Annotated in this window: 390 protein-coding genes and 15 pseudogenes (2 of these 405 running past the window's edge); 192 read left to right on the top strand and 213 right to left on the bottom strand. The window is 66.4% G+C overall.

From position 1 onward, the window contains the following. The 8 genes from WS51_RS28425 to WS51_RS28390 form a co-directional block, all read left to right on the top strand. Positions 1-233: the 3' portion of a tetratricopeptide repeat protein gene (locus WS51_RS28425; RefSeq protein WP_236872409.1), read on the top strand. The gene continues 1,003 nt to the left of window position 1, outside the view; the window shows 233 of its 1,236 coding nt (coding positions 1,004-1,236); the start codon falls outside the window, past its left edge; the stop codon is at positions 231-233. A 426-nt stretch (positions 234-659) separates the two neighbouring features. Beyond that, positions 660-13,148, top strand: coding sequence for an Ig-like domain-containing protein (locus tag WS51_RS28420; protein WP_155773635.1), 12,489 nt, complete (start codon positions 660-662; stop codon positions 13,146-13,148). A gap of 101 nt (positions 13,149-13,249) precedes the next feature. Then, positions 13,250-17,008 (top strand): Ig-like domain-containing protein, encoded by a 3,759-nt coding sequence (locus WS51_RS32345; RefSeq protein ID WP_155773634.1) that lies wholly within the window; start codon positions 13,250-13,252, stop codon positions 17,006-17,008. Between the two features lie 156 nt (positions 17,009-17,164). Next, a complete protein-coding gene (locus tag WS51_RS28410) occupies positions 17,165-19,195 on the top strand; it encodes an O-linked N-acetylglucosamine transferase, SPINDLY family protein (RefSeq protein WP_081333634.1) in 2,031 nt (676 codons plus the stop codon). Positions 19,196-19,533: 338 nt separating this feature from the next. Continuing rightward, positions 19,534-21,870 carry a type I secretion system permease/ATPase gene (locus tag WS51_RS28405; protein ID WP_081333633.1) on the top strand — a complete coding sequence of 779 codons (2,337 nt, stop codon included), beginning with the start codon at positions 19,534-19,536 and terminating at the stop codon, positions 21,868-21,870. Beyond that, the gene (locus tag WS51_RS28400; protein WP_059820842.1) at positions 21,867-23,111 is read left to right on the top strand and encodes an HlyD family type I secretion periplasmic adaptor subunit; all 1,245 of its coding nucleotides are present in this window, start codon (positions 21,867-21,869) and stop codon (positions 23,109-23,111) included. Before WS51_RS28405 ends, WS51_RS28400 begins: the two co-directional genes overlap by 4 nt. A gap of 3 nt (positions 23,112-23,114) precedes the next feature. Then, positions 23,115-25,328, top strand: coding sequence for a TolC family protein (locus tag WS51_RS32960; RefSeq protein WP_236872428.1), 2,214 nt, complete (start codon positions 23,115-23,117; stop codon positions 25,326-25,328). Further along, a complete protein-coding gene (locus WS51_RS28390; RefSeq protein WP_069230186.1) occupies positions 25,325-26,023 on the top strand; it encodes a response regulator transcription factor in 699 nt (232 codons plus the stop codon). Before WS51_RS32960 ends, WS51_RS28390 begins: the two co-directional genes overlap by 4 nt. 154 nt (positions 26,024-26,177) lie before the next feature. Here WS51_RS28390 and WS51_RS28385 read toward each other — a convergent pair whose 3' ends face one another. Then, positions 26,178-26,840, bottom strand: a complete 663-nt coding sequence (locus WS51_RS28385; protein ID WP_069230185.1) for a response regulator — start codon at positions 26,838-26,840, stop codon at positions 26,178-26,180. A gap of 164 nt (positions 26,841-27,004) precedes the next feature. Here WS51_RS28385 and WS51_RS32340 point away from each other — a divergent pair. Next, positions 27,005-27,151 (top strand): annotated as a pseudogene (locus WS51_RS32340) (IS3-like element IS407 family transposase); the annotation flags it as partial. 46 nt (positions 27,152-27,197) lie between these two features. On the opposite strand, the pseudogene WS51_RS28380 reads toward WS51_RS32340, so the two are convergent. Beyond that, positions 27,198-28,085 (bottom strand): annotated as a pseudogene (locus WS51_RS28380) (IS5 family transposase); the annotation flags it as partial. 390 nt (positions 28,086-28,475) lie between these two features. Between WS51_RS28380 and WS51_RS28375 the strand changes: the two are divergent. From WS51_RS28375 to WS51_RS33235, 5 genes and pseudogenes are all read left to right on the top strand, one after another. Further along, positions 28,476-28,769: a hypothetical protein gene (locus tag WS51_RS28375; RefSeq protein ID WP_155773633.1), complete on the top strand. Its 294-nt coding sequence runs from the start codon at positions 28,476-28,478 to the stop codon at positions 28,767-28,769. Between the two features lie 694 nt (positions 28,770-29,463). Continuing rightward, on the top strand, positions 29,464-30,186 hold the full coding sequence (locus WS51_RS28370) for a fimbria/pilus chaperone family protein (protein WP_069230183.1): 723 nt from the start codon (positions 29,464-29,466) through the stop codon (positions 30,184-30,186). A 64-nt stretch (positions 30,187-30,250) separates the two neighbouring features. Continuing rightward, positions 30,251-30,886: a DUF1120 domain-containing protein gene (locus WS51_RS28365; protein WP_069230182.1), complete on the top strand. Its 636-nt coding sequence runs from the start codon at positions 30,251-30,253 to the stop codon at positions 30,884-30,886. A gap of 472 nt (positions 30,887-31,358) precedes the next feature. Next, entirely contained in the window at positions 31,359-31,640 is a 282-nt protein-coding gene (locus tag WS51_RS28360; protein ID WP_167358014.1) for a transposase, read from the top strand. A 409-nt stretch (positions 31,641-32,049) separates the two neighbouring features. Further along, a pseudogene (locus tag WS51_RS33235) lies at positions 32,050-32,232 on the top strand (IS3 family transposase); the annotation flags it as partial. Here WS51_RS33235 and WS51_RS31700 read toward each other — a convergent pair. Further along, positions 32,226-32,809 (bottom strand): annotated as a pseudogene (locus tag WS51_RS31700) (IS5 family transposase); the annotation flags it as partial. The pseudogenes WS51_RS33235 and WS51_RS31700 overlap by 7 nt on opposite strands. 755 nt (positions 32,810-33,564) lie before the next feature. Here WS51_RS31700 and WS51_RS28350 point away from each other — a divergent pair. Both WS51_RS28350 and WS51_RS31695 read left to right on the top strand, forming a co-directional pair. After that, the gene (locus WS51_RS28350) at positions 33,565-35,901 is read left to right on the top strand and encodes a fimbria/pilus outer membrane usher protein (protein ID WP_069230375.1); all 2,337 of its coding nucleotides are present in this window, start codon (positions 33,565-33,567) and stop codon (positions 35,899-35,901) included. Between the two features lie 95 nt (positions 35,902-35,996). Then, positions 35,997-36,880: pseudogene (locus WS51_RS31695) on the top strand (IS3 family transposase); the annotation flags it as partial. Position 36,881: 1 nt separating this feature from the next. On the opposite strand, the gene WS51_RS31690 reads toward WS51_RS31695, so the two are convergent. Next, a complete protein-coding gene (locus tag WS51_RS31690; protein WP_167358013.1) occupies positions 36,882-38,279 on the bottom strand; it encodes an IS30 family transposase in 1,398 nt (465 codons plus the stop codon). 47 nt (positions 38,280-38,326) lie between these two features. Here WS51_RS31690 and WS51_RS28330 point away from each other — a divergent pair. Continuing rightward, positions 38,327-38,614, top strand: a pseudogene (locus tag WS51_RS28330) (integrase core domain-containing protein); the annotation flags it as partial. A 49-nt stretch (positions 38,615-38,663) separates the two neighbouring features. On the opposite strand, the gene WS51_RS28325 reads toward WS51_RS28330, so the two are convergent. After that, positions 38,664-39,326, bottom strand: a complete 663-nt coding sequence (locus tag WS51_RS28325; RefSeq protein WP_069230178.1) for a response regulator — start codon at positions 39,324-39,326, stop codon at positions 38,664-38,666. 174 nt (positions 39,327-39,500) lie between these two features. After that, the gene (locus WS51_RS28320; protein ID WP_069230177.1) at positions 39,501-40,163 is read right to left on the bottom strand and encodes a response regulator; all 663 of its coding nucleotides are present in this window, start codon (positions 40,161-40,163) and stop codon (positions 39,501-39,503) included. 148 nt (positions 40,164-40,311) lie between these two features. Between WS51_RS28320 and WS51_RS28315 the strand changes: the two genes are divergently transcribed. From WS51_RS28315 to WS51_RS28295, 5 genes are all read left to right on the top strand, one after another. Next, positions 40,312-43,680 carry a hybrid sensor histidine kinase/response regulator gene (locus WS51_RS28315; RefSeq protein ID WP_069230176.1) on the top strand — a complete coding sequence of 1,123 codons (3,369 nt, stop codon included), beginning with the start codon at positions 40,312-40,314 and terminating at the stop codon, positions 43,678-43,680. Between the two features lie 454 nt (positions 43,681-44,134). After that, positions 44,135-44,941, top strand: a complete 807-nt coding sequence (locus WS51_RS28310) for an IS5 family transposase (RefSeq protein ID WP_069230175.1) — start codon at positions 44,135-44,137, stop codon at positions 44,939-44,941. 201 nt (positions 44,942-45,142) lie between these two features. Next, entirely contained in the window at positions 45,143-45,511 is a 369-nt protein-coding gene (locus WS51_RS28305) for a BON domain-containing protein (RefSeq protein WP_069230374.1), read from the top strand. Between the two features lie 345 nt (positions 45,512-45,856). Continuing rightward, a complete protein-coding gene (locus tag WS51_RS28300) occupies positions 45,857-46,393 on the top strand; it encodes a carboxymuconolactone decarboxylase family protein (RefSeq protein WP_069230174.1) in 537 nt (178 codons plus the stop codon). 195 nt (positions 46,394-46,588) lie between these two features. After that, positions 46,589-46,876, top strand: a complete 288-nt coding sequence (locus WS51_RS28295) for a putative quinol monooxygenase (protein WP_069230173.1) — start codon at positions 46,589-46,591, stop codon at positions 46,874-46,876. A gap of 99 nt (positions 46,877-46,975) precedes the next feature. Here WS51_RS28295 and WS51_RS28290 read toward each other — a convergent pair whose 3' ends face one another. The 4 genes from WS51_RS28290 to WS51_RS28275 form a co-directional block, all read right to left on the bottom strand. Then, complete coding sequence (locus tag WS51_RS28290; protein WP_069230172.1) at positions 46,976-47,707, bottom strand: LrgB family protein; 732 nt, start codon at positions 47,705-47,707, stop codon at positions 46,976-46,978. Further along, complete coding sequence (locus WS51_RS28285; RefSeq protein ID WP_236872427.1) at positions 47,697-48,029, bottom strand: CidA/LrgA family protein; 333 nt, start codon at positions 48,027-48,029, stop codon at positions 47,697-47,699. The genes WS51_RS28290 and WS51_RS28285 overlap by 11 nt, the downstream gene beginning before the upstream one ends. 42 nt (positions 48,030-48,071) lie before the next feature. Next, entirely contained in the window at positions 48,072-49,334 is a 1,263-nt protein-coding gene (locus WS51_RS28280) for an MFS transporter (RefSeq protein ID WP_236872426.1), read from the bottom strand. Between the two features lie 116 nt (positions 49,335-49,450). Next, the gene (locus WS51_RS28275) at positions 49,451-50,098 is read right to left on the bottom strand and encodes an MBL fold metallo-hydrolase (RefSeq protein WP_335645641.1); all 648 of its coding nucleotides are present in this window, start codon (positions 50,096-50,098) and stop codon (positions 49,451-49,453) included. A gap of 616 nt (positions 50,099-50,714) precedes the next feature. Here WS51_RS28275 and WS51_RS28270 point away from each other — a divergent pair. Next, complete coding sequence (locus WS51_RS28270; protein WP_069230170.1) at positions 50,715-53,648, top strand: Tn3 family transposase; 2,934 nt, start codon at positions 50,715-50,717, stop codon at positions 53,646-53,648. Here the strand turns inward: WS51_RS28270 and WS51_RS32330 are convergent. Beyond that, entirely contained in the window at positions 53,563-54,024 is a 462-nt protein-coding gene (locus WS51_RS32330) for a hypothetical protein (RefSeq protein ID WP_155773631.1), read from the bottom strand. The two genes, WS51_RS28270 and WS51_RS32330, sit on opposite strands and share 86 nt — an antisense overlap. A 768-nt stretch (positions 54,025-54,792) precedes the next feature. Then, a complete protein-coding gene (locus tag WS51_RS31680) occupies positions 54,793-55,362 on the bottom strand; it encodes a recombinase family protein (protein ID WP_081333626.1) in 570 nt (189 codons plus the stop codon). A 917-nt stretch (positions 55,363-56,279) separates the two neighbouring features. Between WS51_RS31680 and WS51_RS28265 the strand changes: the two genes are divergently transcribed. From WS51_RS28265 to WS51_RS28240, 8 genes and pseudogenes are all read left to right on the top strand, one after another. Next, entirely contained in the window at positions 56,280-56,678 is a 399-nt protein-coding gene (locus WS51_RS28265) for a hypothetical protein (RefSeq protein WP_155773630.1), read from the top strand. 167 nt (positions 56,679-56,845) lie between these two features. Further along, positions 56,846-57,616: pseudogene (locus WS51_RS33230) on the top strand (ESPR-type extended signal peptide-containing protein); the annotation flags it as partial. A 96-nt stretch (positions 57,617-57,712) separates the two neighbouring features. Then, positions 57,713-65,233, top strand: a complete 7,521-nt coding sequence (locus tag WS51_RS32325; RefSeq protein ID WP_418219706.1) for a hemagglutinin — start codon at positions 57,713-57,715, stop codon at positions 65,231-65,233. A gap of 119 nt (positions 65,234-65,352) precedes the next feature. Then, complete coding sequence (locus tag WS51_RS28255; protein WP_335645639.1) at positions 65,353-66,009, top strand: OmpA family protein; 657 nt, start codon at positions 65,353-65,355, stop codon at positions 66,007-66,009. Positions 66,010-66,207: 198 nt separating this feature from the next. After that, a complete protein-coding gene (locus WS51_RS28250; protein WP_069230167.1) occupies positions 66,208-66,756 on the top strand; it encodes a hypothetical protein in 549 nt (182 codons plus the stop codon). 76 nt (positions 66,757-66,832) lie between these two features. Next, positions 66,833-67,150 carry an H-NS histone family protein gene (locus tag WS51_RS28245; protein ID WP_060326807.1) on the top strand — a complete coding sequence of 106 codons (318 nt, stop codon included), beginning with the start codon at positions 66,833-66,835 and terminating at the stop codon, positions 67,148-67,150. A 36-nt stretch (positions 67,151-67,186) separates the two neighbouring features. Continuing rightward, a complete protein-coding gene (locus tag WS51_RS32320; protein WP_155773629.1) occupies positions 67,187-67,555 on the top strand; it encodes a hypothetical protein in 369 nt (122 codons plus the stop codon). A 272-nt stretch (positions 67,556-67,827) separates the two neighbouring features. Further along, on the top strand, positions 67,828-68,406 hold the full coding sequence (locus WS51_RS28240) for a recombinase family protein (protein WP_069230372.1): 579 nt from the start codon (positions 67,828-67,830) through the stop codon (positions 68,404-68,406). Between the two features lie 151 nt (positions 68,407-68,557). Here the strand turns inward: WS51_RS28240 and WS51_RS32315 are convergent. Continuing rightward, a pseudogene (locus WS51_RS32315) lies at positions 68,558-68,782 on the bottom strand (ATP-binding protein); the annotation flags it as partial. 2 nt (positions 68,783-68,784) lie between these two features. Further along, positions 68,785-69,013 (bottom strand): annotated as a pseudogene (locus WS51_RS32310) (transposase); the annotation flags it as partial. Between the two features lie 63 nt (positions 69,014-69,076). Between WS51_RS32310 and WS51_RS33245 the strand changes: the two are divergent. From WS51_RS33245 to WS51_RS28130, 22 genes and pseudogenes are all read left to right on the top strand, one after another. Further along, a pseudogene (locus WS51_RS33245) lies at positions 69,077-69,310 on the top strand (hypothetical protein); the annotation flags it as partial. 690 nt (positions 69,311-70,000) lie between these two features. Next, complete coding sequence (locus WS51_RS28230; RefSeq protein WP_069230371.1) at positions 70,001-70,912, top strand: type VI secretion system protein TssA; 912 nt, start codon at positions 70,001-70,003, stop codon at positions 70,910-70,912. Positions 70,913-70,942: 30 nt separating this feature from the next. Continuing rightward, the gene (gene tssB / locus WS51_RS28225; protein ID WP_069230166.1) at positions 70,943-71,494 is read left to right on the top strand and encodes a type VI secretion system contractile sheath small subunit; all 552 of its coding nucleotides are present in this window, start codon (positions 70,943-70,945) and stop codon (positions 71,492-71,494) included. Further along, complete coding sequence (tssC, locus tag WS51_RS28220; RefSeq protein ID WP_069230165.1) at positions 71,491-72,993, top strand: type VI secretion system contractile sheath large subunit; 1,503 nt, start codon at positions 71,491-71,493, stop codon at positions 72,991-72,993. Before tssB ends, tssC begins: the two co-directional genes overlap by 4 nt. A gap of 150 nt (positions 72,994-73,143) precedes the next feature. Then, positions 73,144-73,671, top strand: coding sequence for an Hcp family type VI secretion system effector (locus WS51_RS28215; protein WP_059504775.1), 528 nt, complete (start codon positions 73,144-73,146; stop codon positions 73,669-73,671). 74 nt (positions 73,672-73,745) lie between these two features. Continuing rightward, complete coding sequence (locus WS51_RS28210; protein ID WP_069230164.1) at positions 73,746-74,174, top strand: GPW/gp25 family protein; 429 nt, start codon at positions 73,746-73,748, stop codon at positions 74,172-74,174. A gap of 16 nt (positions 74,175-74,190) precedes the next feature. Continuing rightward, on the top strand, positions 74,191-76,053 hold the full coding sequence (tssF, locus tag WS51_RS28205) for a type VI secretion system baseplate subunit TssF (RefSeq protein ID WP_069230370.1): 1,863 nt from the start codon (positions 74,191-74,193) through the stop codon (positions 76,051-76,053). Positions 76,054-76,106: 53 nt separating this feature from the next. Continuing rightward, positions 76,107-77,036: a type VI secretion system baseplate subunit TssG gene (locus tag WS51_RS28200; protein WP_069230369.1), complete on the top strand. Its 930-nt coding sequence runs from the start codon at positions 76,107-76,109 to the stop codon at positions 77,034-77,036. Further along, the gene (gene tssH, locus WS51_RS28195; protein WP_069230163.1) at positions 77,033-79,735 is read left to right on the top strand and encodes a type VI secretion system ATPase TssH; all 2,703 of its coding nucleotides are present in this window, start codon (positions 77,033-77,035) and stop codon (positions 79,733-79,735) included. The genes WS51_RS28200 and tssH overlap by 4 nt, the downstream gene beginning before the upstream one ends. Further along, on the top strand, positions 79,726-82,017 hold the full coding sequence (locus WS51_RS28190) for a type VI secretion system Vgr family protein (protein WP_069230162.1): 2,292 nt from the start codon (positions 79,726-79,728) through the stop codon (positions 82,015-82,017). The genes tssH and WS51_RS28190 overlap by 10 nt, the downstream gene beginning before the upstream one ends. Before the next feature lie 13 nt (positions 82,018-82,030). Further along, positions 82,031-84,322 (top strand): type VI secretion system Vgr family protein, encoded by a 2,292-nt coding sequence (locus tag WS51_RS28185; RefSeq protein WP_069230161.1) that lies wholly within the window; start codon positions 82,031-82,033, stop codon positions 84,320-84,322. Positions 84,323-84,327: 5 nt separating this feature from the next. Continuing rightward, a complete protein-coding gene (locus WS51_RS28180) occupies positions 84,328-86,547 on the top strand; it encodes a DUF2169 family type VI secretion system accessory protein (RefSeq protein ID WP_069230368.1) in 2,220 nt (739 codons plus the stop codon). After that, on the top strand, positions 86,544-87,614 hold the full coding sequence (locus tag WS51_RS28175) for a pentapeptide repeat-containing protein (RefSeq protein WP_069230160.1): 1,071 nt from the start codon (positions 86,544-86,546) through the stop codon (positions 87,612-87,614). Before WS51_RS28180 ends, WS51_RS28175 begins: the two co-directional genes overlap by 4 nt. A gap of 2 nt (positions 87,615-87,616) precedes the next feature. Continuing rightward, positions 87,617-88,219, top strand: coding sequence for a DUF3540 domain-containing protein (locus WS51_RS28170; RefSeq protein ID WP_081333623.1), 603 nt, complete (start codon positions 87,617-87,619; stop codon positions 88,217-88,219). Between the two features lie 29 nt (positions 88,220-88,248). Beyond that, positions 88,249-88,635, top strand: coding sequence for a DUF4150 domain-containing protein (locus tag WS51_RS28165; protein WP_069230367.1), 387 nt, complete (start codon positions 88,249-88,251; stop codon positions 88,633-88,635). Then, positions 88,635-89,192 (top strand): type VI secretion lipoprotein TssJ, encoded by a 558-nt coding sequence (locus tag WS51_RS28160; protein WP_069230158.1) that lies wholly within the window; start codon positions 88,635-88,637, stop codon positions 89,190-89,192. Before WS51_RS28165 ends, WS51_RS28160 begins: the two co-directional genes overlap by 1 nt. Next, positions 89,189-90,550, top strand: a complete 1,362-nt coding sequence (gene tssK / locus WS51_RS28155) for a type VI secretion system baseplate subunit TssK (protein WP_069230157.1) — start codon at positions 89,189-89,191, stop codon at positions 90,548-90,550. The genes WS51_RS28160 and tssK overlap by 4 nt, the downstream gene beginning before the upstream one ends. A 25-nt stretch (positions 90,551-90,575) precedes the next feature. Beyond that, positions 90,576-92,195, top strand: coding sequence for a DotU/TssL family secretion system protein (locus tag WS51_RS28150; RefSeq protein WP_418219704.1), 1,620 nt, complete (start codon positions 90,576-90,578; stop codon positions 92,193-92,195). Next, on the top strand, positions 92,192-95,677 hold the full coding sequence (gene tssM / locus WS51_RS28145) for a type VI secretion system membrane subunit TssM (protein WP_069230156.1): 3,486 nt from the start codon (positions 92,192-92,194) through the stop codon (positions 95,675-95,677). The genes WS51_RS28150 and tssM overlap by 4 nt, the downstream gene beginning before the upstream one ends. A 55-nt stretch (positions 95,678-95,732) precedes the next feature. Beyond that, positions 95,733-96,092, top strand: coding sequence for a DUF6277 family protein (locus WS51_RS28140; RefSeq protein ID WP_059504795.1), 360 nt, complete (start codon positions 95,733-95,735; stop codon positions 96,090-96,092). 131 nt (positions 96,093-96,223) lie between these two features. Continuing rightward, the gene (locus WS51_RS28135) at positions 96,224-96,475 is read left to right on the top strand and encodes a hypothetical protein (RefSeq protein WP_060326779.1); all 252 of its coding nucleotides are present in this window, start codon (positions 96,224-96,226) and stop codon (positions 96,473-96,475) included. A 76-nt stretch (positions 96,476-96,551) separates the two neighbouring features. Further along, complete coding sequence (locus WS51_RS28130; protein WP_236872423.1) at positions 96,552-96,908, top strand: hypothetical protein; 357 nt, start codon at positions 96,552-96,554, stop codon at positions 96,906-96,908. A gap of 110 nt (positions 96,909-97,018) precedes the next feature. Here the strand turns inward: WS51_RS28130 and WS51_RS31630 are convergent, their stop codons facing one another. Further along, positions 97,019-97,168, bottom strand: coding sequence for an integrase core domain-containing protein (locus WS51_RS31630; RefSeq protein WP_081333622.1), 150 nt, complete (start codon positions 97,166-97,168; stop codon positions 97,019-97,021). Positions 97,169-97,492: 324 nt separating this feature from the next. On the opposite strand from WS51_RS31630, the pseudogene WS51_RS32955 reads away from it, so the two are divergent. Together WS51_RS32955 and WS51_RS31620 are read left to right on the top strand one after the other, a co-directional pair. Next, a pseudogene (locus WS51_RS32955) lies at positions 97,493-97,624 on the top strand (type II toxin-antitoxin system VapB family antitoxin); the annotation flags it as partial. Beyond that, positions 97,621-98,004: a type II toxin-antitoxin system VapC family toxin gene (locus WS51_RS31620; protein ID WP_081333621.1), complete on the top strand. Its 384-nt coding sequence runs from the start codon at positions 97,621-97,623 to the stop codon at positions 98,002-98,004. The pseudogene WS51_RS32955 and the gene WS51_RS31620, both read left to right, overlap by 4 nt. 654 nt (positions 98,005-98,658) lie before the next feature. Here WS51_RS31620 and WS51_RS31615 read toward each other — a convergent pair. After that, positions 98,659-98,940: pseudogene (locus tag WS51_RS31615) on the bottom strand (LysR substrate-binding domain-containing protein); the annotation flags it as partial. Between the two features lie 78 nt (positions 98,941-99,018). Between WS51_RS31615 and WS51_RS28125 the strand changes: the two are divergent. Together WS51_RS28125 and WS51_RS28120 are read left to right on the top strand one after the other, a co-directional pair. Further along, positions 99,019-100,694 (top strand): annotated as a pseudogene (locus tag WS51_RS28125) (GMC family oxidoreductase). 19 nt (positions 100,695-100,713) lie between these two features. Then, complete coding sequence (locus WS51_RS28120; protein ID WP_069230155.1) at positions 100,714-102,171, top strand: aldehyde dehydrogenase family protein; 1,458 nt, start codon at positions 100,714-100,716, stop codon at positions 102,169-102,171. Between the two features lie 133 nt (positions 102,172-102,304). Here the strand turns inward: WS51_RS28120 and WS51_RS28115 are convergent, their stop codons facing one another. The 9 genes from WS51_RS28115 to argH all read right to left on the bottom strand — a co-directional run bounded on the left by WS51_RS28115 (position 102,305) and on the right by argH (position 112,442). Beyond that, on the bottom strand, positions 102,305-103,318 hold the full coding sequence (locus WS51_RS28115; protein ID WP_069230154.1) for a hypothetical protein: 1,014 nt from the start codon (positions 103,316-103,318) through the stop codon (positions 102,305-102,307). 192 nt (positions 103,319-103,510) lie between these two features. Further along, the gene (locus WS51_RS28110; protein ID WP_059504817.1) at positions 103,511-105,076 is read right to left on the bottom strand and encodes a methyl-accepting chemotaxis protein; all 1,566 of its coding nucleotides are present in this window, start codon (positions 105,074-105,076) and stop codon (positions 103,511-103,513) included. 154 nt (positions 105,077-105,230) lie between these two features. Next, positions 105,231-106,625 (bottom strand): MmgE/PrpD family protein, encoded by a 1,395-nt coding sequence (locus tag WS51_RS28105; protein WP_155773627.1) that lies wholly within the window; start codon positions 106,623-106,625, stop codon positions 105,231-105,233. An 8-nt stretch (positions 106,626-106,633) separates the two neighbouring features. Then, positions 106,634-107,542: a polysaccharide deacetylase family protein gene (locus WS51_RS28100; protein WP_069230152.1), complete on the bottom strand. Its 909-nt coding sequence runs from the start codon at positions 107,540-107,542 to the stop codon at positions 106,634-106,636. Continuing rightward, on the bottom strand, positions 107,539-108,411 hold the full coding sequence (locus WS51_RS28095; protein WP_059539219.1) for a polysaccharide deacetylase family protein: 873 nt from the start codon (positions 108,409-108,411) through the stop codon (positions 107,539-107,541). Before WS51_RS28095 ends, WS51_RS28100 begins: the two co-directional genes overlap by 4 nt. Positions 108,412-108,418: 7 nt before the next feature. After that, a complete protein-coding gene (locus WS51_RS28090; RefSeq protein WP_059504825.1) occupies positions 108,419-109,252 on the bottom strand; it encodes an ABC transporter substrate-binding protein in 834 nt (277 codons plus the stop codon). A 75-nt stretch (positions 109,253-109,327) separates the two neighbouring features. Further along, positions 109,328-110,131 (bottom strand): amino acid ABC transporter ATP-binding protein, encoded by an 804-nt coding sequence (locus WS51_RS28085; RefSeq protein ID WP_059504828.1) that lies wholly within the window; start codon positions 110,129-110,131, stop codon positions 109,328-109,330. Continuing rightward, positions 110,128-111,015 carry an amino acid ABC transporter permease gene (locus WS51_RS28080; RefSeq protein WP_059504831.1) on the bottom strand — a complete coding sequence of 296 codons (888 nt, stop codon included), beginning with the start codon at positions 111,013-111,015 and terminating at the stop codon, positions 110,128-110,130. The genes WS51_RS28085 and WS51_RS28080 overlap by 4 nt, the downstream gene beginning before the upstream one ends. Beyond that, positions 111,009-112,442: an argininosuccinate lyase gene (argH, locus tag WS51_RS28075; RefSeq protein WP_059504833.1), complete on the bottom strand. Its 1,434-nt coding sequence runs from the start codon at positions 112,440-112,442 to the stop codon at positions 111,009-111,011. Before argH ends, WS51_RS28080 begins: the two co-directional genes overlap by 7 nt. A 126-nt stretch (positions 112,443-112,568) precedes the next feature. On the opposite strand from argH, the gene gcvA reads away from it, so the two are divergent. Continuing rightward, complete coding sequence (gene gcvA / locus WS51_RS28070) at positions 112,569-113,447, top strand: transcriptional regulator GcvA (protein ID WP_059504835.1); 879 nt, start codon at positions 112,569-112,571, stop codon at positions 113,445-113,447. A 31-nt stretch (positions 113,448-113,478) separates the two neighbouring features. Here the strand turns inward: gcvA and WS51_RS28065 are convergent, their stop codons facing one another. The 8 genes from WS51_RS28065 to WS51_RS28030 all read right to left on the bottom strand — a co-directional run bounded on the left by WS51_RS28065 (position 113,479) and on the right by WS51_RS28030 (position 119,935). Continuing rightward, entirely contained in the window at positions 113,479-114,009 is a 531-nt protein-coding gene (locus tag WS51_RS28065; protein WP_059504837.1) for a GNAT family N-acetyltransferase, read from the bottom strand. 96 nt (positions 114,010-114,105) lie between these two features. Beyond that, entirely contained in the window at positions 114,106-114,855 is a 750-nt protein-coding gene (locus WS51_RS28060; protein ID WP_059542003.1) for an amino acid ABC transporter ATP-binding protein, read from the bottom strand. Next, positions 114,842-115,492, bottom strand: a complete 651-nt coding sequence (locus WS51_RS28055; RefSeq protein WP_059504842.1) for an amino acid ABC transporter permease — start codon at positions 115,490-115,492, stop codon at positions 114,842-114,844. Before WS51_RS28055 ends, WS51_RS28060 begins: the two co-directional genes overlap by 14 nt. Further along, positions 115,489-116,175, bottom strand: a complete 687-nt coding sequence (locus tag WS51_RS28050; protein WP_059542004.1) for an amino acid ABC transporter permease — start codon at positions 116,173-116,175, stop codon at positions 115,489-115,491. Before WS51_RS28050 ends, WS51_RS28055 begins: the two co-directional genes overlap by 4 nt. Positions 116,176-116,264: 89 nt before the next feature. Next, positions 116,265-117,071 carry a transporter substrate-binding domain-containing protein gene (locus WS51_RS28045; RefSeq protein WP_059511365.1) on the bottom strand — a complete coding sequence of 269 codons (807 nt, stop codon included), beginning with the start codon at positions 117,069-117,071 and terminating at the stop codon, positions 116,265-116,267. Between the two features lie 377 nt (positions 117,072-117,448). Continuing rightward, positions 117,449-117,769 carry a DUF4148 domain-containing protein gene (locus WS51_RS28040; RefSeq protein WP_059542006.1) on the bottom strand — a complete coding sequence of 107 codons (321 nt, stop codon included), beginning with the start codon at positions 117,767-117,769 and terminating at the stop codon, positions 117,449-117,451. Positions 117,770-117,923: 154 nt separating this feature from the next. Next, entirely contained in the window at positions 117,924-119,273 is a 1,350-nt protein-coding gene (locus WS51_RS28035; protein WP_059542007.1) for an ATP-binding protein, read from the bottom strand. Then, positions 119,273-119,935 (bottom strand): response regulator transcription factor, encoded by a 663-nt coding sequence (locus WS51_RS28030; protein WP_059542009.1) that lies wholly within the window; start codon positions 119,933-119,935, stop codon positions 119,273-119,275. The genes WS51_RS28035 and WS51_RS28030 overlap by 1 nt, the downstream gene beginning before the upstream one ends. A gap of 164 nt (positions 119,936-120,099) precedes the next feature. On the opposite strand from WS51_RS28030, the gene WS51_RS28025 reads away from it, so the two are divergent. The 3 genes and pseudogenes from WS51_RS28025 to WS51_RS33010 all read left to right on the top strand — a co-directional run bounded on the left by WS51_RS28025 (position 120,100) and on the right by WS51_RS33010 (position 121,085). Beyond that, positions 120,100-120,474, top strand: a complete 375-nt coding sequence (locus tag WS51_RS28025; protein ID WP_059542012.1) for a cytochrome b562 — start codon at positions 120,100-120,102, stop codon at positions 120,472-120,474. 43 nt (positions 120,475-120,517) lie between these two features. Then, positions 120,518-120,727 (top strand): annotated as a pseudogene (locus tag WS51_RS33015) (cytochrome b/b6 domain-containing protein); the annotation flags it as partial. A 67-nt stretch (positions 120,728-120,794) separates the two neighbouring features. Next, complete coding sequence (locus tag WS51_RS33010; RefSeq protein ID WP_335645642.1) at positions 120,795-121,085, top strand: cytochrome b; 291 nt, start codon at positions 120,795-120,797, stop codon at positions 121,083-121,085. A 137-nt stretch (positions 121,086-121,222) separates the two neighbouring features. On the opposite strand, the gene WS51_RS28015 is transcribed toward WS51_RS33010, so the two are convergent. Further along, complete coding sequence (locus WS51_RS28015; RefSeq protein ID WP_155623620.1) at positions 121,223-121,699, bottom strand: hypothetical protein; 477 nt, start codon at positions 121,697-121,699, stop codon at positions 121,223-121,225. Positions 121,700-121,975: 276 nt separating this feature from the next. On the opposite strand from WS51_RS28015, the gene WS51_RS28010 reads away from it, so the two are divergent. Further along, positions 121,976-122,929 carry a universal stress protein gene (locus tag WS51_RS28010; RefSeq protein WP_069230151.1) on the top strand — a complete coding sequence of 318 codons (954 nt, stop codon included), beginning with the start codon at positions 121,976-121,978 and terminating at the stop codon, positions 122,927-122,929. Positions 122,930-122,941: 12 nt separating this feature from the next. Here the strand turns inward: WS51_RS28010 and WS51_RS28005 are convergent, their stop codons facing one another. Then, on the bottom strand, positions 122,942-125,233 hold the full coding sequence (locus WS51_RS28005; protein WP_069230150.1) for a heavy metal translocating P-type ATPase: 2,292 nt from the start codon (positions 125,231-125,233) through the stop codon (positions 122,942-122,944). A 239-nt stretch (positions 125,234-125,472) separates the two neighbouring features. Between WS51_RS28005 and WS51_RS28000 the strand changes: the two genes are divergently transcribed. Next, on the top strand, positions 125,473-126,090 hold the full coding sequence (locus WS51_RS28000; protein WP_059504858.1) for an SNARE-associated domain-containing protein: 618 nt from the start codon (positions 125,473-125,475) through the stop codon (positions 126,088-126,090). Positions 126,091-126,140: 50 nt separating this feature from the next. On the opposite strand, the gene WS51_RS27995 is transcribed toward WS51_RS28000, so the two are convergent. Continuing rightward, entirely contained in the window at positions 126,141-127,094 is a 954-nt protein-coding gene (locus tag WS51_RS27995) for a cation diffusion facilitator family transporter (protein ID WP_059799257.1), read from the bottom strand. 262 nt (positions 127,095-127,356) lie between these two features. Between WS51_RS27995 and WS51_RS27990 the strand changes: the two genes are divergently transcribed. After that, positions 127,357-127,749 (top strand): hypothetical protein, encoded by a 393-nt coding sequence (locus WS51_RS27990; RefSeq protein ID WP_059799258.1) that lies wholly within the window; start codon positions 127,357-127,359, stop codon positions 127,747-127,749. A gap of 99 nt (positions 127,750-127,848) precedes the next feature. Here the strand turns inward: WS51_RS27990 and WS51_RS27985 are convergent, their stop codons facing one another. The 5 genes from WS51_RS27985 to WS51_RS27965 are packed head-to-tail and all read right to left on the bottom strand — an operon-like array spanning position 127,849 to position 131,523. Then, positions 127,849-129,237, bottom strand: coding sequence for an ATP-binding protein (locus WS51_RS27985; protein WP_069230149.1), 1,389 nt, complete (start codon positions 129,235-129,237; stop codon positions 127,849-127,851). Then, entirely contained in the window at positions 129,234-129,899 is a 666-nt protein-coding gene (locus WS51_RS27980) for a response regulator (RefSeq protein WP_059504863.1), read from the bottom strand. The genes WS51_RS27985 and WS51_RS27980 overlap by 4 nt, the downstream gene beginning before the upstream one ends. 24 nt (positions 129,900-129,923) lie before the next feature. After that, positions 129,924-130,661: a cytochrome b/b6 domain-containing protein gene (locus tag WS51_RS27975; protein ID WP_059541601.1), complete on the bottom strand. Its 738-nt coding sequence runs from the start codon at positions 130,659-130,661 to the stop codon at positions 129,924-129,926. After that, entirely contained in the window at positions 130,627-131,148 is a 522-nt protein-coding gene (locus WS51_RS27970; RefSeq protein ID WP_059504867.1) for a diheme cytochrome c, read from the bottom strand. The genes WS51_RS27975 and WS51_RS27970 overlap by 35 nt, the downstream gene beginning before the upstream one ends. Before the next feature lie 12 nt (positions 131,149-131,160). Continuing rightward, complete coding sequence (locus WS51_RS27965; RefSeq protein WP_155633816.1) at positions 131,161-131,523, bottom strand: DUF1924 domain-containing protein; 363 nt, start codon at positions 131,521-131,523, stop codon at positions 131,161-131,163. Between the two features lie 541 nt (positions 131,524-132,064). On the opposite strand from WS51_RS27965, the gene WS51_RS27960 reads away from it, so the two are divergent. Further along, positions 132,065-132,538: a CreA family protein gene (locus tag WS51_RS27960; protein ID WP_059505347.1), complete on the top strand. Its 474-nt coding sequence runs from the start codon at positions 132,065-132,067 to the stop codon at positions 132,536-132,538. Between the two features lie 607 nt (positions 132,539-133,145). Here WS51_RS27960 and WS51_RS27955 read toward each other — a convergent pair. Further along, positions 133,146-133,838 carry a CBS domain-containing protein gene (locus tag WS51_RS27955; protein ID WP_059504871.1) on the bottom strand — a complete coding sequence of 231 codons (693 nt, stop codon included), beginning with the start codon at positions 133,836-133,838 and terminating at the stop codon, positions 133,146-133,148. A gap of 350 nt (positions 133,839-134,188) precedes the next feature. Between WS51_RS27955 and acsA the strand changes: the two genes are divergently transcribed. The 5 genes from acsA to WS51_RS27930 are packed head-to-tail and all read left to right on the top strand — an operon-like array spanning position 134,189 to position 139,381. Next, positions 134,189-135,958 (top strand): acetate--CoA ligase, encoded by a 1,770-nt coding sequence (gene acsA / locus WS51_RS27950; RefSeq protein WP_069230148.1) that lies wholly within the window; start codon positions 134,189-134,191, stop codon positions 135,956-135,958. Then, positions 135,955-136,977, top strand: a complete 1,023-nt coding sequence (gene pdhA / locus WS51_RS27945) for a pyruvate dehydrogenase (acetyl-transferring) E1 component subunit alpha (protein ID WP_069230147.1) — start codon at positions 135,955-135,957, stop codon at positions 136,975-136,977. The genes acsA and pdhA overlap by 4 nt, the downstream gene beginning before the upstream one ends. Beyond that, positions 136,974-137,960, top strand: coding sequence for an alpha-ketoacid dehydrogenase subunit beta (locus tag WS51_RS27940; RefSeq protein ID WP_069230146.1), 987 nt, complete (start codon positions 136,974-136,976; stop codon positions 137,958-137,960). Before pdhA ends, WS51_RS27940 begins: the two co-directional genes overlap by 4 nt. Before the next feature lie 27 nt (positions 137,961-137,987). Further along, positions 137,988-139,124 carry a dihydrolipoamide acetyltransferase family protein gene (locus tag WS51_RS27935; RefSeq protein ID WP_059799266.1) on the top strand — a complete coding sequence of 379 codons (1,137 nt, stop codon included), beginning with the start codon at positions 137,988-137,990 and terminating at the stop codon, positions 139,122-139,124. Next, positions 139,121-139,381 (top strand): acyl carrier protein, encoded by a 261-nt coding sequence (locus WS51_RS27930; RefSeq protein WP_059504882.1) that lies wholly within the window; start codon positions 139,121-139,123, stop codon positions 139,379-139,381. Before WS51_RS27935 ends, WS51_RS27930 begins: the two co-directional genes overlap by 4 nt. A 128-nt stretch (positions 139,382-139,509) precedes the next feature. Here WS51_RS27930 and WS51_RS27925 read toward each other — a convergent pair whose 3' ends face one another. Next, on the bottom strand, positions 139,510-140,226 hold the full coding sequence (locus tag WS51_RS27925) for a flavodoxin family protein (RefSeq protein ID WP_230947335.1): 717 nt from the start codon (positions 140,224-140,226) through the stop codon (positions 139,510-139,512). Positions 140,227-140,337: 111 nt separating this feature from the next. Then, on the bottom strand, positions 140,338-140,883 hold the full coding sequence (locus tag WS51_RS27920) for an Hsp20/alpha crystallin family protein (protein ID WP_059504884.1): 546 nt from the start codon (positions 140,881-140,883) through the stop codon (positions 140,338-140,340). A 242-nt stretch (positions 140,884-141,125) separates the two neighbouring features. Here WS51_RS27920 and groL point away from each other — a divergent pair, with 242 nt between their 5' ends. From groL to WS51_RS27905, 3 genes are all read left to right on the top strand, one after another. Next, entirely contained in the window at positions 141,126-142,760 is a 1,635-nt protein-coding gene (gene groL / locus WS51_RS27915) for a chaperonin GroEL (RefSeq protein ID WP_059504886.1), read from the top strand. A gap of 338 nt (positions 142,761-143,098) precedes the next feature. After that, entirely contained in the window at positions 143,099-143,449 is a 351-nt protein-coding gene (locus WS51_RS27910) for a hypothetical protein (protein WP_059504888.1), read from the top strand. A 69-nt stretch (positions 143,450-143,518) separates the two neighbouring features. After that, positions 143,519-143,890, top strand: a complete 372-nt coding sequence (locus tag WS51_RS27905; protein ID WP_059504890.1) for an HPF/RaiA family ribosome-associated protein — start codon at positions 143,519-143,521, stop codon at positions 143,888-143,890. 179 nt (positions 143,891-144,069) lie between these two features. On the opposite strand, the gene WS51_RS27900 is transcribed toward WS51_RS27905, so the two are convergent. The 5 genes from WS51_RS27900 to WS51_RS27880 form a co-directional block, all read right to left on the bottom strand. After that, entirely contained in the window at positions 144,070-145,386 is a 1,317-nt protein-coding gene (locus WS51_RS27900; RefSeq protein ID WP_059799268.1) for an erythromycin esterase family protein, read from the bottom strand. 96 nt (positions 145,387-145,482) lie between these two features. Beyond that, positions 145,483-146,196, bottom strand: coding sequence for a phosphoribosyltransferase (locus WS51_RS27895; RefSeq protein ID WP_059504894.1), 714 nt, complete (start codon positions 146,194-146,196; stop codon positions 145,483-145,485). A gap of 98 nt (positions 146,197-146,294) precedes the next feature. Continuing rightward, on the bottom strand, positions 146,295-146,948 hold the full coding sequence (locus WS51_RS27890; protein WP_059504896.1) for a dienelactone hydrolase family protein: 654 nt from the start codon (positions 146,946-146,948) through the stop codon (positions 146,295-146,297). 626 nt (positions 146,949-147,574) lie between these two features. Continuing rightward, on the bottom strand, positions 147,575-149,008 hold the full coding sequence (locus WS51_RS27885; protein ID WP_069230145.1) for an RtcB family protein: 1,434 nt from the start codon (positions 149,006-149,008) through the stop codon (positions 147,575-147,577). Between the two features lie 13 nt (positions 149,009-149,021). Continuing rightward, positions 149,022-149,441, bottom strand: a complete 420-nt coding sequence (locus WS51_RS27880) for an archease (RefSeq protein WP_059504900.1) — start codon at positions 149,439-149,441, stop codon at positions 149,022-149,024. A gap of 185 nt (positions 149,442-149,626) precedes the next feature. Between WS51_RS27880 and WS51_RS32305 the strand changes: the two genes are divergently transcribed. After that, the gene (locus WS51_RS32305; RefSeq protein WP_155628202.1) at positions 149,627-149,899 is read left to right on the top strand and encodes a hypothetical protein; all 273 of its coding nucleotides are present in this window, start codon (positions 149,627-149,629) and stop codon (positions 149,897-149,899) included. 425 nt (positions 149,900-150,324) lie between these two features. Here the strand turns inward: WS51_RS32305 and WS51_RS27875 are convergent, their stop codons facing one another. The 3 genes from WS51_RS27875 to WS51_RS27870 are packed head-to-tail and all read right to left on the bottom strand — an operon-like array spanning position 150,325 to position 153,307. Beyond that, the gene (locus tag WS51_RS27875; RefSeq protein WP_196483612.1) at positions 150,325-152,703 is read right to left on the bottom strand and encodes an exo-beta-N-acetylmuramidase NamZ domain-containing protein; all 2,379 of its coding nucleotides are present in this window, start codon (positions 152,701-152,703) and stop codon (positions 150,325-150,327) included. Beyond that, positions 152,649-152,819: a hypothetical protein gene (locus WS51_RS32300; protein WP_155635527.1), complete on the bottom strand. Its 171-nt coding sequence runs from the start codon at positions 152,817-152,819 to the stop codon at positions 152,649-152,651. The genes WS51_RS27875 and WS51_RS32300 overlap by 55 nt, the downstream gene beginning before the upstream one ends. A 14-nt stretch (positions 152,820-152,833) precedes the next feature. Beyond that, positions 152,834-153,307: a hypothetical protein gene (locus WS51_RS27870; protein WP_059504904.1), complete on the bottom strand. Its 474-nt coding sequence runs from the start codon at positions 153,305-153,307 to the stop codon at positions 152,834-152,836. Positions 153,308-153,387: 80 nt separating this feature from the next. Between WS51_RS27870 and WS51_RS33225 the strand changes: the two genes are divergently transcribed. Further along, positions 153,388-154,191 (top strand): lecithin retinol acyltransferase family protein, encoded by an 804-nt coding sequence (locus WS51_RS33225; RefSeq protein ID WP_230944383.1) that lies wholly within the window; start codon positions 153,388-153,390, stop codon positions 154,189-154,191. A 31-nt stretch (positions 154,192-154,222) separates the two neighbouring features. On the opposite strand, the gene WS51_RS27860 is transcribed toward WS51_RS33225, so the two are convergent. From WS51_RS27860 to WS51_RS27845, 4 genes are all read right to left on the bottom strand, one after another. Beyond that, positions 154,223-154,456, bottom strand: a complete 234-nt coding sequence (locus WS51_RS27860; RefSeq protein ID WP_059504908.1) for a DUF2188 domain-containing protein — start codon at positions 154,454-154,456, stop codon at positions 154,223-154,225. A gap of 35 nt (positions 154,457-154,491) precedes the next feature. Beyond that, complete coding sequence (locus WS51_RS27855) at positions 154,492-155,748, bottom strand: putative glycoside hydrolase (RefSeq protein WP_060128760.1); 1,257 nt, start codon at positions 155,746-155,748, stop codon at positions 154,492-154,494. After that, positions 155,745-156,536, bottom strand: coding sequence for a polysaccharide deacetylase family protein (locus WS51_RS27850; protein ID WP_069230144.1), 792 nt, complete (start codon positions 156,534-156,536; stop codon positions 155,745-155,747). Before WS51_RS27850 ends, WS51_RS27855 begins: the two co-directional genes overlap by 4 nt. A gap of 118 nt (positions 156,537-156,654) precedes the next feature. Next, entirely contained in the window at positions 156,655-157,590 is a 936-nt protein-coding gene (locus tag WS51_RS27845) for a 1-phosphofructokinase family hexose kinase (protein ID WP_059504914.1), read from the bottom strand. A 201-nt stretch (positions 157,591-157,791) separates the two neighbouring features. On the opposite strand from WS51_RS27845, the gene WS51_RS27840 reads away from it, so the two are divergent. Continuing rightward, entirely contained in the window at positions 157,792-159,588 is a 1,797-nt protein-coding gene (locus tag WS51_RS27840; protein WP_059504916.1) for an adenosylcobalamin-dependent ribonucleoside-diphosphate reductase, read from the top strand. A 52-nt stretch (positions 159,589-159,640) separates the two neighbouring features. Here WS51_RS27840 and ftsH read toward each other — a convergent pair whose 3' ends face one another. Genes ftsH through WS51_RS27825 form a run of 3 tightly spaced genes read right to left on the bottom strand, consistent with a single transcriptional unit; the run spans position 159,641 to position 162,778 of the window. Further along, positions 159,641-161,548, bottom strand: a complete 1,908-nt coding sequence (gene ftsH / locus WS51_RS27835) for an ATP-dependent zinc metalloprotease FtsH (protein ID WP_059504918.1) — start codon at positions 161,546-161,548, stop codon at positions 159,641-159,643. 33 nt (positions 161,549-161,581) lie between these two features. Then, positions 161,582-162,091 (bottom strand): BCAM0308 family protein, encoded by a 510-nt coding sequence (locus tag WS51_RS27830; RefSeq protein WP_059540617.1) that lies wholly within the window; start codon positions 162,089-162,091, stop codon positions 161,582-161,584. A 39-nt stretch (positions 162,092-162,130) separates the two neighbouring features. Further along, positions 162,131-162,778 carry a BON domain-containing protein gene (locus WS51_RS27825; protein ID WP_059504923.1) on the bottom strand — a complete coding sequence of 216 codons (648 nt, stop codon included), beginning with the start codon at positions 162,776-162,778 and terminating at the stop codon, positions 162,131-162,133. A gap of 290 nt (positions 162,779-163,068) precedes the next feature. Here WS51_RS27825 and WS51_RS27820 point away from each other — a divergent pair, with 290 nt between their 5' ends. From WS51_RS27820 to WS51_RS27775, 10 genes are all read left to right on the top strand, one after another. Further along, positions 163,069-163,257 (top strand): DUF2964 family protein, encoded by a 189-nt coding sequence (locus WS51_RS27820; RefSeq protein ID WP_059505352.1) that lies wholly within the window; start codon positions 163,069-163,071, stop codon positions 163,255-163,257. A 222-nt stretch (positions 163,258-163,479) separates the two neighbouring features. After that, positions 163,480-164,982 (top strand): efflux transporter outer membrane subunit, encoded by a 1,503-nt coding sequence (locus WS51_RS27815; protein WP_059504925.1) that lies wholly within the window; start codon positions 163,480-163,482, stop codon positions 164,980-164,982. Continuing rightward, a complete protein-coding gene (locus tag WS51_RS27810; RefSeq protein ID WP_059504927.1) occupies positions 164,979-166,052 on the top strand; it encodes an HlyD family secretion protein in 1,074 nt (357 codons plus the stop codon). Before WS51_RS27815 ends, WS51_RS27810 begins: the two co-directional genes overlap by 4 nt. After that, complete coding sequence (gene rbbA / locus WS51_RS27805) at positions 166,049-168,877, top strand: ribosome-associated ATPase/putative transporter RbbA (protein WP_069230143.1); 2,829 nt, start codon at positions 166,049-166,051, stop codon at positions 168,875-168,877. Before WS51_RS27810 ends, rbbA begins: the two co-directional genes overlap by 4 nt. A gap of 2 nt (positions 168,878-168,879) precedes the next feature. After that, on the top strand, positions 168,880-170,004 hold the full coding sequence (locus tag WS51_RS27800; protein ID WP_059511389.1) for an ABC transporter permease: 1,125 nt from the start codon (positions 168,880-168,882) through the stop codon (positions 170,002-170,004). Positions 170,005-170,160: 156 nt separating this feature from the next. Continuing rightward, positions 170,161-170,346 (top strand): DUF2964 family protein, encoded by a 186-nt coding sequence (locus tag WS51_RS27795; RefSeq protein WP_034202928.1) that lies wholly within the window; start codon positions 170,161-170,163, stop codon positions 170,344-170,346. A 32-nt stretch (positions 170,347-170,378) separates the two neighbouring features. Continuing rightward, positions 170,379-171,515, top strand: a complete 1,137-nt coding sequence (locus WS51_RS27790) for an ABC transporter permease (protein ID WP_054315773.1) — start codon at positions 170,379-170,381, stop codon at positions 171,513-171,515. Then, positions 171,512-172,216, top strand: a complete 705-nt coding sequence (locus WS51_RS27785; protein ID WP_069230142.1) for an ABC transporter ATP-binding protein — start codon at positions 171,512-171,514, stop codon at positions 172,214-172,216. The genes WS51_RS27790 and WS51_RS27785 overlap by 4 nt, the downstream gene beginning before the upstream one ends. Next, positions 172,213-173,298 carry an HlyD family secretion protein gene (locus WS51_RS27780; RefSeq protein ID WP_069230141.1) on the top strand — a complete coding sequence of 362 codons (1,086 nt, stop codon included), beginning with the start codon at positions 172,213-172,215 and terminating at the stop codon, positions 173,296-173,298. The genes WS51_RS27785 and WS51_RS27780 overlap by 4 nt, the downstream gene beginning before the upstream one ends. Further along, the gene (locus tag WS51_RS27775) at positions 173,276-174,766 is read left to right on the top strand and encodes an efflux transporter outer membrane subunit (protein ID WP_069230140.1); all 1,491 of its coding nucleotides are present in this window, start codon (positions 173,276-173,278) and stop codon (positions 174,764-174,766) included. Before WS51_RS27780 ends, WS51_RS27775 begins: the two co-directional genes overlap by 23 nt. A 59-nt stretch (positions 174,767-174,825) precedes the next feature. Here WS51_RS27775 and WS51_RS27770 read toward each other — a convergent pair whose 3' ends face one another. Next, positions 174,826-175,275 (bottom strand): hypothetical protein, encoded by a 450-nt coding sequence (locus tag WS51_RS27770; RefSeq protein WP_054315777.1) that lies wholly within the window; start codon positions 175,273-175,275, stop codon positions 174,826-174,828. A gap of 230 nt (positions 175,276-175,505) precedes the next feature. Between WS51_RS27770 and WS51_RS27765 the strand changes: the two genes are divergently transcribed. Beyond that, the gene (locus tag WS51_RS27765; RefSeq protein ID WP_069230139.1) at positions 175,506-176,909 is read left to right on the top strand and encodes an MBL fold metallo-hydrolase RNA specificity domain-containing protein; all 1,404 of its coding nucleotides are present in this window, start codon (positions 175,506-175,508) and stop codon (positions 176,907-176,909) included. A 95-nt stretch (positions 176,910-177,004) separates the two neighbouring features. On the opposite strand, the gene WS51_RS27760 is transcribed toward WS51_RS27765, so the two are convergent. From WS51_RS27760 to WS51_RS27740, 5 genes are read right to left on the bottom strand one after another with little or no spacing between them, the layout of a single operon-like run. After that, positions 177,005-178,045 (bottom strand): zinc-dependent alcohol dehydrogenase family protein, encoded by a 1,041-nt coding sequence (locus WS51_RS27760; protein WP_059540633.1) that lies wholly within the window; start codon positions 178,043-178,045, stop codon positions 177,005-177,007. Next, the gene (locus tag WS51_RS27755) at positions 178,042-179,073 is read right to left on the bottom strand and encodes a bifunctional enoyl-CoA hydratase/phosphate acetyltransferase (protein ID WP_069228032.1); all 1,032 of its coding nucleotides are present in this window, start codon (positions 179,071-179,073) and stop codon (positions 178,042-178,044) included. Before WS51_RS27755 ends, WS51_RS27760 begins: the two co-directional genes overlap by 4 nt. Further along, positions 179,070-180,890: a PHA/PHB synthase family protein gene (locus WS51_RS27750; protein ID WP_069230138.1), complete on the bottom strand. Its 1,821-nt coding sequence runs from the start codon at positions 180,888-180,890 to the stop codon at positions 179,070-179,072. Before WS51_RS27750 ends, WS51_RS27755 begins: the two co-directional genes overlap by 4 nt. Next, positions 180,887-181,633: a beta-ketoacyl-ACP reductase gene (locus WS51_RS27745; protein ID WP_069230137.1), complete on the bottom strand. Its 747-nt coding sequence runs from the start codon at positions 181,631-181,633 to the stop codon at positions 180,887-180,889. Before WS51_RS27745 ends, WS51_RS27750 begins: the two co-directional genes overlap by 4 nt. Continuing rightward, a complete protein-coding gene (locus tag WS51_RS27740; RefSeq protein WP_060128782.1) occupies positions 181,623-182,153 on the bottom strand; it encodes a hypothetical protein in 531 nt (176 codons plus the stop codon). The genes WS51_RS27745 and WS51_RS27740 overlap by 11 nt, the downstream gene beginning before the upstream one ends. 190 nt (positions 182,154-182,343) lie before the next feature. Here WS51_RS27740 and WS51_RS27735 point away from each other — a divergent pair, with 190 nt between their 5' ends. The 4 genes from WS51_RS27735 to WS51_RS27720 all read left to right on the top strand — a co-directional run bounded on the left by WS51_RS27735 (position 182,344) and on the right by WS51_RS27720 (position 185,794). Continuing rightward, complete coding sequence (locus WS51_RS27735) at positions 182,344-183,183, top strand: universal stress protein (protein WP_059504952.1); 840 nt, start codon at positions 182,344-182,346, stop codon at positions 183,181-183,183. 8 nt (positions 183,184-183,191) lie between these two features. Beyond that, positions 183,192-184,391: an acetate/propionate family kinase gene (locus WS51_RS27730; protein WP_069230136.1), complete on the top strand. Its 1,200-nt coding sequence runs from the start codon at positions 183,192-183,194 to the stop codon at positions 184,389-184,391. A gap of 69 nt (positions 184,392-184,460) precedes the next feature. After that, the gene (locus WS51_RS27725; protein WP_069230135.1) at positions 184,461-184,964 is read left to right on the top strand and encodes a universal stress protein; all 504 of its coding nucleotides are present in this window, start codon (positions 184,461-184,463) and stop codon (positions 184,962-184,964) included. After that, positions 184,961-185,794: a universal stress protein gene (locus WS51_RS27720; protein WP_069230134.1), complete on the top strand. Its 834-nt coding sequence runs from the start codon at positions 184,961-184,963 to the stop codon at positions 185,792-185,794. Before WS51_RS27725 ends, WS51_RS27720 begins: the two co-directional genes overlap by 4 nt. 48 nt (positions 185,795-185,842) lie before the next feature. Here the strand turns inward: WS51_RS27720 and WS51_RS27715 are convergent, their stop codons facing one another. Further along, on the bottom strand, positions 185,843-186,313 hold the full coding sequence (locus WS51_RS27715; RefSeq protein ID WP_059504960.1) for a universal stress protein: 471 nt from the start codon (positions 186,311-186,313) through the stop codon (positions 185,843-185,845). 248 nt (positions 186,314-186,561) lie between these two features. Here WS51_RS27715 and WS51_RS27710 point away from each other — a divergent pair, with 248 nt between their 5' ends. The 3 genes from WS51_RS27710 (at position 186,562) to fnr (ending at position 190,398) form a co-directional block, all read left to right on the top strand. After that, positions 186,562-188,556 carry a PAS domain S-box protein gene (locus WS51_RS27710; protein WP_069230133.1) on the top strand — a complete coding sequence of 665 codons (1,995 nt, stop codon included), beginning with the start codon at positions 186,562-186,564 and terminating at the stop codon, positions 188,554-188,556. Beyond that, a complete protein-coding gene (locus tag WS51_RS27705; RefSeq protein ID WP_059504963.1) occupies positions 188,553-189,200 on the top strand; it encodes a response regulator in 648 nt (215 codons plus the stop codon). The genes WS51_RS27710 and WS51_RS27705 overlap by 4 nt, the downstream gene beginning before the upstream one ends. Before the next feature lie 424 nt (positions 189,201-189,624). Next, positions 189,625-190,398: a fumarate/nitrate reduction transcriptional regulator Fnr gene (gene fnr / locus WS51_RS27700; RefSeq protein WP_060128793.1), complete on the top strand. Its 774-nt coding sequence runs from the start codon at positions 189,625-189,627 to the stop codon at positions 190,396-190,398. 25 nt (positions 190,399-190,423) lie between these two features. Here the strand turns inward: fnr and WS51_RS27695 are convergent, their stop codons facing one another. Continuing rightward, positions 190,424-191,413: a zinc-dependent alcohol dehydrogenase family protein gene (locus tag WS51_RS27695; protein ID WP_069230132.1), complete on the bottom strand. Its 990-nt coding sequence runs from the start codon at positions 191,411-191,413 to the stop codon at positions 190,424-190,426. A gap of 173 nt (positions 191,414-191,586) precedes the next feature. Between WS51_RS27695 and WS51_RS27690 the strand changes: the two genes are divergently transcribed. From WS51_RS27690 to WS51_RS27670, 5 genes are all read left to right on the top strand, one after another. Beyond that, on the top strand, positions 191,587-192,594 hold the full coding sequence (locus tag WS51_RS27690; protein ID WP_069230131.1) for an Acg family FMN-binding oxidoreductase: 1,008 nt from the start codon (positions 191,587-191,589) through the stop codon (positions 192,592-192,594). A gap of 19 nt (positions 192,595-192,613) precedes the next feature. Continuing rightward, the gene (locus WS51_RS27685; protein WP_059799288.1) at positions 192,614-192,949 is read left to right on the top strand and encodes a c-type cytochrome; all 336 of its coding nucleotides are present in this window, start codon (positions 192,614-192,616) and stop codon (positions 192,947-192,949) included. A gap of 22 nt (positions 192,950-192,971) precedes the next feature. Continuing rightward, positions 192,972-194,000 (top strand): LOG family protein, encoded by a 1,029-nt coding sequence (locus WS51_RS27680; protein WP_069230130.1) that lies wholly within the window; start codon positions 192,972-192,974, stop codon positions 193,998-194,000. Between the two features lie 173 nt (positions 194,001-194,173). Further along, positions 194,174-194,383, top strand: a complete 210-nt coding sequence (locus tag WS51_RS27675; protein ID WP_230940810.1) for a hypothetical protein — start codon at positions 194,174-194,176, stop codon at positions 194,381-194,383. Positions 194,384-194,545: 162 nt separating this feature from the next. Continuing rightward, a complete protein-coding gene (locus tag WS51_RS27670; RefSeq protein WP_069230129.1) occupies positions 194,546-196,303 on the top strand; it encodes a SulP family inorganic anion transporter in 1,758 nt (585 codons plus the stop codon). 96 nt (positions 196,304-196,399) lie between these two features. Here the strand turns inward: WS51_RS27670 and WS51_RS27665 are convergent, their stop codons facing one another. Together WS51_RS27665 and WS51_RS27660 are read right to left on the bottom strand one after the other, a co-directional pair. Further along, positions 196,400-196,639 carry a hypothetical protein gene (locus WS51_RS27665; RefSeq protein WP_059504981.1) on the bottom strand — a complete coding sequence of 80 codons (240 nt, stop codon included), beginning with the start codon at positions 196,637-196,639 and terminating at the stop codon, positions 196,400-196,402. A gap of 48 nt (positions 196,640-196,687) precedes the next feature. Beyond that, positions 196,688-197,338, bottom strand: coding sequence for a BON domain-containing protein (locus WS51_RS27660; RefSeq protein WP_069230364.1), 651 nt, complete (start codon positions 197,336-197,338; stop codon positions 196,688-196,690). A 230-nt stretch (positions 197,339-197,568) separates the two neighbouring features. Here WS51_RS27660 and WS51_RS27655 point away from each other — a divergent pair, with 230 nt between their 5' ends. After that, entirely contained in the window at positions 197,569-198,234 is a 666-nt protein-coding gene (locus WS51_RS27655) for a nitroreductase family protein (RefSeq protein ID WP_069230128.1), read from the top strand. 104 nt (positions 198,235-198,338) lie between these two features. On the opposite strand, the gene WS51_RS27650 is transcribed toward WS51_RS27655, so the two are convergent. The 4 genes from WS51_RS27650 to WS51_RS27635 form a co-directional block, all read right to left on the bottom strand. Further along, complete coding sequence (locus tag WS51_RS27650; RefSeq protein WP_059504988.1) at positions 198,339-198,773, bottom strand: Hsp20/alpha crystallin family protein; 435 nt, start codon at positions 198,771-198,773, stop codon at positions 198,339-198,341. Positions 198,774-198,950: 177 nt separating this feature from the next. Continuing rightward, positions 198,951-199,226 (bottom strand): DUF1488 family protein, encoded by a 276-nt coding sequence (locus WS51_RS27645; RefSeq protein ID WP_059504990.1) that lies wholly within the window; start codon positions 199,224-199,226, stop codon positions 198,951-198,953. A gap of 41 nt (positions 199,227-199,267) precedes the next feature. Continuing rightward, complete coding sequence (locus tag WS51_RS27640) at positions 199,268-199,741, bottom strand: universal stress protein (RefSeq protein ID WP_059799291.1); 474 nt, start codon at positions 199,739-199,741, stop codon at positions 199,268-199,270. A 155-nt stretch (positions 199,742-199,896) separates the two neighbouring features. Further along, positions 199,897-200,337, bottom strand: a complete 441-nt coding sequence (locus WS51_RS27635) for a hypothetical protein (protein WP_059504994.1) — start codon at positions 200,335-200,337, stop codon at positions 199,897-199,899. Between the two features lie 315 nt (positions 200,338-200,652). On the opposite strand from WS51_RS27635, the gene WS51_RS27630 reads away from it, so the two are divergent. Beyond that, positions 200,653-202,257: a bifunctional aminoglycoside phosphotransferase/ATP-binding protein gene (locus WS51_RS27630; RefSeq protein WP_059951646.1), complete on the top strand. Its 1,605-nt coding sequence runs from the start codon at positions 200,653-200,655 to the stop codon at positions 202,255-202,257. 71 nt (positions 202,258-202,328) lie between these two features. Here WS51_RS27630 and WS51_RS27625 read toward each other — a convergent pair whose 3' ends face one another. Then, a complete protein-coding gene (locus WS51_RS27625; RefSeq protein WP_009690614.1) occupies positions 202,329-202,778 on the bottom strand; it encodes a CBS domain-containing protein in 450 nt (149 codons plus the stop codon). Between the two features lie 309 nt (positions 202,779-203,087). On the opposite strand from WS51_RS27625, the gene WS51_RS27620 reads away from it, so the two are divergent. After that, positions 203,088-203,681 carry a rhomboid family intramembrane serine protease gene (locus tag WS51_RS27620; protein ID WP_059504996.1) on the top strand — a complete coding sequence of 198 codons (594 nt, stop codon included), beginning with the start codon at positions 203,088-203,090 and terminating at the stop codon, positions 203,679-203,681. A 34-nt stretch (positions 203,682-203,715) separates the two neighbouring features. Here WS51_RS27620 and WS51_RS27615 read toward each other — a convergent pair whose 3' ends face one another. From WS51_RS27615 to WS51_RS27600, 4 genes are all read right to left on the bottom strand, one after another. Next, positions 203,716-204,180, bottom strand: a complete 465-nt coding sequence (locus tag WS51_RS27615) for a hypothetical protein (protein WP_069230127.1) — start codon at positions 204,178-204,180, stop codon at positions 203,716-203,718. A gap of 153 nt (positions 204,181-204,333) precedes the next feature. Beyond that, on the bottom strand, positions 204,334-205,593 hold the full coding sequence (locus tag WS51_RS27610; RefSeq protein ID WP_059541647.1) for an ABC transporter ATP-binding protein: 1,260 nt from the start codon (positions 205,591-205,593) through the stop codon (positions 204,334-204,336). A 119-nt stretch (positions 205,594-205,712) separates the two neighbouring features. Then, a complete protein-coding gene (locus tag WS51_RS27605; RefSeq protein WP_069230126.1) occupies positions 205,713-207,446 on the bottom strand; it encodes an ABC transporter permease in 1,734 nt (577 codons plus the stop codon). A 199-nt stretch (positions 207,447-207,645) separates the two neighbouring features. Next, a complete protein-coding gene (locus tag WS51_RS27600; RefSeq protein WP_069230125.1) occupies positions 207,646-208,605 on the bottom strand; it encodes an acetyltransferase in 960 nt (319 codons plus the stop codon). Between the two features lie 44 nt (positions 208,606-208,649). On the opposite strand from WS51_RS27600, the gene WS51_RS27595 reads away from it, so the two are divergent. Then, a complete protein-coding gene (locus WS51_RS27595) occupies positions 208,650-209,636 on the top strand; it encodes a ribose-phosphate diphosphokinase (RefSeq protein ID WP_208606693.1) in 987 nt (328 codons plus the stop codon). Here the strand turns inward: WS51_RS27595 and WS51_RS27590 are convergent. From WS51_RS27590 to WS51_RS27555, 8 genes are all read right to left on the bottom strand, one after another. Next, the gene (locus WS51_RS27590) at positions 209,614-210,690 is read right to left on the bottom strand and encodes a hypothetical protein (protein ID WP_059505005.1); all 1,077 of its coding nucleotides are present in this window, start codon (positions 210,688-210,690) and stop codon (positions 209,614-209,616) included. The two genes, WS51_RS27595 and WS51_RS27590, sit on opposite strands and share 23 nt — an antisense overlap. Next, positions 210,687-212,063 carry a nicotinate phosphoribosyltransferase gene (locus WS51_RS27585; RefSeq protein WP_059505360.1) on the bottom strand — a complete coding sequence of 459 codons (1,377 nt, stop codon included), beginning with the start codon at positions 212,061-212,063 and terminating at the stop codon, positions 210,687-210,689. The genes WS51_RS27590 and WS51_RS27585 overlap by 4 nt, the downstream gene beginning before the upstream one ends. Before the next feature lie 79 nt (positions 212,064-212,142). After that, on the bottom strand, positions 212,143-212,598 hold the full coding sequence (locus WS51_RS27580; RefSeq protein ID WP_059505362.1) for a hypothetical protein: 456 nt from the start codon (positions 212,596-212,598) through the stop codon (positions 212,143-212,145). 186 nt (positions 212,599-212,784) lie between these two features. Next, positions 212,785-213,024 (bottom strand): hypothetical protein, encoded by a 240-nt coding sequence (locus WS51_RS27575; protein ID WP_059505006.1) that lies wholly within the window; start codon positions 213,022-213,024, stop codon positions 212,785-212,787. A 43-nt stretch (positions 213,025-213,067) separates the two neighbouring features. Then, positions 213,068-213,514 (bottom strand): hypothetical protein, encoded by a 447-nt coding sequence (locus WS51_RS27570; protein ID WP_069228017.1) that lies wholly within the window; start codon positions 213,512-213,514, stop codon positions 213,068-213,070. Between the two features lie 90 nt (positions 213,515-213,604). After that, a complete protein-coding gene (locus WS51_RS27565; protein WP_059505008.1) occupies positions 213,605-214,054 on the bottom strand; it encodes a CBS domain-containing protein in 450 nt (149 codons plus the stop codon). A 61-nt stretch (positions 214,055-214,115) separates the two neighbouring features. Continuing rightward, positions 214,116-214,766 (bottom strand): BON domain-containing protein, encoded by a 651-nt coding sequence (locus WS51_RS27560; protein WP_059505364.1) that lies wholly within the window; start codon positions 214,764-214,766, stop codon positions 214,116-214,118. A gap of 72 nt (positions 214,767-214,838) precedes the next feature. Continuing rightward, a complete protein-coding gene (locus WS51_RS27555) occupies positions 214,839-215,252 on the bottom strand; it encodes a hypothetical protein (RefSeq protein ID WP_059505009.1) in 414 nt (137 codons plus the stop codon). A gap of 399 nt (positions 215,253-215,651) precedes the next feature. On the opposite strand from WS51_RS27555, the gene WS51_RS27550 reads away from it, so the two are divergent. The 4 genes and pseudogenes from WS51_RS27550 to WS51_RS32940 form a co-directional block, all read left to right on the top strand. Then, on the top strand, positions 215,652-215,867 hold the full coding sequence (locus tag WS51_RS27550; protein WP_059505010.1) for a hypothetical protein: 216 nt from the start codon (positions 215,652-215,654) through the stop codon (positions 215,865-215,867). Between the two features lie 117 nt (positions 215,868-215,984). Next, the gene (locus WS51_RS27545) at positions 215,985-216,182 is read left to right on the top strand and encodes a hypothetical protein (protein ID WP_059505012.1); all 198 of its coding nucleotides are present in this window, start codon (positions 215,985-215,987) and stop codon (positions 216,180-216,182) included. Between the two features lie 162 nt (positions 216,183-216,344). Further along, complete coding sequence (locus WS51_RS27540) at positions 216,345-216,764, top strand: hypothetical protein (RefSeq protein WP_059799296.1); 420 nt, start codon at positions 216,345-216,347, stop codon at positions 216,762-216,764. A 191-nt stretch (positions 216,765-216,955) separates the two neighbouring features. Then, positions 216,956-217,036 (top strand): annotated as a pseudogene (locus tag WS51_RS32940) (GYD domain-containing protein); the annotation flags it as partial. Positions 217,037-217,085: 49 nt separating this feature from the next. On the opposite strand, the gene WS51_RS27535 reads toward WS51_RS32940, so the two are convergent. Then, positions 217,086-219,419, bottom strand: a complete 2,334-nt coding sequence (locus WS51_RS27535) for an FAD-dependent oxidoreductase (RefSeq protein WP_069230123.1) — start codon at positions 219,417-219,419, stop codon at positions 217,086-217,088. A 681-nt stretch (positions 219,420-220,100) separates the two neighbouring features. Here WS51_RS27535 and phaZ point away from each other — a divergent pair. Both phaZ and WS51_RS27520 read left to right on the top strand, forming a co-directional pair. After that, positions 220,101-221,315 carry a polyhydroxyalkanoate depolymerase gene (gene phaZ, locus WS51_RS27525; RefSeq protein WP_069230363.1) on the top strand — a complete coding sequence of 405 codons (1,215 nt, stop codon included), beginning with the start codon at positions 220,101-220,103 and terminating at the stop codon, positions 221,313-221,315. Between the two features lie 177 nt (positions 221,316-221,492). Then, positions 221,493-222,509, top strand: coding sequence for a Crp/Fnr family transcriptional regulator (locus WS51_RS27520; RefSeq protein ID WP_059951745.1), 1,017 nt, complete (start codon positions 221,493-221,495; stop codon positions 222,507-222,509). 18 nt (positions 222,510-222,527) lie between these two features. On the opposite strand, the gene WS51_RS27515 is transcribed toward WS51_RS27520, so the two are convergent. Beyond that, complete coding sequence (locus WS51_RS27515) at positions 222,528-222,794, bottom strand: hypothetical protein (RefSeq protein ID WP_230944377.1); 267 nt, start codon at positions 222,792-222,794, stop codon at positions 222,528-222,530. A gap of 212 nt (positions 222,795-223,006) precedes the next feature. Here WS51_RS27515 and WS51_RS27510 point away from each other — a divergent pair, with 212 nt between their 5' ends. After that, positions 223,007-224,455, top strand: a complete 1,449-nt coding sequence (locus WS51_RS27510; protein ID WP_069230122.1) for a PAS domain-containing sensor histidine kinase — start codon at positions 223,007-223,009, stop codon at positions 224,453-224,455. Between the two features lie 28 nt (positions 224,456-224,483). Here WS51_RS27510 and ppsA read toward each other — a convergent pair whose 3' ends face one another. Beyond that, complete coding sequence (gene ppsA / locus WS51_RS27505) at positions 224,484-226,895, bottom strand: phosphoenolpyruvate synthase (protein ID WP_059799301.1); 2,412 nt, start codon at positions 226,893-226,895, stop codon at positions 224,484-224,486. Between the two features lie 337 nt (positions 226,896-227,232). Then, on the bottom strand, positions 227,233-228,006 hold the full coding sequence (locus WS51_RS27500; protein ID WP_069230121.1) for a class I SAM-dependent methyltransferase: 774 nt from the start codon (positions 228,004-228,006) through the stop codon (positions 227,233-227,235). 538 nt (positions 228,007-228,544) lie between these two features. Here WS51_RS27500 and WS51_RS27495 point away from each other — a divergent pair. Both WS51_RS27495 and WS51_RS32660 read left to right on the top strand, forming a co-directional pair. Continuing rightward, positions 228,545-230,734 carry an ATP-binding protein gene (locus WS51_RS27495; protein ID WP_069230120.1) on the top strand — a complete coding sequence of 730 codons (2,190 nt, stop codon included), beginning with the start codon at positions 228,545-228,547 and terminating at the stop codon, positions 230,732-230,734. A 76-nt stretch (positions 230,735-230,810) separates the two neighbouring features. Continuing rightward, complete coding sequence (locus WS51_RS32660) at positions 230,811-230,951, top strand: hypothetical protein (protein WP_167358011.1); 141 nt, start codon at positions 230,811-230,813, stop codon at positions 230,949-230,951. 146 nt (positions 230,952-231,097) lie between these two features. On the opposite strand, the gene WS51_RS27490 is transcribed toward WS51_RS32660, so the two are convergent. From WS51_RS27490 to WS51_RS27480, 3 genes are all read right to left on the bottom strand, one after another. Next, positions 231,098-231,400 (bottom strand): DUF2934 domain-containing protein, encoded by a 303-nt coding sequence (locus tag WS51_RS27490; RefSeq protein ID WP_060128843.1) that lies wholly within the window; start codon positions 231,398-231,400, stop codon positions 231,098-231,100. Between the two features lie 30 nt (positions 231,401-231,430). Further along, on the bottom strand, positions 231,431-231,856 hold the full coding sequence (locus WS51_RS27485; RefSeq protein ID WP_059452408.1) for a CBS domain-containing protein: 426 nt from the start codon (positions 231,854-231,856) through the stop codon (positions 231,431-231,433). 93 nt (positions 231,857-231,949) lie between these two features. After that, a complete protein-coding gene (locus WS51_RS27480) occupies positions 231,950-232,660 on the bottom strand; it encodes an MgtC/SapB family protein (RefSeq protein ID WP_059452407.1) in 711 nt (236 codons plus the stop codon). 420 nt (positions 232,661-233,080) lie between these two features. On the opposite strand from WS51_RS27480, the gene WS51_RS27475 reads away from it, so the two are divergent. Together WS51_RS27475 and WS51_RS27470 are read left to right on the top strand one after the other, a co-directional pair. Further along, positions 233,081-233,365, top strand: a complete 285-nt coding sequence (locus WS51_RS27475; protein WP_059505037.1) for a helix-turn-helix domain-containing protein — start codon at positions 233,081-233,083, stop codon at positions 233,363-233,365. Then, the gene (locus tag WS51_RS27470) at positions 233,355-234,659 is read left to right on the top strand and encodes a HipA domain-containing protein (protein ID WP_059945541.1); all 1,305 of its coding nucleotides are present in this window, start codon (positions 233,355-233,357) and stop codon (positions 234,657-234,659) included. The genes WS51_RS27475 and WS51_RS27470 overlap by 11 nt, the downstream gene beginning before the upstream one ends. Before the next feature lie 251 nt (positions 234,660-234,910). Here the strand turns inward: WS51_RS27470 and WS51_RS27465 are convergent, their stop codons facing one another. Beyond that, positions 234,911-235,123 carry a DUF2909 domain-containing protein gene (locus WS51_RS27465; RefSeq protein WP_044843449.1) on the bottom strand — a complete coding sequence of 71 codons (213 nt, stop codon included), beginning with the start codon at positions 235,121-235,123 and terminating at the stop codon, positions 234,911-234,913. Beyond that, positions 235,120-235,470: a hypothetical protein gene (locus WS51_RS27460; RefSeq protein WP_069230119.1), complete on the bottom strand. Its 351-nt coding sequence runs from the start codon at positions 235,468-235,470 to the stop codon at positions 235,120-235,122. Before WS51_RS27460 ends, WS51_RS27465 begins: the two co-directional genes overlap by 4 nt. Positions 235,471-235,773: 303 nt before the next feature. Here WS51_RS27460 and WS51_RS27455 point away from each other — a divergent pair, with 303 nt between their 5' ends. Both WS51_RS27455 and WS51_RS27450 read left to right on the top strand, forming a co-directional pair. Further along, on the top strand, positions 235,774-236,532 hold the full coding sequence (locus WS51_RS27455; protein ID WP_059505042.1) for a YoaK family protein: 759 nt from the start codon (positions 235,774-235,776) through the stop codon (positions 236,530-236,532). A 78-nt stretch (positions 236,533-236,610) separates the two neighbouring features. Beyond that, complete coding sequence (locus WS51_RS27450; RefSeq protein ID WP_059452402.1) at positions 236,611-236,796, top strand: ribbon-helix-helix protein, CopG family; 186 nt, start codon at positions 236,611-236,613, stop codon at positions 236,794-236,796. A gap of 34 nt (positions 236,797-236,830) precedes the next feature. Here the strand turns inward: WS51_RS27450 and WS51_RS27445 are convergent, their stop codons facing one another. Both WS51_RS27445 and WS51_RS27440 read right to left on the bottom strand, forming a co-directional pair. Beyond that, positions 236,831-237,667, bottom strand: coding sequence for a spermine/spermidine synthase domain-containing protein (locus WS51_RS27445; protein ID WP_059799308.1), 837 nt, complete (start codon positions 237,665-237,667; stop codon positions 236,831-236,833). Positions 237,668-237,713: 46 nt separating this feature from the next. Continuing rightward, positions 237,714-238,058 carry a zinc ribbon domain-containing protein YjdM gene (locus WS51_RS27440; protein ID WP_031401187.1) on the bottom strand — a complete coding sequence of 115 codons (345 nt, stop codon included), beginning with the start codon at positions 238,056-238,058 and terminating at the stop codon, positions 237,714-237,716. Positions 238,059-238,425: 367 nt separating this feature from the next. On the opposite strand from WS51_RS27440, the gene WS51_RS27435 reads away from it, so the two are divergent. The 3 genes from WS51_RS27435 (at position 238,426) to WS51_RS27425 (ending at position 239,721) form a co-directional block, all read left to right on the top strand. Then, entirely contained in the window at positions 238,426-238,689 is a 264-nt protein-coding gene (locus WS51_RS27435) for an HPr family phosphocarrier protein (RefSeq protein WP_059452400.1), read from the top strand. A gap of 61 nt (positions 238,690-238,750) precedes the next feature. Continuing rightward, the gene (locus WS51_RS27430; RefSeq protein WP_059452399.1) at positions 238,751-238,972 is read left to right on the top strand and encodes a hypothetical protein; all 222 of its coding nucleotides are present in this window, start codon (positions 238,751-238,753) and stop codon (positions 238,970-238,972) included. A 194-nt stretch (positions 238,973-239,166) separates the two neighbouring features. Next, the gene (locus tag WS51_RS27425; RefSeq protein ID WP_230939778.1) at positions 239,167-239,721 is read left to right on the top strand and encodes a GNAT family N-acetyltransferase; all 555 of its coding nucleotides are present in this window, start codon (positions 239,167-239,169) and stop codon (positions 239,719-239,721) included. Positions 239,722-239,754: 33 nt separating this feature from the next. On the opposite strand, the gene WS51_RS27420 is transcribed toward WS51_RS27425, so the two are convergent. From WS51_RS27420 to WS51_RS27410, 3 genes are all read right to left on the bottom strand, one after another. Then, a complete protein-coding gene (locus WS51_RS27420; RefSeq protein WP_069230118.1) occupies positions 239,755-241,428 on the bottom strand; it encodes an efflux transporter outer membrane subunit in 1,674 nt (557 codons plus the stop codon). A 2-nt stretch (positions 241,429-241,430) separates the two neighbouring features. Next, positions 241,431-243,026 (bottom strand): DHA2 family efflux MFS transporter permease subunit, encoded by a 1,596-nt coding sequence (locus WS51_RS27415; RefSeq protein ID WP_069230117.1) that lies wholly within the window; start codon positions 243,024-243,026, stop codon positions 241,431-241,433. A gap of 64 nt (positions 243,027-243,090) precedes the next feature. Continuing rightward, on the bottom strand, positions 243,091-244,494 hold the full coding sequence (locus tag WS51_RS27410) for an HlyD family secretion protein (RefSeq protein ID WP_059951637.1): 1,404 nt from the start codon (positions 244,492-244,494) through the stop codon (positions 243,091-243,093). Between the two features lie 177 nt (positions 244,495-244,671). On the opposite strand from WS51_RS27410, the gene WS51_RS27405 reads away from it, so the two are divergent. From WS51_RS27405 to WS51_RS27395, 3 genes are all read left to right on the top strand, one after another. After that, positions 244,672-244,911 (top strand): hypothetical protein, encoded by a 240-nt coding sequence (locus tag WS51_RS27405; RefSeq protein WP_060128867.1) that lies wholly within the window; start codon positions 244,672-244,674, stop codon positions 244,909-244,911. Positions 244,912-245,159: 248 nt separating this feature from the next. Continuing rightward, the gene (locus WS51_RS27400; protein WP_069230116.1) at positions 245,160-246,071 is read left to right on the top strand and encodes a manganese catalase family protein; all 912 of its coding nucleotides are present in this window, start codon (positions 245,160-245,162) and stop codon (positions 246,069-246,071) included. 155 nt (positions 246,072-246,226) lie between these two features. Then, entirely contained in the window at positions 246,227-246,703 is a 477-nt protein-coding gene (locus tag WS51_RS27395) for an NUDIX hydrolase (protein WP_059452511.1), read from the top strand. On the opposite strand, the gene WS51_RS27390 is transcribed toward WS51_RS27395, so the two are convergent. After that, the gene (locus WS51_RS27390; RefSeq protein ID WP_059505061.1) at positions 246,678-247,160 is read right to left on the bottom strand and encodes a hypothetical protein; all 483 of its coding nucleotides are present in this window, start codon (positions 247,158-247,160) and stop codon (positions 246,678-246,680) included. The genes WS51_RS27395 and WS51_RS27390 overlap by 26 nt on opposite strands. Continuing rightward, positions 247,160-250,138, bottom strand: coding sequence for a formate dehydrogenase subunit alpha (fdhF, locus tag WS51_RS27385; RefSeq protein ID WP_069230115.1), 2,979 nt, complete (start codon positions 250,136-250,138; stop codon positions 247,160-247,162). The genes WS51_RS27390 and fdhF overlap by 1 nt, the downstream gene beginning before the upstream one ends. Before the next feature lie 316 nt (positions 250,139-250,454). Between fdhF and coxB (WS51_RS27380) the strand changes: the two genes are divergently transcribed. From coxB (WS51_RS27380) to WS51_RS27355, 6 genes are read left to right on the top strand one after another with little or no spacing between them, the layout of a single operon-like run. Beyond that, entirely contained in the window at positions 250,455-251,462 is a 1,008-nt protein-coding gene (gene coxB, locus WS51_RS27380; protein WP_059951633.1) for a cytochrome c oxidase subunit II, read from the top strand. Continuing rightward, entirely contained in the window at positions 251,459-253,402 is a 1,944-nt protein-coding gene (gene ctaD / locus WS51_RS27375) for a cytochrome c oxidase subunit I (protein ID WP_069230114.1), read from the top strand. Before coxB (WS51_RS27380) ends, ctaD (WS51_RS27375) begins: the two co-directional genes overlap by 4 nt. Then, complete coding sequence (locus WS51_RS27370) at positions 253,399-254,019, top strand: cytochrome c oxidase subunit 3 (RefSeq protein WP_059505069.1); 621 nt, start codon at positions 253,399-253,401, stop codon at positions 254,017-254,019. The genes ctaD (WS51_RS27375) and WS51_RS27370 overlap by 4 nt, the downstream gene beginning before the upstream one ends. Positions 254,020-254,030: 11 nt before the next feature. Then, entirely contained in the window at positions 254,031-254,348 is a 318-nt protein-coding gene (locus WS51_RS27365) for a hypothetical protein (protein ID WP_069230362.1), read from the top strand. Then, the gene (locus WS51_RS27360; protein ID WP_081333616.1) at positions 254,345-255,298 is read left to right on the top strand and encodes a cytochrome c oxidase assembly protein; all 954 of its coding nucleotides are present in this window, start codon (positions 254,345-254,347) and stop codon (positions 255,296-255,298) included. The genes WS51_RS27365 and WS51_RS27360 overlap by 4 nt, the downstream gene beginning before the upstream one ends. Next, positions 255,295-256,581: a cytochrome c gene (locus WS51_RS27355; RefSeq protein WP_081333615.1), complete on the top strand. Its 1,287-nt coding sequence runs from the start codon at positions 255,295-255,297 to the stop codon at positions 256,579-256,581. The genes WS51_RS27360 and WS51_RS27355 overlap by 4 nt, the downstream gene beginning before the upstream one ends. A gap of 61 nt (positions 256,582-256,642) precedes the next feature. Here WS51_RS27355 and WS51_RS27350 read toward each other — a convergent pair whose 3' ends face one another. From WS51_RS27350 to WS51_RS27320, 7 genes are all read right to left on the bottom strand, one after another. Continuing rightward, entirely contained in the window at positions 256,643-257,125 is a 483-nt protein-coding gene (locus WS51_RS27350) for a BON domain-containing protein (protein ID WP_059452391.1), read from the bottom strand. Between the two features lie 394 nt (positions 257,126-257,519). Beyond that, entirely contained in the window at positions 257,520-258,260 is a 741-nt protein-coding gene (locus WS51_RS27345; RefSeq protein WP_069230113.1) for an FRG domain-containing protein, read from the bottom strand. Between the two features lie 36 nt (positions 258,261-258,296). Continuing rightward, positions 258,297-258,695: a CopM family metallochaperone gene (copM, locus tag WS51_RS27340; RefSeq protein WP_069230112.1), complete on the bottom strand. Its 399-nt coding sequence runs from the start codon at positions 258,693-258,695 to the stop codon at positions 258,297-258,299. Between the two features lie 66 nt (positions 258,696-258,761). Beyond that, complete coding sequence (locus WS51_RS27335; protein ID WP_069230111.1) at positions 258,762-260,432, bottom strand: GMC family oxidoreductase; 1,671 nt, start codon at positions 260,430-260,432, stop codon at positions 258,762-258,764. Next, a complete protein-coding gene (locus WS51_RS27330) occupies positions 260,422-261,081 on the bottom strand; it encodes a gluconate 2-dehydrogenase subunit 3 family protein (protein ID WP_059869033.1) in 660 nt (219 codons plus the stop codon). The genes WS51_RS27335 and WS51_RS27330 overlap by 11 nt, the downstream gene beginning before the upstream one ends. Then, positions 261,078-261,929, bottom strand: coding sequence for a hypothetical protein (locus tag WS51_RS27325; RefSeq protein WP_060272025.1), 852 nt, complete (start codon positions 261,927-261,929; stop codon positions 261,078-261,080). The genes WS51_RS27330 and WS51_RS27325 overlap by 4 nt, the downstream gene beginning before the upstream one ends. Positions 261,930-261,973: 44 nt before the next feature. Then, complete coding sequence (locus WS51_RS27320; RefSeq protein WP_069230359.1) at positions 261,974-263,074, bottom strand: enolase C-terminal domain-like protein; 1,101 nt, start codon at positions 263,072-263,074, stop codon at positions 261,974-261,976. A gap of 157 nt (positions 263,075-263,231) precedes the next feature. On the opposite strand from WS51_RS27320, the gene WS51_RS27315 reads away from it, so the two are divergent. Then, on the top strand, positions 263,232-265,058 hold the full coding sequence (locus tag WS51_RS27315) for a thiamine pyrophosphate-requiring protein (RefSeq protein WP_069230110.1): 1,827 nt from the start codon (positions 263,232-263,234) through the stop codon (positions 265,056-265,058). An 80-nt stretch (positions 265,059-265,138) separates the two neighbouring features. Here WS51_RS27315 and WS51_RS27310 read toward each other — a convergent pair whose 3' ends face one another. Together WS51_RS27310 and WS51_RS27305 are read right to left on the bottom strand one after the other, a co-directional pair. Next, positions 265,139-266,917: a glycoside hydrolase family 15 protein gene (locus WS51_RS27310; RefSeq protein WP_069230357.1), complete on the bottom strand. Its 1,779-nt coding sequence runs from the start codon at positions 266,915-266,917 to the stop codon at positions 265,139-265,141. A 5-nt stretch (positions 266,918-266,922) separates the two neighbouring features. Beyond that, a complete protein-coding gene (locus WS51_RS27305) occupies positions 266,923-267,906 on the bottom strand; it encodes an SDR family oxidoreductase (protein WP_069230109.1) in 984 nt (327 codons plus the stop codon). Between the two features lie 303 nt (positions 267,907-268,209). Here WS51_RS27305 and coxB (WS51_RS27300) point away from each other — a divergent pair, with 303 nt between their 5' ends. The 4 genes from coxB (WS51_RS27300) to WS51_RS27285 are packed head-to-tail and all read left to right on the top strand — an operon-like array spanning position 268,210 to position 273,929. After that, positions 268,210-269,238: a cytochrome c oxidase subunit II gene (coxB, locus tag WS51_RS27300; RefSeq protein ID WP_418219705.1), complete on the top strand. Its 1,029-nt coding sequence runs from the start codon at positions 268,210-268,212 to the stop codon at positions 269,236-269,238. A 13-nt stretch (positions 269,239-269,251) separates the two neighbouring features. After that, positions 269,252-271,891: a cytochrome c oxidase subunit I gene (gene ctaD / locus WS51_RS27295; RefSeq protein ID WP_069230356.1), complete on the top strand. Its 2,640-nt coding sequence runs from the start codon at positions 269,252-269,254 to the stop codon at positions 271,889-271,891. Continuing rightward, complete coding sequence (locus tag WS51_RS27290; protein ID WP_059452383.1) at positions 271,888-272,289, top strand: hypothetical protein; 402 nt, start codon at positions 271,888-271,890, stop codon at positions 272,287-272,289. Before ctaD (WS51_RS27295) ends, WS51_RS27290 begins: the two co-directional genes overlap by 4 nt. Further along, complete coding sequence (locus WS51_RS27285) at positions 272,280-273,929, top strand: c-type cytochrome (RefSeq protein ID WP_069230108.1); 1,650 nt, start codon at positions 272,280-272,282, stop codon at positions 273,927-273,929. Before WS51_RS27290 ends, WS51_RS27285 begins: the two co-directional genes overlap by 10 nt. Positions 273,930-273,964: 35 nt before the next feature. Here the strand turns inward: WS51_RS27285 and WS51_RS27280 are convergent, their stop codons facing one another. The 10 genes from WS51_RS27280 to WS51_RS27230 all read right to left on the bottom strand — a co-directional run bounded on the left by WS51_RS27280 (position 273,965) and on the right by WS51_RS27230 (position 284,188). Next, positions 273,965-274,363, bottom strand: a complete 399-nt coding sequence (locus WS51_RS27280; protein ID WP_059452506.1) for a RidA family protein — start codon at positions 274,361-274,363, stop codon at positions 273,965-273,967. A gap of 119 nt (positions 274,364-274,482) precedes the next feature. Next, the gene (benD, locus tag WS51_RS27275) at positions 274,483-275,259 is read right to left on the bottom strand and encodes a benzoate diol dehydrogenase BenD (protein WP_059452381.1); all 777 of its coding nucleotides are present in this window, start codon (positions 275,257-275,259) and stop codon (positions 274,483-274,485) included. After that, positions 275,256-276,278 carry a benzoate 1,2-dioxygenase electron transfer component BenC gene (gene benC, locus WS51_RS27270; protein WP_059848837.1) on the bottom strand — a complete coding sequence of 341 codons (1,023 nt, stop codon included), beginning with the start codon at positions 276,276-276,278 and terminating at the stop codon, positions 275,256-275,258. Before benC ends, benD begins: the two co-directional genes overlap by 4 nt. Positions 276,279-276,319: 41 nt before the next feature. Then, the gene (benB, locus tag WS51_RS27265) at positions 276,320-276,808 is read right to left on the bottom strand and encodes a benzoate 1,2-dioxygenase small subunit (protein ID WP_044843430.1); all 489 of its coding nucleotides are present in this window, start codon (positions 276,806-276,808) and stop codon (positions 276,320-276,322) included. Next, positions 276,805-278,163 carry a Rieske 2Fe-2S domain-containing protein gene (locus WS51_RS27260; protein WP_059542143.1) on the bottom strand — a complete coding sequence of 453 codons (1,359 nt, stop codon included), beginning with the start codon at positions 278,161-278,163 and terminating at the stop codon, positions 276,805-276,807. Before WS51_RS27260 ends, benB begins: the two co-directional genes overlap by 4 nt. Positions 278,164-278,277: 114 nt before the next feature. Continuing rightward, the gene (gene catA / locus WS51_RS27255) at positions 278,278-279,213 is read right to left on the bottom strand and encodes a catechol 1,2-dioxygenase (RefSeq protein WP_069230107.1); all 936 of its coding nucleotides are present in this window, start codon (positions 279,211-279,213) and stop codon (positions 278,278-278,280) included. 73 nt (positions 279,214-279,286) lie between these two features. After that, positions 279,287-279,577, bottom strand: coding sequence for a muconolactone Delta-isomerase (gene catC, locus WS51_RS27250; RefSeq protein WP_059848835.1), 291 nt, complete (start codon positions 279,575-279,577; stop codon positions 279,287-279,289). Positions 279,578-279,639: 62 nt separating this feature from the next. Continuing rightward, the gene (locus tag WS51_RS27245) at positions 279,640-280,776 is read right to left on the bottom strand and encodes a muconate/chloromuconate family cycloisomerase (protein WP_059452375.1); all 1,137 of its coding nucleotides are present in this window, start codon (positions 280,774-280,776) and stop codon (positions 279,640-279,642) included. 373 nt (positions 280,777-281,149) lie between these two features. Next, entirely contained in the window at positions 281,150-282,676 is a 1,527-nt protein-coding gene (locus tag WS51_RS27240) for a CYTH and CHAD domain-containing protein (RefSeq protein WP_060297709.1), read from the bottom strand. A 327-nt stretch (positions 282,677-283,003) separates the two neighbouring features. Beyond that, entirely contained in the window at positions 283,004-284,188 is a 1,185-nt protein-coding gene (locus tag WS51_RS27230; protein ID WP_059542149.1) for a sugar transporter, read from the bottom strand. Positions 284,189-284,404: 216 nt separating this feature from the next. Between WS51_RS27230 and WS51_RS27225 the strand changes: the two genes are divergently transcribed. After that, entirely contained in the window at positions 284,405-285,079 is a 675-nt protein-coding gene (locus WS51_RS27225) for an HAD family hydrolase (RefSeq protein WP_059452371.1), read from the top strand. 12 nt (positions 285,080-285,091) lie between these two features. Here WS51_RS27225 and WS51_RS27220 read toward each other — a convergent pair whose 3' ends face one another. Together WS51_RS27220 and WS51_RS27215 are read right to left on the bottom strand one after the other, a co-directional pair. Next, positions 285,092-285,799 carry a succinate dehydrogenase/fumarate reductase iron-sulfur subunit gene (locus WS51_RS27220; RefSeq protein ID WP_059869041.1) on the bottom strand — a complete coding sequence of 236 codons (708 nt, stop codon included), beginning with the start codon at positions 285,797-285,799 and terminating at the stop codon, positions 285,092-285,094. Positions 285,800-285,902: 103 nt separating this feature from the next. After that, positions 285,903-286,145 carry a DUF6566 family protein gene (locus WS51_RS27215; protein ID WP_059452369.1) on the bottom strand — a complete coding sequence of 81 codons (243 nt, stop codon included), beginning with the start codon at positions 286,143-286,145 and terminating at the stop codon, positions 285,903-285,905. 179 nt (positions 286,146-286,324) lie between these two features. Between WS51_RS27215 and WS51_RS27210 the strand changes: the two genes are divergently transcribed. From WS51_RS27210 to treY, 12 genes are all read left to right on the top strand, one after another. Continuing rightward, the gene (locus WS51_RS27210; protein ID WP_059452368.1) at positions 286,325-287,020 is read left to right on the top strand and encodes an MgtC/SapB family protein; all 696 of its coding nucleotides are present in this window, start codon (positions 286,325-286,327) and stop codon (positions 287,018-287,020) included. After that, the gene (locus tag WS51_RS27205; protein ID WP_059452367.1) at positions 287,017-287,355 is read left to right on the top strand and encodes a hypothetical protein; all 339 of its coding nucleotides are present in this window, start codon (positions 287,017-287,019) and stop codon (positions 287,353-287,355) included. Before WS51_RS27210 ends, WS51_RS27205 begins: the two co-directional genes overlap by 4 nt. After that, on the top strand, positions 287,352-289,571 hold the full coding sequence (locus WS51_RS27200; RefSeq protein ID WP_069230106.1) for a VTT domain-containing protein: 2,220 nt from the start codon (positions 287,352-287,354) through the stop codon (positions 289,569-289,571). The genes WS51_RS27205 and WS51_RS27200 overlap by 4 nt, the downstream gene beginning before the upstream one ends. Continuing rightward, on the top strand, positions 289,562-290,377 hold the full coding sequence (locus WS51_RS27195) for an endonuclease/exonuclease/phosphatase family protein (protein WP_059809646.1): 816 nt from the start codon (positions 289,562-289,564) through the stop codon (positions 290,375-290,377). The genes WS51_RS27200 and WS51_RS27195 overlap by 10 nt, the downstream gene beginning before the upstream one ends. A 12-nt stretch (positions 290,378-290,389) precedes the next feature. Next, complete coding sequence (locus WS51_RS27190) at positions 290,390-290,878, top strand: phage protein NinX family protein (RefSeq protein ID WP_059452364.1); 489 nt, start codon at positions 290,390-290,392, stop codon at positions 290,876-290,878. A gap of 185 nt (positions 290,879-291,063) precedes the next feature. Continuing rightward, positions 291,064-294,456 (top strand): maltotransferase domain-containing protein, encoded by a 3,393-nt coding sequence (locus WS51_RS27185; RefSeq protein ID WP_059452363.1) that lies wholly within the window; start codon positions 291,064-291,066, stop codon positions 294,454-294,456. Then, entirely contained in the window at positions 294,456-297,875 is a 3,420-nt protein-coding gene (gene treS, locus WS51_RS27180) for a maltose alpha-D-glucosyltransferase (protein WP_059452362.1), read from the top strand. Before WS51_RS27185 ends, treS begins: the two co-directional genes overlap by 1 nt. Next, entirely contained in the window at positions 297,872-300,073 is a 2,202-nt protein-coding gene (gene glgB, locus WS51_RS27175) for a 1,4-alpha-glucan branching protein GlgB (protein ID WP_059452361.1), read from the top strand. The genes treS and glgB overlap by 4 nt, the downstream gene beginning before the upstream one ends. A 32-nt stretch (positions 300,074-300,105) precedes the next feature. Beyond that, positions 300,106-302,220 (top strand): glycogen debranching protein GlgX, encoded by a 2,115-nt coding sequence (gene glgX / locus WS51_RS27170; protein WP_059452360.1) that lies wholly within the window; start codon positions 300,106-300,108, stop codon positions 302,218-302,220. Positions 302,221-302,229: 9 nt separating this feature from the next. Continuing rightward, positions 302,230-304,101 (top strand): malto-oligosyltrehalose trehalohydrolase, encoded by a 1,872-nt coding sequence (gene treZ / locus WS51_RS27165; protein WP_059452359.1) that lies wholly within the window; start codon positions 302,230-302,232, stop codon positions 304,099-304,101. Next, positions 304,098-306,407 carry a 4-alpha-glucanotransferase gene (gene malQ, locus WS51_RS27160; protein WP_069230105.1) on the top strand — a complete coding sequence of 770 codons (2,310 nt, stop codon included), beginning with the start codon at positions 304,098-304,100 and terminating at the stop codon, positions 306,405-306,407. Before treZ ends, malQ begins: the two co-directional genes overlap by 4 nt. Next, positions 306,404-309,172, top strand: a complete 2,769-nt coding sequence (treY, locus tag WS51_RS27155; protein ID WP_059452357.1) for a malto-oligosyltrehalose synthase — start codon at positions 306,404-306,406, stop codon at positions 309,170-309,172. The genes malQ and treY overlap by 4 nt, the downstream gene beginning before the upstream one ends. 65 nt (positions 309,173-309,237) lie before the next feature. On the opposite strand, the gene arsN2 is transcribed toward treY, so the two are convergent. The 5 genes from arsN2 to WS51_RS27130 form a co-directional block, all read right to left on the bottom strand. After that, the gene (arsN2, locus tag WS51_RS27150; protein ID WP_059452356.1) at positions 309,238-309,666 is read right to left on the bottom strand and encodes an arsenic resistance N-acetyltransferase ArsN2; all 429 of its coding nucleotides are present in this window, start codon (positions 309,664-309,666) and stop codon (positions 309,238-309,240) included. Positions 309,667-309,705: 39 nt separating this feature from the next. Next, entirely contained in the window at positions 309,706-310,428 is a 723-nt protein-coding gene (gene arsH / locus WS51_RS27145) for an arsenical resistance protein ArsH (RefSeq protein ID WP_059452355.1), read from the bottom strand. Then, complete coding sequence (arsB, locus tag WS51_RS27140) at positions 310,425-311,519, bottom strand: ACR3 family arsenite efflux transporter (protein WP_059452354.1); 1,095 nt, start codon at positions 311,517-311,519, stop codon at positions 310,425-310,427. The genes arsH and arsB overlap by 4 nt, the downstream gene beginning before the upstream one ends. Before the next feature lie 66 nt (positions 311,520-311,585). Then, entirely contained in the window at positions 311,586-312,080 is a 495-nt protein-coding gene (locus WS51_RS27135; protein WP_059452353.1) for an arsenate reductase ArsC, read from the bottom strand. A gap of 15 nt (positions 312,081-312,095) precedes the next feature. Beyond that, a complete protein-coding gene (locus WS51_RS27130) occupies positions 312,096-312,431 on the bottom strand; it encodes an ArsR/SmtB family transcription factor (RefSeq protein ID WP_059452352.1) in 336 nt (111 codons plus the stop codon). A 164-nt stretch (positions 312,432-312,595) separates the two neighbouring features. Between WS51_RS27130 and WS51_RS27125 the strand changes: the two genes are divergently transcribed. Continuing rightward, positions 312,596-313,807 carry an MBL fold metallo-hydrolase gene (locus WS51_RS27125; protein ID WP_059452351.1) on the top strand — a complete coding sequence of 404 codons (1,212 nt, stop codon included), beginning with the start codon at positions 312,596-312,598 and terminating at the stop codon, positions 313,805-313,807. A 37-nt stretch (positions 313,808-313,844) separates the two neighbouring features. On the opposite strand, the gene WS51_RS27120 is transcribed toward WS51_RS27125, so the two are convergent. Continuing rightward, on the bottom strand, positions 313,845-314,096 hold the full coding sequence (locus WS51_RS27120; protein WP_059452350.1) for a hypothetical protein: 252 nt from the start codon (positions 314,094-314,096) through the stop codon (positions 313,845-313,847). A 118-nt stretch (positions 314,097-314,214) separates the two neighbouring features. Here WS51_RS27120 and WS51_RS27115 point away from each other — a divergent pair, with 118 nt between their 5' ends. Further along, the gene (locus tag WS51_RS27115) at positions 314,215-315,465 is read left to right on the top strand and encodes a phosphatidylserine decarboxylase family protein (protein WP_069230104.1); all 1,251 of its coding nucleotides are present in this window, start codon (positions 314,215-314,217) and stop codon (positions 315,463-315,465) included. Between the two features lie 41 nt (positions 315,466-315,506). Here WS51_RS27115 and WS51_RS27110 read toward each other — a convergent pair whose 3' ends face one another. The 5 genes from WS51_RS27110 to WS51_RS27090 form a co-directional block, all read right to left on the bottom strand. Continuing rightward, the gene (locus WS51_RS27110) at positions 315,507-315,731 is read right to left on the bottom strand and encodes a hypothetical protein (protein WP_059452348.1); all 225 of its coding nucleotides are present in this window, start codon (positions 315,729-315,731) and stop codon (positions 315,507-315,509) included. Between the two features lie 251 nt (positions 315,732-315,982). Further along, positions 315,983-316,324, bottom strand: a complete 342-nt coding sequence (locus WS51_RS27105; protein ID WP_059452347.1) for a DUF1488 family protein — start codon at positions 316,322-316,324, stop codon at positions 315,983-315,985. Positions 316,325-316,327: 3 nt separating this feature from the next. Then, a complete protein-coding gene (locus WS51_RS27100) occupies positions 316,328-316,876 on the bottom strand; it encodes a type 1 glutamine amidotransferase domain-containing protein (protein WP_059452346.1) in 549 nt (182 codons plus the stop codon). 302 nt (positions 316,877-317,178) lie between these two features. Further along, positions 317,179-317,544, bottom strand: coding sequence for a DUF3022 domain-containing protein (locus WS51_RS27095; protein WP_059452505.1), 366 nt, complete (start codon positions 317,542-317,544; stop codon positions 317,179-317,181). 89 nt (positions 317,545-317,633) lie between these two features. After that, a complete protein-coding gene (locus WS51_RS27090) occupies positions 317,634-318,122 on the bottom strand; it encodes a hypothetical protein (protein WP_059452345.1) in 489 nt (162 codons plus the stop codon). Between the two features lie 131 nt (positions 318,123-318,253). Here WS51_RS27090 and WS51_RS27085 point away from each other — a divergent pair, with 131 nt between their 5' ends. Together WS51_RS27085 and WS51_RS27080 are read left to right on the top strand one after the other, a co-directional pair. After that, a complete protein-coding gene (locus WS51_RS27085) occupies positions 318,254-318,610 on the top strand; it encodes a DUF3175 domain-containing protein (protein ID WP_059452344.1) in 357 nt (118 codons plus the stop codon). A gap of 43 nt (positions 318,611-318,653) precedes the next feature. Further along, positions 318,654-319,976: a cation:proton antiporter gene (locus tag WS51_RS27080; protein WP_059848817.1), complete on the top strand. Its 1,323-nt coding sequence runs from the start codon at positions 318,654-318,656 to the stop codon at positions 319,974-319,976. A gap of 14 nt (positions 319,977-319,990) precedes the next feature. Here the strand turns inward: WS51_RS27080 and ligD are convergent, their stop codons facing one another. The 10 genes from ligD to WS51_RS27030 all read right to left on the bottom strand — a co-directional run bounded on the left by ligD (position 319,991) and on the right by WS51_RS27030 (position 328,040). After that, entirely contained in the window at positions 319,991-322,807 is a 2,817-nt protein-coding gene (ligD, locus tag WS51_RS27075; protein WP_069230103.1) for a DNA ligase D, read from the bottom strand. Between the two features lie 24 nt (positions 322,808-322,831). Beyond that, entirely contained in the window at positions 322,832-323,854 is a 1,023-nt protein-coding gene (gene ku / locus WS51_RS27070; RefSeq protein WP_069230102.1) for a non-homologous end joining protein Ku, read from the bottom strand. A 249-nt stretch (positions 323,855-324,103) separates the two neighbouring features. Next, positions 324,104-324,490 (bottom strand): DUF3022 domain-containing protein, encoded by a 387-nt coding sequence (locus WS51_RS27065; RefSeq protein WP_069230101.1) that lies wholly within the window; start codon positions 324,488-324,490, stop codon positions 324,104-324,106. Beyond that, the gene (locus WS51_RS27060) at positions 324,487-324,648 is read right to left on the bottom strand and encodes a DUF1328 family protein (protein WP_006767422.1); all 162 of its coding nucleotides are present in this window, start codon (positions 324,646-324,648) and stop codon (positions 324,487-324,489) included. Before WS51_RS27060 ends, WS51_RS27065 begins: the two co-directional genes overlap by 4 nt. A gap of 54 nt (positions 324,649-324,702) precedes the next feature. Further along, entirely contained in the window at positions 324,703-324,891 is a 189-nt protein-coding gene (locus tag WS51_RS27055; protein WP_038572123.1) for a DUF3008 family protein, read from the bottom strand. Between the two features lie 69 nt (positions 324,892-324,960). Next, positions 324,961-326,394, bottom strand: coding sequence for an RNA polymerase factor sigma-54 (locus WS51_RS27050; RefSeq protein WP_059452339.1), 1,434 nt, complete (start codon positions 326,392-326,394; stop codon positions 324,961-324,963). A 201-nt stretch (positions 326,395-326,595) separates the two neighbouring features. Next, positions 326,596-326,907 (bottom strand): hypothetical protein, encoded by a 312-nt coding sequence (locus WS51_RS27045; RefSeq protein ID WP_059452338.1) that lies wholly within the window; start codon positions 326,905-326,907, stop codon positions 326,596-326,598. A 50-nt stretch (positions 326,908-326,957) separates the two neighbouring features. Then, positions 326,958-327,269, bottom strand: coding sequence for a hypothetical protein (locus WS51_RS27040; RefSeq protein ID WP_059452337.1), 312 nt, complete (start codon positions 327,267-327,269; stop codon positions 326,958-326,960). Continuing rightward, positions 327,266-327,535 (bottom strand): hypothetical protein, encoded by a 270-nt coding sequence (locus tag WS51_RS27035; RefSeq protein ID WP_059452336.1) that lies wholly within the window; start codon positions 327,533-327,535, stop codon positions 327,266-327,268. Before WS51_RS27035 ends, WS51_RS27040 begins: the two co-directional genes overlap by 4 nt. 202 nt (positions 327,536-327,737) lie before the next feature. Continuing rightward, positions 327,738-328,040 carry a hypothetical protein gene (locus tag WS51_RS27030; protein WP_059452504.1) on the bottom strand — a complete coding sequence of 101 codons (303 nt, stop codon included), beginning with the start codon at positions 328,038-328,040 and terminating at the stop codon, positions 327,738-327,740. Between the two features lie 156 nt (positions 328,041-328,196). Here WS51_RS27030 and WS51_RS27025 point away from each other — a divergent pair, with 156 nt between their 5' ends. The 5 genes from WS51_RS27025 to WS51_RS27005 all read left to right on the top strand — a co-directional run bounded on the left by WS51_RS27025 (position 328,197) and on the right by WS51_RS27005 (position 331,931). Beyond that, the gene (locus WS51_RS27025) at positions 328,197-328,451 is read left to right on the top strand and encodes a hypothetical protein (RefSeq protein ID WP_059452335.1); all 255 of its coding nucleotides are present in this window, start codon (positions 328,197-328,199) and stop codon (positions 328,449-328,451) included. Positions 328,452-328,570: 119 nt separating this feature from the next. Further along, positions 328,571-329,002 (top strand): CBS domain-containing protein, encoded by a 432-nt coding sequence (locus WS51_RS27020; RefSeq protein ID WP_059452334.1) that lies wholly within the window; start codon positions 328,571-328,573, stop codon positions 329,000-329,002. 91 nt (positions 329,003-329,093) lie between these two features. Beyond that, positions 329,094-329,576: a PRC-barrel domain-containing protein gene (locus tag WS51_RS27015; RefSeq protein WP_059452333.1), complete on the top strand. Its 483-nt coding sequence runs from the start codon at positions 329,094-329,096 to the stop codon at positions 329,574-329,576. A 225-nt stretch (positions 329,577-329,801) separates the two neighbouring features. Further along, entirely contained in the window at positions 329,802-331,097 is a 1,296-nt protein-coding gene (tcuC, locus tag WS51_RS27010; RefSeq protein ID WP_059452332.1) for an MFS transporter, read from the top strand. Between the two features lie 51 nt (positions 331,098-331,148). Then, entirely contained in the window at positions 331,149-331,931 is a 783-nt protein-coding gene (locus tag WS51_RS27005; protein ID WP_059452503.1) for a substrate-binding domain-containing protein, read from the top strand. A 24-nt stretch (positions 331,932-331,955) separates the two neighbouring features. Here WS51_RS27005 and dctA read toward each other — a convergent pair whose 3' ends face one another. Both dctA and WS51_RS26995 read right to left on the bottom strand, forming a co-directional pair. Beyond that, positions 331,956-333,272, bottom strand: a complete 1,317-nt coding sequence (dctA, locus tag WS51_RS27000) for a C4-dicarboxylate transporter DctA (protein WP_059452502.1) — start codon at positions 333,270-333,272, stop codon at positions 331,956-331,958. A gap of 43 nt (positions 333,273-333,315) precedes the next feature. Next, complete coding sequence (locus WS51_RS26995; protein ID WP_059452331.1) at positions 333,316-334,242, bottom strand: LysR family transcriptional regulator; 927 nt, start codon at positions 334,240-334,242, stop codon at positions 333,316-333,318. A gap of 529 nt (positions 334,243-334,771) precedes the next feature. Here WS51_RS26995 and WS51_RS26990 point away from each other — a divergent pair. Both WS51_RS26990 and WS51_RS26985 read left to right on the top strand, forming a co-directional pair. Further along, positions 334,772-335,419 carry a UdgX family uracil-DNA binding protein gene (locus WS51_RS26990; protein WP_069230100.1) on the top strand — a complete coding sequence of 216 codons (648 nt, stop codon included), beginning with the start codon at positions 334,772-334,774 and terminating at the stop codon, positions 335,417-335,419. Beyond that, positions 335,416-336,741: an NRAMP family divalent metal transporter gene (locus WS51_RS26985; RefSeq protein ID WP_069230099.1), complete on the top strand. Its 1,326-nt coding sequence runs from the start codon at positions 335,416-335,418 to the stop codon at positions 336,739-336,741. Before WS51_RS26990 ends, WS51_RS26985 begins: the two co-directional genes overlap by 4 nt. A gap of 134 nt (positions 336,742-336,875) precedes the next feature. On the opposite strand, the gene WS51_RS26980 is transcribed toward WS51_RS26985, so the two are convergent. The 7 genes from WS51_RS26980 to WS51_RS26950 form a co-directional block, all read right to left on the bottom strand. Beyond that, complete coding sequence (locus tag WS51_RS26980; protein WP_059505162.1) at positions 336,876-337,487, bottom strand: DUF892 family protein; 612 nt, start codon at positions 337,485-337,487, stop codon at positions 336,876-336,878. Positions 337,488-337,546: 59 nt separating this feature from the next. Then, positions 337,547-338,158 (bottom strand): DUF4142 domain-containing protein, encoded by a 612-nt coding sequence (locus tag WS51_RS26975; RefSeq protein ID WP_059768897.1) that lies wholly within the window; start codon positions 338,156-338,158, stop codon positions 337,547-337,549. A gap of 28 nt (positions 338,159-338,186) precedes the next feature. Further along, on the bottom strand, positions 338,187-339,044 hold the full coding sequence (locus tag WS51_RS26970) for an SDR family oxidoreductase (protein WP_059799353.1): 858 nt from the start codon (positions 339,042-339,044) through the stop codon (positions 338,187-338,189). 100 nt (positions 339,045-339,144) lie between these two features. Then, a complete protein-coding gene (locus WS51_RS26965; protein ID WP_069230098.1) occupies positions 339,145-339,711 on the bottom strand; it encodes a hypothetical protein in 567 nt (188 codons plus the stop codon). Between the two features lie 62 nt (positions 339,712-339,773). After that, positions 339,774-340,073: a DUF2795 domain-containing protein gene (locus WS51_RS26960; RefSeq protein WP_059768901.1), complete on the bottom strand. Its 300-nt coding sequence runs from the start codon at positions 340,071-340,073 to the stop codon at positions 339,774-339,776. Between the two features lie 55 nt (positions 340,074-340,128). Further along, a complete protein-coding gene (locus WS51_RS26955; RefSeq protein WP_059452323.1) occupies positions 340,129-341,157 on the bottom strand; it encodes an SDR family oxidoreductase in 1,029 nt (342 codons plus the stop codon). Positions 341,158-341,184: 27 nt separating this feature from the next. Continuing rightward, positions 341,185-341,589, bottom strand: coding sequence for a BON domain-containing protein (locus WS51_RS26950; RefSeq protein ID WP_059452322.1), 405 nt, complete (start codon positions 341,587-341,589; stop codon positions 341,185-341,187). Positions 341,590-341,831: 242 nt separating this feature from the next. Between WS51_RS26950 and WS51_RS26945 the strand changes: the two genes are divergently transcribed. After that, on the top strand, positions 341,832-343,148 hold the full coding sequence (locus WS51_RS26945; RefSeq protein ID WP_059505173.1) for a glycosyltransferase family 4 protein: 1,317 nt from the start codon (positions 341,832-341,834) through the stop codon (positions 343,146-343,148). After that, complete coding sequence (locus tag WS51_RS26940) at positions 343,148-344,191, top strand: UDP-glucuronic acid decarboxylase family protein (protein WP_059452501.1); 1,044 nt, start codon at positions 343,148-343,150, stop codon at positions 344,189-344,191. Before WS51_RS26945 ends, WS51_RS26940 begins: the two co-directional genes overlap by 1 nt. Positions 344,192-344,266: 75 nt before the next feature. On the opposite strand, the gene WS51_RS26935 is transcribed toward WS51_RS26940, so the two are convergent. After that, a complete protein-coding gene (locus WS51_RS26935) occupies positions 344,267-346,573 on the bottom strand; it encodes a hybrid sensor histidine kinase/response regulator (RefSeq protein WP_060021746.1) in 2,307 nt (768 codons plus the stop codon). A gap of 100 nt (positions 346,574-346,673) precedes the next feature. Between WS51_RS26935 and WS51_RS26930 the strand changes: the two genes are divergently transcribed. Next, positions 346,674-347,381: a PIG-L deacetylase family protein gene (locus WS51_RS26930; RefSeq protein ID WP_059795239.1), complete on the top strand. Its 708-nt coding sequence runs from the start codon at positions 346,674-346,676 to the stop codon at positions 347,379-347,381. Beyond that, positions 347,360-348,283: a glycosyltransferase family 2 protein gene (locus WS51_RS26925; RefSeq protein WP_069230097.1), complete on the top strand. Its 924-nt coding sequence runs from the start codon at positions 347,360-347,362 to the stop codon at positions 348,281-348,283. Before WS51_RS26930 ends, WS51_RS26925 begins: the two co-directional genes overlap by 22 nt. A 17-nt stretch (positions 348,284-348,300) precedes the next feature. Here WS51_RS26925 and WS51_RS26920 read toward each other — a convergent pair whose 3' ends face one another. Next, positions 348,301-349,668: a sigma-54-dependent transcriptional regulator gene (locus tag WS51_RS26920; protein ID WP_069230096.1), complete on the bottom strand. Its 1,368-nt coding sequence runs from the start codon at positions 349,666-349,668 to the stop codon at positions 348,301-348,303. Positions 349,669-350,086: 418 nt separating this feature from the next. Between WS51_RS26920 and WS51_RS26915 the strand changes: the two genes are divergently transcribed. After that, positions 350,087-351,157, top strand: coding sequence for a sigma-54 interaction domain-containing protein (locus WS51_RS26915; protein WP_059542200.1), 1,071 nt, complete (start codon positions 350,087-350,089; stop codon positions 351,155-351,157). A gap of 26 nt (positions 351,158-351,183) precedes the next feature. Here the strand turns inward: WS51_RS26915 and WS51_RS26910 are convergent, their stop codons facing one another. The 11 genes from WS51_RS26910 to WS51_RS26860 form a co-directional block, all read right to left on the bottom strand. Next, positions 351,184-352,134 carry a glycosyltransferase gene (locus WS51_RS26910; protein ID WP_059452315.1) on the bottom strand — a complete coding sequence of 317 codons (951 nt, stop codon included), beginning with the start codon at positions 352,132-352,134 and terminating at the stop codon, positions 351,184-351,186. Next, a complete protein-coding gene (locus WS51_RS26905; RefSeq protein ID WP_059768909.1) occupies positions 352,124-353,200 on the bottom strand; it encodes a glycosyltransferase family 9 protein in 1,077 nt (358 codons plus the stop codon). The genes WS51_RS26910 and WS51_RS26905 overlap by 11 nt, the downstream gene beginning before the upstream one ends. Continuing rightward, positions 353,197-354,198: a glycosyltransferase family 2 protein gene (locus WS51_RS26900; protein ID WP_059848804.1), complete on the bottom strand. Its 1,002-nt coding sequence runs from the start codon at positions 354,196-354,198 to the stop codon at positions 353,197-353,199. Before WS51_RS26900 ends, WS51_RS26905 begins: the two co-directional genes overlap by 4 nt. Further along, positions 354,195-355,940, bottom strand: a complete 1,746-nt coding sequence (locus tag WS51_RS26895; protein ID WP_060297726.1) for a carbamoyltransferase family protein — start codon at positions 355,938-355,940, stop codon at positions 354,195-354,197. The genes WS51_RS26900 and WS51_RS26895 overlap by 4 nt, the downstream gene beginning before the upstream one ends. A gap of 3 nt (positions 355,941-355,943) precedes the next feature. Next, positions 355,944-357,146, bottom strand: a complete 1,203-nt coding sequence (locus WS51_RS26890) for a glycosyltransferase family 9 protein (RefSeq protein WP_069230355.1) — start codon at positions 357,144-357,146, stop codon at positions 355,944-355,946. Beyond that, the gene (locus WS51_RS26885; RefSeq protein WP_059452311.1) at positions 357,143-357,754 is read right to left on the bottom strand and encodes a D-glycero-alpha-D-manno-heptose-1,7-bisphosphate 7-phosphatase; all 612 of its coding nucleotides are present in this window, start codon (positions 357,752-357,754) and stop codon (positions 357,143-357,145) included. The genes WS51_RS26890 and WS51_RS26885 overlap by 4 nt, the downstream gene beginning before the upstream one ends. After that, positions 357,745-358,494, bottom strand: a complete 750-nt coding sequence (locus tag WS51_RS26880) for an SDR family oxidoreductase (protein ID WP_059542314.1) — start codon at positions 358,492-358,494, stop codon at positions 357,745-357,747. The genes WS51_RS26885 and WS51_RS26880 overlap by 10 nt, the downstream gene beginning before the upstream one ends. Before the next feature lie 179 nt (positions 358,495-358,673). After that, positions 358,674-359,201 carry a hypothetical protein gene (locus WS51_RS26875; RefSeq protein WP_059505188.1) on the bottom strand — a complete coding sequence of 176 codons (528 nt, stop codon included), beginning with the start codon at positions 359,199-359,201 and terminating at the stop codon, positions 358,674-358,676. Continuing rightward, entirely contained in the window at positions 359,143-361,977 is a 2,835-nt protein-coding gene (locus WS51_RS26870) for an ABC transporter transmembrane domain-containing protein (RefSeq protein ID WP_069230095.1), read from the bottom strand. The genes WS51_RS26875 and WS51_RS26870 overlap by 59 nt, the downstream gene beginning before the upstream one ends. A 48-nt stretch (positions 361,978-362,025) precedes the next feature. Next, positions 362,026-362,895 (bottom strand): BON domain-containing protein, encoded by an 870-nt coding sequence (locus WS51_RS26865; protein WP_069230354.1) that lies wholly within the window; start codon positions 362,893-362,895, stop codon positions 362,026-362,028. 307 nt (positions 362,896-363,202) lie between these two features. After that, complete coding sequence (locus WS51_RS26860) at positions 363,203-363,568, bottom strand: hypothetical protein (RefSeq protein ID WP_059768914.1); 366 nt, start codon at positions 363,566-363,568, stop codon at positions 363,203-363,205. A 305-nt stretch (positions 363,569-363,873) separates the two neighbouring features. Here WS51_RS26860 and WS51_RS26855 point away from each other — a divergent pair, with 305 nt between their 5' ends. Then, positions 363,874-365,463 (top strand): PAS domain-containing hybrid sensor histidine kinase/response regulator, encoded by a 1,590-nt coding sequence (locus tag WS51_RS26855; protein WP_059795226.1) that lies wholly within the window; start codon positions 363,874-363,876, stop codon positions 365,461-365,463. A gap of 4 nt (positions 365,464-365,467) precedes the next feature. Here the strand turns inward: WS51_RS26855 and WS51_RS26850 are convergent, their stop codons facing one another. The 5 genes from WS51_RS26850 to WS51_RS26830 all read right to left on the bottom strand — a co-directional run bounded on the left by WS51_RS26850 (position 365,468) and on the right by WS51_RS26830 (position 369,931). Then, positions 365,468-365,800, bottom strand: a complete 333-nt coding sequence (locus WS51_RS26850; RefSeq protein ID WP_059542209.1) for a four-helix bundle copper-binding protein — start codon at positions 365,798-365,800, stop codon at positions 365,468-365,470. A gap of 30 nt (positions 365,801-365,830) precedes the next feature. Next, complete coding sequence (locus WS51_RS26845) at positions 365,831-367,036, bottom strand: zinc-dependent alcohol dehydrogenase (RefSeq protein ID WP_059452304.1); 1,206 nt, start codon at positions 367,034-367,036, stop codon at positions 365,831-365,833. A 139-nt stretch (positions 367,037-367,175) separates the two neighbouring features. Further along, on the bottom strand, positions 367,176-368,711 hold the full coding sequence (locus tag WS51_RS26840; protein ID WP_069230094.1) for an FAD-dependent oxidoreductase: 1,536 nt from the start codon (positions 368,709-368,711) through the stop codon (positions 367,176-367,178). Positions 368,712-369,110: 399 nt separating this feature from the next. Further along, positions 369,111-369,563 carry a phosphate-starvation-inducible protein PsiE gene (locus WS51_RS26835; RefSeq protein ID WP_059799362.1) on the bottom strand — a complete coding sequence of 151 codons (453 nt, stop codon included), beginning with the start codon at positions 369,561-369,563 and terminating at the stop codon, positions 369,111-369,113. Continuing rightward, complete coding sequence (locus tag WS51_RS26830) at positions 369,560-369,931, bottom strand: LysR family transcriptional regulator (protein WP_069230353.1); 372 nt, start codon at positions 369,929-369,931, stop codon at positions 369,560-369,562. The genes WS51_RS26835 and WS51_RS26830 overlap by 4 nt, the downstream gene beginning before the upstream one ends. A gap of 413 nt (positions 369,932-370,344) precedes the next feature. Here WS51_RS26830 and WS51_RS26825 point away from each other — a divergent pair, with 413 nt between their 5' ends. The 5 genes from WS51_RS26825 (at position 370,345) to WS51_RS26805 (ending at position 378,433) form a co-directional block, all read left to right on the top strand. Beyond that, on the top strand, positions 370,345-371,418 hold the full coding sequence (locus WS51_RS26825) for a Dyp-type peroxidase (RefSeq protein WP_060339210.1): 1,074 nt from the start codon (positions 370,345-370,347) through the stop codon (positions 371,416-371,418). Then, positions 371,411-372,226: a family 1 encapsulin nanocompartment shell protein gene (locus tag WS51_RS26820; RefSeq protein ID WP_059452300.1), complete on the top strand. Its 816-nt coding sequence runs from the start codon at positions 371,411-371,413 to the stop codon at positions 372,224-372,226. The genes WS51_RS26825 and WS51_RS26820 overlap by 8 nt, the downstream gene beginning before the upstream one ends. 97 nt (positions 372,227-372,323) lie before the next feature. Next, entirely contained in the window at positions 372,324-372,593 is a 270-nt protein-coding gene (locus WS51_RS26815; RefSeq protein WP_059505202.1) for a hypothetical protein, read from the top strand. A 605-nt stretch (positions 372,594-373,198) separates the two neighbouring features. Then, a complete protein-coding gene (locus WS51_RS26810) occupies positions 373,199-376,030 on the top strand; it encodes an ATP-dependent Clp protease ATP-binding subunit (RefSeq protein ID WP_069230093.1) in 2,832 nt (943 codons plus the stop codon). A gap of 123 nt (positions 376,031-376,153) precedes the next feature. Further along, positions 376,154-378,433, top strand: a complete 2,280-nt coding sequence (locus tag WS51_RS26805; RefSeq protein WP_059795211.1) for an FdhF/YdeP family oxidoreductase — start codon at positions 376,154-376,156, stop codon at positions 378,431-378,433. A 102-nt stretch (positions 378,434-378,535) separates the two neighbouring features. On the opposite strand, the gene WS51_RS26800 is transcribed toward WS51_RS26805, so the two are convergent. Then, positions 378,536-379,957, bottom strand: a complete 1,422-nt coding sequence (locus WS51_RS26800) for a purine-cytosine permease family protein (RefSeq protein WP_059869063.1) — start codon at positions 379,955-379,957, stop codon at positions 378,536-378,538. A 389-nt stretch (positions 379,958-380,346) separates the two neighbouring features. On the opposite strand from WS51_RS26800, the gene WS51_RS26795 reads away from it, so the two are divergent. Continuing rightward, on the top strand, positions 380,347-381,270 hold the full coding sequence (locus WS51_RS26795) for a LysR substrate-binding domain-containing protein (RefSeq protein ID WP_059452498.1): 924 nt from the start codon (positions 380,347-380,349) through the stop codon (positions 381,268-381,270). 60 nt (positions 381,271-381,330) lie between these two features. On the opposite strand, the gene argE is transcribed toward WS51_RS26795, so the two are convergent. The 4 genes from argE to WS51_RS26775 form a co-directional block, all read right to left on the bottom strand. After that, positions 381,331-382,500, bottom strand: a complete 1,170-nt coding sequence (gene argE, locus WS51_RS26790; protein WP_059452295.1) for an acetylornithine deacetylase — start codon at positions 382,498-382,500, stop codon at positions 381,331-381,333. Then, positions 382,493-383,170, bottom strand: a complete 678-nt coding sequence (locus tag WS51_RS26785; RefSeq protein WP_069230092.1) for a DUF1028 domain-containing protein — start codon at positions 383,168-383,170, stop codon at positions 382,493-382,495. The genes argE and WS51_RS26785 overlap by 8 nt, the downstream gene beginning before the upstream one ends. After that, positions 383,167-383,616, bottom strand: a complete 450-nt coding sequence (locus WS51_RS26780) for a RidA family protein (RefSeq protein ID WP_059452293.1) — start codon at positions 383,614-383,616, stop codon at positions 383,167-383,169. The genes WS51_RS26785 and WS51_RS26780 overlap by 4 nt, the downstream gene beginning before the upstream one ends. Positions 383,617-383,754: 138 nt before the next feature. Continuing rightward, positions 383,755-385,101: a flavin-containing monooxygenase gene (locus WS51_RS26775; RefSeq protein WP_069230091.1), complete on the bottom strand. Its 1,347-nt coding sequence runs from the start codon at positions 385,099-385,101 to the stop codon at positions 383,755-383,757. A gap of 690 nt (positions 385,102-385,791) precedes the next feature. Between WS51_RS26775 and WS51_RS32655 the strand changes: the two genes are divergently transcribed. Then, a complete protein-coding gene (locus WS51_RS32655) occupies positions 385,792-385,947 on the top strand; it encodes a hypothetical protein (RefSeq protein ID WP_167358010.1) in 156 nt (51 codons plus the stop codon). A 206-nt stretch (positions 385,948-386,153) separates the two neighbouring features. Beyond that, a complete protein-coding gene (gene trpS / locus WS51_RS26770; protein ID WP_069230090.1) occupies positions 386,154-387,167 on the top strand; it encodes a tryptophan--tRNA ligase in 1,014 nt (337 codons plus the stop codon). Positions 387,168-387,284: 117 nt separating this feature from the next. On the opposite strand, the gene WS51_RS26765 is transcribed toward trpS, so the two are convergent. The 4 genes from WS51_RS26765 to WS51_RS26750 form a co-directional block, all read right to left on the bottom strand. Continuing rightward, entirely contained in the window at positions 387,285-387,698 is a 414-nt protein-coding gene (locus tag WS51_RS26765; protein WP_059452290.1) for a VOC family protein, read from the bottom strand. 92 nt (positions 387,699-387,790) lie between these two features. Further along, positions 387,791-388,711, bottom strand: coding sequence for a bestrophin family protein (locus tag WS51_RS26760; RefSeq protein ID WP_069230089.1), 921 nt, complete (start codon positions 388,709-388,711; stop codon positions 387,791-387,793). Between the two features lie 169 nt (positions 388,712-388,880). Continuing rightward, positions 388,881-389,888, bottom strand: a complete 1,008-nt coding sequence (gene cydB / locus WS51_RS26755) for a cytochrome d ubiquinol oxidase subunit II (protein ID WP_069230088.1) — start codon at positions 389,886-389,888, stop codon at positions 388,881-388,883. 3 nt (positions 389,889-389,891) lie between these two features. Further along, positions 389,892-391,292, bottom strand: coding sequence for a cytochrome ubiquinol oxidase subunit I (locus tag WS51_RS26750; RefSeq protein ID WP_069230087.1), 1,401 nt, complete (start codon positions 391,290-391,292; stop codon positions 389,892-389,894). 398 nt (positions 391,293-391,690) lie between these two features. Between WS51_RS26750 and fdhD the strand changes: the two genes are divergently transcribed. From fdhD to moaD, 5 genes are all read left to right on the top strand, one after another. Further along, positions 391,691-392,563: a formate dehydrogenase accessory sulfurtransferase FdhD gene (gene fdhD, locus WS51_RS26745; protein WP_069230086.1), complete on the top strand. Its 873-nt coding sequence runs from the start codon at positions 391,691-391,693 to the stop codon at positions 392,561-392,563. Then, the gene (locus tag WS51_RS26740; RefSeq protein WP_069230085.1) at positions 392,560-393,774 is read left to right on the top strand and encodes a molybdopterin molybdotransferase MoeA; all 1,215 of its coding nucleotides are present in this window, start codon (positions 392,560-392,562) and stop codon (positions 393,772-393,774) included. The genes fdhD and WS51_RS26740 overlap by 4 nt, the downstream gene beginning before the upstream one ends. Positions 393,775-393,976: 202 nt before the next feature. Next, the gene (gene moaA / locus WS51_RS26735) at positions 393,977-395,080 is read left to right on the top strand and encodes a GTP 3',8-cyclase MoaA (RefSeq protein WP_069230352.1); all 1,104 of its coding nucleotides are present in this window, start codon (positions 393,977-393,979) and stop codon (positions 395,078-395,080) included. A gap of 46 nt (positions 395,081-395,126) precedes the next feature. Continuing rightward, positions 395,127-395,690 (top strand): molybdenum cofactor biosynthesis protein MoaE, encoded by a 564-nt coding sequence (locus WS51_RS26730; RefSeq protein WP_059452284.1) that lies wholly within the window; start codon positions 395,127-395,129, stop codon positions 395,688-395,690. Between the two features lie 61 nt (positions 395,691-395,751). Then, on the top strand, positions 395,752-396,009 hold the full coding sequence (gene moaD / locus WS51_RS26725; protein ID WP_059452283.1) for a molybdopterin converting factor subunit 1: 258 nt from the start codon (positions 395,752-395,754) through the stop codon (positions 396,007-396,009). 72 nt (positions 396,010-396,081) lie between these two features. On the opposite strand, the gene WS51_RS26720 is transcribed toward moaD, so the two are convergent. Next, a complete protein-coding gene (locus WS51_RS26720) occupies positions 396,082-396,744 on the bottom strand; it encodes a glutathione S-transferase family protein (RefSeq protein WP_069230084.1) in 663 nt (220 codons plus the stop codon). A gap of 163 nt (positions 396,745-396,907) precedes the next feature. Between WS51_RS26720 and WS51_RS26715 the strand changes: the two genes are divergently transcribed. Both WS51_RS26715 and acnB read left to right on the top strand, forming a co-directional pair. Beyond that, positions 396,908-397,873, top strand: a complete 966-nt coding sequence (locus WS51_RS26715; RefSeq protein WP_059452281.1) for a helix-turn-helix transcriptional regulator — start codon at positions 396,908-396,910, stop codon at positions 397,871-397,873. A gap of 435 nt (positions 397,874-398,308) precedes the next feature. Further along, positions 398,309-400,894, top strand: a complete 2,586-nt coding sequence (gene acnB / locus WS51_RS26710) for a bifunctional aconitate hydratase 2/2-methylisocitrate dehydratase (RefSeq protein WP_059452280.1) — start codon at positions 398,309-398,311, stop codon at positions 400,892-400,894. A gap of 105 nt (positions 400,895-400,999) precedes the next feature. Here the strand turns inward: acnB and WS51_RS26705 are convergent, their stop codons facing one another. From WS51_RS26705 to WS51_RS26655, 11 genes are all read right to left on the bottom strand, one after another. Then, positions 401,000-402,424: an aminotransferase-like domain-containing protein gene (locus tag WS51_RS26705; protein WP_059542245.1), complete on the bottom strand. Its 1,425-nt coding sequence runs from the start codon at positions 402,422-402,424 to the stop codon at positions 401,000-401,002. Between the two features lie 709 nt (positions 402,425-403,133). After that, complete coding sequence (locus tag WS51_RS26700; protein ID WP_059452278.1) at positions 403,134-404,045, bottom strand: hypothetical protein; 912 nt, start codon at positions 404,043-404,045, stop codon at positions 403,134-403,136. A gap of 118 nt (positions 404,046-404,163) precedes the next feature. Further along, positions 404,164-405,900 (bottom strand): site-specific integrase, encoded by a 1,737-nt coding sequence (locus tag WS51_RS26695; RefSeq protein ID WP_069230083.1) that lies wholly within the window; start codon positions 405,898-405,900, stop codon positions 404,164-404,166. A 97-nt stretch (positions 405,901-405,997) separates the two neighbouring features. Continuing rightward, positions 405,998-407,263 (bottom strand): MFS transporter, encoded by a 1,266-nt coding sequence (locus WS51_RS26690; RefSeq protein ID WP_059452276.1) that lies wholly within the window; start codon positions 407,261-407,263, stop codon positions 405,998-406,000. Between the two features lie 15 nt (positions 407,264-407,278). Then, complete coding sequence (locus WS51_RS26685) at positions 407,279-408,067, bottom strand: peptidylprolyl isomerase (protein ID WP_069230082.1); 789 nt, start codon at positions 408,065-408,067, stop codon at positions 407,279-407,281. Between the two features lie 9 nt (positions 408,068-408,076). Continuing rightward, positions 408,077-408,760, bottom strand: coding sequence for a respiratory nitrate reductase subunit gamma (narI, locus tag WS51_RS26680; protein ID WP_059452274.1), 684 nt, complete (start codon positions 408,758-408,760; stop codon positions 408,077-408,079). 24 nt (positions 408,761-408,784) lie between these two features. Beyond that, positions 408,785-409,480, bottom strand: a complete 696-nt coding sequence (gene narJ / locus WS51_RS26675) for a nitrate reductase molybdenum cofactor assembly chaperone (RefSeq protein ID WP_069230081.1) — start codon at positions 409,478-409,480, stop codon at positions 408,785-408,787. Further along, complete coding sequence (gene narH, locus WS51_RS26670) at positions 409,477-411,012, bottom strand: nitrate reductase subunit beta (protein ID WP_059452272.1); 1,536 nt, start codon at positions 411,010-411,012, stop codon at positions 409,477-409,479. Before narH ends, narJ begins: the two co-directional genes overlap by 4 nt. Further along, positions 411,009-414,782 carry a nitrate reductase subunit alpha gene (locus tag WS51_RS26665; protein WP_069230080.1) on the bottom strand — a complete coding sequence of 1,258 codons (3,774 nt, stop codon included), beginning with the start codon at positions 414,780-414,782 and terminating at the stop codon, positions 411,009-411,011. Before WS51_RS26665 ends, narH begins: the two co-directional genes overlap by 4 nt. 657 nt (positions 414,783-415,439) lie before the next feature. Next, positions 415,440-415,631, bottom strand: a complete 192-nt coding sequence (locus tag WS51_RS26660; RefSeq protein ID WP_059452270.1) for a DUF2964 family protein — start codon at positions 415,629-415,631, stop codon at positions 415,440-415,442. Positions 415,632-415,646: 15 nt separating this feature from the next. After that, positions 415,647-416,126, bottom strand: a complete 480-nt coding sequence (locus WS51_RS26655; protein WP_059542253.1) for a universal stress protein — start codon at positions 416,124-416,126, stop codon at positions 415,647-415,649. A gap of 268 nt (positions 416,127-416,394) precedes the next feature. On the opposite strand from WS51_RS26655, the gene WS51_RS26650 reads away from it, so the two are divergent. After that, positions 416,395-417,156, top strand: a complete 762-nt coding sequence (locus WS51_RS26650; protein ID WP_069230079.1) for a 2-keto-4-pentenoate hydratase — start codon at positions 416,395-416,397, stop codon at positions 417,154-417,156. A gap of 139 nt (positions 417,157-417,295) precedes the next feature. Further along, positions 417,296-418,702, top strand: coding sequence for a 3-deoxy-D-arabino-heptulosonate 7-phosphate synthase (locus tag WS51_RS26645; RefSeq protein WP_069230078.1), 1,407 nt, complete (start codon positions 417,296-417,298; stop codon positions 418,700-418,702). Between the two features lie 154 nt (positions 418,703-418,856). Here WS51_RS26645 and WS51_RS26640 read toward each other — a convergent pair whose 3' ends face one another. Continuing rightward, complete coding sequence (locus tag WS51_RS26640) at positions 418,857-419,693, bottom strand: alpha/beta fold hydrolase (protein ID WP_069230077.1); 837 nt, start codon at positions 419,691-419,693, stop codon at positions 418,857-418,859. 333 nt (positions 419,694-420,026) lie between these two features. Then, on the bottom strand, positions 420,027-420,860 hold the full coding sequence (locus WS51_RS26635; RefSeq protein WP_069230076.1) for an oxidoreductase: 834 nt from the start codon (positions 420,858-420,860) through the stop codon (positions 420,027-420,029). A gap of 94 nt (positions 420,861-420,954) precedes the next feature. Between WS51_RS26635 and WS51_RS26630 the strand changes: the two genes are divergently transcribed. Next, positions 420,955-421,926, top strand: a complete 972-nt coding sequence (locus tag WS51_RS26630) for an AraC family transcriptional regulator (RefSeq protein ID WP_069230075.1) — start codon at positions 420,955-420,957, stop codon at positions 421,924-421,926. A gap of 27 nt (positions 421,927-421,953) precedes the next feature. On the opposite strand, the gene WS51_RS26625 is transcribed toward WS51_RS26630, so the two are convergent. Together WS51_RS26625 and WS51_RS26620 are read right to left on the bottom strand one after the other, a co-directional pair. After that, positions 421,954-423,117 (bottom strand): aldose epimerase family protein, encoded by a 1,164-nt coding sequence (locus WS51_RS26625; RefSeq protein ID WP_069230074.1) that lies wholly within the window; start codon positions 423,115-423,117, stop codon positions 421,954-421,956. 177 nt (positions 423,118-423,294) lie between these two features. Further along, the gene (locus tag WS51_RS26620; protein WP_069230073.1) at positions 423,295-424,587 is read right to left on the bottom strand and encodes an MFS transporter; all 1,293 of its coding nucleotides are present in this window, start codon (positions 424,585-424,587) and stop codon (positions 423,295-423,297) included. Between the two features lie 222 nt (positions 424,588-424,809). On the opposite strand from WS51_RS26620, the gene WS51_RS26615 reads away from it, so the two are divergent. Beyond that, positions 424,810-425,715, top strand: a complete 906-nt coding sequence (locus tag WS51_RS26615) for a ketopantoate reductase family protein (RefSeq protein ID WP_069230072.1) — start codon at positions 424,810-424,812, stop codon at positions 425,713-425,715. A gap of 152 nt (positions 425,716-425,867) precedes the next feature. Here WS51_RS26615 and WS51_RS26610 read toward each other — a convergent pair whose 3' ends face one another. The 4 genes from WS51_RS26610 to WS51_RS26595 all read right to left on the bottom strand — a co-directional run bounded on the left by WS51_RS26610 (position 425,868) and on the right by WS51_RS26595 (position 429,707). Next, a complete protein-coding gene (locus WS51_RS26610) occupies positions 425,868-427,331 on the bottom strand; it encodes a catalase (protein ID WP_069230071.1) in 1,464 nt (487 codons plus the stop codon). A gap of 319 nt (positions 427,332-427,650) precedes the next feature. Further along, positions 427,651-428,505 carry an anti-sigma factor family protein gene (locus tag WS51_RS26605; RefSeq protein WP_335645632.1) on the bottom strand — a complete coding sequence of 285 codons (855 nt, stop codon included), beginning with the start codon at positions 428,503-428,505 and terminating at the stop codon, positions 427,651-427,653. Positions 428,506-428,525: 20 nt separating this feature from the next. After that, positions 428,526-429,074: an RNA polymerase sigma factor gene (locus tag WS51_RS26600; RefSeq protein WP_059505391.1), complete on the bottom strand. Its 549-nt coding sequence runs from the start codon at positions 429,072-429,074 to the stop codon at positions 428,526-428,528. A gap of 216 nt (positions 429,075-429,290) precedes the next feature. Next, positions 429,291-429,707, bottom strand: coding sequence for an organic hydroperoxide resistance protein (locus tag WS51_RS26595; protein WP_069230069.1), 417 nt, complete (start codon positions 429,705-429,707; stop codon positions 429,291-429,293). Positions 429,708-430,130: 423 nt separating this feature from the next. Here WS51_RS26595 and WS51_RS26590 point away from each other — a divergent pair, with 423 nt between their 5' ends. Next, a complete protein-coding gene (locus tag WS51_RS26590) occupies positions 430,131-431,396 on the top strand; it encodes a condensation domain-containing protein (protein ID WP_069230068.1) in 1,266 nt (421 codons plus the stop codon). Between the two features lie 47 nt (positions 431,397-431,443). Here WS51_RS26590 and WS51_RS26585 read toward each other — a convergent pair whose 3' ends face one another. The 4 genes from WS51_RS26585 to WS51_RS26570 form a co-directional block, all read right to left on the bottom strand. Continuing rightward, positions 431,444-432,643: an MFS transporter gene (locus WS51_RS26585; protein ID WP_155628122.1), complete on the bottom strand. Its 1,200-nt coding sequence runs from the start codon at positions 432,641-432,643 to the stop codon at positions 431,444-431,446. A 344-nt stretch (positions 432,644-432,987) separates the two neighbouring features. Next, positions 432,988-434,064, bottom strand: a complete 1,077-nt coding sequence (locus WS51_RS26580; protein ID WP_069230067.1) for a sensor histidine kinase — start codon at positions 434,062-434,064, stop codon at positions 432,988-432,990. Between the two features lie 142 nt (positions 434,065-434,206). Beyond that, complete coding sequence (locus WS51_RS26575) at positions 434,207-434,533, bottom strand: response regulator (protein WP_236872417.1); 327 nt, start codon at positions 434,531-434,533, stop codon at positions 434,207-434,209. A 187-nt stretch (positions 434,534-434,720) separates the two neighbouring features. Beyond that, a complete protein-coding gene (locus WS51_RS26570) occupies positions 434,721-435,389 on the bottom strand; it encodes a response regulator transcription factor (protein WP_059505279.1) in 669 nt (222 codons plus the stop codon). Positions 435,390-435,931: 542 nt separating this feature from the next. On the opposite strand from WS51_RS26570, the gene WS51_RS26565 reads away from it, so the two are divergent. Both WS51_RS26565 and WS51_RS33095 read left to right on the top strand, forming a co-directional pair. Next, the gene (locus WS51_RS26565; RefSeq protein ID WP_059768982.1) at positions 435,932-436,162 is read left to right on the top strand and encodes a DUF4148 domain-containing protein; all 231 of its coding nucleotides are present in this window, start codon (positions 435,932-435,934) and stop codon (positions 436,160-436,162) included. Positions 436,163-436,270: 108 nt separating this feature from the next. Continuing rightward, positions 436,271-437,122, top strand: coding sequence for a universal stress protein (locus WS51_RS33095; protein WP_335645631.1), 852 nt, complete (start codon positions 436,271-436,273; stop codon positions 437,120-437,122). Between the two features lie 26 nt (positions 437,123-437,148). On the opposite strand, the gene WS51_RS26555 is transcribed toward WS51_RS33095, so the two are convergent. From WS51_RS26555 to WS51_RS26545, 3 genes are all read right to left on the bottom strand, one after another. Beyond that, complete coding sequence (locus WS51_RS26555) at positions 437,149-437,601, bottom strand: DUF3331 domain-containing protein (RefSeq protein WP_059505288.1); 453 nt, start codon at positions 437,599-437,601, stop codon at positions 437,149-437,151. Positions 437,602-437,698: 97 nt separating this feature from the next. After that, positions 437,699-438,088: a BON domain-containing protein gene (locus WS51_RS26550; protein WP_059505290.1), complete on the bottom strand. Its 390-nt coding sequence runs from the start codon at positions 438,086-438,088 to the stop codon at positions 437,699-437,701. Positions 438,089-438,424: 336 nt separating this feature from the next. After that, a complete protein-coding gene (locus WS51_RS26545) occupies positions 438,425-439,672 on the bottom strand; it encodes a sensor histidine kinase (protein ID WP_236872416.1) in 1,248 nt (415 codons plus the stop codon). 467 nt (positions 439,673-440,139) lie between these two features. Here WS51_RS26545 and WS51_RS26540 point away from each other — a divergent pair, with 467 nt between their 5' ends. The 6 genes from WS51_RS26540 (at position 440,140) to fucP (ending at position 448,700) form a co-directional block, all read left to right on the top strand. Continuing rightward, positions 440,140-440,817 (top strand): TetR/AcrR family transcriptional regulator, encoded by a 678-nt coding sequence (locus WS51_RS26540; protein ID WP_069230064.1) that lies wholly within the window; start codon positions 440,140-440,142, stop codon positions 440,815-440,817. A 56-nt stretch (positions 440,818-440,873) separates the two neighbouring features. Then, positions 440,874-441,728 carry an FAD binding domain-containing protein gene (locus tag WS51_RS26535; RefSeq protein ID WP_069230063.1) on the top strand — a complete coding sequence of 285 codons (855 nt, stop codon included), beginning with the start codon at positions 440,874-440,876 and terminating at the stop codon, positions 441,726-441,728. Positions 441,729-441,756: 28 nt separating this feature from the next. Then, a complete protein-coding gene (locus WS51_RS26530; RefSeq protein WP_236872415.1) occupies positions 441,757-444,531 on the top strand; it encodes a molybdopterin-dependent oxidoreductase in 2,775 nt (924 codons plus the stop codon). 28 nt (positions 444,532-444,559) lie between these two features. Beyond that, on the top strand, positions 444,560-445,837 hold the full coding sequence (locus WS51_RS26525) for an MFS transporter (RefSeq protein ID WP_069230061.1): 1,278 nt from the start codon (positions 444,560-444,562) through the stop codon (positions 445,835-445,837). A 519-nt stretch (positions 445,838-446,356) separates the two neighbouring features. After that, positions 446,357-447,283 carry a ribokinase gene (rbsK, locus tag WS51_RS26520; protein ID WP_069230060.1) on the top strand — a complete coding sequence of 309 codons (927 nt, stop codon included), beginning with the start codon at positions 446,357-446,359 and terminating at the stop codon, positions 447,281-447,283. A gap of 43 nt (positions 447,284-447,326) precedes the next feature. After that, entirely contained in the window at positions 447,327-448,700 is a 1,374-nt protein-coding gene (gene fucP, locus WS51_RS26515) for an L-fucose:H+ symporter permease (RefSeq protein ID WP_059505307.1), read from the top strand. A 41-nt stretch (positions 448,701-448,741) separates the two neighbouring features. Here fucP and deoR read toward each other — a convergent pair whose 3' ends face one another. Beyond that, positions 448,742-449,512 (bottom strand): DNA-binding transcriptional repressor DeoR, encoded by a 771-nt coding sequence (deoR, locus tag WS51_RS26510; protein WP_059505309.1) that lies wholly within the window; start codon positions 449,510-449,512, stop codon positions 448,742-448,744. 146 nt (positions 449,513-449,658) lie between these two features. Between deoR and deoC the strand changes: the two genes are divergently transcribed. Then, positions 449,659-450,339: a deoxyribose-phosphate aldolase gene (gene deoC / locus WS51_RS26505; RefSeq protein WP_060271918.1), complete on the top strand. Its 681-nt coding sequence runs from the start codon at positions 449,659-449,661 to the stop codon at positions 450,337-450,339. 550 nt (positions 450,340-450,889) lie between these two features. On the opposite strand, the gene WS51_RS26500 is transcribed toward deoC, so the two are convergent. The 5 genes from WS51_RS26500 to WS51_RS26480 form a co-directional block, all read right to left on the bottom strand. Then, positions 450,890-451,738 (bottom strand): peptidylprolyl isomerase, encoded by an 849-nt coding sequence (locus tag WS51_RS26500; protein WP_059505313.1) that lies wholly within the window; start codon positions 451,736-451,738, stop codon positions 450,890-450,892. A 52-nt stretch (positions 451,739-451,790) separates the two neighbouring features. Next, positions 451,791-453,524, bottom strand: a complete 1,734-nt coding sequence (locus tag WS51_RS26495) for a ShlB/FhaC/HecB family hemolysin secretion/activation protein (protein ID WP_069230351.1) — start codon at positions 453,522-453,524, stop codon at positions 451,791-451,793. A gap of 208 nt (positions 453,525-453,732) precedes the next feature. Then, positions 453,733-455,760, bottom strand: coding sequence for a two-partner secretion domain-containing protein (locus tag WS51_RS26490; RefSeq protein ID WP_069230059.1), 2,028 nt, complete (start codon positions 455,758-455,760; stop codon positions 453,733-453,735). A 5-nt stretch (positions 455,761-455,765) separates the two neighbouring features. Continuing rightward, positions 455,766-456,584: a hypothetical protein gene (locus WS51_RS26485; RefSeq protein WP_059769011.1), complete on the bottom strand. Its 819-nt coding sequence runs from the start codon at positions 456,582-456,584 to the stop codon at positions 455,766-455,768. Positions 456,585-456,592: 8 nt separating this feature from the next. After that, on the bottom strand, positions 456,593-461,373 hold the 3' portion of the coding sequence (locus tag WS51_RS26480; RefSeq protein ID WP_081333613.1) for a two-partner secretion domain-containing protein. The gene runs 3,634 nt beyond the window's last position; only the last 4,781 of its 8,415 coding nucleotides appear in the window; its start codon lies beyond the right edge, outside the window; it ends in the stop codon at positions 456,593-456,595.

Here is a 461,373-nt window from a genome sequence, read left to right as displayed (position 1 = left end):
TTCATGTGGGCAGCAATGCAAGCTACCGGCGAATCGGTGGCCCGAGCGCGCGTGGCGACGGTGAAACGCAGCCCGTCATCATGACCTGCGGGGCAGACGGGCCGCTTCGCTACGACGCGATCATACGCGACGGGCATTGGTCGCTCGATTTGCCGTTCTTCCTGATCGATGCATTCGAGAAGGGCGAGTTGCGCATCGACGTGATGCGCGCGGGCGCGTCCGAACCCGTATAGGAAAATTTGCTCAGGCCGTCGCGGCGGCCGTGATTCGACAGCCGGCCGTCATTGCATGACGCGTCGGCTTTTTTCATGCTCTTATTCCGAGATATTCACGAGAAGATCGGGATCGGGGAAGTTCTTTCAGGATAATAACGGGGAGATTTGATTTACCGTGTTTCGTATTTCGTGAATTGAAAAATTAAGATTTTTCTTGGGATTTTGAGGAATAAATGTAGGATAGCTTGGTAATTTATTGAGGTGCAAGGTAATCTATAAAAATATTTGATTTTCTGACGAGTCAGCTTGATGGCAGTCGGGTTCATGGCAAGAATTGACTGTTGTTTTAGACGTGGATGGTTGTGTCTTCGCTGGGGAAGCGGAACGAATGCCGTTTGCGTCTTTTTTCAATTCATTGGCAAACAATAAAACAAGGAAGCGCTTGTGAGTACTCGTGTTATCAAACTCGCCGTCGTCAGCGGCAAGGCGATCAATAAAACCGTCGAACTGAATCCTGGTGTGGCGGGGGCACCAAAGGTCCTCGAAGCGGTTCCCAACGGAAAATACGTGCTGATCGACGAATCGACCGGGCTGGCACCCCGGCGTGTCACGGTCAAACGCATCGGTAAGGATCTGCATATTGGCCTGGATGGTGCGAGCGCGGACGAGCCGCAGGTCATCATCGAGGATTACTATGGATCGAGCAGCCAGCTGGTCGGCGAAGCAGAGGGTGGCCAGTACTACGACTACGTCGTTTCCTCGAGCGCGGATGGGGGAGCGGAACTGGGTGCGCTCACCGCGAACGTGGATGCGCCGGTCGGACTGAGCCAGTCCGGTCTGGTGCCGGGCTTTGCCGAAACGATGGCGGCTGTGCATGGGGCTGGATCGCTTGGTCTCGGCACGCTGGGCGCGCTAGGCGCGGTATTTGCCGTGCCGGTGGCGGCGTTTGCGGGCGGAATCGCGGCCAGCGCGGGCGGGCGCTCGAGCGGAGATCAGCCGGAATTGAAACAGGAGGACCAGCCTGCTCCGCCCGCTGCACCGTCCCTTACCGGGGTCTACGACGACAATGGCGCCGAGTTGAAGTCGATTCCAGACGGGGGGTATACGGATGACGAGACCCCGGTATTCAAAGGCACTGGGCAGACGGCCGGCGATACGATCGAAATCCGGTTCGGTAACGAAATCGTTGGCCGGACCACCGTCGGCGCGGACGGCACATGGTCGCTTTCGCTCAGCGAACCGCTCTCCAACGGAAACTATACGTTCTCGATCGTCGAGATCGATGCATCCGGTCGTGCCAGCGATTCGATCGATTATTCGCTCACGGTCGACACGTCGCCGCCAAGCCGTCCGCTGATCGACCGCGTGATCGATAACGCCGATCCGCACGTCGGCATCGTCAACCGCCAGGACGTGACGAATGACGATAGGCCGACGATCGAAGGGCGCGGCAAGATCGGGTCGATTATCTACATTTACGACAACGGCGGCACGACGCCGATCGGCAGCGTTGCTATCGGCGACAGCGGGACCTGGTCATTCCGGGTACCCGAATCGCTCGCGGACGGCAATCACAGTCTCACCGCGAAGGCGGTGGACCGCTTGGGCCGCGAGAGTGCGCCTTCGCGTGCATACGAGATTGCCGTCGATACGACGCCACCCGAGCAACCGACGATCGGCGAGGTCGTCGATCATGTCGGACCGATTCAGGGGGCGCTGGACAATCATAGCTCGACTGACGATCCGAATCCGGCGCTGTCGGGTAATGCCGAAGCGGGTTCGATCGTGACGATCTACGACGGTGACACGAAGCTCGGCTCAACCGTTGCCGACCAGGAGGGACATTGGTCATTCACTCCGAGCCAGCCGCTCGCGGACGGTGAGCACGTACTGACGGTGCGCGCAGAGGACAAGGCGGGCAACACGAGCCAAGCGAGCGACCCGTTTACGATCGACGTCGACACCACGCCACCGGCCAAGCCGACTATCACGGACGTGATCGACAACACCGGTGACGTGACCGGGCCGTTGGAGCCGCACGATACAACCGACGACGCGCGGCCGGAAATCAAGGGGAGCGCTGAAGCACAGAGTGTCGTGCTGATCTACGACACGGTCTTCGGCAAACAGGTGTTGCTCGGCAGTGTGCGCGCAGATGCGGACGGCCATTGGTCGTTCCGGCCGCCATCGCCGCTGCCGGAGGGCGACCACGAACTGAGCGCGATCGCGCGCGACGCTGCGGGTAATGAGAGCGAGCTCAGCGACGGCTTCGACTTTACGCTGCAGATCGGAGGCGTGCCGGTTACGCCGTCGATCACGGGCGTGTTCGACGCGGTCGAACCGCAAATCGGCAACGTCGAGAAGTACGGGGTTACGAACGACGCGCAACCGACCGTAACGGGTACCGCGCCTGCCAACAGCATCGTGCGCATCTTCGTCGACGGCAAGATCGTCGCGAGCGTGACAGCTGATGGATTCGGCCGCTGGAACTACCGGCCTGAGACGCCGCTTACGGAGGGCTCGCACAGCTTCTCGGCCTCCGCGCAAACGGCGGATGGCAAGGTGACCCCGTCGACGGGCGACTATTCGATCGTGGTGGACACGGTTGCGCCGGATGCGTCGAAGGACGAGACGCTGCTGGATGACGTTGGTAACGTGACGGGCCCGATCGCGAACGGGGCGACGACGGACGACGCAACGCCGGTATACAGCGGCAAGGCTGAGGCCGGCGCGGTGGTGACGATTTACGACGGCGACAAGGCGATCGGCTCGACGGTGGCGGGACAGGACGGACGGTGGACGTTCCGGCCGTCGGAGCCGCTGTCGGACGGTGCGCATCGACTGTCGACGACGGTGACGGACAAGGCGGGGAACACGAGCGAGCGAGGGGATTCGCACGAGTTCACGGTGGACACCGGCAAGGTGTCGATTGCGCTGGACCAGGTGATCGATCACGTCGGCACGGTGCAAGGTCCGCTGCAGCCGGGGCAGACGACGGACGACCGTCAGCCGGAAGTGACGGGCAAGGCGAAGCCTGGCTCGCTGGTGAAGGTGTACGTGGACGGAGAGGTGGTTGGCTCGGTGCAGGCGGGCAGCGACGGGCAATGGTCGCTGAAGCTGCCGGTGGCGCTGTCGGAGGGGCCGCACGAGATTGCGGCGTCGTCGACGGCGAACGGGGTGGAGAGCGCGCTGACGGAGCCGTTCGAGCTGACGGTGGACGTGACGGCGCCGGATCGGCCGACGATCGAGTCGGCGTATGACGACGTGGGTGCGGTGCAGGGCCCGATCGCGAACCACGGGGTGACGGATGATACGACACCGACGCTAAGGGGCTCGGCGGAGCCGGGCGCGGTAGTGACGATCTACGACGGCGGCAAGGCGATCGGCTCGACCGTTGCGAACGCGGCGGGCGGCTGGTCGTTCACGCCGGGTACGCCGCTCGCGGACGGCGAACATGATTTCACGGTGACGGCGCGGGACGCGGCGGGCAACGAGAGCGGCGCAAGCGAGGTCTACGCGATAAAGGTCGATACCTCAGGGCCTGGCACGGTCGTCATTACGGACGCCTTCGACGACCAGTTGCCGCAAACCGGCTCGGTATCGAACGGCGGATTCACGAACGACACGCGTCCGACGCTGCATGGCACGGCGAAGCCGGGTTCGATCGTGACGATCCGCGATGGCAACACGGTGCTGGGTTCGACCATGACGGACGCGTCGGGCAAGTGGAGCTTCACGCCGGACTCGGCCCATGCGCTGACGGAGGGCAAGCATGCGCTGACTGCGCAGTCGAAGGACGCGGCTGGCGCGCAAAGCGCGCCGTCGCAGCCGTACGAGTTGAACATCGATTTGACGCCGCCGGGCAAGCCGTCGCTCGAGGAAGTCATCGACAACGTCGGCAACGAGACCGGGCCGCTGCATCCGCACGATACGACCGACGATACGCAGCCTACGCTGCGAGGCACGGCCGAGCAGAACAGCATTGTCATGATCTATGACGTCGCGAACGGCACGAAGGTACTGCTGGGCAGCACGCGGGCGGATGTGGACGGCCACTGGTCGTTCCGGCCCGCTTCGTCGTTACCGGAAGGGACGCACACGCTGTCGGTGATCGCGAAGGATGCCGCTGGCAATGAAAGCGAGCCGAGCGACGGCTTCGATTTCACGCTGCAGGTGGGCGGGGTGCCGAGCGCGCCGTCGATCACGGGCGTGTTCGACGCGGTCGAGCCACAGGTGGGTAACGTCGCGCCGAACGGCGAGACGAACGACACGCGGCCGACGGTGAGCGGCACGGCGCAGCCGGGCCACACCGTGCACGTGTTCGTGGACGGCAAGGAGGTGGGGATCGTCATCGCTGGGGACAACGGCCGCTGGTCGTATCGCCCGGAGACGCCGCTGGCCGAAGGCGAGCACGCATTCAGCGCGAAGGCCGAGTCGCCGGACGGCAAGATGAGCCCGTCGACGGGCGACTATTCGATCGTGGTGGACACGATTGCGCCGGATGCGTCGAAGGACGAGACGCTGCTGGATGACGTTGGTAACGTGACGGGCCCGATCGCGAACGGGGCGACGACGGACGACGCAACGCCGGTATACAGCGGCAAGGCTGAGGCCGGCGCGGTGGTGACGATTTACGACGGCGACAAGGCGATCGGCTCGACGGTGGCGGGACAGGACGGACGGTGGACGTTCCGGCCGTCGGAGCCGCTGTCGGACGGTGCGCATCGACTGTCGACGACGGTGACGGACAAGGCGGGGAACACGAGCGAGCGAGGGGATTCGCACGAGTTCACGGTGGACACCGGCAAGGTGTCGATTGCGCTGGACCAGGTGATCGATCACGTCGGCACGGTGCAAGGTCCGCTGCAGCCGGGGCAGACGACGGACGACCGTCAGCCGGAAGTGACGGGCAAGGCGAAGCCTGGCTCGCTGGTGAAGGTGTACGTGGACGGAGAGGTGGTTGGCTCGGTGCAGGCGGGCAGCGACGGGCAATGGTCGCTGAAGCTGCCGGTGGCGCTGTCGGAGGGGCCGCACGAGATTGCGGCGTCGTCGACGGCGAACGGGGTGGAGAGCGCGCTGACGGAGCCGTTCGAGCTGACGGTGGACGTGACGGCGCCGGATCGGCCGACGATCGAGTCGGCGTATGACGACGTGGGTGCGGTGCAGGGCCCGATCGCGAACCACGGGGTGACGGATGATACGACACCGACGCTAAGGGGCTCGGCGGAGCCGGGCGCGGTAGTGACGATCTACGACGGCGGCAAGGCGATCGGCTCGACCGTTGCGAACGCGGCGGGCGGCTGGTCGTTCACGCCGGGTACGCCGCTCGCGGACGGCGAACATGATTTCACGGTGACGGCGCGGGACGCGGCGGGCAATGAAAGCGACGCAAGCCAGTCGTTCAACGTCACCGTCGATACGTCGGCGCCGGCCAGACCGTCGATTGTGGAAGTGATTGACAACGTCGGCAACGAGACCGGGCCGCTGCATCCGCACGATACGACCGACGATACGCAGCCTACGCTGCGAGGCACGGCCGAGCAGAACAGCATTGTCATGATCTATGACGTCGCGAACGGCACGAAGGTACTGCTGGGCAGCACGCGGGCGGATGTGGACGGCCACTGGTCGTTCCGGCCCGCTTCGTCGTTACCGGAAGGGACGCACACGCTGTCGGTGATCGCGAAGGATGCCGCTGGCAATGAAAGCGAGCCGAGCGACGGCTTCGATTTCACGCTGCAGGTGGGCGGGGTGCCGAGCGCGCCGTCGATCACGGGCGTGTTCGACGCGGTCGAGCCACAGGTGGGTAACGTCGCGCCGAACGGCGAGACGAACGACACGCGGCCGACGGTGAGCGGCACGGCGCAGCCGGGCCACACCGTGCACGTGTTCGTGGACGGCAAGGAGGTGGGGATCGTCATCGCTGGGGACAACGGCCGCTGGTCGTATCGCCCGGAGACGCCGCTGGCCGAAGGCGAGCACGCATTCAGCGCGAAGGCCGAGTCGCCGGACGGCAAGATGAGCCCGTCGACGGGCGACTATTCGATCGTGGTGGACACGATTGCGCCGGATGCGTCGAAGGACGAGACGCTGCTGGATGACGTTGGTAACGTGACGGGCCCGATCGCGAACGGGGCGACGACGGACGACGCAACGCCGGTATACAGCGGCAAGGCTGAGGCCGGCGCGGTGGTGACGATTTACGACGGCGACAAGGCGATCGGCTCGACGGTGGCGGGACAGGACGGACGGTGGACGTTCCGGCCGTCGGAGCCGCTGTCGGACGGTGCGCATCGACTGTCGACGACGGTGACGGACAAGGCGGGGAACACGAGCGAGCGAGGGGATTCGCACGAGTTCACGGTGGACACCGGCAAGGTGTCGATTGCGCTGGACCAGGTGATCGATCACGTCGGCACGGTGCAAGGTCCGCTGCAGCCGGGGCAGACGACGGACGACCGTCAGCCGGAAGTGACGGGCAAGGCGAAGCCTGGCTCGCTGGTGAAGGTGTACGTGGACGGAGAGGTGGTTGGCTCGGTGCAGGCGGGCAGCGACGGGCAATGGTCGCTGAAGCTGCCGGTGGCGCTGTCGGAGGGGCCGCACGAGATTGCGGCGTCGTCGACGGCGAACGGGGTGGAGAGCGCGCTGACGGAGCCGTTCGAGCTGACGGTGGACGTGACGGCGCCGGATCGGCCGACGATCGAGTCGGCGTATGACGACGTGGGTGCGGTGCAGGGCCCGATCGCGAACCACGGGGTGACGGATGATACGACACCGACGCTGAGGGGCTCGGCGGAGCCGGGCGCGGTAGTGACGATCTACGACGGCGGCAAGGCGATCGGCTCGACCGTTGCGAACGCGGCGGGCGGCTGGTCGTTCACGCCGGGTACGCCGCTCGCGGACGGCGAGCATGATTTCACGGTGACGGCGAGGGACGCGGCGGGCAATGAAAGCGACGCAAGCCAGTCGTTCACGATCCACATCGATACGTCGGATCCGGGCACGACCGTTATCACTTATGTCTTCGACGATGTCGAGCCGCAAACCGGCTGGGTGTCGAACGGTGGGTTTACGAACGACACGCGTCCGACGGTGTACGGCACGGCGAAGCCGGGTTCGATCGTGACGATCCGCGATGGCGACACGGTGCTGGGCTCGACCATGACGGACGCATCGGGCAATTGGAGCTTTACGCCGGATTGGGCCCATGCGTTGGCGGAGGGCCGGCATGATCTGACCGCGCAGTCGAAGGATTCGAGCGGAACGATGAGCGACGTTTCGCCATCGTTCGTGGTCAACGTCGACACGACGCCGCCTGACGCGCCCGTGATTGCCGACGTGATCGACAATTTCGGCGATGTGACCGGTTCGGTGCATCCGGGTGAAACGACCGACGACCGGCGTCCGACGCTGAACGGTACTGCCGAGCCTGGCAGTACCGTGCTGATCTTCGACCGGGTCAACGGCACGAACGTCTTCTTGGGATCCGTGCACGTCAGCCTCAGCGGCTACTGGTCGTTCCGTCCCGACACGTCGCTCGACAACGGCAGGCACGCATTCCTGGCAAAGTCGACTGACGCGGCCGGCAACACGAGCGCGATCAGCGGCGCCTATGAAATCACGGTGTTGCAGGGCGTGCCGAGCGCGCCGTCGATCACGGGTGTTACCGACGCGGTCGAGCCGCAAGTGGGCAACATCGAGCCGAACGGTGCGACGAACGACGCGCAACCTACGGTGAAAGGTACCGCGCTGCCGGGACAGATCGTGCACGTGTTTATCGATGGCAAGGAGGTCGGCACGACGATCTCGACGGCTGCCGGCCAGTGGTCCTACCGTCCGACGATGCCCTTGCCTGATGGCGAGCATACCTTCAGCGCTACGGCGGAAGGCGCCGATGGTCAGTCCAGCAAACCGACGGGCGACTATCCGATCGTGGTGGATACAATTGCGCCGTCCGCGTCGACCGGCGAGATGCTGATCGACGATGTCGGCCCCGCGACCGGCCCGATCGCGAATGGGGCGACGACGGACGATGCGACACCGACGTATCGCGGCAAGGCGGAGGCGGGTGCGCTGGTGACGATTTACGACGGTGACCAAGCGATTGGCTCGACCGTGGTGAACGCTGACGGCACGTGGTCGTTCCATCCGACCGCGCCGCTCGCCGACGGCGCGCACAGGCTGTCGACGACGGTGACAGACCGGGCCGGCAACGTGAGCGGCCATAGCAAGCCGATCGAGTTTACGGTGGATACGAGCAATGTCGTGGTCGCGATCGACCAGGTGATCGACCACGTCGGGTCGCTGCAGGGGCCTTTGCAGTCGGGGCAGTCGACGGACGACCAACAACCGGAAATCAGGGGCAAGGCGAACGGCGACGCGATCGTAAAGATCTATGTCGACGGACAGTTCGTCACATCGCTCAAGACCGGAGCCGACGGGCGGTGGTCGCTGAAGCTGCCGGTGGCACTGTCGGAGGGGCCGCACGAGATTGCGGCGTCGTCGACGGCGAACGGGGTGGAGAGCGCGCTGACGGAGCCGTTCGAGCTGACGGTAGACGTGACGGCGCCGGATCGGCCGGCGATCGATTCGGTGCATGACGATGTCGGCGTGGTGCAAGGCCGGGTAGAAAACAACGGCTATACGGATGATTCCACGCCGACCCTGAAGGGGCATGCGGAGCGCGGTTCGCTCGTGACCATCTACGACGGGAGCCGCGCAATCGGCTCGACGTTCGCGGATGCGAACGGCAACTGGACGTTTACGCCGAGTCGCCCCCTGACGGACGGTACACACGTGTTCACGGTGACTGCGCGCGATGCGGCAGGCAATACGAGCCAGACAAGCGAGGGCTTCACGCTTCATCTCGATACGTCGGCGCCGAACCCGCCGGTGATCATGGAGGTGATTGACGCTGTGGGCGACGTGACCGGACCGCTGAACCAACACGATACGACCGACGACGCGCAACCTCTGGTGAACGGCACAGCCGAGAAGAACAGCCTGGTGCTGATCTACGACACCGTATTCGGCACGCGGGTGCTGATCGGCAGCGCGCGGGCCGACGCCAGCGGCCACTGGTCGTTCCGTCCGGATGCGCCCGTTGCGCCGCTGACCGACGGTGACCATCACCTGACGGCGGTGGCGACCGACGCGCCAGGCAACGAAAGCGCGCAGAGCGCGGGCTTCGACTTCACGGTCCTGGTGGGCGGTGTGCCGACCGCACCGTCGATCTCGGGCGTGTTCGATGCGGTCGAGCCGCACGTCGGCAACATCGGCCAGTCGGGCGTGACGAACGACCCGAAGGCGACGGTCACCGGCACGGCGCCGGCTGGGCAGATCGTGCACGTGTTTATCGACGCCAACGAGGTAGGGTCGGTCAAGGCGGACGCGAGTGGCCGCTGGTGGTTCCGCCCCGATGCGCCGCTGGCCGATGGCGAACACCGGTGGACGGCGATTGCCGAAACCGAAGGCGGCGAGAAGAGCGTCGAGACCGGGGCATACACGATCATCGTGGACACGACGGCGCCCGCTGCCTCGACGGATCAATCGCTGATCGACGACGTGGGTGCGCTGACGGGAGCGATCACGAACGGCACGGTAACCGACGATGCAACGCCGACCTATGGCGGCAAGGCGGAGCCGGGTGCGATCGTGACGATCTTCGATGGTGACAAGGCGATCGGCTCGACCGTGGTGGAGCAGGACGGGACATGGCGTTTCCATCCGGCCGAGCCGCTCGCCGATGGCAAGCACGCGTTCTCGACGACGGTGACCGATCCCGCGGGGAACACGAGCGAACGCAGCGAGACGACCGAATTCATGGTCGATACGTCAAGTGCGGGCGTGATTGCAATCCACGAGGTGATGGACAGCGTCGGATTGGTACGGGGCGCACTGCAGCCCGGCCAGAGCACGGACGATCGCCAGCCGGTGGTGGACGGTCTGGCAACGCCGAACTCGCTGGTGACGGTTTATGTGGACGGCAAGCCGGCCGGATCGACGTATGCCGATGCCGACGGAGCGTGGAGCCTGAAGCTGCCTGAACTGTCCGAGGGCGCGCACGACATCACGGCGACGTCGACGACGCCGGCATCGGGCGAAAGCAAGCCGACCGAGCCGTTCACGCTGACGGTGGATACGACCGCGCCGGACGTATCGACGAACGAGAAGGTGACCGATCACGTGGGTGCGGTGACGGGGCAGGTCGAAGAGGGCGGCGTGACGGACGATGCGACGCCGGTGTTCAGCGGCAAGGCGGAGCCGGGCGCGGTCGTGACGATCTTCGACGGCGACAAGGCGATCGGCTCGACGGTGGTGGATGCCGACGGCACGTGGCGCTACCGCCCGACGGAGGTGCTGGCGGACGGCAATCACAGCCTGTCGACGACGGTGACCGATGCGGCGGGCAATATGAGCGAACGGAGTCCGTCAATCGGCTTCACCGTGGACACGAGCCACGTCGAGATCGCGATCGGCGAGGTGATCGATCATGTGGGAACGGTGACGGGCGCGCTACAGCCAGGTCAGACGACGGACGACGTGCATCCGGAGGTGACGGGCAAGGCGACGCCGGATTCGCTGGTGAGGGTATACGTGGACGGCAAGGTCGCGGGGTCAGTGATCGCGGGCGCGGACGGCACGTGGTCGTTGAAGATCACGACGGCGCTCACGGAGGGTAGCCATGGCATTACGGCGACGACGACGACGGACGCATCCGGCGAAAGCGTGCATACGGCGCCTTTCGACCTGATTATCGACACGACACCGCCGGCGGTATCAACGAACGAGAAGGTGACCGATCACGTGGGTGCGGTGACGGGCCAGATCGAGGCAGGCGGCGTGACGGACGATGCGGCGCCGGTGTTCAGCGGCAAGGCGGAGCCGGGCGCGGTCGTGACGATCTTCGACGGTGACAAGGCGATCGGCTCGACGGTGGTGGATGCCGACGGCACGTGGCGCTACCGCCCGACGGAGGCGCTGACGGATGGCGATCATAGCCTGTCGACGACGGTGACCGATGCGGCGGGCAATACGAGTGCACATAGCGCGTCGACCGAGTTCACGGTTGACACAAAGGGTGCGGGCGTATCGATCGCGATCGACGAGGTGGTCGACCATGTGGGGACGGTGACGGGCGCACTGCAGCCGGGCCAGACGACGGACGACGTACACCCACAAGTGACGGGCAAGGCGACGCCGGATTCGCTGGTGAGGGTGTACGTGGATGGCAAGGTCGCGGGATCGGTGATCGCGGGCGCGGACGGTGCGTGGTCGTTGAAGCTCGAGACGGCGCTCACGGAGGGCGATCATGCGATCACGGCAACGACGACGACGGACGCGTCCGGTGAAAGTGCGCAAACGGAGCCGTTCACACTCACGGTCGATCTCACGCCGCCGGCGCAACCGACGATCGATGCGGTGACCGACGACGTGGGGGCGCAGCAAGGCACGATCGCCGACGGCGCCTACACCGACGACAAGACCCCCACGCTGTCCGGCAAGGCGGAGGCCAACTCGATCGTCACCGTCTACGACGGCGAGACCGTGCTCGGCTCGACCATCGCGGCGGTGGATGGTACGTGGACGTATACGCCGATCGCACGCCTGACCGACGGTGAGCATGTTTTTACCGTGATCGCGCGGGATGCGGCCGGTAACTCAAGCGAAACGAGCGGTACGTACACCGTGCACGTCGATACGCTTGCGCCAGACAGTCCGAAGCTCGAGCATCTGATGGACGACGTGGGTCCGACCACCGGCGACATGTTCAAGGTCGGCCTGACCGACGACTCAATGCCGATGTTCAGCGGCAAGGCCGAGCCGGGCTCGATCGTGATGCTCTACTCGGACTACGAGGGCGAGAAGTACGTGCTGGGCTCGGCGCGTGCCACGGCAACGGGCGAATGGTCGATCGTGCCGGCAATGGACATGGACGACGGCGTGCATCGCATCACGATGACGGCGACCGACAAGGCCGGCAACGTCGGCGCACCGTCAGAACCGTACCTGCTCGAGGTCGATACGACGGCGCCCGACCAACCGACGATCACGGACATCATTGTGAACGTCGACGGCGTGACCGGGTCGCTCGGCGCGAACGGCGGGACGACGATGGACCATCGGCCGCAGATCGTCGGTCTTGCCGAGGCGGGGGCGACGATCACGGTGATGACGGAACACGGCGGCGTACTCGGCACCACGCATGCGGATGCGACGGGCCACTGGACGTTCATGCCGGATACCGCGCTGGCCGATGGGTCGTATGTGATTTCCGTCACGGCAACCGATGCGGCGGGCAACCCGAGCGCCCGATCGACGAAGGTAACGATCGAAATCGAGCCTTCGCAGGCCGGGTCGGCGTATTCGAACGACGTGGAGGCGTCGACCGATTCGCTGTTTGGCGGCGAGCACGATGTGGCGTCGCATGCGGGCGGTAGCCCGGCGCTGCATGAAGGGCGCGATGCGGCGAATGCCGGCGAGGTGCATGAAGCCTCGCTCGACGTAACGGCTCAGGAATCGCGGACGGTGGCGGCTAACGGGGTGCCCGCGCACGGCGAGCACAGCGTGCTCGCCGTGGACGGTGGTGGCCAGACGCTCGACCTCTCGACGCTGTTGAGCCCCTCCCTGCCCGGTGCAATCGATGCGATCGACCTGTCAGGTTCTGGTGCGAACACGTTGAAGTTGTCGCTTGGTGACGTGCTTCAGCATGGCAGCAAGGACTTGTTCGTCGACGACGGCCGCACGCAACTGATGGTGAAGGGCGACGCGCACGATGTGGTCGATCTGTCCGGCTCGGTCGACGATCACGGCGGCGAATGGATCGCGCACGGCGAGACGATGGTGGATGGTGTCGCGTACGCGGTCTACGAGAACAGCGCGCAGAACGCTGAACTACTCGTACAGCACGGCGTGACCACGCATCTGATGTAAGCGGAGGAGCAGTGCCTCGGGTGAACGGGCCGGCATGCCGGCCCGCGGATCCGGGGCGCTCTTTGCATTTTTTTCTGTATTCCGAGTATCAAGACATTCACATGAGCGTGATCAAGATAACTGTTGCCGGTGACCACGCTGCCATGCGCGTGGTCGATCCCGGTCGCACGGATCCCGTTGCGACGACCAGGATCGAGGCGACGCCGAACGCGCGCTACATCCTTGCCGATGCGGAAACGGGCAAACCCCTGCAGGGCATCACGGTGCAGCGGCACGGCGACGATCTGTTGCTGAGCACGGATGGCAACGTATCGCCGCAGATCGTGATTGAGGATTACTACGGTTCGAGCGGGCAGTTGCTCGCGGCAGGCGAAAGCGGCCAGTACTTCGCGTACGACAACCCCGAGGGCGGCGTGGCCACGCTGGCGGACGGCGAGGCGGCCACGCTTGCCGTACCTGGCGCGGCGGCCGCCGAACCGGGCGCACCGCATGTCAACTGGACCACGTTCGGCCTCGGCGCGTTCGGCATGGCCGCCGCCACGGCAGGCGCGGTGGCCGCGGCGTCGGGTGGCGGTGGCGATGGGGCGGAATCGCCCCGCACCGTGTCCTCAAGCGACGACGCGACGCGGCCACCGGCGCCGGCCATCCGCTATCTGGTTGACGATGTCGAACCCGTGATCGGCTGGGTCGGCAATGGCGGGACGACGAACGATCCGTGCCCGACGGTCGAGGGAACGGGAAAGGTGGCTGGTGACACGATTCTCGTGTACGTGGACGACACGCTGGTTGGTTCGACGACCGTGTCCGCAGACGGCACCTGGTCGTTCCGGCTGGAGGCGAGCAGGCCATTGCCGGATGGAACGCACGGGCTGCACGCGGTCGAGGTGGGCGCCAACGGGCAGTCAAGCGCGGCATCCGAGCGCTTCGAGGTCACGGCGGGGCCGGCCGTGCCGAGTCGTCCGCTGCTCGACTGGGTGATCGACGACGCAGAGCCGCACGTCGGCATCGTGAACCGGGGCGGCGTCACCAACGATGCGACGCCGACGCTCCAGGGGCGCGGCGAAATCGGTACGACGGTCTATCTCTACGACAACGGCGGAAGCGATCCGATCGGCAGCACGATGATCGACGAGCGCGGGACGTGGTCGTTGACGCTCGCGCATCCCATGGAAGATGGAGAACACAGCTTCACGGCTGTTTCGATCAATCGCTTCGGCCATGAGAGTGCTGTATCGCGTGCGTACGCGGTGACCGTCGATACGACGCCGCCCGCGCAACCAACGATCGATTCCGTATATGACGCCATCGGGCCGGTGCAGGGTCCGGTCGACAACCCCGGATATACAGACGACGCGGCGCCGGTACTGTCGGGCAAGGCGGAGAAGCACACAGTCGTGCGGATTTACGATGGCGACGACGTGCTGGGATCGACCACCACGGACGATCATGGCAATTGGGTCTTCATGCCCGGTTTGCCGCTGGCGGACGGCCGGCACGATCTCACGGCAGTCGCAATGGACGCGGCGGGCAACAGCAGTCTGGCCAGCGAGACCCATACCGTGACCGTCGATACGACGGGACCGGGAACCGTTACGATCGTCGCCGTGATCGACGATGTCGAGCCGCAGACGGGGACGGTCGCGAATGGCGGATTCACGAACGATGTGCGCCCGACCCTGCAGGGCGTCGCGAAGCCGAATGCCGCGGTGACGATTCGGGATGGTGACACGGTGATAGGCACCGCGACGGCGGACGAGTCGGGAACCTGGCGATTCACGCCGGATTCGGCTCATGAGCTGACGGACGGCCCGCACACGCTGACGGCGCAGTCGGTCGATCTGAGCGGACAGCAGAGCGAACCGTCCGGGCTGTACGAGATTGTCGTGGATACGATGCCGCCTGATCAACCAACGGTTGACTCCGTGATCGATAATGTCGGTCCGGTGCAAGGCCCGATCGAGAACAACGGCTATACGGACGACACGAAGCCGGCCTTGTTGGGGCACGCGGAAGCCGGCTCCCGCGTGACGATTCTCGATGGCACCCACGTACTGGGTACCGTGATGGCGGACTTGGACGGCCGCTGGACGTTTACGCTGCAGCAGGCGCTGAGCGAAGGCAAGCATGCCTTTACCGTGGTGGCGCGCGACGCGGCCGGCAATGCGAGCGTCGCGAGCGACGCGTTTGTCGTGAATGTCGACACCGTGGCGCCACGGCCACCTGTCATTACCCAGATCATGGACGATGTCGGCTCGCTCGTCGGGAATGTCATCGAGTCCGGCATCACGGACGATTCGAAGCCGATGTTCGGCGGCACATCCGAACCGTTCGCGCGGGTGACGCTGTACGCGGAGTCCGGCGGCAGGACGGTGGTGCTCGGTTCCGTGCAGGCGGACGAGCGTGGCAATTGGGTGGTGGTGCCGGATGACGACTTGAATGACGGCATCTACCATGTGAGCGCATCGGCGACCGACCGGGCCGGCAACGTCAGCGACTTGTCTCCGGCCTGCACGATCCAGATCGACACGACGTTGCCGCGCCCGCCGTGGATCACCGACGTGGTCGATGGGGTCGGGGCGGTGACGGGGCCGCTCAATCACGACGGCACGAGCGTAACGGACGATTCCCGTCCGACGATCAAGGGCACGGCGGATGCGTATGCGCTGGTCTATATCTACGACAAGACTAGCCGCGAACCGACCCTGATCGGCAGCACGAAGGCAGATGCCAGCGGCAAGTGGCTGTTCGAGCCGGGCGGCGAACTGGTCGATGGCAAGCACGAGATCACGGCGCGGGTGCAAGGGGCGACCGGCGTATTGAGCGATCCCAGCGACGCGTTCGGATTCAAGGTCGAAGCGGCCGTATCGCCCACGCCGAGCGCGCCGGAAATCACGGCGATCTACGACGATGCCAGCCACATCGTCGATCCGAACGGCACGACGAATGCGGTGCGTCCATGCATCGTCGGAAAAGCCGCACCGGGTTTCACGATCTACATTTACGAGAATGCTCAAGACCTGATGGGGTCGACGGTGGCCGACCAGCAGGGGCATTGGTCGTTCCGGCCGGATGACGGCCTGGATGGCGGGGTTCATGCCTTTTCCGCGATCTCGGAGGGGCCGGACGGCGAAACCTACGGTCCAAGCAACAGCTACACGATCGAGATCGAGGAATCATGGTATCGGCTGGATTCGCTGTTTGCCGCCTCGTCCGCAGACGACGTCGCGCAGGCGGCGCAGCATTCGGCGCCCCGTGACGTCACGAACCGGGCAACGCCTCGGCATGCCGCGCAGGAGACGGATCCCGAACACGATGGGTCCGATCGCGCGACGAGCGACGCGAAGGTGCAGCGCGACACCGGCGAGTCGGCCCATCGTCACGGCGACGGCACCTCGGCGGTAGACGCGTCGGTCGACAAAGATGGCGGCGATACGAACGCCCTCCCGGCGGCTGACCGACCCGCTCCTGCCGCAGCGCTTTCGCAGGAGGGCATGGATGCGCGCGCGCCGTCGGGCATGGCGCGCCACGACACGGCAGGCGAGCCGTCCGCGCAATGCGCCGCGCACGAGACCGATGCGGACATGCTGACCATCGGTGACGCCGGCGTGTTGAAGCTGTCGCTGCTCGACGTGTTGCAGGACGGTGCGCCCGACCTGTTCGGCGACGACGGTCATGCGCAACTGCGGGTCAACGGCGAAGTGGGCGACGTGCTCGATCTGTCGGACCTCGACATTGGCGGGCATGACTGGGCCGCAAACGGCGATGCGGTGATCGACGGAGTCGCATACACAGTCTACGAGAACGGGGCGCACCACGCGGAGCTGCTGGTTCAGCATGGCATCGATGCGCACTTCACATGATGTCGATCCACACGCGCGGACGCGTGCGGTCGGTGCGGCGCGCGCCTGCGGCGCCGCCGGACGCTGGCGCCGCAACTTGGGGCGCGTCGCCGAGTGCCGGCGTGCCGTCATCCATGCCCGTCGCCGGCGGCGACGGACATACTCGGCTGAATAGCAATGTCACCTGTTAGATTCCCCGGGCGTGCCGTCGGGCGCCCCGGAAAACGCGCCGCGCTTTTCATGGATGCCGTGCGCCATCTGGAGGCCGGCGATGCGGCCGGCGCGGCGCGGCTGTTTCGTGCGGTGCTGGCGCGTGAGCCGCGTCATGCGGACGCGCTGCATATGCTCGGTGTCTCGTGCCACCTGTCCGGACACCACGACGATGCCGTTGATCACATACGCGCGGCGCTGCATATCCGTCGCTCGGCCGCCTTCCTCGCCGATCTCGCGCTTGCGCTTGGTGCGCTCGGTCGTGATTCGGAAGCCGCGACGGCCTACCGCGATGCCATCGGCATGGGCTTGCGGCAGGCGCGCCTGCACAACAACCTCGGCAATCTGCTGAACCGGATGCGCGATCGCCAGGGTGCCATCGAGCAATACCGGCTGGCGATCGACGTCGATGTGCGCTATGCGCTGGCGCACAAGAATCTCGCGATCGTGTACGCCGAGGCGGGAGCGCACGCTGATGCGCTTGCCGCGTTCGAGCAAGCATTGCAACTCGACGGCGACCTGACCGATGCGTGGCTGGGCTATGGCAGCCTGCTCGAGCGGTTGCGCCGGCTTCCCGAAGCCGAGCGGGCCTATCGCCGTGCACGACGCTGGGAGTCCGTGCGCCACGTGCGTCGCCAGCTCGCGCGCTGGGACGATCTGGCGGCGCTCGATTCGGCCGTGGCGGCGGCGCTGGCAGAGCCGCGTGCGCCGGCGATGACACCGTGGGTGCTGCTGAACCTCCCCGGCGTCTCGGCAACCGGCCAGCGGGATGCCGCGCGCCGGTTTGCCGCGAGTCGCTGGGCGAAGGAACTGACGGCCGCGCCGCTCGTGTCACGTGGCAGTGCCCGCGCCGGCGGGGGCCGGTTGCGCATCGGCTACCTGTCCGCGGACTTCAAGGATCACGCGACGATGCACTTGCTCGCAGGGGTGCTCGAACGGCACGATCCTGCCCGCGTCGACGTGCATCTGTACTCGTACGGGCCGGCAGGTGACGATGCGTACCGCGCGCGCATCGCGCGGATGCCGGCCGAATTTCACGAGATCCGGTCGCTGTCGGATGCCGATGCGGCCGATCGCATTGCGCGCGACGCGATCGAGATCCTTGTCGACCTGAAGGGGTACACGACGGGGGCGCGGCCGGGCATCCCGGCACGGCGTCCCGCCCCTGTCATCGTCAGCTGGCTCGGCTATCCGGGGTCCCTCGGCGAGCCGCGGCTGGCCGACTATCTGATCGGCGACGCGGTCGTGACGCCGATCGACGCCGGTGCGGCGTACAGCGAGACGCTTGCGTTGATGCCGGACTGCTACCAGCCGAACGATGTCTTGGAGCGCGATACGGCAACGCCGTCGCGGGCCGATGCGGGCTTGCCCGAGCACGGCTTCGTGTACTGCAGCTTCAATCAGACATTCAAGTTCGACCCGGACATGTTTGCCGTCTGGTGCGAACTCCTGAACACCGTGCCTGGCAGTGTGCTGTGGCTTGCCCGGCCAGATGACGCCGAGGCGCAGACGCGTCTGCGCGATGCCGCGCTGGCACATGGCGTCGATCCGTCGCGCGTGATCTTCGCGGCGCGCCTGGCGCGCGATGCACATCTCGCCCGGTTGCGTCTCGCCGATCTTGCGCTCGATACGTATCCGGTCGGCTCGCATACGACGGCGAGCGACGCATTGCGTGCCGGCGTGCCGATGGTGACGCGTATCGGCGAGACCTTCGCGAGCCGCGTCGGCGCGAGTCTGCTCCGAAGTGTCGGGCTCGGGGAACTGGTGACGGACAATCTGCACGCGTATCGCGACGTCGCGCGCGCGCTCGCCACCAATCCGGCCCGGTTTGCAAGCGTCCGTGCGACGCTCGACGAGCGGCGGCACCATGGGCCGCTCTTCGATCCCGCACGATTCGCTCACCAGCTCGAACGCTTGTATCGCGCAATCTGGGCGCGCGAGACGTGTGGCACGGAGGCAGACGGACGCCCCATCGTGCTCGATGCATCGATGGTATGAAACGAGCAGTCAAAGGCGCACGTGCGACAGGTGCGCTACCGAGCCGGGCGACGAATCGCGCCGGAGCGTTGTCGCGCGTGCGCGCGGCTCATCTTGACCGGCACGGTCGGCCCTGAGCGGGCCGCGCTTGGCCCATCCACTTATCTGACTCGTCATCTTTCAACTGCCGCACCGTCTCTTTAGAATTTTCTGAGTCGATATTCGGCATTCGAGAATATATGAGGCCGGCAATGGCGGAAACGTGCAAGACACATTCCCCGTCGAGCCCGGATTCGATGCGTGTCGCGTGTTCCACGCGTGCCGCTCCAATGCGTGCCACAGCAGCAGGAAAACGAAGGATGAGTGCAAGTACCACGCCTGACCAGGCAGACCGGAATGAGGATGTCCGGAAGAGCAGTGAAACGACTTACCAGGACAGCTTGATGGACTGCGTCGCGTGGATGTGCGAGCGCTACGGTTTCGGCAAAAGTCGTGACGCGATCACGGCCGGGTTGCCCAAGTTCGGCTTTCTGTCACCGTCGATGGCGCTCGATGCATTCGCGAACGCCGGGATGCAGGCGGGGCTAGTGGAACGCGAGCTGCGGATGTTGCCCGGCCATCTGATGCCGATGTTGCTGGTGCGCAAGGACAAGGGCGGTTGCATCTTGCTCGGCGTGCGGCGCGATCCGGACGCCGAGCGGCGCGGGGCGCTCCTGTGTCAGGTCTGGATGCCCGAGATCGCGGGGGGGGCCGTTGAATACAGCGACGAACAGCTGATCGAGATCTACGGCGGTTTCGCGATTCTCGTGAAGCCGGCGGCAAAGGTCGACACGCGTGCGGGCGAAGTAACCCCCGAGCCGATCGGTCACTGGCTGTTCAAGACCGTATGGCGCTATCGCCGTTTCTACTACAGTGCGGCGGTCGGCGCGGTGCTGATCAACGTGCTGGGTCTAGCGTCCATTTTCTTCACGATGAATGTCTACGATCGCGTCGTGCCGAACCAGGCATTCGTCACGCTCTGGTCGCTGGCGATCGGCGTGGCGGTCGCGATGGCATTCGAGGGAATATCACGCTATACGCGCTCGCACTTGCTCGATGCGGCAGGCAAGAAAGCCGATCTGGTGATGGGCACGATCCTGTTCCGCAAGGCATTGTCGATCCAGATGGAGCATAAGCCTCAGTCATCCGGATCGTTCGCGAACCAGTTGCGCGAATTCGAATCGGTGCGCGACTTCGCGACGTCGGCGACGCTGTCTGCGGTAACCGACCTGCCATTCGTGCTGTTGTTCGCGGGCGTGATTTTTGCGGTGGGCGGCCCTCTTGGCTGGATTCCCGCGCTGATGATCCCGGTCATCGTCGGCATCAGTGTGACGATCCAGTGGCCGCTGGCACGTGCGATGAAGGAAAGTCTGCGTGAAGCATCGCTCAAGCAGGGAGTCCTGATCGAGTCGATCGAGGGCCTTGAGACGCTCAAGGCTGTCGGCGGAGAAGGTTACATGCAGAAGCGCTGGGAAACGTTCAGCGCGATGCAGTCGGCAACGTCCCAGCGTACGAAGACGCTGTCGTCGCGCGCGATGACGATCGTGCAATTCCTTCAGCAGGTGCAAACGATTGTGCTCGTCGTCACGGGCGTTTATTTGATTACCGAGGGGCGCTTGACACAGGGGTCGTTGATCGCATCGGTGATGCTTGCCAGCCGTGCAACGGCGCCACTCAACGCGGTGATGGGTCTCGCATTGAGATTTCAGCAGGCGAAGGCCGCGTTCGAGTCGCTGAACCGACTAATGGAGATGCCGTCGGAGCGCGATCCGAGCCGGGAATACCTCACGAATCCGCCGCTCGTGGGGCGCGTCGAACTGAAGGATGTGCGCTTTTCGTATCCGGCGCCGCCGATGCAGCCGAACCCGGAAATCCTGAAAGGCATCCACCTCGCGATCGAGCCGGGCGAGCGCGTGGCGGTGCTCGGCCGGATTGGCAGCGGAAAGTCGACGTTATTGCGCGTGATGGGGCGCATGTACATGCCGACGCAAGGTGCGATGTTTCTCGGCGGGCTTGCCGTCGAGCAGATCGATCCGGCCGACTGGCGCCGAGCGGTCGGCTATGTCGGGCAGGACGGACGGTTGTTCTACGGTTCGCTGCGTCAAAACGTCATGATTGCGCGGCCTGACGCGACGACGGAAGAATTGCTGCGGGTGTTGAAGCTGACCGGACTGGATCATGTCGCCGCTCGACATCCCATGGGCGTCAACCTGCCGATCGGTGAGGGCGGGGCGGGATTGTCCGGTGGACAGCGGCAGCTCGTTGCACTCGCACGCACGCTGTTGACGCATCCGCAACTGTTGCTGCTCGACGAACCGACGAGCGCGATGGACACGCAGACCGAAGCGGCCTTCATCGAACACCTCGCGCGAGCAACGGCAGGACAGACGCTGATCGTCGTCACGCATCGGCCGTCGCTGCTTTCGCTCGTCGATCGCATTGTCGTTGTGGAAGATGGGCGGATCGTCGCGGACGGCCCGAAGGAGGAGATTCTTGCACGGCTCGCCGGCCAGGGCGAGGCGGGCGCGCAGGATGCCGTCCGCGGCCGGCCCGCGCGCACGATACGGATGCGGCCCGCGCACCCGGGCGACGTGCCGGGCGACGTGCCGGGTGCCGCGCCAGCGAGCGCAGCCGACAGGATGGAGCACAGCACATGATCGCGAAATGGAGGGCGCGGCGGCCGGGCCGCAAGCTGACGATGAGCAAGGCCGAGCGCGAGTACATGAGCGATATGCGCGAGGCGTTGCTCACGCAATCGTCGCCGGGCTCGAAGGTAATTCTGTACGTCATCGCGGCGCTGCTGGCCGTGTTTGTGATCTGGGCCAAGATCGCCCGTGTCGAGGAAATCACGCAGGGCGAAGCGACGGTCATATCGCGCTCTCGCGAGCAGGTCATCCAGAGTTTGGAGGGTGGGATTCTCGAAGAGATGAACGTGCGCGAAGGTGACATCGTCAAGAAGGGGCAGGTGTTGCTCAAGATCGATCCGACACGCGCACAGACGAGTTACCGTGAAGCGTATTCGAAGGCGATCGGCCTGAGGGCAACGCTCGCACGGCTTCGCGCCGAGGCATTCTCGCAGCCTCTGGTATTTCCGCCAGAGGTGCGTGGCGAGACGGATGTCGTGCAGATGGAGACGAAGGCGTACAACGCGCGCAGGCATGCACTCGAAGAGTCGATCGCGGCACTCGAGCGCAGCTATGCGCTGCAGCAGAAGGAAATTGCGCTCGCCGCACCGCTCGCGGAGAAAGGCCTGATGTCCGACGTCGAGCTGCTGCGGATGAGGCGGGCGGCAAACGAGCTGAAGTCCCAGATGGTCGAACGCCGTAACCGTTACCAAGCCGATGCGAACTCGGAGTTGACCAAGCTTGAGTTGGAACTTGCGCAGACGAACGAGTCGTTGATCGGTCGGCGCGACGTGCTGTCCCGGACGACGATCGTCGCACCTGTGTACGGTACGGTGAAGAATGTGCGTGTGAATACGATCGGCGGGGTGATTCAGCCGGGCGAACACATTCTCGAGATCGTGCCGTTGGAGGATCAGTTGCTGGTCGAAGGCAAGATCAAGCCGTCGGACGTAGCGTTTCTGCGGCCTGGACAGGCTGCGATGGTCAAGATCACCGCTTACGATTTCGGCATTTACGGCGGACTCAAGGGCAAGGTGGAGTACATCAGTCCGGACACGCTGAAGGACGACGCAAAGGCTGCGACCGGCAAGGACGCGACCTTTTATCGAGTACAGGTTCTGACGGACAGGGCCTATCTCGATGCCGGCGGCAAGCATTTGCCGATCCTGCCGGGGATGATCGCGCACGTCGAGATCCGCACCGGCGAAAAGACCATTCTCGATTTCCTGCTCAAGCCGATTTTCAAAGCGCGCGAAGCATTCCGGGAGCGATAAGCCATGCAACCTACTTTCCAGTGCGCCGATGCAGCCTTGCGCAGCGGGGTTTTCTCCGATTTGCCGTTTCGACGCACGACGCTGTCGCTGCTGCTCGCAACCGGCATGATGGCCGTCTCGCACTCGAGCTCGGCCGCCCTGGTCGGATCGGCAGGTGGTGCCGATCCAGTTGCAGGCGACGAATCGAAGCACGCCGAGCCGTCGGAGAAAGTCGTCACCATTTCGTTGTCCGACGACCGTGAAGGCGCCGAAAGCCTGACAGGTTCAGCCCGCGCGGAGCGCACGCAGCGGCTCGAGGCACGCAAGGCAATGCGTACCGCGCGCGCATTGCGCATTGCGTCCATGCTGCAAGCCGAGCGGGCGGCCAGGGCGAACGGCCAAGTCGCGTCGATCGGCGCGGGCAGTCGCGCCGCACCGCCGCCGCGATCGGCCAGAGGTTCGGCGGGCGGACGGGCGTGGACTGATGTCAGCCAGCGGGGCGTGCATGAGGATGTATCGACAGGGTTTGTCATGTCGGGTCTCTCGACGCGCTCGGATGCACCGTCGGCGACCGGTACGGCAACAGGCGCGCTGCGGGAAATACCGCGGCCTGCACCGACGGACGGAGGTGCGGCCGGTCGGTCGGCGGCGATCCGGCCGGATATCGGTGCATTACCGCCGGATCTGGCAGGTGCGTCGGCTTCGTCCGTCCAGCCGGGCTGGGATGCGGTGACCCGGCAGGCGGCGGTCCGGATGCGCGCCCGCACGCTCACGGCGCACCCCAGCGAGCCCGAATCGCTGTTGCCGAATGGTGGCGCGTCGCTGGCATCGGCTGCGAATGGTCGGGTCACACTCGCGGAGATAATCAATGCCGAGCGGCGCGAGCGGGTTTATCCCGCTGCGTTTGATCCGCGTCTTAACCTTGTAGGCTTGGCCGCGATGCCAGGTACGCGTTCGCAGGCGGAACTCGCACGCGACTGGATGGCGGCGCCTGTCGATGGAGACGCTCGCGATCGCTTGCCGCCGCAGAGTGACCTGCGTCCGATTTTTCTCGCGGCGGTCGAGGCGGCATTTGATCGCAGTCCGCAGATTCAGCTTGCAAATGCGTCATATCGGGCACAAATGGCCGACGTGGACGAAGTCAAGGGCCGGCGCTGGCCGCAACTGCAATTCTCGTCGCGTTCGAGGTCTGTCGAATTCGGTGGCTCGACGCGTAATTCAGCCGGGCACGGCACGGCGATCACAGCAAATGTGACAACGTCGATCTTTGACTGGGGCTATCTGTCGAAGTCGATCAAGAGCCGTCAGAAGACGGCTGACGCGGGCAAGGAATACTACGATGGGCAACTCGAGAATTCGGCGTATACGGTCACGACGGCGATGGCCGAACTGGCCAAGCAGCGGCTGTTGATCACGGTTAGCCAGCAGTTCGTGGACCGAATGCAGCAACTCGTCACGATGCTCGCCCAGATCGTCGCGGTCGATCGCGGGCGGGCGAGCGAGTTGACGCAGGCGAAGGCGCGGTTATTGCAGGCTCAGGCTTCGCGTGATGCGGTAGCCGCGAAGGCGCGCGACACCGAGCTGACGCTGCGCAAGCTGGTGGGCGAGCGGCCGCTGAATTTGCCGCTGGCGTCGGCATGGAATATTGTGCCGGCTCCACTGGAGCTGTTGCTGTCGGATATGGACAAGCATCCGCAGATCCGCCAGGCACGGGCCGAGGCACAGGCGGCCCAGTTGCAGGCAGAAGCGGTGCGCGTGTCGTCCCGGCCTTCGATCAACTGGATTGTGAGCAAGACGATCGGTCGCGATGAGATCGACCGCACCCAACCGTTCCAGTCGATGCTGACACTCAACTGGAATGCGTTCCAGGGCGGATCGGCGAAGGCCGCGGAAATTGCCGCGCTGGAGCGCGCGCGCGCGAGTGAGCAGAAGATCGAGCAGGCGCGGCTCGACCTAGGGTATGCGATTCGCGCGGCCGACGAGGACGCACGCACGTTGCTCAACCGGGCCAGTCTTTACGGCAACCTCGTCGGTGAGACCGATAGCGTGCGCAAGGCGTTCTTCGATCAGTGGTATCACCTCGGCAAGCGCACGCTGCTTGATGTGTTGCAAGCCGAAAGCGATCATTACGGCAATCGCGTGAACGAAATCACGACGCGTTTCGACGGCTATCAGGCCGTGTTTCGCGAGTTGAGCAGTGCGGGCGAGTTGATCCGCTGGCTAAAGGGAACGGTATGAGCACGCCGCCGCACAACACACATCTGCGCATCGCATTGCTTGACTCACATGAGCTCGTGCGCTACGCCTTGCGCACACGGATTGAACAAGAGCCGGCGTGGACGGTGTCGGGCGTCTTCCGACAGGCGGCCCAGTTGCTCGACGCGCTCGCGGACGGCGCATGTTTCGATCTCGTTCTCATGAACCATGTGCTCGATACGAACGATGGGCTCGATCTCGTATGCACCTTGCGCGCGAACTTCCCGACGACACGCATTCTGGTCTGTTCCGAGTATGAGCGCGCGGATACGATCGCGCGGCTATTCGAGCTGGGCGTCAACGGTTTCATCGGCCGCACGCAATCGCTCGACGATCACGTCGAGGCCGTGCGCAAGGTCGCGGCCGGCAACACATACTTCAGCGCGCGAATCATGAGACCGAAGCCGACGACCGATACATTCGCGCACCCGCCGCCTGGTCCCGACGGGGTACCTGCACTCATCTCACGCCCCGATCTCACCGCGCGCGAACGGACCGTGCTCGAATATTACCTGCGCGGTTTGTCCATCACGCAGATAGCCGATCGCGTCGGGCGCAGCTACAAGACCATCAGTTCGCAGAAGCAGTCCGCGTACCGCAAGCTCGGTGTGAGCAATGATGCGGAACTGATCGCGATGCTGTCGCACAACGGCCGTGCATCGCGCGATCGCTATTGAACGCGCCTGCGATGCGATTTCCGAACACGACCTGTGATCTTGCCTCGATTCCGTGTACAGCAAGAAGTTCGATAGTTTTTTGATAGAAAGCTTGTCGGAGGCGTGTGTGAATTCGGGTGCGCGCCGTCGCGGTTCGCGATACTGATCGCGCTGCTCAAGTAGTGAAGAAATCGTTGAATCCCCTTCGTGACTCAAAGACTATCTGGTAAAGATCCGCGTCCCGCTCAACGCCAATCTTCTGCATTGCCTTCTTCTTCTGCGCGCTGATGGTCTGGCGCGTACGCCGCAGCTGTGCCGCGATCTCGCTGACCGACATCCCGGAGGCATAGAGCCGCAGCACTTCGATCTCGCCCTGTGTGAGGTTCATGTGCGGGGGCCCAATGCGCTGCTTGCGCCGAGCCGCCGATACCCGTGGCGACAGATATTCAGCATTTGCCAGTACAGCATAGACCGCCGAAATCACGTGTGCGACATCGTCGACTTTACTCACTATCGCCTTGACCCCGAGCTTGAGCAGTTTGTTTGCCAACCCGGCACCGTCTAGTGCAGTGATTAGGATGATCTGCACGTCGGGAAAATTGGTGCGCAGATACGACAGCATCTCAAGCCCGTCGTGGTATTTTCCATTCGGCATCGCGAAATCAGTAATCAGCAAATCGCATGGCTGACTTGACAGCAAGTCAACAATTTCGGTTGAGTTGCAGGCCGCTCCGGTCACGCGAACCGCGCAGAGACCGCACAAGATGGCTTTGATTCCGCTTAGCACTGCTGGATGGTCGTCGGCAATCACGACATTGAGAGTGGTAGTCGCCAGCATTTAGGTGTGTCTCGCTTTAGAGTTGTGCCGCCTTTTAATATAGCGATATATATCAATTTGGTATTTAATACTCGTCCTATTTTCAACGATTTTTTATGGGACAAATCATGTGTGAACCCATATCAATTCCACGTACAGCAAGAAGCTTGATAACATTTTGACTGCATAGAGGAACAGTCATCGCGGTGTGGCGTTATGACTACAACGAGCAAAGGCCGCAAAGCGCACTGAACTACCGTGCGCCGTCAGAGTTTGCGGCGAAACATCGGGCAACCGCGGATGCTCCTGCCGCCTTCCAGGAGTTGGTTTAAAGGAACTTTGCTAGAAGCCCATTGGCTCTATTGAAGGGGGCAGGTCAGTTCGACCATCGATTGCACTTCCGCCGGTGCGCTTCGTGTTGCGTGCGACGTGCGGCGTCACGTTGTATTCGCGGCAGGCCTTCACAAATCCACGCGTGTCGTACGCCTTGTCTGCGCCCACCGTAATACGCACGTCCGAACCCGACACATCGCGCAGCATGTCCGTCGCCACTTTGCGTTCCGCTCGGCCATTCGCCTCGCTGGCTTGAACGTTCACGACCAGACCGTGCCGGTTATCCGTCAGCACATGGCCCAGGTAACTCGGCAAGGCTGGCGCGGCATTGCTCTTGCGATAGAGCCGGCTCTCACCGTCGCTCTTCGATTCGTGCGTTTCATTACTGCGCGATTCGCCATGCCAATTGTCAGGCAAACGATCATCGTCCCCGCCATCCTTGCGCCGGATGCTCTTGTGGCTGGCCCACGCATGGATCAAGGTGCCGTCCACACTGAAGTGCTCGCCCGACAGCAAGCCGCGTTTATGAGCCGTTTCCACCGTCGCGTTGAACAGGTCAGTCACTGCGTCGAACTCGGTCAGTCGATCCCGGTTCTTGCTGAACACCGAGTGATTCCACACCGCGTCTTCGATCGACAGGCCGACGAACCAACGGAACAAAAGGTTGTACGAGATCTGCTCGACCAGTTGTCGCTCGCTGCGAATGCTGTATAGCACCTGAAGTAGCATCGCCCGCATCAGCTTCTCCGGCGCAATGCTCGGCCGACCGCCTTTGATGTCCGCTTCGTACATCGCCGAGAACTTGGCATCCATATTCGACAGCGCCTCGTTCATACAAGTCCGGATCGGGCACAGCGGATGCGTTTGCGGTACGAACTCCTCCAGTCTGACTGTACTGAACAGGGGTTCGTTGTAGCTGTCGGTGCCTCGCATGCTGCCTTCGTGCCTTGGGATCGGGTTCGCTATATCGTGACGGATCGGCGGGGGTATTTCAACGGCCTGTTAGACCACTACATTCTCTCAAGTTTCAACTGGTCCGAAGATTCCAGGGCGGGTCAGTCAGCATCGAAAATCATACTAGTCAGATTCCCGCGGGTTGTGTGATTCTGTAAGCTTTCACAATTGGAATTTTACTAGGTTCGCCACTGCCTCGCGGCGAGGCCTAACATCTAACCGGCCGTTGAACTACCTCATTCGGTCCTACATGATGTAGGTTCCCGAGATCAAGGAAGAGTAGTCCTATGCGAGGCGGGTTACAAAAAATTCAAAACATGTCGCATTTAAGACTTATCTCATATTTTGGCCGCACAGGAGTGCGGCGTTTTGCTCACCGATTCCGCGCTGCGCAGGCACAGGAAGAAGGAAGGCCTTGCGCTGTTCAGCTACTTGTTTCACACGTTTCCGACGATAAACCTCACCGTGATCGCGGCGTCAGAGGGCCTGATAACGGTTCGCTTGATACTTGCGCATGGTCGGTCGAGTGTCGAAAACAAGTGCAACGACGTCGGCCATATCGTCACGGCGATCTATTCGAGCTATGCCGACGGCAACTACCTGTCTCCGACGATCACACGTGCGTTCGACGAGATCAGGGCAAACGTCGGCCGGCGCGGATAGAAGTTGTCGCTACGTAAGGCTGACATTGACCAATTGTGCCTGTCAGGTCTGACTATCAGCGCACCGCAGTTGAACAGGGGCAAACAGACATTTGGTGCGCATAGACTAAATGCAATGAAGAAGTTCGGTGTGAAGAATGATATCGAGCTGATCACGTGCGTTGTTCACGTGCACGGCGGAAATCGATTCGGAAGTTAAAGAAGACTAATTCCGCTCCATGGATTAATAATCGCGCATCGACGTTTTAAAGACTGTCGAGCGAAGTGCGGAGAAGTTTTAATATTCGATAGATCGCCGACGCCAGATGGTCGATTTTGTCTGCTGTTGAAAATTAAGCATCTCACTCGCGGCAACTAATTTATTTGGAATTCAGGAATTTAAAAAGGTAGATTAATTTATCAAGTTTTATGCTTGCTTTAACTGGTCAATGATGCCTTGGTTGACGGTTTCGGCGTGCGGTATTCGCGAACCCAGATAGCGTTCGGTTCTAATCCGGGTGCCGAGGGATTCGATTTCTATGATGGGTTCGTGCGAAAACCAAAATCCTTGCTTGATCGGCATTATTTTTTTGTAAAACGCGAGTTTTTTTGAGGGCTGAGCATGGATTTGGCTTCCTATTTTGGGAGCCGAAGATTGTCTAGTTGCTTTCGCGCGCTCATTCTTGTAATTAATTTGAGAGATAGAAGGTGTAATTATGAAGGCGAAGGTAACGCTCCTGAAACAAACGTATCTTCTCAGCCTTGTGCTTTGCGCGATGGCGGTGGGCTCAACATTCAGTCCGACTCTGGCCGAGGCCGGCACATTCACGCTGGAGAGCACAACGGTCGTGTTGCCCGAGCAGGATTCACGCGTGTCGTTCAACGTTAAGAATGACGGTCAGAGTCCCATGCTGCTAGTCACTAAGCTAGACGATCTTGATGATAGGGGTTTCGCTGGGCGTGTGCTTGTGACACCACCGCTCACGCGTATCGATCCTGGTCAGAGCCAGCAGGTGAACTTTGTGCTCAAGAAGGGCGAGCGGCTGGAGCGCGAGATCATGCTGAAGGCCTCCTTTGAGGGCGTCACTCAGCAGAGCGAGCTTAGCTCGATGGTTTTTCCGGTGCGCCAGGAGATCGCGCTCCTGATACAGCCTGCCACCGTGCCCAAAGTTAACAACCCGTGGAGCGATCTGAAAGTGAGCGCGTCAGCCAGCGAACTGGTGCTGCATAACCCTGGCAAGCACGTGATTCGTTTAGGGCGATCCCTAACGCTGATGCCGGGGCGAGAAGCGGTGAACCTCGACGCTGCGTACATACTGCCCGGCAGCACCAAACGTTTGAGGATCGGTTCGCGACCGACGGCGGTTGTCATTCTGCCCTTGAGCCGCTTCGGCTACACGCTCGACGCCGTGGAGTTGCCGGTGGGCACTTCCGAATGAGCGCCACCGCGCGGAGATGCCGCGCATTCTATTTCCCACCATGTCTCACCCAAGGAGATTATTGATGCAAATCCGTTCGCTTAAGCTTATCGCCGTTACCGCGGGCGCGCTGGGCGCTGCCGCCGCACATGCAGCGGGTCCGACCGCCGAATTGAAGGTACAGGGCAAGCTCAGCGTGCCCGCGTGTACCGTTGAGAGCCCCGAGGGAGGTGTCTACGATTTTGGCAAACTTTCCTCCACGTTGATCAAGCCCGGCGCGACCACGACTCCGCTATCGCCGCTCTCTAAATCCTGGAAGGTCAACTGCGATGCTTCCACCTATCTAACGTTCTCGGTAGTCGATAACCGCGCTGGCTCGACATCCACGCCCGGCACCAGCAATTTCGGCCTTGGTAATGTCAACGGTACCGGCAAGATTGGCTATTACACGGTGAAGCTGACGAACCCGACCGTCGATGGCGAGACTTCCTCCACGTTCACGACCGCCAACACGACGGTGAATGCTTCCACGACTGCTTCTCTTACTGCAGGCAACACACACGGCTGGGCCGTGTCAAATGCGTTGAAGCCCGGCAAGGTGTTCGGGATTGACTTGGAGGTTGCCCCCGTATTGGCCGGCACCACCACCATGAACGGCGCAATCAAGGATGTAGTTGACCTCGACGGTTCGCTGACCTTGAACTACGCGTTCGGCCTGTAAGGCGCAGATCATCACGCTCAGCGAGTTTGACAACAGCGGCGTCGTTGGGCGTGTGCTCGTTACTCCACCCGTATCGATCTTGGTGTGAGCGTAGCTCAATTGCGTTCCCGGCACTCCGGAAGATCGTTTTTCTGATTCAGTCTACGCCCTAATGAAGGTAAACGTATGAGGGCTACCGCGCGGAGATGCCGCGCGTATTTTCCATCATGTCTCATCCAAGGAGATGATTAATGCAAGTCCGTTCGCTTAGTAAGCCGCTGCACCACTTCGGTCCGCCCTACACGATGTAGGTTGCCGAGATCAAGGAAGAGCAGTCCAATGCGAGGCGCGGACGGCTACAATGATGAAGCTTGAAGAGATTGCTCCGCTGGCGTATCCGCTGCGCCAGATTCCGATGGGGCTGAACGAAGTACTGCCGAAGATGGGCGCGAAGTTCTCGGCGATGTAAGAAGTGGACGCAGAGGGAGGCAGATTGAGCATCGCGCCTGAGAAGCTGACGCAGGCGATACTGCTTCAAGTGCTATACAGCATCCGCAGCGAGCTGCATCTGGTCGAACAGAACTCGTGCAACCGGCTGTTTAAGTTGGTAGTAATCCTATCGATCGCTGGTGTCGTGTTAAATTACTCGATCTTCAGTAAGAAGCGGAATCGGTTGTTTAAATTCGACGTCGTGAAGGAGCTGTTTAACGAGACGGCGGAAACAAGGCCTTCTGTCTCGGGCGATAATTTGAGCGTCGATGGCACACTGACGTAGGCCTAGGCTAGCCAAGGGAGCATCCTTCGCAAAGCGCGCAGCGATGGCGACCTGCCGCCAGGCGCCTGACACGGCCAACAGCACAGCAAGGAAATGCATGAATCGAAGGGCGACAGTGACAGCCGCCTGTACAGAAAGAGCAATGTGGCGCCACCGCTCCCAAGCTATCTCGGTCATGGGCTGATCGACATTCGGCACTGTCTGGTAGTCAATGTACAGGCCAGCCGGGAAAATCGCCGAGTCGAATGCGATATAGCCGCCGTGATGTTGCTGGATATCGTGCTATTGGATCGAAGCATCTCGGTTCCGACCTCAGTCGTTCTCCCAGACACATCAGCTACGCTGATGTAGACCCAAGAGGACGAAATGAGCAGAACAAGAGGGCACGTCACTGGCGAATGCAAACGAGAACCCTCGCGTCTGGCATGAGTTGCGCGCTGCAGGCGAAGGGTGTGGCATGAATTGTGTGGCCCGATTGATGAAACTGGTGGGGCTGCACGCTCGTCAGCGACGACGAATGCCGAAGAACACTTGCATATCAACACCACGTGGCGTCGCACCGAACCATCTGCAACTTCAGTTTGACGCTGACGGGTACTTGTCGTGATCGTAGCCTCGATCAGCATAGACGCGTTTGGGCCGGCTCAGTGGCCGACCGCGAACGCCTTTGATCGGCGCGATCGCCTCGATCAGGGGGATCAGTTGCGTGACGTCATTGTGGCTGGCACCGATCAAGACTGCCGCGATCGGTGTGCCGTTGGCGTCGGTGACGAGGTGGTGTTTGGAACCGGGTCGCGCTCGATCGGAGGGGTCGGGAAAGTTTTTCGCCCGACCCCACCGCACGAATCGACGAGAAGTCGACGACCACACATGAGAAGTCGATCTGGTTTGCCGCGCGTAGTTTGGCTAGCAGCAACGCATGCAATGTGTCCGACACACCAGCCTCTTGCCAGTCCCGCAGCCGCCGCCAGCAACTCACGCCTGAGTCACATCGGATTTCCGCAGGAAGATCGCGCCAGCGAATGCCGGTCTTCAGCACGAACAGAATGCCCTTCAGCGCTGCGTGATTCGGCACGGGCTTGCGACCCGGGTACTTGAACCGACGGGGCTTGGCAGGTGGTAGAAGTAGCTCGTTTCCACAACTCGTCGTCAATCATCGGCTTGTCCATCTCCCTGATCCAGGTGTAACGACGGAACATGGTTAACAAGTCGAGAGAAAATTTAACAGTAGCTATGTGTGTTTTTGAAATCGTCTCTTAATGCACATCTGGACGGCCGAAGATTGTTTGCTCGTCGCGGCAGTCATGGCCCGGTTCTCGCGTCGCATCGTTGATTGGTCAATGATCGATACGATGGAGACCAAGATGCTTGCGAACGCTCTGCCGATAGCAGTCTGGCGGCTTGGCCGACCCGCCGAGTTGATACACCTCAGCGACCAGGGCGGCCGTATACCAGCGAGGAATTCGTCGCTCAAGCAGGATGGCATTACTTGCATCATGAGTCGCCGAGGCGAGTGCTGGGATAGCGCTGCTATGGAGAGCCTATTTAGCATCCGTTACAACGGAGCGGGTTAATTGGAGCGTCTACCGCACGCGGGATGCGGACAGGTCAGTTGTGTTCGATTGCATCGAGCGCTTTTAAAATGGACGTATGCGGAATTTAAAACGTAATTTCATTAGTCTAGCTAAGTTCAAGCGATGAATTGCGTGCTAGTTAACCTGTTTGGAAAAAGTGATTGGAATTAAGTAATTCAAAGTTCTGATAAAAAACTTTGTTAGAAGCGGGTCGCTATTTTCCGAATGAGGCTGGTCGATTCAATATCGCGAGGCAGGACGAATGCTTAGTCCATTCCAGATGGAATAGGAGGACATAACCATTGTACATATTATGCAGACTCACGCCGGTTGCGATAGTGGTACTGTGCATGGTGTATGTGAGCGATGCCGCTGCAAAGGTAGACGAATCGATTAAGTTCGACATCAGACAGCTGGAGTCTCGTGGTTTTTCCGCTGATCTGGCGGACTATTTTGGCCGAGCGTCCCGTTTTCTCCCCGGTAACTATCCGGTGCAAATTAGTGTCAACGCGAACCGCCAATATCATACCGAGGCTCGCTTCGACAACGATGGTAACCTCTGTGTGACTCCTTCGCTACAAGCAACGCTGCGCCTGAAAAGCAACGGCGAGCAGGAAGACTGTGCGGAAATTGGCACCATCTGGCCAGAGGCGAAGGTGCGGCTGTTTCCGGGCGAGTACCGCGTCGAGTTGACTTTGCCAGAGGAAGCTTTCTTGCCCGACGGACGCGACGACGGCTTGCAGCGAGGCGGGTCCGCCGCACTGCTCAATTACAACCTGTTCGGCCAGCGGATCGATTCGAAGTCGTCAGGTTACAACTTCTTTCAGGCTGAGCTACAGCCCGGATTCAACGCCGATGGTTGGAGCGTACGTTCGCGAGGCTTATACACTTACGGCGACAAAGGGGGGCGCTATCAACAGCAGGAGGTCTTTGTGCAGAGGCCAGTCGAATCGCTGACTGCACTGGCGCAACTAGGTCAGATCAGCAACTTCGGCCAAACCTTCGGCGGGTTGCCGATCGTCGGGGCGCAGATCGGTACCGACCAGGCCCAACTCGGTGCGACCGCGCTCGCGATACCGATCCAAGGGTTGGCCGGCAGTCAGGCGACTATCGAGGTGCGCCAACGCGGGCGCTTGCTTTACCGCACGGTGGTTCAGCCGGGACCATTCGTGTTGAGCGAAATCGGCGGCATGGCCGGCGGCGCCGACCTCGACGTAGACGTGATTGAAGAGAGCGGAGAGCGCACGCGTTTCACAGTGCCGGCCCTGGCACAAGCGCGCATGGGGCAGCAATCCAATTCATGGTTTTTGGCGTTGGGTCGCTATCGCGCTTATGGCGGTTCCGGAGGGGGGGCCAATCGAAGCGCCTCATTGGCGATTGGCGAACTGGCGCTAAATGCCACCGATATACTGCGCGTTACGTCGGCGGCTGTGTTCTCGGCCCCATATCAGGCAATCGGCGTGGAGTCGAACTGGACGGCGTCTGATTCCGGTTGGCTCACCGCTGGCGCACGCGTCGCGCGTACCCGTGGCTTCGGTCAGGGCGCGGAATTGAGCGCGCTCAGTACCTTCCAATTGGGGAGCAATTTATCCACATCGCTGTCCTGGGTGTCGCGTATTGCCGACTATGCCGACGCTACGGAAGCCTTCGAGTCGGCCGAGCGGCTGAACGAGCAGCTGCGCCTGAGGCAAGCCGCTGCCGCCACGGTATCTTGGGTCAATCCCCTTTGGGGTGCAATTTCTTACACGGCCACCTACAACCGCTACTCGGAGGTTGGCAGAACGAGCGGGTTTTCGCATAACGTCAATCTAGGGCGGCGTTTCGGCAGGGCCAATGTCACGCTGTCGCTGCAGAGGAGGCCGCGAGAAGATTTCGGAGCTTTTCTCAACCTACGGATGCCGCTTGGGAAGGGCGCCGTGAGCATCAACGCATACCGCACTGCGGATAAACAGATTTCGGCAAGTACAAGCTACGATGGCCAGATAGGGAATGACCAGAATTATTCGGTCGGTATAACCGGCAACAAGGACGATAAGCGCTTGAGCGCGTCGACCAGCATCAGCTCTGCGTACAGCACGTTTTCCGCTGGCGTCAGCCAGTCGACGAGCAACTTCCGTTCGCTGTATGCGTCCGCTAGTGGGGCGTTGGTCTACGCAGGCGGCACCTTAGGTAGCTCGCCGGCTCCGGTTGCTGATACTTTCGCACTGGTAAAGGTGCCGAATCAGGCAGGGCTGCGTATGCGATCGCCGGGCAGCGCGTCCAAGACTAACGTTGATGGTACCGCAGTCATCCCGAACGTCATGCCTTACGTTAAGGGGCAGTTGCAGGTCGACACGCGCAGCATGGCTTTGAACACGCGTCTGGACACGACCACGTTGAACTTGATGCAGGCGCGAGGGAGCGTCGGCATCTACCACATCGGTTCGGCCGAAGTGCGTCAACTGTTGCTGACCATCCGGGACGGTAATGGCAAGGCATCCGCGCTCGGTACTACCGTCTACGGCGAAGGCGGAGACATCTTAGGCGTCGTCGTCGGCAACGGCAACGTCATGCTGATGAATGAACAGATTGGCAAGAAGCTGGTCCTGGTGGGCGCGGACGGCAATCGCTGCCGGGTCACCTACGCGGTCCCGACGCGATTCGATGCGAACAGCTCGTACGAGGAGGCGGACGCGCGCTGCGAATAGGTAGCTCTTAGTGGTCAAGTGAGTCGCGTACTGTAGTGGTCTAATGAATCCGGACACTGATTTAGGCGAGAATGGTCGCCATGAAGAGGTGTCTGATGAGCAAGCAACGACGTACGTTTTCCCCGGAGTTCAAACAGCAAGCCGCCTGTCTGGTGCTCGACCAGGGTTATAGCCATATGGAAGCAAGCCGCTCGGTCGGCGTCGGCGAGACGGTGCTGCGCCGCTGGGTGCAGCAACTTCAGATGGAACGCCAGGGCGTCACGCCGCAGGGCAAGGCAATCACGCCGGATCAACAGCGTATTCAGGAACTCGAGGCGCGTATCGAACGCCTCGAGCGTGAGAAGGCCATTTTAAAAAAGGCTACCGCGCTCTTGATGTCGGAAGGCATCGAACGTACGAAGTAATTGATCAGATTGGCGCAAGCGAATCGGTCGAGCTGATCTGCGCGGTATTCGACGTGTCGCGGTCCTGCCTGTATGCCCACCGAGGGCGAGCCCGACGCGTTGATGCCGAGCGCATGGCACTGCGTAGCCGGGTACACGAGCTGTTCATCGAGAGTCGAAGCTCTGCTGGCAGTCGCAGCATCATGGGCATGATGCGCGAGGAAGGTACGGCGATTGGACGCTTCAAGGTCAGCCGCTTGATGGAAGAACTCGGGTTGATCTGCAAGCAGCCGGGTCGCCATGCCTACAAGCAGGCCACGGTCGAGCGGATCGATATCCCGAACCATCTCAATCGCGAATTCGAGGTTGGTACGCCGAATCAGGTGTGGTGTGGTGACATCACGTATGTCTGGGTGCAGGGACGTTGGCATTATCTGGCCGTAGTACTCGACCTGTTCACGCGTCGGGTTGTTGGCTGGGCGTTCTCGACACGCCCTGATGCCGATCTGGTCGTGCAGGCGTTGGAGATGGCCTATGAGCAACGTGGTCGACCGCAAGGCTTGCTGTTTCACTCGGATCAAGGCGGCCAAGGTGGATTCAACCGGTCGTCGCAACACTAGATTGTTGAACGGACCTGAGATACTCGTCCAGAGCTTCAGCAGGCGTTTTCCAGCCGAGTGTTTTCCGGGGCCTGGTGTTCAACGTATTAGCAACGGCTTGAATCTCTCGAGCGCTCCACCGGGACAGATCCGTGCCCTTTGGAAAGTATTGTCGTAGAAGGCCATTCGTGTTTTCGTTCGTGCCTCGTTGCCATGGGCTGTTCGGGTCGGCGAAGAAGACCTTCACACCAGACTCAATTGTGAAGCGAGCATGGTCGGACAGTTCCTTTCCCCGATCCCAAGTCAATGATCGCCACAACTGGGCAGGCATGCTCGTCACGGTTTTCTTGAGTGCATTGGCCATCGTGACAGCCCCATAGCCGGCCAGCGCGGGACCGTTTTTCGTCCTGGGAATCAACCCGTAGCCTTCCTCGCGAGGCAGATGGATGAGCATGGTGAATCGGCTTGATCGCTCGACCAGCGTTCCGATCGCAGACCGGTTCAAGCCGATGATCAGATCACCTTCCCAATGTCCCGGTACAGCACGGTCTTGAGCTTCCGCTGGACGTTCGGAGATCATCACGTCTTCGCTGACATGCGCCCACGCCTTGGCTTGCGCCCTGGCCCTTGGCACTCTCAGTGCTCGTCCGGTGCGCAGATAGGTCACCAGTTCGCGCTTGAGAGCACCACGCCCTTGAATGTAAAGCGCCTGATAGATGGCTTCGTGAGAGATGCGCATGGTTTCGTCATCTGGAAAGTCGACTTTTAATCGATTGGCAATCTGTTCCGGCGACCAGCCATTGACCCATTTGCGATCACTGCGTTCTGGTTTATTCCGCCCGATGAACGCCGCTTGACTAGGCCCTGCGACCTTACGTCCTTTAGCGTCGTGAACCTGGCCTTCCAGGCGCTCTTGCACATAGCGGTGCAGCCTCGGGTTTGTCGCAAGCTTTGCTGGTTTCGGTCGCCTGGCAAACAATTCCGCCTTCCACTGCGCAACTGATGCACGATAATCGAGGTGGCCACTACGAGTTGCAGCATTACGCTTGAGCTCTCGCGAGACCGTTGACGCGCTGCGGCCAATACGGCGAGCGATCTCACGTACGCCGGCGCCTTCGGCTGAGAGTAATCCTATCTCTTCACGCTCAGCAAACGATAAGTACCTGCCGGATATTGGACTTGCCATGAACAACGGCATACCGCCACGCTCGCGAAACCAGCGTGTCCCTGCCGCCTGGGACACGCCAACTGCCGCAGCAGCCTTCTCGCTTGTGATTCCGGTCGCAACCTGCTCCCAAAACTGGCGCTCAACCTCGTGCCGAAGCGATGGTGCACCTGGCGAGCGCATCGCTCCTCGCCTCGTCAACTGTTGTATCCACTTCGATGGACGACCCATGAAACACCTCCTGGATTAAGGTGTTGCGACGACCGGTTGAATCCACCCAATATGCAAGCCGGAAATTCCGCCAGCGCCTCTGGCGCTATCGGATACAGCAGAGCATGAGCCGTAGAGGAAATTGTTGGGATAACTCCCCGATGGAGAGGCTGTTCCGCAGCTTCAAGACCGAATGGCTACCGTCAGTGGGCTACATGTCGGCGCAGGAGGCACACCGGGACATCAGCCACTACCTGATGCACCGGTACAACTGGATACGGCCGCATCAGTTCAATGACGGACTGGCGCCGGCGGTTGCGGAAGAAAAACTTAACGCAGTGTCCGGGATTAGTTGACCACTACATACTGTATTCAACGCGGGTTAGCTGACCACTACACGGCGACTCAATTCTGGAAGATTGCGGCAGTATCGAGTCCCGATTCGTAAACCATTTGGTACAGATCCGCGTCCCGCTCGACACCGAGTTTTTGCATTGCCTTAAGCTTTTGCGCGCTGATCGTTTGCTTCGTGCGGTGCAGCCGCGCAGCGATCTCCGTGATCGACATGCCCGACACGTATAGGCGCAGCACTTCCATCTCGTTTTTTGTGAGATCGGTTGTCCGGCGGCCGCCACGTGTACTTTTGAGTCTGCGGCTCACGCTGGGGGACAAATATTCGTTGCCTGAGCGTACCGAGTAGATCGAGGATATCAAATGTCCGAGGTCGTCGACCTTGCTGACGATTCCCCTCACACCCAATTTCAGCAGACTATCGGTCAGTACAATGCTGTCAAGGGCGGTAAATACGATAACCGGCAGATTCGGATAATGTGACCGGATATACGTGAGCATTGTGATTCCGTCGTTGAACTTTCCGTCAGGCATCACGAAATCCGTGATCAGCAAGTCGCATCGTCGTTTCTCGAGCAACTCGATGATCTCAGTGGAATTACACGCCGAACCGACGATTTGCAGCTGTCGCAAACTACGCAACGTTGCGTCAATACCAGCCAGGATAAGCGGATGATCATCCGCAATCAGCACGTTGAATGTAGTGTTTGCAAGCATGAATCGGTCTCTCCGCATTGATTGATGTATATCAAGTATCAAAATATAGCGGTGAGCCCCGATGTCGTCTCGATGACTTGTCCTATTTTTCGTTAAAATAAATAGGACAAGTCTTATTTGCGGTCGAACCGGCGCGGAGCGCTGGATGCGTCGGCGGCGGATCGGTATGCGGCGTCAGGCGTCAGTTGCATCTTTGGCACCTGACGCTACGAGCCCAGTTTCGTACGCGTACTGAAACAGGTCGGCATCGCGTTCGATGGAGAGTTTTTTCATCGCTTTGACTTTCTGCGCGCTGACGGTCTGCTTCGCACGATTCAATTGCGCGGCGATCTCGCTGATCGATAGACCAGAAGTATAGAGGCGGATGACTTCCGCCTCCCGGGGTGTCAACGCTGGCGCGCTGCGGGACGCGATCGCGCTTGCTGCGGTCTTGGCTCGCACGCTGGGGGAGTAGTATGTCGCGCCAGCGTACACGGTATGTGTTGCCGCGATCAGGTGATCGATATCGTCGAGCTTGCTGAGCACGCCATCCACGCCGCTTTTCGACATTTCCTGCAGCATGGCCGGGTTATCGATCGTCGTCAGTACGATTACCTTCATGTCGGGCCATGTGCGCCGCAGGTACTGCAGAAATGGCAGACCGTCCACGAAGCTGCCGCCGGGCATCGCGTAATCAGTGATGAGCACGTCGCACGCGTTACGCGACAGCAGTGCGACCAGATCGTCTGTACTCGCTGCCGTGCCGACGATCTCGATCGTCGGCACCCGCCCGAGTTCATAACGGACGCCGGACAGCACGGTGGGATGATCGTCGGCCAGGATGATGCGGATGTTCATGACGAGTCGGTGGATGCGGGTGGCACTGCGTATTTAGAGATAAGGCGGGGTTAGTGTAACCGAAGCATTTCCTGTAGTGAGCCGTATGCTACGGCTTTCAACGAGAATACACTTTGCGCATCGTTGTACCGCTAGATCGGACCCTAATATGCCTCTTCTGCGCCAGACACTCGGTGAATTGCGCCGCTATCACCGCCTTCTGATGATAGGCGGACGCTGTGCCGCGGTACTGGTAATGATCGTTGCGCTTCTCGCCGACGTGACGTTGCTGGTACGTACTTACATCGACGACGAGCGCGAGATGTTCACGATCGCGCACCGACTTGTACGTGGACGCGTCGCTGCGAACGAGCATTCGTTCTTGAACGGGCTGGTTCGTGCGGAACTTTCATGGAGCGACGAGCGCGAAGTGCCGGCTAGTCTTATTGCGCGCTTCCGCGCCCGCGGCAACGTGCTGTCCTGGAAGCCGTTTCCCGCCGAACGGCTTGAATTGCTGATCGCGGCGGCACCAGGTGCGCAGCTTACCGACGAGGAGATTGCGCACTACATGCAATTCGCGACCCAGATTGGCCGTGCGAACATCGCGATGTCGAAAGTGCTGGAGCGGCAGGCGACCCAGATTTTCTTCAGCCCCGATCGCCAGATCGTCGGCATCCTGCCTACGTCGTCGATTGATAATCCGGCCCGGCTGACCAGTGTAGCGGGTCGTGCGGCATTCGTGCAGGAGCTTACTGACGGCGCCGAAGCATTGTCCGATGCGGCGCCGCCGCGCGTTCACAATGTGCAACCGACGGTGCACTGGTCGCCGCATCGCTACCGACTGCCCGATGGTCAAGAGGTGCTACGACTCGCGGCACCTGTCGTTCACCATGGCAGGGTCGAAGCGGTGCTCGTGGACGAAGTAGATCCCGCTGATCTCGTGTGGCCGATCTCCGATGGGGCGTACAAAGGCGTGTATGCGATTGTCAATGATAGCGGTGACGTCATCACATCGGCGGCGAAAGAAGAGCCGGATCCGGCAGTGCTCGACGATGTGTCGCAGTGGCAGCGCGCGCACGGGCCGGTAGCCGGCCGGGTAGTCGAGTATCGCGACGGTGGTCGGTATTTGCTTGCGCGACGAATCGGTACCACGGGCTATTCGCTCGTCTATAGTTACTCGTGGCGTGATATCGCTGCAGCCATCTGGAGCAAAGCGCTCGGTGCGGCCGCCATTTCACTGGCTGTGCTCGTGGCCATCTGGTTCATGTTGTACCAGCTCAACCGTCGTGTATTCCGTCCCATGTACGCGCGCTCGGAACGAGTGTTCGATAGTGAACGCCTGAGCCGTACGGTCATCGAAACGGTACCGGTTGGCATCGGACTTGTGTCCGCTGGAAACGGCGCCCTGCTATACGGTGGATCTTCGCTGCATGCACTGAGCGGCCTGATCGAAGGCGGTATGAACCGGTTGTTGGGCGAGTTGGCGAAGCGATATGTTCGACTAAAAGCGGCTCGAGTCAGCAAATCCGACGAAGTGTTTCATGAAGACGTGCTGCTGCCCACGGTGGACCGCGGCGAAATCGCGCTGCAGGCGCGCTTCGCCCTGGGGCGGTACCTGGGCGAAGACGTAATCGTTACCGCGTTTGTCGACATGACCGCGAGCCGCGAACTGCAACAGCAGCTGCGCGACGCGAAGGTCGCCGCCGATCAGGCGAGTGCAGCCAAATCTGCCTTCCTTGCCACGATGAGTCACGAAATCCGCACACCGCTCAACGCGATCCTGGGCAATCTGGAACTGCTTGCGCACTCGTCGTTGAATCCGCTTCAGCGCGACCGGCTGCGCACGATCCGCACATCGTCCAATGGTTTGCTCGCAATCATCCAGGACGTGCTCGATTTTTCGAAGATCGAGGCGGGCGAAATGCAGTTCGAGCGCATCCAGTTCAAGGTAGCCGATGTGATCGAGCGGGCGCTTACGATGTTTGCCCCGGTCGCGCATGCAAAGGGCGTTGCGCTGTACGGCTTTTTCGGTGCGTCGATCGATCAGACGATGCACGGCGATCCGGTTCGCCTCGCACAGGTCGTGCACAATCTGCTGTCCAACGCTATCAAATTTACCGACGAAGGCAAGGTTACACTCAGCATCGCTTATGAGCCCGCCGTCGGTGACACAGCCGGCAGCGGCACGCTCGTTGTGACGTTGACCGATACCGGCATCGGTATCGATGCCGCGCAGCGCGCACAGTTGTTCAAGGCGTTTGCGCAGGCGGACTCGTCGATTTCGCGACGCTTTGGCGGCACCGGGCTTGGTCTTGCGCTATGCCAGCGTCTGACGGTCGGCATGGGCGGAACGATCGAGTTCGACGGCGATGTCGGCATGGGTAGCCGCTTTACAGTACGTGTGCCGCTTGATCATATCAAGTCAGCAGACACGTCGATCATGGCAGACGCACGCATCCTTGCCGGAAAGCGCGTGATGTTGCTGGCGGAGGCGGATGAGTGGCATACGTATGCCGCGACATTGATTGAAGCATGGGGCGCTGAGATCGATGCGGTCCGTCATCCGGATGATCTGCTGGAGGTCAGCGGTCGAGTGCTTGTCATCTGCGGGGATCGCAACGGGTGGTCAGCGGACAGCGAAAACCGCATCGTCGAGGAATGCCAGGCTGTGATCAACTGTGGCGTTAGCGGCCCGTTGCAGCCCGTGCGTGTCGGTCGCGTGGTGACGGTATCGTGTTATGCGCCGGCTGGGCTGCGCGCCGCGCTTGACCATCTGCTGAATAACAAACCGCTCGACGTGGCATGCACCGCCGGCGCCTCAGCGGATAGCCATGCCCAGGCGCCGCGGCTTGGCCTGCATGTCCTGGTTGCGGAAGACAATGAGGTTAATCAGCGCTTGTTCGACGAGCAACTGACACTCCTCGGCTGTACGGCGCAGATTGTCGCGGACGGTGTCGATGCATTACGGGCGCTATCCGATGAAACGTTCGACGTCGTGCTCACCGATCTCAACATGCCGCGGATGGACGGCTACGTCCTTGCGCAGATCATGCGTGCGCGCTGGCCGCGGATGCCGATCGTCGCAGTGACCGCGGACGCAACGGTCGACGAGCGCCGGCGATGTGCCGAACTCGGCGTTCGAACGGTTATTTCCAAACCGCTATCGCTTGACGGGCTTGCACGCGTGCTGACGCAGGCCACGGGCGGGGCAGCGCATGAAGTCGGTGACGACGCGAGCGGTGCATTGTTGGGCGAGCACGCGATGCCGGCCTCGCTAGTCGACGTGTTTCACAAGTCGTGCACGAAGTCGCTCGAAATACTGAGGAGGGCGCATGCTCGCGGTGACGTGGCGGCAATGCTGTCGGAACTGCATTCGCTGAAAGGCGCGTTGGGCATTGTGCAGCAGCATGAGCTTGCGCAGCAATGTAGTGTAGTGGAGCGGCAACTCAGGACGGCGGAGCCGGGACAGGCGCACGAGAGCTGGCAATTGCTTTCCCGATCATTAGAGGCGGTGATTAGCGATCGATCGTTTGGGTAGGTTTTGAATGATGTTGATGTCTCGGCGCCGAGTGGGAAGCGCGAGTGAGGCCGGTCGGAAAAAATGGAAGCCAACGTTTCGTAAAATCGAGAAACGGAGGCATGGATGAATCGAATTCCAAGAGCGGTCAATGAAAGTAAAACTTGAGGCCATTCTGCCCTGTTGGGGGACTGACCTAAACGGCTTGCATAAATCTATGCGGTCTTTCTCCGATGTGCTAGAAGCAAGCCGAGCCCTCGATTCTCTGCGGTCTCCTTTGCAGCACGGATCGCACGATCGAAGCTACTTTCAGTGGCGACTTGGGTTCGGTCGACGCTGACGATCCAAGTGTCAAACATGAACCGCCATCGAATTCGGCGTTCCTCAAGAAGTGCCGAGAACCAACGCCAGACGGCTGCATCATCGGCATTAGAGCGTGTTATGAACTTTCGCTAAGGACTGCTATTGTATTGAGATGAAAGAACGGAAGCCTTACCCGACGGATGTGTCCGACGAAGAATGGAGTTTTGCGGCGCCGTACCTGACGCTGATGACAAAGGACGCTCCGCAGCGGCGGTACGAACTGCGCGAGATGTTCAACGCGCTGCGCTGGATTGTGCGTGCGGGTGCCCCGTGGCGCCTGATGCCTCACGAGTTTCCGCCATGGGAAATGGTGTACCAGCAGACACAGCGATGGATACAGGCGGGCTGCTTCGAAGCGATGGTGAACGACCTGCGCTCGGTAATTCGTGTTGCGCAGGATCGGCAGGGCCAGCCCAGCGCGGTAATCCTCGACGGCCGCACGCTGCAGTCGACATGCGAGGGCGGTCCGCGTGCGGGCTACGACGGGTACAAACGAAAGCGCGGCAGCAAGGTGCACATGGCGGTGGACACGTTGGGGCAGCTGCTCGCGGTACACGTGACACCAGCCAACGAACAGGAACGTGCGCAAGTGGGTGAACTTGCTCGACAGGTTCAGCGCGCCACTGGCCAGACGGTGAAGGTGGCGTTTGCCGATCAGGGCTATACGGGTAAGGAACCCGCCGAATCCGCCCGCGACGAAGGTATCGAGCTTCACGTCATCAAGCTGTCAGAGGCGAAGAAAGGCTTTGTGCTGTTGCCCAGGCGCTGGGTGGTCGAGCGCAGCTTCGGCTGGCTGAACCGCTTCCGGCGATTGACCAGAGACTACGAGCGATTGCCCGAAACCTTGGCCGGACTTCACTTCATCGTATTCGCCGTGCTTATGCTCGTCCACTTTGTAGACCTTAGCAAAAGTGCCTAACACGCTCTAGTCGGAAATATTCAATTCACCTATACGCAGGTATAGCGAGTACCGCGGGCGCCGCCGCGGGACATGATCATCTGCGCGGCTTTAAAGCTGTTTTTGGAAATGCGCCATTGAGCGCGGGTAGGCGGTTGTCTACCATTCGATCGGGTTTCAGCCCTTGTCGAATTTCCATCGATGTATTTTGAGGAGCGTGTGATGAAAAAGATTATTGCGTCGGTACTGTACGTAACGTATTTGGCTTTTGGCGTTTCCGCCCATGCGGCAGAACAGGATGCCGCAGCATCTTCTGACGCGGTCGTCAGCCAGAAAGAAGTGAACAAGGCCGACAGGCGGGCCGAACGTACCGCCGATCGGGCACTGTCGCGCAAAATCGTCTGGGCGCTGTCGAAAACGAAAGGGCTGAACGCGATCAATGCGCGGGTACTCGTGCGCCATGGCGTGGTGACGCTGACCGGCTACGTGCCCGACAGCGAGCAGGTCCAGCTCGCCGGCGACAGCGCAGCGCGCGTCGCGGGCGTAACGTCGGTCGTCAACAATCTGGTGCCAGGCGAGCAGGGCCGGTGATTTCGCGCGCGCGTCGATGCCATGCGCGCGCTGCTGTGCGAAGCACACTGGAACCATTGACGGCTCCGCGGAGCCGTGAGAGCCGTGTAGAGCATTTTCCTCAAAGCGTCGGAATTCGAATGCCGTTTTCGGTGCGCCCATGGTGCCGAAATCGAAATTCATTTCGTCGATAAAGAATGGAGAAAAATGTCGCCGCTGATCGCATTCGTTGCGCGACTGCGCGCATTTGCTCCTTGCCGCGTTTGACCCTTAGATAAGACCCGGAATGCGGACATCGATCCGCACTCCCTAATCACGTCGGCCATTGTCGGCCGGCGCCCGATTATCCAGCCCAGTGAGATATATATGACACGCCTGACCACTCTGAAACCGTCGGAAGCGACCGGGGAAACCGCTGTCGTCTTCAACCAGATCAAGGCCGCGATCGGCAAAGTTCCGAATGCGTATGCGACCATCGGCACGCATAGTCCTGCCGGTCTGGCGGCCATGCTGAACGTCGACGCCGCTATCGCCGCGAGCTCGCTTGAGCAGGCCGATGTCGAAGCGGTGCGCCTCGCGGTCAGCGCGCTGTCGGGCTGCGATTACTGCGTCGCGGCGCACACGATGATCGGCAGGATGGCCGGCCTCGCGCCTGACGCGATGAAGCACATCCGCGCCGGCCTGCCGTCCGGCGATGCGCGCCGCGATGCGTTGCTCGCGTTCGTCCGCGCGATCGTGACCAGCCGCGATACGGTGCCTGCCGCCGTTCTCGACGCGGTGCTGGAAGCCGGGCTGACGGAGCGCCAGGTGATCGAGACGATCCTCGTCGTCACGTCGATTACGTTCACCAATCTGGTGAATCGCGTGAACGACACGACGCTCGACTTTCCGGCTGTCGACTGAGGATGGCCGTATCCGGCGCACGTTTCATTGCGTGACGCTGCGCGCGAGCCGGTGCGGTCGCGCGGGTCGTCGTACGTGCATGTCGGGCGGACGGCAGGCGGCGGATACCGTTTGAAGTCGCGCAACGAAGGCGGTCGCGATTCGGGCAACGCGCCCGCTCGCGTCCGATCGGTCCAATCGAAAATTGAGGTATCAATGTCCACGCAGTATGTGGTTGCCACGATTACGGCAGATCCGCAGCACGCCGCGACGGTGGAAGCGGCGCTGGTGGCCGCGGTTCCGGCTGTTCGCGCCGAGGATGGATGCGAGCAGTACGAACTGCATCGGCACCGCGCCGCGTTTCATCGCTTCACGATGGTCGAACGATGGCGTGACGAGCACGCGCTGAATGTGCACGGCATGGCGCCCGCGTTCCAGACGCTGTCGCGTGCGCTCGAAGGCAAGGCGACGCTCGACGTCGTGCTGCTCGAGAAGCTGATCTGAGTCTGCCGACTCTGGCTGTCAAGCAGCGGCGGCGCGCGGGATTCCCTGCCGCCGCTGTTTCGCTCCCCGGTCGCGATGGCGATCGCCTCGCAGCGTCGTTCATCGGACCAGCGCGGCGAGCGCCGGCGCGACAAGTGCGGTTAGCACGCCGCTCATTCCGATCGCCAGCCCACCGAACGCGCCGGCTGTTTCGCTGATACTCAGCATTCGCGCGGTGGCCAGCCCGTGGCCCGCAGTTCCTGCAGCCAAGCCGTGCGCGCGGGCATCGACGACGCGCATCACCTTCATCGCCACGCCGATCTGCAGCACGGCCGCGATGCCGGTAAGCAGCGTGAAGGTCGCGGTCAGCGAGGGGTCGCCGCCGATGCGACGGGAGATGCTCATCGGGATGGGCGTGGTCGCCGAATGCGCGATCAGCGATGCCGTGACCACCGGCGCGGCGCCGAGTCCCTTGCTGATCAATGCGGCGCTGCCGGCCGACACGATCGAACCGATCGCGAGCGCCGGGACGAGCGCCGGGACGAGCGCGCGAGCGGTTCTGCGTATGTGGTGAAAACTGCGGAACATCGGGATTGCGAGCGCGACGGTCGCCGGCCCGAGCAGAAAGTGCACAGACTGCGCACCCTCCAGGTAGTCGCGGTATTGCACATGCGTGATCGACAGCAATCCGACGAGCAGCAGCACCGCGACGAGAACGGGATGAGCGAGCACGTGTCCGTGCGCGGGTCGGTTCGCGAACAGTCCGATCCGATAGGCGACCAGTGTTGCGAGCAGCCCCCAAAGCGGTTGGTGTTGCAATATGGCCCACGCGGACGCGAGATCAGGCGTCATGTTCGGTCTCAGTTTCGGCAGCGAGCGTTTTGCTGAGTCGCTCCATGATCCATCCGGTTGTCGCGAGACCGAGCAACGTCGAGATCAAGATGGCGGCCGCGATGCGCCACCAGTCCGTCGTCAACTGGTCGAATGCGGTCATCAAGCCGGTGGCGGCGGGCACGAAGAGCATCGCGAGCCACGACAGCAGGTCGTCGCCGAATTTCTCGAGATCCGACGATGGCACTCCCTCCAGATCAGGATGCCGAGCGCAACGAAACGGGCGCCTCCCGGTGCGGCGGGCCTGGCATTCGATCACCGCGACGCGCACGCGGATGCGCACGGCCCGCAACGCGACGCGGCTGCATGGAGTGCGTCGCCGGGTTCACGATTGAAGCGATGCACTGCACGTGGCGGCGCTGAGTCTTGCGTTGACCGCGGCGCGCGACACGAGCAGGCTGCCGGTCGCCAGCGTGAGAAACGCGGGCGATCTGCCAATCGAGCCTGTCAGGCCGAAGACGGGATAGACCCAACCGGCGACGGCCGAGCCGACGCCGATGCCGCAAAACACGAACGACGCGGTCAACGCCAGCGCAATACCTCGCCACTGCGGCATCAGTTCGACGATGCGCCGTTGCTGCGACGGCCAAAGCAGGTCGGTCGCGAACGCCCACGCGAGGAGCGCGACAAACAGCAAGCGCAGGCTCGGCGGCGTGAAGCGGAGAAACACGAGGTCGAGCGCAAGCAATGCGAGGCCGGCAAACAGCATCGCTTCGGCGCTATAGCGGCGCGCGGCGCGCGTCACGAAGAGGTTGCCCGCGATGCCCGCGACGCCCAACACAATCAGCGCGGTCGACACCGTATCGGCGCCGGCGTGGAACACGTCGCGAATGATCGGCGCGATGAACGCATAGGTCGAATAGATGCCGGCCGCAATGAAGAAGACCACCAGAAACGCGCTGAGTGTATCGGTGCGCGTCAGCAGCGATGCCATCGTCGCGAATTCGATGGTTTCCCCCTGGCTCGTGTCCGGGACTGCGCGAACGGTCAGCGCGGCGGTTACCGCGCCTGCGAGTCCAATGACGAGAAAGAGCACGCGAGCGCCCCATGCGTGCGCGATCCACGCCGACAGCGGCATGCCTACCAGACCGGCGACGCTCAGGCCGAGCAGCACGACGGCGATCGCGCTGCCCTGTTGATCACGTTCGACGAGGCTCGAGCCCAACGCGCCGAGCACCGGGCCGATGAACCCTGCGCCGACGCCCATCAGCACGCGCGACAGCAGCAGCACCGGATAATTTGGCGCGGCTGCGAGCAGCAAGGCGGCCGCGCTGAACAGCGTCAGGCCGAGCAATACCTGGCGGCGGCGCCGCAGATGGCCGAAGCCGACCTGCAGCAGCGGCGCTGCAAGCGCGAACGTGACGCCGAACACGGTCACGAGGTACACGCTCTGCGAATCCGCGAGCCCCCATTGATGCGAGATCGCATCGAGGCTGCCGACGACGGAGAGCGCGCCCGTCGCCTGGACGAAGTATGCGAGACTCAAGATGCGAAGCGCGCGGGTCGTGCGCGCTGAAAAGGGTGTAGTCATGGTGGGTCCTTTCGAGCCTGGGAAGCGTGCGCTCCGGAAAGCCGGGTGGAAGCGCACAGGGGCGGCCGGTCAACTGCCAAATGCGTGGAGCACCAGCTCGGCCGCGACGTGCCATGCGCCCGCCGCACAGATCAGCAGCCCGAGCGCTCGACGTAGCGGGTATGACATCGGTATCAACCGGCGGCCAACGACGTGTAACCGGCGGCCTTCGTGACATCGGCCTGCGGATTCGAGATCGCGTTTTGCATCACGCCGACGACCTTTCCGCCCTCGACGAGCGCAGGCGCATCGTGGCTCGGCAGCAGAAACCGGCTCGTCGCGAGCGCGCGCTTGATCGCGCGCTTTTCGTCGAGCGTCGACATTGCGCGGTTCGCGGTGATCGTGGGTTCGTGCGCGGCCTGATCGAGGATCGGGTCGATCAGTTGGTCCTGCAGGTTGTACGCGATATCGCCGCAGATGTTCGCGATGCCTTCATCGGTTTCGACGAGCACCGACAGGGAACCCGGCGTGTGACCGCCGGACAGGCGGACTGCGACGCCCGGAATGATCTCTTCCTCGAACGTACCGTCGACGTCGAGCAGACGGATCGCGCCGCGCGTGTGCAGGCGGTCGATCAGATGCTTCGTATCGGCGGCGGTGTACATCAGCGGGCCCATGATTCCCGAGGCGGCGAATTCGAGCTCGCGGCGCGAGATCGCGACGGTGGCTGTCATCGGAAACCGGTCGGTCATGCCGACGTGATCGATATGCGCATGCGTGTGCACGATGTGGCGGATACCCTGCGTGTTGCCGCCAGCCCTTTCCCGTGTCGAACCCGACATCGGCGCGCAAAGACCCCCACGAGTGCAACTTGAACACCCATGATTGCAATGTGATCGAGCAAGGCCGCCAAGAACCTGGCATGGCAGTTGCGATTCTTCAGAGCACGACGGCGCACTCATCGGACCGCGGTGGCGACGGATAGGGCTGCGAGCCTGTTGCAGTTGCACCTGAACACCACTCGACCTTCGTGGCTCGCCTCCGGTGACAACATGGGTGCGCTGCGCACGACTTCATGAATTCACGAGCATTTCGCATTTCCGGGCTGACAATGACCGGCGAAGTGATACTTTTACTTGTCAAACGGCGATAACTATATTTTCGTGTACGCCATCGTGATCGGATGGGTGTCAAGCACCACGAATTCTGGTGTTCCCTGCAAGATCGCGGCAAAATTATTATGATCCTGCATTTTTTTGGGACGAAGACTTGATGCGACAGGTCGGCTTGATTCTTGGGGTAATCGTCCTTTTCGTGCAAAATCTGGCGGTTTCGCCGCAAAGCCTTCTGTAGCAAGGCCTTGCGGTCGATTCCGGCTACCGTCGGCAGTCCCGGCCGCGATCTGCGGTAAGCTACGTGCCCGCAATTTTTAATTGCGACCGTGACGGGAGGCAGCAGATGCCAGGCCTGGAATTTCGGTATGTGGGGCAAGATCGCTTACCCGCGCGACTGTCGGAGTTCGACGTCGAGCGCTACTTCGCGCTGAACGACAGCGACGTAGCTGCGATCAACGAACGTTTCCGGCGCGATCGTCGCGCGGGCGCCGCCGTTCAACTGGTCTTTCTGCGGGCCAGCGGCCACACGCTGGACCACGTTGGCACCCTTCCACGGCAACTGTTGCGCTATGTCGGCGAGCGACTCGGTCTGCCGACGCCGTCGATCGCATCGCTGCGCACGCTCTACCAACGCTACAAGACTCAATACGAGCACCAGGTGTGGGCGTGTGAATACCTCGGCCTGACGTCGATCGGCGCCGACCAGTGGGCCGGCCTCGGAACATGGATGCGTCAGGATGCGGCCGAATCGCTGACGCTCGACGAACTCGTCCAGCATGCGCATTACTGGCTGTACGAGCGGCGACTGTTGATTCCTGCCGAGCGAACGCTGCGGGATTTGGGGCGAGCGATCTGGGCGGAGGCCGAACGCGGTCTGCTCGCCACGATTCAGACGACCGTCAGCGACGCCGAACTGATGCGCGCCGATGCGGTCTTGTCCACGCAACACGGCACGTCAGGGATGACCGTGCTCGAATGGCTGAAGACGCCACCGGCACGGCACAGCCCGTCTACCATTACCGAAACACTTTCGCAGGTCCGTTTCCTCAAGTCACTCGGCACTCATACGTGGAACCTGGACGCGGTGCCGATCGAGAAGCAGCGTGCCTATGCACAGCGCATACAGGCCCGGCGTCCCGCCAAGGTTCGTGAGCTCAAGGCGTCGACGCGCACGATCGAGCTGATCTTCTTCTTGCACTTCACGCTGCTGGAGTTGACCGACGCGCTGCTCTACCAAACGGGTCGCCGCGTGTCTGATCTCGTCCGGCACGCCTACGATCGGACGACGGTCAAGCAGGCCCGGTCCGCTGTCGAGTACCGCCAGCAGCTGATGTCGATCAAGGCGCTCGTCAACGATACAAGCCGCTCCGCAGAAGAACGGCTCGACGACATTGGCAAGTTGCTCGAGGATCTGTCAGACAAGCCGCCGACGAGTCACGCAGCCAGCGTTCGCGAAACGCTGACCGACGATCATCATCGCATCCGCAACCTGCTGGTGCCGTTACGCGAACTGGAGCTGTCCGGCAGGGAGGCTGAGCCGAGCCTGCGACAGCTCGAACTCCTCAGCTCGCTGCACGACCGCGGCGTGACCGAACTCCCCTCCGACTGCGAGGTGCCAGTAAGCGCAAGCTGGCGGGACCTCGTCGAGGGCGAGGACCGGGTACGTGCGATGCGGGCGCTGGAGGCTTCGGCGATCACGGGGTTGCGCAGGGGTTTGCGACGCGGATCGGTCTGGACCAGCCATAGCCTGTCGTTCCGCGCCCGTGATCAGCTGCTGATTCCGCCGGCGCGGTGGGAGTGCGAGCGTGATCGGCATCTGTCATCGCTCGGCTTGTCCCACACGGCGGAACCCTTCTTGGAACGGCTATTGAGCCACCTTAAGGCGGGGCTGGCGGCACTCGAAGAAGCGCTGGTGGCCGGACGGGTCATTGTCGGGACGGACGGTGCATTGCACCTGTCAGCGATTGAAGCGTTGCCCACCGATGGCCTCCCGAGACGGATGCGCGACTTGATGTTCAAGGAAATCGGCACAACGCAGTTAGCCGATCTGCTCATCGAGATGGATGCTCACAGCGGTTTCAGCGAAACGCTGCTGGCGCGTCGCGCGCGCGATGCGAACGAACTGGTCTCGTTATACGCGGGGCTGATCGCACACGGAACGGATCTCGACGCGAAAAGCGTCGTGGCGATGGTCCCACAACTCGATCTGGCGCCCATCGCGACGGCGATGCGGGCGCTCGAGATGCCTGGCCGACTGTCGCGCGCGAACGAGCGCGTGGTTGAATTCCAGCGCACGCATCCGATTACCGAATTGTGGGGAACGGGGCGACACGCATCCAGCGATTCCATGAGTCTGGATACTTCGCCGCACCTCTTTTATGCCCGCGTCGATCCGCGGCGCCGAACCCACGCAGTCGGGATTTATACGCACGTGCTGGATCAGCATGGCATTGTCTATAACCAACCGATCGTGCTGAACGAGCGGCAGGCGGGCGTGGCCATCGAAGGCGTACTGCGGCATAACGAAAACCGAGACGATGGCGGACTGATGCGACTCTCCGTCGACACGCACGGGTACACGAGCGTTGGGATGGCCGTCTCGAAGCTACTGGGATTCGACCTGTGTCCGCGCCTGCGCAATTTGGCCGAGCGCAAGTTGTATGTGCCGCGCGGATTTGCCGTCTCCGAAGGACTGGTGCCGGTCGTGGCCCACGACGTTTCGCTAAAGGCAATTCGCGACGGCTGGGACGAACTGCTGCGGCTCGTCGCCTCGATTCAGTCTGGCCGCGTCAGCGCGGTGGTCGCGCTGCAGCGGTTCGGCAGCGCCGCACAAGGCGACCCGGTGCATCGGGCCGCCGATCAACTCGGCAAGTTGCTGCGCACGCTTTTCCTATGCGATTACTTCAGCAACGTGGCGTTCCGCCGAGAGCTGCATACGTTGCTGAATCGCGGCGAGTCGGTCCACCAGCTCCAGCGCGCGATCTACACTGGCAGAGTGGCCTCCGAGCGCGGTCGACGTCGTGATGAAATGGTCGCCATCTCGGGTTCGTTGACACTGTTGACGAACCTTGTGATCGCCTGGAACACGCAGCGCATGCAGGCGACGGTCGACGGCTGGCGACGTAAAGGACGACCGGTCGACGACGAGTGGTTGCGCCGGATGGTGCCTGCGCATTTTGCGCACGTGAACTTCAGGGGCACATTGAGCTTTCCCATCGACCAATACAGCGACGTCCTGCTGGAAGCCGCGCCCTGGCAGCGAGGCACGGGATCATGAGGCCTGCCGGATAGAGACGGACGGCGTATGGGTACGGTTGGCGGATTGGCGTCCATCCGATGAAGTCGACGAGCGCGATCAGCGCCAATACCGGTCTGCGATAGGATCGCACGATGCGCTGGAACCCTACCGGGGCGCCAGTCACGAGCAGCGCGAACAGGAAGCGCGCCGGCACGAGACGCAGGTCCAGCAACTGCGGACCGAACTGTGCCATGCCAATCAGACGGCTATCTTGACGCAAAACGAAATCACCCAACTGAACAAGGACAACGCGCGGCTGGTCGACGAGTCCGGCGCGGCGAGTACAAGTCTGCGAGAAGCGCGCGCACACGGTGAGCAGATACGGGAGGCGCTTGACCGCATACGTGTCGATCACGTCCGTTTCGAGACCGAACGCGATGCCCTACGTGCGACGGTCGGCTCACAGTCGGGGAACTGGAAAGCGCACGTACGTCGCTCGGCGTAGCGACGGCGGAGCGGACAAAGCTGGCGGCGCAGGTCGACGCCCAGCTGTGTCTGCTGGCTGCCTATCGGACACGGTTAGGTCTGGGCGGTGCTGAGGGTTGAAGCGCCAGATTTTGCATCCGGAGGACACGGTTTGGCCAAATCGGTCTCCTGATAAGCTCATGATTTTTCGTGGAATTTCGAACGAAACCGCCAGATTTTGCACGAAAAGGACGATTACCCCACAATGCGCGACGCGACGTCAACAACCGGTTGATACACGACAAAGAACTCCCGTTGCAGTAACCCGATTCGCAGATCATCCCGAAAATTGACATCTTTCCGCTGCTGCACGCTTATGCTCTCTGCATGATATTTATCACTAAACATAACGTCTCCGCTGTTGCAAGGTATGTGGCATATGCCCCTCCGGCATACAATGCCGCAGTAGTAATGCCTGACATGGCGACCTACCACTCATCATTGTGATTCGTCGGTCTTGTGTAACGTAGTTCCAGCAGGTTCTAGAAAAAACGATTCGATATGCAAATCAATTTAGTGGCGTAGCAATAGAACGCTTCATCACCATGCGGCACCGGTCTTCGGGTCCGGATACTTTGTGATGCTAATCCTGTCATCGCTGGATTACACCAGCTTCTTTGATGTTCCTGGTGATCGATTGAAGGACATGGGCCGACGGCTACTGGGAAGATTGCTGAGAAGGTTCATTAGTCAATGCACGCTTCAATGTACGAGGATGAATGCCAAAACGCCTCGCCACGTCAGCTATAGAGTGATCCTTCAGAAGATCGATAGCCTCGCACCGTTGCTTCGCGTCAAGCGCACGCTTGCGGCCCAGTGTTTGCCCTCGAGCCCGGGCAGCAGCCATGCCTGCGCGTGTGCGCTCACTTATTAAACTTCGCTCAAACTGTGCGAGAGCGGCCATCATATGAAAAATCAGAAGGCCTCCTGACGACTTCGTATTGATCGATTCCATCACGGATCCAAACTGGATCTCGCGTCCCTCAAGATGCGTAATAAGATCGACCAGTTTCCCCAACGAGCGACCAAGGCGATCCAGGCGCCAAACCATTAGCAAATCTCCCGCCGATAGGTGGGCAAGCGCAGCATCTAGTCCGGGTCGGTAAAAGTCCGCCCCCGACACACCTTGGTCGCTGAAGATCTTGTCACACCCCACCTTCTTCAACGCGTCGATCTGAAGCTGGAGGTTTTGCTCATCGGTCGATACTCGTGCGTAACCGACAATCATGCTGCACCTCGACCGTACGGGAAATCGAAGCGCACATCCTGCACGTGAGGCTGATCCGGGAATAACAGGCGACCATATATCGCGTGAACAGGGCTTCTAGTTGTCTGATCAAATTCGTACATTTTTAAATCTCGTAATATCCGGATCCATCTGGCCCATAGGCGCGCAGAGAAGAACTGCCGCGGCATCACGTCCGCGGAGATTCAGTGCCACCGATACAGAGCGTTCTCAACAGCGTTTCGTATTGAACGTCGGGCGTTGTTACTCGCATTCTTTAATTCGCTAAGGATTTGCGGAATCTGCTTCGATACCGCCACGCCACTGGTAAGACATCACGCAAACGTTTCAACGGCGCTTGGAGCGTTCAGGAGGCGAGTCCAATTGTTAAGAATTGAAAATGTGAGCGATGCAGGTCCAATTCTACTGGACAAAATGGGTCCTTTTTGTCTGGCCCAGGACGCCGATCGTACCTCTTGATCTGGCGGGCCTCCGCCGGTACCGAGAAGCTTTTCTACGAATTTGATACAACGGACCGATTTTGTTCAGGCCCTTTGTTAGAGGTAAGAGTGTAAAAAATACCTTGAACGGACGGCCGGACTAGGGTTTTACCTTAAATTATTCTTGCAGAAGGCGGCGTCGGAGGCGGTAAATATTGCGCATTTCGACCCAGCGGTAACGGGGCGCAGATGGTTGAGCGAACGTGTGGTCGATCAGCAACGCATGGCGGACGGTTTCTGGAGTGCCTGATGCCGAACTGGCGGCAGAGGAGAGATTGCATATCTGGCCAAAGTAAATATTCAGAAGAATCAGTATTTGATTGATTTGAATCTCGGTCTTATTTTGAATTTTCGGTCGTCCTCATATATGAACAAAAAATCGGACGAATTGATGCTTTTTGAATGAGTGGGTGGTGTCAAATGGGTGAACCTGCTGAAGAAATGAAATGGCCGGATATCGACGGTGCAGTTGCGCAGGCGAGTCGCATGATTACCGTGCTGATGCGTGTGTCGTCTCTCGAACGCATCGAGGATGTCGATGCGTACGTCGGATCGCTGGAGGCGATTGTGTTCGAGCTCATTGCGCGGCATGTCGACAGGGAGACGCGAGGCGCGGCACGGGCGGCATACAAGCGAGGCATCGCATCGGGACTCCAAAGCTCCGATCAATCGGCATCGCGCGATAAATTGCTGGATACATTGGGTTTTTCCCGCGATCAGGCACCGCCCTTGCTGGCGGCGATCAGGCAGGCAGGCGAGACGCATGGCCGGACGATCAGGCTCGAGATTGATCGAAGGCGGGCCATCCCTGAAGGTTAGTGATGGCTCGCACGGGATCAAGGCGAGCGGCGAGCGTTCCCAGTTAGGTCATTGAGGGGAGTCATATTAAAAACGAAACTATTGCTAATAATTAGCAATCCTATTAATAAATTGAAAGGCCTGTGCGAGAAAAGACGTTGCGAGACGGCACGCCAGCCAAAGAGGTGATGAAAATGAACAAGACATACCGGACTGTTTGGAATGAAGCGCTTGGAGCTTGGGTGGCGGCGTCGGAACTTGCGACGGCGCGCGGCAAGTCGAGTCGATCTATGGCGTCGACGCTCGTCGTGGGTGCGCTACTTTTGAGCTCGGCACAGTTTGGATATGCGAATACCATTCCGTTTACAACGGGGCAGAATTGTGTTTCCGGTAGCGGAAAGGGACCTGATGGCGTTAGAAATTATGGTGCAGGTGCCGCTCCAGTTGACGGCAATGGGACTTGGTCAACTGTAGCCGGATGTAGTGCCAACGGAAGCAACCTGCTCGGCGTAACACTATATGGTGCGTTTACGACCGCTACCGGCGACGGCGCAGTCGCTGTTGGTATGGGGGCAAATGCAGCATTTGAGTCAGCGGCTTTTGGCCTGCAGGCGACTGCCTCTGGCACACAAAGCAACGCTTTCGGTTTCAACGCGCTAGCTTCTGGCGGGGGCTCGGTGGCGATCGGCAACGGGGCGACAGCAGTTTCGGCGGCTAGCATCGCGATTGGACAATCAGCACTTGCCAATGGCGCGGGAGGTACTCTAGCTACAGCTGTTGGTAACCAAGCGACGGCGACAGGAAATAATGCTTCCGCACTTGGTAACGGTGCTGTCGCAAGTTCGTTCCTTGCGTCCGCTCTGGGGACGCAAGCGGTTGCGTCAGGTTCACAATCAGTCGCGGTAGGCGTCAAATCGACTGCGTCCGGGGTCAATTCTGTTGCAATTGGAGATGCCTCGACGGCAGCAGCGGCTTCGACTGTAGCCCTTGGCGATACGAACTCGGTATCAGCTACGTCTGGTGCAGGTGCTACGGCCATCGGCTTTCAATCTAGCGTGACAGGAGGCACGGGTGCGGTCGCGATCGGCAGCCAGCAAACTGCCAATGGCAATGGCGCCGTTGCAATCGGCGACCCGAACAGCGCGACTGGCACTGGTGCTGTAGCTGTCGGTGCCAACAATTCAGCGAACGGCACCGGCGCGATCGCACTCGGCAATGCCAATTCCTCGACTGGTATTGGCGCGGTCGGAATCGGCAGCACCAATTCCGTGACGGGCGCGGGTTCGGTCGGAATCGGCAGCACCAATTCCGTGACGGGCGCGGGTTCGGTCGGAATCGGCAGCAGCGCCACGGCGGCTATCGCGGGTTCGACTGCGATCGGCGCCTCTGCGGTTGCGGGGGGGGCGTCGGCACCTGCCTCTGCTTTTGGTAGCGGAAGTTCCGCGACGGCGAATTATGCTACTGCGGTTGGTGTCAATGCTAGCGCGGCTGGCGCAGCCAGCGTGGCGCTTGGCGTGGCGACGGCAAGCGCGGTCCAGAGCGTTGCAATCGGCCAACAATCCACGGCATCCCAGGTCGGAAATATTTCGATCGGTTCGTTTGCGACGGCCAGCGGCAACCAAACAGCGGTCGCGTTGGGCTACAAATCGACCGCTTCGGCCGGCAACGCGATGGCCCTCGGCTTCAAGTCAACAGCCGACGTGGCAAACTCCGTCGCCCTCGGCGGCAGCTCGGCGACGATTGGTACGGCAGACACGGCGACCGGCGGCACCAGTTCGATAACCTCCGCCACCATCGGAGGCCAGACGTTCGGCAACTTCGCCGGCGCAAGTGCGGCCAACGGCGTCGTCAGCGTCGGCACCGAGGGCAACGAGCGTCGCATCCAGAACGTCGCAGCAGGCCTCGTCACGGCAACCAGCACCGACGCGATCAACGGCAGCCAGCTCTACGCGGTTGCAAGCACGACGACGTCGAACATCACGAGCCTGTCGACGTCGGCATCGACGGGTCTATCGTCGGCCAATAGCTCGATCTCGTCGCTGTCGACGTCCACGTCCACGGGCATCAGCTCGCTGTCGACCGGCTTGTCGTCAACCAACAGTAGCGTAACGTCACTGTCGACGTCGACGTCTACTGCGATCAACGCGGCGAAGACGCACTACTACAGCGTGAACGACAACGGCACGCAGCAAGGGAACTACGCCAACGACGGCGCGACGGGTATCAACGCGCTGGCGGCCGGGACGAACGCGACGGCGGCAGGTGCAAGCGCGGTCGCGGTCGGCGACGGCTCGAATGGCAGCGCGGCCGGCTCGGTTGCGCTTGGTCAAAACGCGTCGGCGAGCAACGCGAACAGTGTTGCGCTGGGTTCGAATTCGGTGACGGCGGCGGCCAATCCGACGGCGACCGGCACGATCGGCGGCGTGACGTACAACTATGCGGGTACGACGCCGGCGAGCGTGGTGAGCGTGGGCGCGCCTGGCGCGGAACGTCAGATCACGAACGTGGCTGCCGGTCAGGTGACGGCAACGAGCACGGACGCGATCAACGGTTCGCAGCTGTTTGCGACGAACACGGCGATCAACAGTCTGTCGACCTCGACGTCGACGGGTCTGTCGAGCGCGACGAGTTCGATCGGATCGTTGTCGACGTCGACTTCGACGGGGTTGTCCAGCGCCAACAGCTCGGTGGCTTCGCTGTCGACCTCGACATCGACCGGCCTGTCGTCGGCCAACAGCTCGATTACGTCGTTGTCGACCTCGACGTCGACGGGCCTGTCGAGCGCGACGAGTTCGATCACGTCGCTGTCCACGTCCACTTCGACCGGCATCGGTTCGCTGTCGACGGGTCTGTCATCGACGAACAGCAGCGTAACGTCGCTGTCGACGTCGACATCGACGGCAATCAACGCGGCGAAGACGCACTACTACAGCGTGAACGACAACGGCACGCAGCAAGGGAACTACGCCAACGACGGCGCGACGGGTATCAACGCGCTGGCGGCCGGGACGAACGCGACGGCGGCAGGTGCAAGCGCGGTCGCGGTCGGCGACGGCTCGAATGGCAGCGCGGCCGGCTCGGTTGCGCTTGGTCAAAACGCGTCGGCGAGCAACGCGAACAGTGTTGCGCTGGGTTCGAATTCGGTGACGGCGGCGGCCAATCCGACGGCGACCGGCACGATCGGCGGCGTGACGTACAACTATGCGGGTACGACGCCGGCGAGCGTGGTGAGCGTGGGCGCGCCTGGCGCGGAACGTCAGATCACGAACGTGGCTGCCGGTCAGGTGACGGCAACGAGCACGGACGCGATCAACGGTTCGCAGCTGTTTGCGACGAACACGGCGATCAACAGTCTGTCGACCTCGACGTCGACGGGTCTGTCGAGCGCGACGAGTTCGATCGGATCGTTGTCGACGTCGACTTCGACGGGGTTGTCCAGCGCCAACAGCTCGGTGGCTTCGCTGTCGACCTCGACATCGACCGGCCTGTCGTCGGCCAACAGCTCGATTACGTCGTTGTCGACCTCGACGTCGACGGGCCTGTCGAGCGCGACGAGTTCGATCACGTCGCTGTCCACGTCCACTTCGACCGGCATCGGTTCGCTGTCGACGGGTCTGTCATCGACGAACAGCAGCGTAACGTCGCTGTCGACGTCGACGTCGACGGCAATCAACGCGGCGAAGACGCACTACTACAGCGTGAACGACAACGGCACGCAGCAAGGGAACTACGCCAACGACGGCGCGACGGGCATCAACGCACTTGCGGCCGGGACGAACGCAACAGCGGCGGGTGCTAGCTCGGTTGCCGTGGGCGACGGCGCGAACGCGAATTCGGGCGGAGCGGTGGCCATCGGCCAGAACGCAATGGCGACGGGTGGCCAGGCCGTGTCGATCGGTGTGGGCAACACGGCGAGCGGCGACGGTGCGGTGGCGATCGGCGACCCGAACGTTGCGACGGGCACGGGCGCGGTGGCGATGGGTGCGAACAACACCGCCAACGGGCAAGGTGCAGTGTCGCTGGGCAATGCGAACACGTCGACCGGTCAGGGCTCCGTTGCGCTGGGCAACACGTCGACGGCGAACGGTGTCGGTTCGATCGCGCTGGGTTCGAGCGCGGTGGCAAACAACGCGAACGACGTCGCACTGGGATCGAACTCGGTGACGGCGGCAGCCAATCCGACGGCGACCGGCACGATTGGCGGCGTGACGTACAACTATGCGGGTACGACGCCGGCGAGCGTGGTGAGCGTAGGGGCACCGGGCGCGGAACGTCAGATCACGAACGTGGCTGCCGGTCAGGTGACGGCAACGAGCACGGACGCGATCAACGGTTCGCAGCTGTTTGCGACGAACACGGCGATCAACAGTCTGTCGACTTCGACGTCGACGGGCCTGTCGAGTGCGACGAGTTCGATCGGATCGCTGTCGACCTCGACATCGACCGGCCTGTCGTCGGCCAACAGCTCGATTACGTCGTTGTCGACCTCGACGTCGACGGGCCTGTCGAGCGCGACGAGTTCGATCACGTCGCTGTCCACGTCCACTTCGACCGGCATCGGTTCGCTGTCGACGGGTCTGTCATCGACGAACAGCAGCGTAACGTCGCTGTCGACGTCGACATCGACGGCAATCAACGCGGCGAAGACGCACTACTACAGCGTGAACGACAACGGCACGCAGCAAGGGAACTACGCCAACGACGGCGCGACGGGTATCAACGCGCTGGCGGCCGGGACGAACGCGACGGCGGCAGGTGCAAGCGCGGTCGCGGTCGGCGACGGCTCGAATGGCAGCGCGGCCGGCTCGGTTGCGCTTGGTCAAAACGCGTCGGCGAGCAACGCGAACAGTGTTGCGCTGGGTTCGAATTCGGTGACGGCGGCGGCCAATCCGACGGCGACCGGCACGATCGGCGGCGTGACGTACAACTATGCGGGTACGACGCCGGCGAGCGTGGTGAGCGTGGGCGCGCCTGGCGCGGAACGTCAGATCACGAACGTGGCTGCCGGTCAGGTGACGGCGACGAGCACGGACGCGATCAACGGTTCGCAGCTGTTTGCGACGAACACGGCGATCAACAGTCTGTCGACCTCGACGTCGACAGGCCTGTCGAGCGCGACGAGTTCGATCGGATCGCTGTCCACGGGCTTGTCGTCGACGAACAGCAATGTCGCGTCGCTGTCGACGTCAACGTCGACCGGCATCGGTTCATTGTCGACCGGCCTGTCGTCGACGAACAGCAGCGTGGCCTCCCTGTCGACGTCGACGTCGACGGCGGTCAATGCGGCGAAGACGCACTACTACAGCGTGAACGACAACGGCACGCAGCAAGGGAACTACGCCAACGACGGCGCGGCGGGTATCAACGCGCTGGCGGCCGGGACGAACGCGACGGCGGCAGGTGCAAGCGCGGTCGCGGTCGGCGACGGCTCGAATGGCAGCGCGGCCGGCTCGGTTGCGCTTGGTCAAAACGCGTCGGCGAGCAACGCGAACAGTGTTGCGCTGGGTTCGAATTCGGTGACGGCGGCGGCCAATCCGACGGCGACCGGCACGATCGGCGGCGTGACGTACAACTATGCGGGTACGACGCCGGCGAGCGTGGTGAGCGTGGGCGCGCCTGGCGCGGAACGTCAGATCACGAACGTGGCTGCCGGTCAGGTGACGGCGACGAGCACGGACGCGATCAACGGTTCGCAGCTGTTTGCGACGAACACGGCGATCAACAGTCTGTCGACCTCGACGTCGACAGGCCTGTCGAGCGCGACGAGTTCGATCGGATCGCTGTCCACGGGCTTGTCGTCGACGAACAGCAATGTCGCGTCGCTGTCGACGTCAACGTCGACCGGCATCGGTTCATTGTCGACCGGCCTGTCGTCGACGAACAGCAGCGTGGCCTCCCTGTCGACGTCGACGTCGACGGCGGTCAATGCGGCGAAGACGCACTACTACAGCGTGAACGACAACGGCACGCAGCAAGGGAACTACGCCAACGACGGCGCGACGGGTATCAACGCGCTGGCGGCCGGGACGAACGCAACAGCGGCGGGTGCTAGCTCGGTTGCCGTGGGCGACGGCGCGAACGCGAATTCGGGCGGAGCGGTGGCCATCGGCCAGAACGCAATGGCGACGGGTGGCCAGGCCGTGTCGATCGGTGTGGGCAACACGGCGAGCGGCGACGGTGCGGTGGCGATCGGCGACCCGAACGTTGCGACGGGCACGGGCGCGGTGGCGATGGGTGCGAACAACACCGCCAACGGGCAAGGTGCAGTGTCGCTGGGCAATGCGAACACGTCGACCGGTCAGGGCTCCGTTGCGCTGGGCAACACGTCGACGGCGAACGGTGTCGGCTCGATCGCGCTGGGTTCGAGCGCGGTGGCAAACAACGCGAACGACGTCGCACTCGGTTCGAACTCGGTGACGGCGGCGCCGAACCCGACGTCGTCGTCCACGATCGGAGGCACGACATACACGTTTGCCGGTGCGGCGCCGACGAGCGTGGTGAGCGTAGGGGCACCGGGCGCGGAACGTCAGATCACGAACGTGGCTGCCGGTCAGGTGACGGCGGCGAGCACGGACGCGGTCAATGGTTCCCAGTTGTTCGCGACGAACACGGCGATCAACAGTCTGTCGACTTCGACGTCGACGGGCCTGTCGAGTGCGACGAGTTCGATCGGATCGCTGTCCACGTCGACGTCGACCGGAATCAACTCGCTGTCGACTGGCTTGTCGTCGACAGCCAGCAGTGTCACGTCCTTGTCGACCTCGACATCGACGGGCCTGTCGAGCGCGACGAGTTCGATCGGATCGCTGTCCACGTCGACGTCGACCGGAATCAGCTCGCTGTCGACGGGTTTGTCGTCGACAGCCAGTAGTGTCACGTCCTTGTCGACCTCGACATCGACGGGCCTGTCGAGCGCGACGAGTTCGATTACGTCACTGTCCACGTCGACCTCGTCGAGTATCAGTTCGCTGTCGACTTCGACGTCGACCGCGATCAACGGGGCGAAGACGCACTATTACAGCGTGAACGACAACGGCACCCAGCAGGGCAACTACGCCAACGACGGCGCGACGGGCATCAACGCGCTGGCAGCCGGGACGAACGCAACAGCGGCGGGCGTAAGCTCGGTTGCCGTGGGCGACGGTGCGAACAGTAGCGCGGCGGGTTCGGTTGCGATCGGTCAGAACGCGACGGCGAGTATCGCGAACAGTGTTGCGCTGGGTTCGAACTCGGTGACGGCGGCGGCCAATCCGACGGCATCGGGCGTGATCAATGGCGTGACGTACAACTATGCTGGCGCGACGCCGACGAGCGTGGTGAGCGTGGGCGCGCCGGGTGCGGAGCGCCAGATCACGAACGTCGCTGCAGGCCGCGTGTCGGCCACGAGTACGGATGCCGTGAACGGCTCGCAGCTGTACGCGACCAATCAGGCGGTCGACAATCTCGGCAATACGGTCAACAACATCGAGAACGGCGGCGGGATCAAGTACTTCCACGCGAACTCTACGTTGCCGGACAGCCAAGCGCTCGGCACCGACAGCGTGGCGATCGGTCCGAACGCGATCGCGACCAATGCGGGCGACGTTGCGCTGGGCGCCGGTTCCGTGACTGCCGCGGCCAATCCGACCGCGTCGGGAACGATCGGCGGCGTGACGTACAACTATGCGGGTGCGACGCCGACGAGCGTGGTGAGCGTGGGTGCACCGGGTGCAGAACGCCAGCTCACGAACGTGGCGGCGGGACGCGTATCGTCGACCAGCACGGATGCCGTCAACGGATCGCAGCTCAATACGGCGTTCCAGGCAATCAACAGCCTGTCGACGTCGACGATGTCGACCATTTCGTCGCTGTCGACCAGCCAGGGCGGGGACAGCGCATTGATCACGTCGCTGTCGACGAGTATCAGCCGGCTGTCGACGACGACCATCGCGAACGGGTCGCACTACTACAGCGTCAACGACGGTAGCACGCCGCAGGGCAACTATGACAACAGCGGCGCGACTGGCTCGAACGCAATGGCACTCGGCCCGAATGCTGCTGCGTCCGGCGCGAACGCGCTGGCGCTTGGCACCGGTGCGAACGCCAGCGCGGATGGCGGCACCGTGATCGGCGCGAATGCATTGGCGTCGGGTAGGAACGCCACTGCAATTGGATCCAATGCCGTTGCGTCGGCGGCAGGTTCTGTCGCGCTGGGTGCCAATTCGGTGGCGAGCGAAGCCAACACGGTATCGGTCGGTGCGCCGGGTAGCGAACGGCGCATCACCAACGTCGCGCCGGGTGTCAATCCAACCGATGCGGTGAACGTGTCGCAACTGGGAGCGGTCCAGCAGGACGTCAACAACGTTGCGCGCAAGGCTTACGCCGGTGTCGCGGCCGCCACTGCGTTGACGATGATTCCGGAAGTGGATGCGGGCAAGACGCTCGCGATCGGGATCGGCGGAGCAAGCTACCAGGGCTATAGCGCGGTCGCAGTCGGCTTCACCGCACGGCTGTCGGAGAACCTGAAGCTGAAGGGCGGCGTAAGCGGCAGCAGCGCCGGTTATACCTACGGCGCGGGGATTGGCTATCAGTGGTGACGCACGCGGCGGTGCGCCGGACCCGACAAGGCCGCGCGCACCGCCGATCGACATGCACATCTTTACTGCGAAAAGTACTACGTTTGAAAGGTTCCATCATGTCTACTACAAGAACTGGATTGTTGCTCATCGCTGCGTTGCTTGCCGGTTGCACGGCAGCCTCGGGCCCCACCTACAATGCGTATTCGGTGGCCTTGCCCGACGGAGCGCAGGCATACCGCGTCACCTGCCACGGCCTGCTGGAAGGGCCGGGCGCCTGCCGCAAGGAGGCGGCGTCGATCTGCAAGGATCAGCCCGTAACGATGCTCGAAGCCCAATCCGGGCTGGGGGCGATGTCCGGCGGTCAACCTGATGACCGTTCCATTCTGTTCCGCTGCGGTGCGCCAGCGGTCGCGGCCGTCCCGCCAGTCGTGATCGCACCACCTGCCGTGACCGTTCTGGACGCCGATGCGAATTTCGATACGGATCGTGCCGACCTGAAGCCGATCGCGCGCACGCGGCTGGACCAATTGATCGCAGCATCGCGCGGGACGACGATTCGCACCGTGACGGTAAGCGGATATACGGACTCGGTCGGATCTGACGACTACAACATCGGTCTTTCGGAGCGACGCGCAAGCGCCGTCGGCACTTATTTGCAGGAACACGGGCTGAAGGCCGAGCGGTTCGTCAGCCGCGGATACGGCAAGGCGGATCCGGTGGATTCGAACGACACGGTGGCGGGACGGGCGCATAACCGGCGCGTCGAGGTGCGGATCGATATCGACCGGCAATAGGCAAATAGCGTTTCCCGACGGCTCGTCAGTTGTCACCCGGTCACTCCCCCCGTAGTGCACCGGCGGGACGAGTGGTCGTGGCGGGCCGTCGCGTCATCGTGACGGCCTTTTTTCAAAACTGACAATCCCGGGCGGCGGCGAAGCGGGGCTCGTGCGTAGCCCAGTTAGTCGGGAATATCAGGCAGGACGACACGAAACATGGCAATCAACGGAGTGGTCGCGTATTTGGGCGCAGTGCTGGCCGGGTGCGCAGCAATGGCAGCGGGGGGAGTTGCGGCGCAGGAAATGGCGCAGCCGAGAGCCAACGTGCTCGCGCAGTCGGCACAGACGGTCGGCGTTCGGCGCTGCTATGCGGCGGTCGACCAGGTCTCGTCCCGCATGCTGGCAGGCACGCGTCGCGCCGACGTCGCGCTGGACTGGGATCGTCACGATGCGGACGGCGAGCCGTTTTTTGCGATCGCCGGTCTCGAGTATCCAGACTCCTCCGCTGCGCTGTCGCTGACGATGGTGCCGGAGACGAAGGGGGGGTGCACGATTCTCGTCGAGCGCATGTCGAGCGCGCCGATGTCGTGTAAGGCGGTTGCAGCGTCGGAGTTGCGTGACTACAAGGGGACACCGCTGGTGAAAGCGGTGACCGTCTACGCGAATCCCGGTCGGCCGCGCGAGACCGTCACGCTGGTGGATACACCGCCCGCATGCCTGATCATCAGGCGACAGGTTCAGTTTCGATGGGGCGCGCCCCAATAACGAGAGCGACACCAACGCATCTGCATTGCCGGCGGGCGGCGCACGCGCCAAGAATGAAAGTCTCAAGGAACATGTCATGAAGTCCTATAGCGAACTGCTGGAGCAATTGGAGCGGTTGAGAAAGGAGATCGATATTGCGCGCGAGCACGAGGCTCGGCGTATTGCACAACGCGTGCTCGAACTGCTCGAGGAAAGTGGGGTGGATGTGCGACAACTGTCGACACGATCGGCGCAGGAGCTACGACGGGGCGTCAGACCCAAACCGAAATATTGGAACCCGGACACCGGTGCGACCTGGTCGGGACGCGGTCGCAGGCCGCGCTGGTTGGTCGGCGACAACCTCGACCGTTTCCTGATTCGGTTGCCGGACGACCGCGTGGATTCCAAGTCGTGAGCGCATTGAATATATGAAATAAAAATGACAATAAAATTGAGCCAGTACAGCAAGGAAACGCTTTATCGAGCCGTCTGGGTATTTCCGAAAGATTGCATTGGTGTTTACCTGCATGCGGAGAGCAGGGATGTTGCGTGTCGGAAACTAGCGGTTCTTTCCAGCTTTATTCTGGATTGCCAGTCGGAAGTAGTGGATGTCGCATCGGTCGACTCGTACGAGGAGCTGGTTGACAACGGAATCAGCGAGGACCCGGAACTGCGCATCTTCGAATTGTCCGGTCGCAATCATCAAGTAACTGGATGGATAGAATGCCCGTTGTTCGTGAGCACAGACCAATCGCTGCTTGGTAAATGGATATCACTCAACGTCGGCAGGGCAATGTCAGCCGCAATTGGCCTGAAGTGATAGGTTCGGTGAGCTGCGGTGAAGGGAATTTGTAAAATCGTGGAGAAATGATGAAAATTTTTTAATTTGGTTGAGGAGGCACTTTTATTGCAAAAAAAAATGCACTTTCAACATTGGTGGTATTTAATTTCGATATTGCACCGATAATCTACAATTCACGGGTGCTTGATTGTGCTGGAAGTTGGCCACGTCCGATTGTGAGTTGAATTGCTTTGCACACCCTGCCGTCCATGAGCCTGAGAGACATTTGCGGCGTCCGACAGGGGCACTCCATGAAAATCGGCTATGCGCGTGTATCGACGGAAGAACAGCACTTGGATTTGCAGTTATCGGCGTTGAAGCACTACGGGTGCATGGAAATTTTTTCCGATCGAGGCATTTCCGGCGCCTCTTTCGACCGACCCGGTTTGCGTGATGCGCTGAATCTTGCGACAGTCGGCAACACGCTGGTCGTCTGGCGTCTGGATCGACTAGGCCGCTCGTTGAGCCACCTGCTTACGGTGGTCGGCAGTCTGGGAGATGCGGGCGTCGAATTTGTGTCGCTCACGGAGAGCATTGATACGCGCTCGCCGGTCGGCCGTTTTACCTTCCACATGATTGCTGCGCTCGCCGAGTTCGAGCGCTCACTGATCAGCGAGCGAACACGGGCCGGTCTCGTGAGCGCGCGGCAGCGTGGCAGCAAGCCGGGACGCCCCCATGCACTATCGCCCGTTGAGCGCGACCAGGCTCGTGTGCTGCTTGCAACGCACTCGGAGGCCGAGGTGGCCGATCTTCTTCAGGTTCACCTAAGAACGTTGCGCCGCCATCTGAACAATGATCGGCGCACGGATGGTGCTTCGCCTGCCGGCTGAGGCATGGGCTTTCCCGCGATTGATTGGGGGTGTTGCTAGCGATTCCGATCCGCGTTGTCAAACGCATTTGAAATCTGAGCCACTTCGCGCCTGATCGCGCAAAGTAAAACTGAGCCAGTCGTTACCTCTTCGGTGACGAAACGTGGCCAGCTTAGCGTTGCTGTTTCAGTCTGTAGCTGTCCCCTTTGATCTGGATGATGTGGGCGTGATGCAGGATGCGGTCGAGCATAGCTGCAGCCAGTGTGGTGTTGCCGCCGAAGGTTTCATCCCACTGCGCAAACGGCAGGTTGCTGGTCAGGATCATCGAGCCGCGCTTGTAGCGCTTGGCGACGATCTGGAAGAAGTGGCTAGCCTGATCCCCCGAGAGCGGTAGATAACAAGGCGTTCGATACGCGCCTCGAGTTCCGGAATACGCTGGCGTGATTGTCTTGCCCTGCGGCGTGACGCCCTGGCGTTCCATCTGAAGTTGCCGCACCCAGCGGCGGAGCACCGTCTCGCCGACGCCGACCGAGCGGCTTGCTTCCATATGGCTATAGCCCTGGCCGAGCACCAGACAGGCGGCTTGCTGTTTGAACTCCGGGGAAAACGTACGACGTTGCTTGCTCATCAGACGCCTCTTCATGGCGAGCATTTTCGCCTAAATCAGTGTCCGGATTCATTTGACCACTACATGCGGGCGCTGGAGGCTTCCGCGATCACGGGGCTATGCAAAGGCTTGCGACGTGGATCGGTTTGGATCAGCCATAGTTTGTCGTTCCATGCCCGCGACCAACTACTGATTCCGCAGGCGCGGTGTGAATGTGAGCGCGACCGGCATCTGCCTTCACTTTGCTTGCCCCACAAGGCTAAGCCATTCCTGGCCCGGCTGACAAAGCACCTCAAGGCAAGATTGTCGGCGCTCGAGGCGGTACCCAACGGCAATATGTGCCGGAAGTCGGTACAATTTACATCGTCGTGCCGAGTAGCGGTAAATAGTGCTGATCTTGCGTTGGATTATAAATGTGCAGTTTTTATTTAATTATGGCAGTTCTATTTAATAAATCGAACCGTATTTTATGTGACAGAAAGGACTATTTTGTCGTTAGTTTTATTTGGTGGTGTGGCTCTGGTGGGCAGAAATATTCTTGATTTTTATGAATTTGACTTGCGCTGTGTGGCGGCGGCGGATTATATTGACGTACCTTGGGTAGAGTACTAATTCTTGCGAGGATATTCATCTGAAGATCTACTGGTTGCGGCGAAGCCGAATTGGCCCGTGGCAAGTCCGGCGCGTGTCGGATCGATTCTGGGTGTGTTGGTGAATTTTTGGTGGAAGGCCTTGCCGGATAAGGTCGAGCGGCGAAGCTCCCCGGGCCTCTGTCAGTTTGTCCGCTGCCATACAACGCTTTCCTGAGAGGGATGCTTGCTCGTCAATGGAAGTAAATTCCATGGATTATAAACCTTCAGATTATATTGCCTCGTGTGGTTGATGTTCTCGGTTTATATGTGCTGCAGTAGGTGGAGTGTCGCGAGGTTCATTCTATTGCGATCGATATCGTTTTGGTCTCGAAGTGAAATAAGGCTGTTGTGGTAATTGGGAGATGATGCCGTGGACGTGGGAGCGTTGATAGAAGGTGCGCCCGAGCCTGATGTTCTGGACTTTGACGAGGATTTCATTCAGGTCGATGCGGCCATTTGCGAATACGATTCGGTCGGAAATTCACCGCAACGCAAAGGCGAAAGCACATTTCAATGGGTTTCGATAGAAAGCGCCTGCATTGGTCTTTTGAACAAGGCCAATGATATTCGGGTGGCGATCTGGCACCTGAGGGCCTGCATGGCGAGGCGAGGCGTCGCCGGGTTGGCCGAGGGTACCAAGCGCCTTGCCGCCATCATGAGCCTGCCTGCCGAGGATATCCACCCTCGGGCTCAGCCTGGCGAGTCGTCTGGCGAGATCCAGGCACTTCATCTGGGCTGGATCGCGGGGGCGCAATTCCTTCATCAGATCGGCAACGTCCGTCTCGACGGGCAGGATGTTACGTTGGACGCGCTGGCACATGGAGATGCCGAAGTTACTCTGTGGGATCAGGGTTACAAAGAAAAAACATTTTATGTTTTGCGCGATATTAAGGATTCCTTTAAAAAAATAGAGGAATCCGTATCGTCAGAACGGCACAGCGTTGATGTTTCGAGAGTCCTGAATTTGCTTGACAGGGTGCTTGAGAAGCTTGGTTCAACGGGGGGGGAGTCGACGTCGGTCACCGATTCGCCGACTCGAAGCGGTGGCGCGAGCGATGGGGATTTCAATGCCCGATCCGTGATGTCGACGAGAGAAGATGTGGCGGTGGCCTTGGAACGCATCGCCGAGTATTTTCGTGTTCACGAACCAGGTCATCCCGCGCCGATTTTCTTGTCACGGATCCAGCGCATGCTGGGTGCGGGGTTCGAGGAACTGATGGCGGAACTTTATCCAGACGGCACGGCGCTGGCAGCTCAGCTCGGAGGGCCGGCCGGCTCGGCCAAGTAAATCAGATGTCTTATTGAGGAGGTGGCAGCCATGGTGCGTCAGAAGGACGGGCAAAAATTCATCGGGGAGAGTCGTGCGCCTCGAGTACAAATCGAGTACGACGTCGAGATTTACGGATCGCAGAAAAAGGTCGAGCTTCCTTTCGTCGCGGGCGTGATGGCGGATCTGTCGGGCGACAACGTGGAGCCGCTGGGTCCGGTCGAGGATCGCCGGTTCGCCGAAATCGACGTGGAGAACTTCGATGAACGAATGGCGCAGATCGCGCCTTCGCTGAGTTATCACGTGAAAAACGTGCTGACTGACGACGGGACGGTGATCCCGATCGATCTGACGTTTACTTCGATGGATTCGTTCGAGCCGGCCGAGGTCGTGAAGCGCATTCCGGAGCTGTCGACCCTGCTCGAGGCGCGCAATCGTCTGAAGGAACTTCTGACCTACATGGACGGAAAGGCGGCGGCCGAGGATCTGATTCAAGAATTGCTCAAGAATCCGAAATGGGTGGCTGCGGAAGTCGCCAACTCCGAGCCCCCCCCTTCGGACGCCCCTTCCGGCGACCCGGTACCGAATCAGGAGGCGAAATGAGCACGCTCAGCCAGCAGCATGCGCCGGTGGCCGAACGCGTCGTCGTAGACGGCGATCTGAAGGACATTCTCCGCCGTTCGTTCCGGCCGAGGACCAGCGAGGCGGCCGAGGCGGTTCAGAGTGCGGTCGAAACGCTGCTGACGTATGCACGTCGAAGCAGGGTGGTGGTTCGAGAGGACGTTGCGCAGACGATCGAGCAACTGGTTGCGGAACTGGACAAGAAAATCTCCGACCAGTTGACCGAGGTGCTGCATAACACGCGCTTTCAGACGCTCGAGGGCGCGTGGCGAGGCCTGCATTATCTGGTATCGAATTCGGACACCAGCGAGAATCTCAAGATTCGCTACCTGAACATCTCAAAGGCAGACCTTGGTAAGACGCTGCGGCGTTTCAAGGGCGTGGTGTGGGACCAGAGCCCGATCTTCAAGATGATCTACGAACAGGAATATGGGCAATTCGGCGGCGAACCGTTCGCTTGCCTGATCGGGGACTATCAGTTCGATCACAGTGTGCAGGACGTATCGATCCTGACCGAGATATCGAAGATCTCGGCGGCGGCGCATGCCCCGTTCATCTCCGCAGCTGCCCCCGGGTTGCTGCAGATGGACAGCTGGAGCGAGCTGTCCAACCCCCGCGACGTCTCCAAGATATTCACGTCGACCGAATACGCATTCTGGCGACGTCTGCGGGAAAGCAACGATTCTCGCTATCTGGCGCTGACGTTACCGCGCTTTCTGGCGCGCGTGCCCTATGGGCCGAAGACGCAGCCGGTCGAGGAATTCGGCTTCGAGGAGAAGGTCGATCCGAATCGGGCGGAGGATTTCTGCTGGGCTAACTCCGCCTATGCGATGGGCGCAAACGTCACCCGTGCATTCAAGACTTATGGCTGGTGCACGAAGATCCGCGGTATCGAATCCGGCGGAGCGGTCGAGGTATTGCCGAAATTCATGTTGCCATCGCAGGACAGCGAGATCGAGCTGCATTGCCCGACTGAAATAGCGATCTCTGATCGCCGTGAGCACGAACTGTCGGAGTCCGGCCTGATGCCGCTCGTGTACCGGAAAAATTCCGACACCGCCGCGTTCATCGGGGCGAAGACCGTGCATCGCCCGGCGATTTATGAAGACGACAATGCGACGGCGAACGCCAACCTGTCGTCGCGCCTGCCGTACATTTTCGCGACCTGCCGTTTCGCGCACTACCTGAAGTGCATCGTCAGGGACAAGATCGGTTCGTTCAAGTCGCGCGAGGACACGCAGCGCTGGCTCAATGACTGGCTAATGAATTACGTCGACGGCGACCCGTCCATCTCGAGCGAAACTACCAAGGCGCAGCGCCCGCTGTCGGCTGCCGAGGTGGTCGTCGACGAGATCCCGGAAAACCCGGGCTATTATCGCGCGCAATTCTTCCTGCGTCCCCATTTTCAGCTGGAGGGGTTGACCGTGTCCCTTCGGCTGGTTTCGAAGCTGCCGTCGACTAGGAAGGAATCGGGAGCCTAACCGGCCACGGCCGGTCTCGTCTCCCGTTCTCGCGACGGACGACGTCTTTCGAAACGTCTCGTGATGGCATCGCAGCCGATTGCGTCACGTTGAACAGTTGCATTCACGGTGGTTGTTTGAATCTGTTTTATTAACTTAGGAGAATTAATTATGGCAAATGCTTTGGTGGATTATTTCCTGCAGATCGACGGTGTTGAAGGCGAGTCGACAGATCAGCAGTACCCGGGCCTGATCCAGATTCAGAGCTGGCAATGGGCCGAAGAAAATTCGGGCCGGTGGGGATTCGGCAGTGGTGGTGGCGCGGGCAAGGTGGAGATGAAGGATTTCGAGTTTCGGATGGTGTCGAACAAGGCCTCGCCGAAGCTGTTCCTGATGTGCGCGACGGGCGACCATATCGCGAGCGCCAAGCTGATTTGCCGCAAGTCGGGCAAGGGGCAGCAGGAATTCCTCACCATTTCGTTTGCGAGCGGCCTGGTTTCGTCGTTCCGTACGCTCGGCAACATGCCGTTTTCGCAGCTCGGCCACGGCAGTGGCGAAGTCGACAACGTGCTGCCGACGGACGAAATCAAGATCAACTTCGCCCAGATCGAGTTCGAGTACCGTGAGCAGCGCAACGACGGCACGATGGGCGCGGTGATCAAGGCAGGCTATGACCTGAAGCTGAACGCGCCGATCTAAACCGAAACGCATCTTCAATTCGAGCAAACCATGGACGTGTTGCGGCCTAGGACGTGACACGCAGGAATCCGCATGTGAGCGCGCATCCACTCTATAGCAAGCTGTCGAAGCGGTTCCGTCGCGACTCGCTCCAGGAAGTGGTTGGACATCACCTGGTCGAGTTGATGAACTGTGCATTGCGCGGCGGAAAACTCGGCGTCTCGGACAGCAGTCCGGCCGCGTATTCGGTGCTGAACTACGGCTGCCCGCCGATGCAGGCTGCGGGCACCACCCGGATCGATCCGGTGCATACCGCTTCGCACATTGGCGAAGTGATACGCCGCTTCGAGCCGCGTGTGGAGAGCACGCGAACCAGGGTGCAGCCGAGGAGCGGCGGCGCCAATCAGGCACCGCAGACGGTGTACTTCGACATCTTTACGACGGCTCGCGACGATGGCGCTGAAATCAGGGTGAGCCTCGCGCTTGACTATCTGGATGGTTTTTTCAGTTTGGTCGGCGATTGATGAACGGCGAATGATCATGAGCTTCCTGGACCATTACAACGACGAACTGCGCCAGTTGCGCGATTCGGGGACCCGTTTCTCGAAGGAGCACCCGCAAGTCGCATCGGCGCTCGGGCTGCATCCGGATGCAGTGACCGATCCGTTCGTTGAGCGGTTGCTTGAAGGTGTTGCGTACCTGTCGGCGCGGGTGCAGACGCGCCTCGATCGCGAATGCGCGGAATTTGCGCAGCAGGCGCTCGGGCGTGTCTGCCCTTTGTTCATGGCGGCTACGCCCGCGATTTCGACTTTTGCCTTTCACCCTGATCTGGATTCACCGGAAGCCTTTCGGGGCAGTGTGCTGCCGCGCGGCACGCTGGTCTCGGCACGCATGCCCGGCCGCAAGCTGCCAGTCACGTTCGCCACGGCGCGCGACGTGACGCTATTGCCATTGCGGATCTCGAAGGTCGAGTGCAGCCGGAGCGTGAACGGCTTGCCTGCGCTGCTCGCGCAGCAACTTGCGTCGTCGCAGGCGGTGCTGCATTTTCGCTTCGAGCTGGAGGGTATCGCGACGGTCGGCGAATTGGGGCGCTGCGATGCCGGTTTCGTACCGCTGCACTTGAGCCTGGCCGGCGATCTGCCGCGGGCGTACGCACTCCATCAGGCACTGCTCGCGTCCAGCGGTGCGTGGTATGCGGTTGTGCCGACCCCGCGTGGCGATGAGGTGCTGACGCTGCCGTTGTCGGGTATCCGGATGTCCGGTATCGGCGACGCCGAAGCGCTTTTGCCGCTGGACTTTGGTGGGCTTCCCGGCCTGCGCGTGTTGCGCGAGTACTTCGCACAGCCGACACGGTTGCTCGGCGTCTATCTCGATGCCCTCGCACCCGTTGCCGCGGCTGATCCCTCCGCCCGATCGTTCGAATTGTTCTTCGCGCTGAAGCAGGTGCCGAACGGCCTCGTCGGGGAAGTGGATGCGCATCAGTTCCGCCTGTTCGCGACGCCGGTGATCAATCTGTATCCGAAGCGCTTCGATCCGGTGCCATACGAACCCAATCGGACCGAGCAATGGATTCCGGTCGACCGGATGTCGCCAGCCGCCCATCACCTGTGGGGGCTGACTGAAGTGCGCGTGTGCGAAAGCAACGGTCAGTCGCACACGGCGCGCTCAGTGCTGGAGACGGGCGGATACGAGGAGGGTTGCGAGTCGATCCGCTACAGCCTCCGCCGGGAGAACGGGCTGTTTGCCGAAGGCGCGCGGCGCGACCGCTCGGACCCGCTTGCGAGCCACGACCTGATTGCCGTGTCCACGTTCAACGATACCGTCGATCTGGACGACATCGCGTCGATTGCCGGCAAGGCGCTGGTGGCAGACCGCGACTGGCGGCCGTCGGCGCTGCTGGATGCCGAGTTCAGCCTACTCGACCCGGTTGCGGTGAGGCGCATCGAATGCCTGTGGCCAGCGAGCGCGCCGCGCGGCATGCCGCCTGCCGACGCGTGCTGGGATGCAACATCGCACCTCGGCCAGAACCCGCTCGCGCTGCGCGCAGGACCGGCTCAGGACGTGACTGCGCGCGTGATCCGACAATTGCTGCTCGCGGCCGATCGCGACGATGTGCTCGACCGGCAGAGGATCGACAGTTTGCGTTCGGTTCATCTTGGGGCGCGGTTCATCGCGGCGGGCCGTTCGACGCCGCTCGCGCTGGTGCGCGCGGCGCGCGTCGAGATCGATATCGCCGAATCAGCGCACTCAGACCGCGGCGGCTGGCTGTTTGGTCGTGTGCTGGCGCAGGCGCTCGCCGAGGCCGCGACGCTCAATGACGGCGTCGAGGTGGTCGTAAAGCTCGACGGCGAAATGGCTAGCTTTCACGCGAACACGACCACGGGCGACGGGAGGCTTCAGTGAGACTGGAACGCATCAAGCGGGCACTCACGCCGAACCGCACCTTCTTCGAGCTGATGCGCCGTGTCGAGGTGCTGGAGCGCGAACGAGGGGGGGCGGTGCGGCGCACGAAGCGCAGTCCGCCGTGGCTGCGTATCGAGCAGTCGGCCGAGATGCATTTCGCGAGCACGGAAGTGGCGAGCGTGCGGATCGAACAAACCCGTCTTGTCGAGACGGACGATTACCCGCGGGTCAACATCGTCCAGCGACATTTCGGGTTGTTCGCGCCGTATGGTCCGCTGCCGCTGCATGTGACCGAGCATGCGATGCAGGAGAAGCGCTTCGAGCGCAACGCGGCATTCGAGCGCTTCGTCAACGTCGCTTGTGGCGACCTAGCGTGGCTGCATTACCTGGCGTGGTCGTCAATGCACCCTGTGCTCGGCTACGAGCGCGCGCGCAATGCGTTCGTCGAGCGGGTTACCGCACTGGCGAACGCGAATGCTCCGGCAGGCGACGACGTGGCGACGCGCCACGCGCAGGTATGCCGGCGCGCGTTCCCGGGCATCTATTGCGCGCCGCGCCGCTCGCTGGCTGACCTGCAGCGGATGCTGGCCCGCTACTTTCGCGTGCCGCTTCGGGTCACGCCGCGCCACGGGCGCTGGATTTCCGTGCCGCCAGTGTGTAGCGGCGGCCGCCGGCTCGGAGCATGGCGGCTCGGCACACGAATCTGGGACGTCCAGCACTCGATGGAGATCGTCATCGGCCCCATCGAGGCCGACGAGTTTTACCGTTGGCAACGTCGCTCGGCGGCTGCAATGGCGGTATGCGCAGTCGCGACGGATTTCGTCGACGGGATGATTGACCCGGTCATCAAGGTTCAGGTGCGCACGCGCCCAGAACTGGCCGGGAAAGTTGGACGCATGCGAATCGGCGTAGATGCATGGTCTCGACCGAATGACGCGTTGCGCACTCTAACCATCTACGAATCTTTGCGGGACTCGACGTGAATCGCGAACGTATCTTCAACTGTCTCGGCCGCACCACCTATGCGGCCCTTGTCGACGCCGCGGCGCTGGGCCGGTCGCGGCGTCACACCTTCATCGATCTCGATCACTGGGCGCTGTGCTTGCTGCAGCGCGATCAGAGCGATCTCGTGAAGCTGCTCGCCGAATGGGGGCACGACGTCGGCGAAGTGAAGCGGCGGCTGGAGAAGGCGCTCGATACGTTCGCCGCGGGCGGCGAGTCGCTGCAGGACATTTCTGCATCGCTCGAGCGTAGCGTCGGCCCGGCCGTTATCTGGAGCCAGGTCGCCGTACCGTCGGGCAAGGTGCGCTCCGGCCATTTGCTGCTCGCGTGGATGGATGATGATGTCACGCGCCGCTGGCTTCAGCAGCGTATTGCGCAAGGCATCGCGTCCGCGACGATCGACGAGATCGCGAAGCGCTACGAGGAACTGGCTTCGGGTTGGCCCGAGTCGACCGAGAGTCCGTCGCAACGCGACGACGAGCTGCGTGCCGACGGGGCGCCGTCAGGCGATGCTCTGGCGAAATGGGCGACCTGCCTGACGGATCAGGCGGCACGCGGCGAGTTGGACCCGGTCGTGGGTCGAGACGACGAATTGCGGACCGTGATCGACATCCTGTCGCGACGGCGCCAGAACAACCCGATCCTGGTCGGCGAGGCGGGCGTGGGCAAGACGGCCGTGGTCGAGGCGCTGGCACAGAAGATTCACGCGGGCGCGGTGCCGCCCGGGCTGCTGGGTGCGCAGGTGTGGGCGCTGGATTTGGCGCGTCTACAGGCGGGCGCGGGCGTACGCGGAGAATTCGAGCAGCGGCTCAAGGCCGTAATGGATGCAGTGCTGGCCGCGCCTCATCCGGTGATCCTGTTCTGCGACGAGACGCATACTCTGGTCGGCGCCGGAGGCGCGGCCGGAACTGGCGATGCCGCGAACCTGATCAAGCCGATGCTCGCTCGGGGCCAATTGCGGATGGTCGCGGCGACCACCTGGTCCGAATATAAGCAGTACATCGAGCCGGACGCCGCGCTCGTCCGGCGCTTTCAGGCGGTGCCTGTCGAGGAACCGGGCGACACCGTCGCCGTCGATATGTTGCGCACGATCGCGCCGCGCTTCGCGGAGCACCATGGCGTCCACATCGTCGATGCGGCGCTGCGCAGCGCCGTCGCGCTGTCGCGCCGTTACCTGCCGGCACGTCAACTGCCGGACAAGGCGATCAGCCTGCTGGACACGGCGTGTGCGCGGGTTGCGATGAGCCAGAGCTGCGCGCCGGCCGAACTGGAGCGGCTCGCGCAGCAGGCGTTCGCGATCGGGCAGACCCTCAGCTGGCGTGCCAACGACCGTCGGATGGGGGTGCCGACGCCGGGTGACGAAGCGGATCTGGAGGCGCGGCGCGACAGTCTCGCGCGGCAGGCTCGCACGCTCGAAGGCGTCGTCGAGACGCAGCGCGAGGAAGTGAACGCTTGGCTCGCCCGGATGCGTGAGACGTCGGCGGCGGACGTGGACGGTGACGGGGCGATGGCAGCGCGCATCAGCGCCGATCGCCGGGTGCGGCCGTGGGTTGACGAGCACGTGATCGCCGAAGTGCTGGCGGAATGGACAGGCGTGCCGGTCACTCAGCTCGCGGAAGACGAGGCGCAACGGGTCGTGGATCTCGAGCGCTTGCTTGGAGAGTGCATCCATGGTCAGGCAGGCGGCCTGCGCTCGATCGCCCACGCGCTGCACGTATCGCATTCCGGTCTTGGCGATCCACAACGGCCGCTCGGTGTGATGTTGCTCGCGGGGCCGACAGGCACGGGAAAGAGCCAGGCGGCCGCGAAGCTCGCGGAACTGCTGTTCGGCGGGGACCGCAATCTCGTGCAGTTCAACATGAACGAATTTCAGGAAGCCCATACAGTATCAACGCTTAAGGGCGCGCCTCCCGGTTATGTCGGCTACGGCAAAGGGGGGCGCTTGACCGAGGCGATCCGGAAGAAACCATACAGCGTGCTGTTGCTCGACGAGTTCGATCGCGCGCATCGGGACGTGCACGAAGTTTTCTATCAAGTGTTCGACCAGGGTTGGATGGAGGACGGCGACGGGCGCCGCATCAGCTTCCGCAACAGTTTGATCCTGCTGACCACCAATCTCGGCGATGCGGAGATCGAGGCGTCGTGCAAGGCTGATCCGGAGGTGTCGCAGGCGAAGCTCGAGGCGCTGGTACGCGAGCGGCTGCAAGGGCGCTTTTCCGCGGCGCTGCTGGCGCGGATTCAGGTCGTCGTGTTCCGGCCGCTCGATCTCGACGCGCTGACGGGCATCGCGCATCAGGCGCTCGATGAGATTGGCGAGCGGCTTGCGCAAACCGGCCTCGGTTGGCAAGTCGACGACGATGTCGCGGGCTGGATCGCGCAGGCGGTCGCGCAGCACCCGGCAAACGGACGAGCGGTGCGTGACATGCTGCGTCAGTACGTGATGCCCACTGTCGCGCGCGGCGTGCTGGCCGCCCGCGCGGAAAGTCGCACGCTACGAACGGTGCGGCTGTCGGCAACCGATAGATTGTCGCTCGCGTTCGAAGATGACGAGGACACGCAGGAGGACGCCGTGGCGGTGCCGGGTGTGGCTGAGCCGGTCGCGACCGATGACAGCGCGGAATCGCGCGACCGCGATGCGTCGATCGATGCCGGATCGGAAGGAGAGCCTGCATGCGTCTGATCGAATTGCGCAGCGACGTGCTGGACCCGAGCAGTGTCGCGCTCGCGTTGACGGTTCACGAGAACTTCTCGCAGGAGCCGTCGTATCGTCTCGACGTGCTGAGTCGCGATCCGGAGCTGGACCTGGACGCCCTGCTGGGCACGCCGCTGTTGGCCGACATCGACCTGGGCAACGGAGCGGTGCGGACTTTCAGTGCCTATGTGTTCGGTGGTTTCGACACCGGGCAGTTGAGCGGGCAGTACACGTACACGCTGGACCTGGGAAGCTGGCTGTCGTTTCTGGAAGAAAACCAGAACAGCCGGATTTTCCAAAACCTGACAGTGCCGCAGATCGTCGAGCAGGTCTTTCAGGGGCATCAGCGCACTGATTACCGCTTCGAGCTGGAAGGCGCATACGAGTCGCGCGAATACTGCGTGCAGTTCCAGGAAAGCGACCTGAACTTTGTCAAGCGCTTGCTCGAAGACGAAGGAATCTACTTCTGGGTCGAGCACGAGGCGGACCGGCACGTGGTGGTACTGTCCGACACGCAGCGCTTCGACGATCTACCGTTTCCGTACGGACAGCTTCGGTACTTGCCGGATGGCGAGGAGGCGCGGGCGATCCAGGGACGCGAGGGGATACAGCGGTTGCAGCGCACGCGCAGGGTGCGCTCGAACAACGTCGCGCTGCGGGACTTCAACTACTTGGTGCCGTCGAACCGTCTGGACAGCGATGCGCAGACGCCGCCGGAGCCGGCGTTGTCGGGCGTACAGCTGGAGTACTACGACTATGCGGCAGGCTACCAGGACGAGCAGAACGGGGAGCGTCTTGCACGGTTGAGGCTGGAGGCGTTCCAGGCCGATGCGCATGTGCTGGTCGGCGAGGCGAACGCACGTGGCATCGCGACGGGGCAGGCGTTCACGCTGGCGGGCTACCCAGCGGTCACGCGCAATCGGCGCTACTACGTGATCGGCAGCGAGCTGACGTTTATCCAGGACGGCCCGGACAGCACGTCGCAAGGGCGCAACGTTGGGGTGAAGTTCCGCGCGCTGGCCGACGACCAGCCGTACCGGCCGCTGCTCGTGACGAGGCGTCCAGAGGTACCGGGTATCCAGAGCGCGACGGTGGTGGGGCCACAGGTGTCGGAGGTGTACACCGACCGGTTGGGGCGGATCAAGGTGCATTTCCACTGGGACCGCTACAAGACGGTGGAAGCGGACGCGTCGTGCTGGATCCGCGTGTCGCAGGCGTGGGCGGGCAAGGGTTGGGGCGTGCTGGCGATGCCGCGGGTCGGGCAGGAGGTGCTGGTGACCTATGTGGACGGCGATCTCGACCGGCCGCTGGTGACGGGGATTGTCTACAACGGCGAGAATCCGACGCCGTACGATCTGCCCAAGGACGTCCGCTACACGGGACTGGTGTCGCGTTCGATCAAGCAGGCGGGCCAGCCGCAGAACGCGAGTCAGATTACGTTCGACGATCAGCATGGCGCCGAACGGGTGATGCTCCACGCCGAGCGGGACATGCAGCAAACCGTCGAGCGCAACAGCTCGACATCGATTGGCCAGGACAAGAATGTCTCCGTCAAAGGCACATCGACATCGGTGACCGGGATCTCGGTCAGCTACACGGGTATCTCGGTGTCGTACACGGGTTTGTCGGTGGGCTTCACCGGAGTGTCGTCATCGTTCACCGGGCTCAGCACATCGTTTACCGGCGTCAGTACAGGCTTTACGGGTGTCTCGACGTCGTTTGTGGGGGTATCGACAGGCTTCACCGGAACCAGTACGTCGTTCACCGGCGTGAGCACCGGTTTCACGGGCGTATCCACGTCGTTCACGGGGATGTCGACCAGCCTGACGGGATCGAGCAATTCGGTGACCGGCGTCTCGAACAGCATGACGGGTATCTCGTCGTCGTTGACGGATGTCAGTACGTCGGCGACGGGGCAGTCGCAGAGCATGACAGGCGTGTCGCTGTCATACACCGGCACGTCGACGGGCATGACCGGGACGAGCACGTCGGTGACCGGCACGTCGACCAGCATCACCGGTACGTCAATCTCGAATACAGGAACGTCGACCAGCATCACGGGTGTATCGATGTCGACGACCGGCACTTCGACGAGCGTGACGGGGGCAAGCATGTCGACGACGGGCAGCTCGGTGAGCATGACGGGTTCGAGTGTTTCGAACACGGGGAGCGATGTATCGACCACGGGCTTCAGCTATTCGTACACGGGCGCCAGTTACTCGGACACCGGTGTGGACCTGAAGAAACTCGGCATGCAGGTGAAAAACTGATGAGGGAGCCTGCATGCGTCTGATCGAATTGCGCAGCGACGTGCTGGACCCGAGCAGTGTCGCGCTCGCGTTGACGGTTCACGAGAACTTCTCGCAGGAGCCGTCGTATCGTCTCGACGTGCTGAGTCGCGATCCGGAGCTGGACCTGGACGCCCTGCTGGGCACGCCGCTGTTGGCCGACATCGACCTGGGCAACGGAGCGGTGCGGACTTTCAGTGCCTATGTGTTCGGTGGTTTCGACACCGGGCAGTTGAGCGGGCAGTACACGTACACGCTGGACCTGGGAAGCTGGCTGTCGTTTCTGGAAGAAAACCAGAACAGCCGGATTTTCCAAAACCTGACAGTGCCGCAGATCGTCGAGCAGGTCTTTCAGGGGCATCAGCGCACTGATTACCGCTTCGAGCTGGAAGGCGCATACGAGTCGCGCGAATACTGCGTGCAGTTCCAGGAAAGCGACCTGAACTTTGTCAAGCGCTTGCTCGAAGACGAAGGAATCTACTTCTGGGTCGAGCACGAGGCGGACCGGCACGTGGTGGTACTGTCCGACACGCAGCGCTTCGACGATCTACCGTTTCCGTACGGACAGCTTCGGTACTTGCCGGATGGCGAGGAGGCGCGGGCGATCCAGGGACGCGAGGGGATACAGCGGTTGCAGCGCACGCGCAGGGTGCGCTCGAACAACGTCGCGCTGCGGGACTTCAACTACTTGGTGCCGTCGAACCGTCTGGACAGCGATGCGCAGACGCCGCCGGAGCCGGCGTTGTCGGGCGTACAGCTGGAGTACTACGACTATGCGGCAGGCTACCAGGACGAGCAGAACGGGGAGCGTCTTGCACGGTTGAGGCTGGAGGCGTTCCAGGCCGATGCGCATGTGCTGGTCGGCGAGGCGAACGCACGTGGCATCGCGACGGGGCAGGCGTTCACGCTGGCGGGCTACCCAGCGGTCACGCGCAATCGGCGCTACTACGTGATCGGCAGCGAGCTGACGTTTATCCAGGACGGCCCGGACAGCACGTCGCAAGGGCGCAACGTTGGGGTGAAGTTCCGCGCGCTGGCCGACGACCAGCCGTACCGGCCGCTGCTCGTGACGAGGCGTCCAGAGGTACCGGGTATCCAGAGCGCGACGGTGGTGGGGCCACAGGTGTCGGAGGTGTACACCGACCGGTTGGGGCGGATCAAGGTGCATTTCCACTGGGACCGCTACAAGACGGTGGAAGCGGACGCGTCGTGCTGGATCCGCGTGTCGCAGGCGTGGGCGGGCAAGGGTTGGGGCGTGCTGGCGATGCCGCGGGTCGGGCAGGAGGTGCTGGTGACCTATGTGGACGGCGATCTCGACCGGCCGCTGGTGACGGGGATTGTCTACAACGGCGAGAATCCGACGCCGTACGATCTGCCCAAGGACGTCCGCTACACGGGACTGGTGTCGCGTTCGATCAAGCAGGCGGGCCAGCCGCAGAACGCGAGTCAGATTACGTTCGACGATCAGCATGGCGCCGAACGGGTGATGCTCCACGCCGAGCGGGACATGCAGCAAACCGTCGAGCGCAACAGCTCGACATCGGTTGGCCAGGACAAGAATGTCTCCGTCAAAGGCACATCGACATCGGTGACCGGGATCTCGGTCAGCTACAAGGGCATCTCGGTGTCGTACACGGGTTTGTCGGTGGGCTTCACCGGAGTGTCGTCATCGTTCACCGGGCTCAGCACATCGTTTACCGGCGTCAGTACAGGCTTTACGGGTGTCTCGACGTCGTTTGTGGGGGTATCGACAGGCTTCACCGGAACCAGTACGTCGTTCACCGGCGTGAGCACCGGTTTCAAGGGCGTATCCACGTCGTTCACGGGGATGTCGACCAGCCTGACGGGATCGAGCAATTCGGTGACCGGCGTCTCGAACAGCATGACGGGTATCTCGTCGTCGTTGACGGATGTCAGTACGTCGGCGACGGGGCAGTCGCAGAGCATGAAAGGCGTGTCGCTGTCATACACCGGCACGTCGACGGGCATGACCGGGACGAGCACGTCGGTGACCGGCACGTCGACCAGCATCACCGGTACAAAACTCTCGAATACCGGAACGTCGACTGATATGACAGGTGTGTCGACCTCGATAAAAGGGGCTGCGACAAGCGTCACCGGAATGGACATGTCGAGCACCGGAAGCAAGTTGTCCAGCACCGGATCAAACGTCTCGATCACCGGCAGCAAGATTAATCAAAAGGGTTTCAAGTATGCGTATACCGGTGCTGAATATTCGGATACCGGGATCGATCTCAAGAAACTCGGTATGCAGATAAAAAGTTGATGTCAATACACCATATCAAGTCTCAGGCGACGCTCGTCTCGACGACACGTACCCAGATCGGTTCGCGGCCGATGCTCGGCATCAGCATGGGGGTCGGTTTCAGGCTCAGCGATCCCGCTGTCCTCGTTCACGAGACCGCCGTATGGGAGGCGCTCAAGGAAGTCACACAATCGGTTCCGCTCGCTGAATTCGGGATGCCGAAGCGCCATGCGGAGTGGTTGCTCGTCGGCCGATCGGTGCATCGCGCTTCAGCCGGTTCGGTTGGTCGGCCCGTCGATTGGGCTGCGTGGGTCGAACTGGATGGGGTACGCAAAACCGTTTCATGTCGGGCACCGGTAGAAAACAGCATGGAATCCGGTTTGCTGGCACGGTTGGTGATCGATCCGTCACAAGCCGTGGCGGGCGGCGGCAATGAAAATCCATTCGGGATCAAGGCTGCCACTGCGCCATTGCAGCGTGTACGTGCGTTCGGCGTCGGGCCGGAACCACTCGCGGCAATGGGTGCGCTCGCGACCGACTGGCCGGAGCGTCGCAAATGGATGCCCGACCGTTCAGGCTCGCTTGAGGCGCTCGAGCGGGACGGAACGCACATCGGTTGGCCGGCGAGCACGGACTTGCGCTGGTTTCAGCAAGCCGCCCCGGACCAGTGGTCCCGCCACGACTGCTGGTCATCAGGCGCTCGCTTTGAGCTCTGCGGGTTCGGCGCCGACGGTAATGGTTACGTCAACGCTTTACCCCGTTTGTCGGCCGTAGCGCTGATGACACGCAAGAATCGGCCGGGCGTCGAGCAACTGACGCTCAAGCAGCAGACCATTTGGTTCCTACCCGACCGGGGCATTGGGGTGATGTGGTGGAACGGCGCGACTACGCTTGACTATATTCTCGACGCCGATCCGTCGATGCTGGTGACCGCATTAAAAGGCGCAGAAGAACGCGTCGATGTCGACGCGCTGATGGCGTTTGCCGCGCGGCGCGCGGACCGCACCGATGCAGATCCGACGCACTTGTGCGATCACGTGCTGATGCCGGATGTCGGCAGGGGCTGGGCGTGGGAGGTGATCCTGGAGGCCGATGACCATCCTCGATTTGCGCCGCTTCCTCGCAGTCGAGCAGAAGCCGCCGCGCGGCTCGAACGGCAACGGCTGGATCTCGCCGCAGCATGGGAAGGCTTCCAGCGACTTCAGGCGTTTCAAAAGAGTGCGCATCGATCAGCATTGCCGGTCGCGCCGTCGGACGGTCGCGATTGGCGGCGGCATTTCAGTGCGGCTCGACATGCGGAACTCAAGCAGGCCATCGTCCGAGACGCGGATCTTACCGCCTTGGAGTTCGTCGGGTGGCACTTCGAAGAGGTTCGGCTCGAACGCTGCAAGCTCGATCGCAGCGTATGGAGGAACTGTCAATTCATCAATTCCAATATCGTTGATTGTTCGTATTCTGATGCAAAAATGGAAGATTGCGTTTGGCAAGGCGGCGCCTTCGTGCGCAGTCGGATGCAGCGCCATTCGTGGAACGATGTGACGCTCGAGCGGTTCAATATCGAGGACAGCGGGCTCGATGATCTCGCTGCAACTGGCGGACGATGGGCAATGGTATCTGTCCACGGGGGTGGAGGCCTGCACGGCAACGTGCGCGATGTGGCCTGGGAAGGCGTTACGTGGAACGGCGTTGAGGCGCGGCACTGGACGTGGGAACGCGTTGCGGCCGACGACCTGAGTCTTGTCGACTGCAAGATGGTGGATCTGGCGGTTCTGCAATGCTCGCTCGCGAAGCCGAGCGTACTGTCGAGTGATTTGTCTGGTAGCGCTTGGCAACGCAGCACGCTGTCGATGGCGGTGCTGTCGTACGGTACGTCGATCGAGCGCGCTCGCATGAGCGATTGCGTATTCAAGACGTCCAATTTTCATGATCTTCGCGCGCACGGTGTCGTCGTCGAGCATTGCTCGTTTCTTCAGCTCAGTGCCCAGAATCTTCAAGCGGAGCAATCAAGCTGGACGTGCGCGTTGCTTGATGGCGCGAGCATGGCCCATGCGAATCTGGTCGCTACGACGTTCGACCGATGCTCGCTGAGGGAGGCGACGATGTATGGCGCGGACATGCGCGATACCCGGATGAAGGACTGCAACCTGATCCGTGCGCGCACGTCGTGGGCGCATCTGCGGGAAACAGATAAATGGCGCGGAAATCTGAATGCCGGCCGGCTGGATTTTCCGAGGAGAGTGCAATGACGGCCCCGTTTCAGCCGGTCTCCGCGCCGGCACTTCCTCAGGTGATCAAGGGACGGCATTACACAACGTCTCATCGCGGGATCGAATTGTCCGGCGCGATCTATGAAGACTGTCATTTCGATCACCTGACGTGGTCTGATTGCCGGCTTGCCGATTTGCGCTTCGTGAATTGCAGGTTCGATCAAAACCGCTTCGAATCCTGCCATCTCGGCAACCTGATCCTCGAAGGCTGCACTGTTCGCGCAGCGGGATGGTTCGACTGCGTCCTGACGGGAATGTGCCTGATCGGCGGGGAAATCCGTGATTCAGCGTGGGCGAACTGTGTGGTGAAGGACACGAACTTCGCGGAGACGATCGGCTCGGGCTGTCGCTTCGACAGGGTTCGCGCGACTCACGTGTCGTTCGTCGAGTGTGAACTGACAAACGTCGCGCTGAGCGGCGGCCAATGGTCGGACGCATCCTGGATCAGTGCCCGGATGAGCGACGCGAGTGTCCGGGGCGTGGAGCTGGCGAACTTCATTGTCGGCACGAGCGATTGCAGCAGATGGTCAGTCACGGAATGTTTAGGGAGCAACGTGCGCTGGCTCAATTCGCGGGTCGACGGGATGACGATACATTCCTGCGAATTGAAACAGGCAGCATGGTCGAACTCCACGTGGGAGCACGGAGAGATCATCGCGAGCCGGTTGCCGATTGCGAGCTTCGACCGCGCTCGGGTGAGCCATCTGGCGGTGCGGAATGTCGAGCTGACGCAGGCCATTTTCGATCATGCAACGGTGGCCGATAGCGATCTTCGAGGGCTGCGTGCGCCGCGCATCGGACTTCGCCACGCACGGCTGGTACGGGTGCAACTGTCGGGTGCCGAACTATTCGGACTGGATGCACGCGGTGCCGTACTGGAAGACGTCGGCCTGATTGGCGCCGACTGTCGCAGCGGGCTATTGATCGGTCAACCGAGGCGTGCGTGGCTTGCTTCGGATACCCGTGGGTCCCTTTTCGATGAAGCGGCGGACGAGGACGATCGTCTGTGGCGGCAACGCACCCAACCGGGTGCCAGAGGAGTCTAACAATGACGGTTTTGCAATCAAATCGCACCTCCGCGACGTCCACGTACGGCAGTGACGATGGATCGTCCGAACCGATGGCCATGTTGCTCAAGCGACCTGACGCGGCGACGCTCGACGGACGCCTGATGATGGGCCGCATCGGCGCGGCGGCAACGGAAGGCGCCTGGTGGGTTGTCACGGAGTCCAATGACCCGGTACTTGCTCATGTGGCGGTCAGCTGCGTCGTCAAGCCTCGGTGCGGCGATCTGGTTCAGATTTATCGGACGCCGGTCGGATGCTGGGTCATGGCAATCCTCGAACGCAGCGACAAGACGTCCGGTGTAGTGCTCGATTTTGGTCAGAATAGTGTGCGGTTGCAGGCGCGCGACATCTATGTGCGGGCGAGTGACCGACTGAATCTCGAGGCCGTCAATTTCGAAAGCCGGGCGAATGTGATCACGCAGGCGGCGGCGGAACGTCACGCGCATGTCGGCGGTACAGATGTCACCCATGCGGGAAACACCTTCATCCATACCGAGCGGCACATCGGACTGAATGCCAAAAGCGCAGCCTTGAGGTCGGAGTCGCTGCTCAAGATCGACGCCGGCCAGATTCATATGGGTTGAACCCCGCTACGTGCGAGGAGGAGTTTTTTATGTTCGGCGATTGTTCTGCAGCAGGAATGGCGATAGCACCGGCGGATGTTTGTAAGACTCCGCCGCTAGCCATTCCGATTCCCTATCCAAATTTTGCGTACAAGACCGGGGCGTGCACGAATGTGACGACCATCGTGTATTGCGGTGGATGTGTTCACAATGCATTGACGATCATACCTATTACGCACTCCGACGAACCGGGTTCGATGGGCGGTGTCGCGTCGGGCACCGTGGCCGCGCTTTCGATCAACGTGACGTTCTCGACGCTTGTCATCATTCAGGGGGCGGGGCAGACGCGCTTGACGGATTCCAATGCGCCGAACAACCACAACACGATCGGCACGACCGTCGTGCCGTCGCAAACAATCGTATTGATACTTCGCTAATGAAGGTCATCACATCATTAGCCGCAGCCTTCGCGTTTTGTGCGCTGTCCGGCTGTTCGCTGTTTTCGTCGAGGTCGGTCGAGCCACGCCAGCTTCACGTGACTCTGATCGGTGGCAGTCGCCTGAACGTCGGCGCGAGCGGCGAGCCGCGTCCGGTCCAGTCGTGCGTGTACATCGTGCGCTCAGCCGACTGGGTGCCGATGATGAGCGGCGATTCGTCGTGTTCAGGCCGGGACCAGGATGGCACGGTGGTGACCGTGTCGCGTCACGTGATCGCGCCAAACCAAGTCTTGCAATTCTGGGTCGAGGTGCCACGCAGTGGCGAGATCTGGCTCGTCACGGATGCCGATTACGCGCAGCGGCCAGCCCAATACGCGCCGCTGCGCGTGCGCATCGAGGGAGGCGGAGTGATCCATCTCGCGGTGTGGCTCGATCGCAGCGGCATCTACAACGCGTCGTTGCCGGGCCCAGTGCCTCTCGTAGTCGACGCGCCCGATGGTGCAACAGAAAAAAATGCCCGACGCCGCGGAGCGGACACAAGGAGAATCAGGCAATGAGCAGTTTGCCAGTCGGACCGGTCGCATGGAGCGACGGCATGCTGATCGAGACGCAGCATTTTCAGCAGCTGGAGCGCTATCTTTCCCACCAAGTTGCATCGCGGCTCGAGCAGACCGTGAATCACGGCTGGGGTTTCACGCAGTTGGATGTCGATCAGGACGGGCTGGGGCTCGGCCGGCTCGGGCTGCGGCATGCCCGTGGCGTGTTCCAGGATGGCACAGCGTTTTGGCTGGCGTCTCACGACCCATTACCCGCGCCGCTCGAGACCGAGCATGCGCAGGCAGGCGACGTTGCTTGCCTCGCGATCCAGGCCGCGCGCAGCGGCGGTCCCGAAATGGTGTTCGGTGACTCGGTGGCCGCGTCGCGCTACCGCGCCGCGGCCACCGATGTCCCTGACCTGACCGTCGGCCTCGACGCGCCGGGCACGCCTCGCAACCTGACGATCGAGACGGGGCAACTGATGACACGTCTCTGCTGGAAAGGGCAACTGCGCTCGGACGAGGTCGCATTGCCGATCGCGCGCGTGTTGGGGCGTAGCGCGAGCCGTTCGGTGCTGCTCGACTCTCGCTTTATTCCCCCCCTGCTCGACACGCGGGCGAACGCGGTGTTGAATTCGCTGATCGACGAGCTGCAGAGCACGCTGGGGGTGCGGCTCGCGCATACGTCCGGGCAACGGGTGTTGTCTGCGGGCGGCGGCATCGCGGATCTGATCGAGCTACTGCTACGGCAGGCGATCGCCGAGTACCGCATGCGGCTCGCCCATCTTGACGCTATCGATCCGCTGCCGCCCGCGATGCTGTATCGCGAACTGATCGGCTTGCTCGGACGCCTGAGTGTGCTGCCCGGCGTCGACGACGAACTGGCCAACCGTCAGTTCAGCTATCGCCACGACGATCTGCAAGGCAGCTTCGAGCCGCTGGTGGCGACGTTGCGGCACGCGCTCGCGCGGGTGATCGAGACTCCGGTGCTGCCGCTGCGCTTCGAGGATCGCGGCGATCAGGTCCACATCTGCGTCGTCGACAAGCAATGGAACCTCAAGAAGCTCGTGTTCGCGGTGTCGGCCGCGATGCCGGCCGACAAGCTGCGCCAGTTGCTGCCGCAGCAAACCAAGCTCGGCGCCGTCGAGCAGATCCAGAAGCTGGTGGACTTGCAATTGCCGGGTGCGCGCCTGATTCCGTTGCCCAATCCGCCCCGCCAGATTCCATTTTACGCCCAAAGCACGTACTTCGAGGTCGAATCAACCGATCCGTTCTGGACGCAGACGATGGCTGGCTCGGCGATGGCGCTGCGCATCGTCGGCGACTTCCCGGACCTGCGCTTCGAAGCCTGGGGATTGAGGGACGGCAAGGTCGCGTGATTCCTGACATGAAGGGCTACCTACTATGAACCTGCTTAGAAACATCTCATCGGCCATCCGGCACGCGTCATCGGCCTCTAACCTGCTCGACCGGGCAATGACGAACCAGGATCTGGCGACGCAGATGCCGTCGCTGTCGTCATTGACCAACGCAGCGTCGTCCGCCGGTGCCGTCTCGGTCGGCGAAGCCTCGCCTCGGCCGGCGCCGCCGCAGGAGGCCGTGCGGGCCCAGGAGCATGCGGTGCTGCAATTCCCGGTGCCGGCCGGCGGCGGGCGGGCGGCGCACGACGATGCCGACGCGTCGCCCGTGGTTTACACCCAGCAGGGTGACAAGGTCGCAATCCTGAAGGCGGGCCAGCAATCGGCGAGTTGGAACAATCCATTCGTGTCGCATGCGCTGCCCGCGGTGCTGCAGCTGCGGAGGCATCTCGTGGACGGGCCGCTCGACCAGTCGGCCGTGCGCACCCAGCTCGGTCTCGAAGTGCGACTCTACCGGGAGCGGCTCGCGAGTTCGGGCTGCGCGTGGGAGCACATCCGCGATGCGTCGTACCTCCTGTGCACGTACTTGGACGAGAACGTGAGCGATGCGGCTCGTGCTGCGTCGCAGGTGCTCTACGACGGTGAGCGCAGCCTGCTGGTGGAGTTCCATGATGACGCGTGGGGCGGCGAGGACGCGTTCGCCGATCTCGGGCGCTGGATGAAGGCGGACGATCCACCCGTCGCGCTGCTGGCGTTCTACGAGCTGATCCTGTCGCTCGGCTGGCAGGGCCGTTATCGCGTTCTTGAGCGCGGCGACGTGCTACTGCAGGACTTGCGCTCGCAACTGCATGCGCTGATCTGGCATCACGTGCTGCCCGAGCCGCTCGGTACCGGACTCATTGCGCCAACGCGGCCGCGGCAGCGCTGGTGGACACCGGCGAAGGCGGGCGCGGCCGCGCTGGGGGCCGTGTTGCTGACCTACGGGATCGTCAGCGCGGTGCTCGACTCGCAGGGGCGGCCGATACGCAACGCGCTTGCTGCGTGGACGCCGCCGATCCGGACGATCAACCTCGCCGAGACGTTGCCACCGCCCCTGCCGCAGTTGCTGTCCGAAGGCTGGCTCACGGCTTACAAGCATCCGAAGGGATGGCTGCTCGTGTTCCGCAGCGATGGAGCGTTCGACGTCGGCAAGGCCCAGGTGCGCGCCGATTTCGAACGCAACATCGAGCGGCTCGGCCTCGCGTTCGCGCCCTGGCCAGGCGACCTGGAGGTGATCGGCCACACCGACCGGCAGCCGATCCGCACGCACGAATTCGCGAGCAATCAGGCGCTGTCGGAGGCGCGCGCGCGTACGGTCGCCGACGAATTGCGCAAGACCGCGCTGCCAGGCGGCGCACAGGCACCCGCCAACGCCGTGCAGCGAGACATCGCGTATTCGGGCCGCGGCGACACGCAGCCGATCGACCCGGCGCAGACGCCTGCCGCCTTTGAGCGAAATCGTCGGGTGGACGTGCTGTGGAAGGTGATTCCGGCAGGGGGCAAGCGCGCGGCGAATGCCTCCGCCGCCCCGAACCGCGACGTAGCGGCGCAGCCTGCGATGCCGGACGGTGTGGAGATTGCGCCCAGCGGTCAACTGCCATATGCAGCGGAGGGTAAGCAGCCATGATACGAACCAGTTTGCGGATCCTTGTCGCACTCCTGGCCGCACTCGTGATCTGGTGGGTGGGGCCCTTGTTCGCGCTGGGCATCTACCGTCCATTCGCGCCGGTCTGGGTGCGCGAGGTGCTGGTCGCGGCCGTGCTCGTATGGGGGCTGTGGCCGGCGCTTGTTCGTCTCTGGTCGAGGCTCGCGATGAGCCCGCGCCGCGCGTCTGCGCCGCGACCGTCGGCCCGGGCCGACTTCGTCGACGAGCGCCTGCGCGATCTCGACCGTCAACTGAAGGCACGCTGGCTGTGCGAACCGCGTAGCCGCTGGAAGCACTGGATTGGTGTGCTGCGGCGCCAGCATCGGACCGTGCTGCCATGGTATCTCGTGCTCGGCGCGGAAGGCAGCGGCAAAACGAACTTGGTCGCGAAGGCGGTGAACGCGGCCGGCTCCGACATCGAGCGCACGCTTGCGGTCGAGCCGCTCAACAGCCGCGGTGACGACTTCAATTTCCGCATCGCCAGCGATGCGGTCTGGTTCGACATCGGCGGGCGCTGGAACCTGCGCGACGGCATTGACGATGCAGCACTCGATGCATGGAAGAAACTGCTGCAGGGGCTGCGCCGACTGCGCGGCAGCGCACCCGTCAGCGGCGTGGTGCTGTGCATCGACAGTGCGTCGATGGTCAATTTGCCGCTGGAAGTTCGCAAGCGCCTCGCCGATGCCGTGCATCGCAGGCTGGTCGAGATGCGCGAGGTGTTCGGACAACAGGTGCAGGTCTATGTTGCGCTGAACGGCATGGACCGGCTCGACGGAGCCATCTCGATGTTGTCGCTCGTGGACGCCGGCCGCTGGGCGGGCGGGGTGGGCTTCTGTCTGCCCGAGCAGGCGCGCGACGAGAGTGCGGCAGAGGCGGGTGCGAGCTGGCAGGGCGCGTTGCAGGACCTGCAGCAGCGCGTCCAGCAGCAGGTGCTGTTTTCCGCACCGGCGGCGACTGAGGTGGCGGCAAATTACGCGCAGTTGCGTTTCGTCGAGACGCTTAGCCAGTTGCACAAGGTGCTGCTGGTCTGGCTGCAGATCGCGATTGCGCCGGGCGAGCTGCATTCGGCCGCGCGACTGCGCGGCGTGTGGATGGGATCGATGGCCGAACTCGCGGTGGTCCAGCCCGGCGGCACGCTGCTGGGGCCGCCCGAGCAGACCCGGCCGCTGGGCGAACTTTGGACGCCGCTGTTCCGGCAAGTCGGGCTGGAGCGTGATGCGGTGCGGCCGAGCGGCGAGCGGTCCTGGCGCAGCCGGATCGGCCATGCGCTGCGCTGGACGGTGCTGCCGGTCCTCGCGATCCTGTCGCTGCTGTGGTTCGGTTGGGGTTATCTGGCTGAGCGCAATTATCTGGACGACGTATGGGCGCAGTTCAGCGAAGCGAAGCGGCTCGCGCAGGCCCAGGTGTCGTACGGAACCGACGGCGATTCGGCACTGCTCGACGTCGCAAGCCAGATGCGTTACGCGCAGGCGCAGGCGGAAGACGCCGGGCGCGGGATGGCGACGCCGTACTTCGAACACGGCCTCGTCGCCGACGTGGCGCTCGAGACGTATCACCGGCATCTGCAGAAGATGCTGATGCCGGAGCTCTACAACGAGGTCCGGCGCGTACTGGTCGCTCAGGCGGACGGCGGGCCCGGCGACGTGTATCAGACGCTCAAGGTCTACCTGATGCTGTGCCGGCCCGAGCGCCGTAACGCAACCGACGTCGAGCACTGGTTGAACAGCCGTTGGGATAGCCTGTCAGGTGGCCAGTACAGCGACGACGACCGGAAAGCGCTGCTGGCCCACGTGCGCGCGCTGATGGCGATGCCGAAGTTGCCCGGCACGCCGGAGGACGCGAACCTGGTGCGTTCGGCGCGCGCGCGCGCCGCGCAGATTCCGCTCGTGACGCGCGTGCTGGAGAACATCCATGCACAAGGATTGCCTGCGCAGGTCAACGACATCTCGCTGTCGCGCGCGGCCGGCTTCGAATCGGCGATGAGCTTGCGGCTACGTAGCGGCGTCCCCACGACCGACATCTCGGTGTCTGGCTGGTTTACGCGGGCCGGCTACACCGACGTGTTCCTGCCGCGCCTCGAGAAAAGCGCGCGGGCGATGCTTGAGGAGGATGGCTGGGTGCTGCGCGACGAGTCGCTTCGCGGCAATAGCTTCCAGATCGACGGGCTGGTGCAGAAACTGGCGGATTCCACGCGGGCGCAGTTCCTGCAGGATTACATCGCCGGTTGGCAGAACTTCCTCAACGACGTGACGGTGCGCAGCGTCACCGGCCTCGACGATTCTTCGCAACTGGCGGCGGCGATGATGGATTCCCAGTCGCCGCTCGCGAGCCTACTGCGCTTCGCGGCGCGCGAGACGACTCTCACTGGCGCGAACGACGAAGGCAACATCGATAGCTGGATCGATCGCCAGAAGTATCGTTTCGAGAAAGGGCGGCGTCAAATCGTCGGCGAGCTGAGCGGTCAGCACTACCGCACGATGTTGTTGCCGGAGCACGTCGTCGAAGAGCATTTCCAGGCAGTCCGACAATTGGCCGCGCAACTGAACAACCGTAGCATGGCGTCGAGCAACCCGCTCACACGTCTGTTCGAGCCGCTGTACCGGCAGTTGGGGCTTGTCAACGGCGCATTGCAGGCGGGCCAGGTTCTGCCCGCCCAATACGACGCATTCTCGAGACTCAAGGAAACCGCCGCGCGCCAGCCCGAACCGGTGCGAGGGATCATGCTCGACCTGATCAGCAACGGCAGCACGATGACGACCCGCGAGTCGGGCGCACTGCTCAATCGCGGTGCGGCAGGTGCGACGTCGACGGTGTGCAGCACCGGATTTACGAGCCGCTATCCATTTCGCCGGGGCTCGCGGATCGATGCGGGTGTTGCGGATTTCGAACGGTTGTTCAGCGCCCAAGGGCTCATGGCGTCGTACTTCCGCGATCATCTCGCAGCCTATGTCGATACGTCGAGCTCGCCGTGGAAGGCGCTGCGTTCGAACGGCGGGAATCTCGGACTGGTGGGTCCGGGGGTGCTTTCGTCCTACGAGATGGCCGATCGCATCCGCGGCGCGACGCTCGATGAATCCGGGCGTTTGCGGGTGTCTACCGTGTTGCGCTTTATCGATATGGATTCACAGATATCGGAAGCACAACTGATTATAGGTGAACAGACATTGCGTTATGCGCACGGGATGACGTCGCCGCAGCGGATCGACTGGAACGCGCAGAGCACCCGGCTCGCTATCCAGCTCCAGTTGAAATCGGTTGACGGTCGGCTGAACACGCTACAGTTCGACGGCCCTTGGGCACTGTTCCGCTTCTTCGACGCGGGGCAAGCGGCGGGCGGGACGGCGGACCGTCGCGAACGGGTGTATCAGACGAGCATCGGGAAAGTCCGGATCGAGTGGCAGGCGCCAACGACGCCGTCGCCGATTTGGTCTGGCATTCTTCAATCGTTCAGGTGTCCGTCATGATGTGTGCTGTGTATCACGATGCGCCAGCCGGCGCGAACTTGAAAAGGAGAAAAAAATGATCGATCCGAAGGAAATCCTGTCCGCGTGCAGCAACGCTCACGAATATGGGCATAACGCAAGCAGTTCGATGGCGCAGCCGTTCATGAGCTCGATCGGGGACATGTCGGTGGCGTCGTCGCAAAACGCGAGCAACCTGATCGGAAACGTCCAGCAGGTGGGCGGCAAGATGCTGGACCACATGACGAACATCAAGGCGTCGGTCGACAAGCAGGTTGCCGCACATCAGGACGCGCAGCAGCGTCAGAAGACATACGACTTCAACGTCAACATGAACGACCTGCGACCCACCAACTCGGTCGGCTTTCCGCAGGAAATGCCGTCCAACTTCTTCGCGCCGTTCAAGACGGGAAAATGAGCAAAGCATATGCGTGCCGCCTCGGCACGCTCGTTCAGGCCGGACGGCGCGCTGCCCGGCCATGTGCCCCTCGGGGCGTCGGGCGACCTGAATTCTGCCGGGGAGCCATTTCATTCGACAGGAACACAATAATGAAGAAGACGTTTATCACAGCCGTTGTTGGTCTGTTTTCGCTGAGCGCTCATGCTCAATTCGGCCAGCTGCTGCAATCGGTCAAGGACCAGGTGTCGAACACGGCCCAGATGCAGGTCAACCAAGGAGTCCGCGCGGCGACGGACAAGGCCGTGCAGTCGGCGCAAACCCAGACGCACAAGATGGTCGACTCGGTACGCTCGTCAAGCGACACCACGACCAAGCCGGAGCAGGATGCGAAGTCGCAATGACGTGAAGCACGGCCGCGCAGATGTGCGCGCCGTCTGGGCAGACCACCTCAGACGGCGCACAGAAAGGAGGGGAGAAATGGGAACGATGTCGCTTTGGATCATATCGATCGTGCTGATATCGCTCATCACTTCGATATCGGTCGTACTGCATAGTATCGCGTCGACATCACAAGCTGATGTCGAGATCAATGACGGCTATCCGGCGGTTGCCGAGGTGGTCGATATCGCGCAGACAGGGGTGACGCTCAATCAGGTCCCGCTGATGCGCATGGTCGTGCGCATTAGCGACGACCGCGCGCCAAGAGTGGTCGCGATACGGCAGTACATCGATTTCGGCAACATGCCGCGCGCAGGAGAGCGAGTGCGGGTCGTCATCGACAGGACCAATCCGAACCGGGCGACGTACGTTGGACTCGCGATCGATGCACATTGATGGCATGGGCTTTGTCACGTTAGCGACCGTGTCGGTTGGCAGGCCGTTGAAATGCCCCTGAGAGGTGGCCTCACTCGTTCGGACAGTTTTAAGTGGAACATCCGGGGCGATCATGCTGCCGATTTGATGGCAGGCAGCGTCGCGAAGTATGCCTCATCCGGCGTCCGATCCGCCAGGCTCGAATGAGGCCGTTTCCGGTTGTACAGCTCGATGTACTCGCCGATGGAGCGCCGGGCATGGCTGACCGACTCATAGGCCATTCTGGTCGCCGGCCTCCGGCGGAAGGAGCATATCCCGATAGTCGATCTCGGCTAGACGCTTTATATTTGACATAATTAACATTATCGTTTTATTGGGGTCGGAGCTTAAATTGAAGATCCGGGCCAGACAAGCATGTCGGTTCCCGCCTACGCCGAAACAGATCTTCGGTCGCAACGCCTTTCCGGGGCCGGTAATTGTGCAGCAGCCCATTGCACAATTATCGTGATGGCACGATAAGCTTGACGACACCTCACGCCCGCCTTGGTGTGAGCATAGAGATCGATTCGGGCCGATCGGTAATCCGCTTATCTATCACTTCGCCGGCCGACCTGTTCCGGGCGGCACTTGAAACCTTTGTGCGCGTCCAGGCCGGTCAACGCTTGGCCGCCTTGGGCGGTCGCGTGCCCGACATGGCAGATGTCCCGCGCCGCGCCCCTGAGGTAGTCGCCCGATGAGTGTGTTGGTCGACACGTCCGTGTGGATCGAGCATTTCCGGCGGCCACTACCTGCGCTTATCCAACATCTGCGCGTCGACTACGTCCTTACACATCCACTGGTGATACTTGAGCTCACGTGCGGGACGCCGCCCGAACCGCGGGCACGAACGCTGGGAGATCTCACGTTACTGCGCCAAACGCGCCTCGCGACTCCAAGCGAAGTAGCAGACCGGATCGAGCGGGAACGGCTGTATGGGCGCGGATTCGGTGCCGTGGATTGCACGCTACTTGCATCGGTGCTTTTGACCCCGAACACCCGACTCTGGACGCGCGATCGGCGGCTCGCGCAACTGGCAGAGCAATTCGGGGTTCACTACGTTCCACCCGACCCGTATTGAGCGAAGCAGTTGGCGACTTCTTTGCGCGGTCTGTCGCCGTGCTAAGCGCGGTCCCGCTTCGCGCCTCATGATTGGGCCGCCGGCTTCCGGGCGGGCCGCCAATCCGTGCGGCAAGTGCAAGAAAACTAGATCAGACTGCCCTCCTACCGATTCGTTGCACGTCCGCAGTGCGTGGAGTTGAGCGGGCACGGCCCGTTACCAATTTAGAATACCTTTTAGGGGTGTCTTTGGTTCCCGTGCGTTTTTCCGGTTAGACGTTTTCAAGCCTGACAAGCCGTTGCCTTCCGCCCCCAAACAAACATTCATATATAACTGGACGTCGCATGGCCGACACGTTATTTGGTGACCGCCGGTTGCGCACGCTGACGATCATCGGCAACTGACTGCGAAGGGATCTATCCAGCCATATACAAGCACGTTTCCAGGTGAAGACGTTGTATCAGCGTTAAAGGGTATAGCTGTGGGCTGAAACGACGTTGCATTGGGGCACATTGATGCCGCGCCGGCGCGGCGCAATCCTGTATCCGGTACTTGAGCCGTCATGGCGTGGCGGGTTGCCGAACGTGCCGAACTAACGTGCCTCGGAGAGGGTTCACGTTACACCAACCAAGCAAACGGCGGCCGGAGCATGCCTGCCGATTACGGAAAGCCCGGCTAATCAACGGCACAGGCGCTTTCGAACCACGCAACCTGCGACTGGCAAAACTCGAGATACGCGCGAACCAGCGCCGACGGATGCCGATGCGACGGGTACAGCAGGTTGACCCGCTGTTCGGGCAGCGGATGTCCGGGAAGCAATGCCGCTAACCTCCCCTGCCGAATCGGCTCCGCAGCGAGAAATGGCGGCAGCTCCGTGACCACCTCGCCGGATAGCGCGCGGCTGCGCAAGTGCGAATAGTCATTGGTGGACAAAACGGCGGCCGGTTCAAACACGCGGCTTTCGCCTGCCGCCGGCTATGCGGGCCGGCCGGTCGTTCGTAATCTCGTCGCAGCTTCCTCCGACAAGGTCAAACCATGAACGACGATTTCCCGCAACATCCGGCGCGCCGCACGATGCTCGCGCAGACCCTCGCGCACTCGGCGGCACTCGCCGTCGGATCGCTGCTCGGCGGCGAGGCGCTCGCAGCGCCGGCTCCGCCGATGCGCCGCCCGGCCCGGCGCCCGACGCATCGCGCCGCCGGCATGCCGGAGACGGCACGCGCACGGTCGACGTGCTGATCGTCGGCGGCGGCTCCGCCGGCGCCGTGATGGCGACCCGCCTCAGCGAAAAAGCCAGCCGCAACGTGCTGCTGCTCGAGGCCGGCCACAACTACGCCGCGTGGGACTATCCGCACGTGATCGCAAGCAGCGACATCGTCGGCGGCGACGCCGCTCACGAATGGGGCTATCGCACGCGGCCGGGCTATATCGATCATCCGATCGGCGCATTGCGCGGCAAGGTGCTGGGCGGCAGCTCCGCGATCAACGGCGCGGTGGCAATCCGCGCCCGCCCGCAGGACCTGAAGAACTGGAACCTGCCCGGCTGGTCGTATGACGACATGCTGCCGTCGTTCCGGCGCCTCGAAAGCCGCGACAGCGGCAACGCCGCGCTGCACGGCTACGCGGGCCCGCTGCCGGTGCGCCAGTTGACCCGCGAGGACATCACGCCGATGCAGCGCGCGTTCGTTGACGCGACGGTCGCGAACGGGTATCGCGTCATCGACGATTTCGACGGGCCGGACGTGAACGGCGTCGGCCCGTATTCGATGAATATCGTCAACGGCGTCCGCGTCAACACGGGCATCGCATATCTGACCAACGACGTCCGCGCGCGAAAGAACCTGCGGATCCAGGGCGGCACCCTGGTCGATCGCGTGCTGTTCGACAACGGCCGCGCGATCGGCGTCAAGCTCGCGAACGGCGACGAAATCCACGCGAACGAAGTGATTCTGAGCGCGGGCGCGTACGGCAGCGCCGCGATTCTGCTGCGATCCGGCATCGGGCCGGGTGCGGATCTGCATGCGCTGTCGATTCCCGAAGTCGCGAATCTGCCGGTCGGACAACGCCTGAAGGATCACCCGTTCTACTACAACGCGTACGCGGCGCGCCCCGACAAGATCGGCGATCAATCGCCCGTGATCGGCGCGTTCCTCTGGACGCACAGCGCGTCCGCGCAAAACGGCGACCTCGACCTGCACGTCACTGCAACGCATCTGTTCCCGCACGACCAGAGCCCGACCAAAGTCGGCTTCGTGCTGGCGGTCGCGCTGACGCGGCCGCTGTCGGTCGGAAGCCTGAAGCTCGCGAGCCGCGACCCGGGCGACGCGCCGGTCATCGATCTGAACTTCCTCGGCGAGGAGCTGGATCGCACGCGCCTGCTCGACGGCATCAAGCTCGCGCGCCGTATCGGCCGCACCTCGCCGCTGTCGGATCTCATCCATTCCGAACTGAATCCCGGCCCGGGCGCGGCGACCGACGAGCAGATCCTCGCGTCCGTCAGGTCGACCGTCGACACCTATCACCATCCCACGTCGACGGCGCCGATGGGTGCGTCGGGTGATCCGCATGCGGTCGTCGATCTCGACGGACGCGTGCACGGCGTGCGCGGCCTGCGCGTGGTCGACGCATCGATCTTCCCGGATGCGATTTCCGTCGCCACCAACATCACCACCATCGCGACGGCCGAGCATATCGCCCGCCGCTACGCCTGAATCGGAGCAGAAGATCCTCATGACTACCCCTTCTCAAGCATTGCACTGGATCGGCGGCGAATGGATCGATTCGCCCGTTCATCGCGATTCATTTGACCCGGCCACGGGCGCCGTGATCGGCCGCTATGCCGACGGTGGCGAAACGGAGGCGCGCGCAGGCATCGCCGCCGCGTTGCACGCATTCGAGCGCACCGGCTGGAAGCACGACGCAGCCCTGCGCGCGAAAGTGCTCGACGAGTTCGCGCTTGCCTTCGAACGGCACACCGAAGCACTGATCGATCAACTGTCGCTCGAAAACGGCAAGATCAAGCCGGAAGCGCGGTTCGAGGTGGAGATGGTGCCGTCGAAACTGCGCTATTACGCGGCCCTCGCGCGTGCCGAGCGCGCGCACGGCGGCACGCCGCGGCCGGACGTCGTATCGATCGTGCTGCGCGAACCGATGGGCGTCGCCGGCATCATCGTGCCGTGGAACTCGCCGGTCGTGTTGATGGTGCGCTCGCTCGCGCCCGCGCTCGCGGCCGGCGCGACCGCGGTGGTCAAGATGCCGGGGCAGACCGCGCAAACCAACGCGCTCGTTGCGAAGGTGTTGTCCGAAGCGCCTTCGTTGCCGCGCGGGGTCGTCAACGTGTTCAGCGAATCCGGCGCGGACGGGGCAAAATACCTCGTCGCGTCGTCCGACGTGCCCGTCATCAGCTTCACCGGCTCGACCGCGACCGGTCGCGCGATCGCGGCCGCCGGCGCGCAGCGCCTGAAGCGCATCGGCCTCGAACTCGGCGGCAAGACGCCGCATGTCGTGTTCGACGATGCCGATCTGGACGCCGCACTGCCCGTCTTCGAAAAATCGCTGACGGTGTTCGCCGGCCAGTTCTGCATGACGGGCTCGCGCCTGCTCGTGCAGCGCAACGTTGCGCAAGCGGTGCGCGCGCGGCTCGCGGCACGCCTCGACGCGGTGCGCGTCGGCCCCGCGGCCGATCCGCGCAGCGACATGGGGCCGCTGATCGACCAGGCCAATGTCGCGCGCGTCGATCGCGCCGTCGAACACGCGATCGCGGCTGGCGCAAAAGTGCTGGTGCGCGGCGGCCCCGTCACCGACGGCGAACTGGCGAAAGGCGCGTTCTACCGCCCGACGCTGCTCGAGGTCGACGATCCGAAACTCGATATCGCACAGAAGGAAACGTTCGGCCCGGTGATGACGTTGCAGGTATTCGAAACGGAAGCCGAAGCGATCGAGCTGGCCAACGACAGCGAATACGGCCTCGCCGCCGCGGTATGGACACGCGACGTTCAACGCTCGGTGCGGGTGGCGCGCGCGTTGCAGGCCGGCACCGTCTGGATCAACGACTGGGCGAGGGTCTACGACGAATTCGAGGAAGGCGGCTACCGCCAGTCGGGCCTCGGTCGCCTTAACGGCGCCGCGGCACTCGACGATTTCATCGAGTACAAGCACATCACGCTGAGCACGGGGGTGTCTCGATAAACGGCCGGGGCGTCAGCCACGCGCGCGCTACGACTTCACTCGGATGCCGCGACGGGCTGCGCCAGCCCGTCGCGCGCGCCGGGCATCGCCTCGCATTTCGCGCCGAACGTCGTGTTCGCGATGCCGGGCGCCCCTAGAAGTTGCGCGCCAGGCCGACCATGAACATGTCCTGATCCTTGTCGTTGCCCGTTGCGACACGATTGAAGCGCAAGCTGGCAGCCCAGTCGTTCGTGACCTGATAGGTCAGCTGCGCGCTGAGCAACGCATTGAGTCTCACGCTGTTCGACGCTTCATCGCGATCACGCGAGACATACGGACCGACGCCTGCCGAAAGCGTCCATTTGCTCTTGATCGGCGCGACGTACCAGAGTTGCGCTGCCACGCCTCTTCGACCGGCGACGCCGTTATTGCCTTCGTAGACGAAGCTCGCCGAATACGCCCACGCATTGCCGAGCGGCCGCTTGACTTCGACCATATACCCTTTTTCGATCGGCACTTGCGGACGGTTCGTCTGCGACGTCCCGGCCCAGACGCCAACCTGCGTCTTGCCGTCCGAAAGCGCCGGATGCGGATCGCCGCCGAAATCGGAGCCGATGCCGAAGAGCACCGTGTCGGAATTGAATCCGCCGATCATCTGGATGTGGTTGTACTGGACCTTGAGGAAGAAGCGGTCGGGAACGACGTAATACCGCACCGCTGCCGACGCACGCACCCCCCATCGCTTTTCGTTACGCACCACGTTGTCGACATGCGTCGTGTCCATGCTGAAATACGGACCCGCCGAGAATTCGAGCGCCAGGCGATTGCCGACCGGCCAGCGAAACGAACCCAGGGCGGCGAAGCCGTCACGGTGGTGATCCAGCGGATGCCCCTCGTTCACATACGCGAGGTAGACCGACAGGTAGTCATTCAAGACGTCGCCGAAGCCGACTTCGTAGGCGCGCCAATGCATGTCGCCACCCTCGGTCGCGCGTCCGTCGCCGGACACCGCATAGACGTTGATCTTTCTTTCAGATGGCTTGCCGCCGATCGGCAAGCTCGACGGACTGTCCTCGGCGTGCACGGGGCCTGGGCCGGCCAGAATGGCCAGACCGGCGATCGAGCTTGTGAGCACGAAGCGCGAATAGATGCGACGGCACTGTCCCATTTGGACACCCCTCACCCTGATAACCGCGATTTCCTGGACAAGCTGATAGCGATTATAGGTGCCACGGAGAACCGGGACCAGCCCGGCCTGTTCCCCGGCTGGAGCATCCGCGAGCGGCTCTCGCGATCGGCTGATGCAGCTATTTCCGTCAAGTCATGTACCGGCCATGCAGATCGAGACGGCAGCCCGGGTTTACGCAACGGCCTGCGAGGCACCGATCCGAAAGACCGAGACAGTGGCCTCCAGCTGGCCCGCCTGCTCCCGCAGCGACAGCGCGGCCGCCGACGCCTGCTGAACCAGCGCCGCGTTTTGCTGCGTCACCTGATCCATTTGCGTCACCGCCTGATTCACCTGTTCGATGCCCCTCGACTGCTCGTCGGACGCGGCGGCAATCTCGCCCATCAGCACGTGCACGCGTTGCACCGACGTCAGGATTTCCGACATCGTCCCCGTCGCGCGATCGACCTGCCGCGCCCCGGTCTCGACGCGTTTCAGCGAATCCGTGATCAACTCCTTGATCTCCCGGGACGCCGTGGCGCTGCGTTGGGCGAGCGATCGCACTTCGCCTGCGACGACCGCGAAACCGCGTCCCTGCTCGCCGGCCCGCGCCGCTTCGACCGCCGCGTTCAGCGACAGGATGTTGGTCTGGAATGCGATGCCTTCGATGACGGAGATGATTTCGGCGATCTTGCCCGACGCTTCCGACAGGCCGCGCATCGTGCTGACGACCTCCTGCGCCGCCTGATTGCCCTGTTCGGTCAGCACCGCCGCGTCGTGCACCACCTGATTCGCCTGTTTCGCGTTCTCGGCATTCTGACGCACCGTCGACGTCAACTGCTCCATCGACGCGGCCGTTTCCTCCAGCGACGCGGCCTGCTCCTCGGTTCGTTGCGACAGGTCCATGTTGCCGGCCGTGATCTCGTGCGCGGCCGTCTCGATGGCGTGCGAGCCTTCCCGCACCACGCGAATCGTCTGCAGCAGCTTGCCTTGCATCGCCCGCAGGCCGGTCATCAGTTGCCCCATCTCGTCGGTCGAATCGACGTCGATCCGCGTGGTCAGGTCGCCGCCGGCAATCGCGCTGAAATGATCGAGTGCGTGCGCAAGCGGTGCGCCGATTGCGCGCTGAAGCGACCACCACGTGAAAACGGCTGCGCCGAGCGCGACCAGAATGCCCACGATCGCGATCCCGACGAACCAGTGGAAACGAGCCTGCGCGGCCTCGAACGTCACACGCGACGCCGTGACCTGGATTCGGCCAAGCGCGTCCATCGCGTCGGAGACGTCGATGAACAGCGACGGCGGTATGTGCCGCCAGACGTCGGGGATTTTCGCGGGATCGCGCGCGGCAATGGCGCTGAACATCGGTGCAAGGCCGCTTTCGACGAGCGCGTTGAACTTCGTGTTTGCATCGGCCGCGCGGCGCGCTTCTTCGGGGCCGGAGAGCCGCAGCGCGCGGTACGTGTCCCATGCCTTTTTCGACGCGGCAAGGAGTTCGCGGGATGTCGCGGTTTCCTGCGGCACGTCGGGGCTGTCCGGATCGAGTGCGATGCGATACAGCCACAGACGCGTTCTCGACAGCGCGACATTCGCCTGCCCCAGCGCTTCCGACGATGCAAGCCGGTCGGAATAAAGCGTCTTCACGTCGTCGTTGCTGATCGCCACGCCAATCACACCGATGATGCCGCCGATGACGAGCAGTACGCCGAGAAAACCCATCGCCAGCGCCAGCCGGACGCGAATGCTGAAATTCCTGATCATGATGAGGGAAGCGTTGAGCACGAAACCGTTGCATGCGACGCATGCGTGTCCAGCCGATCGAAGGCGGCACGTGCGAGACCGATGCCTCGATAACGACCGGAGCGGCGCGTGAATTAGTGCGGAACCGGCAAGGAACGTTTACGGAAACGGTGAGTTATGGGCGGAATTTCGGCGTGGTAGGTGAATCGCCTTCATCGGTCGCCAGCAATGCGTTCAATATCCGCGCGTCCGCCAGCCGCTCCAGCGACAGGCACGTGTCGATCAACGCATCGACCTGCGCGGAGGCGAGCGCGATGCCCGCCAGTGCTCGAAACTTCGCCAGCAGCGCCGCATCGGACAGCGGATTGCGTGGATCGCCGAGCGCGATCGGCGCGTGACACGATTGCCGACGCCCGTCCGCGCGATGGAGAATCACGGTCGGCTCGTCGAGATCGCCGAGCGCAGGATCGACCTCGATCGCGATGCGCGCGAGCAATGCCGTGACGCGCGAATCCGTGCGCCTGTCATCGCGATACACACCGATCCCGGTGTCGCCGAACACGAGCGCCGCCGCAACCGCGTACGGCAGACTCATCTGCGACGACGACAATGTCGACAGGTCGCGGCCACCGCACATCCGGGCTACGAATGCGCTCGTCCGCACGACCACCCGTTCGATTTCGCGTGCCTCGAACGTGCGACCTTCGGCAAGCTGCAGCGCCGCGTCGACTGCCGCATGCGCACTGCGGCACGATGCGTGCGGCTTGATCGAGCAGCGCATCAGTTTCCAGTGCGCGCCGACGCCGTCGGTCAATGCATCGGGCGCATGCGATTGCGCGGCGAACGTGTTGAAGAAGCCGCCCCAGACGTCGTCGAACACATTGGCCGGGCCGCTCACGCCTTCGCGTGCCAGCAGTGCCGCGAGCACGCCGCCTTCCGCGGCGCGGCCGGCATGCAGCCGCTTCGTCTGCGATCCGTCATGTATGAAGCCCCACAAGCCACCGGAGAAACTCGCCGCATGGCCGAGCGCGTCGCGCGTGCGCGCGGCGTCGAGCCCGAGCACGCGCGCGCTTGCTGCGGCCGCGCCGAACACGCCGCAACTGAGCGTCGAGTGCCAGCCGGCACCGTTGTGGATCGCGTAGCCGCCAGCCGCCTCGAGCACGCGCCGGCCGACGTCGTAACCCAGCACGATCGCCGCCACACATTCCCTGCCGGTCACGGGGCGGTCGACGCACGACAACGCGGCGAGCACGGCCGGCATCACGACCGCGCCCGAATGATCGCAGCCGCCGGAATCGTCGAGCTCGAGCGCGTGCGCGGCGATCCCGTTCACGAACGCCGCATCGCGCGCGCCCGCGGCCCGTCGTGTACCCCACAGCGCCGCGCCGCCGCGTTCGACCGTGCCGGTCAGCGCCCGCGCACTACACGTCTCGACGGCGAACGTACCCGCCAGCGCCGCGCCGAGCGTGTCCAGCACATGGCGCTTCGCCTTCGCGACGACGTCGTCCGGCAATGCATCGGCGCCCGTTTGCGCGACGAACGCCGCGAGCCGCGTGGCACGCGTTTGCATCACCGTCCTCATCGCGCCGACTCGTGCGCCACGCAATTCGCGAATACGTCGACCGGGTGGCCCGGCGGATTGACGGGCGCCCGAGCACGCCACCAGCGCGCGATGTCGCGTCCGGTCGCGAACCATACGTCGCCCGCGTCGCGCAGATACGCGAGCAACGCGCGCAGCAAGTCGACGCGCCCGGCGGTGCCGATGATCTCGGGATGCAGGCGCAGCACGCAGCACAGGCCGAAGCGGCGAAACCCGTCGACGTCTCGCCGCCAGTTGTCGAGCACGTCACGGTACGCCGCGATGCGCGGCTGGCCGGTCGGCACCGGCGGCGACAGGTTGAACTCGAAGTACGGCTCGTCGTCGAGCTCGTAGTGCAGCGGCAGCTCGACGAGCCGCGCACCGTCCGCGCGAGCGTCGCCGCGCGGATGCACGTACGGCAGATCGTCTCCGCGCCACGACGACGACCACGTGAAGCCTTCCGCGACGAGCCAGTCAGCGAAGCCGTCGGCCCAGTTGCCGGTGAACGAGCGAAAACCTTCGACGTCGCGGCCGATCGTGTCCGCCAGCGCCGCGCGCCCGGTGCGGCACGCATCGATCTGCGCGGCGAGCGGCAGCACGTCGAAGTCTTCGCAGCGATAGCCGCTCACGCCGAGTTCATGGCCGGCGGCGGCGATCTCGCGCACTGCGTCCGCATGTGTTTCGGCGACGATGCCCGGCACGAACCAGCTCGCGGGCACACCGAATGCATCGAACGCATCGAGCAACCGGTCGACGCCGCGCGTCGCGCCGTAACGCCATGCCGACAGCGATTTCTCGCGGCCGACGATGCGCGGCTCGCGTGTCTGGATACCGTGTATGTCGTTGAAGTCGACCGTGATCGCGACCGCACAGCGCGCGCCGTCCGGCCAGGCAGGAAGGGTCGTCACAGGCTGCTCCGTTGCGTGGATTGCGCGTCGGGCGCGGACAGCGCGAGCCACCAGTCGGCCACTTCGCGACAGCGCGCGAACCAGACGCCGTCCCGTGCGCGCATGTGTTCGAACCACGCTTCGAGCAACGCGAGGCGGCCGGGCTTGCCGCAGACTTTCGGATGCAGCAGCGTCGTCAGGCACAGTCCTTCGTCGTATATGCCGTCGAATTCGCGCGTCCAGTTGTCGAGCGTCGCATCGTAGCCGGCGATCCTGTCGAGTCCGGCCGGATAGTCGGGGTTGCGGTGATACGCAAGCGACGCGTAATCGTCGGTCTCCCAGCGGCCGGGAATCTCGACGAGCGGTGGCTCGCCGTCAGCGCCGGGCAGCAGGTATGGACGATCGTCGCCGCGCATCGAGCTCGAATAGCGCACGCCGGCTTCGCGCAGCACACTCGCCGTCGCCGCGCTCCAGTCGCCGGACGGCGTGCGGAAGCCGACCGGCCGCACCCCGAACGTACGCGCGAAAACGTCGGCCGACCGCGCCATGATCTCGCGCTGGCGTTCGGGGTCGAGCGTCCAGAACGCTTCATGCCGATAGCCGTGATAGCCGATCTCGTGCCCGCGCTCGACGATCGCCGCGCATTGCGCGGGCCAGGTCCGAGCGACCCACGCGGGCACGAAGAACGTCGCCGGCAGGTCGAACGACGCCAGCACGTCGAGCAGCCGGCCGAGCGCCCGCCACGGCCCGTAGCTGCCGAGTGTGAAATACGCGGGGTTGCGCCAGATCGACCCGTTCAGCATCGCGTCGCCGGTCGGGCCGTCGAGATCGAACGCGAGCGCGACGCACGCGCGCTTCGCGTCCGGCCAGCGGGGAGCCAGGTCCGTCATCGCGCGCTCAGTGCGTGCCGTTGATCATCGCCTTCGTTACCGCGTGCTCCTGCAGCCCCCATTTCGCGAGCAGCTTGTGATACGACCCGTCGGCGATCATCTGGTCGAGCGCCGTCGTCAGCGCGCCGCTCAGCGCGGTATTGCTCTTCGCGACGCCGATGCCCGTGTATTGCGACAGGAACGGCTTGCCGACCGGCGCGTACGCGTTCTGCTCGAGGCTGTTCTGGTAAGGCAGCGTCTCGCCGCCCTGAACGGCCGCGTCGATGCGGTTCTGGCGCAGTTGCATGCGCGCGTCCGACGAGCCGTCGGTGCCGACCACCACGATCGCCGGCTTGCCGGCCTTCACGCAGTTCTCCGCGCTCCACGCGGTCGTGTTGTCCGGGAACGAAGTGCGCCGGCTCGACCCGACGCGCTTGCCGCACAGGGCGCCCATCTGCGCGAACTCGCCCGCGCGCGTCTTCAGCACGTAGAACTGCGGCCCCGTCTCGATGTAGTCGACGAACGTCACGGCGTCGCGGCGCGTCGGCAGGTCGGTCATGCCGGACAGGATCATGTCGACGCGTTGCGTCGCGACGGCGCTCATCATCTGGTCGAAGCTCGTCTCGACCCAGTTCAGCTTCGCGCCCATCTTCGCGGCGAGCGCCTCGCCGAGATCGACGTCGAAGCCCGCGAGCTTGTCGGTCGCCGGGTCCTTGTATTCGAACGGCGGATAGTTCGGGACGATCGCGACGTTCAGCGTGTGCTTGACGTTCGCGGCCTGGGCGGCCGCGAAGGAGGCATGAAGCGCGAGCGCGCCGAATGCGACAGCGGCCAGCGTGCGGGTCAGGACGGATGCTTTCATGGGGTGTCGCCTTGTCGTGGTGGTGTGAGGGTGTACCGCGGTGCTGCGTTGCACGTCGTCGGCGGCGCGATCCGCTCAGGCGATCACGGCCGAGATGAAGTCGCGGGTGCGCGCATGCGTCGGTGCGGAAAGCACCTGGTCGGGCGGCCCGCTCTCGACGATCCGGCCGCCGTCCATGAACACGACGCGATCGGCGACTTCGCGCGCGAAGCCGAGCTCGTGCGTGACGACGATCATCGTCATCCCGCTCTTCGCGAGATCGCGCATCACGGCCAGCACTTCGCCGACGAGCTCGGGGTCCAGCGCCGACGTCGGTTCGTCGAACAGGATCAGCTGCGGATGCATCGCGAGCGCGCGTGCGATCGCGACGCGCTGCTGCTGACCGCCCGACAGCTCGACCGGAAACGCGTCGCACTTGTGCCCAAGGCCGACGCGCGCGAGCAGCGCGCGGGCCTCCTCTTCCGCTTGCGCGCGGCGGCGCTTGAGCACCTGCACGGGCCCCTCGATCACGTTTTCGAGTGCGGTCTTGTGCGGGAAAAGGTTGAAGCGCTGGAACACCATGCTTGTCGCGAGCCGCTGGCGCGCGACCTGACGCTCCGACAGCTCGTGGAGCCGGTTTCCCGTGCGCCGGTAGCCGGCCAGCTCGCCGTTGACCCACAGCGCGCCCGCGCTGATCGTCTCGAGCTGGTTGATGCAGCGCAGGAAGGTGCTCTTGCCCGAGCCGGAAGGCCCGATGATGCACACCACTTCGCCCTGGTCGACGTCGAGCGTGATGCCGTGCAGCGCCTGGAAATCGCCGTACGACTTGCGCACGTCGACCGCTCGAACGATCGCGTTCGTCATGACGTTCTCCTTACGGTTGTGGGTCGTGCCGCTCATTTGCGGCCAGCCGCGCGGCCCGCGCCGCGTGCGAAGCGCCGTTCGACGCGAGCCTGCGCGAACGACAGCACGGTGACGACCGCCAGATACCAGACGCCCGCGACGATCAGCAGCTCGATCACACGCGCGTTCGCGTAGTAGATGTTCTGCGCGTTGTGCAGCATCTCCGCGTACTGCACGACGCTCGCGAGCGACGTCAGCTTGACCATGCCGATCAGCTCGTTGCCGATCGGCGGGACGATCACGCGCATCGCCTGCGGCAGGATGATCCGGCGCAGTGCCTGCAGGCGCGCCATGCCGATCGATTTCGCGGCCTCGTACTGGCCGGTGTCGACCGACAGCAACCCAGCGCGCACGACTTCCGACGTATACGCGCCCTGATTGATGCCGAGGCCGAGCACCGCCGCGAGGAACGGCGTCATCACGTCGACGGTCCGGAACTCGGCGATCCCGGGAATGCCGAGCGTCGGAAACACCAGCGCGAGGTTGAACCACAGCAGCAGCTGCAGAATCACCGGTGTGCCGCGAAACAGCCAGATGTAGCCCTGTGCGATTGCGCCGAGCACCGGGTTCGACGACAGCCGCATTACCGCGGTGACGACGCCGAGCACGATGCCGAGCGTCATCGCGAGGACGGTCATCACGATCGTGTTGCCGAGGCCGGTGAGGATCGAACGCGCGGTCAGGAACTGGCCGACGACGCGCCATTCGATCTGCCCGCGCGCGAATGCGAGCGCCACGTAGGCGAGCGCGGCGATGATCGCGATCGACGCGACATAGCGGCCCCAGTAGCGCCGGCGCACGCGCACGAGTGCGCCGGTGTCGTCCGCCGCGGCTGCGGCCGGCGCGCCATCGAGACGTTGTGAATCGGATGCGCTCAGCATGACGGCCCCCGGTAGTCGGCCGCCCACGCGGCCTGGCGTTCGATCGCGTTGCTCAGGCGGCCGATCTGCTCGCGCACGCGCGCGGGCGATGTGCCGCCGGCGCCGCCGCGAGCGGCGACGGCCGCGTCGAGCGTCAGATGCGCGCGCACCGCCGGCACGAGGCGCGGGTCGACGGCCTGCAGTTGCTCCACGCTGGCATCCGCGAGCTCGATGCCGTCGCGTTCGCACGCGCGCACGAGCGCGCCGGTGATCTCGTGCGCCTCGCTGAACGGCACGCCGGACAGTGCCAACCAGTCGGCAACCTCGGTCGCGAGCGTGAAGCCGAGCGGCGCCTGACGGCGCATCTCGTCGACGTTCACGCGCATCGAGCGGATCATCCCCGCCATCGCGGGCAGCACGAGCTCGAGCGTGTCGATCGAATCGAACGCGGCGATCTTGTCTTCCGCGAGATCGCGGTTGTACGCGAGCGGCAACGACTTGAGCGTCGCGAGCAGGCCGGTCAGGTTGCCGATCAGGCGCCCCGCCTTGCCGCGCGTGAGTTCCGCGATGTCCGGGTTCTTCTTCTGCGGCATGATCGAACTGCCGGTCGCGTAGCCGTCGTCGAGTTCCACCCAGCGGAATTGTCGCGACGTCCACAGGATCACTTCTTCCGACAGGCGAGACAGATCCACTGCCAGCATGCTGGTGACGAACGCGAATTCGGCGACGTGATCGCGTGCGGCCACCGCGTCGATCGAGTTTTCGCACGGTGCGTCGTAACCGAGCTCCTGCGCGGAAAGATCGGGCCGCACGCAGATCGCCGAGCCGGCCAGCGCGGCGGCGCCGAGCGGCGAGCGTGCGGTGCGGCGGTCCCAGTCGACCAGGCGGTCGGCATCGCGATACAGCGATTGCGCATGCGCGAGCAGTTGATGACCGAACACGATCGGCTGCGCGGGCTGCAGATGGGTGAAGCCCGCGGTGATCGTGTCGACGTGCCGGCTTGCCTGGCCGACCAGCGCATCCTGCAGGTCGAGCACGCCGCGCACGAGCTGGCGCGCCTTGTCGCGCAGGTACAGCCGCAGATCGTTTGCCGCCTGGTCGTTGCGCGAGCGCCCGGCGCGCAGCTTGCCGCCAAGCGCCGGCAGCCGCTGCGTGAGCACACGCTCGAGGAACGTATGCACGTCCTCGTCGGCGAGCGACGGCGCGATCGCGCCGGCCGCATGGTCGCGCGCGATGCCGTCCATCGCGGCCAGCAGCTGCGCGAGTTCGTCGTCGTTCACGATGCCGGCGCGGTTCAACTCGCGTGCATGCGCGCGGGAGCCTGCCAGGTCGTACGGGACGAGCCGGTAGAAACTCGGATCGGAGCGCGACAGGTTCTGCAACGCGTCGGACGGTTTCGACTGGAAGCGGCCGCCCCACAGGCGCTCGATCGGTTCGGTAAGGCTCATTGCGGTCGACCTCGACTCGGTTGGATTGCCCTCACTGTAGGCATTCAATTTTTTTTGTTGTAGCGAGAAATTGAATCCGCTTAAATGAAATTTTTCTCAGCACCGTCGTCGCCGACACCCCCGCCGATGCGCAACCGCCTGCCCCCGTTGAACCCGCTTCGCGCGTTCGAGGCCGCCGCCCGGCGTGGCAGCGTATCGGCCGCCGCCGACGAACTGCATGTGACCGCGAGCGCGGTGAGCCACCAGATCCGGATTCTCGAGAGCACGCTCGGCGTCGCCCTATTCGTCAGATCAAAGGCGCGCGTGAAGCTTACGCCCGAAGGCGAAGCGTTGCTGGAGCCGGTCGGCACCGCGTTCGACATCATCGCGAACGCCACCGTCAGGCTCGATTCGCCGGCCGCCGTCGGCGATCTCGTCGTATCAACGCCGCTGTCGCTGACGTCGCGCTGGCTCGCCCGGCACATCGGCGATTTTCTCGAGCGCTATCCGGGCATCCATCTGAAGGTGATTCCGTCGAACGACGAGCGCGAAATCTATTCGCCGGATGTCGATGTCTGCATCCGCTACGGGGAAGGCAACTGGCGCAACCGGCACGTCGAACTGCTCGAGCATCCGGCGCTGTTCCCGGTCGTGAGCCCCGCGCTGATGAACGGGCGCGATGCAATCCGCAAGGTGCAGGATCTCGCGGGGCGCACGCTGTTCTGCGAGCACGCGGGCTCGTGGATGCGCTGGCTGGCCGAAGCGAAGGCCGACCGGCTGCCGGGCATCCGCATCCTCGAGATCGGCAACGCGCACATCGGCGTCGAAGCCGCGGTGCACGGCCAGGGCGTCGCGCTCGGCGACAGCCTGTCGGTGCGCGACGACCTGACCGACGGCACGCTCGTGCGGCCGTTCAGCGAAACGGTGCCGTCACGTCATGCGTACTATTTCGTCACGCGCCACGAGCTGACCGAGACGCCGCTCGTGACCGCGTTCACGGCGTGGCTGCGCGCGCGCCTCGCGTGATGCGCGCGCTCGCTTGCGATCGGGCCGGACATCAGGAAACGAGACTCGCGAAGTCGTCCCACACCATGACGATGTTCTGCGATCGCCAGATCGGCCCCGCGTCGACGTACTCGCCCGCGAACCGGCCGTTCAATGCCTCATAAAACGCGATCGCTGCCGCGTTTCCCTTGACGACACTCAACGCGGCGCCCGGATACCGCAACGCTTTCAGATGCGTTGCGAGTTGCGCGAGCAGCATGCGGCCGATGCCGCGGCGCTTGAAGTCGGGATCGACGTACAGGAACCTGATTTCGCCACGGCCGCCGAAAATCGGCTCCGACGGCGCGCCGGCTGCGCCGATGCCGACGATCGCGCCATCTGTTTCCGCCACGAGCACCAGCTGGTCGCGCTCGTTCGACGCCAGCTTCTCCCGCCATTTCCTGCCGCGATAACGCTCGTCGAGCACGGCATGCGCTTGCGCCGGCGCGAGATCGCGATAGGTATGCCGCCAGACCTTGACGTGAAAATCGGCGATCGCCTGCGCATCGTCGAGGCTGGCGGACCTGATGGATATTCCGGACATGGAGGACTCTCTCGGGCGGCTCGGCACGCGCGGGCGCGGCGCACACGCCGGATTGTCGGTGATCCGGGCGACGATGTCAGCCCTCCGCATGGCCGATCAGCGCGCAACGGCTTCCGTGTTCCGGACGCTGCCCAGAAACCGCGTCAACTCCACCGTCTGCGGCCGCTCGAAGATCTCTTCGGCCGTCCCGCTCTCCCATACCCTGCCCTGATGCATGAAGACGATCCTGTCGCTCACCGCGCGCGCGAAGTTCATCTCGTGCGTGACCATGATCAGCGTCATGTCGTCGCGCGCGAGTTGCTCGACGACGCCCAGCACCTCGCCGACGAGCTCGGGATCGAGCGCGGACGTGATTTCGTCGCACAGCAGCACGCTCGGCTTCATCGCGAGTGCACGCGCAATCGCGACGCGCTGCTGCTGGCCACCGGACAACTGCTCGGGGTACGCGTCGAACTTGTCGCCGAGGCCGACGCGCTCGAGCATCAGTTCCGCGATCGCGCGCGCCTGCTGGCGATGCGTGTTCTTCACGACCGACTGCGCGAGCATCACGTTCTGTCCTGCACTCAGGTGCGGAAACAGGTTGTACTGCTGGAACACCATCCCGACCTTGAGCCGCAGCGCACGCAGGTCCGCGTGCCGGGCGTCGACGCGTTCGCCGTCGATCGAAATCGTGCCGGCGTCGATGCTCTCGAGCCCGTTGAGCGTGCGCAGCAGCGTGCTCTTGCCCGAGCCGCTGCGGCCGATGATCGATACGACCTGCCCGCGCTCGACGGAAAAATCGATGCCCTTGAGCACATGATGGGCGCCGAAGCTCTTTTCGAGACCACGGGTTTCAACGAGCGGCATGCCATCTCCTTTGCAACGTGCGCGCATAACGGGTAAGCGGATAACAGAGCGCGAAATAGATCAGCGCGACGAGGCCATACACGACGAACGGCCGGAACGTCGCGTTCGAGATCGCGATGCCGACCTTCGTCAGCTCGGTGAAGCCGATGATCGATACCAGTGCCGTATCCTTCACGGCCTGCACGCCGAAGCCGACCGTCGGCGCGATCGCGATGCGGGCAGCCTGCGGGAGGATCACGTGACGCAACTGCTCGACGTAGCTCATGGCCAGGCTCGCCGACGCCTCCCATTGCCCTTTCGGCACCGCTTCGACGCAGCCGCGCCAGATCTCCGCGAGATACGCGCTGGTGAAGAACGTGAGCCCTGCCGTGGCCGCGACCCACGGAGGAACGTCGAGCCCGACGAGCGGCAGGCCGAAGAACACGATGAACAGTTGCATCAGCAACGGGGTGCCCTGGAATACCTGGATGTAGAGCTTCGCGGTGCCGCGCAGCACCGTCGAACTCGATACGCGCATCACGAGCAGCCCGAGTCCGACGAGGCCGCCGGACACGAACGACACGATCGACAGCACGATCGTCCAGCGCGCGGCCAGCAGCAGGTTCGCGAGAATCTGCCCGAACGTGAAGTCGATCATCGTGCCCCCCGCACGCGACGCGAGAACAGGCGGCGCCCCATCGTGCCGAGCGCGCCACGCAGCAGCAGCGCCATCGCCAGATACGCGAGCGTGATGACGAAATACGTCTCGAATGCGCGGAAGTTGCGCGACTGGATGTAGCCCGCCGCATAGGTCAGGTCGGCCACCGAGATCTGCGACACGACCGCCGAACCGAGCATCGTGATCACGATCTGGCTCGAAAGCGCGGGAAACACCTTGGCGAGCGCCTGCGGCAGCACGACGTGGCGCAGCATCTGCGCGCGCGACATCGCAAGCGCGGATGCCGCCTCCAGATGCCCGTTCGGGACGGCGGCGACGCCCGCGTGCACGATCTCGACCGAGTACGCGCCGAGATTGAGCGTCATCGCGAGAATAGCGGCCGTGTATTCGCCGATGTGCACGCCGAGCGCGGGCAATCCGAAGAAGATGAAGAACAGCTGGACGACGAACGGCGTATTGCGGATCGCCTCGACGTACGCGCCGATCATCGGCCGCAGCCGCACGGCCGCGGGCGCGTCGGCACTGTACGCGGCCGCGCCGAGCACGCCGATCGCCACGCCGAGCACGGTTGCGACCGCGGTCAGCGTAAGCGTGACCGCCGCGCCGCTCGCGAACACGCCGGCGTATTCGGCGAGCTCGCCGAATTGAAGCTGATAGCTCATGACGATTGAATGAATTCGGGTTCGGACAATGACATTCGCCGCGCCGGCGGCGCCGGCTGCGGCGATCTATCAGGCGACACGGCGATCCTTCACAGGCCGGCCGGCAACGGCTGGCCGAGCCATTTCCTCGACATCGCGCCCAGGGTGCCGTCCTGCTTCGCATGCGCGATCGCATCGTCGATCTTCGCGAGCAGTCGCGGTTCGTTCTTGTTGACGCCGACGAAGCACGGCGAATTCTTGATCACGAACTTGACCTCGGGCCGACGCGGCGGATTCTTCGCGAGGATCGCCGCCGCGACGATGTTGCCGGCGGCGATCAGTTGCACTTGCCCCGACAGGAAGGCCTGGATCGTCGCGTTGTTGTCCTCGAAACGCTTGATCGTCGCATTCGGTGCGAGCTGCGACAGCGCGATCTCCTCGAGCGCGCCGCGCGTGGCGCCGACCGTCTTGCCGGTCAGGTCGGCGGGCGCGCCCACCTTCACGTCCGCGGGCCCGAACACGCCCTGGAAATACGGCGCATACGCGGTCGAGAAATCGATGACCTTCTCGCGCTCCGGCGTCTTGCCGAGCGACGAGATCACCATGTCGACCTTGTTGGTCGTCAGATACGGAATCCGGTTCGCGCTGTTCACGGGCACCAGCTTCAGCTTCACGCCGAGCGATTTGGCGAGCAGCTCGGCCATGTCGATGTCGTAGCCCTGCGGTTGCATGTCCGTGCCGACCGAGCCGAACGGCGGATAATCTTCAGGCACCGCGACGCGCAGCGCGCCGTTTTTCGCAATGGTGTCGAGTGCATCGGCATGGGCCGGCGCGGCAGCGAACAACGCCATCACGGGTGCTGCGATCAGCGCAGCCAGCCAGCTGCGTCGGGGGAACAGTCGAGTCGTCGGGCTCACGGTGAATCTTCCTTGTCTGGTATGTCGTCGGGCAGCGCGCAATCGTTGCGCGGCCGGCAAGACTCCAGCAAAAACCGGGCCATCGTCGTGAAACGCTTGCCGCACCGGCGCGAGACGGAAATTCCGGCGAGCCGCGTTCCTCATTTCGGTGCATGAGCCGGCGCCGAAGGCCACAGTTGCCCTCGCAGTGCGCGCCGGCGCACCAAATTACCTGACTGGTTCACCCCGCGGGATTCGGACGCAGGCGTATGGGACGCACGCCGGTTCCCGCTCGTCGATCCGGAAAGTGCGGGACGTGAACCCGGAAAATGAAATCGAAGTTCGGTCGTCGACAACGGCGGCCGCCGACGCAAGCGTGCATACGTGCGTGAGGGCCGTCAATGATGCGTATACAACCGAGGTGCCACGGCATGACTCTGGACCGCGGCCCCCGAGTCGCCCCCCGCCCCGTATGCAGGCCCATAGCCCGACGCGTCGGCCTGCGGCGCCGATTCCGAAGACCGGATGCGCGCCTCGGCCTGCTGGATCGATTGCGGATAGTGAATGTCCTTTCGGGCCGGGTTGTAACCGGCCTGCTCGACCTGCGTGATCTGGGCGCGGACTTCCGCCCGCGTCAGGCCGCTGCCAGATTGGGCAGCCGATGCGAATGCGGGGATGATGGCCGCCGCCAGCACGATGGTATGGATAGCGAATTTCATGATCTCGACCTCCAGTGAACAGGGTCGGCATCCGAGAACGTCTCGTCTGCCGTAGAGACAGCATGCTCCGCTCAAACTGAAGGCAATGTTAACTTCGCGTTCCGGCACGCATCGCATGTGAAAGACAGGGGCGGAACCGACATCGCCGCTTCGGTCACACCGACGGAGGGAACGTGACGCGCACGCCGAATCCGTTGCCGTTCAAGCCATCGACGTATGTCAGACTCCCGCCGAGTTTGGCCACGATGCGCGCGACAATGGCCAGCCCCAGCCCGCTGCCGCTTTCGTCGTGATCCGCGCCGCGAAAGAAACGATCCTGCAGTCGGGACAGATCTTCATCCGGGACGCCGGGGCCATCGTCCCGTATCTGCAGGTTGATCGCGCCGGCATCCTGCCAAGATGTGATTTCGATGCGCCCTTGTTCGCGACCGTACTTGATTGCGTTATCGACGAGATTGTCGAGCAGCACGCGCACCAGCGTCGACGGTGCATGTGCGATAACCGGACCGCCGACGCCTGAAATCAGCGACATCTGCTTGCGATCCGCTCTCGCCTGGTGGTCGTCGATGCAGGTCTGCACCACGCGCGCGAGATCGACCTCCTCGCCGGGCATCGGAATGGTTTCGTCCAGTCGAGCCAGTGCAAGCAACTGGTCCGCCAGATGGGTGCTTCGGTCTACGCCCTCGACGACGCGTTGCATCGCGCGCCGTTGACGGTCCGGATCGCGTGCGGTGAGCGCGACCTGTGCCTGAACCTTGAGCGCCGCGAGCGGTGTCTTGAGCTCGTGTGCGGCGTCGCTGGTGAATGCGCGCTCGCGATCGAGCGAGCCGCGCAGACGTTGCAGCAACGTGTTCAGTGCGGCAACCAGCGGCCGCACTTCTTCGGGAATGCCCTTCGAATCGATTGCATCGAGGCTGTCGGGCGAACGTGCGTCGATCGCCTCCGACAGCGTCCGTAGCGGCGTCAGGCTGCGCCCGATCGCCAGCCAGATCAACACGGCCAGCACGGGCAACGCGAATGCGAGCGGCCGTGCGACACGGCGCGCCACTTCCGCGGACAGGTCCGACCGATGCGTGCGTTGTTCGAAGATGCGCACGGTACGGCCGCGCACGGCATCGGTCAGCACATACGCGTGCCACTTCGGATTGCCGAACCGGATCGGACTCGATGCGACGGCGGGAAACACCGGCAGATCGAGCGAATCAAGCCCCGGACTGGCGGACAGGATTCGTCCGCCTGCGTCACTGATCTGATACAGCATTCGCGGCGACGCATCGTTGTCGCCATCGTCGTCTTCCCGCGAGCCGAGAACGATGTCCGCGAACACCGGCAGATCGGACGCGTCGAGCGCGACGAACGCTCTTGCGATCTGCTCGAGGCGGGTTTCGTCCCATTCCTCCGCTTCGTGAATCGCCTGGCGATAGCTCGACATCAGCGAGTACGCCCAGACCACCACGATACCCGACAGCACCAGCAAGGTCAGCCGTTGTCGGATCGAGCGCATCACGATGCCTTCTCCACCACGTAGCCGACACCTCGAATCGTGCGAATCAAGTCGGCGCCGAGTTTCTTGCGCAGATTCGACACATGCACTTCGATCGCATTGCTTTCGATTTCCTCGTTCCAGCCATAGAGACTGTCCTGCAGTTGCGCACGCGAGAGCGGGCGGCCCTGATTCGCCAGCAGTTCGACCAGCAATGCGCATTCGCGCGACGTCAACGCGATTCGTTCGGCGCCGCGCGTCACCGTCATCAGCGCGGGATCGATCGACAGGTCGCCATAGTCGATCGTATCGGTGCCGCGGCCCTGCGAGCGTCGCACGAGCGCACGGCATCGGGCAATCAGCTCGGTCAGGTCGAACGGCTTGCCGATGTAGTCGTCGGCGTCCGCGCTCAGGCCGCTCACGCGATCGGCCACGGTGTCGCGCGCGGTCATGACCAGCACCGGCGTATGGTCGCGGCGCTTGCGAAGCCAGTCGAGCAATTCAACTCCCGACATGCGAGGCAGGCCGAGATCAAGCACGACGAGGTCATACGGCGTCGTTTCGAGCGCGAGCTGCGCATGCCTGCCGTCGTGCGCCCAGTCGACCGTCATGCCGGCCTCGATGAGGCCATCCTCCACGCCACTGCCGATCAGCTTGTCGTCTTCCACGAGTAACACCCGCATGGTGTCGTGTTCCTTTTGATCCGGACATGGCGTCCATTGGCGCACGATAACCGCACGCGTGGGCAGCCATCAAGCGGGGCGCGCGAAAATCCGGTCCTTAAGAATCCGTTAACGTCGGCACTCTATGGTCGCGGTCAACGACACTCGCAATCAGATTCACGGCCATGAACCGGCTACCGTTCCGACTCCGTTTTTGCGCAGCGCTGGGCCTGCTGCTTGCCGTGGCTGCCTCGCCGGCCTGCGCCAGCGAGATCAAGACGCTGATGCGAGACATGAGGCACGCGATGCAGGGTGCGATGGACAGCCGGACGATTCCTGAAATGAAAGGCTACGTGACACGGCTCGAAAGCGATGCGCAGCAGGCGAGCCGCCAGCGGTATCGCAATGATCAGCCGACCTATGACGAAGGCATGCGCACATTGCGCGATGAATTGGCCGACGTCGATCGTGCCATCCAGGCCAATGACCTGTCCGCGGCGAAACAGGCGTTGCGGCGAATCAACGGATCGAAAAAACACTATCACGACCTGCTCGGATGATCCGGGCGGGCTGCGCTTTCGCCACTGAACAGGCATTTCCGTCATGAAGACCGTTACCCGCTATCCGCTGTCGATCAGTTTGCTGCACTGGCTGCTGGCCGCCGCGCTGATCGGCAACCTGATCGTCGGCTTGCTGCTGGACGACAATGAAGACCTCGTCAGCCTGCACAAGTCGATCGGCGTGGCCATTCTCGTACTCGTGGCGATTCGCATCGTGAATCGGCTGCGCGTGCGACGCAGGCTCCCGCCGTCGGTCAATCCGACCGGGACGATGAACCATTTTGCGGAACGCGGCGTCCACGGGCTGCTCATATGTGCTGATGGTCGCCATTCCCGTGCTTGGATGGATGAAGCCGAATGCGGCCGGGCACACGGCCAGCTGCTTCGGGCTCTTCTCGCTGCCGACCCTGGTGCCCATGAGCCGCGAACTGTCGCACTGGCTGGGGGAATTGCACGCGCTCACGGCTTACGGGCTGGCCGCGCTGGTGGGTTTGCACGTGCTGGGCGCGGTGGCGCACAAGCTGTTCAAATCCGAGAATGTGCTTCCGCGCATTCTGCCTTTGCCCGCGCGTGGCGCTCGGCAGAGGGTTCCGTCCGCTGACCGGAATTGACCGTCGAGCACGGCGTCACGCGCAGCGCTGTCCGGTCATGCCGTCAAAGTCTGACAAATGACGCGCGGAAGCTGCCCGCGGAATCAGACTGGAAACGAATCCCGGTTTTCAATGCACCACGTCTGCAAAGGGAGTCCTCAGAGAGTGTGTTCGTAATTCAGTCGAACGTGAACCGTGTCGGCGCTGTCGCGCCGTCTGACTGAAAGATCGATGTAATACCGGCCGGCCCACGGCATGTCGAAGTAGTTGCCGTACGTCACCATGCCGTTGACCGTGAACGCCGGCAAACGCTTGATTTGAACCTTCGGCCGGGCCTTGGACGCCGGTGAGGTCATCGTGGCGACGATCATCGCGTCATCGATGCGCGATCCGGTCCTGGCGTCGAGCAGTGCAACCACGAGATGATAGCTGGCCAGCCCCTGCCCGTTCTTCGCATCGCCTGGCACGCCCGCCTCTTGCTGCGGGCGTGAGGCCTTGTCAGCGGGCACGATGCCGAAATGGACGGTCAGGCCGTGCTTCGTGACGCTCCGGACCGACTGATCGGTGGCAGCCACGCACGTTGTTGCGGCGAACAGCATCTGCGCAAGCACGATCAACATTGCCAGCTTTCGCATGATCATTTCTCCAGTCGGGTAGCGACACGCGGTGCGGTTTGCGCAGGCTCGGTGCCTGTCGCGATCAACGCGGCCTCGTTTCAATGCTGCTGCCTGAAGTCGGCCCCCCGCTTGACTCATGTCAACGCGATAGCGGCCATGCGCTCGACGCGATCGGGCCGCCGTCTCGCCCGGCACCGCGAAGACGAACGCAGTTGACGAAGGTCAACCCGGCAGGCACCGACCGTGCGAAAAATGGCCGTGTACAGGACTGTCGCTTGCCATCGGGAGACACTCATGAACACCAGCGCTTCACCCGTCCAGGCAGTCTCCGCTTCCCTGCGGGTGCTGATCGCCATCGACGGGTCCGCCGCATCCGCGCATGCACTCGCGTATGCCAAAGCGTTCCTTCCATCGAACGCAGCAGTGCATATCGTCAGCGTTGCAGATAATCCACGGACAATCGTCCCGCGCGGATCGAGATCCACGGCATTTCTCGAATCGGCTCGCGACGAATTGCTGCGAGACGCATCCGACGCGCTGTCGCGCGCCCGAAGCGCAATCCCGCGCGACGACCTCTCGATCGACACGGAAGTCGTCGATCTGTCGACGCACGGCGGGGATATCGCACATGCGCTGGCCGACTGTGCGCAAGCCTGGCAGGCCGAACTCCTGATCGTCGGCGCACGGCAGCATCATGGCCTGCTCGGATGGATCGAAGGAACGGTTTCCGGCCCGCTCGGCAAGCTCGTCGGCTGCCCGCTGCTCATCGTTCCGGAGGGTTTTGCGTCGGTGGTCGAGCACCTGCCGCGGCGGATGCTGTTCGCTGTCGACGGCAGCCCGATTGCGCTTCACGCATTGCGAACGGGATTGAAATTCTCGCGGCCCGAGACCGAATTTCGTGCGATATACGTGCTCGATCGCCCCACATCGCTGGGTGATTTCGTCCCGGTCGAGACGCTGGAAACGGCGTTGGTCAGCGAAGGCAATCACATCCTGCAAAAGGCCATGGCCCTGCTCGACGGCACACCGGCCGGACACGCGCAGTCGCAGCTGATTCAAACGAATCGCACTGGCACGGACGTGGCTCACCTGATCGTGCACGACGCCATCGAATGGAACGCGGACATGGTCGTCATGGGCACTCATGGGCGGCGCGGCGTCACCGGCTGGCTCGTCGGCAGCGTGGCCGGACGCGTTGCGCGCATCACGAAAACGCCGGTCCTTCTCGTAAGTGCGCCGCATGCGTGATGCGTTTCCCCGTCACGCATCCGCGCCGACGGCGTGGAACAGTTCCTCCTCCTGAGCGCAATGCAGGCGTACGATCGCTTCCAGCCCGTACAGCAGGCGTTGTATCGCCTGCACCTGCACGGCGTTGGTTCCGTCACGCGGCAGGTCCGCGACCATCTGCCTGAGCGATCTGACCATCCTGAAGATCTCGCGGTGCGCGCCGCTCATCGCCGCCAGCGGGTCCTCGCCACCGAGAAGCGGGGCAAGACGCGCGTAGACGTCCCGATCGTCGGCGCGTTCGTGCGGCAGCAGCCGTTCGTCCAGCGCGCCGATCATGTGGGCAAGTTCGGTCGCGATGGCAGCCCTGGATAGTTGCGGCATGCGATCCGCGAGACCCCGGATCTGGTCCAGCAACGGTGACAATGCCGCGTGCTCGCGCTTGAGTTGCTCCACGTCGACGTCTGCCAGCCGGGCGTCCGTCGGCCGCGGGCGAGCCAGCAACACGCGCAATGCGTTGACGATGACGACGACGTCGATGACTTCCTGAATGACCGCACCTGCAATCGGCTGCAGGAATCCGGCTGCCGCAATCGTCATCGCGACGACCGACAGCGACATGCCGGCCACCACGCTCTCGATCGCGATGCGGCGCGATCGTCGTGCGATCCGTATCGCATCCACGAGTCGATCCAGCCGATCGACGAGCAGTACGACGTCGGCAGCTTCGGATGACGCGGCCGCCCCCCGCGCACCCATCGCGATACCGACGTCGGCGGCCGCCAGCGCCGGTGCGTCGTTCACGCCGTCGCCGACCATGATCGTCACGCCTTCCTTGCGTGCGGCCTGAATCGCGGCGAGCTTGTCGGTCGGCGTCTGCTCGGCACGCACGTCGGTGACACCCAGCAACTCGCCGACGGCGCAGGCAATGTCTCGCCGGTCGCCCGTGAGCATGACGAGGCGCTCGATGCCTTCCCGTTTCAACAACCGCAATGCCCTCGGTGTTTCCAGCCGCACCTGGTCGGCCATCCGAATCGCGCCGATCATGACGCCATCGACGCCGACGAATACGGCAGCCCCGCCCTCGTTGCCGACCCGCTTGAGGAACGCGTCGCTCCAGGAGGCGACCGTTGAGCAGGCGCCGACGTACCCGAACTTGCCGATCGCGACGGTCCGGTTGTCGACCCGGCCTGTCACGCCCTCGCCCGCCGTCTCCACGATTGCCGACGGCGGCGACAGATCGATCCGGCGTTCCCGCGCGGCGACTGTCAGTGCATCCGAAATGACGTGTCCCGAAGCCTGGGCCAATGACGCCGCGAAACGCAGCACATCGTCCGTTTCGAAGCCCGCGCCGCATTCGATCGCAACGATGCGCGCCCGCCCACCCGTCAGCGTCCCGGTCTTGTCGAAGAACAGGATCGTCGCTTGCGCGAGACGCTCCAGCGCGCCCCCGCCCTTGACGAGGATGCCGCGTTTCGAACAACGCGACATGCCGGACACGATGGCTACCGGCACGGCGAGGATCAACGGGCAAGGCGTGGCCACGACGAGCACGGCGAGTGCGCGCGCGACGTCGCCGGCCAGCAGCCAGGCGATGCCCGCGACGAGCAACGAAGCGAGCACGAAGAATGCCGCGTAGCGATCCGCGAGACGCACGGACGGACTTCGCTCGCGCTGCGCGCGTTCGACCATGCGAACGATGCCGGCAAACGTGCTGTCGCCCGCCGGCGTGCGAGCAACCATTTCGAACGGCGCACCGGCGTTGACCACGCCGCTGCATGCGCTTTCTCCCGCGCATCGCCGCTGGGTGGACGACTCGCCCGTCAGCATGGATTCGTCGAGTTCCGCGTCATCGGTCAGTGTGCCGTCGACCGGCACGAAGTCGCCGCTTCGCACGAGCAGCCTGTCACCGGGGACGATGGTTTCCACGGCAACGGAACGCCATTCATCGTTCTCGAACCGGGTGGCCTGCCGAGGGGCACGGGCGAGCAGCGCGGTCATCTCGCGTTGCGCGCGGTCTTGCGCATACCGCTCCAGCGTCCGCCCGCTCGCCAGCATCAATGCGATGACAGCCGCCGTGAGCGTCTCATCGAGCGCGATCGCCAGCGCGATGGCCAGCCACGCGAGCACATCGATGCCAGCCTGCCCTCTCGCGATGGCCGTGGCGAGCGATACCGTCAACACCAGCAAGACCGGCAGCGTACCGAGCAACCAGATGACCCGCGCGAGTGAAGGCAGACCGAACGCCACGCACATGCCCCCTCCGGCGAGCGTGACGGCCGCGAGAACCAGCAACGCGAGATCGATCGACCAGGGAATTCTCGACATGACGATTTTTCCGAGCGCCGGGCAGGGAGGCGCTCACTGCATCCGGTTCCGACTGAAGATGGCGTGGCATTCAGTCTAGGGAACGTCGCGGTTCGACCGTTGACCTGGGTCAGCACGATCGGCCTGCCGCGCCGCGCCGCGCCGCGCCGGCACGGCGCGCTGCTTGACGTGAGTCAAGCAGCCGCCCCCTTTCATCAGCAAAATTGACAGGTGACACCGGATGCCCTGGAGTCGATATCGTGCTGACGCTGGCTGTACTCTTTCTGCTGATCCTTCTGCTGAATCTCATGCCGGCGTTCGCTCCGCCTACCTGGATGGCGATGTCGTGGGTCGGGTTCAACCTGCCGGACGGCAATCCGTTGATCTTTGCCATCGTGGCGGCAGGCGCGGCAACGACCGGCCGCGTCATTCTGGCGATCTTCGCGCGATCGCTCGTCCGCTCCCGCTGGATGCGGGAATCGGATCGCGAGAATATCGACGTCGCCTCACGCTGGCTGCGAAAGCACCGGACGCTCACCGCCGGCGCGTTCTTCTTCTATGCGTTGAGCCCGCTTCCGTCAAACTATCTGTTCATCGCGTACGGACTTTCCGGGTTGCCGCTCAGGATCATCGCGGCGGCGTTCTTCGTCGGCCGAGCAACCACTTATGCGATCTGGGCGCACCTCGGCCGCTTTGCATCGACCCGGCTCGACCTGGAATCCGGACTCGAAGGCAGCTACCTCGGCGGATACTTCATCGTCACCCAACTGGTGCTGCTCGGGCTCGTGTTCATGTTGATGAAGCTCGACTGGCGCGCACTCTTCAATGAACGTCGGTTGACGTTCCGGCGCGACCATCGTCCGCGGGGTTCCGAATGACGCCGGCATGCGCGACGTGTCGAACGGCCGCGTCGTTTGACCGTTGCTTCCTATCGGCCGCGAATCCCGGACGTGACCTCAACGACACGCTCCCGCTTGCGCGGGTCGACGTGCGTCATCACGTTCAGGACGCGGTGATGCTTCATCACGCGAGCACGCGCATCCACGGCGATGTCGTGTCCTTGCGCAACCGTGAGATCGGCGTCGATGTCGAGATGTACGTCCACGAGGATCAGGTCGCCGGTCTTGCGCGTGCGCAGGTCGTGCACGTCCAGCACACCCGGCGTCGCAATCAGCGTCGCGCGAATCGCCTGCACGTCTTCGGCATCGGCCGCTCGATCCATCAGATCATGCAATGCGTTCCAGCCGAACGTCGCGCCCATTTTCACGATCATCCCGCCGACGATCAGTGCGGCGACAGGATCGAGCAGCGGGTAACCGAACAGGTTGCCGATGATGCCGCAGGCCACCACGAGAGACGACGCGGCATCCGAACGTGCATGCCATGCGTTGGCCACCAGCATGCTCGATTTCACGCGTGTCGCCACGGCAAGCATGTACCGGAACAGGCATTCCTTCGCGGCGAGCGCCACGAGCGCTACCCACAGAGCCGCGACGTGGACGCGCGCGATCGTTTCCGGATGCTCGAGTTTCTGGATGGCGGACCAGAGCATGCCGCCGCCGACCAGCAGCAGGATTGCCGCGAGCGCCAGCGATGCGCCGGTTTCGAAGCGCTGATGGCCGTAAGGATGCTTTTCGTCGACAGGCTTTCGGCTGTGGTGGCCGGCCAGCAGCACGACGAAATCCGCGATCAGGTCGGATAACGAATGAATACCGTCCGCCACGAGCCCCTGCGATCGGGACAGGATGCCGATCACGACCTGGCCGATGCTCAGCGCGAGGTTGACGGCGACGCTCGCCCAAGTGCTTCGGGTGGCTGCGGCGGCCATCGCGGGTGTCGCTTCGGCGACGGTTTCCGAAACGATGTCGGGGTTGGTTGGCATCACGATTCAGGTCACGTTTTCAGGAAGGAAGGATCGGTGAAGACCGGGAAGTCGCCGGCGACCGGAGCGGCCCGCATGGCACGCCTGCACCGGACGCGTTGGCACTGCGACGTGGAATGATGCGTTTCGCGTCTGACAGCTGCATGTTCACGGCATGTATTCGATGGTATTGACGGTCACTCCAGGGTACTTGATCTGCGGCAAAGGATCGACCGCCCGTTTTGCGTACGGTTGAATCCATGCAAACGACCTGGAGACCGTCATGTCCAGAGCAAACAGGTTCACCGCTTCGTGTCTGATCGGCGTCGCGATTGCGATCACGTCCGGCCTGGCCGATGCGCAGCCGCGCCAGCCCGCGAGCGGTCCCGCCGTCGAGTGGGATGGCATGATGTACGGCAGCCAGCTGATGACGCCAGCCGAGCGGAACGAGTACCACGCACGCATGCTCGCCGCGAAATCCGATGCCGAGCGCGAGAAAATTCGCGCGGAGCACCACGCCGAGATGCAGAAGCGCGCGAAGGCGCGCGGCATCAAGCTGCCTGACGTTCCCCCCATGAGACGCATGCATCGCGGACAAGGCATGGGTATGGGCATGGGGCCGGGCTACATGCACGGCCAGCCTGGCGGCCCGGCAAGCGGCGCTGCCGGCCAGTAGTCGCACGATACGGCGTGTTCGGTGACGAACCCGCCATGGCGGCCGCGATCGACCGTTCCCGCGACCTCGTACAGCCTGATCGGTGACGTACATGATCGACTAGCGCGTGGCCGCAGCGGCTTCATCGGCAGCCGGCCACGAAACGGTCACGCGCAATCCGCCAAACGCGGGCGATCGATCCACCTGGATGTCGGCCTCGTGCGCCGCTGCGATCCGCCGTACGATCGACCAGCCGAGGCCGCTTCCGCTCGGTCGGGTGCCGGCCGGCCGAAAGAAGCGTTCGCCCAGTCGGTGCAGATCGTCGTCGCCGATGCCCGGGCCGCTGTCTTCGACACGCAGCACGGTGCGGCCGTCCCGTTGGCCAACCGAAACGGCTATGCGCGCCAGCGGCGGGCTGTAGCGAATCGCGTTATCGACCAGATTGCGCGCCATTGCCGCGAGCAAGGCTTCGTTGCCGCCGACGATACATGGCGATGGCGCATCGAGTTCCAGCTTCTGCTGTCTCCCGATCGACCGTGGCGCGGCCTCCGCGACCACCCCTTTCGCCACGGCCGATACATCGACCGGCGCGCGGTCCGCCAGTGCCCCCGCATCGAGACGGGAAAGCAGCAGGAGCTGGTCCACCAGACGCGCCGCGCGATCGCATCCTTCGAGAACGCCCCGCAACGCGTGCCGGCGTCGCTCGTCATCGCGCTCGGCCAATGCGACCTGCGCTTGTGCCTTGACGGCCGCGATCGGCGTGCGCAACTCGTGCGCGGCATCGGCCGTGAATCGGCGCTCCGCGTCCATCACGGTGCGAATCCGCGCGAACAGGCCGTTCAGCGCATCCAGCATCGGCCGCATCTCGAGCGGCGTCCGCTCCAGCCGAATCGTATCGAGCGCCTGCGGATTCCGCTTCGCCAGCGCTCGCCCGAAGTCGCGCAGCGGTGCCGTGCCGCGGCGAACCGCCCAGCCGATGGCCAGCACCAGCAACGGCAACGCAGCCGCCATTGGCCAGAACGCGCTGCGCATCACGCCGCCGAGGATCGATTTGCGAGAATCGATTCGTTCACCGACGAACACCTGAACGTCGTCGCGCATCCCGTGCACCACAAATACCCGCCACGCATTCCCGTCGATCACGACGGTCCAGAAGCCGGAAGCCCGATCGCGCCCGGTCAACTCCGGCGCCACCATCGGCCTGGACGGCGCGTTTTCGGAATGCAGGCCGAGCCGGCCTTCATGGAATACCTGAAAGGCCACGCGGGGCCCGTATGGATGCAGGATCGGCGCGTCGATCGCATTGTCGTCGTCGTCCGGCCCGCGTGCCTGCTGCGCGACAAGCAGTGCCGCCGCCTGCGCGAGGTGCCCGTCGAGCAACCGGTCGATCTCGCGCCGCGCATCGAGCCAGGTTAGCATCAGCGTCGATAGCCAGACACCGAGGACCACGGCCGGCACGAGCGTCAGCAGCCGACCATGCAGCGAGCGCGCGGGCTGCACGGCTTTCATGCAGCGTCCCGCATCAGCAGGTACCCCACGCCGCGCACCGTCCGGATCAGCTCGCTGCCGAGCTTCGCACGCAAGCGATGGACGTGCACCTCGACGGCATTGCTCTCCACCTCTTGCCCCCAGCTGTACAGATACTGCTCGATCTGCTCGCGCGACAGGACCCGGCCGGCATTCAGCATCAGGATGTGCAGCAGGTCGAACTCGCGCGTGGACAGCGCGACGGCCACGCCGGCGCGGCGCGCGGTGCGCGATGCGGGTTCCAGCTCGACGTCCTGGGCCTGAAGCCGCTCGGTCGGCCGGCCGTGGGCGCGCCGGACCAGCGCGCGCAGGCGCGCGCCGAGCTCGTACAGGTCGACGGGCTTGATCACGTAGTCGTCGGCGCCCACGTCGAGCGCCCTGATGCGGTCGGGCACGGCATCGCGAGCGGTCAGGATCAGGATCGGCAACGCCATGCCGTCGCGACGAATGCGCTGCAGGACATCCATGCCATCCACGAGCGGCAACCCGAGATCGAGGATCGCCGCGGCATGGGCATGCGCGCGCAGTTCGCGCTGGGCAGCGTCGCCGTCGCGCACCCAGTCGACCTGGAATCCTTGCTGGCGCAATCCGGCGCGGATCCCGTCGCCGAGCAGGATGTCGTCTTCAACGAGCAGGATGCGCATGTTCGAGCACTCCGTCCTGGGCCGTCAATCGTCATCCCGGCCCGCCCCGTTCGCGGGGCGGCCGGTGTCCGTCGCAACGGGCCGGTCTGCCAGAGCCGGCTGCGGCGCCGCATGCCACTGCGTCCACCACCAGCCGATCGCGGCCGCCGTCATGACGACTGCAATTCCCCACCAGGCACGCCGGATGCCGTCGATCGGCGCACCGCGCTTGTAGCCGGTCACCATCGCCCGGGCCAGGTTCTCCCGATGCACGACACTGCTGACGAGTACGGCGGCGACATGTACCGCAACGAGCGCGAGCATCACGTTGGCCGCGCCTTCATGGAGATCGCCGAACGATTCGCCGTTTCCGTTGTACGCCGCCCAGCCGGTTATCCCGGTGACGACGGTCATCGCCAGCATGGCGACGATCGCGACCGCGCCGGCCGGATTGTGGCCGACATGGTGCTCCGGCCGGCCTTTCGCGAGGCTCAGCACGTAGCGGAAAACGGCCGCCGGCGAACGCACGAACGACGAGAACCGCGCATGACGCGTGCCGACCACACCCCATACGACGCGAAACGCGACGAGCGCCAGCATCGTGTACCCGAACGCGGTATGCATCAGCCTCCACCGCTCGCTCTCGGCGGTCAGCCACGCGCCGGCAAAGGCGACGACCGTCAGCCAGTGGAATGCGCGAATCGGAGCGTCCCAGACCAGTATCCGTGCGGGACGCGAGCACGCCGGTTCACCGTGAGCTCGGGATGCGGACGAATCGTTCATTGAAATTTCCTTTGTCTGCTTGCGTATGGCATGCGGCGCAATTCGACGGCCGCTTTACCGCCGGGCTGCGCCACACGGATGCGGGAACCTCGTCGTGCGTGGCGGCAAACCATGCCGATCGGGTAATTCGGTCTTCCGGCGGACGGCGGGCCGCCGCGCCCGTCGCCGCGTGTGCCGTCAGCCACGTTTCCAGTTGGCCGATGGTCGTCGGGTCCAGCGTCGCATCGGTGCCGAAGTGGCGATCGAGACCATTCAGGATGCGGCGCCACGACTCGGCAGGCAGTGCCCCGGGCGGATAGGCGACATGGCAGGTTGCGCACTCCTGCTTGTACTTCGGGAGCAACGGAATCGCGATGCCCCGCATTTCGTCTTCGGCCATTGCCGCGCGCGGCAGCAGCGACAGCAGCAGCATCGAGAGCACGCTCGCGCCTGCATGTCGCGGCAGCGCGATCCGGCGCAGAAAGGATGTCGAGTCGACGTTGTTCATGATCGTTCGGCGTCAGGGTTTCAGGCTCATGAGCCAGCTCAGGACATCCGCCTTCTCGGCTGCCGAGCATTCACGCCCGACGACGTCCTTGCAGTTTCTGCGGAACCATTTTTCGGTCCGCGCCGCGTCCGTAAACCGCGCGGGATTGAACGCGGGCGCGAGCGGTTCGATGGTCTTGCCGGTGACGACGTGCCGGCCCGGGCCGGTCGGCGTGCTTCCATGACAGCTTGCGCAACTCCACTCGCGGCCATGCCGGGACGTAAAGAACTGCTGTCCCCGCGCGGGCGCGGCGCTCGTGCCTGCCTGCGTCGTGTAGCCTTCGAGAAGCCGGGCAGGCGTTTCGGCACGGGCACATGCGACGCCGGTAAACAGCATCGAGACAGAAAGGCACGGACAAAGAATCGCGTGACTGGAACGGGATATCCGCATCGTGTTTCTCCTGGGCGATGCGTTCATGTTCGTGCCGGTTCCTTACCGCATTCTTAAGGTTCTGGCGTCCGGTGGTCTCCACGGTGCCGCAGAACGCGCGCAATCGTTGCGAACGAGCGAAATATCCTGGCAGGCCTGCGGCGGCGATACGTCGACACAAACGATTTCCAGTTCGCCAAACGTCTGTGGAGAACGGGCCAGTCATAAAGATTGCCGCGCTATCGCGCCGTGTGCCGTCCCGTCTTTGCGCAGCCCATGCACAGTCCCACAACATCGTACAAATTGGGATCTTCCCGGTGAGCCCGGCCATGCAACGCATGAAACGACCGTCGAAATGCCGTGCTCGAATCTCGTTGAACTTGAAGTCAGGATCCCGCTGCCCGGTCATTCGATCTTGATTCAAGTCAAGCGATCATCCGACGCGCAATCTAGTCTGGTTATCAATCGACCGAGTTACGAAGTCAGCGTAGCGCTACCGATTCCCATGATGATCTATCCTCGAGCAAGCGGGTATATTGCGGCCGCTGTTCTTTCACTCGTTGCCGCCTCAATGTCCGACGCCGAAGAACTGGCGCGCATACCTGCGCATTCCCAACGTTACGGCACCCACATTGGCATTTCCGCGTACGATGATCCCCTGCTCAAGGGAGTGACGTGCTTTGTTTCGGGACCTCATACGGACGGTGACCGACGTGCCGCAGGTGTCACAACCTCGGTGTCTTGTCATCGAGTCGGAACGCTCTCCACAACCGCGCGTGTGCCGCAACAAGCGCAGGTGTTTGACGAATCGGTCGACCCGGTTTTCAGGTCGATACACATCATTCGGATCCTGGATTTGCGGCGTCTGGTCGTGTTGTATTTCTCGTTCACCGAGAGTGACCTGGCGGGAGATCTACCGGGACATGTCGACGTCGTTCGGCTGCCGGTAATTTCGGGAAAGAACGATGCGGCAGGCAAGTGAATCGCGCGCCGGGCTGCGAACCGTCCGACTGCTTTCCCGATCGCTGCAAACCACCGACTCCCGTGACCCGTGGTGACGCCGTGCTGCCGCGGGGGACATGCGCGACATCGTCACCGCGCGCGAGCAAGGCCAAGTCGATTCGCGAGGAATGCGTTTCGCGACACTCCCGAGAATGAGTCGCCGTGCGCCCCGCGGTCCGTGCGCCCCCTCGCGACGGGACCAATCGAATTGTCGGCGATGCAGCGCTTAAGACGCTTCAGGATAGCCTGACCGGACTCGGTCCCGATGATTTGGTACCCGGCAATTCGGGATGCCCGATACATTCGACAAGTGCCCATCTCGATGACGGGCCGCCATCCAGGGCGATCACGCTCGTCATACATGTGCGGGCCTCGTTGAATGACCGGACCCGCACGTGATTGAACGCGCCTGCGTTCTCGACGCGCCTGTGCAAGGTCGGCCGCGCGATGGAGCGCGCGCCGAGCAATACGCTACATACCACTCGACTTGATGCCCTATGTACAAGCGCCGGGAAGCCTTCGCGCAACACCGTGCCGGCACCGAATTTCGTCGACTCGCTGCCGGCAACGCGGACTATTGGGCACTTTCACATCGAGGGAAGCGTAACCGGATAGACAAGGTGACTGATTACCTGTTTCACCCCGGGGACGGTCTGGGCGGCAATGCACACTGCTTTGCGCTCCTCCTCGCTAAAGATCACGCCCCAGAGATGCACCACGCCGTTCCTGACGATCACCTGGCCCCGCGATAGTGTCCAGCGTTGGCCTGACATCGCATTCAGTATCGCGTCGCGTATCTCTTCGTCGGCACGTGGGACGGGCGTCTGTTCGTTGTGTGTATCGCTGGCCAGCGCACGCACGAGATCGGCGCGGCTCACCAGCCCCGTCACCTTGTCGTCCTTGATGACCGGCACGCGCTTGATACGGTACCGCTCCAGCAGATCTGCAATTTCGGACAACGGAGTGTCCTCGCAGACAGTGACGACATCGACACTCATCAGGTCCTTTACCTTCTGCGCGTGCGCTTTTACGTACTCGCTGGCCAGTTCGGTGTTGGATGCAAGAAGCTCCAGCCACCAGGAGCGACGCCTGGCACCGGTGCCGATCTCGACGCGGCGCACAAGGTCGCCCTCGCTGACGATACCAATCAGCCTGCCGTCTGCATCTGCTACCGGAACCGCGCTGATCGCGTGGTCGGCGAGCAGCTTGGCGACCTCATGTACGCTCATCTCCGGCGTCGCGAAAATGACCGAGGTCGTCATCACGTCACGTGCCCACATGAGGATTCTCCTTCGACGCGCTGGCGCGACATCGGCTTGTCTGCGGCGGACGCCGCGCGCGCCCAGATCGACCAACCTACAAGACAAATGCTTCACTCAGAAACACAGAACGAATTTGACCGAAATCAAAAGGCAGGGGATCGTACTCAGATTTAGCCAAATGGCCGTTCAAACAATGTCGCGATAGGTTGGCATCCTTCGTGGCAACTTGCGTCCGAATCCTGTTGTCCACTACGAGTGCGACGCGGCCGAGCCCGATTCGGCACCTGCGGTGCGTTGACGCACATCAACGGAAAACCGCGGGCGGCGACCAGAATGAAGCACGTCCGACCCGACCGGATGGTGTCCGAATGAATGTCCCAGCGATCATCGCCAAAACACCTGCCGACCTGCGCGTCGTGCCGAATCTCGTCGACTACGACGGCGAACGGCGCCGTTTCTCGTGGGCGGCTGCGGCGCGGGAACTCGCCATCGAACCGGGCGGCGGAATCAACATCGGGTGGCAGGCGGTCGACCGCCATTGTGCTGGCCCCGGACGCGACAGGATCGCGCTGCGTTTCCTCGCGCGGAACACCCCATCCCGCGCGATCAGCTACGCCGAACTCGCGACGCTGACCGACCGCTTCTGCAACGTGCTGCGTGGCCTGGGCATCGGCAAGGGCGACCGCCTGTTCATCGTCGCCGGACGCATCCCCGAAATGTATGTCGGCGTGCTCGGCGCGCTCAAGAATGGCACGGTTGTCTCTCCCCTCTATTCCGCGTTCGGGCCGGAGCCGATCGCCACCCGCGTGAATCTCGGCGCGGGAACGGTGCTGCTCACGACCGATTCGATCTTCGAACGCAAGATTGCCCCGTGGCGCGAACGCATGCCGGGGCTGAAGCATGTCCTGCTCGTCGCGGACGTACCCGGCACGGCGACGGCCGTACCCGGCACCCACGATCTCGCATCGCTGATGGCCAGTGCGGCAGACACATGCCGCTACGAACCGACGTTCCCGGAAGACATGGCGCTGCTGCACTTCACGAGCGGCACCACGGGCACGCCGAAAGGCGCCGTCCACGTGCATGCGGCGGCGCTCACGCACTGGGTCACCGGGCGGTATGCGCTCGACCTTCATGCGGACGACAACTTCTGGTGCACGGCCGACCCCGGCTGGGTCACAGGTACCTCGTACGGGATCATCGCGCCGCTGCTGCATGGCGTGACCTCCATCGTCGACCGCGAGGAATTCGATGTCGAGCGCTGGTACGGCATCCTCGAGGACGAGCACGTATCCGTGTGGTACACCGCGCCGACCGCCGTGCGGATGCTGATGCGAGCCGGCCCCGGGATCGCAGCGCAGCACGCGTTCCCGGACCTGCGTTTCATCGCCAGCGTCGGCGAGCCGTTGAACCCGGAAGCCGTCTGGTGGGGAAAGGCAGTGCTGGGACTGCCGATTCACGACAACTGGTGGCAGACGGAAACCGGCGGGATCATGATCGCGAATACACCCGCGTTCGACATCAAGCCCGGGTCGATGGGAAGGCCACTGCCCGGCGTGGATGCGGTGATCGTGAAGCGCGACGCCAGTGGCGGCGTGCAACGCGTCGACGAGCCTGGCATCGAGGGCGAACTCGCGCTCCGGCGCGGCTGGCCGTCCATGTTTCGCGGCTACCTGAACGAAGACGCACGCTATCGCAAATGCTTCGTCGGCGACTGGTATCTGACCGGTGATCTCGCCAGGCGGGATGCCGACGGCTACTACTGGTTCGTCGGGCGGGCCGACGACGTCATCAAGTCGGCCGGCCACCTGATCGGGCCGTACGAGGTGGAAAGCGTGTTGATGGCGCATCCTGCGGTCGCGGAGGCGGCGGTCATCGGCAAGCCTGACCCGGTCGTCGGCGAATCGATCAAGGCATTCGTCGTGCTGAACCAGGGCCAGCGCGCCGACGAGGCACTCGGGAAGGCGCTGCTCGCCCACGCGAGAAAGCGCCTGGGCGCGGCGGTCGCGCCCAAGGAAATTGCGTTCGTCGACCAACTCCCGCACACTCGCAGCGGCAAGATCATGCGGCGCCTGCTGAAGGCTCGCGAGTTGGGGATGGCGGAAGGCGACACGTCGACACTCGAGAGCGGCGCATGAGCCCCGTCGACCACCCTCCTCCGCTTCCGCCGTCAGGCCCCGTGCCCTATCCGGCGGATCTGGCGTTCGCGCTGCTGCGCGACATGTTGCGCGTCCGTCGCCTGGAAGAAAAATGCGCCGAACTCTACGGCGCGGGAAAGATTCGCGGCTTTCTTCACCTGTATATCGGCGAGGAAGCCACCGGCATCGGCGCCCTGCATGCGCTGACACCCGAGGACAACGTCGTCGCGACCTACCGCGAGCATGCACATGCGCTGGTGCGCGGCATGGACATGGGCGTCCTGATGGCCGAAATGTATGGCAAGCGCGAGGGCTGCGCCCGCGGGCGGGGCGGCTCGATGCACCTGTTCGACCGAAACACCCGGTTGTTCGGCGGGAATGCGATCGTAGGCGGTGGCCTGCCGCTGGCGGTCGGTCTCGCGCTCGCCGAAAGGATGCAGTCGAGCACGCGCGTCACCGCATGTTTCTTCGGTGACGGCGCGGTTGCCGAAGGGGCATTTCACGAGTCGATGAATCTCGCGGCGCTCTGGCGACTGCCCGTGCTGTTCTGCTGCGAAAACAACCTGTACGCGATGGGCACGGCTCTCGAACGATACGAATCCCGAACGGATCTGTGCGCCAAAGCCGCCGCCTACGACATGCGGGTGAGCTCGACCGACGGCATGGACGTCGTGGCCGTGCACGACGCCGCAAAGGAGGCTGTTGCCTATGTGAGAGGCGGCGCCGGCCCGATGTTCCTCGAGCTTCGGACGTATCGTTTCCGCGCGCATTCGATGTATGACGCCGAGCTCTACCGGGAAAAGGCGGAGGTCGACGCATGGAAGACCTGCGGCCCGATCCACACGTTCACCGCAAGGCTCAAGGCCGAAGGCAAGCTGACGGAGGATGCGTTCGCTGCGCTCGCTGCCGACGTCGAAGCTGAAGTCGCCCGTGCGGTCGCGTTTGCCGATGGCGCGGGATGGGAGCCGGTCGAAGCGCTCGCCAACGACGTCTACACGGCGACGGGAGACCCGCGATGAGCCGCCGTCTGACTTATCGCGAGGCGCTGCGCGAGGCGCTGCGCGAGGCACTGCGCGACGCGCTGTCCAGGGACTCCCGTGTGTTCCTGATGGGCGAGGACGTCGGGCGCTATGGCGGCAGCTACGCGGTGTCGGCCGGGCTGCTCGACATGTTCGGGCCCGAACGCGTACGCGACACGCCGCTGTCGGAACTCGCGTTTACGGGGGCAGGCATCGGCGCGGCGCTGGGTGGCATGCGGCCGATCGTCGAAATCATGACTGTGAACTTCAGCCTGCTCGCGCTCGATCAAATCGTCAATACCGCCGCGCTGTACCACCACATGTCCGGCGGGCAATTCTCGGTGCCGCTGGTCGTCCGCATGGCGACGGGCGCTGGCCGTCAGGTCGCCGCGCAGCACTCGCACAGTTTCGAAGGCTGGTACGCGGGCATTCCGGGCATCAAGGTGCTCGCGCCGGCGACCGTCGAGGATGCGCGCCACATGCTGGCGCCGGCACTGGCCGATCCGGACCCGGTGCTGATCTTCGAACACGCGGGGCTCTACAACATGGAAGGAGACCTGCCGGACCTCGACGGTGTCGACATTCGTACCGCGAAAGTCCGCCGCGCGGGCAAGGACGTCACCATCCTCGCGTACGGCGGCTCGCTGCCGAAGGCGCTCGATGCGGCCGAGACGCTTGCCGGCGGCGGCATCTCCGCCGAAGTGGTCGACCTGCGCGTGCTGCGGCCGCTCGACGACGCGACGATCATCGCGTCGGTAACGAAGTGCAGGCGCGTGGTGGTCGTCGACGAGTGCTGGCGCAGCGCCAGCGTCGCCGCGGAGATCATCGCGCGCATCGTCGAGCAGGCATTCTACGAGCTCGATGCGCCGCCGGCGCGCGTGTGCGCCGAGGATGTGCCGATTCCTTACGCCCGGCACATGGAAGACGCGGCATTACCCCAAGTCGACAAGATCGTCACCGCGGTGAAACAATTGCTTTCGTGATTGCTGACCGACTCCGAAGGAGGACGCATGATCGAATTCACGTTGCCTTCCATGGGAGCCGACATGGACGAGGGAACGCTCCTCGAATGGAAGGTCAAGCCTGGCGACGTTGTCAAGAAGGGCCAGGTGGTGGCGATCGTCGACACCAGCAAGGCTGCCGTGGATGTCGAGAGCTGGCACGAGGGAACGGTTGACGAACTGTTCGTGAACCCGGGCGAACGGATCCCGGTCGGCACGCCGATGGCCACGCTGCTCGAACCCGGAGAAGCACCGCCGGCGGTGAGACACACACGCCAACCGGCCGAGCCGGTCGCGGTTGCCGGCCCCGCCCCTCGCCGCAAGATCTCGCCGGCCGCACGCAAGCTCGCGAAGCAGCACCGGGTCGATCCCGACAGTGTCACGGGCACGGGCCCGGCAGGTTCGGTGACGCTTGCGGACGTCGAACGGGCGATCGCGGCGGTGGGTTCGCCCACGGCCGGCGCGCCTGGCGAGCGCTTTCCGGAAATGAGACGGGTGATCGCGGCCGCGATGGAGCGCTCGAAGCGCGAAATTCCGCACTATTACGTGTCCGAGACAATTCCGCTGGGCAAGGCGCTGGCATGGCTCGCAGCCGAGAATGCAGCGCGTTCCGTGACCGACAGGCTGCTTCCGGCAGCGCTTCTGCTCAAGGCGGTCGCGCTCGCACTGCGTCGATTTCCGGAGCTGAACGGGTTCCATCGGGAGGGCGTCTTCCGGCCGGCCGACGCCGTGCATCTCGGCGTGGCGATCTCGCTGCGCCAGGGCGGGCTGGTGGCGCCGGCGCTGCTCGACGCGGATGCCAAGCCCCTGACCCAGCTGATGCGCGAACTGCTCGACCTGACGCAGCGGTGTCGCGCAGGTTCGCTGCGGAGTTCGGAGTTGTCGGAATCGACGATTACCGTGACGAATCTCGGCGATCGAGGTGCCGCCGAGGTGTTCGGCATCATCTATCCTCCCCAGGTCGCGCTCGTCGGTTTCGGGCGAATCACTGAGCGGCCGTGGGCCGAAGACGGCGGGCTGAAAATCATGCCGGTGACGACCGCCAGCCTCTCGGCCGACCACCGAGTATCCGACGGTCATCGCGGCTCGCTGTTCCTGGTTGAACTGGGTGAATTGCTGCAGCACCCCGAGGAGTTGAACCGATGAACAATGCAGACACCCTTTCGGTCGTGCTCGAAACGCTGGCATCGATCGCGCCGGAAATCGACCCGTCGACGCTGCGTACGGATCGTCCGCTGCGCAGTCAGGTCGATCTCGATTCGATGGACTGGCTCAATTTTCTGACGGGCCTTCATGCGCGGCTGAAGGTCGATATCCCGGAACGCGACTATGGCCGTCTGGTTACGCTCGACGATATCGTCAGCTACCTCGCGACCGCGCACGCACGCAGACCGGTCTCTTGAGGCCTGCCCATCGCGCAAGCGTGCGTTTGCACCGGGTTCCGAACGTCGGCTACACCGTTGCATGAAGGCGCCCGATGCCGTGCGACGGTGCCTGAAAGCACTAACGCCCCTGACCCGCCCCGCACGCTTCAGCGAGCGGCAGTCGTCCCGACCGCTTCCGCCAGTCTGCGCGCTGCCTGTTCGGCAAATGCAGCGAGAATCGGGCTGGCATCGCCATGCAAGGTTTCGCGCGGCGTCACGCGACATTCGGCGAGTGGCGACTTGCGTGCCAGCGTCCGCATTTGCGTGAGTGCGGAGTCAGCACCACGTTGCGCGAAGCTGCAGAAGAACGCGACCCGCGGCAGGCGTCGCTGATTCGCGACGAGATACGCGCGCACCGGCGACGATACGCAGCCCGCCCAGACCGGGGAGCCGATCACCACGAGATCGTACGCGGCCGGATCGCGCTGCGTCGCGACGATCTCCGCCGGCTTCTGGTTGATGGCCTCGACGAGCGAACGCAGATAGCCGAACGGGCCGGCGCGATCGCGCGCCACGGCGATTTCCTCGACGTCGGCGTCGAGCATCTCGGCCAGCGCTGACGCGGCCCGGCGGGTCGTGCCGGTGCGCGAATAGAACACGACGAGAACCTTGCCGGCATACATGACGACCTCCCACATGCACGCTCGTCGGGCGGTGCGTGCATCCGTTGAATTCATTCGCCACGGCGCGCTGGCGATCTGAGGAAAATCGGTCCCGTGTGGGCGGATTGCATTCGAAGATGCAATCACTGGCGCAACGGCGCCGTGGCCGATATCCCGGTTATTCGGTTCTGCATGCATCGCGAATGCAGGACCGCCTTTCATCGAACATCCGAATGTCGGAGTTTCACGGCATGATCGAGCGATCGAGAAGAAAAGCGAACGAATGTGCATCGGCATCCGCCGGCATGCGTCGGCGGATGCCCGCAACCTGCTTCAGCCAGCCTTGACCTCGATTGTCTTCTCGGCCTTGCGAGCTTCCGGCGTCTTCGGTAGCGTGACCGTCAGAATGCCTTTCTGGAACGACGCCTCGATCTTGTTTCTGTCGACTCCGTCGGGCATGCGAAAGTAACGCTCGAACGAGCCGAAGCGTCGCTCGTGGACGTAGTAGTCCTTGTGCTGCTCTTCCTTCTCTTCCTGCTTTTCTCCGCGGATCGACAAGCCGCCGTTCGCGAGCTTGACCTCGATGTCCTTCTCGTCCAGCCCGGGTAATTCCGCGGTGATTTCGTATGACTTGTCGGTTTCCGCGAAGTCGACCGCGGGCTCGGCGCGCCATTCGTGATCGTGGCGCCAGAACGGCTGGAGGTTGAAACCGGGTCGCCGCACCGACGGCACGCCCGCGCTCCGATTGAAATCGTCGAAGAGACGGTCCATCTCATGGCGCAGTGTTTCGATCGGATGCCAGTACGGCGCCCCCATCGGCGCATGCTCCGCACTCTCCTGCGGCTTGTTGACCGGCAGTTTTGTGGACGATTCTTTCATGTCTTGCCTCCTTCTCGTCAGTGACGCACTTATTCTCGATTGGCGATGACCGGGGCAATTGACGGAGATCAACGCTCACGATGGACAGACCGAATGCTTTTGGGCGAGCACATGGCGGTGCGAAACGCGTTGCGCTCGTTGACCCAGGTCAATCGACTCGATGCGCCGGCAGGTGGAATATCCGTATCGCTCGCCGGTTCCAACACGTGCCGTGCCCGGCTTCGTCGCACAGGAGGTGCATCGTGCCCGCAAAATCGCTTGTTTTTCATCAGGATGCTCGCCAGCGGCTGCTCAAAGGCGTCAATGCGATCGCCGAGGCAGTGAAGATCACGCTCGGCCCCGGCGGGCGCAACGTGATCGTCGAGCGGATCGGCACCGCGCCGCTGGTCGCGAACTCGGGCGTCGTCGTCGCCGGCGCCGTCGACCTGCCCGACCCGTTCGAGGAAATGGGCGCCCGATTGTTGCGCGAAGTGGCAACCCGTACGAGCGAAGTCGCCGGCGACGGCACGACTACCGCCACCACCCTGGCGCAGGCAATCGTTGCCGAAGGCATCAAGTGCGTCACTGCCGGACACGATCCGATGGCGCTCAAGCGCGCGATCGAAGCGGCTGGCCGCGACGTCGTCGCCGAACTGCACCGCGTGTCAAAACCGTGCGCGAGCGCGGACGAGATGCGCCAGATCGCGACGATTTCCGCCAGCGGCGACAGCACGATCGGCGCGCTCGTCGCTCAGGCCGTCGAGCGTGTGGGCAGGGACGGCGCGATCAGCATCGAGGACGGCACCAAGCTCGACGACGAGCTCGAGACGGTGGACGGCTCGCTGATCGATCGCGGATATTTGTCGCCGCTGTTCGTCGATTCGGACAATCATCGCATCGTCCTCGACGAGCCGCGCATCCTGCTCTGCGACATGAACATCAGCGCGATCGCACAACTGCTGCCGGTACTCGAGGCGCTCAGCAGCACCGGCAAGCCGCTTCTCGTCGTCGCGAACGAAGTGGAAGGCGAAGCGCTGGCGACCCTCGTCGTCAACCACCTGCGCGGCACGCTGAAATCGTGCGCGATCCGCTCGCCCGGATTCGGCGAGGCACGCACCGAGCAGCTCGCCGATCTCGCCGCGCTGACGGGCGCGACGGTCATTTCGGTTCAGGCCGGACGGACGCTCGAGCGCACGACGCTGGACGATCTCGGTGCCGCGCGGCGCGTCGAGATCACGCGCGAGACGACGACCGTCATTGCCGGGCGAGGCGAACGCAAGCACATCGACGACCGAGTCCAGGCGTTGCGCACGCGTATCGCGGCGACACCGGCCGGATACGAGCACGACGCGCTGACGCGCCGGTTGACGAAACTCGCGGGCGGCGTCGCGGTGATTCGCGTCGGCGCCGCGACGGAGACTGCGCTGCGCGAGCGCAAGAATCGCTTCGAGGATGCGTTGCATGCAACGCGCGCCGCGATGGAGGAAGGCATTGTGCCGGGCGGTGGCGTCGCACTGCTGCGTGCGCGGCGCGCGCTCGAAGGCAATGGCGCATACCTGACGGATGCGCAGCGCACCGGCGCGCGGATCGTGCATGACGCACTGGCATCTCCGCTGCGTCAAATCGCTGAAAATGCCGGAGCGGACGCACAGGCCGTCGTACACGCGGTCGATGCCGCGACCGGACCGTTCGGCTATGACGCGTCGACGGCGACATATGGCGACATGATTGCTGCCGGCATCGTCGACCCGGTCAAGGTCGCGCGTTCGGCGCTGCAGAACGCGATCTCGGTCGCGTCGCTGCTGCTCACGACGGATTGCATGATCGCGCATCGCACACGCACGGCCTCGTCACCGGGCGCTGCGGAACCGGGAAACTGGGGTGCCGAACCCGGCTGAGCCATCCGCGTGCCGCTCGTGGCGCTCGTCCCGATTCGGCATTGGGATACGCGGAAATCATCTCGGACGCCACCGTTGCCGCAGGGCAGTCGAATCCGCCCCTGGATGCCCGTGACTGAGGCGTGCCGTATGGACGCCATCGATGTTGGTCAGACCTTGTCGTTCGCGTCACACCCGGACCTGAACACCCTCTCGAAGAAATTGCGGCGTTTCAACTGGCCGATGCGGTTTACAAAAGTCGCATGTTGATACGTGTCAAGTGGCGGTCTCCACGAAAGCCTAGGCTGGAAATGTGGACGACATCGTCCCGACGCACGCGTTCAGGCTGGGAGGCAACCATGCAAACCGGACATCATTTCCTACCCGAGTTTCGGCATGCGACCTTGCCGACCTATTTTGTTTCCTACGTGTTTCCGCTGCTGCTGGCGGGTTACGAGGTCTACCGGATCGGCTATTGGGTGAGCCGGCATGGCTGGAATTTCGCGCAGCTGCCGCAGGCGGGCTACGAGTTCACGCTGATGCTGTTCGTATTCGCACTGCAGGTGATTCTCGACGGGTTGTTCTTCATTACGGCATGGGCAGGCAAGCATCCGGATGTCGAGCATCGGCTCGCGAACATGGCGCTCGGTGTTCTGTGCTCGGCGCTGGTCATCGCGTTCGATGTCGTCCTTCAGATCGCCACGTTCTGAATCGGAATCTCACGGAAGCCGGCACGGCGACGCGCGACCGGTATTCATCGACCATCGACGGATCAAGCAATGAAGCCACCTTTCGAACTGGTATTTCAAGGCATGCCGCGCTCGGAAGCGCTCGAGGCGGCAGCCGCCCGGCATGCATCCAGACTCGGTCGATTCCGGCACGACATCTCGCATTGCAGGGTCAATGTCGTGCTGGACGAGAAGCACGATCACCAGGGGAAACCGTTCAATATCAGGATCGAAGTCACGATTCCCGGACATCAACTGGTATCCAGCAAGGAATGCGAAGAAGACGTCTACGTCGCGCTGCGCAATGCCTTCAGCAACGTCACGAGAATGCTCGAAGATACGACACGGAAGCAGCGAGGCCGCGGCAAACGTGACGATGAACGCCCGGCCAGTCCCGTCACGCAATCCCAGGGGCACGCATAGCGCGCATTTGCGCGAGCGTGCGTCGCTGAATAACCGTGCATCGCGCGCACCGATCGATGCCTGCCACGATGTCGCGGAGACGGACCACCAGAAGTGCGACCGCGAAACGTAGCGCCCGTCGCGAGTAGACGAGCCCGCAGTCCGCCACGCTTCGAACATTCCCGTCCCACGCTTCTACCCTAAAGTGCCTGGATGCTGGTCTCACGGTCGTGCCAGACTGCCGTCGGTTCGAGCGGCTCAACCGCAGCCGTTTCGTCGAGATGAAAGAGCGCGTCGAATTGCGAGGCCAGGGCGGCTTCGAAATAGTGACTTTGCCGCTCCGTTTGTGGCAGATACAGCACGCCGATTGCGCGCTCGAGCAGAGCTTCGTCGAGCACGCTCGAGTTGTCATCCTGCATCGGCAAAAAGAAACGATCATAGCCAGTGGTGTGGAAAAGATGCTCCCAACTATCGGGTTGAGCCGGACGCACCCACTTCTGCTCGACCTCGCCGTCCCAGTGGGATGCAGCAGACACATGCCCGGTGTACGTCGTGAATCCGACAAGCAACGCCCGATGTCGAGCCTTTTCGCGCACGATCTGACCGAGGTTCCACTCCCCGCGCCGCCGTGACTCCGTTGCGCGGGCGTCGCCGAGATGCGAGTTGTGCGCCCAGACGATCACCTTCCCGCTACCGCCGCGGCGCACGCGGTAGCGCGTCAGCGCGAACAGCGTGCTGGCCATGTGAGCGTCGCGAAGATTCCACGTGTTCAATCGGCTACCGAACATTCCACGGTAGTAGGCTTCTGCATTGACCACGACCCGCGCATTCTGCTCGGCGAAGAACTGCGCGTCGAGTGCATCGGTGCCATCGCGGGCGAGATAGTCGAATTGGTCGGCTCGCAATTGGAGAAGTTGCTGCACTGCTCCAGCCTGAGCGGCGGGCCGAGTGCCAAACGCCGCAGCATAACCATAGGCCTGCGGCTCCCGAACATGATCGAGCGCCGCGTAGCGCTCGCGTGCCAGCGCGGCTTCTGCCGGGTCCACGCCCTCAAGGTAGCGAATCACGGCGTCGGCAGAACGATAGAGGCTATAAAGGTCGAGTCCATAGACGCCGACCCGGTCTCGCTGTGGCCGCGTCGCATTGATCCCGCGCAGCGCCGAAATGAAGTCACACACCTCTCGATTGCGCCACATCCATACGGGGAAGCGCTCGAAGTCGTCAAGCGCGGACGAAGCGTTGTCGGTCCCGTCGCCCTGCACGAAGCGGTCGATTCGCCAGACGTCGGGCCAGTCGCCCTCAATGGCGATGGTATCGAAGCCCTGCTCGGCGATGAGCCTCAGCGTGATTTCACCCCGCATGCGGTAGAACTCCGCGGTGCCGTGAGTTGCCTCGCCAAGCAAAATCAGATCACGGCCTCGCGCCATTTCTACCAGCGCGTCGTAGTCGGTGCAATCGCCGTTCATGCGCTGCCCGAGCGCGCGAACGGCCAGGAATGCGGTTTTGGGTGGCTGCATGACGAGTTCCCTCCATGCGGAAGACGGACGCAATGCCTCGGCTGGCTGTCAGCCTGCCGAGCTTCGGTTTGCACGACTCTCCGACAAAAGCGCCGATCAAGGCGCATCATCCTCCGGTGCCGAGGTGCGCACGTGCCCGTCATCATTGCTCGAAACGTCCTGTTGCCAGTCCTGCGCGGCGGCGAGGCAGGCGCGTACCTCATCGTCGGTCGTTTGCGCAAAGTCGACATAGAACTGACTGATGCCCATGAACCAGTCCGACTGCGTCACACAGACGAAGTCATCCGCGATCGAATCAAACCGGGCGCCAGCCCCAGCCGGGCACACCGGCACTGCGACGACGATTCGTCCGGGGCGCCGTGTGCGCAGTGCGTTAAGGGCCGCTTGCATCGTTGATCCAGTCGCCATGCCGTCGTCGACGACAATGACGGTTTTACCGTCTATCGCCAGGGGCGGCCGCCCTTCCCGGTACGCCACTTCGCGTTGATGCAGGACGACACGTTCGCGTGCGATGACGTCGAGGACCTGCTGCTCTGTGACGGGGATCGCGCGCAGTACCGACTGGTTGAGATAGAGTGCATCGCCGGTCGCGATTGCCCCGAGCGCAAGCTCCGGATTCCGGGGCGTACCCAGTTTGCGCACGACAAGGACGTCGAAGGGGCAGCGCAATTGCCTCGCTACCTGATAGCCAACCGGCACGCCTCCGCGCGGCAACGCCAGTACCACGACATCGCTGCGTCCGGCGTAACGCTCCAGCACTGCGGCGAGTTGCTTGCCCGCGTCGGCGCGATTCTGAAAAATGTTACTCATGGTCGATATCCAGTAAGCGACATGCCGAGCGTCCAGGCGATGTGGGGATGCTCGATGTGCATGCCTGCCCGCACACGCGGTACGGCAGGGTTGCGCGTTCAGAACGACCGGGCACCCAGCCAACGTACGAACCAGCCGGAGGCAAGGCGCGACACTTCGTCAAGCGCGCCGGGCTCTTCGAACAGGTGCGTCGCGCCCGCCACGATTGCCATGCGGTGCTCACAGGTCAGTTGCTCGGCGGCCTTACGATTCAGCCGAATCACCTCGGTGTCGAGTTCGCCAACGATCAACAGTGTTGGCGCGCAGACCGACGGGAGCGCCGTCCGCGCGAGGTCAGGCCGCCCGCCCCTCGACACGACGGCGCCGACCGAACGCGTCCGCGCAGCCGCGACGAGCGCTGCTGCAGCGCCAGTGCTCGCGCCGAACAGGCCGACCCTGAGCAACCCGACATCGCTCCTTTGCGCCAGCCACGCAAGGGTCGCCTCCAGGCGGCGAGCCAGCAGCGCGATATCGAAACGGTACGTCGCGTCGACATCGTCTTGTCGCTGCTCCTCGGGCGTCAGCAGGTCGAACAGCAGCGTTGCGAAACCCGCATGATGCAGACATGCCGCCACTTGCCGGTTGCGTGGACTGAAGCGGCTGCTGCCGCTCCCGTGCACGAATACGACGACCGCGCGGGCGCCACCGGGGATCTCCAGAATCCCGCCCAGCGTTACATGATCAACGGGAATCTCCACCTGCAGCGTCTCCATCCGTCTCTCCTCGCATCGTCGCGCCGCGCGACGCAGCGCGGCGCGGTGCGGCGCGGTGCAAACCACGATAGCCGCGACATATGCCACGCCATTGCGCTCGATCGAGCACGACGGCGACGCCTGTTGTTTAAATCATCGTGTCTGCGTCGCGCTCGCGATTGACGTCGATCAACTGTCTGTCGCTGATAAATACCGCAGCCAATATCGCATGACTGCGGGATGGCCATCCGGCCCCGGTGGCACACCATCGGCGCCATCGTGAATGCACAGCTGTTTTCTTGTGTTTACCGCTTTGCTGATTGCATCAGTAGCCTATCTCGGCAAGATTCAGGTTCCGGCTCAAATGGACGGACCATCGTATTTGGCACCGGCGGCATCGGAGATGTACAGCGATCGTGCGCCACATGAGCGGCGGCGCTTCAAATTCCACGGATGTCGCCACTGCGGCTCTTTACCGGGCGAACACCGGCAAGACGAGACCTTCCCGGCGTTGCAGGTGACGTTGGTTCAGGTCCAGGCGGATCGACCGCCTCTGTGCACGGTCGTATATCGATCGCAAGCGTGTCAGTGCCGACGCCGCCGCGCTACGGACGTCAGGTATTCACGCCACAGCACGCTTACCGCGCCTAACCCTTGATGCAGGCGATCGGCACGAGCCGTGCAACCTTGCGGGCGAGACCTGCAGACGCGGCAGCAGCGACGACCGCATCGACGTCTTTATATGCGCCCGGCGCCTCTTCGGCGACACCTCGATCGGATCGGCTGCGCACCTCGATGCCGCGCTCGGCCAGTGCATCGATGAGTGCACGGCCGCGCCAGTGCCGAGTCGCTTCCGTCCGGCTCATCGCGCGCCCCGCGCCGTGGCAGGCCGAACCGAATGCGCGCTCGGTATCACCCGTCTGAGCGCCCGCCAGTACGTATGATGCCATTCCCATGCTGCCGCCGATCAACACGGGTTGCCCCGACTCGCGCAGACCTTCCGGCAACTCCGGATGTCCGGGGCCGAACGCGCGTGTCGCGCCCTTCCGATGCACGAACAACATCCGTTCGCGACCATCGACACGATGCGATTCTTTCTTGCATGTGTTGTGCGACACATCGTAGAGCAGCGTCAACACAGCGTCGGGGAACATGGTCGCGAACACTTCGCGCGTGAGATGCGTGAGGATCTGCCGGTTCGCCAGCGCACAATTGGTCGCCGCACGCATCGCACCGAGATAGCGCTCGCCCAGATCCGACGCAATCGGAGCGCACGCGAGCTCGCGATCCGGCAGATCGATCCCGTAGCTTTTTGCGGTAATGACCATCTCTCGGAGATACTCGGTGCCGATCTGATGCCCGAGTCCGCGTGAACCGCAGTGGATCGTCACGACCACCTGTCCGGGGTGAAGGCCGAATGTGCCGGCAATCCGAGGCTCGAAGATCTCAGTGATCGCCTGCACTTCGAGATAGTGATTCCCGGAACCCAGCGTGCCCATCTCGTCGCGCTGACGTTTCTTGGCAAGATCCGACACGGCGCCGGGCTTCGCATGCAGGATTCTGCCGTTTTCCTCGATCCGCACAAGATCGTCGCGGTTGCCATAGCCCTGGTCTACGGCCCACGCCGCGCCGCCTGTCGGCATCTCGTCCATTTTCGATGCAGAGAGATGCATCGCCCCGGTGCTTCCAACGCCTGCCGGAATATGCGCGAAAAGTGCGTCGGCGAGACGGACCTTCAACGGCTCGACGCACTCACGCGTCAACCCGGTCAAGAGTGTTCTCACGCCACATGAAATATCGAAACCGACTCCTCCTGCGGAGATGACTCCGCCCGATCCTGGATCGAACGCAGCGACACCGCCGATCGGAAAGCCATAACCCCAATGCGCGTCGGGCATGGCATACGAGGCGCCAACGATGCCCGGCAAACATGCAACGTTGCGGATCTGAACGAGCACTTTATCGTCCATGTCCTGGATCAGTCGGCGATCGGCGTAGATGATGCCGGGCACCCGCATCCTGTCCTGCACGGGAATATGCCATTCGAATTCGCCGTGACGCTCGAGCGACATGAGGTCCATCCTGTTCCCCTGTTCAGACGTCGACCACGCATTGTGCGATCCACCGGTCGCGCATGTCGCGGCCGACATGCAACGCCGTATAGGTTGCGCCCTTCGGTTCGACCGCCGGCCGATGTCGCTCAACGTCCACTTCCTCGCCGGCAATGCGTGCGACAAGCCGTGTGCCGTCAATCGACACCATGTACCGGCCAAACAGCATCCGACGCGTCGCCATTTCGTAGATCACCGCATTGAGCCAATCGACGAGCAGCAAGTCAAGATCGGGGGCATTGCAGCATATGTCAACCGTGCACGTCGTGCGTATGCCGGCCGGTGCGCTCACACATGCGGTTAGCGCAAGCGCCGCTTGTTCGAACGCTTCGGCAAGCGACTCGCCCGTGCCACGCACGCCGATATCGGCACCATGAGGGAAATGTTCCCGGCCAGTGCTCAACAGTGATCCTCCACGCGAGATCCAGGCAATTGCGAGGCGGGTCTGCTCGCAATGCCAAGCCTAGGATTGCTGCACCTCAGGTGCTTGACCTGCATCAACGGTCTTGCGGACCGGAGAAGACCGGAATCGAGCCGAGGTTACCGAGATTCTGACTGCAACGGGAAGATCCTGCGCGATCCGTGAACTTGAAATCGATGTTCCCCGTCTGTCAGGGCTCGGCCCTTTCGTTCCACCACTTCGATCGGCAGGCCGTACAAACGCTTCTCGGCGTCGATTCTCATCATCGTCGCCCAGCGTCGTCGTCACGATTCCGACGGGACGGCTGCGTGGTCAGCGGGCACGCCGGCGACGCGAATGTGGTCGTGAACCTGCTTGTCGCCGCCAGCGACACGCGGATCCCGCATCCCGACGCGGTTGACGCGTCCGGTCTGAACGAGCTTCATGCAAACGCGTTCTGAGTCAAGGGCAGCGCACTGCCGCGTCTATTGATGGGCACGGTCGGATAGCGGACGGTCTCTCCAAGGCGCGTCCCCTCATGCCGCGCGTAGGCGGCGCCAGCCAGCAGCAATGTGGAGAGGCCCCAAAGGGCACCGGGCGAGAATTTGCCGCACGAGGGCGGCACGACGCTCACGCGTGGCGCGGCGGCCGTGTCGGTGTCTCGGGTCCCCGGAATCTCGCTATGTCTGTGGAAGCGATCACGCCAGCCCTCTGTCGGGAAATGACTGACACGAAATGAACCTGGGCGCCGTGGCCAGTCCGAGCGTCCATTGTCGCAATCATCGGGTTGCGCGGGCCGCATACCGTTGGCATATGTCAAACGCTGGGCCACGCCCGCAGACACGCGCACCGGACTGCGGCCTGACGAGCGCGTGCCGGAGCGATTTCAGTACAACAAAAACGCCGCGCGCTCGCGCGCGAACGCGGCATTTTGTGCATCGACGACACGTTCGATCTCGTCAATCGACCGCCCCGCCTCTAGCATGTCCGCCACCTCGCGCGAGCCGACCGATGCACGGATCGCATCGATCCGAAACCGCGCCGGATAACGCCGGTGCAGCGCCAGGGCGAGCGCCAGCCCGATCTCGCCCGGCCGCGCCTTGCCGGCGGGCAGTTCGATGCGCACGCCTTCGCACACCATGCCGTGATAAGGCCCTTCCGCCGGGACGAAGCGAACCGGTGAGAATGTCGCGGCCAGCCGCATCGCGCGAAGATCGTCCGCGAGGATGCGCCCGTCGATCCAAGGCGCGCCGACCACGCCGAATGGCGTCTCGGTGCCGCGCCCGACACTGACCGCCGCACCCTCGATGAGCCCCGTTTCCGGGTACAGCGACAACGCAGCGGCATCGCGCAGGTTCGGCGATGGCGGCACCCAGCCGAGCCCCGTATCGCCGAAGCGCATAGTGCGCACGTAGTTCGCCATCGGCACCACGGTCAGCGCCGCGCCGATATGAAGGCGGTCGTTGAACAGTTGCGCCAGTTCGCCGAGCGTCATGCCGGGCTGGAGCGGCAACGGGTAATAACCGGTGAACGTGGCCGGTCCGGCATCGGCCACGGGGCCGCCGAACACATCGCCGCCCAGCGGATCCGGGCGATCGAGCACGAGCACCGGGCGATGCGCGGCGGCGCCGGCTTCGAGCGCGTAACCGAGGGTGGCCAGGTACGTGAAGAAGCGTACGCCTGCGTCCTGCAGGTCGAGCACCAGCACGTCGACATCGGCGAGCAGCGCGGGTGCGATGCGGCGGCGGTCGCCGTACAGGCTGTGAATGACCACTCCGGTCGCGGCGTTGACCGTGTCGCCGAACGTCTCGTCGACGTCGGTGCCGAGCCCATGCTCGGGTGCGAACAGCGCGACGAGCCGCGCGCCCGGCGCCTGTGCGAGCAGGTCGATCGTGCGCCTGCCGAACCGGTCGAAGCCGCTGCGGTTCGTGACGAGCGCAATGCGCTTGCCAGCGACGGCCGCGAAGCCGCGCGCAGCAAGCACGTCGATGCCGGCCAGCACCGGCCCGCGCGATACCGGCAACCGGGCGACCTGCGCAACGGCCGTCGCCATCTCGGGTACGCGCGTCGCAATCCGCGACGACGTCGCGGGCGCGGCCTCGCTCGATACGATGCCGAGCACGAGCGAGCGCAATGGCATCGCCGTGCCGGTTTCGTCGGGATACAGCCGGCTCGTGAGCACGATCGCAAAGCGGCGCGTCACGGGATCGATCCATAGCGCCGTGCCCGTGTAGCCGAGGTGTTGCAGTGCGCCGACCGGCGGCAGCCGGTAGCGGTTCGCGACAAGCGGCGGCCCGACCGCCCAGCCTGGCGTGTGCAGGTCGCCTTCCGCGTCGAGCGTGGCCGGCGTCTCGAGCGCGGCGACGCTGCGGCGCGCCAGCACACGCACCGGGCCCAGCGCGCCGCCGTTCAGCAGCATGCGCGCGAAGCGCGCCAGATCGTCCGCACTCGCGAACAGGCCCGCATTGCCGGCGACGCCGCCCATCGCGGCCGCGACCGGATCGTGGACGCTCCCCCGGAGCAGATGGCCATCGCGAACGGTGGTGGGCGCCACGCGTGCGAGCAGCGACGCCGGTGGCCGGAACGCGGTGCTCGCCATCCCGAGCGGCGCGAACACATGTGCGGCGCACCATGCGTCGAGCGGCCGGTGCGACACGCGCTCGACGATCTTGCCAAGCACCACGTAATTGACGTCGCTGTAGCGCACCTGTGTGCCGGCCAGCGCGCCGGGTGTCATCGCGACGATGTCGGCCAGCACGGCGGCACGGCTGCGCAGCGCGCGGGACGACGACACCCCGGCCGGCAATCCCGATACATGTGCAAGCAACTGGCGGATCGTGATGCCGGCCTTGCCGTGCGCACCGAACGCGGGCCAGTAGCGCGCGGCCGGCGCGTCGAGGCTCAGCATGCCCCGCTCCGCGAGTTGCATGATCGCGACCGCCGTCGCCACCGGCTTCGTCAGCGACGCAAGATCGAAGACGGTATCGACCGTCATCGCCTCGACGTGCTCGCCCGTCACGCGCTGGCCGCGCGCGACGCGCACCCGCACGCCGTCGGCGTCGCCCGTCACGACCACCGCGCCGGCAAGATGGCCGTCGGCGATCTCGGCGGCGATCGCCTCATCGATCGCGGCGGCCTGCTGCGGCGCCACGGCCGCCTCGGCATCCGCTCGCGCACCCGCCGATGCAAGCGCGAACACCAGCGCGCCGGTCAGCGCGGCAGCGCAGCGACATCGTAGCGATCGAGCGTGTTCCACCGTAGCCATTCCTTCGTGCCGGCAGCATCCGCGGTGTCGACCTGCGAACGGATGTCCGCCGCGTCGATGGCATCAAGATCCGCGACGGCCGCGGCATCGTAGGGTCGCCGCCGTTCACCGGTCATGATCGAACGTGCGGTTAGCGGGCTGGTTGCCGCTGCGACACAGGACACCCCGTGCACAGGTGCATCGCGCCCTGCCGTTCAGGGTCGCGCCAGTAAAAGCGCACCTCGACGCCGCCACGCGCCGGGACGACGACATGCCGGACTTCCTGAACGGCCCTGTCGTGCGCGGACACGGTATATCGCCCGGGCGGCACGCGAGCGAACAGGAACGGGCCGCTCGTGTGTACGTCGAGCAGCGTCGACTTGCCGGACGACAGTGTGACGTCGACATCGGACAGATAGTGGCCGGCCTTCGATGCGAACATGATCCGCAGGTTGTAGCGAGGGGCGACATCGCGAAATGCAGTGACCTCGTCCTCGCCGATTCCGCCCGTGATATACGCGACACCGTTGCGCTGGATCGGCTCGGTCGACGTTTCCGCCAGCGCGTTCGCGCCGACCGCCAGCAAGCAGGCTGCAAGCAGCATCTTCATGGTTCCGGTCCACATCTTCACTCTCCTGATTGAGTACGCATGGTTGCGACGCCCGCGTCCGATCGCGAAAGTCCACGCGTGCCGCGACGCCGCCCATGCGTATCGGCAATATCGTCAGCGTCGCGCGGAACGTCGATTTCGCATTGACTCAAATCAAGCGCGTTTCCGCGGAAGCCGGACAAAACCGCGCGGTGAGCCTGAAACCGGGGGGGAACGGCATACGGCCTGCTCAATCGCCCGTGACAGCCGTCAGCCGATATTGCATGGTTCGTCGGAAATTTCCGACACGGCGCCCCTACGTCGGACAGCAAGCTCAGGCCACGCTGATTGTTTCGCGCGGCGCCGCTGTCAATACTGGAGACGTGACAGGACGCAACGTGTTTCGCAGCCGGCGCGCGGCCCTTCCGCACCGCCGCCGCAGGACCGAGGAGCTGGCGATGATTGATCCGACCGCAGCGCACGCCGACGACGCCATGCTGGATGGCGAGCCGCCGGTCGGCGCCCACCTCGTGACCCGCCGCCCTGGCTATCTGCATCACGGGATCTATATCGGCGACGGCAACGTGATTCATTACGCGGGATGGTCGCGCCATGCGAGCGGCGGTCCGGTCGAAGTCGTTACCCTGGACGGCTTCCGTGCGGGTTTCGGGCTCGCAGTCATTCGCCACGCGCGCACGCCGTACGACGGAATCGAAGCGGCGCGCCGCGCGGCATCGCGCCTCGGCGAATGCCAATACCGGCTGCTCACGAACAACTGTGAGCACTTCTGTCTGTGGTGTCTGTTCGGAGTGGGAAGGAGCGAGCAGGTCGCGTCGTGTCTGCGCAACCCGGTGCACGGCATTGCGGTCGCCGTCATGCTGATGGCGTGCGTTCTGGCCGCTCGTTGCATCCGGCGATGACCGGGCGCGAATACCCGGCGAGGTAGATGGTCTAGCGCCGGCGGCAGGGTCGCCGTTCGATCGCCGCTGACTTGATCGTCACCCGCCGCCCAACGACGCCATGCGCACGCCCCCACCGTTTCGCCTGCGCGATCGCGATGCGGATCGCGCTGCCCTCGTTGCGTCCCTGCCGCAGCAACGCATTGGCGATATCGATCGCCTTGCCGCGGACCGGCGGCGGCAGGCTACGCATTGAAGGCGGATAACGCTCGTCATTCCACGGCATGACGATTCGACTCCTGCGCGTTTTTTGCCCGTCGATCAGCGCGGCAGATCGGCAGGATCGTAGCGATTACGCGGATTCCACAGCATCCAGCCGTCCGTGCCGGCCGCATCGGCCGCGTCGACCTGCGCGCGAATCTCGTCGGCATCGAACGGCCGGTGATCGAACGCATAGTCGCGAAACGCCTGGAGCCACGGTCTGAACCGGACACCATCCAGCCCCGTCCGGCGCTTCGCCTCGGCCAGCGACCGCGACACGATCTCGCCAGGGTGCTCGGTCGGCTTCCGGCAGCCGGGCAGGCCCCATGTGAAGCCCGATGGATAGAGCATCGGCGACACATAGTCGACGACGGGTCCGAGCGCGTCGAGCCGCTGCCCGATCGCGGTGTCGTCGGCGTTCCAGCACACGTACCCGAAAATGTCGGCCGACACGTAGAGGTTGTACGGCCGCAACCGTTCGCGCGCGCCGGTCAGGAATCCGGTGATCGCCGCAACCCGGTTGGCCTCGGTATTGGGCTCGGCGAACCGGAGACCGTTGGCGTCGGGAAACCGCAGGTAGTCGAACTGGATTTCGTCGAAACCCATTCGGGCAGCCTCTTCGGCGACGTCGTAGTTGTGTTGCCAGGCCGCGTGCGACGTCGGGTCGATCCAGCGCTGATGCTCGCGGTCCTGCCAGATCTCGCCGGCGGCATCGCGCACGGCCCATTCGGGATGCGCGCGAGCCAACGGGTCGTCCTTGAATACGACGATGCGGGCAATCAGGTAAAGACCGCGCGCATGGAAAGTCCGCAGCAGATCCGGCAGATCGGGCGGACGAACGATGGCACCGGCCACATTGTTCGACGCACCGGAGATCTCGCGCGCCAGGCTGCGATACGGCGTCACGCCGCTGTCGCCCTTCACGTCGATGACGAGCGCGTTGATCGCCGTCTTGTCCTGAAGGGACAGTGCCGCCTCGCGCAGCGTGCGGTCGGCGACGCCGTAAGCGGACAGATAGACGGCTTTCGGACGCACCGGCGTCATGCGGATCGTCTGTGCGCCCTCGGCGGGGGCCAGCGTGACTTCGGTGCGCGCGTAGCCCGGCGCGCGCACGCTCAGGCGCGTACCCGCCGCGTCGATCTCCAGTGAAAACGCGCCGTCGCGATCCGCGGTCCGGTTCGCGCCCGGCGCGTGGCCGATCGCGCCGGCCAGCGGGCGCCCGTTCGTCGCATCGACGACGGTGATCGTGACGGGCGCCGCCCGGGCGGCGAACCCGGCGAGCGACACGAGCAGACAGACGATCAGACGTTCGATCACGGCTTCCCCCCGGCGGTTCTCAGCAATCCGTTCATGCATCGTGTGTCGCAGGCGTCGGTCATCAGATAGCGCGGCAGCGCCATTGCCGGGTCGGCGATACGAACGGGACGCGCGTCGAGCGTGAATGCCGCGACGTAGCCTTCGCGAGTGGCCAGCTGGTCGGTCTGCGCATCGTGGACGCCGAACGGCCAGGCCAGCATCCGGACCGGCTGGCCGGTTTCGGACTCGAGTCGTTCACGCGAGCGGCTCAACTGGAACGACACGAAGCGCAGGTAGTCGTCCGGCGTGAGCCGGGCGCGCTCGGTGCGGAAATTCGGATGCCAGTACGTATGCGACTCGATGTCGAACCCGCCGGATTGCCCGAGCATGCGCAACTGGTCCCATGTCATCGCATAGCTGGCGTTGGAGATGGCCGACGGATAGATGAACAGCGTGACCGGCATCGGGTGGGCGGCCAGCAATGGACGCAGCACCTCGTAGACGGAACGATGACCGTCGTCGACGGTAATCGCGACCGCTCGCGCCGGCACGGCGTCGGCCTGGCCGCCGTGCCAGCGCACGACGTCGGCGAGCGGCACGATGCGGTAGCCGTTCGCCTCGATCGCCCGCAACTGGTTGCGCAACGTCTCGGTACGCACCGTCATCGAATCCAGGCGCGCGGTGGCGAACCGGTGGTAGACCAGGATCAGCACACGCGGCGATGGCGAATCGACGGTCGCGACGTCGGCGGACGAAACCGGCGGCATACACGACAACAGGAGCAGGAAGGCGATCAGGCGAAAGGCCATGGCGGATCTCGTGGAATGGCTGCCCCATTTTTCGCGATCGCGGCACGAAAACCGCTGAGCCAGATCAACGATCGATCGTGCATCGACGCGATCGCGCACGCATCGGCCCGCTTGGTCGTCAGCTTGCTTGCGCAACCAGTTCAGCGTGAATCCGCTCGACGTCGTCGCGCGTGCACAGCGCCGTCCCCGGATGCTCGACCGAAGCGGCCGAAGCCGCCAGCGCATAGCGGCACGCTTCGTCGAACGGCACGCCGCGCGCCAGCGCCCAGACCATGCCGCCGACGAAACTGTCGCCGGCCCCGACCGTGCTGCATACCGTTGCCGGCCTGCCGGGCAGGCGCAGCGCGCCGTCGCGCGTGACGACCCATGCGCCGCGCGCACCGAGCGTCAACGCCACGATGTCGGCTTGTCCTCGCGCCACGAGTTCGCTGGCCTTCCGGCATGCCGACGTGTCGTCGAGCGGCTCGCCGGCCAACGCGCTCAGTTCGCCGAGACTGGGCTTCACGAGATGAACGCCGGCCTCGAGAGCAGCTTGCAGTGCCCGCCCCGCCGCGTCGACAACCACCCGGCTGCCCCTCGCCCTGGCCGCCCGCGCCAGCGTCGCATACAGATCGTCGGGCGCGCCGGGCGGCAGGCTGCCGCTCAACACGAGATAGCGCGGCGCCGGGTGCAGGGTGTCGATGCGGGCTGCGCAGTCGCGCCACTCGGCCTCGGTGACCAACGGCCCGGGCATCAGGAAGCGGTACTCGCGCCCGGTCGCGGTCTCGGTCACGCAGACGTTCTCGCGCGTCTCGCCGGCGATCCGGATGCGCACCGCCGGCAGACGCTCGGCTTCGAGCAGCAGCGTCAGGACGTCGCCGGTCGGCCCGCCGGCCAGGTACAGCGCGACGCAGTCGCCCCCGAGGCGGTGAATGGTTCGGGCAACGTTGATCCCGCCGCCGCCGGGGTCGCGCCGCGGCCGTGCACAGCGCAGCTTGTGCGTATCGACGATGTGCTCGACGGACGTCGCGACATCGACGGCCGGATTCAGGGTAACGGTAACGATATCGGTCATGGTGCGCGGTTCGCAGTCGATGGCTGGCGCGGCGATTCGCGGCAATCGCTGCGTGCCGGCCGTGGCTCCACCTTACGTTCGATGCCGGTCGCGGGGTTGACCACCGTCAAGCGATGCCGCGAAGGCGCCCGGTTGCGCTCGATCAACGACACGTCCGGGCAGGCTTCTACAGTGAATCATTCGTCGTTGCCGAGCCCCGCCATGGACGAGCAACCGCTTTGCACCACCGTGTTCGCCGAGCGCTATGCGCAACCCGGCGAAACGTCTCGCGCGGACGTCTTCCATCGCGTTGCCCATGCGCTGTCGCTTGCCGAGCCGGCCGAGCGCCGTGCGCAGGCGGAGCGCGCGTTTTTCCTGAACCTGCAGCGCGGCGCGATCGGCGCGGGACGCATCCTCGCCAATGCCGGCGCGGACAACGGCAGGACGATGGTCAACTGCTTCGTCCATCCGCTAGCGATTCCTCCCGACACCCCCGTGCAGATGGTCGACACGGCGCTCGCGCAGGCGCTCGACGACGCACGGGTCACGCTGCTGATGGGGGGCGGAATCGGCTACGACTTCTCTCCGGTGCCGCCCGCCGACGCGTACGAACGGCGCCAGTCATCCGTGCGCGGCGCATGCGAGGCGATCGACCGTTTCGATGCGATGTGCCGGGCACTGCCGTTCACCGGCCCGCGCCGGGGTGCGCAAATGGGGGTGCTGCGCTGCGATCATCCGGATCTCGTCGCATTCGTCGCGGCCAAGCGCGGACGCTCGCGCTGGCCGACGTTCAACCTGTCGGTCGGCGTCACGGACGCATTCATGGAAGCAGTCCGGCACGACCTGCCGTGGGCGCTCGTCCATCACGCGCCGCCCCGCCGCGCATCCGGCGCGCCCCCCAGGCGGCCGGACGGACGTTACCTTTACGCGACGGTTCCGGCCCGCACGCTCTGGCACGAGATCGTCAAGGCCGCGCGCGACAGCGCGGAACCCGGGCTGCTGTTCCTCGACACGATCCGCGACGCGAATCCGCTGCGCGAGCACGAGCGGATCGACGCGACGAACCCGTGCGGCGAACAGCCGCTGCCGCCGTACGGCAGTTGCGTGCTCGGGCCGATCGACCTGTCGCGTTTCGTGCTCCACCCGTTCGGTGTCGACGAGAATCCGCGCTTCGACTTCGCGACGCTCGCCGACGCGGTTCGCATCCAGGTCCGCATGCTCGACAACGTGCTCGACCTGACCGCGTGGCCGCTCGCCGCGCACGAGCACGAGGCGCGGCGGACACGGCGCGTCGGGGTCGGCGTGACCGGGCTGGCCGACGCGCTGACGATGCTGCGGCTGCGCTACGACAGCGCGGACGCACGCACGCTCGCACGCACGATCGTGCTGACGATGCGCGAGCATGCGTTCGCCGCATCGGCCGCGCTTGCCGCCGAGCGCGGTGCGTTTCCCGCCTACGACCCGGCCGCCTATCTGACCGGCCCCGCGTATCGCATGCTGTTGCCGCTGAAGGTGCATCACGCGATTGCGCGCCACGGGCTGCGCAACAGCCATCTGCTGTCGTTCGCGCCGGCCGGCAGCGTAAGCCTCGCGTTTTGCGACAACTGTTCGAACGGAATCGAGCCGGCCGTCGGCTGGACGCAGCGCCGCGTGGTCCGCACCGCCGACGGGCAGATCCGGCCGTTTCGTGCGGAGAACCACGCTTACCGGCTGTTCCGCGCGCTGCATGGCGGTAACGTCGAGCTGCCGGGCTATTTCGTCACGGCCGCGGACATCGCGCCGGCGGATCATGTCGCGATGCTCGCGGCGCTGCAGCCGTGCGTCGACGCGGGCATCTCGAAGACCGTGACAATGCCCGGCCAGTGTTCGCTCGCGGAGGTCGACGCGTTGTTCTTCCAGGCGTGGCGCGACGGGCTCAAGGGCATCACCGTCTTCCGGCCCGATCCGCGGCTCGCGTCGGTCGTGGCCGATGACACGGCGCGCGCGCGGCGCGACGGCCCTGTCTGCATCGGCTGTTGAACGCCGCGATGGCGGGCGGCAGGCGTCCGGCGCGATCGCGGCGGTCGTTTCTTCAGGCAGAAACGCCCGTGGTCGTTTCCGCGTCGGCTTGCGCCGGCCGGGGCGCCGCGTCGGCATCGTCCGGCGGCGCGATGAGCGCGACCAGCATGTCGTGATCGATCGATTCGTGCTCGAGCAGGCTGCGCGCGATCCGCTCGAGCGCGTCGCGGTGCTCGCCGAGCGTCGCCGTGACCCGCGCATGCGCGTCTTCGAGCAGCGCGCGCACCTCTTCGTCGATCAGTCGCGCCGTGTGCTCGCTGCAACGGCCGTCGCCCGGCGTCCACACGCCCGGCGCACCAACCTGGCGCGCGCCATCGTCCAGCGTCGCGAGGCCGACTTTCTCGCTCATCCCGTATTGCATCACCATGTGACGCGCCAGTGCGGTCGCGCGCTCGAGATCGTTCTGCGCGCCGGTCGACACGTCGCCGAATGCGATTTCCTCGGCCACGCGCCCGCCGAGCAGCACGTCGAGCCGGTCGAGCAATTCGCTCCTGCGCAGCACGTAGCGATCCTCGGTCGGCACCTGCTGCGTGTAGCCGAGCGCCGCGATCCCGCGCGGAATGATCGATACCTTCTTCACCGGATCGCAGTGCGCGCGACTTTGCGCGACGAGCGCATGCCCCGATTCGTGATACGCGATGGTCCGCTTTTCCTGTTCGTTCATCACGCGGCTCTTGCGTTCCATGCCGGTCATCGCGCGATCGATCGCTTCGTCGAAATCGGCCATCCCGATCGCGGGCTTGCCCAGTTCGGCCGCATGCAGCGCGGCCTCGTTGACGACGTTCGCGAGATCGGCGCCCACGAAGCCCGGCGTGCGCTGAGCGAGCTCGGCCAGGTCGACTTCCGGCGCGAGCTTTACCCGTTTCGTATGGACGGCGAGGATCTGCTTGCGTCCGGTCAGGTCCGGCCGGTCGATCGCGATGTGACGGTCGAAGCGCCCGGGGCGCAGCAGCGCGGGATCGAGAATCTCGGGCCGGTTGGTCGCGGCCATGATGATGACGCCCGAATTGGCCTGGAAGCCGTCCATCTCGACGAGCAACTGGTTGAGCGTCTGCTCGCGCTCGTCGTTGCCCGACATCAAGCCGACGCCGCGCGCCTTGCCGAGCGCATCGAGCTCGTCGATGAACACGATGCACGGCGCGCTCTGCTGGGCCTGTTCGAAGAGATCGCGCACGCGCGCCGCGCCGACGCCGACGAACATCTCGACGAACGCCGAACCGCTGATCGTGAAGAACGGCACCGCGGCTTCGCCGGCGACCGCGCGCGCGAGCAGCGTTTTGCCGGTGCCGGGCGCGCCGACGATCAGCACGCCCTTCGGGATCTTGCCGCCGAGCCGCTGGTAGCGTTCGGGGTTGCGCAGGAACGCGACGATCTGCTGCAACTCGGCCTTCGCTTCGTCGATGCCCGCGATATCGTCGAACGTGATGCCGGTTTCCTTCTGCATGTACACGCGGGCGCGGCTTTTGCCCATGCCGCTCAGGTCGCGCATCCCGCCCGGCCGTCGCAGCAAGAAATTCCAGATCACGACGAAGCCGATCAGCGGGAAGATCCAGGCCGCGAGCGTCCCCATCCAGCCCGTATCCGTCGCGCCGCGATAGCGAATCCCGGCATGGGTCAGCGCGGCGACCAGGCCTTCGTCGCTCACCCGGTTCGTCGTGAAGCGCCACGGCGGCCCGGCGTCCTTCACCTCGGCCGCGTCGGACGCGGGCAGCGCGGCGCCGGCCTCCGGCATGCGCAACGTGCCCGAGATCGACGATTGGCCGATCTCGAGATCGTCGACGAGCCGTGCGTCCACCAGGTGGTGAAAATCGCTGTAGGAAATCGACGTCGCCGCCGGCTGACGCGCCAGCAGTTGAACCGCGACCAGCACGGCGAACGCGATCGGAATCAGCAACCCGGAGTAGTCGAATGATTTGTTCATGGGATCGAACCTGCCCGGCGGACGACCACCCGCTCACACGTCGTCGCGTGTCCAGTGCGCACGCAGCACGTCCTCGCCGTCGCGGTAGTTGATCGCGAGATCGCCGTGGTGCGCATGCAGCAGCGCTTCGCCGAGACGGCGGACCATATGCACGCCTGTCGTTCGCACGATGAGCGAATCGGCGGATTTCTCGATGTCCATGATGCGTTCGAGCGCGTGCTCGCTCGTCTCCAGATCGGCCTGGTGCTCGAGCAATTCGATGATCGTCGACCGGTGCGCGCGCAGATACTCGCCGTGCAACACCAGTTCGCCCGCCGGCACGTTTTCCCGCATGCGCTTGCAGGCCGGGCATTCGAGCTGGCGCCGGTCGAGCGCGGTCGCGGACCAGGTCCATCGGCCGGCTTCGCAGACCGCGCCGCAGCCTTCGCAGATGCGGTCGCCGGTCGGTCGCTTCGGATCACGGTAACTGTCCTTCGTGTGCGGCTGCATGCGCTTGTCGCGGCGCAGATAGTTTCGGCCGGGGCCGGTATGCGAACGGTTCATCGCTGCTTCTCCTGGTAGTAGACAGCACAAGCAAGCCGGTCAGGCAACGGTCAGCCGGTCGACGACCTGCCGGACACCCCTCACCGACCCGGCCGCACCGCATGCGGCGCGCCTTTCGGCGAGCGACGCGACCGTGCCCGTCAACGTGACGATGCCGTCGGCCGCGTCGATCGAGATTCCCGCGGATTCACGCTGCGCGCGGCGTGCAAGCGCCTCGGCGATCCGCGCGCCAACGTCCGGCACCGTATGGTCCGTGCGCACCCGGATGCGGTTCGCCACGCCGACGACGCCGATCATCCGGCTCACCATCGCTTCCGCCGCCCGGCTCTGATACGCGTGATCGACTTCGCCATCGAGCGTCACGCAGCCGTGATCGACCTCGACGCTGATCTTGTGATCGCGCAACGCCTCCTGCCATCCGAGCGCGAACGTGATCGCGATCGCCAGTTCCTGGTCCGCGCACGCGTTCTCCGGCGGGGCGACGTTCAGTTCGAGCACCAGTGCGCGCGCATCGGCGACATGCAGTGCCGTTTTCTGCGCCTCGAGCTTCTGGGCCCAGCTGTCGACCGTGCCGCGCAACGTCACGATCCGGTCGCGCACCTCGACGTCGATCCTGCGTGCATCGATCGCCGGATTCCAGAACAACGCCTGCTCGACATCCTGCTTGAGTACTGCATCGGATTTCATGTCGGTCTCCCGTCGGCCCGTGCCGGCCGCAAAGCATGCGAGCGAGCGCGTGCGGCACCGTGTACAGCATCGCGCACGGCCGCGCCGGCGGGTTGACGAGGATCAATCAAAGGCGGGCTGACGGCAGAGGCCGTCGGGCAGGCGATGGCCGATTTTGTCCATTGACGCAGATCAACCGCGCAACGGGGCGCGACGCGATCATGAATCGGCGGACGTCGCGAAAACCGCCGCAACCGGCGCGTTTCGCATTCGTACGACCGTCGACGTCCACCGCTTTCCGGGAGACCGTCATGATCCACAAGCAGTACCGCATCGTGCTCGCGACGCTCTGCGTGTTCATCGCGATTGCGTCGCTGGTCGGCATCGTTCACGGGATGCTGTTCGACGAGGAGGTGTTCAGGTACTCGATCGTGACGCTGATCTCCAGCATCCTCGCGTTCGTCGTGCTGCTCAATCCGGGGCCGGGCGATCGCCCGTGACAGGCACCACGCGGTTGCGTCCGGCACGCGATCACGAAACCGCCGGAGGCACGCCGCGACGCGCGCGTCAAGCGAGGGGCGGCTCGAAACGCATTCCCGCCCGAGTGACACAGATCAAGGGGAAACCCTGCAATCGTCGGATATAAGTGAATCCGAAGCGGCAGCGCCTGGAGGGCGACGCCATCCCGTATTCCCGCATTTCAGTATTCGACGAGGCATCCCATGCGCGCTGCCGCGCCTGCTGTTCGCTTTCATCCAGCCGTCGTGCGGCGCATGCGTGCCATTGCGCTCGCGGCAGGCATGGGGCTGCTGTCGGGCTGCCTGTCGCTTGCGCCACCGGACGAGCGCCCCGCCGCACCGATTCCCGCCTCCTTTCCGGATCCTTCCGCCGACGCGACGCCCGCGACATCCGCGGCGCCCGTGCCCGAGTGGCAGGCCTACTTCGTCGACGCACGCCTGCGCGCGTTGATCGGGCAGGCGCTCGCCGACAACCGCGATCTGCGCGCGGCCGTTGCACGGGTCGAGCAGGCGCGCGCGGTCTACGGCATCCGCAGCGCCGATCAATGGCCGACGATCGGCGCGGGGGCGGCCTATGCACGGTTTCGCACGCCGGGCGGCTTCCTCACGCCGGCGCCCGTCATCGGCCAGCTCTACGAAGTCCAGCTGGCCGAGACGCAATGGGAGCTCGACTTCTGGGGACGCGTGCGCAACCTGAAGGACGCGGCGCTCCAGCGCTATCTCGCGAGCGACGCGGCGAAACGGGCGGTGACGCTGAGCGTCGTCACCGGTGTCGCTAACGCATATCTGACCCTGTGCGAAATCGACGAACGCATCGCGCTGACCCGCGCGACGATCGACACACGCCGCGAATCGCTGCGGATTTTCCGGCTTCGCCACGCGGCCGGCGCGATCTCCCGCCTCGACCTGACGCAATCGGAAATCCTGCTGCAACAGGCGGAATCGCTTGGCGTCCAGTTGCAGCAAGCGCGCGCGACGGCGGCCGATGCGCTGGCGTTGCTCGTCGGTGCGCCGCCGGCGCTGGCCGACACGCCGCTCGCGCTCGACGACGGCGCGGTGCTGCCGTCGCTCGCCCCCGGCCTGCCGTCGTCGCTGCTGACCCGGCGCCCGGACGTGATCGCGGCCGAGCACGAATTGCAGGCGACCCGCGCGAACATCGGCGCGGCGCGGGCGGCATTCTTTCCGCGCATCGCACTGACGAGCGCGATCGGCTCGGGAAGCAGCGCGCTGCATGACCTGCTGTCGTCCGGCGCGGGCGTGTGGTCGGTGATTCCGAACGTCACGCTGCCGCTCGTCGACGGCGGCCGCAACCGGTCGAATCTCGCGCTCTCGCACGCGCAACGCGACGAGGCGCTCGCGCAGTACGAGAAGACGCTGCAGCGCGCGTTCCGCGACGTGTCCGATGCGCTCGCGGCGCGCCACTGGCTCGCCGACCAGGTCGCCATCGAGCGCGCCACGCTGGCGTCGCAGGCCGAGCGCGCACGCCTCGCGAAGCTGCGCTACGACAGCGGGGCGACCCGCTTCCTCGAAGTGCTCGATGCCCAACGGGACCTGATGAACGCCGAACAGCAACTGGTCATGACGCGCCGTGCGCTGCTGTCGAGCCGCGTCGCGCTGTACGGCGCGCTCGGCGGCGGCGAGATCGACACCGGCAAGACCACCGCGGCAACGGCTCCCCTTTCGACAGACTCGGACAACACACCATGAAAACCATCCCGCGCCCTCTTCTGATCGGTGTCGGTGCGGCCGTGCTCGCGATCGGCCTCGCGTACTACGGGTGGACGCGCTGGCGCGACGGCCAGACGGATGCGGGGCTCGTCAGCGGCAACGGCCGCATCGAGGCGACCGAAATCGACGTCGCGACCAAGCTGCCGGGGCGCGTCACCGCCATGCTCGTCGACGAAGGCGACTTCGTGACGGCCGGCCAGCCGCTCGCGCGCATGGACGTCGTCGTCCTGCAGGCGCAGCTCGACGAGGCACAGGCGCGCGAGCAACAGGCGGTGAACACCGCGGCGAGCATCGACGCGCAGGTCGCGCAGCGCCGCAGCGACAAGGCTGCGGCCGCGGCCGTCGTCGTGCAACGGGAAAGCGAGCTGGACGCGGCCACGCGGCGGCTCGCGCGGTCCGAAACGCTGTCGCGCGACGGTGCGTCGTCGCTGCAGGAACTGGACGACGATCGCGCGCGCGCCGGCAGCCTGCGCGCGACCGTGAACGCCGCCCGCGCGCAGGTGGAAGCTGCCCAGGCCGCCGTCGACGCAACGCGCGCCCAGCTCGTCGCGGCCCGCTCGGCCGTGACGGCCGCGCAGGCGACCGTGGCGCGCGTACGGGCCGACATCGCGGACAGCGAACTGACGTCGCCGCGCGACGGGCGTGTGCAGTACCGCATCGCCGAATCGGGTGAAGTCCTGCCGGCGGGCGGCAAGGTGCTCAACGTCGTCGACCTGTCCGACGTCTACATGACGTTCTTCCTGCCCGAGGCAGTCGTGGGCCGTGTGCCGCTCGGCGCCGACGTGCGGATCGTGCTCGATGCGGCGCCGGAATACGTGATTCCCGCACGCGTGTCGTATGTGTCGAGCACCGCGCAGTTCACGCCGAAGACGGTCGAGACGGCCACCGAGCGGCAGAAGCTGATGTTCCGCGTCAAGGCACGCATCGATCGCGATCTGTTGCAGCGCCACCTGAAGCGCGTGAAGACCGGATTGCCGGGTGTCGCGTGGCTGAAGACCGACCCGCACGCGGACTGGCCGGAGCGCCTCGCGATCAGGGTGCCGCAATGAACGCGACGACGCCCGCCGGAACCGATGCCGGTGCGATCGACGATTCGCCGGTGCCGGCCGATCCGCGCATGGTCGCCCGGCTGTCAGGCGTCACGTTGCGCTACGGCGACCAATACGCGCTCGACGACGTGACCCTCGACATCCCGGCCAGCCGCATGATCGGCCTGATCGGGCCGGACGGCGTCGGCAAGTCGAGCCTGCTCGCGCTCGTGTCCGGCGCGCGCGCGATCCAGCAGGGCCGCGTATGGACGCTCGACGGCGACCTGGCGTCGCGTCGCCATCGCGCACGCGTCTGCCGGCGCATCGCCTACATGCCGCAAGGCCTCGGCCGGAACCTGTACGCGACGCTGTCGGTCGAGGAAAACCTGCAGTTCTTCGCGCGGCTGTTCGGCCACGATGCCGCGGAGCGTCGCCGCCGGATCGACGCGCTGACGCGCAGCACCGGCCTGCAGCCGTTCCTCGATCGCCCGGCCGGCAAGCTGTCCGGCGGCATGAAGCAGAAGCTCGGCCTGTGCTGCGCGTTGATCCACGATCCCGACCTGCTGATCCTGGACGAACCGACGACCGGCGTCGATCCGCTGTCGCGCGCGCAGTTCTGGGAACTGATCGGCCGTATTCGCGCCGCGCGTCCGACGATGAGCGTGCTGGTCGCCACCGCGTACATGGACGAGGCTCGCCGCTTCGACCGGCTGATCGCGATGGACGCGGGCCGCGTGCTGGCCACCGGCAGCCCCGGCGAGCTGCTCGAGCGCACGGGTTGCGACACGCTGGAAGCCGCGTTCATCGCGTTGCTGCCGGACGCGCGCCGGCACGGACACCAGCCGGTCGCGATCGAGCCGTTCCAGCCCGACCCGGCGGCCGGCTACGCGATCGAGGCCGACGCGCTGACGATGCGGTTCGGCGATTTCGTCGCGGTCGACCACGTGAGCCTGCAGATCCGCCAAGGCGAAATCTTCGGCTTTCTCGGCTCCAACGGCTGCGGCAAGTCGACGACGATGAAGATGCTCACCGGCCTGCTTCCCGCGTCCGAAGGCACGGCGACGCTGTTCGGCCGGCCGGTCGCCGCGAACGACGTCGACACGCGCCGGCGCGTCGGCTATATGTCGCAAGGGTTTTCGCTCTACGGAGAACTGACCGTGCGGCAGAACCTCGTGCTGCACGCGCGCCTGTTCGGCGTGCCGGAACCGGACGTGCCTGCGCGCGTGACCGAAATGGTCGAGCGGTTCGGGCTGGCCGACGCACTCGATGCGCTGCCCGAGCGCCTGCCGCTGGGGATGCGGCAGAGGCTGTCCCTGGCGGTCGCGATGGTGCACAAGCCCGAGCTGCTGATCCTGGACGAGCCGACCTCGGGCGTGGACCCGGTCGCGCGCGACGACTTCTGGCGGCTGATGATCGAGCTCGCGCGCAACGATCGCGTCACCATCTTCATTTCGACGCACTTCATGAACGAGGCCGCACGGTGCGACCGCATCTCGCTGATGCATGCGGGCCGCGTGCTCGCGAGCGCAGCGCCGGCCGAACTGGTGCGCCTGCGCGGTGCGGCCACGCTCGAGGACGCGTTCATCGGCTACCTGAGCGATGCGCAGCATGCTGATGCTGACGGTGCGGAGGGCGCGGGCGGCGCGGCGGCCGATGCACCGTCCGACGCCGGCTGGCTCGCGGCGCCGCCCGCGGCGGCCGGTGCCGGCCACGCGGACGCGTGGTTCAGCCCGGCGCGCGCCGGCAGCTATCTGTGGCGCGAGGTGCTGGAACTGCGACGCGATCCGTTGCGCGCGACGCTGGCGCTGTTCGGCTCGCTCGTGCTGATGTGCGTGATCAGCATCGGGATCAGTCTCGACGTCGACAACCTGACGTTCGCGGTGCTCGACCGCGATCAGTCGATCCTGAGCCAGGACTATGCGCAGAATCTGGCCGGGTCCCGCTACTTCGTGCCGCGCGCGCCGCTCGCAAACGACCGCGACATCGAGCGCCGCATGCGCAACGGCCAGCTGTCGCTCGCGCTCGAGATCCCGCCCGGTTTCGCGCGCGACGTCGCGCGCGGGCGCCGCGTGGAGATCGGCGCATGGGTCGACGGCGCGATGCCGATGCGCGCGGAGACGATCCGCGGCTATGTGGCCGGCATGCATGAAAACTGGCTGCGCGACCAGGCCAGGCGCCGGCTCGGCGTATCGCTCGTCCCGGCCGTGGACATCGCGATCCGCTATCGCTACAACCCCGACGTCAAGAGCCTGCCGGCGATGATTCCGGCGATCATGCCGATGCTCCTACTGATGCTGCCCGCGATGCTGACGGCGCTCGCCGTCGTGCGGGAACGCGAACTCGGGTCGATCGTCAACCTGTACGTGACGCCCGTCACGCGCGCCGAATTCCTGCTCGGCAAGCAGGCGCCTTACGTCATGCTGGCCATGCTGAACTTCCTGCTGATGGTCGTGCTGGCCGATGTCGTGTTCGGCGTGCGGATCAAGGGCAGTTTCACGACGCTGGCGGCCGCCGTGCTGATATTCAACGTCGTGGCCACCGGCATCGGGCTGTTCGCGTCGACGTTTACCCGCAGCCAGATCGCGGCGATCTTCATGACGATCGTCGGCACGCTGATTCCGGTCGTGCAGTTCTCAGGGCTGCTCACACCGCTGTCGTCGCTCGAGGGCAGCGGCAAGTGGATCGGCACCGTCTACCCGGCCACCTACATGCTCGCGATCAGCCGCGGCGTCTACAACAAGGCGCTCGGGCTGGCCGACCTGTCGTCCCAGTTCTGGCCGATGCTCGCGTCCGTGCCGGTCATCCTGGTCATGACGGGCGTGCTGCTGCGCAAGCAGGAGCGCTGACCATGTCGCGCCTGCTCGTCATTTTCCGGCTCGGGGTCAAGGAATTGTGGAGCCTCGCGCGCGACCCGATCCTGCTCGCACTCATCGTCTATACGTTCAGCGCGTCGATCTACGTCGCCGCCACCGCGCGCCCGGAAACGCTGCACAAGGTGCCGATCGCGATCGTCGACGAGGATGCGTCGCCGCTGTCGGCGCGCATCGCGGCGGCGTTCTTCCCGCCGCAGTTCGCGCCGCCGCCGATCGTCGACGCCCGCGCCGCCGATCGCGGGCTGGACGATGGCGACTACACGTTCTCGCTCGACATTCCGCCGGATTTCCAGCGCGACGTGCTCGCCGGCCGCCACGCGACGGTCCAGCTCAACGTCGATGCGACCCGCATGACGCAGGCGTTCACCGGCGGCGGTTACATCCAGCAGATCGTGTCGGGCGAGATCGACGCATTCGTGCGGCGCCATCGCGGCGCGGCGTTGCCGCCCGTCGATCTCGCGATGCGCATGCGCTTCAACCCGAATCTCGACGAAGTCTGGTTCGGCGCGCTGATGGAACTGATCAACAACGTGACGATGCTGTCGATGATCCTCACCGGAGCCGCGCTGATCCGCGAGCGCGAGCACGGGACGATCGAGCATCTGCTCGTGATGCCGGTGACGGCGGCGGAAATCATGCTCGCGAAGGTCTGGTCGATGGGGCTCGTCGTCGCGGCGGCGGCCGTCGCGTCGCTCACGTTCGTCGTGGGCGGCGCGCTGCACGTACCGATTCCCGGTTCCGTGCCGCTGTTCGTGGCCGGCATGGCGTTGCACCTGTTCGCGACCACGTCGATGGGGATCTTTCTCGCGACGCTCGTGCGCAGCATGCCGCAGTTCGGCATGCTGCTCGTCCTCGTGCTGCTGCCGCTGCAACTTCTGTCGGGCGGGCTGACGCCGCGCGAAAGCATGCCGCCCGTCGTGCAGGACATCATGCTGGCCGCGCCGACCACCCATTTCGTCGAGCTCGCGCAGCGCATCCTGTATCGAGGTGCCGGGCTCGATGCGGTGTGGGCCCAGTTTGCCGCGCTGTTCGCGATCGGATGCGTGCTGTTCCTGCTGTCGCTGACGCGATTCCGCAAGACGATTGGTCAGATGACTTGATCGGCGCGTCGCGACAGCGACGCCGGAATTCGTCCGTTGATACAGATCAATCGTGCCGGGGCGCGGCACGCGATCATGACGCCATGTCTTGCGCAACCAGCGGCGGCTGCGCGGGCGGCAACGCCGTCCGCGACGCCCGCTTCCCGGGAGAACGTCATGATGGGTCTGCCATATCGAAGCGCGCTTGCAACGTTCTGCGTGTTCATCGCGCTCGCCTCGCTGCTGGGCGTCGTGCACGCGATGCTGATCGACGAGCGGGTCGTCCCGTACGCGATCATCGCACTGGTGTCGGGCATCGTCGCGTTCGTCGCGCAACTGGATCCGGCATCGTCCGGACGATAGCGGCACGGGCCGGACGCGCTGGATTCGCCATCATGAACGGCATTCTCCGTCTCGCGTTCAAGCTGCTCGTCAACGACAGCGCGAAATTCACCGCGCTGACCGTCGGCATCACGTTCTCGGTGCTGCTGATGATCGAGATGACATCGCTGTTCGCCGGCATCCTGAACAAGTCGTCGGCGTCGGTCATCAATATCGGCGCGAAGGTCTGGGTGATGGACCCGGCCGTGAAGACGATCGCGAACAGCATCGGCATGCCCGACTACGTGCTCGACGCCGTGCGCAGCATCGACGGCGTCAAGTATGCGGTGCCGCTCTATTCGGGCGGCGCGCTCGTCAAGCTGCGTTCCGGTACCTACCAGGCCGTGACGGTCGTCGGCCTCGACGACGCCAGCCTGCTCGGCCGCCCGACGATGCTGCAAGGCCGCATCGAGGACATCTACGCGGAAAACGGCTTCATCGCGATTCAGGATCCCGAATTTACGAAGCTCGAGAATCCGTCCGTGGGCACCGATTTCGAGTTGAACGATCATCGCGGCGTGATCGTCGGCATCGCGAAGGTCGCCGCGAGCGGACTGTTCGGCACGCCGACGCTTTACACCACCTATGCGCGCGCGATCCGCTACATTCCGTCGCCGCGCTTCACGACCTCGTACATCCTCGTCGAGCCGAAGTCGGATGCCGACGTCGCCCACATCAAGGCCGTCGTGCAATCGCTCGGCTATCGCGCGTACACGCGCGACGAATTCATCGCGCAGATCGCGCGCTTCTACAAGTACGAGACGGGGCTCGGCACCAACATCATGCTGATGACGATCATCAGCTTCATCATCGGCCTGTCGATTTCGGGTCAGACGTTCTATGCATTCATCCTCGAGAACCTGGACAAGTTCGGCGCGCTGAAGGCGATCGGCGCGAAGAGCCGCGAGCTGGTCGCGATGATCCTGTTCCAGGCGACGTTCACCGCGCTGACCGGGTACGGCATCGGCGTCGGGCTGTGCGTGCTGATGATCAGTCTCGCGAAACTGCGGATTCCGGACTATGCGGCGCTCGTCACGTACGGCAACCTGTCGCTCGCGTTCGGGATGGTCGTCGTGATCGCGACGATCTCGAGCTATCTCGGCGTGCGGCGCGTGCTGCGCATCGAGCCGTTCGACATCTTCCGGGGATGACGATGGCCGGCATCGCGATCGACGCGCGCGGCGTCAGCAAATGGTTCGGCGACGGCGACGCGCGCACGCAGGCGCTGCGCGACGTGTCGATGCAGGCGAACTTCGGCGAGATGCTGCTGATCGTCGGGCCGTCCGGCAGCGGCAAGACGACGCTGCTCAGCGTGATCTCCGGCATCCTGCGGCCGGACGACGGTTCGGTGTCGATCGACGGCGTCGATCTGTGGGCGCAGCCGAACGACGCGATCGCCGATTTCCGGCTGAACCGGATCGGCTTCGTGTTCCAGGACTACCACCTGTTCCCGCGGCTCACGACCGCGGAGAACGTCGCGATTCCGCTGATCCTGAAGCGCCGGCCGTGGGACGACGCGATCAAGGAAGTGCGCGCGTACCTGGACGTCGTCGGGCTCGCGAACCGCGCGCAATTGCCGCCCGTGAAGCTGTCCGGCGGCGAACAGCAGCGCGTCGCGATCGCGCGCGCGATCGTCAGCCAGCCCGACCTGCTGATCCTTGACGAACCGACCGCGTCGCTCGACGGCGACACGGGTCGCATGATCATCGACTTCGTCAAGCACGAGGTGCTCAACGACAAGCGCTGCATCGTGATCGTCACGCATGACGCGCGGATCTTCGAGTACGCGGATCGCATCCTGCGGATGGAAGACGGCAAGCTGAACGGCATCGAGCGCGGAGGTGCGCGATGAAACACCGGCTCGTGTTCGTGGCGGCAGTGCTGGGCTTCCTGGCAAGCGTCGCCGCCGCATGGCTATACAGCCGCCAGGAGCCGCCGCAACCGCCGGTATTCAAGCCGGCGGCCAATCCGTATGCGCGCGGCGTCTATGCGAACGGCATCGTCGAGAGCGAGCAGCCGGCCGGTGCGAACGTGAACGTCTATCCGGACGTCTCGGGCGCGGTGACGCGCATCCTCGTGCACGACGGCGATCCGGTGAAGGCCGGCGACGCGCTGCTGACGATCGACGACTCGGTGCAGCGCGCGACCGCCGCCCAGCTGGCCGCACAGGCCGACGCGGCCGCCGCGCTGCTCGACGAGTTGAAGGCCCAGCCGCGCCGCGAGGTGCTCGACGTGGCCAGTGCGCAGACCACGGCCGCGCAGGCGAGCCTGAAGCTCGCGCAGGATCAGTACGACAAGCAGCGGCACGCGTACGACATCGATCCGAAAGCCGTCAGCCGCGATGCACTCGACACGGCCGCGAACACGGTTCGCGTCGCTGCGGCCAACCTGGACGTCGTGACGCGGCAGTATCGTCTGACCAAGGCCGGCGCGTGGCGCTACGACGTGCGCAACCAGGAAGCGCAGGCCATCGCGCTGCGGCTCGCGGCCGACGCGGCGGCCGCCCTGCTCGCGCGCTACACGTTGCGTGCGCCGGCGGACGGCACCGTCCTCGCGATGAACGCGGCCGTGGGAGCCTACCTGACCTCGCAGGGGCTCTACGACACATATACGCGGGGCAGCACGCCAGCCGTGGTGCTCGGCACGCCGGCCGACCGCCTGCAGGTGCGCTGCTACATCGACGAAATCCTGATCCACCAGCTACCCGACCTGCATGCGTTGAAGGCGCACATGTTCGTGCGCGGCACGTCGGTCGAGGCCGATCTCCAGTTCGTGCGCGTGCAGCCGTACGTCACGCCGAAGATCGAGCTGTCCGACCAGCGCACCGAGCGCGTCGACGTGCGCGTGCTGCCGGTCATTTTCCGTATCGTGCCGAACAGGAATGTGCGGCTGTTTCCCGGGCAGATCGTCGATGTCTACGTCGCAGGCAAATAACGGGGCCCGTTGCGCGCTCGCGCTGCGCCGGGTAACCGGCGCACTGGCCGTCGCCGTGCTGCTCGCCGGATGCACGGTCGGGCCGAACTTTGTGCCGCCGCCCGCGCCGCGCGTCGCGCGCTTCGTGCCGCCGGACGATCCGGGCACGGCGTCGGGCTCCTGGCGCGGCGGTGGCCGGACGCAGGCATTGTCGGCGGACGTGGCGCTCACGCGCGACTGGTGGACGCGCTTCGGCAGCCGCGCGATCGACTCGACCGTCGCCGAGGCGCTGACCGGCAGCCCGACGCTCGATCTCGCCGAAGCGACGCTGCGGCGCAGCGAGCACGCGCTGCGGGCCGGCCAGGGGATCTTCTTTCCGCAGGTGGATGCGCAGGCCGGCGCGTCGCGCCAGCGCGCCACGCCGCTGCGCACCGGCCAGGCGTTGCCGGCGTCGATCTTCAACCTGTTCACGCTGTCGGCGACGGTCAGCTACACGCTCGACCTGTGGGGCGGCGAACGGCGCCAGGTCGAAGCGCTCGCGGCCGACGTCGACGCGCAACGGCAGGCGCTGGCGGGCGCCTACCTGATGCTGACCGCGAACGTCGTCAATACGATGGTCGCGCGCGCGGCCTATCGCGACGAAGCCGCGGCGACGCGCGAAATGATCGGCCTGCTCGACGAGCAGATTCGTCTGACGCGTGCGCAGGTGACCGCCGGCGCGGCGGCCTACGTCGCGGTTCTGACGCTGGAATCGCAGCGGGCGTCGCTCGAGGCGGCGCTGCCCGCGCTCGACCAGAAACGCGCGCAGGCCGACGATCTGCTCGCGCTGCTGGCCGGCCGCTACCCGGTCGACTGGCGGACGCCGGACCTGTCGCTCGACGGGATCGAACTGCCGGCGAGCCTGCCCGACACGGCGCCGTCGTCGCTGGTGCGCCGCCGCCCCGACATCCTGCAGGCTGAGGCCCAGCTGCACGTGGCCAGCGCGCAGGTCGGCGTCGCGACGGCCGCGCTCTATCCGAACCTCACGCTGTCCGCATCGGGCGGCTTCGACAGCGCCGTCGCCGGCAAGCTGTTCGCGCCGGCCGGCCGCGCATGGAGTGTCGGCGCCGGGCTCGCCGCGCCGATCTTTCATGGCGGCACGCTGCTGAACCAGCGCCGCGCCGCGCAGGATGCGTACGACGAAGCCGATGCGGCCTATCGGCAGGTTGTCCTGTCAGCGTTCTCGCAGGTGGCCGACACGTTGCGCGCGCTTGCCAACGACGCGGCGGCGCTCGATGCGCAGGCGCGCGCGATGGTCGCGGCGCGTGACGCGCTGCGGCTCACGCAGGCCGGCTACGACGCGGGGATCGCCGGCTACGTCCAGTTGCTGGTCGCCGACATGCAATACCATCAGGCCCGCATTGCATGGCTGCAGACGGTCGCGCAGCGCCTGCAGGACACGGTTGCGTTCTACGTCGCGCTCGGCGGCGGCTGGGGAAACGCGGGCTGACGCACGGGTCGCACGGGTCGCACGGGCATTCAACCCCGTTCCGCCCGGCTTTGTCCCATTCAGCCCGTCTGCGGCACGATATCGGGCCGCTGCCACGGCGGCAATTCCGCCCAGCCGAGCGGCCCGTAGACGGTGCCGCCGGCGGCCTCGATCCGTTCGACGAACGTCGCGAGCGTGGCGCCGGCCGGCACCGTCAGCGTCAGCGCATCGACGAAATCCTCGCTGCGCAGCCACGGCGCGGCGCCGTGGTTGATCTGCTGGACGCTCCACGCATGCCCGTGCCGCCCGGCCTCGGGCGGCAACAGACTCGGCGCGTCGAACGCGACCCGGAGCAATTGCGCGCGCGAATCGCTGTACGGCGGTTTCGCGGCATTCTGATACGGCACGTCTGCCCAGCGCTCGCCGCATTGCTCGTCGAGCGGCAAGCAGGTGAACCACGCCCACGGCGAGCGGACGAAGCACAGCCGGTAAAGGTGCCCGGCACCATCCAGATTGGCGATCAACGTCATGATGGGTTCATCCCGATGGACTCGTGATGCCGATACGCATCGCGCATGCAGGATCACTATCCTGCCGCGTCTGGGGCCGGAGATTGATCCTCGTCAACCCGCACGCCGTCCGGGCATCTTGCCCGGCCGGCGGCACGGGGATTCCGCAATTCCTGATTTCGGTCAATCGCCGCTCGCGCGTTCGGGATGTAATCGACTTACTGTTCCGTCGACTCCCGGTGAGACAATCCATGAAACTGACTTTTCTCGGTGCGACCGAAACGGTGACCGGCTCGAAATACCTGGTCGAGCACGGCAGCCGGCGCGTCCTGGTCGATTGCGGCCTGTTCCAGGGAACGAAGAACCTGCGGCTGCGCAACTGGCGCGCGCTGCCGCTCGCGCCCGACACGCTGGACGCGGTCGTGCTCACCCACGCGCACATCGATCACAGCGGCTACCTGCCGGTGCTGGTGCGCGAAGGCTATCGCGGGCCGGTGTACTGCACGGCGGCCACGGCCGAACTCTGCGACATCATGCTGCGCGACAGCGCGCGGCTACAGGAGGAGGAAGCCGACTTCGCGAACCGGCACGGCTACTCGAAGCATCATCCGGCGCAACCGCTCTACACGCTGGACGACGCGCAGCGCGCGCTGCGCCTGCTGAAGCCCGTCGCGTTCGACGAATGCACGGCGTTGGGCGGAGGCCTGTCGTTCCGCCTGCTGCCGGCCGGGCACATCCTCGGCGCGGCGAGCGTGGTGATGCACTGGGATCACAAGGTGCTCGCGTTCTCGGGCGACCTCGGCCGGTATCACGACCCGATCATGCAGCCGCCGCGCCCGCCCGCGCATGCGGACTATCTGGTCGTGGAATCGACATACGGCGACCGGCTGCATCCGGCGTCGGATCCCGAGAACGAACTGGCCGCGATGTTCGACAAGACCTTCGCGCGCGGCGGAGTCGTCGTGATGCCCTGCTTCACCGTCGGCCGCGCGCAGGAAATCCTGCACTACATCGCGCGGCTGAAGGCGTCCGACCGCATGGCGCGCGTCCCGGTGTTCCTCGACAGCCCGATGGCGACCGACGTGACCGAGATCTACCGCCACCATATCCTCGAGCACCGCCTGACCGTGTCCGAAGCGAACGCGCTCGGCCACGCGGCAACGATGATCCGGTCGGTCGACCAGTCGAAGGCGATTGCCGAACACCACGGCCCGATGGTCATCATCGCCGGCAGCGGCATGGCGACCGGCGGGCGCGTGCTGCATCACCTGACCCGCTACGCGCCCGACGCGCGCAACACGATCGCGCTGGTCGGCTACCAGGCCGCCGGCACGCGCGGCGCGGCACTGGCCGCGCATGAACCGACGCTGAAGATTCACGGCGAATACGTTCGCGTGCGCGCGCAGGTCGAGTCGATCACGACGCTGTCGGCACATGGCGACTACGAAGAGATTCTGAAGTGGCTCGGCACGATGCAGTGCGCGCCCGTGCGAACGTTCGTCACGCATGGCGAGCCCGCCGCAGCGGATGCGATGCGCCGGCGCATCTCGGAGAGCCTGCACTGGCAGTGCGAGGTGCCGACCTACGAGCAGTGCGTCGATCTGGACGAAGTTGAATCCGGCAACACGCAGGAACCCGCCGCGCTGCCTTCCTGACCGCGACTGCCGGCGAATCGCCGGCGAAACGCCTGCTGCGCGGCTCGGGAAGCGGGGACTCCGCTCCCCAGCTACTGCCGCGCGCGGCCCGTCGATCAGCCGACTTCGATGATGACCTTCAACGCATGGGTTTGCGCGGCGCGCCCGAACGTGTCGTACGCGCGCTCCACGTCGTCGAGCGAGAACCGGTGCGTGATCAGGCGCGTCGGATCGAGGCGCCCCGCGCCCACGGTCTTGAGCAGCATCGGCGTGCTGACCGTGTCGACGAGCCGCGTCGTGATCGAGATGTTGCGATCCCACAGCTTCTCGAGGTGCAGGTCGGCCTTGACGCCGTGTACGCCGACGTTCGCGACCACCCCGCCGGGCGCCACGAGCGACGTGCACATCTCGAACGTCGCCGGAATGCCGACCGCTTCGATCGCGCAATCCACGCCGACGCCGTCGGTCAGCTTCATCACGTCCGCCACGGGGTCGCCGCTGCTGCCGTCGAAGCAGTCGGTCGCGCCGAAGCGCTTCGCGACCTCGAGCCGGTTGCCGTCCGGGTCGATCATGATGATCCGCGCGGGCGAATAGAACTGCGCGGTCAGCAACGCCGCCAGCCCGATCGGCCCCGCTCCGACGATCGCGACCGAGCAGCCCGGCTGCACCTTGCCGTTCAGCACGCCGCATTCGAATCCGGTTGGCAGAATGTCGGACAGCATCACGAGCGCGTCCTCGTCCGCGCCGGCCGGAATCCGGTACAGGCTGGTCGGTGCATGCGGGATGCGCACGAACTCGGCCTGCGTGCCATCGATCCGGTTGCCGAGTATCCAGCCGCCGGTCGTGCAATGCGAATACAGTCCGCGGCGGCAGTACTCGCAGCGGCCGCACGACGAGATGCACGAAATCAGCACGTGATCGCCCGGCTTCAGCGAATCGACCGCGGCGCCGACCTGCTCGACGATGCCCACGCCTTCATGGCCGAGAATGCGGCCCGGTTCGCACGTCGGCACGTCGCCCTTGAGGATGTGCAGATCGGTGCCGCAGATCGTCGTGCGCGTCACGCGGACGATCGCGTCGGTCGGCGACTGCAGTTCCGGTTTGGGTCGCCGTTCGAGCGCCTTGCGCCCGGGGCCGTGATAAACGAGTGCTTTCATCGCGATTCCTCCATCGAAAGGGGAGCCTGTTCAGGTATCGGGGCGGCGTCATGCCGGACCTGTGCCAGCAATACCGCGAGCGCACAGGAGGCGACGCGCACGGCGACGCCGTCGGCGCGGCTCGTGAGCACGATCGGCACGCGCGCGCCCACGACGACGCCCGCGTTCGCCGCACCGCCCAGGTATTCGAGCTGTTTCGCGAGCATGTTGCCCGCTTCGATATCGGGCACGACGAGGATGTCGGCACGGCCGGCAACCGGCGAGTCGATCCCCTTCTCGCGCGCGGCCCGCTGCGATATCGCGTTGTCGAACGCGAGCGGGCCGTCGACGATGGCCCCCGCGATCTGCCCGCGCTCGGCCATCTTCGCCAGGGCCGCCGCGTCGAGCGTCGAACGCATCGCCGGATTGACGGTCTCCACCGCGCACAGCACGGCCACGCGCGGGCACGCAACGCCCAGCGCATGCGCGACGTCGATCGCGTTCTGCGTGATGGCCGCCTTCTGTGCGAGATCCGGGGCGATATTGACGGCCGCGTCGGTGAGCAGGAACGGGCGCGGATAGGCGGGCGCCTCGATCAGGAAACAGTGGGACATGCGCTTGTCGGTACGCAGGCCCGATTCCGCGGCAACCACCGCGCCCATCAGCTCGTCGGTATGCAGGCTGCCCTTCATCAGCGCGCCGGCGTGGCCCGACGCCGCGAGCGCCACTGCACGGGCTGCCGCCGCGTGGCTGTGCGGCACGTCCTCGATCGTCCATTTCGCCAGATCGACGCCCGCTTCGTCCGCCACGCGCGACACCTTCGCCCGCGGCGCGACGATCAGCGGCTCGATCGCCGCGCCCAGCGGCGACGCATTGATCGCGGCAAGCGCGACGAGACTGGCCGTGTCACACGGATGCACGACGGCCACCGTCAGCGGCGGCGCATGGCGCGCACGCGCGATCAACTCGGGCAGTTCGTCGTCCGCGCGCGACAACAGGCCGGGCAGGCGCGCGCCGACGGACACCTCCGGATGCAGGCTCATGTTCATGTCTCGAGCACGTACGCGCCCGGCGCCGCGCCGAAGCCGGCGGCCGGCACGCGGGCCGGCACGTCGCCCGACGAATGCGCGCGCAGCCAGTCGCGCCAGCACGTCCACCACGATCCGTCGATCACGGGCGTTTCGCGCACGAAGTCGTGCCGGCTGCGATAAGGCGCGCCGGGCTCGCGCGTCGCGCAGCGATAGTGGCGCCCCGGATGCCCGGGCTCGGACACGATGCCGGCATTGTGGCCGCCCGATGTCAGCACGAACGTCAGCGCATGGTGCGTGAGCAGATGCAGCTTGTAGACGGAGCGCCAGGGCGACACGTGATCGCGTTCGGTCCCGACCACGAACGTCGGCACGTCGATGTCCGACAGCGCGACCGGCCGCCCGTCGACGCAGTAGCGGCCGGCCGCGAGATCGTTGTCGAGAAAGAGCTGCGTCAGGTATTCCGTATGCATCCGGTACGGCATGCGCGTGGTGTCCTCGTTCCACGACATCAGGTCGTTCGGCTTGGTGCGCGTGCCGAGCAGGTATTCGCTCATCATGCGCGACCAGATCAGGTCGCGCGCATTCAGCAGTTGGAACGCGGCGGACATCTGCGCGCCGTCCAGATAGCCCTGCCGCCACATCAGCGCATCGAGCGCGGACAGTTCGCTCGCGTCGATGAAGAGGCCGAGTTCGCCGGGTTCGCTGAAATCGGTCTGGGCCGCCAGCAACGTGACGGACCGCAATGCCTCGTGCTGCCGCCCGTCGCGCGCGAGCGCCGCCGCGCCAATCGCCAGCAGCGTGCCGCCGAGGCAGTAGCCGACCGCGTGGACGGCTTCGCCGCAGATCGACCGCGCGGCGTCGAGCGCCGCCATGCACCCGTCGCGCAGGTAATCGTCGAGCCCGAGCTCGCGCGCCTCCGCGCCCGGATTGCGCCACGACACGGCAAACACCGTGTAGCCGGCATCGACCAGGAAGCGGATCAGCGAATCGTGCGGCTGCAGGTCGAGAATGTAGTACTTCATGATCCACGACGGCACGATCAGGATCGGCTCGCGTGCGACGGCGGGCGTCGTCGGGTCGTATTGCAGCAGCTCGCACAGCGCGTTGCGCCATACGACGCGGCCCGGCGTGATCGCCACGTCGCGCCCCGGCAGATAGCCGCGTGTGTCGCGGGCGCGCGTGCCGCTCGTGCGATCGAGCAACGCGTTCGCGTCGTCCAGCCAGTGGCGCAAGCCGGCTGCGAGATTCGCGCCGCCGCTGCGCATCGTCGCGTCGAGCACGACCGGGTTGGTCGCCAGGAAATTGCCCGGCGAGCACGCGTCGAGCCACTGCCGTGCAACGAATCCGACCAGTTCCTCGTGATGCCGTTCGACGCCCGGCACGCCGCGAGTCGCGTCGCGCCACCAGCGCTGGACCGACAGGAAGCCGTCGCGATACGCGCGAAACGGCCAGCCGGACCACGCGGGCGCGGCGAAGCGCGGATCGGACTGCCCGGCGTGCACGGTCAGACCGCTCGTGTCGGCATCGTCGGCCCCGCCGTCGCCCGGGCTTGCGGCCGGCGCGAGAGCGGCCAGCCACGCCTGCGTCGCGAGCTCGAAGCATTTTCCCGGCGACACGGCCAGATGCGCGCCCCAGTCGAGCATGGCGAGCGCCATCGACACGGGCGACAGCCCGAAGGTCATCGCGGCCACGTCCGCATGCGCGGCGCGGTTCCATTGTTCGGCGGGCGACGTGCGGACCGGCGCGCATTCTGCCGAGCGCGACGCCGGTTCGTTCTTACCCGTTGGCCGCATCGATTCGTGCTCGATCGGCAAGCGCGTGACGGATGCTTTCATCGCATGTGCATGCCGCCGTTGACGTCGAATTCCGCGCCGGTCGCGAAAGCCCCCGCGTCGGAACACAGGAACGCGACGAGCTCGGCGATTTCGCCAGGATTGCCAAGGCGGCCGACCGGAATCTGCGGCAGGATCTTCGTGTCGAGCACTTCCTTCGGCACCGTCTCGAGCATCGCGGTCGCCAGATAGCCGGGCGCCACCGTGTTGACCGTGACGCCGTGGCGCGCGAGTTCGAGCGCCAGCGCTTTCGTGAAACCATGGATGCCGGCCTTCGCGGCCGCGTAGTTCGCCTGCCCGTATGCGCCGCGCGAACCGTTCACCGAGCCGATGTTCACGATCCGCCCGAAGCCGGCTTCGATCATCCCCGGCACGAACGGCTTCGTCATGTTGAACATGCCGTCGAGGTTGGTGCGCAGCACCGCATCCCACATGCTCTTGGTCATCTTCACGAAGGTGGCGTCGTGCGTGATCCCGGCGTTGTTGACGAGCACGTCGACACGCGCGAACTCGGCCAGCACGCGCGACGCGCATTGCCGGCACGAATCGTAGTCGGCGACGTCGACCTCGAACGCGTGGAACGTCCGGCCCGCCTCGCGTTCGTGCGTGAGCCACGTCGCGACGTGATCGTTGCCTTCCGTATGGGACACCGCCACCGTCATGCCGGCATCGTGCAGGCGCCGGCTGATCGCGGCGCCCAGGCCGCCCATTCCGCCCGTGACGAACGCGACGCGGTCAGCGCACATGGTCGTTCTCCGGTGCGCCGGTCGCGCCATTCGGGCGGCGCACGGCAACCGACGCCCCGTCGTTCGCGCCCTCGATCCCGCGCTCGAGCGCCGTCATCCAGTCCGCCCACGGCATGCTGGCTTCGTTGACCACGGCCAGTCGTTCCAGATCGGGCAACCAGTCGGTCTGATATCGCGACAGCGCGCCCGCGCCGTATTCGCGCGCCCACGTGCGCCATGCGCCGGCGCTTTCGAATTGCGCGCGCATGCACAGCTCGGTGGCGTCCTGCCAGAGCGCAACGCTCGCGATCGCGTAGTCGCGCATCACCTGCCGGGCCGCCTCGCCGAAGGCCGTCCACTCCTTCGTGTCCGCAAGCGCCTGCTGCAGGTGGCGAACCGCGTCGCGATCGCGCTCGATGCGCCGCCCTGCCAGCGCGTGCCATTCATGCTGCCAGTCGCGGTTCAGCGCGACCATGCGCAACGCGAGATCGCAGCCCGCGCGGCAAACGTCATTCGGTGTCGTCAAAGCGTACGTACTCATCGGCTTTCCTCTTTCGATCCGGTCAATGGGTTGGCATCCCGCCTCGCGCCGCCTGCCCGGGATCGGCATCGCGACCGCTTCACTGTGCGGGCATCGCGCAAGGGAGCCGTTGATCTGAGTCAAGTGCGCGAAAACCCTGCTCCGTAGACTGGATTGCACTGGCGGTTCCCCCGTCGATGGAGCGATTCCGATGAGCTACAAGAGCATAGTCGTGCACCTCGATTCGAGCGCCCGCGCGCATTCGCGGCTCGAATTCGCGTTGCGTCTCGCCCGGCGCTTCGGTGCGCATCTGACCGGCCTGTATGCGGTCTACACACCGGAACCGCATTCGTTCTACGTGATGGCCGGGTCCGCCGATTACTTCCGCGAGCACCGCGAACAGCGCGACGAACGGCGCGCCGCGCTGGAGCGCCTGTTCCATGCGGAGACGGCCCGCGCGAAAGTGCCGGCCGCATGGGTGCATGCCGACGATCGCGCGAATCTGGCCATGCCGCGCGCCGCACGGCTTGCCGACCTCGTGATCGCGGGCCAGAGCGACCCGAACGATCCCGAAACCTTCATCGACGACCAGTTTCCGGAAAACCTCGTGTTGTCCGCCGGTCGCCCGGTGCTGTTCGTGCCGTACACCGGCGAGTTCCCGTCGATCGGCGAACGGGTGTTCGTCGCGTGGGACGGCAGCCGGGAAGCGGCCCGCGCCGCGCACGATGCGATTCCCTTTCTCGAACACGCGAAGCGCACGACCGTCGCCGCCGTGGTCGACGGCGACTCGGAAGCGGCGACCACGCGCATTCCGGCCGCCGATGCCGCGCTGATGCTCGCGCGTCACGCTCGCGACGTGAACGTGCTCGATATCGATGCCGGCGCCGGCTCGGCGGTGGGCGACACGTTGCTGTCGCGCGCGTATGAAACGGGTTCCGACCTGCTCGTGATGGGCGCCTACGGTCATCCGCGCTGGCGCGAGCTGGTGATGGGCGGCGCGACGCGCACGGTGCTGGCGTCGATGACGCTGCCGGTGCTGATGTCGCACTGAGCCACCCGATGCGCACGCTCGCACTGCTCGTCGTCAACGCCGGTTCGTCGAGCGTCAAGTTCTCGATCTTCGCGTATCCGCCGCACGGCGATCCCGTGCGGCGGCCGTTGCACGACGGCGAGGCGGTCGCGGCCGGCAACGGCGTGTCGATCCGCTTCGATGCCGATCCGGACGGTTCGCTGCCGCTCGTCGCGGGCGATCCGTACCGCGCCGTGCTCGCGCAGGTCGCGATGTGGATCCGCGTGCAGTTGCCGCACATCGCGCTGGGCGCGATCGCGCACCGCGTCGTGCACGGCGGCGCGCGATACGTGGAGCCGGTGGTCGTCAACGACGACGTGCTGCGCGCGCTGCGCACGCTGACGCCGCTGGCGCCGCTGCATCAGCCGCACAGCCTCGACGCGATCGACGTGCTGCGCGACGCGTTTCCGGACGTCCCGCAGATCGCCGTGTTCGACACGGCGTTTCATCGCACGCTGCCGCGCGTCGAGCAATTGCTGCCGTTGCCGCACGCATGGTTCGACCAGGGCGTGCGCCGCTACGGGTTTCATGGCCTGTCATACGAATACCTGTCCGTCGCGCTCGCCGAATCGTTCGGCGCGCGTGCGCATGGCCGCGTGATCGCCGCCCATCTCGGCAGCGGCGCGAGCCTGTGCGCGCTGCGCGACTGCCGCAGCGTCGCGACGACCATGGGTTTCTCCGCGCTCGACGGATTGATGATGAGCACCCGCTGCGGGACGCTCGACCCTGGCGTCGTCCTGCACCTGCTCGAAGTCGGCAAGCTGTCCGGCGACGCACTGGGACACATGCTGTATCACGAGTCGGGGCTCAAGGGCGTGTCGGGGGCGTCCGGCGATCCGCGCGTGCTGCTCGCGTGCGAGGCGGCCGGCGACGTGCCGGCACGCGACGCGCTGGCGCTGTACGTCCATCGCATCGTGCGCGAGACGGGCGCGCTGACCGCGCTGCTCGGCGGCCTCGACATGCTGGTCTTCACGGCCGGCATCGGCGAACACTCGGCTCAATTGCGCGAGCGGATCTGCGCGTCGCTCGGCTGGCTCGGCATCGCGCTCGACGCGCGTGCGAATGCCGCCCATGCGCATGTCGTGTCGTCCGCGTCGAGCGCGGTCACGGTGGTCGTCGAGCCGACCAACGAAGCATGGGTCGCGGCGCGCGCCGCGGTGCGCGTACTGCGCGGCAACCGCGACGGTTGATCCAGATCAGCGCGATCGGCGCACGCGCGCCGATGATGATTGCATCAACATCCGTTCAAGGGAAACGTCATGTACTCGAACATTCTGGTTGCGCTCGACGGCAGCGATACGTCGTCCCGCGCACTCGACGCCGCGCTGAACCTCGCGTCGGAGACGGGTGCGCGGCTGACCCCGGTCTACGTCGTCGATTTCCTCGTGCCGGCCTACGACACCTACGGATATGACCCGTCGATTCTCATCGACGCATTCCGCGAGGAAGGGCTGCGCGTCACCGACGATGCGGCGAAGCGCATGAAGGCGCGCGACGTGGCCGGCACGCCGCGGATCTCCAATGTCGCGCCGGCGGGTGAAGACGTCGCGCAACGCATCGTCGGTCTCGCCGGCGAGATCAACGCCGACCTGATCGTGATGGGCACGCACGGCCGGCGGGGTTTCCAGCGCCTCTTCCTCGGCAGCGTGGCCGAGCGCGTGCTGCGTCAGGCCAAGTGCCCGATCCTGATGATTCCGGCGAGTTGCGCAGCGAAGGCGTCCGCCGAGGCCACCGCGGCATCAACCGAAAAGGAGCCGTCATGAGCTACAAGACCCTGCTCGTCCATCTCGACGACAGCGAGCGCTGTGCGACGCGCGTCGACCTCGCGCTCGAACTCGCGGGACGCTGGAACGCCCATCTGATCGGCCTCTACGTGGTCTGCCAGGACCTGTTCGAGCCGTTGCGGCGACCGAACGAACCGCTGAAACTGGCCGTCTACGAACGCCTGTGCGACCAGCGACGCAAGGAAGCAGAAGAGAAATTTCTGATCGCCGCCGAACGCGCCGGACGCAGCGTCGAATGGCAAGCGCCGACGGGCAACGCGACCGAGGCCGCGATCCTGCATGCGCGCCACGCCGATCTGCTGGTGCTCGGCCAGGAGAGCCCCGACGATCGCATGACCCACGTGGCTGCCCATTTCATCGAGGATGTCGTGATGGGCAGCGGACGCCCGGCGCTCGTCGTGCCCTACGCGGGCGACGTGCGAACGCTCGGCGAGAACGTGCTGATCGGCTGGGATGGCGGGCGTGAAGCCGCCCGCGCGATGGCCGACGCACTGCCGCTGCTCGCCCGCGCACGCTTCGTCAACGTCGAGACGGTCGCGCGCGGGCAACCCGATCCGGACAAGACGCCGGCGGGCGTCGACGTCGCCGCGTATCTCGAACGGCACGGCGTTCGGGCGTCGTTCTCCACCACGCCGCGCGAACGGTCGGTGAGCGTGGGCGCGACGCTGCTGAACCGGGTGACCGACCTGCATGCGGATTTGCTGGTGATGGGCCTGTACAGCCATGCGCGCATGCACGAACGCGTGCTCGGCGGTGTCACCCGCACGATCCTCGAGACAATGACGGTGCCGGTCCTGCTGTCTCACTGAGCAAGCAAAAACGGGCAGCCGCTTGCGGCTGCCCGCGTCTTGCCGCCCTCACAGCACGCCGGCGCACGCGCCCGGCCCTTCCCGTACGACCAGCACCGGCCGGTCCGCGATGCGCACCAGCGATTCGGCAACACTGCCGAGCAATGCACGGCGCACGCCGCGCCGGCCATGCGTGCCCATCACGATCAGATCCGCATCGCATTCGGCCGCGGCTCGCGCCAGCACGTCCGATATGTCCTCTCCGCACGCGTCGATCGTTTGCGCGATCCCGCGTACGCCGGACAGCTGGAACGCGGTTTCCGCGTCCGAGACCGCGATCGCGGCCTTGTCGGCGTCCAGTCCGGCCGGGTCGCGCTGGTCGATATAGCCGCTGTCGACGTCGGCCAGCCGAGGCGCATCCGATACCACGCACATGGCGATGACCAGGCTGCCCGACTCGCGGGCGAGCGCAATCGCCTCGTCGAGCGCGAGCCGCGCACTGCGGCTGCCGTCGAGTGCCGCAAAGATCCTTTGGTACATGGTGCCTCCCTGCCGTCGTCCCGGTTCGATCGGTTCCTGAAACCAGTCTGATCCCGGCATGCGCCTTTCCGTTGACGCGCATCAAGCGCGCACGGCGCCGTCCGTACGCGTCGGTCCCGATTGGCGAACGTCGGGAAACCGCGCACAATTTAGAGCACTATCGCAGTTGCGGCCCGCCCCGCTGTTCGTGCCTCGCGTCCGGCCCGCCGCCAGCCAGCCACCGACGAAGCCCGTCAGGATGAACGGCAATGACAACGAATTCGCCCCCCTTCCGGGCCGGGCCGGCGTCGCACCGGATCCGGCCCGCGCGATATGCAGCGATGGCCGCGCTGCTGACGCTGGCGCTTGGCCTGACTGCAACGTTTGCGGCATCCCGGGTACTGCAGAACGGGCCGCGGCACGCCGCCCAGGCGAGGTTCGAGCAAACCGCGACGCTCGCGACGGCCGACCTTCAGCGCACGCTCCTCGGCGCGGCTGCCGTATTGCGCAGCGCGCGCGGCTTCGCGTCGAACTTGCCCTCGCCGCAATCGGGAGCTGCGTGGCGCCGCTATCTCGCCAGTCTGAATCTGGACGGATTGCAGTCGCCAGTCCGCAATCTCGGGAGAATCGAGCCGAGCGCGGCGGAGGACAATCAGGCGACCCGGCAAGCGCTGCAGCGCGCGGCGGAAACCGGCAGGGTCGCGCTCGCCGCGAACGCGATCCAGGACAGCACCGATGCGACGATCGCCCGGACGGAGCTGACGCTGTACCTGCCGATTTATGCGAATGCTGAATACATTGCTTCGTCCGTGCCGCGGCACACGGCGGCCACCGGATACGTTTTTGCCGCGCTGAATGCGGATCGCCTCGTCGATTCGTCCGTTCTCGAACGGTTGCACCTGGAAATCACGGCCGACGACCCGGCCGCACCGGTGTATTCCGGAGGCTTCGGCGCCGGCGACTCGACCGCCGCCAGCGACATGCTCGGGCGAACCGATTCCCTGACATTCGGCGGCACGCCGCTCTCGCTGCACTACAGCGCGCCGCGCGCCGACACGTCCGGCGTCATGATGGCGGTCCTGCTGGCCGGCACCGTGCTCTCGCTGACGCTGGCCGCGCTCATGCAGCAGGTCGTCGCGAAGCGCGGGCTCGCCGGTACACCCGCCGGCGGCAGCCAACCCACCGAGGCGCGGATGATGGGCATCATCCGGTCGTCGATGGAGGCCATCATCACCGTCGACGAAAACCAGACGATCGTGATCTTCAACCCGGCCGCCGAACAGGTGTTCGGGGTCTCCGCGATGGAGGCGGTCGGCGCGCCCCTGTCCCGTTTCATACCCGAGCGCTTCCGTGCCGCGCACGCGCGACACGTCGAGCAGTTCGGCGTGACGGGCGTATCGGAGCGTCAGATGGGGCGGCAACGCGTGCTGTTCGGCCTGCGCGGCGACGGCACCGAATTTCCGATCGAGGCGTCGATCTCGCAGATTCGCGACGGCGCCGGCAAGCTGTACACGGTCATGCTGCGTGACGTGACCGAGCGGGTGCGCGCGGAAAATGCCCTCAAGCAGTCGCGCGAGGAACTGCGCGACCTGTCCGCCAACCTGCAGAACGTGCGGGAAGAAGAGAAAACGCGCATCGCGCGCGAATTGCATGACGACCTCGGCCAGCAACTCACCGCGCTCAAGATGGACCTCTCGGCCGCCGAACTGGGGCTCGCGGGCATCGTCGCCCCCAACACCGGCGTGCGCGAGCAGTTGGGCGGCATGCATCGCCTGATCGATTCGATCGTTGCGTCGGTGCGGCGCATCGCGGCCGATCTGCGGCCGGTGATGCTCGACGACCTGGGCCTCGTCCCGGCGATCGAATGGCTTGCAAACGATTTCACGCGCCGCTACCGGATCACGGTCGACCGTGAGCTGCCGCCCGTCGATACCGCGTTCACCGGCACGGGCGCGACCACGCTGTTCCGCATCGTGCAGGAGGCGCTGACCAACGTCGCGCGACACTCGGATGCAACGAACGTGACGCTGGCATTGAAAGTGGAAGACGGATATTGCATGCTGCGCATCGCGGACAACGGTCACGGCGCGCCCGAGCACGCCGGCACCGTGCCGGACCGCCCGTCGTTCGGCCTGATCGGCATCCGTGAGCGCGCGCACATGCTCGAGGGTACGGTGACGATCGACAACCAGCCGGGAGAGGGATTCACGATCACCGTGGCGCTGCCGCTTCACGCCATCCAGCAAGGAGATGTGCTGTCATGATCAGGGTACTCATCGCCGACGACCACGCACTCGTCAGGGACGGTCTTCGGCACATTCTCCAGAACGCGAGCGGTTTCGAGGTCGTCGGCGAAGCGCAGGACAGTGCGTCGACCATCGCGCTCATGCGCGACACGGAGGCCAGCGTGCTGGTGCTCGACCTGTCGATGCCCGGCCGCAACGGCGTCGAACTCATCAAGCAGATCAAGGACGAGAAGCCGGGACTGCATATCCTCGTGCTGACGATGCATGCCGAACAGCAATATGCGGTGCGCGCATTCCGCGCGGGCGCCTCGGGCTACATGACCAAGGAAAGTGCCAGCGCCGAACTGGTCGCCGCATTGACCAAGATCGCGGCCGGCGGCGTCTACGTCAGCCTGACCATGGCCGAGCAGTTCGCGCAGAGCCTGAACGAGCCGACCGATCTCCTGCCGCATCAGCGCCTGTCCGACCGCGAGTTCGACGTCTTCCGGCGCGTCACGACCGGCGAGTCGATTTCCGAAATCGCGCAGGCGCTCTGCGTCAGCGTGAAGACCGTCAGCACGTACAAGACGCGGATCCTCGAAAAGATGCAGCTGCCGAACGACACGGCACTCGTGCGCTACGCGATGCGCCACAAGCTGTTCGAGGACCCGGACGAGCTCTGACGGCGGCATCGGGCGCAGTGGCGTCGCCACCCGGATGTCGAGGTGGCATCCGTGGCGAAGGCCCGACCGGCGCGGCGACGCCACGCCCGCCATGAGCGTCCGGCGCACGCCCGCGATGCTCGCGACAAGTTGCCGCGCCCCTGTAGGAAACCACCTACAAGACTTCCCTATCACCTACTGCAACTTCAATTCCGGCTGATTTTCTTGACGTCGCGCAACATCCATACTGCACATCAAGAAAAACGAACCAGCGAGCCTCCCGGAGCCAGGGCAACATCATCGTCGAGACCGGCGCATCGGTCTCCCGGCGCGCCCGGTGGGGCTTTCCCGACACGAAGGCGGCAGAAACCAAGGCCGCCGGTACAACGGCCAGCGCGCCCCCGCCCGACGGCGGACCGCCGCTGCCCCCGAACTGGAGCCGATCATGCAGAGCAGTGCCGAAGTCTCGACGACCATGCCGTTACGCCCGTTCATTCCGCTGCATCCCGTCGCACCGGCGGATCAGCCCAAGCGCGCCGCATCCCGCTGCTCGACCTGCGCGTTGCGTACCGTCTGCATGCCCTCCGATCTTTCGCCCGACGATTTCGCGCGCGTCGACGCGATGATCTGCACGACGCGACACGTCAGGCGCGGCGAAACGCTGTTTCGCGCGGGCGACGGATTCAACAGCATCTATGCGGTGAGAACCGGATCATTCAAGACCATCGTGATGCATCGCGACGGCAACGAGCAGATCACCGGCTTCCAGATCGTCGGCGAATCGCTCGGGCTCGACGGCGTGCACACCGGGCACCACAACGGCGACGCGATCGCGCTCGAGGACAGCACGGTCTGCATCATCCCGTTCGGCCAGCTCGAGCAGATGTGCCGCGAAGTGCGGCCGATGCAGCATCACGTGTATCAGATGATGAGCGGCGAGATCGTGCGCGAATCCTCCCAGATGCTCCTGCTCGGCACGATGAGCGCCGAGCAGCGGGTGGCCGCGTTCCTGCTGAATCTCTCCGCACGCTTCAAGGCGCGCGGTTACTCGGCTGCGGAATTCGTGCTGCGGATGACGCGCGACGAGATCGGCGAATATCTCGGGATGAAGCTCGAAACGGTCAGCCGCATGTTGTCGAAGTTCCAGCACAAGGGGCTCGTCGCGGCGCAGGGCAAGCAGATCCGGATCGTCGATTCGGACGGCCTGCGGCAGATCTGAGCGCGCCGCGGATCCGCGAGGCGGATCAACCGCGCATGGCAAGCACGGCGGCGCCCGATACGCGCCCGCCGCGCAAGTCGTCGAGCGCGCGGTTCGCATCGGTCAGCGCGTAGCGCACTGCGTCGACCCGCAGCGGCATCGCGGCGGCGATCCGCATGAATTCGACCGCGTCCGCGCGCGTGAGGTTGGCCACCGACGCGATGCGGCGCTCGCCCCACAGCCACGCGTACGGAAAGCCCGGGATGTCGCTCATGTGAATGCCGCCGCACACGACGATCCCGCCTTTGTGGACCGCGCGCAGCGCGGCCGGCACCAGGGCGCCCACCGGCGCGAAAATCAGCGCGGCATCGAGCGGCTCCGGCGGCGCTTCGTCGCTGCCGCCGGCCCACGCGGCTCCCAGCGACAGCGCGAGCCGCTGCGCCGCCGTGTCGCCGGGCTTCGTCAGAGCGAACACCTTGCGGCCTTCGGCATGCGCGACCTGCGCGACGAGATGGGCCGCCGCACCGAAACCGTAGATGCCGACGCGGCGCGCGACGCCCGCCATGCGCAAGGTTCGATAACCGATCAGGCCGGCGCACAGAAGCGGCGCCGCCTCCAGATCGGCATAGCGTTGCGGCAGATGCACGCAATAGCGGTGATCTGCAACCACGCGTTCGGCATAGCCGCCGTCGATCGTATAGCCGGTGAAACCGGGGCTGTCGCACAGGTTCTCGCGACCGGACGTGCAATACGCGCAATGCCCGCAGGTCGACCCCAGCCACGGAACGCCTACCCGATCGCCCACGGCGAAGCCCGTCACGCCTTCGCCCAGCCGGCGCACCGTGCCGACGATTTCGTGCCCCGGAATCAGCGGCAGCTTCGGGCGTGCAAGCTCGCCGTCGACCACGTGAAGATCCGTCCGGCACACGCCGCATGCGTGTACGTCGATCACCAACTGGCCCGCCGCGGGCGACGGATCCGGCACGTGCGATTCGCGCAACTGCGGTGTCGTGCCGTCAAACATCATCGCAAGCATGCTCGCCTCCCTGCGCGACCGGTGTCGCGCGCTACACGTTCCAAGGCTAGCGGTCGGCCGCCGCGCGTGTCTCGTCCGATGACGGGCGCTTGACGTGGGTCAACGCCCGCCGGACGGTTGCTGACACGATGAGGTGGCGTGATGCCGCCCGCGCGGCAACCTGGAGATGATCGATGATATCCGTTCCCCCGCTTGCCGCAAGCGCCCATCCCGACCATCAGTTGCGGGAGTTGCTGGGCTACGCGGTGCTGGCTCCGTCCAGCCACAACTCCCAGCCGTGGCGCTTCCTGGTCAACGGCGCGACGATTTCCGTATGCGCGGACCGCGTTCGCGCATTGCCCGTGGTCGATCCGTTCGATCGCGAACTGATCATCAGCTGCGGCGCCGCGTTGCTCAACCTGCGTGTCGCGCTCGATCATGCCGGGCTGGCCCACACGATCAGGACGTTTCCTTCCGAGGTCGACCCCGATCTGCTGGCACTCGTCCGGGTCTGCGACGACGGCTATTCCGATGCATCCCTCGGCACGCTGTTCGATGCGATTCCGGAACGCGTCACGACGCGTGCGCCATTCGAATCGACCGCCGTGCCGGACGAAGTCCAGCATGAGTTGATCGCGGCCGGCGTCGCGGAAAGCGCCGACGTCGCGTGCGTCGACTCGATCGCGCATCGCGCACGCGTCGCCGAGCTGGTGGCGGAGGCCGACCGTCAGCAGTTCGCGGACCCGCGCTTCCGGCGCGAGCTGGCGAGCTGGATCGATCCGCGCCGGCACGTCGACGGCATGCCGGCATTCGCTGCCGGCGTGCCGACGTTGCTGGATTTCGCCGCACCGGTCGCGACGATGGCGGTACGAACCTTCGATCTCGGCAACGGGCTGGCCGCGCTGCATCACCAACTCGTCGGCGCATCGCCGTTGATCGTGTGCATCGCGACCGTGCGAGACGATCGCGAAGCGTGGCTCGCCGCCGGCCAGGCGCTCGAGCGCATCCTGCTCGTCGCGACGCGCGCCGGTTATACCGCGTCGTACCTGAACCAGCCGATCGAGACGGCCGGGTTGCGTGCCCACCTGCGCCACATGCTCGGGCTGCGCGGCGAGCCGCAGTTGCTGCTGCGCGTCGGACGCGGTCCGCATACGCCGCATTCGCCGCGTCGTCCGCTCGACGAAGTGGTCTCCTTCTCCTGATCCCGACGAGGAAACGAACATGAGCATCACCCGTGCCGCCGCCCTCTGCGTGATCGCCTTGACGGCCGGCATGGCCGCCGCGCAGACGACCGTGCCCGAGCCGACCGAACTCGTCAATGCGCAGCACTGCATGTTCTGTCATACGCCCGACATGACGTTCCTCGGACCGTCGTTTCACGAGATCGCCGAGCGCTATCGCGGCGATCCGCGTGCCGCCGCGGAGCTGGAACGCAAGCTGCGCGTCGGCGGCCGTGTGCACTGGGGCGACACGCCGATGCCGTCGGCCATCGATCGCGGCGGGCCGCTGTCTGCCGACGACGCGCATCGGCTCGTGCAATGGGTGCTGAGCCAGTGACCGTCGCGCGGCGCTTCCATCGATGTCGACTCCCGCCAAACGCGCTCCCGCCGGCACGGCAAAAGGCGACGCACGCCGTCGTCCCGTTCGCGTTGCGACGATCGCGAAGGGGCGCGGCAAACGGCTACGCGCGAAGCACGATGCCGCCGTCCGCAAGAACGCCATCCGGCCCGTCTCGCGCCGCGCGCGGCGCGTCACCCCAAGCCCGAACCGCACACCGGCCGACGAAGACGCAACCCTTCTGCAGGGCTCGGGCATGCGCGGCATCCGGCTGCAACTCGACTACTGGAAAGCCGAGGAGCGCCTGCAGAACGAACGGATCGGCCATGCGGTCGTGATCTACGGCAGCACGCGCATCGTCGCGCCGTCGGTCGCGAACACGCGGCTGGACGAGGCGAATCGCCTGCTCGCCCAGCGTCCGCACGACGCGAGCCGGCGGCGCGCCGTCGCGATCGCCAGCCGGCTCGTCGAACAGAGTGTGTATTACCGCGTCGCGCGCGAGTTCGGGCGCATCGTCGCCCATGCCGACCGGTGCACGCGCACCGCGCGGCTCGCCATCGTCACCGGCGGCGGGCCCGGGATCATGGAGGCCGCCAATCGCGGCGCCTACGAGCGCGGCGCGCCGAGCATCGGCTTCAATATCGAACTGCCGCGCGAACAGGCGCCGAATCCGTACATCACCCCGGATCTCTGCTTCCGGTTCCACTATTTCGCGATCCGCAAGCTGCACCTGCTCGAGCGCGCGAAGGCGGCCGTCTTCTTCCCCGGCGGCTACGGCACGTTCGACGAGCTGTTCGAGGTGCTGACCCTGCTGCAGACGCGCAAGATCGCGCCGCTGCCGGTCATCCTGGTCGGCGAGGCGTACTGGCGCCGCGCGGTCGACCTAGCGTTTCTCGCGGACGAAGGGATGATCGACCGGCGCGATCTGGAACTGTTCACGTATTGCGAATCCGCCGCGGCGATCTGGCACGCGATCGGCAGCTGGTATGCGCGGCGTCGGGAACGCGCGCCGGCAAGCTGCAAGGCGTCGTCGAAGTCACGCGCCATGTAGGAATCCGCCCACGACGCGTGCGTGATTCCTACCGCGACTTCGGGACCGGCTGATTGAATCGCGGGCGCGCGACAACGATACTGAAGCCATGGATACCGGCCCGCCGGCATACCGATCGCACAACAACCAGGAGAGACGTCATGTCACACGCCGACTATCGTTCCGATCCGGAGATGCGGGCCGACACGTCCGCCACGTCCGACACGTCCGGCACAGCCGCGCTCGACACGCTGGCGCTTGTCGCACTCGCCCGAGACGCCGGCATGCTGGTGATACTGGACGGGCAGATCGGCCGCGAGCGGTATGAAAGCGTGACGGGATCGGTCGCCACGCTGGCCCGCTTCGCACAGGCGCTGCAGCTTTCCGCGCTCAAGGTGGCGTGATGCGCGGCGTCCCGGCGTCGAGCCTCGGTATCCGTCGCCGGTGCGACGGCCCTTGTCGCCGCGCGGTTTCGCGCGTCCATTCGGGGGCGGCCATATTCCGATGAACGCCTGCGTGTCGGGGCAAGGCAATCCTGTCGTCCCGACCTTCCCGCGAAAGCCGCGATGAACCGCCCGTTGTCCGGACGGATCGTGCGCATGCTCCCCGGCGTCGCGCTGCTCTCGAACTATCGGCGCGCGTGGTTTTCGCGCGACCTGTATGCGGGGATCGCGCTTTCGGCCGTCCTGGTGCCGGTCGGCATGAGCTATGCGCAGGCAGCCGGGCTGCCGGCCATCACGGGCCTCTATGCGTCGATCGCGGCATTGCTCGCGTATGCGCTGCTCGGCCCGAGCCGGATCCTCGTGCTCGGCCCGGATTCCGCGCTGGCGGCGCTGATCGCGGGCGCCATCGCTCCGCTCGCCGCTCATGATCCCCAGCGCGCGATCGCGCTGTCCGGCGCGCTGGCGCTGTCGGCCGGCGCGATCTGCATCCTGCTCGGTGCACTCGGTCTCGGCTTCGTCACCGATCTGCTGTCACGCCCGATCCAGTACGGTTACCTGAACGGCATCGCCATCGCGCTCGTGGTCGGGCGGCTGCCCGAACTCTTCGGCATGCCCGTGTCGGGCAGCGACGTCTTTTCCAGCCTGACGCGCGTCGTGCATGCCTTCGTCGACGGTCGTTTTTCCATCGCTGCCGGTCTGCTCGGCGTCGCGGTGCTGGCGGCCATCTTCCTGATCAAACGCGTGACGCCACGCTGGCCCGCCATATTGATCGCCGTGCTGGCGGCAACGCTCGTCGCTCGCCTGTCGCCGCTGCACGGCGTCGCGACGGTCGGCGCGTTGCCGGGCGGCCTGCCTGCACCGCACCTGCCGGCCGTCTCGCTTGCCGATGTGGGCGCGCTCGCGTCCGGCGCGATCGCGGTGGCGCTGGTGTCGTTCGCCGACATCAGCATGCTGTCGCGCGCACTTTCCGCGCGGGCGGGCGATGCGCCGGACCGCAACCAGGAGCTGATCGCACTGGGCGCCGCCAATCTGCTCGCCGGCGTGACGCAGGGCTGCGCGGTCAGCAGCAGCGCGTCCCGCACACCGGTCGCGATCGCCGCGGGCGCGCAGAGCCAGATCACGAATGTCGTCGCGGCCGCGTGCATCGCGATTCTGCTCATTGCCGCGCCGATGCTGCTCACGTTCGTCCCGCGCACCGCATTGGCCGCTGTCGTGATCTATGCGGCGTTCGGCATCGCCGACGTGCGCAGCGTCGTGCGGCTGTACCGGATGCGCCGGGGCGAATGCCTGATCTCGATGCTGTGCTTCGCGGGCGTGATTGCCCTGGGCGTCGTACCCGGCATCCTGCTCGCCAGCGCGCTGTCGCTGCTGTCGTTCGTCTGGCGGGCCTGGCATCCGTACGACGCGGTGCTGGGCCGGCTGACGGGCGTGCGCGGCTATCACGACATCGCGCGCCATCCCGACGCCGTGCAAACGCACGGGCTCGTGCTGTTTCGCTGGGATGCGCCACTCTTCTATGCGAACGTCGAGATATTCTGCGAGCATCTGGACGCCGCGATCGCACAAGCGGCGGGCCCGGTCACACGCATCGTGGTCGCCGCCGAGCCCGTCACCGACATCGACGTCAGCGCCGCGGATCGGCTCGTGGCGCTGCACAAGGAACTCGAGGAGCGCGGCATCGAAATGAATTTCGCGGAGATGAAGGGGCCGGTGAAGGATCGCCTGCGCGCCTACGGCCTGTTCGACGTGTTCGGCGCGGCCAGCTTCTTTCCGACCGTCACCGATGCGGTTGCCCGTCATGTTCGGCCACCGGACCGACATGCACGCGGCTGCAAGAGAAAGCGCGCGCAGCGCCGGCGCGTCTCGCGCAAGACGCGGTAGACGATCGCCGCGCGAATCGACGCGGGGCAGCCGCATCGCGCATCGCGCGACGGGACCGGCGCGTTCGCCGCTGCGCCCCGCCCTGCGATGCACGGTTCAGATCGTGAAGGTGTTCGACTTCTTCATCTCGATCCACGTCATCCCCGCGCGCAGCGCGTCGATCGCGGCTTCGCGCTCGGTTGCATGCGTCCTGGAGTGTGCGAACGTCCGCTCGCACATGCCGTCCGGCGATCTGAGCGCGACGTGGATCCGGCAGCGGAAGCCGCCGGCTTCGGCCGCGACCGTCTCGATCGCGACCGACCAGTCCGCTTCGTGAAGTTCGCCCGAAAGTGTCATCCGACTGCCCTCCTGGATCTCCGTGGACCGCCCATCCGGCTGCCGGCCTTACTCGACCACCAGGTCGTCGACGACGGCACGCACGCCGCGCGCCGACCACGCGGCCCCGCGCACGGCCTTGCGTTCGGAAAACGAACCGACCTTGCCGGACAGCCGCACGGTACCGTCGTGCACGTCGATCACGATGTGCTTCGCCTCGCGCTCCGCGTGGCGCATGATCGCGCGCTTGATATTGCCGCCGATATCGTCCGAACCGACCGTCCCCTGCACCGCGATGTGATCGGTCACGCCCGTCACGCTGCGCATCTGCGAGATCGCGCGCACGGCCAGGTGGCTCTGATACGCCCAGTCGACCTTGCCGGACAACGTGATCCAGCCGCGTTCGACCTGCACCTTCACCGCATCGTCATGCAGGCCGACCGTCCAGTGCAGCACCGAGCGCACCGCTTTCGCGATGTCCTCGTCGGTGCGCACGTCGTCGTCCGGCAGATGCACGGTCATGTCCACGACGAGCGCCTTGACACCGGCCACGCGGTTCGCCGCGCGCTCGATCGCCAGCTTTTCCGCGTAGCTCGGCGGGTGCCCCGAGAGCGTCACGATCCGGTCGGCCACCTCGACGCCGATGCGCGTCGAATCGATCGACGGGTCGGACTCCAGTTCGTCCTGGACATCCTGCTTCAACTGCTTGTCGGTTTTCATCGTCTGCTCTCCTGTGAGCCGCGGCGTGCCTGTGAGCCGCACGTAGCCAGATTTGCACACGCGCGGCACCCGCTCGCTGATGCAGGTCAACGGATGCCCTTCGCCGCACGTCGTGGCTGGCCGGTGCGTGGCTTGACGGAAATCAAGCCGATACGGCCGGGCCCGCTTATCGTGAAATCGCCGATGCGCGACGTTCCAGGCACGCGCGATCACGCTTCAAGGAGATTCGAATGACCGAACAGCAGCTGTTGGCCTATTCGCCGGCGCCCGTGATGCAGCCGGCGTCGCCCGAGGGCGAGTCGCCGGCGATCGTCGTCCTGCCGCGCCCGATGCTCGACAACGACGTGCCGCTGATGGCGGCGCTCGCGACCCGAATGAGCTCCCGCGAATTCGCCGCCACACCGCTTCCGCCGGCGACGCTCGGCACGATGCTGTGGGCGGCGGACGGCATCAACCGCCCGGCGAGCGGCGGCCGGACCGCCCCATCCGCGCATGCGTTCAATGAAATCGACATCTACGTCGCGCTGCCGTATGGCGTCTATCGTTACGATGCGCCCGCACATCGGCTCGTGCTGAAGCACGCGGTCGATGCACGCAACCTGACCGGCTATCAGGACTTCGTCGGCCGCGCGCCGCTGGATCTCGTCTACGTCGTCCGGACGGCCGCGATACTCGACATGCCGCCGCAGCAACGCGACGTGTTCTCGGCGATCGCGGCCGGCGCCATCGCCCAGAACGTCTCGCTTTACTGCGCGGCGGCCGGCCTCGGAACGGTCGTGCGCGGCTGGATCAATCACCGCACGCTCGCCGACGCGCTGCGGCTGAACGAGGACGAGCTGCCGATCCTCGCGCAGACGGTCGGCTATCGGCCCGGCAGTATGCCGTCGCATGCATGAGGGCAGATTCGGTCGCGCCAACGAAACGGCGCGCGGATCGCTCCGCGCGCCGGATCCTCCCCATGGGCGATGCGTGCCTGCATCGCCCGTTGCCCGTCGTCCGATCAGCTGATCGTGAGTTTCTTCTGCCCGACCGGCGCCTTCTTCGGCAGCGTCAGCGACAGCACGCCATCCTGATATGCCGCCGTCGCGTTCGCATCGTCGATTTCGCCGGACAGCGAGAACGAGCGGCTGATCGCACCGCTGTAGCGCTCGCGCCGGATCACGCGCTCGCCATCCTTCTGCTCGTTGTTGCGTTCGATCTTCGCATTGATCGATACGGTATTGCCCGTTACCTGGACGTCGATGTCGTCCTTTGCGACGCCGGGTAGTTCAGCGTTGACCGTATACGCCTTGTCGTTTTCGGTGACGTCGATCTTCATCGATGCAAGATCGGGTTCGTCGGCAAGCGTCATGCCGCGCAGCGGCCTGAACAGCCCCTGGAACAGGTCGGAAACGGGTTCGATCGAAAACGGATCGTAACGGGTCAGATTGCTCATGGTTCGCACTCCTCATACGGTGACATGCGACCGGCGCTTTCGTCCCGACAGCATCGGCCGCAATGAAGATCGGATGGCGCGGCATCACGTGCCGCGCATGGGACGAATGATCTTTCGGAATCCAGCGTACCTGCGCGCGCCGGCGTGCGCTTGATGCGCGTCAAGAGCGGCTGTCGATTACGTACAGAACCGGAAATGGCCGCTGTGGAGCAGGATCGGCCGCCCGCCGATTTCCTCGAGCAAGCGGCGTGCCGCGCGCTCGATGGCGGGACGATGGCGCGCAAAGGCGTCGACGAGATCCTGCTCGCGAGGCGACGCCGCGCGGAAGTGATCTTCCAGCGCGGCCGAGGTGATCGCGCAGCGCACGCGGCGCCCTTCGACGAGCGCCGGAAAGCTCAGCGCGGAATCGAGGTCGCAATACGTCGGATGTTCGGCGGGAAACGATATCTGCATGATGATCACCTGGGCGAGTGGCGTGCCGGGAGGCAGCGACGCTAGGCCACTGCGACCGTGGCGGGAGAGGTATCCTCGTCGCGCACGAGCAGGACCGGGCAACTCGATGCACGAAGGAAGCGTTCCGCGACGCTGCCGAGCACGAGCCGCCGGACACCGCGTCGGCCGTGCGTGCCGACCACGGCCAGATCGATCGAACGATCGACGACGTAGCGCTGCAGGCGTTCCGCGACGTCCTGGCCGAGATCGGTCTCGATGATCTCCGTCTCGCCGTTGACCGCCGCGCGAGAGATCGTCCGGTCGGCGTCTCGCAAGATCTCGGCGCCATGGCGCCGAATCTCGTCGAGCAACGCTTCGGGCTCCATGCGCCCGCCATAGGCGAACAGCGTGGATTTGTCGACGACGAATACGGCAAACAGGCGGGCGCCGCATAACCTGGCCATCCTGAGACCTTCGTCGAGCGCCTGATTCGCCGAAGGACTGCCGTCCGTGGCAACCATGATATTCGTGTACATGCGAGCCTCGCTGATGAACCGATGCGCCGGCGGCGTTCGGATTCGCTTCCATCATCGGTGCTCGCCACAAGCGGGCGTTGACCGAGGTCAACGGTTTGGAGCCGCTGCGAACCCGGCGCGAGAAGAAGCTGGCGGCCGTTGGCCGGCATCCGCCGCTAGCTCGGCGGGTTCTCGTCCGCCCGGAAGCCTTGCTCTATTTCGAGGATCTTCCGGGCACACGCATCGTATTGCCATCCCGGGCCGCCGTTGCTGTCATACATGCCCTTGCACATCGCCTTGAGCCGGATCACCGAGCCGCCGCCGCCCGATTCCGCGCGCGATGCCCAAAGATAGACTTCTCCAGCCAGATACGGCTGCGCCGTTTCAATCCGGTCCGTGCCGAATCGCGTGATGCGGGTCGACGAATGATCCTGGACGTAGCGCCGCGTGCGACTCCACGCCCGGTCGCATTCGGACGGGGTCGAACATTGCAGCGATGCGGCCTGGCGCATCGCAAGCAGCCGTGTTTCCATTGTCCTGAATGTCTCGGTTCGCTCCGCCCCCGCACATGCACCGAGCGCGAGCAGCACACCCATCGCCAATGCCCGTTGTTTCATCGTCAATGCCTCGCCAGGCCGTTAATTCCGCGCATGGTCGCGCGCTGCTTTACGCTATCTCTGGAACCGACTGTATTGCCGCTCCGGTGAATGCCGTTGACCTGCGTCAAGCGCCCCCGTCGCGCGGCTCGCTTGACTGGCATCAAGCCGGAAAGCACCCTGGTCGGTTGCAATAGGATTCGTCGAGCCGGTCACGCCTGGTCTGCCAGCCGGATACTGCAGCATCGGGCAGACGAGAACGTGTGTGCTCGTTTCGAATCCAACCCGGCGGTGCGCCAACACATACGCGCGCCGCATATGACCCAACCGTTCATCATGTCCCGAGCGCCGCATGTCCCGTTCGCGCTGAATCGCGGAAATGCACGACGAACGTCGACGCAATTCGATCGCGCGATGCGCCGACCCGCCACCTATCCCCACCCCGCAGGCCGGATCGAGCGGATCGAAACTCACCTGTCCGTCGTTTATCTGGCCGGACGCTATGCGTACAAGCGCATCAAGCCGGTGCGCTTCGCCTTCGTCGATCTCATGCGGCCTGCGCAGCGGCGCCGCTGCGCGCTCGCGGAGTGCGCGCTCAATCGGCCGTTCGCCGGCCCGCTGTACCTGGGTGTCTGGCCGCTCGTCGCGCACGGCCGGCGATGCGCGTTCGCCGCACCGGTGCCGATCGGCGGCCGCCGGCGCAGGCAACGGACGGTGCCGGGCGAGTATGTGGTGCGCATGCGCCGGTTCGACGCGCAGGCGATGTTGTCGGTTCGCAGCGCATCGCGTGATGACGGTCTGGCGGACGCGGATGCCCTCGCCGATATGCTCGCCCGCCATCATCTGCATGCGCCGCGCCGTGCGCCGCGCGGCCATCACGGCAGCGCGGCGAGTGTCGCGGCCCAGTGCCGGCCGTTGCTCGATACGCTCGACGTCGCGGCGCCGGACGAAGCCGCGCTGCGCGCCTGGTACGAAGCCGAACTGACCCGCATCGCGCCGATGCTCGCCGATCGGCACGCGCTCGGTTTCGTGCGTGCGTGTCACGGCGACCTGCACCTCGAGAACATCGTGCGCTGGCGGAACCGGATCCTGATGTTCGACTGCATCGAATTCGACGACGCGCTGCGCTGGATCGACGTGGCGAGCGATCTCGCATTCGCGCTGATGGATTTCTCGGCCCACGGACGCGAGGATTGCGCCCACCGCCTGCTGTCAGCCTGGCTCGCGCGCACGGGCGACCATGCGGCACTGGGCGTGCTGCCGTGCTACGTCGTCTACCGTGCGCTGGTACGCGCACTGACCGCCCGGCTGCGCGGCGACGAAGCGGCGCGCGCCGGCTATCTGCGCACTGCGTCGGCGATGGCAGCTGCACGACGCGATGCGCAGCCGGCGTTGCTGTTGTGTCACGGGGTTTCCGGCTCGGGCAAATCGCTGGCCAGCCGTGCACTGGCCGCGCAACTCGGCGCCATCCGGTTGTCCAGCGACGTCGAGCGCAAACGCCTGGCTGGTACAGCGGACAATACGCGCCTGTCCCCCGGCGCCTACTCGGACACGGCGATCGACGAGATCTACGAAAGACTGCTTTCGGAGGCTCGCGTGGTTCTCGACAGCGGCTACACGGCGATCGTCGACGCGACGTTCCTGCGCCGACACAACCGGACGGCGTTCGTCGCCCTCGCCGCACGGCTTGGCGTCCGCGTCGCGATGCTCGACTTCACCGCGAGTGGGGCGACGCTCGCCGCGCGCGTCGCGGCCCGGGCGGCACGCGGACGCGATGCGTCCGACGCCGACACCGCGGTGCTGGCCCGGCAGATCGAGCATGCCGACCCGCTGACCGAAGCCGAAGCCGCGATCGCGATTCGTTTCGACACCGATTGCGATGCCACGGCGTACGAAAGCCGCGCGTTCTGGGCGCCGTTGTTCGCCACGCTGCACACGTAAGCGTGCGGTGCGAATGCCTCGGGAAAGCAGCCCGGCCTCGCCGGGCGCCGCCCCCTCCCGGCGCCGCAGCGTCACGCGCGAAAACGCTGCTCCTCGATCTGCTGCAGCTTGCCGACTTCGGCGACACCGCCGAGCAGCCCCGCGAGATGCTCGACGATATCGTCGAGCGTCACGATGCCCGCGAGGCGGCCGGCATCGTCGACGACCGGCAGCCTCCGGATGCCCGAGCGGCGCATCTCCTCGAGCGCCACGCCAATCTCGTCCGTGTCTGACACGACGACGAGACCGCGCGACATGATCTGGCCTGCCGTCACGTCGCCCGGATCGTCGCCTCGGGCCATCACTTCGATCACCAGGTCGCGATCGGTGACCAGGCCGATCGGAATGGCTTCGCCATTGCGGTACTCGATCACGACGATGTCGCCGACATGCGCGTGCCGCATGCGATCGGCCAGTTCAAACGCACTGCATTCGGCCGTGCACGATTCGACCGGTTGGGTACTGATTCTTCCGATGTGCATGATGAGGCTCCCGTTGCCCTTTGCGTGGACGATACGCATGCGCACCGCCCCGCGGCGACGCATGTTTCCCGAGTTCAGGGTAAGCGCGGCGCCCCGGGCGGCCTTGACGCACGTCAACCTGCGGCTCGCCGTCGACGGCTGACGCATTTGAGGCAATCCGGTTCGGCCGGAAAGCTGCAACTGGCGACGTCCATGATCTGCCGCAACGGCCATGCACGCGGCATCGCTAACGTGACGGTATATCGTGAAAATTGGATCCGGCCGCACCGCTGGCCGGCAACGCCACATCTCTCCTCGGATTCCGTCGCCATGACCTTCGCGTTGATTCTGGTGAACGTCGCCGTGTTCATCGCCGAGGCGAGCGGCTGGCCGGTGCTCATCGACCTGTTCGCGCTATGGCCGCCCGCACGACCGGGCGCGCCGGCAACACCGGACTTCCACGTCTGGCAGTTGCTGACCTACAGCGTGCTGCATGCCAGTCTCGCCCACATCGCGTTCAACATGTTCGGGCTCTACATGTTCGGTCGCGACGTCGAACGTGTGCTCGGGCGTGCGCGCTTTCTCGCGCTCTATCTGGCGAGTGTGCTGGCCGGCGCGATCACGCAGCTCGCGGTGATCCGCGCGCTGCCGCCCAGCGACGCGCCGACCGTCGGTGCGTCGGCCGGCGTGTTCGGCGCGCTGATCGCCTACGCCGTGCTGTTTCCGAAACGGCGCGTCGTGCTGCTGTTTCCGCCGGTACCGATGCCCGCGTGGCTCTTCGCGACCGGTTATGCGTTGACCGAATTGCTGTCCGGGCTCAGCGGCGACACGAGCGGCGTCGCACATTTCGCCCATCTCGGCGGCATGCTCGGCGCGCTCGTGTGCCTCGCCTTCTGGCGAAAACGCGCGGACGAGCGCGCGTGACGCGTGTTCCCGTCGATCCCGCCGATGGCGCGAACTAGATGCTGAGATATCCCTGAAACAGCCACGGCGGGCCGGCTCTCTCGCCTGTCGTGCGACCGCTCCCCGCAGGCACGCAGACGCCCGAAAAACCGGGCGACCCGTCCTGCCAGAACGTCGGCACGAAGGAAAATTCGCCATTGACCGTCACGACGAAGTCGCGATTGAACTGCGATGGCGCGAAAATCGTCACCTCGCGGAAGAACGACGCGGCCTCGTCGTGCGCCGTGCTGCGCGCGGCAAGCAGCCCCCGTGAGTCGTAATGCGCCGGCAGCGTGTAGGTCTTCCCGCCGCGCTCGACCGCCTCCGCCGGCGTGAAAACGAGTTCAACACCCGGATACGGCAGGCGGTAAGGCTCGCGACAGATCGGGCCGTCGGGCCCGAGCGCGAGCGGCGGATGAGCCCAGAGCGAAAGCGACAGCGGGCTCGTGCGCTGGGCGAAGTATTCGGAAAGCCAGTTCATGGTCAGTCCTCCCGTGAACGGTCATTGATGGCGAGTTGCGGAGCTTGTCTGCCGGATCGACGCGGTCGCGTCGACGGTTCTTCCAGCGTCGCACGCGCCGCCGCGCGACGCTTGATGCCGATCAAGCACGTAGCCGACGTGCGGCCCGAACGGTCAGCGGCCGAACGTCCGGGTATGGTCGTCGTAGTCGAACAGTCCCGCGTAGCGGCCCCAGTCGGTCACGACCCGCAGCGCCTGGTCCGCGCTGCGCGGATCGAGATGATCCTCGAGTTCGAGCTCGAAACGCTCGCGCGGCGCGCGATGCCCTTCGCGTTCGCCCAGCACTTCGTCGATATGCGCGGCGAGCGGCACGAACCGGACGAGATGTTCGCTGAACAGACGCCGCCGCGCATCGTCGTCGCTTTGCGCGAACACATGGCCCGCGGCACTCAGCCGGATGGTCCGGTCGTGCCATTCGGCAAACGCGAGCAGATGAAGCGCGGCCGCCGTCGAATACAGCGCGTCGGTCCGCAGCGCGAGCGCCGATGCAATCGTGCCGAGCTCCGCATGGCCGTCGTACGGCGCGGCCGCGAGCGCGTCGACGAATCCGGCGAGATGGTGGCTCGACACGTCGGGCAGCTTCATGGCCAGCGCACTGCCTGTCGCCGCCCGGCCCGCCGTCGCGTCGGTGATGCGTGCGGTCAGCGTCGCATAGATCCTGCCGACGATCGCCTGAACGGCCGGATCATGCCGACTGCGCGGACGCGGCAGCGGCACGTTCAGCGTCGCCTCGATGTGCGCCGGACCAGCGCCGAGCACCAGAATGCGATCGCACATGAGCACGGCTTCCTCGATGTTATGCGTCACCATCAGCACCGACCGGATCGACAGCTGGTGCGCGTCCCACAGGTCGAGAAAATCGGTGCGCAGCGTTTCCGCGGTCAGCACGTCGAGCGCCGAGAACGGCTCGTCCATCAACATCAGCACGGGTTCGCTGACGAGCGCGCGGGCGAACCCCACTCGCTGACGCATGCCGCCCGACAGCTCGCGGGGAAACGCCGATTCGAACCCGTCGAGACCGATCAGCTCGATCGCGGCGGCCGCGCGTGCGCGTGCGTCCTCTGACGCCAGGCCCTGCGCGTCGAGGCCAAGCTCGACGTTTTCGATGACGGTCAGCCACGGGTACAGCGCGAAGGTCTGGAATACCACTGCGATGCCGTCGGTCGGACCGTCGAGCGGTGCACCGCGATAGGTCACCGCGCCGGACGAGGGCTTGACGAGCCCGCCGGCGATCCTCAGCAGCGTGGATTTGCCCGAGCCCGAGCGGCCCAGCAGCCCCAGGATCTCGCCTTCATGCAACGCGAGGTCGATATCGGCCAGCACGTGCAGCGGTTCGCCGGACGGCTTCGTGAACGACTTGCATACGGCGCGCATCTCGAGCACGACGGCCGCCTCCTCCGAAGTCGGCGCAGCCGCGCTCGCGACGTTCCCTTCCGTGCATTCGCTGAGGTTCGGCACGCGGGTCTCCCGTGAGTAAATGATCGATCGAGGGCTCAATCGAGCCGTGTGCGGCGCTCCGCGAACGCATACATCGGGCGCCACACGAGCCGGTTGGTCGCGATCACGAGCAGCGACATCACGGCGACGCCGAGCGCGATGCGCGGATAGTCGCCGGCGTCGGTCATCCGCGCGATATAGGCGCCGAGTCCGCCGGCATCCAGGCGTGTGCTGCCCCAGCTCACGGCCTCGGCGACGATGCTCGCGTTCCATGCGCCGCCCGACGCGGTAATCGCGCCCGTCACGAAGTACGGCAGGACGCCCGGCAGCATGACGTGTCGCCACCAGGTCGCCGGCCGCACGCGGAAGCATGCGGCCGCTTCGCGCAGGTCGGCCGGGAATGCGCTCGCACCCGCAATCACGTTGAACAGCACATACCATTGCGCGCCCAATATCATCAGCGGGCACAGCCAGATGTCGGGTTGGAGCCGCAGGCGCACGATCGCGAACACCGCGACCGGAAACAGCAGGTTGGCCGGAAACGCGGCGAGGAACTGCGTGACCGGCTGGATGCGGGCGGCCACGCCCGGCCGGAGGCCGATCGCGATGCCGATCGGCACCCAGATCATCGACGCGAGGGTGACCAGCACCGTCACGCGGACGAACGTGAGCCCTCCTTCGCTTGCGACGACGCGCAGGTCCGTCCAGGTGAGCGTCGCGCGGCCGAGCCGGAACAGTTCATACGCCGCATACGCGCATCCCGCGCCGCACAGCGCGAACCAGAGCACGTCGCCCGTGCGTCGCGGCAGCACGATCCGGTCGCGCCATGCCGACATGAACCCGCGCAGCCGCGCGCGCGCCGCACGGCGCAGCAGCGCCCGGACCGGGCCGCTCGCACGGCCCATCCATCTCGATCGGTGGAACAGGTCGAGCATCCAGCTGCGCGACGCGACCGTGGGCGCGGCATCGCCATAGCGGAACCGTTCCGACCATGCGACCAGCGGCCTGAACAGCAACTGGTCGTACAGGACGATCGCGACGCTCATCGCGACGATCGCCCAGCCCACGGCAGCGAGGTCGCGTTTCGCGATCGCCTGCGCGACGTAGGCGCCGACGCCCGGCAGGTCGACGTGCAGGTTGCCGACCGCGATCGCCTCGGATGCGACCACGAAAAACCAGCCGCCCGACATCGACATCATCGCGTTCCAGACGAGTCCCGGCATCGCGAACGGCACGTCGAGGCGCCAGAAGCGCTGCCATGCGGACAACCGGAAGCTGCGACTGGCCTCGTCGAGATCGAGCGGCACCGTGCGCAGCGCCTGATAGAAGCTGAACGTCATGTTCCACGCCTGGCTGGTGAAGATCGCGAAGATCGCCGCGCACTCGGCGCCGAGGATCCGCCCCGGAAACAGCGACAGGAAAAACAGCACCGTAAACGATAGGTAGCCGAGGATCGGCACCGACTGCAACACGTCGAGCAGCGGGATCAGCACGCGCTCGGCGCGACGGCTGCGCGCCGCCGCGGTCGCGTAGACGAACGTGAACACGATCGACGCGAGCAATGCCGCGAACATGCGCGCGACGGTGCGCAGCGTGTAGCCGGGCAGCGCCGCGGGCGACAGCGAAATGGCCGGCGGATGCGCCACCGCCAGCGGGCCGGCCATCTGGCGCGCCGAGATGCCGGCCAGCAACAGGAAACCGACCACGATCAGCATCGCGGCGAGATCCCGCCAGCCCGGCACGGGCAGCGTCCAGCGCCCGCCCCGCAATACCTCCGCATGGTGCTCCACGACCCCTCTCCCCGCCGGTGATGGCGGTTCATCTTCCCGGGCGGAGCGGCCGGCACGCTTGACATGCATCAACCGCCCCGCATTGCGCGGCGCCACGATTGCAGCGAGTCTTTCCGCGCAACGGCCACCGTTCAGGAGCATCCCGATGACACTCGTTCCGGCCATGCCGTGCCGCACCGACGAGCGTGCCTGCGTCGGCTCACGCGGCGGGGTACGCGTTCGCCAGCGCCGCGACGAACGCGTCGAGGCGCTCCGGCGCGAGCCCGTTGATGCCGGCCGCCCCTTTCCGGCCGCCGCCCCCCGGAAATGCGCGACAAAGACGATCGGCGCCGTACGGTGCGGCGACGGGCGCGCGAACGCTGACGATGTACCCGCCCGAGGCCGACACCGTCAGCACCGCGTGAGCGCGTGTCGCGTCGCCACGCGCGAGCCGATTGGCGAAAACGCCGCGCACGCGACGCGCCCAGCGCGTGTCGGGGAGGATATAGACGTCCGCTCCCGGCAGCGCGATGTTCGCGCGCTGTCGCGCCGCACGCGCGATATCGCGTCGCCGGTTGGCGTCGAGCCGCCGCGCAAGCGGCGACTTCGCGAACTCGAGCGGGTCCGCATATGGCCGCACCGCCGTGTATATGGCCAGCGGTGCCATGAAGAGGTCGTCCGGGCAATCGCCGTAACCGTTGTAATTGACGGATTCGCCAAGCACCTGCAGACGGTAGGCATCGGCGTCGGTCAGGCCGCAAGCGGCGGCGAGCCTGCCGGCCACGCCGACGAGATTGTCGCCGTAGGCGCCGACCACCGCCCAGATTCGCTGCCGGCCCGCCAGGTACCGGTCGACGATGACACTCGTACAGGTGTCCGGCGCCGTGTCGAGATGCGCGTGAAGGCGCGGATGGTCGGGCACGGCGCCGGGCATGTGGTGATCGAAATAGTCGACATCGACCCCGCGCGCCAGCAGCGCATCGAGCGCCGCGCGGTTCACGTCGAGCGAAACGTCCAGCACGGTGACGATGTCCCCTCGGGCGGCCGACACGCGCGCGAGCAGCGCGATGTCGCGCTTGGGCCCCGTCACGAGCACCGACTCGGCCGGCATCTCGAGCCGGAGCTGATGAAGCGAACAGATGCCGTCCGCATCACCGTTGAACACGTCAAAGTGCGTCATGATGCGCGACGATCGATGACTGCATGAATCGAGGTAGCCATGCCATGGAACGACTCCCTTTCAGCCTGTTTGCGTTCGCCTCGTGTCGCGCGTTCGGCGAACGAATCGCAGCCCGTCTCGGCGTCACGCTCGCCGCGCACGAGGAACGTCCGTTCGAGGACGGTGAACACAAAACGCGCGCGCTTGCCAGCGTGCGCGGACACGACGTCTACGTCGTTCAGTCGCTGCACGGAGAGCCAGGCATTTCCGTCAACGACAAGCTGTGCCGATTGCTGCTTTTCATCGGTGCGTTGAAGGACGCGTCGGCCGCACGCGTCTGCGCGGTCACGCCCTACCTGTGCTACTCGCGCAAGGACCGCCGGTCTCAGCCGCGCGATCCGGTATCCACGCGCTATGTCGCCATGTTGCTCGAAGCAGTGGGTGTCGATCGTGTCGTCGCGATCGACATCCACAACATCGCAGCGTTCCAGAACGCGTTTCGCTGCCCGACGGAGCATCTCGAGGCGAACGGCATGCTGGTCGAATGGTTCGCCTCGCAAGCCGGCGAACGGCCGGTCGTGGTCGTATCGCCCGACGCAGGCGGCGTGCGACGGGCCGAGGATTTCCGTGCGAGGCTGGAAACGCGCATCGGGCGCCCGGTCGACGCGGCATTCGCCGGCAAGCTGCGCAGCGGCGGCATCGTGACGCCCAAGCCGATCGTCGGCGAGGTCGCCGGCCGTTGCGCCGTCATCGTCGACGACCTGATCGGTACCGGGACGACATTGGCCCGCACGGCCGAGGATTGCCGCACGCTCGGCGCACAATCCGTCTACGCGGTCGCGACGCATGGGATGTTCTTTGATGACGCGCCCGTACTGCTCGGCGGCGATGCGCTCGCCGGCGTCGCCGTGACCGACACGGTGCCGCCCTGGCGCGTGCGGGCCGGGCCGCTCAAGGACAAGCTCGCGGTGCTCGACAGCGCTCCGCTGTTTGCCGAGGCGATTGCGCGTATCCATCGCGGCGGCTCGCTCACCGACCTGCTGCGGCGCTGACGTGGCTTGCCACCCACGTGCGCTCGCAGCCGTCGGCGTGCCGCCGGGCGAGCGCGATGTACGTGCTCGCGCGATCGCGCCAGACCGGCGTCGCTCTGAATTCGGGCTCGCGCAGGTGCCACACGGCGAGCCGCGCGCGCGTCATGGCCCGGCAGCTCTGGTAGAAATGCACGCATCCGTCATCGACATCGTCGCCGCTCACCGAGTGCCAAGCGTCGACCAGGTTGTCCGCGAAACCCGCTGCGCCGAGACGCTCGCATTCGAGCGCGAGAAAGCCGACCTCGTCCGCCGCATCCTGGATTCTCAGTCGTCTGCAGAATTCGAGGCAATCGATGATCGCGACCGGATCGTCGATGCAGACGTGTTCGGGACGCAGATCGCCGTGCCCTTCGACGACATGCCCCTGTCTCACACGCAGGTCGAAGCGCGCGGCTTCGCACACGAGCAACGATCGCTGCCGCGCGCAGAGTGCCCGCACGGTATCGGCGGACTGGCCCGCGAGCGGCTTGCACAACGCGCGTTCATTGGTGTCGATCGTGCGACGCAGCGCTTCCCGATACGCCGCACCGTCGATTCGCGCGGGTGCCAGGGCATGGTAGAACGCGCTCAGGCGAACCGCGATGCGATATGCATCGTCTGCCGTAGCCATGCCGCGCGACAACGCGCGGTCGAGCATGCGTGCGGCCGGCAGGCGCCGCATCCTGACCAGCCAGTCGACGATTTCTCCGGGCCCGTCCGCGCGCAGGCAACCGTGGGCGTCGACGACGAGCGGCACCACATCGAGATAGACATCGGCGGCAAGACGACGGTTCAAACGCACCTCCTCGCAACAGAAGCGATAGCGAGCGGCCAGCGTTCGAAAATCGAGTTGCGGCGCGCGTACGGGCTTCTTGAGTTTCCACGCGTACCGGTCCGTCAGGAATACCCATGACATGTGCGTCTCCACCGCCTCGACCGATCTCGTGCCGTCCGGCCAGGCCGAGGGCGCGCGCAATGCGACCACCTTGTCGCTCAGCGTGATCGCGCGGCCGGCCGGGATACGTGCATCGTTCATGCCGCTTGCTGCCTCGCGTACGCGTCCAGCCTGGCATTCTCCTGCGCGACGAGTGTCGCCAGCGCCGGAGAAATCGCCGCCTGCATCGGCATGACGGGCGCCAGCGCCTGCATCGAATCGGGCAGCGCGGACAGTTCGCGCATTGCATGAATGCGGCTCTCGCCGAGCGTGGGGGCCGCGAGTCGCGATCCGCCGATCATGACGGGCCGCAACAGCGGCATTCCGTCGCTGCGCTCGCCGTCGAGTCCGAGGCTGTCGGCGGCGATTCGGCCGTCCCGGTCGTATTGCCGGAACACCTGCTTGCGGCCGGGTAGCGTGGCCTTGCCCTCGGATCGCTTGCAGCGCGCCCGGCCCGCATACTCGACGAGCTTGTACGCGCAGTCGAGGCACGGTGCATCCGCCGACGTACTCATCTGTGTGCCGATTCCGAAACCGTCGATTGGCGCATGCTGATGGACAAGCTCTCGCAGCCGGATTTCATCGAGATTGCCGCTCGCGAAGATCGTCGCTTCCGTCAGGCCGCCATGATCGAGAATCGCGCGCACGTTGCGCGCGTGCGCCGCCAGATCGCCGCTGTCGATCCGGACGCCCTTGATGCGCACGTTATCGGACGCAAGGCGCCGCGCGAGTTCAACGACCTTGTGCGCCGCGCGCTCCGTATCGTACGTATCGATCAGCAGTAACGCGTTATCCGGCTGCGATCTCGCAAAGTGCTCGAACGCGAGCGCTTCGTCGTCGTGCGCCTGGACGTATGAATGCGCCATCGTGCCGTACACGGGAATGTCGTAGCGCAACCCCGCGAGCAGGGTCGCCGTGCCGGCGAAACCCGCCAGGAAGCTGGCCCGCGCGGACAGCATCGCCGCCTCCGCGCCATGCGCGCGCCGCATGCCGAAGTCGACCAGCAACCTGCCATGCGCGACGAGCGCAGCGCGTGCGGCCTTGCTCGCAACCAGCGTTGCGTAATGGAGCAGGTTCATCACGCGGCTCTCGACGAACTGCGCCTCGCGAAGCGGCGCCGTGATCCGCAGGATCGGTTCGTCGGCGAAGAACACCGTGCCTTCCGGCATCGCGTCGACCGCGCCCGTAAAGCGGAAGCCGGCGAGCGACGCAAGGAAATCCGCTCGCAAGCGCCCGGTCGCGGCCAGTCGCTCGAGGGTGGCGGCCGTAAAGCGCAGACCCGACAGATAGTCGAGGACGGGCGCCAGCCCCGCCGCCATCAGGAATGCCCGATGCTCGGGCAACGCCCTGACGAAGAACTCGAAGCTGGCCATGTCGTTCATTCCGGCATCGAACGCGGCCTGCATCATCGTCAGTTCATACCAATCCGTCAGCAACACGTCGTCGACGTCAGCGTCCGGCCAGGATCCGTTCATCATGTGCCCTCCCGCGTCGCTCGCACGCAATCGAGCAGCCGGTACGCGGCCGCCTCGTTTCGAACGAGCGTCGCTTCCGTCATTGCGACGCCGGGTCCGGACTCGACGGAACCGCGGTCCACACGCCATTGCATGACGCGACATATGGATAGTATCCGCGCGGGTCGTTGCAGTAGTACCACGCGCGTGCCGGCGGCAGCCGGGCCGGGGTCGGCGGCGGCCGCTGAACGACGATCGCCGGCGGAATGTAGGTCGGGTACGGATACATCGGTTCAGGATAGATGTACCAGTAGCCGTCGACGATCCACCACCACGCGTAACGCCCGCCGTGCCAGTCCTGGACCCATCGACCGCCTCGCCACCGCGCACGCTCCGTCGGCGCGAAGTGGCAAAAGTCCCGCCCGTGGAAATCCCTGCCGTGGACATCCTGGCGGGGGACGTGGCGTGCATGCTGCGCATGCGCCTGCTGCGTCGGCACGCAGCAGGCCGCCGCGCACAGCACGAGCACAGGGCATGCGCGACTGAGCCTGTTCATGGTCGTCATTTCTGTGCAGAGATGCGATCCATCGTATTGAGGCCGTCCCGCGCGGCTTTGACCGGGATCAACGCATGCCCGCCGCCCGGCGGGATGCCGGCGCCCCGGCATTTGCAGGCTCCAGGTCGTGCCGCACGCGCAGCGTTCGTGCCACCGTGCTCGCCGGTTCACATGCAGCGCCGCCGGTCAGTACGTGAACGTGTCCGATTTCTTCATTTCCACCCATGTCATTCCGCTGCGCAGCCCCTCCAGCGCTGCCTCGCGCTCAGTCGCGAATACCCGATGGTGTGGAAAGACATGCTCGCACCTGCAATCGGGTGAGCGGACCGTCACGTGGACACGGCAGCGGTAGCCGCCGGTCGCGACGCCAACCGTTTCGATCGCCACGGTCCAGTCCGCGTCGTTCAGTTCACCGGAAATCGTCATGATCGTTCCTCTCCTTTTGCCGTGCGAACGCATGCCGCGTCCATCATCGGCCGCGCCGCGAGCCGCGATGGCGATATCCGGCCCGCCGCATGAAGATCCATATCGGCCCGGCGACAAGGCCCAGGACCGCCGCCCACAACAGAAGCACATAGCCGAACAATTGCCAGAATTCACCGACCCGCTGCTGCAGGATCCACGTGCGGTATGACGCGACGTCGCTCGCGGCATCGGGATACGACGCGCGATAAACGAACAGCGACAGGCAGACGTCCTGTTCGGGAATCGGCGTCGTCAGCATCGATCCGGCCGGCCGAGCACCCACGCGCCCGCATTCCGGCGCGTTCATGCCGGCCACGACACCGGGGCTCACAGGATGGTCGTGGATCGCGCCGAGCCACGTCGTCGCGCTCGACAGCAGCAGGCAGAAACCGATTGCACCGAGCCACCGGCGCATCCAGGTGCGCGGGCCGGTATGCCGGCCGCGTGTCATGGGATCGCGCGCGCCCGAAGGGCACATCGCACCGGCATCGAGACCGCCGCCGCATCATGCGCGGCGCGACGGGAGCGGGAACCGACCGAATCAGCCACGCTGCTTCTCCTCGAAATACGGTTGGCGGGCCGCCACGAGCCGCAACTCGTCGAGCAGCGCCGCGGCCGCGCGCAGCAGATCGTCGAGCGAGACAATGCCGATCAGTTCGCCGTCGCCGCCGACGACCGGCAATCGTCGAACGCCGTGCTGGCGCATCCGCTTCGCAAGCAGCCAGATGTCGTCGTCGGCGTTCGCGATTGCGACAGGCGTCGACATGATGTCACCGACGAACAGCGAGCCGGCTTCCGCATCGGGGCTGACCACCGTCAGCACGATGTCGCGATCGGTCACCATACCGACCGGCACGCGTCGCCCCTCCTGTTCGCGCACGACGATCAGATCGCCGGCGTGCGCGTCGCGCATCATTTCCGCCGCCTCGACGACGGTTGCCCGTGCCGAACACATGGCGACATCGCGGGTACAAAGCATCGCGGCATTCATGTTCGTTCTCCCGGCCGGGGCGAGGCGGACGCTCGATCGAGGTCCGCCGCCGCCCGGATCATCATGCAACGGTAAGTTGATCGACTACGTCGCGCACGCCCGGCGCCGACCACGCGGCATCGAAGGCAAGCCGCCGCTCACTCAGCGAGCCCACCTGACCGGTCAACGTCACGCAACCATCCTGGACGGTAATGCCGACGTGTGCGGCCTCTTCCGTTGCATGCCGAATCAAGGCCGCCTGGATCTTGCCGGCGATGTCGGAATGTGTCGGGTGCGGCCGGACATGAATCTCGTTGATGATCCGGGTGACGCCGCGCAGCCGCTCGACAGCCCGCTCCGCCTCCTGCATCTGGTAACTCCACATCACCTCGCCCGACAGCGTCACGCACCCGTTCTCGACCGTCACCTGCACGGCCTGCTCGCCAAGTCCCGCATCCCACTTCAGGAGCGAGCGTGCCGCGATGGCGATGTCCTCGTCCGAGCGACGCTTGCCATCGTCGGTTTGCACCCCGAGTTCCAGCACGATGCCGCGCACGCCTTCGATACGCTCGACGGCCTTGCGCACCGCGACTTTTTCCAGATAGCTGCCGACATGTCCGGTCAATGTCACGATGCGTTCGTGCACTTCCACACCGATGCGCACCGCATTGATCGACGGGTCCCACTCAAGCTCCTGCTCGACGTCCTTCTTCAGCTCGCTGTCGCTTTTCATGACCATCGACTCCTGTCTGCGATCGATGAAAACAACGGTAATTCCCGCTGCACCGCGTGGAATTGATACAGGTCAGCGCGCGGCGTGGTGCGCCATCCCGGCCAATGTCTCCGACGTGATCGCGCGCCACGCAATCGTGACGTCGACATTTTTCCGTTGCCAGACGCGATCGCGTCTGGCGAGTCGCAACACCATCTGACGACCGTCGGCCGACAGGCAGGCGGGCGCCTCGTCGAGCGACGTCGCATCCAGTCGAACGAGGCCGCGATCGACGAGGCAGCGCAGGTCGGCGGGATCGCCCTGCTGGCGCCGCGGCTCGCTGGCGAGCACCATCAGGATCGCGATTTCGTGGGGACTCAGCAGCCGGTCGCCATCGGCGTCGACCGGGTAACGCTGGTGATGTGTGGCAGCCGGCACGCTCAGCGTCAATGCTTCGGAACGCGAAATGATCTGACGATTTGACGTGTTCGTAAACGAGGCGAGCATGATGGTTTCCGTATCATGAACGTGAAGACGCAGACGGCACGGAACATGTCGATCGCGGTCGGGATCGACATGCGAGAACGTCAATATTCGCTCCTGCCGGGCAATCGTTGTTGATGCAGGTCATCCGGCCGGCGCGCGATCGAAACGTTCCCCGATTCGTCTGACGCAATGCTGTTGAAACACCGATGCGCATGTCTCGCGAAACCGGGCCGGATTGTTTGCCAGGTCTTCGCGTCGAATTTCACGTCGCCCGGTGCGGCGTCAAAAACGCTCGACCCAATACCGCGAATCGTTTTTCAGTCGTTGAAAAAGCAGACGAATTCGATGCATTGCGTGAAATCAACACGCGACCGACAGCGGGAATCCAACATGGGTCAACGAATGCAATGGAGACCACGCATGAACTGGTACTGTGACGTCGAACGCGAGCTTTCACACATCGAGGGATCCATTCGGCTGCTGGAGCGAACCGGATCCTGCTTCCATACGCAGACATCCGTAACCGACCCCGCGTACTGGCGCGCAAGACTGAATACCGTCAGGCAGACGGCCGAGCGGAACAGCACGCTGCTGCGCCGGACCGATGAGATCCTCGCACGGCTCGAACGGCTTTGATCGCCACATGGGGTTCGAAGATGATCGGGACGACCGCCGGCCCGACCGTGCCCCGACTTCAACAACCGGATTTCGCGCAAGCGCGCAGCAACGCACCCGCATGGCGCTCTCGACGCCGTGCTCGTGCGCAAGTTGCGTGCGCCATGTGAAGTCCGCCCCTATGCCGACGACGTGGTGTGCATCGAGCAGTCCGACGAAGCCTTCTCGACCGACGCGCTCTATCGATCGTTTTCGCAGATGGACGACGACAAGGCCGTCGCGATACTGGCTGCGGCGCACATGGCACCGATCGAAAACGACGCGGTGCCTTGCTGACGGCACGGGCGGCGGCGCATGCGCGGCCAATGCCGCGACGGCCGATTTCCGGACGGACCCTGACTATCGCGCTTGACTTCCATCAACGTTCGCGCGCGATATCGCTCATAGATTTCAAGGGAACACGCGGAGCAATCCGCTCCGCCACTCCGGACGCCACCCATGCCAAACGAAACCGAAGCTCGCCGCGCCTTGCTCGTGCACCTCGGCAGCATTCTGCGAACGCTCAGTTGCGTGCTCGAATACGAACCGGATGACAGGACGCTCGATTCGCTACTTGCCGCGCAGCCGATGCTCGCGGACATCCCTCTGCTGAACCAGGTGTTCGCGCACATGACCGTGCGCGAATTCACGCGCGCGGTCCTCCACGCGTACTGCCTGTGGCCGCAACTATTGCTCGACGAACCGCTCGACCGCGATGCGCTCGCCGAGCCCGTATGCGCGTGGCTGTTCGCCGACAACCCTGGGGGCTGGACACGGTATGTCGCGTTGCTCGGCGCCGAGATTCCGTGGTTCGGCCAAGGGATGGGACCATCGTGTTCGTCCGGCCGACGTCCGGCACGCACTTCGTCGGTCGCGTGATCGCCGCCCATTCCCGGCTCCTGTGCAGAGCGACACGCCGAGGATTCGCCATGCCCGCCTTTGTCATGCTCACACGCCTGTCGCCGGACGCAGTCAGGAGGCCGTAGAAACTGGCCGAGCTCGAGCATCACGCCGTCCGCCGATTGTAGAAAACGTGCGGTCAGATCGAATGGCTGCACAATTTCGCATTGGTGGGTTCCCAAGACTATCTCGACATTTTCACCGCCCCGGATCTGGACACCGCCTTCGAAATTTCCACCGACATGCGCACACTGGGCCACGCGAGCGTCGAAGTCCTCCTCGCCGTGGAGTGGAAGGCGTTCAAGGCGCTGGTGGCCTCGCTCGACCAGGGTGGCCGGCGGCGCCTCCGAGCGGTTCCGTCGCGTCGGATGCGAGCACCCCGAGCGCCGCGGTGCGGCCGAGCTCGAACAGCGTCGCAATCGATGTATCGGAAAAATCGAAGTCGCGCGCGAACGTATCCCGGCCTCCGGCGAGGCGATCCAGCGCGATCCGGAAGACCCGAACGGGCGCACGATTCCCCATCAGCCGGATGTATTCCGGGAGTTGTCGCATGCGCGCCGCCGTTTCGGGATCGAGCCGGCTGGTGATACGTTCGACGAGATCGCGAAAATCGTTCGCGTTTTCCTCGAACCGCAGGTCGTTGCGAACCCGATCGGCGTAGACGATCTCGTCGCGCCGCAACATGACCTCGAGCAGGTTCGACGGCAACGGGCGCGACCCGGAAAACAGATCGACGACGAACACGCGCCCTGCTATCCGCCCGCATCGTTCGATCACGAGATCGAGCGGCGAGTTGCTGATGATGCCGCCATCCCAGTAAGCACGACCATCGATTTGCGTCCATGGCATCGCGGGCGGCAAGCTGCCGCTGGCGAGCAAATGCTCGGGGGTGATGCGATCGACATAGCTGTCGAAGATGCGCCGCTCCCCGCTTTCCACGTCCACGGCTCCGAGCAGCAGGCGCGTGGCGCTGCCCGCCAAGGCATCGAAATCGACATGGCGGCGCAGCAGCGCGAGCATTGGTTGGGTGTCGTAGCAACTCGTCCACCACGGAGCAAGCCCGGGCGATGGAATCCCGTCAGGCCACCAATGCGGCCGCAGGAAATTCGGAACGCCGAACAGCGCGACGTGCCACGCGAGCAACGCATGTTCCGCATAGACGCACGATGGAACACCCACCGGACTCCTTATCGACAATTCGCGCCAGAATGCGTCGAGTGCTTCGGCCGCATGCCCGGGATGGCTCGCGGCGATCGCGCCGTTGAACGCGCCGATCGACACGGCCGCGACCACATCCGGACGAACGCCCCGCGCCTCGAGCGCGGCGATCGCGCCGCTTTCGAATGCGCCGAGCGCACCGCCGCCCTGCAGGATCAGGACCGTTTGCGCGGGCAGCTCGCGCAGCCGCAATCCGCCGTGTGTCGCGGCCTCGACTTGCGCGCCGAGATTGACCCGATGGCGGATCGTCTCCTCGGCAGCGGTCATTTCGTCCGCGCGCACACCGATCGAGAACACCGCACGCAGGACATGATGTCTCAGATAGAGCAACGAATACGGAGCATGCGGGAACCGGCCCTGTTCGACGACTTCGGTCGCATCGGCAGCGTTGCCGAGGAAGTTGTACGGCACATCGAATACATTTCCGTAGAAAATCGACACATCGCGATAAGGCAGGCGCGCGCCGCGCATGTTCCTGGCTGCAAGGCGCCCCTGGCGCACCGCGTTGTCCCAATGCTCGATACGCCTCTGCACGCCGAATACAGGATCGCGAAACCGCGCGACGTCGCCGGCGGCGTGGACATCCGGGTCCGACGCTTGCAGGCATTCGTCGACAAGCACGCCATCCGCTGTCGCGATGCCGCTGCCTGCGAGAAACCCGCAGTTCGGCTCGACGCCCACGGCAACCACGACGAGGTCGCATTCGATGACGCAGCCGTCGGCGAGCACGGCGGCCTCGACCGATTGCGTGCCGATGAAGCGCTCCACCGTCGTTCCGGTTCGAACGTCGACACCGTGTGTCGCACACAGTCCGGCAAAGTGATCGGACAGCCGAGCGGAATTCAGTTGCGGCAACAGCCGCTCGCAGCGTTCGACAAGCGTGACTTCCAGACCGCGCTCGCGCAGCGTGGCCGCCGCCTCGATACCCGTGAAGCCCCCGCCCAAGACGAGCAGGCGCCGGTGCCGGGCGGCGTTGTCGCGAAGCGCAAGCGCGTCGTCGAGATCGTGAAGGTGACCGATGCCCGCCAGCGTTGCCCCTGGCACCGTCAGGCGTCGCGGCGCCGCACCGGTCGCGATCAGCAGCGTGCCGTACCGTATCGGGGCGCCATCCTCCAGCCTCACGACGTGCGCACCGCAGTCGACCGACGCAACCCTTGCGCCCAGATGCAGGTCGATCCTGCGCATCTCGTAGAACCCTGCCGGGTGGATCGCGATTGCCGCCGGGGCAACGTTTCCCGCGAGGAATTCCTTCGTCAGCGGCTGTCTCTGATACGGAAGCACGTGTTCGCCGCACAGGATCGCGATACGAGCGAACGGATCTTCGCGCCGCAACGCATGCGCGGCGGACACGCCGGCGATGCCGCCGCCGACCAGCACATGATCGTAGTCGCGCTCGCCCCCCGACCGCGCCGTCACGTTGCCTGCTCCGCGCTCGTGTGCCGTTCGCCGGCGGCAAGCCGGCGGGCGATCGACCGCGCAAAACGCGCGAGCTTTCGGGCGGCCAAGCCGCGACCGATATCGCGCCCGGAAATCGCGCAAGTCGCGAGCGGCGCTTGCCGCGCCAGTGCCTGCATCTGCCCGAATGCCGTCAGGTCGCCTCGCCGGCCCATCGTGCAAAAGAATGCGGTCGCGCGCAGTTCGCTCCCGTGCCGCGCCAGCCAGGTCGAAACCGGCGTCGATGCGCGGCCCGCCCAGACCGGCGTGCCTATCACGACCGCATCGTATGCCGACGGCGAACAGATCGTCGGTCGCAGGTCCACGGCACGGTCGCGGATCACGTCCACGAGCGAACGCAGGAAGCCGATGGCCCCCGTCCGCCGCCGATCGTCGGCTTCCCGCAGCCGCTCGCAATCCGCGCCAAGCTCGGCGGCAAGCTGGTGTGCAATCGCCGCCGTCGTTTCACTGCGCGAATAGAAAACGACAAGCATGCGTCGAGATGCGTCCATGTTCGACTCCGTCCGTGTGCATCCGTCCTTGATGCGTAGACCAGCTTATGCACCCGCAATCGGCGCGACACTGATGCAGGTCAACCCGTCGCAGCACGATCCGGCGACAGTAGGTTTGTCCGAATTCCCGGCGGTTTTCCGCCCGTGCGTCATGTGGTATGACCTGATCGAACGACAACGGCAATGGTTGCGGACGTGGAGCGCGGCGGCGCGGTTCACACGCGGTCTTTGGCCCGATGCCGCGGCGTCGTGCTACGCCGACCTGGTTGAACCTCTGCTCGACGTCCAGGCCGACGCACCACGGTTCGCCATCGATTCGGTCGACGTGGACGGCCGTCGCGCCGACGTCGACGAGTCGATCGTCGCGCGCACGCCGTTTTGCACGTTGCGCCGCTTCGCGCGCGCAGGCGCGCGACGCGTGATCCTGCTCTGCGTGCCGCTGGCCGGCCATGCGGCCGTGATGATGCGGGAGACGGTCGAGACCCTGCTTGTCGACGGTGACGTGTGCATCACCGACTGGATCGATGCGCGCGACGTGCCGTGCGACTCGGGCCGATTCGGCCTCGACGAATACGTGTCGATGCTCGACCGCTTCATCGATACCCTGGTGGCCGACGCCCGGCCGATGCACGTCGTCGCGGTGTGCCAGGCGACGTTTCCGTCGCTCGGCGCCATCGCACTGCGCGCGCAACGCGATGTCGCGCTGCCGGCGAGCCTGACGTTGATCGGCGGCCCCCTCGATGCTCGCCTCAACCCGAGCGCGCTCGGCACCGCGGCCCGCTCGCACTCGCTCGCCTGGTGTCGCGCCACGCTGATCGATACGGTGCCGCACGGCTTCGCCGGATACGGGCGACAAGTATTTCCCGCCTATCTGCAGCGTGCCGAGATCGCGGTCACCTACCCGCAACGCTACATGGCGCTGGTCGACCGCTATCGGCGCGCGGTGTCGAGCGGCGCCACGGACGAACTCGCAAGCGCACGCCGGGCGCTCCGGGAATACCTCACGCTCCTCGACATGCCCGCCGAGTACTTCCTCGATACGGTCGACATCGTTTTCCAGCGAACGTGCCTGGCGAATGGAACGTGGCACGTTCACGGCCAGCGGGTCGAGCCCGCCGCGTTGCGCTCGATCGTGTTGCTGACCGTCGAAGGCAAGTGCGATGCCGTCACCGGTGCGGGCCAGACGCATGCCGCGCTGGCCATGTGCAGCGGTCTCGCAGCGGATGCGCGGCAACGCGCCGACATCGACGATTGCGATCACTACGGGCTCTTTACCGGCGAGCGCTGGCGCACCGACGTGCACCCCGTACTCCAGGCGGCATTCGCCCGCTCGGAAGACAGCCGGCCGCGCACGGGCATCACGTGACCCTGCCTTCATTCCGATCCGGTACGGTCGAGTGCGCGCCGTCACACGCGGGAATCGTCCGGTCCAGCAGAATCCTGCCGCGAGATCAAGGATCGATGCGCCATTTATGCTATAAATGTGCGCCTGATCCGATCCCCTGTTGCCCTCTCGACAGGACTGCGTCGCAGGCTGAACATCGTGCACGACTGGTATGCATTATTCGACGAAGTAAAGAAGCTGGGCAGCTACCACAGCGACGCCCGGCTCGCCGAAGCGCTCGCCCTCACCCGCGCGCAAATCTCGGCATGGCGCACGGGCAAGAGTGACCTGGGCACGCTGTCCAAACTGCGCATCCTGGATGCACTTGGCCACGACGACGTCCGCTCCGCGGTGCTCAGTCTTCTGCCGGAAAAGAACCGCGAGACGCTGATCCAGCAGCACCTCGAACTCGTTGCCCGCGTGGCGCGCGGCACACCGTCGGTTCACTGCGGTCCTGCCGAAAATCACGCATCCGACGCGGCACCCTCGGCCAACAGGTTGCTGGCGGCCCTGTCGGACGGTGAACTAGACCGGCTCGTACCGCATCTGGTGCCCGTGGAGCTCGCGCTCGGGCAAGTCCTGCACAGGCAGGGCGAAATCCTCAATCAGGTTTATCTGCCCACCACGGCAGCGTGCGTCATTTTCCATTCCACGAAGACCGGCACACCGGTCGGCCTCGCGATGGTGGGCAACGACGGGCTCGTCGGATTGCCCGCGTGTATCGGCGAGCCGCGTGCGTCGAATCGTGTGATCGTACAAGAGGCGGGGTACGCCTACCGGCTCGATGCCGAGGTCGCCAGGCGCGAATTCTCACGTGCGGGCAATTTCCAGCGACTGCTGCTCCGTTACACGCAGGCCCTGCTCGCCCAGATGTCGCAGATCGCCGTGTGCGGACATCATCATTCACCGCTGGAGCAACTCTGCCGTTGGCTCCTGCAAACGCTCGACCGACTGGATTCCGATACCGTCCAGGTCAGCAGGAAAGTGTTTCCGGGCGTCCTCGGGGTCAACGGCGCGCTTGCATCCGGGGAGTTGCGGAGACTGGAGGCTGACGGGGCAATCCGTTATCGCCCCGGCCTGATCACGATACTTGATCGCGCCGCGATCGAGCATCGTGCGTGCGAATGTCATCGCGTCCTCAAGCGAAACGACGCGCGCATGTTCGGCATCAGGTAATACGGTTCTCGACGCCTCTCAGACGTTCGGCGCGCTCGGCTCGGCCGTCCGGACGCGACACGCGAACACGGCGTCGATGATCTGCTGCAGCCTCGCCAGACACCCTTGTGCGTCGTCCGCGGAGTTGAGCTCGAGCGCTTCGAGCACGTTCACCAAACCGGCCAGGAACGCGTCTCCGATCGGGTTCTCGCGACCGCATGCCCGGAGGTATTCGGCCCGCCCGTAAAGCGCGCAAATGAAGTCGATCTGACGCGCCGCAAACGATTCATCGTCCTGCTCGCCCATCTCGAACCGTTCGTGCTCGTGCCCCTGTAGTGCCATGGGCAACCGGAAAGACATATTCATACCGCAGGCCTCGAAAGAGAAGGGACGCTGGCGCGGAGCGCCTATTACGCCCTCCTCTGCCATCCAAACTTTGACAGACGTCACCGGCTCGCCATTTTTCTTCCGTCATGATCCCCGCGTCAAGTATATTTGACACCCGGAGACTCGCGAAGATGATGCATGACAATTCCATCGATGTACTGGTTATCGCCGGGCTGGTCGTCAACGTCGTAACCTGGGCCTGGATTTTGCGCAGGATGGGCCATGCCGCCACTTCCGATGGTCAGACGAATGCCCTGCGGAACACCTGTGGCGAGCCGATCCCCGCGCCCGACAATCACGATCACGTCGTCTTGTTCAACCCGACGGCCGAGCGCATGGTCGGGCGCAATGCACTGTCCGCGGCCGGCACCGCCATCGCGGCGCACGTGCCGGCGGGCCATCCGGCTGACTTGCACCCGCACCGCCCGACCGCGCAATCAAGAGAACAATCGGGACCGCCTCGCGACATCACGCGACCTGGCTCCCCCACGCCTTGCGACGTCGCCGCAACACGGTGCGGATGCGACGCATCGGCCGAGTACGAAGCACGCTCCCGGGCGTTTGTCGAATTCAATCCGGTCGCGACATGGCTGATGCATCAAGGCGTCATCGTCTGTGTCAACGACGCCTGCCTCACGCTGCTCGGCGCGGCCGAACCGGCGGAAGTCGTCGGCACTTCATCGTCGGACTGGCTCGATGCGGAAGGCCTGAAAGGCGTGCGCCGTCAGCTGGCCGGCATACCGGGCGCGCGGCAAGCGGGCCGCGAGCCAACAGCAGGCAAGGTAAGTTGCCGCGATGGACTGACAAGGGACGTCGACGTGATGGTGATCGCATCGGGCCACGCATGCCGTGCATCGGTTCTGCTGACCTTCCAGGACGTCACGCGGCGCAATGCGACCGAGCGTGAATTGCGTGAATCGCGACACGCGCTGCGCGAACTGGCGCGCACATTGCTGCGTACCCGCGAGGCGGAACGGACCCGTCTCGCTGCCGACCTTCATGAAGGGCTTGCGCAACAGATCAATGTCGTCAAGATGGAGATTGCCGCGCTGAATGCACGTTATCCGGCCCTGACGAACCGGAACGAATTCGTGAACGCCGCCAATCGGAAGATTTGCGCTCATCTGGACAATCTCGTCGCTCGCGTGCGGCAAATGACGGCCGACCTCCGGCCGCCGATGCTCGACGATCTGGGGCTTGCAGCGACGCTCGAATGGCTCGCGCAGGACTTGTTCTCGCGATATGGCGTGAAGATTGATACCGATGTGACCGAGACCGGTGTGGACGCCGCGGCAGCCTCCGTTCTTCACCGAATCGCCCGGGAAGCGCTCGAGCACGCCAGGCTTCGAGCTTCGGTATCGCGCATTTCCGTGCACTTGGCGAAATCGGGCGGCTTCGTCAGATTGACGGTACGAGAGGACGGCACGAGCGACGACGCGTTCGTCGGCGGCGAGCGCGCATCAGCGCTTCTTTCGATACGCGAGCAGGCTGCGACGATCGGCGGCGACGCCGACTGGAAGACACTTCGAAGCGGCGGACAGGAACTCGTCGTGAGTTTGTCGTTGCTCGCTCGTCGATAGCGCGGGTGGCGCCCGCGCATGCGGCGACTCATTCCGGCGACGCACGCTCGCCGGGCGCGGCGTTTTCCGCGGCGGCCACGCGACGCTTGACCGCGATGAAGCTGTCGGGACTGACGGAAATCGAATCGATGCCGCACGCGACGAGAAAATCGGCGAATGCCGGATGATCGCTCGGCGCCTGGCCACAGAGGCCGACTTTCGCCCCCGCGTCGCGGGCCGACTCGATCACGCGGGCGATCATCCACTTCACGGCTTCGTTCTGTTCGTCGAACAACCCGGCCAGTTCCGCCGAATCGCGATCCACACCAAGCGTCAGTTGGGTCAGATCGTTGCTTCCGATCGAGAAGCCGTCGAAGCGCTGCGCAAACCGGCTCGCGAGAATGACGTTCGACGGGATTTCGCACATCACGTAGATCTGCAATCCGTCCTCGCCGCGCTTCAGGCCGTTGGCGGCCAGGACGTCGAGCACGCGGTCCGCCTCGTCGAGCGTCCGGCAGAACGGGATCATCACGACCACGTTCCTGAATCCCATGTCGCTTCGCAGCCGCGCGATCGCCCGGCATTCGAGCGCGAATCCGTCACGGTAGCGCGGCGAATAGTAGCGCGACGCACCGCGAAATCCGAGCATCGGATTCTCTTCCCGCGGCTCGAACTGCGCACCGCCGACCAGATGCGCGTACTCGTTCGTCTTGAAGTCGCTCATGCGGACGATCACCGGCGCCGGATGACAGACCGCCGCGATACGCGCAAGGCCGTGCGCCAGCCGGTCAACGAAATAGTCGGACGGGTCGTCGTACCCCGACGTCAGGGCAGCGATCTCGCGCTTCGCATGCGCATCCGTCAGCGCATCGTAGTGGGCCAGCGCCATCGGGTGAACCTTGATATGGTTGCTGATCACGAACTCCATGCGCGCGAGCCCGATTCCGTCGGCAGGCAGTCGCCACCATCTGAACGCCGCGGCCGGATTCGCGAGGTTCAGCATGAGCTTCGTACGCGTGGGCGGCAGGTCGGTCAGGTCGATCGCCTCCACGTGATATTGCGCGATGCCTTCGTACACGAACCCGGCCTCGCCCTCCGCGCACGATACCGTCACTTCCTGCTGATCGTGCAGCACGCGGGTCGCGTTGCCGGTGCCGACGATGGCCGGCAATCCGAGCTCGCGGCTCACGATCGCGGCATGCGACGTGCGGCCGCCATGATCGGTGACGATCGCCGCGGCGCGGCGCATCACCGGCAGCCAGTCGGGATCGGTCGTGTGCGTCACCAGTACCGCGCCGTCGGCGAATCGCCCCATGTCGTGCGGACTGTCGATCACGCACACGCTGCCGGCCGCGATCGCCTCGCCGACACTGACGCCGGTGAGCAGCTTGCGGCCGGTCTCGCCCAGTCGGTAGGTCTTGATGGCGCTCGCTTCACGCCGGGACTGCACCGTTTCGGGACGTGCCTGCACGACGAACAGTGCTCCGCTTACGCCGTCCTTTGCCCACTCGATGTCCATCGGCTGGCCGTAGTGCGCTTCGATCGCGCAGGCCCAGTTCGCCAGCGCCAGAATGTCGCGATCCGCCAGCACGAACGTGGCGCGCTCGGCTTTCGAGGTCGGCACGTTGCGGGTCGGCGCATCCTCGTCACGCGCATAGATCAGCTTGCGTGCCTTGCCGCCGAGCGTCTTGCCGATGACGGGCGTGCGCGCCGGATCGCCGAGCAATGGCTTGAACACCTCGTATTCGTCGGGGTCCACGGTGCCCTGCACGACGTTCTCGCCAAGCCCCCACGCCGCGCTGATCAGCACCACCTTGTCGAATCCTGTTTCCGTGTCGAGCGAAAACATCACGCCGGCCGCGCCGAGGTCCGAACGCACCATCCGCTGCACGCCGATCGACAGCGCAACGCGCAGGTGATCGAAGCCCTTTTCCTCGCGGTAGGCAATCGCGCGGTCGGTGAACAGCGACGCGTAGCACCGGCGGCAAGCCGCGAGCAACGCATGCTCGCCGCGCACGTTCAGGTAGGTTTCCTGCTGACCCGCGAAGCTCGCGTCGGGCAGATCCTCGGCGGTCGCGCTCGATCGCACGGCCACATCGACATCCTCTGCGCCGGCCTGCCGGCACAGTTGCCGATACGCGTCCCGGATCGCGTCGGCGACGTCGTCGGGCCAGTCACCGTGGAGAATCGCGTGCCTGATCGACGCACCGGCCTCGGCCAGCGCAATCTTGCGTGCTCCGAGCGCCTCGAGCGTGCTGCCGATGGCTTGTCTCAATCCGTTTGCATCGATGAATCGCCAGTATGCATCCGCGGTCGACGCGAACCCGGGTGGCACGCTCACGCCCTGTGCGGACAGGTTGCCGATCAATTCGCCCAGAGACGCATTCTTGCCGCCAACGCGTGCCACGTCGCCGCGCCGCAGCTCGTCGAACCAGACGACATGTGCTTTCCCGTGATCCATGACGAGCCCTCCGATGGTCGCGGCCTGGCCGCGTGCGACAGGCGTGGTCCGGCATTGGCCGGCGCCGTCGGTCGAACACGTTCATCGTGGCCCGACGCTTCGGCGTCTCCCGTGACCTGCATCAACAACGGCGGCCGGCGCGCGGACGGCGCCGCCCTCCGCGTGGCGTCATCCCCGTGGCCGCGCGGCATTGACGCTGAAAGCCGCGAACAAAGCCGGTCTCAAGCCTGCAGGGCCGGGCGCGCCGCCGCGAATATCCGGCTCGGGATGATGGATCGCTTCCTGCACAAGGGCGTCGCGAACGCCTGGGCGATGTCGCGACTGACTGAGCCCCAATTCACCGAAAGAACTTCGAAAACCACCCCGGCGCCGCCGCACGGTCGAAAGCCACGTGCAATTCCGGACTGAACGAGCCGAATTCGAGCCCATGCTGCGTCGCCAGCAGCGTCAGCGCCTGGCTCGTGTAAAAGGAAATATGTCCGTTGCGCGGCACGCAGTACCACCATTGCTCGATCCCCCGCGCGAGAATCTCCGGCGTGATCAGCGACGTCTGAAACAGCAGTGCGCCGGCCGGCGCCCGGTACCGGATGATGTCGGCGAACAGGCTTCGGGGATCCGGATGATGCTCGAAGACTTCGAACGACAGGATCGCATCGAACTGCCCCAGTGGCGCGACGGGATGGCTGAACGGATCGTACGAGGTCACATCCGTGAACCCGCGCGCGGACAACTTCTTTTCCAGCAGCCCGAGCCCAGAGCCGAAATCGAGAATGCGGTTCTCGCGCATCGACGGAAAGCTCGTGCAGATCAGGTCGGCGTGCTGCTGCGGACGATGCTCGAGATACTCCGGATCGTGGCGCGCGTAGTCGTCGTTGTACACGTGACGCGCAAAATCATCGTGCGTCCAGTGATCGAAGGCCCGCGTGCACGTGAATCCGCATTGCCTGCATGCGTAGTAATAGATCGGCACGCCGACGAACGGATCGACTTTTTTCCCGGCAATCATGTCAGCGCCGCACCGCGAGAAGTCGACCACGCCGCAGATGTCCGCGTCGGCACCGCACACCTTGCAGGCGATCGTCGCCGGATGATTGGTCAGATGTTCGATCATGTTGCAGTCCCGTGGTTGGTTTCCAGTACACGCGCCGCCCGCTCGATCACGTCGTCCCGCCGCCCCGGCTGCGCCTGCCGAAACATTCTCGCCGACGGATACCACGGCGAATCGTCCCGTGCCGCGCACGATACCCGGTTTCCGTCGAGCATTTGTCAAATAGCTTGAATGGCCGGGTTCTGAACATTCGGCCGTCGGGCACCGGGCATGGCGCCGCGCCGCCGGACGCGCCGCGGGCTCCGCCGGCCTTTACTCGCCGGCTGCGACGCCGGCTCGGAGCGGGCCGTCGCTGCCGCGCCCCATTGATCGCGCATCCGTCCTGCGACCCGCGGCAGAATTTACAAACGCTGCGTCACCCGGCACCGCCCGCGCGCGCCGGGCTTGTAACGCACGGCCGCCGGACCTGCCCCGGGCGCGCGGCACGCGGCTTGCTCGCGTCGGCCCGGATATGGCCGCGGCACGGAATCGCCGGCCCGCCAATGCCATTGCCTGGTCGTGAGCTATGAAAACTGCGTTTCCCCTGCTGGAATCGGCCCCGATGCGGGCCGATCACTTCGTCCAGTTTTACGAGTCCGATGCGCAGCTTGTGTCGGAAGTCGCACTGTTCGCGGCCGATGCGCTGCGCGACGGCGGCAGCGCGATCGTGATCGCGCGCCCCGATTGCCTCACGGCGGTGCACGCACGCCTGCGCACGCTCGGCGCGTCGATCGGCGACGCGGCCCGCGAGCGCGTCTTCATGTCGAGCGCGCAAACGCTGCTCGACACCTTCATGGACGGCGACCTCCCCGACCCCGCGCGCTTTCGCCGCTCGATCGGCACGATCGTCGAAGCGGCGATCCGCGCCGGCCGGCCCGTGCATGCGTTCGGCGAGATGGTCGCGCTGCTGTGCGCGCAGGAGCGCTACGCCGGTGCGCTGCGGCTCGAAGCGCTCTGGAACGAGCTGATCGAGCAGCACCGCTTCTCGCTTTACTGCGCGTATCCGTGCGACGTGTTTCCTAGCGCCGAGCAGTCCGAGACGTTCCGCCATGTATGCGCGCTGCATCGCCGCATCCTGCCCGCCGCTTCGCTGCGCAACGACGAAAACGCGCTACACCTGACGCTGGCGCTGTCGCAACAGCGCTCGCGCGCGCTGAGCGACGAGATCCGCCGTCGCGAAGATGCCGAACAGCAGCGCAATGGCGTGCTGATGCACGCGCCGCTGCCGATCGCGCTGCTGTCGGGGCCGGCACACCGGATCGTGCTCGCGAATCATCGCTTCGCGGCGCTGTGCGGCCGGACCGACATCGTCGGCCAGTTGCTGACGGCGGTGCTCCCCGGCGGCGATACGCCGGCGATCGTCCGTGCGCTCGAAACCGCCCGCACGCTGGGCCGCTCGACGACGATCGGCGAGCACCACGATCGCCTCGAGCCCGACGGCGCCCGCGTGTACCGGCTGCACTTCAATCCGCAGCCGCTCGCGGACGGGCTCGGCGTGATCGTCAGCGCGGTCGAGGTGACCGAGCACGTCGCCGCGCGCGAGAAACTGGTCGCCGCGAATGTCGAGCGCGACCGGCTGCTCGGCGAATTGCGCGATGCGAACCAGGCGAAGGATCAGTTTCTCGCGGTGCTCGGCCACGAGCTGCGCAATCCACTGACGCCGATCTCGCTGGCGCTGGAGCTGATCCGCAACCGCGACGGCCACGCGACGCCGAATGAAATCGCGATCATCCAGCGGCAGCTCGATCACATGGTCCGGCTGATCGACGATCTGCTCGACGTGTCGCGCATCACGCGCGGCAAGATCACGCTGAAGAAGGAGGCCGTGCAGCTCGCGGACATCGTCGACCGCGCGGTCGAGGTCGCGAGCCCGCTGCTCGAGCAACGCCGTCACCGCCTGCATGTCGACACCGCCCCGGACGCGCGCTGCAACGGCGACCCGGTGCGGCTCTCGCAGGTCGTCGCCAACCTGCTGACCAACGCGGCGAAATACACGCCGCCCGGCGGCGACATCACGGTGCGCGTCAGCCGCGGTGCGGACGGCACCGTGCTCGTCGAGGTATGCGACAACGGCGCCGGCATTCCGCATGACCGCCTGGACAGCATCTTCGAGCCGTTCTACCGGCTCGACGGCGAGGCGAAACAGGCACACGGCGGCCTCGGTATCGGCCTCGCGCTCGTGCGCAGCCTCGTGACCCTGCACGGCGGCACGGTTCGCGCGGATAGCGCCGGGCCGGGCTGCGGCAGCACGTTTACGATCTCGCTGCCCGAGTACCGGCCGAAAACGATGGCGCTGGCCGCGCCGCAGCCGCCGCTCGGCATCCGCGACATGGCGCCGGGCCGCACCGGCCGGCGCGTGATGCTGGTCGACGACAACGAGGATGCCGCGTCGACGCTCGCGCAATGGCTGCGCGAGGCCGGTCACGAAGTGGCCGTCGTGCACGACCCCGTGACCGCGCTGGCCGCGTACCGCGCTTACCGTCCGGAGGTCTCGATCCTCGACATCGGGCTGCCGGTGATGGACGGTTACGAGCTGCTGAGGCGGCTGAAGGCGATCAACGAGGTCACGCCGTGCATCTTTCTGGCGCTGACCGGCTATGGCCGCAACGCGGATCGCGAACGCTGTCTCGCGACCGGGTTTCTGCAGCATTTCGTGAAACCGGTCGACCCCGCCGCGCTCCATCTCGCGATGAGCCAGTCGACGCCGAGCGGCGATGCGCACGACGGCACGGGCACGCAACCCGGGCGCTGACCGCGGCACGCGCGATGCTCGGAAGCGGTATGCCGGCCGCAGGCCGGCGCCCGTTCCGACGCAGAGGAAAACGATCATGAGCCCGACCAACACGACAAACCCGGTACCGGACGAAGCCCCGGCCGACATGCCCGACCAGCCCGACATTCCGCCGCCTCAACGCAACGACGACCTGCCCGACCTGCCGGATCCGACCGAAGTGGGTGAGGACGGCTAGCTGGCCAGTGTGCCAATGACAAATACCTCGCCCGTCGCCGCGCGGGGGCCTGCGGCGGCGGGCCAGTGCGTGGTGGTGCGCGAATGCGCGCTACGCGGCGTGCGATGGACCGCATCGCGCGATGCGTCGCGGCATCGGCGCGCGGCTCACCGTTTGCGCCGCCTTTCGTGCGCAACCTCGCCGGGCGGCACAGCACCGGCGTCCTGGAGCGGCTCGCCGGGGATGCGGCGCTTCGCGGATTGCTCGAGCGGCCGCGTCGCGGCAGATCGGGAGCCGTCCTCCGGATTGCCGTCATCGCGCCCGTCCGTGCTCGCGGCCGAGCCCTCCTCCGCGTCGATCAGTTGCTCGGCCCGCAACCAGTAGTCGTCGGCCTTGCCCTCCGGTGCACCGTCCGCTTCCCACAACCGATAGGCGCGCTCGCGCACCTGCGCTTCCCTTTCCTGGTTCATGTCGCTCTCCTCGGGTATCGGCTCGCGCGCTCAGCGCTCCGGATGTGACGGCGACGACACGGCTCCGAGCGTGGACGACATCCCACCGTCGGCCGACGTCGCCAGATCGCCGAGCGCCACGATGCCGACGAGTCGCTTTTCGCGATCGACCACCGGAACACGGCGAATCTGCAAATCTTCCATTTTCTTCTGCACCGCTGAAATATCGTCATCCTCGTAACACCAGTCGGCCGGCCCGCTGACGACGCCCTCGATCCGTTCGTCCGGCCGCACGCCTTGCGATACCGCGCGCACGACGATGTCGCGGTCCGTCAACATCCCGATCAATCGCGTGCCATCGCACACCGGCAGCGCGCCGACGTTCAGGTCCCGCATCAGCTTCGCCGCGTCGCGCAGGCTCTGCGTCGGGCCGACCGTCGCGGCGTCGCGTGTCATTACTTCGGATACCAAGGTCATGGTTCACTCCTGTTCGAACCGCTCATTGCGGCTTGCTGCACGAGCATCGGCCGTTCCGGCCATTCGTGCGCGAGCCTTCCCTTGATGCGCGGCTCAGTTCTCGGGTGAACAGCGCACCGATGCGAGCCCGGCCGATTCCAGGATCCGGATCAGTTGCGGCAACATCACGTCGGTGTTGGCCGGCTCGCGCCACTGCACGAACAGCTCTTCCTCGCGCACGGCATGCGCGGCCGTTTCGCGGAAACCGCGCGCGCGGCACGTGAAGCCGGCTTCGCGCAGGCGCGCCGTCAGAAGGCCGCGGGCCGTCGAGCCGCGTTCGTATCCGATCGTGACCAGCGCGCTCCTGACGCTGCGCATGCGCCGCTCCACCATCCGCAGCGGCCACACGACGAAAAGAGCAAGCACGGCACCGAGCGCGCCGAGCGACAGTTGCCCGCCCCCGATACACAGGCCGATGACCGTCACGAACCAAAGCGTCGCTGCCGTGGTCACGCCGGACACGAGGCCGTCGCGATGCAGGATCGCGCCGCCGCCGATGAAGCCCATTCCGGTCAGGATGCCGAGCGGCAGCCGCATCAGGTCGAGCACCGAGAACGCACCTTCCGGCTTGCCGGCCTGCAGCAGCAACGCATTGACCTGCAGCATCGACATGCACGCGGCAAGGCATACGAGGATCGTCGTGCGCAACCCGGCCGTCTTGCCGGATTCGCTGCGATTGAAGCCGATCAGCGCGCCGGCCAGCAGCGCAAGCGCGATTCTGACGAGAACGTCGTTCCATTGAAGTACGACCGGCATCGGCTCCATATGCGCCTCCATGCAGATCCGTCATGCGTGATGCGTCGCGGTGCGGCCGCGGACGGCGCTAGCGGACGCAAGGTTCGGGCCCGGCTGTTTGCGGAACGACGAACGCGCGCTGCTCGGATCGTCGACGCCCGTCTTGTGCCCGGAGCGCCACGGGCGGGGAGCCAGTGACTCGGTGTACTTCCCCGGTCGGGGGGCCGTCCCTGAGTGCGGGCGGCACAATGCCGAACCGAGTTCCGTATTCGATCGAATACGGAGCTGCCGTCAACATATGCCTCGACCGTCTTCCGTTTCCGTTCAGGTACGAAGTTGCCGCCGTGCCGCTGTTTCATCGTTTCCGTTCCTGATCGGAAACGGAATGATGCTTTGGTCGACGAGTTATGCAATACTGTTCCCGATCAGATACGAAGCACGGAGAACATCATGTCGGAGCCGCAGTCCGTCGACACGATCGGCGCGCTCGCCCACCTTATCCGCGCGGCGCGGCTCCAGCAGGGGTTCACGCGCGACGAACTCGCGCATGCGACCGGGCTGTCGCCGAAATTCATCAGCCAGGTGGAAGCCGGGAAGCCGACCGCTCAGATCGGCAAGGTCATGTTGCTGCTCGGCGAACTGGGCGTGCGCCTGTACGCGGAATCGTCGGTCGAGATTTCGGAAGCCACCGCGTTGAAGGCCGCGCAACGCCGCAGGAGCAGCCATGGCGGCTAGAACGTTGATTGCCTCCGCCAACGGCGAGCGCATGGGCACGCTGACCGACGACAAAGGCATCTGGTCGTTCGCGTACGATCCGCAATGGCTCGCGTCCCCGACCGCCTATCCGCTGTCGCCGGCCTTCCCGCTGCGCGCCGGCACCTTTACGGACACGTCGACCGATCGCCCGGTCCAGTGGTTCTTCGACAATCTGCTGCCGGAGGAAGGGATGCGCACGTCGCTCGCGCGCGAGGCGAAGGTCGATGCCGCGGACGCCTGGGGCCTGCTCGCGTACTTCGGGCGCGAATCGGCCGGCGCGCTGACGCTGCTGGCCGACGGCGAACAGGAGGCCCCCGGCGGCCTGCAGCCGCTGCCGTTCGACGAACTCGACCGCCGGATCCAGGCAATGCCCGAGCGCGCGCTGACGGCCACCGCCCCCAAGCGCATGTCGGCGGCCGGCGCGCAGCAGAAGCTGCTTGTGGTGCTGCGGGGCGAAGCGCCTGACTACACGCTGTACGAGCCGGTCGGCAGCGAGCCGTCGATGCACCTGCTGAAGCCGGACATGCGCGCGGCCGGCTACCCGCACTCGGCGATCAACGAATTCTTCTGCATGAAGCTCGCGAAGAAGATGGGCCTTGATGTGCCCGACGTGCACTTCCTGCGCGCGCCGTCGGCGTGCTACGTGATCGACCGGTTCGACCGCGACGTCGCATCGGCGCCGGCCGGGCGCCTGCACACGATCGATGCGATGCAACTGCTCAACTACGACCGCGGCTTCAAGTACCAGCGCGCGAACGCGCAGGAGCTTGCCCGCGCGATCGACCGCACGAGCACGCGCGCGCTGGCCCGCCTGTCGGTGTTCCGCTGGACCGTGTTCAACGTGGTGGTCGGCAATGCCGACGCGCACCTGAAGAACCTGTCGTTCTTCGTCGACGCGCGCGGTTACCGGCTCGCGCCGTTCTACGACATCGTCAGCACGGTCGTGTATCACACGCCCACGCACCGGCCGGACCATCGCGGCGATCATTGGCCGCACTGCGAACTGACGATGCCGCTCGGCACCGCGACGCGGTTCGCCGATATCGACGTGGATGCACTGATCGCGTTCGGGCAAGCCATCGGGCTCAGGGACAAGGCCGCGGCCACCGAGTTGCAGCGTTTTCTCGAACCGCTCGATCGCCACGTCGCGCAGACGCTCGACGACGTGCGGGCAATCGCCCGTCCGGACGCCGGCGAGATGCGGTTGCTGAATTCGATCGCGGCGATGCCGATCGCGGAAATGGGGCGAGCACTTCGGCGAACGCGCGATTGAGCCGGAATGCTCGGCCGCCGCACGCGCTGCATCGTGCTCCGAGCTCGTGCGGGGCGTCGACGCCCGTGCGCCGTGCGTCTCGATACCGCTGCGCCGCCCCTTCCGACCGACCATGCGGGACAGCAGTTTCAACCGCGAAATGCATTCGCATCGACACCATCTGGATAAGTATTCTTATCACAATACCTCTGTTGCCGAGCAAAACTCGAGCGCACCGAACCACGTCGGACGTGGACGGCAACGCACGTGCATCATCGCCCGATCGGGAGCCCCGTCGGTTCGATCCACCCGAGCCGGTACGCGATCAGCAGCGACAGGAACAGCGTGATCGACAGCCCGACGCGCGCCGCGAGCGACCACGCCATGCGCTTGCTCCCGCCGCGGTCGTGGTTCATGAAATACAGCGCGAAAACCAGGCTTCCGATAATCATGACGAAAGCCGCTGAAACCAGTGCAATCTTCATTGTTGACGTTCCTCCAGGCCGGAATCGACCTTCAGCAGTTCGGCCAGTCTTTGCCGCTCGACAGCGACGTCGGCGACACCCGACGCCGGCCAGTCCAGCGCCACGCCATTGCCCAGCGAATCGCGCACGAGCGTCTGGTAGCGCCGGTCGCTGATCCGGCCCTGCTCCATCGCTTCCGAGATTTCATGTCGAAACGGTAGCGGAAAGCTCGCGTATCGGCGCGACAACGCGGCATATTGGCGCGCATCGATCTCTTTCGACGAAGGCACGACAGCCCATATCACGACGGCCACGATGGCTGCGAAGGGAATCGCCGTGTAGCGGAGAACGAACTTGATCGGGGTCATGAGGTAGATAGCGAAGTGGCGGTGTAGTAATGGCGTCGTGGTAGCCAGGCAGCGACGCGGTGACGACGCGCGCGGGCCGTGCGGCACCGGAAGCAGCCGGACGGACGGTCGCGCCGGAGCCGGCGCGGCCCGGCCACGCCCGGGCACGGACGGACAACTCCGGCCGACATTGTACTTAAAGCCCAATCTGGCTAACAGAGTATGATAATCTCGTTATCATGTTTGCCATATGATTCGAGCAACTCGTCACCCTGTCCGCGCCCCCCGATCCGGGCGATTGAGCGAAGCCCTTGTGAAGCCCCTATGCCAGCGCAGTACTTTCGAAGCCTGACGGGAAAACACCGCAGCGCGACCGCGAACCGTCATCTCGGTTTTTCGCTGGCCTTCGTCGCCGGCGCGGCCAATGCAGGCGGCTTCCTCGCGGTCAAGCAATACACGTCGCACATGAGCGGCATCGTGTCGGCGATCGCCGACCAGACAGCGCTCGGCGACATCCCGCTCGCACTGGCCGGCATCAGTTCGCTGGCGTCGTTTCTGGTCGGCGCCAGCTGCTCGGCGATCCTCGTCAATTGGGGGCGCCGCCGCGGCCTGCAGAGCCAGTTCGTGCTGCCGCTCCTCGTCGAGGCCGTGCTGCTGCTTCTGTTCGGGCTGCTCGGTAGCCACCTCGCAATGTGGGAAACGTTCTTCGTGCCGGTGACGGTCACGCTGCTGTGCTTCATCATGGGATTGCAGAACGCAACGATCACGAAACTGTCGGGCGCGGAAATCCGCACGACGCACGTAACGGGCATCGTGACCGATCTCGGCATCGAGCTCGGCAAACTGTTCTACTGGAACCGGTCGGCCATCGACGTGGACGCGCATGCGGTGATCGCCAACCGTTCGAAACTGAGGATTCACGCGACGATGCTCGCGTCGTTCTTCGTCGGCGGGCTCGCGGGCGCGATCGGCTTCAAGCATGTCGGCTACGTGTCCACCGTGCCGCTCGCCGCCCTGCTCGTGATGCTCGCGGCCATGCCCGTCATCGACGATCTCTCCGCATGGTTCGAACGCCGGCGGTGAGCCCGCGCACGCGCCGGTACGGTGCCGAAGGCGAATGCATTATAATTTGATTAACATATCAACCGCCCTGCCACCCTGATGGAAACGAAAACCGCCCGCCTGACTGTCCTGATCGATCCCGCCAAGAAAGAAGCATTCGAAATGCTCTGCGCCGAGCAGGATCTCACACCGTCGCAAGTCGTGCGTCAGTTGATCCGCGAGTATCTCGACAAACACGGCGTCACCTACAAGACCAAGAGCGCGCTCGGCAAGCGGGTGAAGTAAGGGATCAGTTCAGCGCGGTCGCCCCGCGCGGCCGTCACGCGCAGATTTCCCACCGGGGATGTTCGCGCGCGCGCCACACGAGCCGCGCGGAATCGATGCACTCCCCCGCCTTCATGCGCCGAGCGGTGGACGACAGCTTGAGCGCACCCGCCGAACCGAACCCGAGCGCGCGCTCGAGCAGGATGCGCAGCGACGGCAGCGGATTGCCGTTCTTCCACGCGAACGCGATGAAGTTGTTGTCGTCGCCGCACGGCACCAGCGTGAATGAATCGTCGAACACCGCGCGCAGTTGCTCGAGATGCCGCGGCAACGCCGGATCGTCGTCCATGAAATTGATCGCGAGCACGCCCGTTTCGCTCAGCCGCGCACGGCACGCGTCGAGAAACGCGGTGCCCGTGCAGCGGCCCGGCATGCCGTCGGCGACGAACGCGTCGTGCAGAATCACGTCCGCCTGCACGTCCGGCCTTTCGACGTAGTCGGCGCCGTCGGCGCAGACCACGGTGAAGCGCGCGTCGTCTTGCGGAATCCTGAACACGTCGCGCAACGCGATCACGTCCGGGTTGATCTCGACCGCGTCGATCGCCGTGTCGGGCAGGTGCCGATAGCAATACTTCGCCAGCGATCCGCCGCCGAGCCCGATCATGCAGATACGCGCGGGCGCCGGCTGCAACAGCAGGAAGCCCATCATCACGCGCGTGTAGCCCAGTTCGAGCCTGACCGGATCCTTCAGCGACATGAAGCTCTGCGTGCCGAAGTGGTCGAAGTGCAGCGACACCGCATGCTTCGTCTCGAGCACGAACGGACGGCCGTCGTTCAACGGCGCCGCCAGGAATTGCAGGAACGCGTCATACGAAATTCGATCCTCGCTCATGCTCGACGTGCCCGGTTGATCGGAGAGTCGCTCGTACCGCGTGCGGTCATACCTTCTTCAGGTAGCAGGCCTTCAGCATGAAGCCGCCCATGTCGGTCTTGCAATCGACTTCGTGATCGCCGCCGACGAGGCGAATGCTCTTCACCTTGGTGCCCATCTTCAGCGTGATCGACGAACCCTTCACGCGCAAATCCTTGATCAGCACGACCGAGTCGCCGTCCGACAGCACGTTGCCGTTCGCGTCCTTGACGACGTCGCCCGCCGGTTCGTCGCCCGCTTCAGCGCCGGCGCCAGCCGACCATTCATGGCCGCAGTCCGCGCACACGGTCAGCGTGCCATCCGGGTAGGTGTTTTCCATCGCGCATTGCGGGCAGGCGGGGGCGGCGTTCATTGCAGCTTCCATTCGTTCGGGGTTCGGGTCAATCGATAAAAAAATGCCGGGCACACGAACACGTGACCCGGACGGCGCGCGGCACTGCCTCATCGACCCAGCGTCGGACAGCACGACACGCACACGACATTATAATGCAATTCACATAATTGCGTGACTGTATTATAATCGTCAACTTTCGATCATTCGCCGGACTTGATGGCGGTTTCGCTGAGGATGTCGACATGTTCGAGATGAATGATGCACCGGCGCCTGGAGCACAATGCTCGGCGTCCGATCGGGAAACCGCGCGCCGCGCGGTCCCGCCGTGCTGCCGGCCGGTCGTGGCACGCCACTCCGACGACTTTCCCCGAGGTTGATTCGCACCGTGGCAACCGTCGTCTACGTTGAAATCGGCCCCGCATGGAACCGCGGCCGTGCGATCGCGTCGCGCGACGCGATCGTCGCGGCGGCACACCGCTTCGAAAGCGACATCCTGCTGCTCGCCAACGGGCTCAGCGGCAGCGCGAAGGATGCGACGGCCATCGCGGCGCTGCGGATGCATGGCGGCACGTCTGCGCAGGTGCTCGCCACCGGCCCCGACGAGGACGCCGCGCTTCAGGCGCTGCTGCCGTTGCTGCAGGCGGGCTGACCCTGCGTCGCCCCCACGGCCTCGTGCCGTTCACCCTGAATCACCACTCTCCGAGGAAGCGATGAACGACAACGTCATGTCCAACACCCCCAACCTGTCGGCCTCCGCGATCTGGGCGCTCGAGCGCCTCGCCGACGTGCGCTACGGTCGCGATGCGCCGGCGCTCGGCTGGTCGGTCGAGCAGGAACTCGTCGGCGCGGGCTTCGTCAGCCAGGCCGCGAACGGCCGATCCGGCGCGTCGATCACCGCGCACGGGCGCAATTTCCTGAAGAGCCGCAAGTAAAAACCCCCGGCACGGGCGCGATGCCGCCACGCGGCCGCCAGCCCGCGCCGGAACGTCGGGCGACGGCAAGCCGGACGATGCGGTCGCATTCCCCGCTGCGAACGGGGATTTGCGGCCGCGCCGCGCTTTCCGCGGTATCGTACGGGACCCAAACGGCGCACTGCGCCGCCGTCCATTTCTTCATGGAATGCCTGATGACACTTAGCGCGCTGCCGCCCGTCACGTCCCCGCCTGTTCTCGACACCCCTCGCCTGATCCTCGAAGGCCACCCGCTCGGCGACTTCGACGCGCTCGCGGCCATGTGGGCCGAGCCGACCGTCGTCGCGCACATCTTCAACGGCAAGCCGTCGACGCCGCGCGACGCGTGGATGCGGCTGCTCGCGTATCGCGGACTGTGGCCGCTGCTCGGCTACGGCTACTGGGCGATTCGCGAGAAGGCGTCGGGCCGCTACGTCGGCGATCTCGGTTTCGCCGATTTCCATCGCGCGGTCGAGCCGTCGATTCGAGGCGTGCCGGAGGCCGGCTGGGCGCTCGCGAGCTGGGCGCACGGCAAGGGCTATGCGAGCGAGGCGTTGTCGCATGCGCTCGGCTGGCTCGACATGCAGCACCGGTTCGAACGCAGCGTGTGCCTGATCGCCCCGACCAACGTCGCGTCGATCCGCGTCGCACAGAAGGCCGGGTATGCCGATCCGGTGCCGGTTCGCTTCAACGACGCCGATTCGCTGCTGTTTTCGCGCGCGTGCCGGTAAGCGCGGTCTCCCGCACTCGCCGCGTCGTCGCGGCTAAGGTGCGGGGAAGGTCTGCGGCGGCGGCGACGTGGCGCCGACCGTAGCCGCGCCCGGCGCCGGGCCGCTCGTCTGCCAGCCGCCGCCCAGCGCCTTGTACAGCGCGACCAGATCGGTCGTCGTCTGCAACGCGCCCTGCACCGCCTGCTGCCGCCCCTCCGACCATTGCCGCTCGGCGTCGAGGACGTCGAGAAACGTCGACAACCCTTTCCGGTAACGATCGCGCGCGAGGTCCAGCGCGCCGCGCTCGGCCTTCACCGCATCGTCGAGCGCCGCCGCGCGCGTCTGGTCGGTGCGATAGACGGCCAGCGCATTGTCGACGTCGCGCAGTGCGACGAGCACCGCCTGCCGGTAAGCAAGCGCCGCTTCGGCCTGCCGCGCCTGCGACAGCCGCAGGTTCGACACCAGTTGCCCGCCCGAAAAAATCGGCAGCGACACGGCAGGCCCGAACGCATAGAACAGATGAGACCAGTGTGCGAGTTCGCGAACGTGCGACGCGCGCAGGCCGACCTGCCCCGTCAGGGAGATGTCCGGATAGAACTGCGCGACGGCGACGCCGACATCGGCGGTCGCCGCATGCAGATCGGCCTCCGCGCGGCGAATATCGGGCCGCCGCCGCGCGAGCGTCGACGGCAGTCCGACGGGCACGGCGGGCGGCACGGCCGGCAATGCGCGCGGCACGTCGAGCCAGTCGTCGAGCGCGCCCGGCGGCCCTCCGACCAGATAGGCGAGGCCGTTGCGCAGCAGCGCGATCTGCTGGTCGAACTGCGGCAGCTGCGCGCGGATCTGCGCGAGCCGCGCGTCGGCGCTGCGTACGTCGAGGTCGCTTGCAAGACCGTGCGCGGCCTGCTCGCGCGTGAGGTCGAGCAAATCGCGTTGCGCGCGCTGGAGCTCGTCGGCGAGCGCGCGCTGCGCTTCGGCGCCGCGCAGCTGCAGATAGGTCTGCGCGACTTCGGCCTCGAGCGACAGCAGTGCGTCGTCACGGCTCGCGACCGCGGCGCTTGCCTGCGCGCCGGCCGATTCGACCGCGCGGCGCACGCGCCCGAACAGGTCGAGTTCCCACGATGCGTCGAATCCAGCCTGCCACAGGTTGACCGGCGCCTCGAGGGCATCGATCGCACCGCGAGCGCCCTGCTGCACGCTCGCGCCGGTGCCCGGCCCGTAGCGGTCGAGCGGCGAGCCCGGCGCGCCGAGCCGGTCCACGCGCTGGTCGATTCCCTGCTCCTCGATGATGCCTTTGAGGCCCAACTGCTCGCGCTGGTAGCTCGCGCTCGCGCGCACGTTGGGCAGGCCCTGCGCGGCGGCCGCGCGCACCTGCGCGCGTGCCTGCGCGATGCGCAGCACGGCGGCCTGCACGTCGAGGTTGTCGTGTGCGGCACGTTCGACGAGCCGGTCGAGCAGCGGGTCGCCGAACGCCCGCCACCAGCGTGGGTCGGGATCGGCACTGGTCACCGGCGACGACGGCACGGAGGCACCGGGCGCCGATGCCGCCGATGCCGCTGCCGGCGCCTGCAGGTCATGCCAGTTCGCCGGCACTTCCGCCTGCGGCGGCTTGAAATCCGGCCCGACCGTGCAGCCCGCGAGCGCCATGCACACCGCAAGCGTCGCGGCGAGACCGCGTGCTTGCCGCGCATGCGTGCGGCGTGGGCTGCGTTGTGGATGCCGAGTCATCGTCAATGCCCTCCCGCGCCGCGTGCGGCCTTCACAGGCGAGAACAGGAATGTCAGCGGAATGCTGAACGCGCAGAACACCGCGAGGATCGCGAACACGTCGATATACGCGAGGATCGTCGCCTGCGAGATGAACGTCTCGTACAACCGTCCGGTGGCGGTCTGGAGCGCGGCCGGCGGCGGCGCGCCGGACAGCGCGCCGATCGTGCGGGCATTTTCTTGCAGCGCCTCCTGAAAGTTCTGCGACAGCGGCGACATGTGCGTGGACAGATGCGCCAGGCGCGCCTGCGCGCGCTCGCGGATCAGCGCGGTCGACACCGAGATGCCAATCGAGCCCGCGACGTTGCGGAACATCGTGAACAGCGCCGACGCGTCGTCGTTGAGCCGCTGCGGCACGGTCAGATACGCGAGCGTCGTGATCGGCACGAACATGAAGCCGATCGCGAGCGACTGCGCGCAGCGGATCATCACCAGGTGCTTGTAGTCGATGTCCGGCACCAGCATCCGCGAATAGATCAGCGCGCCCGCCAGCAGCACGAATCCGAAGCCGACCAGATAGCGCGTCTGCACGTGCGGCATCAGGCGGCTCACGATCGGGATTTCCATCGTGATCAGCAGCGCGCCGGGCGACAACACGAGGCCCGCGAGCGTGGCCGTGTAGCCGAGGTGCTGCTGCGCCAGCTGCGGCACGATCACCGCACTGCCGTACAGCACGGCCGCGAACGTCGCGATCGTCACGCAACCGAGTGCGAAGTTGCGGTCGCGCAGGCACGACAGGTCGACGACCGGTTTCCTCGTGTGCAGCAGCCACATCGTCGCGCCGATCAACCCGAGCGCGGACAGCGCGGCAAAGATGCGGATGAAGTTCGAGCCGAACCAGTCGGCGTCCTCGCCGCGATCGAGCATGACCTGCAGGCAGCCGAGCCCGATCGCGATCAGCCCGATGCCGATGTAGTCGACCGAGATTCCCCGCTGGGCGCCGCGCCGCCGCGGCGGATCCTCGACGAGCTGCATCACCGCGAGCACGGTCAGCGCACCGATCGGCACGTTGAGCAGGAACACCCAGCGCCACGAGAAATGATCGGTGATCCAGCCGCCGAGCGTCGGCCCGAGCACCGGTGCGACGACGATCGCGATCGCCGAGATCGAGAACGCGCGGTTTCGCTGTTCGGGAGGAAACGTGTCGAGAATGATCGATTGCTGGTTCGGCTGCAGCCCGCCGCCGAACAGCCCCTGAAGCACGCGGAACACGATCAGTTCGCCGAGATTGGTCGCGACGCCGCACAGGAACGAGCACACGGTGAACGCGGCGATACACAGCACGAAGTATCGCTTGCGGCCGAGCAGGCGGCCCAGGAAGCCCGAAATCGGCAGCACGATCCCGTTCGCGACGAGATATGACGTGAGCGTCCAGGTCGCCTCGTCATAGCTCGCGGACATCGTGCCCGCGATATGCGGCAGCGCGACGTTCACGATCGTCGTGTCGAGCACCTCCATGAACGCGGCGAGCGTGACGACGATCGCGATGATCCACGGGTTCGCGGCCGGCCGCCATGCGCCGCCGCCGGACGATGCGTGCCGGTCGGGCGGCCGATTCATCGGCGCGCTCCGTGTGACGACGCGGGCTGACGGATGTCGGGCATCGGATCGCTCCGGTGATCGGTCATTTCAGGTGCACGGTCGGCTCGACCGACAAGCCGAGACCGAGCGGCGGATTGTTCGGCAACGCGCCGTCGAGCACGATCTTGACGGGCACGCGCTGCACGATCTTCACGAAGTTGCCGGTCGCGTTCTCGGGCGGGAATGCGGAGAAACGCGCGCCGCTGCCGAGCTGGATGCTGTCGACGTGGCCGTGCAGGTCGAGATCGGGATACGCGTCGACCGACACGTCGACGCGATCGCCGATACGCATCCGTTCCAGTTGCGACTCCTTGAAGTTCGCGGTGATCCAGACACGCGGGGTGACGATCGAGAAGATCGACGCGCCCGCCTGCAGGTAGGAACCCAGCTGCACGTTCCTGCGCGTGACCCAGCCGTCCGACGAGGCACGCAGTTCGCAGTACGACAGATTCAGGTTGGCCGTATCGAGTTGCGCACGCGCCTGCAGCACCTGCTGGCGACGCTCCTCGACGGCGGTTTCGGCCTGCCGGATCTGCTGCGGCACCAGGCTCGCGGTACGCGCCTGCGCCTGGGCCATCGCGACGTTCGCATCGGCGCTCGCACGCTGTGCGTCGGCCGCGTCGATCGCCTGCTGCGACGTCGCGCGCGCGTCGACCGCGCGCTGCCGCTCCTGTGCGGCAAGCGCCTGACGGTACGCGGCTTCCGCCGACTCGATCTGCGCGCGCGCCTGCCGGTACTGCGCCGGATACTGCACGCGCGCGATGTCGAGCTGCACGCGCGCCGCGTCGAGCTGCGCCTGCGCGAGGCCGAGTTGCGCGCGTGCCGCATCGACCTGCGCGCGGTAGTCGCGCGGATCGATCTCGACGAGCACGTCGCCGCGATGCACGAACGTGTTGTCGTCGACGGCGAGCCGTGTCACGTAGCCGGACACGTGCGGCGCGACGGCCACCGCGTTGCCGTCGGTGTACGCATCGTCGGTGCTTTCCTGATCGCGCGTCATGAGCCACCAAACGAGCCCCGCGATCAGCAGCACGAGCAACACCGCGCCGAGAATGATCAACGACTTCTTGCCGGGCCGCTTGCGTTCGCCTTCGCCGTCGTCGCCATCGCCATCGCCGCCCGTGCGGCCGCCGCGATCGTCGTGCGGATGGCCATCGCCTCCGCCACCGCCGGGTGCGTCGGTGTCGCGGTCGTCGTGGCGGCGTTGTCCGGTGCTGCCGCCGCTGCCGCCGTCGGCGCCGCCATCGCCCGCGCGGGCGACCGCCGTTGGCGGCGCAAGCCCGCGCGGCACGACGGCTGCGGGAAATGCCGGTTCCGCGCGTGCCGGGAAGAAGACGAAGTCGACGTTCCGCGCCTGCGCGCCGCGCCGCTCGGGCATGAACGCGCGCGGGAGCGGCACGCGCCATCGCTCACGAACGGACAACGGGAACAGGGTCGCATCGGACATCGAAGTTTCTCCCGGGCATGGACCGCGTGCGCCATTGCACGCGCCGGCCTCGGGCGGGCGAGCAAGCAAACGCCGCGCCCGCACGGCATGTCGTCGCGCGAGTCGCCGTCCGCATGCAGCGGCACGCACGATGCGCCGCGCATGCGCGCCCCCTCATCACGACAGGACACCGGCCCGATGACACGTTCCACTTCGCTCGACACCGATTCGCAAGGGCAGGACCGCGGCGACAGCACCCCCGGCCCCGAAGGCAAGCGTCGCGGCACGGATACGCCGCCGCCGCGCAGCGCGCACGATCCGGCCGAAGGCAAGCAGCAGACGCCCGACGGCCGCGCACCGTCGCGGCGCTCCGACACGCCGCATCATCGCTCGTCGCGGGATGGCACGCCGACGAGCACGAGCCCGGCTCGCCGATAACGATCGTGTGAGTGCCCGGCAGAAATGACAACGCGTTGAAAAATCGCGGACGGGTGCATCGCATCCAGGCATCGCCGATGCGCGGGCCGACGCCTGCCTGCCGATGCACACGGACGCAGCCCCGTTGCCCGCAGCGCGGCGCGGTGCGGACGGGATCGCGTATCCGCCACGCGCCACGCCGTCACTATGGGCGCGCGCCGTGCTCCGCCTGCGTCGCAGGTGCCGTCCACTTCTTCAACGGAGGATTCATGTTCATCCACAACACACGGCTTCAGTACACGGTGCGCGTCGGCGCGCCGAACCCGGGGCTCGCCAATTTGCTGCTCGAACAGTTCGGCGGACCGCAGGGCGAACTCGCGGCCGCGATGCGCTACTTCACGCAGGCGATTACCGAGGAAGATCCCGGCCGCAAGGACATGCTGCTCGACATCGCGACCGAGGAGCTGAGCCATCTCGAAGTCATCGGCTCGATGGCGGCGATGCTGAACCGCGGCGCGAAGGGCGAGCTCGCCGAAGCGGTCGACGAACAGGCCGAGCTCTATCGCAAGCTGCACGGCGCGGGCAACGACAGTCACGTGACGCAGCTGCTGTACGGCGCCGGTTCGCCGCTGACGAATTCGGGCGGCGTGCCGTGGTCGGCCGCATACATCGACACGATCGGCGAACCGACGGCCGACCTGCGCTCGAACATCGCGGCCGAAGCGCGCGCGAAGATCATCTACGAGCGGCTCATCAACGTGACCGACGATCCGGGCATCCGCGACGCGCTCGGTTTCCTGATGACGCGCGAGGTGTCGCACCAGGTGTCGTTCGAGAAGGCGCTGTACGCGATCACCAACAACTTCCCGCCGGGCAAGCTGCCGCCGAAGGCCCCGTACGACCGCGTGTACTTCCGGATGCAGGACGGCGAGCCGGTGGCGGGCCCATGGAATCGCGGCGATTCGCTGTCGCTGCGGCGCGGCGAGCCAGCGGTCGACGGCGGCGACGGTGCCGCAAAGGGTGCGGTCGAGCCGCAGCAGTCGCAGGCGCTCGAAGCGATGGCGCGGCGACTCGCATCGGACCCGCGCTGCGATCCGGTAACGGGCGCCGAGCTGGGCGCTGGCGCACCGCGCGACAGCATCGCCGCGTCTCCGGGCAACACGCCGCCCGCCAAGCCGTGAGCGCCCGTGGGCCGCGCACCGCGTCGCGCAAGGGCGCGGCGCGTGGCGCGGCCCGCCGCCGGGCGACGCGGCGGAACGACGGGACGGCAGGCCCGGGCACGCAGGTTGCGAGAGGAGTCGCCATGGACCTCGCACTTCTTCGCCGCCTGCCCGGCATGACACTCCCCGACCCGTCCGACTTCCCCGTGCGCGCGGTGCCGCTGGCCCCGCTGGCGAAGGAGCGCGCGACGATCGTTTGCCACCGGAACAATCGCGTGCTGCTGGTCGCACGCCGACCGACGTCGCGATGGACGCTGCCCGGAGGCGTGATCCGGCGCGGCGAATCGGCGCTCGACGCCGCACATCGCGAATTGCGGGAGGAGACCGGTCTCGTCGATCTCGAACTCGCCTATTTCTTCTACGTGGACGGCAGCGTGAAGCGCCATCACGTGTTCGTCGCGATGCTGCCGCCCGGCCGCCGCGCGTGTCCGGGCCACGAAATCGCGTTGTGTCGGTGGGCGCATCTCGACGCGGTATCGCGCTGGCCCGCGAGCGCGCCGACGCAGCGGATCGTGCAGCGGATCGCGAGCCTGATTCGCGCGCAGGAGATGTCGCCGGACGGCCCCGTCACGCGTCGGTCGGCTTCCCGCTGAATGCGGTGATCGGCTTCTCCGGTTCGCGAGCAAGGCCCTGGGCGAATACCTTCAACCCTTCGAGCAGCGGCATGAGCGCATCCCACAGCGCCTCGTCGTTCAGCAGCCGATACACGCCGCGCACGCCCGGCGCCGCGTGCTCGTGTTCGGACGGCTGCCACGCGCCGACGTGACGCAGCGCATCTGCCGCCGCGAACATCGTCTTGCCGAACTGTTCGGGCGGGATGCTCGACAACGCCATCACCAGCATGGCGAGGTTCTGCACGCCGCTTTGCGTGCCGGGTTTGTCGAGCGCGCCGACCAGCACCTCCGCGATGCGTGCATTCGCGCTCACGACATCGTTCGCGAAGCGCAGGAAACCGTGCCGGTGCAGGCTGCCGAGCAGGCGTTCGAGCGCGTCGTGCGCATCGGGCTCCGTCTGGGGAGGCGTCACATCGTGGGGCAGGCGTTCGGCCATCAGCTTTTCTCCGGATGGGGCGCCGCATCGGGCGGCGCAACGTAGTCGGGCCGCGACCATTTGGCCTCGGCATCGATACCCGCATTCGGCGTACGCGCGCCGTAGCGGAAATTGCCGGCCGGCAACGGCCGGGGGCCGCGCGCACGCGGAATCACTTCGAGGCGGACGGCCAGCTCCTTGTACGCCGGCGTGTTGACGTCGGGATCGTGATGCTCCCCCGTCAACTCGTTCACGCCGGGCTTGCCCTGGTGGATCGGCAAGAAAAGCGTGTTGCCGCGCACGCGATCCGTGACGAGCGCGATCATTTCGGACGATCCGCGCCGGGACGTCAGACGCACCCATGTGCCGTCCTCGATCCCGCGCGCGGCCGCGATCTCGGGGCTCACCTCGACGAACCATTCCGGCGACAGGCCGCGCAGGCGTCCGCCGCGCCCGCTCTGGTTGGTCGACTGGAAATGTTCGAGCATCCGGCCGTTGTCGGCGAGAAGGTCATATTCGGCGTCGGCGTCCTCGGCGGGCGGCTGCCACGCGACCGGATGCAGTTTTGCGCGGCCGTCGCCGGTATGGAAACGCTCCGTATAGAGCAACGGCGTGTCGGTGCCGTCGGCGTGCACGGGCCACACGAGCGACTGCCAGCCGTCGAGGCGCGCGTAGCTGACGCCGGCGAACATCTCGGCGATGCCGGCCACTTCGTCCATGATCTGCGACGGATGCGTGTAGCCCCAGTCGTGACCCATCCGCGCGGCGAGGTCGGTGAGGATCCGCCAGTCCGGCCGGCTGTTGCCGAGCGGCGGCATGACTTCGTAAAAGCGCTGGATGCGCCGCTCGGTGTTGACGAACGTGCCGTCCTTCTCGACGCTCGGGCAGCCGGGCAGCACGACATCCGCGAATTCGGCGGTGCGGCTCATGAAGATGTCCTGCACGACGAAGAAGTCGAGTTGCGAGAACGCACGGTGCACGTTCTCTGAATCGGCATCCGAGAACGCGGTTTCCTCGCCGATCACCATCATCGCCTTCAGACGGCCTTGCGCCGCCTGCTCGACCATCATGAAATTGTCCTCGCCGATTTTCGAGGACAGCATCTGCGGTTCGACACCCCACGCGCGTGCCCATTTCTCGCGCACGGCGTCGTCGGTCACCTTTTCGTAGCCGGGATAGACGTTCTTCAGGCATCCGAAATCGCTGGCGCCCTGCACGTTGTTGTGCCCGCGCATCGGGTAGCCGCCCGTGCCGGGACGGCCGTAGTTGCCCGTCACGAGCAGCAGGTTCGACAGCGCCGTGCTTGCATCTGCGCCGTGACTGTGCTGCGTGATGCCCATCGCCCAGACGATGCACACGCTCGGCGAGCGCGCGATCATCTCGGCCGCTTCGACGAGCTGCTCGCGCGCGATGCCGGTCACTTCCGCCGCGAAGTCCATCGTGAACGGCTCGAGCGACGCGCGGTAGTCGTCTACGCCGTTCACGCGCGCCGCGAGGAAGCCGGTATCGGCGAGCCCGTGGTCGAACGCGTAGCGCGCGCACGCCGATGCCCATACGAGATCGGTGCCGTTATGCGGCCGCAGATGGAGATCGGCGCGCTCTGCCATCTCGTGCCGGCGCGGATCGACGACGATCAGGCGCTGCCCGCGCAGCTTGCGCGCGGCTTTCAGGCGCGAGGCGATCACCGGATGACATTCCGCGGTATTGCTGCCGACGATCACGACGAGATCCGCGGCGGCGAGATCGGCGATCGTGCCGGCATCGCCGCCGTAGCCGACCGTGCGAAACAGGCCCATGGTCGCCGGGTTCTGACAGTAGCGCGACGAATTGTCGACGCTGTTGGTGCCGATCACGAGCCGCGCGATCTTCTGCGTCAGGTACGCCTCTTCGTTGCTCGCCTTGCTCGAACCGATGAAGCCGATGCTGTCGGGCCCGTGTGCCGCGCGAATGTCGAGCAGCCGGCGCGCGACGAGATCGAGCGCCTCGTCCCACGACGTTTCGCGAAAGCGCCCGCCGTCGCGCACGAGCGGCATCGTGAGCCGCTTCGGATCGTTGACGAAGTCCCAGCCGAACCGGCCCTTCACGCAGGTGGAGATGCCGTTGGCCGGCGCGTCGACCACGGGTTGCACCTTCAGTATGTGGCGATCGCGCGTCCACATCTCGAATGCGCAGCCGACACCGCAATACGTGCATACGGTCTTGGTCCGCTTGATTTCCGGCTGGCGCCACGCAACGTCCATCTTCGACACGCCGGTGACCGGCGGTGCACCGATCGTGCGCTCCAGCACCTTCACGAAATCGATCAGCGGCCGCTTGATCGTGTCGGGCATCGCCGTAAACGGGCCTGCATCGGGCTGCATCGATTTCTCGAGCAGCGCGTTGCACGGGCACACCGTCACGCAGTGGCCGCAGCTCACGCAGCTCGATTCGCCGATCGCCTTGCCGCCGTCCCACAGCACGCGCGGATGGTCCATCGAGAAATCGATGCTCAGCGTCTCGTTGACCTCGACGTTCTGGCACGCTTCGACGCATCGGCCGCACAGAATGCACTGGTCGGGATCGTACGTGTAGAACGGGTTGGATTCGTCCTTCCGATATGGCTTGCGCTGATATGCATAGCGCTGGATCGGCAGGTGCATGTCGGCGAACGTGTTGTGCAGCGTGCAGTCGCCCGTGTTGTGTTCGCAGACGGTGCAGTACAGCTCGTGCTTGGCCAGCAGCCGGTCCATCCCTTCCTCGCGCGCGCGGCGTGCCCGCTCGGAGCGGCTCACGACGGCAAGCCCGTCGGCGCTGCGCAATGCGCACGCGCGTCGCAATTCGCCGTCGCCGGTCTCGACCCAGCATACGTCGCAGGTCTGCAAAGCCCCGAGCGCGCGGTGATAGCACACGTGCGGCAGCGTCACGTCGTGTTCGGCGAGAAAATCCAGCAGCGGCTGGTCGGCGTCGCCGCTGAGCGTGGCGCCGTCGAACGTGATCGAACAGGTGCGGGGTTGGGCCATGGGCGTCTCGTGCAAGTGGCGGGGCAATGCCGGTCCTGCATCGCATCTCGCGTGCCCGGCGTGTGCGGCCACGATGGCGGCGTGCGCCGGCGCCGGCGTGGCGAATCGCGGGCAGCTTTGTAATTTCGGCGCGTTGCCGTCGCCCCGCGCGTGCCGCGCTTGCGTGGCGCGCGATCGACGTCGAGGAACGCAGCTTGCTGCGGCGCACTGCCCTTTCCCGCCCCCTCGATTCATGATCCGACTCCGCGACGCGCCGTCTTACCGCCGTGCCACCGTTCGCAGACGGGCGGCTGCTCGCCGCATCGCTGCCTGCGCGATGTTGGCCGCCGCGTCGTGCGCGCACGCGGCATGGCCCGATCAGAATGCGCTGCGTCCCGCCGGTGTCCAGGCCGCGCGAATCGCGTTGCTGTGGCACTGGACGCTCGTCGTGTGCGCGCTCGTGTTCGCGGCCGTGCTCGCGATGCTCGCGATGGCGCTGTGGCGCCGCGCAGTGTCCGGTACGACCGCCGACCCGGCGAACGGCGCGCCGCTGCCGCCGGATTCGCGCCGCGAACGGCGTGCGTTGCGCGTGACGCGGGCAGCCACCGCGCTTTCGGTGATCGTGCTGTTCGGCCTGATCGTTGCGGACGTGCTGACCGACCGCGCACTGTCGCGACTGCCGGTTGCGGATGCGCTGCATGTCGAGATGACGGGCTACCAATGGTGGTGGGACGTGCGCTATCCCGGTGCGGGCGGCGAACGAGGATTCGCGACCGCCAACGAATTGCACGTGCCGGTCGGGCGGCCGGTCATCGTATCGTTGAAGGCAGCCGACGTGATCCATACGTTCTGGGCGCCGAACCTGCACGGCAAGAAGGACATGATTCCGGGGCGCGATGCGACGATCGCGTTTCGCGTGGACCACGCCGGCGTGTTTCGCGGGCAGTGCGCGGAGTTCTGCGGGCTCGAGCACGCGCTGATGGCGTTCGTCGTCGTCGCCGAGCCGCAGGCGCAGTTCGACGCGTGGGTTGCGCAGCAGAGCCGGCCCGCCGCCGATACGACGACGGCGTTCGCCGACGCCGGCCGGCGCGCATTCGTGTCGGGCGCCTGCGCGACGTGCCATACGGTGCGCGGCACGTCCGCGTCCGGCACGCTCGGCCCTGACCTCACGCACGTGATGAGCCGCTCGATGCTCGCCGGCGGCACATTCGCGAACGATCGCGCGCATCTCGCACAATGGCTGCGCGCGCCCGGCACGCTGAAACCGGGCACGACGATGCCGGCCAGCACGCTGAGCGTGATGGAACAGCAGGCGGTGGTCGCCTGGCTCGAGACGCTGCGATGAGCACGGATCGCCCGCCGCCTCCCGCGACGCCGCTGCTCGACGGGCCCGCCGGCGGCCAGGCGGCCGTCGATGCGCTCGCGCGCACGTGGAGCGACCGCCCCGGGTTCCTCGGGATGCTCGCGGCCGTCAATCACAAGACGATCGCGCGCCGCTTCGTGATCACGACCCTGACGTTCTTCGTGCTCGGCGGGATGTTCGCCCTCGCGATGCGCACGCAGCTCGCGCATGCCGACAACCGGCTTCTGGGCCCCGCCGCGTACAACCAGTTCTTCACGATGCACGGCACGACGATGATGTTCCTGTTCGCCGTGCCGGTCATGCAGGCGGTCGCCGGCTGGATCGTGCCGCTGATGATCGGCGCGCGCTCGGTCGCGTTCCCGCGCATGAACGCGTACGCGTACTGGGTGTTCCTGTTCGGCGGCCTCACGCTGTACGTCGGCTTCGCGCTCGGCGCGCGTCCCGACGCCGGCTGGTTCAGCTACGTGCCGCTCGCCGGCCCCGACTATTCGACCGGCAAGGGCGCTGACATCTGGGCGCAGATGATCACGTTTTCCGAGTTGTCCGCGCTGATCGAGGCGGTCGTGTTGATCACGACGATCCTGAAACTGCGCGCGCCGGGCATGTCGCTCGACCGGATGCCGCTGTTCGTGTGGGCGACGCTCGTCACGCAGTTCATGGTGCTGTTCGCGATGCCGGCCATCATGCTGTGCAGCACCGCGCTGATCCTCGATCGTCTCGTCGGCACGCATTTCTACAATCCGGCGCGCGGCGGCGATGTGCTGCTGTGGCAGCACCTGTTCTGGTTCTTCGGGCACCCGGAGGTCTATCTGATCTTCATTCCGCCGCTCGGCTTCATTTCGACGATCGTGCCGACCTTCGCGCGCCGGCCCGTATTCGGCTATCCGGCGATGGTGCTCGCGCTGATCGCCACCGCGTTTCTCGCGTCCGGGCTGTGGGTGCATCACATGTATGCGACGAGCCTGCCCGCGCTCGGCAAGAGCTTCTTCACCGCGGCGAGCCTCGCGATCGCGATTCCGTCTGGGATCCAGATCTTCTGCTGGCTCGCGACGCTGTGGCTCGGCCGGCCACGTCTGAAGACGCCGCTGCTGTTCGTGCTCGCGTTCTTCTTCATCCTGGTGCTGGGCGGCCTCACGGGCGTGATGCTCGGCTCGGTTTCGCTCGACCTGCAGGTACACGATACGTACTTCGTGGTCGCCCACCTGCACTATGTGCTGCTCGGCGGCGCCGTGTTTCCGCTGTTCGGCGCGTTCTATTATTGGTTTCCGAAACTGACCGGACGGATGCTCGACGAAACGCTCGGGCGCGTGCAGTTCTGGCTGTTCTTCGTCGGCTTCAACCTGACGTTCTTCCCGATGCACCTGCTCGGCCTCGACGGGATGCCGCGCCGCGTGTGGACCTACCCCGCGCAGCGCGGCTGGGACGGCTTGAACTTCGTCGCCACCGTCGGCGCATGGACGATCGCGCTCAGCGTGCTGGTGTTCGTCGCCAACGTCGTGCGCAGCCGCATGCGCGGCGCACCGGCCGGCGCCGATCCATGGGGCGCGGGCACGCTCGAATGGCTGACACCGAGCCCGCCGCCGCCGCACAACTTCGACATGCTGCCGGTGGTGCACGGCCCGGAGCCGCTATGGGAGCCGGCGCGCGAACCGCGCTGCGTATCGGGGCTCGCGACGGATCGTCGCGAAGTGCTGACGACCACCGCGCTCGATGCGACGCCGGACCTGCGCCCGCTGTTCCCCGGCCCGTCGCTGTGGCCGTTCGCAAGCGCGGTCGCGACGACGATCCTGTTCATCGGCTCGATCTTCACGCCATGGGCGGTCGTCTGGGGCGCGGTCCCCGTCACGGCGGCGCTGATCGGCTGGTTCTGGCCGACGCGCCGCGAAACGTCACTCGCACGCGAACGGGAGCGACGGCCATGAGCGATGCGCGCGCACATGGCAGCTCGCCGGACACGCTGGACGTGAGCGCATTGCCGACCTACGCGCACGGCCCGCGCAGCGTGACGTGGTGGGCGACGGGCGGCCTGATGCTGATCGAGGGCACCGTCTTCGCGATCGCGCTGATGACGTATTTCTATCTGCGCAGCCTGGCGGGGCACTGGCCACTCGGCGCACCGCCGCCCGCGGCATGGGCGGGCACGCTCAACACCGTGCTGATGCTCGCGAGCCTGTTGCCGAACTTCGCCGCACAGCGCGCGGCGCAACGCAGCGATCTCGTCGGCGCGCGCACGTGGCTCGCCGTGTGCGCCGCTTGCGCGTGGGGATTCATCGTCGTGCGCGCCTTCGAATTCGGCACGCTGAACGTCGACTGGTACACGAATGCATACGGTTCCGTGGTGTGGTTGCTGGTGGGTCTGCATACGACCCACCTGATCACCGATGCAATCGATACGTCCGTGCTCGCCACGCTGCTGTTCGTCGGACCGTTCGAAGGCAAGCGCTTCGGCAACGTCGGCGAGAACGCCCTTTACTGGTATTTCGTCGTGCTGAGCTGGCTGCCGATCTATGCAACCGTCTATCTCGTGCCGAGACTCTGAGGAGGATGCCGATGCGAATCTGGATCGCGTTGCTCGGCGCGCCGTCGGTCGTGCTCGCCGTGCTGTCGGTCGACTACGCGCTGGCCGGGCCCGCGTGCGCGTGGCGCAGTGCATCACCGATCCTCGCGCTGACGGGCGCGGCTGCGACAGCCACCGCCGCATGCGCGGTGCTCGCCTGGCGCACGCCGGCGGCGCATCGCCAGGCGATCGACGCGGGTGCGCCGCGTGCACTGCTGGCCCGAGTCGGCGCATGGGCCGGCGCGCTGTCGACGTTCGCGCTGGTCGCGTTCTGGATCGCATCGTGGATCGTCCCGGTTTGCGCGTCATGACGACGGCGACCGCAATCGCGACCGCGTGCACGGGACGCACGGTGTGTGCGCGCCTGCGCCGCGCGATGCTGCCGGCCGGTGCACTCGCATCGGCGGCTCACGCGCATCCGCTCGCGGCCGGCAGTGCGGGCGGGAATCCGCTCGGCTGGCCGTTCGAGCCGGTCGTCATCGCGCTGCTCGCGGCTGCGGCCATCGCTTACGCGCTCGGCTATCGACGGCTCGCCCGGCAAAGCCGGCATGGGCGTGCGCGGCTCGCGCGACGCGCGGCGGCTTTCGCGGCCGGCATCGCGACGCTGTTCATCGCCCTTTGCACGCCGCTCGACACGCTGAGCAGCGTGCTGTTTTCCGCGCATATGGTTCAGCACGAGCTGCTGATGATCGTCGCGGCGCCGCTCGCCGTGCTCGGGCGGCCGCTGCCGACTTGGCTGTGGGCGCTGCCGCCGCGCGCGCGGCTGCGCACCGCCCGTTGGGTGCGCTTGCGCTGGCTGCGCGCGACCTGGCGCGCGGCGACCGCGCCCGTCCCGGCATGGCTGCTGCACGCGGCAGCTCTGTGGATCTGGCATATCCCGCGCTGCTTCGATGCAGCGCTCGCGTCGCCGGTCGTGCATACGTTGCAGCATGCGAGCTTTCTCGGCAGTGCGCTGCTGTTCTGGCGCGCCACGTTCGACGATGCCGCGCGGCCCGCGCACGGCGCGTCGGCGGCGTTGTCGCTGTTCACGACGATGGTGCATACGGCCGCGCTCGGCGCACTCATCACGCTGTCGCCGGGCATCTGGTACGTGCCGTATGCGGAAACAGCGCCGTCGCTCGGCATCGCGCCGCTCGACGATCAGCAACTGGGCGGGCTCGTCATGTGGGTGCCGGCCGGGCTCGCGTACGTCGCGGCCGCGCTCGCGATCGCGGCGCGCTGGCTGCGGCGCCCGGCGGGCATGCACGCGGAGGCCCCATGATCCATTCGACGCGCGCGCGGATGCTGCTCGCCGTGACGACGGTCGCGCTCACCGTTGCGCAGCCGGGCTGGGCGCGCGATCCCGATCCGGCGCTCGTCGAGCGCGGCGCGTACCTCGCCCGGATCGGCGATTGCGCCGGTTGCCATACCGCACCTGCCGGCGGCATCCCGTATGCGGGCGGCCAAGGCCTCGGCTCGCCGTTCGGCACGATCACGACGACCAACATCACGCCGGACCCGCTGTACGGCATCGGCCGCTATACGCTCCGGGATTTCGACCGCGCATTGCGACGCGGCATCGCGCGCGGCAACAAGCCGCTCTACCCGGCCATGCCTTATGCATCGTTCTCGAAGCTGACCGACGACGACGTGCGCGCGCTGTACGCATACATGATGCTCGGCGTGAAGCCCGTCGCGCGCCCGGCGCCGCCGAGCGACGTCGCGTTCCCGTTCAACCAGCGCTGGACGCTCGTGTTCTGGCAGTGGGCATTCGCGCCGCGCCACGTCTACGTGCCGCGCGCGGATCGGGATGCGCGCTGGAACCGCGGCGCGTATCTCGTGCAGTCGCTCGGCCACTGCGGCGCGTGCCATACGCCGCGCGGCCCGGCGTACCAGGAGCGCGGCTATGACGAATCGTCGGCGCGGTGGTTGACCGGCGGTACGAACGACCACTGGTTCGCGCCGAACCTGACCGGCGATCCGGGCGCCGGGCTGGGCCGGCTCGACGCCGCAGAGATCGCCGCATTCCTGAAGACCGGGCACGCGGCCGGTTTCGCGGCATTCGGCACGATGGTCGCGCAGATCGAGGACGGAACGCAGTATCTGAGCGACGACGACGCGCGTGCGATCGCCGTTTTCCTGAAATCGCTTCCGCCGCGCCAGCCGACCGGCGGTTATTCGCCGCGCGCGACGCCGGCGCCGGTGCGGCACGGCAGCCGCGTGCCGGACGCGCAGTCGACCGGCTCGAACGTCTACCGTTCGGCCTGCGCGCGTTGCCACGGCGCGGACGGCATGGGCGCACCGCCTGCATTCCCGCGCCTCGCCGGCAATCCGGCTGTCCTCACGGCCGACACGACGTCGCTGATCCGCCTGCTGGTGGAAGGCGGCAACTCGCCACATACCGAGAGCGGGCCGCCGCGCACGTCGATGCCGGCGTTCGCCGGGGAACTGACGGATGCGCAGATCGCGGCGGCGCTCACGTGGATCCGCACCGCATGGGGAAACGACGCGCTGCCCGTCACCGCCAACGACGTATCGAGCCTGCGCGAGAAGCTGCACAAATAGCCACGCGGCGCGCCGTGCCGCCGACATGCGGCGCGGCCCGGCGGCACGCCGCCGCGCCACGTCAGTGCATCGGGCCGCCGGGCGGCGCCTTGTATTCGCTGCGCGCGCCCATCGCGTCCTCGACGGTCTGCACGCCGCGCAGTCCGGCCACGCCGTCGACGACGGCATGGCGCTCCGCCTCTTCCACCTGCCCGCTCAAGCGCACATGCCCGTGCTCGACCGTCACGTCGACGTCGCGCGGACGTCCGACCAGATGGCCCAGCGCGGCGCGCACGCGTTCGGCGACTTGCGCGTCGTCCGCGTCACCCGCGAGCCAGTCGGCACGCAGCCCGGCAATCGTGCCGCGCGCACGGTCGGCCGCGCGCTTTGCCTGCGTGCTCGCGTAGTGGGCCACGCCGTGCTGGCCCGCAACGGCCTTGTCGCGCACATAGGCGCGCCGCCGCTTGCCCGACGCCGGATCGAGGAAATACATCGCCGCCGCCCCGCACGCGACGGCCACCGCAAGATTCAACAGCGGGTTGTTCGAACGAGTTCTGGAAGTCATGTGAGCACCGTAATCGATACCCGGAACCGCCGGGCTTCGCCGTCACGGGCAGCATGCGCCGTTCCTCGGCCGCACGGCGATGCGCGCCCGCAGCGTGCAGCAGCCGGGACCGTCGCGCGGCAACGCGACGCGCCCGAAATGACAAGCGCTTGAAAAATCCTCGGTTCGTGCGCCATGCGGAGTGAACCGCGCCGCACGTCATGCGGTGCGGCCGACGCTTGATGGATGGCCGGCTCTGCGCATCGTCCCGGCATGCCCCGACGGTGGCGCCCGGTGCAGCCACCGGCTGCGCACAGCCATGCCCGGCAATCGGGCGACGAATACGAATAGCATCCGAAACCGGCGTGCCGAGCCCGCCCCTTTGCCTGAAGACACGCAGGTCATGCCGCGACGCTTATCGCGGCGCATGCGTGTCCTCGTCGTCGGGAAAAAAGCGGATGACCGTTAGTTGCGCAATGCCGTCGAGGTCGGGAAAGATCGTCCCGATGCTGACGCCGACTCCGGCAAGCTGGCGGCGAATCGCGGCAAAGCGCTCGCCGGGCACGACGATGCGCGTGAGCCGCCCGGCCAGATCGGGATCCTCGTCGAGCGGCTGAAAGCGTCTCGCACCGGCATCGTAGCGGTGAATCGTGAACCAGCCGTCCTGCGCGGTGATTCGCGGCATCACGTGACGCGGCCGAAACACCTTCGTGCGCGTGACCTCGAGTGGCGCGCGCCGCTCGCCGGCCGTCGCGATGTCGTCCGCGTCGAACGACAGACACCACACCACCCCGTCGCCGCCGGTGCCGTTCGCGTTCCTGACCGCGAACCACAGCGCCGCCAGCGCATTGCCCGACCAGTCGAGCAACCGGGTGTGCATCCCGTGCTGCTGTGCGAGGGCGAGCCAGTCGCACGCATCGAGATTCGGCGCGGGGTCGAGGTGCGGGAGCGCGCGCCGCATGAATTCGTCGAGCATGCGCGCCTCCACGTCGGGCGACGCGCGTTGCCTTGCGATGCTCGGCACGAGCGGCCAGCCGACATTGCATTGGCCGCGAAACAGCCGCGAGGCCGTCGCATCGTTCGCGGTGCCGATCATGCTCATGTAATCGGCGACGCTTTCTATCGCGTCGCTCGTCGGACGTCTTTCACGCTCCATTGCCGCCTCCACGTTGCGGCGCGCGATGATCGCGGGTCACGGCGTCGCACCGTGCTCCTTCTGCCAGCGCTCCATCAGCGCGATCTCGTCGCGCTGCGCGGCGATGATGCGCGTCGCGAGCTGCCTCAGCGCCGGGTCCTTGCCGTACTTCAGCTCGACTTGCGCCATGTCGATCGCCCCCTGGTGATGCGGCGCCATGTGCGACACGAAATCCCGATCGGCGTCGCCGGTATAACGCGCGCCCTCCATTGCCTCCATCATCTTGCCGTCCGCGCGCTTGTACGCCTGTGTCGACGTGTCGGGCACGCGCGCGGTGTCAGGCGGGCGCAACTGGCCCCAGGCCGGCGATACGGGGGCGGTCGCGGATACGGCCAGCACCGCGCACGCGGCGCACAGCCGGATCGCGTTGGCCGGGCGGCGAATGAAAACGTCCATGTCGTGGCTCCTGGATGGTTGAAAGAGAAAGTGCGCGGCGCGCACGCGGTGCGGGAAGGCCGCGGCCTATCGCCAGCGTGCGCGCGCGTGCGCGTCGCCGCGCGCGACGAGCGCGCGGATGCGATCGGCCGTGCGGCATGCGATCGCCTGGATCGTCAGCGACGGGTTCACGCCGCCGACGGTCGGAAACACCGAACCGTCGCAGACCCACAGATTCGGGATGTCCCAGCTGCGGCAGTCGGCATCGACGACGCTCGTTGCCGGGTCGTCGCCCATGCGCGCGGTGCCCGCCAGGTGACAGGTGTCGTCCTGCTCGTTCCAGATGTCGCGCGCGCCGGCGGCTTCGAGCGATTGCCCCATCTGCGCGAATGCGTGACGCATCATCCGCCGGTCGTTGTCGTCGTACGAATAGGTGACGCGCGCGATCGGCAGCCCGAATGCGTCGCGCTCGTCGGCGAGCGTCACGCGGTTCTCCGCGCGCGGCAGCGTCTCGCCGACGATCTTCAGTCCGGCCTGGAAGTTGTAGCGCGCCATTTCGCGCTTCAGCGCGTCGCCCCACACCCCGCGTCCGGCGATCTTGCGCGCCCATTCGATCGGCAGCGGCCCCTGGCTCATCCAGCAGTAGCCGCCGAAGAAATCCTTGCCTTCGTCCGCGTAATTCCAGTGCTCGGTGATCGACAGCGACGGCGGTCCCTTGTACCAGCGCACTTCGTCGTCCATCGTCCCCCACGATGCCTGGTTCAGCTGCGCCATCATGTAGCGGCCGACCAGGCCCGAGCTGTTCGCGAGGCCTTGCGGATGGCGTCCGGTCGCGGACAGCAGCAGCAAGCGCGGCGTCTCGATCGCGTAACCGGCGACCACGACGTTGCGCGCGCGCTGGAAATGCGTGCGGCCGTCGCGCCGGTAATGCACGCCCGTCACGCGATCGCCTTGCGCGTCGATCCGCAACGCCATCGCGAGGTCGCGTACTTCGGCGCCGGCCGCGACCGCGCGCGGAATCCACGTGACCAGCGCGCTCTGCTTCGCGTTAGTCGCGCAGCCGGCGATGCAGAAGCCGCGATACACGCACGGATGCGCGCGGCCGCGCGGGGCGGACAGCGTCGCGAGCGGCGTCGGCGTCCAGTCGATGCCGAGCGCCTCGGCGCCGCGCGCGAGCACGAGCGCAGCCGCGTTGAGTTCGTGCGCGCGGTACGGATAGCGCGGGCGCGGCGGCCCCCACGGGTAGCGCACCGGCCCGCTGATCTTCAACGCCTGCTCGACCTCGCGGTAGTAGCGCCACATCTCGCGCCAGTCGAGCGGCCAGTCGACGCCGTAGCCCAGCGCGCTGCGCGAGCGGAACCATTCGGGCCGAAAGCGCAACGACACCATCGCGAAGTGAACGGTGCTGCCGCCGACCGCGCGGCCGCTGTTGTTGGTGCCCAGCGTCAGCGGATCGGCGCCGTCGCAGATCCGCTCGTCGGTCCAGAACAGCTTGTGCTGGTGCGACTCGTCCGATGCGAATTCCTCGAGCGGGCGCCACCATGCGCCCGCATCGAGCGCGACGACCGAGAAACCGTGTTCGGCGAGGCGGCACGCGAGCGTGCCGCCGCCGGCACCGGTGCCGACGATCACGAAGTCGACCGGCTCGTCATCGCGGAACATCCGCATCGGCGACCAGCCGCCGACGCGCAGCGGATCGGGCGCGCGCCCATCGCAACCGCGCGGCTTGCCGTCGAACGACGATGCGTCAGCGGTCATCGCGATCGCCCTCCCCGTCCACCTGCGCCTCCCACGGATCGCGCCGGTTGAAATCCATTCGCACGTAGCCGCGCGGGCTCGCCGGCCCGCCGAAGCCGATCTCGTTCCAGGCGAACGGATGGCTGTAGTACGCGCCGCACAGGTCCATCAGCACACGCTTCGCGAAGAACGTGCGCGGGTCCATGCCGGCCCACGCCGCTTCGACCCGGCGGTCGATCCTGCCTTGCTGGACCGCATGCAGCAGCGCATCGGCCGCCTTCCCGTCGAGCGATGCGAACGGGCGATCGTGCGCATGCCGCGCCATCGCGTCGAGCGCCGCGAGCCCCGTATGCCACGCGGCACGCAGCGGCGGCAGACGCGCGTCGCGATAGCCGTCGCCTTCGTCGGCCGCGAGTCGCGCATCGACCAGCGCGGCAGTCGGCACCGTGCCGGCGTCGCCCGGCTCCTGCGGCACGATGCGCGCGCACAGCGCGTCGAGCGTCGCGAACTGCGCGGCATCGAGATGGCGCGGCGCTGACGCGGCGACGCGCAGTCGTGCGTCGATCGCGCGGCGCGTCGCATCGTTCCACGATGGCGTGTCGCGCTTGGCCAGCACGTCGTATCCGGAATAGCGCGGCAGCGCGACGGGCTTGTCGTTCGCGGGTTTCATCGCGCCTCCCCTTCCGACAGCGCGGTCGCGGCGAGACCGGCGATCGCGAGTGCGGTGAAGCTCGGCGGCGCCGGCAGCGGCGGCCCCGACAGCACGTTCTGCGACCAGTTGCGCCAGCCGCCCATCTGCCGCGCGATACCGCGTGCATGAAACGCGACGCCGACGAAACCGAGCACGGCCGTCACGCGCATCGACCAGCGACACCAGCGCCGATCGACGGACGGCCGCGACAGTGCGAGCTGCGCGGCCGCGAGCGCGGCCACCGGCGGCACGACGATCGGCATGAACATCGCGCGATGCTGGAACGCACCGCGAAAATGCAGCAAGCCGACTTCGCCGAGCGTGCCGACGAGCCCCGCCGCGACGAGCCCGGCGAGCGCACGGGCGGCCGGCAAGCCGGCGAGCCGGGGCGTGTCGGCCGGGCACGCGCGCAGCCGCTCGCCGGCCGCGCCGAGCATGCCCGACAGCAGCAGCGCGAACGGCGCGCCGAGCGGCGCACCGTAGAACAGGTTGTGCCAGCTGAACCCGCCCGGCCGCTTCGTCACGTTGTACACGTGGAACGCCGACCCGGCGATGCCCACGGCGGCCGACGCCACGTGCACCGCGTCGCGCAGCCGGTGACGTTCGGGCGTGTCGTCCGCGTGGCCGTGCACGCTCGCGAGCACGGACAACGTCGACGCCACCAGTGGCGCGATCATCGCGCGGTTGTGGATCGTGCCGCGGTAGTGCTCGACACCGCTGTCGGCGAGCACCGAACCGGCGAGCAGCAGCGCGCTGCGATTCAGCAGGCGCGCGGCATCGACGAGCAACGTGTCGTGCTCGGCCGCGCGGTGTCGGGCGTGTCGCATCGGTCCTCCTTGTTCGTGACGGTTGTCCGGAGCGTCGGATTCATTCAGATCGCGAACTCCTCGACGTCGGCCGCACGCAGGTCGAGCCCTAGCCCGGGGCGCGCGGCATCGATCTCGAGTGCGCCATCGACGAGCGTCGGCGCACCGTCGAACATCATTCGCTCGATGCGTACGTGATCGTGGAACCACTCGACATGACGCATGCGCGGCGCGGCGCAACCGACTTGCCGATGCAGCGCCGGCGCGCAATGCGCGGACAGGTCGACGTGATGCGCATCGGCCAGCGCGGCCGCCGCGAGAAAACCGCTGACGCCGCCGCAGCGCGTCGCGTCGGCCTGTAGCACGTCAACCGCACGGCCTTCGAGCAGACGCCGGAAATCGTCCGGCGTATAGGCGTATTCGCCGGCCGCGACATCGACCCGCGCGCCGACGTGCTCGCGCACGAACCGCAGGCCGGCGACGTCGTCGCTGCTGACCGGCTCCTCGAACCAGCGGATCGCGCAATCGGCAACCGACTCGGCGAATGCGAGCGCGGTGCGCGGCGCATATGCGCCGTTCGCATCGACGAACAGGTCGACGTCGGCGCCGAGCGCGTCGCGCGCAACCCGCACACGCGACGGATCGCGTGCGTCCGGCACGCCGATCTTGATCTTGCACGCGCGAATGCGTTCGCCGCGCCAGCCGTCGAGCTGCGCGGCGAGCGTCGCGTCGTCGTAGGTCGTGAAGCCGCCGCTGCCGTACACGGGCACGCGCTCGCGCCGACGGCCGAGCAGGATCGCGAGCGGTACGCCGGCCAGCTTCGCCTTCGCATCCCACAACGCGATGTCGAGCGCGGAAATGGCCGTGGCCGCGACACCGGCCCGTCCGACATTGCGTACCGCGCGCCACAGCGCATCGGCGGCGGCCGGGACATCGGCGAGTGGCCGGTTTCGCAACACGTCGGCCAGCAGCGACATCGCGAGCGGCGCCGCGCTCGCGTCGGTGTACGTATAGCCGAGCCCCGTCACGGGCCCCGCGTCGATCTCGACCACGACGATCGTCGTCGCGTCCCATGCGTACGTGCCGTCGGCTTCGGGCCGATCGGTCGGTATCCGGTACGCGCGGGCGCGCACGTCGTCGATCGTCGGTGCCGCGGAAAGTGCCATCGTCGTGCTCCGGATTGCTTTTTTGCGTGCACCGTCCGCGTGCAACGCGCGTGCCCGATGCGGCGGCGCGGCACACGCCTTGCGCGACGCCCGGCAGCGCCGCGCAAGCCATCGCATGCGCGGCTCATCGGCTCTTCCGGAAACAAGGAGAAACGGCATGGCGACAGTGGCGAATTTCATCGTCGAACGGCTGTACGACTGGGGCGTGCGCCGCGTGTACGGCTACCCGGGCGACGGCATCAACGGCTTCTTCGGCGCGCTCGGCCGGGCCGGGGGCAAGATCGAATTCATCCAGGCACGCCACGAGGAAATGGCGGCCTTCATGGCGTCCGCGCATGCAAAATTTACAGGCGAGCTGGGCGTGTGCGTCGCGACCTCCGGCCCCGGCGCCGCGCATCTCGTGACCGGCCTGTACGATGCGCGGCTCGATCACATGCCGGTGCTCGCGATCGTCGGCCAGCAGGCGCGCGCGGCGCTCGGTGGCCATTATCAGCAGGAGGTCGATCTCCCGGCCCTTTACAAGGACGTTGCGGGCGCATTCGTCCAGCTTGCGGTCGTGCCGGGCCAGGTGCGCCATCTCGTCGATCGCGCGGTACGCATCGCCGTCGGCGCGCGCACCGTCACCGCGCTGGTGCTGCCGAACGACCTGCAGGAACTCGACTACGCGCCGCCCAAGCGCGCGCATGGCACCGTGCACTCGGGCGTCGGCTATACGGCGCCGAAGGTCGTGCCATACGCCGACGATCTGCAGCGCGCGGCCGATGTGCTCAATGCCGGCAAGAAGGTCGCGATGCTGGTCGGCGCGGGCGCGCTACGCGCGACCGACGAGGTGATCGCGGTGGCCGACCGGCTCGGCGCGGGCGCCGCGAAGGCGCTGCTCGGCAAGGCGGCGCTGCCCGACAACCTGCCGTGGGTGACCGGCTCGATCGGGCTGCTCGGCACCAAGCCGAGCTACGAGCTGATGACCGGATGCGACACGCTGCTCGTCGTCGGCTCGGGCTTCCCGTATTCGGAATTCCTGCCGAAGGAAGGCCAGGCGCGCGGCGTGCAGATCGACCTGAAGGCCGACATGCTGAGCCTGCGTTATCCGATGGAGGTCAACCTCGTCGGCGACAGTGCCGAAACGCTGCGTGCGTTGCTGCCATTGCTGAAGGAGCGGCAGGACACGGGCTGGCGCGACCAGATCGCGAAATGGAACGCGGACTGGCACGAGACGCTCGCCGCGCGCGCGGCCGCGAAGGCGAGCCCGGGGCGCGGCGTGAATCCGCAACGCGCATTCACCGAGCTGTCGCCGCGGTTGCCCGACGACGTGATCCTGACGAGCGATTCGGGATCCTGCGCAAATTGGTATGCGCGCGACCTGATGATACGGCGCGGAATGATGGGCTCGCTGTCGGGCGGCCTCGCATCGATGGGCGCGGCGGTACCGTATGCGATCGCCGCGAAGTTCGCGTATCCGGTACGCCCGGTGATCGCGATGGTCGGCGACGGCGCGATGCAGATGAACAACATGGCGGAGCTGATCACGGTCGCGAAGTACTGGCGGCAGTGGCCGGACCCGCGCTGGATCTGCATGGTGCTGAACAACGAGGATCTGAACCAGGTGACGTGGGAACAGCGCGTGATGGAAGGCGACCCGAAACTCGACGCGTCGCAGCAGATACCGAACGTGCCGTACTACCGCTTCGCGACGCTGCTCGGGCTGAAGGGCATCTACGTCGACGATCCGGAACAGCTCGGCGCCGCGTGGGACGAGGCACTCGCATCCGACCGCCCCGTCGTGCTCGAGGTCAAGAGCGATCCGGAAGTGCCGCCGCTGCCGCCGCACGTGACGCTGCAGCAGGCCAAGCATTTTGCCGAATCGCTGATGAAGGGCGACCCGCGCGAAGCGAACGTGATCGTCGAGACGGCGCGACAGGTGCTGTCGGCCGTGCTCCCGGGTAACGGCGAGCACGGCGGCAAGGGAGGCAAGCACGAGTCGTAGCGCACGACGCGCGGCACGGGCACTGGCACGCGCGCGCGTCGCGTCGCGCTGCCCCGGCGGGTGCGGTACAGCGCGGCGCGTCAGCCGATATCGACGTCGTCGCGCCCGTCGCCCTGCAGCGCGAGCGCCGCGTTGACCAGCCCGACCTGCCCGAGCGTAAAGGGAAAATTCCCGCACATGCGCCGTGCCTTCACGTCGTATTCCTCGGACAGCAGCCCGACGTCGTTGCGCAAGCCCAAAAGCCGCTCGAACAGCGCGTGTGCGTCGGCGTCGCGCCCCTGCATCCGGTACACCTGCGCGAGCCAGAAGCCGGCCGCGACGAACGCGCCCTCGGTGCCCTCGCATCCATCCCTGAAACGCGGCGGCCGGTAACGGAACGGCAGACCATCCTCGAGCAGCTCGTGCTCGATCGCGGCGACCGTCGCCGCGACGCGCGGATCCGCCGCATCGAGCATTCCGGTCAGCGGAATCAGCAGCAGGCTGATGTCGAGCCCGTCGCCGTCGTAGCGGTCGACGAAACGGCCGAGCTTCGGGTGATAGCCGCGGGCGAGCACATCCGCGCGCACGGTATCGGCCCAGCGTCGCCATTCGTCGAGCGGCGCGTGATGGCCGAACGCGCGTGCGGAACGATATGCACTTTCGACGGCGGCCCACACCATCACCTTCGACGACGTGAACGGGTACCGGCCGCTGCGCACCTCCCAGATCCCTTCGTCCGGCTCTCGCCAGATCGTCGCGAGATGGTCGAGGAGCCGGCGCTCGAGCGTCCACGCATCGTCGTCGGGCGGCAGTCCGTGCCGGCGCGCCTGATACAGCGCGGCCAGCACCTCGCCGTAGACGTCCAGCTGCAGTTGTTCGGCCGCCGCGTTGCCGAAGCGCACCGGCCGCGCGCCTTCGTAACCGGCCAGGTGCGCGGCCGTCCATTCGTCCGCGCGCCGGCCGCCGTCGGCCGCGTACAGCACCTGCAATTGCGCGGGGTGATCGGCGATCGCGCGTACCAGCCAGTCCCGCCAGCGCGCGGCCTCCTCGCGGTAGCCGCAGCGCACCAGCGCGCGCAGCGTGAAGCTCGCGTCGCGCAGCCAGCAGAATCGGTAATCCCAGTTGCGCACGCCGCCGAATCGTTCGGGCAGCGAGCTCGTCGGCGCCGCGATGATGCCGCCGGTGCGCACGCTCGACAGCAGCTTCACGGTGATCAGCGCGCGCTCGATCGCGTCGCGATACGGGCCTTGCGCCGCATTGCACTTCGACCACACGCGCCAGAACGCCTGCGTGTCGCGCAGCGACGCGTACGCGTCGGGCACCGACGGCGGCCGGTCGAACGAACGCGCGTAGCTGATGCAGAAATCCGCGCGCTCCCCCGCCGCGATCCGGTGAGTGCCGACGAGCCGGTCGTCGCGCACGTCGAGGTGCACGTCGGCATCGAGCCACATCGCATCGCCGCCCGTCGTCATTCGCCAGCGCCGGCCGAGACGGCGGCACCACGGCAGCGCGTGGCCGTAGTCGAAGCGCACGCCGAGATCGACGTCGAACTCGACCGTGCCGCGCTCGCCGCGCACACTCCGAATCAGGCACGGGTCGGCCGCGGCCCAGCTCATCCAGTCGATCACGACGGCGCAGCCCGACGCGGTCTCGAACGTCGTCTCGAGCACTGCGGTGCCGGGCAGGTAGCGGCGCGTCGCGCGGGCGTCCGGGTCGCGCGGCGCGATACGGAAACGGCCGTTCTCGGGCGTGCCGACGAGTGCGGCGAAGCACGGCGGCGAGTCGAAGTCCGGCCAGCACAGCCAGTCGACGCTGCCGTCGAGCGCGACGAGCGCGGCGCTGCGGCCGTCGCCGATCAGCGCGTAGTCCTCGATCCGCATCGCGCTCACCGGTTCAGCTTGCGCGCGGCGACGAAACTCGCCGCGAGCACCGCGCAGATCGCGCCGAACGCGAGCGCGCGCGATGCGCCGAGCCCAGCCTCGGCGCCGGTGCGGCGGGCTTCCGAACTGAACGCGCCGCGTGTCGCATGATGGCCCGGCACGGGTTGCCACAGGTTCGATTCGCGCGGGCCGGCCGGCTCCGCGCGTTGCTGGCCGCGCACCGCCGTGTGTGCGAGATAGCGATCGAACAAGCCGGGCGCGAGCGCGTTCGCGACGATCGCGGCAAGCGACGACCAGCCGACCCAGCGCTCGCGGCACGGATGGCGCGCCGCCTGCACGATCGCGTCGGCCGCCACCTCCGGCGCATAGACGGGCGCAACGGGGCGTGGCGCGTGCGGCAGCGCGGAGGCGGCCCAGTCGAACTGCGGCGTGTCGATCGCAGGCAGTTGCACCATCGTCACGCGCACGCGGCTGCCCGCATGCAGCAGCTCGCAGCGCAGTGCGTCGGTGAAGCCGCGAATCGCATGTTTCGCGCCGCAGTACGGCGCCTGCAGCGGAATCGACCGGTACGCGAGCGCGGAGCCGACCTGCACGATCGTGCCGCGATTGCGCGCGGCCATCCGCGCCAGTGCCGCGCGTGTGCCGTACACACAGCCGAGATACGTGACCTCGGTCACGCGCGCGTAGTCTTCCGGCGCGATCTCGTCGAACGGAGCGAACACCGTCACCATCGCGTTGTTGACCCACACGTCGAGCGGGCCGAGTTCGTTCTCGATGCGCTCGGCGGCCGCATCGAGCGCGGCGGCGTCGCTGACGTCGACGGCAATCGGCAGTGCCTCGACACCATAGGCGCGCACTTCGCGTGCGGTGTCGTCCAGCGCGCGCTGATCGCGCGCGAGCAGCGCGACGTTCGCGCCGCGCCGCGCAAACGCATGGGCTGTCGCACGGCCGACGCCGGCGCTCGCACCCGTGATCGCGACGGTCTTCACGTCGGTTCCTCCGGTTTCCCTGACGGTGGGCGGTGGGCGGCACGCGGCGGGGACGCTCCCCGAGCGGCGTGCCGGAACACGATCGGCATAGCAAACGACGTGCCGCGCACCGTGATCCGGGCGCGCCATGGACGGTCGTCCAATTTACAAGCGGGCTGTAACGCGCAGCGCGCTGCATGAGCGCGCAGCAGTCGCGATGCATGCACTGCACGCGCACGGAAATTGCTGCGGCGCGAACGGCTGTCGTCACGCCGCCGAATCCGGCAAGGAGCCGTGTTGCCCGTCCTGACGCTCATGAAAGCGATGAAAGCGCGCCGTATCGTTCGCACTGCCGCGAGTGCGTGCGTCGTCGCCCCGCTGGCCGCGCGCGCGGCCAGCGAACCCGACGCACCGGGCGGGTCGCTGCCGCTCGCTTACGTTGTGCATGCGGCGGGCCCGGCCGCGCGGCCGGTCTTCGTGCTCGGCTGGGCGCTGCTCGCGCTGTGCACGTTCGTGTGCATCGCGATCGCGGTGCTGCTGCTGATCGCGACCTTTCGCCGCCGCGCGCGCGCGGGCGGCGGCCACGACAGCGGCCTCGCGATCGTGACGGTCGGCTCCGCGATCTCGGTCGTGCTGCTGTTCGGCGCGCTCGTCTACATGCTGCGCGTGCTCGGCACCGTGGCCTTGCCGCCACGGCCGCCCGCGCTCACGATCGTCGTGACCGCGCACGACTGGTGGTGGGCCGTCCGCTATCCCGACGACGCGGGCGGCACCGCGTTCGTCACCGCGAACGAGATCCACATTCCGGTCGGCGAACCCGTGGCGGTCGAACTGAAAAGCGCGGACGTGATCCACGCGTTCTGGGTGCCGCAACTGGCCGGCAAGACGCAGACGATTCCCGGCCAGACGAATCATCAGTGGCTGCAAGCCGACCGGCCGGGCGTATACCGCGGTCAGTGCTCACAGTACTGCGGCGCGCAGCACGCGCACATGGCGTTCGAGGTCGTGGCCGAGCCGCCGGATGCGTTTCGCGCGTGGCTCGCCGCGCAACGGCAGCCGCCGCCGGCGCCCGCGGCCGGCGCCGAGCAACGCGGGCGGCATGTGTTCTCGATGCGCTGCGCGGGTTGCCACACGGTGCGCGGCACCGACGCGACCGGCGACGCGGGCCCCGACCTGTCGCATCTGGGGTCGCGCCGGCTGCTCGCGGCCGGCACGCTCGACAACACGCCCGACAACCTGCGGCGCTGGATCGCGCATGCGCAGCAGATCAAGCCGCAGACGCTGATGCCGTCGTTCGCGCTCGCGCCGCGCGACGCCGACGATCTCGCCGCCTATCTCGCAACGCTGCACTGAACGGAGGATGACGATGGCCGTAGCCCGCGACATGCCCGCTCCGCTCGACCGCGTGCCCGACCTCGGCGAAGCACCGCCGGGCTCCGCGCACGAGCGCGAACTGGCCGCGCTGTGGGAATCGGAACCCGGCTGGCGCGGCTGGCTCGGCACGGTGGACCACAAGCGCATCGGGCTGCGCTACATCGTCACCGCGTTCGCATTTCTGCTGCTCGGCGGCGTCGAGGCGCTCGTGATGCGCATCCAGCTCGCGCGGCCGAATGCGACCGTGCTCACGCCCGCGCAGTACGACTCGCTGTTCACGATGCACGGCGTCACGATGATCTTCCTGTACGCGCTGCCGGTGCTGTCCGGCTTCGCGAACTACCTGTGGCCGCTGATGCTCGGCTCGCGCGACATGGCCTTCCCGAGGCTGAACGCGTTCTCGTACTGGGTATTCCTGTTCGCCGGCCTGTTCCTGTATGCGAGCTTTCCGCTCGGCGCGGTGCCGGACGGCGGCTGGTTCAACTACGTGCCGCTCACGTCGCTCGATTACAGCGCCGGCGCGAACATCGACATCTATGCGCTCGGCATGATCCTGCTCGGCATCTCGACGACCGGCGGCGCCGCGAACTTCGTCGTCACGCTGCTGCGCATGCGTGCTCACGGGATGTCGATCGACCGGCTGCCGATCATCGTCTGGGGCACGCTCACCGCATCGGTCGCGAACCTCGTCGCGGTGCCGTCCGTGAGCCTCGCGTTCCTGCTGCTGTGGCTCGACCGCAATGCCGGCACGCACTTCTTCGACGTCGCGAACGGCGGGCGGCCGCTGTTGTGGCAGCACCTGTTCTGGATGTTCGCGCATCCGTGGGTCTACGTCGTCGTGCTGCCCGCGATGGGCATCGTGTCGGACGCGCTGCCGACCTTCTGCCGGCGGCCGCTCGTCGCATACGAAGCCGTCGCGGTATCGACGGTGGCGACGATGCTGATCGGCTTCGAGGTGTGGGTCCATCACATGTTCGCGACCGGCATCGCGCCGCTCGCGCTCGCGTTCTTCGGCGCGGCGAGCATGCTGATCTCGATCCCGAGCGCGGTCGCGGTGTTCGCGTGGCTCGCGACGATCTGGACCGGGCGCCCGGTGTTCCGCACGCCGTTCCTGTATTTCGCGGGCTTCGTGCTGATGTTCGTGATCGGCGGCGTATCGGGCGTGATGACGGCCGCGGTGCCGCTCGACTGGCAGCTGACCGATACGTATTTCGTCGTCGCGCACCTGCATTACGTGCTGCTCGGCATCAACGTGTTCCCGGTGCTGGGCGGTGTCACGTACTGGTTCCCGAAATTCACCGGGCGCATGATGAACGAGCGCCTCGGCCGGCTGACGTTCTGGGTCGTGCTGGTCGGCTTCAACCTCGGTTTCTTCCCGATGCACGTGTCCGGGCTGCTCGGGATGCCGCGCCGCATCTACACGTATCCATCCGGGATGGGCTGGGACACGTCGAACCTGCTGACGACGATCGGCTCGTTCGTGTTCGGCATCGGCATCGTGATGTTCGTCGTCAACGCGCTCGTCAGCGCTCGGCGCGGCGCGCGCGCCGACGACAATCCGTGGGGCGGCGCCGGGCTCGAATGGTCGGTCGCGTCGCCGACGCCCGTCTACAATTTCGCGGTGCTGCCGCTGGTCGCGTCGCGGCACCCGCTGTGGGAAACGCGCGAGGACCCGATGCGCACCAGCATGCGCGTGGGCTATCGGCTCGCGGACGGCCGAGAGGCGCTCGCGGTCACGCCGCTCGCGGCGACGCCCAGCGCGATCCTGAAGATGCCCGAGGACAGCTGCGTGCCGTTCTTGCTCGCGCTGCTCGCCACCGCCGTGTTCGCCGCCATGCTGGCACGCTCGCCGACGCTCGTGTGCGCGGCCGTCGCCGGTTGCGCGATCGGGACCGCCGTGTGGCTGTGGCCGCGCCGCACGCTCGGGCAACGTGCGCATCTGCCGGCCCGCGATGCCACGCAGGCGCCGCCGGCCGCCGCCGGCCCGCATCCGGACGAGCCGCGCTCGGCGAGTACGCCGTCCGGCGCGCCGGCCGCATGCGTCGAACCGCTGCCGGTCGGCAGTTGCGGCAAGCGCGCGGGCGGCTGGTGGGGTGTCGTCACGCTGATCGTGACCGAGGCCGGGTTGTTCGGCTACCTGCTGTTCTGCTATTTCTATCTGCAGTCGCAAACGACCGCGCCATGGCCGCCCGAAGGAATGCCGAAGATCGGGCTCGCGGCCGGCAACACCGCCGTGCTGCTGTCGAGCAGCGTGTTCGTCTGGCTCGCCGAGCGTGCGGTAAAGACCGGGCGGCAGCGGCGCGCGGTGGCCGCGCTCGCCGTCGCGCTGCTGCTCGGCGTCGCGTTCGCGCTCGTTCAGCTGCACGAGTGGCACGACCATCCATACGGACCGACCGCGCACCTGTACGGCAGCCTGTACTTCACGATCACCGGCTTCCACCTCGCGCACGTGGCGGCCGGTCTCGTCATTCTCGCGTTGCTCGCCGGATGGACCGCCGCCGGCTTCTTCGGCCCCGAACGGCGCGTCGCGCTCACGGTCGGCGGACTCTACTGGCACTTCGTCGACGTCGTATGGCTGTTCATCTTCACCGCGCTGTACGTATCGCCGTACTGGCTCAGGAGTCCCGGATGATCTTCGCACGACGCTCGTGGACGACATGGCTCGCGATCGCGGCCGGCCTGGTCGGCGCGCCCGCGCTGTGGTTCGCGCAGATGATGGCCTCCGAGACGCTCGCGTCGACCGCGTGCTATCCGCTCGGCGTCGCGCAGGCCGCGCCGCGCTGGGCGCACGTGGGCGTGTGGCTCGCGCTGATCGCCGCCTGTGCGTTCGCGCTGGCGACGGCGTTCGCCGCGTGGGTCGTACGCACGTGGCAACGCGGGCATGACCCCAACGTGCAGGCCGCGACGCGCGACGACAGCACGCGCTTCCTCGCGCGCTGCGGGATGCTCGCCGCGCTCGGATTCGTGATCGGTCTCGTGTTCACCGGGATCGTCACTGCTTTCGTCGGACCGTGCAGCCCATGGCGTTGATCTCGTTCGCTTCGCGTGTTTCGTTCGCCGCGCACGTCGCCCGGCGCTGCCGCCGCGCGAGCGTCGCGTTCGCCGTGTGCGCCGCGCTGTGCGCATGCGACATGCAGCAGGACGACCGCGCGGCGTCTGCCGGCGATGCGGCCGATGCCGCGTCGGCGACCGAGGCGCCCGAGCCGGCGTCGGGCTGGCGTTTCGTGCGGATACGCGCTGCGTCGACCGATGCCGGCGCGTCGATGTCGGCCCGCGTGAACCGCGATCCTCGGCTCGCGCAGCGACATGACGCGGCCGCCGCGCCGGCTGCGGCTGCGGCTGCGGCTGCGTCGTCGGACGCCGGGCCGGCTTCATCGGCTTCGTCCCCGGCACCTGCGGCATCTGCTTCGTCCGTATCGGCGGCTTCCGCCGGCCGTCGCCCCGTCGTTGCCGCCGCGGCCGCGAGCGCCGATGCCGCGACGATCGCGCGCGGCCGCTATCTCGCGCTCGCCGGCGACTGCGCCGCGTGCCACGACGCAGCCGACCACACGCCGTATGCCGGCGGCCAGCCGGTGAATTCGCCGTTCGGACCGATCTATGCGCCGAACATCACGCCGGACAAGACACACGGGATCGGCAACGACACGCTGCGGCAGTTCGACGATGCGGTGCGGCGCGGAATCAGCGCCGACGGCAGCCGACTGTATCCGGCGATGCCCTACCCGTCGTTCGCGCGCCTGTCGGACGACGACGTGCGCGCGTTGTATGCGTACTTCATGCGTGGCGTAGCTCCGTCCGCGAACGCGGCAAAGCTCACGCAGCTCCCGTTTCCGTTCAACCAGCGCTGGGCGCTCGGACTATGGAGCCTCGCGTTCGGCAATCGCGAGCGCTTCGTGCCGCAACCGTCGCAATCGTCGGAATGGAATCGCGGCGCGTATCTCGTGCAGGGGCTCGGCCATTGCGGCGCCTGTCATACGCCGCGCGGCCCGGCCTACAACGAGCGCGGCTACGACGAACGCAGCCCCGCGTTCCTCACCGGCGGTGTCAACGATCACTGGTTCGCACCGAACCTGACCGGCGCGCAGGCGGACGGCCTCGGCCGCTGGACTACCGACGACCTCGTCGCGTTCCTGCGCAGCGGCCACGCGGCGCGCGGCGCGGTGTTCGGCGCGATGGCGCCGGTCGTCGCCGAAAGCACTGCACTGTTGACGGATTCGGATCGCCATGCGATCGCCGTGTACCTCAAGTCGTTGCCCGCGCAACCGACTGCGGCGGCGAATCCGCTCGGGATCGGCGTTCCGCGGCTCACTGCGGCGGGGCCGCGCCCCGAGGGCGGCCAGCAACCGCCGGGGGCCGGCGTCTATGCGGGATTCTGTGCGCGCTGCCACGGTGCCGCAGGCGCGGGCGTGCCCGATCGCGGGCCGCCGCTCGCGGGCAATTCGGCCGTGCTCGCGGCCGATCCGACCAGCGCGATCCGGATCGTCGTCGAAGGCGCGCGGCCGGCGCCCGGCACGCACGGGCCCGTGCAACGGATGCCCGCAATGCGCGGCACGCTGACGAGCGGCGAAATCGCCGCGGTGGTCAGTTATGTGCGCGGCGCGTGGGGCAATCGCGCCGCGCCGGTATCGGAGCAGGACGTGAGGCGGTTGCGGGCGGCGATCCATCGGTGAGCCGCCACGTCGTCGCCGCATGCCGGCGTCGCGTATCAGCGCGCCAGCACCGCGACCGCCTTGATTTCGACGATGTAACCGGGCGAGCCACCGAGCATGTGCGCGCCGACCGCCGTCCACGCCGGACGCGGATGCGCATGGAAATAGCGGTCGCGCACCTGCATGAACAACGGCAGGTCGCGCATGTCGGTATGAAAGCTCGTCAGGTCGACGACGTCGTCGAGCGATGCGCCGGCCGCCTCGAGCACGCGCTTGAGGTTCTCGAACGCCTGCACGATCTGCGCGTCGCGGTCTTCCACCAGTTGCATCGCCGCGTCGCGGCCGATCTGGCCGGACACGTACACGGTGTCGCCCACCTTGATCGCCGGCGCATAGCCGATTTTTTCGTACACGGCTTCCATGCCTGCCGGGATGATCGCTTCGCGATTGCGCATGAGTGTCTCCGTGGCCGCGCGTTGCGCGCCGGCCGGTTGTTGGATGGTCGTCGCGCGCACGTGATCCGACCGGTGCGCGCGCATGTCAGAAGCAGCAAGCGAATCGGCTGACGTGCCGCTCAGCCCGTATCGCCGCCCGCGACCGGCAGCACCGTGCCGGTGATGTAGCTCGCCTCGTCCGACGCAAGGAACAGGATCGGCGCAATCTGTTCGTCGAGCGTGCCGTAACGCTTGAAGAACGTCGAATCGGTCACCTGCCGTACCGCTTCGGCCATCCACGCCTGTTCCTGCGCTGTGTCGCCGGCCGCATTGCGCGGCACGCGGCGCGGCGGCGCCGTGGTGCCGCCCGGTGCGGTCGCGACCACGCGGATGCCGTGCTCCGCGTATTCCATCGCGAGCGCGGCCGTCAGCGCATTGACGCCGCCTTTGGCGGCCGAATACGGCACGCGACGAATGCCGCGCGTCGCGTTCGACGACACGTTGACGATCGTGCCGCCCCCGCCCGCCAGCAGATGCGGCAGCACCGCGTGGCAGCTGTAGAGCGTCGGCATCAGCGAGCGGCGGATTTCCGCGTCGATCTGCTCGGGTTCGAACTCGGCGAACGGCCGCATCCGGATCGCGCCGCCGACGCCGTTGATCAGCACGTCGATCCGGCCGAACGTCGCGACCGCGCACGCCATCGCCGCGCGTGCGCCGTCGTAGGTTTCGAGATCCGCGACGAAGCCGGCCGTGTTGCCGCCCGGCGCCTCGGCCGCGACCTCCGCGACGAAGTCCGCGCGATCGACGAACAGCACACGGCCGCCCTCCGCCGCCGCGCGCAGCGCGACGCCGCGGCCGATGCCCTGTGCCGCGCCGGTGACGACCACGACCTTTCCGGAGAATCGTTGCATGATCATGCCGCCTTCGCCGTGACGTTCGGGGTGAACTTCTCGTAGTGGAAGCTGTTGGGCTTCACGCCTGCGTCGTCGAAATACTGGCGCACCGCGTCGACCATCGGCGGCGGCCCGCACAGGTAGACGTCCACGTCGCCGTCGTTGAGCGCATCGGCCGGAATATGCTGCGTGACCCAGCCCTTGCGCGGATGGCTCGATGCCGCATCGGCGACGACGGTCGCGAAGCTGAAGTTCGGCAGCTTCGCCGCATACGCTTCGATCGCGTCGACCAGCACCAGGTCGAGATCGCGCGTCACGCCGTAGATCAGGTGCACCTTCTGCTGCGAGCCGCTGCGCGCGAGCACTTCCAGCATCGACAGGAATGGCGCGAGACCCGTGCCGCCCGCGAAGAACAGCAGCGGCCGTGCGACGTCGCGCAGGTAGAAGCTGCCGAGCGGCCCGTTCAGTTCGAGCGTGTCGCCGGGCTTCGCGGATTCGAGCCACGTGCTCATCACGCCGCCGGGAATCTTCTTGATCAGGAATCCGACCTTCGTGTCGCCCGGCGCGGACGAGAACGAATACGACCGGTGCTGGCCGCTGCCCGGCACGCCGATGTTCACGTACTGGCCGGGCAGGAAGGCCGGCGCGGCCGCATCGACGTCCAGTTCGAGCACGATCGCCGCATCGTTGTGCGGCTCGACCTTCGTCACGGTCGCGGCAAACGCGCTGTGGCCGGTCTTGCATGCGACGGACGACGTCGGCACCGCGATCACGCAATCGCTTTGCGGCACCATCTGGCACGTCAGCACGAGGCCGCCGTCCTTCTCGTCCTCGGTGAGCGCGTCGTCGATGTAATCGTCGCCGAGGTCGTAGCTGCCGCTTTCCGCGCGGCACTTGCAGGTGCCGCACACGCCGTCGGAACAGTCCATCGGCAGGTTGATCTTCGCGCGGAACGCGGCGTCGAGCACCTTCTCGCCGGCCTTGCAGTCGATGAAGCGGGTGACCCCGTCCTCGAAGTTCAGTGCAATCTTGTAGGTGGACATGACATCGTCTCCCTGTGTTACGTATCGAATCGATCGGGGCGTCAGACGTGGTACACGTCGAGCACCTGCCGGATATAGTCGTTCTTCAGCACGATCTTCTTGTTCGAGATCAGCAGCGCGTCGCCCACCTGGCGCAGCGTGACGAACATCGTCCCGAAGAAGTGATCGGTCACGCGGTAGCGGTGGTTCAGCGTGTGGAAGTTGTAGCGCACGTCCACCTCGCCGTCGCGCTCGGCCAGCACCTCGACGTTCGTCACGTTGTGGCTGGTACGCGGCTCGGGCGTCGACGCGCCGCTGCGCTCGGTCTTGATCCGGAACACGCGATCCTCGAGGCCGCCGCGATCCGCGTAGTACATCAGCGAGATCTGGCTGTGCGGATCGTCGGTCGGCCGGTCGTCGTCGTCCCACGCGGGCATCCAGTACGTGACGTCTTCCGTGTAGCAGGTCAGCCACGCGTCCCACTCGCGGTCGTCGAGCAGGCGCGCTTCGCGATACAGCGCCGCGCAGATGGTCCGGTAATCGATGTTCATGCCTCTACCTCCCCACGTTCCTTCTTCAGTGCATCGCGCATCACGTGCACCCAGTATTCGTGCTGGCACACGAACAGCCCTTCGTCCTCGCTGCGCTCGCCCGACATGCGCGGGTTCAGTCCCATTTTTTTCGCGTTCTCGTCCGGCCCGTCGATCCAAAGCGGCGCGCCGCGCGACAGGTCGTTCCACATCGCCGTGATGCCCGCATAGCCGGCCTGGCACGCGCGGAACTCCTCGAGGTCGTCGGCGGTGCCCATGCCGGTCACGTTGAAGAAATCCTCGTACTGGCGAATGCGCGTCGCGCGGTCGGCCGCGCTCTCGCCCTTCGGCGCGAAACAGAAGATGCTGACTTCGGTCCTGTCGACGCCGAGCGGACGCACGACGCGGATCTGCGTGCTGAACTGGTCCATCAGGAACACGTTCGGATACACGCAGAGATTGCGCGTCTGGTTCACGATGAAGTCGGCCTGCACGTCGCCGACGCGCGCCTTGATCTCGTCGCGGTGCTGGTACACCGGCCGCACCTCGGGGTTCATCGTCTTGGTCCACAGCAGGATGTGCCCGTGGTCGAAGCCGTACACGCCGGCGACCGACTTGCTCCAGCTGTTCGCATCGACGGCCTTGGTGCCGTCTTCCTTGCGGCGGCCCATCGTCGCCGCGTAGTTCCAGTGCACGGTGCTCACGTGATAGCCGTCGCAGCCGTTCTCCATCTGCATCTTCCAGTTGCCTTCGTAGATGTACGAGGAGTTGCCGCGCAGCACTTCGAGGCCGTTCGGCGCCTGGTCGACGATCTGGTCGATGATCACGCGCGCCTCGCCGAGATACTCGTCGAGCGGCAGCACGTCGTCGCTGAGGCTGCCGAACAGGAAGCCGCGATAGTTCTCGAAGCGCGCGACCTTCTTCAGGTCGTGCGAGCCGTGCGTGTTGAACTGCACCGGATACTCGGTCGTCTTCTCGTCCTTCACCTTCAGCAGCTTGCCGGTGTTCGAGAAGGTCCAGCCGTGGAACGGGCACGTGAAACTGCCCTTGTTGCCGTGCTTGCGGCGGCACAGCATCGCGCCCTTGTGCGCGCAGGCATTGATCACCGCGTGCAGCTCGCCGGCCTTGTCGCGCGTGATGACGATCGGCTGGCGGCCGATCCACGTCGTGTAGTAATCGTTGTTGTTCGGGATCTGGCTTTCATGTGCGAGATATACCCAGTTGCGCTCGAAGATGTGCTTCATCTCGAGCTCGAAGAGCGCCTCGTTGGTGAAGATGTCGCGGCGGCAGCGGAAGACGCCGGCCTCCTTGTCGTCCTGCACGGCGGTGGCGAGCAGGTGGTCCAGTTCGGTGGTGTGGTCGATCGTGGCGGACATGTTGGTTCCTCCAGTGCGCGTGCCGGCTCCTGCAAGCACGCTCGCATCGGTATCGATTGAATCTCGCGGGTAGCCGGCCGGCGGCGCTGACCGCGCCGCCGTGCCGTCGGGCGGTTATGCCGTGGCGGAAGCGCGCAGGCGTTCGACGATCTGGTTGTCCTTGCCCTCGACGCGCGGCGTCAGGACGAAGTTGAACTCGATGTCCTGGTATGCGTCCGCCTTCAGCCCGAGCGCGGCGCCGCCGGTCTTGCGGGTGACGGGCGGAATCAGCTCTTCGCGCGTCGCATACGCGAAGTCGTCCCAGATCAGCGGGTCGCCGTCGATGTTGAACTGCGTCGTGAGCTTGCGGTGGCCGTCGCTGGTCACGAAGAAGTGCACGTGCGCCGGGCGGTTGCCGTGGCGGCCGAGGCGGTCGAGCAGTTGCTGCGTCGCGCCCTGCGGCGGGCAGCCGTAGCCGACCGGCATCAGCGTGCGGAATTCGTACTTGCCGTCCGCGCCCGTCCTCACCGCGCCGCGCAGGTTGAAGTCGCTCTGCGTGCCGGTCGGGTCGAAGTGCGAGTAGAAGCCGTGCGAGTTCGCGTGCCAGCATTCGACCAGCGCGCCGGCAACCGGCTTGCCGTCGAGGCCGGTGACCGTGCCATGGATCACGAGCGGGCCAGCTCCTTCATCCGCATCGACGTCGATCTTCGCGACGCCGTCGCGAACCGGCGCGCCGCCGACATACAGCGGGCCTTCGATCGTGCGCGGCGTGCCGCCGTCGAGGCCGAGCACCTCGTCCTCGGCGTCCATCCGGATGTCGAGATACTTCTCGAGGCCGAGGCCGGCCGCGAGCAGCGCCGCCTCGCCGTCCTGGCCGAGCTTGTTCAGGTAGTTCACGCCGGCCCACACTTCGTCGGGCGTGATGTCGAGGTCGTCGATCGCCTTGAACAGGTCGCCGAGCAGCCGCAGCACGACCTGCTGCGTGCGCGCGTTGCCGCCATTGCCGCCCGCGTTCGACGCGGCCTTCAGCAGATCCTGCACTTCCTTGGTTTCGAATACTTTGACGCTCATGATGGTGTCTCCACGTGTATTTTGGGGAAAGGTGACCCGGTGCCCGCCGTTGCAGCAGCGGCGGCTCCGTGGCTCAAACGTCGCCGTCGTGTATCGACGACGGGTGGCGACACAACGGCGTCACCGAAATCTTCATGTACGGGAACAGCGGCAAGCCGGTCAGGATCTCGTGCAGCTCGGCGTTGCCGGACACGTCGAACACGCTGTAGTTCGCGTATTCGCCGGCGATGCGCCAGATGTGGCGCCACTTGCCGCTGTGCTGCAGCGCCTGCGAATACGCCTTTTCGCGGGTCTTGATCTCGTCGGTCACGCCGGCCGGCATGTCGGCCGGCAGGTTGACGTCCATGCGTACGTGGAAAAGCATCGTGATGTCCTGTGCGTGATCGTGTTATTGCGGGTTATTGCGCGCTGTCGCGGGTCAGCGGGTCAGCGCGACACTTTCGTCAGCCCGTCGCGGGTGAAGCGTGCGACCTTCGCTTCGTCGAGTTCGATGCCGAGGCCCGGTCCGCTCGGCACGGTCAGTTCGAAATCGCTGTAGTCGAGCGGGGTCGCGAGAATCTCTTCGGTAATCAGTAGCGGTCCGAACAGTTCGGTGCCCCACTGCAGATTCGCGAAGCTCGCGAACAGATGCGCGGACGCAACCGTGCTGAACGCGCCTTCGAGCATCGTACCGCCGTACAGCTCGATGCCGGCCGCATCCGCGATCGCCGCGACGCGCTGCGCGGCGAACAGGCCGCCGCTCTGCTCGATCTTGATCGCGAACACGTCCGCGCCGTGATGCTTCGCGATCTCGAACGCGCTGTCCGGGCCTTGCAGGATTTCGTCGGCCATCAGCGCAACCGGAAAGCGGCGCATCAGGCGCGCGAGCGCCGCGGCCGACGCGACCGGCTGCTCGACGAGTTCGCAGCCGGCATCGGCGAGCGCCGGAATCGCGCGCGCGGCCTGCGTTTCGCTCCACGCCATGTTCACGTCGACGCGCACCGAGGCGCGCTCGCCGACCGCCCGCTTGATCTCGGCCACGTGCCGGATGTCCGCGTCGAGCGCCTTCGCGCCGATCTTCAGCTTGAACACGTTGTGGCGGCGCAGCTCCAGCATGCGCTCCGCTTCGGCGATGTCGGTCGCCGTGTTGCCCGAGGCGAGCGTCCATGCGACCGGCAGGCGATCGCGCCTGCGCCCGCCGAGCAGCTCGCTGACCGGCACGCCGATGCGCTTGCCGTGCGCATCGAGCAGCGCGGTTTCAAGCGCGCTCTTCGCGAAGTGATTGACCTTCGCGAGCTTGCCGAGGAACGCCATCAGCGCCTGGATGCGCGTCGCATCCTTGCCGATGACGGCCGGTGCGAGGTAAGCGTCGATCGCGAGCTTCATCGCTTCCGGGCTTTCCGGGCCATAGGCCATCCCGGCGATCGTGGTGCCTTCGCCCGTGCCCGTCACGCCGTCGCTGCAGGTCACCTTCACCAGCATCAGCGTCTGGCCGTGCATCGTGGCGACCGACAGCTTGTGCGGACGGATCGTCGGCAGGTCGACGAGGCGGGTTTCAATGCGTTCGATGGTGACTGGGGACATGGGGCACGCTGCGTGTGGGGAGTTCATGGAACGGATTTATACGCGGCGCGGAAATGGACCGTCCAATACTTTTGGTCTCGCTTTTTCATACCTGACAGGTATTGAAATCGGCTGTAGATAGCGAAATATTGCAGTGCGCCATACCAATTTTGTCTGGTTTGCACCGCCGGAAGGCTTGATGGGAGGCGCGGGACGGGTTTCGGCGCGCCGCATCGCGAACGGGGAGCGACGGGCCGGCCGGCGGTTGGCGACGTCGGCGGAAATCGACGTCCGGGCCGGGTGGATCAGGGTTTTCCTGATGGGCAGGCGGTGTGGCCGGCCGCCCATCTTCCGCGCGAACGCGCCACGATCCGGCCACGTCCCCGCGGCCCGGTCAGTGCGGCGGCGAAAGACGCCTGAAGCGCTTCCACAGCGTCTGCAACGTCCGATGATCGGCAGCCACGCGGGCGTTCAGAAAGCCGCGCGCAAAGGCCGCGCCCGGCGCGGCGGCGGGCGACGTGCGAGGCAGCGCCTTCAGAAGCCGGTCCGCGACGACGGCATCGTTGCGCCAGCCTAGATCGTCCTGAAGCGCGGTCAGCGCGCCGACGTATGACTTGACGGCCCGTTTGGAACAGAGTGACGCGAAGAATTCGGTCGCGTATCGGACTTTCTTCGCGGCGATGCGGGCACGGTGACGACGGTGATCGTCGAGATCGGCCAGGCCCTTGCCGCGTTTGATCAGCTTGCGGTGCCGCCGACGCAGCACATCGACGGCAAACTCCGTCGCCGGCCGATCGATCGCCTCGCGCTGCGCGTCGGACATCCCGTCTCGCCAGCCTCGTCGGCTCACCCACGACGCGAGTTGCAACGCGAGCCGCGTGTAGCGGACCGACTCGACCGCCTCGGCCGCGCGCTGCCGGTTCCTGACCGCGATCTGCTCGCACGCGTCGCGGGCCGCACGAACGTCGTCGGGATGGCCGTTCGCGCCGGCCTGTTCGAGCGTGGATCCCGCAAGCACCTCCCAGTCCCGCGCGGTGCCCAATTCGGACGCGATCCAGCGCAGTTCGTCGTCAAGGCCCGGAATCGCGGGAATCACCTTCTCGAACAGGTCGAGGGCGGAACGCAAGCGCCGCAGCCCGACGCGCATCTGATGGACGCATGACGGATCGTGCCCCGACGCGACGCCTCGTTCGTTCGCATTGATCTGGTCCAGACAGTTGCTCGCGATGCGGCGAAATGCGTCTTCGATCGAATCGCGCTTCTTCAGTCGCACCGGTCGCGCCTTGACTGCCGGTCGGTGCTCGCCGACGAGCAGCCCGTAGCCGAGATCGGCCTTGCTGTCGCGATCGATCCGCAACGGCACGACGTCGAGCAATGCCCGCGCGACGCCGTACAGGCTTTCCGGCTCACCGTGCTTCAGCTCCAGTTCGACGGCGGCGATCGGGACCGAGCCCGGCTCCGCGTCGACGGTGCCCTTGTCGAGCGCGACCTCGAGTTCATCGCCGGACGGCAAGCGCAGCGGAACCACCGAGCGCCTGATCCGCGTGACGAATACGGGCTTGAGCTGGCTGGCCGTGGCCGCATCGCGCACGAGCCTGCCGCAGTCGCTGTCCTCGGGGATGCACGCCTGCAGCGGCTCGAGATCGGGAACGTCGCCATCGACCGGCATTTCGAACTCGTCCCTGTCGAACAGCCCGGCCTGCGCCGCTCCTTCCAGCTTCAACGTCTGAATCCTGCCGTCGCCGCTCGCGCGCACCCGCAGCGACGCGCCGCACCGGTGAAAGGCCAGCGCGGGCGTATCGAAGTAGGTGCTCGTCAGCTGTTGCGACGTGCCGGCGCGCCCGGCTTGCGCGAGCAACGGCGCGTGACGCAGCCTGTCGAGGTCCTTTGCGGAGATCCGCAGTTTCAACTCGCGTTCCATACCGCCTCCGAAGTGCGTATCCATCGTGCTGGCTACGCCGGATCGGCCGGGCTGCCGGCCATGCGCGCGACGGGAACGGCCATCGCGAAGGATCCGGTCGCGCACGTCGGCGCCGTTCCGGGCGAACGGCAACATGGCCGCGCGGCCACGTCATGGACGAACCGGCACGAACGCGCAAGGCGGCGCATGTCGCGTGCCTGCGCGCCGGACGGCATCGGTCACGGGTTGAAGGCGTCGAGGCGATCGGTCACGGTTTGAAGGCGCCGACGTGTCGCATCAAGGAGTCGGCGACCTTGCGGCAGCCGCGCGGCCGACAGCGACGGCGGACTACGCCACCGCCCGTCGCTCATGCAGCCGCAACGCGGCCCATGCGATGCCGGCGGAGACGATCCCGACCACCCCGCCGAACGTGCCGATCCACGGCAGGCCGAAATCCCCGGCGATATGGTTGCCGAGCAGCGCGCCGGCACCGATGCCGACGTTGTACAGCCCGGAAAAGATCGACACCGCGAGATCGGTCGCCTCGGGCGCGAGCTTCAGCACCCAGGCCTGCATCGCGAGCCCGAAGCAGACGATCGCGCCGCCCCACACCAGCGTGTGCACCGACAGCGTGACGATATTCAGCGCGCTCGGGAACAGGATCAGCAGACACGCCGACAGCGCGATGATCGATGCGAGCAGGAAATCGGCCGGCCGCTCCGGAAATACGCGGTTGAAACAGATGGCGGCCGGCAAGCCGGCGACGCCGAACAGGATCAGCACGTAGGTAATCCGGCTGCTGCTCGCATGATTGACGCTCTGCACGAACGGCTCGATGTACGTGTACGACGTGAAATGCGCGGACACGACCAGCACGGTGATCGCGTACAACGACACCAGCGCCGGCTTCCTGAGAAACATGCCGATGCTGGACAGCGATCCGGCGCCCTGGCTGGGCAACGCCGGCAGCGTCACGCGCAGCATCAGCAGCGCGACGGCCGCCGCGCCGCCGATCACGAGGAACGTCACGCGCCAGCCGAGCGCCTCGCCGATCACGCGCCCGAGCGGAATGCCGGCGACCATCGCGATCGCCGAGCCCATCGCGAGCAGGCTCAACGCGCGGCTTTTGCGGTCGCTTGGCGCAAGGCGCACGGCCAGCGGAACGGAAATCGACCAGAACACCGCATGCGCGCACGCGATGCCGAGCCGGCCGATCATCAGCACCGTGAAATTCCACGCGACGCCGGTGACGACGTGGCTGCCGATGAACACCAGCAGCGCGCCGCTCAGCAGCTTGCGGCGCTCGACGTGGCGCGTGACGAACGTGAGCGGCAGCGACACGACGGCAACGGCCCACGCATAGATCGTCAGCATCAGGCCGACGTCGGTCGGCTGCATCCGCAGGCTGTCGCCGATCGCGCTCAACAGCGCGACGGGCACGAATTCGGTGGTGTTGAAGATGAAGGCAGTGAGTGCCAGGGCCACGACGCCCCACCACGACTGTTCGGAACTGACGGCGTCCGGAGTTGCCATACGGGAATTCGACGAGGGTTGGAGGCGCGTGCGGCGCGGGCAGCCTGCCCGGCGCATCGGCGCCCGGCACATCGGCGCGATTGTACCAGCGGCAAATGACACGCCGGTGCCGGCCGCGGCGCCGGGATATGGCGATGACACGGCCGTGCGCCGATAATGCGTCGAAGGACTTTTCGCGGACGATTCGCCCGAACCTCATCGGGCCAGGAGATTCACATGCGCATTGAAACGTCGTTTCTGTTCGATCTCGACGGCACGCTTGTCGACAGCGTCTACCAGCACGTGCTCGCATGGAAGGAAGCGCTCGATGCCGAGGGCATCGAGCTGTCGGTGTGGCGCATCCACCGCAAGATCGGGATGAGCGGCGGCCTGTTCCTGAACCAGCTGCTGCGCGAGACGGCCGGCGACATCGATGCCGAGCGCGTCGAGCGGCTCGCGCGACTGCACGCCGCCGCTTACCAGCGGCTGCGCGCGCAGGTCCGGCCGCTGCCCGGCGCGCGCGAGCTGCTGGCCGCGCTGTCGAACGCGGGCATCCGCTGGGCGATCGCGACCAGCGGGCGGATGGAAACCGCGGCGATCAACCTGGAAGCGCTCGGCGTCGATCCGGCGAAGCAGGTGGTCGTCACGCGCGACCAGGTCAAGTATGCGAAGCCGGACCCCGATCTGTTCGTCACGGCCGCCGCGAAGCTGAACGTGCCGATCGAGCACACGGTGGTGGTCGGCGACAGCATCTGGGACATGCTCGCCGCGAGCCGCTGCCGCGCGCTGGGCGTCGGCTTGCTGTCGGGCGGCTACGGCAGCGACGAGCTGGAACGCGCGGGCGCGCTGCGCGTGTACGACGATCCGGCGGACCTTTTGTGGCACCTCGACGAGATCGCGGCGCGGCCGTGATGCGCGACGGCGCTACACGGTCCGCCTGACGAGCATCGCGCGGATCTCCGAGATCGCCTTGGTCGGATTGAGCCCTTTCGGGCACACGTCCGTGCAGTTCATGATCGTGCGGCAGCGGAACAGCCGATACGGGTCCTCGAGATCGTCGAGCCGCTGGGCCGTCGCGAGATCGCGCGAATCGGCGATGAACCGGTACGCCTGCAGCAGGCCGGCGGGCCCGACGAACTTGTCCGGGTTCCACCAGTAGCTCGGGCACGACGTCGAGCAACACGCGCACAGGATGCATTCGTACAGCCCGTCGAGCTGATCGCGCTCCTCGGGCGACTGCAGCCGTTCGCGCTCCGGCGGCATCGTATCGTTGATCAGGTACGGGCGGATCGAATGGTACTGGTTGAAGAAATCCGTCATGTCGACGATCAGGTCGCGCACCACGGGCAATCCCGGCAGCGGTCGCAGCACGATTTCGCGCGGTAGCGTCTTCATGTTGGTCAGGCACGCCAGGCCGTTCTTGCCGTTGATGTTCATCGCGTCCGAGCCGCAGATGCCCTCGCGGCACGAGCGTCGATACGACAGCGTCTCGTCCTCGCGCTTCACGCGGCCGAGCACGTCGAGCAGCATCCGGTCGTCGGGCGCCACGTCGATGTCGTAACGCTGCATGTACGGCGCGGTGTCGCGGTCGGGATCGTAGCGGTAGATCTGAAGGGTGCGCGGATCGTTCATGGGTCCTCCCGGCGCGGCGCCGGCGTGCGTTCAGGCAATGCGCGAGCCGCGCGCAAGCGCCATGCCGGCCGGCCCGCGCGCGGTCGACCCGCGCGCCGCCGCGTCAATCGTCGTCGACGCGCTTGTCGACCAGATAGCGTCCGCGCTCGACGCCCGCGCGTAGCGCCTCGTCCTCGGTCAGCCATTCGGGGCCGACCGGCTCCGGCACATACAACTCGATGCGCGCGCCATCCACGTACACCTGCACTTCGTCGGCCCATGCGCCGCGTTCGTTGCGCCGCGCCCATACGCGGATCTCGTGGCCGCGATACGGGTCGCGGACCTGTGCGTCCTGTTGATGTTGCATCCTGGCCCCCTGTGCTTATCTGCGATGGCGATGCAAAAAATGCGCGCCGCATGATCGCCGCGCGCGCCGTCGGCCCTGCGCGCACGAGGCGTGCCCGCTATCCGGGAATCCGGCACGCACCTTGCATCCTCCTTGCGCATCGAACGCTCCGGAACACCGGACAAAAAAAGGAGGCCACGATGATCGGCCATGTCGAACTCCTCGGACGCCTGCTGCTCGCCGCCCTGCTCGGCAGCGTGATCGGGCTCGAACGCGAACGGCTCAACTGGGCCGCCGGCCTGCGCACGCACATGCTGGTGTGCGTCGGCTCGGCGCTCGTGATGCTCGTCTCCACCTTCGGCTTCGAAGACGTACGCGGACAGAACGGCGTCGTGCTCGATCCGTCGCGGGTCGCCGCACAGGTGGTGTCGGGCATCGGCTTTCTCGGCGCCGGCTCGATCCTGCTGCGCGGCGAGGTCGTGCGCGGGCTGACGACGGCCGCGAGCCTGTGGGCGGTGGCCGGCGTCGGTCTCGCGGCGGGCGGCGGCATGTACGTCGCGTCGATCGGCGCGACGGCGATCGTGCTCGCGATCCTCGCGGGCGTGAAGCCGATCGAGCGCCGCTTCATCGCGCAGCGCCAACAGCGCACGCTGCGGCTGGTCGTCGAGCGCGGCGGCCTCACGCTCGGCACGCTGCACGACACGCTCGGCACCGGCCGCGTGCGCGTGAAACGGTTCATCGTCCAGCAGTCCGACGACGATCCGGACACCGACGACATCTCGGTGTCGTTCTCCCGCACGAGCGGCGCGGAATTTGCGGCGATCTGCGAGGCGCTGCAGGGCATCGCCGGCGTGCGAACCTGCAGGCCCGACACCTCGTCAAGGAGTTTCGTGTGACCCAGACCGAATTGCTCTCCTACCTCGTGACGAGCCAGCTGACCGCACGCATGCGCGGCGGTACATGGCTCACTACCGGCCAGGTGGTCGGCGCGCTGCGCGCATGGCTCGCGTGCCATCACGTCGAATGCGGCTGGCTCGACCGGATCCGGATCGCGGCCGCGTCCACCACGATCGCGCAAGGCATCTACGAGATCGCGGCCGCGTACGGCGATCCCGACAGCGGCGAACGCATCCGGATCGACGCCGATTCGCCGGAACTGCGGGCGCTGCGCGCGCGTTGCGACGCGCTGCTGCAACGCATCGACGGCGAGCCGGGGGGCGATGCCCGATGATCGTGCCGGACCGCATGCCGCGCGCCGCATTCGCGACGGCGGGCCCCGACGGCGCATTGGCCGATCCCTCGCACACGAACGAGCCGGCAAGACACGGGCTGCTCGAATGCGGGCGCAACTGCGACACGATCCGCGATGCGGACCGCTTCGCGATGCTGGTGGACGGCGACGCATATTTCGCGACGCTGCGCGCCGCACTGCGGCGCGCGCGCCACACCGTGTTCATCGTCGGATGGGACGTCGACAGCCAGATGCGGCTGTCGCCTGCCGGCGCCGACGACGGCCTGCCCGACACGCTCGCCGCCTTCCTCCACGCGCTCGCGACCGCGCGGCACAACCTGCGCATCTACGTGCTCGCGTGGGACTTCGCGATGATCTACGCGCTGGAGCGCGACTGGCCGCCCGTCTATCGGGCCGCGTGGCGCGCGCATCGCGGCATTCGCTTTCGCCTCGACGACACGCATCCGCGCGGCGCGTCGCATCACCAGAAGCTCGTGGTGATCGACGACCGTCTCGCGTTCGTCGGCGGGCTCGACCTGACGCGCGCACGCTGGGACACGCCCGCGCACGCGGCCGACGATCCGCGCCGCCGCAACGCACAGGGGATGCCGTACGCGCCGTTTCACGACGTGCAGGCGATGTTCGACGGCGACGCGGCCGCCGCGATCGGCGAGCAGGCACGCTCGCGCTGGTTCAACGCGTGCGGACGCCGGATCGCGATCCGCGCGCGGCGGCATCTCGAGCGTGACGAGGACGTCGACCCGTGGCCGCCCGACGCGCGCGTCGACCTGCGCGACGTGCGGCTCGGCATTGCGTACACGGCGCCGCGTCACCGCGACCGCGAGCCGGTGCGTCAGGTGCGCGCGCTCGTCGAGGACGCGATCCGCGCCGCGCGGCGCCACCTGTACATCGAAAACCAGTATCTCACCGCGACGGTGGTGCGCGAGACACTGTCCGCGCGGCTGGCCGACGTCGACGGGCCGGACGTGACGGTCGTCGCGCCGCGCGTGCAGAGCGGCTGGCTGCAGGAAGCGACGATGGGCGTGCTGCGCGCGCGGCTGCACGCCACGCTCAAGTCCGCCGACCGCTTCGACCGCTACCGGCTGCTGTATCCGCACGTCGACGGCCTCGGCGATGCGTGCGTGAACGTGCACAGCAAGATCCAGATCGTCGACGACGAATGCATCGTGATCGGCAGCGCGAACCTGAACAACCGGTCGATGGTGCTCGACACCGAATGCTGCATCGCGCTCGTCGCGGCCGGCGAGCCACGCATCCGTGCCGCGATCGCGGGGATGCGCGACCGCCTGCTGGCCGAACATCTCGGCACGACGCCGGAGGCCGTCGCCGCCGCGCTCGCGCAAGCCGGACGGCCCAACGCCGCGCTCGACCGGTTGCGCGCGAAACCGGGCCGCACGTTGCGCACGCTCGACCCGGTCGTGACGCCGCAACTCGACGCGCTGGTGCCGGTCAGCGCACGGCTCGACCCCGAGCAGCCGATCGAGCCGGACCGGTTCGTCCGCGAATTCGTGCCGCACGAACAGCACCGCTCGCTGACCGCGCGCTTCTTCGTGCTCGGCGCGGCCGTGCTGCTGATCGCGGCACTCGCGCTCGCGTGGCGCTTCTCGCCGCTCGGCAAGGCGCTGAACGTCGCGTCGCTCGCGCAAGCGGCCACCCACGCCGCGCAACTGCCGGGCGCACCCGCGCTGCTGCTGGCCGGTTACGTGGTCGCGGCAACGCTGTCGGTGCCGATCACGCTGCTGATCACCGTCACGGGCCTCGTGTTCGGCGCGTGGCCGGGTTTCGCGTATGCGTCCGCCGGCACGATGGTGGCCGCCGCCGCGACCTACGGAATCGGCCGCTGGCTCGGCCGCGACGCGGTGCGCCGGCTCGCCGGCGCGCGCGCGAACCGGCTCAGCGAGCACATCGGCCGGCGCGGCGTGATCGCGATGGCCGTGCTGCGCCTGCTGCCGGTCGCGCCGTTCACCATCGTGAACCTCGTTGCCGGCGCATCGCACATCGGCCTGCGCGACTTCCTGGTCGGCACCGCGATCGGCATGCTGCCCGGCGTCGTGCTGACCGTCACGTTCGCGCACCAGCTGACCGCCGCATTCAGCCATCCCGGGCCCCGCGCGTTCGCGTGGCTCGCGGCGATCGGCGTCGTATTGGTCGGGGTGTCGGTGCTGCTCGTCAGGGTGCTGCGACGATGGCGCTGAGCCGGCAGCCGGCCCCGCCGCCGGACATCGTCGCGTCGGACGGCCCGCCCGCCGCCGCGCCGGGCGGGCGCGACCTGCGGATCGCGACGTACAACATCCGCGGCGGCTACGGCGCATGGCCCGCGCGCGCGGCCGACCGGATCGCGGCGGTCATCCACGAGCTCGACGCGGACGTGGTCGCGCTGCAGGAGGTGCCGCTCGGCGGAACGCGTGCGCCCGACGTGCTCGCGCACCTGCGCGACGCGACCGGCATGCACGCGGTGGCCGGGCCGACCATCGACACGCCGGAGCGCCGCTACGGCAATGCCGTGCTGTCGCGCTGCCCGATCCGCGCGGCACGCACGCTCGACCTGTCGTTCCATCAGCGCGAACCGCGCGGCGCGCTCGACGCGGACATCGACTGCGGCGCGGGCACGCTGCGCGTGGTCGCGACCCATCTCGGGCTGTCGGCAAACGAGCGCAGCGCGCAGGTCCAGCGGCTGCTGGCCGCGTTCGACACCGGCACGATGCCGGTGATCCTGATGGGCGACATCAACGAATGGTTCGTGCGCGGCCGCGCGCTGCAGACGCTGGTCACGCGGTTTCGCCGCGCGCCGGCGCCGCGCACGTTCCCGACGCTGTACCCGGTGTTCTCGCTCGATCGGATCTGGATCCATCCGGGCGAATTGCTGATCGACGTGAACGTGCATCGCAGCATCCTGGCCCGGCGCGCATCGGATCACTACCCGCTCGTGGCGCGAATGCGTGTCGCTTCGCCGCCTGGCACGCCGCTTGCGCACGCGTCGCACCGCGTTGACGAATCCTGACGGAGCCTGCCCATGCGAACCGACGAACTCGCCGGAACCGCCCTCGACTACTGGTGCGCGCGCGCATTGTGCGCAGACGACGAAGACACGCTGTGCTTCACGGCCGTCGACCCGCAGCTGATCGTGACCGCCGCGTGCGATGCGTTGCGGCGCCTCGACGCGCATTTCGCGCCGTCCACGTCGTGGGCCGACGCGGGCGCCGTGCTCGATCGCGTCGGCGACTTGCGGATCGCGCGGCGCGGCGACGGCGTCGAATGCGACGCATGCTTCATCGACGGCCCGTCGACCTGCGCGGCGCGCGCGCCCGACGTGCGCACCGCGCTGCTGCGCGCATTCGTGCGGGCGCGCTTCGGCGACGATGTCGACGCCCCGCCATCGTTCGCGCACCGGATCGAGCGCGGCGCGCCCGTGCGTTACGACCCCGGCGTGCCGCTTCCCGAATCGGACGACGATCCGGCCGTCGGCGAAAGCTCGGACATCCGCTCGATTCCGCGCATGTGACGGAGGGCGTGCCGCCGGCTACGCCGCGCGCATGCTCCAGCGGCCGTACAGCGTTCATGTAAAAACGACAGAGGAATCGGCACCCTGCATCCGCACATCCATGGCCGCACGGGGCGCCGCGCCGCAGGCACGCAGGTTGCGGTGCACCCCCGTTACCGTTCGCCGCCGCCCGCCCACGCCATTCCATGAACGTCACGCCACCCTTCGCCCCACACCTCTATTTCTGCGATGCCCGCGTCGTCGGTCCGCTCGACGCGTGGCCGGACATGTTCGCGCACGTCGCGGGCATGGGCTTCGATCACGTGCTGATCGGCGGCTTCTGGGCCGCCAGCGTCGCGGGGTTCCCGCGCCACGTCGCCGACTTCCACCGGCCGGCCGCGACCTTCGCGACGCGCGCCGGTGCGCTCGAGACCTTCTCGCGGCTCGCGCAGCTCGCGCACGGCCACGGGCTGCGCGTGATGCTCGAAGTAATACCGGACCGCATCGCGCGCGAGAACCCGCTGCGTGCCGAACACCCCGGCTGGTATGTCGAGCGCTCGCACGACGACGCGCTGATCGATCCGCGCCGCGCCGCGCACGAACTCGACGTCGCGCATGCCCAGGTCGGCGAGGACGCCGCCCACGATGCACTCGGCGCATGGTGGGTCGCGCATCTCGCCGCGTTCGCGGACGCCGGCGCGACCGGCTTCCTGATCGACGCGCCACATCATCTGCCGGCCGCGTGGTGGCCGGGTTGGCGCGCGGCGCTGCGTCGTGCGCGCCCGGACGTCGCGGTGCTGGCCGGCGTACCGGGCCATGCGCGCGACGCACTCGCGCAATTCGAGGCGGCCGGCTTCGACGCCGTGTTCTCGTCGGTGCGCTGGTGGGATCTGCGTTCGCCGTGGTTCGCGGACGAACACCGGCTGCTGCGCCGCATCGGCTCGCCGATCGCGTTTCCCGACGCGTACGACGGCCCGCGCCTCGCCGACGACTGGAACGACGCGCCGGACGAGACGGTCGCCCGCGCGTACCGCCGCGCGTTGTGGACGGCCGCGGCGGTCGGCACCGGCTGGCTCGTGCCGATGGGTTTCGAGCGCGGCGTCACGCTGCCGCTGATGGCGCGCGATGCGGACGCGACGCGCTATCGCGCCGCGTTCGACGGTGCGCGCTTCGACCTGTCCGGCGCGATCGCCGACGCGAATGCGTGGCGCCGCGCGACGCCGCTCGCGGCAGAGCGCGGCGAAATCGTGCAACTGAGCGCCCCCGGCGCGGCCGCGACCGCGCTGCTGCGCGGCACGGGCCCGTCGCTCGAACACGACGACGCGGCACTCCTGATTGCGCTGAATCCCGATCTCGATGACGAAGCGACCGTCGACCCCGCCACGATCCTGCCCGGGGTGCCAGGCGCCTTCACGCACGTCGCGCCACCGGACGGCACGCCGCGCAACGCGCCCGTCGCGTTGCCGGCCTTCACGCTCGAACCCGGCGGTCATGCGCTGCTCGACGCACGGCGCGCGCCGCCCGCGACCGCGCGTGCCGATACCGCGCGCGAGCGGACCGCGCTGTCCGCCGCGCTCGCGGCCGACCGGATCGCGATCGAGCGCGTCGAGCCCGCGGTGGACGGCGGCCGCTTCGCGATCAAGCGCGTGATCGGCGAAACGCTGGTCGTGCACGCGTCGATCTTCTCGGACGGGCATGCGCATCTGTCGGCCGCGCTGCAATGGCGCGCGGACGACGAAAGCGACTGGCGCGAGGTGCCGTTCGTCGCGGAGCCGAACGACCGCTGGCACGCGCGCGTCGCGCTCGACCGGCTCGGACGCCATGCATTCCGCGTGATCGCGTGGCGCGATGACTGGGCATCGCTCGTCACCGACGTGGCGAAAAAGCGTGCGGCCGGCCAGGACGTGGCGCTGGAGGTGCGTGAGGCGCAACTGCTGCTCGCGACCGCGCTGAAGCGCGGCGAGCCGGCCGATCCGCGCGCGCGTGCCCGGATGGAACGGCTGGCGGCCGACTTCAACGATGCGTCGCCCGATGATCGCCTCGCGCTCATCGGCGCGCCCGAACTCGCGGACGCATTCGCGGCGCTGCGTTACCGGCCGTTCGTCACGCACGACGAAACGGTCTACCCCGTTGAAGTGGAACGCCGCGCGGCGCGCTTCTCGAGCTGGTACGAAATGTTCCCGCGCTCGGCAAGCAACGACGCGCGCCGGCACGGCACGTTCGACGACGTGATCGCGCAATTGCCGCGCATCCGCGACATGGGCTTCGACGTGCTGTATTTCCCGCCGATCCACCCGATCGGCACGACCGCGCGCAAGGGCCGCAACAACTCGCTGAAGGCCGGGCCGGACGACGTCGGCAGCCCGTACGCGATCGGCTCGGCCGACGGCGGCCACACGGCCGTGCATCCGCAACTCGGCACGCTCGCGTCGTTCCGCACGCTGGTCGATGCGGCGCGCGCGCACGGGCTCGAGATCGCGCTGGACTTCGCGATCCAGTGCTCGCCCGACCACCCGTGGCTCGCCGAGCATCCGGGCTGGTTCGCGTGGCGCCCCGACGGCTCGCTGCGCTTCGCGGAAAATCCGCCGAAGCGCTACCAGGACATCGTGAATCCCGATTTCTACGCGCCGGACGCGCTGCCCGACCTGTGGCTCGCGTTGCGCGATGCGGTGCTGTTCTGGGTCGACGCGGGCGTGCGGATCTTCCGCGTCGACAACCCGCACACGAAGCCGCTGCCGTTCTGGGCATGGATGATCGCCGACGTGCGCGGCAGGCATCCGGACGTCGTGTTCCTGTCGGAGGCGTTCACGCGGCCGGGCATGATGTACCGGCTCGCGAAGGTCGGCTTCTCGCAGTCGTACACGTACTTCACGTGGCGCGAGACGAAGCGCGAGTTCATCGACTACCTGACCGAGCTGACGGCCGGCCCGCCGCGCGAGTTCTTCCGGCCGAACTTCTTCGTGAACACGCCCGACATCAATCCGCGCCACCTGCAGAACGCGCCGCGCTCGCAGTTCGTGATCCGCGCGGCGCTCGCCGCGACGCTCGCCGGCTCGTGGGGCGTGTACTCGGGCTTCGAGATCGGCGAATCCGCGCCGCTGCCGGACAGCGAGGAATACGCCGACGCGGAGAAATACGAGCTGCGCGCGCGCGACTGGAGCAAGGCCGCGCACATCGGTACCGAAATCGCGCGGCTGAACCGCGCGCGGCGCGAGCATCCGGCATTGCAGACCCACCTCGGTCTCGCGTTCGCCGACGCCGACAACGACCAGGTCATCGTGTTCGTGAAGGCGACGCCCGCGTACGACAGCGTCGTCGCCGTCGCGATCAGCCTCGACCCGTGGCATCCGCAGGCCACCAACTTCACGCTCGACGCATCGCTGTGGCGCGGCCTCGGGCTGGTCGACGGCGAGCCGCTCGACGCGCTCGAACAGGATGCCGCGCATGCCGAAACCTGGCGCGGGCATCGCCAGTACGTATCGCTCGACCCGCACGTGCGGCCGTATGCGATCTGGCGGCTCGCGCCGTCTCCCGGCGCCGCGCGAGCGGCGGCGCCCGCGCCGGGCGATGCCCGGCATCCTTCAGGAGCACACGCCTGATGAATCGCGAAGACTCCCTCGACGACGTGCGCCGCGCGCAATTCCCGTCGCTCGCACCGGCCGGCACGCCGCGCCGGCGCCGTTCGCGGCGCCGCGCGCCCGCACTCTGCGCGGACGATCCGCTGTGGTACAAGGACGCGATCATCTACCAGGTGCACGTGAAGTCGTTCTACGACTCGAACAACGACGGGATCGGCGACTTCCCCGGCCTGATCATGAAGCTCGACTACATCGCCGAGCTCGGCGTCGACACGATCTGGCTGCTGCCGTTCTATCCGTCGCCGCGCCGCGACGACGGCTACGACATCGCCGACTACCGCGACGTGCATCCCGACTACGGCACGCTGGCCGACGTGCGGCGCTTCATCCGCGAAGCGCACGCGCGCGGGATCCGCGTGATCACCGAGCTGGTGATCAACCACACGTCGGACCAGCACCCGTGGTTCCAGCGCGCGCGGCGCGCGAAACCGGGCTCGATGTATCGCGACTATTACGTGTGGTCCGACACCGACACGAAATACGCGGGCACGCGGATCATCTTTCTCGATACCGAAACGTCGAACTGGACGCACGATCCGATCGCCGGCCAGTATTACTGGCACCGCTTCTACTCGCACCAGCCGGACCTGAACTTCGACAATCCGGCCGTCGTGCGCGAGGTGCTGCAGGTGATGCGCTTCTGGCTCGATCTCGGCATCGACGGGCTGCGGCTCGACGCGGTGCCGTATCTGGTCGAGCGCGAAGGTACCAACAACGAGAACCTGCCGGAGACGCACGCGATCCTGAAGCGCATCCGCGCGACGATCGACGCCGAGTATCCGAACCGGATGCTGCTCGCGGAAGCGAACCAGTGGCCGGAGGACGTGCAGGAATACTTCGGCCACGAGGACGAATGCCACATGGCGTTCCACTTCCCGCTGATGCCGCGCATCTACATGTCGATCGCGAGCGAGGACCGCTTCCCGATCGTCGACATCATGCGGCAGACCCCGGCGCTCGCGCCGAGCAACCAGTGGGCCGTGTTCCTGCGCAACCACGACGAGCTGACGCTCGAGATGGTGACCGACTCCGAGCGCGACCTGTTGTGGCAAACCTATGCGTCCGACCGGCGCGCGCGGCTCAACCTCGGCATCCGGCGCCGCCTCGCGCCGCTGATGGAGCGCGACCGGCGCCGCATCGAGCTGATCAACTCGCTGCTGCTGTCGATGCCCGGCACGCCGGTGATCTACTACGGCGACGAACTCGGCATGGGCGACAACATCCACCTCGGCGACCGCGACGGCGTGCGCACGCCGATGCAATGGTCGTCGGACCGCAACGGCGGCTTCTCGCGCGCGGACCCGGAACTGCTGGTGCTGCCGCCCGTGATGGGCTCGCTGTACGGCTACGACGCGGTCAACGTCGAGGCGCAGACGCGCGACCCGCATTCGCTGCTGAACTGGACGCGCCGCATCCTGGCGACGCGTCGCGCGACGCAGTCGTTCGGGCGCGGCACGATCCGCTTCCTGCGCCCCGAGAACCGCAAGGTGCTCGCCTACCTGCGCGAACTCGAAGGCCACGAGACGGTGCTGTGCGTCGCGAACCTGTCGCGCTCGTCGCAGGCGGTCGAACTCGACCTGTCCGAATTCGCGGGCCGCGTGCCGATCGAGATGACGTCGGACTCGCCGTTTCCGCCGATCGGGCAGCTCACTTACCTGCTCACTTTCCCGCCGTACGGATTCCTGTGGTTCGTGCTGTCCGAGCATGGCCGCGAGCCGTCGTGGCGGCAGCCGCACGCGGAGCCGCTGCCCGAGTACGTGACGATCGTGATGCGGCGCGGCGACGCGCGGCCGGATGTCGGGCAACTGCATGCGCTTGCGCACGATGCGCTCGCGTCGTGGCTCGCGCGGCGGCGCTGGTTCGCGTCGAAGGACCGCAAGATCGGCGATGCGTGGCTGAATGTCGTCACGCCGATACCTGACGAGCCGTTCCAGTACGCGGAGGCGTGGGTGTCCGCGAGCGACGGCCGCGTCGAGCGCTACGTCGTGCCGCTCGCCGCCGCGTGGGGCGGCGAGACGTCGCATCCGCTGTTCACCCAGCTCGCGCTCGCGCGCGTTCGGCGCGGCCACACGGTCGGTTACCTGACCGATGCATTCGCGCTGCCCGCATTCGCGCGCGGGATGCTGCGCAAGCTGCGCGACGGCGCGACGGTGCCGACCTCCGATGGCGGCCGCCTCGAGTTCCTGCCCGAGCAAGCACTCGCCGCGCTCGATCCCGGCGACGACGCCGAAGTGCGCTGGCTCGCCGCCGAACAGAGCAACAGCTCGCTCGTGATCGGCGACCAGATCGTGCTGAAGCTGGTGCGCAAGGTCGCGCACGGCGTCCATCCGGAAGCGGAGATGAGCCGCCACCTGACGCGGATCGGTTACGCGAACACCGCGACGCTCGCGGGCGAGGTCGTGCACGTCGATCCGGACGGCTCGCCGCATACGGTCGCGATCCTGCAGCGCTACGTCGACAACCAGGGCGACGCGTGGACGCGCTCGTTCGACTTCCTGAAACGCGCGGTCGACGAGCTCGCGCTGCCGGCCGTCGCCGACGGCGAAGCGGCCGAGCCCGACGAGGAGCCGGACGCGCTGCTCGGCTACGCGGCGTTCGCGGGCATCGTCGGCACGCGGCTCGGCCAGCTGCACGTGGCGCTCGCGCAGCCGTCCGACGACCCGGCGTTCACGCCGGAGCGCGCGACGCCCGAACACGTCGACGGCTGGACCGTCGATGCGATCGCGTCGTTCAGGCATGCACTCGACGTGCTTGCCACCCGCCTCGATGCGCTCGAAGCGCTCGATCCGGCGGCGCGTGCGGCCGCCGACACGCTGCTCGCGTCGCGTGACGCAGCCGTGCAGGCGCTCGGCGAGCTGGTGCCGCGCACGCTCGACGCGCAATGCACGCGGATTCACGGCGATTTCCATCTCGGCCAGGTGCTCGACGTGCAGGGCGATGCGCTGCTGATCGACTTCGAGGGCGAGCCCGCGCGCCCGCTCGAGCGGCGCCGCGCGAAGTCGCACCCGCTGCGCGACGTGGCCGGGTTCCTGCGCTCGCTGTCGTACGTGAGCGCGACCGCGCAATTCGCGATCGAAAAGGCGCCGCCGCAAGCGGCCGGCCGCAAGCGTGCGCTGTTCGACCGCTTCGGGCAGGCCGCCGCCGACCGCTTCGTCGAATGCTATCGCACGGCCGCCGACCAGGCGCCCGAACGCTTCGTCGACCCGCGCTACGCCGATCGCCTGCTCGCGCTGTTCCTGATCGACAAGGCGTCGTACGAGCTCTGCTACGAAGCGTCGAACCGGCCCGACTGGCTCGGCGTGCCGGTCAGCGGGCTCGCCGCGCTCGTCGAACGACTGCTGGATGCGAAACGCGCATCCGACCACGGAGGTACCCGATGACCGACACGCTGTTCGACCGCCGCGATATCGATGCGCTGCTCGCCGGCCGCCATCCGGACCCGTTCGCATGCCTCGGCCCGCATGCGGATGCCGGGCGGACCGTCGTGCGCGCACTGCTGCCCGGCGCGCGGCGCGTGCGCGCGGTCACGCCCGACGGCGACGAACTCGGCACGCTCGCGTGCGTCGACGATGCCGGCTGCTTCGCCGGGACGATCGCGCGCGACGGGCATTACCAGCTGGCGATCGACTGGCCCGGCGCGCGGCAGGTGACCGACGACGCGTATGCGTTCGGCACGCTGCTCGACGACGCCGCGCTGGCCCGCTTCGCGGCCGGCGACCCGGGCGCCGTGCTCGACTGCCTCGGCGCGACGCCCATCCGGATCGACGGCGTCGACGGCGTGCGGTTCGCCGTGTGGGCGCCGAATGCGCAGCGCGTGTCCGTGGTCGGCAATTTCAATAGCTGGGACGGCCGCCGTCATCCGATGCGGCTGCGGCGGCCCTGGGGCGTGTGGGAACTGTTCGTGCCGGGCATCGGCGCCGGCGAACACTACAAATACGAGCTGTGCGCGGCAGACGGCCGCGTGCTGCCGCACAAGGCCGACCCGTGCGCGCGCGCGACCGAAGCGCCGCCGCGCACCGCGTCCGTCGTCGCCGACACGGCCGCGCTCGACGGCTTCGCGTGGCACGACGACGGCTGGCTCCACGCGCGGCCGGATCCTGACCGGCGCTTTCGCGTCCCGTGGTCGATCTACGAGGTCCATCCGGAGTCGTGGCAGCGCGTGCCCGAGGAAATGGACCGCAGCGCAACCTGGGACGAGCTCGCGGAGCGGCTGATCCCGTACGTGCGCGGCATGGGCTTCACGCACGTGGAATTCATGCCGATTTCCGAGTATCCGTTCGGCGGCTCGTGGGGCTACCAGCCGCTCGCGCAATTTGCGCCGTCCGCGCGCTTCGGCCCGGTCGACGGCTTCGCGCGCTTCGTCGATCGCGCGCATGCGGCCGGCATCGGCGTGATCGTCGACTGGGTACCCGCGCACTTCCCCAACGATCCGCATGGTCTCGCGCAGTTCGACGGCACCGCGCTGTACGAGCACGCCGATCCGCGCGAAGGCATGCATCCCGACTGGAACACCTGCGTGTTCAACCTCGGCCGCAACGAGGTCGGCGCGTTCCTCATCGCGTCGGCGCTAGCGTGGGCGCGGCGCTATCACGTCGACGGAATCCGCGTCGACGCGGTCGCATCGATGCTGTACCGCGACTATTCGCGCAAGGAAGGCGAATGGGTGCCGAACGTGCATGGCGGGCGCGAGAATCTCGAAGCGGTCGCGTTCCTGCGCACGCTGAACGACACGCTGCATGGCGCGCTCGCGCCGGCGGGCGTCGTCACCTTCGCCGAGGAATCGACCGCGTGGCCGGGCGTCACCGCGTCGACCGGCGACGGCGGGCTCGGCTTCGACTTCAAGTGGAACATGGGCTGGATGCACGACACGCTCGCATATCTGCACGAGGACCCGATCCATCGCCGCTACCACCACGACCGGATGACGTTCGGGCTCGTCTATGCGTTCTCCGAACGATTCGTGCTGCCGCTGTCGCACGACGAGGTCGTGCACGGCAAGGGCTCGCTCGCCGCGAAGATGCCCGGCGACGCATGGCAGCGGCTCGCGACGCTGCGCGCGTACTTCGGTTTCATGTGGGCGCACCCCGGCAAGAAACTGCTGTTCATGGGCAGCGAATTCGCGCAATGGTCCGAGTTCGCGCACGACGCGACGCCGCATTGGGACCTGCTCGACGCGCCCGCGCATCGCGGCGTGCAACGGCTCGTGCGCGATCTCAACCGTGCGTACGCGGCCGAACCGGCGCTTTATGCGCTCGACTGCCATGCCGCCGGCTTCGCGTGGCTGATCGGCGACGATCGCGACAACAGCGTGTTCGCGTTCGCGCGCCGCGACGATACCGGACGCCTCGTCGTCGCGATCAGCAACTTCACGCCGGTGCCGCGCGCCGGCTATCGCATCGGGCTGCCCGCACCCGGCCAGTGGCGCGAACTGATGAACACCGATGCCGCCGTGTACGGCGGCACCAACGCCGGCAACGACGGCGCCGTGTGGGCGGAAGCCGTGCCCGCGCATGGCGAGTCGTGGTCGGCCGTATTGCGCCTGCCGCCGCTGGCGACGTTATGGCTGAGTCCGGCTTGACACCCGGCGCCCTCGACACGGAGACCCTCCCCATGCCGACCGCCCTGCCACCCCGACTCGATCCCGGCCGCCCCTATCCACTCGGCGCGACCTGGGACGGTCTCGGCACCAACTTCGCGGTGTTTTCCGCGCATGCGCACCGCATCCAGCTGTGCGTGTTCGACCCGACCGGACGCAAGGAACTTGCGCGGCTCGACCTGCCCGAATGCACCGACGAGGTGTGGCACGGCTACCTGCCGAACGCGCATCCGGGCACCGTGTACGGCTTTCGCGCGGACGGACCGTACCAGCCGCAGCACGGCCACCGCTTCAATCCGACCAAGCTGCTGCTCGATCCGTACGCGCGCAAGCTGGTCGGTCATTTCCGCTGGTCGGACGCGCTGTTCGGCTATCGCGTGCACTCGAACCGCGCGGACCTGTCGATGGACCGCCGCGACTCGGCGCCCGCGATGCCGAAGGCCGTGGTCGTCGACGAGGCATTCGACTGGCGCACCGACCGGCGCCCGGACGTCCCGTGGCGCAGCACCGTGATCTACGAGACCCACGTGCGCGGCGCGTCGATGCGCCGCCCCGGGCTGCGCGCGCCGGAGCGCGGCACCTTCGCGTCGCTCGCGCATCCGGCGTTCATCGATCACCTGCTGTCGATCGGCGTGACGACCGTCGAGCTGCTGCCCGTGCACGCGTTCCTGCAACAGCGCGCGCTCGTGAATCGCGGGCTGCGCAACTACTGGGGCTACGACACGGCCGCATTCTTCGCGCCCGAGCCGTCGTATCTGTCGACGCGGCGGCTCGACGAAATGCGCATCGCGATCCGGCAGTTGCACGCGGCCGGCATCGAGGTCGTGCTCGACGTCGTCTACAACCACACGTGCGAAGGCAACGAGCTTGGCCCGACGCTGTCGTGGCGCGGCCTCGACAACGCGAGCTACTACCGGCTGCGGCCCGACGACCCGCGTTATCACGTCGACGAGACCGGCTGCGGCAACACGCTTAACATGTCGCATCCGCGCGTCGTGCAGATGGTGATGGACTCGCTGCGCTACTGGGCCACCGCGTTCAATATCGACGGCTTCCGTTTCGATCTCGGCGTGACGCTGGGCCGCGAGGATCACGGCTTCGAGCCGGGCGCCGGTTTTTTCGACGCACTGCGGCAGGACCCGGTGCTCGCGCAGCGCAAGCTGATCACCGAGCCGTGGGATCTCGGGCCGGGCGGCTATCAGCTCGGCCGCCACCCGCCCGGCTTCGCCGAATGGAACGACCGCTTTCGCGACACGGTGCGGCGCTTCTGGCGCGGCGATGCGGGGCAGCGCCCGGAGCTCGCCGCGCGCCTCGCGGGCTCCGCTGACCTGTTCAACCATCAACGGCGCCGCACGTGGGCGTCGGTGAACTTCATCACTGCGCACGACGGCTTCACGCTCGCCGATGTCGTGTCGTATGCGCACAAGCACAACGACGCGAACGGCGAGGACAACCGCGACGGCCGCGACGACAACTGCAGCGCGAACTGGGGCGTCGAAGGCGCCACCGACGACGCGTCGATCCGCGACCTGCGCGCGCGGGTCGCGCGCTCGATGCTCGCGACGTTGTTTACCGCGCTCGGCACGCCGATGATCGTCGCCGGCGACGAATTCGGCCGCACGCAGCACGGCAACAACAACGCGTATTGCCAGGACAACGAACTGTCGTGGCTCGACTGGGAGCTTGCGCACAGCGACGAAGGCGTGCAGATGACGCGCTTCGTGTCGCGGCTCGCCGCGATGCGGCGCATGTATCCGGTGATGTCCGCGCCGCAATATCCGTCGGGCGACCGCGATGGCGCCCCCGGCATGCACGAGATCGACTGGTTCGACGAACACGGCGACGCGCTCAGCGTGCCGGCGTGGGAGGACGGCGAGCGCCGCGCGCTGACGATGCGCCGTGTCGGCACGGGCCGCACCGGGCGCACCGAGGCGTTGCTCGTGATGCTGAACGCGTCGACCGAGGCCATCACGTTCAGGCCGCCCGCGCCGGTGCTCGACTACCGCGTGCTGCTCGACACCGCGACACCCGATGCCGGCCCGCGCTCATGGCCGGAGGCCGGCCTCGACGTCGCCGCGCACGCCGCCGTGATCGCGGTCGCGGCCGTGCCGCCCGACCAGCCCTCGTGAGGAGCCACCATGACGTCACGCACCGCTCATTCTTCCGGCACACCGGCGTTCGTGCCGACATTCGGCGCGACCTGTATCGACGCGTCGCACACGCGCTTTCGCCTGTGGGCGCCCGCGAGCCGCACGGCCGCGGTCGAACTGCACGGCGAGCAGCGCATCGCGATGCCGGCCGCCGGCGACGGATGGTTCGAGGTCGTCGCGCCATACGGCCCCGGCACGCTGTACCGCTTCCTGCTCGACGACGGTCTTGCCGTGCCCGATCCCGCGTCGCGCTTTCAGCCGGACGGCGTGCACGGCCCGAGCCAGGTGGTCGATCCGGCCGCGTACCGCTGGCGCAACGACGCGTGGCGCGGCCGGCCGTGGCACGAGACGGTGCTGTATGAACTGCACGTCGGCGCGTGCGGCGGCTATGCGAACGTCCAGCGGCGCCTGCCGGAGATCGCCGCGCTCGGCGTGACCGCGGTCGAGCTGATGCCGGTCAACGCGTTCCCCGGTACGCGCAACTGGGGCTACGACGGCGTACTGCCGTTCGCGCCCGATGCGTCGTACGGACGCCCCGAGGAACTGAAGGCACTCGTCGACGCCGCGCACGGGCTCGGTCTCCAGATGTTCGTCGACGTCGTGTACAACCATTTCGGCCCCGAAGGCAACCTACTGCCGCGCTATGCGCCGGAATTCTTCCGCGCCGACCGGCAGACCGCATGGGGGCCCGCGATCGACTTCTCGCGCGCGCAGACGAGTGCGTTCTTCCTCGACAATGCGCTGTACTGGCTCGACGAATTCCGTTTCGACGGTCTGCGCATCGACGCCGCGCATGCGATCGACGACGATGCATGGCTGCGCGAACTTGCGCGACGCGTGCATGCGTATGCGGGCGAAGCGCGCCACGTGCACCTGGTGCTCGAGAACGAACGCAACGCGGCGAGCCTGCTCGAGCCCGGCGGCTTCGACGCGCAGTGGAACGACGATTTTCACAACAGCGCGCACGTGCTGCTGACCGGCGAGCGCGACGGCTACTATCGCGCGTACGCCGATGCACCGCTGCGCCACCTGGCGCGCACCCTGGGCGAAGGATTCGCGTACCAGGGCGAGCCGTCGCCGCTGCACGACGGTGCGCCGCGCGGCGAGCCGAGCGCGCACCTGCCGCCGACGGCGTTCGTCACGTTCCTGCAGAACCACGACCAGATCGGCAACCGCGCATTCGGCGAACGGCTGCGCGCGCTAGCAAACGACGATGCGCTGCGCGCGGCCACCGCGCTGATGCTGCTCGCGCCGCAGATACCGCTGCTGTTCATGGGCGAGGAAGACGGCAGCACGCAGCCGTTCCAGTTCTTCACCGACTATCGCGGCGAACTCGCCGACGCCGTGCGCGAAGGCCGGCGCCGCGAATTCGCCGCGTTTCCCGCGTTCGCCGACCCCGCCCATCGCGACGCGATTCCCGATCCGAACGACGTCGGCACCTTCGTGCGCTCGTCGCCCGGCCATGCGGGCGAGGACGCGTGGCCCGACGCCGACTCGTGGCGGCGCTTCTATCGCAGCGCGCTGACCGTGCGCGCGGCGCTCGTGACGCCGCATCTGCCGGGTGCCCGCGCACTCGGCGTCGAGCTGCTGGCCGGCAACGGCGACGACGCCCCGGACGCGCTCGTCGCACGCTGGCGGCTCGGCGACGGCAGCACGCTGTCGATCGCGTTCAATCCCGGCTCGCACGATGCGATGCTGCCCGCGCTGCCGGTCGGCAAGATCGTGTTCGAGACGCCGCCGCGCGCCCGCGACCGGCTGGCCGACGGGCGGCTGCCCGCGCGGACCTGCATCGCGTGGCGCGACGGCGCGGTCAACCACGATGCGCTGAGCCATCGCGCGAACGGGCATACGCGGCCATGACGACCGACGTTTCCATCGCAGCACTCGCGCGTGCGGCCGGGCTGGAGCCCGACTGGATCGATGCCGGCGGCGTCGCCCGGCGCGTGGACGACGACGCGCTGTTCGCACTCGTCGACGCGCTCGGCTGGCCGTGCGGCACGCCGATCGAGCGGGTCGACAGCGCGGCCGCGCTGGTCGAAGCGCACGACGCGACGCCGCGTGTCGTGACCGGCGACGCGGGCGTGCCGCTCACGCTGCCGCGCGGCGTCGCATCGCCCGGCACGCGCTTCCGGATCACGCTCGAGACGGGCGGCCACGTCGACGGGCGCGTGACCGGCGCGGGCGAGCACGGCACGCTGCCGCCGCTCGCGGTGCCGGGCCATCACGCGCTCGATATCGGCGAGCAGCGGATCGGGCTTGCGATCGCGCCGCCGCGTGCGCGGCCGTTCGACGGCAGCGACGACGCACGGCGCCACTGGGGCATCGCGGCCCAGATTTACAGCCTGCGCCGCCCGGGCGACGACGGCGCGGGCGACTATACGGCGCTCGCCGACCTCGCCACGCGCGCGGCGCGGCACGGCGCGCAGGCGGTCGCGATCAGTCCGACGCATGCCGGGTATCCGGCGCTGCCCGAACACGACAGCCCGTATTCGCCGTCGTCGCGGCGCTGGCACAACATCGCGTATCTCGACTGCGACGCGGTGCCGGGGGCCGATATCGTGCGGCGAACGCACGGTGCGGCGTCAGGCATGCCTGACGCAGGCGACGCGTCGCTGATCGACTGGCCGCACGCACTGCCGCTGAAACTGCGCCGGTTGCGCGCGTGCTTCGATGCGTGGCGCGCGAACGGGGAGCCGTCGCGTGATGCGTTCGAGCGATTCCGCGCGGCGGGCGGTGCGGCACTCGACGCGCATGCGCGCTTCGACGCGTTGCAGGCGTTCTGCATCGAACACGGGATCGGCGCGGACTGGCGGCAATGGCCGGCGCAATGGCGAATACCGGCGTCGCCCGAGGTCGACGCGTTCGCTCACGCGCATGCCGAGTCGATCGCGTTCCATACGTTCCTGCAATGGTGTGCGTCGGACGCGCTCGGCCACGCACAGCGCGCGGCGCGCGATGCGGGGATGGCGGTCGGACTGATCGCCGATCTCGCGGTCGGCTCCGATCGCGCGGGCAGCGATGCGTGGGCGAACGGCACGACGTTGCTGCGCGGCGTGTCGGTCGGCGCGCCGCCCGACCTGTTCAACGCCGACGGCCAGGCATGGGGCGTCACGACGTGGACGCCCGCCGCGCTGCGCGCGAACGGCTTCGCGCCGTTCATCGAGCTGTTGCGCGCGGCCTTCGCGCATGCGGGCGGAATCCGCATCGATCACGTGCTCGGGTTCGCGCGCATGTGGATCGTGCCGGAAGGCCGGTCGCCGCGCGACGGCGCGTACCTGCGCTATCCGCTCGACGATCTCGTGCGGCTGGTCGCGCTGGAGGCCGCACGGCATCGCGCGGTCGCGATCGGCGAGGATCTCGGCACGGTGCCGGCGGGTTTTCGCGAGCGGCTCGGCGCGCAGGGTATCGCGGGCATGCGCGTGCTGTGGTTCGAACGTGAAGCCGATCGCGCGTTTCGGTCGCCGTCGGCGTGGGATCGCGACGCGATCGCGATGACGTCGACGCATGATCTGCCGACGGTTGCCGGCTGGTGGCGCGGTGTCGATCTCGATTGGCGGCGGGCAGCGGCCGGAGCCGGCGCGGAAGTGGATGTGGATGTGGATGCCGATGCCGATGCGTGCGAGCCCACGCGCGCGGTCGATCGAAGCCACCCGCCGCGGCCTGCCGCGCGAGCCCGCGATGCCGGCGACGACATCGGTCGCGCCGCCGCCGCACACGGCTCGAATCACGATGAACGGAACGATCCGGTCATGCGTGACGATGCACCGGCCGCGCATCACGGCCACGACCCGCGCTCCGCGCAGAAAACGCCCGCTCCCGACGTCACGGCCGCCCGGACCGAACGCGCCACCGAACGCGCGATGCTCTGGCGCGCGTTGCAGCGCGCGGGCTGCGCACCGGCGGGCGCTCCGGTCCCGCCCGCCGATGCGCCGCCCGTCGGCGCCGTTCTCGCGTACGTTGCGCGCAGCCCGTCGCCGCTCACGATCGTGCCGCTCGAGGATCTGCTCGCACTCGCGGAACAGCCGAACCTGCCGGGCCCGCCATGCGGCCATCCGAACTGGCGGCGCCGGCTGCCGCGCGCGGTCGACGCGCTGTTCGATGCAGACGTGCGCACGCGCATCGCGGAGATCGAGCGCGCACGCCACGCCCCGGAGGATCACGAATGACGCCGCGCGCGACGCTGCGACTGCAACTGCACGCCGGCTTCACGTTCGACGACGCGGCCGCGCACGCGGACTATTTCGCGCGGCTCGGCGTGAGCCATCTGTACCTGTCGCCGGTCACGACGGCCGAGCCCGGCTCGACGCACGGCTACGACACCGTCGACCATCGCGCGATCAGCGCCGAACTCGGCGGCGAAGCCGGCTTTCGCCGCCTCGTCGATGCGCTGCGTGCGCGCGGCCTCGGCGTGATCGTCGATATCGTGCCGAACCACATGGGCGTCGGCGGCGCGTCGAACGACTGGTGGAACGACGTGCTCGAATGGGGGCCGGCGAGCCCGTACGCACGCTACTTCGACATCGACTGGCATCCGCCCGACCCGGCGCTCGCCGGCAAGGTACTGCTGCCGTGCCTCGGCGCGCCGTACGGCGACGCGCTCGCGGCCGGCGACATCACGCTCGGCGCCGATCCGTCGACCGGGCGCTTCTTCATCGCATGCCCGGGCAGGAGGCTGCCGGTCGCCGTCGCGACCCATGCGGACATCCTGCGCATCGCGAATCGCGCCGACCTGAACGCGCTCGCCGAACGCTTCGACGCCGCGTCGGGGCGCGGCAGCGCACGTGTCGCGGACGCGCGCAACGCGTTGCGCGACTACGCCGCAGCGCAGGGCCCTCATGCGTTCGACGCGATTTTGCGTGGCGCCGATCCGCGCCGCGCGCGTTCGCGCGCCTGCCTTCACCGGCTGCTGGAGCGCCAGCACTACCGGCTTGCATGGTGGCGCACGGCCGCCGACGAACTGAACTGGCGGCGTTTCTTCGACATCGCGACGCTCGCGGCCGTGCGCGTCGAGGACGAAGCGGTGTTCGACGCGGTGCACGCGCTGCCATTGGAACTTCATGCGGCGGGCTTGATCGACGGCCTGCGCGTCGATCACGTCGACGGCCTCGCCGACCCGCGCGCGTATTGCCGGCGCCTGCATGCGCGGCTCGCCGCGCAGCGCGACGAGCGGCCGTACGTCGTCGTCGAGAAGATCCTGGCGCCGGGCGAGACGCTGCGCGAGGACTGGCGCGTCGACGGCACGACGGGCTACGACTTCATGAACGACGTCGCAGCGCTGCTGCATGACCCGGCCGGCGCCGCGCCGCTTGCCGCGCACTGGGCAGCCGTGTCCGGCTCGGCGCGCTCGTTCGCCGAGGAAGCGGTGGCCGGCAAGCGGCGCGTGCTGATGCGGCAGCTTGCCGGCGAGCACGAACGCGTCGCACGGGCGCTGCACCGCATCGCGCGCGCCGCGCCCGCGACGCGCGACATCAGCCGGATTGCGATCCATCGGGTGCTGGGCGAGCTCGCCGTGCATCTGCCCGTGTACCGGATGTACCCGACACCGGGCGACGAGCCGGCCGACACCGATCGTCGCGTGCTGACGCGTGCGTACGACGCGGCGTGCGCGGCGATCGATCCGTCCGACCGCTACGCGCTTGATCGCGTCGCCGGCTGGCTCGGGCTGCCCGGCACGCGCGTGCCGCGCGCCGATGTCGCGGCGCTGCACGCGGCGCGCGTCGCGTTCGCGCAGCTCACCGCGCCGCTTGCCGCAAAAGGCGTCGAGGACACGGCCAACTATCGCTACGGACGGCTGCTGTCGCGCAACGAGGTCGGCGCCGATGCCGGCGATTTCAGCCTGTCGCGCGGCGCGTTCCATGCACGCAACCGGCGGCGCGCGCGCACCGTTCCGCACACGCTGATCGCAACCGCGACGCACGATCACAAGCGCGGCGAGGATGCGCGCGCGCGGCTCGCGGTGCTGAGCGAAGTGCCGGACCTCTGGCGCGCGGTGTCGCTCGACTGGTCGGCGTTGAACCAGCCCCGGCGCGGCGGCGCGCAGCGCGATCTCGCGTGGACGCCGGGGCCTTGCGCGGAGGCGATGCTGTACCAGACGCTGGTCGGCTGCTGGCCGCCGGGGCTCGCGCCGGACGATGCGGCCGGACTCGCGGCGCTCGCCGAGCGTGTGGTGCGCTGGCAGACCAAGGCGCTGCGCGAGGCGAAACGCCATACGGACTGGCTCGCGCCGAACGCGGACTACGAGCGCGCGTGCGAGGCGTTCGTCCGCGCGATCCTGACGCCGCACGGCACGGGCGATTTCGTGCATCGACTGCATGCGTTCGTCGCGCGGATCGCGCCGGCCGGCGTCGTCAACAGTCTCGCGCAGGCGGCGTTGCGGATGGCGTCGCCGGGCGTCCCGGACCTGTATCAAGGTACCGAGTCATGGGATCACTCGCTCGTCGATCCGGACAACCGGCGCGACGTGCCGTTCGCGGAACTGGCGGCCGAGTGGGTCGACGAGCCGGTTGCCGCGTACCTGCGCGACTGGCCCGATGCGCGCGTGAAGCGCGCGCTCGTCGAGCGGATGCTCGCGGCGCGCGCGCGCTGGCCGGCGACGTTCGCGGATGGCGCGTACCTGCCGCTGCGCGTGCGCGGAAAACTCGGGCGGCATGCCGTGGCGTTCGCGCGCCGCGACGAAACGGTGACGGTCGTGGTCGTGGTGACGCGGCTCGCATGCCGGCTGCTCGGCGAAGCGCCCGAGCTGCCGCGCGTGGAACCACGGGAATGGGGCGATACGGCCGTGATCGTGCCGCGCGGCGCCGGCGAGCGGTGGATCGACTGCCTCGGCGACGGAAGCGAACTCGCGGCGACGGACGGCGTGATTCGGCTCGATCGTTGTCTGGCCGCGTTGCCGGTTGCGGTGCTGGTGTCCGCCGATACGAAGGGCCCGTGACCGGTTAGACGCGAACGCGGCCAGCGCGCCGAGGTACCCTTCTCATCGCGTTCCGGCCTGTCCGCTCAACATGCCAGCAACATTGCGGTGGCCGTGTCCGGACATACGCGTTGAAACTGGCTGGACGCCAGCAGTGGGCGCGGTACATCGTCGCGGGCGACGCGCACGAATCCGAAACCGGCGAAATAATCCTCCGCGGTCGTCGTCAGCAAGCCGATCGAATGGACTTGCCGCGCGCGGCAAGTCGCGATCAGCCGCGCAACGATCGCGCGGCCGACGCCGTGACCTCGCGCGGCCGGTGCGACGGCAATCGACCGGAGCAGCGCGAAGTCCCCGTGGTATTCGAGACCGCCGCATCCGCTCAAGCCTTGCGGATCGGCCTGCACGACGAAGTGCTGCAGATACTCGGCGACACCCTCGACAGGCAGGTTCGACGCGCGAAGCAATGCGTCGATCGCGGCCAGGTCGGATGACGCGGCAGGGCGAAGTTGCATGACATCGACTCCCGATTGGACGAGCGATACGCGTACGGTTCAGATCGCCCGCTGATTCACCCGCTTCGACAATTCCTCCGCACTCTCCTTGCGCTCGCTGTACCGGTCGACCAGATACGGACCAACGTCGCGCGTCAGCAGCGTGAATTTCACCAGCTCCTCCATCACGTCGACGACGCGATCGAAATAGGCCGACGGCTTCATCCGCCCTGCTTCGTCGAATTCCATGAACGCCTTGGCCACCGACGACTGGTTCGGGATCGTCAGCATGCGCATCCAGCGCCCGAGCACGCGCATCTGGTTCACCGCGTTGAACGACTGCGAGCCGCCGCTGACCTGCATCACCGCGAGCGTCTTGCCCTGCGTCGGCCGCACGGCGCCGACCGACAGCGGAATCCAGTCGATCTGCGATTTCATGATGCCGGTCATCGCGCCGTGTCGTTCCGGCGAGCACCACACCATGCCTTCCGACCATAGCACCAATTCGCGCAGCTCGACGACCTTCGGATGGCTTTCCGGCGCATCGTCGGGCAACGGCAGGCCGCTCGGATTGAACACGCGCACCTCGGCCCCCATCGCCGTGAGCAGGCGCGCGGCCTCCTCCACCAGCAGGCGGCTGAACGAGCGCTCGCGCAGCGAACCGTACAGCAGCAGAAAACGCGGCGCGTGAGTGGAAGGCGATGCCGGCCGCAAGCGGCTCGCGTCCGGCACGCGGAAGAGTTCGGGCGCGAGTTGCGGCAGGTCGGACAATCGGTCGGTCATGAATGGATTCCGGGGTTGGCTCGAGCGCGCTCGTACCAGCCCTTCGACCGGTTCACGATGCGCACCACCAGCAGCATGACCGGCACCTCGATCAGCACGCCGACGACGGTCGCGAGCGCCGCGCCGGAATGAAAACCGAACAGGCTGATCGCGGCCGCGACGGCAAGCTCGAAGAAATTGGATGCGCCGATCAGCGCGGACGGGCACGCGACGTCGTGCTTCTCGCCCACCGCGCGGTTGAGCCAGTATGCGAGCGCCGCGTTGAAGAACACTTGGATCAGGATTGGCACCGCGAGCAGCGCGATCACCAGCGGCTGCTTCAGGATCGCCGCGCCCTGGAACGCGAACAGCAGCACCAGCGTCGCGAGCAGCGCGGCGATCGACCACGGGCCGACCCTCGCCATCGCCGCATCGAACGCCGCCTGCCCGCCGCGCAGCAGCCGCTTGCGCCAGAACTGCGCGAGGATCACCGGAATGACGATGTAGAGCAGCACCGACGTGAGCAACGTCGCCCACGGCACGGTGATCGCGGACATCCCGAGCAGCAGCCCGACCAGCGGCGCGAATGCGATCACCATGATGCTGTCGTTCAGCGCGACTTGCGACAGCGTGAACAGCGGATCGCCGCCCGTGAGCCGGCTCCATACGAATACCATCGCCGTGCACGGCGCGGCAGCCAGCAGGATCAGGCCGGCGACGTAGCTGTCGAGCTGGTCGGCCGGCAGCATCGGCGCGAACAGCTGGCGGATGAACAACCAGCCGAGAAAGGCCATCGAGAACGGCTTGACGAGCCAGTTCACGACGAGCGTGACGCCGATCCCCTTCACATGCTGCCGCACTTCGTGCAACGCGTCGAAGTCGACCTTCACCAGCATCGGGATGATCATCACCCAGATCAGCACGCCGACCGGCAGGTTCACCTGCGCGTACTCGATGCGGCCGATCCGCTGGAACACGTCGGGCAGCACCTGGCCGAGCGCGATGCCGGCGACGATGCAAAGCGCGACCCAGACCGTCAGGTAGCGTTCGAAGAAATTGATCGCCGGCTTCGCAGCGGCGTCGCAAGGCGGGACGGTGTTGGACGTATTCATCGGACAGGTTCGATACCGAAAAAGCGCAAGCGGTGCACGGTTCGCGCCGTGCGCCGGCGCGGACGCTCAGTTTCGCGAGATGGCGATCAACGCGGCCTGCAGTTCGGCGTCGTTCAAGCGCTCGAGCGGCAACGCCAGCAGTTGCAGCATCCGGTAGCCGATCGCCTCGCGCGTCAGCTCGAACGCGAGGCGCTTGCCGGCGTCGCCGCCCTCGGCGTTCGACGGATCGGCGTAGCCCCAATGCACGTTCACCGGACTGCCGGGCCAGTACGGGCACGCCTCGGCGGCCGCGCTGTCGCAGACCGTGATGACGATGCGCATGCGCGGCGCGCCGTCGCCGACGAACTCGTCCCAGCTCTTGCTGCGGTATCCGGCGACGTCGACGCCCGCGCGCGTGAGCGCATCGAGCGCGAACGGATTGAGCCGGCCGCTCGGCGCGCTTCCGGCGCTGTACGCGCGCACGTCGCGGCCGAGTTTCGCGGCCCAGTGATTGAGCATGCCCTCCGCGAGCACGCTGCGCGCGGAGTTGTGGGTGCAGAGGATCAGGACGTTGGTGGTCATCGGCGGGTGCTTTGCTTACGTTTGGTCGGCGCAGGCGGTCGAACAGGCGGAGACCGGCGCGCACGGATTGCCGCCGCAGCAGTTTTCGGTGAGGTAGCCGATCAGCCCGTTCATCGTCGCGAAGTTCGCGCAATAGATCACGAAGCGGCCCTCCTGGCGGCTCGTGACGAGCTGCGCGTGGGCCAGTTCCTTCAGATGAAACGACAGCGACGACGGCGGCACGTCGAGCAGCGTCGCGATTTGCCCGGCGGGCAGGCCCGACGGGCCGGCCTGCACGAGCGCGCGGAATACGGCGAGGCGAGATTCGTGCGCGAGGGCCGACAGCGCGGCGATGGTCTGGTTCGTTTCCATTTTTCGATATTACTCGAAATATGGAAACGATAAAACAGGACGCTCGCGGCGTGCACCCGTCGATTCGTTCGCGACAGGAAATAGACGATCAACACATCAACTATTTGTAACTACGTCAGTTTCATTTAATCTGTGCGCACTCAACTTCTACCAGGGGTCTCGTCATGTCGCTTCGTCGTCTGATTTCTTCCATGTTTGCCGCCGCCGCGATGTTCGGCGTCGCGTCTGCGAGCATCGCCGGGCCGCTTACCGTCGATGTCTACAATCCCGGTACCAAGGGAATCTTCCCGGTTTCGTCCGAGATCGTGTCGGGCAAGACCGAAGCCATCCTGATCGACGCCCAATTCCAGCGCGACGATGCCAAGGCACTGGTGAGCCGGATCAAGGCGACCGGCAAGACGCTCAAGGCGGTCTACGTGAGCCACGCCGATCCCGATTATTACTTCGGACTGGACACCATTCACGCGGCATTCCCGGACGCGAAGATCGTCGCGACGCCGCAGACGATCGCCGCGATCGAGGCCAGCAAGGACGGCAAGCTTGCGTACTGGGGCCCCATCCTCAAGGACAATGCGCCGGCTTCGGTGATCGTGCCGCAGCCGCTCGCCGGCGACACGTTGCGCGTCGACGGGCAACCGCTGCGCATCGTCGGGCTCGACGGCCCGACGCCCGATCGCACGTTCGTCTGGATTCCTTCCGAGCGGACCGTGGTGGGCGGCATCCCGGTCGCCGCGAACATCCACGTGTGGATGGCCGACACGCAGACGCCGCTGTCGCACGCGAACTGGCTCGCGACACTCGACCGGATCGACGCGCTGAAGCCGGCGCGCGTCGTGCCCGGCCACTACCTGCCCAATCGGGATGGCAGCCTGCCGTTCACGACCGGCGTCGCGTTCACGCGCGCGTATCTGACGGCGTTCGACCAGGAGACGGCGCGCGCGACGGATTCGGCCGCCCTGATCGCCGCCATGGACGCACGCTATCCGGGGCTCGGCGAGAAGTCGTCGCTCGAGTTGAGCGCGAAGGTCGCGAAGGGCGAGATGCAGTGGCCCGCGCCCGCCCCGTTTCCGGCCGCAGGCAAGACGGCGCGCGTGCAATTCGGCGATACCGTATTCGAACTGCGCTTCAAGGACGACAAGACAATGTCGTTCGTCGGCACCGCCGGCCAGTTCAAGGGCGTAACGGATACGGTGCAGTACACCGCGCGCGAGATTCGTCCGCAGGTGTACATGGTGTACTGGCATGAGCCGGCCACGGGTTCGAACGTCGTGCACGTCGAGGATTTCGCGCGCGGCACCGTGAACACGAACATCTCGCTGAAGGACGGGCAGTTCCTGCACATGGCAGGTACGTTGAAGCTGATCGATCCGCAGTGACCGAACCGGCACCGTCGATTCGGTGCCCGCCGCCGCGTCACGACCACTCTTCCGGCGGCATCTCGCCGCCGTCGTCCTCCCAGTGCGGCTCGCCGGTCTCGTGGCGGCCGCTCGGCGCCACCGGCCCGTTTCCGCTGCCGCGTTCGGGCCGCCGTCCTGCGTCACGCGCCGTTCTCGCCCGCACCCGTGCCCGCGTGCGGGTCGGCGCCACGGTCCGCTGCTCGCCACCGCGGCGCTCGTCGGTCGACGCCGCATCGTTCGTCTGTCGCATATTCGAAGCTGCGTTCATGTGTCCTCTCCCGAATCGTCGAAGGATTCCGTCGCCCCAGCGCAGCAATTTCGATGCCGCGCAGCGGGCAGGCGCATTGCTACGTCCGTTCGTATCGCAACGATTGCCGGAGGTGACCATGACGACCGCTCCCAGCACGGCGCCCGCCACGCGCCGTCGTCTCGGCGAATGGATGGCCCGCGAGGAATCGCATTTGGCCGCGTATCGCGAGGCAATCGCCGCTGCCGCACGCGCGCATGCCGGCGAACGGCTGCGCACGCCGGCCGTGCAGGCGCTCGCGCAACTGTTCGACGACGATCCGGTGCTGCGCATGAACCTCACCCGCGCGATCGGCGAGGCACGCGAAGCAGGCCGCACGCTGGGCTACGCATCGATCGCCGAACTGATGACGGTGATCGATCATCTGATGACGTACACGCCACCCTTCAGCGAATCGAGCCTGATCGTGTGCCCGCTCAACGCGTTCCTCGACTGGCCGATGTGCATGCCGTCGGGCCACGCGGTGTTTCGCGACCCGACGGTCAACGCGCATCTGAAGCAGGTGCTGAACGTGTGGTGCGACTTTCTCGGCGGCCCGCATTCGCGCACGCATCTCGACACGTCGCCGCCGGACGGCTGGTTCTGCGACGAAGCGCGCAAGCGCCTCGGCCTATCGCAATTCCAGTATCGCGAGGACCAGCCTCACTGGGGCTTCGACTCGTGGAACGACTTCTTCACGCGGCGCTTTCGTGCGGGCGCGCGGCCGGTCGCGGCACCGGACGATGCGCATGTGATCGTCAGCGCGTGCGAAGCCGCGCCGTATCACACGGAATCGAACGTGAAGATCCGCGACACGTTCTGGATCAAGGGCCAGCCGTATTCGCTGCGCGACATCTTCACGCCAGCGCGGCTGCCGCTCGCCGAGCGGTTCGTCGGCGGCGACTTGTACCAGGCCTATCTGAGCGCGTACAACTATCACCGCTGGCACGCGCCGGTGCGCGGCACCGTCACGCATGCGTATCGCGTCGACGGCACGTACTACTCGGTCGCCGAAGCGGAAGGCCCGGACCCGGCCGGCCTCAACGACTCGCAGGGCTACATGACGGCCGTCGCCGCGCGCGCGATCGTCGCGATCGACTGCGACGACCCGGGGATCGGGACCGTCGCGGCGGTGTTCGTCGGAATGGGCGACGTTTCGTCGTGCGTCGTCGAAGTCGTGCCGGGGCAGCGCGTCGACAAGGGCGACGAGATCGGCTATTTCCAGTACGGCGGCTCGACCTACTGCCTGCTGTTCGAAGCAGGCGTGATCGATCGCTTCCTGTGCGCGCCGCCGTTCGACGGCGACGCACCGGTCGTGCAGGTCAACACGCCGGTCGCGATCGCGCGCTGAGCCGCGCAGCGGCTGCGCGCGAGCGCATCATGCATCGCGTGTCACGCGTCGGCGCCGCCGGCGCCGTGGCCGTCGTGCCGCTGCACGCAGCGGACGACGGTCAACCCGTCGTCGGTCAGCGCCGGGCGGCTCGCGCCCGACGCGTCCCGGCGCATCACGATCAACTGTCGTTCGAGCAGCGCGACGATGTCGTCGCGGTCGGTCTGGATCTGTTCCGGTGCGCGATGCACCAGGAACAGCGCGGCGAATTCATGGGCGGTCAGCATGCTCGTATCCCCGTTGGCGGCTACGCACGATGCAGCGGCGGCATCGCGGCGACGCGCGGCGCGCAAGGCGCGCCGGCGACGACAGAAGCATGCAGGTAGCGTGCCAGATGGCGGGACGCGGTCGCGCCGCGTGCGAGCGGCGTGCGGCGCGATGTGTCACCGCAAGCGCGCGACGCGCCGCTGCAAAGTTTTCAACGGCGTGTAAGCACGCACGCGAGCGCGACGCCGGCCCGCTCGCGCAGCCCGGCCGATCACGACTTCCTCGAACGGAACAGCCCGGCCCGCGCCGTTTTGCCGGCTGCCGTGTCGCGCACGCGGAAATAGCCGCTGTGCAGTTCCACGCCGCCCTTGCCGTCCGCGAGCACTTCCTCGCACGCGGCCTCGATGCGCGCACGGCCGCGCTCGAACGCGTCGCGCAGGTCGGCTTCGAGCGCCGAGCGCGCGCCGAAATGGTCCTCGAGCGCCTCGACCGTGATCGCGCACGTAAGCGGCTTCCCGTCGACGTCGACGACGAAGCGCATCTGCAGCGCCGCGCCGTCGAATTCCGGCGGCGCGTCGGTCAACGTCACGTGACGGATCGAATCGGCCGGCATCGCTCACGCCCCTCGCGACGCGAGACACTGCACCAGCGCGCCGTTGAAGGCGGGCAGATCGTCGGGCTTGCGGCTCGTGATCAGGTTCCCGTCGCGCACGACCTCCTGGTCGACCCATTTGCCGCCCGCGTTGCGGATGTCGTCCTGCAGGCTCGGCCAGCTCGTCATCGTGCGGCCCTCCACCAGCCCCGACGACACGAGCAGCCAGCCGCCGTGACAGATCACGCCGATCGGCTTGCCCGCACCGACTGCGGCCGTCACGAATTCGCGCGCGGCCGTCACCATCCGCATCGCATCGCCGTTGACGACGCCTCCGGGCAGCACGACGGCGTCGTAGTCGCCTTCGCGCGCATCGTCGAACGTGCGGTCCACCTTCACGCGCTCGCCCTTGTCGACGTGCCTGAATCCCTGGATCTCGCCGCCCTTCTGCGAGATCACGTCCACCTGTGCGCCTTCGGCCTTGAGCGCGCGCTGCGGTTCGACGAGCTCGGCTTCCTCGAAGCCGTCGACGGCGAGTATCGCCACCTTGCAATGATCCAGCTTTCCGGTCATGGAGCGCTCCCTGTGATGTTGCGGCACCGGTCGTGCCGTGCCGGTCGCGCCGCAATCGGCGTGCCGCGCGGGATGACGTCGCGCAGCCATCGTCTCCATGGGGCATGACCCGCAATCGCGAAGGCACTCACGCACGCGAGCGGCCGCGCGACGCACAGGCCGACCCGCCGTCATGCCGCGGATGCGGGCATCTGCAAAGATTTCAACGGAGATGTAACCGGAATGCCTGGCGGCGGCCATCCGGCGCAATCATGCACGGCCACGTCCGCGGCCGCGCGCGGGCCGCTGTCGGCCCGGCATGCTCACTGCAGATGGCGCGCCGCGTCGAGCATCGCGTCGGTCAGCTCGACCGTCAGCGTCAGGTCCTCGGTAACGTCGGGCAGCGTATCGAGCGTGGCCTGCACGGCATCGTGCAGCATTGCGTGCACGCGCATCCGCGCGCCGTCGTCGAGATCTGCGTAGCGCTGCATCGTGTCGCAGTCGAGCGCGAGCACGACCGAGTGCCGCGGCGTCTCGGGCCGCGCGTCTGGCGCCAGCGCCCATGCCGCATGAAACGTGATCCTGCCGGTCTCGACGTCGAGATGGACCGTCGTATCGAGATCGTCGGTGTCGACCTCGTCGGTGTCGAGTTCGACCGGGTCGAACGAGGTTCGGTGATTCGAGTCCATGATGTGCTCCCGCGTGGTGGCAGGTGCCGGCCCCGCGGCCGGCCCCGCCATCGCGCCGCGCCGGTCGCGCCGGCGCGACACCGTGATCGTCAATAGCCGCTCGAGCCCGCGCTGCCCGTACCGCCCGCGCCGCCGCCCCCGGAGCCTGTCGCGCCCGACGAGCGGCCGTTACCGGCACCCGCACCGGTGCCGCCCTCGCCGGCGCCTACGCCGCCCATGCCGGCGCTGCCTCCCGCGCTGCCGCCGCCGTTGGCGCCGCCCGTGCTGCCGCTGCCGCCCGTCCCGGCCCCGCTCGGGCCGCCCGGTTTGGTCCGCACATGCGGGCGCGCGTGCGAACGCGTGGCGCGCGGCTCCTGCATGCGCGTCGCGGGCGGCGGCGCTGCCGTATTGCCATTCGTCATACCGCCGCCGGTGCCCTGTGCCGATGTGTCCGGCGGCGACAGGATCGGCGCACCGGTGCCCTCGTCTGAGCGCTGCGAATTCTGCGCCCATGCGGCCGGCGCGGCCGCGACGAGTGCGACGGCCGCGCACGCAAGAACTCGGCGCGCGGCAGATTTCGATTCGAATACTGGCTTCATGGAACGTTCTCCCTCAATGGAACGGCTGTCGTGGAATTTCCTGCGCCCATGGTCCAGCAAGGCACGTGCCGTCGGCGATGCGCGGCACATCGCTTGCTGCGCAGCACGATCGACCCGTACGGAGCCCTGTCATGCCTTCAGCTACCGCCTCCCGTCCGCACGGCAAACGCGTGACGCGCCGCCCCGGCCGCGCGCGCAGCAACGATCCGCATCACCGCAAGCGCTGGTCCGCCGATGTCATGCGAAAGAGCGATGCGCTCGACATCGAACCCGAGATCTTCAAGTCCGACGACCCGGGCGAGATCGCGGCATCGCTCAAGCGCTCGGCCGAGCACAGCCGCCGCCGCAAGGCGCCGCCGTTCCAGTCGGCCATGTCGATGCTCAACTTCTACGTGAACCGCGCGGGCCGCAACCTGCCGAAGACGCGCCGCGCGACGCTCGAACGCGCGAAGCGAAAACTGCGCGAGGCGTTCGGCCGCAAGCCGTGACGCCGTCCACCCGCTCCGTATCGACTCACTCCGCCAGCACGCAATGCATGAAACGCTGTGGTATCTGATCATCGGCGCGGTGCTGATGAGCATGGGCGTCGCGACGTCGGCGCTACGTCATCTGCCGTGCAGCAGCGCGATGATCTATCTCGCGCTCGGCGTCGCGCTCGGCCCGTCCGGCGCCGGGCTCCTGCATCTCGACATCGAACGCGACGCGCCGCTGTTGCGCGAGATCGTCGAGGTCGCGCTGCTGGTGTCGCTGTTCGCGATAGGCCTGCGCCTGCGCGTGCCGCTGTCCGACAAGTTGTGGCTCGTTCCCTGCCGGCTCGGCCTGCTCGCGATGGTCGTCACCGTGCCGCTGCTCGCCGGCTGCGCGGTGCTGACGCTGGGGCTGGGATGGGGGCCCGCGCTGCTGCTCGCGGCGATCCTCGCGCCGACCGACCCGGTGCTCGCGCACGACGTGCAGGTGCACGATCCCGGCGACCGCGACCTGGTGCGCTTCGCACTGTCCGGCGAGGGCGGGCTGAACGACGGCATCGCGTTGCCGTTCGCGCTCGCGGGCCTCGCGCTGTGCGGCGCGCCCGGCACGCCGCACGCGCAGCCGGCCCTCACCGGCGCGTTCGCGCTTGCCGTGTTGTGGGGCATCGCGGGCGCAGCCGCGATCGGCGGCTTGCTCGGTGCGGCCGCCACCAAGGCGATCGGCTGGCTGCGCACCCGCTACGCCCAGGCGCTCGGGTTCGAAGGCTTCTTCGCGCTCGCACTGATCGTGCTGTCGTTCGGCGCCGCGCAACTCGCGAATACGTTCGGCTTCATCGCGACGTTCGCCGCAGGCGTCGCGATGCGACGCGTCGAGCATCGCGCGAGCGGCGACCGGCGACCGCGCGAAGTCATCGGTCGAATCGACTCGGAAGACGTGGTCGCGACCGAGAAGCACCCGGAGAAGGTGCACGCGTTCATGACCGAATCGGTGCTGGACTTCACGATCGAGCTTGAACGGATCGCCGAGGCGCTCATCATGACGATGATCGGCAGCGTGCTCGCGACGCTGTCGGCCCCGCTCCTGACGTGGAGCTCGATCGGGCTCGCCGTCGTGCTGTTCGTGGCCGTGCGGCCGCTCGCCGTGCTGCTGACGCTGACCGGCTCGCGCGCGACCCACGCGCAGCGGCGGTTGATGGCGTGGTTCGGAATCCGCGGGATCGGCTCGTTCTACTACCTGCTGTTCGCGCTCGAACACGGGCCGGCCAGCGCGGTACGCCCGCTCGCGGCGCCGGTGCTGGCCGTGGTGTCGGCATCGGTGATCGCGCACGGCGTATCCGCGACGCCGCTGATGGACTGGTATTACCGCCTGCAGCAGCGTCGCCGCTGACCGCGCGGGCGACGTCACGATGCATCGAGCCGCGCGCGCATCTGCGCGGTGATGCGCTGCCGCGTGTCGTCGTAGCCTTCCCACGGATCGCGCTCGAGCCGGTCGAGCCGTTCATGCAGCGTGTCGATCGTCCATTGCGCGCCGCCGGTCGTGCCGGGCACTTCGTCCCAGCGCAGCGGCACGGACACGCCCATCCCGGGCCGCGCACGCGTCGAATACGCGGCGATCGTGCTCGCGCCGCGACCGTTGCGCAGGTAGTCAATGAAGATCTTGCCGCGACGATGACGCGGGCCCATCGTCGCGGTGAAACGGTCGGGCAACGCGGCCGCGACGTGCTGCGCGACGGCGCGCGAGAAGTCCTTCACGTCGTCCCAGCCGAGGTGCCGCGTGATCGGCACGACCACATGCAGGCCCTTGCCGCCGCTCGTCTTGCAGAACGACGCGAGCCCCAGCTCGTCGAGCAGCCCGCGCACGAGTTGCGCGGCCTCGATCATCGTGCTCCACGGCAGCGCCGGATCGGGGTCGAGGTCGAACACGATCCGGTCCGGCCGCTCGATGTTCGACGCATGCGCATTCCACGTATGCAACTCGATCGTGCCCATCTGCGCCGCGCCGAGCAGCGCGTCGACACTGTCGAGCGACAGCAGCGGACCGTGCCCCGGATCGAGCCCGGCGTGCTGCGTGACGAACGGAATCTCGCGCCGCTCGGCATGCTTCTGGAAGAACAGCTCGCCCGCGATGTCGCCAGGCGCGCGCACCAGCGACACGGGCCGCCCCTTCAGGTCCGGCAGCAGCCATGGCGCGACCCATTGCCAGTAACGCGCGAGATCGATCTTGCGCGTGCCGCTGGCCGGATCGAGCACGCGGTCGGGATGGGTGATACGCACGCGGCCGAGGCGGTCCGGGCCGGTATCGTCGCTGCCCGTCGTGCGGGCGGATGCGCGCGAGCGCGCGGAGTGCTCGCGGCCATTCGCGTCGTGCGACGCGTGCTTCGCGCGGTGTTTGTCGTCGTGCGTGGTCTGACGTTGATCCATCGCCACCTCCGTATTCGCATGTTTCGGCACTTCGCGGACGATCTGCGTGGCCGGCTTGTCCTCGCGCAGCGCGACGAACGCGGCCTGCCGCACGATGCCGTCGCCGGTCCACTCCGCGAATTCGCATTCGGCGACGAGCGTCGGCTCGATCCAGTGCACACGTGTGCGCGAGCGCTCGCGCGGCGGCGGATCGAACGGCGCCGTATCGCGCTCATGCTTGCGCAGGATCGACGCAAGCCGGTCGAGCATGCGCGCGTCGAAGCCCGTGCCGACCCGCCCGACATAGCGCAGCGGTGCCGGCCCGCGCGTGCGCTTGCCGCCCGGCGCCGGTTCGTGCACGCCGAGCAGCAGCGCACCGAAGCCGTGACGGCTGCCCGATGGCTCGGTATAGCCGCCGATCACGAACTCCTGCCGGCGCCTGCATTTGAGCTTGATCCATGCGGGCGAACGTCCCGCCCGATAGCGCGAGTCCGCGCGCTTGCCGATCAGCCCTTCGAGACCGGTATCGCATGCGCTCGCGATCAGCGACGCAACGTCGTCGCCGAGATCGGGCGAAAAGCGCACTCGTGCGGGGTCGCTGTCGGCCAGCAGCGGTTCGAGCAGCGCGCGGCGTGCGGTGAGCGGTGCGTCGCGCAAGTCGTGTCCGTCGAGATAGGGCAGATCGAATACGAACAGCGTGACCGCATCCGAGCGTCCCGCACCGAGGGCGTTCTGAAGCGCCTGGAAATCGGGAAGACCGTTCGCGCCGAGCACGACGGCCTCGCCGTCGAGCCATGCGTCGTCGACGGCGAGCGCCCCGAGCGCCTCGCGTTGCGCGCGCAGCTTCGCGGTCCAGTCGCGACCTTCGCGCGTCATCAGCTTCACGTGCCGGCGCGTGCCCTTGCCGGAAATGCGCGCGAGGATCCGGTAGCCGTCGAATTTCAGTTCGTAGCGCCAGTCGCCCTGGTGCGGCGGACCGTCGACCAGCGTCGCGAGCTGCGGCGCGACGCGCTCGGGCAACGGCGCGCGCACCGCGCCTTCGATCGCGGACGGATCCGCAGGCGCGCGATCGCGGTCGTCTCGAGCGCGGTCGCGGCCGTCATGCCGCGCGCCGCGCGCGTCGTGCTTTCCGGCCTCGTCGCCGCGGCCGCGCGGCGCCGCACGCGTGCGCTTCGAGCCGCCGTTCGAATCCGCCCGCGCCGCCCGCCCGGCCCCGTCATGCACACTCCCCGGCCGCTCGCCGACGACGTCGAATTCATCCGCGCCGCGCGCATCGTCGTCGCGCTCCTTGATCAGCAGCCACTGCTCCTGCCGCCCCTCCTGGCGCCCGCTGCGCACGAGCGCCCAGCCGCCGTGCAGCTTTTCGCCGTCGAGCCGGAACGTCAGCTTGCCCGCGCGATAGCCGTCGCGTGCCTGCGCGAGTCCGCCGTCGGGCGTCCACGTGCCTTCGTCCCAGACGACGACCGACCCCGCGCCGTAATGCCCGGCCGGAATCTCGCCTTCGAACGACGCATATTCGAGCGGATGGTCCTCGACATGCACGGCAAGACGCTTCACCGACGGATCGAGGCTCGGCCCCTTCGGCACGGCCCACGACTTCAGCGTGCCGTCGAGTTCCAGCCGGAAGTCATAGTGCAATCGCCTTGCATGATGTTCCTGGATCACGAAGCGCAGCGGATGGCCGGCACGCGCGCGCGCGCGAGCGGCCGGCTGCGCATCGGCCTTCGCCTTCGCCCGCCGACGCCCGTGCGCGCCTTCGGGTTCCGGCGTCTCGCCGAAGTGGCGTTTGCGGCGATATGGATCGAGCTTGCCGGGCATGGCATCACCTCGCTTCGCGCCGCGTCATGCGGCATGCTTGCGGCGCGCAGCCGTTTTCTTCGCGGCATGGTCGCCGGTCGCGGCGCGTTTCGCGGGCGATCGTTTCGCCGCGGCGGTCTTCGCGGCCGCGCCCTTCGCGGCGGCCTTCGAAGCCGGCTTGCGGCGCCCGCCGTCGCGCGACGACGAAGGCGCCCGGTCTGCATTCTCGTCCTCGTCGCCCGCATCGCGCAGATCGGCCGCACGCGCTCCGCCGCCGCCTTTCAGGCTGCGCTTCAGCAATTCGGTGAGGTCGACCACGTTGGTCGCCGCGCGGTTCGTCTGCGCGGGGCGTTCCTCGATCTCCTCGATCTTGCCCGCGCGTACCTTGCGCTCGACCAGCTCGAGGATGTCGTCGCGGAACGTATCGTGATATTGGTCGGGCGTCCATTTGCCGGCCATGTCTTCGATCAGCTTCTTCGCCATGCCGAGCTCGCGCGCGGTCACGCCCGCGCGCTTCGCGTCCTCGGCCGGCACCGACAGCTCGTCGAGCGGTCGCAACTCATCCTGCCAGCGCAGCGTATCGAGCGCGAGCAGCGGCCCGACCGGAATCAGCGCGCCGAGATGCTGGCGGTCGCGCATCACCACGAGGGCGATGCCGATCTTGCCGCTGTCCTTCAGCGCGTCGCGCAGCAGCGCATAGACCTTCTCGCCCTTGCGGTCCGGCACGAGATAGTACGGTGTGTCGAGATAGAGGAACGACACGGCGTCCTCGTCGACGAAGGTCAGGATGTCGACGGTCTGCGTCGATTCGGGGTTCGCCGCGCGGATTTCGTCGTCGGTCAGCACGACATAGCGCTCCTTCTCGTACTCGTAGCCGCGCACGATGTCCTCGCGCGTGACTTCCTTGCCGGTACGCTTGTTGATCTGCCGGTAGCCGATCGGATCCATCGACCGCTTGTCGAGCATCCGAAACGACGGCTTCACGGTGCGCGTCGCGGGAAAGAGCTGCACGGGCACGTGAACGAGCCCGAAACTGATCGCACCTTTCCAGATCATCCGCGGTGCCATGAGTGTCCTCCTTGCCGCTTGCATGCGCGCCCGGCGGCGCCCGCATGATGTCATGCCGTCGGGTTGCGGCCGATGGCCGGCTCGCGGAGCTGCGTCATGCGCGCGTCCTCGTCATATCGGTTCGGTGAAGGACGGCGGCATGCGGGACCGCGTCGCGGCGCGCACGGAGCCGTCACGGAACGCGCACGAGCCGCGCGGCGCGTGCCGCGACGGCTCGCCGCGTTGTCGCGGCAGCCTGCCGCCGCGACGTCAGGGCGCGCTCAGCGCGCGATCCAGTTCCTCGCGCGTCACGTCGAGCGCGACGCTGCATTCGATCTCGGCGTCCTCGACGCGCGGCTTCTCTTCATCCACCGCGCGTCGCGCCATGTCGCACACATGCGTGCGCACGCGCAACCGGTCGGCGGCACCGAGCGACGCATAACGCGCGAGGACGTCCGGCTCGAAGCGCAAGTCCACCACGCAGCGCCACTGACGCGCGCTCGCCTCGGCCGGCACCCGCACCCACAACACCTGGATCGTCAGCCGCCCGGACGCATCGTCCGCGTGCACGACGAGGGTCGACTGAGACGGAAAGCCGTTCGCAAGCGCACTTTCGAGTTCAGCGATGCGCTGCGAACGGTCGGGCGTGACCGTCATCGGCGCACGACCCCCAGCAGCAGCGTGACCAGAAAGATCACGACGAAGATGTAGAACAGGATCTTCGCGATCTCGGCCGCACCGGCCGCGATCCCGCCGAAGCCGAATACGGCCGCGATGATCGCGATGATGAAGAAGATGATGGCGTATCGAAGCATGAATTCCTCCTGGAGTCCTGACAAACGACGATCGTCGACGCGTTTCGCCGCCGATCAAGAATCGTGCTTGTGCCTGGGTTTGCCGTGGGTCGGCGTCGAAGCCATTTTTTCGAGTTCCTTTTCGCTCATCGACTTGGCCATCGACTTCGAAGGCGGCTTCAGATCCTTCATCTTGGTGTCGCCGCGCTTCGCGGACAGGGCGGCCCCTGCGGCGCGTTGCTGGGCCTGGGACTTGGCTGGCATGGCATTCCTCCTCTCGGTGGTGCGCACGGCCCCTCGTTCAGCGGACCGCGCGCGGTTCGGACGGTATCGTCATGCGGCGTCGCGCCGGCGCAGTTCGGCGGGCGGAATCTTCATCGCCTGGCGATACTTGGTCACCGTCCGACGCGCAAGAAGGATGCCGCGCCCCGCGAGGTTCTGCGCGAGCGCGACGTCCGACAGCGGATCGGTGTGGCGCTCTGACGCGATCATGTCGCGGATCAGCACCTTGGCGGCCGACGCCGAACACACGCCCTTGCCGGCTGCTTCCAGCTTGCGCGGGAAGAAATGCTTGAACTCGAACGTGCCGTGCGGCGTGGCCATGTACTTGTTGCCCGTCGCACGCGACACGGTCGATTCGTGCAGGTCGAGCTCCTCGGCGATGTCGCGCAGCACGAGCGGCTTCATCGCGATCTCGCCGTAGCGGAAGAAATCGCGCTGCCGCGCGACGATGCATTCGCCGACGCGCTGGATCGTGTCGAAGCGCTTCTGAACGTTGCGGATCAGCCAGCGCGCCTCCTGCAACTGCTGGCCGAGCGGCGAATCGCGCTCGCCGCTCGACTGTGCGAACAAGGTCGCGTAGCGCTCGTGCAACCGCGCGCGCGGCAGCACGGCCGGGTTGATCGTCACGATCCATTCGTCGCGCACCTGGCGCACGATTACGTCGGGTATCACGTAGTCGCCGCGCGCGCTGCCGTAATGATTGCCGGGACGCGGGTCGAGCGTGCGCACCAGCGCGCACGCGGCCTGCATCGTCTGCTGGCTGCAGCCCAGACGGCGCTGGATTTCCGCCGTCTCGCGCCGCGCGAGCCGTTCGAGATGGTCGCGCGCGATCGCCTTCGCCTCCGCGAGCGCCGGCGTGCCGGCCGGAATCGCATCGAGTTGCAGGACCAGGCATTCGGACACCGAGCGTGCGGCGATGCCCGGGCGGTCCAGCATCTGCACGAGGCGCAGCGCGACCGCGAGATCCTGTTCCGACAGCAGCAGCGCCGGATCGGCCGCGACCAGCAACTCGCCCAGCTCCTGACGCAGATAGCCGTCCTCGTCGAGCGCGTCGATCACGATGCGCGCCGCTTCGCGGTCGCGCTTGTTCAACGGATAAAGACGTAGCGCGTCGTGCAATTGCTGGTGGAGCGACGGCTCGGCCGCCATCCACTCGCCGGGCGACAGGTCGCTCGCGTCGTCGCCCTGGCGGCTCGTGCCGCGCGGCGCCGGAGCGGCCGTGTACGACATCTCGCCGTCGGGCGGACGCACGTCGTCGCGCTCGGGCGCCGGATCGGGCGCCGCCGCCTCGACGGCGGGTGCGGGCGCGTCGGCGGCGACTTCGTCATCGCCCTGGCCATCTTCGAGAAATGGATTCGAGTCGAGCGCCTGCCGCAATTCCTGCTGGAATTCGAGCGAAGACAATTGCAGCAGGCGAAGCGACTGCTGAAGCCTCGGCGTGAGTGCCAGATGCTGTCGCATCTGGAGCGCAAGCGTGACGGACATCGATGCCCTCCTGACAGTGTGCGAAATTGCGTTCGAACAAAATTACGCAGCTTCCATGCCAAGGCGGCAAAGCGCCGTCTGTCGGGGCTCTGGCGGGTTCGTACCCCCTGTGCGGCGCGTTCCGGTGGCGCCTTTTTTACAAGTGCCGGCAAGTTAGGGGCACGGAATTCGCGCCGGCCGCACGCGCGGCGTCCCGCGCACTCAGTACTGCATCGGCGGCGGCGTGCCCGGCGTCGTCGGACCGCCCTGCACACCGTTCGGCCCCGGCGGCGGCACGTCGGGCGCCTCGCCGCCGGCCGCGCCCGCCGGCATCGTGTTCTGCGGCGACGGGCGCGTGTCGTAGCGCGTATTCGCGTCCGGCATCGTCGTGGTCGGCGACGCGCCATGACCGTCCGGCGGCGCCGGCGGTGCACCGCGCGTGCCGTAGGTGCCCTGCGGTTGAGTGCATGCGCCCAGCGCGCACGCAGCGGCGAACGCACAGGCGCCCACACGCATCGACTGGATCGGTTTCATCGGAATCCTCCGTTGAGTCGACGGCACCGGGCCGGCCGTGGCGACACGGCTCAGAGCCGGTTGAAATGGAAATCGCCGGCATACGCGGTCGGCGCGCGGCGCGCCATCATCGTGTCGAACTCGGCGGCGACGCGTGCCAGCGCGCCGCGTTGCCGCTCGGTGCCGGCCTGCTCGAGCGCCGCGAACGCGTCGGTGTCGAAGGTGACGGTCAGCGACGCCGGATGACCGTCGACACGAAAGCCGATATGGAGCGCGCCGGCCGGCTGCTCCTCGACGTGGAACGGCATCGCGCGCGCCTCGAAATGGCGGCCGAGCATCTCGGCCACGTCGCGCAGCATGCCGGGTTTCACGCGGATGCTCATCGCGGCCCCTCCGTGGATCGAGTGAACGCCACTGGCGGTATGCCCGTCGGCGGCACGTGGATCGGCGGCTCCCGCGTCGGCGGCTCGCGTTCCGGCGGCGGCCGCGCGGGCGGATCGCCTTCCGGATCGTGATACGGCTCGGGCGTGCCGGGCGGCAGGTCGTCCGGCGCGGGCGGTTCGGGATCCGGTTCGACGTCGGGCATCGGCGGGTCGGGCCGGTGCAGCGACCGGGCCGGGTTTGGGGTTGCGTCTCGGATCATGGGCATATGGGCGTTGTGCTGTCCTCTGGTGGAATCGGATCGCGCCGCCGTGCGCTCGGCGCCCGGTGCGCGATACGCTGAAGTCCGCAAGCCATGTGCCGGCCGCTCGCATCGCCTGCCGCGCGTCGACGTGCATGCGCGTCAGCCGCCGCGCCGTGCGACGTGTCTTCGCTACACCGCGCGCTGCAATTCTTTCAAGGCCATCGCGCTACGCGTCGTAGGCGGCCATCACGAGCCACAGCTCGTGATCGTCGTCGCGCACCCGCGCGGCGAGCGCGTACGGATCGGCCGGCTCGCACGCGCGCTGCAACGCGAAGCGCGCGGGCTCGGTCGAGCCGAACGTCTCGTCGAGCGGCCGCACGTCCGCCTTGCCCTCGAACATGCGGCGCTCGGGCCGGTAAATCAGCGGCTCCTGTTTCCAGGTGACGAAGTGGCTCTTCACCGACTCGAATCCTCCGCCGCAAATGTTGACTTCATAGCGCACTCCTGGCCGCCGTTTCGGAATCGTCATCGTGCCCTCCCGTTTGATGTGCGTGTGCACGCGCGCGTGGCGCAGCGTGTCGTCGTCGTGGTCGACACCGATGCGGCAAGTCGCGTGCCGTGCGGGTGCAGCGGGCACGTCCGTTGCGCCGTGAGTGGCCCATCGTCACCGACACGGAGCCCCGCCATGAAGGATTCGCCCCGTTCCGGCCGCGACGCGCCGGCGCACGAACCGCATCCCGACCCGTCGCCGCCGCTGAAGGACCAGGACCGCACGAAAACGCGTCATTCGGAACGGCATATCGACAAGCAGCTCGAGGACACGTTTCCCGCGAGCGACCCGCCGGCCACCGGCGGCGTCACGCGCATCGAACCGGACACGCCGCCGGGCACGCACGACGACGGCCCGTGGCAGGACCCGGGCAAGCGCCGCGACGAATGACGGCCGGCCATTCGACGAAACGGACGAAACGCGCGTGCCGGACGGCGCGCCAACGGCACGCCAACGGCACGCCGCTTGCTGAATTGCACGGCCCCGCTTCAAACCGCAAGGAGGACTTCATGCATCGCGTCAACGAAATCATGTCGCAGGACGTCGTGCGCATCGCGCCGACCGACTCGATCCGTCATGCGGCGCAACTGATGGAGCGCTACGACATCGGCGCGCTGCCCGTGTGCGACAACAACCGGCTGATCGGCATGGTCACGGACCGCGATCTCGCGGTGCGCGCGATCTCGGCCGGCAAGTCGCCGGAGACGCGGATCCACGAAGTGGCGTCGGGCCCGATCGAATGGTGTTTCGAGGACGATTCGCTGGACGAGATCCAGCACTACATGGCGGACGCGCAGCTGCGCCGCCTGCCCGTCGTCGATCACGACAAGCGCCTGGTCGGCATGCTGTCGCTCGCGGACATCGCGACGCGCACGGCCGGCCCCGCGCGCGACGACGTCGCGAACACGCTCGAAGGCGTGTCGCAACCGAAGCGCACGTGACGGGGCGATCCTCGCCTCGTCCGACCACCCCGCGCGACCCGCTGGGCCCATTCCGGGCACGGCCGCGCTCCACTCAACCAGGAGGACAACCATGCAGACTTCCGATCGAGGACAGACGCGCATCGTCGGCAAGGGCGCCGCGACGGCGGCCGGCCCGGGCCCCGACGTGATGGCGGCCGACACGCTGGAAGGCGACAAGGTCTATACGACCGATGGCGACGACGTCGGCAAGATCAAGGACATCATGCTCGACGTGCGTTCGGGCCGCATCGCCTACGCCGTGCTGTCGAGCGGCGGCCTGCTCGGCATCGGCGACAAGCTGCTCGCGATTCCATGGAGCGCGCTCACGCTCGACACCGAACGCAAGTGTTTCCTGCTGTCGGTGTCGTCCGAGCGGATCCGCAACGCGCCGGGCTTCGACAAGGATCACTGGCCGGCGATGGCCGACCCGCAATGGGCCGAGCCGCTGCACGAGTTCTACGGCAGCACACCGTACTGGAGCGCGGGCGACGAGCTCGGGCTCACCGATCCGACCGAGGAACTGAACGATCCGCGCGCGCGCGGCCCGCATTGACCGTTCGTGGTGTGCCGGTAGTACAGGCAACGAGCCCCGCGCATGCGGGGCTTTTTTTGGGCTTTTCGACGGATCGGCGCAGCGCGCCGCCCGATTGATAACCATACGACATCAATCCTTCCAAAAATCGCACTTATCGTTTGACCGTCTTCAGGCGAACATTGCCGAAACCACAATAGACCGCTCCCCGGCGCATTCTTCCCGATTTCCCCTGGAGACACCCAGATGCACCCCTCGCCCAGCCTTCCGACCGGACGTTCGAAGGCCGCCGCGGTATTCCGCGTGACGGCCGGCAACTTCCTCGAGCAGTTCGACTTCTTCCTGTTCGGCTTCTACGCCACCCAGATTTCCGCCGTGTTCTTTCCCGCCGCGAGCGAGTTCGCGTCGCTGATGATGACCTTCGCCGTGTTCGGCGCCGGCTTCCTGATGCGGCCGCTGGGCGCGATCGTGCTGGGCGCGTATATCGACGACGTCGGCCGCCGCAAGGGCCTGATCGTCACGCTGGCGATCATGGCCAGCGGCACCATCCTGATCGCGTTCGTTCCGGGCTATGCGACGATCGGCCTGCTCGCGCCCGTGCTCGTGCTGGTCGGTCGCCTGCTGCAGGGCTTTTCGGCGGGCGCCGAGCTCGGCGGCGTGTCGGTCTATCTCGCCGAGATGGCCACGCCCGGCCGCAAGGGCTTCTATACGAGCTGGCAGTCCGCGAGCCAGCAGGTCGCGATCGTCGTCGCGGCAGGCCTCGGCTTCGCGCTCAATCACTGGCTGAGCGCATCGGCCATCGCATCGTGGGGATGGCGCGTGCCGTTCTTCGTCGGCTGCATGATCGTGCCGTTCATCTTCATGCTGCGCCGCAAGCTCGAGGAAACGCAGGCATTCAAGGCGCGCCGGCATCGTCCGGGCATGAAGGAAGTCTTCGGGACGCTGGCGCGCAACTGGGGCGTCGTGGTCGCCGGCATGATGCTCGTCGCGATGACCACCACGAGCTTCTATCTGATCACGGTCTACGCGCCGACCTTCGGCAAGACGGTGCTGCACCTGAGCACGGCCGACAGCCTGCTCGTGACGCTGTGCGTCGGCGTGTCGAACTTCGTGTGGCTGCCGATCGGCGGCGCCCTGTCCGATCGCATCGGCCGCCGCCCGCTGCTCGTCGGCATGACGCTGCTCGCGATTGCCACCGCGTATCCCGCGCTGTCGCTGCTCGCGCATGCGCCGTCGTTCATCAACATGCTGCTCGTGCTTCTGTGGCTGTCGTTCATGTACGGGATCTACAACGGTGCGATGGTCGTCGCGCTGACGGAAGTGATGCCCGTCGAGGTGCGCGTGGCCGGGTTCTCGCTCGCGTACAGCCTCGCGACGGCCGTGTTCGGCGGCTTTACGCCGGCCATCTCGACGGCGCTCATTCACATGACCGGCGACAAGGCCGCGCCCGGCTACTGGATGAGCATCGCCGCGGTGTGCGCGCTGCTCGCGACGTTCGCCCTCTATCGCCGGCACACGGCCACGCTGACGCCGGCGCACTGAAGCCTGATGCCGGACGACCTGCCTCGACTCACAACGGCCAAGACCATGACCATCAAAAACCTGTTCCTGAAACTCTGCGCGAGCGCGCTCGTCGCCACTTCGGCCGTCGCCGCGAACGTGCAGGCCGCCGACCTGCACGTGATGAGCTCGGGCGGCTTCACCGCCGCGTACAAGCTGCTCGGCCCGCGATTCGCGTCCCGCACGGGCAACACGCTCGAGACCGCGCTCGGCCCGTCGATGGGCAAATCGCCCGAGGCGATCCCGAACCGCCTCGCGCGCGGCGAGCCGGCCGACGCCGTGATCATGGTCGGCTATGCGCTCGACGATCTGATTCGGCAAGGCAAGGTGATCGCCGGATCGCGCGTCGAGCTGGCCGATTCGCGCATCGGCATGGTCGTGCGCGACGGCGCGGCGAAACCCGATATCAGCACGGCGGAAGGCCTCAAACAGGTTCTGCTGCATGCGAAGTCGATCGCCTACTCGGACAGCGCGAGCGGCGTCTACATCGAGCGAGAGCTGTTCAGGAAGCTCGGCATCGAGGATCAGGTGAAATCGAAGGCGACCATGGTCCCGCGAATCCCGGTTGCGTCCGTGGTCGCGAACGGCGACTACGAGATCGGCTTTCAGCAGGTGAGCGAACTGCTGCCCGTGAAGGGCGCCACCTTCGTCGGGAAGATCCCCGAGTCGCTGCAGTCCGTCACGCGCTTCGCGGCCGGCATCCCGGTCGGCGCGCAGCATCCGGAGGAAGCGAAGGCGCTGCTTCAGTATCTCGCGTCGCCCGACGTGCAGCCGGATGTGCAATCGACCGGCCTGGATTCCGTTACCGCACGTTGAACACGAACGACGGGAAGGTGCGCGTCAAACCGCCTTCCCGCCGGGCCCGGCGTCGGCTTCATCGGCGCCGTTCGGGCCAGCCGGTGCGCTCGCGCCGAGCATCCGCGCAAGACGCGCACGATCGCACGCGCCTTCGCGCATCGAAACGAAGATCACCGCGCACGCGTTGCTGATCACGCTCGTCAGCGCACGCGCCTCGGACATGAAGCGATCGATGCCGACCAGAAGCGCGACGCCGGCGACCGGCAGGTCGGGCATCACGGCGAGCGTCGCGACGAGCGCGACCAGCCCGCTGCCGGACACGCCGGCCGCACCCTTCGACGTCAGCAGCATGATGGCCAGCATCGCCGCGATCTGCGGCGCGGAAAGCGTCACGTCGCACGCCTGCGCGATGAACAAGGCCGCCAGCGTCAGATAGATCGCGGTGCCGTCCAGGTTGAACGAGTAGCCGGCCGGCAGCACGAGCCCGACGACGCCCTTGTCGCAGCCGAGCGACTCCAGCTTGACGATCAGCCGCGGCAATACCGGCTCCGTGGAAGAAGTCGCGAGGACGATCAGCAACTCCTCGCGGATGTAGCGCAACAGCCGCCACAACGCGAAGCCGTGCAACCGCGCGAGCGGCGCGAGCACCAGCGCGACGAACAACGCGCACGCCACGTAGAACGACGCCATCAGCCACGCGAGCGAGCCGACCGAGCCGATGCCGAAGCGCCCGACCGTGAACGCCATCGCGCCGAATGCGCCGAGCGGGGCGAGCCGCATGATCATCGCGAGCACGCGAAACACGATCTGCGCGACGCCGTCGATCAGCGCCAGCACGGGCCGCCCGGCCTGCGGATACGCATTCAGCGAAAACCCGAACAGCAGCGACAGCAGCAGCACGGGCAGCACCTCGCCCTGCTGGAACGCGCCGAGCATCGTGTCCGGGATCACGCTCAGCGCGAACGCGACGAGGCCGCGCGGTTGCGCGTGCTGCGCGTATTGCGCCAGCACGCTCGCGTCGAGATGGCGCACGTCGACGTGCATGCCGGCGCCGGGCTGCATCACGAACGCGGTGACAAGCCCGAATGCGAGCGCGGCCGCAGTCAGCAGATAGAACAGCACCAGCGCGTGGACGATCGTGCGCCCGATGGCCTTCCCGTTCGCGAGCGACGTGATGCCGGAGACGATCGTGCAGAACACGATCGGCGCGATCATCATCCGCACGAGACCGACGAACGCGTCGCTGAGCGGCTTGAGCGCCGCGCCGGCCGACGGCCAGAAGTGGCCGACGCTCATGCCGAGCGCCATCGCGAGCAGCACTTGCACGTACAGCGAACGAAGCGGTGTTGCCAGCCTCACGGTGCGGTCTTCCTCGATGTCCCGGTCGTTTTCGTCACATGCATCATGCCGATGCATCGCTGCGCGGCGTGCCACCGCCACGCCTTGCTTCGACGACCGCCCGGTGAAACTCCTCCGCGGCCGGCGTCAGCTGGCGTCCGCGCCGTTTCACGATGCCGACCCTGCGCTTGACCGCCGGTTCGACGAGCGGCACGCTGGTGAGCAGCGGATGGTCGTGTCCGGGCATCGCCATCGACGGCACCGCGGCGACGCCGAGCCCCGCCTCGACCAGCCCGAGCATGGTCGTCACGTGGCGCGTCTCGCACACGCTCGGCGCGCGCGGCGCGACGCTCGTCAGTGCCTGGTCGAGCAACAGGCGGTTGCCGGACGTCTTGTCCACCGACACGTATTCGTATTCGTAAAGCTCGCTCCAGGTCACGCGCTTCTTGCGCGCGAGCGGATGATCGCGCCGGCACGCGGCAACGAATCGCTCCTGCAGCAGCAGCTTGAACTCGACCTCGGATTCCTGGCTGCCCATGAAGCTCACGCCGAAATCGGCCTCGCCGCTGATGACGGCGCTCAGCACCTCGTTCGCGCTCGCATCCAGCAGCTTGACCCTGATGCGCGGAAAGCGGCGATGGTAGCTGGCGATCACGTTCGGCAGAAAGTAGTAGGCCACCGACGGCACGCACGCGATGGTCACGTGCCCGAGGCGGCTCGACGAGACGTCGCGGATGCCGAGCAGCGCGACGTCGAGATCGTCCAGCAGTTGCTCGGCGCTCGGCGCGAACACGCGGCCGACCGTCGTGAGCGTGACGCTGCGCGTCGTGCGCTCGAACAGACGCACGCCGAGCGCTTCCTCCAGCTTGTCGATCCGGCGACTCAACGCGGGCTGCGAAATGCTGATCGCCTCGGCGGCCTTCCGGAAGCTTCCCAGCTCCACCACCGCGCGAAACGCCTGCAAGTCGGTCAAATCGAAGTTGATTCCCACGGGCCAAGTCTCCGCATCTCGAATGCCGCGTATTGTGCCCGATTCGGGCAAGCACACCCAGCCGGGAGATGTCCGGCCGCGAAGCCGGGGGGCGCCGCCGTGCCCCGTGCGGCGGGCCAATGAGCGGGGCAAGGGCACGGCCGATACCGTTTTACAAGCTGCGTGTAAGCGCCCCGGGCGGTCACGCTCGCCCGTCGGCGACCATGCGCCGGTTCCGGACAGCGGCGGTGTCGGCGGCATGGCGGCATGGCGGCACCGTGGCGGCGTCCGGCCCGCCGCAAGGTCGAACCGCATCGGGAATCTCTCCGGCAACCGCCCGGTGCCACGACATGGCCCGCGCGCCGATCGACTGCATGCGGCATGCCGGTTGCTGTACGAAGTGCACTGCATCGATGAGGGAGCCGTCAATGCGCGCACTGCCGATGTTCCGACCCGGCCGGTTTTTCGGCCCGCCTGCCGTTCGCCGGCGCGCGCACCGTCGTGCGCCCGTCGATGCGGGCGCCGCGCGGGCCGGTACGGGAAGCGCCGCATGACGCGCGCCGCGCCCGCGAAGCGCGCGGCCGTCCCGGCCGCCCCCGACGACGACGCACCGGCGACGCTCGATGCCTGCCGCCGCTGCGGACTGTGGGAACATGCGACGCAGCCGGTGCCGGGCGCGGGGCCCGCCGACGCGCGCATCATGCTGGTCGGCGAGCAGCCGGGCGACCAGGAAGACCGCACGGGCATCCCGTTCGTCGGCGCGGCGGGCCGCATGCTCGATCGCGCGCTCGACGAGGCCGGGATCGAACGCAAGTCCGTCTATCTGACCAACGCGGTCAAGCACTTCAAATGGGAGCCGCGCGGCAAGCGACGGCTGCACAAGACGCCCGCGCAGCGCGAGGTCGCCGCATGCCGCTACTGGCTCGAACGCGAACTCGCCGCGACGCACCCGCGCGTGATCGTCGCGCTCGGCGCCACGGCGCTGCGCGCGGTACTGCAAGACAACGACGCAACGCTCGAGCGCACGCGCAAGCCGGTGCGCTCGCCCCACGGCAGTCTCGTCGTCGCGACCTACCACCCGTCCTACGTGCTGCGCACGCGTGGCGCCGATTCGCGCGAGCACGCGTACCGGACGCTCGTCGATGCGCTGCGCACCGCGTCGCGCCTCGCGCGCGGCGCCCGCGGAGACGCCGAATGAGCGACCTGCGCGGCGACGACGCGGCGCGGGAACCCGCAACCGCCGCACCCACCGCACCCACCGCACCCGCCGCGCAGCCGTGGTACCGGCGGCTCGGCCCCGGCCTGCTCGCGGGTGCGTCCGACGCCGATCCGAGCAATGTCGCCGTCTATGCGCAGGCCGGCAGCCAATTCGGCTTCCACATGCTGTGGATGATCGTGATCACGCTGCCGATGATGGTCGCCGTGCAGCTCGCGTCGGCATTCGTCGGGCGCGCGAATCGCGAAGGCCTCGTAGCGGGCATCCGCGAGCAGTTCTCCAGCCGCCTCGCCAAGGCGCTGATCATGATGGTCGTAGTCGTCAACGTCGTGAACGTCGGCGCCGATCTCGCCGCGATGGGCGATGCGACCGCGCTCGTCGTCGGCGGCCGCAGCTACTGGTATGCGCCCGTCTACGGGATCGCGTCGCTCATGCTGCAGGTATTCCTGTCCTACGAACGCTACGCGCGCTGGCTCAAATGGATGACGTTCGGGCTGCTCGCCTACGTGCTGGAACTCGGCTTCGTGCACGTCGACTGGCGCAGCCTGCTTCACGCGATCGTGCTTCCGCACATCGCGTTCACCCACGACTATGCGACGACGGCGGTCGCGGTGCTCGGCACGACGCTGAGCCCGTACCTGTTCGTCTGGCAAGCCGCGCTCGAAGTCGAGGAAACCCAGGCCGAGCGCCGCAACGGCGATATCGCATGCGCGCCCGGCGCGCGGCGGGAGACCGAGCGACGCATCAGGTTCGACACCTGGACCGGGATGATCGTGACCAACGCGGTATCGTTCTGCATCATGGTGATCGGCGCGGCCGTGTTCTTCACGAACGGCAGACACGACATCGGCTCGACCGCGCAGGCGGCCGAGGCGTTGCGCCCGATCGCCGGCGAAGCGGCGTTCGTCGTGTTCGCGCTCGGCATCGTCGGCTGCGGGCTGCTCGCGATTCCGGCGTTCTCGGGGAGCGCCGCGTACGGCTGCGCGGAGGCATGGCGCTTCCGGGAAGGCCTGAACGAACCGGTGCGGCGCGCGCCGGCATTCTATGCGGTGCTGGCGGCATGCGTGCTGGTCGGCATCGCGATCTGCTTCAGTCCTGTCGATCCGATCAAGGCGCTTTACTGGAGCGCGGTGCTCAACGGCGTCGCGGCGGTGCCGATGCTCGTGCTCGTGATGCTGTTGTCGCAGCGGCGCGATGCGGCCGGGCGACCCGGCAGCGGGCTCGCGTCGAAGGTGTTCGGGTGGCTGGCGGTCGTGCTGATGGCGGGATCGGTGATGGTGATGGCCATGGACATGCTGCGTTGACCGCGATGGGTGTAGCTTCCGGTTCAGTTGTGTGAGCAACCGTTCGAGCCGGTTGCACAACAACGGCCGATCAACGATATCGGGCAACCGGCCGGCTGCATGCGCAGCACGGCCCGGTTGCCCGACAACCATCGTTACATCATCTTGCCGCGTGACTTTTCGGCACGCGCGGCATCGGCCGCCGACTCGACCTTCTTCACTTCCTCCGGCGGCGGCAGCACCGCCTTGAAGCCCATCGAATCGATCCACATCTCGCGCGCCCAGCCGCGGGTGTGATACAGGTGATGGTCCTCGTCGGCCTCGACTTCATCGTGCGCGGCCTTCAGCGCCTTCGCCGCGTCGCCGTCGGGCAACTGGTCGGCGGCATAGCCGATCAGCTCCCAGTTCAGGTGATCCTTGGTTTCCGCCAGCACCACGCATTCGGCCGCGACCACCTGCGCGACCGCCGGATCGGCCTGCTTCTTCGCCTGCTCGATCACCTGGACGAGCGACTTGCCGGTTGCCGCCACGGCGGCGCGGCCCGGCGACTGCGCATCCGGATCGAGGCCGAGCGTTTCGAATACCTTGCGCAGCACCTCCTGATGATGCATCGTCTCGCGGTGGTACTTCTCCCACTCCTTGTGCAGGTCCTCGTCGGTCGCGCACTGGAGCGCGGCCTCGTAGATCTTCGCGCCGCCAAGCTCGGTCTCGTATGCCTGGCAGAGCAGTTCGAGGATGCCTTCGTGCTTCGATTGCCGTTGGGCCATGACTGCCTCTCCGAAAAAACGGGCCGCCCGCGCGGCCCTGGGGTTGAAACGGGCGCGCGTTACTGCGCGCCCACCTTGCGTTGGAGTTCCTCCGCCATGCTCAGGTGATGCTTGAGCGTCGGCAGCGTGGATTTCGCGAACGCACGCAGTTGCGCGTCCTTACCGTCGCGCGCCTCGTCCTCGAACAGCGCGACCGCCTTTTTGTGCGCGTCCGGGCCGACCGCCGCGACATATGCGGTGTCGAAGTCGTGCCCGCGCTTGCCGCGCAGCGCCTCGACGTCCGGGTCCTGGATCTGGTCCACCTGCGGTTTCATGCCGGTGCGCGCCGCGATCGCGTTCAGCTTCGCGTTCGCCTTGCCGTGATCGGCGACCATGCGCTTCGCGAACGCGCGGACGTCCGCCGATTGCGCCTGCTTCAGCGCAAGCTGGCTGGCCTGCACCTCGGCCCTGCCGGCGAGCGCGGCCTTGTCGACGAACTCGGCATCGCCGCCCTGCGGGGCCTTCGCGATACCGGCATCGTTCGCGCCGCCGCCCGACGACGGGTTGATCACGCCGCCCGGCACATGCGAATTCGATGCGGGCGGCTCGCTGGGCATCTGTGCCTGCGCGAATCCCGACACGGCGAGCACGCCCGCGGCAAGCGCCGCGATCGTCCAGTTGGGTTGTTTCATGCGCTTTCTCCTTGTGTGGACAGAGCCGTCAGCCGCCGACGATCGAGCCGCCGTTCGGATGCAAGGTCTGTCCCGTCATGTAACTCGCGCCCTCGGACGCGAGCAGCACGTAGCAGCCGATCAGTTCGTCCGGCTGCCCCGGCCGCTTGAGCGGCACGTTCGTGCCGAACTTCGATACCTGTTCGGCGGTGAAGGTCGACGGAATCAACGGCGTCCAGATCGGGCCGGGGGCCACGGCATTCACGCGAATGTCGCGCTCGGCCAGCTCGATCGACAGCGAGCGCGTGAACGCGACGATCGCGCCCTTGGTCGCCGAGTAGTCGGGCAGCTTCGGGCTGCCGTGATACGCGGTCACCGACGCGGTATTGACGATGCGCCCGCCCGCCTTCATGTGCGCCAGCGCGGCCTGCGTGCAGAACACCATGCCGTACACGTTGGTGCGGAACGTGCGTTCGAGCTGTTCCTCGGTCACGTCCTCGATGCCCGGCTGCGGATGCTGTTCGCCGGCGTTGTTGACGAGCACGTCGAGCCGTCCCAGCCGCTCGACCGTGCGTGCGACGGCGTCGTGCGCCTGCCGCCGGTCGCCGACGTCACACGCGATCGCCTCGCAACGCCGGCCCGCCTGCTCGATCAGGCGCTTCGTGTGCGCCGCGTCGTCCGATTCGTTCAGATAGACGATCGTGACATCCGCGCCCTCCTTCGCGAAGCCGATCGCCACCGCGCGGCCGATCCCGCTGTCGCCGCCCGTCACGAACGCGACCTTGCCGGCCAGCTTGCCGCTGCCGACGTAATCGGCCGCTTCGTCGTGCGGCTTCGGATGCATCTCCTGCTCGCGGCCCGGCTGTTGCGTCTGCGTCTGGGGCGGCGGGGCTTTGGTGTCGGTCATGGGTTCCTCCTTGGTCGGGTGTCGCGAATGCATCGCAAGCCGCGTGCCGCGCGGCGTGCACCGGCCCGCCGAATGGCAGGCTCGTGCGGAAACGGCCTGCTCAGTGCGGGTTGCCTTGCGTGGTGCCGTCCGGTCGGCGCACCGGATCGAAATCGCGCCATTCGCCGTCCTGCCAGTCGCCTTCGACGCGCTCGATCGATTGCGCGCCGGTCGCGCGCAGCACGTCTTCTGCGGCGGCCGCGGTCGTGGCCGTCACGCGCGCGGCCAGGATCACGCCGGTTTCGGAATGCGCGAGCGTGCCCTTGCCTTCGGCCTGCTCGCCGCGCATCCGGCCCAGCGCGCCGCCGAATGCGCCGAGATACGCGCCCGCGAGCGCGCCCGCGGCCGGCACGAACCAGTAGTGCACGCCGAGCGCATAGAGGATCAGCCCGACGATCGCGCCGATCAGCAGCCCGCGCAGCGCGCCGACCATCGCACCGCGACCGCCCGGCTTCGCGGCCGTATCGGCATACACGTCGCCGCCAATCGGAAACCGCGCGTGCTGGCCGCCCGGATTCAGGAAGAAGATCGACACGTCGTCCGGGCCGAATGCGCGCTCGTAAAGGTGGCGCGCGCCACCTTCCGCTTCATCGAACGTCGTGAAGCGTCCTGCGACGATCATGGCCATGTTCGTGCTCCTTCATAAGGTGCCGCGCACGCGACGGCGTGCGCGACGCGACGGGGCGGCGCTCACATCAGCCGCCCGAGCTCCTTCGATACCGATGCCGGCGTGTCGTATTCGCGTTCGGGGATCTGCCTGAGCATGTCGAGCACGCGCGGGTCGGCGTGCGAGCGCTCCGCGCACTCGACCACGTCCGACTTGCTCGCCGGATAGTCCATCCCCTTCAGCGCCTTCTGCACGTCGACCGGGCTCGGCGCCTTGCCGTGGCCGCCCTGATGGCCGCCCTTGTCGTGGTCCTGCTGCGTGCGCTCGCCTTCGTGCGCGCGCGAGTGGCTGTATTCGTGGCCCGTATGTTGTCGGGATGACATGGAAACCTCCTTCAGATGAGAAACCGGGAAACGGAATGGCAGGAACGGCACGCGATCACGTCGGCGCACGCCGTGCACGCGCGAGCGCGGCGACCACCAGTGCCGCGGCACCCAGCGCGACCGCGCCCGCCACCTTCGGCTGCTGCACCACCGCGTTGTACGCACAACCGCGCAGCACGGGCCCTTCCATCCCTTCGCGCTCGTGCAGTGCGTGGCGGGACTCGTACAGCGCGTTGTCGTCGCGCGGGCGCGCGGGGCGTACCGTGCGCTGGCCGCGCGAGAACAGCGTGGCCGCGACGCGATCGAACAGACGCGGCGCGTGGTACGCACCGGCCGAGGTCAGCTTCGCGGCGCCGCCGACGAACAGCGCGCGGCGCGGGTGCGCGGCGGCGAACAGGATCGCGTCGGCGACGAGTTCGGGGTCGTAGATCGGCGGCGGCAGCTTCGCCTCGACGTTCATGTAGTTCTTCGCGTGCATCACGAACATCGTGTCGATCGCGGCCGGCTTGATGAGCGTGACGGACACGGGCAAGTGATCCGACTCGAGCTCGAGCCGCAGCGAATCGGTGAAACCCTTCACCGCGTGCTTCGATGCCACATACGCGCTTTGCAGCGGCACCGGCGCATCGGACGCCTCGCTGCCCATGTTGATGATCGCGCCGCCGTGGAAGTCGCTCTTGCGCCTGAAATGATCCGACGCGACGAGCGAGCCGTGCACGACGCCCCAATAGTTGGTGTCGAACAATCGTCGCTGATCCTCGAGCGGCACTGCCGCCGCCGTACCGAAGATCGACACGCCCGCGTTGTTGACCCACGTATCGAAGCCGCCATAGGTATCGGCCGCCTTGGCGGCCGCGCGTTGCACGTCCTCGAGGACGCCGACGTCGCCGGCCACCGGCACCGCGAGGCCGCCGTGCTGGCGGATCTCCTCGCACAGCGTGTTCAGTGCGTCCTCGTTGCGCGCGAACAGCACCAGCTTCGCCCCGCGCCGTGCCGCCTTGCGCGCGGTGACGAGGCCGATGCCGCTGGTGGCGCCCGTGATCACGATCGTCTGCTCGCCGACCGGTTTGAGCATGCAGTTCATCACTGGACTCCTTCTACGGGGCCGCGATTATTTCGGGCGAATGGTCAACTGGTTGCGCACGTCCTGCACGCCGTCGATCTGCTTGACGACATTTGCGGCCTGCGCGCGCTGCTGGTCGTCCGGCACGCTGCCGGTCAGCATCACGACGCCGTGGCGCGTCTTCACGTGAATGTCGCCGGCCGACAGGCCGCTCGTGCCGACCAGCTCGGCTTTCGCCTTGGTGGTGATGGTCGCGTCGCGGATCTTCGTGCCGGTGCTCGAATGGGTCGACGACGACATGGACGAGGTGGTGCCGTCGTCTCCGGCGGCAAACGCGTTCGGCGCGACGACGGTACAGGCAGTGGCCGCGGCGATCGCGATCGCCATGCCGAGACGCGTCGCCGCACGACGGCGGAATCGCGGCGCGCGGGCTTGCAGCGGGAATACCTTCATCGTGACCTCCTATCGTGTGATGCCGGCATGCCGGCGGACATCCGGATGACGCAAATCGCGTGCCGCGCGCAGCACGCCGCATGCACGCGCGGCACGGTGATCGGACGCCCTTTCATCCAACGCGTTGTAATTTTTTCGGCACATGAGCGGGGTGTGCGTCCCGCAAAGTGCCGGGCACGGCGATTGCCGCAGAGGGACGCAACGGGGCTCGCCGGCGTGGCCCCGACCTCGGGAGCAACACCATGCAAAGAATTGCGTTGATCAGTGAACATGCGTCGCCGCTGGGGGTGATCGGCGGCGTGGATGCGGGCGGGCAGAACATCTACGTCGCGAACGTCGCGAAGCAGTTGGCCGAGCGCGGTCTCGACGTCGACGTCTACACGCGCTGCGACAATCCGCACCTGCCGGAAGTCGTGCAGATCGGCCCGCGCATGCGGGTGATCCACGTGCCCGTCGGGCCGCCCGCCGATATCCCGAAGGAACGGCTGCTGCCGTACATGGGCGCGTTCGCGGACTACATGGTCGCGCGCATGCGGCGCGAGCCCGACCCCGTCGACGTAATGCACGCGAACTTCTTCATGTCGGGCGAGGCCGCACTGCGCGTGAAGAAGCGTCTCGGAATTCCGCTCGTCATGACCTTCCACGCGCTCGGCCGTGTGCGCCGGCTGCATCAGGGCGCGGCCGACGGATTCCCGGACGAGCGCTTCGAGATCGAGGACACGCTCGCGCGCCGCGCGGACCGGCTGATCGCCGAGTGTCCGCAGGATGCGCTCGACCTGACCACGCACTACCGCGCCGATGCCGCGCGCATCGAGATCGTGCCCTGCGGGTTCGATGCGCGCGAATTCCGGCCGGTGCCGCGTGTCGACGCGCGTGCGCGGCTCGGCTGGCCGCACGATGCATTCGTCGTGCTGCAGCTCGGGCGGCTCGTGCCGCGCAAGGGAATCGACACCGTGATCGACGCGCTCGCGCGCATGCCGCGCGATCCGGCCCGGCCGACGCGGCTCTACATCGTCGGCGGCAGCCAAGCGACGCCGGACCCGGCGCGCGATCCGGAACTGGCACGCCTCGCCGCGCTCGCGCACGACACCGGCATCGCGGAACGCGTGACGTTCGTGGGCCGGCGCGAGCGTGACATGCTGCACCTGTACTACAGTGCGGCCGACGTATTCGTGACGACGCCATGGTACGAGCCGTTCGGCATCACGCCCGTCGAGGCGATGGCGTGCGCCGCGCCGGTGATCGGCAGCAACGTCGGCGGCATCCGCACGACGGTGGACGACGGCGTCACCGGCTACCTGGTGCCGCCGCGCGACCCGGCCGCGCTCGCCGAGCGGCTCGTGCAGCTGCGCGCCCGGCCGGACCTTTGCGAGGCGCTCGGGCGGGCCGGCTATCTGCGCGCGCACCGCTTCTATACATGGCGCGGCGTGGCTGACCGCCTCATCGACATCTATCGCGACGTCGCCCATCCGCAACGTGCCGGCGCGGCGGCCAGCAACCGCCGAACGCCCGTCGCGACCACGCCGGGCGTCCTCGCGCACCGCAAGGAGAATGCATGATGAAGGGCTACGATCGCAAACGGGTGCTCGTCACCGGCGGTGCCGGGTTTCTCGGTTCGCATCTGTGCGAGCGCCTCGTGACGGCCGGACACGACGTGCTGTGCGTCGACAATTTCTACACCGGGACGAAGGACAACATCGCGCATCTGCTCGATGCGCCGAATTTCGAGCTGATGCGGCACGACGTGACATTCCCGCTGTACGTCGAAGTCGACGAAATCTACAACCTCGCGTGCCCGGCGTCTCCCGTGCACTATCAGCGCGACCCGGTGCAGACGACCAAGACCAGCGTGCACGGCGCGATCAACCTGCTGGGCCTCGCGAAGCGCGTGAAGGCGCGCATCCTGCAGGCGTCGACGAGCGAAGTGTACGGCGACCCCGACGTGCATCCGCAGGACGAACGCTACTGCGGCCGCGTGAACCCGATCGGCGTGCGCGCGTGCTACGACGAAGGCAAGCGCTGCGCGGAGACGCTGTTCATGGACTATCACCGCCAGTACGGCGTCGACGTCCGGATCGCGCGGATCTTCAACACATACGGGCCGCGCATGCATCCGGCCGACGGGCGCGTCGTGTCCAACTTCATCACGCAGGCGCTGGCGGGCGAGCCGCTGACCGTCTACGGCGACGGCAGGCAGACGCGTTCGTTCTGCTATGTCGACGACATGGTGGATGCGCTGGTCCGGCTGATGGACGAGCCGGGCGACGCATGCGAGCCGGTGAACCTCGGCAGCGACGACGAGATCGCGATGATCGACGTCGCGCGCGAAGTCGTGAGGATCGTCGGCGCGGCGGTGGCGATCGAGTTCCGTCCGCTGCCGTCCGACGATCCGCGCCAGCGGCGGCCGGACCTCGACGCCGCGTACCGGCGCCTCGGCTGGCGTGCGACGACGTCGCTCGCGAGCGGGCTCGCGCATACCGCGCGGTATTTCATCCATCGGCAGGTCGTGCATCACACGCCGGGCGACCTCGTGCGCAGCACGCAGATCGCGTCGCACATGCTCGCGCAGATCAGCACGCAGAACCGGCCGGCGACGACCTGAACGCGGCGGCCTGGTAACGCGAATTCGCGCGGCCGTCCACCGATGCGGCAGCGGGCGGCCGATGCGCGGCGCGCATCAGCCGTCGCGCTTCGTCACGTGCGCGATCTTGTGTGCGAGTTCGCGAACGTCGACGGGCTTGCACAGATAGCCGTCGAAGCCGGCCTCGAGCGCGCGTCGCTCGTCCGCGAGGCCCGCGTGCGCGGTCACGGCAAGCACGCGCAAGTCCGGCGGGCTGCCGCCGTTCGCGGCGCCGCGGCGCAACGCGTCGAGCAACCAGTAGCCGTCGCCGTCGGACATCGCGAGATCGGAGAGCACGACGGTCGGCTTCACGTCCGCGACAACCGCGAGCGCGTCGCGGCCCGACGATGCGATCGCGACGGTCGCGCCGAGCGTGCTCAGCGCGGCGGTCAGGCTGGTGCGCGTGGTCGCGTCGTCGTCGACGATCAGGATGCGCTGCGAGTCGAGCATCAGCGGGCCGCGCTGGCCATCGTCCTGCATCGCGCGCCATGCCATCGCGCCCACCGGCTGCCAGCCGGCCGGCAACGTCACGGTGAACGTCGTGCCGCGATTGCGGCCCGCGCTTTCGACGCGGACCTTGCCGCCATGCAACTCCGCGATATGCCGCACGATCGACAAGCCGAGCCCGAGCCCGCGCCGCGACGAGGCAGGCGAATCGTCGGCGCGGCGGAACATGTCGAACACATACGGGATGAAGTCCGGCGCGATGCCCTGCCCGGTGTCGGCGACGGTCAGCGTCGCGTGCGCGGTGTCGCGCGACAGCGTGACCGTCACGGCACCGCCGGTCGGCGTGAACTTCAGTGCATTCGACACGAGGTTCGACAGCATCTGCCGCAACCGCTCCGCGTCGCCGGGCACCACGCATGCGGGCATCGCGCAGTCGAATTCGAGCGCGATGCCGGCCGACGACGCGGCGGTCTGGAACGCGGTCGTCGCATCGGCGAACAGCCGCACCACATCCACCGGCATCGAGTCGATCCGCAGCTTGCCGGTCGCGAGCGACGATGCGTCGAGAATGTCGCCGACCATGCGCGTGAGCGAACGCGCGCTGCGGTCGATCGCATCGATCGCCTGCTGCTGCAACGCATCGTCGCCCGAGTTGCGCAACACCTCGATCCAGCCGTAGATCACGTTCAACGGCGTGCGCAGTTCGTGCGATACGGTCGCGAGCAATTCGTCCTTCAGGCGATTCGACGTATCGGCCTGGTCGCGCGCGTCGCGCGCGCCTTGCAGCGAGCGGTGCGTGCGCAGGTCGCGGCGACGCTGCGCGCCGGTCTCGCGCAGCGTCAGCGACAACGCGACGCAGCTGCGCGCGTCGCCCTTCACCGGGCATGCGGAGACCGTTGCACGAAAACGCCGGCCGTCGCGACGCACGCACAGCAGCTCGAGCGGGCCGACCGGTTCACGCATCGCGTCGAACGAGTCGACCAGCGGGTTGCGCGCCAGCCAGCGCATCGCGATCAGCGTTTCGAGCGGCCGCCCGCACGCCTCGTCCTCGTCGTACCCGAAGATTCGCTGCGCGGCCGGGTTCCAGCTGACGATACGACCCTGATCGTCGAGCCCGACGATTGCGTCCGGCGATGCGTCGACGACCGCGCGCTGCAGCCGCGACTTGTCGGCAAGCATGCGCGCCCCGCCGTCGTCGCGCAGCAGCACGACCGCGCCGCCGATGTTGCCGTGCGCATCGGCGATCGGCGACGCCGCCTCGACGATCGGCACCGGCGTGGCGCCCTCCGCGCCATGCAGCCAGTGCCGGTCCGACGACGCATGCGCACCGGCGAGCGCGCGGTCGAGCGGCGTCGTCTGCACTCGGCGCCCGTCGTGATCGAACACGCGCAGCACATCGCGCACCGGCCGGCCGGCCGCCTCGTCGGGGCTGCAGCCGGCCAGTTCGGCCGCCGCCGCATTCAGGTACGTCACGCGGCCTTGCGCATCGGTCGAGATCACGCCCTGCGGCAGCGCGTCCAGCACGGCTTCGAGTTGCCGCCGCGTGGCGGCTTCCCGCCGACGCGCGCGCTCGTTCGTGAGCCGCGCGTGACGCAGCATCGCCGCGATCGCGCACACCAGCGCCCCGATCAGCATGAACGTGCCGAGCCGCACGAGGCGCGCCGCCAGCGGTTCGGTATAGGCGCCTGGATCGGACAGGAACAGCGTCCACACCAGCAGCCCGCTCACCACCGTCGACGCGATCCCGAACAGGAACGACGTCACCCAAGCGGCGCCGGCCAGCAGCGGGTAGTACAGGGCGAGCGGCAGGTTCACGCCGCCGAAGCGGATCGCCAGCGCCTGCAGCACGGTCGCGATCGCGACGAGCATCACGGCGGTGGCGTAATTTGCGGCCTGCGGCCGTGCAATGTCAATCATCGGACACGCTCCTGCCGGCAGGCCGGCGGCGGCCCGCGCATGAACGAACGGGCACGTCGCATGCTCGGGCGCTTACGCTGACTTTGGAGACCTTCAGGCCATGACCATTCCGACACGCTGGCTCGTCGTCTCGCCGCATCTCGACGACGCCGTCTTCAGTTGCGGGCAGTTGCTCGCGCAGTCGCCCGGCTCGGTCGTCGTCACTGTGTTCGCCGGGATACCTGCCCACGGGACGGCCGCGCCGCCGTGGGATCGGCGCGCGGGGTTCCGCACGGCGGACGAAGCGATGCGCACGCGCCGCGACGAGGATCGCCGCGCGCTCGGTACGCTCGGCGCGCACGCGGTGTGGCTCGACTTCCTCGACGACCAGTACGGCACGCCGGCCGCGTCGACGGCGATCGCCGCGCGCGTGGCCGCGGCGATCGCCGCGCATCCGGGTTTCGGTGTGCTCGCGCCTGCCGGCCTGTTCCATCGCGATCATCTGCAGGTGCAGCAGGCCATGCTGACGCTGCTGCGCGACGACGCGCGCGCGGGCGAGACGTCGCGCGTGTGGCGCTTCTACGAGGACGTGCCGTATCGTCGGATCGACGGGCTGATGGCCGAGCGCGTGACCGCTTGGCGCGAACACGGCTGGGCCGCCCAGCCGGTAGACATGCCGACCGGCAACCGCACCGACGGCTCCACGGCGAAGGCCGCGGCCGTCGACGCGTATGCGAGCCAGATTGCGCTGTTCGAGCCTCATATGCGCGCCGATCTCCGTGAACCCGAAACGTACTGGCGGCTCGAATGCGACGGCCCGTCCGCATAACGCCCGCGCATGCGGTGCTGCCGCCACGCGAAGCGCGCGTGACCGCTGTCGTGCTGACCTGGCGACGCCCGGCCGAGCTCGCGCGCACGCTCGAGCGGCTCTCGGGCCTCCCCGACCGGCCGGCGATCGTCGTCGTCGACAACGGATCGGACGACGCAACCGCGGCGCTCGTGCGCAATCGCTTTGCGCATGCGACGCTGGTGCAGGCGCCGGACAATCTCGGCGCATCGGGCCGCAACCTCGGCGCGGCCGTCGCGCGCACGCGTCACGTCGCGTTCTGCGACGACGACACGTGGTGGGCGCCCGGCTCGCTCGCCGAAGCCGCGAACCTGCTCGATGCGTATCCGCATGTCGCGGGCGTCACCGCGCGCGTGCTGGTCGGGCCGGACCAGCGCGAAGACCCGACCTGTACGCTGATGGCGAACAGCCCGCTCGATGCGAGCGTCGCGCTGCCGGGCCGGCCGATCCTCGGGCTGCTGGCCGGCGCGACCGCGTTCCGGCGCGACGCATTCCTCGCCGCGGGCGGCTATCATCCGCGCTACTTCCTCGGCGGCGAGGAAGCGTTGCTCGCGCTCGATCTGTATCGCGCCGGCGCGTGGCTCGTCTATGCACCGCATCTGACGGTTCATCATTACCCTTCGCTGCAACGCGACGCGAGCGCGCGCGCGCGCGTGTCCGCACGCAACGCGGTGTGGACCGCGTGGCTCAGATGGCCGGCCACCCCCGCGCTCGCGCATACGATCCGCATGTTGCCGTGCCTGTGGCGCGAGCGCGGCATCGCGTCCGCGTGCGCGGGCCTGCCGTGGATCTTGCGCGAGCGGCGCGCGTTGCCGCCGCATGTCGAGCGCATGCGGCGCCGCCTCGACGACGATGCGCGCCGCCGCGCACGCGCGCGCGCATGAGCATGTGCGCCACGCCATCAGGAATCCGGTTTTTCCACTTCGTCTTCCAGCTGCGCGAGCCGGTTGTAGATCGTCTTCAGGCTGACGTCGAGCACCTCCGCCGCCTGCGCCTTCACGCCGCCGCATTGCGCGATCGTGCCGAGGATCAGCTTGCGGTCGACTTCCTCCAGCGGCGTGCCGAACGGCACCGTCACGCGATCCTCGTGCGAATCGACCATGCTCGACAGTTCCTCCATGATCGGCGGCGGCAGCGTGTCGATCACGTCCGCGTCGCTGAAGATGCTCGCGCGCTGCACGAAGTTGCGCAGCTCGCGCACGTTGCCGGGCCACGCGTAAGTCTTCAGCGCCTCGCGCGCGGCCGGCGCGAAGCGCAGGTTGCGGGCGCTTTCTTCGTTGTAGCGCTGCAGGAATGCGTCGGCGAGCATCGGGATGTCGTCGCCGCGCTCGCGCAGCGACGGCAACGGAATCGGGAACACATTGATGCGGTGATAGAGGTCGGGCCGCAGCTTGCCGTCGGCCATCGCGGCTTCCGGATCGCGGTTGGTCGCCGCGACGATGCGCACGTCGACGTCGATCTCGCGCGTCGAGCCGAGCCGCGTGAGCCGCCCGGTTTCCAGCACGCGCAGCAGCTTGACCTGCGACTCGACCGGCATCTCGGTGATTTCGTCGAGAAACAGCGTGCCGCCGTCCGCGCGTTCGAAGAAGCCCTTGTGCTGCCGTTCCGCGCCGGTGAAGCTGCCGCGGTCGTGGCCGAACATCTCGCTCTCGACGAGGTTCGCCGCGATCGCGCCGCAGTTCACCGCGAGGAACGGGCCGCGGCGGCGCAGGCTCAAATCATGAACCGTCTGCGCGGCGAGCTCCTTGCCGGTACCCGACTCGCCGGTGAGCAGCACCGACGCTTCGGTACGCGCGACACGGCCGATCGCGTCATAGACGGCCTGCATCGCGGGCGAACTGCCGAGCATGCGGCCGAAACGGCCGAGACGCTTCAGCTCCGAACGTAGTTCGGCGATTTCCTCGTGCAGTGCGGTAGTGCGCGGCACGCGCGCGAAGATGCTGTTCAGCCGCTGCATGTTGAGCGGCTTCACCAGGTAGTCGGTCGCGCCGCGCCGCAATGCATCGATCGCGGTTTCGAGGCTCGCGTGACCGGTGGTCAGCACCATTTCGCAATGCCCGCGCTTGGGCAATGCGTCGAACAGATCCATCCCGTTGCCGTCCGGCAGCACGAGATCGCAGAGCACGAGATCGGGGGTATGCGTCGAGACGAGCGTGCGCGCTTCTTCGAGCGTCGCGGCCGTATCGCACGAAAGCTGCTGGGCCTGTGCGAGCGTCGCGAGCATCGTGCGCGTATCTGCATCGTCTTCGACGATCAGGACATAAGGCATCGAAGCTCCTTGTGGTGCGGTCCGGCACCGGGGATTGGCCGAACCGCGTCGGGCATGCGATGCGGAGGTGCGGCGCCGGCACTGGCGGCACATCCGCACTGCACACGAATGAGCAGACCAGGCCTGTTCACGCTAATAACGAGCTTGCGCTGGCCCCACGAATGAATTTTTCAATAGCGTGAACAGGCCCTAGCTGTCCTGCCATGACAAACGAGTGCTTAGCAGTATAGAAGAAGCGCGTCGCGCATACGGCGCTCATCGAATAAATCTATCTCCGCGCAGCGGTCGCATTGCGAGATTCAATCCGGACCTAACGGTATAAAAGGTATGATGGGCACATGAAAAAACGACGCGTAACGGTCATTTTTTCATCTGCCTTCGACGATTTCGGTCAAACCTTCCCAACGCAATATCACTCATGTCGAAATCCGACGATGACGGCACGCGACTGTTCGGCCGCTCGCAAACGATCCAGAACCTGCTGCTGAAAGTGTCGCGCGTCGCAACAACACGCGCGAGCGTGCTGGTAGTCGGCGAAAGCGGCGCGGGCAAGGACATCGTCGCGCGGCTGATCCACGACATGAGCCCGCGTCGGCGCGGGCCGTTCGTGCCGGTCAATTGCGGCGCGATTCCGAAGGACATCGCGGAATCGCATTTGTTCGGTCACGAAAAAGGCAGCTTCACCGGCGCCGTTGCACAACATGTGGGCATGTTCGAAGCCGCGCGCGGCGGCACGCTGTTTCTCGACGAAATCGCGGAAATGCCGGCGGAATTGCAGGTGAAATTGCTGCGCACGCTCGAGTCGAACACGATCATGCGCGTCGGCGGTCACGAAGCGATTCCGCTCGACGTGCGGATCGTGGCCGCTACCCATCACGACCCCGTGGAGGCCGTGCGCAGCGGCCGGCTGCGCGAGGATCTGTTCTACCGGATCGCGACGATCGCGCTGCACGTGCCCGCGCTGCGACAGCGCGAGGACGACGTCGGCGACATCGCGCTGCAGATCGTCGACCGGCTGAATGCACGGCACCGCACGCGCAAGCGTCTGTCGATGCAGGCGATGAAGGCGTTGCGCGCGTACACGTGGCCCGGCAACGTGCGCGAGCTGCGCAATGCGCTGGAGCGCGCGTTCATCCTCGCGGACGAACAGATCGAACTGCAGTTGCCGCGCCGGCAACAGCCGCGCGAGGAAGTCCGGCACAACGCGATGACGCTGCATATCGGCACGACGCTCGCGCATACGCAACAGCGCTTCATCGTCGCGTCGCTGCGCCATTTCAACGGTGACAAGCCGCGCACCGCGAAGGCGCTCGGCATCAGCCTGAAGACGCTGTACAACCGCCTCGCGCTATTGCCCGAACACGAGCGCAATGCGGTGACGGCGGGCGCGAGCGGCACGGGCACGTCGAACGGCACGAGCGGTTCGACTGGTGCAAGTGCCGCCGGCAACACGGGCGCGGGCGCGCCGCCGACCGCGACGAACCCGTAAGCGCGGCGCCTCGGCGCCCGCCCCGCTCACGACGTGACGTCGCTCAACGCGCTATCCCAGTCACGTGCGAACCGTTCGATCCCGAACCGCTCGCATGCATCGCGCTTCGCCGCCGCGCCCCACTCGCGCGCGAGATCCGGATCGCGGATCAACATGCGCATCGCGTCGATCAACACCGCGGGCCGCGTATCGGCGACCCCGTTGTGGCCGCTTCTCACGAGCTGCGCCATCTCCGTCGTTGCGAGCGCAACGATCGGCAGGCCGATGGTCATCGCCTCGATCACCGCGAGCCCGAGGCTGGTGTAGCGGATCGGATTGAAGAAGAACCGGTAGTGAGACAGAAATTGCGGCAGTGCCGGGTTCGGCACCTCGCCGATGCCGCCGAGCTCGGTCGATCCCATCCCGACCAGATCGAGCGGCACGCTGTGACGCACGACCTCGAACAAGTCCGCGCCGAGACGCCGCCCGCGTCGCGCGATGTTGTTCACGACCGTCACGCCCTTGGGCAGCGTGCCGTGATATTCGACGCCTTCGGGAACCAGCACGCCGTGCTCGATCACGCGCGTCGGCGTGATGCCGTTGTCCCACATCAGTGCGTTGAACGGCGTCACGTGCACCAGCAACACGTTCGGGTCCTGCACCGGATGCAGCGTGTCGGTCGGATGCTCGCGCGGCGGATCGTGTTCGACGAACAGCGCCGGCAATGCGCGCTGCGCGTCGCTCAGCAGATGCAGCCGGTCGTGCGCGTAGTGACCATGATGCTGATACAGCACGCAGTCGAACTCGGTGTCGCGCACGCATTCGACGGGCACCTCGTGCACGTTGTCGCCCCACGGCAGGTGCCCGACCTTTCCCGCGTAACCGGGCGGATGCTGCGGCTTCGTCACGATGTAGAAATCGTGCGGCGCCTGCGACAGGTAATACAGATAGTTGCCATGCACGTGCCAGGTGAGCACGCGCAACCGCTTACGTGACATGACGTCTCTCCTCCGCGAGCAGTTCCCCCGCCCGCTCCATCACGTCGTCGACGCCGATCGCCGTCGCGCACTCGTGCCCGTACGGGCACGTGTCGAACATGCACGGCCGGCAGGCCGGATAGTTCGCGAGCACGCGATGGCGTTCGGTGTCGAGCGGCGCCCAGCGGGCCGTGTCGCTGCCGCATGCGACGACGACGCTCGGCGTGCCGAGTGCCGCCGCGACGTGCGACACGCCCGTGTCGTTGCACAGCAGGAGCCGCGCACGGCCGATCAGCGCGGCCAGCGCGCCGAGCGGCGTGCGTCCGCACAGGTTCACGCACGGCCGCGCGAGATGTTCGACGAACGCGCCGGCCAGCGCGAGTTCCGCGCGCGTGCCGGTCAGCACGATCTGCCAGCCGTCGTCCGCGAGCTGCCGTGCGGCACTCGCGAAGCGCTCGATCGGCCAGCGGCGCGATGCCATGCGCGCGCCCGGATGAACGATAACGTAGCGGCCCGGGTCGAGCGCATGTTCGTCGCACAGCACGTGCCATAGTGCGTAGTCGAGGCCGCCGAGCGGAAATTCCAGGTAATCGCCCCAGTCCGGATAACCGAGCTTGCGCGTCAGCGACAGATAGCGCGTGACCTCGGGTTCGCCGTCGCGCCAGACGACCGGGCAATCGAGCGCGGTGGTGCCGCCGTCCGGCGGCACGAAGCCGGCCGTGCGCGCCGCGCCGAGCGACGCGACGATCGCGTTGGTCTGCGCGCCGTTGCCGTGCAGCTGGATCGCCAGATCGAAGTCGCGCGCGCGGCATTCCGCGACGAACGCTTCGCGCGCCGCCGGCTCGGCCTCCGGCTGCTCGCCGAGCCCCGGTGCGCCCGGAAACGCGATGAAGTTGTCGATGTAGTCCGAGAAGCGCGACGCGAACTCGCGTGCCCACGGCAGCCCGATCAGCGTGATGCGCGCGTCCGGTTCGCCTCGCCGCAGCGCGCGCAGCGCGGGCACCGCGCAGAGCATGTCGCCGAGTTGCAGCGCGCGGAATACCGCGATGCGGGCCGGACGGGATGACGAAACGGATTCGAGCTTCATAGGAAGAACACCCGGAAATGAATCGCACCGCGCACGCGCCAATAGAGCGATACCGGCGGAATCGCGATCGACGTGACGATCATCTCGGCGACATGCGATGGCGTGAGCCGCGTGCCGCGCAGCCGCTTCACGCAAAATGCCGCCGTGATGACGGCCCACGCCGCCGCGCACGCGATGCCCGCGTCGCGCCAGCCGGCCACGAAGCAGCCGATCGCACCGAGCACGAACAGCACGGCCGCGTAGTAATTCCATGGCGGCATCCGCCGGATATGACGCCGGTACGTCGAGCGATGCTTCTTGTACAGCAGCGCGTCGAAATACACCTTCGATTGCTGGCCAATGCTCGCGCCCCAGCGCGCGGGGCGCACGGGATGCACGATCCGCGCGGCGTCGACGTCGACGATCGGTCCCGCATGCTCGCGCAGTGCGAACATCAGGTCGGCGTCTTCGCGCCATGCGCGCGTGAAGCGCTCGTCGAATCCGCCAACGCGCTCGAGCGCCACGCGCCGCACGAAGCAGTTTGCCGTCGCGAATTCGGCATCCGCGAGGCCGGCCGCGTCGCGCTCGTAGTCGGTCGGACGCGGGCGCAGCGGCACGTCGATGCGCCCGGCCGCGGCCGCCGCCGACGGCTCGGCGAGCAGCGCGGCCGCGCCGTGGCGCAGCCAGGTCGGATCGGGAATCGTGTCGTCGTCGGTGAACGCGATCAGCGCGCCGCGCGCACTGCGCCAGCCGACGTTGCGCGCGCCCGCCGGCCCCTGCGTGTCGGGCGCGGTCATGTAACGGATCACCGGCACGTCGTTCACGCGCGCGCGGCACGCGTCGACGGTCTCCCATGCGCTGCCGGCCGGATCGTCGTCGACGACGACGATCTCGTAGGTCGTCGGATCGAAGACCTGCACGCACAGCGCGTCCAGGCAGCGTGCGAGCAGGTCGGGCCGCCGGTACGTCGGCACCACGACCGACACGACCGGCGGCAGTTGCGCGTCACGCATGTTCATCGCGGCTTCTCCAGCAGGAACGAGCCGATCACGAGCGCGTCGAGCGGTGAAGTCCAGAAGCACTCGATCGCATCGCGCGGCGAACAGACGATCGGCTCGCCTCGCGTATTGAACGACGTGTTGACGAGCACCGGCACGCCGGTGAGCGCGTCGAACTCGGTCAACAGCGCATGCAGCAGCGGATGCTGCGCTTCATCGACCGTCTGCACGCGCGCGGTGCCGTCGATGTGGCGCACCGCCGGAATCGTCGCTTCGGCGCCGGGCGCGACGTCGTACACGAACAGCATGAACGGCGCGCGCAGCGGCGTGTGCCGGCCGCCCTTGAACCAGTGATGCGCCTTGCTTTCGAGCACGACCGGCGCGACCGGCCGGAAATCCTCGCGATCCTTGATCTTGTTCAGCTTGCGTTGCATGTCCGGATCGATCGGCGACGCGAGGATCGAGCGCGCGCCGAGCGCGCGCGGCCCGAACTCCATGCGCCCCTGGAACCAGCCGATCACGCGGTTCGCCGCCAGCAGCGCGGCCGTTTGCGCGGCGACATCCGCGAGCCGCCGGTACGGCAGTTGCGCTTCCTTGAGGAACGCTTCGATCGCATCGTCGCCGTATGCCGGGCCGAGATACGCATGATCCATCCGCCAGTCGCCGCGCATCCCGCGCATCCGGAAGTCGGTCCACAGCGCGGCACCGAGCGCGGTGCCCGCGTCGCCGGCTGCCGGTTGCACCCACACGTCGTCGAACGGGCCGCGATCGCGAATCCGCGCGTTCATCACGCAGTTCAGCGCGACGCCGCCCGCCATCGCGAGCTGCCGCTCGCCGGTCTCCGCGGCGAGCCATTCGACCGCTTGCAGCGCCGTCTCCTCGAGCACCAGTTGAAGCGCGTGCGCGATGTCGCAATGATGCGGCTCGATCGGTCCGCCGCGCTCGCGCGGTGCGCCGAACAGTGCGGCGAGATCGCCGTCGGCAATCTCGTAGTAGCCGCCGCCGTTGTAGCTCACCAGCTTGCGCATCTCGTCGGCGAACACCGGCTTGCCGTACGACGCGAGCGCCATCACCTTGTACTCGTCGGACGAATGCAGGAAACCGAGGTAGCGCGTCACGCGCTCGTACAGCAGGCCGAGCGAATGCGGGAGGTTGACCTGGCCGAGGCGCCGGTACGACTGGCCGTCGAACACGCCGTAGCTCGTCGTCGCGCGTTCGCCGCGCCCGTCCATCGTCATCACCGCGCAGTGCTCGTACGGCGCCGCGAGAAACGCGCTGGCCTCGTGCGCGAGATGATGCTCGATGAAGTGCCAGCGGAACGGCCCGTCGTGCGAGACGCCGCGAAACCGCCGCTCAAGGTGGTGCGGCGCACCGCCGGCCAGCTGGCGCGGCGCATTCACGATCGACGACAGGAACAGCGGATGCCACGGCGACGCGCCGTCGGCGCGCGGCGCATGCGCGGACGGCGCAAGCGGCAACGTCAGCGCGGTCTCGCTGCCATGGCGATCGAGCTCGAGCCACGGATCGTACGAATACGCGACGTGGTCGACGTCGGCCAGCACGATGCCCGCTTCGGCGAGACAGTAATCGATCGCGTGATACGGCAGCTCCCAGGTCGAGAACGGTACCGGCCGCTTCGCGTGCTTGACGTGCGTGAAGCGTTCGTCCTCGGCCGCCGCGATCACCTCGCCATCGCGCACGAGGCACGCGGCGCTGTCGTGAAAGGCGGCGTTGATGCCGAGCGTATAGATCGGGGCAGGCATGCGTCAGCTCCTCGTGATGACGTGCGCGAAGGGAATCACGTTCGACGCGTTCGCCGCAACCGGCTCGGCCCCGTGCACGGCGGCCCGCGCGGCAGCGCGCTGCGCATGGCGCGCGCTGCCGCGCAACAGCGCATGCGTCGCGTCGACGACATCGTCCACGCTCACGCCGAGCAGGCACGGATGGCCGGGCTGGTTGCATACGCTGCGGTAGCAGTTGCGGCACGGCACGTCGACGTTCAACGCGCGGTGCGGTACACGCCAGGGCGTGTGCTGTGGATTGGTCAGCGCGTACAGGTCGACGACCGGCGTGCCGAGCGCGGCCGCGAGATGCACCGGACCGCTGTTGTTCGACAGCAGCAGGTCGGCCGTCTCGATCAGCGCGCCGAGCTCGCCGAGCGGCAGCGCGCCGGCGAGCGGCACCGCACGCGGCCCCGCGCGTTCGCACACGGCATCGACGAGCGCACGCTCGGCGGCGCTGCCCGTCACCGCGATGCCGTCGAACAGCGGCGCGAGCCGCGCGGCCGCGTCGCCGAAGCGCTCGGCTGGCCAGCGGCGCGACGCCGCGCTCGCACCCGGATGCACGACCAGCCAGCGCGCGGCCGACGGGTTCTCCCGGCGAGGGCCGCCGATCCGCTGCAACGCGGCGCGCAGCCGCAGTTGCAACGCCCGCCGCGCCGCATCGCCCGGCTCGAACGCCATCCGCCAGTCGGCGGTCTTCGCACCGACCGAGCGCACCAGCGCAAGCTGGCGCGCGACCTCGTGGCGCACGTGCGAATCCGGCTCGGTTTCGGGCACGCGATCGGTCAGCAGTTCGTACGGATTTTCGCGGCAATGCGCGAGCCGCAGCGGGATGCCCGCGAGCCAGCACATCATCGCGGCGGGCAACGGACTCTGGCTGTACACGGTGAAGATCACCGCCGCATCGAAGCGTCCGGCCAGCAGCCGGTCGATCATGTCGAGATCGATGACCGGATCGCCGCGCGCGTCGGGATGCTTGACCCATGGCGCGTCATACGTCCACACGTCGTCGACCATCGGCAGGTGTGGCGCCAGCGCGGCGCCGGTGCGCGACGTCAGCAGCGTGAGCCGCCGCCCGTGGCCGCTTTCCTTCAGCGCGCGCAGCGCGGGCGTCGTCATCAGCACGTCGCCGAGGTTGTCGAGGCGCACGCACAGGATCCGGCGTGCCTGATCCCAGGCGGCGCTCATCGCCGCACCCACGAGCCGTGGCGACGCACGGCCTCGCGCACGACGATGTCGGCGGCGAGATCGAGGCGGTCGACCACGTGGTGCGGCGTGCGCGCGGCATCGATCCGCCATTCCGTCTCGTTGCCGCAGTCGACGAGTATCGTGCCGCAGCGCGCGGCGCGACCGGCTTCGACGTCGTCGAGGATGTCGCCGATCATCCAGCTCCATTCGGCGACCGCACCGAGCGTGACCAACGCGCGGCGCACCATCCCGGGGCGCGGCTTGCGGCACACGCAGTCGCACGTGTAGCGCGGCACGCTGCCCGCCGGGTGATGCGGACAATAAAAAAAGTCCGCCAGCGCCGCGCCGTTCGCTTCGAACAATTCGGCGAGACGCTGGCGGACCGCGCCAAGCTCCGATTCGGCAAAGTGGCCGAGCGCAACGCCCGGCTGGTTCGACACGACCGCGATCGGCATGCCGGTCGCCCCGAGCGTGCGCAGTGCGCGCGCGGCGCCGGGGGCGAGCTGCATGCGTGCGGGGTCGACGTTGTACGGCACGTTGCGCAGCAGCGTGCCGTCCTTGTCGAGCAGCACCGCGCCGGGCAGCCGTCGCTCGCGCCTCATGGCCATGACGTCTCCTTCATCGGCAGCACCATCAGCTCCGGCACGACGGTGCCCGGCGGCTGGGTCAGCACGAAGCGCACGGCGGCCGCGACGTGCTCGGGCGGCTGCAGCGTGTCCTCGTCGATGTCGGGGAAACGGTCGAGCAGGAACGGCGTGCGCATGCCGCCCGCGACGATCGCGCACACGCTCACGCCGGCCGGTCGAAGCTCCGCATGCAGCGCATGCGACAGGCCGAGCAGCCCCCACTTCGTCGCGTGGTACGCCGACGCATTCGGCCATGCGCGCTTCGACGCGGTGGACGCGATGTTGACGATGTGCCCGCTGCCGCGCGCCTTCATCATCGGCACGGCCGCGTGGCACATCAGGTACGGGCCGAACAGGTTGGTCATCAACACTTGCTGCCAGGCAGCGACACTGACGTCGTCGATCGGCGCGGTCACGTCGATCGCCGCGTTGTTGACGATCACGTCGAGATCGCCGAGCGCTTCACGTGCGTCGTGCACGACCTGCAGCACCGAGGCTTCGTCGCGCACGTCGAGCGGCCGGCCGACCGCGCGGCCGCCATGCCGCTCGAGGCGTTGCGCGACGGCCGCCGCGCGATCGCCGTCGAGATCGGCGACGATCACATGCGCGCCGTGTTGCGCGAGTTCCTCGCAGATGGCGGCGCCAAGGCCGCGGCCGCCGCCCGTCACGAGTGCGGTGCGGCCGGCAAGCGGCGGTCGGGCGGGATCGTGAGTCGCGTTCACATGCACCTCCTGTTAGCGTCCGATGGAATCGTGGCGGTAACGCTTGTCGTGACAAGCGTCATACAGGATGTACAGCGAGAACCGTGCCCGTCCGCGCATGCCCGCGCCGTATCGGGACGTCGCGGCATCCGCCGGGCTTTTTTATAAGCTGCTGTAAAAACCGGCGCGCCGCGCGGCGCTCAGATCGCGAGTGCGTCCGGCGTCGCCTGTGCGCGGTGCTTCGCGAGCGCGCGCAGGCAGTGCGCGATGCAGCCCGCGAACGCCTCGTCGAACCACGGCTGCGCGCCCGACACGCCGACCACGATCCCGTGCTGCGCGACACCGCCCCACAGATTCGTGTCGCCCGCGCGCAGCCGGTACGGCTCCAGCGCCTGCACGACGTGGCCGTCGCGACCGGTTTCCCATGACAGCCGCGCCTTCGCGCGTGCGTACGCACGATAATCGGCGTCCCAGTCCTTCGGGTCGGGCAGCGAGAACTCGTACAGGATGGCGTCCTCGAACGTCACGTCGCCGGGCCCCAGCGCCGGGTCCATGATCACGATGTGCAGGCAGCCGCTGTCGCCGACGAAGTCACTCTGCAACGCGGCCGACAACGTCGGCAACAGCAGCTCGACCGCCGCGACCGCGGCCTGGCGGTCGGCGAACGCGCTACCCGCGCGACGCTCGGTCAGGGCTTCGGGTTTCGCCGGGTTCGGAAGGTTCGGCATGGATGTCTCCGGAGGAAAATGCGAGCGCGCGCAGCGTCGCGATCAGGTCGGCCGCTGTCGCGGGCTTGGTCAGATAAGCATGGAAGCCTGCTTCGACCGCGCGCGTGCGGTCATGCTCGCGGGCGTGGCCCGACAGCGCCAGCGCTTCGAGCGGCGGGCGGCCATCTCGCGCACGCTCGGCATCGAGCTGGCGCACGTGCCGCATCACCGCATAGCCGTCTTCCTCGTCGTCGCCGAGGTCGATGTCGCAGACCAGGAGCGCGGGCCAGTCCGCGCGGCGCGCGCGCCACAGCTCGTCGAGCAGCGCCTGGCCGGACGCGAACACGCGCACGTCCGCGCCGGCGACCTTCAGCAGCGCGGCAAGCGCCTCGCGCGCCTCGTCGTGGTCGTCGACGCACGCAATGCGCAGGCCGTCGAGCGGTTTCGCGTCCGCGGCCGCAACGGCGCCCCCCGGTCGATCCGACGCGGCGGCGCCCGGTTGCATCGACGCCGGCGCCACCGCGTACATCGGTAGCGACAGGTGCAACGTCACGCCGACGTCGTCGCGTTCGCGCACGACGTAGCCGCCCGCGTCCTCTATCGTGCTTTGCATCCGCTCGAGACCGACCAGCGACAGCTCCGGCGCCTCGACGCTCGCGCACGTGATCGTGATCCGCGCGTCGGGGTCGTGCCGCGCGGTGCGCACCTCGATCTGCCCGCCGTCGCTCGCGTCGATGCCCGCGCGGCACAGCTCCCACACGAAGCGCCGCAGCGCGGCCGGATCGGCCTTGACGACCAGATCCTCGCCGGACAGCTCGCGGAATACCGGTACGCCGCGGCTCGCGGCCGCGTCGGCGAGCGAATCGAGCACCTGTGCCACCATCGGATTGATGCGCACCGGCTGGCGCGCGAATTTCGCTTCGGTGCGCTCCAGTTCGCGCTGCTTCGCCTGCAGCGCCCACATCTGCGCATACACGCCGTCGCTGGCCAGCAGCTCGTCGTGCGTGCCCTGCTCGACGAGCCGGCCGTGCTCCATCACGAGAATCTGGTCCGCGTCGACGATCGTCGACAACCGGTGCGCGATGATGAGACTCGTGCGGTGCTGCGCGACACGCATCAGCTCCTGCTGGATCGCGCGCTCCGAGCGCGTATCGAGCGCGGACGTCGCCTCGTCGAACACGACGATCGGCGGCGCCTTGAGCAGCGCGCGCGCGATCGCGACACGCTGCCGCTCGCCACCGGACAGGCGCACGCCGCGCTCGCCGACGCGCGTGTCGTACGCGTCGGGCAGCCGCTCGATGAACGCGTCGAGCTGCGCGCCGCGCGCGGCCGCGATCACTTCGCCGCGCGTCGCGTCGCGCTTGCCGTATCCGATGTTGTAGGCGAGCGTGTCGTTGAACAGGATCGTGTCCTGCGGCACGATGCCGAGCGCATCGCGCAGGCTGCGTGCGGTCACGAGGCGCAGGTCCTGGCCGTCGATCCGGATCGTCCCCGCATCGGGCTGGTATAGCCGGAACAGCAGCCGCGCGAGCGTCGACTTGCCCGAGCCGCTGCCGCCGACCACCGCCACCGTCTGCCCCGGCTCGATGCGAAACGACACGTCCCACAGGATCTGCCGGCTCGGCTCGTAGCCGAAGTCGACGTGCTCGAACTCGATCGCGCCGCCGCGCACCACGAGCGGTTGCGCACCGGGCGCGTCGCTCTCCTCGCCCGGCTTGCCGCGTGCGTCGAGCAGCCCGAACAGTCGCTCGACGTTCGTCATCGCGTCGTTCGCCTCGCGGAACACGAAGCCGAGCGCGTTCAGCGGCAGGCTGATCTGGATGATGTACGCGTTGATCAGCACCAGATCGCCGATCGTCATCGTGCCGCGTGCGACATGCTGGCCGGCGAGCAGCATGACCGCCGCGATGCCCGCGCCGATGCATGCGCTCTGGCCGATGTGCAGCGTCGAGAGCGCGTACTGGTTGTCGACGCCGGCCTCGCGCCATGCGTCGAGCACGCGTTCGAGCCGGCCGCGCTCGACGTCCTCGCGCGCGAAGTACTTGACGGTATCGACGTTGAGCAGGCTGTCGACCACGCGCGCGTTCGATTCGGCCTCGAGCGCGTTCACGCGACGCTGGTAGCGGGTGCGACGCCGTGTCAAGACGACCGTATATGCCGCATAGACGGCGAACGTGCAGAGGATGATCGCGGTGAAGCCGCCGCCGTACTTGCCGATCACGATCACCAGCACCGAGCCGATCTCGAGCGCGGTCGGCACGACGGTGAATACCGCGACGCCGAGCAGGTAGCCGATCCCCGCCGTGCCCTTCTCGAGGTCGCGCACGACGGCGCCCGTCTCGCGTTGCGAGTGGAAGCGCGCGCCGAGCCGGTGCAGGTGGCCGAACGTGCGGACCGTAAACGACGCGACCGTGTGCTGCGTGACCTGCACGAAGGTCATGTCGCGCACTTCGTTCAGTGCATTCGCCGCGAAGCGCACGACCGCATACGCGAACAGCAGCAGGACCGGCAGCGCGATCGGCTGGCCGGCGGCGCGGCCGAATCCGTCGACGATCTCCTTGAGCAGCAGCGGCACCGCAACGGCCGCCGCCTTCGCGAGCACCAGCAGCACGATCGCGGCCAGCACGCGCGCGCGGTAATGCCAGATCGCGCGCCACAGCTCCAGCGCGATGCGAACGCGCAGGCCGCGCGCGCCGTCGCGGTCGCGGCGGCGGCCGGGATCGCGACGGCGCCCGTTACCGGCCGGCCCGCGATCGTCGCGATCGTCGAGTGGCCGCTCGCCGGTGCCGTTCGTCATGCGCCCGATGTCCGTGGCGGTGGCTGGATCGCTCCCCGGCATCGGCGGTCAATGGCGCGGTTCGCGATCGCGGCCCCCGCCGGAGCCCGCTTCGGGATCGCGCGACGCCGGCTGCGTCGGGGTAACCGTGCGTTGCGACGGGTGCAGCACCATGCCCGTGTCGTGTTCGCCCTCCTCGCGACGCACGCGCACACGGTTTTCGACATCGCGCACGCACATGCAGCTGTCGGCGATGTCCTCGATGTCGTGCTTCATCCAGCGCGACGGCACGGTGCCGTCGAGTTCGACGCGGCCGTCACGCACCTGCACTGAAACGTCGCTCACGTCGATGTCGAGCGCGCGCGCGAGCCGCTCGCACACGTCCTCGCGAATCCGCTCGTCCGAGCGCGTATAGCCTTTCGGGCCGCGACGATGGCGCATCGCGTCGCGTTGCGCATCGCTGCCGAAGCGCGACAGGTCGGGCGCATCGGTCCAGCGCGCGTCGCGCGAAACGTCGTCGCGCTCGCCGCCGTACCAGCCCAGCCGGTGATGGCCGCTGAACCCGTGCGGGTCGCCGCCGTACCGGCCTCGACGGTCGTCGCCACCTTCCGCGCGACGGCCGCGATTCCCGTAGCCGCGTTCGGCTTCCCATCCCGCATCGCGCATATCGCCCGGCGCATCGCGCCAGTCGCCGCTCGCGCCGGGCCGTTCGGCTGACGAGCGCGCGGAACGTTCACTCCACTCGCTGCCCCAGTCTTCCGGTCCGACGTCCTCGCTCGCGAAGCGCCGGTACGCGGATTCATAGTCGGCATCGTGGCGTCGGAATTCGTCGCCGCGGAAGTCGCGCTCGCCGGTGTCGCGGTACCCGCGTGCGCCGCGCTCCGGCCAGTCGGGCGGGCCGCTCCGTTCGGCTTGCCGTCCGGGAGATCGTCGTTGCATCGTGTCCTCCTTGATCGCGCCGTGCCGCGCATGGCCCCATGCCGCGTCGCGGCGCACGTCTGTCAATTCGTTCCGGGTCGTCGTTGCAAGTCGCGTGCCGGCTTGCCAGCCGGTGCGAGCCGGTGCAGCGCGCCGCACGGCGAACGGCCCGCGTCGACGTCCCGGTTGATTCCGTGATGCGCGCGCCGCGCGCCTGCGGCCCGGCTGCGGCCAACGCCGATCCGTCACCCGTCGCCGCCCGTCCGTCGCCGGGCCTCCCTATCTGCAACGCAATTGCAGTTTTTGCGCAGCCGCGCGTCCTGCCACGCTATACGTCGCCGCTGCCCCGTTGCGCCGGTGCGTCCGGGTCGTCGGTGCTGCCGGGCTCGCTCAGCCGTTCCGTGCGATCCGGCTCGATATCGGCGCCTTCCTCGAGCCCCGAATCGCCGTCGGCGGACGCGCGCTCGCCCGTGCCCGCGCGGTCCGTATCGCTATCGAGGGTCGCATCGCCGCGCTCCAGCGCGTGCTCGTCGAGCGGCGAATCGACGTCGAATGGATGGCGCCGGGCGCCCGCGGTGTCGCTGCCGCTGTCGGACGAGTCGCTCGGCCCCAGCGCGCGGCCATCGCGGCCGCGCCGCGCGTTCTCGTCGTCCGGGCCGGCCGGTTCGTTGTCGGGGTTCAATGTGCTGTTCATGTCGATGTCCTCGGGTAGCCTTGACGCGGCGCGCCGCTCGTGGCGGGGTTCTCGCGCCCGGTCGGTCGCGTCGTGCGAACCGCACGGCGATGCAATCGCCGTGCCGCATCGCGGCCAGTCTCCTCGGCGGCGGCGGGATTTCGCATCGTGAGCGCCACGCGGCACGGGCCATGCGCCCCCATTGATCAGGTGAATTGACCTCCCGTATGCTTTGGGAAGTGCCAATCCGGTTTGAATGACCGCCGCCGGCTCCCCCGGCTGCGGCGGGGCTGCTTTTCTCCGCCCGTATCCGACTTGCCGTTCCGATGAAGACAGACGACACCGTTTCCAACCCGCCCCCGCCGCTCGGATCCGACGATGCGCGCGATCTGCGGCACCGCTTCGCCGAATTTCGTTTCGAGACCGTCGTCGATGCGATCACCGACTACGCGGTGTTCATGCTCGACACGCACGGCAACGTCGCGACGTGGAACGCCGGCGCCGAGCGCATCAAGGGCTATCGCACGGCCGACATCGTCGGCCACCATTTCTCGCGTTTCTATCCGCCCGACGCGATCGCGGCCGGGCGCCCCGCATTCGGGCTACGGGAAGCCGCGGCGCACGGCCGTTTCGAGGACGAAGGCTGGCGCGTGCGCAAGGACGGCTCGCTGTTCTGGGCGAGCGTGACGATCACGGCCGTGCACGACCATACGGGCCAACTCGCGGGCTTCATCAAGATCACGCGCGACATGACCGAGCGCAAGCGGCTCGCGGAGCTCGAAGTGTCGACGCATCGGCTCAGCGTGTTCATCGCGATGCTCGCGCACGAATTGCGCAACCACCTGGCACCGCTGCGCCATTCGGTCGGCGTGCTGCAGAGCCTGCCCGATCCGGCGCCCGCGCTCGCGCAATGCCGCGACGCCGTGCACCGGCAGGTCGGACAGCTGACGCGGCTGGTCGACGACCTGCTCGACGTCGGGCGCATCACCGCCGGCAAGGTCGAACTCGACGACGCGCCGGTGACGGTGCGCGACCTCGTCTGCCGCGGCGTGGAAAGCATTCAGCCGAAGCTGGCCGCGCGCGGGCAGCACATCCGCGTCGACCTGCCGCCCGATCCGCTGGTGGTGCGCGGCGACGCCGCGCGGCTCGTGCAGGTGCTGCACAACCTGCTCGACAACGCATCGAAATTCTCGCCGCAGGGGGCGCGCATCGACGTCAGCGCGCACGCCGAACCGTCGATGGTCGCGATCCGCGTCACCGATCACGGCGTCGGCATCGCGCCGGGCGCGCTCGAATCGATCTTCGACCTGTTCGAACAGGAAGGCGTGCCGGGCCGCCGCCCGGCGGACGGTTTCGGGCTCGGCCTCGCGATCTGCCGGTCGTTCGTCGAGCTGCACGGCGGGATGATCGCTGCCGAAAGTCGCGGGCCCGGCCATGGCGCGACCTTCACGGTGCGGCTGCCGGTCGAGCATGCGGCGCGCGCGACGCCGGCCGACGCGCCCGCGCCGCGCATCGCCGAGCCGCCGGCCGGTGCGCCGCTGCGTATCGTCATCGTCGACGACAACCGCGACTCCGCCGACACGCTCGGCGTGCTGCTGCAGGTCAAGGGTCACGCGCCGCGCGTCGCGTACAACGCCGCCGACGCGCTCGCGATCGCGCGCGACGTCGTTCCGCACCTGATGCTGATCGACCTGTCGATGCCCGACGTCGACGGCTTCACGCTGCTGCATGAACTGCGCGCGATCGAGGTACTGGCCGGCACGACGTGCGTCGCGTTGTCCGGCCATGCGAGCCCGGCCGATCTGGCACGCACCGCGAGCGAGGGCTTCGACGATCACCTCGTGAAGCCCGTCGAGATGGCGGTGCTCGACGCGCTGCTGCAGCGCGTCGCGCGCCAGGTTCAGGACACGCGCTGATCGCTCAGGACATCGCGCGACACATCGCGGCGCACGTATCGCATGCGAGCGCGCAGCGGCGGCAATGGTCGTGTGCGTGCTGCAGGCACTCCGCCGCGCACAGCTCGCACGCGTGCGAGCACAGCGCGCATATCTGCGGCGCGAGCACGCTGCCGCGTGCCATTGCGCCCGATGCCAGGCGGCAGAGCTGCCCGCACTCGATGTCGAGCGCGATGCAGGCGGTCAGGGTCTGCGCTTCGGGTTCCGCCAGGCATCCCGCGATACACGCGTCGCACGCATGCGCGCACGCATCGCACGCGGCCATGCAGTTGTCGTAGCGATCGTTCATCTCGTTCATCACGGCACTCCTCGTTCGGGGTTCGAGTCATCACGGCTCCAGCTTCACCTTCATCCAGCCCGGCTCGCGCACGTCGAACGCGCGATACGCGTCGATCGCGTTCGTCAGCGGCTCGCAGCGTGTCAGCACGGATGCCGGGTCGAACGCACCGCTGCGCACGAGCTCGATCAGTTGCGGCGTGATGGTCCGGTGATTGCAGTTGCCCATCTTGATCGTCAGGTTCCGGTTCATCGCCTCGCCGATCGGAAACACGCGGGCCTGCGGCGGATATACGCCGATCACCGCGACCGTGCCGGCCTTCGCGACCGCGCGCACCGCCCATTGCAGTACCTGCGACGGTCCGTCGCCCGGTACCCAGTAGCGGCCGTCGGGCTTGCGGCGCGGTGCGACGGCGTCGACTTCCGCATCGAATGCGCGTGCCGCGTCGCCATCGGCAGCGGCCGGTCCGTGCGTCGCGCGCATCGCGTCCACGCCGACCGCATCGATCACGCGATCGACACCGATTCCGCCGGTAAGCCGCAGCACCGTGTCGACGGGGTCTTCCTCGGAGAAATCGATGGTCTCGGCACCTTGCGCGCACGCCATCTCGAGCCGCGACGCGATGCGGTCGATCGCGATCACGCGGCCGGCGCCCATCAGCTTCGCGCTCGCGATCGCGAACTGGCCGACCGGCCCGGCGCCGAACACGGCCACCGTATCGCCCGGCTTCACTTCCGCGAGCTGCGCGCCGAAATAGCCGGTCGGGAAAATGTCGGACATCAGGATCGCGCGGTCGTCGTCGATCGCGTCGGGCAGCCGGATCAGGCTCGCATTCGCGAGCGGCGTGCGCGCATATTCGGCCTGCAGCCCGTCGAACGGGCCCGTGTCGGCCGGCCCGCCGTAGAACGCGGTGCCCGCGCGCGGCCCGCCCGGGTTCGCGACGTCGCACTGCGCGGTGTAACCCGCGCGGCAGTACACGCAGCTGCCGCACGCGATCGTCGACGGAATCAGCACGCGATCGCCGCGCTTCAGGTTGCGCACGTCGCGGCCAACCGTCTCGACGATGCCGACACCCTCATGGCCGAGGATCGTGCCCGGCTTCATCCCGCCGAGCGTGCCGCGCACCATGTGCAGGTCGGTGCCGCAGATCGCGCTGGCCGTCAGGCGCACGACGGCGTCGGTGACGTCGGCGACTTCCGGGTCGGGTACCGTATCGATGCGAATGTCGCCGATGCCGTGAAATACGACTGCTTTCATGTCAGGCCCTCCTTGTCGAAAGCGGAAACGGTGTGAATACCGTCGCGCTGTTCGAGCAAGGCGCGCGCCTGTCGGCGTGTGGTGCGAGGCGCCGCAGCGAGGGCGGCGTGCATCGTTCAGGGCAGCATCGCCGGCATGCTCATGCGTGCGTCGCGGCCTGCTGCTCGAGGGCTGCTTCCGCGTGCAGGCACGCGAGATCGCGTCCGACCGTCGCGACCGCGAGCCGCGTGTCGCCGCGCCAGTACGTCACGGAACCGTCATGCGCGCGCAGGTCGCCGGCGATTTCGACGCGATCCCATTGCGCCGCGTGGCCAACGTAGCGCACGGTCAGGTCGTAGTGCTGGCTCCAGAAGAACGGCACCGCATCGAACGGCTGTTGCCGGCCCAGCATGTTGCGCGCCGCGGCGATGCCCTGCCGCTGCGCGACGACCCAGTGCTCGACGCGAATGCGTTCGCCCGTCAGCGGATCGGGCCAGCGCGCGATGTCGCCGGCCGCGTAGATGTCCGGCGCACTCGTCCGCAGGAAACGGTCGACCGTCACGCCGCGATCGACTGCCAGCCCGGCATCCTCGGCAAGCGCGACGTTCGGATGCACGCCGATGCCGACCAGCACGACGTCCGCGGGCAGCGTGTCGCCGTTCGACAGCGTGACGTGATCCGGCGCGATCTGCGTGGGCGTCGCGCCGAGATGGAACGTCACGCCGCGCGACTCGTGCAGCGCGCGGATCGTTTCACCGAGCGCTTCGCCGAGCACGCGCGCCATCGGCTGCGCGTCGGGCGCGACCACCGCTACGTCGAGCCCGCGCGTGCGCAGTGCGGCGGCCGCCTCGAGGCCGATGAAGCTCGCGCCGACCACGACGCAGCGCCGCGCGTTCTTCAGCTTGCCGATCAGCGCATCGCAATCGGCGCGCGAGCGCAGCATGCACACGTGCGGAAGGTCGGCGCCCGGTATGGTGAGGCGGTTCGGCTCGGCGCCGGTGGCGAGCAGCAGCGCGCCGTAGCCGACGCGGCTGCCGTCCGCGAGTTCGACCGCGCGTTGCGCGGGATCGAGCCGCACGACGCGCGTGCCGCAGCGCACGTCGATGCGCTGGTCGGTATAGAACGACGCGCCGCGCAGCGGCAGCCAGTCGGCTTCAGCCGTGCCGGCCAGATAATCCTTCGACAGATTCGGTCGATCGTACGGCGGCTCGCTGTCCGCGCTCAGCAGCGTGATCGCGTGCGAGTAGCCTTCCTGCCGCAGCGTCACGGCCGCCGCGATCGCGGCCGCGCCACCGCCGATGATCACCACCGATTCAGGCAATCCGGCCGACTTCAATACAGGCGGCGACGCGGCGGGCTGCGCGCCGAGCACGACCGCACGGCCGTCGCGACGCTCGACGCGCCAGCTCGGCAGGCCGTTGAGCGCCGGCGCGCGCAACAACGCGCCGGTGCGCAAGCAAAACGCCGCGTGATGCCACGGACAGCGAATCGTGTCGCCGACCAGCAGCCCGTGCGCCAGCGGCGCGCCGTAGTGCGGGCATTGCGCGCCCACGGCAAACAGCGCGTCGGCGCGGCGCACCAGCAGCACGGTGGCGTCGCCGACCTGGCCCTCGATCATCGCGCCGTCGGCGATGTCGTCGAGTGAAATGCCCTGCGAAAGATCGGGGCGTGAAGACGATGCGGCGCTTCCGGACATGGTGCGGCTCCCGGCTGACGTAACGATCCCATTATCGGCGCCCTTCCTGAAAAGGGCAGGCGCGAACGACCCCGCAGCGCACGCAAACGCGGACAAAGCTTCGGGCGCGGCGCACGACCGGCGTGGAGCATCATCGACGTTGCGGTGCAACACGCGCAAGACGCGCGCGAGAGCGGCCCGCAGCGGGAGCAATCCGCATGCCGTGTGAGGCATGCGGCCCGGCATGTTTGCCGGCTGCGCGCATTCGGCGACGACATCGTCATATCGATGTGCAATCCCTCGCTCTCCGGCGATCGCGCCTCGAATCCGTCCATGCGTGTCGGCCCATGTCGACACGGGCGACTACTGCGAGCATGCGTGGTCCACGCGAGCGCTGGCCGTCGATGGATGCGCGCGGTGTTACCGATGCGTGCGCGCATCCTCCTCGACATCGTCGACTTCGGCCGGAAAACGATGCTGACCGAAGCTGAGGATCAGTACGCCGACGGCGAGCAGCACGATCCCGAACGTGGTCATCAGCATTCGCTCCGGGCTGTCCGTGGCGCCGCGCAGGATCAGGTCGCGCGCGAGCGACGTCATCGCAATGAACAGCGGGAAGCGCACCGGCAGCCGGCCAAGCCGAAGGTAACGCACGTCCATCGCGAGCACTTCGAGATACAGGAACATCAGCAGAAGATCGGTCAGCGACACCTCGCCGGCGAGCACGACCTTCCATGCTTCCTGCGTCATCGCGAACGCGGTCGCGAGGCCGATCACGATCAGCCCGGCCAGCTCGGCCGCATGAAGGAAGTGCCCGAAGCGGCGGCGGATGCGCTCGGCGGCCGTGGCGGCGGAAACAGTGGACGTATTCAACGCGATGCCCCATGCGATGGCGTAGCGGCCGCGATCGACACTCCATCGACACGGCGGATGGAGTCGGACGACGGGCGGCCTTCGGCCGGCGAATCCGCAACGGTTGCGCGCGCATCGATCCGGGAGGCAGCCTGCGCAACCGCGGACAGCGTCCGCGCGCAGCACGCGAGAAACGCGACGCCGGCATCGGTACATGCGATGTCGCCGCCTGCGCGGTCCAGCAGCAATCTGCAGCCGAGATATCGTTCGAGGCAATCGAGCCGCGCGTCGACCTGCGCGTCGCCAAGCTCGAGCTCGGACGCCGCGCCGGACACCCCGCCATGCTCGACCACCGCGACGAAAATACGCATCGCTTCCAGCAGGTTCATCATCACGGGCCTCGTCGGTGAGCGGAGCGAATCCAATCTACTGCACGCGCCGCGACCGCTCAAGAGCACAGCGCCACGCATGCCAGGAGTACAGCTGCACGCCCGCTACGCAAAATCGACCACGATCAATGCATTCGAATGACAGATTGCCGATACGTGTTCCAAAGACCCGCCGAAGCTGCTAGATTGCATGCTCGACGACGTTACGCGGTGCGGCGAACTCACGCCCGGGCGAACGCGCGGCCACCGTGCCTGCCTCCCCCTTGCGCCTGGGTGGCAGGCCGCCGCCGCGGCCCGTTGCGCGATACCCGCGCGACGTCCTTCATCCGCATGTCACAAAGAGAACAGTCGCATGACCGAGTTCAACCGTTCGTCTTCGCGCGCCGCGGCATCCGCGGCCCGTCCGTCCCGACATGACTGACCGGCAGGCCGCGATGCAAACCCTTCCCCCGCTCTCCCAGGCCGTTCACAGCCCGATCACGCGCAGCGCGATCTTCCTCGTCGCAACCGTCAACCCGGGCGCGGATCGCGCCGACACGATCCGCGCGTGGTGCGGCGACATCGCCGCGCTCGTGCGCTCGGTCGGCAAGCGTGTGCCGGGCGGCAACCTGTCGTGCGTGTGCGGCTTCGGCGCCGACGCATGGGATGCGCTGTTCGGCGAACCGCGTCCCGCGTCGCTGCATCCGTTCCGCGAATTCGGCGCCGGCCAGCGTGTTGCGGTCGCGACGCCGGGCGACATCCTGCTGCACATCCGCGCCGAGGCAATGGACCTGTGCTTCGAGCTCGCCACGCAATTGCTCGGCGCGCTGGGCGATGCCGTCACGGTGGTCGACGAAGTGCACGGCTTCCGCAATTTCGACCAGCGCGCGATGATCGGCTTCGTCGACGGCACCGAGAACCCGGAAGGCCGCGAGGCGGTCGAGTTCACGGTGATCGGCGACGAAGACCCGGCGTTCGCGGGCGGCAGCTACGTGATCGTGCAGAAGTACCTGCACGACATGGCGGGCTGGAACGCGCTCGCGGTCGAGACGCAGGAGCGCATCATCGGGCGCACCAAGCTGTCCGACATCGAGCTCCCGCCGGACGTGAAACCGTCGTGCTCGCACAGCTCGCTGACCACGCTCGACGAAGACGGCAAGGAAGTGAAGATCCTGCGCGACAACATGCCGTTCGGGCGCCCCGGCTACGGCGAATTCGGCACCTATTTCATCGGCTACGCACGCTCGCCGGCGCCGATCGAACAGATGCTCGAGAACATGTTCGTCGGCCGCCCGCCCGGCAACTACGACCGGCTGCTCGACTACAGCCGCGCGGTCACCGGCTCGCTGTTCTTCGTGCCGTCGGCCGACCTGCTCGAAGCGCTCGCCGATCGCGCGGCACCGGCCGCCGCCCCTGCCGCCGCGCCGCCGGCACCTGCCTCACCCGAGTCGCGCCGTGACGGCTCGCTGAACATCGGATCGCTGAAAGGAGCCAAAGTCCATGAATAACCTGCACCGCGAACTCGCGCCGATTTCCGCCTCCGCCTGGGAACAGATCGAGGAGGAAGTGGCACGCACCTTCAAGCGCTCGGTGGCCGGGCGCCGCGTGGTCGACGTCGAGGGCCCTGCCGGCCCCGCGCTGTCGGCCGTCGGCACCGGGCATCTGCGCGAGGTTGCCGCGCCGCGCGAGCTGGTGAGCGCACGGCTGCGCGAAGTGCGCACGATCGTCGAGCTGACGGTGCCGTTCGAATTGAGCCGCGATGCGATCGACAGCGTCGAGCGCGGCGCGCGCGACGCCGACTGGCAGCCGGCGAAGGACGCCGCGCAACGGCTCGCATTCGCGGAAGACGGCGCGATCTTCGACGGCTATCCGGCCGCGGGCATCGTCGGCATCCGCGAAGGCACGTCGAACCGCAAGCTCACGCTGCCGGCCGACGTCGGCGCGTATCCCGACGCGATCAGCGACGCGCTGGAAGCGCTGCGGCTCGCCGGCGTCGACGGCCCGTACTCGGTCGTGCTCGGCTCCGACGCCTACACGGCGCTGAGCGAAGCGCGCGACCAGGGCTATCCGGTCCTCGGCCACATCAAGCGCATCGTCAGCGGCGAGATCATCTGGGCGCCGGCCATCAGCGGCGGCTGCGTGCTGTCCACCCGCGGCGGCGACTATGAACTGCACCTCGGCGAAGACGTGTCGATCGGCTACACGAGCCACACCGACAAGGTCGTTCGCCTGTACCTGCGCGAAACGTTCACGTTCCTGATGCTGACGAGCGAGGCATCGGTGGCCGTGGCGCCGCAGGCCAACGCGGCGACCTGACGTCCCGCGCGCGCGGTGTCCGCCGGGCATCGCGCGCACCGGCCGCGTTGCCGGCCGCACGTTCGTCGCCACCGAACCATCTTGCATGGAGCGTGAAATGAGCGAATCGAATGACGCACTACAGGCGCTGCAAGCGTCGGTCGACAGTCTGAAGCAGTCCATCGACGCAAACGCGAGCCGCCACACCGGCGACACCGCCGTCCTGTTTACCGTGGTGGCGCTGATGCTGGCCGAACTGCCGCCCGACACCCGCAACCTGATCGAGGATTCGTTCTCGGTCTGGGCGAACGGCCTGCAAGATGCGGCGCTATCGACTCATGTGAAACAGATCGCACGTCAGCGGCTTGCGATGACGCTCTCCGACTGACGCCGATTCGCCACGGTCGAGCCGTCCGGCCCGCGCCGTGCAACCGCCTGGCTTCGCCAACGGCCTCGCGCCACGCGACGGATGCGTGGCGCGAGCGGCCCGGCGTGGCGCCCGCTCGCGCGTCGCCATGCCGGGCAACCGCACCGACACACGCGCGCCGCGCCACGCCGCGCGCGCACCCTCCCGTTCGCCTCCCGCCGGCGCCCTGCGCGCCGATGTCGCACCGCTCTTCGTGCGCAGCGCACGCCGCCACGTTTGCGTGTCGCGGACACCGCGCCCGCATGCGCGCTCGTCTGTACTCCTTGCGTCCGCCGAATGCGCGAATGTGAGGGTGCAATTCGCGGCCGGGGCGGCGCGCAACTGTGTCTTGGAGGCCCTGGGCCGATTCGCTATTTTGAACGCAGTCGAAGTGATGCCGCGGGCTGCGCGACGCTGCGGTGTTGCCGGTGTCGAGCGCGACCGGTCGCCGTGCCGGCGCGCACAGCGCGAAGGCACCGGCGCGGCACGCGCGCCGCCGGTCGCGTCGTGTGGCAGGCAAAACCCGACGCCGTCGCGCATCGGGACTTCCGTTTCGATTCACGTTCATTGCCAGGAGCCAGACCACCATGCCCGCACTTTGCGATATCTGTCACGCCCGGCCGGCCGTCGCGCGCGCAACCGTGATGCAGGACGGCGAGCGCAGGACGATCTCGATCTGCGACTATCACTTCCGTCAGCTGATGCGGCATCAGAGCATGCTGAATCCGTTCGACTCGCTGCTGGGCGGCGGCGCGTCGTCGCTGTTCGGCGGGTCCGGCCACGAGCCGTCGCTTGCGGCCGAGATTCCGCGCGAATCGGTCGACCCGACCGACGCGTTCAGCGAGCAAACGCTCGAACTGCTGCAGCGCGCGGCGGAAAAGGCTCACGAGCTGCGTCGTAGCGAACTCGACACCGAACACCTGCTCTACGCGCTCGCGGACACCGACGTGTGCGCCGCGTTGCTGAAGGAACTGAAGCTGTCGCCGCAGGACATCCGGTCGTATATCGACGAACATGCGCACACCGGCACCGCCTCCCCCGATGCGTCGCTCGACAAGCTCGCGATCTCGCCGCGCGTGAAGAAGGCGGTGCAGTATGCATTTCAGGCGTCGCGCGATCTCGGCCACTCGTACATCGGCCCCGAGCATCTGCTGATCGGTCTCGCGTCGGTGCCCGACAGCATCGCCGGCACGCTGCTGAAGAAATACGGCGTGACGCCCGAAGCGCTGCGCCAGAAGGTCGTGAAGGTCGTCGGCAAGGGTGCGGAAGACGGCCGCGTCGACGCGCCGACCGGCACGCCGAACCTCGACAAGTTCGGCCGCGACCTGACCGCGATCGCACGCCAGGGCAAGCTCGACCCGGTGCTCGGCCGCGCGCAGGAAATCGAGAGCACGATCGAGGTGCTCGCGCGCCGCAAGAAGAACAACCCGGTGCTGATCGGCGAACCCGGTGTCGGCAAGACCGCGATCGTCGAAGGCCTCGCGCAGCGGATCGTAAACGGCGACGTGCCGGAAGTGCTGCGCGGCAAGCGGCTCGTCGAAGTGAACATCAACTCGATGGTGGCCGGTGCGAAGTATCGCGGGGAATTCGAGGAGCGGGCGAAGCAGCTGATCGACGAAGTGACTGCGAAGCACGACGAACTGATCCTGTTCATCGACGAGCTGCATACGATCGTCGGCGCGGGCCAGGGCGGCGGCGAAGGCGGGCTCGACATCGCCAACGTGCTGAAGCCGGCGCTCGCGCGCGGCGAGCTGAGCCTGATCGGCGCGACCACGCTGAACGAATACCAGAAGCACATCGAGAAGGACGCGGCGCTCGAACGGCGCTTCCAGCCGGTGTTCGTGCCGGAGCCGAGCGTCGAGCAGACGATCGTGATCCTGCGCGGGCTGCGCGACAGCCTCGAGGCGCACCACCAGGTCACGTTCGCCGACGACGCGTTCGTGGCAGCCGCGGAATTCGCCGACCGCTACATCACGGCGCGCTTCCTCCCCGACAAGGCGATCGACCTGATCGACCAGGCCGCCGCGCGCGTGCGGATCGGCGCGACGTCGCGCCCCGTCGACATCCAGGAAGGCGAGGCACAGATTGCCCAACTGAAGCGCGAACAGGACTACGCGACATCGCGCAAGCGCTTCGACGAAGCGAAGCAGTTCGAGGAGCAGATCAGCGAGAAGCAGAAGTCGCTCGACGAAAGGATGGAAGCGTGGCAGCGCAAGACCGGCTCCGAAACGCTCGAAGTGACCGTCGAATCGGTCGCCGAAGTCGTGTCGCGGCTGACCGGCATTCCGGTATCCGAGCTCACGCAGGAAGAGCGCCAGAAGCTGCTGAAGATGGAAGAGCAATTGCGCGAGCGCGTGGTCGGCCAGAACGACGCGGTGGTCGCCGTCAGCGACGCGGTGCGGCTCTCGCGCGCCGGACTCGGCCAGACGCACCGGCCGATCGCGACGTTCCTGTTCCTCGGGCCGACCGGCGTCGGCAAGACCGAGCTCGCGAAGGCGCTGGCCGACACCGTGTTCGGCGACGAGCAGGCGATCATCCGCATCGACATGTCCGAGTACATGGAGCGGCACGCGGCCGCGCGGCTGATCGGCGCGCCGCCCGGCTACGTCGGTTACGACGAAGGCGGCCAGCTCACCGAGCGCGTGCGGCGCCGCCCATACAGCGTGATCCTGCTCGACGAGATCGAGAAGGCGCATCCGGACGTCTACAACGTGCTGCTGCAGGTGTTCGACGATGGCCGCCTGACCGACGGCAAGGGCCGCGTGGTCGACTTCAGCAACACGATCATCATCGCGACCAGCAACCTCGGCGCGGCGATCATCATGGACAACCTCACGCAGCCGGAAGCCGCGCGCAAGACCGACAAGGCGATCCGCGAGCAGCTGATGCAGGTGCTGAAGGGGCATTTCCGGCCCGAGTTCCTGAACCGGATCGACGAGGTGATCGTCTTCCACGCGTTGTCGAAGGAGAACATCCGCTCGATCGTGCAGATCCAGCTCGACCGTGTGGTACGCACCGCCGCCGCGCAGGACATCGCGCTCGTGATGGGCGAGTCGGTCGTCGAGCACCTGACCGAAGCCGGGTACCAGCCGGAGTTCGGCGCACGCGAACTGAAACGCCAGGTGCGGCAGATGATCGAGACGAAGCTCGCGAAGGAAATCCTCGCGGACAAGCTGCGGTCTGGCGATCGCGTCGCGGTCGACTACGATAAGGCCAGCGACGAAGTGAAGTTCACCAAGCTGGCGCCGCCCGAATCGTCGGATCCGACACAGAACGCCGACGGCAAGGCCAGACCGAACGGCAAGGCCGCGAACGCAGCATCCAAAGCAAAGGAAAACGAAGCGAAGGCCGATACGCCGCCACCGGCCGCGAAAGCATCCGGCAAGAAATCGTCCGGTACGAAGAAGGACGCGCGCTGATCCCGACGGGCCCGGATGCACGAGCCCGCACGACCGGCTCCGTCCGCCGGACGGAGCCGCCCCACGCCGCGACGCGGCGCAACCCGAGCCACCCCGCAGCGGGCCCGGCTCATGGAGATTCACATGACAAATCGACGCGAAGTGCCTGGCATCAGGAAGTACGACGGGCCCGCCGGCGGTTGGGGCGCGCTTCGCGCGACAGCCGAGGCCGTGCGCACGCAGATGGAAACCATCGAGGCGCCGATCGTGCTGATGCGGACCAACCAGCCCGACGGTTTCGACTGTCCCGGCTGCGCATGGCCCGACAAGGAGCACAAGTCGACGTTCCAGTTCTGCGAGAACGGCGCGAAGGCCGTCACGTGGGAAGCGACGACCAAGCGCGTGACGCCCGAGTTCTTCGCGGCGAACACGGTGTCGTCGTTGCTGCGCATGTCCGACTACGAGTTGGAGAACATGGGCCGGCTCACGCACCCGCTCGTCTACGATCGCGCGACCGACACGTTCCGCGCGGTCGAATGGGACGACGCATTCGCGCGCATCGGCGAGGTGCTGCGCGCGCTGCCGCCCGAGCAGGTCGAGTTCTATACGTCGGGCCGCGCGTCGAACGAAGCCGCGTTCCTGTATCAGCTCTTCGCGCGCGAACTCGGCACCAACAACTTCCCGGACTGCTCGAACATGTGCCACGAGCCGACGAGCGTCGGGCTGCCGCAGTCGATCGGGATCGGCAAGGGCACGGTGTCGCTGGAGGATTTCGACCACTGCGAGCTGATCATCTCGATCGGTCACAACCCCGGTACGAACCACCCGCGCATGATGGGCACGCTGCACGAGTGCTCGCGCCGCAACGTGCCGATCATCGTGTTCAATCCGCTGCGCGAGCGCGCGCTCGAACGCTTCGCGGATCCTCAGGACATGATCGAGATGGCGTCGTTCGGCTCGACGCGCATCGCGTCGACGTACTACCAGGTCGACGCCGGCGGCGACGCGGCCGCGCTGAAGGGCATCATGAAGGCGCTGCTGAAGCTCGAAGCCGAACAAGGCAACGTGCTCGAGCGCGACTTCATCGCGCAGCACACCCAGGGCTTCGATGCGTTCTCGGCCGATCTCGAAGCGACGTCGTGGGACGACATCGAACGCGCGAGCGGCCTGAGCCAGGAACAGCTCGAGCAGGTCGCCCTCGCCTATGCGAAGTCGAACGCGACGATCGTCACGTACGGGATGGGCGTCACGCAGCACAACAAGGGCACCGCGACCGTGCGCCTGATCGCCGACCTGCTGCTGATGCGCGGCAACTTCGGCAAGCCCGGCGCGGGCATATGCCCGCTGCGCGGCCACTCCAACGTGCAGGGCAACCGCACGGTCGGCATCACCGAAAAGCCTTCGGCCGAGTTCCTGCAGCGGATCGAGGATGTATGCGGCTTCAAGCCGCCCGCGCATCACGGGCACGATGCGGTACAGGCCATGCAGGCGATGATCGACGGCCAGGCCAAGGCGCTGCTGTGCCTCGGCGGCAACTTCGCCGTCGCGCTGCCCGACCCCGAGCTGTCGTTTCCCGCGATGGCGAAGCTCGATCTCGCCGTGCATCTCGGCACGAAGCTGAACCGCTCGCATCTGCTGGTCGCGAAGGAAACCTACATCCTGCCCGTGCTCGGCCGCACCGAGCTCGACATGCAGGCGAGCGGGCGCCAGTCGATCACCGTCGAGGATTCGATGTCGATGGTTCATGCGTCGGCCGGCAAGCTCAAGCCGGCGTCCGACCAGCTGCGCTCGGAGCCCGCGATCGTCGCGGGGATCGCGCATGCGACGCTGCCGGACAGCAAGGTTGCGTGGCTCGACCTGATCGCCGACTACGACCGGATCCGCGACCTGATCGATCGCACGGTGCCCGGCTTCGAGGCGTTCAACGAGCGCATTCGCACACCGGGCGGGTTCCGCTTGCCGTTGCCGCCCACCGAGCGCGTATGGCCCACGCCGACCGGCAAGGCGATGTTCTCGGTGTACAAGGGCGTGAAGGAAGACGCCGACGTGCTCGGCGCCGAGCGCGTGCTGCGGCTGATCACGCTGCGCAGCCACGACCAGTACAACACGACGATCTACGGGCTCGACGACCGCTATCGCGGCGTGTTCGGCCGGCGCGACGTGCTGTTCATGAACGCCGCCGACCTCGCGAAGTACGGGCTCGAACACGGCGACCTCGTCGACATCGAGACGATCACCGCCTCCGGCCGCACGCTGCGCCTCGAGAAGATCACCGCGATCGAGTACGACATCGCGCCGGGTTCGGTCGGCGCGTATTACCCGGAAGCGAACGTGCTCGTGCCGCTCGACTACATCGACAAGGAAAGCGGCACGCCGTCGTACAAGTCGGTGCCGGTGCGGGTCGCGCGTTCGGCGCTCGCATGATGCGCAGGCGGGCGGGTTCGAGACTGACGGGATGCTGCGAACCTGCCCGCCTCCCTGCTTCCCCTTCTCCCGGCCGCACTTTCATCGCGCCGGTTGATCGGCTTACCGCGCCGCCGACGACGGCAGCCCGGCATCCGTCTGCCGGCGCCGGTACGCGCTGTCGCGCGTCGCGAGCCAGTAGTACAGCGGCGACGTCAGCAGCAGCCCGACGAGCCACGACAGGTCGGCGCCGCCGAGATGGGCGGGAATCGGCCCCGCATACATCGGCGTGTTCATGAACGGAATCTGCACGACGATCCCGATCGCATACGCGAGCAGCGCCTGCGGATTGAAGCGGCCGTACACGCCGCCGTCCGCCATGAAGATCGACTGGATGTCGTACTTGCCCTTGTGGATCACGTAGAAGTCGATCAGGTTGATCGCCGTCCACGGCACCAGCACGACGAGCAGCGCGAGCACGAGATCTACGAGATTGCCGACGAAGTTCGTCGACGCGCCGATCGCCGCGTAGCAGCATGCAACGAAGATCACCACCGACACCACCGCGCGCGTCTTCGCGGTCGGAATCCATTTGTACGCGAAGGTCTGCACCGACGTGATGACCGCCAGCACCGCGCCGTACAGGTTCAGCGCGTTGTGGCTGATCACGCTCAGCAGGAACAGCACCAGCATCAGCGGGCCGAGCGGGCCGGTCGCCTGCTTGACCGCATCCATCGTGTCCGCGCCGGCCGGCACCGCGAGCACCGCGACTGCGCCGAAGATGAACGCGAGCGTCGAGCCGACCGTGCAGCCGAGATAGGTCGCCCAGAACGTCGACGCGACGCCGACGTCCTCCGGCAGGTAGCGCGAATAGTCCGACACGTAGGGCGCGAACGCGATCTGCCACAACGCGGACAGCGACACCGTCGCAAGCCAGCCGGCGAAATCGAAGCCGCCGCGCGTGAGGAAATCGGCCGTGTTCACATGCGACAGGATCATCCAGAAGCCGACGAGAATGCCGGCGCCGAGCACCCAGGTACCGATCCGGTTCAGGATGTGGATGAACCGGTAGCCGACGATCCCGATCAGCCCGGAACCCACCGCGCCGATCACGATGCCGACGGGCACCGGCACCGACGACGCGATGCCGTGCACCGACTTGCCGGCCAGCACGATGTTCGACGCGAAGAAGCCGACGTACATCACCGCCGCGATCACCGTGACCAGCAGCGCGCCCCACGAGCCGAACTGCGCACGGCTCTGGATCATCTGCGGGATGCCCATCTGCGGCCCCTGCGCCGAATGCAGCGCCATCAGCACGCCGCCGACCGCCTGGCCGACCACGATCGCGACGATCGCCCACATCAGGTTCAGGTGAAAGAGCTGCACGCCGAGCGCGCCGGTCACGATCGGCAGCGGCGCGATGTTGCCGCCGAACCAGAGCGTGAACAGGTCGCGCACCTTGCCGTGGCGTTCTGCGGGCGGCACATAGCCGATCGTGTGTTTCTCTATCATGGGGGACGCGTTGCGGTCCGCGGTCGTCATGGCGAAGTCTCCTGTCGTGCGCGCCGATGCGCGCGTGCCGTTTCAGCCGGCGCGCGAAGGTGCGCGCGCCTGCAATCGGGTCCGGATGCGCTGGCGAGTTCGCCGTGCATGCGCGCGACGTCGTCGACCGACACGCAGACACACGACGCGTGCGGGGACGGATGCTTTCCCGCCGGCGCATGCGCGCTTTTGTCGCGATCCGGATTGGAGACGATGGTGCGCCACGCATGCGGCGACCGGAAAATACTAAAAATATTTCCGAGACATACGAAAAAGCTCTGCAGCGGCAATTTCTGCGCGGCACTTCTTCCGGTAAGGTGCTACGCGAAACAATGGACAGAACGCGCCCCGGGCCGGCATGCGCCCGGGGCCGGGTATCAGAGGTGCTCGTGGCTCACTACACTTTGCGGCAACTGAAATATTTCGTGACGACCGTGGAATCGGGCAGCGTCGCCGAGGCGTCGCGCCAGCTCTTCATCGCGCAGCCGTCGATCTCCAGCGCGATCAAGGGGCTCGAGGAAAGCTTCGGCGTGAAGCTGTTCATCCGTCATCATGCGCAGGGCGTGTCGCTGACGCCTTCCGGCACGCGTTTTTACCGAAAGGCGCAGGAACTGCTGCGCATCGCGCACGAGTTCGAACAGAACGCGCTCGCCGACAACGACGTGATCACGGGGCAGATCGACATCGGCTGTTTCGAGACCGTCGCGCCGCTCTATCTGCCGCAGTTGATCGCGGGCTTTCGGGAGCGCTTTCCGGGTGTCAACATCCGGCTGCGCGACGGCGACCAGCAGGAACTCGTGCAGGGCCTGACGGCCGGCACCTTCGATCTCGCGTTCCTGTACGACCACGATCTCGACGGCACGATCGAGACCGAGCCGCTGATGCCGGCGCAACAGCCGTACGTGCTGCTGCCGGAGAACCACCGGTTCGCGGACCAGTCGCACGTATCGCTGCGCGATCTCAGCGTCGAGCCGATGATCCTGCTCGACGTGCTGCCGAGCCGCACCTACTTCGTCAGCCTGTTTCACGAGCTCGGGCTGACGCCGAACATCGTGTTCGCTTCGCCTTCGATCGAGATGGTGCGCGGGATGGTCGGTCAGGGGTTCGGCTTCTCGCTGCTCGTCACGCGGCCGCACTCCGAATACACGTACGACGGCCGGCGCGTCGTGACGATCGCCCTGAGCGAAACGGTGACTCCGTCCGGGTTGGTGAGTGCACGGCTCAAGCGCGGGCAGCTCACGAAGCAGGCGCAGTCGTTCGTCGAGTTCTGCCGCGAGCGGCTTGCGCAGATCGTCGCGGAATCGGCGCGATAGCCACGCCGCTGCGCACGCGCCGCAAAGCGGCCCCGTGCGGTTTGCGTCCGCGCGGCCGGATCAGGATCGACCGGCCGAAGCGAGGTAAGTCGCAAGACGGCCCAGCATCGCGTCGCACCCGTGCAGCTGGTCGAGCGTGACGAACTCGTCGGGCTTGTGCCCCTGGTCCATGCTGCCCGGGCCGCACACGACGGTCGGAATACCGGCCTGCCCGAACAGCCCGCCCTCGGTGCCGAACGCCACCGTGCCGAATGCGTCGGAGCCACTCAGCATCGCGAGCAGTCGCGCGGCTTCACTGTCCGGCGGCGTCGCGAGCCCCGGATACGCGCCGAGCGGCTGCAGACGGATATCGGTATCGGGCTGCACCGCCCGCATCTTCGGCAGCAGTTCGGATTCCGCATAATCCTGCAGCTTTCTCGGTACGTCGTGCGCGTCGAATGCCGGCAGCGCCCGCACCTCGAAATCGAATTCGCATTCGGCCGGCACGATGTTCAGCGCGCGGCCGCCCTTGATCAGCCCGGCCTGCACGGTCGAGAACGGCGGATCGAAGCGGCTGTCGCGATGCTCGGGCCGCGCGAGCGCCGCGCCGATCTCGCCGAGCCGGCCGATCAGCTTCGCCGCGTAGTCGATCGCGTTGACGCCCAGCGGCGCGTACGCCGAGTGACACGCGGCCCCCTTCACGTGACAGCGCATCGCGAGCTTGCCCTTGTGCCCGAGCACCGGCTTCAACCCGGTCGGCTCGCCGATCAGGCACAGGCGCGGGCGATGCTCGCGGGCGGCCAGCGCATCGAGCATCGGCCGCACGCCGAGACAGCCGACTTCCTCGTCATACGAAAGCGCGAGATGCACCGGCACGCTCAACGGCCGCGCGACGAACGCCGGCACGGCCGCGAGCACCGACGCGATGAAGCCCTTCATGTCGGCCGTGCCGCGTCCGTACAGCCGGCCGTCGCGCTCGGTCAGCCGGAACGGCTCGACCGTCCATGCCTGACCGTCGACCGGCACCACGTCGGTATGGCCCGACAGCGCGATGCCGCCGCGATCGCGCGGCCCGATCGTCGCGTACAGGCTCGCCTTCGTGCGCTCCGCGTTGTAGAACAGCTCGCTCGCGACGCCGTGTCCGTCGAGGTAATCGCGGATGAATTCGATCATCGCGAGATTCGAATCGCGGCTGACCGTCGCGAAACCGATCAACCGTTCGAGCAATGCGCGGCTCGACATGTCACTCATCGCCCGGCACTCCGTAGCTCGGCGCGGCGGTCGGGTTCAGCGCACGTGTCTGGTAATCCTGCATCTGCGGGCGATACGCGTGCCACAGCGCATCCAGTTGCCCGATCGGATCGGCGTCGGCCCAGTCGACGCGCAGGTCGACGATCGGCCAGGTCACGTCGCCCGCCACCTGCAGCGCGGCCGAATGCACCGGCCCGGCCTCGCCGCCCGCCGCGATCGCAGCGTGCATCGCGGCGAGCAGCCGGTCGGCCAGCAGCCCGGGCGCCTGCTCGAACGCACGTACCATCGCGTCGATCACGCCCGGCGCGGCCAGCAGGTTGCCGGCCGCCACGCATTGCTCGCCCTGCACCGCGCGGTGCGTGCCAAGCGCTTCCTTGCCGGTGAAGCACGCGGTCTGCCCCTGCCCGTCGATCACCGTGACCTGCCGGTACTGGCTCCAGCCGTTCGCGCTGAGCGCGCGGTCGAGCGCGGCGGCCGGCGCGAGCTGCCGGTGCTCGATCAGATCGAGGATCTGCGGACCGAGCGCCGGCAGCGTGACGTTCTGCGTCGCGACCGCTCCGACGCCCGCGCGCACCCACGGGCAGCGCGCGCCCACCGCGATGCTCGACGAGCTGATCGCGATCCCGAGCTGCCCCGTTTCCGGGCAGCGCCCGACGATGGAGAAAGTCATCTCGCCTCCGGTGCGCGATTCGGCTGCCAGTTGTCCGGGATCACCGCGATCACGTCGATTTCCATCAGCCACTGCGGCTGGCCGAGCGCCGAGACGACGAGCCCGGTCGAAATCGGATAGACGCCTTTCAGCCACTTGCCGACTTCCTGGTACACGGGCTCGCGATAGCGCGGGTCGATCAGGTAGGTCGTCGTCTTCACGATGTGCGTGATGTCGCTGCCGGCTTCCTCCAGCAGCTGCTTCACGTTCTTCATCGCCTGCTCGGCCTGCGCACGCGCATCGCCGAGGCCGATCAGGTTGCCGTCGAAATCGGTGCCGACCTGGCCGCGCACATAGACGGTATTGCCGGCGCGCACGGCCTGGCACAGGTCGTTGTCGAGCGTCTGGTTCGGGTAGGTATCCTTCGTGTTGAACATGCGGATACGGGTATGGGTAGGCTGGCTCATCGAGGTCCTTCGATCGTCGGTGTGTTCGCCGGCCGCACCGCGAGCAGTCGCGGCGCGGGCCGGTTCAGGTTGTAGCGGGTTAGCCGGATCATCGCGTCCGGGTTTCGCGCGTGGCGCGGATCGTGACGCGAACGCGCGTCAGTCGATCGCATCGACGAGCGGACGGGCATCCGCCGGCTCCGGGCGCGATGCGTCGCCGTGCCCGGTGCGCGTTTGAAGCCGGCGCTGCGACGCGTTGTGATAGTCGAGGTACTTGCGCTGTGTGACGATGTGGTCGGCGATGTGTTTCGCGTCGTGCCACACGCCCCAGATGAAGCTGGAGCCGCGTCGCGACAGCCACGGCAGCCCGAGGAAATAGATGCCCGGCTCCTTCGACACGCCGCGTTGATGCTGCGGCTTGCCGTTCGCGCCGAACGCGTCGACGTTCAGCCAGCCGTAGTCGACCGCATAGCCCGTCGCCCAGACGATCGACGTGACGCCTGAGGCGGCCAGGTCGAGCGTGAGGATCGGCCGCGTGACGCAATCGGGATCCGGCAGGATGCGGCGCGCTTCGGGTTCTTCGGGCAGGTCGAGGCCGTTGCGGATCGCATACGCGTCGGCCGCGTCGAGCAGAGAGAGGTAGTTCTCGTCGCCGCGTGCGAGATTGACGGCGAGATCGGGTTCGAACACGGCGACGCCCCCGTCGAACGACTTCGTCAACCCGACGAGCGTCACGCCCTGGTGCGCGAGTGCGCGGAAATCGACCGTGTGACCGCCGCGCGCACCGCTCACCGCGATCGTCACGTGTTCGCGTCCGGGCGTCGCGACTTCCTTGTCCCATTCGCCGAGCACGCCGAGCCACCAGCAGAAGTCGCGGCCCCGATACGCGCGCGGCGGGCGGTCATGCGGGCCGACCGACAGGTAGACCTGCCGGCCCGCGCGCAGCAGCTCGTCGGCGATCTGCACGCCCGACGAACCGGCACCGACCACCAGCACCGCACCGTCCGGCAATTGCGCAGGGTTGCGATAATCGGCCGAGTGGATTTGCACGAGGCCGGCGTCGTCCGGCGCGATCGGCGGGATGACCGGGCGCTGGAACGGGCCCGTTGCGACGACCACGCGAGTTGCCTCGATCGTGCCGTCCGAAGTGTCGACGATGAAGCCCGGCTTGCCCGTGTTGCGCACGACGTTCTTCACTTCGACGCCGGTGCGGATCGGCGCGTTGAACTTGCGCGCATAGGCTTCGAAGTAGTCGGCGACCTGGTCCTTCGATGCGAACGCATCGGGATCGAGGCCGTCGAATTCGAGCCCCGGAAAACGGTCGTGCCACGCGGGGCCGTTCGCGACCAGCGAATCCCAGCGCCCGGTGCGCCAGCGCTCGGCGATGCGGTCGCGCTCCAGCACGAGATGCGGCACGCCGAGCTTGCCCAGGTGCTCGCTCATGGCCACGCCGGCCTGACCGGCCCCGACGACCAGCGTATCGATTGAGGTTGTTTCCACTGCCACGGCTGTCTCCTTGAAGTGCGGCTCGCTGCGATGCGGGTGTCGTCGCGCGAGGAGGAATGGAGACATTCTGCTGACAGGTCAGCGTGGGCGAAATGATGTTTTTTGTGGTTGTTGACGAGAAAAAAGCTGGGGGGCGGGGGTGGCTAGCGGTCCGGGCATACGGCGCCTCGCCGGGCGCGGGCGACTCGGCACTCGCCGCTGACGTAATACTTCCCCGTCGGATCGCAGGGCGTCGGAATGCCCGGTGCGTCCGCTCTTCGGTAACCTGAACGGCATGCTCGGAAGCAGGATCGACGGCTTCGCCTTGAGCGCACGCATTCGCCGGATCGAACATCGCGTTCCAACGTTCGCGCTCGGCGGCTTTCGTCCATAGCCCGACTGCCGCCGTCGTCGCGCCGATTTGGCGCTGATCGGGGAACGCGCCTGCAAATGCTGGGGCTGGCCGCTCGAGTGTTTCCCGGACAATTCTTGACCATGTGCGCGCACTCGAACTGATACGATACGCGTCGCCTGGGCCTGCGCGATGCGTGCTCAGGCCGATCGATCGTTCCCTTTTTCGATCCTTGCGCGTGAATCGCAGGCTGCGCCGGATCCCGGCCCAGCCGCCTCTCGCTGAATCCAGCAGCATCCCGGCGCCCGCCCGGCCCCGTTGCAGCAACCGTTGAAGTGGCGCACATTGCGCCTGCAATCATGAAGAAACTGAAGCAGCACATTCGCACCCTGAACGAGATCGACCGCACGCCGGTGATGCGCGTCTGCGCGCTGCTGCTGATGGCCGCCCTGCTGTACCTGCTATGGCCGTCAGCCGAAGTCGCGCGCCTCGCGCTGGAATCGGTCGTGCGCTGACGCACGGCTCGACGCCGCTGCGCTATACTCGCGCCATGCAAACCCAACCTGCCTCGCCGATCCTGCACCACTGGTGGCGCGCCTGACCCAGGCGGCCCGTCTCTGTTTGCATGTCCCGAACGTGATGCCGCCAGCCATGGCGGCATTGTCGTTTCTGCGCTCACGTCATGGCTGGCGGCTTCGATAACCCGGAGCCCATCCACACCATGACGCACCCGACCCGACCGACCATCCTCACCGGCGACCGCACGACCGGCCCGCTCCATCTCGGCCATTACATCGGCTCGCTGCGCGCGCGCGTGCAGATGCAGCACGAGGCAACGCAGTTCCTGCTGCTCGCCGACACGCAGGCGCTGACCGACAACATGGGCCGCCGCCAGCGTGTCACCGAAAACGTGATCGAGGTCGCGCTCGACTACCTGGCTGTCGGCATCGATCCGGCCATCTCGACGATCGTCGTCCAGTCGCAAGTGCCCGAGTTGGCCGAGCTGTCGCAATACCTGCTCAACCTCGTGACGGTCGCGCGCCTCGAGCGCAATCCGACCATCAAGGAAGAGATTCGCCTGCGCGGCTTCGAACGCGACATCCCGGCCGGGTTCCTGACCTATCCCGTGAGCCAGGCGGCCGACATCACCGCGTTCAAGGCGACGCACGTGCCGGTCGGCGACGATCAGTTGCCGATGATCGAGCAGACCAACGAACTCGTGCGCCGCTTCAACGCGACGGTCGACAAGCCGGTGCTGGTCGAATGCGAGGCCGTGCTGTCGGCGGTCACGCGGCTGCCCGGCATCGACGGCAAGGCGAAGATGAGCAAGTCGCTCGGCAACGCGATCACGCTCGGCTCGACGCCCGACGAGATCGCGCAGGCCGTGAAGAACATGTACACCGATCCGAACCACCTGCGCGTGAGCGATCCCGGCCAGGTCGAAGGCAACGTCGTGTTCACGTTCCTCGACGCGTTCGAACCCGACGTGCAGAAAGTCGACGAATTGAAGGCGCGCTATCGCCGTGGCGGCCTCGGCGACAGCGTCGTGAAGCGCGTGCTGAACGAGCGGCTGCAGGCGCTGATCGAGCCGATTCGTGCGCGTCGTCGCGAATTCGAGGCGGACAAGGCGGAGGTGATGGCGATCCTCAAGCGCGGCACGATGCATGCGCGAGAGGTGGCGGGGGCGACGCTGGCCGAGGTGAAAGGCGCGATGGGTCTGACGTACTTCGATTGACGCGCACGCGATAAACGCAAGCGGGCGGCGCCGCGCGACGGCATGCCTGCGTCGCGCTTGCGTGCTATCCGGCGGCACAACGCCGTGCCGCCGGCAGTCAGCCGGCGAAGCCTGCCGTCACGGCCGCTCGTGTGCCGACGGCGCAGCGTGGCATACGGCCTCGATCCGGTTGCCGGCCGGGTCGATGACGAAGGCGGCGTAGTAGTCTGCGTGATACTGCGGCCTCAAGCCGGGGTCGCCATCGGGTCGCCCGCCGGCCGACAGCGCTGCCTCGAAAAACGCATGCACCTGCGCGCGAGAAGCGGCCTTGAAACACCAGTGCCGCTTGCTCTCCCCGACTTCGGCGGGATCCAGATAAATCGCCAGGAAGGTGGACGCGGTGTCGTCGGCATTGCAACGTTCGCCGTAACCGAGCGCGGTGCCGCGGTCATAAACCCGGGTCGCGCCCAGCGCGGCCATGACACCGTCGTAGAAAGGGCGGGCCCGATCGATATCCGGAACGCCGATGGACACGTGGTCAAGCAGTTGCATGGTGTTGGCTCCATTGAACGAGCACGAGTCTACACAACCCGCCCCGGTCCGGCCGAGCAACCTTACCGACGACCACACTACCGCCCCCGTCGCTACGTGATCTGATAGGTCGACGCCGGCACGAACTCCTCCGGCATCGGCCGATCCCCGAGTTCCAGCACCGAGCGCTCGATCGTACGCGCCATCGCATCGAGCGCGAGCGCATTCGGCGCAAGACCGAACGGCTCGGCCACTTCGTTCGCGATCGCTTCGAGCGCGATCAGCGTGTACGAGATGAACACGCAAATCAGCGGCGTGAAGAATTCCGTCGAATCGACGAGACCGAACGGCAGCAGCACGCAGTATGCATAGACCGTGCGATGCAGCAGCACGCTGTACGAGAACGGGATCGGTGTCGTCAGGATGCGCTCGCAGCCACCCACCGCCTTGCCCAGCTCGGCCAGTTGCGCATCGAACATCCAGCACGCCGCTTCGCTGCCGGGCGTGCGGCCCAGCGCACGCACGATCGCTCCGCGCAGATCATCGAGAATCGCGACGGGCTGATAGCACTTGTGCGCGAACGCGGCCGCGCGCTCGGCGCCGAGGATGCGCTCCAGATCCTGCGCCGGATCGGTATGCCGCAACTGATGTTTCAGCGCATACGTGAACGCGATCAGCAGATCCGCGAGCCGGTTGCGCTCGGCGTCGCTCACGCTGTCGGGCAGGTAGCGCCGCAGCTGCGACGTGACGGTGCGCGCCGAGATCAGCAGGTTGCCCCACAGAAGCCGTGCCTCCTTGAAGCGCTCGAAGCTCGCGTTGTTGCGAAATGCGAGGAAGATCGCGAGTGCGAGCCCGAACAGCGTGAACGGCGCGGTGTTCAGCGGAATCTTCTCGCCGAAGATGCGCCCGTTCGTGAAGACCGCCAGCGTGCTGACGATCGCCATGAACACGAGTTGCGGAATGATCGACTGCAGCACGGAGCCGTTCCATACGAACAGCATCCTGAGCCAGTTTTGTCGTGGTCTGACGATCATGGTGTTGTCCCGACTGCCGATGAAATATGGGATGCGGATCGCTGCCGCCCGACGTGCAACGGCCCGCGCATGGCGGGCCGCTGTCGGCTCGATACGAGGCCGCGCGACGCCATTCGCGGCGTGCGCGCGTGATGATACGCGCGCGCCGGCCCGTCGCCCGGCGTGGCGGTCAATGATAGCCGGCGTCGCCCTCGCGCACCTTGCCGCGGAACACGCGGTACTGCATCGCGTTGTACACGAGGATGATCGGCAACACGATCACGGTGCCGACCAGCGCGAACAGCTGGCTCGAATGGCTCGACGATGCATCCCAGATCGTCAGCGACGGCGGCACGATATTCGGCCAGATGCTGATCACGAGCCCGGTGTAGCCGAGGAACACGAGCGCGAGCGTCAGCAGGAACGGCGTCGCCTCGTGCTCGCGCTTCACCGTATGGAAAATGCCCCACACGCAGGCGACGACGAGGATCGGCACCGGCAGGAACCAGCCGAGGTTGCCGCTGCCGAACCAGCGATGCGCGACGGCCGGCAGCCCGATCACGGTCCACAGGCTGACCACGCCCATGACCGCGAGCAGCACGCCCGCAAGCGGCTTCATCAGCATGCGCATCTTGCGCTGCAGCTCGCCGTCGACCTTCAGGATCAGCCAGCCGCAGCCAAGCGTCGCATAGGTGACGAGCACGCCGATCCCGCAGAACAGGCTGAACGGCGACAGCCAGTCGAACGGCCCGCCCGCGAACTGGTTGTTCACGATCCGGATGCCCTGCAGCAGCGAACCGAGCGTGATCCCCTGGCAGAACGCGGCCAGCGCGGAGCCCCCGATGAACGCGAGATCCCACAGGTGCTGCGTGCGGTTCGCCTTCGAACGCAATTCGAACGCGGCGCCGCGAAAGATCAGTCCGACCACCATCAGGATCAGCGGCAGGTAGTTCGCCGGCAGCAGCGTCGAGTAGACGACCGGAAACGCGCCGTACAGGCCCGCTCCGCCGAGCACGAGAAAGGTCTCGTTGCCGTCCCATACCGGCGCGACGGTATTGAGCATGACTTCGCGTTCGGCCTTCGCGTCGAAGAACGGAAACAGCAGGCCGATGCCGAGATCGAAGCCGTCGAGCATCACGTAGAGGAACACGCCGAGGCCGATGATCGCGGCCCACACGACAGGAAGATCGATGTGCATGGCTTACTCCGCCTCGGTGACGTTCAGCGGCGTGGACAGCGCGCTCTTGCGCAGCCCCGGATGCCGGTGCAGCTCGATGTATCCGGCGTGCGCGGCCGGCCCCCGCTTCATCAGCTTCATCATGTAGTAGATACCCGTTCCGAACACCAGGAAATACACGACCACGAAGATCAGCAGCGATACGCCGACCTGCTGCGCGCTGAGCGGCGCGACCGAATCGACGGTGCGCAGCACGCCGTATACAGTCCACGGTTGCCGCCCGACCTCGGTCGTGATCCAGCCGGCGAGCAGCGCGACGATGCCCGACGGTCCCATGCACACGACGAACCACTGGAACCAACGCGTTTCATACAGGCGCCCGCCCTTTCTCAGCAGCAGGCCGAGCAGCGCGGTAAGCAGCATCAGCATCCCGAGGCCGGCCATGATCCGGAACGTCCAGAAGATGATCGGCGAATACGGGCGATCCTGCGCCGGGAATTCCTTCAACCCGCGAATCTCGCCATTCCAGCTGTGCGTGAGGATCAGGCTGCCGAGGTGCGGCACCTGGATCGCATAGCGCGTCGTCTCGGCCTGCATGTCCGGCAGGCCGACGAGGTTCAGCGCGGTGCCGCCCTTCTCGGTTTCCCACAGCCCCTCGATCGCCGCGATCTTCGCCGGCTGGTATTCACGCGTGTTCAGCCCGTGCGCGTCGCCGACGAGGATCTGGATCGGTGCGAGCAGCAGCAGCATCCACAGCGCCATCGAGAAGCTGCGCTTCACCGGCTCGTCGCGGCGCCCCTTCAGCAGGTGCCACGCACCGCACGCGGCCACGATGAAGCCCGCGACGATGAACGCGGCGATCGTCATGTGCGCGAGGCGAAACGGGAACGATGGGTTGAAGACGACCTTGAACCAGTCGACCGGCACGACGAGGCCATTTTCGATCTTGTAGCCCTGCGGCGTCTGCATGAAGCTGTTCGATGCGAGGATCCAGAACGTCGAGATCAGCGTGCCGACCGCGACCATCAGCGTCGCGAAGAAATGCGCACGCGGGCTGACGCGCTGCCAGCCGAACAGCATCACGCCGAGAAAACCGGCTTCGAGGAAGAAGGCCGTCAGGACTTCGTAAGTGAGCAGCGGGCCGGTGATGTTGCCGGCGACGCGCGAGAAGCCCGACCAGTTCGTGCCGAACTCGTACGCCATCACGACGCCGGAGACGACCCCCATCCCGAAGCCGATCGCGAAGATCTTCGACCAGAACTGGAACATGGATTTGTACGCGGCATCGGCGGTGACGAGATAGCGCCATTCCAGCACTGCCAGGAAGCTCGCCATGCCGATGCTGATCGCCGGAAACACGATGTGGAACGACACCGTGAACGCGAATTGCAATCGGGCAAGATGGAACGCATCGAAGATTTCCATGACCGTAATTTGCTCGTGGTTGTGAGGACGTCAGCTCGAAGCAGGAAATCGCGCGACGGCTTCGCGGCGGCACGTGCGGACATGGACGGATCGCGGTGCACGGCAACGAAGCGTGAATGACGATATCGCGTTTGCGACGATACTCGCAATCGCGCAAACGTGCGTTGAAACTGTGCTTTCCGCGGGGCCGGAGATGTGTGTACGGAAAAACCGTTCAACGCCCACGCAGCCCGCAGCTGTACTGCTTTCCGCATGGCGGCGCTGTACATCCGCGGCGCCACCGAACGCCCGTACCATCGGTTCGTGACTTCCCGTGGCGAACCAGCGCAACACCGCCCTCGCAGAATCCGTTCCCGTCGCGTGACACGCGCCGGCCGATCCCCCAAGGAGAAATACGCATGCAGCCCAGCGACCGCCCCGACGCCCCGTCCGGCAGCCGCGCGTGTCGCGTGACGCGTCATCGTGCCGGCGAAGCGCGGGACACCGTCGATCGCGTCGTCGACGAAACGCCGGTTGCACTCGTGTTCAACGGCATCGCGCACTCGGTCATGATGGCGACGCCGATCGACCTCGACGCGTTCGGCCTCGGCTTCGCGCTGAGCGAAGGCATCGTCGAGCGCGCGTCGGACGTCTTCGACATCGAAAGCGAATGCCGGCCCGGCAGCGCCGAAGTGCGGCTCACGGTGTCGCAGCAGGCGTTCATGACGATGAAGGCGCATCGCCGCGCGCTGGCCGGCCGCACCGGCTGCGGCGTCTGCGGAATCGAAAGCATCGCGCAGCTCGACCTGCATCCGCCGCGCATCGCGTCCGCCGGTGCGGCGGCCGGCATCGGCACCGACGCCGTCGCGCGCGCCGCCCGCGCGTTGCCGGCGCGGCAGCCGCTGATGCATGCGACCGGCGGCATCCATGCGGCCGCCTGGTGCGATCGCGACGGCGCCGTGCTGGAAGTCTTCGAGGACGTCGGCCGCCACAATGCGCTCGACAAGCTGATCGGCCGGCTCGCGCGGCGCCGCGCCGACCTCGCCGCGGGCTTCGTGTTCCTGTCGAGCCGCGCGAGCTACGAGCTCGTGCGCAAGGCCGCACGCGTCGGCATGCCGATGATCGCGACGATCTCGGCGCCGACGTCGCTCGCGATCGACGTCGCACGCGAAGCCGGCGTGCGGTTGCTCGGCTTCTGCCGCAACGACGGCGTCGTCGAATACGTGTCGCCCGATCCGCTCCCGCTACCCGAACCAACGCTTGCGCAATCGCATGCGCTCACCGCTCGATGAAACTCCTGACCGATTTCGATACCGCCCAACGGCAGTTCGCCGGCGCGTTCGCGCCGTCGCATGCGGCCCTTTCCATGCCGGTCGCGCAGGCGGCCGGCCACGTGCTCGCCGCACCGCTCATCGCCGTGCTCGACCAGCCGCCCGCCGACCAGAGCGCGATGGACGGCTATGCAATCTGCCACGCCGACCTCGAATACGGCGAGCCGCTGCGCGTCGCGCAGCACTGCTACGCGGGCGACGTGCCGTCGCCGCTGGCACCGCGCACGGCAGCGCGGATCTTCACCGGCAGCCTGATTCCGCCGGGCGCCGACACCGTCGTGATGCAGGAGCACGCGCGCGAGGTGCGCGGTCTCGTCACGTTCGACGCATCGCCGCGCAGCGGGTCGCATATCCGCCGCCGCGGCGAGGAAGTGCGCGCGGGCGACCTGCTGATGCCGGCCGGCGTGCGGCTCGGCGCGATGCACGTCGGCGTCGCCGCCGCCCAGGGTTGCGCGCGCATCGATGTGCGGCCGCCGTTGCGGATCGGGATCCTGACGACCGGCGACGAGCTCGTCCCGTGCGGCGAACCGCGTATGCCCCAGCAGATCTACAACAGCAACGCGCCGATGCTCGCGGCCCTCGTATCGGGAACCGGTGCCTGTGTCGCCGCGGCCGAACACGCCGCCGACACGCCGGGCGCCGTCGGTGCGGCACTGCGCGAAATGGCCGCGCGCTGCGATCTGGTCGTCTGCGTCGGCGGTGCGTCCGTCGGCGACAAGGATCTGCTGCGCCCGGCACTGACCGCGCTGGGCGCATCGTTCGAGGTGTCGGGCGTGCGGATGAAACCGGGCAAACCCGTCGCGCTCGCGCGGCTCGACGAACGGCCCGTCGTGTTGCTGCCCGGCAATCCGGGCGCGGCGATGATCGCGTTCGCACTGTTCGTCGCACCGCTGATCCGCCGTTTGCAGGGGCGAGACGATTGCCTTCCGGCCGTGCCGTCGCTGCCGATCGACATCGACGTCGAGCCGGACGCGCAGCGCGAACGCTTCGTGCGCGTGCGCCGCACCATCGACGCCAACGGCGCGCCCGTCCTCGACACGCTGCGCCAGCAAGGCGCCGGCATGCTGCAATCGCTCGTGCACGCGAGCGGGCTCGCGCGGCTGCCGGCAGGCCGGCGCATCGCACGCGGCGATGCCGTGCCGTATTACGACTTCGCGCACTGGCTCGCATGAGCGCAAATGAAAGCATGCACCTGCTCGTCATGCCCGCCTTTCGCGCATGCAGGATGACGAACTGTATTCCTGCATTTCGGCCGCGATTGTGTCTCTGCCGACGGAATCCGGCGGACTATCCTCGCGATGAGGCTCGTCACGGCCGGTGCGCCGACATATCCGCATACGCTCGGCCGGCCGGCGACGCCGTTCCGTTCACTTCCTGCAGGCAGACGAACCCATCGTGAATGCCATCACTTCCGCGCCGGCGGCCGCCGCAACCGGCGCCCTCTCCCGCCCGCTCGACACGCTCGCGCGGCCGTTGCGCGATCTGCGGCTGTCCGTCATCGACCAGTGCAATTTCCGCTGCGGCTACTGCATGCCGCGCGACACGTTCGGCCCCGACTATGCATTCATGCCGTCGTCCGAGCGGCTGTCGTTCGCGCAACTGGAGAAGATCGCGCGCGCGTTCGTCTCGCTCGGCGTCGAAAAGATCCGCCTCACCGGCGGCGAGCCGCTGCTGCGCCGCAACCTCGAAGCGCTGATCGAACGGCTCGCGATACTGACGACGGTCGGCGGCAAGCCCGTCGAAATCGCGCTGACGACCAACGGTTCGTTGCTCGCCGCCAAGGCACGCACATTGCGCGACGCGGGCTTGTCGCGCGTAACCGTGAGTCTCGACGCGCTCGACGACACCGTGTTCCGCCGGATGACCGACACCGACGTGCCGGTGGCGCGCGTGCTGGCCGGCATCGAGGCCGCGCAGGCGGCCGGCCTCGCCCCCGTGAAGGTCAACGCCGTGATCGAGCGCGGTGCGAACGACGACCAGATCCTGCCGCTCGTGCGCCACTTTCGTCATAGCGGCGTGACCGTGCGCTTCATCGAATACATGGACGTCGGCGGCGCCAGCGCATGGTCCGGCGACAAGGTCGTGCCGGCCGCAAGGATGCGCGAGCTCATCGATGCGCGCTATCCGCTCGTGCTGGTCGGCGAACCGGGACACGACGCCACCGCGATCCGCTGCCGGCACATCGACGGCGCGGGCGAGGTCGGCTTCATCGCGAGCGTGTCGCATCCGTTCTGCGGCACGTGCTCGCGCGCCCGCGTGTCCGCCGACGGCCGGCTCTATACGTGCCTGTTCGCGACGCAGGGCACCGACTTGCGGCCGTGGCTCGACGACGCCGCATCGATCGACCGCCTCGCCGATGCCGTACGCACGAGATGGACACGGCGCGACGACCGCTATTCCGAACGACGGGCCACGCTTGCGGCGCGGCCGTCCGGCAAGACCTATCCGACCGTGCGCATGTCGCTCGTCGGCGGCTGACGGGCAGCCGCGCGAAGCGGAGCGCACCGCCTACTGGAGAACCGTCATGACTCGTTTCACCGAATCCCGTGCCGCTTCATCCGACGCGCCGTCACATGACGGCGGACATTGCGGACCCGCCGACGCGCATGCCGAGCCGCCACCGGCGATCGCAGCCGGCTTCGAGGTGCGCGTGCAGTACACGGCAATCGACGCGGGTGCGGAGATCGCTCCGATCGTTCGCAATCCGAATGTCGGCGCGGTCGTGAATTTCGTCGGCGTCGTTCGAAACGAAGGCGACGTCGACGACGTGATCGCGCTGGAAGTCGAGCACTATCCGACGATGACCGAGCAAGCACTGTGGAGCATCGTCGAGGAAGCCGGCGCACGCTGGCGGCTCGAGGCGGCCAGGATCGTGCATCGCGTCGGGCGCATCCCGCTCGGCCACGCGGTCGTGATCGTCGTGGTGGCCGCCGCGCATCGCGCGGCCGCGTTCGACGCGTGCGAATTCATCATGGATTTCCTGAAGACGCATGCGCCGTTCTGGAAGAAGGAGATCCGGCACGACGGCGTGGCCGGCTGGGTCGAGCCGAAGGCGCATGACGATCAGGCGATGCATCGCTGGGGATGAACGCGTCATCCCGCGCCATTCCGATTCCGCCGACCCGAAGGACTTCGCTCTGGATTCCGTAATGAAACTGACGATCAAATATTTCGCGAGCATTCGCGAACAACTCCATGCCGACGAGGAAATCGTCGAGATCGATGCGCATGAGCTCACCGTCGACGCGCTGCGCGGCACGCTCGCCGCGCGCGACGCGCGCAGTGGCGAAGCGCTGCGGATGGACCGGCCCGTGCGCGCGGCCGTGAATCTCGAAATGGTGACCGGCGACTTCGTCGTGCGGGAGGATAGCGAGGTGGCGTTCTTTCCGCCGGTGACGGGCGGCTGAATCGTTCACATCGAGCGGCAACCGGCAACTGGCAACCGCCAGATCGGCGACGCTCGATGCGCACCGGGTCGACTAATGAAGCCCGCGCAGAAAATCCGGAACCGGATGGTCGATGGAAGCGAGATAACCCGCCATCGCACCGGCCACTTTCCGCACGGCCGGACGCGCGGTCATTCGTTCGCGCCACGCGAGCAGGTTCGGCGTCTCCGCCGTCATCGGCGCGCCCTTGCGCGCGCCGAACAACTGCGCCATGTAGAACGCGATGTCTGCGTACGAATAGGTTTCGGCGAGGAATTCCCGATCCGCCAGCACGCGCTCCATGCGTCGATAGTATTGCCGCGCTTCGTCGCGCGCGGCCTGCGCCGCCGGATGATCGGGCGTCTCTTCGAGGCCCATCAGCCGGATCACGTGCGGAAAATAGATTTCATCGCTGCAGTGCTCGAGCTGACGTGCCGCCGCACGCGCTTTCGGCTGCGCCGGCCATAGCGCGGGATCGGGCTTCAGGTCTTCGAGGTACTCGAAGATCTGCGTGGAATCGAAGATCTCCAGGTCGCCGTCGATCAGCACCGGCACCTGCCGCTTCGGATTGATGCGCAAGACGTCCGGATGCTTCGGATCGTAACCGCGCTGCTGGCTGAACGGCACCAGTACGCGCTCGAAGGCGATGCCCTTCTCGTGCGCCGCGATCTCGACTTTCGCGCCGAACATGCTCAGCGGCCCGGTGATGATTTTCATGTGTCGCTCTCCTCGATGGTTTTGACCCGCGGCCTTCGCGAACACCGGCCGCCCGCCGGCAAGCCACCCGCGGCTCCGTTGCGCGAGCCGACGGCGGGCGTGTCGAATCATGGATCCGATAACATGACATCTTCTGTCATGTATTTCCGATGAGGTGCTGCGCATGAAAGCGAGCCGGCTGTTATCGATCATGATGATGCTGCAGGCGCGCGGCCGCATGACCGCGCCGGCGCTGGCCGCCGCGCTCGAAGTGTCGGAGCGCACGATCCTGCGCGATATCGACCAGTTGTCGGCGGCCGGCGTGCCGATCTGGGGCGATCGCGGGCGCAACGGCGGCTTTCAGTTGCAGGATGGCTGGCGCACCGATCTCACGGGCCTGACCGAGCAGGAAGCGCATGCGCTGATGCTGGCCGGTCTGCCGGGGCCGGCGGGAGAACTCGGGCTCGACGCGATGGCCGCGTCCGCGCGGCTCAAGATGATCGCCAGCCTGCCGCCGAACTCGCGCGAGCATGCCGATCGGGTCGCGAGCCGGCTGCATGTCGATACCGTCGATTGGTATCGCGCGCAGGAAACGCCGGCGTTTCTGCGGGAAGTCGCCGATGCCGTGTGGCAGTCGCAGCGCATCGAGGTGACGTACGAGAGCTGGCGCGGTGTGTCGCGCCGCGTACTCGATCCGCTCGGGCTGGTGCTCAAGGGCGGTGCGTGGTACGTGGTGGCGAAGGTCGCCGGCAAGCGCGATGCGCTGACTTTCCGGCTCGCGAACATTCGGGACCTCGCGGCATCGCGCCGGCGATTCAGGCGGCCCGCGCGGTTCGACCTGGCGCGGCACTGGCGCGAGTCGATGAGCCGGCATGAGGCCGAGCTTTACAGGTTGCACGCGCACGTCGCGGTATCGGCGCGCGGACAGAGCTGGCTGGTCAATGCACGCGTGAAGGTCGCCCCCGTCGCGGAAAGCGCTGGCAGTCCCTCGATCCCGTCGGGATGGAAGGAATTCCTGATGCCGATCGAATCGATCGAGCACGGTGCGCGGAAGCTGCTGGGATATGGTGCGCAGCTGAAAGTGCTCGGGCCGCGGGAGCTCGTGGCTCGATTGACCGACGAGGTGGCAGCGACGCAGGCACTGTACTGACCCGCGCCGCCGAAGAACGACGACGCGCCGCCAACATTCGCGGCGTGATCGGCGCGCCGCTGCTCGCATTCGCCGTGTTCGCAAGACCCGCCTTCGTGGCGGACGATCCTTCCACATAGTGAAACAATCTCCGCCGTGCCAACGCCGCATCTTCGACTTGCCGTTCGCTCCGCGGCGCCCCGCCCCGAAGCCGGTCGACGGCCAGTCTCTGCACCGATCGCCCACCGAATCCGCCGCTGTCGTCCATACGAGACGCCGCCGCACCACACGCCTGTCATGGCCCGGCACTCAACTCTTATATAAGACATAAGACATTTGACGCGTGACCATATTGCGATTAGAATCCCGTCCAAGCAGTGAAGCAGTGTCCGGAACAGCAGCCTCGGCGTGCCTGGAAAGCCCTTCCCCTGAAACGCAATCTCAGCAGGTCCCCCCATGCTTGAAAACTTTCGTGCTCACGTGGCCGCCCGCGCCGCGCTCGGTATTCCTCCCCTGCCGCTGACGGCTCAGCAAACCGCCGAACTGGTGGAACTGCTGACGAACCCGCCCGCAGGCGAAGAGCAGACGCTGCTCGACCTGATCACCCACCGCGTCCCGGCCGGCGTCGACGAAGCCGCTCGCGTGAAGGCCGGCTTCCTGGCCGCCGTCGCGAAGGGCGAGACGGCGTGCCCGCTGATCTCGCGCGAACGCGCGACCGAACTGCTCGGCACGATGCTGGGCGGCTACAACATCCAGCCGCTGATCGAGCTGCTCTCGGACGACGCAGTCGCGGCCGTCGCCGCCGACGCACTGAAGAAAACCCTGCTGATGTTCGACCAGTTCCATGACGTGAAGGAACTCGCCGACAAGGGCAACGCGCACGCGAAGGCCGTGCTGCAGAGCTGGGCCGACGCCGAATGGTTCACGAGCCGTCCGGAAGTGCCGGAAAGCCTGACCATCACCGTGTTCAAGGTGCCGGGCGAAACCAACACCGACGACCTGTCGCCGGCCCCCGACGCGACCACCCGCCCCGACATCCCGCTGCACGCGCTGGCGATGCTGAAGAACGCGCGCCCCGGCATCACGCCGGAAGAAGACGGCAAGCGCGGCCCGGTCAAGTTCATCGAATCGCTGAAGGAAAAGGGTCACCTCGTCGCCTACGTGGGCGACGTGGTCGGCACCGGTTCGTCGCGCAAGTCGGCCACCAACTCGGTGCTGTGGTTTACCGGCGAAGACATCCCGTTCGTGCCGAACAAGCGCTTCGGCGGCGTGTGCCTCGGCGGCAAGATCGCGCCGATCTTCTACAACACGATGGAAGATGCCGGCGCACTGCCGATCGAACTCGACGTATCGCAGATGAACATGGGCGACGTCGTCGAACTGCGCCCGTACGAAGGCAAGGCGCTGAAGGACGGCAAGGTGATCGCCGAGTTCCAGGTCAAGTCCGACGTGCTGTTCGACGAAGTGCGCGCCGGCGGCCGCATTCCGCTGATCATCGGCCGCGGCCTGACCGCGAAGGCGCGTGAAGCGCTCGGCCTCGCACCGTCGACGCTGTTCCGTCTGCCGCACCAGCCGGCCGACAGCGGCAAGGGCTTCTCGCTCGCGCAGAAGATGGTCGGCCGCGCATGCGGTCTGCCGGAAGGCCAGGGCGTGCGTCCGGGCACGTACTGCGAACCGAAGATGACCTCGGTCGGCTCGCAGGACACCACCGGCCCGATGACCCGCGACGAACTGAAGGATCTGGCTTGCCTCGGCTTCTCGGCCGACCTCGTGATGCAGTCGTTCTGCCACACCGCCGCTTATCCGAAGCCGGTCGACGTGAAGACGCACCAGACGCTGCCGAACTTCATCAGCACCCGTGGCGGCATCGCGCTGCGTCCGGGCGACGGCGTGATCCACTCGTGGCTGAACCGCATGCTGCTGCCCGACACCGTCGGCACTGGCGGCGACTCGCACACGCGCTTCCCGATCGGCATCAGCTTCCCGGCAGGTTCGGGCCTGGTCGCGTTCGCGGCCGCCACCGGCACGATGCCGCTCGACATGCCGGAATCGGTGCTGGTCCGCTTCAAGGGCAAGATGCAGCCGGGCGTCACGCTGCGCGACCTCGTCAACGCGATTCCGCTGTACGCGATCAAGCAGGGCATGCTGACGGTCGCCAAGCAAGGCAAGAAGAACATCTTCTCGGGCCGCATTCTCGAAATCGAAGGCCTGCCGGACCTGAAGGTCGAGCAAGCGTTCGAACTGTCGGATGCGTCGGCCGAGCGTTCGGCAGCCGGTTGCACGGTGCGCCTGAACAAGGAACCGATCATCGAGTACCTGAACAGCAACATCACGCTGCTGAAGTGGATGATCGCGCAGGGCTATCAGGATCCGCGCAGCCTTCAGCGCCGTATCGCGGCGATGGAGCAGTGGCTGGCCGACCCGCAACTGCTGTCGCCGGATGCCGACGCCGAATACGCGGCGGTCATCGAGATCGACCTGGCCGACATCCACGAGCCAATCGTGGCATGCCCGAACGATCCGGACGACGTGAAGACGCTGTCCGACGTCGCCGGCGCGAAGATCGACGAAGTGTTCATCGGCTCGTGCATGACCAACATCGGTCACTTCCGCGCCGCGTCGAAGCTGCTCGAAGGCAAGCGCGACATCCCGGTCAAGCTGTGGGTCGCGCCGCCGACCAAGATGGACCAGAAGCAGCTGACGGAAGAAGGTCACTACGGCGTGTTCGGCACGGCCGGCGCCCGCACCGAAATGCCTGGCTGCTCGCTGTGCATGGGCAACCAGGCACAGGTGCGCGAAGGCGCGACGGTGATGTCGACGTCGACCCGCAACTTCCCGAACCGCCTCGGCAAGAACACGAACGTGTACCTCGGCTCGGCGGAACTGGCGGCAATCTGCTCGCGTCTGGGCAAGATTCCGACCAAGGAAGAGTACATGGCCGACATGGGCGTGCTCACCGCGAACGGCGACAAGATCTACAAGTACATGAACTTCGACCAGATCGAAGACTTCAAGGAAGTCGCCGACACCGTGCAGATCTAAGCATGCGGTCGAGCTGCGGCGGGCGATGCCCGTCGTGGCGACACGCGAAGGCGCCGCGGGCTGAATGCCCGCGGCGCCTTTTTTTTGAAGCTGCCGGCCGTCGCTTCACCGCATGCACGAGGCCGCGAGCTTCCCGACCGCGATTACCGCCTGTTCGATCTCCGGCGACCACGGGCTGCTGTAGTTCAGCCTGATGAAGTTACGGTAGTTGTCGGTGATCGAGAACATGTAGCCGGGGCCGATCGTGATCCCCTGCTCCAGCGCGAGCTGATACAGCCGCATCGCATCGACCTGCGCCGGCAGCTCGACCCATAGCACGTAGCCGCCGGCCGGGCTCGAGATGCGCGAGCCTTCCGGGAAGAACCGCGACACCATCGCGCGCATCAGGTTCGCCTGCTGCGCATACGCCTTGCGCAAGCGCCGCAAGTGATGCTCGTAGCCGTCGCGTTCGAGAAACTCGGCAATCGCGAGCTGCGGCAGCGACGGCGTGGCCAGCGTGTTCAGGAACTTCAGTTTCTCGACCTGATCGCGATACCGGCCCGGCAACGCCCAGCCGATCCGGTAAGCCGCCGTCAGGCTCTTCGAAAACGACGCGCAATGCAGCACGATCCCGTTGCGGTCGCAGGACTTCAGCGTGGTCGGATGCGACTCGCCGAAATACAGTTCGTTGTACACACCGTTCTCGATGATCGGCATGTCGACGCGGGTCGCGAATTCCACCAGCTCGCGCTTGCGCTCGTCGGGCATCTGGAAGCCCAGCGGGTTCTGGAAGTTCGGCATCACCATGCACGCGGCGATCGGCTGCGATTTCTCGATCACCGCCAACGCAGCGATATCGATCCCGTATTCCGGATGCGTCGCGACCTCGATCGCCTTCATGCCCATCCGCTCGATCGCGTGCAGCATCGCGTAGAACGTCGGCGACTCCACCGCGATCGTGTCACCCGGTTTCGCGACGGCCTGCAGGCACAGGTTGATCGCCTCCGTCGCGCCGACGGTCACGATGATCTCGTTCGGGTCGACGGACATCCCGTTTTCCAGGTAGCGCCGCGCGATCTGCCGGATCAGGCGCGGATGGCCGGGCGGCAACCCGTCGGTCACGCCCGACAGCGACTTGTCCCGGCCGGCCGCATAGGCGTAACGGTTCAGCTTCTCGAACGGAAACAGGCTCGGGTCCGGATACGGCGAGCCGAGCGGCACGGCGTCATCGGTGCCGATCGAGCGCAACGTCGACAGCACGAGCCGGCTCATGTCGACCGACGACGAGATCGCGATCGGCTTCGATGGCCGCAGCTCGCGCACCGGCGCATGGTTGTCGTCGCGCCGCAGGTTCACGAAGTAGCCCGACTGTGGGCGGCTTTCCAGCAGCCCGCGGCTTTCGAGCAGCAGATACGCGTGCAGCACGGTCGTGATGCTGATCCGGTGCTGCTGGCTCGCCTGCCGCACCGACGGAATCCGGTCGCCATGCCGGTACACGCCCTGGCGGATCAGGCGTTCGATGTCGTCCGCGAGTTTTTCGTAGAGCTTCATCGCGTGCGCCCCGCCGGCTTGCGCATGCGCGCCGCCGCCTCGTGCGAGCCCGCGACGCGCGTGTGCTGCCCGCCCGCCGGGCTGTCGTGATCCCTGATTGCTCCCTCCGGTTTTGCCTTTTCCATCGCAGTGGCTCGCTTTTGAAGATGTGCCGGGAGGCCCGTGATGCCTGGGTTTGCAGCACTGTGCACTTGATGATGGAAGCTTAAGAGCAGAACAGTTGATGCGGAGTACACACATCGGATGCGCGGAAAAGAGTACAGTTCGGCGCCAATTCGCGACTTCGGGCGAACTGTACGTCTTACGAATCTGGTCCGGGACGTGAGGATTGGAGAGCAATACGACGACATGGGCCGCGTCGTTCGGCGCCGGCGCGTTGACAGGCGACGCATTCCAGAAGATCGCCAGTGACGCGGGCAAAGGTACGCACGAACATACGGGCTGCGGCGGCCGCTAGATGCGTTGTGCTGTCCGCGATCGCAATCGCATTCGCACAGCGCAACAACGCGCGCTTCAACCCTGACACCGTTCGCTAACCAAGCGGCGCTCGCGACGACCGCAACGCCGATGCGGCCGGCTGCGGCAAGGTCGTTGCCAGCCTGCCTGGCTTGCAAGCCAGCGCGTGACGCGAAAATCCCGGTCGACGAACGGTGGTGTAATCAATGCGCGTCGAACTGACCGGCGCCCGCCGAACCGGCCACAGCCGGCGTTACCGCGCCGCCTGTTGCCGCTGCACTTCCTGCGCTTTCATCTGCAGATACGCGCCGCGCTCGACTTCGTGCAGCTGCTTCGGATATTGCTCGGTCGCGTCGAACCAGCGCGCCAGGCGCTGGTCGAGCGGCTTGTCGAGCGTCGCGAGATACGCGTCGATCGCGAGGTAGTAGCGCATCGTGTTGCGCTCCAGCAATCCGCGCACGCCGCCGACGTACTGCGGCTGCGCCGCCGACGCACCGCTGGCTGCCGTGAACCCGATCTTGTCGCTGCCGACCGTCGCGAGGTAGGTCTTCATCGCCATGCGGCCGACCGCGCCGAAGCCGTACGAATACGTCAGATGCAGGAACGTGCGCGACGCGCCGACAGGCACGGCCTCCAGTGCGATCCGGTAGTCCTTGGTGCCCATCGGGCCGCTGTCGGCGGTCAGGTCGACCTGGAAATAGTCGGGCGTCGCGGCGGCGACCCGGTAGCGAAACTGCACGCGATAAGTATCCGACAGCTTCTGCTCGATCTTGCGGCCGAGGTTCACGTCGAGCACCGGACCGTCGCTGCCGGCCGACGCGTGACAATACTTCGTGTTCAGGTGCAGGATCAGCACCGCGCACCAGTTCGCGGGGCCCTGCGCGGGATCGTTGAGCTTGCCGTTCACGACGGAAAACGGATAGTCGACGACCGCGTAGATGTCGCCCTTCAGCGATGAAGACGCCTCGGAGGATTCGAGGTACAGCGGGCGATGGAACGGATTGTTCTTCAGCTGCTCGCCGAGGCTGTGATAGCGGTCCAGCAATGCCGCCGCGCCGTCCGCGCCGAACGACAGCGCGCTCCAGCCGACGCATATGGCCGCGACGAGGGCATGCCACGCGCGGCGCGCGTATCGCGGTGCTTGCGGATGTTCGGATGTCTCCATTCTTGTACTCCAGCGGGGGGCACGATCGGCGCGCGCCTGTTGCCATACGGAATACACGCTCTGACCGTCATCGATACGCCGTCGTTCCGTTCGATCGAGCACGCGCCGGGTTCATTTGTCATTTGTCAGCCGAGAACGCGCTCGACATCTGCCGCGCCCGCTTCACGTCGTCGCCATGCAGATAAATCGACGTCGTCGAGATCGACGCGTGCCGCAAGTTGTCACGCACCGTCGTGAGCTCCGCGCCGCGCGCGAGCGCGTGCGTCGCATGCGTATGACGCATCCAGTGCGGGCTCGCCTGACGCAGCTTCTGCGCGAGCGACGGGTTGTCGTCGTCGACGAGCGCAGCCGCCTGCGCGAAGAAACGCTGCATCACCTTCCACAGTCGCACGCTTGTGATCCCGGCCGCGCCGTCTTCCGCGAGGCTCGGCACCAGCGGCGTATCCGGCCGCCAGCGCACCGGCGTCACCGGCAGCCGGCGCGCGACCAGATGCCGATCGAGCGCCATGCGCGCGAGCGGCGGCAGCGCGACGCGCGCGGCCTTGCTGCCCTTGCCGATCACCTTCAACCACGCATCGCCGTGCGCGTCCGTTTCGATGTCGCCGAGCGTCGCGCCGACCAGTTCGCTCGCGCGCAGCCCGGTCGCATACCCGAAATCGAGGATGAAACGCAGCCGTTGCGCGGCCGCCGGCGTCCACGCGGCCTGCCGCGCGCCGGACGATGTGTCCTTGCGAAACTCGAGGCCGTCCGCGATCGTGCGCACGAGCAGCCACTCGCCTTCGGTGAACGCATGCGACGTATCCAGCGCGCTCGCGCCGCGCGTGTCGCGCACCTTGACGCCCGCGAACGGATTCGCGAGCAGATAGCGCTGCTCGATCAGCCAGCGGAAAAGCGCGCCGAGAACCGACAGCGTGTACGCGGCCGACCGCGCGGACAATCCGCCCGAAAACGGCCGCCAGTCCGGCGCGCCGCGCGGCCGCACCGGGCCGATCCAGCGTTCGTGCGGCGTCGGGTTGCGCAGGAACGCGCGATACGCGACCGCATCCTCCGTGGTAAGCGACGACAGCGCGCGCCCGCGCTCGACGATCGCCCACAGGATCAACCGCTCGGCCTCCTTCCGGTATGCGCGGCGCGTGGCGGCCGATTCGTGCAGCGACAGCCACGCGTGCACGGCCGCGTAATCGTTGTCCGCGTCGAGCGTGCTGGTTGCGCGCGGCGCGCGGAACGTGCCGTTCGAGCCGTCGACTTCGTGCGGCAGCTTCAGGTGCTCCCACGGCACGATGGCGCTGCGCGGCGTCGCCGCGATCAATGCGCGTGCCCGCTCGGTCAGGTCGGGATGCGCGGAAAAGAACGCCTCGATGTGCCGCGCGCTCGCCACGCCGAGCCCCGCGATCGCGCGCCACCATTGCCGCCGCCGAGGAATCCGCACGGTCAGGTCGGCCAGCGTCGCGATCCCGTGCGCACGCAGCGCGACAACTGCGCGGGCGGGCAGCCACAAGCCGACGTCGTCGCTGATCTGCGGCACCGGCGCGCGCGCATGGCGCAGCAGGCCGATCGCATCGGTCGCGGCCTTCGCCATCCGGATGCGCTCGCTGTCGGCATGACCCAGTTGTTCCGCGAGCTCGGGCCGCCCGACCTGCCGCGCGACACGCACGAGACGGCGGCGAATCGCGCCGATCACGCCGCGCGCCGACCGCCCTTCGCCGAGCCGATCGGGCAGATAGCGTTCGACCGCCTGACGCACGGTCATGCCCGCGTACCATGCACGCAGCGCGGCCAGTTCGTCGGCGTCGGGATAGCCCGCGGGCGCGGGCGGGGATTCGGAGGAAGGCGTTAAGGCAAGGCGCGATGTCATGGGCGCCAGTTTGACAGAACCGCGGGCGCTCGAAAACGCCCGGCGTGCTGCGGATTGCGTGCGCGGTGCCGGTGGCGGCCGGCATCGCGCAGAACGGTCAGCCCGTCACTGGCGTGCGCCGCACTTCGGACCGGTAGATGAGGATCAGCGACACCCATACGATTCCGTACAGGAACATGAAGCAGGTCGTGCGCACGCGCAGCAAATCCAGCAGCATGCCGAACAGGATCGGCAGCAGGAAGCCGCCGAGCCCGCCAGCGAGGCCGACGATGCCGGTGACGACGCCCATGTTGTCCGGGAAGTCGTCGGCGACGTACTTGAAGGTCGACGCCATTCCGAACGCGAACACCGCGCCGAGCACGAAGGTCAGCGCAACGAAGCCCGCCACCGGCATCGCCAGATTCAGCGACGCGGTGCCGTCGATCGTGTGAATCACGAAGTCGGTCGCCGGGTACGACAGCAGGAACAGGCAGATCCACGCCACCCACAGCCCCCACCAGGTCACCGCATGCGCGCCGAAGCGGTCGGACAGCGCGCCGCCGAGCGCGCGCAGCACCGAGCCCGGCAGCGAGAAGCCGGCGGCGAACGCGGAGGCCATCACGAGCGACATCCCGTATTCGCTCTTCAGGTACTGCGGGATCCACAGCGACAGCGCGGTGAAGCCGCCGAACGTGATGGAGTAGTACTGGCAGAGTCGCCACACGCGCAGATCGCGCAACACCTTGAACGCGTCGAGCATCGATCCGGCGCGTTTGCCCGCACCGGGGTCCGGCGCCGATGCGAACCAGAAGATGACGGCCGTGACGAGCAATGCAATCGCGTACACGCGCGGCACGAAGCGCCATCCATAGGCGGACAGCAGCAGCGGCGTGACGAACAGATTCACCGCCGCGCCGCACGTGCCCGCGCCGAACACGCCCATCGCGAGCCCGCGCCGCTTCGGCGGAAAGAAGCGCGCGACGTACGGCGTGCCGACAGCGAACGACGCGCCGACGCAGCCGAGGAACAGCCCGATCACGAGAAACTGCCAGAGCTGCGTCGCGTAGCTGACGACGTACACGGGAACCGCGCATACGACGAGCAGCACCGTCATCACGATCCGGCCGCCGAAGCGGTCGGTCCACGTGCCGAGCGGCAAGCGCATCAGCGCACCGGTCAGCACGGGTGTCGACGTCAGCAGCCCGAATTCCGTGCTGTTCAGCCCGAGATCGGTGCGCAACTGCACGCCGAGCACGCCGAACATCATCCACACGACGAAACACACCATGAACGCGAGCGTGCTCGCGGCCAGCACCGACCACGCGCGCAGCGGGACGGCCTGGGTGTCGGCAGCCATGCCGACGTTACCTTGTTGGATTGCCATACGCAAAACCTCGTTTCATTGGACGAGCGGCCCGTTCGCGCCGTCGAAGGTCACACCTTCGATGCGCGCGCCACCCGCGAGAATCGCCACGTACTGCCGCATCGCCCGCTGCCGCACGCGTTCGGACAGGTACGCGGCGATCTGGCCGGCGGCCTCGTCGAACGGCACCGCATCACCAGGCACGCGGCGCTCGACGCGCACGATGTGAAAACCGAAGCGTGTGTTGACGATTTTGGGCAGCACGCCGAGCCCGTCCGTATCGAACAGAGCGGCCTCGAATTCCGGCACGGTGTCGCCGCGCAGGAGCTGTCCGAGGCTGCCCCCGACCTGCGCCGACGGACAGTTCGACGACGCGCGCGCGAGCGCTTCGAACGTCTCGGGCGCGGCCACCACCTCGGCGAGGGCGCGCTCCGCGCGCTGCCGCAGCGGTGCGAGCGGCACGCGGTCGGTCACCGCGAACAGCACATGACTCGCATACACGATGTCGCCGCGGCGAAAGCGCGCCGGATGCTGCGCGTAGTAGCGCTCGCAATCCGCGCGGTCCGGTTCGGGCACGTGCGTCAGCTCCTGTTCGAGCAACGCGTCGACCGCCGCGTCGTCGAGCAGTGCGCCTTCGTCGATCAGCGCGAGCGACACCGCGCGCTGCCGCAGCAACTCGCGCACCGCGAGCGCATGCCGTGCCGCATCGACCGGATCGGGCGCGTCGCCGTGATGCTCGGCCTCGGCCGCGATCGCCGCGTCGTCGATCGCCACGCCGTTGACCGTCAGCGGCGCGGCCGCGACTTCGGAAAGAACGTCATTCAAGCGGCCTCCTCAGCGCTTGCGCACGAGCTGGTACGGGCGGATCAGGTACGCGACGGACGCGATGCCGCTCCAGATGTGCACCATCCGCGTGAACGGCGACACGAGGAAGATCGTGAAGCCGAGCAGGATATGCAGCCGGTACGTCAGCGGCACGCCGACCAGCAGGCTCGCGATGTCCGGCCGGAACGTGACGACGCCCTTCACGTAGTCGGTCAGCTGTTCGAACATCACGCCGTCCATGTGGCGGGTCGACAGCACGACGGTGCCGAGCCCGAGCCCGAGCTGCACCCACAGCATCAGCACGATCAGGATGTCGGACTTGCGGCTGTTCTTGCGGATCCGCGCGTCGCCGAGGCGTCGCCAGATCAGGAGCGTCAATCCTATGATCGCCGCGACGCCGGCCGCACCGCCCGCCACCATCGCGACGAGCTGGTGCCCGGACGCCGACAGGAACGGCGACACGAGCCAGTGCGGCGCGAGGAAGCCGCCGAAGTGCCCGAGCACGACGACCAGCACGCCCCAGTGGAACAGGTTGCTCCCAAGCCGCAGCATGCCGTGACGCAGCAGCTGCGACGAATCGCTCTTCCACGTGTACTGCTCGCGGTCGAAGCGGATCAGGCTGCCGACCAGCAGCACCGCGAGACAGATGTACGGGTAGATCCCGAACAGGAACTGATGCAAGTAAGCGTTCATGTCTTTCCCCAGTTGTGCCCGCACTCATGCGCCGCGGGCCGGCCGCTTGTCGTGGAACCGCACCGTCTGCTCGGCCGGCTTTGCCGCGCCCACGAAGCGCACCGCCTCGTCCGCATACGACGCATCGAGCGCGCGGTAGTCGTCGGCACTCGGCCGCACGGCGGCGACATCGTCGTGCGCGGCCGCCGGTGCGTCGACCGGCGCGAGGCCGGCCATCGGCAGCAGTGCGCCCACGACGAAGCTGTAATGACTGCCGCGCTGCGCGAGCTGGTCGGCCAGCGCGTGCAGGATCTCGCCTGTCTCGCCGAGCAGGTTGCGCGCGTCGGCCGCCGGCAGCCGCGACAGGTATTCGAGGAACACGGGCAGGTAGTCGGGCAGCTCGCCCGGGTTCAACGTCAACCCGTGCCGCTCGTACATCTGCAGCAGGTCGACCATCGCCTGGCCGCGATCGCGCGATTCGCCGTGCACGTGCTCGAACAGGTGCAGCGACGTCGCGCGGCCGCGATCGAACAGCGCGACGTAGTTCTCCTGCAGCGTCAGCAGGTCGCGCTCGCGTACGTAATCGAAGAAGCGCTCGAGCCCCGCGCGCACCGGCTTGGGAAAACGCGCCGCTTCGCGCAGGTGCGTTTCGATCGAATCGAGCAAGTCGACGAGCGCGTCGTCCGGATAGTCGAGCAGCGCCGCGAACGCCGCATAGGTCGGATCGGGTGCGGTGCTCATCGCGATACCTCCCGGATCGGAATCGTTCGTGTGCCCTTCTCCTTCTTCGCGCCGAACAGGCTGGCCGACGAACGGCCGTCCGAGCAGCCGTTGCCGAACGAGAAGCCGCACGACGAACGCAGGTCGTATGCGCTCTCCGCGTACTCGCGGTGCGTCGTCGGGATCACGAAGCGATCCTCGTAGTTCGCGATCGCGAGATAGCGGTACATCTCCTCCACCTGCGCGAGCGACAGGCCGACTTGGTCGAGCACGCCGCGCGCATCGATGCCGTCGACGTGACGCGCGCGCATGAACGCACGCATCGCGAGCAGCCGCTCGAGCGCGAGCTTCACCGGCGCTTCATCGCCGGCCGTGAGCAGGTTCGCCAGATAGCGCAGCGGAATGCGCAACGATTCGACGTCCGGCAGATAGCCGTTCATGCCGAGCGCGCCGCTGTTCGCGGCCGAGTTGATCGGCGACAGCGGCGGTACGTACCAGACCATCGGCAATGTCCGGTATTCCGGATGCAGCGGGAACGCGATCTTCCAGTCGATCGCCATCCTGTAGGTCGGCGAGCGCCGCGCGGCGTCGATCCATGCCGCCGGCACGCCGTCGCGCTCGGCCTGCGCGATCACGGCCGGATCCTCCGGATCGAGGAACAGCGACAGCTGCGCCTCGTAAAGGTCCTGCTCGTTTTCCGCGCTCGCGGCTTCACCGATCCGGTCGGCGTCGTACAGCAGCACGCCGAGGTAGCGGATGCGGCCCACGCACGTTTCCGAGCAAACGGTCGGCTGGCCGGCCTCGATGCGCGGATAGCAGAAGATGCATTTCTCGGCCTTGCCGCTCTGCCAGTTGTAGTAGATCTTCTTGTACGGGCAGCCCGAAACGCACATCCGCCAGCCACGGCATTTGTCCTGGTCGATCAGCACGATGCCGTCTTCCTCGCGCTTGTAGATCGAGCCCGACGGGCACGCCGCGACGCATGCCGGATTCAGGCAGTGCTCGCAGAGCCGCGGCAGGTACATCATGAAGGTGTTCTCGAACTGGCCGTAGATATCCTTCTGCACGTGCTCGAAGTTGTAGTCCTTCGCGCGCTTCTCGAACTCGCCGCCGAGGATTTCCTCCCAGTTCGGCCCCCACTCGATCTTCTCGAGCCGCTGGCCGCTGATCAGCGAGCGCGGCCGCGCGACCGGCATCGCGCGCGTGTTGCCCGCTTCCTGAAGATGCGCGTAGTCGAACGTGAACGGCTCGTAGTAGTCGTCGATCTCGGGCAGGTGCGGGTTCGCGAAAATCTGCGCGAGCAGCCGCCACTTGCTGCCCAGCCGGGGCTCGATCCTGCCGTCCGCGCGGCGCTGCCAGCCGCCGCGCCAGCGGTCCTGGTTCTCCCAGTCCTTCGGATAGCCGATGCCCGGCTTCGTCTCGACATTGTTGAACCACGCGTACTCCATCCCTTCGCGGCTGGTCCACACGTTCTTGCAGGTCACCGAGCAGGTATGGCACCCGATGCACTTGTCGAGGTTCAGCACCATCGCGATCTGTGCGCGTACTTTCATGACGTTTCTCCGGTGCGGACGTTCGACGTATCGGCGACGGTCTCTGCCCCGTCGAGCCAGTCGACCTCGTTCATCCTGCGCACGATCAGGAACTCGTCGCGATTCGAGCCGACCGTGCCGTAATAGTTGAAGCCGTACGACAGTTGCGCGTAGCCGCCGATCATGTGAGTTGGCTTCAGTGCGATGCGCGTGACCGAGTTGTGAATGCCGCCACGCGTGCCGGTAATCTCGGATCCCGGCGTGTTTACGATCTTTTCCTGCGCGTGGTACATCATCACCATCCCGGACGGAACGCGCTGACTCACCACGGCCCGCGCGCACAATGCGCCGTTGGAGTTGTAGCACTCGATCCAGTCGTTATCGACCGCGCCGATCGCCTTCGCGTCGTCCTCCGACATCCATACGATCGGGCCGCCGCGCGACAGCGTCAGCATCAGCAGATTGTCCGTGTACGTGCTGTGAATGCCCCACTTCTGGTGCGGCGTCAGGAAGTTCAGCACGCGCTCGGGGTTGCCGTTCGAGCGCTTGCCGACCATGTGCGCGTAGCTACCCGTGTCGATCGGCGGCTTGTACACGCACAGCGACTCGCCGAACGCGCGCATCCACGCGTGATCCTGGTACAACTGCTGACGGCCCGTAAGCGTGCGCCACGGCACCAGCTCGTGCACGTTCACGTAGCCCGCGTTGTACGACACGTGTTCGGACTCGATCCCGCTCCACGTCGGCGACGAGATGATCTTGCGCGGCTGTGCCTGAATGTCGCGGAAGCGAATCTTCTCGTCCTCGCGCGCGACGGCCAGATGCGTGTGGTCGATGCCGGTGATGCCGGACAGCGCACGCCACGCCTTCACCGCGACCTCGCCGTTGGTTTCCGGCGCAAGCGCGAGGATCACTTCGGCCGCGTCGAGCGCGGTGTCGATGCGCGGGCGCCCCTGCGTGGCGCCGTCGGCGACCTTGTAGTTGAGCTCGCCGAGCAGCTTCACTTCGTCCTTCGTATCCCAGCCGATGCCCTTGCCCGCGTTGCCGAGCTTGTCCATCAGCGGGCCGAGCGACGTGAAGCGTGCATGGGTGTTCGGGTAATCGCGCTCGACGGCGATCACCGCCGGCATCGTGCGTCCCGGCACCGGCTCGCATTCGCCGCGTTTCCAGTCGTGCACGTCGAACGGCTGAGCGAGTTCGCCCGGCGTATCGTGCGCGATCGGCGCGAGCACGACGTCGCGTTCGACCCCGAGGTGCCCGTCGCACAGCTCGGAGAAGCGCTTCGCGATCCCCTTGAAGATCTCCCAGTCGCTCTTCGATTCCCACGCGGGATCGACCGCCGCCGACAGCGGGTGGATGAACGGGTGCATGTCGGACGTGTTCATGTCGTCCTTCTCGTACCACGTCGCGGTCGGCAGCACGATGTCCGAATACATGCAGGTGGTCGACATCCGGAAGTCGAGCGTGACGAGCAGGTCGAGCTTGCCGCGCGGCGCTTCGTCGTGCCACTTCACTTCCTCCGGACGCGCGCCGCCTGTCGCACCGAGGTCGTCGCCCTGTACGCCGTTCGTCGTGCCGAGCAGGTGCTTCAGGAAGTACTCGTGGCCCTTGCCGGACGAGCCGAGCAGGTTCGAGCGCCACACGAACAGGTTGCGCGGGAAGTTCTCGGGAGCGTCCGGGTCCTCGCACGCCATCCGAAGCGTGCCGGCCTTCAGTTGCCGCGCGATGTCGGCACCCGCCTGCGCAGGGTCGCCGAGACTTGCGCCGACTTTCAGCGGATTCACCGCGAGTTGCGGCGCGGAAGGCAGCCAGCCCATCCGTTCGGCGCGCACGTTGTAGTCGATCGACGAACCGTGGAACTGCGTCTTGTCCGCGAGCGGCGACAGCAGCGCGCCCGGGTCCATCGTGTCGTAGCGCCACTGGTCGGTGTGCGCGTAGAAGAACGACGTCGCGTTCATGTGGCGTGGCGGACGATTCCAGTCGAGCGCGAACGCTAGCGCGGTCCAGCCCGTCTGCGGACGCAGCTTCTCCTGGCCCACGTAATGCGACCAGCCGCCGCCCGGCTTGCCGACACATCCGCACATGATCAGCATGTTGATGATCGCGCGGTACGACATGTCCATGTGGAACCAGTGGTTGATCCCCGCGCCGACGATCACCATCGACTTGCCTTGCGTCTTGTGCGCGTTCTCCGCGAACTGCCGCGCGACCGAGATCACGTCCGCCCGCTTCACGCCCGTGATCGTTTCCTGCCACGCCGGCGTATACGGAAGATCGTCGTCGTAGCTCGCGGCCACGTCGCGGCCGCCCAGCCCCTGGTCGAGCCCGTAGTTCGCAACGAACAGGTCGTAGACGGTCGCCACCAGCATCTCGCCGTTGCGCGTCGCGACGCGCCGCACGCCGATCCGGCGCGACAGCTCGGAACCGTGCTGCGTCGAGTTGAAATGCGCGTGCGGCTGGTTGCCGAAGTACGGGAACAGCACGTCGACCACGTCGTCATGCGCGGCCGTGCATGACAGCCGCGGCGACAATGCCGCGCCCTTCGACGTTTCGCCGCGCAGGTTCCACTTGCGTTTGTCGCCAGCGCCGTCCTTCGCCTGCAGCTCCCAGCGGAAGCCGATCGAGCCGACCGGCACGACGAACTCGCCCGTCGCTTCGTCGATCATCACCGTCTTCCACTCCGGATGCGCGGCCTCGTCGAGCGCGTCGTCGAAATCGGACGCACGCACGAGGCGCTCGGGTACGTAACCGTCGCCGTGCCGCACGAGCCGCACGAGCGCCGGCATGTCGGTATAGCGCTTGCAGTAGTCGATGAAATAGTCGCTCTTTCCGGCGAGATGGAACTCCTTCAGGATCACGTGCCCCATCGCGAGCGCTAGCGCCGCGTCAGTGCCCTGCTTCGGATGCAGCCACAGATCGCCGAACTTCGCGCCTTCCGAATAATCCGGAAACACCGACACGACCTTCGTGCCGCGATAGCGCGCCTCGACGAGGAAGTGCGCATCGGGCGTGCGAGTCTGCGGGACGTTGGAGCCCCACATCATGATGAACGTGGAGTTGTACCAGTCGGCCGATTCCGGCACGTCGGTCTGCTCGCCCCAGGTCTGCGGCGACGCGGGCGGCAGGTCGCAATACCAGTCGTAGAAGCTCAGGCACACGCCGCCGATCAGCGACAGGTAACGCGAACCGGCCGCGTACGACACCATCGACATCGCCGGGATCGGCGAGAAGCCCACGACGCGATCGGGGCCGTGCCGCTCGACCGTGTAAACGTTTGCGGCCGCAACGATCTCGTTGACCTCTTCCCAGCTCGCGCGCACGAAGCCGCCGAGCCCGCGCCGGCTCTGGTACGAGCGTCGTGCGTCATCATCCTCGACGATCGAGCGCCACGCGTCGACGGGCGCCAGCGTGCGCCGACGTTCGCGCCACAGCTTCACGAGCGCGCTGCGCACCATCGGGTGCTTCAAACGGTTCGCGCTGTACAGATACCAGGAGTACGAAGCGCCGCGCGAGCAGCCGCGCGGCTCGTGGTTCGGCATGTCGGGGCGCGTGCGCGGGTAGTCGGTCTGCTGGGTTTCCCAGGTGACGATCCCGCCTTTCACGTAGACCTTCCACGAGCACGAGCCCGTGCAGTTCACCCCGTGGGTCGAGCGGACGACCTTGTCGTGCTGCCACCGCAGCCGATAGCCGTCTTCCCATTTTCGGTCCTCGTTCGTGACGGCGCCGTGTCCGTCTGAGAATGTTGGCCTCGTGGTGGAGAAATAACGCAATCTGTCCAGGAAATGGCTCATGGGGATCTCGTTTTTTCCGGTCTTTTGGCAGACCCTGATCATTTAAGGAGGTGAAATACCGGTTGTAAAGGACATCGGATTTTCGGTATTCCGTCTTTTCTCAGGCTTTCCGCCCGGGTCGAAACCATTGTCTTTCGAATCGAAATATCACGAATTGATACAAATCACGATATCTTTCATCGGGGCGTAACGACATTAAATGGGGAACGATGCGAGGTGCCGTAAAGCACACGATGCGCGGGATAACGGAAGCGTCGACCGCGCCAATGCGTTCATTGAAAGATACGCAACACACCCGCGGCCATTTCGGCCGCCGGTCGATCACATCACTGCATATAGGAACCGCGCTCTCATGACGTGACGCGTTTCGTCGCGCTCATCGGTGCAGACGATGCGTTCGCACTCGGCAGCGATGGCCGCGCGCGGCTGCACCGGCGTCGCGGCCAAACGTGCGACGTCGTCAAGTATTCACGGGAGATACGGCGGAGAATCGCGGCGCCGACCGATGTGTCGGCGCGGCGAACGACAACGGGAGGAGAGAACCGACATGCATGCGTCGGGTGCGACAGATGGGCATGGGCGGTGGAAGCGGCGGTATGGCGCCCGCGCCACGCGCGTCGGGCACCGCCGAGCAGCGGAACCGACGCGCGCCGCGCGTCATCCCTCGCCCTTCGGCCCCGGGTTGAGCATCACGACGAAGCAGGCCACGCCGACGATCAACGCGGCCGCGCCGCCGCGCAACGCGATCGTTTCGTCGAACAGCAGCCCGGTCACCACGGCCATCATCCCCGCGAGCGACACGAACACGGCGATCGCCGCGACGACGATCCGGTATTGACGACGTACCATCGCACGCCCGCCGCGTCAGGCAGCCGCGGCGGACGCCGGCTCGCCGGCATCGTCGCCGCGAATCAGCAGCACCGGGCACTTCGAGCCACGCACGAAGCGCTCGGCGACGCTCCCGAGCAGCACGCGCCGGATGCCGCGCCGCCCGTGCGTGCCGACCACCGCGAGGTCGATCCCGCACTCCTTCACGTAACGCTGCAGCCGCTCCGCGACGTCCTCGCCGATGCTCTCGGTTTCGACGAGTTCGGCCTCGCCCTTCGCGCCGGCCCGCGCGATCACCTGTTCGGCTTCACGCAGCACCTTGCACCCGTCGTCGCGGATTTCCTCGATGAGCGCATGCGGATCGAAACGGCCCGCGTACGTGAACAGCACCGATTTGTCGACGACGTACACGACGCTGACGTGCGCGTCGCCCGCCAGTGCCACCTTGACTGCCTCGGCAAGCGCCTGTTTCGACGAAGTGCTGCCGTCGACGGCCACCATGATCTTCTTGTACATGCGAACCTCGCTGGGGTGAGTTGTTGCCGCGCGCGGTCGCGTGCGGCCATGTCCCCAATCATCGACGGACGGCCGCGTCGAAGCTTGACGGCGATCAATATCCGCCAAAAACGCGACGTGCGGCAAAGCGCCACGCGCCGGAATCGGCGCGCCACCAGGCGGCCACGCCGCGCGTCCGGGCGGCCATGCCGCCGAAGGCGCTATCATCGACGTTGCGACCCTCGTCCGGCCCTTTTTTGCCGGCTCACTTTCAACTCGCTCAACCGACATGACAACGACTACCGAACGCGTGGACGGCGCCGCCCAGCATCTCGTCGCCGCCCGCCATGCCGGCGTGCCCGGCCCGCTGCTGCCCGACGCACTGCGCCCCGAGAGCGTCGATACCGCGCTGGCGATCCAGCATCGCGTCGCCGACCTGCTCGGCGAAGCCATCGGCGGATGGAAGTGCGCGCTGCCGCCGCCCGACCGCGTGATCGTCGCGCCGATCTTCGCGTCGACCATCCGGGAAGCCGACGCGCCGTACCGCGTCGTCGGCGGGCCGATCGTGCGGATCGAGCCGGAGATCGCGTTCGTGCTCGATAGCGACCTGCCCGCCCGCGCGCAGCCCTACGACGAGAACGACGTGCGCGGCGCGATCCGCGAAGTGCGCATCGTGCTCGAGGTGCTGGGCTGCCGCTATGCGGAGCCCGCGCGCGCATCGAAGTTCGAACTGCTCGCCGACGGGCAGTTCAACCAGGGATTGTGCGTGGGCCCTGCCGTGCCCGACGGTTTGAACGTGCCGCTCGAGACGCTCGCGCTGTCGTTCGAGGGCGCGCTGAATCGCACGATCGACGGCCGTCATCCGGACGGCGATCCGCTCAAGCCGCTCGTGTGGCTGGTCAATTTCCTCGCGTCGCGCGGCGATGGCGCCCGTGCCGGCCAGATCGTGACGACCGGCTCGTATGCGGGCGCGATCGAAGTGCCGCTCGGCGACGTGCTGACGGTGCGCTTCGGCGAACTCGGCAGTTTGTCGGTCACGCTGACGGCCTGACGAGTTGACGGCCGACGGCGGCCGAGGCCTGCGCGCGCATCACGGCGCAGGCGCGGCCCCGGCCCGGCTTCCGGTACTGCGTGATACCGTTGCACATCGTCCGTCGCGCACGAAGCGCGTGCCCCTCCCGCCATTCGCCATGCCGCCGACACCGTTGCCTGCCCTGCTGGACGAAGTCCTGCGAACCGTCGATCGCCGCTATCGGCTGCCGCCGTTCGTGCGCGCATCGTCGCTGACCGACGCCGCGAGCCCGGCAACCGTCATCGCCATCGTGATCGAGGAAGCGCGCCGGATGCAGGCCGACGGCCTCACGCCCGCTCCGGCATTGCAACGCCGTTTCATCGACGCGCTCGCGCGGATGATCGGCGACGCGATGGACACCCGATCCGGCGACCCTGCGTTCCAGGCGGCGGTGCTTCGACATGGTGTCGCGGCCGTGCGCGAATACGCATCGCTCGCCGCGCATGCCGAGCAGGATCGGCGCACGCTGCGTTCGGCCGTCAACACGATCGCGCACCCGGCCCGGCTCGAACGACATGCGCAGGCATGGCAACGCGAGCCGCTCGCACGGCTGCATGCGGCCGCGGCCGGCGCATCGTGGGTCGATCTCGATGCCGCGCTGCGGCACTTGCTCGCGCAACCGGAGATGGCGACCGACACCGCGTTCGAGCAAGACATCGCCAAACTGAAGGACAGCGCCGCACTCGCCCGGCTTCAGCGTCTCGACGCATTGTCGCCGGATCCCGACGTCCGGCAATACCGCGCGCTGTGGAGCCGCCAGGGCCCGCTCGAAGGCAGCGCGCTGGCCGTCGCGCAAGGCGCCACGTCGCAGCAGCGAGGCGCGGCCGTCGAAGCGCTGGCCGCGCGGGCGCTCGCCGCGCTGGCCGCGCAACTCGATGCGCACGACGCGCACCGCACGTATCGCGTGGTCACGTCGATGCGCGTGCCGGCGTCGATACCGGCCAGGCACGACCGCGCGAAAACCGAATGGGATGCCGTGTTGCTCGAACGCGCGCGCGGCGACGATGCGTCGGCCGCCTGGCACGTGCTGTTTCTCGTCGAAGCGAAAGCGTCGGCGGATGCCGCGACCACCGACCTGCCGCGCCTGCTGCGCGGCCTGAGCCTGCTCGCGCAAGCCGATCCGGACACCGTCTACACGTTCGACACGCGCGAAGGCGCGGTACGCCTGCACGGGGCGTCGCTGCACGCGCTGACGACCGACGACGCGGCACTGCAGCGCGAAGTGCTCTACTGCTGCGATGCAGCGGCAGATCCCGCGCCGCGCTTGCTGGGCGCGGCAAGCCGGATGCAATTGCTGTCGGCGCCGGCGAGCCTCGAATATGCGAGCGCGCTGGCACAGCACGCGGATGCCGATCCGCACGGCCTCGGCGCAGTCTGGCAAGCGCTGCTGGAGCAGCCGTCATGGCGCGCCGTGCTGCATCAGTACGAATCGCTGCGGCAGGTTCGGGCGTTGATGGTGGGCGTCGACGAACTGATGGCCGCGATCGAAGGCGATGTCGACGACAGCGCCGCAAACGATGTGTGATCCATGACGCGTGCGGCGCGCTGCGGCTGCACGCGCGATCGCACGCACGCCGCGACTCGGCGGCAATGGGGCCGCTCGCACGCAAGTCGACGCGGCGCCGCGCGCGACCGGCCCGTGCGGCGCAGCCCGCGAAAGCGGGCATGCGCCGATGGCGTTACGACTCGATGAAGGCCAGCAGATCGGCGTTCAGCACGTCGGCATTGACCGTCAGCATCCCGTGCGAATAGCCCGGATACGTCTTCAGCGTGCCGTTCTTCAGCAGCTTGACCGACTTCAGCGCCGAATCCGCGATCGGCACGATCTGGTCGTCTTCGCCGTGCAGCACCAGCGTCGGCACCGAGATCGACCGCAGGTCTTCGGTCTGGTCCGTTTCCGAGAACGCCTTGATGCCGTCGTAGTGCGCCTTCGCGCCGCCGATCATGCCCTGGCGCCACCAGTTCTGGATCACGCCCTGATGCACCACGGCGCCCGGCCGGTTGAAGCCGTAGAACGGGCCGGACGGCACGTCCAGGAAGAACTGCGCGCGGTTGTCGGCGAGCGCCTTGCGGAAGCCGTCGAACACCTCGAGCGGCAGGCCTTCCGGGTTCGCGTCCGTCTTCAGCATCAGCGGCGGCACCGCGCTGACCAGCACCGCCTTCGCGACGCGCCCCGCCGGTTCGCCGTGGCGAGCCACGTAGCGCGCGACTTCGCCGCCGCCGGTCGAGTGGCCGACGTGAACCGCGTTGCGCAGGTCGAGCGCTTCCACGACCGCGAACGCGTCCGCCGCGTAGTGATCCATGTCGTGGCCGTCGGAAACCTGCGCGGACCGGCCGTGGCCGCGACGATCGTGCGCAACCACGCGATAGCCCCTCTGAACGAAGAACAGCATCTGGGCATCCCAGTCGTCGGAAGACAGCGGCCAGCCATGGTGGAACATGATCGGGCGCGCATCCTTCGGGCCCCAGTCCTTGTAGAAGATGTCGACATTGTCCTTCGTGGTGATGTACGGCATGGCTGCAGGCTCCTTTGGGGTAGGTGAACGTCGTGTGCCGGCCGTCCACCCGGGCGGGTGTCGGTGACGAACCGCGGCGCGGCGGCACACCGCGCCGGTCGACGCGGCACTCCAGTGTTGTAGCGGAAAACCACGACTATGTCATGAAGCCAAATTGCATGCGTCAAGCGTGGTTCCCCGAAGCAACCGCGACGTGCTGCAACATCACTCGACCACTTGCCGCGTTCGTCGCCGGTCCGCACGGGCACACCGTCGAAGCGGTGCGCCCGCGCCGCCAGGCGAGACGTGCAACGCAACCCGCCGTGCTGCTCGTCGCGCACGAGCGATCGCGCGTCATCCGTCCGTCGATACGGTCAGCGGCTCCCATGTGCGGATTTCGTCTTCCAGCGCCGACCATTTGGCGCGCACCAGCCGGACCGCATCGCTACCGAGCAGCAAATGGGCAGGCGGATGGTCCGCCTCGATGATCGCGAGCATCGCGCGCGCGGCCTTCGCGGGATCGCCAGGCTGCCGGCCGCTCTTCTCCTCGCGCGCCTGGCGGATCGGGTCGAACAGCGCGTCGTAATCGGCGATCGAACGCGGTGTGCGCGTCATCGAACGGCCGGCCCAGTCGGTGCGGAACGAGCCTGGCGCCACCGCCGTCACCGCGATGCCGAACGGCGCGAGCTCCTTGCCGAGCGTCTCGGAAATGCCTTCGAGCGCGAACTTGCTGCCGCAGTAATAGGCGATGCCCGGCATCGTGATGTGGCCGCCCATCGACGTGATGTTGAGGATCCGGCCGCGCCGGCGTTTCCGCATGAACGGCACGACGGCCTTCATCATCGCGACGGCGCCGAATACGTTCACGTCGAACTGTCGGCGCATCTCCGACAGCGGCGACTCCTCCATGATGCCTTCGTGCCCGTAGCCGGCGTTGTTCACCAGCACGTCGACGGGCCCGACGCTCGCCTCGATTTCCGCGACCACGCCGTCGATGCGCGCGAAGTCGGTCACGTCGAGCACGCGCCCGATGGCCGCATGCGGGGACAGCGCGTCGAAAGCCTGTTTCGCCGCTTCGCTTCTCACGGTGCCGACCACCGTATGTCCGGCGGCAAGCGCCGCTTGCGCGAGCGCCCGGCCGAAGCCGCTGCTGACGCCGGTGATGAGCATGATGTTGCCGGATGCCATGTGAGCTTCTCCCGAATGTCGATCGAAGCATGCATACTAGTCTTGCGAACCAAACCGAATAAGTCCGATTTCGCTGAATTTCTTGCCTGAAACTATGAGCACCGCACCTGCGTCGTCCTGCCCTCCGTTGCGCGCCGCGCGCGGCCGCCAACGTCTGATCGCGTTGCTGCATGCGTTGGCGCCTAACGAGGGCTACAACCTGACCGCACTGCCCAGCGTGCGCATCCTGCGCTCGAACCGTGCGCTATCCCGCACGCCCGTGCTGTACGACCCGGGCATCGTGATCGTGTGCCAGGGCAGCAAGCGAGGCTATTTCGGGGGCGAACGCTATCTCTACGACGAAGATCATTACCTGGCCGTATCGGTGCCCGTACCGTTCAGCATGGAAACCGATGCAACGGCGGAGCGTCCGCTGCTCGCGCTGTATCTGCACCTCGATTTCCGGATGGCCGCCGAACTGGCCGCGCAGATCGATCGCGAGGGGATTCCCGAACCCGTGCAGGCGCCGAGAAGCATGATGTCGACGCAAATGGACGACGCGATGCACGCGACCGTGCTGCGCTTCGTCGAGGCGATGTACCGGCCGCTCGAAGCGGCGGTGCTCGGCCCCGGGCTGCTGCGCGAACTGTATTTCCGCGTGCTCACCGGCGCGCAAGGCAGCGCGATGAGAAACGCGCTGTCGATGCGCGGGCAGTTCGGCCGGATCGGTCGTGCGTTGCGCATGATCCACGCCGATTACGCGCAGGCGCTCGACGTGACGCAACTGGCCGCCGAAGCCGGCATGAGCGTGCCGAGCTTCCATAGCCACTTCAAGGCGGTCACGCAGGTGTCGCCGATGCAGTACCTGAAGTCGACGCGGCTGCACCAGGCGCGCCTGTTGATGGTGCGCCAGGATCTGACCGCGGAGGCGGCTGGCCATGCGGTCGGCTACACGAGCGCGTCGCAGTTCAGCCGGGAATTCAAGCGGCTGTTCGGCGCGACGCCCGTGCAGGAGGCCAGGCGCATGCGCGCGCAGTTCGCGATTCCGGCGGCGTTCGACGATGCGGTGTACGTGTCGTCGCATTGACACGCCGCTGGCCGCTTCACGGGCGCGTCACCGCGCGCCCACCCTCCACACGGTCACTTCGTGCAACGTCTGGCCCGGCTTGAGCACCGTCGTCGGGAACGACGGATGATTCGGCGAGTCGGGAAAATGCTCGGCTTCCAGCGCGAACGCGTCGGTCTGCCGGTAAACCGTACCGCCCTTGCCCGCGACGCTGCCGTTCAATCCGTTCGACGTATAGAACTGCAGCCCCGGCTGCGTGGTGTACACCTCGATGAAGCGCCCCGACGCCGGGTCGTATGCACGCGCGGCAAACGCGGGGGCCGGCTGCCCGCCCTGGTCGAGCACCCAGTTCTGATCGTAGCCGTGCGCGAGCACGAGCTGCGCATACCCGTCGCGCAAATGTGCGCCGATCGGCGTCAATTCGCGCAGGTCCATCGGCGTGCCGGTCACGCTCGCGAGCTCGCCGGTCGGAATCGACGTCGCATCGGTCGGCGTGAAGCGCGACGCGGCGATCTGGATCAGTTGCCGCTCGACACTGCCGCCGTCCTGTCCGGCCAGGTTGAAATAGCTGTGATTGGTGAGGTTGACGACGGTGTCCTTGTCCGTCGTCGCGCGATAGCCGATGCGAACCAGGTTGTCGCGTGTCAACGTGTAGGTCACGTCCACCGTCAACGTGCCGGGGAAACCGTTCTCGCCGTCGGGGCTGACGTAACGCAGCGTCACGCTCGAACCGCTCCCGTCGCTGTGCGTGCCGGTCACCGTCCAGACCTTCGCGTCGAAGCTGGCGGGGCCGCCGTGCAGCGTATTCGGCGGATCGTTGACGGGCAGCGTCCACGTCTTGCCGTCGAGCGTGAAGCGGCCGCGCGCGATGCGGTTTGCATAGCGGCCGATCAGCGCGCCGAAATGGATGTTGCCGTTGTGCGCTTCGTAGTCGCGCAGCGAATCGAAGCCGAGAACCACGTCGGCAACCTTGCCCGCGCGGTCAGGCACATCGAGCGCGGTCACGATGCCGCCGTACGTGATGATCTTCAGCGTCACGCCGTGCGCATTGGCGAGCGTGTACTGGCTCACCGCTTGTCCGGCCGCGGTGGTGCCGTAGTCCGCTCGGCCGATCGATACGTCACGGGCCGCCGATGCGGCACTCGCGCCAAGGGCGAAAGTTGCGCACACACCAAGTGCGAGCAGCGGGCGCCGCGGCAAGATTCGGCTCATGAGAAACCTCCGGAGCGTCTTCGTGCGTAGCGCCGCGCAATTTGCATGCCTGCGCGGCGTGCAGCGACACGCCGGCGCGAGCGCCGCGCACGGCGCTGTGTCACCGCGTACGCTCGATCGCGCCGCCGCGCGATGGACACCGCCGGATCTCCCTGTAGATATTGCCCGGCGCAGCGCTCACCGTGCAGGCCGCAGCGCGAAGCCGGCCAGCGCACCCGCGACGCACAGCACGCCCACGTACAGTTCCGGCGCATGCGGATACGATTTCAGCAGGACCGAGACCAACACCGGCGTGACCCCGCCGAACACGGCATACGCGACGTTGTACGAGAACGAGATGCCCGAAAAGCGAACGGCCGCCGGGAATGCGCGGACCATCGCGACCGGAATCGCCGCGACCGCCCCGACACAAAAGCCGCACAACGCGTAAAGCGGCAACAGCAACGACGGATTGACGGAGAGCTGCGACGCCATCAGCCAGTACGACGCACCGAGCAGCAGGCAACCGACGCAGATCGTGCGGCCGGTGCCGAACCGTCCGGCGATCGAGCCCGAGACGATGCATCCGATCGTCAGGCAGAACGTCGCGACCGAATTGGCTTGCAGCGCGAGCGCGGGGGCGATATGAAACCGCTGGGCGACGAGCGTCGGCGTCATCAGGATCACGACGACAATCGCGGCGGTCAGCGTCCACGTGAGGATCATCGATACCAGCACGGCCTGACCGTGATCGCGCAGCACGGCTTTCAACGGCACTTCGCGCGTCAGCGACCGGCTGCGCTTCATTTCCACGAATATGGGCGTTTCATCGAGCCAGCGGCGCAGCACCGCGGACGCAATTCCGAACAGGCCGCCGACGACGAAAGGCAGCCGCCATGCATAGGCGCCGATCTCCGCCGGCGAATAATGATGGTTGATCGCCGACGCAATCAGCGAGCCGAGCAGGATGCCGAGCGTCAGGCCGCCGGTCAGCAAGCCGCACGCATAGCCGACATGGCGTGGCGACACATGCTCGGACACGAACACCCACGCACCCGGCACTTCGCCGCCTACCGCTGCGCCTTGCAACAGCCGACACAGCAGCAGCAGCACGGGCGCGGCAATCCCGATCGACGCATAGGTCGGCAGCAGTCCCATCGCCAACGTCGGCAGGGCCATCATCATCACGCTCAACGTGAACATGCGCTTGCGGCCGACCAGATCGCCGAAATGCGCGAGCACCACGCCGCCGAGCGGGCGCGCGAAATAGCCCGCCGCGAAAATGCCGAAGGTCTGCAACTGACGCAACCAGTCGGGAATCGATGGCGGAAAGAACAATTGACCGAGTACCGCGGCGAAAAACACGTAAATCACGAAATCGTAAAACTCGAGCGCGCCCCCCAGCGCGGCGAGCACGAGCGTGCGGTGATCGCTGCCCGTCAGCGGGCGGTGAGATACGGCCGGAATCTGAAGCGAATCTGGAAAGTTCATCTGGAAGAGGTCCGGGATCGGGAACTGCGCGCCAACCCGATGGCGCGCTACTGACGGACAACACCCGAGCACCGCATGTCATTCCATTACGCGTCGATTTTCCGCAACGCGTGGAATAAATCGCCGCCGTCGCGTGTTCCATGTGGACAGAGGCGCACGAGTCAGGCGCTTGCGCGCGCCTGGTGCCTGCGCGACACATTTCCATCTTCTCCTGGAGCAATCATGCGCTTCGCGGTTCTCGGCGCCGGCGCGGTCGGCTGCTACTTCGGCGGCATGCTGGCACTGCACGGCCACGATGTGGTTTTCATTGGTCGTCCGTTGCACGTCGACGCGATCCGCGATCGTGGCCTGCGCATCCAGACGCGCGCGTTCGACAGGCACGTGCCGGCCGACGCGTCGACCGATATCGGCGCCGCCGGCTCGTCCGACGTGGTATTCGTGTGCGTAAAGTCCGGCGATACGGCGCAAGCAGCACGCACGTTGAGCCGCGTGCTGGCGCCGGACGCGATCGTGGTCAGCCTGCAGAACGGTGTCGACAACGCAGCGCTTCTGCGGACCGCGATTGCCGGCCCGATCATTTGCGCGGCCGTGTATGTCGCAAGCGAGATGGCCGGCCCGGGGCATCTGCTGCACCATGGCCGCGGCGATCTCGCGATCGAAGCGTCGCCGTCGAGTGAACGGCTCGCATGCGTGCTGCGGACGGCGGGCATTCCAACCCGGATCGTCGACGACGTGCGCGCGGCCCTCTGGCACAAGCTCATGCTCAACTGCGCGTACAACGCGATTTCCGCGATCGTGCAGTTGCCGCTGGGCGAGATGTCGCATCGCGATGCGTTACGCGACACGATGCGTGCCGTCGTCGCCGAGTGCATCGCCGTCGCGGCAGCCGAAGGGATCCATTTCGCCGAACCGCCGGCAGCGCTCGTCGAGCAGATCGAAGCGACGATCCCGCCGGGCCAGTATTCGTCGACGGCACAGGATCTGGCGCGCGGCAGACCCGGCGAGATCGATCACCTGAACGGCGCGGTCGTCCGGCGCGCACGCGCGGCAGGCATCGACACGCCGGTCAACCGGACGCTCCATCTGCTCGTGAAGATGCTCGAAGCAAAGACCGCGGCGCATGCATGACGGGCGGCGTTCGCGCGAGCATCGCCGCCGCGCGACGCGGCCCGTCGGGCGACGCCGCGCCGTCGACAACGTTTCGTCCGGGCGTCGAACCGCCCCCTCGCCGCGACGTCGCGCGCCGGCGGCTGCCGTCGCGGCTCGCCGGGTGCCACTCGCTATTCGCGCTCGGCCGCCAGTCGCGCGAGCGCATCGGCGATCCCCGCGCCGTAGGCCGGATCGGCCCGCGAGCAGTTGTCGATGTGGCGCTGCCGGATATCCGCCGACACGCCGGCAAGCTGCCGTGCGGTCGTGGCGAACAAGCTCTGCCGCTGCCGCGCATCCATCAGCCGGAACAGATCGCCCGGCTGCTGATAATGGTCGTCGTCGATGCGATGATCCCAATGCGCGGCCGCGCCGTCGAGCTCGAGCGGCGGCTCGTCGAGCTGCGGCCGGTCCGACCACGCGCCCTTGCTGTTCGGCCAGTACGATGACGCGGCGCCGAGATTGCCGTCGGTGCGCATCGCACCGTCGCGGTGATAACTGTGGAACGGGCACTTCGGCGCGTTCACCGGGATATGCGCGAAGTTGACGCCCAGCCGATATCGCTGGGCATCGCCGTAGGAAAACAGGCGCGCCTGCAACATACGGTCGGGCGAATAGCCGATACCCGGCACGACGTTCGCCGGCGAAAACGCGGCCTGTTCCGTCTCCGCAAAGAAATTGTCAGGATTGCGATTGAGCTCGAATTCGCCTACTTCGATCAGCGGAAACTCGGCCTTCGGCCATACCTTGGTGAGATCGAACGGGTTGAACCGGAACGCTTTCGCCTGCGCGTCGGTCATCACCTGGATGTACAGCGTCCAGCGCGGAAAATTGCCGGCCTCGATGCTGTCGAACAGGTCGCGCTGATGGGTTTCGCGGTCCCGCGCGATCAGCGCATCCGCCTGTGCATCGGTCAGGTTCTCGATGCCCTGTTGCGAGCGGTAATGGAATTTCACCCAGGTCCGCTCGTTTGCCGCATTGATCATGCTGTACGTATGGCTGCCGAACCCGTGCATGTGCCGGTACGATCGCGGAATGCCGCGCTCGCTCATGACGATGGTCACCTGATGCAGCGCCTCGGGCAGCAGCGACCAGAAATCCCAGTTGTTTTCCACGCTGCGCATGCCCGTGCGCGGGTCGCGCTTGACGGCATGATTGAGATCCGGAAAGCGCAACGGGTCACGAAAGAAGAACACCGGCGTATTGTTGCCGACCAGATCCCAGTTCCCTTCCTCGGTGTAGAACTTCAGCGCGAAGCCGCGGATGTCGCGCTCCGCATCGGCCGCGCCGCGCTCGCCGGCCACCGTCGAGAAGCGCACGAACATCGGCGTCTGCTTGCCGATTTCGGAGAAGAGCTTCGCTTTCGTGTACCGCGAAATGTCGTGCGTCACGGTGAAGGTGCCGTATGCGCCCGCGCCCTTCGCATGCATGCGGCGCTCCGGAATCACCTCCCGATCGAAGTGCGCGAGCTTTTCGATCAGCCACACGTCCTGCAGCAACGCGGGACCGCGCGCCCCGGCGGTCTGGATGTTGACGTTGTTGCTGACCGGCGCGCCGTTCGCATGGGCGATCTCGCGCGGAATCGGATGCTCTGACATGTCCTGGTTCCCCCAACGGTTTGTCGTTTCGGTTCATTGGTCGCGCGCGCTGCCGTCGTTCCGGTCATCGCGCATCGTGCGGGCGACCATCCGTCGGGCCGCCCGTTGGGAGATTAGAAATGGACGATGTATCGGGTGTTTGTCCGGTTTGTATCGCTTTGTACCCGGCTCCGTCGACGCTCGGTTGCCGCGCAAGCCCGGCGTCTCGCGGTGCGCCGCGTTGTATTCGATCGCAGCAGCTGCGCTACGCGTGTCGTGCGGGATCGATGCTGCACGACACCGCATTGCCGAATCGTTTCGCCGCAGTCGCCGCCGGCCCTCACGATCGCTGGCTGTCCGCGATCCGGTCGCCGAGCGCGCCGAGGTCCGCATCGCCGGGGGCGGCAATCAGCGCATACGCCACGCCGGAGCGACGCCACGTCACGACGTCCATGTCGCCGACCTGTTCGCGGTCGACCGCGGTATCGGGCCGCTCGTCCTTCATCACGCACAGCGCGACAGGCGAGCCTTTGTCGGGCAGATAGACGATCTGCACCAGCGGTTTGCGATTGAAGTTCAGGCGCTGGATGCGCTTGAAGGTCAGCCCGGCCGAGCGCAGGTCCGGAATCCGTATCCACAGCCCGTCGTCCCGGCGAATCGTGTCGATCGTATGCGCGGCCGCCGCGAAGTTCGCTGAATCGAATGCAACGGTGTCTCGCGTATAGAGCCGCTGATAATTGACGGCCGCCATGATCCACGGCGACATCTGCGTCCGCGCGATCACCGATGCGGGCAGCGGCGCGACGCGCAGTATGGCGGCAGCGCAGAACGCGCCCGCGACGAATGCGACCGCGAGCCACGGCGCCATCATGCGAACGCGCGCGCGAACCGGCGCGGGCTGCCGCCCGCGTCCACCGGGCTGCGCTGGATGCAATAGCTGCCGACGCTCGTCGCCGACGGCCGGCAGCGCCTCGGGTGCTGCATGCGCATGCGCGTGCGCGTGCGTGATGTCGGCGACCTTCCGTATCAGGCTCTGCGGCACCGGCGGCCATGGGTGACGCTCGAATGCGCGGCGATAGGGCAACGCCGATGCTTCGAGCAAGGCCACCCGCGTCGCGATCTCGGCCGACGTCCCGATCGCCCGGTCGACTTCCTCGCGCTGGTGCGACGTGAGTTCTCCGTCCACGTATGCCATGAGCAGGATGTCGTCCATTTTCACGCCCCCTGGTCCGCACTGTTCGCCGCGCTTTTCGCGGGTCGTTCTTGTCGATCGCCGAACAGCGCACCGATCGCCTGGCGAGCGCGCGAAAGCCGGCTCATGATCGTGCCGATGGGCACGTCGAGCACATCGGCCGCTTCGCTGTAACTGAGTCCTTCCACGCCCACCAGCAGCATCACCACGCGCTGCGCCTCGGGCAGCTGCTGCACCGCCCTGACGATCTGCGCATCCAGCGCCTGCTGCTCCAGTGTCGGTGCGGTGGGATCGGAGACGGTTTCGAGAAGGTCGTCGTCCCAGTCCATGCCCGAGCGTCGGCGCACGCTGCGTGCGCGAAGCTCGTTGAGCCACATGGACTGCACGATCGAGAACATCCAGCTGAGCGGTGCCGTGCCGTGCTGCAACTGATGCGCACGTTCGAGTGCGCGCACGCATGCGCACTGCACGAGATCCTCGGCGTCGTGCCGGTCGCCGGAGAGGCGCAGCGCGAACGTCCAGAGGCGTGGAAGCATCGCGGGCAGCATGGCGGACAGTTCGGCTGCGGTCATCGGCATCGATCTCCGCAACGTGCAAGCAGGCCGCGGCTGACGAACCGCCGTATCTGACGTGTATCCATGGGTTCAGGCGAAATTGAACGGGCAACGCCCCTACAGCCCACGTAAACAGCTGGGCGGCGCAGATATTCCATCCGCCGTCGCATGTCACGCGGTCGGCCGGATCGCGGCACGCCGGCAGTGCGACGGCCGCGTTGCGCGCGATGCGCGTCAGATCAGCGTGACCACCACGTCGATGTTGCCGCGCGTCGCCTTCGAATACGGGCATGTCTGGTGCGCCGCGTCGACCAGCGCCTGCGCAACATCCGCGTCGACGCCCGGCACGCTGACGTTCAGCCGCGCTTGCAGGAAGTACGCGCCGTCGGCCGTGGCCAGATCGATTTCCGCGTCGACATGCGTATCGCGCGGCAGCGCGACCTTCAGCGGTTGCGCGGCCAGGCCCATCGCACCGATGAAGCATGCCGACCAGCCCGCGGCCAGCAGTTGCTCGGGATTCGTGCCGGGCGCGGCCGAGCCGGGCCCGGACAGCTTCACGTCGAGGCGGCCGTCGACACTGCGGGCGGCGCCGTCGCGCCCGCCGGTGGTGCGCGTCTTGCCGGTGTACAGAACTTTGGTTTGCTGGTTCATGGTCGGTAGGTCCGTATCGTGCTGGATGATGGTGAATGAACGGACAACGTATTCCGTCGTCGGGATGCATTAGAGCGCGGCGAGGTATCGGTCATGTGTCTCGACGCCGAGCTATTGCAACGCCTTGTGTCCATTCACGGCGCGTACACACTGGGAAACAAATCCACCGCGCGCGCTTCGGCGATTCCATCAACGCAGCATGTCGACAAACGGAACATCGCTCCGAGAGCAAGCCATCCGCACGAGCATCGCCGCCGAAGAAGGCCAGCGGCACGTGGGCGACGTACCGATATGCGGAGACCGCGACCTGCATAGCGGCGGCCGGAACAGGTTGTCCCGCTCATCGACGGCTCCGGGTGCCATGGAATAGCACTGCGTCCCCCGGTGTTCTGTTGATGCAGACGACCCTTCGGGAGTGAAGCGGTGCAAAACGAGCTGCAGGAAATCGACGACCGTCCGGCATCCGCGCAGCCGCGCGTGCGAGCCCTCGGCAGCACGGAACATCTGTTCTGGTTGCTGGACCAGAATCGGCCGACGCATTTCGCGATGGTCGCGGAGATCGACCGGCGGTTTGCGCCGAGCGCATGGCACACGGCCTTCCACGCACTCCAGCGCAGACATCCGCTGCTATCGACCTGTATCGCCACCGACGCGCAGATGAATTCAGCTTTCCATTCCGTACCGGGGGCCGCGGTGCCGTTGCGCGTGATCGAGCACGACGCAGCGTCGTGGAAGGCCGAAACGGCCCGCGAACTCGCGACGCGCTTCGACTGGGCGACGGCGCCGCTACTACGCGCGACGCTGTTGCAGCGCGAATCGACGTCCGCGCTGATTCTGGTCGCGCATCATGCCGTACTCGACGGCATGGGCGCCGCATACCTGATCGACGAATTGCTGCGTACGCTGACGGGCCATGCCGCGGTACCGTTGCCGCTGGTGCAGTCGCTCGAGACGCTGCTCGCGGCCGATCTGAACGACGCCCCCATCCTGCCCGCGCCGCTTCCGGCACCGGCGCCGAAGCAGTTCCGTACCGACACGGCGGAGCTGCCGTACATCGACGCCGTCGCGCTTTCGGCACACGCCACCCGCGGCCTTGCCGTGCGCGCGCGGCAGGAGCGAACGACCGTGCATGGCGCGATTGCGGCAGCAATTCATGAAGCGGGCAGGCGCCTGTCGAACGAGTGGAACGCGCGTGCGTTGAGAACCGTCACGCCGATCGACGTACGCGGTCTCGCGCCCGAAGCGGGCGTCGCCAACGGCGTGTACATCACCCAGACCATCACGATCGACGACCACCCGCGCGGCACCGACTTGTGGACTGCCGCCCGCAAGATCAAGCAGGACCTCGCGCCGTCGCAAACGCGTGCGCGCGTCGCGGCGGAGCTGAAGGCGCTCGATGCCGCGATGGCGGCGCGACCGAGTGTCGAACACGCGGCCGGCTTTCTGTCGCACGTGCTGGCCTTCGACGTCCTGCTGTCGAACCTCGGTAATCAACCGATCGCGGCTACGTACGACGGTGTATCGCTCGATGCGCTCTGGGGGCCTTTCGTGAGGTCCGGATTCGCTGACGATCAGGTCATCGGCGCGTGCACGATCGATGGTGTGCTGCGTCTCGCGCATACGAGCCATCGCACGATCCCCGGACTGCTCGGCGAAGTCCGCGCGATTCTCGAGAACGCCGCCCGCTGAATGTCGGCGCGACGCCCGCGCATGGCGCCGCGCCGGTTGCATCGAGATCAGAACATCGCGAGCGACGCCCGCTTGCGGTGCTCGACGACGGACAGCAGGAGCGCCGCGAGGCCGCATGCGGCGATGAGCGCCAGCAGCATCGTCCTGCCGAGCGTGACCAGCACCAGACCACCGAGCGCCGGGAATCCGAACACGCCGACGAAGTACGATGCGACGAACCACGTGAGCACCGGGAGCCGGTGCCGCGCATCGGTGCTATTGACCGCCTGCGCCTGAACGATCGGATAGATGAGGCCGTAGCCCGTGCCGAGCAGCACGGCGCTGACCGAATGAAGCAGCGCATGGTGCGGCGCGGCGAACGTCACCGCGACGCTCAGGATCATGAAGCCCAGCAGGATCTGCGTGGTTGCATTGACGCGCAACCGGATCACGAGCGCACTGAGCAGCCAGCGTGTGACGACTACCGTAGCCGAATACAGCCCGAAGAACGTTCCGGCCTTCACGCCGGTTTCCTGTGCCATCGACATCTGGAACGTCATCAGCCCCGAGAAGACGCTCGAGCCGAGTGCGATGATGGCGATCGGATAGATCGCGTGGGTGCGCGCAATCGCTCCCATCTCGCGGATCCATCGTCCCTGGACCGGCGCAGCGGAGGCCACCGGCATCGGCGGCGCCGGCGACAGGCGGCCGAACCATTCCAGCATGGCGGCGGCCATCGCGCACAATCCGCCGACGGCGCAGAACACCGTCCCCGTCGTCCAGTGCCAGTTGTGGATCGCAAGCGCCGCGACGGCCGGCCCGCCGCCGACGCCCGCCATCTGAAACGATCCGAACCGCAGGAACCAGCGTTCGCGCTCGGCATGGCGGGTGCGTTCGGCGAGCATCATCGGCGCCGCGAGGTAGAACGCGCCCCAGCCGACGCCGATCAGCAAACCCGGCACGGCGCTCAGCGAGCCGGTGCGACCGATCAGTGCAAAACCGACGACGCCCGTGCCGACGACGAGCGCGGCCAGCGCCGTCGTACGTGCGGTGCCGATCGAACGGGCCAGCCACGCAACCACCGGCAGGCTGATCAACGCGCCGACCATGGCTTCGACGAGCGCGACGCCGGTATCGAGCTCGCCTCCGCCTGCGGAGCGAAAATGCATCGACAGCAGGAACGTCGCGCCGTATCCGCATGCCGTCAACAGCGCGCTGAGCAGCACGAACGATGCAACGCGCGAGGACATCGTGTCGGGATCGGCCATCGTGCCTCCTGTTGTTTCGAAATACCGGCCCGATCCGGGCCGGCGCGAACGACGGCCACCGTGCGACACCACGGGCCGGACAGCCGTAGCGCACGCTTGCGCCCGGCCGGCACAAGCGCGACGCGGTCCGAAACAGCGATGCGCCGACCTCACCGACGAGCCGCTCGGCGTGCCGGTCCCGATTGAACGCCCGCCATGTATCCGCCGTATGTCGCCGGCGTATCGAAATGTATCCGAGGCAAACGCCGGCATCCGGCCCATCCGAACGACCATACACGGGGCCAGATGGTGTCCGCCGGATGCCGACCGGGCTTCGGAAACCGGACGATCCCACGGCATTTCGTTCAGGCAGGAGCGAGCGGCAGCGTCACTCTCGCCTCGAGGCCGCCGGTGCTGCGATTGTTGAGCTGCAGTTCCCCCTGCATCGCCCGTGTGAGCCGGCGGGCAATCGCCAGTCCGAGCCCCGACCCCGGCGTGCGCGCCGATGTCTGCGGTGCACGGTACCAGGGCTTGAACACCGCCTCGAGCTCCGCCGGCACGATGCCGGGCCCCGAATCCAGCACGGTCAGCATCACGTGCCGGGCGTCGACCCGCACAGACAGGCGCACCTCGCCGCCGTAACGCAACGCATTGTCGATCAGGTTGACGAGCACGCGGCGTAGCGCGTGCGGGAACGTCACGAGAGGATGACCGACTCGTCCGTCGAGATCGACGGCCAGGCCCGCGTCGCGATAGTTGTCGACCAGCATGCCGAGCATCTCGTCCGCATCGACCCGGCGCGGCGGCTCGGGCACGCTGCATTGAAGTCGGGCGCACGCCAGGCTCGCGTCGACCAGTTCCACCATCTCGGCAAGATCGCGCTCGATCGCGTCGCGCACCGCCCTGTCATCCAGCATCCCGCTGCGCAACATCATCCGCGTGAGTGGCGTGCGCAGGTCGTGCGCATAGGCGGCGAGCACTTGCAGCAATTCCGTCATGCGCTCCGCATGTTGGCGGTGCGCACCGTTGATCGCGCGTGCCAGGATCGCGATCGACGACACGCGGCGTTCGGCCCACGTATCGGGAAGCGCTTCGATTCCTTGCTCGTCGATGACATCGGCAAGCTCGCGCACGGTTGCATCCAGCCTCAGCATCCGCAACCACGACCACAGCGCGGCCGCGAGCAGCGCGAACACGACCGTTACGATGGCGGCAAACACCGGAGCGTCGCTTGCCACCCGGCGCAATGCGATCGCGAACGTCGCGCGTGCGTCGTACATGCCGATCGCGACCAGCATCATGCCGGCGAGGACGAGGAGGCGCACCGACCACGCGACGACTTCTCGCGGATGCGCGAACACTGCGCGCGCGACACTGCGCAGACCGCGCGTGGCCCGCGACTCAAACAAGGTCGCAGACGATAAGGTAGGAATGTGCGCCATCTTCGTTCTCCTGTCGCCGTCGCGGCGGACGGTACGAGAGAGATGAAAACACGCGCACGGGTGCGCGCACCATCAAACAAGCGGCCATTCACCCCCTACGAAGGTTTAGGTTGCCGCCGCGGCAACCGCAACCGGCGGGCGGTCAGCCATGCCGGAGCGCGCGGGCGAGCCACCCTTCCAGCTCCCGCGCATCGATCGGTTTTTCGAGGAGACAGAGCACGGCGCTTGCACGAACGCGCTCGCGTTGACGGGGCGTGGCGAACGTCGTGACGAAGATGGTCGGAATGCGCACGCCGGCGGTTCCGACCCGCGACAGTGCGTCGATGTCGTCCATCCCGGACATCTGGATATCGCAGATCAGGCAGCGCGTGCGCGCCACCATGTCCGACCGGAGGAATGCCGGCCCCGACGCGAACTCGCACGCGTCGCCGCCCAGCGCGCGCACGAAGCTTGTCACGGCGGCGCGCACGAACGGATCGTCGTCGACGATCGCTACGAGATCGGTGGCTGAGAGTGAAAGAGGCATCCGCGCTTATGGCCAGCAGAACGAGCGGGCTCGTCCCAAATACTGCTACACGAGCCGCCAGCATACCGCCCCACCGCCGAAGCGCCACCATATCTACGTATGGGTCGACTTTCTCCCGATGGCGCCGCCGCTAGCGCGACGGCAACTCGATGCCGAGCGCGGTCATCTTGCGCACCAGTTCGGCGACGGAGCGGCACTTCATCTTGCGCATCGCCTGGCCGCGATGGATCTTGGCCGTGATCTCGGCGATGCCCATGTTGCCGGCGACCTGCTTGTTCATCAGGCCCGTCGCGACGTGTTGCAGCACCTCGCGCTCCCTCGGCGTCAGCGATTCCCAGCATTCGCGCAGATCCAGCAACGACTGGCTCGCCTCCAGCCGCTTCGCGTCGCGCTCGAGTGCCGCGACCACCGCATCGATCATTTCCTGGTCATGAAACGGCTTCGTCAGGAAATCCATTGCGCCGGCCTTCATCGCCTTCACCGTCATCGCGATGTCGCCGTGCCCCGTCATGAAGATGATCGGCATCTGCGGGCCACCATTGTCGAGCAGCGACTTCTGGAACGCGATCCCGCTCTGCCCGCGCAACCGCACGTCGAGGACGAGGCAAGACGGCCCCGCGCCCTTGGGCGCCGCGAGAAACGCTTCGGTCGACGCGAATGCGCGCACCTCCAGATCGATCGAGCGCAACAGGCTGACGAGCGCGGCACGCACGAGCTCGTCGTCGTCGATGACGTACACGACACGGCCGCTCCGATCGTCGGATGAAGTCGCCACGTTCGGCATTCTGATCTCGGGCATTGAAATATTCGCTGGTGAATTTGCTGGAATGGCCGCATGGCGGCGCGAACGCATCTCGACGCACGCGGTGCGATTGCCGCTCGCACCGGGATGCCCCGTTCGCATCCGTGCGGCCGGGCACGTTGCCGCTACCGATGCGGACGATGTCCCGACGATCGCCCACCCTGCCGGCATCAATGAAAACACGCGAACCGCTCGATTATTCCAGTCGCACTTTACCGATGCAACCGCGTGCGCGCATGACCGACGGTCGTGCATCGGCATCCACGCGAAAACGGACCCGCGCACCGACCGCGCCGACCGCTTCCATCCGTTGCCGCCACGCGCCGACCCGCGTATCGGTATCCGAATGTATCGCGCTTCGGGACCGATACACGACATTGCAAAACGCCGCGCATCGGACACATGCGAGATACCTCGCAGGCGCTCAATACACCCACGGCGAAACCTGATGCGAACACGAGGCCGCGAGCCCATGCGGGCTCCCGACGACGTCAGGTGACGCGAATCCGTTTCGATCCATCCCTCTTCAGGAGCCACGCATGAACATTTCGAAAATCACCCTCGCGTTTGCCGCGCTCGCGCTGACTGCATCGGCCTATGCGGCGTCCCCGGCGGATACGGTCGCCGGACATTACGACGTGCAGTCGGCCAACCCGGCGGTATCGCTCGCACCGATGGCGAAGACCCGCACGGAAGTGCGCCAGGAGCTGGCGGCGGCGCGACAAAGCGGCGAACTCGAAACGCTGCGGAAAATCTATTCCGGGCATTGAACGGCAGCCTTCGTGTCGCGCCCGGCACGGACTCGGCGCGACTGCTCGTTCGCGCTGCACACGACCGGGAATCGACACGACGCAAACGAACTCGTTCAGCGCGCAGGCATGCGCGCGCTCGAGCGGGTTCATCCACTGCGGGCCGATACGGCGCCGCCCGGACGGGTATTCTCGACCGTCCATTCGATCTGGCTCAGCGAATTGCGGCAACGCAATCGTCGCGACCGCCTGTTGCACGAGTGCAGCGACGCACCGCTGGAAACGGCTGCCGATCCGGGCGCCGCGTCCGGGACCGCCGTGGCCGTCCGCAAGCCCTTCGATGCCGCCGAGCGGTTGCCGCAGGCGCGGCGCCGCGCGTTGCTGCTCGTCGGCACCGACGGGCTCGGCTACCGCGAAGTCGCGGACATGCACGACCCGCGACGGAATAAACCGCGCGCATTGCGTGTTCAGTGTAGGCGATCGCATCCGCAGCGGTGGGTGCGACACGGCACATCCTACTCGACACGAAACATGTCAGCACCTTCCAGAATGCTACTGGTCTATGACGGAACCGACGAAGCACAGGCCGCGCTCGCCCGATGTGCGGCGCTGTCGCACGCACTGCACGCGGCGGTCGACGTCGTGACCGTGGTCGATCCCGTCACCGCGAATGCACAGTCGGCCGGACTGCTCACCGATCTCGCCCACCATCGCCTCGAGGAATTCGCGCGTGACGCGCTCCGACGCGCGATCGGCAAGCTGGAGGACGACGGCATCGACGCGCGCGGCTTCCTGCGGTTCGGCCGCGCGGCCGACGCCGTCGCCGCGCATGCACTGACCACCCGTCCGGACATGGTCGTCGTCGGACACCGCGCCAGCAGCGGGTTCGCGCGCTGGTGGCGCGAGCGCCCGGTTCACTTCGATCTGGCCGAGCGCCTGCGCGGCGCGGCGCTGATCGTCGTGACGGTTCCGTCGGCATAACGCCGCCGTCGCTCCCGCCGCGCGCATCACGCGTCCGGCCCGATCGCGTCGGCCATCGATACGCCGGTACATGGCGGAATGGTCGCCGCGAGAATCATGCGTTCGCGGTTCATGGTCAGGCACACGTCGCCCGAGCGCGGACGGAACACGCGATCGCCGCGCGCAATCGCGCGTCCCGTCAACGCGCAGACCGCGGGTGCGCGGGCGCGGCTGCTGCACCAGATCTGCTCGGTATACCGTCCCGAGCGCGAGTCGCTCCATGAAACGCTGATCATGGACGACGACAGGCGCTCGATCACCTCGATCGCGTACGGCGGGTCGGCCGGCGCGTGCGCGTCGTCGCAGCGGCGCAGGCCGAAGCGGCGCGACTTGTATCGCGTGCGCTGCGCTTGCCGGCAAACATCGCGTTGTTCCAGCGAAGGATCGAGGACATTGATCAACGCGCGAATCATGATGTCCGCTTCAGTCAGGGTCGCCATCACCGTTTCTCCCATCCGGTCGTGTCGGTCGTGTGAAAGCCGACGCACGCATGCCGCCACTGCCGGCCCGTGCGCCGGTGGTGCGTCCGCCCGTCGCTCACGCGCCGCCTTCCTCGCGCAGCGTGAGCCGGCTGTTGACCGACGTGACGCCGCGCACCTTGCGCGCCGCCTCGACCGCCAGATGATCCTGGTCTTCGCTTTCGACCTGGCCGGACAATGTCACGTGTCCGGTCGACGCGTTGCCGAAGACGGCGATCGGCTTCCCTTCCAGCCCCTTCGTTCGCGACAGTGCCTTCTGAACCGACCGCGAAAACGTCCGATTGGCCGCACGTATCGCCTTCTTCGACGTGCCGGCCGCCGGCGTCGACGTGAGCGCGGCATCCGCACCGGCCGTGTCGGGTCGTTCGTCCGCGAACGCGCGCAGGCTCGTGCCCGCGGTCAGGGCGACGGCCAGGCCGCCGGTTACGACGATGTGTCGGAGTTTCATGATGGGTTCCTTGGATGTCTGGTTTCGGATCGACAAGCACGTGTGTCCCGGCGACGGGCGTCATCGCGATGCGCGCGCGAATCACGTCCGCGCCGCGTCGCGATTCCGACTCGTTGGCGTGTCGGCCGAGCCGTCGTCAACATGAATCGTGTACCGGTAAAGCCAGCATAAGGTGACCCGTCGACGCGCTCCATAGCATCTGCAGCTAGCCGCATGATGCGCCGGCATAAGCCGCCGCATACGTTCGTATAGGCATCGGCCCGAATTCCGCATGCGTGCCTTGTCCGCGACGTGCGCCCGTCGATTCACGCGTCCAGACGCCGAGCCCATGCACGCTCACGTGGACGAAACCGGCAGTGTCACCGAGGCCCGCGTTCCCCCGCCTTCGCGGGGCGCCAGCTCCAGCTCCCCATGGTGCGCTTCAACGATGGACTTGCAGATGGAAAGCCCCATGCCCATTCCGTGCGGCTTGGTCGTGAACAGCGGATCGAAGAGGCGGGCCTTCAGTCGCGGATCGAAGCCGTCGCCGTTGTCGTCGATCCGAATGCGCACCAGATTCCGCCCGGATTCGCATGTCAGGACGATGACACGCTTTCCATCAGGTGTCCCGACCATTGCTTCCGCACCGTTCATCAACAGGCTGATGATGGCTTGCTGCAGTTGCACGCGTTCACCGCGCATCGGTATCGCCGATGCACATCCGTCGACGCGCAGGCTCACCTTCATCGCGTCCAGTGTGCTTTGGAGTATCTCCGCCGCCTCGCGCAGCGCATCCGCGAGGTCGAACACCGCGAGCACGGGCGGCGTGCGCCGTGCCCTGGCGCGCAGCGCACCGATGATGGTCCGTGCGCGTACCGTGCATGCACAGATGTGCGCAAGCATCTCGCGCGCGGCTTCGATGTTCGGCGCGCTGCGATCGAGCCATTTCAGGCCGGCGCGCGCGGACGTGTCGATCGCCGTGACGGGCTGGGCGACCTCGTGCACGATCGACGCCGCCAGCTCGCCGTACGCCGTCAGCCGACTGGTGCGGTCCAGTTCGGACTGCGTTTCGCGCATCGCGGCTTCGACGCTGCACAGGCGCATGCGCTGCGCATCCAGCTCGTCGCGCAGCCGCTGATTCTCCAGTACGCATCCTGAATGCAGCGCAATGATCTCGACCAGTGCGGCCTTCGCCGGCGTGAACACGCCGGGCAGTTCGCCATGCTCGAGATACAGCGCGCCGACCAGTTCGCCGTTGCACCGTATCGGCATGCAGATCACCGCGCGCGGCTTGCGGCGGCGCACATAGTCGTCCGTTCGCCAATGGTCGGCCGCGCATGCATCGCGCAGCACCAGGCCGTTGCGCAGGTGCACCGCAGCGGCAATGATCGGCACGGGCAGCCGGTCGATCGGCCGTCGTTCGGTGTGCGTGGCGTTCGCAGCCGTCGCGTCGACGGTTGCCTCCCAGCCGCCGTCGCGCAGCACCGCGATCACGCCCCATGTGGCCGCCGCTCCCCGCAGTGCGGACTCGAGCAGTGTCGCGACGCGCGTCGCCGGTGGAGCGTCGTGCGCCATCGCGCGCGAGGCGTCGCGCAACACGCGCATGTCGAGCGACGGCAGCGATTGAGACATCAGTTCGTCGAACGCCGGCGCGGCTTCGGCACCGCCCGGATCGGCGAGCGATTTCCATGGAGTCCGCGCAGCGAGCGTGCTGCAGGCATCGTCGAGTTCGTTGTTCATTCGTCTATCTCCTGCTTGCCGGCATCGGCCTCTGCCAACCTGAAATCAACATTTCATGTAGTGAGTACTCCACAAACGAATGGTAGCAGTAGTTTGTTGAAATAAAAATGTGAAGATAACGTTGATCGCTTCTTCAGATGCGCCAATGCATCTACCACACCATCAACAACACATTGAATTCATTGAATATTTATGAACTGTTGCGAACGCACCAAGAGTTCCGTAGAATCCGAGATTCATGTAGCGTTCCCTGTACGAAAGTTCGAGGAATGCCGCTGTTTCAGGTTTCTTTCAGGCGGCAAGATCAGGTTGGCGGCCGCCATAGGAGCGGTATGACTCAAGCAGCAAAAGCCAAGACGGTGCGCGGAACCGGTGTCCGGGAGGCAGCGGCACAGGAAACGCGCGACAAGATCCTGCGCGCGGCGACCAAGGTGTTCGCGCGCTACGGTTACGAAGGCGGCAGCGTGGAGCGAATCTCCAGGCTGGCGAAGTCCTATGACCGGATGATCTACTACTACTACGGGAGCAAGGAGGGCCTGTTCGTCGCGGTGCTCGAAGGCATCTATCGGCGCATGGACGAGGCGGAGCTCAAGATGGCGCCCGATCCGTCGAATCCCGTCGAAGCGCTGAAGTCGGTGATTCGCTTCAAGCTGGACTACTATTGGCGCAATCCCGATTTCATCACGCTGCTCAACACCGAGAACCTGCACCAGGGCAAGCATTTGTCCAAGCTCGAACGCCGGGGCGAATATTCGTCGCATGCGGTGCAGATCGTGGCCAGGATTCTCGAAAGCGGCGCCGAACAGGGATTGTTCCGCACGAACCTGAACGCACGCGATGTTTTCCTGCTGATCATTTCGGCAGCGTATTTTTATACGTCGAACCGCCACACGTTGTCCGCGTTCCTCGGCGAGGAACTGAATGCGCCGGAGGCCGTGCGCCGATGGGAGGCGTTCGTCATCGACAGCGTGCTGCGGGTCGTCCGCAAGGACGCGCCGATCGACGATTGAGCGTGTGCCGGCGCCGATGTCGCCCTTCGTGACCATGACGATGCAGACACCTTGAGATGACCTACGTTCGCGCCACTACCATCGACGAAGTGCTCGGTACGCTGTCGGCGCAGCCGCGGCCGCGCATGGTGTGCGGGGCGACCGACACGTTTGCCGATATCGGGCTCGTGCCGGCGCGGTCGGCATGGCTCGACATCAGCCGCGTCGACGCACTGCGCGGCATCGAGCAGCACGACGGCGTCACGCGTATCGGCGCGGCTGCCACGTGGGACGCCATCGCCCGCACCGCATGGCTGCCCGTGGCGCTCACGGACGCAGCCGCTTCGATCGGCCCCCGGCAGATCCGTGTCCAGGGCACGATCGGCGGCAACGTGTGTCATGCATCCGCCGTCGCGGACGGCATCCCCGCGCTGCTGGCGCTCGATGCGAGCGTCGAGCTGGCCAGTGTGCGCGGCATGCGGCGCCTGCCGTTGGCGGCGTTCCTGGTCGGCCACCGCCGTACCGCGCTGGAGGCGGACGAACTGCTGATTGCCGTGCAGTTTGAACGGCCACTCGCGCACGAGCGTACGTCCTTCACCAAGTGCACGAATCGCGACGGCCCGGCGATCGCCGTGGTATCGGCCGCCGCGCGGTTGCGCCTGTGCGCCGGCGGCACGATCGAGGCTGCTGCCGTTGCCGTCGGCGGCGCATCCGACGTTGCGCGCCGGATGCACGTGCTCGAGCATGCACTGGCGGGCCGGCGGTGCGACGAACTGGCCGGCGTGATTGCAACGTCGCCGCTGGCGGAGCTGAGTCCGGGCGACGACTGCCGGGCAACCGCGCTGCATCGCCTTCATCTCGCGCGGCTGGCGATCACGCGCGCTTTCACATGCTGCATCGAGGAGAACGCACGTGGCGCATCCGCAGCCTGACCCGCTTGGCGACGTTCGCGAAACCGCCGTGGGCGATCGCCCTGCGATTTCGCCGGAACCGGACTGGTTCGACCTCAACGGCACGCGGCGGTGCCTGCCGGCGGACCGCTCGCAGCGTCTCCTCGACCATCTGCGCGCGGACCTGCGCCAGTTCGGCACCAAGGAAGGCTGCCGCCAGGGCGATTGCGGCAGTTGCACGGTGATCGTCGACGGCGCCGCACGCTACGCGTGCCTGATCCCGGTCGGGCAGATCGCGGGGCGCCGTGTCGTCACCGTCGAAGGCCTTGCCGGCGGCACGCGATGCGGCAGCCGCCTGCAGCAGGCGTTTCTCGCCCATCAGGCGGTGCAGTGCGGCTTCTGCACGCCCGGCATGCTGACCGCGGCGGCGGCGGCGATCGACGCCGGCGAAGTAAACGACCGCGCCGGGGCACGGGCCGCGATCGACGGCGTGCTGTGCCGTTGCACCGGCTATCAGAAGATCGTCGACGCGGTGACCGAGGTCGGATGCGGCGCACCCGCGCGGTGCCGCACGTCCGCGCCGTCCGAAGGGCCGTCCGTCGGCGTGCCGCTGACACGTCTCGACGGCCCCGAAAAAGTCGACGGCAGCCAGCGATTCGGCGCCGACGACTATCCGCCCGACAGCCTGTTCGTACGCGCGGTGCGGTGCCCGCATCACCGCGCCCGCTTCGCGTTCGGCGACCTGAGCGCATTCGCCGCCGCGCATCCGGGCGTGCATCGCGTCCTCACCCACGCCGATGTGCCCGGCATGAATCTGCACGGCGTCGCGACGCCGTACGCCGACCAGCCGGTTCTTCCGGATACCGAAACACGTCACCATCTCGAGGCGGTCGCGCTGGTTGTCGGCGAGCGCGCCGCGATCGCGGCACTCGACCTCGATCGCTTTCCGGTGCAGTGGGAGCCGCTGACGCCGGTTCTCTCGATCGCCGACGCCGTGCGGGACGACAGCCCGCGGCTGCATGCCGATCGCCCCGGCAATGTGCTGATCGAGGGCGTGGTGCGCCGCGGCGACCCGGAACGCGCGATGCGAGACGCCCGCCACGTCGTCAGCGCAACGTTCGAATCGAGTTTCGTCGAGCATGCGTATCTCGAGCCGGAGGCCGGCTGGGCACGACGCGTGGGCAACGTCATCGAAATCCACTCGTCGACGCAGGCGCCCCATCCGCATCGCGCCGATCTCGCGCGCATTCTCGGCGTCCCGCAGGAACAGGTGCGCGTCGTGGCAACCGCCGTCGGCGGCGGATTCGGCGGCAAGCTCGACATGACGGTCCAGCCGCTGCTCGCGATCGCGGCCTGGCATCTCGACCGGCCCGTCGCGATGGTGTTCTCGCGCGAGGAATCGATGGCCACGTCGACCAAGCGCCATCCCGGCCGCATGACGTCCAGCATGGCCGCCGATGCCGACGGCCGGCTCCGCGCGGTGACGTTCGACGGCGACTACAACACCGGCGCGTTCGCGTCGTGGGGCACGGCCGTCGCGAATCGCGTGCCGGTGCATGCGGGTGGCCCGTACGTGATCCCGCACTACTCGGCGCATGCGCGCGCGATTCACACGCACGTGACGCCGGCGGGCGCCTTCCGCGGCTTCGGCGTGCCGCAGACGACGATGTCGCAGGAGCAGCTGATCGACGCGCTGGCGTTCGCGGCGAACATCGATCCGCTCGAGTTCCGCGCGCTGAATGCGTTGCGCCCCGGCGATACGCTGCCGACAGGGCAAGTGCTCGACGACAGCGTCGGCCTCGTCGCCTGCCTCGATGCGCTGCGTCCGGCGTGGCGTGACGCACAGGCGCGGATCGCGACGCTGAATGCGGCATCGCCCGCGCACATTCGCCATGGCGTGGGCATCGCGGCGTTCTTCTACGGCTGCGGCAACACCGCACTGCCGAACCCGTCGACCGTGCGCTTCGGAATCCGACGCGACGGCACGATCGTTCTGCACCAGGGTGCGGTGGATGCCGGCCAGGGTGCGAACACGGTCATTCCGCAAATCGCGGCCGACGCACTGGGCGTACCGGTCGATCAATTGCAATTCGTCGGCCCGGATACCGCGCTGTCGCCGGATTGCGGCCGCACGTCGGCGTCGCGACAGACCTTCATCACCGGCCGCGCCGCCTTCCTTGCCGGCACGGCGCTGCGCCACCGGCTGCTTGCGTTCGCCGGCGCGGCGTCCGATGCGCGGATCTCGCGCGATGCGTGCGGCATCGCCGTCGACGGCCGTGCGCTGGATCTGCGGACGCTGCCCGTCGATGCGCACGGCTACGTGTTCGCGGCCGAGGAAAGCTTCGATCCGCCGACCACGTCGCTTGATGCATCGGGGCAAGGCACGCCCTATGCAACCTACGCGTTCGGCGCGCAGATGGCCGAGGTCGCGGTGGACTGCGAAAGCGGCCGCGTGCGGGTGATCAAGGTCGTGGCCGCGCACGACGTCGGCAGGATGGTCAATCCGACTCTGCTCGAAGGGCAGGTCGAAGGCGCGGTCGCGCAGGGCATCGGCATGGCGCTGATGGAGAAGTATCGCCCCGGCCTATACAACAATCTGCACGACTACATAATCCCGACCGTGCACGACATGCCCGACGTGCAGTCGATCTTCATCGAGGCGCCGACCGCCGTCGGACCGTACGGCGCGAAAGGCATCGGCGAGCCCGCGCTCGTTCCGACGGCCGCGGCCATACTGAATGCAATCCATCACGCGACCGGCGTTCGCATCCGCGAAGCGCCGGCCACGCCGGATGTCGTGCGGCGTGCACTCGCGACCGGCAATCGGCCTTCCGCGCTTCGGTAGCGCGCTTCCAACTTCGCGAACGACAACGATGACGACAACGAGAGATGCCGACGAAGCCGCCCTGCGAATCCCGCCGCGCGCGTCGTGGTACGCCGGACTCGACCCTGCCGGAAAGCGCGCGTTCAAGGCAGCGTTCGCCGGTTGGGCGACCGATGCGTTCGACTTCATGGTGTTCAGCTTCGTGCTGGCTTCGCTGATCGACCTCTGGGGCCTCGATCGCGGCAAGGCCGGCCTGTTGAGCACCGTGACGCTGATTTTCTCGTCCGTGGGCGGCTGGATTGCCGGCATCCTCGCGGATCGATACGGTCGCGTCAAGGTATTGCAGGCGACGATCCTGTGGTTCTCCGTGTGCACGCTGGCCATCGGGTTCGCGCAGAATTTCGAGCAGATCTTCGTGCTGCGCGCGCTGCAAGGGCTCGGCTTCGGCGGCGAATGGGCCGTCGGCGCCGTGCTGATCGGCGAGATCGTCGCTCCTGCGCATCGCGGCAAGGCGGTCGGCCTCGTGCAAAGCGGCTGGGCCATCGGCTGGGGCGGCGCGGCGATTCTCTACAGCATTGCGTTTTCCGTCCTTCCCGAGTCGCTGGCCTGGCGCACGCTGTTCTGGGTTGGCATCGTGCCCGCGCTGCTCGTACTGTACGTACGCAAGCACGTGCCCGAGCCGGAGGTGTTCGTGAAGGCCGACGCCGCGCGCAAGCTGGACGGGAGCCAGCCTTCGGTGTGGGCCATCTTCTCGCGCGCGCACGCACGGCGCACGGTGCTGGCCGCGCTGCTTTGCACCGGCATCCAGGGCGGCTTCTATGCGATGTCGACATGGCTGCCGGCCTTTCTGAAGCTCGAGCGACACCTGTCCGTGCTCGACACGGGCGCCTATCTGTTCGTGATCGTCGTCGGGTCGTTTTGCGGCTATGTCGTCGGCGCGTACCTCTCCGACTGGTGGGGTCGCCGACGCAACTTCATGTTGTTCTCCGCGCTCTCCCTCGTGTCGGTGTGCGTGTACCTGACCGTGCCGCTGTCGAACGCGCAGATGTTGTGGCTGGGATTTCCGCTCGGATTTTCATCGTGCGGCATTTTCAGCGGCGTCGGTGCGTACCTGACGGAGCTGTACCCATCGGATTTCCGCGCCAATGCGCAAAGCTTCACATACAACTTCGGCCGCGGCATCGGCGCGCTGTTCCCGAGCCTGGTCGGCATGCTGAGCCATTCGCTCGGCCTCGCATTCGCCATCGCGATCTTTGCGGGCGTCGCTTACGGCGTCGTGCTGCTGGCCGTCCTGCTTCTCCCGGAGACGAAGGCCCGGTCGCTTTGAATGCCGGATTGCGCGGTGCAATCGCGATGGTTTGATCCGCGCTTGCGCGTAACTGCGTGATGCCGAGCCTCCCGCTGCGCCGTCATACCGCCACGCATCCGCGCAACGCCCCGCGCGCGGACCGCAACGTCAGGAGCGGTGCGCCGGCGAGCACGAACGCGCTCGCATCACCGCTGCCCTGCTGAATGAACCGGCCGGCCACGCTCGGCGACGGGATGCCGGCGAAATTCCCGAGTAGATGAACGCCGCCGCCGAGCCGACGCGAAGGCGCGCCACGGTTTCCTGCAGCAGCGATCAGCCGACCGGCGCCATGACCGCGAACAGGCTCGCGATCGCGACCAGCGTGCCCCAATTTCGGATTCCGGTGCCCGAATGAACCCATGTTCGGGCCCCCTCCCACATAGTGAGCCGTCTCACATCACAAGATTGCATTATCACATTTATTGTGATTTTATTCTCATTCATGACGGCCACCGCTCATCGCGCAAACAGGCCGCCCATTCCAGGGAAGAGACACAGATGGAGACAATCGCCGTCATCGGCAGCAACATGGTCGACCTCGTGACCTACGTCACGCGCATGCCCGCCCGCGGCGAAACGCTCGAGGCACCGAGCTTCGCGCTCGGCTGCGGCGGCAAGGGCGCGAACCAGGCCGTCGCGGCCGCGCGCCTCGGCGCGCGTGTCTTGATGGTCACGAAGGTCGGCGACGACGTGTTCGCCGACAACACGATTCGCAACTTCGAGCGCGAAGGCATCGACACGACGCACGTGCGCAAGGTCGCCGGCGTGCCGAGCGGTGTCGCGCCGATCTTCGTCGAGCCTGATTCGAGCAACAGCATCCTGATCGTCAAGGGCGCAAACCGTCACCTGCGCCCCGCCGACATCGACGCGGCCGCGCCGAAGCTCGTCGAATGCGCGCTGATCGTGCTGCAGCTCGAGATCGAGCTCGACACCGTCTATCACGCGATCGACTTCGGCGCACGACACGGCATTCCGGTGCTGCTGAACCCCGCGCCCGCGGTCGCCGGCCTCGATTTCGAGCGAATCCGTTCCGTCGAATTCTTCGTGCCGAACGAGACCGAACTCGCGATCGTATCGGGCATGCCGGTCGATTCGCGCGACAGCGCGACACGTGCTGCCGAATCGCTGGTCGCACGCGGGCTGAAGCAGGTGCTCGTCACGCTCGGCAGCGACGGCTCGCTGCTGGTGTCGCGCAACGGCGCCCGGCACGTGGCCGGCGTGCAGGTCGACGCGCGCGACACCACGGGCGCCGGCGACGCGTACATCGGCTGCTTCGCACGCTGCTACGCGGCAACGGGCGATGCGATCGACGCGATGCGTTACGCGTCGGCCTACGCCGCCCATTCGGTCACGGGCCTCGGCACGCAGCAGTCGTACGCCGACGCCGCGACCTTCGAACGCTTCCTGCGCGACGCCACCCGCTGAACGGCGCCGTCCATCGACGAGACCATCCGGGAAGGAGACACCCATGAGCCGAGCCAGAATCGAACACACGCCCGACGGCTACTACCTGAACCGCACGCCCCTCTTCGCGTTCACGCTGCTGTGCTGCCTGTTCGCGCTGTGGGGCACCGCGGCCAACCTGAACGACGTGCTGATCGCGCAGTTCAAGAAATCGTTCTTCCTGTCGGATTTCGAATCGGCATTCGTGCAGTCCGCGTTCTATCTCGGCTACTTCTTTCTCGCGATTCCCGCCGCGACCGTCGTGAAGAAGTTCAGCTACAAGACGACGATCCTCATCGGCCTGCTGCTCTACACGACCGGCTGCCTGCTGTTCTTCCCGGCCGCGTCGATGGCGAAGTACGGGATGTTCCTCGTCGCGCTGTTCGTGATCGCGGCGGGTCTGTCGTTCCTCGAGACGGCATCGAACTCGTATTCGACGCTGATGGGCCCGCGCGACACCAGCACGCGCCGCCTGAACATCTCGCAGACGTTCTATCCGTTCGGCGCGATGGCGGGCGTCTACATGGGCAGCTTCCTGATCTTCAAGGAAGGCGACGCATCGCACGCGCAGCTCGCGGCGATGTCCGCGGCCGACGCGCACCTGCACCAGCTCGCGATGATTCAGGCGACACTCGAACCGTACAAGTGGCTGATCGTCGTGCTCGTGGCCGTATTCGTCGTATTCGCGCTGACGCCCTACCCGGCTTGCAAGGGCAACGGCTCGAACGCGGCTACGCACCGGGTCGACGCGCGCGGCACGCTCGCGCGCCTCGCCGGCAACCGGCGCTTCGTCGCGGGCGTCGTCGCGCAGTTCCTGTACGTGGGCGCGCAGGTCGGCGTATGGAGCTTCACGATCCGGCTCGCGATGCAGATCGGCGGCCTGAACGAGCGCGGTGCATCGCGCTACCTGCTCGCGACCTTCTTCGCGTTCTTCGTCGGCAAGCTGATCGCGACGCTCGTGATGAAGCGCGTCGGCCCGGCCAAGGTGCTGATCGTGTACGGCGTGCTGTGCATCGCGCTGCTCGCGTATACGATCGGCGTGCACGACATCAGCGCCGTCTACGCGGCAGTGTGCGTGAGCGTGTTCCTGGGGCCGTGCTGGCCGACGATCTACGGCCTGACGATCGACGGCCTCGGCAAGGACACCGAATACGGCGGCTCGATCCTCGTGATGAGCATCGTCGGCGGCGCGGTCGTGCCGCTGATCCAGGGGCTGATCTCCGATCACACCGGCGGCAACATGCAGCTCGCGTTCGTCGTGCCGCTCGCGTGCTTCGTCGTGATCGTCCACTACGGGTTCTACTGCCTGCGCCACCTGCCGGCGGCGATGCCCGGCACGGCAGCCGACGGCGGCGCATCCGCGCGCTACGCCGACACGCGCAACACGTCAGGCGCCTGACGGTGCGACGCGAGATCGACCAGCCGCGCCGCCATTGCGCATCAGGTCACGAGTGCGATGCCGTGTTCGCGGATCGCCGTCTCGTACCGGCGGCTCAACTGCCCGTCGGAGATCACGTAGTTGAAGTCGGTCAGGTCGGCGAAGTAAGCGGCGCGCACTTCGTCGAACTTCGTGTGATCGACGAGCAGGAAGCGGTTCTGCGCGCGCGCCATCACCTTCTTCTTCGCGTCGACCTCGTGGAAATTGAAGCAGGTGACGCCGCAGCGGTCGCTGACGCCGGCCGCCGAGATGAACGCCTTCGACACGCGCACCGTGTCGAGGATGCCCGTCTCCGCGACCGACTCGAACACCATGTTCTTGCGGTGATACACGCCGCCGCACAGGATCACGCTGCAATGCGGTTTCTGCTGCAGCTTTGCGAACACGTTCAGCGAATTGCAGACGGCGGTGAATTCGAGGTCGTCTGGAATGAAGTCGATGATGAACGGCGTGGTCGAGCCGCAATCGACGAAGATCGTGTCACCCGTCTTCACGAACTGCGCGGCGAGCTTGCCGATGCGGCGCTTCTCCTCGGTTTGCCGATTGTTTTCGGCGCTGATCAAATATTCGCCGATGTCGCTGCGCTGCGCGGCGAAATGGCGCGTCACGTAGCCGCCGATCAGGCTGAGGCCGTGCGGGTTGTCCGCGAGATCGCGGCGGATCGTCATTTCCGACACGCCGAACAGTTCGGCGACTTCCTTCAGATGAATCGCGTTCTGCCCTTGCAGCACGTTCATCAGCGTCTTGATCCGTTCGCCCTTCTTCGTTTCCATGCCCGTATCCTGCCTGCCCGTGCCGTGCGTCGCTCGTCGTGCCGGGCTCGCAGGCCCGGCCGGAATGTCGTATTTGTAACAAATCGATGTGAAAACATCAACTTTCCGTGTACCTTTTCGGCACACGATTCGTGGAGTCCCGACACATGCCGCTTTCCAACGCCCAGCTCGCCCAAACCATCGATCACACGCTGCTCGCGCCCGACGCCAGCGACGCGCAGATCCGCGAACTCTGCCGCCAGGCGGCCGAACATCGCTTCTACTCGGTCTGCGTGAACTCGGCGAACGTGCCGCTCGCCGCGCGCGAGCTGGCCGGCACCGGCGTGCTCGTCTGTGCGGTGGTCGGCTTCCCGCTCGGCGCGGGATTGTCCGCCGCGAAGGCGTTCGAGGCGTCGGCCGCGATCGCGGCGGGTGCGCGCGAGATCGACATGGTGATCAATCTCGGCGCATTGAAGAGCGGCCGCGCCGACGACGTCAAGGCCGATATCGACGCAGTGCATCGCGCGTGCGGAACGGTGCCGCTCAAGGTGATCCTCGAAACGGGATTGCTGGCCGACGACGAGAAGGTGCGCGTGTGCGAGATGTGCCGCGACCTCGGCGTCGCGTTCGTGAAGACGTCGACCGGCTTCGGTCACGGTGGCGCGACATTGCAGGACGTCGCGCTGATGCGCCGCACGGTCGGCCCCGTGCTCGGCGTGAAGGCATCGGGCGGCGTGCGCGACCGTGCGACCGCGCTCGCGATGCTCGAAGCCGGCGCGACGCGGCTCGGCACGAGCTCGGGCGTGGCGATCGTCACCGACCAGAGCGGCAGCGACGCGGCGTACTGAGCGATCGCGGCCGGCTCGATATCGATCGTCACTTCGTCCTGCGGCTGCAGCCCGGACAGGAACGCCGGTGCCGGTACCACGGGTGTGTCGCTGTACGCGCGAACGTGGCTGCTCGCCGATGCGTTGGCCAATGTGGCGCCAGGCACCACGCGGGCGCAACGCGGCGTGTTCGTGGAGTTGATGATGATCCAGATAGCCGCGGCCGTGCGGCATGCGATCACGTTGCGGCCGACGGCAGCACGGCAGCACGGCAGTTGCTTGCGATGGTCAAGCGGACGCTGCCGCGGGGTCTGGCGGTGCTCGACGCATAAGCGTGCCGCAAACAGCGCTGACCATTTGGGACATTGCAATACGCACGCATCACGCCATTGCGTCGATTTTCTGCGTGCGGCTCCGGCACTTTCGTACTTCTGGTCAGCACTGACTGATCGGGAAATTCCGGGGCCGCTCGGCAATGCTTTGCGAGCCCGGTAGCGCCAAGCTCGCTCCGGACGAGACCATCGAAATCCTTGGTGATGCGAGTCGATGCTGCTGCCGTGCCCCGAGGTCGCTACTGCTGGATGGTCGCGTTCTTCAACAGCCCACCGACAAACTGCGCACTTGCCTTTTCCAGCGCAAGCGCGCCGAGCTGCTGACGGATCGTCGCCTGCGCCTGGTTGAACGTCGGCACCTGCGTCGGCCGCTTCGCATCCAGCTTGACGATCGCGCGTGCGCCGCCAATCGGAATCGACTCGGGTGTGATGGCGCCGACAGGCAGCTTTTCAAGCGCCTGCGCGACCGCAACCGGCAAACCCGATGTCTTGCCCTCCGTCGCCGGCACCTTGAAGCTCACCCACGGCAGTTCTCCGCCCGTGTCCCGACTCGGCGCGATGCTGTATTGACGTGCGAGTCCGTCAAACGATTTGCCCGCCTTCAGTTCGCTCAGTACGGTCGCGGCCGTTGCCGCATCCCTGACGACGATCAGGCGCGGCTTGTATTCGTCCTTGCCGAGCGACGCGACGATCTCGTCGTAACGCGACTTGACCTGCGCATCCGTTACCGGATCCGGCTTCACGTTGTCCTTCAGATACAGCTGCGTCTCGGCATTCGCCTTGGCGACCTGCATCGCTGCCTGCACTTCCGGCTTGCTGCCGTAGTTTGCCTTCTCTGCTGCCTGCTGGATCAGCACGCGTGCAATCAGCTGATTCTTGATCGCCTGTCGCACCTGCGGCGTATCCGGTTGCCGCGACGCGCGCAGCACTGCGTCGACTTCCGCTTGTGTGATCGCGGTGCCGTTGACCGTCGCAACGGAGCCGGTCGGCTGTGATGCAGCCGACGTCTGCGCGAATGCCGAACCCGTCAATGCCGCAGTGAGGGTTAATGTGGACAGCGTGTACCTCAGGTTGGTTTTCGTCATCATTTCGCATTTCCAATAAATGAGCGCACAAGCCCTTGGGATCGTCCAGGGCCGGTCAATAGTTCCAGTTGACCGTCGCCAATACCAACGTTGCCTTCGGTCCAAGCGCAGCGGGCTGCGTCAACGCACGCCCGACCAGGACCTCGCCTGACAGGTACTGCTTGTGCCACTGCCATTGTGCACGCAGCCCTGCGCCCGCCCCGGCGAGTGTCGGGAAACCCGGTATCGAGACAAGGCCGGCCTTACCCGCATCGACGAACACGTACGGTTCGATTCGACCGTCCTTCCACGCCGGCGCATTCACCCAGGCCAGTTCGTTGCGCGAGTAGAAACCGCGGTCTCCCGCAATCTCGCCCGAGCGAAAGCCGCGCACGGTATCCATCCCGCCGAGGTACAGCTGCTCGGATCCGAACAGCGCCATGTTCGTATATTGCCCGCCGAGCACGCCCCGATACGCAAGCAGCGCGTTTCCGATCTTCGGCAACGGCAGCGTGAACGCAGCAGTCGCATCCACCTTTGTGAACTGGCTGTGCGCTTCGTCGCGCGTGATGCCGTGCGGATCATGGTTCGCGCCGAACCATGGCAGGCCCTGCGACACCCCGCCGTTCAGCGTGAAATTGCCCTGCGCGTCGTTCATTACGAACTTGTGCAGCCAGTTGCCGCCAAGTCGCAATACGGCAACCCGTTGCGGATCCAGATCGATGCCGTTGACCTCGCGATCGGTACGACGCCAGGACACCGTGGCGTCCACGCTGGTGATATCGCTGACGCTGCGGCCCACAAGATAATTCCAGCCGAAGATGTGCGACAGCGTGCGACCGTATTCGAGTGCGGTCGTGCCGATCACCTGCTGGTATTCCGAATCGGAAATCGTATAGCTGAATGTATGACGGCCGAACGGCACGGCGAACGAGCCGACGATCGCGTTGCTATCGAGGCTGTCGAGGAAGTTCACGCTCAGCGATTCCTGCAGGCCGAGCAGGTTGTCGGCCTCGATGCCCGCGCGATAACGTGTCACGCCGGTCGCCGAACTGCCGTAGTTGTCGACGCCCAACGTGTAGTACAGCCGATCGCCCGACTTGTTACCGATGTCGACGATCGATTCGCCAGGATTCTGGCCCGGCAGGATCTGGACCGTCGCCTGGTTGCGGCGCAGACGGTTGATCTGCGCGACGCCCTGATCGATATCCGACAGGCGCAACGGCTCGCCGGTCGCCGCCGGAAACGCATTTTCGTAGCCGGCATCCGTCAGCCAACCGCCGCCCGCCGATGCTTCGCCCGCCTTGAGCCGGTGGATCGGCTTGCCGTTGACCGTGAACGCTTCGATCGTGCCGAGTTGAATCGTGATCTTCAGCGTGCCGGTGGCAAGGTTCTGCGGGCCGAGCAGCGCACGCGTCGTCACGAGACCGTGTGCGACGAACACGTCCGTGATGCGCTTCAGCAAGACGTTGATGCGGTGGGAGCCGAGCTCGTGGTTCACGAACGGTTCGACAATCGCGTCGAGCTCCTTGGCCGAGATGCCGCGAGGTGATTCGAACGGCTTGCCGTCGGGTGCCTGCATGACAATCTGCTTGACCGTAAAGGTCGGCCCTGCTTCGACGATGGCATCGACGGGCGTATCGACCGGAATGTCGAGGGTCGCCTCCGGTGTCGGCGTGACCGTGATCGAAGCTGGTGGCTGTTCGAGTTGACGCTGGCGCGCTTGCTCGCGTTGCTGCTCGATGATCAGTTGCGCCGGATCCTGCACCGGCCGACCGGCGGGGGGCGGAGTCTGTGCGTGCGCCGGCATGTGGAATGCAGCGAGGCTCGCGACAAGCAGCGGCAGCTTCAATCGGGGGAATGCGCGTGATTTCATCGTTGTTGTGCGTGCAGGTGCCCGAGCGTTGATGCTGTCATGCCAGCGGTCTCGCTCTTAGCAGCGGCTACGATGGCCACGACGGCGAGAAACACGATGACAGCGACCCCGAGTCGATCTTTTGTTTGGTAGTTCATCCCGTCTACCGCCACCACCACGTCGTCAGGCCCAGATGCTGATCGATCTGGACCGGCGTGCGCGACGGCGCGCGTACCGTCGTAATGCCACCGGCCGCGGTGACGCCCTTGCCGGCACTGAATGATCCGCCATCGATGACGCCGTCGCCTGTGAGCGTCACGCTCCCGTTCGCGGTGAAGCCGCCGCCGATATCCATCGCGATGATCTGCGCCCACGTACTGCCGAAGAACGCCTTGAAGCCGCGATGCTGGTTGATCGCTGAGTAGCCGGTCACGCCTTGCGCGTATGTGATCGGCGCGTCGACCTTGATGTCGCCGGTCGCGAAGACGTTGCCGCCGACGTTACGGGCGACCGAGCCGGCCTTGATGCCGATGTTGCCGCCTGCCTGGATTGTGCCGCCGTACGGCGTGACATTGCTCGATGCGTCGGCGTGGCAGAAGATCCAGCAACTGCGCGTATAGCTCGCCTGGCCAGTGAAGACAGCGGCGTTCGTGAAGGCGCTCTGCGCGGCGATATTGACGTCGCCGTCGTTCGATTGAACGATCCCGCCGGCATTCGTGAAGTTGCGGCTCGTGATCGTCACCGGGCCGTGCACGGCGGCGACATAGGCGAGCTGATCCGGGTTGCTGACCGTGCCGTAGTCAACATTGAATCCGCTCGTCGTATGCGTGAAGAACAGGAAGCTGCCGCCGCGGTCGGAATACGCGGTGGGTTGGCCGCCGTTCGTGCCGCCGGTATGGTCGATGATGTTCTGCACGTCACCGGTGGCGGTGAGGCTTACGGCGCCGTTCGACAGAATGCGGGCGTTGTCGTTGATGATGTTGCCGCCCGCCGTAAGCTTCGTCTGGCCGTTGGCCGCGAACATGATCCCGAGGTTGTTCGCACTGGAGCGGTTCGTGATGTCGCCTGCTGCGGTGAGGATCACGTCCCCGCCGGTCGTGGTGCCGTCCCTCGCCGTCGTGCCGGCCTGAATCAGGCTGCCGGTGTTGGTAATCGCGCCGCTGCTCGTCAGGTTGAGCGTGTTGCCGGCGCTCACGGTCGTTGGGCCGGTAGCGTCGTCGGACAGCGCGATGCTGCCGGCCTGAACGTTGACGTTGTTCGCGGCCGTTACCTGTGCCCCCTGCAGCGACACGGTACCAGGCGTCGTCAGTGCGACGTCGCGCTCTGCCTTTAGCGAACCGTCGGAAATTGCGATGTCCCCGTTTGCCGTGACTACCACGTCGCCGGCGTTCGCGTAGATCTTGCCGAGGCTGTGCACGCCCGCGCCTTGGTCGGTAACGATCAGCTGAACGCGGCCGGCCGTCAGCCCGCCGGCCGCCGTGATGTCGACGGCGACGGCGTTGCTTTTGGTGCCTGGCGATGTCGTGCCGATCAGCCAGTCGTGGCCGTTGTCCGATGGAGAGAAACTCGTGTCGTACGTCGCGGTACTATCGCCGGCGATCGCGCGGATGCCGCTCGTCGAGCTCGTGAAATCGTTAGTGACCGGTCCGTTGATGCTCAGCTGTTTGGCGATCAGGTCGAGGTTGACCAGCGTGCCCGATAACCCGCCGGGACCGATCGTGATGGCACCGCGATTGGTCGTCAGGACGACGTTGCGCTGTACAACACCGGGCGCAAGCGTGAGGTCGGTGAAGCCCACCTGCCCCGTCGACAGAACGACGTGACCCGTATTTGTGAAGCTGCCACCGTCGACCGTGACCCCGTTCGGATTGGCCAGGATCACGTTCGCGCGCGGACCCAGCACGTTGATGTTGCCCTGAATCAGCGACGGGTTCGTGCTCGTGACCTGGTTGACGATCGTGCGTGCGTTGATGCCGACGTTGTTCAGATCCGCACCGGCCTTCGAGACATTGAACGACGAATAGGTGTTGTTCGAGACGCCACCAATCCCAGGCGCAATGTTCACCGCCTGACGGCCGTTCCCGGCTGTCGACACCGTGGTCGCTGTGCCACCGTCCGGAACGATACCGGCCGCCAGCACGCAGGCCGGAAACGCTGTCGCCAATGTCAATACGATCAGCCTGAGACGCATGGCGCTCAACCTTCCTTAACGAAATCCGGACGCGGCACGTTCGGCATGTTGTCGTAGGCCTTCAGAATCGTCTGCAGCGGTGTCAATTCTTCCCCACGATTCCAGTAGACGATCTTGAGCCACGTTGCGCCACGAATGAATTGCCCAGCCCCAAACCACTTCGATTCGAGGTTGGCCTTCAGCATGCGTCGGCCCGCTTCGAATAGAGCCTCCGGCGTGTAGCCGTTGGCGTAAGAGATCTCTGGACGGCAACCATAGAGACACAGCGCATACGCGTATTCCCGTGGCTTGAGCGTTTTCGAAAGCGAAGGCGGCTTGTCGTTCACCCAGTGCTCGTACATCTGGATACCGTTCTCGAATCCTTCCATGCCATCGGGCGTCGCATCGTCACCGGTCTGGTAGGCAAACGCCATGTAGTCGTCCAAGCCGTCCCGGATAATCTCGTTCATCGGCCACGGACGCTTTTCATAGCGCCATGCCGCTTCCTCAAAAATCCGGGCGTTCTCCCACAGGTCGCTGTCCCATCCCAGATCCATCCAATCAGCGATTACCTTCGCCCAGTACAAACTCCTTCGGTGAAGATTTTTATTAACACCAAAATCCTCATCTTTTTCAATTGCCTTCGCAATCCACTCCGCGCAGCGTGGCACAATTGGCGCTACTTCATCATGAAGCCCAACAAGCCATCCACAAATTGCGGTCTCGAGTTCAAATAATGCAACATTCCCCATAGGGCGAGCAGCATCGTATTGAGTCCCGAGCAGCCACCGCAACATTTCCGGCTCAAAACCTCTTTCCCGGGAAATGATCGGATCGAACAACATAGCTTCTCCTAGCAGGGCTTTCCGCCACAATATCGAATAGATACTGAATTCTTCAATCCGCCAGATCCAACTGTATTAGTCACAAAATTACCACTGTTTAAATTGTCCAAAGCTTTCTGCCTAATCTCCGGCGGAAGATTCGAATTAAGTATCTCCCGCTTCGCTTGCCCTACCGCACTTTCAAATGCAGCAGAGTCATTAGCAAAGGTCGCCGAAGGAGTAAGACCCCGGATATCGGTCCTGAACTTGTTGTCCCACAAATTCACCTGTCCCGTCGCGCTGTTGACAGAGATGATGTCACTGCCATTGGTCCCGACCGCATCCCCCCAACGCACCACGGTTTCATTCGGCAAGCCGGCGACCGAGTTCGCCAGATTAATCTCACCCTGATAGCCCGTCCAGTGCCCCCAGATTTGGTTTTCTGTTGCGCGATTCAGCATGTTTGGTGAGTAGTCCCAGCCAGCGATGGGAGGCGGCAGATTCGGATTCACCTCGATACCATTGAACACGCGCCAGCCGGATTTGCTCGCATCCGCTGCCGCCTCTGCACCAATGCCGAACAGCGACTTCGCGCCAATGCCGAGCATACCGAAGACGGCTCCGACGCCCGGAATCTCGATGGGTGCATTCTGCAACGCATCGAGCAGATTGCTCGCCATCTGTCCGTCGAACGAGTTCGCATAGATCGTCGGAAACGACTTGCCGTTTGCCTTTGCAGCCGGGTCAGTTGGATCAAACGCATAAACGGTCCCGTTCTCGAACGACAGGTTGTTCCCACCGGCAAGCGCGGCCGCCATCGCGCCCTTACATGCCGGTGTGCCTGTGCCTCCTGCACAGGCGCTCTTAAGCGTATCGTCCCGATTCTGTGAAAGAGCAACCAACGACTTCTTGAGCGTACAGGCTTCCGCATCGCCTTGGGCGCACATTGCAATCGCGCGATCGAGCTGCTGCTTTTCCGTTAGCGCCATCGGATTGGAAGGCGACGGACGATGCTTCAACCAATTGTTGAGCGTCTCGTTCTGCGCGGCGGTCATTGCGCCTTGCAAATTGAATCCGAGCGCATCGGCGAGGCTACCGCTCACCAGCGTTTCAACGGCGGCCAGCACTGCGGGCGGCATGCTTCCGTTTGGATCGATCACCGGGTTCAGTGCCGCGCTTGCCGCACCGCCCACGGCACCACCGGCGCATCCCGTGCCCAACGCGGCCGAACTTGCACAGCCGAGCGCCGCGTGGGCGAGCACGTTGCTGACCGAGCCGGACGGCAGGTAAGTGCCAATGGCGTTCGCTCCAACCGCCGCGAGATCGGTCAGTACGTTGTTCTGCAGCGCGGTCATGAAGCTACCGCCTTGGATCGCCGTCGAGATCCCGGCGTTGACCACGCTCTGCTCGCCGATCTGCAACGCCGTGTTGCCAAGGTTCGCGAGCGTCACCGAGGCATCGGACGACACCAGGTTCGCACCGACCGACTGGAAGTTGTTGAGCCCGAGCCCTTCGTCGATCCCCTGCGTCAGGTAAGCGACCGCGACCGCCTTGCCCAGGTTCGCGATGCTGAACTGGCCCGTGTCGGCCTGGTTCATCAACGCGCTGAGCGCGGCGCCAAGTATCGGCGAGAAGGCGATCGATGCAGCGACGCTGATCACCGCCTGCACGATCATGATCGGCCCCATCCCGCCGTCCGAGATAACGTCGGTATGGATGTTGTTGCTGACGCTCGATTGTGTGAACTGTCCGCCCAGCTGGCTCTTCAGATCTGCCAGCATCGCTTGCGTGCCGGCCGCGTTCACGGTGCCGTCGGCGTTGAGCTGCTGCAGCGCTCCGCCGATCTGGTTCAGGCTTTGCACCTGCAGGTCATAGTTGGCGGCCGACATGAAGCCGCCTTGCTGTACCACCGTGCCCGTCGTAACCGCAACGCCGCCATCGACATCGTTGTAGATGGTGCCGATGTTGGTCGAACGCTGTTCGTTCGTGAGGCTGGCCGTATTGACCGTCAGGTTCTGTGCCGAGATCGAACCCGTGTTGAGAATGCTGTTCGCGAAATTCAGTGCGACGTTCGTCCCCGTGATCTCGCCGTCCGCCTTCACCACCGCATAGTTCTGCGGCAGCAGCACCTCGGGCATCAGCGCCTGCACGGTCGGGCAGGCACCGTTACCCGTCGCCGTGCATCCCGGTTGTGGCACCGTCTCCTCGACGTACCAAAGCATCGGATGATCGATCAAGGCGAGCTGCGCCTGGCTCAGTTGCGTGCCGAGCGCGACGTTGTTCTGCTTCGCGTACTCGAGGGCAGCGCCATAGAGCGCCGCCTTGTCCTGATTCTCGATCGACGCCTGGCTCGTGCTGTCCGTCGCGCTCGTCGTGCTGTAGAAGCTGCTCTTGCCAGTGGCTTGCAGCGCTGCCTGCTCGATCTGCTGGCTTTCCGTGTACGGGTCGTAATAGAACGGCGTGCTGCCCGGTTGCAAGATCGCCGGCAACGCATTGAGCAATGCCTGCGGACCCAGCGTACCGATCACCTGGGACACGGGGTTATTGATCAGGTAAGTCGCGTTCTTTGCTGCGCCGGCAATGGTCTGCACTGACGTCGACGACGGTGTCCCGGCTGTCGGCACGATGGGTGCGACCGGCTTGCCGACGGTCTGCACGCCGATCGGCGTATTGGGCGGCAGGCCCGCGGCGCCCGTCACCGAGGTCGGGTGTCCCGACAGCGTGGTCACGAGTCCGGCGCTGTTGACGGTCGTCGACGCGCTCGACGGTACCGACGGCGGCCCAAGCGACACCACCTGGCCCGTTACAGCCGGCGGAGGCGTGTAGACGTTCGGATTGTTCAGGCCGTTGACGAGCTGCGCACCCGTCAGGCTCACGGTCTGCCCGATCACATTGCCAGTATTCGTCAGCGTCGGCGAATTCACTGACAACGTGTTGCCCGCCTGGATCGTCGCCGGCACGAAATCCGACATCCCGACTGAAGAGGGCAATCCGGCCGGGTCCTGCGCCGCGCCACTGCTGTACGCGCTGCCGTACAGCGACGCACACAGAGTCGGATTGTTGGCGCAGCCCCATGCCGGATACGACGCCGTATAGTGCGTCAGGTTGCTCGCCCAGTACGCACTCAGGTACTGGTTGTTCGAGGTCGCCGAGTTCGATGCGTTGATCGTGACGTTGTTCAACGCCGTCACGAGGCTGCCGGCGTTGCTGAACGTGCCTGCCGTCAGATTGACGTTATGGTTGGCCGTGATGGTCGCCGGGCTCGCCGACTGCACGTCGACATAGGCTTCGCAATTGCTCGTGCAGCCCGTGAAGGGCGTGGCGCTGCCATAGTTCTGGTGGACCTGAACCGGCGCCGCGATCGTATTGGTCAGCGTGGCCGCATTGATCTGAACGTCATTGCCGGCCTCGATCGCCCCCGAAGTGTTCGACACGTTCGCGGCCTGGGTCGGCGATGTCGCCGTCGTGCCAGTACCACCGATCACGACATTGTTTTTCGCGACCAGATTGCCGTACGTATTGGCGACCTGATTCGATGCGATGACGAGATTGTTCCCCGCCGTCACGTTGCTGTTGGTTTGCTGGTAGCTGTACGTCTCCGAATTCGGGTTCGTCGTCTTCAGGCCATTGCAACCCCAATTCGAGAAGCCAGATGCGCATCCCGCAGTAACGGTCTTCGAACCGATGTTCGTTCCTTGATTGGTGAAGCTGGCCGTCTCGATCGTGACGTTGTTGCCCGCGACGAGCGAACCGGCATTGGTGATATTCCCGCCCGACAGGTTCAGGTCATGGCCGGCCACAACCTGGCCCGCAGCACCTTGAACGCTCGTGCTCGAGGAGGTCGTCAGGGGCGCGACTGTACCGGGTGCGTTCAGCTTGATGCTGCCGCCGTCGATGTAATACCCGGTGCTGTACGGGCCGAATGGGTTTGCGCCGTTGTAGTAGTTCCAGATCGAAATCGTCGACGGCGCTTGCGACAGGAAGTTGTTGATCGACGCGAGGTCGACGGTATCCGTGACTGTCGAGCTGTAGGTAGACCCACCATTCGACAATGACTGGAGATTCAGGTTGGCGTCGTTGCCCGCGCTGACGGTCCCGCCTTGGTTGTTCAGGCTGTTCGCGGTCAGGCTGAGGTTGTGGCCTGCCGCGATCACGGATGCCGCGCCTGGCTGCCCACCCGTCGTGGTCGTAGTCTCCGTGACGGTCGGCAGCGCCACGACCTTCTTCTGCAGCGCCAGGCGGGCGTTCTGCGGGGTCTCGATGAACCACAGATTCTGCACGACGCTGTTGCCCGAATTGCTGGTACCCGTGACGGTCGGCACCAGCACATAGGTCACCGTCCCTGAGGTCGCAACGGGCTGACTCGTTTGCAGATACTGCGAGCTCGTCGAGCCGGTCGGCGCAAGCGCATCGGCCAGCGAAACCGTTTGAGGCGTCTGGTCAACCTCACAGCAAAAGCCATTCTCCGCGGCGTAGAGATAGTAATAGTCGAGCGTGTCCTTGCCGACACCCAGGGCCATGATCAGCGCGGTGTTGTCGACCGTCTTGCTCGTGGTAGTGGTAGTGCCCGAGCCGGTCGCCCCCGAGTTGATGACGTTGTTGGCCGTGATGGCCAGATCGTTGGTCGCCGTGAGCGTACCGCCAGCATTCGTCAGGTCGCCGCTCAACTGGATCGACGCATTGCCGCTGCCGGCCGGGCTGTTCGCATTGCCTGCCTTCGTGGTGCCGTTCGAATTGTCGTAGCTCGTGCCCGAGATCGACAGCTTGTTGGCGGCCTGGACGGTACCCGCATTCGTTCCCGAACCGTTCA

It is taken from the genome of Burkholderia territorii (assembly GCF_001718335.1).
GTDB lineage: Bacteria > Pseudomonadota > Gammaproteobacteria > Burkholderiales > Burkholderiaceae > Burkholderia > Burkholderia territorii.
Note: the sequence above shows the minus strand (reverse complement) of the source record. Positions and strands in the feature narration are given on the sequence as shown.

Excerpts from the sequence above, each read along its gene's own strand:
- WS51_RS27025 (WP_059452335.1), top strand. The coding sequence starts at position 328,197 with ATGAAGGATTCGCCCCGTTCCGGCCGCGACGCGCCGGCGCACGAACCG.
- WS51_RS27220 (WP_059869041.1), bottom strand. The coding sequence starts at position 285,799 with ATGAACGATCCGCGCACCCTTCAGATCTACCGCTACGATCCCGACCGC.
- WS51_RS28095 (WP_059539219.1), bottom strand. The coding sequence starts at position 108,411 with ATGACGGACCTGGCTCCCCGCTGGCCGGACGCGAAGCGCGCGTGCGTC.
- WS51_RS26950 (WP_059452322.1), bottom strand. The coding sequence starts at position 341,589 with ATGAAGGTATTCCCGCTGCAAGCCCGCGCGCCGCGATTCCGCCGTCGT.
- WS51_RS26720 (WP_069230084.1), bottom strand. The coding sequence starts at position 396,744 with ATGAAAATCATCACCGGGCCGCTGAGCATGTTCGGCGCGAAAGTCGAG.
- WS51_RS27620 (WP_059504996.1), top strand. The coding sequence starts at position 203,088 with ATGACCTTCGCGTTGATTCTGGTGAACGTCGCCGTGTTCATCGCCGAG.
- WS51_RS27440 (WP_031401187.1), bottom strand. The coding sequence starts at position 238,058 with ATGAACGCCGCCCCCGCCTGCCCGCAATGCGCGATGGAAAACACCTAC.
- WS51_RS27445 (WP_059799308.1), bottom strand. The coding sequence starts at position 237,667 with ATGAGCGAGGATCGAATTTCGTATGACGCGTTCCTGCAATTCCTGGCG.
- WS51_RS27515 (WP_230944377.1), bottom strand. The coding sequence starts at position 222,794 with ATGGGCGAGCAGGACGATGAATCGTTTGCGGCGCGTCAGATCGACTTC.
- WS51_RS26915 (WP_059542200.1), top strand. The coding sequence starts at position 350,087 with ATGTCGAAATCCGACGATGACGGCACGCGACTGTTCGGCCGCTCGCAA.
- ftsH (WP_059504918.1), bottom strand. The coding sequence starts at position 161,548 with ATGAACAAATCATTCGACTACTCCGGGTTGCTGATTCCGATCGCGTTC.
- WS51_RS27310 (WP_069230357.1), bottom strand. The coding sequence starts at position 266,917 with ATGCGGATCGAGGACTACGCGCTGATCGGCGACGGCCGCAGCGCCGCG.
- benB (WP_044843430.1), bottom strand. The coding sequence starts at position 276,808 with ATGAACATCGATTACCGGACCATCTGCGCGGCGCTGTATCGCGAAGCG.
- deoR (WP_059505309.1), bottom strand. The coding sequence starts at position 449,512 with ATGGAAACGAAGAAGGGCGAACGGATCAAGACGCTGATGAACGTGCTG.
- treZ (WP_059452359.1), top strand. The coding sequence starts at position 302,230 with ATGACGTCACGCACCGCTCATTCTTCCGGCACACCGGCGTTCGTGCCG.
- WS51_RS27770 (WP_054315777.1), bottom strand. The coding sequence starts at position 175,275 with ATGACGTTGATCGCCAATCTGGATGGTGCCGGGCACCTTTACCGGCTG.
- WS51_RS27870 (WP_059504904.1), bottom strand. The coding sequence starts at position 153,307 with ATGTGGACCGGAACCATGAAGATGCTGCTTGCAGCCTGCTTGCTGGCG.
- WS51_RS28250 (WP_069230167.1), top strand. The coding sequence starts at position 66,208 with ATGGCAATCAACGGAGTGGTCGCGTATTTGGGCGCAGTGCTGGCCGGG.
- WS51_RS27985 (WP_069230149.1), bottom strand. The coding sequence starts at position 129,237 with ATGAAAGCCGTGCAGCCCGCGCGCTCGCTGCATGGTCGGCTGCTGACG.
- WS51_RS27935 (WP_059799266.1), top strand. The coding sequence starts at position 137,988 with ATGATCGAATTCACGTTGCCTTCCATGGGAGCCGACATGGACGAGGGA.
- WS51_RS26830 (WP_069230353.1), bottom strand. The coding sequence starts at position 369,931 with ATGAACCTGCTGGAAGCGATGCGTATTTTCGTCGCGGTGGTCGAGCAT.
- treS (WP_059452362.1), top strand. The coding sequence starts at position 294,456 with ATGAATCGCGAAGACTCCCTCGACGACGTGCGCCGCGCGCAATTCCCG.
- WS51_RS27460 (WP_069230119.1), bottom strand. The coding sequence starts at position 235,470 with ATGACCCCGATCAAGTTCGTTCTCCGCTACACGGCGATTCCCTTCGCA.
- WS51_RS27675 (WP_230940810.1), top strand. The coding sequence starts at position 194,174 with ATGCGGGCCGACACGTCCGCCACGTCCGACACGTCCGGCACAGCCGCG.
- WS51_RS27630 (WP_059951646.1), top strand. The coding sequence starts at position 200,653 with ATGTCCCGAGCGCCGCATGTCCCGTTCGCGCTGAATCGCGGAAATGCA.
- WS51_RS27105 (WP_059452347.1), bottom strand. The coding sequence starts at position 316,324 with ATGCCGGCCGATTCGATCCGTCACGTGACGTTGACCGACGCGCCGCCG.
- WS51_RS27890 (WP_059504896.1), bottom strand. The coding sequence starts at position 146,948 with ATGGAGACGCTGCAGGTGGAGATTCCCGTTGATCATGTAACGCTGGGC.
- WS51_RS27335 (WP_069230111.1), bottom strand. The coding sequence starts at position 260,432 with ATGACCGCTGACGCATCGTCGTTCGACGGCAAGCCGCGCGGTTGCGAT.
- trpS (WP_069230090.1), top strand. The coding sequence starts at position 386,154 with ATGACGCACCCGACCCGACCGACCATCCTCACCGGCGACCGCACGACC.
- WS51_RS27085 (WP_059452344.1), top strand. The coding sequence starts at position 318,254 with ATGCCTTCAGCTACCGCCTCCCGTCCGCACGGCAAACGCGTGACGCGC.
- WS51_RS27470 (WP_059945541.1), top strand. The coding sequence starts at position 233,355 with ATGGCGGCTAGAACGTTGATTGCCTCCGCCAACGGCGAGCGCATGGGC.
- WS51_RS26890 (WP_069230355.1), bottom strand. The coding sequence starts at position 357,146 with ATGAGCGCCGCCTGGGATCAGGCACGCCGGATCCTGTGCGTGCGCCTC.
- WS51_RS27740 (WP_060128782.1), bottom strand. The coding sequence starts at position 182,153 with ATGAGTACGTACGCTTTGACGACACCGAATGACGTTTGCCGCGCGGGC.
- WS51_RS26620 (WP_069230073.1), bottom strand. The coding sequence starts at position 424,587 with ATGAACTTTCCAGATTCGCTTCAGATTCCGGCCGTATCTCACCGCCCG.
- WS51_RS27690 (WP_069230131.1), top strand. The coding sequence starts at position 191,587 with ATGATATCCGTTCCCCCGCTTGCCGCAAGCGCCCATCCCGACCATCAG.
- WS51_RS27560 (WP_059505364.1), bottom strand. The coding sequence starts at position 214,766 with ATGAAAAGCGACAGCGAGCTGAAGAAGGACGTCGAGCAGGAGCTTGAG.
- WS51_RS26875 (WP_059505188.1), bottom strand. The coding sequence starts at position 359,201 with ATGCCGAACCTTCCGAACCCGGCGAAACCCGAAGCCCTGACCGAGCGT.
- catC (WP_059848835.1), bottom strand. The coding sequence starts at position 279,577 with ATGCTTTTCCACGTACGCATGGACGTCAACCTGCCGGCCGACATGCCG.
- WS51_RS27290 (WP_059452383.1), top strand. The coding sequence starts at position 271,888 with ATGATCTTCGCACGACGCTCGTGGACGACATGGCTCGCGATCGCGGCC.
- WS51_RS27480 (WP_059452407.1), bottom strand. The coding sequence starts at position 232,660 with ATGGAGCCGATGCCGGTCGTACTTCAATGGAACGACGTTCTCGTCAGA.
- rbsK (WP_069230060.1), top strand. The coding sequence starts at position 446,357 with ATGGAGACAATCGCCGTCATCGGCAGCAACATGGTCGACCTCGTGACC.
- WS51_RS27980 (WP_059504863.1), bottom strand. The coding sequence starts at position 129,899 with ATGCGCATCCTGCTCGTTGAAGACGACATCCTGCTCGGCGACGGGATC.
- WS51_RS26785 (WP_069230092.1), bottom strand. The coding sequence starts at position 383,170 with ATGACTTTCTCCATCGTCGGGCGCTGCCCGGAAACGGGGCAGCTCGGG.
- WS51_RS28245 (WP_060326807.1), top strand. The coding sequence starts at position 66,833 with ATGAAGTCCTATAGCGAACTGCTGGAGCAATTGGAGCGGTTGAGAAAG.
- deoC (WP_060271918.1), top strand. The coding sequence starts at position 449,659 with ATGCCGCTTTCCAACGCCCAGCTCGCCCAAACCATCGATCACACGCTG.
- WS51_RS26730 (WP_059452284.1), top strand. The coding sequence starts at position 395,127 with ATGACTCGTTTCACCGAATCCCGTGCCGCTTCATCCGACGCGCCGTCA.
- WS51_RS27790 (WP_054315773.1), top strand. The coding sequence starts at position 170,379 with ATGAACGGCATTCTCCGTCTCGCGTTCAAGCTGCTCGTCAACGACAGC.
- WS51_RS28320 (WP_069230177.1), bottom strand. The coding sequence starts at position 40,163 with ATGAACATCCGCATCATCCTGGCCGACGATCATCCCACCGTGCTGTCC.
- WS51_RS33010 (WP_335645642.1), top strand. The coding sequence starts at position 120,795 with ATGGTCGCCATTCCCGTGCTTGGATGGATGAAGCCGAATGCGGCCGGG.
- WS51_RS28270 (WP_069230170.1), top strand. The coding sequence starts at position 50,715 with ATGCCAGGCCTGGAATTTCGGTATGTGGGGCAAGATCGCTTACCCGCG.
- WS51_RS26650 (WP_069230079.1), top strand. The coding sequence starts at position 416,395 with ATGACAACGACTACCGAACGCGTGGACGGCGCCGCCCAGCATCTCGTC.
- WS51_RS27090 (WP_059452345.1), bottom strand. The coding sequence starts at position 318,122 with ATGAAGCCAGTATTCGAATCGAAATCTGCCGCGCGCCGAGTTCTTGCG.
- WS51_RS27040 (WP_059452337.1), bottom strand. The coding sequence starts at position 327,269 with ATGAGCATCCGCGTGAAACCCGGCATGCTGCGCGACGTGGCCGAGATG.
- WS51_RS32300 (WP_155635527.1), bottom strand. The coding sequence starts at position 152,819 with ATGACCGGTGAACGGCGGCGACCCTACGATGCCGCGGCCGTCGCGGAT.
- cydB (WP_069230088.1), bottom strand. The coding sequence starts at position 389,888 with ATGCACATCGATCTTCCTGTCGTGTGGGCCGCGATCATCGGCCTCGGC.
- WS51_RS28325 (WP_069230178.1), bottom strand. The coding sequence starts at position 39,326 with ATGCTTGCAAACACTACATTCAACGTGCTGATTGCGGATGATCATCCG.
- WS51_RS26740 (WP_069230085.1), top strand. The coding sequence starts at position 392,560 with ATGAAACTCCTGACCGATTTCGATACCGCCCAACGGCAGTTCGCCGGC.
- WS51_RS28405 (WP_081333633.1), top strand. The coding sequence starts at position 19,534 with ATGAGTGCAAGTACCACGCCTGACCAGGCAGACCGGAATGAGGATGTC.
- WS51_RS27940 (WP_069230146.1), top strand. The coding sequence starts at position 136,974 with ATGAGCCGCCGTCTGACTTATCGCGAGGCGCTGCGCGAGGCGCTGCGC.
- WS51_RS27225 (WP_059452371.1), top strand. The coding sequence starts at position 284,405 with ATGCGCATTGAAACGTCGTTTCTGTTCGATCTCGACGGCACGCTTGTC.
- WS51_RS27030 (WP_059452504.1), bottom strand. The coding sequence starts at position 328,040 with ATGACGATTCCGAAACGGCGGCCAGGAGTGCGCTATGAAGTCAACATT.
- tssC (WP_069230165.1), top strand. The coding sequence starts at position 71,491 with ATGAGCACGCTCAGCCAGCAGCATGCGCCGGTGGCCGAACGCGTCGTC.
- WS51_RS27895 (WP_059504894.1), bottom strand. The coding sequence starts at position 146,196 with ATGAGTAACATTTTTCAGAATCGCGCCGACGCGGGCAAGCAACTCGCC.
- WS51_RS27650 (WP_059504988.1), bottom strand. The coding sequence starts at position 198,773 with ATGAGCAATCTGACCCGTTACGATCCGTTTTCGATCGAACCCGTTTCC.
- WS51_RS26595 (WP_069230069.1), bottom strand. The coding sequence starts at position 429,707 with ATGAACCAGCAAACCAAAGTTCTGTACACCGGCAAGACGCGCACCACC.
- moaD (WP_059452283.1), top strand. The coding sequence starts at position 395,752 with ATGAAACTGACGATCAAATATTTCGCGAGCATTCGCGAACAACTCCAT.
- glgB (WP_059452361.1), top strand. The coding sequence starts at position 297,872 with ATGACCGACACGCTGTTCGACCGCCGCGATATCGATGCGCTGCTCGCC.
- WS51_RS27720 (WP_069230134.1), top strand. The coding sequence starts at position 184,961 with ATGAGCTACAAGACCCTGCTCGTCCATCTCGACGACAGCGAGCGCTGT.
- WS51_RS26780 (WP_059452293.1), bottom strand. The coding sequence starts at position 383,616 with ATGAGCCAGCCTACCCATACCCGTATCCGCATGTTCAACACGAAGGAT.
- WS51_RS26860 (WP_059768914.1), bottom strand. The coding sequence starts at position 363,568 with ATGAACAGCACATTGAACCCCGACAACGAACCGGCCGGCCCGGACGAC.
- treY (WP_059452357.1), top strand. The coding sequence starts at position 306,404 with ATGACGCCGCGCGCGACGCTGCGACTGCAACTGCACGCCGGCTTCACG.
- WS51_RS27430 (WP_059452399.1), top strand. The coding sequence starts at position 238,751 with ATGAACGACAACGTCATGTCCAACACCCCCAACCTGTCGGCCTCCGCG.
- WS51_RS28240 (WP_069230372.1), top strand. The coding sequence starts at position 67,828 with ATGAAAATCGGCTATGCGCGTGTATCGACGGAAGAACAGCACTTGGAT.
- WS51_RS32345 (WP_155773634.1), top strand. The coding sequence starts at position 13,250 with ATGAGCGTGATCAAGATAACTGTTGCCGGTGACCACGCTGCCATGCGC.
- WS51_RS27135 (WP_059452353.1), bottom strand. The coding sequence starts at position 312,080 with ATGACCACCAACGTCCTGATCCTCTGCACCCACAACTCCGCGCGCAGC.
- WS51_RS27970 (WP_059504867.1), bottom strand. The coding sequence starts at position 131,148 with ATGAACAACGTCGACTCGACATCCTTTCTGCGCCGGATCGCGCTGCCG.
- WS51_RS26635 (WP_069230076.1), bottom strand. The coding sequence starts at position 420,860 with ATGGCATCCGGCAACATCATGCTCATCACCGGCGTCAGCAGCGGCTTC.
- WS51_RS27280 (WP_059452506.1), bottom strand. The coding sequence starts at position 274,363 with ATGCGCAATCGCGAAGCGATCATCCCGGCAGGCATGGAAGCCGTGTAC.
- WS51_RS28165 (WP_069230367.1), top strand. The coding sequence starts at position 88,249 with ATGTTCGGCGATTGTTCTGCAGCAGGAATGGCGATAGCACCGGCGGAT.
- WS51_RS26955 (WP_059452323.1), bottom strand. The coding sequence starts at position 341,157 with ATGAACTGCATGCTCAAACCGGTCGGCGAGCAGACGATCGTGATCACG.
- WS51_RS27455 (WP_059505042.1), top strand. The coding sequence starts at position 235,774 with ATGCCAGCGCAGTACTTTCGAAGCCTGACGGGAAAACACCGCAGCGCG.
- WS51_RS27815 (WP_059504925.1), top strand. The coding sequence starts at position 163,480 with ATGCGCGCTGCCGCGCCTGCTGTTCGCTTTCATCCAGCCGTCGTGCGG.
- coxB (WP_418219705.1), top strand. The coding sequence starts at position 268,210 with ATGAAAGCGCGCCGTATCGTTCGCACTGCCGCGAGTGCGTGCGTCGTC.
- WS51_RS26970 (WP_059799353.1), bottom strand. The coding sequence starts at position 339,044 with ATGACCGACACCAAAGCCCCGCCGCCCCAGACGCAGACGCAACAGCCG.
- WS51_RS26715 (WP_059452281.1), top strand. The coding sequence starts at position 396,908 with ATGAAAGCGAGCCGGCTGTTATCGATCATGATGATGCTGCAGGCGCGC.
- WS51_RS27400 (WP_069230116.1), top strand. The coding sequence starts at position 245,160 with ATGTTCATCCACAACACACGGCTTCAGTACACGGTGCGCGTCGGCGCG.
- WS51_RS27370 (WP_059505069.1), top strand. The coding sequence starts at position 253,399 with ATGAGCGATGCGCGCGCACATGGCAGCTCGCCGGACACGCTGGACGTG.
- WS51_RS27395 (WP_059452511.1), top strand. The coding sequence starts at position 246,227 with ATGACACTCCCCGACCCGTCCGACTTCCCCGTGCGCGCGGTGCCGCTG.
- WS51_RS28160 (WP_069230158.1), top strand. The coding sequence starts at position 88,635 with ATGAAGGTCATCACATCATTAGCCGCAGCCTTCGCGTTTTGTGCGCTG.
- WS51_RS27660 (WP_069230364.1), bottom strand. The coding sequence starts at position 197,338 with ATGAAAACCGACAAGCAGTTGAAGCAGGATGTCCAGGACGAACTGGAG.
- WS51_RS26525 (WP_069230061.1), top strand. The coding sequence starts at position 444,560 with ATGACGACAACGAGAGATGCCGACGAAGCCGCCCTGCGAATCCCGCCG.
- WS51_RS27100 (WP_059452346.1), bottom strand. The coding sequence starts at position 316,876 with ATGACCGGAAAGCTGGATCATTGCAAGGTGGCGATACTCGCCGTCGAC.
- WS51_RS28090 (WP_059504825.1), bottom strand. The coding sequence starts at position 109,252 with ATGAAAGCATCCGTCCTGACCCGCACGCTGGCCGCTGTCGCATTCGGC.
- WS51_RS26700 (WP_059452278.1), bottom strand. The coding sequence starts at position 404,045 with ATGGAGACATCCGAACATCCGCAAGCACCGCGATACGCGCGCCGCGCG.
- WS51_RS26580 (WP_069230067.1), bottom strand. The coding sequence starts at position 434,064 with ATGGCGCACATTCCTACCTTATCGTCTGCGACCTTGTTTGAGTCGCGG.
- WS51_RS27195 (WP_059809646.1), top strand. The coding sequence starts at position 289,562 with ATGGCGCTGAGCCGGCAGCCGGCCCCGCCGCCGGACATCGTCGCGTCG.
- WS51_RS27120 (WP_059452350.1), bottom strand. The coding sequence starts at position 314,096 with ATGAACGCAGCTTCGAATATGCGACAGACGAACGATGCGGCGTCGACC.
- WS51_RS27230 (WP_059542149.1), bottom strand. The coding sequence starts at position 284,188 with ATGGCAACTCCGGACGCCGTCAGTTCCGAACAGTCGTGGTGGGGCGTC.
- ppsA (WP_059799301.1), bottom strand. The coding sequence starts at position 226,895 with ATGGATCACGGGAAAGCACATGTCGTCTGGTTCGACGAGCTGCGGCGC.
- WS51_RS28135 (WP_060326779.1), top strand. The coding sequence starts at position 96,224 with ATGAAGAAGACGTTTATCACAGCCGTTGTTGGTCTGTTTTCGCTGAGC.
- WS51_RS28275 (WP_335645641.1), bottom strand. The coding sequence starts at position 50,098 with ATGTCGGGTTCGACACGGGAAAGGGCTGGCGGCAACACGCAGGGTATC.
- WS51_RS26870 (WP_069230095.1), bottom strand. The coding sequence starts at position 361,977 with ATGACGAACGGCACCGGCGAGCGGCCACTCGACGATCGCGACGATCGC.
- WS51_RS27655 (WP_069230128.1), top strand. The coding sequence starts at position 197,569 with ATGACCGAACAGCAGCTGTTGGCCTATTCGCCGGCGCCCGTGATGCAG.
- WS51_RS27825 (WP_059504923.1), bottom strand. The coding sequence starts at position 162,778 with ATGAAATCCGATGCAGTACTCAAGCAGGATGTCGAGCAGGCGTTGTTC.
- WS51_RS27645 (WP_059504990.1), bottom strand. The coding sequence starts at position 199,226 with ATGCAGATATCGTTTCCCGCCGAACATCCGACGTATTGCGACCTCGAT.
- WS51_RS27585 (WP_059505360.1), bottom strand. The coding sequence starts at position 212,063 with ATGAACGGATCCTGGCCGGACGCTGACGTCGACGACGTGTTGCTGACG.
- WS51_RS27045 (WP_059452338.1), bottom strand. The coding sequence starts at position 326,907 with ATGAAACCGATCCAGTCGATGCGTGTGGGCGCCTGTGCGTTCGCCGCT.
- WS51_RS28120 (WP_069230155.1), top strand. The coding sequence starts at position 100,714 with ATGACTACCCCTTCTCAAGCATTGCACTGGATCGGCGGCGAATGGATC.
- WS51_RS27625 (WP_009690614.1), bottom strand. The coding sequence starts at position 202,778 with ATGCACATCGGAAGAATCAGTACCCAACCGGTCGAATCGTGCACGGCC.
- WS51_RS27715 (WP_059504960.1), bottom strand. The coding sequence starts at position 186,313 with ATGTACCAAAGGATCTTTGCGGCACTCGACGGCAGCCGCAGTGCGCGG.
- WS51_RS28295 (WP_069230173.1), top strand. The coding sequence starts at position 46,589 with ATGTCCACGCAGTATGTGGTTGCCACGATTACGGCAGATCCGCAGCAC.
- WS51_RS26605 (WP_335645632.1), bottom strand. The coding sequence starts at position 428,505 with ATGGCATACGTGGACGGAGAACTCACGTCGCACCAGCGCGAGGAAGTC.
- WS51_RS26850 (WP_059542209.1), bottom strand. The coding sequence starts at position 365,800 with ATGAACGAGATGAACGATCGCTACGACAACTGCATGGCCGCGTGCGAT.
- WS51_RS27510 (WP_069230122.1), top strand. The coding sequence starts at position 223,007 with ATGATGCATGACAATTCCATCGATGTACTGGTTATCGCCGGGCTGGTC.
- WS51_RS27745 (WP_069230137.1), bottom strand. The coding sequence starts at position 181,633 with ATGTGCGCTGACCGCGTCGCGTTCGTCACGGGCGGAATGGGCGGCCTG.
- WS51_RS26570 (WP_059505279.1), bottom strand. The coding sequence starts at position 435,389 with ATGCCCGAGATCAGAATGCCGAACGTGGCGACTTCATCCGACGATCGG.
- WS51_RS27065 (WP_069230101.1), bottom strand. The coding sequence starts at position 324,490 with ATGACGGTCACGCCCGACCGTTCGCAGCGCATCGCTGAACTCGAAAGT.
- WS51_RS27765 (WP_069230139.1), top strand. The coding sequence starts at position 175,506 with ATGAAACTGACTTTTCTCGGTGCGACCGAAACGGTGACCGGCTCGAAA.
- phaZ (WP_069230363.1), top strand. The coding sequence starts at position 220,101 with ATGTGGTATGACCTGATCGAACGACAACGGCAATGGTTGCGGACGTGG.
- WS51_RS27425 (WP_230939778.1), top strand. The coding sequence starts at position 239,167 with ATGACACTTAGCGCGCTGCCGCCCGTCACGTCCCCGCCTGTTCTCGAC.
- WS51_RS27800 (WP_059511389.1), top strand. The coding sequence starts at position 168,880 with ATGTCGCGCCTGCTCGTCATTTTCCGGCTCGGGGTCAAGGAATTGTGG.
- WS51_RS27060 (WP_006767422.1), bottom strand. The coding sequence starts at position 324,648 with ATGCTTCGATACGCCATCATCTTCTTCATCATCGCGATCATCGCGGCC.
- WS51_RS26865 (WP_069230354.1), bottom strand. The coding sequence starts at position 362,895 with ATGCAACGACGATCTCCCGGACGGCAAGCCGAACGGAGCGGCCCGCCC.
- WS51_RS31630 (WP_081333622.1), bottom strand. The coding sequence starts at position 97,168 with ATGGCCTATGAGTCGGTCAGCCATGCCCGGCGCTCCATCGGCGAGTAC.
- WS51_RS26535 (WP_069230063.1), top strand. The coding sequence starts at position 440,874 with ATGACCTACGTTCGCGCCACTACCATCGACGAAGTGCTCGGTACGCTG.
- ligD (WP_069230103.1), bottom strand. The coding sequence starts at position 322,807 with ATGCCCGGCAAGCTCGATCCATATCGCCGCAAACGCCACTTCGGCGAG.
- WS51_RS28190 (WP_069230162.1), top strand. The coding sequence starts at position 79,726 with ATGCGTCTGATCGAATTGCGCAGCGACGTGCTGGACCCGAGCAGTGTC.
- WS51_RS27325 (WP_060272025.1), bottom strand. The coding sequence starts at position 261,929 with ATGCGACACGCCCGACACCGCGCGGCCGAGCACGACACGTTGCTCGTC.
- WS51_RS27710 (WP_069230133.1), top strand. The coding sequence starts at position 186,562 with ATGACAACGAATTCGCCCCCCTTCCGGGCCGGGCCGGCGTCGCACCGG.
- WS51_RS27845 (WP_059504914.1), bottom strand. The coding sequence starts at position 157,590 with ATGACCGATATCGTTACCGTTACCCTGAATCCGGCCGTCGATGTCGCG.
- WS51_RS28315 (WP_069230176.1), top strand. The coding sequence starts at position 40,312 with ATGCCTCTTCTGCGCCAGACACTCGGTGAATTGCGCCGCTATCACCGC.
- WS51_RS32655 (WP_167358010.1), top strand. The coding sequence starts at position 385,792 with ATGAAGAAACTGAAGCAGCACATTCGCACCCTGAACGAGATCGACCGC.
- WS51_RS27415 (WP_069230117.1), bottom strand. The coding sequence starts at position 243,026 with ATGAATCGGCCGCCCGACCGGCACGCATCGTCCGGCGGCGGCGCATGG.
- WS51_RS28350 (WP_069230375.1), top strand. The coding sequence starts at position 33,565 with ATGGTGTATGTGAGCGATGCCGCTGCAAAGGTAGACGAATCGATTAAG.
- WS51_RS27345 (WP_069230113.1), bottom strand. The coding sequence starts at position 258,260 with ATGGAGCGTGAAAGACGTCCGACGAGCGACGCGATAGAAAGCGTCGCC.
- WS51_RS27485 (WP_059452408.1), bottom strand. The coding sequence starts at position 231,856 with ATGACCTTGGTATCCGAAGTAATGACACGCGACGCCGCGACGGTCGGC.
- WS51_RS27705 (WP_059504963.1), top strand. The coding sequence starts at position 188,553 with ATGATCAGGGTACTCATCGCCGACGACCACGCACTCGTCAGGGACGGT.
- tcuC (WP_059452332.1), top strand. The coding sequence starts at position 329,802 with ATGCACCCCTCGCCCAGCCTTCCGACCGGACGTTCGAAGGCCGCCGCG.
- WS51_RS27920 (WP_059504884.1), bottom strand. The coding sequence starts at position 140,883 with ATGAAAGAATCGTCCACAAAACTGCCGGTCAACAAGCCGCAGGAGAGT.
- WS51_RS26625 (WP_069230074.1), bottom strand. The coding sequence starts at position 423,117 with ATGAGCCGAATCTTGCCGCGGCGCCCGCTGCTCGCACTTGGTGTGTGC.
- WS51_RS27570 (WP_069228017.1), bottom strand. The coding sequence starts at position 213,514 with ATGACACGCGGCCGGCATACCGGCCCGCGCACCTGGATGCGCCGGTGG.
- WS51_RS26925 (WP_069230097.1), top strand. The coding sequence starts at position 347,360 with ATGCGACGGCCCGTCCGCATAACGCCCGCGCATGCGGTGCTGCCGCCA.
- WS51_RS28115 (WP_069230154.1), bottom strand. The coding sequence starts at position 103,318 with ATGGGACAGTGCCGTCGCATCTATTCGCGCTTCGTGCTCACAAGCTCG.
- WS51_RS27685 (WP_059799288.1), top strand. The coding sequence starts at position 192,614 with ATGAGCATCACCCGTGCCGCCGCCCTCTGCGTGATCGCCTTGACGGCC.
- WS51_RS28370 (WP_069230183.1), top strand. The coding sequence starts at position 29,464 with ATGAAGGCGAAGGTAACGCTCCTGAAACAAACGTATCTTCTCAGCCTT.
- WS51_RS27365 (WP_069230362.1), top strand. The coding sequence starts at position 254,031 with ATGCGAATCTGGATCGCGTTGCTCGGCGCGCCGTCGGTCGTGCTCGCC.
- WS51_RS27830 (WP_059540617.1), bottom strand. The coding sequence starts at position 162,091 with ATGAACCGTTCGCATACCGGCCCCGGCCGAAACTATCTGCGCCGCGAC.
- WS51_RS26555 (WP_059505288.1), bottom strand. The coding sequence starts at position 437,601 with ATGGCGACCCTGACTGAAGCGGACATCATGATTCGCGCGTTGATCAAT.
- WS51_RS27595 (WP_208606693.1), top strand. The coding sequence starts at position 208,650 with ATGGAACGACTCCCTTTCAGCCTGTTTGCGTTCGCCTCGTGTCGCGCG.
- WS51_RS26645 (WP_069230078.1), top strand. The coding sequence starts at position 417,296 with ATGCCGCCGACACCGTTGCCTGCCCTGCTGGACGAAGTCCTGCGAACC.
- WS51_RS26975 (WP_059768897.1), bottom strand. The coding sequence starts at position 338,158 with ATGAAACAACCCAACTGGACGATCGCGGCGCTTGCCGCGGGCGTGCTC.
- narJ (WP_069230081.1), bottom strand. The coding sequence starts at position 409,480 with ATGAGCACCGCACCCGATCCGACCTATGCGGCGTTCGCGGCGCTGCTC.
- tssF (WP_069230370.1), top strand. The coding sequence starts at position 74,191 with ATGAGCTTCCTGGACCATTACAACGACGAACTGCGCCAGTTGCGCGAT.
- WS51_RS26945 (WP_059505173.1), top strand. The coding sequence starts at position 341,832 with ATGCAAAGAATTGCGTTGATCAGTGAACATGCGTCGCCGCTGGGGGTG.
- WS51_RS26825 (WP_060339210.1), top strand. The coding sequence starts at position 370,345 with ATGACTGACCGGCAGGCCGCGATGCAAACCCTTCCCCCGCTCTCCCAG.
- WS51_RS27580 (WP_059505362.1), bottom strand. The coding sequence starts at position 212,598 with ATGAACAGGCTCAGTCGCGCATGCCCTGTGCTCGTGCTGTGCGCGGCG.
- WS51_RS26940 (WP_059452501.1), top strand. The coding sequence starts at position 343,148 with ATGAAGGGCTACGATCGCAAACGGGTGCTCGTCACCGGCGGTGCCGGG.
- WS51_RS28200 (WP_069230369.1), top strand. The coding sequence starts at position 76,107 with ATGCGCCGTGTCGAGGTGCTGGAGCGCGAACGAGGGGGGGCGGTGCGG.
- WS51_RS28305 (WP_069230374.1), top strand. The coding sequence starts at position 45,143 with ATGAAAAAGATTATTGCGTCGGTACTGTACGTAACGTATTTGGCTTTT.
- WS51_RS28025 (WP_059542012.1), top strand. The coding sequence starts at position 120,100 with ATGAACCGGCTACCGTTCCGACTCCGTTTTTGCGCAGCGCTGGGCCTG.
- WS51_RS26545 (WP_236872416.1), bottom strand. The coding sequence starts at position 439,672 with ATGCGCGTGTTGCGCGACGCCTCGCGCGCGATGGCGCACGACGCTCCA.
- WS51_RS27910 (WP_059504888.1), top strand. The coding sequence starts at position 143,099 with ATGCAAACCGGACATCATTTCCTACCCGAGTTTCGGCATGCGACCTTG.
- WS51_RS32960 (WP_236872428.1), top strand. The coding sequence starts at position 23,115 with ATGCAACCTACTTTCCAGTGCGCCGATGCAGCCTTGCGCAGCGGGGTT.
- WS51_RS27035 (WP_059452336.1), bottom strand. The coding sequence starts at position 327,535 with ATGCCCATGATCCGAGACGCAACCCCAAACCCGGCCCGGTCGCTGCAC.
- benC (WP_059848837.1), bottom strand. The coding sequence starts at position 276,278 with ATGTCCACCTACAAGATTGCACTGAACTTCGAGGACGGGGTCACCCGC.
- copM (WP_069230112.1), bottom strand. The coding sequence starts at position 258,695 with ATGGACGTTTTCATTCGCCGCCCGGCCAACGCGATCCGGCTGTGCGCC.
- WS51_RS27420 (WP_069230118.1), bottom strand. The coding sequence starts at position 241,428 with ATGACTCGGCATCCACAACGCAGCCCACGCCGCACGCATGCGCGGCAA.
- WS51_RS28400 (WP_059820842.1), top strand. The coding sequence starts at position 21,867 with ATGATCGCGAAATGGAGGGCGCGGCGGCCGGGCCGCAAGCTGACGATG.
- WS51_RS27875 (WP_196483612.1), bottom strand. The coding sequence starts at position 152,703 with ATGGCTACGGTGGAACACGCTCGATCGCTACGATGTCGCTGCGCTGCC.
- WS51_RS27785 (WP_069230142.1), top strand. The coding sequence starts at position 171,512 with ATGACGATGGCCGGCATCGCGATCGACGCGCGCGGCGTCAGCAAATGG.
- WS51_RS28170 (WP_081333623.1), top strand. The coding sequence starts at position 87,617 with ATGACGGTTTTGCAATCAAATCGCACCTCCGCGACGTCCACGTACGGC.
- WS51_RS27200 (WP_069230106.1), top strand. The coding sequence starts at position 287,352 with ATGATCGTGCCGGACCGCATGCCGCGCGCCGCATTCGCGACGGCGGGC.
- WS51_RS26910 (WP_059452315.1), bottom strand. The coding sequence starts at position 352,134 with ATGTCACGTAAGCGGTTGCGCGTGCTCACCTGGCACGTGCATGGCAAC.
- WS51_RS26800 (WP_059869063.1), bottom strand. The coding sequence starts at position 379,957 with ATGACGACCGCGGACCGCAACGCGTCCCCCATGATAGAGAAACACACG.
- fdhD (WP_069230086.1), top strand. The coding sequence starts at position 391,691 with ATGCAGCCCAGCGACCGCCCCGACGCCCCGTCCGGCAGCCGCGCGTGT.
- WS51_RS27930 (WP_059504882.1), top strand. The coding sequence starts at position 139,121 with ATGAACAATGCAGACACCCTTTCGGTCGTGCTCGAAACGCTGGCATCG.
- argH (WP_059504833.1), bottom strand. The coding sequence starts at position 112,442 with ATGAGCCTTACCGAACCGATCGAGCGCCTGTGGGGCGGCCGCTTCCAG.
- WS51_RS27600 (WP_069230125.1), bottom strand. The coding sequence starts at position 208,605 with ATGACGCACTTTGACGTGTTCAACGGTGATGCGGACGGCATCTGTTCG.
- WS51_RS27995 (WP_059799257.1), bottom strand. The coding sequence starts at position 127,094 with ATGCCAACCAACCCCGACATCGTTTCGGAAACCGTCGCCGAAGCGACA.
- WS51_RS26990 (WP_069230100.1), top strand. The coding sequence starts at position 334,772 with ATGACGCGCGCCGCGCCCGCGAAGCGCGCGGCCGTCCCGGCCGCCCCC.
- WS51_RS28010 (WP_069230151.1), top strand. The coding sequence starts at position 121,976 with ATGAACACCAGCGCTTCACCCGTCCAGGCAGTCTCCGCTTCCCTGCGG.
- acsA (WP_069230148.1), top strand. The coding sequence starts at position 134,189 with ATGAATGTCCCAGCGATCATCGCCAAAACACCTGCCGACCTGCGCGTC.
- WS51_RS27260 (WP_059542143.1), bottom strand. The coding sequence starts at position 278,163 with ATGTCCGCCACGATCGACCACACCACCGAACTGGACCACCTGCTCGCC.
- WS51_RS27610 (WP_059541647.1), bottom strand. The coding sequence starts at position 205,593 with ATGCGCGCCGTATGCAAGTCGTTCACGAAGCCGTCCGGCGAACCGCTG.
- WS51_RS27350 (WP_059452391.1), bottom strand. The coding sequence starts at position 257,125 with ATGACTTCCAGAACTCGTTCGAACAACCCGCTGTTGAATCTTGCGGTG.
- WS51_RS27860 (WP_059504908.1), bottom strand. The coding sequence starts at position 154,456 with ATGCCGTGGAATGACGAGCGTTATCCGCCTTCAATGCGTAGCCTGCCG.
- WS51_RS27760 (WP_059540633.1), bottom strand. The coding sequence starts at position 178,045 with ATGAAAGCACTCGTTTATCACGGCCCCGGGCGCAAGGCGCTCGAACGG.
- WS51_RS28410 (WP_081333634.1), top strand. The coding sequence starts at position 17,165 with ATGTCACCTGTTAGATTCCCCGGGCGTGCCGTCGGGCGCCCCGGAAAA.
- WS51_RS27240 (WP_060297709.1), bottom strand. The coding sequence starts at position 282,676 with ATGGAACGCGAGTTGAAACTGCGGATCTCCGCAAAGGACCTCGACAGG.
- WS51_RS28150 (WP_418219704.1), top strand. The coding sequence starts at position 90,576 with ATGAACCTGCTTAGAAACATCTCATCGGCCATCCGGCACGCGTCATCG.
- WS51_RS26695 (WP_069230083.1), bottom strand. The coding sequence starts at position 405,900 with ATGACATCGCGCCTTGCCTTAACGCCTTCCTCCGAATCCCCGCCCGCG.
- WS51_RS26965 (WP_069230098.1), bottom strand. The coding sequence starts at position 339,711 with ATGGCCATGATCGTCGCAGGACGCTTCACGACGTTCGATGAAGCGGAA.
- WS51_RS27465 (WP_044843449.1), bottom strand. The coding sequence starts at position 235,123 with ATGAAGATTGCACTGGTTTCAGCGGCTTTCGTCATGATTATCGGAAGC.
- WS51_RS26550 (WP_059505290.1), bottom strand. The coding sequence starts at position 438,088 with ATGAAACTCCGACACATCGTCGTAACCGGCGGCCTGGCCGTCGCCCTG.
- malQ (WP_069230105.1), top strand. The coding sequence starts at position 304,098 with ATGACGACCGACGTTTCCATCGCAGCACTCGCGCGTGCGGCCGGGCTG.
- WS51_RS28365 (WP_069230182.1), top strand. The coding sequence starts at position 30,251 with ATGCAAATCCGTTCGCTTAAGCTTATCGCCGTTACCGCGGGCGCGCTG.
- WS51_RS27795 (WP_034202928.1), top strand. The coding sequence starts at position 170,161 with ATGATGGGTCTGCCATATCGAAGCGCGCTTGCAACGTTCTGCGTGTTC.
- WS51_RS26760 (WP_069230089.1), bottom strand. The coding sequence starts at position 388,711 with ATGATCGTCAGACCACGACAAAACTGGCTCAGGATGCTGTTCGTATGG.
- WS51_RS27390 (WP_059505061.1), bottom strand. The coding sequence starts at position 247,160 with ATGGCCGAACGCCTGCCCCACGATGTGACGCCTCCCCAGACGGAGCCC.
- WS51_RS28055 (WP_059504842.1), bottom strand. The coding sequence starts at position 115,492 with ATGATCGACTTCACGTTCGGGCAGATTCTCGCGAACCTGCTGCTGGCC.
- arsH (WP_059452355.1), bottom strand. The coding sequence starts at position 310,428 with ATGACCGACCGATTGTCCGACCTGCCGCAACTCGCGCCCGAACTCTTC.
- rbbA (WP_069230143.1), top strand. The coding sequence starts at position 166,049 with ATGAACGCGACGACGCCCGCCGGAACCGATGCCGGTGCGATCGACGAT.
- WS51_RS27735 (WP_059504952.1), top strand. The coding sequence starts at position 182,344 with ATGAGCTACAAGAGCATAGTCGTGCACCTCGATTCGAGCGCCCGCGCG.
- WS51_RS27410 (WP_059951637.1), bottom strand. The coding sequence starts at position 244,494 with ATGTCCGATGCGACCCTGTTCCCGTTGTCCGTTCGTGAGCGATGGCGC.
- WS51_RS28185 (WP_069230161.1), top strand. The coding sequence starts at position 82,031 with ATGCGTCTGATCGAATTGCGCAGCGACGTGCTGGACCCGAGCAGTGTC.
- WS51_RS26930 (WP_059795239.1), top strand. The coding sequence starts at position 346,674 with ATGACCATTCCGACACGCTGGCTCGTCGTCTCGCCGCATCTCGACGAC.
- WS51_RS26485 (WP_059769011.1), bottom strand. The coding sequence starts at position 456,584 with ATGTTGTTCGATCCGATCATTTCCCGGGAAAGAGGTTTTGAGCCGGAA.
- arsN2 (WP_059452356.1), bottom strand. The coding sequence starts at position 309,666 with ATGCAACTTCGCCCTGCCGCGTCATCCGACCTGGCCGCGATCGACGCA.
- WS51_RS27490 (WP_060128843.1), bottom strand. The coding sequence starts at position 231,400 with ATGAACCAGGAAAGGGAAGCGCAGGTGCGCGAGCGCGCCTATCGGTTG.
- WS51_RS27110 (WP_059452348.1), bottom strand. The coding sequence starts at position 315,731 with ATGCTGACCGCCCATGAATTCGCCGCGCTGTTCCTGGTGCATCGCGCA.
- WS51_RS28390 (WP_069230186.1), top strand. The coding sequence starts at position 25,325 with ATGAGCACGCCGCCGCACAACACACATCTGCGCATCGCATTGCTTGAC.
- WS51_RS28140 (WP_059504795.1), top strand. The coding sequence starts at position 95,733 with ATGATCGATCCGAAGGAAATCCTGTCCGCGTGCAGCAACGCTCACGAA.
- WS51_RS26935 (WP_060021746.1), bottom strand. The coding sequence starts at position 346,573 with ATGATTGACATTGCACGGCCGCAGGCCGCAAATTACGCCACCGCCGTG.
- WS51_RS27540 (WP_059799296.1), top strand. The coding sequence starts at position 216,345 with ATGCCAAACGAAACCGAAGCTCGCCGCGCCTTGCTCGTGCACCTCGGC.
- WS51_RS26665 (WP_069230080.1), bottom strand. The coding sequence starts at position 414,782 with ATGAGCCATTTCCTGGACAGATTGCGTTATTTCTCCACCACGAGGCCA.
- WS51_RS27775 (WP_069230140.1), top strand. The coding sequence starts at position 173,276 with ATGTCTACGTCGCAGGCAAATAACGGGGCCCGTTGCGCGCTCGCGCTG.
- WS51_RS27450 (WP_059452402.1), top strand. The coding sequence starts at position 236,611 with ATGGAAACGAAAACCGCCCGCCTGACTGTCCTGATCGATCCCGCCAAG.
- WS51_RS26805 (WP_059795211.1), top strand. The coding sequence starts at position 376,154 with ATGACAAATCGACGCGAAGTGCCTGGCATCAGGAAGTACGACGGGCCC.
- WS51_RS26750 (WP_069230087.1), bottom strand. The coding sequence starts at position 391,292 with ATGGAAATCTTCGATGCGTTCCATCTTGCCCGATTGCAATTCGCGTTC.
- WS51_RS27190 (WP_059452364.1), top strand. The coding sequence starts at position 290,390 with ATGCGAACCGACGAACTCGCCGGAACCGCCCTCGACTACTGGTGCGCG.
- WS51_RS28110 (WP_059504817.1), bottom strand. The coding sequence starts at position 105,076 with ATGATCAGGAATTTCAGCATTCGCGTCCGGCTGGCGCTGGCGATGGGT.
- WS51_RS26845 (WP_059452304.1), bottom strand. The coding sequence starts at position 367,036 with ATGAAAGCAGTCGTATTTCACGGCATCGGCGACATTCGCATCGATACG.
- WS51_RS26855 (WP_059795226.1), top strand. The coding sequence starts at position 363,874 with ATGAAGACAGACGACACCGTTTCCAACCCGCCCCCGCCGCTCGGATCC.
- WS51_RS27080 (WP_059848817.1), top strand. The coding sequence starts at position 318,654 with ATGCATGAAACGCTGTGGTATCTGATCATCGGCGCGGTGCTGATGAGC.
- WS51_RS26585 (WP_155628122.1), bottom strand. The coding sequence starts at position 432,643 with ATGGCCGATCCCGACACGATGTCCTCGCGCGTTGCATCGTTCGTGCTG.
- arsB (WP_059452354.1), bottom strand. The coding sequence starts at position 311,519 with ATGAATACGTCCAACACCGTCCCGCCTTGCGACGCCGCTGCGAAGCCG.
- WS51_RS27320 (WP_069230359.1), bottom strand. The coding sequence starts at position 263,074 with ATGGCACTTTCCGCGGCACCGACGATCGACGACGTGCGCGCCCGCGCG.
- fnr (WP_060128793.1), top strand. The coding sequence starts at position 189,625 with ATGCAGAGCAGTGCCGAAGTCTCGACGACCATGCCGTTACGCCCGTTC.
- WS51_RS27355 (WP_081333615.1), top strand. The coding sequence starts at position 255,295 with ATGATCCATTCGACGCGCGCGCGGATGCTGCTCGCCGTGACGACGGTC.
- tssB (WP_069230166.1), top strand. The coding sequence starts at position 70,943 with ATGGTGCGTCAGAAGGACGGGCAAAAATTCATCGGGGAGAGTCGTGCG.
- fdhF (WP_069230115.1), bottom strand. The coding sequence starts at position 250,138 with ATGGCCCAACCCCGCACCTGTTCGATCACGTTCGACGGCGCCACGCTC.
- WS51_RS31680 (WP_081333626.1), bottom strand. The coding sequence starts at position 55,362 with ATGATTGTCGGTTACGCACGAGTATCGACCGATGAGCAAAACCTCCAG.
- pdhA (WP_069230147.1), top strand. The coding sequence starts at position 135,955 with ATGAGCCCCGTCGACCACCCTCCTCCGCTTCCGCCGTCAGGCCCCGTG.
- WS51_RS26655 (WP_059542253.1), bottom strand. The coding sequence starts at position 416,126 with ATGTACAAGAAGATCATGGTGGCCGTCGACGGCAGCACTTCGTCGAAA.
- WS51_RS28300 (WP_069230174.1), top strand. The coding sequence starts at position 45,857 with ATGACACGCCTGACCACTCTGAAACCGTCGGAAGCGACCGGGGAAACC.
- WS51_RS27315 (WP_069230110.1), top strand. The coding sequence starts at position 263,232 with ATGGCGACAGTGGCGAATTTCATCGTCGAACGGCTGTACGACTGGGGC.
- fucP (WP_059505307.1), top strand. The coding sequence starts at position 447,327 with ATGAGCCGAGCCAGAATCGAACACACGCCCGACGGCTACTACCTGAAC.
- WS51_RS27780 (WP_069230141.1), top strand. The coding sequence starts at position 172,213 with ATGAAACACCGGCTCGTGTTCGTGGCGGCAGTGCTGGGCTTCCTGGCA.
- WS51_RS27965 (WP_155633816.1), bottom strand. The coding sequence starts at position 131,523 with ATGCTGTTTACCGGCGTCGCATGTGCCCGTGCCGAAACGCCTGCCCGG.
- WS51_RS26660 (WP_059452270.1), bottom strand. The coding sequence starts at position 415,631 with ATGGTACGTCGTCAATACCGGATCGTCGTCGCGGCGATCGCCGTGTTC.
- WS51_RS26495 (WP_069230351.1), bottom strand. The coding sequence starts at position 453,524 with ATGCCGGCGCACGCACAGACTCCGCCCCCCGCCGGTCGGCCGGTGCAG.
- WS51_RS28015 (WP_155623620.1), bottom strand. The coding sequence starts at position 121,699 with ATGCGAAAGCTGGCAATGTTGATCGTGCTTGCGCAGATGCTGTTCGCC.
- WS51_RS26765 (WP_059452290.1), bottom strand. The coding sequence starts at position 387,698 with ATGCAACTGCTTGACCACGTGTCCATCGGCGTTCCGGATATCGATCGG.
- WS51_RS28175 (WP_069230160.1), top strand. The coding sequence starts at position 86,544 with ATGACGGCCCCGTTTCAGCCGGTCTCCGCGCCGGCACTTCCTCAGGTG.
- WS51_RS27210 (WP_059452368.1), top strand. The coding sequence starts at position 286,325 with ATGATCGGCCATGTCGAACTCCTCGGACGCCTGCTGCTCGCCGCCCTG.
- WS51_RS27050 (WP_059452339.1), bottom strand. The coding sequence starts at position 326,394 with ATGTCCGTCACGCTTGCGCTCCAGATGCGACAGCATCTGGCACTCACG.
- WS51_RS33095 (WP_335645631.1), top strand. The coding sequence starts at position 436,271 with ATGCGCGCGCTCGAGCGGGTTCATCCACTGCGGGCCGATACGGCGCCG.
- WS51_RS26810 (WP_069230093.1), top strand. The coding sequence starts at position 373,199 with ATGCCCGCACTTTGCGATATCTGTCACGCCCGGCCGGCCGTCGCGCGC.
- WS51_RS28215 (WP_059504775.1), top strand. The coding sequence starts at position 73,144 with ATGGCAAATGCTTTGGTGGATTATTTCCTGCAGATCGACGGTGTTGAA.
- ku (WP_069230102.1), bottom strand. The coding sequence starts at position 323,854 with ATGGCACCGCGGATGATCTGGAAAGGTGCGATCAGTTTCGGGCTCGTT.
- WS51_RS28310 (WP_069230175.1), top strand. The coding sequence starts at position 44,135 with ATGAAAGAACGGAAGCCTTACCCGACGGATGTGTCCGACGAAGAATGG.
- WS51_RS26565 (WP_059768982.1), top strand. The coding sequence starts at position 435,932 with ATGAACATTTCGAAAATCACCCTCGCGTTTGCCGCGCTCGCGCTGACT.
- WS51_RS27285 (WP_069230108.1), top strand. The coding sequence starts at position 272,280 with ATGGCGTTGATCTCGTTCGCTTCGCGTGTTTCGTTCGCCGCGCACGTC.
- WS51_RS26980 (WP_059505162.1), bottom strand. The coding sequence starts at position 337,487 with ATGGCCCAACGGCAATCGAAGCACGAAGGCATCCTCGAACTGCTCTGC.
- WS51_RS27955 (WP_059504871.1), bottom strand. The coding sequence starts at position 133,838 with ATGTGGGCACGTGACGTGATGACGACCTCGGTCATTTTCGCGACGCCG.
- WS51_RS27185 (WP_059452363.1), top strand. The coding sequence starts at position 291,064 with ATGAACGTCACGCCACCCTTCGCCCCACACCTCTATTTCTGCGATGCC.
- WS51_RS28035 (WP_059542007.1), bottom strand. The coding sequence starts at position 119,273 with ATGCGCTCGATCCGACAACGGCTGACCTTGCTGGTGCTGTCGGGTATC.
- WS51_RS26500 (WP_059505313.1), bottom strand. The coding sequence starts at position 451,738 with ATGATGACGAAAACCAACCTGAGGTACACGCTGTCCACATTAACCCTC.
- WS51_RS26615 (WP_069230072.1), top strand. The coding sequence starts at position 424,810 with ATGCGCTTCGCGGTTCTCGGCGCCGGCGCGGTCGGCTGCTACTTCGGC.
- WS51_RS28290 (WP_069230172.1), bottom strand. The coding sequence starts at position 47,707 with ATGACGCCTGATCTCGCGTCCGCGTGGGCCATATTGCAACACCAACCG.
- WS51_RS31620 (WP_081333621.1), top strand. The coding sequence starts at position 97,621 with ATGAGTGTGTTGGTCGACACGTCCGTGTGGATCGAGCATTTCCGGCGG.
- WS51_RS27670 (WP_069230129.1), top strand. The coding sequence starts at position 194,546 with ATGAACCGCCCGTTGTCCGGACGGATCGTGCGCATGCTCCCCGGCGTC.
- WS51_RS31690 (WP_167358013.1), bottom strand. The coding sequence starts at position 38,279 with ATGGGTCGTCCATCGAAGTGGATACAACAGTTGACGAGGCGAGGAGCG.
- argE (WP_059452295.1), bottom strand. The coding sequence starts at position 382,500 with ATGAGTGACATGTCGAGCCGCGCATTGCTCGAACGGTTGATCGGTTTC.
- WS51_RS27245 (WP_059452375.1), bottom strand. The coding sequence starts at position 280,776 with ATGTCCCCAGTCACCATCGAACGCATTGAAACCCGCCTCGTCGACCTG.
- tssK (WP_069230157.1), top strand. The coding sequence starts at position 89,189 with ATGAGCAGTTTGCCAGTCGGACCGGTCGCATGGAGCGACGGCATGCTG.
- WS51_RS26705 (WP_059542245.1), bottom strand. The coding sequence starts at position 402,424 with ATGAAGCTCTACGAAAAACTCGCGGACGACATCGAACGCCTGATCCGC.
- WS51_RS27615 (WP_069230127.1), bottom strand. The coding sequence starts at position 204,180 with ATGAACTGGCTTTCCGAATACTTCGCCCAGCGCACGAGCCCGCTGTCG.
- WS51_RS28385 (WP_069230185.1), bottom strand. The coding sequence starts at position 26,840 with ATGCTGGCGACTACCACTCTCAATGTCGTGATTGCCGACGACCATCCA.
- WS51_RS27330 (WP_059869033.1), bottom strand. The coding sequence starts at position 261,081 with ATGAAACCCGCGAACGACAAGCCCGTCGCGCTGCCGCGCTATTCCGGA.
- WS51_RS28130 (WP_236872423.1), top strand. The coding sequence starts at position 96,552 with ATGGGAACGATGTCGCTTTGGATCATATCGATCGTGCTGATATCGCTC.
- WS51_RS27475 (WP_059505037.1), top strand. The coding sequence starts at position 233,081 with ATGTCGGAGCCGCAGTCCGTCGACACGATCGGCGCGCTCGCCCACCTT.
- narH (WP_059452272.1), bottom strand. The coding sequence starts at position 411,012 with ATGAAAGTACGCGCACAGATCGCGATGGTGCTGAACCTCGACAAGTGC.
- WS51_RS26690 (WP_059452276.1), bottom strand. The coding sequence starts at position 407,263 with ATGGCAATCCAACAAGGTAACGTCGGCATGGCTGCCGACACCCAGGCC.
- WS51_RS28105 (WP_155773627.1), bottom strand. The coding sequence starts at position 106,625 with ATGCAAACGCGTGCCACGCGGCTCGCGGCGTTCGTCGCGCAAACGGGC.
- WS51_RS27640 (WP_059799291.1), bottom strand. The coding sequence starts at position 199,741 with ATGTACACGAATATCATGGTTGCCACGGACGGCAGTCCTTCGGCGAAT.
- WS51_RS27635 (WP_059504994.1), bottom strand. The coding sequence starts at position 200,337 with ATGAAACAACGGGCATTGGCGATGGGTGTGCTGCTCGCGCTCGGTGCA.
- WS51_RS27015 (WP_059452333.1), top strand. The coding sequence starts at position 329,094 with ATGCAGACTTCCGATCGAGGACAGACGCGCATCGTCGGCAAGGGCGCC.
- WS51_RS26630 (WP_069230075.1), top strand. The coding sequence starts at position 420,955 with ATGAGCACCGCACCTGCGTCGTCCTGCCCTCCGTTGCGCGCCGCGCGC.
- WS51_RS27850 (WP_069230144.1), bottom strand. The coding sequence starts at position 156,536 with ATGGCCTTTCGCCTGATCGCCTTCCTGCTCCTGTTGTCGTGTATGCCG.
- WS51_RS27885 (WP_069230145.1), bottom strand. The coding sequence starts at position 149,008 with ATGGACCTCATGTCGCTCGAGCGTCACGGCGAATTCGAATGGCATATT.
- benD (WP_059452381.1), bottom strand. The coding sequence starts at position 275,259 with ATGATCATGCAACGATTCTCCGGAAAGGTCGTGGTCGTCACCGGCGCG.
- WS51_RS27055 (WP_038572123.1), bottom strand. The coding sequence starts at position 324,891 with ATGCCAGCCAAGTCCCAGGCCCAGCAACGCGCCGCAGGGGCCGCCCTG.
- WS51_RS27590 (WP_059505005.1), bottom strand. The coding sequence starts at position 210,690 with ATGAACGATGCACGTATCCCGGCCGGCCGCGCGATCACGCTGAGCGAC.
- acnB (WP_059452280.1), top strand. The coding sequence starts at position 398,309 with ATGCTTGAAAACTTTCGTGCTCACGTGGCCGCCCGCGCCGCGCTCGGT.
- WS51_RS26490 (WP_069230059.1), bottom strand. The coding sequence starts at position 455,760 with ATGCGTCTCAGGCTGATCGTATTGACATTGGCGACAGCGTTTCCGGCC.
- WS51_RS27725 (WP_069230135.1), top strand. The coding sequence starts at position 184,461 with ATGTACTCGAACATTCTGGTTGCGCTCGACGGCAGCGATACGTCGTCC.
- WS51_RS26640 (WP_069230077.1), bottom strand. The coding sequence starts at position 419,693 with ATGCCGTACATCACCACGAAGGACAATGTCGACATCTTCTACAAGGAC.
- WS51_RS28030 (WP_059542009.1), bottom strand. The coding sequence starts at position 119,935 with ATGCGGGTGTTACTCGTGGAAGACGACAAGCTGATCGGCAGTGGCGTG.
- WS51_RS27360 (WP_081333616.1), top strand. The coding sequence starts at position 254,345 with ATGACGACGGCGACCGCAATCGCGACCGCGTGCACGGGACGCACGGTG.
- WS51_RS28080 (WP_059504831.1), bottom strand. The coding sequence starts at position 111,015 with ATGCTGAGCGCATCCGATTCACAACGTCTCGATGGCGCGCCGGCCGCA.
- WS51_RS26540 (WP_069230064.1), top strand. The coding sequence starts at position 440,140 with ATGACTCAAGCAGCAAAAGCCAAGACGGTGCGCGGAACCGGTGTCCGG.
- WS51_RS27495 (WP_069230120.1), top strand. The coding sequence starts at position 228,545 with ATGCGGGCCGATCACTTCGTCCAGTTTTACGAGTCCGATGCGCAGCTT.
- WS51_RS26610 (WP_069230071.1), bottom strand. The coding sequence starts at position 427,331 with ATGTCAGAGCATCCGATTCCGCGCGAGATCGCCCATGCGAACGGCGCG.
- WS51_RS27115 (WP_069230104.1), top strand. The coding sequence starts at position 314,215 with ATGACGACCGCTCCCAGCACGGCGCCCGCCACGCGCCGTCGTCTCGGC.
- WS51_RS28265 (WP_155773630.1), top strand. The coding sequence starts at position 56,280 with ATGGGTGAACCTGCTGAAGAAATGAAATGGCCGGATATCGACGGTGCA.
- WS51_RS27125 (WP_059452351.1), top strand. The coding sequence starts at position 312,596 with ATGTCGCTTCGTCGTCTGATTTCTTCCATGTTTGCCGCCGCCGCGATG.
- ctaD (WP_069230356.1), top strand. The coding sequence starts at position 269,252 with ATGGCCGTAGCCCGCGACATGCCCGCTCCGCTCGACCGCGTGCCCGAC.
- WS51_RS27925 (WP_230947335.1), bottom strand. The coding sequence starts at position 140,226 with ATGAAAGGCGGTCCTGCATTCGCGATGCATGCAGAACCGAATAACCGG.
- WS51_RS27575 (WP_059505006.1), bottom strand. The coding sequence starts at position 213,024 with ATGACGATTTCCGGTGAACTGAACGACGCGGACTGGACCGTGGCGATC.
- WS51_RS27215 (WP_059452369.1), bottom strand. The coding sequence starts at position 286,145 with ATGCAACATCAACAGGACGCACAGGTCCGCGACCCGTATCGCGGCCAC.
- WS51_RS28060 (WP_059542003.1), bottom strand. The coding sequence starts at position 114,855 with ATGCCGCTCGTTGAAACCCGTGGTCTCGAAAAGAGCTTCGGCGCCCAT.
- WS51_RS28005 (WP_069230150.1), bottom strand. The coding sequence starts at position 125,233 with ATGTCGAGAATTCCCTGGTCGATCGATCTCGCGTTGCTGGTTCTCGCG.
- WS51_RS33225 (WP_230944383.1), top strand. The coding sequence starts at position 153,388 with ATGCGTATCGGCAATATCGTCAGCGTCGCGCGGAACGTCGATTTCGCA.
- WS51_RS27750 (WP_069230138.1), bottom strand. The coding sequence starts at position 180,890 with ATGAAAGCATCCGTCACGCGCTTGCCGATCGAGCACGAATCGATGCGG.
- catA (WP_069230107.1), bottom strand. The coding sequence starts at position 279,213 with ATGAGCGTCAAAGTATTCGAAACCAAGGAAGTGCAGGATCTGCTGAAG.
- WS51_RS27820 (WP_059505352.1), top strand. The coding sequence starts at position 163,069 with ATGATCCACAAGCAGTACCGCATCGTGCTCGCGACGCTCTGCGTGTTC.
- WS51_RS27695 (WP_069230132.1), bottom strand. The coding sequence starts at position 191,413 with ATGCTTGCGATGATGTTTGACGGCACGACACCGCAGTTGCGCGAATCG.
- WS51_RS27755 (WP_069228032.1), bottom strand. The coding sequence starts at position 179,073 with ATGAACATGAGCCTGCATCCGGAGGTGTCCGTCGGCGCGCGCCTGCCC.
- WS51_RS26840 (WP_069230094.1), bottom strand. The coding sequence starts at position 368,711 with ATGTCCGGAAGCGCCGCATCGTCTTCACGCCCCGATCTTTCGCAGGGC.
- gcvA (WP_059504835.1), top strand. The coding sequence starts at position 112,569 with ATGCGCAACCGCCTGCCCCCGTTGAACCCGCTTCGCGCGTTCGAGGCC.
- WS51_RS27960 (WP_059505347.1), top strand. The coding sequence starts at position 132,065 with ATGATCTATCCTCGAGCAAGCGGGTATATTGCGGCCGCTGTTCTTTCA.
- ctaD (WP_069230114.1), top strand. The coding sequence starts at position 251,459 with ATGAGCACGGATCGCCCGCCGCCTCCCGCGACGCCGCTGCTCGACGGG.
- WS51_RS28085 (WP_059504828.1), bottom strand. The coding sequence starts at position 110,131 with ATGAGCGGCACGACCCACAACCGTAAGGAGAACGTCATGACGAACGCG.
- WS51_RS26820 (WP_059452300.1), top strand. The coding sequence starts at position 371,411 with ATGAATAACCTGCACCGCGAACTCGCGCCGATTTCCGCCTCCGCCTGG.
- WS51_RS26815 (WP_059505202.1), top strand. The coding sequence starts at position 372,324 with ATGAGCGAATCGAATGACGCACTACAGGCGCTGCAAGCGTCGGTCGAC.
- WS51_RS27020 (WP_059452334.1), top strand. The coding sequence starts at position 328,571 with ATGCATCGCGTCAACGAAATCATGTCGCAGGACGTCGTGCGCATCGCG.
- WS51_RS27130 (WP_059452352.1), bottom strand. The coding sequence starts at position 312,431 with ATGGAAACGAACCAGACCATCGCCGCGCTGTCGGCCCTCGCGCACGAA.
- WS51_RS26985 (WP_069230099.1), top strand. The coding sequence starts at position 335,416 with ATGAGCGACCTGCGCGGCGACGACGCGGCGCGGGAACCCGCAACCGCC.
- WS51_RS27990 (WP_059799258.1), top strand. The coding sequence starts at position 127,357 with ATGTCCAGAGCAAACAGGTTCACCGCTTCGTGTCTGATCGGCGTCGCG.
- WS51_RS27500 (WP_069230121.1), bottom strand. The coding sequence starts at position 228,006 with ATGATCGAACATCTGACCAATCATCCGGCGACGATCGCCTGCAAGGTG.
- WS51_RS28040 (WP_059542006.1), bottom strand. The coding sequence starts at position 117,769 with ATGAAATTCGCTATCCATACCATCGTGCTGGCGGCGGCCATCATCCCC.
- WS51_RS27900 (WP_059799268.1), bottom strand. The coding sequence starts at position 145,386 with ATGCAGCCACCCAAAACCGCATTCCTGGCCGTTCGCGCGCTCGGGCAG.
- WS51_RS27810 (WP_059504927.1), top strand. The coding sequence starts at position 164,979 with ATGAAAACCATCCCGCGCCCTCTTCTGATCGGTGTCGGTGCGGCCGTG.
- narI (WP_059452274.1), bottom strand. The coding sequence starts at position 408,760 with ATGAACGCTTACTTGCATCAGTTCCTGTTCGGGATCTACCCGTACATC.
- WS51_RS26900 (WP_059848804.1), bottom strand. The coding sequence starts at position 354,198 with ATGAACATGCGTGACGCGCAACTGCCGCCGGTCGTGTCGGTCGTGGTG.
- coxB (WP_059951633.1), top strand. The coding sequence starts at position 250,455 with ATGTTGGCCGCCGCGTCGTGCGCGCACGCGGCATGGCCCGATCAGAAT.
- WS51_RS27665 (WP_059504981.1), bottom strand. The coding sequence starts at position 196,639 with ATGACACTTTCGGGCGAACTTCACGAAGCGGACTGGTCGGTCGCGATC.
- WS51_RS27680 (WP_069230130.1), top strand. The coding sequence starts at position 192,972 with ATGTCGACTCCCGCCAAACGCGCTCCCGCCGGCACGGCAAAAGGCGAC.
- WS51_RS27905 (WP_059504890.1), top strand. The coding sequence starts at position 143,519 with ATGAAGCCACCTTTCGAACTGGTATTTCAAGGCATGCCGCGCTCGGAA.
- WS51_RS26920 (WP_069230096.1), bottom strand. The coding sequence starts at position 349,668 with ATGCCTTATGTCCTGATCGTCGAAGACGATGCAGATACGCGCACGATG.
- WS51_RS26960 (WP_059768901.1), bottom strand. The coding sequence starts at position 340,073 with ATGTCATCCCGACAACATACGGGCCACGAATACAGCCACTCGCGCGCG.
- WS51_RS26905 (WP_059768909.1), bottom strand. The coding sequence starts at position 353,200 with ATGAAGCTCGAATCCGTTTCGTCATCCCGTCCGGCCCGCATCGCGGTA.
- WS51_RS27555 (WP_059505009.1), bottom strand. The coding sequence starts at position 215,252 with ATGCTCGCCTCGTTTACGAACACGTCAAATCGTCAGATCATTTCGCGT.
- WS51_RS27840 (WP_059504916.1), top strand. The coding sequence starts at position 157,792 with ATGGACGAGCAACCGCTTTGCACCACCGTGTTCGCCGAGCGCTATGCG.
- WS51_RS28065 (WP_059504837.1), bottom strand. The coding sequence starts at position 114,009 with ATGTCCGGAATATCCATCAGGTCCGCCAGCCTCGACGATGCGCAGGCG.
- WS51_RS27975 (WP_059541601.1), bottom strand. The coding sequence starts at position 130,661 with ATGAACGATTCGTCCGCATCCCGAGCTCACGGTGAACCGGCGTGCTCG.
- WS51_RS27550 (WP_059505010.1), top strand. The coding sequence starts at position 215,652 with ATGAACTGGTACTGTGACGTCGAACGCGAGCTTTCACACATCGAGGGA.
- WS51_RS26885 (WP_059452311.1), bottom strand. The coding sequence starts at position 357,754 with ATGGCCATGAGGCGCGAGCGACGGCTGCCCGGCGCGGTGCTGCTCGAC.
- WS51_RS28050 (WP_059542004.1), bottom strand. The coding sequence starts at position 116,175 with ATGAGCTATCAGCTTCAATTCGGCGAGCTCGCCGAATACGCCGGCGTG.
- WS51_RS32660 (WP_167358011.1), top strand. The coding sequence starts at position 230,811 with ATGAGCCCGACCAACACGACAAACCCGGTACCGGACGAAGCCCCGGCC.
- tssM (WP_069230156.1), top strand. The coding sequence starts at position 92,192 with ATGATACGAACCAGTTTGCGGATCCTTGTCGCACTCCTGGCCGCACTC.
- WS51_RS26895 (WP_060297726.1), bottom strand. The coding sequence starts at position 355,940 with ATGCCTGCCCCGATCTATACGCTCGGCATCAACGCCGCCTTTCACGAC.
- glgX (WP_059452360.1), top strand. The coding sequence starts at position 300,106 with ATGCCGACCGCCCTGCCACCCCGACTCGATCCCGGCCGCCCCTATCCA.
- WS51_RS26600 (WP_059505391.1), bottom strand. The coding sequence starts at position 429,074 with ATGACCGCAGCCGAACTGTCCGCCATGCTGCCCGCGATGCTTCCACGC.
- WS51_RS27565 (WP_059505008.1), bottom strand. The coding sequence starts at position 214,054 with ATGAATGCCGCGATGCTTTGTACCCGCGATGTCGCCATGTGTTCGGCA.
- WS51_RS27730 (WP_069230136.1), top strand. The coding sequence starts at position 183,192 with ATGCGCACGCTCGCACTGCTCGTCGTCAACGCCGGTTCGTCGAGCGTC.
- WS51_RS27405 (WP_060128867.1), top strand. The coding sequence starts at position 244,672 with ATGACACGTTCCACTTCGCTCGACACCGATTCGCAAGGGCAGGACCGC.
- WS51_RS27095 (WP_059452505.1), bottom strand. The coding sequence starts at position 317,544 with ATGGACTCGAATCACCGAACCTCGTTCGACCCGGTCGAACTCGACACC.